The 461373-nt window shown below is 43.5% G+C and carries 418 protein-coding genes, 1 tRNA gene, 3 pseudogenes and 1 other annotated feature (2 of these 423 only partly in view); of the genes and pseudogenes, 339 read left to right on the top strand and 83 right to left on the bottom strand.

What is annotated here, in order from left to right; all coding sequences use genetic code 11:
* From NST25_RS18715 to dut, 18 genes are all read left to right on the top strand, one after another.
* Positions 1-678, top strand: partial view of a 1-deoxy-D-xylulose-5-phosphate reductoisomerase gene (locus NST25_RS18715; protein WP_340033262.1) — the 3' portion only. 462 nt of this gene lie to the left of the window's left edge; only the last 678 of its 1140 coding nucleotides appear in the window; the start codon falls outside the window, past its left edge; it ends in the stop codon at positions 676-678.
* Between the two features lie 247 nt (positions 679-925).
* Positions 926-2200, top strand: coding sequence for an RIP metalloprotease RseP (gene rseP, locus NST25_RS18710; protein ID WP_076127839.1), 1275 nt, complete (start codon positions 926-928; stop codon positions 2198-2200).
* 25 nt (positions 2201-2225) lie between these two features.
* Positions 2226-3674 carry a proline--tRNA ligase gene (proS, locus tag NST25_RS18705; RefSeq protein WP_036688477.1) on the top strand — a complete coding sequence of 483 codons (1449 nt, stop codon included), beginning with the start codon at positions 2226-2228 and terminating at the stop codon, positions 3672-3674.
* Positions 3675-3940: 266 nt separating this feature from the next.
* Positions 3941-8269 carry a PolC-type DNA polymerase III gene (locus NST25_RS18700; protein ID WP_076301622.1) on the top strand — a complete coding sequence of 1443 codons (4329 nt, stop codon included), beginning with the start codon at positions 3941-3943 and terminating at the stop codon, positions 8267-8269.
* Positions 8270-8468: 199 nt separating this feature from the next.
* Positions 8469-8936 carry a ribosome maturation factor RimP gene (rimP, locus tag NST25_RS18695; protein WP_076127842.1) on the top strand — a complete coding sequence of 156 codons (468 nt, stop codon included), beginning with the start codon at positions 8469-8471 and terminating at the stop codon, positions 8934-8936.
* 26 nt (positions 8937-8962) lie between these two features.
* A complete protein-coding gene (gene nusA, locus NST25_RS18690; protein ID WP_036688470.1) occupies positions 8963-10060 on the top strand; it encodes a transcription termination factor NusA in 1098 nt (365 codons plus the stop codon).
* 28 nt (positions 10061-10088) lie between these two features.
* The gene (locus NST25_RS18685; RefSeq protein ID WP_036688467.1) at positions 10089-10397 is read left to right on the top strand and encodes a YlxR family protein; all 309 of its coding nucleotides are present in this window, start codon (positions 10089-10091) and stop codon (positions 10395-10397) included.
* On the top strand, positions 10390-10713 hold the full coding sequence (locus NST25_RS18680) for a YlxQ family RNA-binding protein (protein ID WP_036688466.1): 324 nt from the start codon (positions 10390-10392) through the stop codon (positions 10711-10713). The genes NST25_RS18685 and NST25_RS18680 overlap by 8 nt, the downstream gene beginning before the upstream one ends.
* Positions 10706-13357: a translation initiation factor IF-2 gene (gene infB / locus NST25_RS18675; protein ID WP_076309717.1), complete on the top strand. Its 2652-nt coding sequence runs from the start codon at positions 10706-10708 to the stop codon at positions 13355-13357. The genes NST25_RS18680 and infB overlap by 8 nt, the downstream gene beginning before the upstream one ends.
* An 18-nt stretch (positions 13358-13375) precedes the next feature.
* Entirely contained in the window at positions 13376-13723 is a 348-nt protein-coding gene (gene rbfA / locus NST25_RS18670) for a 30S ribosome-binding factor RbfA (RefSeq protein ID WP_076127845.1), read from the top strand.
* Positions 13724-13795: 72 nt separating this feature from the next.
* Entirely contained in the window at positions 13796-14773 is a 978-nt protein-coding gene (locus NST25_RS18665) for a bifunctional oligoribonuclease/PAP phosphatase NrnA (RefSeq protein WP_076106341.1), read from the top strand.
* On the top strand, positions 14770-15684 hold the full coding sequence (truB, locus tag NST25_RS18660; protein WP_076127847.1) for a tRNA pseudouridine(55) synthase TruB: 915 nt from the start codon (positions 14770-14772) through the stop codon (positions 15682-15684). The genes NST25_RS18665 and truB overlap by 4 nt, the downstream gene beginning before the upstream one ends.
* A 37-nt stretch (positions 15685-15721) precedes the next feature.
* The gene (locus NST25_RS18655) at positions 15722-16669 is read left to right on the top strand and encodes a bifunctional riboflavin kinase/FAD synthetase (protein WP_076127848.1); all 948 of its coding nucleotides are present in this window, start codon (positions 15722-15724) and stop codon (positions 16667-16669) included.
* 148 nt (positions 16670-16817) lie between these two features.
* Positions 16818-17087: a 30S ribosomal protein S15 gene (gene rpsO, locus NST25_RS18650; RefSeq protein ID WP_036656390.1), complete on the top strand. Its 270-nt coding sequence runs from the start codon at positions 16818-16820 to the stop codon at positions 17085-17087.
* Between the two features lie 293 nt (positions 17088-17380).
* Positions 17381-19483: a polyribonucleotide nucleotidyltransferase gene (gene pnp, locus NST25_RS18645; protein ID WP_076127850.1), complete on the top strand. Its 2103-nt coding sequence runs from the start codon at positions 17381-17383 to the stop codon at positions 19481-19483.
* A gap of 235 nt (positions 19484-19718) precedes the next feature.
* Complete coding sequence (locus tag NST25_RS18640; protein WP_076182607.1) at positions 19719-20702, top strand: polysaccharide deacetylase family protein; 984 nt, start codon at positions 19719-19721, stop codon at positions 20700-20702.
* A 78-nt stretch (positions 20703-20780) separates the two neighbouring features.
* A complete protein-coding gene (locus NST25_RS18635) occupies positions 20781-22049 on the top strand; it encodes a pitrilysin family protein (protein WP_036688449.1) in 1269 nt (422 codons plus the stop codon).
* Positions 22024-22470, top strand: a complete 447-nt coding sequence (gene dut / locus NST25_RS18630; RefSeq protein ID WP_172628834.1) for a dUTP diphosphatase — start codon at positions 22024-22026, stop codon at positions 22468-22470. Before NST25_RS18635 ends, dut begins: the two co-directional genes overlap by 26 nt.
* Positions 22471-22821: 351 nt before the next feature.
* Here dut and NST25_RS18625 read toward each other — a convergent pair whose 3' ends face one another.
* Entirely contained in the window at positions 22822-22962 is a 141-nt protein-coding gene (locus NST25_RS18625) for a hypothetical protein (RefSeq protein ID WP_340392182.1), read from the bottom strand.
* 80 nt (positions 22963-23042) lie between these two features.
* Between NST25_RS18625 and dpsA the strand changes: the two genes are divergently transcribed.
* The 8 genes from dpsA (at position 23043) to NST25_RS18585 (ending at position 33020) form a co-directional block, all read left to right on the top strand.
* Complete coding sequence (gene dpsA, locus NST25_RS18620) at positions 23043-23939, top strand: dipicolinate synthase subunit DpsA (RefSeq protein WP_076182605.1); 897 nt, start codon at positions 23043-23045, stop codon at positions 23937-23939.
* Position 23940: 1 nt separating this feature from the next.
* The gene (locus tag NST25_RS18615) at positions 23941-24537 is read left to right on the top strand and encodes a dipicolinate synthase subunit B (protein WP_036688443.1); all 597 of its coding nucleotides are present in this window, start codon (positions 23941-23943) and stop codon (positions 24535-24537) included.
* Between the two features lie 260 nt (positions 24538-24797).
* Positions 24798-26021 (top strand): aspartate kinase, encoded by a 1224-nt coding sequence (gene dapG / locus NST25_RS18610; protein ID WP_036688442.1) that lies wholly within the window; start codon positions 24798-24800, stop codon positions 26019-26021.
* A 16-nt stretch (positions 26022-26037) separates the two neighbouring features.
* Complete coding sequence (gene dapA, locus NST25_RS18605) at positions 26038-26913, top strand: 4-hydroxy-tetrahydrodipicolinate synthase (RefSeq protein WP_076201735.1); 876 nt, start codon at positions 26038-26040, stop codon at positions 26911-26913.
* Positions 26914-27423: 510 nt separating this feature from the next.
* Complete coding sequence (locus tag NST25_RS18600) at positions 27424-29103, top strand: ribonuclease J (protein WP_076127859.1); 1680 nt, start codon at positions 27424-27426, stop codon at positions 29101-29103.
* Between the two features lie 201 nt (positions 29104-29304).
* On the top strand, positions 29305-30072 hold the full coding sequence (locus NST25_RS18595; protein WP_076136428.1) for an ATP-dependent Clp protease proteolytic subunit: 768 nt from the start codon (positions 29305-29307) through the stop codon (positions 30070-30072).
* Complete coding sequence (locus tag NST25_RS18590) at positions 30069-30281, top strand: YlzJ-like family protein (protein ID WP_076127863.1); 213 nt, start codon at positions 30069-30071, stop codon at positions 30279-30281. Before NST25_RS18595 ends, NST25_RS18590 begins: the two co-directional genes overlap by 4 nt.
* Before the next feature lie 78 nt (positions 30282-30359).
* Positions 30360-33020 (top strand): DNA translocase FtsK, encoded by a 2661-nt coding sequence (locus tag NST25_RS18585; RefSeq protein ID WP_076301620.1) that lies wholly within the window; start codon positions 30360-30362, stop codon positions 33018-33020.
* Between the two features lie 89 nt (positions 33021-33109).
* On the opposite strand, the gene NST25_RS18580 is transcribed toward NST25_RS18585, so the two are convergent.
* Positions 33110-35074: an AraC family transcriptional regulator gene (locus NST25_RS18580; RefSeq protein ID WP_076306624.1), complete on the bottom strand. Its 1965-nt coding sequence runs from the start codon at positions 35072-35074 to the stop codon at positions 33110-33112.
* A gap of 172 nt (positions 35075-35246) precedes the next feature.
* Here NST25_RS18580 and sleB point away from each other — a divergent pair, with 172 nt between their 5' ends.
* The 20 genes from sleB to NST25_RS18480 all read left to right on the top strand — a co-directional run bounded on the left by sleB (position 35247) and on the right by NST25_RS18480 (position 54601).
* Positions 35247-36113: a spore cortex-lytic enzyme gene (gene sleB / locus NST25_RS18575; protein WP_036688421.1), complete on the top strand. Its 867-nt coding sequence runs from the start codon at positions 35247-35249 to the stop codon at positions 36111-36113.
* A gap of 176 nt (positions 36114-36289) precedes the next feature.
* Positions 36290-37528: a pitrilysin family protein gene (locus NST25_RS18570; protein ID WP_248548863.1), complete on the top strand. Its 1239-nt coding sequence runs from the start codon at positions 36290-36292 to the stop codon at positions 37526-37528.
* Between the two features lie 2 nt (positions 37529-37530).
* On the top strand, positions 37531-38811 hold the full coding sequence (locus NST25_RS18565) for a pitrilysin family protein (protein ID WP_076179904.1): 1281 nt from the start codon (positions 37531-37533) through the stop codon (positions 38809-38811).
* The gene (gene fabG, locus NST25_RS18560; protein WP_036688412.1) at positions 38812-39579 is read left to right on the top strand and encodes a 3-oxoacyl-ACP reductase FabG; all 768 of its coding nucleotides are present in this window, start codon (positions 38812-38814) and stop codon (positions 39577-39579) included.
* A gap of 137 nt (positions 39580-39716) precedes the next feature.
* Positions 39717-39980 carry a DUF3243 domain-containing protein gene (locus NST25_RS18555; protein ID WP_036688409.1) on the top strand — a complete coding sequence of 88 codons (264 nt, stop codon included), beginning with the start codon at positions 39717-39719 and terminating at the stop codon, positions 39978-39980.
* A gap of 177 nt (positions 39981-40157) precedes the next feature.
* Positions 40158-40925 carry a DUF3388 domain-containing protein gene (locus tag NST25_RS18550; RefSeq protein ID WP_036688406.1) on the top strand — a complete coding sequence of 256 codons (768 nt, stop codon included), beginning with the start codon at positions 40158-40160 and terminating at the stop codon, positions 40923-40925.
* A 93-nt stretch (positions 40926-41018) separates the two neighbouring features.
* Positions 41019-41951, top strand: coding sequence for a RodZ domain-containing protein (locus NST25_RS18545; RefSeq protein WP_340392173.1), 933 nt, complete (start codon positions 41019-41021; stop codon positions 41949-41951).
* Between the two features lie 79 nt (positions 41952-42030).
* Positions 42031-42192, top strand: a complete 162-nt coding sequence (locus NST25_RS18540) for a hypothetical protein (protein WP_169744781.1) — start codon at positions 42031-42033, stop codon at positions 42190-42192.
* A gap of 211 nt (positions 42193-42403) precedes the next feature.
* Positions 42404-42895, top strand: a complete 492-nt coding sequence (locus NST25_RS18535) for a YajQ family cyclic di-GMP-binding protein (RefSeq protein ID WP_076127877.1) — start codon at positions 42404-42406, stop codon at positions 42893-42895.
* A gap of 155 nt (positions 42896-43050) precedes the next feature.
* Entirely contained in the window at positions 43051-43638 is a 588-nt protein-coding gene (gene pgsA / locus NST25_RS18530) for a CDP-diacylglycerol--glycerol-3-phosphate 3-phosphatidyltransferase (RefSeq protein ID WP_036688397.1), read from the top strand.
* Between the two features lie 108 nt (positions 43639-43746).
* The gene (locus NST25_RS18525; protein ID WP_340392169.1) at positions 43747-45033 is read left to right on the top strand and encodes a competence/damage-inducible protein A; all 1287 of its coding nucleotides are present in this window, start codon (positions 43747-43749) and stop codon (positions 45031-45033) included.
* A gap of 300 nt (positions 45034-45333) precedes the next feature.
* The gene (gene recA, locus NST25_RS18520) at positions 45334-46398 is read left to right on the top strand and encodes a recombinase RecA (RefSeq protein ID WP_076127879.1); all 1065 of its coding nucleotides are present in this window, start codon (positions 45334-45336) and stop codon (positions 46396-46398) included.
* Positions 46399-46508: 110 nt separating this feature from the next.
* Positions 46509-47234 carry a RecX family transcriptional regulator gene (locus NST25_RS18515; RefSeq protein WP_076127881.1) on the top strand — a complete coding sequence of 242 codons (726 nt, stop codon included), beginning with the start codon at positions 46509-46511 and terminating at the stop codon, positions 47232-47234.
* 319 nt (positions 47235-47553) lie between these two features.
* Positions 47554-49095: a ribonuclease Y gene (gene rny, locus NST25_RS18510; RefSeq protein WP_036689085.1), complete on the top strand. Its 1542-nt coding sequence runs from the start codon at positions 47554-47556 to the stop codon at positions 49093-49095.
* A gap of 211 nt (positions 49096-49306) precedes the next feature.
* Positions 49307-50101, top strand: coding sequence for a TIGR00282 family metallophosphoesterase (locus tag NST25_RS18505; RefSeq protein WP_076100408.1), 795 nt, complete (start codon positions 49307-49309; stop codon positions 50099-50101).
* A gap of 199 nt (positions 50102-50300) precedes the next feature.
* Positions 50301-50561, top strand: coding sequence for a stage V sporulation protein S (locus NST25_RS18500; RefSeq protein ID WP_019910496.1), 261 nt, complete (start codon positions 50301-50303; stop codon positions 50559-50561).
* Between the two features lie 121 nt (positions 50562-50682).
* Complete coding sequence (locus tag NST25_RS18495) at positions 50683-51648, top strand: membrane dipeptidase (protein WP_076182593.1); 966 nt, start codon at positions 50683-50685, stop codon at positions 51646-51648.
* Between the two features lie 138 nt (positions 51649-51786).
* Positions 51787-52359 (top strand): phosphate propanoyltransferase, encoded by a 573-nt coding sequence (locus NST25_RS18490; RefSeq protein ID WP_036688383.1) that lies wholly within the window; start codon positions 51787-51789, stop codon positions 52357-52359.
* 521 nt (positions 52360-52880) lie between these two features.
* Positions 52881-53051, top strand: coding sequence for a hypothetical protein (locus tag NST25_RS18485; RefSeq protein ID WP_340392166.1), 171 nt, complete (start codon positions 52881-52883; stop codon positions 53049-53051).
* A 161-nt stretch (positions 53052-53212) separates the two neighbouring features.
* On the top strand, positions 53213-54601 hold the full coding sequence (locus tag NST25_RS18480; protein ID WP_081383205.1) for a DEAD/DEAH box helicase: 1389 nt from the start codon (positions 53213-53215) through the stop codon (positions 54599-54601).
* A gap of 148 nt (positions 54602-54749) precedes the next feature.
* Here the strand turns inward: NST25_RS18480 and dapA (NST25_RS18475) are convergent, their stop codons facing one another.
* On the bottom strand, positions 54750-55646 hold the full coding sequence (dapA, locus tag NST25_RS18475; RefSeq protein ID WP_076179900.1) for a 4-hydroxy-tetrahydrodipicolinate synthase: 897 nt from the start codon (positions 55644-55646) through the stop codon (positions 54750-54752).
* Between the two features lie 121 nt (positions 55647-55767).
* On the opposite strand from dapA (NST25_RS18475), the gene NST25_RS18470 reads away from it, so the two are divergent.
* Positions 55768-56643 carry a LysR family transcriptional regulator gene (locus tag NST25_RS18470; protein ID WP_076127886.1) on the top strand — a complete coding sequence of 292 codons (876 nt, stop codon included), beginning with the start codon at positions 55768-55770 and terminating at the stop codon, positions 56641-56643.
* Here the strand turns inward: NST25_RS18470 and NST25_RS18465 are convergent.
* Positions 56614-57036, bottom strand: a complete 423-nt coding sequence (locus tag NST25_RS18465) for a VOC family protein (protein ID WP_340392164.1) — start codon at positions 57034-57036, stop codon at positions 56614-56616. The genes NST25_RS18470 and NST25_RS18465 overlap by 30 nt on opposite strands.
* 280 nt (positions 57037-57316) lie before the next feature.
* Between NST25_RS18465 and htpG the strand changes: the two genes are divergently transcribed.
* The gene (gene htpG / locus NST25_RS18460) at positions 57317-59197 is read left to right on the top strand and encodes a molecular chaperone HtpG (protein ID WP_076127889.1); all 1881 of its coding nucleotides are present in this window, start codon (positions 57317-57319) and stop codon (positions 59195-59197) included.
* Positions 59198-59258: 61 nt separating this feature from the next.
* Here the strand turns inward: htpG and NST25_RS18455 are convergent, their stop codons facing one another.
* Entirely contained in the window at positions 59259-59723 is a 465-nt protein-coding gene (locus tag NST25_RS18455) for a DUF4362 domain-containing protein (protein ID WP_076190927.1), read from the bottom strand.
* Between the two features lie 125 nt (positions 59724-59848).
* Positions 59849-60110: a binding site (T-box leader), on the top strand.
* 43 nt (positions 60111-60153) lie between these two features.
* On the opposite strand from NST25_RS18455, the gene metG reads away from it, so the two are divergent.
* Positions 60154-61800, top strand: a complete 1647-nt coding sequence (gene metG, locus NST25_RS18450) for a methionine--tRNA ligase (RefSeq protein ID WP_340392163.1) — start codon at positions 60154-60156, stop codon at positions 61798-61800.
* A 9-nt stretch (positions 61801-61809) separates the two neighbouring features.
* Here metG and NST25_RS18445 read toward each other — a convergent pair whose 3' ends face one another.
* Positions 61810-62679 carry a LysR family transcriptional regulator gene (locus NST25_RS18445; RefSeq protein ID WP_340392161.1) on the bottom strand — a complete coding sequence of 290 codons (870 nt, stop codon included), beginning with the start codon at positions 62677-62679 and terminating at the stop codon, positions 61810-61812.
* Between the two features lie 150 nt (positions 62680-62829).
* Here NST25_RS18445 and NST25_RS18440 point away from each other — a divergent pair, with 150 nt between their 5' ends.
* The 4 genes from NST25_RS18440 (at position 62830) to NST25_RS18425 (ending at position 70816) form a co-directional block, all read left to right on the top strand.
* The gene (locus tag NST25_RS18440) at positions 62830-64566 is read left to right on the top strand and encodes an ABC transporter ATP-binding protein (RefSeq protein ID WP_340392159.1); all 1737 of its coding nucleotides are present in this window, start codon (positions 62830-62832) and stop codon (positions 64564-64566) included.
* Positions 64563-66302, top strand: coding sequence for an ABC transporter ATP-binding protein (locus NST25_RS18435; RefSeq protein ID WP_076218623.1), 1740 nt, complete (start codon positions 64563-64565; stop codon positions 66300-66302). The genes NST25_RS18440 and NST25_RS18435 overlap by 4 nt, the downstream gene beginning before the upstream one ends.
* A gap of 2206 nt (positions 66303-68508) precedes the next feature.
* The gene (locus tag NST25_RS18430; RefSeq protein WP_076217841.1) at positions 68509-69222 is read left to right on the top strand and encodes an ABC transporter ATP-binding protein; all 714 of its coding nucleotides are present in this window, start codon (positions 68509-68511) and stop codon (positions 69220-69222) included.
* On the top strand, positions 69215-70816 hold the full coding sequence (locus NST25_RS18425) for a hypothetical protein (RefSeq protein WP_312149826.1): 1602 nt from the start codon (positions 69215-69217) through the stop codon (positions 70814-70816). The genes NST25_RS18430 and NST25_RS18425 overlap by 8 nt, the downstream gene beginning before the upstream one ends.
* Positions 70817-70900: 84 nt before the next feature.
* Here NST25_RS18425 and NST25_RS18420 read toward each other — a convergent pair whose 3' ends face one another.
* Positions 70901-71605: a TetR/AcrR family transcriptional regulator gene (locus tag NST25_RS18420; protein WP_076281624.1), complete on the bottom strand. Its 705-nt coding sequence runs from the start codon at positions 71603-71605 to the stop codon at positions 70901-70903.
* A 231-nt stretch (positions 71606-71836) separates the two neighbouring features.
* On the opposite strand from NST25_RS18420, the gene NST25_RS18415 reads away from it, so the two are divergent.
* Together NST25_RS18415 and NST25_RS18410 are read left to right on the top strand one after the other, a co-directional pair.
* Positions 71837-73270, top strand: a complete 1434-nt coding sequence (locus tag NST25_RS18415) for an MDR family MFS transporter (RefSeq protein ID WP_339187525.1) — start codon at positions 71837-71839, stop codon at positions 73268-73270.
* 94 nt (positions 73271-73364) lie between these two features.
* Positions 73365-74975: an S-layer homology domain-containing protein gene (locus NST25_RS18410; RefSeq protein ID WP_081387788.1), complete on the top strand. Its 1611-nt coding sequence runs from the start codon at positions 73365-73367 to the stop codon at positions 74973-74975.
* A 100-nt stretch (positions 74976-75075) separates the two neighbouring features.
* Here NST25_RS18410 and NST25_RS18405 read toward each other — a convergent pair whose 3' ends face one another.
* From NST25_RS18405 to NST25_RS18385, 5 genes are all read right to left on the bottom strand, one after another.
* Positions 75076-75792 carry a glycosyltransferase family A protein gene (locus NST25_RS18405; RefSeq protein WP_076129813.1) on the bottom strand — a complete coding sequence of 239 codons (717 nt, stop codon included), beginning with the start codon at positions 75790-75792 and terminating at the stop codon, positions 75076-75078.
* Positions 75789-76526 carry a glycosyltransferase gene (locus tag NST25_RS18400; RefSeq protein ID WP_340392156.1) on the bottom strand — a complete coding sequence of 246 codons (738 nt, stop codon included), beginning with the start codon at positions 76524-76526 and terminating at the stop codon, positions 75789-75791. Before NST25_RS18400 ends, NST25_RS18405 begins: the two co-directional genes overlap by 4 nt.
* A 187-nt stretch (positions 76527-76713) precedes the next feature.
* Positions 76714-77700, bottom strand: a complete 987-nt coding sequence (locus NST25_RS18395; protein WP_340392153.1) for a phosphotransferase — start codon at positions 77698-77700, stop codon at positions 76714-76716.
* 20 nt (positions 77701-77720) lie between these two features.
* The gene (locus tag NST25_RS18390; protein WP_340392152.1) at positions 77721-78593 is read right to left on the bottom strand and encodes a glycoside hydrolase family 43 protein; all 873 of its coding nucleotides are present in this window, start codon (positions 78591-78593) and stop codon (positions 77721-77723) included.
* A 68-nt stretch (positions 78594-78661) separates the two neighbouring features.
* Positions 78662-79543: an AraC family transcriptional regulator gene (locus NST25_RS18385; protein ID WP_340394431.1), complete on the bottom strand. Its 882-nt coding sequence runs from the start codon at positions 79541-79543 to the stop codon at positions 78662-78664.
* A gap of 179 nt (positions 79544-79722) precedes the next feature.
* On the opposite strand from NST25_RS18385, the gene NST25_RS18380 reads away from it, so the two are divergent.
* Entirely contained in the window at positions 79723-81798 is a 2076-nt protein-coding gene (locus NST25_RS18380; RefSeq protein ID WP_340392151.1) for a beta-galactosidase, read from the top strand.
* A 49-nt stretch (positions 81799-81847) separates the two neighbouring features.
* Here the strand turns inward: NST25_RS18380 and NST25_RS18375 are convergent, their stop codons facing one another.
* Both NST25_RS18375 and NST25_RS18370 read right to left on the bottom strand, forming a co-directional pair.
* Positions 81848-82393, bottom strand: a complete 546-nt coding sequence (locus NST25_RS18375; RefSeq protein ID WP_076129818.1) for a GNAT family N-acetyltransferase — start codon at positions 82391-82393, stop codon at positions 81848-81850.
* The gene (locus NST25_RS18370; RefSeq protein ID WP_340392149.1) at positions 82390-83040 is read right to left on the bottom strand and encodes an NUDIX domain-containing protein; all 651 of its coding nucleotides are present in this window, start codon (positions 83038-83040) and stop codon (positions 82390-82392) included. The genes NST25_RS18375 and NST25_RS18370 overlap by 4 nt, the downstream gene beginning before the upstream one ends.
* A gap of 138 nt (positions 83041-83178) precedes the next feature.
* Between NST25_RS18370 and NST25_RS18365 the strand changes: the two genes are divergently transcribed.
* Together NST25_RS18365 and NST25_RS18360 are read left to right on the top strand one after the other, a co-directional pair.
* On the top strand, positions 83179-83703 hold the full coding sequence (locus NST25_RS18365; RefSeq protein WP_312149814.1) for a hypothetical protein: 525 nt from the start codon (positions 83179-83181) through the stop codon (positions 83701-83703).
* Between the two features lie 2 nt (positions 83704-83705).
* A complete protein-coding gene (locus NST25_RS18360) occupies positions 83706-84146 on the top strand; it encodes a hypothetical protein (RefSeq protein ID WP_036688330.1) in 441 nt (146 codons plus the stop codon).
* 347 nt (positions 84147-84493) lie between these two features.
* Here the strand turns inward: NST25_RS18360 and kduD are convergent, their stop codons facing one another.
* From kduD to kduI, 3 genes are read right to left on the bottom strand one after another with little or no spacing between them, the layout of a single operon-like run.
* Positions 84494-85249: a 2-dehydro-3-deoxy-D-gluconate 5-dehydrogenase KduD gene (kduD, locus tag NST25_RS18355; protein WP_036688326.1), complete on the bottom strand. Its 756-nt coding sequence runs from the start codon at positions 85247-85249 to the stop codon at positions 84494-84496.
* A gap of 43 nt (positions 85250-85292) precedes the next feature.
* Positions 85293-86048 (bottom strand): DeoR/GlpR family DNA-binding transcription regulator, encoded by a 756-nt coding sequence (locus tag NST25_RS18350; protein ID WP_076129821.1) that lies wholly within the window; start codon positions 86046-86048, stop codon positions 85293-85295.
* A 34-nt stretch (positions 86049-86082) separates the two neighbouring features.
* Positions 86083-86916 carry a 5-dehydro-4-deoxy-D-glucuronate isomerase gene (kduI, locus tag NST25_RS18345; protein WP_036688322.1) on the bottom strand — a complete coding sequence of 278 codons (834 nt, stop codon included), beginning with the start codon at positions 86914-86916 and terminating at the stop codon, positions 86083-86085.
* Positions 86917-87145: 229 nt separating this feature from the next.
* On the opposite strand from kduI, the gene NST25_RS18340 reads away from it, so the two are divergent.
* Positions 87146-88822, top strand: coding sequence for a hypothetical protein (locus NST25_RS18340; protein ID WP_340392145.1), 1677 nt, complete (start codon positions 87146-87148; stop codon positions 88820-88822).
* 394 nt (positions 88823-89216) lie between these two features.
* Positions 89217-90647 (top strand): aspartate ammonia-lyase, encoded by a 1431-nt coding sequence (gene aspA / locus NST25_RS18335; RefSeq protein ID WP_094903409.1) that lies wholly within the window; start codon positions 89217-89219, stop codon positions 90645-90647.
* Between the two features lie 153 nt (positions 90648-90800).
* On the opposite strand, the gene NST25_RS18330 is transcribed toward aspA, so the two are convergent.
* Complete coding sequence (locus tag NST25_RS18330) at positions 90801-91343, bottom strand: MerR family transcriptional regulator (protein WP_076182537.1); 543 nt, start codon at positions 91341-91343, stop codon at positions 90801-90803.
* A 213-nt stretch (positions 91344-91556) separates the two neighbouring features.
* Between NST25_RS18330 and NST25_RS18325 the strand changes: the two genes are divergently transcribed.
* The 5 genes from NST25_RS18325 (at position 91557) to ybaK (ending at position 94426) form a co-directional block, all read left to right on the top strand.
* Positions 91557-92177, top strand: coding sequence for a bifunctional transcriptional activator/DNA repair enzyme AdaA (locus NST25_RS18325; protein ID WP_340392142.1), 621 nt, complete (start codon positions 91557-91559; stop codon positions 92175-92177).
* A complete protein-coding gene (locus NST25_RS18320) occupies positions 92167-92700 on the top strand; it encodes a methylated-DNA--[protein]-cysteine S-methyltransferase (RefSeq protein WP_036688312.1) in 534 nt (177 codons plus the stop codon). The genes NST25_RS18325 and NST25_RS18320 overlap by 11 nt, the downstream gene beginning before the upstream one ends.
* Positions 92697-93515: a radical SAM protein gene (locus NST25_RS18315; protein ID WP_076301595.1), complete on the top strand. Its 819-nt coding sequence runs from the start codon at positions 92697-92699 to the stop codon at positions 93513-93515. The genes NST25_RS18320 and NST25_RS18315 overlap by 4 nt, the downstream gene beginning before the upstream one ends.
* Positions 93516-93600: 85 nt before the next feature.
* Positions 93601-93852, top strand: a complete 252-nt coding sequence (locus NST25_RS18310; protein WP_036688306.1) for a YolD-like family protein — start codon at positions 93601-93603, stop codon at positions 93850-93852.
* Positions 93853-93952: 100 nt separating this feature from the next.
* Positions 93953-94426: a Cys-tRNA(Pro) deacylase gene (gene ybaK, locus NST25_RS18305; RefSeq protein WP_248548814.1), complete on the top strand. Its 474-nt coding sequence runs from the start codon at positions 93953-93955 to the stop codon at positions 94424-94426.
* Here ybaK and NST25_RS18300 read toward each other — a convergent pair.
* The 3 genes from NST25_RS18300 to NST25_RS18290 all read right to left on the bottom strand — a co-directional run bounded on the left by NST25_RS18300 (position 94415) and on the right by NST25_RS18290 (position 97103).
* Positions 94415-95167 (bottom strand): YdcF family protein, encoded by a 753-nt coding sequence (locus tag NST25_RS18300; RefSeq protein WP_076201786.1) that lies wholly within the window; start codon positions 95165-95167, stop codon positions 94415-94417. The genes ybaK and NST25_RS18300 overlap by 12 nt on opposite strands.
* Positions 95168-95228: 61 nt before the next feature.
* Positions 95229-96464, bottom strand: coding sequence for an MFS transporter (locus tag NST25_RS18295; protein ID WP_340392137.1), 1236 nt, complete (start codon positions 96462-96464; stop codon positions 95229-95231).
* A gap of 156 nt (positions 96465-96620) precedes the next feature.
* A complete protein-coding gene (locus NST25_RS18290; RefSeq protein WP_076304451.1) occupies positions 96621-97103 on the bottom strand; it encodes a MarR family transcriptional regulator in 483 nt (160 codons plus the stop codon).
* Between the two features lie 279 nt (positions 97104-97382).
* Here NST25_RS18290 and NST25_RS18285 point away from each other — a divergent pair, with 279 nt between their 5' ends.
* The 5 genes from NST25_RS18285 to NST25_RS18265 all read left to right on the top strand — a co-directional run bounded on the left by NST25_RS18285 (position 97383) and on the right by NST25_RS18265 (position 104210).
* Positions 97383-98984, top strand: coding sequence for a response regulator (locus tag NST25_RS18285; protein WP_076190964.1), 1602 nt, complete (start codon positions 97383-97385; stop codon positions 98982-98984).
* Positions 98985-99016: 32 nt separating this feature from the next.
* Positions 99017-100798, top strand: a complete 1782-nt coding sequence (locus NST25_RS18280) for a sensor histidine kinase (RefSeq protein ID WP_076182507.1) — start codon at positions 99017-99019, stop codon at positions 100796-100798.
* Between the two features lie 202 nt (positions 100799-101000).
* Positions 101001-102350 carry an extracellular solute-binding protein gene (locus NST25_RS18275; protein WP_076190970.1) on the top strand — a complete coding sequence of 450 codons (1350 nt, stop codon included), beginning with the start codon at positions 101001-101003 and terminating at the stop codon, positions 102348-102350.
* Between the two features lie 83 nt (positions 102351-102433).
* A complete protein-coding gene (locus NST25_RS18270) occupies positions 102434-103372 on the top strand; it encodes a sugar ABC transporter permease (protein WP_076129834.1) in 939 nt (312 codons plus the stop codon).
* 1 nt (position 103373) lies between these two features.
* Positions 103374-104210, top strand: a complete 837-nt coding sequence (locus NST25_RS18265) for a carbohydrate ABC transporter permease (protein ID WP_175619013.1) — start codon at positions 103374-103376, stop codon at positions 104208-104210.
* Positions 104211-104288: 78 nt separating this feature from the next.
* On the opposite strand, the gene NST25_RS18260 is transcribed toward NST25_RS18265, so the two are convergent.
* On the bottom strand, positions 104289-105203 hold the full coding sequence (locus tag NST25_RS18260) for a helix-turn-helix transcriptional regulator (RefSeq protein ID WP_340392130.1): 915 nt from the start codon (positions 105201-105203) through the stop codon (positions 104289-104291).
* A gap of 173 nt (positions 105204-105376) precedes the next feature.
* On the opposite strand from NST25_RS18260, the gene NST25_RS18255 reads away from it, so the two are divergent.
* The 23 genes from NST25_RS18255 to NST25_RS18145 all read left to right on the top strand — a co-directional run bounded on the left by NST25_RS18255 (position 105377) and on the right by NST25_RS18145 (position 135894).
* A complete protein-coding gene (locus NST25_RS18255) occupies positions 105377-107488 on the top strand; it encodes a glycoside hydrolase family 52 protein (protein ID WP_076129861.1) in 2112 nt (703 codons plus the stop codon).
* A gap of 184 nt (positions 107489-107672) precedes the next feature.
* The gene (locus NST25_RS18250) at positions 107673-108527 is read left to right on the top strand and encodes an AraC family transcriptional regulator (RefSeq protein ID WP_076129836.1); all 855 of its coding nucleotides are present in this window, start codon (positions 107673-107675) and stop codon (positions 108525-108527) included.
* 138 nt (positions 108528-108665) lie between these two features.
* Complete coding sequence (locus tag NST25_RS18245; RefSeq protein ID WP_340392126.1) at positions 108666-109553, top strand: hypothetical protein; 888 nt, start codon at positions 108666-108668, stop codon at positions 109551-109553.
* Between the two features lie 33 nt (positions 109554-109586).
* Positions 109587-110963 (top strand): ABC transporter substrate-binding protein, encoded by a 1377-nt coding sequence (locus NST25_RS18240; RefSeq protein WP_076190979.1) that lies wholly within the window; start codon positions 109587-109589, stop codon positions 110961-110963.
* A gap of 104 nt (positions 110964-111067) precedes the next feature.
* Positions 111068-111958, top strand: a complete 891-nt coding sequence (locus NST25_RS18235; protein ID WP_076307238.1) for a sugar ABC transporter permease — start codon at positions 111068-111070, stop codon at positions 111956-111958.
* A gap of 12 nt (positions 111959-111970) precedes the next feature.
* Positions 111971-112879 carry a carbohydrate ABC transporter permease gene (locus NST25_RS18230; RefSeq protein ID WP_340392122.1) on the top strand — a complete coding sequence of 303 codons (909 nt, stop codon included), beginning with the start codon at positions 111971-111973 and terminating at the stop codon, positions 112877-112879.
* Between the two features lie 12 nt (positions 112880-112891).
* Positions 112892-113752: a metallophosphoesterase gene (locus tag NST25_RS18225; protein ID WP_339187493.1), complete on the top strand. Its 861-nt coding sequence runs from the start codon at positions 112892-112894 to the stop codon at positions 113750-113752.
* Positions 113749-114951, top strand: a complete 1203-nt coding sequence (locus tag NST25_RS18220; protein ID WP_339187491.1) for a Gfo/Idh/MocA family oxidoreductase — start codon at positions 113749-113751, stop codon at positions 114949-114951. The genes NST25_RS18225 and NST25_RS18220 overlap by 4 nt, the downstream gene beginning before the upstream one ends.
* Before the next feature lie 2 nt (positions 114952-114953).
* The gene (locus tag NST25_RS18215) at positions 114954-115469 is read left to right on the top strand and encodes a GNAT family N-acetyltransferase (protein ID WP_076182468.1); all 516 of its coding nucleotides are present in this window, start codon (positions 114954-114956) and stop codon (positions 115467-115469) included.
* 186 nt (positions 115470-115655) lie between these two features.
* Positions 115656-116693 carry an ROK family protein gene (locus NST25_RS18210; RefSeq protein WP_340392121.1) on the top strand — a complete coding sequence of 346 codons (1038 nt, stop codon included), beginning with the start codon at positions 115656-115658 and terminating at the stop codon, positions 116691-116693.
* A gap of 10 nt (positions 116694-116703) precedes the next feature.
* Positions 116704-117906 (top strand): MFS transporter, encoded by a 1203-nt coding sequence (locus NST25_RS18205; RefSeq protein WP_076129845.1) that lies wholly within the window; start codon positions 116704-116706, stop codon positions 117904-117906.
* Between the two features lie 65 nt (positions 117907-117971).
* Positions 117972-119063, top strand: a complete 1092-nt coding sequence (locus NST25_RS18200) for a glycosyltransferase family 2 protein (protein WP_340392118.1) — start codon at positions 117972-117974, stop codon at positions 119061-119063.
* On the top strand, positions 119063-119680 hold the full coding sequence (locus NST25_RS18195) for a glycerol-3-phosphate acyltransferase (protein ID WP_312149786.1): 618 nt from the start codon (positions 119063-119065) through the stop codon (positions 119678-119680). Before NST25_RS18200 ends, NST25_RS18195 begins: the two co-directional genes overlap by 1 nt.
* A 223-nt stretch (positions 119681-119903) precedes the next feature.
* A complete protein-coding gene (locus NST25_RS18190) occupies positions 119904-122135 on the top strand; it encodes a helix-turn-helix domain-containing protein (RefSeq protein WP_312149784.1) in 2232 nt (743 codons plus the stop codon).
* 195 nt (positions 122136-122330) lie between these two features.
* A complete protein-coding gene (locus NST25_RS18185; RefSeq protein ID WP_076217808.1) occupies positions 122331-123305 on the top strand; it encodes an ABC transporter permease subunit in 975 nt (324 codons plus the stop codon).
* A 30-nt stretch (positions 123306-123335) separates the two neighbouring features.
* Positions 123336-124199: a carbohydrate ABC transporter permease gene (locus NST25_RS18180; RefSeq protein ID WP_076129850.1), complete on the top strand. Its 864-nt coding sequence runs from the start codon at positions 123336-123338 to the stop codon at positions 124197-124199.
* Positions 124200-124286: 87 nt separating this feature from the next.
* On the top strand, positions 124287-125873 hold the full coding sequence (locus tag NST25_RS18175) for an extracellular solute-binding protein (RefSeq protein ID WP_076301583.1): 1587 nt from the start codon (positions 124287-124289) through the stop codon (positions 125871-125873).
* A 104-nt stretch (positions 125874-125977) separates the two neighbouring features.
* Positions 125978-127414 carry a glycosyl hydrolase family 28 protein gene (locus NST25_RS18170; protein WP_340392112.1) on the top strand — a complete coding sequence of 479 codons (1437 nt, stop codon included), beginning with the start codon at positions 125978-125980 and terminating at the stop codon, positions 127412-127414.
* Between the two features lie 31 nt (positions 127415-127445).
* Complete coding sequence (locus tag NST25_RS18165; RefSeq protein WP_340392110.1) at positions 127446-132965, top strand: discoidin domain-containing protein; 5520 nt, start codon at positions 127446-127448, stop codon at positions 132963-132965.
* 213 nt (positions 132966-133178) lie between these two features.
* Entirely contained in the window at positions 133179-133601 is a 423-nt protein-coding gene (locus tag NST25_RS18160) for an SRPBCC domain-containing protein (protein WP_076129854.1), read from the top strand.
* A 1-nt stretch (position 133602) separates the two neighbouring features.
* Positions 133603-133935, top strand: a complete 333-nt coding sequence (locus NST25_RS18155) for a metalloregulator ArsR/SmtB family transcription factor (protein WP_038571799.1) — start codon at positions 133603-133605, stop codon at positions 133933-133935.
* A gap of 109 nt (positions 133936-134044) precedes the next feature.
* Positions 134045-135076 carry an ATP-binding cassette domain-containing protein gene (locus NST25_RS18150; protein WP_340392107.1) on the top strand — a complete coding sequence of 344 codons (1032 nt, stop codon included), beginning with the start codon at positions 134045-134047 and terminating at the stop codon, positions 135074-135076.
* Positions 135077-135078: 2 nt separating this feature from the next.
* Positions 135079-135894, top strand: coding sequence for an ABC transporter permease (locus tag NST25_RS18145; protein WP_076129863.1), 816 nt, complete (start codon positions 135079-135081; stop codon positions 135892-135894).
* 138 nt (positions 135895-136032) lie between these two features.
* Here NST25_RS18145 and NST25_RS18140 read toward each other — a convergent pair whose 3' ends face one another.
* Positions 136033-136686 (bottom strand): TetR/AcrR family transcriptional regulator, encoded by a 654-nt coding sequence (locus NST25_RS18140; protein ID WP_076182436.1) that lies wholly within the window; start codon positions 136684-136686, stop codon positions 136033-136035.
* 199 nt (positions 136687-136885) lie between these two features.
* Here NST25_RS18140 and NST25_RS18135 point away from each other — a divergent pair, with 199 nt between their 5' ends.
* From NST25_RS18135 to NST25_RS18070, 14 genes are all read left to right on the top strand, one after another.
* Positions 136886-137671, top strand: coding sequence for an SDR family oxidoreductase (locus NST25_RS18135; RefSeq protein ID WP_076304439.1), 786 nt, complete (start codon positions 136886-136888; stop codon positions 137669-137671).
* 2024 nt (positions 137672-139695) lie between these two features.
* Positions 139696-140022 carry a PadR family transcriptional regulator gene (locus NST25_RS18130; protein ID WP_076129753.1) on the top strand — a complete coding sequence of 109 codons (327 nt, stop codon included), beginning with the start codon at positions 139696-139698 and terminating at the stop codon, positions 140020-140022.
* A gap of 6 nt (positions 140023-140028) precedes the next feature.
* Entirely contained in the window at positions 140029-140991 is a 963-nt protein-coding gene (locus NST25_RS18125) for a permease prefix domain 1-containing protein (protein WP_076129752.1), read from the top strand.
* Between the two features lie 251 nt (positions 140992-141242).
* The gene (locus tag NST25_RS18120; protein WP_339187464.1) at positions 141243-142001 is read left to right on the top strand and encodes a Wzz/FepE/Etk N-terminal domain-containing protein; all 759 of its coding nucleotides are present in this window, start codon (positions 141243-141245) and stop codon (positions 141999-142001) included.
* Positions 141949-142656: a CpsD/CapB family tyrosine-protein kinase gene (locus tag NST25_RS18115; protein ID WP_076277771.1), complete on the top strand. Its 708-nt coding sequence runs from the start codon at positions 141949-141951 to the stop codon at positions 142654-142656. Before NST25_RS18120 ends, NST25_RS18115 begins: the two co-directional genes overlap by 53 nt.
* A gap of 5 nt (positions 142657-142661) precedes the next feature.
* Entirely contained in the window at positions 142662-143897 is a 1236-nt protein-coding gene (locus tag NST25_RS18110; RefSeq protein WP_076194869.1) for an oligosaccharide flippase family protein, read from the top strand.
* Between the two features lie 92 nt (positions 143898-143989).
* Positions 143990-145216, top strand: coding sequence for an O-antigen ligase family protein (locus tag NST25_RS18105; protein ID WP_076194873.1), 1227 nt, complete (start codon positions 143990-143992; stop codon positions 145214-145216).
* Positions 145164-146474, top strand: a complete 1311-nt coding sequence (locus NST25_RS18100; protein ID WP_339187459.1) for a glycosyltransferase family 4 protein — start codon at positions 145164-145166, stop codon at positions 146472-146474. Before NST25_RS18105 ends, NST25_RS18100 begins: the two co-directional genes overlap by 53 nt.
* A 66-nt stretch (positions 146475-146540) precedes the next feature.
* Positions 146541-148451 (top strand): nucleoside-diphosphate sugar epimerase/dehydratase, encoded by a 1911-nt coding sequence (locus tag NST25_RS18095; protein ID WP_076129747.1) that lies wholly within the window; start codon positions 146541-146543, stop codon positions 148449-148451.
* A gap of 3 nt (positions 148452-148454) precedes the next feature.
* Entirely contained in the window at positions 148455-149573 is a 1119-nt protein-coding gene (locus tag NST25_RS18090) for an LCP family protein (RefSeq protein WP_339187455.1), read from the top strand.
* A 24-nt stretch (positions 149574-149597) separates the two neighbouring features.
* On the top strand, positions 149598-150224 hold the full coding sequence (locus NST25_RS18085; RefSeq protein ID WP_076129746.1) for a sugar transferase: 627 nt from the start codon (positions 149598-149600) through the stop codon (positions 150222-150224).
* On the top strand, positions 150221-151018 hold the full coding sequence (locus NST25_RS18080; protein ID WP_339187453.1) for a GNAT family N-acetyltransferase: 798 nt from the start codon (positions 150221-150223) through the stop codon (positions 151016-151018). Before NST25_RS18085 ends, NST25_RS18080 begins: the two co-directional genes overlap by 4 nt.
* Positions 151011-152144: a GNAT family N-acetyltransferase gene (locus NST25_RS18075; protein ID WP_340392098.1), complete on the top strand. Its 1134-nt coding sequence runs from the start codon at positions 151011-151013 to the stop codon at positions 152142-152144. Before NST25_RS18080 ends, NST25_RS18075 begins: the two co-directional genes overlap by 8 nt.
* The gene (locus NST25_RS18070) at positions 152141-153307 is read left to right on the top strand and encodes a DegT/DnrJ/EryC1/StrS family aminotransferase (protein ID WP_340392096.1); all 1167 of its coding nucleotides are present in this window, start codon (positions 152141-152143) and stop codon (positions 153305-153307) included. Before NST25_RS18075 ends, NST25_RS18070 begins: the two co-directional genes overlap by 4 nt.
* Before the next feature lie 6 nt (positions 153308-153313).
* On the opposite strand, the gene NST25_RS18065 is transcribed toward NST25_RS18070, so the two are convergent.
* Positions 153314-154960 carry a glycosyl hydrolase family 28-related protein gene (locus NST25_RS18065; protein WP_076303325.1) on the bottom strand — a complete coding sequence of 549 codons (1647 nt, stop codon included), beginning with the start codon at positions 154958-154960 and terminating at the stop codon, positions 153314-153316.
* 101 nt (positions 154961-155061) lie between these two features.
* Between NST25_RS18065 and NST25_RS18060 the strand changes: the two genes are divergently transcribed.
* The 6 genes from NST25_RS18060 to NST25_RS18035 all read left to right on the top strand — a co-directional run bounded on the left by NST25_RS18060 (position 155062) and on the right by NST25_RS18035 (position 162513).
* Positions 155062-156006 (top strand): NAD-dependent epimerase/dehydratase family protein, encoded by a 945-nt coding sequence (locus NST25_RS18060; protein WP_340392094.1) that lies wholly within the window; start codon positions 155062-155064, stop codon positions 156004-156006.
* Between the two features lie 27 nt (positions 156007-156033).
* The gene (locus tag NST25_RS18055) at positions 156034-157152 is read left to right on the top strand and encodes an acyltransferase family protein (protein ID WP_340392091.1); all 1119 of its coding nucleotides are present in this window, start codon (positions 156034-156036) and stop codon (positions 157150-157152) included.
* An 827-nt stretch (positions 157153-157979) separates the two neighbouring features.
* Positions 157980-159035 carry an LLM class flavin-dependent oxidoreductase gene (locus NST25_RS18050; RefSeq protein WP_340392089.1) on the top strand — a complete coding sequence of 352 codons (1056 nt, stop codon included), beginning with the start codon at positions 157980-157982 and terminating at the stop codon, positions 159033-159035.
* A gap of 82 nt (positions 159036-159117) precedes the next feature.
* A complete protein-coding gene (locus tag NST25_RS18045; protein WP_248548789.1) occupies positions 159118-159801 on the top strand; it encodes a Crp/Fnr family transcriptional regulator in 684 nt (227 codons plus the stop codon).
* 108 nt (positions 159802-159909) lie between these two features.
* A complete protein-coding gene (locus NST25_RS18040) occupies positions 159910-160722 on the top strand; it encodes a DNA alkylation repair protein (protein WP_340392088.1) in 813 nt (270 codons plus the stop codon).
* A gap of 240 nt (positions 160723-160962) precedes the next feature.
* Positions 160963-162513 (top strand): acetamidase/formamidase family protein, encoded by a 1551-nt coding sequence (locus NST25_RS18035; RefSeq protein ID WP_340392085.1) that lies wholly within the window; start codon positions 160963-160965, stop codon positions 162511-162513.
* Between the two features lie 77 nt (positions 162514-162590).
* Here the strand turns inward: NST25_RS18035 and NST25_RS18030 are convergent, their stop codons facing one another.
* The gene (locus tag NST25_RS18030; RefSeq protein ID WP_038571749.1) at positions 162591-163037 is read right to left on the bottom strand and encodes an Lrp/AsnC family transcriptional regulator; all 447 of its coding nucleotides are present in this window, start codon (positions 163035-163037) and stop codon (positions 162591-162593) included.
* Between the two features lie 570 nt (positions 163038-163607).
* Between NST25_RS18030 and tyrS the strand changes: the two genes are divergently transcribed.
* The 3 genes from tyrS to NST25_RS18015 all read left to right on the top strand — a co-directional run bounded on the left by tyrS (position 163608) and on the right by NST25_RS18015 (position 166824).
* Positions 163608-164867, top strand: coding sequence for a tyrosine--tRNA ligase (gene tyrS / locus NST25_RS18025; RefSeq protein ID WP_076129736.1), 1260 nt, complete (start codon positions 163608-163610; stop codon positions 164865-164867).
* 205 nt (positions 164868-165072) lie between these two features.
* Entirely contained in the window at positions 165073-165360 is a 288-nt protein-coding gene (locus NST25_RS18020) for a hypothetical protein (RefSeq protein WP_036688213.1), read from the top strand.
* Positions 165361-165579: 219 nt separating this feature from the next.
* A complete protein-coding gene (locus NST25_RS18015) occupies positions 165580-166824 on the top strand; it encodes an anaerobic sulfatase maturase (protein WP_076214721.1) in 1245 nt (414 codons plus the stop codon).
* 63 nt (positions 166825-166887) lie between these two features.
* On the opposite strand, the gene NST25_RS18010 is transcribed toward NST25_RS18015, so the two are convergent.
* On the bottom strand, positions 166888-168087 hold the full coding sequence (locus NST25_RS18010) for an ROK family protein (protein WP_339168294.1): 1200 nt from the start codon (positions 168085-168087) through the stop codon (positions 166888-166890).
* Between the two features lie 186 nt (positions 168088-168273).
* Between NST25_RS18010 and NST25_RS18005 the strand changes: the two genes are divergently transcribed.
* From NST25_RS18005 to NST25_RS17985, 5 genes are all read left to right on the top strand, one after another.
* A complete protein-coding gene (locus NST25_RS18005) occupies positions 168274-168936 on the top strand; it encodes a chromate transporter (RefSeq protein ID WP_340392082.1) in 663 nt (220 codons plus the stop codon).
* A gap of 11 nt (positions 168937-168947) precedes the next feature.
* Entirely contained in the window at positions 168948-169481 is a 534-nt protein-coding gene (locus NST25_RS18000; protein ID WP_076214731.1) for a chromate transporter, read from the top strand.
* A gap of 35 nt (positions 169482-169516) precedes the next feature.
* Positions 169517-170494, top strand: coding sequence for a formylglycine-generating enzyme family protein (locus NST25_RS17995; RefSeq protein WP_340392078.1), 978 nt, complete (start codon positions 169517-169519; stop codon positions 170492-170494).
* A gap of 39 nt (positions 170495-170533) precedes the next feature.
* Positions 170534-171367 (top strand): AraC family transcriptional regulator, encoded by an 834-nt coding sequence (locus NST25_RS17990; RefSeq protein ID WP_340392076.1) that lies wholly within the window; start codon positions 170534-170536, stop codon positions 171365-171367.
* Between the two features lie 106 nt (positions 171368-171473).
* Positions 171474-172862 carry a sulfatase gene (locus NST25_RS17985; RefSeq protein WP_340392074.1) on the top strand — a complete coding sequence of 463 codons (1389 nt, stop codon included), beginning with the start codon at positions 171474-171476 and terminating at the stop codon, positions 172860-172862.
* A gap of 81 nt (positions 172863-172943) precedes the next feature.
* Here NST25_RS17985 and NST25_RS17980 read toward each other — a convergent pair whose 3' ends face one another.
* Both NST25_RS17980 and NST25_RS17975 read right to left on the bottom strand, forming a co-directional pair.
* Positions 172944-174722 carry a histidine kinase gene (locus NST25_RS17980; RefSeq protein WP_036688197.1) on the bottom strand — a complete coding sequence of 593 codons (1779 nt, stop codon included), beginning with the start codon at positions 174720-174722 and terminating at the stop codon, positions 172944-172946.
* Positions 174709-176148: a response regulator gene (locus NST25_RS17975; RefSeq protein ID WP_340392073.1), complete on the bottom strand. Its 1440-nt coding sequence runs from the start codon at positions 176146-176148 to the stop codon at positions 174709-174711. The genes NST25_RS17980 and NST25_RS17975 overlap by 14 nt, the downstream gene beginning before the upstream one ends.
* 249 nt (positions 176149-176397) lie before the next feature.
* Between NST25_RS17975 and NST25_RS17970 the strand changes: the two genes are divergently transcribed.
* The 5 genes from NST25_RS17970 to NST25_RS17950 all read left to right on the top strand — a co-directional run bounded on the left by NST25_RS17970 (position 176398) and on the right by NST25_RS17950 (position 183511).
* On the top strand, positions 176398-177366 hold the full coding sequence (locus NST25_RS17970; RefSeq protein WP_076129727.1) for an ABC transporter permease subunit: 969 nt from the start codon (positions 176398-176400) through the stop codon (positions 177364-177366).
* Positions 177367-177390: 24 nt separating this feature from the next.
* Positions 177391-178290, top strand: coding sequence for a carbohydrate ABC transporter permease (locus NST25_RS17965; protein WP_076129726.1), 900 nt, complete (start codon positions 177391-177393; stop codon positions 178288-178290).
* Positions 178291-178347: 57 nt separating this feature from the next.
* Positions 178348-179979 carry an extracellular solute-binding protein gene (locus NST25_RS17960; protein ID WP_076129725.1) on the top strand — a complete coding sequence of 544 codons (1632 nt, stop codon included), beginning with the start codon at positions 178348-178350 and terminating at the stop codon, positions 179977-179979.
* 121 nt (positions 179980-180100) lie between these two features.
* A complete protein-coding gene (locus tag NST25_RS17955; RefSeq protein ID WP_340392071.1) occupies positions 180101-181996 on the top strand; it encodes a family 20 glycosylhydrolase in 1896 nt (631 codons plus the stop codon).
* Between the two features lie 15 nt (positions 181997-182011).
* A complete protein-coding gene (locus NST25_RS17950) occupies positions 182012-183511 on the top strand; it encodes an arylsulfatase (protein ID WP_076194913.1) in 1500 nt (499 codons plus the stop codon).
* A 72-nt stretch (positions 183512-183583) separates the two neighbouring features.
* Here the strand turns inward: NST25_RS17950 and NST25_RS17945 are convergent, their stop codons facing one another.
* Positions 183584-185038, bottom strand: coding sequence for a sulfatase-like hydrolase/transferase (locus NST25_RS17945; protein WP_076194916.1), 1455 nt, complete (start codon positions 185036-185038; stop codon positions 183584-183586).
* 154 nt (positions 185039-185192) lie between these two features.
* On the opposite strand from NST25_RS17945, the gene NST25_RS17940 reads away from it, so the two are divergent.
* Positions 185193-186938 carry a beta-galactosidase family protein gene (locus NST25_RS17940; RefSeq protein ID WP_340392068.1) on the top strand — a complete coding sequence of 582 codons (1746 nt, stop codon included), beginning with the start codon at positions 185193-185195 and terminating at the stop codon, positions 186936-186938.
* A gap of 131 nt (positions 186939-187069) precedes the next feature.
* Positions 187070-187459, top strand: a complete 390-nt coding sequence (locus NST25_RS17935) for a hypothetical protein (RefSeq protein ID WP_076133856.1) — start codon at positions 187070-187072, stop codon at positions 187457-187459.
* A gap of 84 nt (positions 187460-187543) precedes the next feature.
* On the opposite strand, the gene NST25_RS17930 is transcribed toward NST25_RS17935, so the two are convergent.
* Positions 187544-188569 (bottom strand): serine hydrolase, encoded by a 1026-nt coding sequence (locus NST25_RS17930; protein ID WP_076194921.1) that lies wholly within the window; start codon positions 188567-188569, stop codon positions 187544-187546.
* 13 nt (positions 188570-188582) lie between these two features.
* A complete protein-coding gene (locus NST25_RS17925; RefSeq protein WP_076141902.1) occupies positions 188583-189413 on the bottom strand; it encodes a MerR family transcriptional regulator in 831 nt (276 codons plus the stop codon).
* 173 nt (positions 189414-189586) lie between these two features.
* Here NST25_RS17925 and NST25_RS17920 point away from each other — a divergent pair, with 173 nt between their 5' ends.
* Together NST25_RS17920 and NST25_RS17915 are read left to right on the top strand one after the other, a co-directional pair.
* Entirely contained in the window at positions 189587-190111 is a 525-nt protein-coding gene (locus NST25_RS17920; protein WP_081387985.1) for a sigma-70 family RNA polymerase sigma factor, read from the top strand.
* The gene (locus NST25_RS17915; protein ID WP_076129716.1) at positions 190108-191274 is read left to right on the top strand and encodes a hypothetical protein; all 1167 of its coding nucleotides are present in this window, start codon (positions 190108-190110) and stop codon (positions 191272-191274) included. Before NST25_RS17920 ends, NST25_RS17915 begins: the two co-directional genes overlap by 4 nt.
* Positions 191275-191521: 247 nt before the next feature.
* Here the strand turns inward: NST25_RS17915 and NST25_RS17910 are convergent, their stop codons facing one another.
* Entirely contained in the window at positions 191522-193438 is a 1917-nt protein-coding gene (locus NST25_RS17910) for a right-handed parallel beta-helix repeat-containing protein (protein ID WP_340392063.1), read from the bottom strand.
* A gap of 120 nt (positions 193439-193558) precedes the next feature.
* Here NST25_RS17910 and NST25_RS17905 point away from each other — a divergent pair, with 120 nt between their 5' ends.
* Positions 193559-194338: a helix-turn-helix domain-containing protein gene (locus tag NST25_RS17905; RefSeq protein ID WP_076129714.1), complete on the top strand. Its 780-nt coding sequence runs from the start codon at positions 193559-193561 to the stop codon at positions 194336-194338.
* A 74-nt stretch (positions 194339-194412) separates the two neighbouring features.
* Here NST25_RS17905 and NST25_RS17900 read toward each other — a convergent pair whose 3' ends face one another.
* The 5 genes from NST25_RS17900 to NST25_RS17880 form a co-directional block, all read right to left on the bottom strand.
* Complete coding sequence (locus NST25_RS17900) at positions 194413-200292, bottom strand: bacterial Ig-like domain-containing protein (protein WP_340392061.1); 5880 nt, start codon at positions 200290-200292, stop codon at positions 194413-194415.
* Between the two features lie 1215 nt (positions 200293-201507).
* Entirely contained in the window at positions 201508-202515 is a 1008-nt protein-coding gene (locus NST25_RS17895) for an alpha/beta hydrolase (RefSeq protein WP_339187398.1), read from the bottom strand.
* Positions 202499-203176: a GNAT family N-acetyltransferase gene (locus NST25_RS17890; protein WP_339187396.1), complete on the bottom strand. Its 678-nt coding sequence runs from the start codon at positions 203174-203176 to the stop codon at positions 202499-202501. Before NST25_RS17890 ends, NST25_RS17895 begins: the two co-directional genes overlap by 17 nt.
* Positions 203173-203961, bottom strand: coding sequence for a MerR family transcriptional regulator (locus NST25_RS17885; RefSeq protein WP_076305730.1), 789 nt, complete (start codon positions 203959-203961; stop codon positions 203173-203175). The genes NST25_RS17890 and NST25_RS17885 overlap by 4 nt, the downstream gene beginning before the upstream one ends.
* Before the next feature lie 475 nt (positions 203962-204436).
* A complete protein-coding gene (locus tag NST25_RS17880; RefSeq protein ID WP_076182320.1) occupies positions 204437-205084 on the bottom strand; it encodes a transcriptional regulator in 648 nt (215 codons plus the stop codon).
* A 212-nt stretch (positions 205085-205296) separates the two neighbouring features.
* Here NST25_RS17880 and NST25_RS17875 point away from each other — a divergent pair, with 212 nt between their 5' ends.
* From NST25_RS17875 to NST25_RS17850, 6 genes are all read left to right on the top strand, one after another.
* Positions 205297-205530: a hypothetical protein gene (locus tag NST25_RS17875; RefSeq protein WP_340392057.1), complete on the top strand. Its 234-nt coding sequence runs from the start codon at positions 205297-205299 to the stop codon at positions 205528-205530.
* 718 nt (positions 205531-206248) lie between these two features.
* Positions 206249-209359, top strand: coding sequence for an ATP-binding protein (locus tag NST25_RS17870; protein ID WP_340392054.1), 3111 nt, complete (start codon positions 206249-206251; stop codon positions 209357-209359).
* A 3-nt stretch (positions 209360-209362) separates the two neighbouring features.
* Positions 209363-210454, top strand: coding sequence for a response regulator (locus NST25_RS17865; RefSeq protein ID WP_076309250.1), 1092 nt, complete (start codon positions 209363-209365; stop codon positions 210452-210454).
* A 133-nt stretch (positions 210455-210587) separates the two neighbouring features.
* Positions 210588-214982 carry an Ig-like domain-containing protein gene (locus NST25_RS17860; protein ID WP_340392052.1) on the top strand — a complete coding sequence of 1465 codons (4395 nt, stop codon included), beginning with the start codon at positions 210588-210590 and terminating at the stop codon, positions 214980-214982.
* Positions 214983-215381: 399 nt separating this feature from the next.
* Positions 215382-215756, top strand: coding sequence for a DUF4180 domain-containing protein (locus NST25_RS17855; RefSeq protein ID WP_076128242.1), 375 nt, complete (start codon positions 215382-215384; stop codon positions 215754-215756).
* A 19-nt stretch (positions 215757-215775) separates the two neighbouring features.
* Positions 215776-216150 (top strand): DUF1801 domain-containing protein, encoded by a 375-nt coding sequence (locus NST25_RS17850; protein ID WP_076304056.1) that lies wholly within the window; start codon positions 215776-215778, stop codon positions 216148-216150.
* 127 nt (positions 216151-216277) lie between these two features.
* Here the strand turns inward: NST25_RS17850 and NST25_RS17845 are convergent, their stop codons facing one another.
* Complete coding sequence (locus NST25_RS17845; protein WP_254848923.1) at positions 216278-217210, bottom strand: helix-turn-helix domain-containing protein; 933 nt, start codon at positions 217208-217210, stop codon at positions 216278-216280.
* Positions 217211-217353: 143 nt separating this feature from the next.
* Between NST25_RS17845 and NST25_RS17840 the strand changes: the two genes are divergently transcribed.
* Positions 217354-220107, top strand: a complete 2754-nt coding sequence (locus NST25_RS17840) for a sugar-binding domain-containing protein (RefSeq protein WP_340392051.1) — start codon at positions 217354-217356, stop codon at positions 220105-220107.
* A 76-nt stretch (positions 220108-220183) separates the two neighbouring features.
* Here NST25_RS17840 and NST25_RS17835 read toward each other — a convergent pair whose 3' ends face one another.
* Positions 220184-221878 carry a M3 family oligoendopeptidase gene (locus tag NST25_RS17835; protein ID WP_036688094.1) on the bottom strand — a complete coding sequence of 565 codons (1695 nt, stop codon included), beginning with the start codon at positions 221876-221878 and terminating at the stop codon, positions 220184-220186.
* Between the two features lie 384 nt (positions 221879-222262).
* On the opposite strand from NST25_RS17835, the gene NST25_RS17830 reads away from it, so the two are divergent.
* From NST25_RS17830 to NST25_RS17800, 7 genes are all read left to right on the top strand, one after another.
* The gene (locus NST25_RS17830) at positions 222263-223447 is read left to right on the top strand and encodes a GntR family transcriptional regulator (protein ID WP_076278187.1); all 1185 of its coding nucleotides are present in this window, start codon (positions 222263-222265) and stop codon (positions 223445-223447) included.
* 246 nt (positions 223448-223693) lie between these two features.
* Positions 223694-224959, top strand: coding sequence for a glycoside hydrolase family 125 protein (locus tag NST25_RS17825; protein ID WP_076302643.1), 1266 nt, complete (start codon positions 223694-223696; stop codon positions 224957-224959).
* 44 nt (positions 224960-225003) lie between these two features.
* The gene (locus tag NST25_RS17820; protein ID WP_340392048.1) at positions 225004-226308 is read left to right on the top strand and encodes an ABC transporter substrate-binding protein; all 1305 of its coding nucleotides are present in this window, start codon (positions 225004-225006) and stop codon (positions 226306-226308) included.
* 64 nt (positions 226309-226372) lie between these two features.
* Positions 226373-227260 carry a sugar ABC transporter permease gene (locus tag NST25_RS17815; protein ID WP_036688088.1) on the top strand — a complete coding sequence of 296 codons (888 nt, stop codon included), beginning with the start codon at positions 226373-226375 and terminating at the stop codon, positions 227258-227260.
* A gap of 33 nt (positions 227261-227293) precedes the next feature.
* Positions 227294-228181 (top strand): carbohydrate ABC transporter permease, encoded by an 888-nt coding sequence (locus tag NST25_RS17810; protein WP_076142466.1) that lies wholly within the window; start codon positions 227294-227296, stop codon positions 228179-228181.
* 33 nt (positions 228182-228214) lie between these two features.
* Positions 228215-229270 carry a glycoside hydrolase family 76 protein gene (locus NST25_RS17805; RefSeq protein ID WP_340392045.1) on the top strand — a complete coding sequence of 352 codons (1056 nt, stop codon included), beginning with the start codon at positions 228215-228217 and terminating at the stop codon, positions 229268-229270.
* A gap of 12 nt (positions 229271-229282) precedes the next feature.
* Positions 229283-230344, top strand: coding sequence for a glycoside hydrolase family 76 protein (locus tag NST25_RS17800; RefSeq protein ID WP_340392042.1), 1062 nt, complete (start codon positions 229283-229285; stop codon positions 230342-230344).
* A 64-nt stretch (positions 230345-230408) separates the two neighbouring features.
* Here the strand turns inward: NST25_RS17800 and NST25_RS17795 are convergent, their stop codons facing one another.
* A complete protein-coding gene (locus tag NST25_RS17795; RefSeq protein ID WP_340392039.1) occupies positions 230409-231515 on the bottom strand; it encodes a glycoside hydrolase family 88 protein in 1107 nt (368 codons plus the stop codon).
* Positions 231516-231727: 212 nt separating this feature from the next.
* Between NST25_RS17795 and NST25_RS17790 the strand changes: the two genes are divergently transcribed.
* Positions 231728-233182: a glycosyl hydrolase family 28 protein gene (locus NST25_RS17790; protein WP_340392037.1), complete on the top strand. Its 1455-nt coding sequence runs from the start codon at positions 231728-231730 to the stop codon at positions 233180-233182.
* Positions 233183-233189: 7 nt separating this feature from the next.
* Here NST25_RS17790 and NST25_RS17785 read toward each other — a convergent pair whose 3' ends face one another.
* Positions 233190-234047 (bottom strand): AraC family transcriptional regulator, encoded by an 858-nt coding sequence (locus NST25_RS17785; protein WP_076128265.1) that lies wholly within the window; start codon positions 234045-234047, stop codon positions 233190-233192.
* Positions 234048-234168: 121 nt separating this feature from the next.
* Between NST25_RS17785 and NST25_RS17780 the strand changes: the two genes are divergently transcribed.
* The 3 genes from NST25_RS17780 to NST25_RS17770 all read left to right on the top strand — a co-directional run bounded on the left by NST25_RS17780 (position 234169) and on the right by NST25_RS17770 (position 237204).
* Positions 234169-235752, top strand: a complete 1584-nt coding sequence (locus tag NST25_RS17780) for a glycoside hydrolase family 43 protein (protein WP_340392036.1) — start codon at positions 234169-234171, stop codon at positions 235750-235752.
* A gap of 92 nt (positions 235753-235844) precedes the next feature.
* On the top strand, positions 235845-236678 hold the full coding sequence (locus tag NST25_RS17775) for a hypothetical protein (protein WP_340392035.1): 834 nt from the start codon (positions 235845-235847) through the stop codon (positions 236676-236678).
* Positions 236679-236841: 163 nt separating this feature from the next.
* Positions 236842-237204, top strand: a complete 363-nt coding sequence (locus tag NST25_RS17770; protein ID WP_340392033.1) for a DUF1304 domain-containing protein — start codon at positions 236842-236844, stop codon at positions 237202-237204.
* A gap of 379 nt (positions 237205-237583) precedes the next feature.
* On the opposite strand, the gene NST25_RS17765 is transcribed toward NST25_RS17770, so the two are convergent.
* The gene (locus NST25_RS17765) at positions 237584-238471 is read right to left on the bottom strand and encodes a fructose bisphosphate aldolase (RefSeq protein WP_076278114.1); all 888 of its coding nucleotides are present in this window, start codon (positions 238469-238471) and stop codon (positions 237584-237586) included.
* A 2695-nt stretch (positions 238472-241166) separates the two neighbouring features.
* Here NST25_RS17765 and zwf point away from each other — a divergent pair.
* From zwf to NST25_RS17750, 3 genes are all read left to right on the top strand, one after another.
* Positions 241167-242702: a glucose-6-phosphate dehydrogenase gene (zwf, locus tag NST25_RS17760; protein WP_076219345.1), complete on the top strand. Its 1536-nt coding sequence runs from the start codon at positions 241167-241169 to the stop codon at positions 242700-242702.
* A 71-nt stretch (positions 242703-242773) separates the two neighbouring features.
* The gene (gene gnd / locus NST25_RS17755; RefSeq protein WP_036688068.1) at positions 242774-243667 is read left to right on the top strand and encodes a phosphogluconate dehydrogenase (NAD(+)-dependent, decarboxylating); all 894 of its coding nucleotides are present in this window, start codon (positions 242774-242776) and stop codon (positions 243665-243667) included.
* A 183-nt stretch (positions 243668-243850) separates the two neighbouring features.
* Positions 243851-244492 (top strand): methyltransferase, encoded by a 642-nt coding sequence (locus NST25_RS17750; protein WP_076194673.1) that lies wholly within the window; start codon positions 243851-243853, stop codon positions 244490-244492.
* An 84-nt stretch (positions 244493-244576) separates the two neighbouring features.
* On the opposite strand, the gene NST25_RS17745 is transcribed toward NST25_RS17750, so the two are convergent.
* On the bottom strand, positions 244577-245332 hold the full coding sequence (locus NST25_RS17745) for a DeoR/GlpR family DNA-binding transcription regulator (RefSeq protein ID WP_340394429.1): 756 nt from the start codon (positions 245330-245332) through the stop codon (positions 244577-244579).
* 350 nt (positions 245333-245682) lie between these two features.
* Between NST25_RS17745 and NST25_RS17740 the strand changes: the two genes are divergently transcribed.
* From NST25_RS17740 to NST25_RS17695, 10 genes are all read left to right on the top strand, one after another.
* Positions 245683-246834, top strand: coding sequence for an iron-containing alcohol dehydrogenase (locus tag NST25_RS17740; RefSeq protein WP_076184475.1), 1152 nt, complete (start codon positions 245683-245685; stop codon positions 246832-246834).
* 27 nt (positions 246835-246861) lie between these two features.
* Positions 246862-248328 carry a rhamnulokinase gene (gene rhaB, locus NST25_RS17735; RefSeq protein WP_076304065.1) on the top strand — a complete coding sequence of 489 codons (1467 nt, stop codon included), beginning with the start codon at positions 246862-246864 and terminating at the stop codon, positions 248326-248328.
* Positions 248329-248367: 39 nt separating this feature from the next.
* On the top strand, positions 248368-249624 hold the full coding sequence (gene rhaA, locus NST25_RS17730; RefSeq protein WP_340392026.1) for an L-rhamnose isomerase: 1257 nt from the start codon (positions 248368-248370) through the stop codon (positions 249622-249624).
* Between the two features lie 43 nt (positions 249625-249667).
* Positions 249668-250513 carry a rhamnulose-1-phosphate aldolase gene (gene rhaD, locus NST25_RS17725; RefSeq protein ID WP_036688060.1) on the top strand — a complete coding sequence of 282 codons (846 nt, stop codon included), beginning with the start codon at positions 249668-249670 and terminating at the stop codon, positions 250511-250513.
* Between the two features lie 148 nt (positions 250514-250661).
* Positions 250662-251756, top strand: coding sequence for an NADH:flavin oxidoreductase (locus NST25_RS17720; RefSeq protein ID WP_076184472.1), 1095 nt, complete (start codon positions 250662-250664; stop codon positions 251754-251756).
* A gap of 273 nt (positions 251757-252029) precedes the next feature.
* Positions 252030-253616: a tRNA (N6-isopentenyl adenosine(37)-C2)-methylthiotransferase MiaB gene (gene miaB / locus NST25_RS17715; RefSeq protein WP_340392023.1), complete on the top strand. Its 1587-nt coding sequence runs from the start codon at positions 252030-252032 to the stop codon at positions 253614-253616.
* Positions 253617-253641: 25 nt separating this feature from the next.
* Entirely contained in the window at positions 253642-254091 is a 450-nt protein-coding gene (locus NST25_RS17710) for a YlbF family regulator (protein ID WP_076128288.1), read from the top strand.
* Between the two features lie 241 nt (positions 254092-254332).
* Positions 254333-255103: an NUDIX domain-containing protein gene (locus NST25_RS17705; protein ID WP_036688055.1), complete on the top strand. Its 771-nt coding sequence runs from the start codon at positions 254333-254335 to the stop codon at positions 255101-255103.
* A gap of 29 nt (positions 255104-255132) precedes the next feature.
* Complete coding sequence (locus tag NST25_RS17700; RefSeq protein WP_076194688.1) at positions 255133-255672, top strand: isochorismatase family cysteine hydrolase; 540 nt, start codon at positions 255133-255135, stop codon at positions 255670-255672.
* Positions 255673-255723: 51 nt separating this feature from the next.
* On the top strand, positions 255724-257175 hold the full coding sequence (locus NST25_RS17695; RefSeq protein WP_076128292.1) for a nicotinate phosphoribosyltransferase: 1452 nt from the start codon (positions 255724-255726) through the stop codon (positions 257173-257175).
* 265 nt (positions 257176-257440) lie between these two features.
* On the opposite strand, the gene NST25_RS17690 is transcribed toward NST25_RS17695, so the two are convergent.
* Positions 257441-258109, bottom strand: a complete 669-nt coding sequence (locus tag NST25_RS17690; RefSeq protein WP_340392019.1) for a hypothetical protein — start codon at positions 258107-258109, stop codon at positions 257441-257443.
* An 83-nt stretch (positions 258110-258192) separates the two neighbouring features.
* Between NST25_RS17690 and NST25_RS17685 the strand changes: the two genes are divergently transcribed.
* Complete coding sequence (locus NST25_RS17685; RefSeq protein WP_340392018.1) at positions 258193-258333, top strand: hypothetical protein; 141 nt, start codon at positions 258193-258195, stop codon at positions 258331-258333.
* A 119-nt stretch (positions 258334-258452) separates the two neighbouring features.
* Here the strand turns inward: NST25_RS17685 and NST25_RS17680 are convergent, their stop codons facing one another.
* The 3 genes from NST25_RS17680 to NST25_RS17670 form a co-directional block, all read right to left on the bottom strand.
* Positions 258453-259796, bottom strand: a complete 1344-nt coding sequence (locus tag NST25_RS17680) for an amino acid permease (RefSeq protein WP_340392015.1) — start codon at positions 259794-259796, stop codon at positions 258453-258455.
* Positions 259797-260000: 204 nt separating this feature from the next.
* Entirely contained in the window at positions 260001-261203 is a 1203-nt protein-coding gene (locus NST25_RS17675) for a tyrosine-type recombinase/integrase (RefSeq protein WP_340392013.1), read from the bottom strand.
* A 30-nt stretch (positions 261204-261233) separates the two neighbouring features.
* Complete coding sequence (locus tag NST25_RS17670) at positions 261234-261890, bottom strand: XRE family transcriptional regulator (RefSeq protein WP_076306106.1); 657 nt, start codon at positions 261888-261890, stop codon at positions 261234-261236.
* 151 nt (positions 261891-262041) lie between these two features.
* Here NST25_RS17670 and NST25_RS17665 point away from each other — a divergent pair, with 151 nt between their 5' ends.
* The 17 genes from NST25_RS17665 (at position 262042) to NST25_RS17585 (ending at position 270592) form a co-directional block, all read left to right on the top strand.
* Entirely contained in the window at positions 262042-262275 is a 234-nt protein-coding gene (locus tag NST25_RS17665) for a helix-turn-helix domain-containing protein (RefSeq protein WP_076306105.1), read from the top strand.
* A gap of 19 nt (positions 262276-262294) precedes the next feature.
* A complete protein-coding gene (locus NST25_RS17660; protein WP_076306104.1) occupies positions 262295-262498 on the top strand; it encodes a helix-turn-helix domain-containing protein in 204 nt (67 codons plus the stop codon).
* A gap of 58 nt (positions 262499-262556) precedes the next feature.
* Positions 262557-262757 carry a hypothetical protein gene (locus NST25_RS17655; RefSeq protein WP_076306103.1) on the top strand — a complete coding sequence of 67 codons (201 nt, stop codon included), beginning with the start codon at positions 262557-262559 and terminating at the stop codon, positions 262755-262757.
* 4 nt (positions 262758-262761) lie between these two features.
* Complete coding sequence (locus NST25_RS17650) at positions 262762-263037, top strand: hypothetical protein (protein WP_340392006.1); 276 nt, start codon at positions 262762-262764, stop codon at positions 263035-263037.
* A gap of 6 nt (positions 263038-263043) precedes the next feature.
* The gene (locus NST25_RS17645; protein WP_340392005.1) at positions 263044-263742 is read left to right on the top strand and encodes an ORF6C domain-containing protein; all 699 of its coding nucleotides are present in this window, start codon (positions 263044-263046) and stop codon (positions 263740-263742) included.
* Positions 263743-263767: 25 nt separating this feature from the next.
* Positions 263768-264076 (top strand): hypothetical protein, encoded by a 309-nt coding sequence (locus NST25_RS17640; RefSeq protein ID WP_340392004.1) that lies wholly within the window; start codon positions 263768-263770, stop codon positions 264074-264076.
* Positions 264066-264539, top strand: coding sequence for a hypothetical protein (locus tag NST25_RS17635; RefSeq protein ID WP_340392001.1), 474 nt, complete (start codon positions 264066-264068; stop codon positions 264537-264539). The genes NST25_RS17640 and NST25_RS17635 overlap by 11 nt, the downstream gene beginning before the upstream one ends.
* Entirely contained in the window at positions 264529-264927 is a 399-nt protein-coding gene (locus NST25_RS17630; protein ID WP_076104498.1) for a hypothetical protein, read from the top strand. Before NST25_RS17635 ends, NST25_RS17630 begins: the two co-directional genes overlap by 11 nt.
* The gene (locus tag NST25_RS17625) at positions 264927-265295 is read left to right on the top strand and encodes a hypothetical protein (protein WP_340391999.1); all 369 of its coding nucleotides are present in this window, start codon (positions 264927-264929) and stop codon (positions 265293-265295) included. Before NST25_RS17630 ends, NST25_RS17625 begins: the two co-directional genes overlap by 1 nt.
* A 33-nt stretch (positions 265296-265328) precedes the next feature.
* The gene (locus NST25_RS17620) at positions 265329-266303 is read left to right on the top strand and encodes a hypothetical protein (RefSeq protein WP_340391998.1); all 975 of its coding nucleotides are present in this window, start codon (positions 265329-265331) and stop codon (positions 266301-266303) included.
* Positions 266304-266469: 166 nt separating this feature from the next.
* Positions 266470-266730: a hypothetical protein gene (locus NST25_RS17615; RefSeq protein WP_076303890.1), complete on the top strand. Its 261-nt coding sequence runs from the start codon at positions 266470-266472 to the stop codon at positions 266728-266730.
* Positions 266727-266885 carry a hypothetical protein gene (locus NST25_RS17610; protein WP_175618927.1) on the top strand — a complete coding sequence of 53 codons (159 nt, stop codon included), beginning with the start codon at positions 266727-266729 and terminating at the stop codon, positions 266883-266885. Before NST25_RS17615 ends, NST25_RS17610 begins: the two co-directional genes overlap by 4 nt.
* Complete coding sequence (locus tag NST25_RS17605) at positions 266869-267402, top strand: Holliday junction resolvase RecU (RefSeq protein WP_076306101.1); 534 nt, start codon at positions 266869-266871, stop codon at positions 267400-267402. The genes NST25_RS17610 and NST25_RS17605 overlap by 17 nt, the downstream gene beginning before the upstream one ends.
* Entirely contained in the window at positions 267395-267697 is a 303-nt protein-coding gene (locus tag NST25_RS17600; protein WP_036684300.1) for a hypothetical protein, read from the top strand. Before NST25_RS17605 ends, NST25_RS17600 begins: the two co-directional genes overlap by 8 nt.
* Before the next feature lie 140 nt (positions 267698-267837).
* On the top strand, positions 267838-268515 hold the full coding sequence (locus tag NST25_RS17595) for an HNH endonuclease signature motif containing protein (protein ID WP_235219503.1): 678 nt from the start codon (positions 267838-267840) through the stop codon (positions 268513-268515).
* A 35-nt stretch (positions 268516-268550) separates the two neighbouring features.
* On the top strand, positions 268551-268817 hold the full coding sequence (locus NST25_RS17590) for a hypothetical protein (protein ID WP_076306099.1): 267 nt from the start codon (positions 268551-268553) through the stop codon (positions 268815-268817).
* Positions 268814-270592 (top strand): DNA cytosine methyltransferase, encoded by a 1779-nt coding sequence (locus NST25_RS17585; protein WP_340391993.1) that lies wholly within the window; start codon positions 268814-268816, stop codon positions 270590-270592. The genes NST25_RS17590 and NST25_RS17585 overlap by 4 nt, the downstream gene beginning before the upstream one ends.
* A 52-nt stretch (positions 270593-270644) precedes the next feature.
* On the opposite strand, the gene NST25_RS17580 is transcribed toward NST25_RS17585, so the two are convergent.
* Positions 270645-271004 (bottom strand): DUF3888 domain-containing protein, encoded by a 360-nt coding sequence (locus NST25_RS17580; RefSeq protein ID WP_280752890.1) that lies wholly within the window; start codon positions 271002-271004, stop codon positions 270645-270647.
* Positions 271005-271124: 120 nt separating this feature from the next.
* On the opposite strand from NST25_RS17580, the gene NST25_RS17575 reads away from it, so the two are divergent.
* A complete protein-coding gene (locus NST25_RS17575) occupies positions 271125-271352 on the top strand; it encodes a hypothetical protein (RefSeq protein ID WP_340391991.1) in 228 nt (75 codons plus the stop codon).
* A 179-nt stretch (positions 271353-271531) separates the two neighbouring features.
* On the opposite strand, the gene NST25_RS17570 is transcribed toward NST25_RS17575, so the two are convergent.
* Complete coding sequence (locus NST25_RS17570; protein WP_340391989.1) at positions 271532-271924, bottom strand: hypothetical protein; 393 nt, start codon at positions 271922-271924, stop codon at positions 271532-271534.
* 141 nt (positions 271925-272065) lie between these two features.
* Here NST25_RS17570 and NST25_RS17565 point away from each other — a divergent pair, with 141 nt between their 5' ends.
* From NST25_RS17565 to NST25_RS17330, 48 genes and pseudogenes are all read left to right on the top strand, one after another.
* Complete coding sequence (locus NST25_RS17565; protein ID WP_340391987.1) at positions 272066-272548, top strand: ASCH domain-containing protein; 483 nt, start codon at positions 272066-272068, stop codon at positions 272546-272548.
* A complete protein-coding gene (locus NST25_RS17560; RefSeq protein WP_340391985.1) occupies positions 272545-273261 on the top strand; it encodes a hypothetical protein in 717 nt (238 codons plus the stop codon). Before NST25_RS17565 ends, NST25_RS17560 begins: the two co-directional genes overlap by 4 nt.
* Before the next feature lie 114 nt (positions 273262-273375).
* On the top strand, positions 273376-273801 hold the full coding sequence (locus NST25_RS17555) for a hypothetical protein (protein ID WP_340391984.1): 426 nt from the start codon (positions 273376-273378) through the stop codon (positions 273799-273801).
* A 197-nt stretch (positions 273802-273998) separates the two neighbouring features.
* Positions 273999-274229, top strand: a complete 231-nt coding sequence (locus NST25_RS17550; RefSeq protein WP_340391983.1) for a hypothetical protein — start codon at positions 273999-274001, stop codon at positions 274227-274229.
* Between the two features lie 464 nt (positions 274230-274693).
* A complete protein-coding gene (locus tag NST25_RS17545; protein ID WP_340391981.1) occupies positions 274694-274900 on the top strand; it encodes a hypothetical protein in 207 nt (68 codons plus the stop codon).
* Between the two features lie 70 nt (positions 274901-274970).
* Entirely contained in the window at positions 274971-275105 is a 135-nt protein-coding gene (locus NST25_RS17540) for a hypothetical protein (protein ID WP_256721021.1), read from the top strand.
* Positions 275102-275374, top strand: coding sequence for a hypothetical protein (locus NST25_RS17535; RefSeq protein ID WP_340391978.1), 273 nt, complete (start codon positions 275102-275104; stop codon positions 275372-275374). The genes NST25_RS17540 and NST25_RS17535 overlap by 4 nt, the downstream gene beginning before the upstream one ends.
* 103 nt (positions 275375-275477) lie before the next feature.
* Complete coding sequence (locus NST25_RS17530; RefSeq protein ID WP_340391976.1) at positions 275478-275894, top strand: hypothetical protein; 417 nt, start codon at positions 275478-275480, stop codon at positions 275892-275894.
* A gap of 108 nt (positions 275895-276002) precedes the next feature.
* Positions 276003-276452 carry a YopX family protein gene (locus NST25_RS17525; protein WP_340391974.1) on the top strand — a complete coding sequence of 150 codons (450 nt, stop codon included), beginning with the start codon at positions 276003-276005 and terminating at the stop codon, positions 276450-276452.
* Positions 276445-276849, top strand: a pseudogene (locus tag NST25_RS17520) (YopX family protein). Before NST25_RS17525 ends, NST25_RS17520 begins: the two are co-directional and overlap by 8 nt.
* A gap of 15 nt (positions 276850-276864) precedes the next feature.
* On the top strand, positions 276865-277152 hold the full coding sequence (locus NST25_RS17515) for a hypothetical protein (protein ID WP_340391971.1): 288 nt from the start codon (positions 276865-276867) through the stop codon (positions 277150-277152).
* A 118-nt stretch (positions 277153-277270) separates the two neighbouring features.
* Positions 277271-277492: a hypothetical protein gene (locus NST25_RS17510; RefSeq protein WP_340391968.1), complete on the top strand. Its 222-nt coding sequence runs from the start codon at positions 277271-277273 to the stop codon at positions 277490-277492.
* A 47-nt stretch (positions 277493-277539) separates the two neighbouring features.
* Positions 277540-278130 (top strand): sigma factor-like helix-turn-helix DNA-binding protein, encoded by a 591-nt coding sequence (locus NST25_RS17505; protein ID WP_051491328.1) that lies wholly within the window; start codon positions 277540-277542, stop codon positions 278128-278130.
* Between the two features lie 188 nt (positions 278131-278318).
* Positions 278319-278391, top strand: a tRNA-Ile gene (locus tag NST25_RS17500).
* A gap of 18 nt (positions 278392-278409) precedes the next feature.
* Entirely contained in the window at positions 278410-278562 is a 153-nt protein-coding gene (locus tag NST25_RS17495) for a hypothetical protein (RefSeq protein WP_339246857.1), read from the top strand.
* Between the two features lie 124 nt (positions 278563-278686).
* A complete protein-coding gene (locus NST25_RS17490) occupies positions 278687-279094 on the top strand; it encodes a hypothetical protein (protein WP_340391965.1) in 408 nt (135 codons plus the stop codon).
* Between the two features lie 134 nt (positions 279095-279228).
* Positions 279229-280026 (top strand): phage terminase small subunit, encoded by a 798-nt coding sequence (gene terS, locus NST25_RS17485; protein WP_340391963.1) that lies wholly within the window; start codon positions 279229-279231, stop codon positions 280024-280026.
* Entirely contained in the window at positions 280023-281315 is a 1293-nt protein-coding gene (locus tag NST25_RS17480; RefSeq protein WP_340391961.1) for a PBSX family phage terminase large subunit, read from the top strand. The genes terS and NST25_RS17480 overlap by 4 nt, the downstream gene beginning before the upstream one ends.
* A gap of 243 nt (positions 281316-281558) precedes the next feature.
* Entirely contained in the window at positions 281559-282962 is a 1404-nt protein-coding gene (locus tag NST25_RS17475) for a phage portal protein (RefSeq protein ID WP_340391959.1), read from the top strand.
* Positions 282946-284190 carry a minor capsid protein gene (locus tag NST25_RS17470; protein ID WP_340391957.1) on the top strand — a complete coding sequence of 415 codons (1245 nt, stop codon included), beginning with the start codon at positions 282946-282948 and terminating at the stop codon, positions 284188-284190. The genes NST25_RS17475 and NST25_RS17470 overlap by 17 nt, the downstream gene beginning before the upstream one ends.
* 75 nt (positions 284191-284265) lie before the next feature.
* On the top strand, positions 284266-284553 hold the full coding sequence (locus NST25_RS17465) for a hypothetical protein (RefSeq protein WP_340391956.1): 288 nt from the start codon (positions 284266-284268) through the stop codon (positions 284551-284553).
* Positions 284554-284638: 85 nt separating this feature from the next.
* The gene (locus NST25_RS17460; RefSeq protein ID WP_340391953.1) at positions 284639-285289 is read left to right on the top strand and encodes a DUF4355 domain-containing protein; all 651 of its coding nucleotides are present in this window, start codon (positions 284639-284641) and stop codon (positions 285287-285289) included.
* The gene (locus tag NST25_RS17455) at positions 285289-285645 is read left to right on the top strand and encodes a hypothetical protein (RefSeq protein ID WP_340391950.1); all 357 of its coding nucleotides are present in this window, start codon (positions 285289-285291) and stop codon (positions 285643-285645) included. Before NST25_RS17460 ends, NST25_RS17455 begins: the two co-directional genes overlap by 1 nt.
* 26 nt (positions 285646-285671) lie before the next feature.
* Positions 285672-286664 carry a major capsid protein gene (locus NST25_RS17450; protein ID WP_340391947.1) on the top strand — a complete coding sequence of 331 codons (993 nt, stop codon included), beginning with the start codon at positions 285672-285674 and terminating at the stop codon, positions 286662-286664.
* Between the two features lie 19 nt (positions 286665-286683).
* Positions 286684-286968 (top strand): Rho termination factor N-terminal domain-containing protein, encoded by a 285-nt coding sequence (locus NST25_RS17445; protein WP_340391944.1) that lies wholly within the window; start codon positions 286684-286686, stop codon positions 286966-286968.
* A 26-nt stretch (positions 286969-286994) separates the two neighbouring features.
* The gene (locus NST25_RS17440) at positions 286995-287315 is read left to right on the top strand and encodes a phage head-tail connector protein (RefSeq protein WP_340391942.1); all 321 of its coding nucleotides are present in this window, start codon (positions 286995-286997) and stop codon (positions 287313-287315) included.
* On the top strand, positions 287305-287631 hold the full coding sequence (locus NST25_RS17435; protein WP_340391940.1) for a hypothetical protein: 327 nt from the start codon (positions 287305-287307) through the stop codon (positions 287629-287631). The genes NST25_RS17440 and NST25_RS17435 overlap by 11 nt, the downstream gene beginning before the upstream one ends.
* Complete coding sequence (locus tag NST25_RS17430; protein ID WP_340391939.1) at positions 287628-288068, top strand: HK97-gp10 family putative phage morphogenesis protein; 441 nt, start codon at positions 287628-287630, stop codon at positions 288066-288068. The genes NST25_RS17435 and NST25_RS17430 overlap by 4 nt, the downstream gene beginning before the upstream one ends.
* The gene (locus NST25_RS17425) at positions 288068-288421 is read left to right on the top strand and encodes a hypothetical protein (RefSeq protein ID WP_340391937.1); all 354 of its coding nucleotides are present in this window, start codon (positions 288068-288070) and stop codon (positions 288419-288421) included. The genes NST25_RS17430 and NST25_RS17425 overlap by 1 nt, the downstream gene beginning before the upstream one ends.
* Positions 288422-288439: 18 nt before the next feature.
* Positions 288440-288862 (top strand): phage tail tube protein, encoded by a 423-nt coding sequence (locus NST25_RS17420; protein WP_340391935.1) that lies wholly within the window; start codon positions 288440-288442, stop codon positions 288860-288862.
* A gap of 55 nt (positions 288863-288917) precedes the next feature.
* The gene (locus NST25_RS17415) at positions 288918-289118 is read left to right on the top strand and encodes a YqaE/Pmp3 family membrane protein (protein ID WP_340391933.1); all 201 of its coding nucleotides are present in this window, start codon (positions 288918-288920) and stop codon (positions 289116-289118) included.
* A 106-nt stretch (positions 289119-289224) separates the two neighbouring features.
* On the top strand, positions 289225-289557 hold the full coding sequence (locus NST25_RS17410) for a DUF6096 family protein (protein WP_340391931.1): 333 nt from the start codon (positions 289225-289227) through the stop codon (positions 289555-289557).
* Positions 289558-289640: 83 nt separating this feature from the next.
* Positions 289641-289973: a hypothetical protein gene (locus NST25_RS17405; RefSeq protein ID WP_340391930.1), complete on the top strand. Its 333-nt coding sequence runs from the start codon at positions 289641-289643 to the stop codon at positions 289971-289973.
* A complete protein-coding gene (locus NST25_RS17400; RefSeq protein ID WP_340391929.1) occupies positions 289960-293217 on the top strand; it encodes a hypothetical protein in 3258 nt (1085 codons plus the stop codon). Before NST25_RS17405 ends, NST25_RS17400 begins: the two co-directional genes overlap by 14 nt.
* Before the next feature lie 12 nt (positions 293218-293229).
* Positions 293230-293574 carry a DUF6711 family protein gene (locus NST25_RS17395; RefSeq protein ID WP_340391927.1) on the top strand — a complete coding sequence of 115 codons (345 nt, stop codon included), beginning with the start codon at positions 293230-293232 and terminating at the stop codon, positions 293572-293574.
* Positions 293575-293583: 9 nt separating this feature from the next.
* Positions 293584-295224 carry a hypothetical protein gene (locus tag NST25_RS17390; protein ID WP_340391926.1) on the top strand — a complete coding sequence of 547 codons (1641 nt, stop codon included), beginning with the start codon at positions 293584-293586 and terminating at the stop codon, positions 295222-295224.
* On the top strand, positions 295221-296585 hold the full coding sequence (locus tag NST25_RS17385) for a hypothetical protein (RefSeq protein ID WP_340391925.1): 1365 nt from the start codon (positions 295221-295223) through the stop codon (positions 296583-296585). The genes NST25_RS17390 and NST25_RS17385 overlap by 4 nt, the downstream gene beginning before the upstream one ends.
* Before the next feature lie 26 nt (positions 296586-296611).
* On the top strand, positions 296612-297016 hold the full coding sequence (locus tag NST25_RS17380) for a hypothetical protein (RefSeq protein ID WP_340391923.1): 405 nt from the start codon (positions 296612-296614) through the stop codon (positions 297014-297016).
* Entirely contained in the window at positions 297016-299616 is a 2601-nt protein-coding gene (locus NST25_RS17375) for a hypothetical protein (protein ID WP_340391921.1), read from the top strand. Before NST25_RS17380 ends, NST25_RS17375 begins: the two co-directional genes overlap by 1 nt.
* Positions 299617-299628: 12 nt before the next feature.
* Positions 299629-300204, top strand: coding sequence for a hypothetical protein (locus NST25_RS17370; RefSeq protein ID WP_340391920.1), 576 nt, complete (start codon positions 299629-299631; stop codon positions 300202-300204).
* A gap of 50 nt (positions 300205-300254) precedes the next feature.
* The gene (locus tag NST25_RS17365) at positions 300255-300389 is read left to right on the top strand and encodes a hypothetical protein (RefSeq protein WP_256715915.1); all 135 of its coding nucleotides are present in this window, start codon (positions 300255-300257) and stop codon (positions 300387-300389) included.
* A 97-nt stretch (positions 300390-300486) separates the two neighbouring features.
* The gene (locus NST25_RS17360; RefSeq protein WP_076273758.1) at positions 300487-300888 is read left to right on the top strand and encodes a hypothetical protein; all 402 of its coding nucleotides are present in this window, start codon (positions 300487-300489) and stop codon (positions 300886-300888) included.
* Complete coding sequence (locus tag NST25_RS17355) at positions 300888-301745, top strand: M15 family metallopeptidase (RefSeq protein WP_340391918.1); 858 nt, start codon at positions 300888-300890, stop codon at positions 301743-301745. The genes NST25_RS17360 and NST25_RS17355 overlap by 1 nt, the downstream gene beginning before the upstream one ends.
* 3 nt (positions 301746-301748) lie before the next feature.
* Positions 301749-302027, top strand: a complete 279-nt coding sequence (locus NST25_RS17350) for a holin (RefSeq protein ID WP_340391917.1) — start codon at positions 301749-301751, stop codon at positions 302025-302027.
* 98 nt (positions 302028-302125) lie between these two features.
* Positions 302126-302344 (top strand): hypothetical protein, encoded by a 219-nt coding sequence (locus tag NST25_RS17345; protein ID WP_340391916.1) that lies wholly within the window; start codon positions 302126-302128, stop codon positions 302342-302344.
* 581 nt (positions 302345-302925) lie between these two features.
* Positions 302926-304119, top strand: a complete 1194-nt coding sequence (locus tag NST25_RS17340; RefSeq protein ID WP_340391914.1) for a hypothetical protein — start codon at positions 302926-302928, stop codon at positions 304117-304119.
* The gene (locus NST25_RS17335; RefSeq protein ID WP_076275264.1) at positions 304088-304720 is read left to right on the top strand and encodes a hypothetical protein; all 633 of its coding nucleotides are present in this window, start codon (positions 304088-304090) and stop codon (positions 304718-304720) included. Before NST25_RS17340 ends, NST25_RS17335 begins: the two co-directional genes overlap by 32 nt.
* An 8-nt stretch (positions 304721-304728) precedes the next feature.
* The gene (locus tag NST25_RS17330; protein ID WP_076275265.1) at positions 304729-305238 is read left to right on the top strand and encodes a hypothetical protein; all 510 of its coding nucleotides are present in this window, start codon (positions 304729-304731) and stop codon (positions 305236-305238) included.
* Positions 305239-305346: 108 nt separating this feature from the next.
* On the opposite strand, the gene NST25_RS17325 is transcribed toward NST25_RS17330, so the two are convergent.
* Positions 305347-305574, bottom strand: a complete 228-nt coding sequence (locus tag NST25_RS17325; RefSeq protein ID WP_340391912.1) for a hypothetical protein — start codon at positions 305572-305574, stop codon at positions 305347-305349.
* Positions 305575-305723: 149 nt separating this feature from the next.
* On the opposite strand from NST25_RS17325, the gene NST25_RS17320 reads away from it, so the two are divergent.
* From NST25_RS17320 to NST25_RS17310, 3 genes are all read left to right on the top strand, one after another.
* Positions 305724-306557, top strand: coding sequence for a hypothetical protein (locus NST25_RS17320; RefSeq protein WP_340391911.1), 834 nt, complete (start codon positions 305724-305726; stop codon positions 306555-306557).
* Positions 306554-306769 (top strand): hypothetical protein, encoded by a 216-nt coding sequence (locus tag NST25_RS17315; RefSeq protein WP_340391910.1) that lies wholly within the window; start codon positions 306554-306556, stop codon positions 306767-306769. The genes NST25_RS17320 and NST25_RS17315 overlap by 4 nt, the downstream gene beginning before the upstream one ends.
* Before the next feature lie 360 nt (positions 306770-307129).
* Positions 307130-307966, top strand: coding sequence for a hypothetical protein (locus NST25_RS17310; protein ID WP_340010402.1), 837 nt, complete (start codon positions 307130-307132; stop codon positions 307964-307966).
* Positions 307967-308636: 670 nt separating this feature from the next.
* Here NST25_RS17310 and NST25_RS17305 read toward each other — a convergent pair.
* Entirely contained in the window at positions 308637-309533 is an 897-nt protein-coding gene (locus NST25_RS17305; protein WP_340010401.1) for a hypothetical protein, read from the bottom strand.
* 272 nt (positions 309534-309805) lie between these two features.
* Between NST25_RS17305 and NST25_RS17300 the strand changes: the two genes are divergently transcribed.
* From NST25_RS17300 to NST25_RS17275, 6 genes are all read left to right on the top strand, one after another.
* Positions 309806-310003, top strand: a complete 198-nt coding sequence (locus NST25_RS17300; protein WP_340010400.1) for a hypothetical protein — start codon at positions 309806-309808, stop codon at positions 310001-310003.
* On the top strand, positions 310000-310245 hold the full coding sequence (locus NST25_RS17295) for a winged helix-turn-helix transcriptional regulator (RefSeq protein ID WP_340010399.1): 246 nt from the start codon (positions 310000-310002) through the stop codon (positions 310243-310245). The genes NST25_RS17300 and NST25_RS17295 overlap by 4 nt, the downstream gene beginning before the upstream one ends.
* Positions 310226-310570: a YolD-like family protein gene (locus tag NST25_RS17290; protein WP_340010398.1), complete on the top strand. Its 345-nt coding sequence runs from the start codon at positions 310226-310228 to the stop codon at positions 310568-310570. The genes NST25_RS17295 and NST25_RS17290 overlap by 20 nt, the downstream gene beginning before the upstream one ends.
* A 129-nt stretch (positions 310571-310699) precedes the next feature.
* Complete coding sequence (locus NST25_RS17285) at positions 310700-311047, top strand: RidA family protein (protein WP_036684125.1); 348 nt, start codon at positions 310700-310702, stop codon at positions 311045-311047.
* Between the two features lie 162 nt (positions 311048-311209).
* Entirely contained in the window at positions 311210-311500 is a 291-nt protein-coding gene (locus tag NST25_RS17280) for a hypothetical protein (RefSeq protein ID WP_340010396.1), read from the top strand.
* Between the two features lie 372 nt (positions 311501-311872).
* Entirely contained in the window at positions 311873-312367 is a 495-nt protein-coding gene (locus NST25_RS17275; protein ID WP_340010394.1) for a GNAT family N-acetyltransferase, read from the top strand.
* Between the two features lie 148 nt (positions 312368-312515).
* On the opposite strand, the gene NST25_RS17270 is transcribed toward NST25_RS17275, so the two are convergent.
* Entirely contained in the window at positions 312516-312722 is a 207-nt protein-coding gene (locus tag NST25_RS17270) for a hypothetical protein (protein ID WP_340010392.1), read from the bottom strand.
* A 473-nt stretch (positions 312723-313195) separates the two neighbouring features.
* Here NST25_RS17270 and NST25_RS17265 point away from each other — a divergent pair, with 473 nt between their 5' ends.
* Both NST25_RS17265 and NST25_RS17260 read left to right on the top strand, forming a co-directional pair.
* Entirely contained in the window at positions 313196-314206 is a 1011-nt protein-coding gene (locus NST25_RS17265; protein ID WP_038571642.1) for a 2-oxoacid:acceptor oxidoreductase family protein, read from the top strand.
* Between the two features lie 25 nt (positions 314207-314231).
* On the top strand, positions 314232-316538 hold the full coding sequence (locus NST25_RS17260) for a thiamine pyrophosphate-dependent enzyme (protein ID WP_340391906.1): 2307 nt from the start codon (positions 314232-314234) through the stop codon (positions 316536-316538).
* A 305-nt stretch (positions 316539-316843) separates the two neighbouring features.
* Here NST25_RS17260 and NST25_RS17255 read toward each other — a convergent pair whose 3' ends face one another.
* From NST25_RS17255 to NST25_RS17235, 5 genes are all read right to left on the bottom strand, one after another.
* A complete protein-coding gene (locus NST25_RS17255) occupies positions 316844-317662 on the bottom strand; it encodes an ABC transporter permease (protein WP_076306050.1) in 819 nt (272 codons plus the stop codon).
* The gene (locus tag NST25_RS17250) at positions 317659-318669 is read right to left on the bottom strand and encodes an ABC transporter ATP-binding protein (RefSeq protein ID WP_340394428.1); all 1011 of its coding nucleotides are present in this window, start codon (positions 318667-318669) and stop codon (positions 317659-317661) included. The genes NST25_RS17255 and NST25_RS17250 overlap by 4 nt, the downstream gene beginning before the upstream one ends.
* Before the next feature lie 30 nt (positions 318670-318699).
* On the bottom strand, positions 318700-319497 hold the full coding sequence (locus NST25_RS17245) for an ABC transporter permease (RefSeq protein ID WP_340391904.1): 798 nt from the start codon (positions 319495-319497) through the stop codon (positions 318700-318702).
* Between the two features lie 24 nt (positions 319498-319521).
* Entirely contained in the window at positions 319522-320559 is a 1038-nt protein-coding gene (locus NST25_RS17240) for a metalloregulator ArsR/SmtB family transcription factor (protein ID WP_339168210.1), read from the bottom strand.
* A 503-nt stretch (positions 320560-321062) separates the two neighbouring features.
* A complete protein-coding gene (locus NST25_RS17235) occupies positions 321063-321581 on the bottom strand; it encodes a molybdenum cofactor biosynthesis protein B (RefSeq protein ID WP_076128304.1) in 519 nt (172 codons plus the stop codon).
* A gap of 165 nt (positions 321582-321746) precedes the next feature.
* On the opposite strand from NST25_RS17235, the gene NST25_RS17230 reads away from it, so the two are divergent.
* The 11 genes from NST25_RS17230 (at position 321747) to NST25_RS17180 (ending at position 334161) form a co-directional block, all read left to right on the top strand.
* A complete protein-coding gene (locus NST25_RS17230; protein WP_076184465.1) occupies positions 321747-322766 on the top strand; it encodes a GTP-binding protein in 1020 nt (339 codons plus the stop codon).
* A gap of 91 nt (positions 322767-322857) precedes the next feature.
* Positions 322858-323205 carry a four-helix bundle copper-binding protein gene (locus NST25_RS17225; protein WP_036688030.1) on the top strand — a complete coding sequence of 116 codons (348 nt, stop codon included), beginning with the start codon at positions 322858-322860 and terminating at the stop codon, positions 323203-323205.
* Between the two features lie 210 nt (positions 323206-323415).
* On the top strand, positions 323416-324966 hold the full coding sequence (locus tag NST25_RS17220; RefSeq protein ID WP_339187333.1) for a response regulator: 1551 nt from the start codon (positions 323416-323418) through the stop codon (positions 324964-324966).
* A gap of 200 nt (positions 324967-325166) precedes the next feature.
* On the top strand, positions 325167-326129 hold the full coding sequence (locus NST25_RS17215) for an ABC transporter permease subunit (protein ID WP_076184463.1): 963 nt from the start codon (positions 325167-325169) through the stop codon (positions 326127-326129).
* Positions 326130-326147: 18 nt separating this feature from the next.
* Complete coding sequence (locus tag NST25_RS17210; protein ID WP_076128315.1) at positions 326148-327017, top strand: carbohydrate ABC transporter permease; 870 nt, start codon at positions 326148-326150, stop codon at positions 327015-327017.
* A gap of 29 nt (positions 327018-327046) precedes the next feature.
* Positions 327047-328720, top strand: coding sequence for an extracellular solute-binding protein (locus NST25_RS17205; RefSeq protein ID WP_340391902.1), 1674 nt, complete (start codon positions 327047-327049; stop codon positions 328718-328720).
* 75 nt (positions 328721-328795) lie between these two features.
* Positions 328796-330538 (top strand): sensor histidine kinase, encoded by a 1743-nt coding sequence (locus NST25_RS17200; RefSeq protein ID WP_280753112.1) that lies wholly within the window; start codon positions 328796-328798, stop codon positions 330536-330538.
* 3 nt (positions 330539-330541) lie between these two features.
* Entirely contained in the window at positions 330542-331837 is a 1296-nt protein-coding gene (locus tag NST25_RS17195; protein ID WP_340391901.1) for an ABC transporter substrate-binding protein, read from the top strand.
* 142 nt (positions 331838-331979) lie between these two features.
* Complete coding sequence (locus NST25_RS17190; protein ID WP_340391900.1) at positions 331980-332924, top strand: ABC transporter ATP-binding protein; 945 nt, start codon at positions 331980-331982, stop codon at positions 332922-332924.
* A 14-nt stretch (positions 332925-332938) separates the two neighbouring features.
* Positions 332939-333652, top strand: a complete 714-nt coding sequence (locus tag NST25_RS17185) for a hypothetical protein (RefSeq protein WP_339168198.1) — start codon at positions 332939-332941, stop codon at positions 333650-333652.
* 44 nt (positions 333653-333696) lie between these two features.
* Positions 333697-334161, top strand: a complete 465-nt coding sequence (locus NST25_RS17180) for a hypothetical protein (protein ID WP_038571625.1) — start codon at positions 333697-333699, stop codon at positions 334159-334161.
* Here NST25_RS17180 and NST25_RS17175 read toward each other — a convergent pair.
* The 3 genes from NST25_RS17175 to NST25_RS17165 all read right to left on the bottom strand — a co-directional run bounded on the left by NST25_RS17175 (position 334153) and on the right by NST25_RS17165 (position 339394).
* A complete protein-coding gene (locus tag NST25_RS17175; RefSeq protein WP_076194710.1) occupies positions 334153-335391 on the bottom strand; it encodes a winged helix DNA-binding domain-containing protein in 1239 nt (412 codons plus the stop codon). The genes NST25_RS17180 and NST25_RS17175 overlap by 9 nt on opposite strands.
* A 108-nt stretch (positions 335392-335499) precedes the next feature.
* The gene (locus tag NST25_RS17170; RefSeq protein WP_076184457.1) at positions 335500-337587 is read right to left on the bottom strand and encodes an ABC transporter ATP-binding protein; all 2088 of its coding nucleotides are present in this window, start codon (positions 337585-337587) and stop codon (positions 335500-335502) included.
* 58 nt (positions 337588-337645) lie between these two features.
* The gene (locus NST25_RS17165) at positions 337646-339394 is read right to left on the bottom strand and encodes an ABC transporter transmembrane domain-containing protein (protein WP_076184456.1); all 1749 of its coding nucleotides are present in this window, start codon (positions 339392-339394) and stop codon (positions 337646-337648) included.
* 493 nt (positions 339395-339887) lie between these two features.
* Here NST25_RS17165 and NST25_RS17160 point away from each other — a divergent pair, with 493 nt between their 5' ends.
* Positions 339888-340205 carry a HesB/YadR/YfhF family protein gene (locus NST25_RS17160; protein WP_036688019.1) on the top strand — a complete coding sequence of 106 codons (318 nt, stop codon included), beginning with the start codon at positions 339888-339890 and terminating at the stop codon, positions 340203-340205.
* 112 nt (positions 340206-340317) lie between these two features.
* On the opposite strand, the gene NST25_RS17155 is transcribed toward NST25_RS17160, so the two are convergent.
* Positions 340318-340833, bottom strand: a complete 516-nt coding sequence (locus tag NST25_RS17155) for a hypothetical protein (protein ID WP_036688017.1) — start codon at positions 340831-340833, stop codon at positions 340318-340320.
* Between the two features lie 122 nt (positions 340834-340955).
* On the opposite strand from NST25_RS17155, the gene NST25_RS17150 reads away from it, so the two are divergent.
* From NST25_RS17150 to NST25_RS17140, 3 genes are all read left to right on the top strand, one after another.
* A complete protein-coding gene (locus NST25_RS17150; protein WP_076128337.1) occupies positions 340956-342704 on the top strand; it encodes an ABC transporter ATP-binding protein in 1749 nt (582 codons plus the stop codon).
* Positions 342705-342893: 189 nt separating this feature from the next.
* Positions 342894-343412, top strand: coding sequence for a sigma-70 family RNA polymerase sigma factor (locus NST25_RS17145; protein ID WP_076128340.1), 519 nt, complete (start codon positions 342894-342896; stop codon positions 343410-343412).
* Entirely contained in the window at positions 343405-344340 is a 936-nt protein-coding gene (locus NST25_RS17140) for a DUF4179 domain-containing protein (protein WP_076184455.1), read from the top strand. The genes NST25_RS17145 and NST25_RS17140 overlap by 8 nt, the downstream gene beginning before the upstream one ends.
* A 70-nt stretch (positions 344341-344410) precedes the next feature.
* Here the strand turns inward: NST25_RS17140 and NST25_RS17135 are convergent, their stop codons facing one another.
* Together NST25_RS17135 and NST25_RS17130 are read right to left on the bottom strand one after the other, a co-directional pair.
* Positions 344411-344854 carry a DUF441 domain-containing protein gene (locus NST25_RS17135; protein ID WP_036688009.1) on the bottom strand — a complete coding sequence of 148 codons (444 nt, stop codon included), beginning with the start codon at positions 344852-344854 and terminating at the stop codon, positions 344411-344413.
* A 1-nt stretch (position 344855) separates the two neighbouring features.
* Positions 344856-345860: a YpdA family putative bacillithiol disulfide reductase gene (locus tag NST25_RS17130; RefSeq protein ID WP_036688007.1), complete on the bottom strand. Its 1005-nt coding sequence runs from the start codon at positions 345858-345860 to the stop codon at positions 344856-344858.
* Between the two features lie 179 nt (positions 345861-346039).
* On the opposite strand from NST25_RS17130, the gene NST25_RS17125 reads away from it, so the two are divergent.
* The 4 genes from NST25_RS17125 (at position 346040) to rsgA (ending at position 349517) form a co-directional block, all read left to right on the top strand.
* The gene (locus NST25_RS17125) at positions 346040-346636 is read left to right on the top strand and encodes a metalloregulator ArsR/SmtB family transcription factor (protein ID WP_036688006.1); all 597 of its coding nucleotides are present in this window, start codon (positions 346040-346042) and stop codon (positions 346634-346636) included.
* 120 nt (positions 346637-346756) lie between these two features.
* A complete protein-coding gene (locus NST25_RS17120; protein WP_036688004.1) occupies positions 346757-347212 on the top strand; it encodes a DUF3939 domain-containing protein in 456 nt (151 codons plus the stop codon).
* Positions 347213-347372: 160 nt separating this feature from the next.
* Positions 347373-348044 (top strand): HAD family hydrolase, encoded by a 672-nt coding sequence (locus NST25_RS17115; protein ID WP_076128347.1) that lies wholly within the window; start codon positions 347373-347375, stop codon positions 348042-348044.
* 381 nt (positions 348045-348425) lie between these two features.
* On the top strand, positions 348426-349517 hold the full coding sequence (gene rsgA, locus NST25_RS17110) for a ribosome small subunit-dependent GTPase A (RefSeq protein WP_076128350.1): 1092 nt from the start codon (positions 348426-348428) through the stop codon (positions 349515-349517).
* A 103-nt stretch (positions 349518-349620) separates the two neighbouring features.
* On the opposite strand, the gene NST25_RS17105 is transcribed toward rsgA, so the two are convergent.
* Complete coding sequence (locus NST25_RS17105) at positions 349621-350247, bottom strand: FMN-dependent NADH-azoreductase (RefSeq protein ID WP_076128352.1); 627 nt, start codon at positions 350245-350247, stop codon at positions 349621-349623.
* A gap of 122 nt (positions 350248-350369) precedes the next feature.
* Between NST25_RS17105 and NST25_RS17100 the strand changes: the two genes are divergently transcribed.
* Positions 350370-350597: a hypothetical protein gene (locus tag NST25_RS17100; protein ID WP_038571602.1), complete on the top strand. Its 228-nt coding sequence runs from the start codon at positions 350370-350372 to the stop codon at positions 350595-350597.
* A 1917-nt stretch (positions 350598-352514) separates the two neighbouring features.
* Here the strand turns inward: NST25_RS17100 and NST25_RS17095 are convergent.
* Complete coding sequence (locus NST25_RS17095) at positions 352515-352754, bottom strand: hypothetical protein (protein WP_036687997.1); 240 nt, start codon at positions 352752-352754, stop codon at positions 352515-352517.
* A 142-nt stretch (positions 352755-352896) separates the two neighbouring features.
* Here NST25_RS17095 and NST25_RS17090 point away from each other — a divergent pair, with 142 nt between their 5' ends.
* Positions 352897-353577 carry a hypothetical protein gene (locus NST25_RS17090; RefSeq protein WP_339168188.1) on the top strand — a complete coding sequence of 227 codons (681 nt, stop codon included), beginning with the start codon at positions 352897-352899 and terminating at the stop codon, positions 353575-353577.
* Here NST25_RS17090 and NST25_RS17085 read toward each other — a convergent pair.
* Positions 353564-355267 carry an alpha-amylase family glycosyl hydrolase gene (locus tag NST25_RS17085; RefSeq protein WP_340391893.1) on the bottom strand — a complete coding sequence of 568 codons (1704 nt, stop codon included), beginning with the start codon at positions 355265-355267 and terminating at the stop codon, positions 353564-353566. The two genes, NST25_RS17090 and NST25_RS17085, sit on opposite strands and share 14 nt — an antisense overlap.
* Positions 355268-355538: 271 nt before the next feature.
* On the opposite strand from NST25_RS17085, the gene NST25_RS17080 reads away from it, so the two are divergent.
* From NST25_RS17080 to NST25_RS17050, 7 genes are all read left to right on the top strand, one after another.
* Positions 355539-356561, top strand: coding sequence for an ABC transporter substrate-binding protein (locus NST25_RS17080; protein WP_340391892.1), 1023 nt, complete (start codon positions 355539-355541; stop codon positions 356559-356561).
* A 50-nt stretch (positions 356562-356611) separates the two neighbouring features.
* Positions 356612-357388: an ABC transporter ATP-binding protein gene (locus tag NST25_RS17075; protein ID WP_076142119.1), complete on the top strand. Its 777-nt coding sequence runs from the start codon at positions 356612-356614 to the stop codon at positions 357386-357388.
* Complete coding sequence (locus NST25_RS17070; RefSeq protein ID WP_076128364.1) at positions 357388-358224, top strand: ABC transporter permease; 837 nt, start codon at positions 357388-357390, stop codon at positions 358222-358224. The genes NST25_RS17075 and NST25_RS17070 overlap by 1 nt, the downstream gene beginning before the upstream one ends.
* Before the next feature lie 93 nt (positions 358225-358317).
* Positions 358318-359304: an aromatic acid exporter family protein gene (locus tag NST25_RS17065; protein ID WP_076128366.1), complete on the top strand. Its 987-nt coding sequence runs from the start codon at positions 358318-358320 to the stop codon at positions 359302-359304.
* Between the two features lie 164 nt (positions 359305-359468).
* Entirely contained in the window at positions 359469-360491 is a 1023-nt protein-coding gene (locus NST25_RS17060; protein WP_051491532.1) for an HD-GYP domain-containing protein, read from the top strand.
* A 226-nt stretch (positions 360492-360717) separates the two neighbouring features.
* Positions 360718-361275, top strand: coding sequence for an outer spore coat protein CotE (locus NST25_RS17055; RefSeq protein ID WP_036687755.1), 558 nt, complete (start codon positions 360718-360720; stop codon positions 361273-361275).
* A 150-nt stretch (positions 361276-361425) separates the two neighbouring features.
* The gene (locus tag NST25_RS17050; RefSeq protein WP_340391890.1) at positions 361426-362736 is read left to right on the top strand and encodes a hypothetical protein; all 1311 of its coding nucleotides are present in this window, start codon (positions 361426-361428) and stop codon (positions 362734-362736) included.
* A 14-nt stretch (positions 362737-362750) separates the two neighbouring features.
* Here the strand turns inward: NST25_RS17050 and NST25_RS17045 are convergent, their stop codons facing one another.
* A complete protein-coding gene (locus tag NST25_RS17045; RefSeq protein ID WP_076302620.1) occupies positions 362751-363548 on the bottom strand; it encodes a GNAT family N-acetyltransferase in 798 nt (265 codons plus the stop codon).
* 207 nt (positions 363549-363755) lie between these two features.
* Between NST25_RS17045 and mutS the strand changes: the two genes are divergently transcribed.
* The 13 genes from mutS (at position 363756) to glnA (ending at position 380738) form a co-directional block, all read left to right on the top strand.
* Entirely contained in the window at positions 363756-366485 is a 2730-nt protein-coding gene (mutS, locus tag NST25_RS17040; protein WP_340391889.1) for a DNA mismatch repair protein MutS, read from the top strand.
* A 42-nt stretch (positions 366486-366527) separates the two neighbouring features.
* Positions 366528-368513: a DNA mismatch repair endonuclease MutL gene (gene mutL, locus NST25_RS17035; RefSeq protein ID WP_076190183.1), complete on the top strand. Its 1986-nt coding sequence runs from the start codon at positions 366528-366530 to the stop codon at positions 368511-368513.
* A 44-nt stretch (positions 368514-368557) separates the two neighbouring features.
* Positions 368558-369337 carry a class I SAM-dependent methyltransferase gene (locus NST25_RS17030; RefSeq protein ID WP_076184446.1) on the top strand — a complete coding sequence of 260 codons (780 nt, stop codon included), beginning with the start codon at positions 368558-368560 and terminating at the stop codon, positions 369335-369337.
* On the top strand, positions 369327-370307 hold the full coding sequence (gene miaA, locus NST25_RS17025; RefSeq protein ID WP_175619957.1) for a tRNA (adenosine(37)-N6)-dimethylallyltransferase MiaA: 981 nt from the start codon (positions 369327-369329) through the stop codon (positions 370305-370307). The genes NST25_RS17030 and miaA overlap by 11 nt, the downstream gene beginning before the upstream one ends.
* A 19-nt stretch (positions 370308-370326) precedes the next feature.
* Entirely contained in the window at positions 370327-370566 is a 240-nt protein-coding gene (hfq, locus tag NST25_RS17020; RefSeq protein ID WP_036687741.1) for an RNA chaperone Hfq, read from the top strand.
* 139 nt (positions 370567-370705) lie between these two features.
* Complete coding sequence (locus NST25_RS17015) at positions 370706-373264, top strand: PBP1A family penicillin-binding protein (RefSeq protein ID WP_340391886.1); 2559 nt, start codon at positions 370706-370708, stop codon at positions 373262-373264.
* 186 nt (positions 373265-373450) lie between these two features.
* A complete protein-coding gene (locus tag NST25_RS17010) occupies positions 373451-374005 on the top strand; it encodes a DUF402 domain-containing protein (protein ID WP_076190185.1) in 555 nt (184 codons plus the stop codon).
* A gap of 2 nt (positions 374006-374007) precedes the next feature.
* Entirely contained in the window at positions 374008-374664 is a 657-nt protein-coding gene (locus NST25_RS17005) for a YdcF family protein (protein WP_076184444.1), read from the top strand.
* A gap of 312 nt (positions 374665-374976) precedes the next feature.
* On the top strand, positions 374977-375951 hold the full coding sequence (locus NST25_RS17000; protein ID WP_076098759.1) for an AAA family ATPase: 975 nt from the start codon (positions 374977-374979) through the stop codon (positions 375949-375951).
* 254 nt (positions 375952-376205) lie between these two features.
* On the top strand, positions 376206-377495 hold the full coding sequence (gene hflX / locus NST25_RS16995) for a GTPase HflX (RefSeq protein WP_076128387.1): 1290 nt from the start codon (positions 376206-376208) through the stop codon (positions 377493-377495).
* A 133-nt stretch (positions 377496-377628) separates the two neighbouring features.
* Positions 377629-378903 (top strand): methionine gamma-lyase family protein, encoded by a 1275-nt coding sequence (locus NST25_RS16990; protein ID WP_076184443.1) that lies wholly within the window; start codon positions 377629-377631, stop codon positions 378901-378903.
* A 62-nt stretch (positions 378904-378965) separates the two neighbouring features.
* A complete protein-coding gene (locus NST25_RS16985; protein ID WP_019910684.1) occupies positions 378966-379376 on the top strand; it encodes a MerR family transcriptional regulator in 411 nt (136 codons plus the stop codon).
* A gap of 33 nt (positions 379377-379409) precedes the next feature.
* Positions 379410-380738, top strand: a complete 1329-nt coding sequence (gene glnA, locus NST25_RS16980; RefSeq protein WP_036687730.1) for a type I glutamate--ammonia ligase — start codon at positions 379410-379412, stop codon at positions 380736-380738.
* 114 nt (positions 380739-380852) lie between these two features.
* Here glnA and NST25_RS16975 read toward each other — a convergent pair whose 3' ends face one another.
* Positions 380853-381323, bottom strand: a complete 471-nt coding sequence (locus NST25_RS16975) for a site-specific integrase (protein WP_340394426.1) — start codon at positions 381321-381323, stop codon at positions 380853-380855.
* Between the two features lie 32 nt (positions 381324-381355).
* Positions 381356-381517, bottom strand: a pseudogene (locus tag NST25_RS16970) (YHYH domain-containing protein); the annotation flags it as partial.
* A 186-nt stretch (positions 381518-381703) separates the two neighbouring features.
* Between NST25_RS16970 and NST25_RS16965 the strand changes: the two are divergent.
* Positions 381704-382471, top strand: coding sequence for a nucleotidyltransferase domain-containing protein (locus NST25_RS16965; protein ID WP_076220482.1), 768 nt, complete (start codon positions 381704-381706; stop codon positions 382469-382471).
* Between the two features lie 286 nt (positions 382472-382757).
* The gene (locus NST25_RS16960; RefSeq protein ID WP_076302615.1) at positions 382758-383540 is read left to right on the top strand and encodes an SDR family oxidoreductase; all 783 of its coding nucleotides are present in this window, start codon (positions 382758-382760) and stop codon (positions 383538-383540) included.
* 79 nt (positions 383541-383619) lie between these two features.
* On the opposite strand, the gene NST25_RS16955 is transcribed toward NST25_RS16960, so the two are convergent.
* Positions 383620-383871 carry a hypothetical protein gene (locus NST25_RS16955; RefSeq protein ID WP_076302614.1) on the bottom strand — a complete coding sequence of 84 codons (252 nt, stop codon included), beginning with the start codon at positions 383869-383871 and terminating at the stop codon, positions 383620-383622.
* A gap of 1696 nt (positions 383872-385567) precedes the next feature.
* On the opposite strand from NST25_RS16955, the gene NST25_RS16950 reads away from it, so the two are divergent.
* From NST25_RS16950 to NST25_RS16935, 4 genes are all read left to right on the top strand, one after another.
* A complete protein-coding gene (locus NST25_RS16950; RefSeq protein ID WP_340391880.1) occupies positions 385568-386257 on the top strand; it encodes a hypothetical protein in 690 nt (229 codons plus the stop codon).
* 426 nt (positions 386258-386683) lie between these two features.
* Positions 386684-386887, top strand: coding sequence for a DUF5316 domain-containing protein (locus NST25_RS16945; RefSeq protein WP_076184440.1), 204 nt, complete (start codon positions 386684-386686; stop codon positions 386885-386887).
* A gap of 32 nt (positions 386888-386919) precedes the next feature.
* A complete protein-coding gene (locus NST25_RS16940) occupies positions 386920-387411 on the top strand; it encodes a cupin domain-containing protein (RefSeq protein ID WP_312148871.1) in 492 nt (163 codons plus the stop codon).
* A complete protein-coding gene (locus tag NST25_RS16935; protein ID WP_340391878.1) occupies positions 387412-388194 on the top strand; it encodes an MBL fold metallo-hydrolase in 783 nt (260 codons plus the stop codon).
* Positions 388195-388299: 105 nt separating this feature from the next.
* Here NST25_RS16935 and NST25_RS16930 read toward each other — a convergent pair whose 3' ends face one another.
* The 4 genes from NST25_RS16930 to lexA all read right to left on the bottom strand — a co-directional run bounded on the left by NST25_RS16930 (position 388300) and on the right by lexA (position 390775).
* Positions 388300-388878, bottom strand: coding sequence for a hypothetical protein (locus NST25_RS16930; RefSeq protein ID WP_076128403.1), 579 nt, complete (start codon positions 388876-388878; stop codon positions 388300-388302).
* 222 nt (positions 388879-389100) lie between these two features.
* Positions 389101-389481: a hypothetical protein gene (locus NST25_RS16925; RefSeq protein ID WP_139329870.1), complete on the bottom strand. Its 381-nt coding sequence runs from the start codon at positions 389479-389481 to the stop codon at positions 389101-389103.
* A gap of 150 nt (positions 389482-389631) precedes the next feature.
* The gene (locus tag NST25_RS16920; RefSeq protein ID WP_340391876.1) at positions 389632-389970 is read right to left on the bottom strand and encodes a L,D-transpeptidase; all 339 of its coding nucleotides are present in this window, start codon (positions 389968-389970) and stop codon (positions 389632-389634) included.
* Between the two features lie 178 nt (positions 389971-390148).
* Positions 390149-390775 (bottom strand): transcriptional repressor LexA, encoded by a 627-nt coding sequence (lexA, locus tag NST25_RS16915; protein ID WP_036687720.1) that lies wholly within the window; start codon positions 390773-390775, stop codon positions 390149-390151.
* A gap of 251 nt (positions 390776-391026) precedes the next feature.
* On the opposite strand from lexA, the gene NST25_RS16910 reads away from it, so the two are divergent.
* The 18 genes from NST25_RS16910 to NST25_RS16825 all read left to right on the top strand — a co-directional run bounded on the left by NST25_RS16910 (position 391027) and on the right by NST25_RS16825 (position 409015).
* On the top strand, positions 391027-391440 hold the full coding sequence (locus NST25_RS16910; RefSeq protein WP_340391874.1) for a LysM peptidoglycan-binding domain-containing protein: 414 nt from the start codon (positions 391027-391029) through the stop codon (positions 391438-391440).
* A 109-nt stretch (positions 391441-391549) separates the two neighbouring features.
* Positions 391550-391759 (top strand): DUF896 domain-containing protein, encoded by a 210-nt coding sequence (locus NST25_RS16905; protein WP_248548735.1) that lies wholly within the window; start codon positions 391550-391552, stop codon positions 391757-391759.
* A 49-nt stretch (positions 391760-391808) separates the two neighbouring features.
* Positions 391809-392330: a hypothetical protein gene (locus NST25_RS16900; RefSeq protein ID WP_076128411.1), complete on the top strand. Its 522-nt coding sequence runs from the start codon at positions 391809-391811 to the stop codon at positions 392328-392330.
* A 34-nt stretch (positions 392331-392364) separates the two neighbouring features.
* On the top strand, positions 392365-393150 hold the full coding sequence (locus tag NST25_RS16895) for an HAD family hydrolase (RefSeq protein ID WP_036687714.1): 786 nt from the start codon (positions 392365-392367) through the stop codon (positions 393148-393150).
* 262 nt (positions 393151-393412) lie between these two features.
* Positions 393413-393838, top strand: a complete 426-nt coding sequence (locus tag NST25_RS16890; protein ID WP_038571571.1) for a FixH family protein — start codon at positions 393413-393415, stop codon at positions 393836-393838.
* A 119-nt stretch (positions 393839-393957) separates the two neighbouring features.
* Positions 393958-397395, top strand: a complete 3438-nt coding sequence (gene metH, locus NST25_RS16885; protein ID WP_340391870.1) for a methionine synthase — start codon at positions 393958-393960, stop codon at positions 397393-397395.
* Between the two features lie 143 nt (positions 397396-397538).
* Positions 397539-398477 (top strand): ribonuclease Z, encoded by a 939-nt coding sequence (rnz, locus tag NST25_RS16880; RefSeq protein ID WP_076281714.1) that lies wholly within the window; start codon positions 397539-397541, stop codon positions 398475-398477.
* Positions 398478-398770: 293 nt separating this feature from the next.
* Entirely contained in the window at positions 398771-399559 is a 789-nt protein-coding gene (locus tag NST25_RS16875; protein WP_076128417.1) for a TIGR01457 family HAD-type hydrolase, read from the top strand.
* Positions 399560-399604: 45 nt separating this feature from the next.
* Positions 399605-400420, top strand: coding sequence for a DNA-formamidopyrimidine glycosylase family protein (locus NST25_RS16870; protein ID WP_076309786.1), 816 nt, complete (start codon positions 399605-399607; stop codon positions 400418-400420).
* Complete coding sequence (locus NST25_RS16865) at positions 400410-401273, top strand: deoxyribonuclease IV (protein ID WP_076281716.1); 864 nt, start codon at positions 400410-400412, stop codon at positions 401271-401273. Before NST25_RS16870 ends, NST25_RS16865 begins: the two co-directional genes overlap by 11 nt.
* Entirely contained in the window at positions 401270-401614 is a 345-nt protein-coding gene (locus NST25_RS16860; protein ID WP_076128423.1) for a cyclic-phosphate processing receiver domain-containing protein, read from the top strand. Before NST25_RS16865 ends, NST25_RS16860 begins: the two co-directional genes overlap by 4 nt.
* A complete protein-coding gene (locus NST25_RS16855) occupies positions 401611-401934 on the top strand; it encodes a thioredoxin family protein (RefSeq protein ID WP_076128425.1) in 324 nt (107 codons plus the stop codon). The genes NST25_RS16860 and NST25_RS16855 overlap by 4 nt, the downstream gene beginning before the upstream one ends.
* A complete protein-coding gene (locus NST25_RS16850) occupies positions 401934-402716 on the top strand; it encodes an ATP-binding cassette domain-containing protein (RefSeq protein ID WP_036687827.1) in 783 nt (260 codons plus the stop codon). Before NST25_RS16855 ends, NST25_RS16850 begins: the two co-directional genes overlap by 1 nt.
* Positions 402717-402763: 47 nt before the next feature.
* Positions 402764-403780 carry an SAM-dependent methyltransferase gene (locus NST25_RS16845; RefSeq protein WP_076309806.1) on the top strand — a complete coding sequence of 339 codons (1017 nt, stop codon included), beginning with the start codon at positions 402764-402766 and terminating at the stop codon, positions 403778-403780.
* Between the two features lie 123 nt (positions 403781-403903).
* Positions 403904-405397, top strand: a complete 1494-nt coding sequence (locus NST25_RS16840; RefSeq protein WP_179088309.1) for a serine/threonine-protein kinase — start codon at positions 403904-403906, stop codon at positions 405395-405397.
* A gap of 114 nt (positions 405398-405511) precedes the next feature.
* Entirely contained in the window at positions 405512-407065 is a 1554-nt protein-coding gene (locus tag NST25_RS16835; protein WP_036687697.1) for an ABC-F family ATP-binding cassette domain-containing protein, read from the top strand.
* A 73-nt stretch (positions 407066-407138) separates the two neighbouring features.
* On the top strand, positions 407139-408179 hold the full coding sequence (locus NST25_RS16830; RefSeq protein WP_076309788.1) for a ThiF family adenylyltransferase: 1041 nt from the start codon (positions 407139-407141) through the stop codon (positions 408177-408179).
* Between the two features lie 116 nt (positions 408180-408295).
* Positions 408296-409015, top strand: coding sequence for a response regulator transcription factor (locus NST25_RS16825; protein ID WP_076281720.1), 720 nt, complete (start codon positions 408296-408298; stop codon positions 409013-409015).
* Positions 409016-409060: 45 nt separating this feature from the next.
* Here NST25_RS16825 and NST25_RS16820 read toward each other — a convergent pair whose 3' ends face one another.
* On the bottom strand, positions 409061-409561 hold the full coding sequence (locus NST25_RS16820) for a C40 family peptidase (RefSeq protein ID WP_076128433.1): 501 nt from the start codon (positions 409559-409561) through the stop codon (positions 409061-409063).
* A gap of 294 nt (positions 409562-409855) precedes the next feature.
* Positions 409856-410497 carry a thiamine diphosphokinase gene (locus NST25_RS16815; RefSeq protein ID WP_076309789.1) on the bottom strand — a complete coding sequence of 214 codons (642 nt, stop codon included), beginning with the start codon at positions 410495-410497 and terminating at the stop codon, positions 409856-409858.
* Positions 410498-410662: 165 nt separating this feature from the next.
* Here NST25_RS16815 and NST25_RS16810 point away from each other — a divergent pair, with 165 nt between their 5' ends.
* The gene (locus NST25_RS16810) at positions 410663-411127 is read left to right on the top strand and encodes a low molecular weight protein-tyrosine-phosphatase (RefSeq protein WP_076184504.1); all 465 of its coding nucleotides are present in this window, start codon (positions 410663-410665) and stop codon (positions 411125-411127) included.
* A gap of 137 nt (positions 411128-411264) precedes the next feature.
* Here the strand turns inward: NST25_RS16810 and NST25_RS16805 are convergent, their stop codons facing one another.
* Entirely contained in the window at positions 411265-411996 is a 732-nt protein-coding gene (locus NST25_RS16805; RefSeq protein WP_076279314.1) for an alpha/beta hydrolase-fold protein, read from the bottom strand.
* 265 nt (positions 411997-412261) lie between these two features.
* On the opposite strand from NST25_RS16805, the gene pdhA reads away from it, so the two are divergent.
* From pdhA to NST25_RS16760, 9 genes are all read left to right on the top strand, one after another.
* Complete coding sequence (pdhA, locus tag NST25_RS16800; protein ID WP_038571556.1) at positions 412262-413329, top strand: pyruvate dehydrogenase (acetyl-transferring) E1 component subunit alpha; 1068 nt, start codon at positions 412262-412264, stop codon at positions 413327-413329.
* A gap of 15 nt (positions 413330-413344) precedes the next feature.
* Entirely contained in the window at positions 413345-414322 is a 978-nt protein-coding gene (locus tag NST25_RS16795; RefSeq protein ID WP_038571553.1) for an alpha-ketoacid dehydrogenase subunit beta, read from the top strand.
* 106 nt (positions 414323-414428) lie between these two features.
* The gene (locus tag NST25_RS16790) at positions 414429-416075 is read left to right on the top strand and encodes a 2-oxo acid dehydrogenase subunit E2 (protein ID WP_076309790.1); all 1647 of its coding nucleotides are present in this window, start codon (positions 414429-414431) and stop codon (positions 416073-416075) included.
* Positions 416076-416077: 2 nt separating this feature from the next.
* Positions 416078-417490, top strand: a complete 1413-nt coding sequence (gene lpdA / locus NST25_RS16785) for a dihydrolipoyl dehydrogenase (protein ID WP_036687684.1) — start codon at positions 416078-416080, stop codon at positions 417488-417490.
* A 152-nt stretch (positions 417491-417642) separates the two neighbouring features.
* Positions 417643-418617 carry a S66 peptidase family protein gene (locus NST25_RS16780; RefSeq protein WP_340394423.1) on the top strand — a complete coding sequence of 325 codons (975 nt, stop codon included), beginning with the start codon at positions 417643-417645 and terminating at the stop codon, positions 418615-418617.
* A 141-nt stretch (positions 418618-418758) separates the two neighbouring features.
* Positions 418759-419739 (top strand): thymidylate synthase, encoded by a 981-nt coding sequence (locus tag NST25_RS16775; RefSeq protein WP_076279318.1) that lies wholly within the window; start codon positions 418759-418761, stop codon positions 419737-419739.
* Between the two features lie 81 nt (positions 419740-419820).
* Positions 419821-420312: a dihydrofolate reductase gene (locus tag NST25_RS16770; RefSeq protein ID WP_076130027.1), complete on the top strand. Its 492-nt coding sequence runs from the start codon at positions 419821-419823 to the stop codon at positions 420310-420312.
* Positions 420313-420547: 235 nt separating this feature from the next.
* The gene (locus tag NST25_RS16765) at positions 420548-422035 is read left to right on the top strand and encodes a glutamate synthase subunit beta (protein WP_076130028.1); all 1488 of its coding nucleotides are present in this window, start codon (positions 420548-420550) and stop codon (positions 422033-422035) included.
* 399 nt (positions 422036-422434) lie between these two features.
* Positions 422435-424147 carry a proline--tRNA ligase gene (locus NST25_RS16760; protein ID WP_076130029.1) on the top strand — a complete coding sequence of 571 codons (1713 nt, stop codon included), beginning with the start codon at positions 422435-422437 and terminating at the stop codon, positions 424145-424147.
* Between the two features lie 15 nt (positions 424148-424162).
* On the opposite strand, the gene NST25_RS16755 is transcribed toward NST25_RS16760, so the two are convergent.
* On the bottom strand, positions 424163-425026 hold the full coding sequence (locus NST25_RS16755; protein ID WP_340391863.1) for a pentapeptide repeat-containing protein: 864 nt from the start codon (positions 425024-425026) through the stop codon (positions 424163-424165).
* 162 nt (positions 425027-425188) lie between these two features.
* Between NST25_RS16755 and NST25_RS16750 the strand changes: the two genes are divergently transcribed.
* From NST25_RS16750 to NST25_RS16690, 13 genes are all read left to right on the top strand, one after another.
* Complete coding sequence (locus tag NST25_RS16750; RefSeq protein ID WP_339187284.1) at positions 425189-427444, top strand: DNA topoisomerase 3; 2256 nt, start codon at positions 425189-425191, stop codon at positions 427442-427444.
* A 510-nt stretch (positions 427445-427954) separates the two neighbouring features.
* The gene (locus tag NST25_RS16745; RefSeq protein ID WP_076130031.1) at positions 427955-428443 is read left to right on the top strand and encodes a YfbM family protein; all 489 of its coding nucleotides are present in this window, start codon (positions 427955-427957) and stop codon (positions 428441-428443) included.
* Between the two features lie 158 nt (positions 428444-428601).
* On the top strand, positions 428602-429057 hold the full coding sequence (locus tag NST25_RS16740; protein WP_339187281.1) for a DinB family protein: 456 nt from the start codon (positions 428602-428604) through the stop codon (positions 429055-429057).
* Positions 429058-429582: 525 nt separating this feature from the next.
* Positions 429583-430575 (top strand): helix-turn-helix transcriptional regulator, encoded by a 993-nt coding sequence (locus tag NST25_RS16735; RefSeq protein ID WP_339187279.1) that lies wholly within the window; start codon positions 429583-429585, stop codon positions 430573-430575.
* Positions 430576-431074: 499 nt separating this feature from the next.
* Positions 431075-431941 carry a GNAT family N-acetyltransferase gene (locus tag NST25_RS16730; protein WP_339187277.1) on the top strand — a complete coding sequence of 289 codons (867 nt, stop codon included), beginning with the start codon at positions 431075-431077 and terminating at the stop codon, positions 431939-431941.
* A 200-nt stretch (positions 431942-432141) separates the two neighbouring features.
* Positions 432142-432702 carry a MarR family transcriptional regulator gene (locus NST25_RS16725; protein ID WP_076279322.1) on the top strand — a complete coding sequence of 187 codons (561 nt, stop codon included), beginning with the start codon at positions 432142-432144 and terminating at the stop codon, positions 432700-432702.
* 116 nt (positions 432703-432818) lie between these two features.
* Positions 432819-433322: a hypothetical protein gene (locus tag NST25_RS16720; RefSeq protein WP_179089435.1), complete on the top strand. Its 504-nt coding sequence runs from the start codon at positions 432819-432821 to the stop codon at positions 433320-433322.
* 2 nt (positions 433323-433324) lie between these two features.
* Positions 433325-434191 (top strand): SDR family oxidoreductase, encoded by an 867-nt coding sequence (locus NST25_RS16715; RefSeq protein ID WP_339187274.1) that lies wholly within the window; start codon positions 433325-433327, stop codon positions 434189-434191.
* 549 nt (positions 434192-434740) lie between these two features.
* A complete protein-coding gene (locus NST25_RS16710; protein WP_076302598.1) occupies positions 434741-436882 on the top strand; it encodes a peptide ABC transporter substrate-binding protein in 2142 nt (713 codons plus the stop codon).
* Positions 436883-436957: 75 nt separating this feature from the next.
* Positions 436958-437920: an ABC transporter permease gene (locus NST25_RS16705; RefSeq protein ID WP_036687660.1), complete on the top strand. Its 963-nt coding sequence runs from the start codon at positions 436958-436960 to the stop codon at positions 437918-437920.
* Between the two features lie 36 nt (positions 437921-437956).
* Positions 437957-438859, top strand: a complete 903-nt coding sequence (locus NST25_RS16700; RefSeq protein WP_081387748.1) for an ABC transporter permease — start codon at positions 437957-437959, stop codon at positions 438857-438859.
* A 1-nt stretch (position 438860) separates the two neighbouring features.
* Positions 438861-439847, top strand: a complete 987-nt coding sequence (locus tag NST25_RS16695) for an ABC transporter ATP-binding protein (protein WP_036687658.1) — start codon at positions 438861-438863, stop codon at positions 439845-439847.
* A complete protein-coding gene (locus tag NST25_RS16690; RefSeq protein WP_340391856.1) occupies positions 439837-440793 on the top strand; it encodes an ABC transporter ATP-binding protein in 957 nt (318 codons plus the stop codon). Before NST25_RS16695 ends, NST25_RS16690 begins: the two co-directional genes overlap by 11 nt.
* A gap of 142 nt (positions 440794-440935) precedes the next feature.
* Here NST25_RS16690 and NST25_RS16685 read toward each other — a convergent pair whose 3' ends face one another.
* The 3 genes from NST25_RS16685 to NST25_RS16675 all read right to left on the bottom strand — a co-directional run bounded on the left by NST25_RS16685 (position 440936) and on the right by NST25_RS16675 (position 443452).
* Positions 440936-441643 carry a DsbA family protein gene (locus NST25_RS16685; protein ID WP_076279324.1) on the bottom strand — a complete coding sequence of 236 codons (708 nt, stop codon included), beginning with the start codon at positions 441641-441643 and terminating at the stop codon, positions 440936-440938.
* Between the two features lie 108 nt (positions 441644-441751).
* On the bottom strand, positions 441752-442498 hold the full coding sequence (locus NST25_RS16680) for an HAD hydrolase-like protein (RefSeq protein WP_076098782.1): 747 nt from the start codon (positions 442496-442498) through the stop codon (positions 441752-441754).
* 36 nt (positions 442499-442534) lie between these two features.
* The gene (locus NST25_RS16675) at positions 442535-443452 is read right to left on the bottom strand and encodes a helix-turn-helix domain-containing protein (RefSeq protein WP_036687649.1); all 918 of its coding nucleotides are present in this window, start codon (positions 443450-443452) and stop codon (positions 442535-442537) included.
* A gap of 160 nt (positions 443453-443612) precedes the next feature.
* Here NST25_RS16675 and NST25_RS16670 point away from each other — a divergent pair, with 160 nt between their 5' ends.
* The 6 genes from NST25_RS16670 (at position 443613) to NST25_RS16645 (ending at position 450117) form a co-directional block, all read left to right on the top strand.
* Complete coding sequence (locus tag NST25_RS16670; protein ID WP_076130060.1) at positions 443613-444767, top strand: MFS transporter; 1155 nt, start codon at positions 443613-443615, stop codon at positions 444765-444767.
* Between the two features lie 90 nt (positions 444768-444857).
* Positions 444858-445583: an ATP-binding cassette domain-containing protein gene (locus tag NST25_RS16665; RefSeq protein ID WP_036687647.1), complete on the top strand. Its 726-nt coding sequence runs from the start codon at positions 444858-444860 to the stop codon at positions 445581-445583.
* A 34-nt stretch (positions 445584-445617) separates the two neighbouring features.
* Positions 445618-446898: a hypothetical protein gene (locus NST25_RS16660; RefSeq protein ID WP_248548717.1), complete on the top strand. Its 1281-nt coding sequence runs from the start codon at positions 445618-445620 to the stop codon at positions 446896-446898.
* Positions 446891-447589 carry a response regulator transcription factor gene (locus NST25_RS16655; protein WP_036687642.1) on the top strand — a complete coding sequence of 233 codons (699 nt, stop codon included), beginning with the start codon at positions 446891-446893 and terminating at the stop codon, positions 447587-447589. The genes NST25_RS16660 and NST25_RS16655 overlap by 8 nt, the downstream gene beginning before the upstream one ends.
* Positions 447586-449052: a HAMP domain-containing sensor histidine kinase gene (locus NST25_RS16650; RefSeq protein WP_175618929.1), complete on the top strand. Its 1467-nt coding sequence runs from the start codon at positions 447586-447588 to the stop codon at positions 449050-449052. The genes NST25_RS16655 and NST25_RS16650 overlap by 4 nt, the downstream gene beginning before the upstream one ends.
* Positions 449053-449058: 6 nt before the next feature.
* A complete protein-coding gene (locus NST25_RS16645; RefSeq protein ID WP_339187261.1) occupies positions 449059-450117 on the top strand; it encodes a GNAT family N-acetyltransferase in 1059 nt (352 codons plus the stop codon).
* Between the two features lie 100 nt (positions 450118-450217).
* Here NST25_RS16645 and NST25_RS16640 read toward each other — a convergent pair whose 3' ends face one another.
* Entirely contained in the window at positions 450218-451441 is a 1224-nt protein-coding gene (locus tag NST25_RS16640; protein ID WP_076130041.1) for a glucose-1-phosphate adenylyltransferase, read from the bottom strand.
* A gap of 216 nt (positions 451442-451657) precedes the next feature.
* Here NST25_RS16640 and glgB point away from each other — a divergent pair, with 216 nt between their 5' ends.
* From glgB to NST25_RS16615, 5 genes and pseudogenes are all read left to right on the top strand, one after another.
* Positions 451658-453595 (top strand): 1,4-alpha-glucan branching protein GlgB, encoded by a 1938-nt coding sequence (gene glgB / locus NST25_RS16635; protein ID WP_339187259.1) that lies wholly within the window; start codon positions 451658-451660, stop codon positions 453593-453595.
* Positions 453596-453642: 47 nt separating this feature from the next.
* Positions 453643-455067, top strand: coding sequence for a glycogen synthase GlgA (gene glgA / locus NST25_RS16630; protein ID WP_076130043.1), 1425 nt, complete (start codon positions 453643-453645; stop codon positions 455065-455067).
* 452 nt (positions 455068-455519) lie between these two features.
* Positions 455520-456983: pseudogene (locus tag NST25_RS16625) on the top strand (ABC transporter permease subunit); the annotation flags it as partial.
* Positions 456970-457692 (top strand): amino acid ABC transporter ATP-binding protein, encoded by a 723-nt coding sequence (locus tag NST25_RS16620; protein ID WP_076130044.1) that lies wholly within the window; start codon positions 456970-456972, stop codon positions 457690-457692. The pseudogene NST25_RS16625 and the gene NST25_RS16620, both read left to right, overlap by 14 nt.
* Positions 457693-457854: 162 nt before the next feature.
* Positions 457855-459384: a Ppx/GppA phosphatase family protein gene (locus tag NST25_RS16615; RefSeq protein ID WP_076130045.1), complete on the top strand. Its 1530-nt coding sequence runs from the start codon at positions 457855-457857 to the stop codon at positions 459382-459384.
* Here the strand turns inward: NST25_RS16615 and ppk1 are convergent.
* A protein-coding gene (ppk1, locus tag NST25_RS16610) for a polyphosphate kinase 1 (protein ID WP_076130046.1) crosses the window boundary here: on the bottom strand, positions 459332-461373 show its 3' portion. Its footprint extends 73 nt past the window's final position; 2042 of the gene's 2115 nt are visible here — the last part of the coding sequence; its start codon lies off the right edge, out of view; the stop codon is at positions 459332-459334. The two genes, NST25_RS16615 and ppk1, sit on opposite strands and share 53 nt — an antisense overlap.

Genomic DNA, 461373 nt, shown 5'->3' with positions numbered 1-461373 from the left:
CAATGTCTCAATGGTGAGAACATCTCAGATATTGCCTACATTACTTTAACAGCATCCGGCGGCTCATTCCGTGACTTTACGCGTGATCAGCTTAAGGATGTGACGGTAAAAGATGCGCTTCGTCATCCGAATTGGAGCATGGGCGCGAAAATAACGATAGATTCTGCTACAATGGTGAACAAGGGCCTAGAGGTTATTGAAGCACATTGGTTATTCGGTCTTCCGTATGAACAAGTGAATGTGCTGCTGCACCCGGAGAGCATCATTCACTCATATGTTGAATTCCGTGACAGCAGTATTATTGCCCAGCTTGGCAATCCCGATATGCGTGTCCCGATTCAATATGCACTTACTTATCCAGCTCGTTGGGAATCTCCGGCTCAGCGTTTGTCGTTAGCTGAGATAGGACGTTTGACCTTCCGTGAAATGGACTTTGAACGTTACCCTGCACTGAAGCTAGCGATAGATTGTGGAAAAGCTGGTGGAACGGCGACTACAGCTTTTAATGCTGCGAACGAAATAGCTGTTGCTCGATTCTTGAGTCATGAGATCTCGTTCCTGCGTATTGAGGAGATAATCGGAGAAGTGCTAGATCGTCATAATAACGAGCATAATCCGAATCTGGAACAAATTGAATCCTGTGATAGACGTGTTCGAGAACTGGCAGCTACGCTGTAGAACGTTGAAAGATCTCCTTTTCAAAATATAAGAAAGTATAAGTTTCACTTTATACATTATCCTTATATTTCTCGCGTAAACGCGTACCGACTCCTTAAGGGACACCGATGGTGTTATTGCTTGACTGGAAATACTTACTTTGCCCTAAAAATAGGTTGGGACAGTTGATTCTCTTGTGCCTGATCGGAGAATAATGATAAATTAAGAGGACATACTTCGGTCTTACACCTAAAGGGGGATGATACGTTTGGAAATGGTTCAGGTCGTTTTTTTAACGGTGCTCATGTTTTTTGTACTTGTGACTGTACACGAATGGGGTCACTATTATTTTGCCAAACGCGCCGGTATTCTCGTGAGGGAATTTGCTATCGGTTTCGGTCCGAAACTGTTTTCTTATAAACGGAATGAGACTCAGTTCACTCTTCGCTTACTGCCTTTTGGCGGTTATGCCCGTATGGCTGGTGAAGATCCTGAGATTGTCGAGATAGGTTCTGGACAGACCATTGCGGTAAGGCTCGGACAAGACAATAAAGTTAAAAACATTTATCTGGATGCACTAGACACCCGTAGAAATGTTATCCGTGGTGAGGCGCTGAATACCGATCTCGAGGATAAATTGCAGATTACCTTAGATGTGGACGGAGAAGTTACAACTTATGATGTTCATCCGCAAGCGATGATGATTAAAGGAACGCAACAGACACAAATTGCACCTAAAGATCGTCAATTCGGCAGCAAGACCGTGGGTCAGCGTGCGTTGGCTATTGTTGCGGGTCCTGTGATGAACTTTCTGTTAGCCTTTGTACTCTTCGCCATCCATTTGCAAATGGTCGGTATTCAAGTTGAAAATCCTACTTTTGTTAAGATTGGCGACGTCTCCGAAGGAATGCCTGCGCAAGAAGCAGGACTCCAAAAGGGCGACATCATTGTCTCCATCAATGGTGAGAAGATCGGTGCTGATTACCAAAAAATGATTAGCTTGACCTCGGAGTCCAAAGGGAAAGAAATGAACTGGACGCTGCAGCGGGGAGAGGAAACCCTTAACGTTACGCTAGTTCCTCGTAGTATGGAAGGGCAAGAAGGCGGTAAAATAGGCATCACTCCTGAGCTGCCTACTCGTAAAGCTGGTTTTGGCGAGACGATAACAGGTTCAGGAAAAGCTATGGTCGATACGACAGAAGCTATCTTTTTGGGCTTTAAACAATTGATCAATAAATTCAATATGGATGATATTGGAGGTCCGGTTCGTACGTTTGAAGTAACCGGTCAAATTGCTCAACAAGGTATTCAGTATCTTACATACTGGGCCGCTATTTTGAGTCTATATCTGGGGATATTTAACCTCTTGCCGATTCCGGCACTCGATGGAAGCCGTCTGGCATTCCTAGGTGTAGAGGCACTGCGTGGCAAACCTGTGGATCCGGGTCATGAAGGCATGGTTCACTTTGTAGGTTTTGCACTGCTATTTTTATTAATGATTGCTGTTACGTATAATGATATTTTACGTTTGATCAGCGGCTAATTTTCTTCGGGAGGCATTCCATTACATGGCAAAAGATAAACAATTCGTTACGGAAATCACGCCGCAAAGCGAGGATTTCTCACGCTGGTATATTGATGTTATTAAAAAAGGAGACTTGATGGATTACTCTCCTGTTCGTGGCTGTATTGTATTTAAGCCAGAAGGCTATGAAATATGGGAGCATATTCAGGAGGAAATGAACCGTCGCCTCAAGGAAACTGGGCATCGAAACGCTTATTTTCCAGTGTTCATTCCAGAGAGTTTCTTTCAGAAGGAAAAGGATCACATTGAAGGCTTTAATCCAGAGCTGCCATGGGTAACAGAAGCGGGTGGTGATGTACTTGAGGAACGTCTCGCAGTTCGTCCTACTTCAGAGACCATGTTTGGCCACATGTACTCCAAATGGATTCAATCTTATCGTGACCTTCCTGTACTTATCAATCAATGGGCGAACGTGGTTCGTTGGGAGAAACGTACATTGCCATTTATCCGCACTACTGAGTTTCTTTGGCAAGAAGGGCATACCGCGCATGAGAATGAAGCGGAAGCTCGTGAAGAAACTATGCGGATGCTGGATAACTACCGTGATTTTGTCGAGACCTATCTTGCCATTCCGGTTATTACCGGACAAAAGACACCTTCCGAGCGTTTTGCCGGTGCGGTAGATACGTATTCTATTGAAGCGATGATGAAGGATGGACGCGCTGTTCAGGCTGCTACTTCACATTACCTTGGCACCAAGTTTGCCACAGCTTTTGAGATTCAATATTTAAGCCGTGACAATAATTTGGAGTATGTACACACTACTTCATGGGGCTCAACCACTCGCTTGATTGGCTCCTTGATTATGGTACATGGAGATGACCGCGGTCTTGTTCTGCCGCCTAAGGTAGCTCCAACGCAAGTTATTATGATTCCTATCGGACCTCCTAAGACCCGCGAAGCTGTGATTGGGCGGACGGACGAGCTGTTTAAGGAATTGAAGAATGCTGGCGTTCGTGTACGTGTAGATGATCGTTCAGATGTTACCCCAGGCTGGAAGTTTAATGAATATGAAATGCGTGGAGTGCCAGTACGTTTGGAGCTTGGACCACGCGATATGGAGAATGGCGTCTGTGTTCTCGTCTCACGTGTCACCGGTGAGAAGAAGGTTATTCAACAGGAAAACCTCGTAGAAGAGGTTCAAACAATGCTTGAACAGGTTCACAATGAAATGTTCGAACGTGCGCTGAAATTCCGTGAGGACCATTTCTATTCTGTGGATTCCTTGGAGGAAATGAAAGCTTCGATGGACGAAAAACGTGGATTTGCTCTAGCTGGATGGTGTGGTTCCGAAGAATGCGAGTCCAAAGTTAAGGAAGAGACAGGTGCGGGTAGCCGCAATATTCCTTTTGATCCAGCGGAGACTAAGCAAGTCTGCATTTGCTGTGGCCAACCAGCCAAGCATACTGTGGTTTTTGCAAAGGCGTATTAATCATTAGGCACCGATCAACAGTCTTGTAGTATTTTAATTTAGCTTCTGGCGAGAGGAGTCGGCGGGCCGTAAGAACCCAATGCTTTTTGAAACCAGAAGCTTTTTAAAATATAAGAATTTATAGGTTTTCGCTATAAATTCTTATATTTTTACGAGAAACAGTTGTCGTCTTTAAAAGTCGACTACATCGTTTCTTCTTATCATATTGTACTTTCACTGTATATCATGGATAGTTTTAACTGGGTTATTAAAGGTGGGAGGAAAGCATGGAACAAAACCAGGAGAGAAGAAAAAGGTTCGAGCTCTTGATGAAGCAGGGTGAAATTCCACCTGCAATCATGGACCCCTACTTTTTGGATGGGTATATAGAACGTGTTGAGATCAGTCGTGGCAACCGGGACTGGCAAATCGTTATAGCGAAAGATAGTCTGGTTCCAGCACAGGTATATCGGACATTTTGCCTTAGAATGCGTGAGAAGCTACAGCATATAGCTAAAGTAAGCTTTTTGTTCATATATGATGAGAAGGTTAGCAGAGCGGAGCTTGTCCAGGAATATTGGGGACTGTTTCTGGAGTGGGTACATCGGGAGATTCCATCGGTAAACGGCTGGCTGACCCGCTCCTCACAGGAGCTTAAAGAGGATACTTTAATGTTAACGATGAGTGATTCCACTTCGATGGAGTTAGCTCGCAAAAAAAGCATCGATGGAGCAATTATTAAATTTTATGATAAGTATTTCGGTCTCTCCTTAAAGGTTAAATTACTAATGGCGGAGAACGAAAATAATAATGTTGAAGCATTCGAAGAATTTCAGCAAAAGCTTCAGCAAGAACAACGCGAGATCGTTGAGCAGATGATGACTGCTGTGGAAACAGAAGCTCCTGCTGATGATAGCGATCCTAATGAAGTAATTAAGCTTCAAGTGGGGTATGAAATTAAGGAACAGGCCGTGCCGATTCTTGAAATTCAAGATGAAGAGAAGAAAATTACAATTCAGGGTACCATTTTTGGTCTGGATCGTAAGGAGCTTCGCAATGGCAGTACCTTGTTCACTTTCAGTCTGACCGATTTTACAGATTCTCTACAAATGAAGATGTTCGCGAAGACTAAAGATGATCTGAAGGTTATGAGTCAGCTAGCCAATGGCAAATGGGTAAGAGCACGCGGGAAAGTAGAATATGACCGTTTTATGCAGATTCCTGAGCTCGTGATGATCCCTTCGGATTTAACGGAAGTTAAGGCACCGCCTGCGCGTAAAGATACAGCTCCTAAGAAACGGGTGGAATTCCACCTTCACACTACGATGAGTACGATGGATGCGGTCACTCCGATCACTACCTATGTCAAAACAGCTGCCCAGTGGGGGCATCCTGCGATTGCTATTTCTGATCATGGCGGCGTTCAGGCTTTCCCTGATGCAAACCATGCAGCTCATAAGCATAAGATAAAAATGATTTATGGTGTGGAAGCTAATGTTGTGAATGACTCTGTGAATATTGTTGAGAACGCTCAGCCTTTGGACTTGAAGACAGCTACCTATGTAGTGTTTGATATAGAAACCACGGGTTTATCGATTACCCGCAATAATATTACGGAGCTGGCGGCCATTAAAATGTGCGAAGGCAAAGAAGTAGACCGTTATTCTACTTTTGTTAATCCGCATGAGAAAATCCCTTATCATATTCAGCAATTGACCAATATTACGGATGAAATGGTTAAGGATGCTCCTGATCTTGAGCCAGTACTGCGTAAGTTTGTTGAATTTGTGGGTGATAGTATCCTTGTAGCTCATAACGCCAGATTTGATATGGGTTTTATTCAGGCCTCGTTACGTAAAATAGGTGAACCTGTACTTCCGAATCCATCTCTTGATACGCTTGAGCTCGCGCGGTTACTATATCCAAGCATGAAGAATCACAGGCTGAACACATTAGCCGATAAATATAAAGTTCTTCTGGAAAGCCATCACCGTGCGATTGATGATACCATAGCACTCGGCGGTATATTAACAGGATTGCTCGCAGATGCTGAAAAGATGAAGGGCATGACCCGCCTTGATCGACTAAACGATTATGTGGGTAATGATCTTTCGAACACACGACCGTTCCACTGTAATATTTATGCACTAAATCAAATAGGGAAAAAAAATCTCTATAAGCTCATTTCCATGTCACATACGGAATATTTCAAACGTGTACCTTGTATTCCGAAATCCAAGCTGGAAGAGCATAGAGATGGACTGCTCGTGATTTCGGGTTGTGAACGTGGAGAGTTTTTTGAAGCAGTACTCAACAAAACGACTGAGGAAGCCATGGAGGTTGCTCATTTTTATGATGTGCTGGAGATTCAGCCATTGACCATGTACATGCACTTGGTGGACAAGGGCTTTGTAGCAGGCCCTGATGAGCTTCGCGATGTAGTCCGGAAGGTTTGCGAAATAGGGGAACAGTTGAATAAACCTGTTATCGCAACGGGGAATGTACATTATCTTGAACCCCGGGACAAGCTGTATCGTGATATTACGATTAATGGGATCACGGGCTTTAGTCCGCTTAAAGACCAACGCAAACCGGATGCACACTTCCGCACAACAGATGAAATGCTGTCTGAATTCGAATTTCTTGGTGCTGAAAAAGCGATGGAAGTCGTTGTCACAAATACAGTTGAGCTGGCGGAGCGTTTTGAAGAACTGGAGCTATTTCCAGATAAGCTATTTACACCAATTATTGACGGGGCGGACGAAGAAATTCGCGAGACCTGCTACAATACTGCCAAATCCATTTACGGTGAAGAGCTGCCTGAGGTAGTTATTGCCCGTTTGGAGAAAGAGCTTGCACCGATTATTAAATACGGGTTCTCTGCCAACTATTTGATTTCTGAACGTCTCGTTAAAAAGTCAAATCAGGATGGGTATCTCGTAGGCTCGCGGGGTTCCGTAGGTTCTTCTGTAGTAGCTACATTTCTAGGAATTTCAGAAGTTAATCCTTTGCCTGCGCATTATATTTGCCTAAACCCCGAGTGTCGCCATAATGAATGGTTCCTGGACGGTAGTGTGCGGAGCGGATTCGATTTACCAGATAAAGTCTGCCCGGATTGCGGTCAGAAGCTCAAAGGTGAAGGCCAGGATATTCCGTTCGAGACCTTCCTTGGATTTAAAGGGGATAAAGTCCCCGATATCGACTTGAACTTCTCAGGGGAATATCAGCCGAATGCACATAACTTTACCAAAGAAATGTTTGGTGAGAAAAATGTATTCCGTGCCGGAACGATTGGTACCGTAGCTGAGAAGACAGCCTTCGGATTTGCAAAAAAATACGAAGAACTTCACCAGAAACGTTGGCGTGGAGCTGAAGTTGGCCGTCTGGCGGCTGGCTGTACAGGCGTTAAACGTAGTACGGGACAGCATCCGGGTGGTATAGTCGTTGTTCCAGACTATATGGAGGTAGAAGATATTACGCCAGTACAATTCCCGGCGGATGATGTCAATGCTGAATGGAAGACCACACACTTTGATTATCACGCTTTTGACGCGAATTTGCTGAAGCTTGATATTCTGGGTCATGATGATCCGACGATGATGCGGATGCTTCAGGATTTGACAGGTGTTGATCCAACTTCTATCCCGATGAATGATCCGAAAGTAATGAGCATGTTTAACTCTACAGATGCACTTGGAGTAAGACCTGACGAAATCAGATCACCGGTTGCGACCTATGGTGTGCCCGAAATGGGTACCAAGTTCGTACGTCAAATGCTTATTGAGTCGAAGCCGTCCAGCTTTGCTGACTTACTGCAAATATCAGGTTTGTCTCATGGTACTGGAGTTTGGCTTGGTAACGCTCAAGAGCTTATAAAGAATAACACTTGTAACATTAAGACCGTTATCGGTTGCCGTGATGACATCATGCTCTTCTTAATTTATAAAGCGGGAATGGATGCGAGCTTGGCCTTTAAAATTACCGAGAGTGTTCGTAAAGGTAAAGGTTTGTCTGACGAATGGATCGAGGAAATGAAAAAGTGCAAGGTCCCACAATGGTATATTGATTCTTGTCTAAAGATTCAATACATGTTCCCGAAGGCGCATGCTGCTGCATACGTAATTTCTGCAGTACGTACCGCCTACTTCAAGCTGTATCATCCTATTGAATATTATGCGACTTATTTCTCTGTACGTGCAGCAGATTTTGATATTGAATTGTGCTGTAAGGGGTATGAAGCCATCAGCCGTCAGATCGTAGAGATTGAGCAAAAAGGATTTCAAGCTTTGCCTAAGGAAAAGGCTATGTTGCCTGTCCTTGAGATGGCTTTGGAGATGACGGCACGTGGGTTTACATTCAAAAACATTGATCTTTACCGCTCAGAAGCGAATAAGTTTATTGTTGATGACAAGAGTTTGATTCCTCCGTTTTCTGCTTTAGCGGGAATTGGTGAGAATGCTGCTATCAACATAGCTGCTGCGAAAGATGCTGGCGAGTTCCTGTCTATTGAAGATTTCCAGCAGAAATCAAAGGCAAGTAAGACGGTTATTGAGCTGCTGACCGGCATGGGCTGCTTCCGCGGCTTACCGGAAAGCAATCAACTTTCCCTATTTTAAAGGCTTTAACAACACTTATTTCATGGCTAGAAAAGAGTGCTCTAAAGGGGGAGTCAAGGGCTAGCACTTGTCAGTCCAGTTTCCCTATGGTATAATTTCTTTGGTAATAATGAGATAAGTCCGTTGTGTAAAGAGTGGGGAAACCCACTCTTTATCTTTGGTATATAGCAAAAGACAAGTTCGTGGAGGTAATTTTCTTTTGAGCACACCCAAATCTAAAATTAAACAAACGGTAGAGCAGATGCTCGGGCCCTATCTCGACGACAATGGTTTCGAACTGGTGGACGTTGAATACGTGAAGGAAGGCTCCAATTGGTTTCTGCGTATATTCGTAGATAAAGAAGGCGGCATTGATATTGATGACTGCGGGATCATTAGCGAATATTTCAGTCAGAAGTTAGATGAGAATGATCCTATTCCTGAGGCATATTTCCTTGAGGTTTCCTCGCCGGGAGCAGAGCGTCCTCTCAAAAAAGCTGCGGATGTAGCTAAAGCGGTAGGTAAGGACGTGTATGTGACTGTTTATGAGCCGATTCAAGGACTCAAAGAATTTGAAGGTCGTTTGCTCTCGTTCGAGAACGAGGAACTGCTCATCTCCGCGGGCAAAAAAGAACATGTAGTACCGTACGCCAAGGTCGCAAGTGCGAGATTGGCCATTATTTTTTAACGTCTTGAAAGGGGGGCCGGAAATTCATGAGTATGGAGTTTATTGAAGCAATGAATGAGCTGGAGAGGGAGAGAGGCATCAGTAAAGATGTGCTGTTTGAAGCGATTGAAGCGGCGCTGATCTCTAGTTATAAACGTAATTTCAATGCAGCACAGAACGTGCGTGTTGACATGAATCGCAATACAGGTGTCATTAAAGTGTTTGCCCGCAAGTTAATTGTTGAGGAGGTCCTGGATACAAGGACTGAAATCTCATTGCCGGCAGCCAGAGAAATTAACCCGCATTTCCAGCTGGAAGATATCGCTGAGCTTGAAGTGACACCGCGTGATTTTGGACGTATTGCCGCACAGACTGCTAAGCAGGTTGTAACTCAACGAATTCGCGAGGCAGAGCGTGGACTTATCTATAATGCTTTTATCGACAAAGAAGATGATATCGTTACTGGACTAGTTCAACGTCAAGATATGCGGAACATTTACATTGATCTTGGTAAAATCGAAGCGGTTCTTCCGCTTAGCGAATTGATGCCAGGTGAAAAGTTCAAACAAAGCGAACGCATCAAGGCTTATATCACAAAAGTTGAGAATACAACAAAAGGTCCGCAGATTATGCTCTCCCGCAGTCATCCTGGATTACTGAAGCGTCTGTTCGAGCTTGAAGTTCCTGAAATATTTGACGGTGTAGTTGAGATTCGTTCTGTAGCCCGTGAAGCTGGCTTCCGCTCGAAGATTGCTGTGTATTCCCGCAATCCAGAAGTAGATCCCGTTGGTTCTTGCGTAGGTCCAAGAGGCACACGCGTTCAGACCATCGTTACTGAGCTTCGCGGTGAGAAGATCGATATCGTCCGTTATTCTGATCTGGTGCAGGAATATGTTGCGAATGCACTTAGCCCTTCAAAGGTTCTTGAAGTTCAAGTCTTTGAAGCGGAGAAGATGGCGAGAGTTATCGTTCCTGATTATCAATTGTCACTGGCTATTGGTATTAAAGGGCAAAATGCACGTCTTGCCGCTAAACTTACCGGCTGGAAGATTGATATCAAGAGTGAAACTCAAGCGGAGCAGGAATACGGCAGACCGAAATCTTCTATTGATGAAATGCATCAGGATTCCGTCTCCATAGATTAATTAACCTGCTTGACGGGAGGCGTTTGTTATGAAACAAAAAAAGGTGCCGCTGCGTAAATGCGTTGCTACCCAAGAGATGATGCCTAAAAAAGAGCTGATTCGTGTGGTAAGAACGCCTGAAGGTGAAGTGCTGATTGATCTGACGGGCAAGAAGTCAGGCCGTGGTGCTTACATATGCGGCAAGCTTGAATGCTTTCAGCTGGCACAAAAGAACAAAGCACTTGACCGTGCATTGAAATGTCAAGTGAGTCCTGAAATCTACGCCCAGCTAGCCCGGGAGTTTACTTCCGTGGAAGAGCAGTTTCTAGCAGCAAAGGATAGTGAGGATAATGAGTAAGGCGCTTTCTTATTTAGGGCTTGCCATGAGAGCAGGCAAGATAGTCACCGGTGACGAGGCTGTACTCAAAGCTGTACGGTCTTCAGAGGCGAAGCTGGTCGTTCTGGCAGGTGACGCTTCAGATAATACCCAAAAAAAGTTCCGTGATAAATGCGGAACTTACGATATTCCACTAGTAATCGCATTTCACCGGGATGAACTCGGTGCAAGTATTGGTAAAGACCAGCGTGTAGTACTGGCCATTACGGATAAAGGATTCGCGGAAATGATCTCCAAGCAACTCGGAGATACTGTCGGAGGTGGATTTATTGACTAAAGAAGAGAACAAAGATAAATTGCGCGTGTACGAATACGCCAAGTCACTAAACATGAGCAGTAAAGAAATTATTACTATTCTGAAGCGTTTGAATGTCCCTGTGAATAATCATATGAGTGTCATGGAGAATGGATCCGTGAACAAAGTTGAACAGTTCTTTAAGGATATCAAATCAAACGCTGCAGCCAAGCGGGATACCGGCACCAGCAGCCGGCCGGTAACAACCGGTGCGGTAACAGCCGAACCTCAAAGTGCTCAGAATGCCAACAAAAATCAACAGGAAAAGCAGGTAGGTATGAACAGTAACCAAAACAACAACCAATCGACGACGTCCCCAAGGCCCCAAAGCGGACAAGATTCCCGCAGAACACAAACAGGTTCAACGCAGAATGCACGTCCGCAACAAAGCGGTGCTCCACGTACTAACAGTACTAGCAGCAGCCGCCCGCAAGGCAGCACTACTGGCGGCAATCGCCCACAAGGTAGCAATACCGGTGGCAGCCGTCCGCAAAGCAGTAATACTGGCGGCAACCGTCCACAAGGTAGCAATACTGGTGGCAGCCGTCCGCAAGGCAGCAATACTGGTGGTAGCCGCCCACAAGGCAGCAACACTGGTGGAAGCCGTCCACAAGGCAGCAACACAAGTGGCAGCCGTCCGCAAGGACAAAGCAGTGCACCACGCACTGACAGCCGTCCACAAGGTCAATCTGGCACAGGCGGAGGTTTCACACGCGGTGATGACAGAGGTCCTAAAAAGAACACAACTGGTGGCAGACCGAATAATAATCAAAGACGTTTCGATGATGGTAAAGGTGGTAACTACCGCGGTCGTGGTGGTAAGAATGGCCGTGGCAAGAACCAGCCAATGGTACACCGCGAGAAGATCGATAACACACCTAAGAAAATCATCGTTCGTGGCAGCATGACCGTTGGTGAAACAGCGAAATTGCTTCACAAGGATGCTTCTGAAGTAATCAAAAAGCTGATTTCGATGGGTGTTATGGCTACCATCAACCAAGAACTTGATATCGACACCATTTTGCTACTCGCTGCTGAATTTGGCGTAGAAGTAGAAGTGAAGATTCCTGTTGACGAGGACAGCTTCGAAACAGTGGAAGAGAATGACAATGAAGAGGATCTTCAGACTCGTCCTCCAGTAGTTACTATTATGGGTCACGTTGACCATGGTAAAACTACACTACTTGATGCTATTCGTTCGACCAATGTGACGCTAGGCGAAGCCGGCGGAATCACTCAGCACATCGGTGCTTATCAAGTCGAAATCAATCAAAAGAAAATCACGTTCCTTGATACACCTGGTCACGAAGCATTTACTGCTATGCGTGCTCGTGGTGCACAGGTTACGGATATGACAATTATCGTAGTAGCTGCTGATGACGGTGTTATGCCTCAGACCGTTGAAGCTATTGCACACGCTAAGGCTGCTGGACTTCCGATTATTGTCGCTGTTAATAAAATCGACAAACCGGGTGCAGATCCTGATAAGGTGAAGCAAGAGCTTACAAGTTATGAACTTGTTCCTGAAGAGTGGGGTGGAGATACCATCTTCGTTAACCTCTCTGCGAAACAACGTATTAACTTGGAAGAACTGCTGGAAATGATCCTGCTCGTAGCTGAAGTTAATGAGTACAAAGCGAACCCTGACAAACGGGCACGCGGTACTGTTATAGAAGCTGAGCTTGATAAATCCCGTGGACCAGTTGCTCGTATACTCGTTCAGAACGGTACGTTGAAAGTCGGCGATGCCTTTGTAGCAGGTAACTGCTTCGGACGTGTACGTGCGATGGTCAATGATAAAGGTCGTAAGATCAAAGAAGCTGGACCATCTACTCCAGTAGAAATTACTGGTTTGACTGAGGTGCCACAAGCTGGCGATCCGTTTATGGCTTTTGAAGACGAGCGTAAAGCGCGTGCGATTGCTGATAGACGTTCTACTTCCCAACGTCAATCTGAGCTGAATACGAACACCCGTGTAACTTTGGATGATCTGTTCCAGCACATTAAAGATGGCGAGATCAAAGACCTTAACGTGATTATCAAAGCTGACGTACAAGGTTCAGTCGAGGCGCTTAAAGGATCCTTGGCTAAGATCGAAGTGGAAGGCGTGCGCGTGAAGATCATTCATAGCGGTGCTGGTGCGATTACTGAATCCGATATTACGCTTGCAGCAGCATCGAATGCTATCGTTATCGGCTTTAACGTTCGTCCAGACGCACAGACCAAAGCAGCTGCTGAGCAAGAAAAAGTAGATGTTCGTCTGCACAACATTATCTACAATGTAATTGAAGAAATCGAAAGTGCCATGAAAGGTATGCTCGATCCTATCTATAAAGAGAATGTTATCGGTCACGCCGAAGTTCGCAGCGTGTTCAAAATCAGCAAAGTGGGTACCATTGCAGGATGTATGGTTACTTCCGGTAAAATTACCCGTAATGCTGAAATGCGCTTGATCCGTAGCGGAATCGTAGTGTTCACAGGTAAGGTTGATACTTTGAAACGTTTCAAAGATGATGCCAAAGAAGTGGCGCAAGGTTATGAATGTGGCATAACTTTGGAACGCTATAATGACGTCCAAGAGGGCGACATTATCGAAGCGTTTCTTATGGAAACTGTAGAGCGCTAAGCGAAGAGGTGAATATAGATGTCTAAAATTAGAGCAGGACGAGTGGGCGAGCAGATCAAGAAAGAGCTTAGTCAACTTATCCAAAGCGGTCTGAAAGACCCTCGAATCGGTTTTGTAACTGTAACTGGCGTAGACGTGACTAACGATCTATCGCAAGCCAAGGTATACCTAAGCGTGTTCGGGGATGAAGAGCAGAAGTCAGACTCGCTTAAAGCGATTGAGAAAGCCAATGGTTTTCTTCGCTCAGAGCTTGGCAAGGCCATTCGCCTTCGGCATACACCGGAGCTGATCTTCAAGTTCGACGAATCTGTCGCTTATGGCAGTCATATTGAGAAGCTTCTTGGAGAGCTTCATAAGAACGATTAGAAATAAGTGATTAAAGTGGGGTTCAAAATAGCGTTATGCTATTTTGAACAACCTTTAAAAAGGAGACGGCGAATGCAGAGCTATGAACAAAGTCTCCAGCAGACCCGTGAGTTTCTGCTGGAACACGACGATTACCTTGTAGTGTCGCATGTTCAGCCGGACGGAGATGCAGTCAGCTCCACCCTTGCGGTGGGCTGGCTTCTCTCATGTCTGGGCAAAAAATATACTATGCTGAATGAAGGACCGATCCCGAAGCGAATGGAATACCTATGGCATTCGGATGAAATCATCAATATGGCCTCTAGTGAACCGCCCCGTCAATACAGCAACGTCATCTGTGTGGATTGTGCGGATTTTCAGCGAGTAGGGCTGACAAATCGCTATTTTGCGAATGAGGCTCTTATCCTGAACATTGATCACCATCCAACAAATAACGGTTATGGATTCGTTAATTTAATCAAACCGGATGCAGCTGCGACAGCGGAAATTTTGTTCGACCTGCTGAAGACATTCGAGATCGAATGGGATATTGATATCGCCACAGCTATATATACGGGTCTGTTAACAGATACCGGTGGTTTTCGTTATACCAACACATCACCAAAAGTAATGGCAGCTGTATCTGAGCTATTATCCCTTGGGGTTAACGGTCCTGAACTCGCTGAGACATTGCTTGAAGAAATGACGCTGCCACAGGTTAAAATATTAAATAAAGCCTTAAATACGCTGGAATTATCTCCTGAAGGAGATATTGCCTGGCTATATGTTACACCCGAGCATATGATCGAATGTGCTGCTGCTAATGAAGATTTGGAAGGAATCGTAAACTACCCTCGTAATATTCGGGGCGTGGAAGTAGGCATTCTTTTTAAAGTTATTCACGAACATGCGGTCAAGGTTAGCCTGCGTTCTGCCGGTAAAGTTGACGTGGCTGCATTGGCGCAAACGTTTGGAGGCGGCGGTCATACCCGTGCTGCAGGTGCGCGTATAGAAGCTACGCTTGAAGAGGCAATAGCTCAGGTGCTTGAGGAGGTAAGACGTCATTTATGAGTGAATTAGAAGGTGTTCTGGCGGTTTATAAACCGGCAGGCTTCACTTCACATGATGTTGTAGCCAAGGCACGTCGGATTCTCGGCATGAAACGAATTGGTCATACGGGGACACTAGATCCCCAAGTGACTGGTGTATTGCCGCTTTGTCTGGGACGTGCGACTCGCGTTGTGGAGTATATTCAGGAGCTGCCCAAAGAATATGTGGCAACACTGAGACTGGGGATGTCCAGTGATACTGAAGACTTAACTGGAACCATTACGGAAACTGTTGATGAGGTTCATGTAACTGAGGAAGAGATTCTTGCAGTACTTGCCTCTTTCAAAGGCGTAATTTCTCAGGTTCCTCCCATGTACTCTGCGGTGAAAGTCGACGGCAAACGTCTTTATGAATTGGCTAGAGAAGGCAAAACCGTTGAACGGAAAAGTCGCGAAGTAGAGATTTATGAAATCGAAATGACGGATATGACTTGGGAAGGTAATCATCCCGACATCACTTTCCGGGTATTATGCTCCAAAGGCACGTATATTCGTACACTTTGTGTAGATATCGGTCGTGCGCTTGGACTGCCGGGTGTAATGGTGAAGCTGGAGAGAACAATGTCGGCAGGAATTTCTGCCAGCCATTGTTTATCCCTTGAGGATATTGCCGCGCACAAGGAAGCCGGAACATTGGAAGATCATTTAATCGCTGCTGATGAGGCAATTTCGCATTTGCCTAAGCATACCGTTATGGATGAGAAGAAGAAGGCAGCACTGCAAGGGCAACGTTTGTCTTCGCGGTTCATTGCTCCAGAAGTGAAGACAACAGGTCAAATTCGGCTATACGATCTTCAGGGATTGTTTCTTGGCATTTATGAGCTGGAAGAGACAGGTGCTATTGCCCCAGTAAAGGTGTTTGCACAAGCTTAAATCAATTTTACCAAGTGAATTGTAGGTGAGAAACAGCGTGAGAACCGTAACGTTAACCTATCCGATGTCGCCGGAGACTGCTGCCGAATGGGCACAACCTCAAGTGGCTGCTCTAGGGCAGTTTGACGGCCTGCATCGTGGACATGCCAGCGTCATTACATCCGCTGTAGCCTTAGCCCGTAAACAAGGTGTGCCGGCTGCAGTCCTTACATTTCATCCTCATCCCAAAGATGTTATGGGTAAGGGAGATTATGAAGGGTACTTGACGCCACCCTTTGAAAAGCAAGAGATTCTTGCCAGCATGGGTGTCGATATCCTGTATGTTGTTGAATTTAATGAGCAGCTTTCCCGGGTTAGTCCACAGAATTTTGTCTCTGTTATGCTTTTACCGCTACATATTGTAACAGCAGTTGTTGGCTTTGACTTTCGCTTTGGCTACCAAGGTGAAGGCGATGTTGAGATGCTTCGCAAACTGGGTGAAGGTGTTATGAATGTGGAAGTTGCTCCTCCTTTTCTGCTTGAAGGTGAAAAGGTTAGCAGCTCCGGCATTCGTAAAAGTCTCCAAAATGGAGATCTGGGGCTGGCAAACTCCTGGTTCGGACGTTGCTATCATCTGCGTGGTGAAGTGGGGCATGGTGAGAAGAGAGGCCGCACAATTGGTTTTCCAACTGCCAATTTGAAGCTCAGTGATCATTTTGTCATTCCGACCAAAGGTGTATATGCGGTCCGAGTCTTTTATAAGGATAAAGTTCTGTACGGGGTTATGAATGTGGGTGTTAAACCAACCTTTCATGAGGGTGTGTTAACTCCGAGCTTTGAGGTTCATCTTTTTGACTTCGAGGGTGACCTGTATGATCAAGAGCTTAAGGTAGAATTGGTAGCTTACATTCGTCCAGAACGGAAGTTTGACTCCATTGGAGCATTGATTACTCAGATTGGCGAGGATGCAGAAACCGCGAAGAAGATTCTGGAGTATAATTTATAGTCATCCCGGACAAGCCGTTTACTTTTGTTAATGGAGATGCTATACTAAGTAACGTTGCTGGCTTACAGCATCATAACCTTAGCTTGGTTGCACGTTCTCACCGACGGTGACGAGGCTAGTGGCGATTATATTGAAGGAGGTGAACAGGATGGCATTAACTCAAGAACGTAAACATCAATTGATCGACGAGCACAAAACTCACGAATCCGATACTGGATCCCCTGAGGTGCAAGTTGCTATCCTAACGGAGAACATCGTTAATTTGACTGACCACTTGCGTACGCACAAGAAAGATCATCACTCCCGTCGTGGATTGTTGAAAATGGTTGGACAACGTCGTAAACTTCTGGCGTATTTGAAAAACAAAGACATCAGACGTTACAGCGCCCTGATCGAAAGACTGGGATTGCGTCGTTAATTTTCCATAAGATTACTCTTAAAGCAGCCTGGTTGTATACCGTATGTCCTTCTCGGAGCGACAGCGGGACAGCTGGGTTGCTTTTTGAAAATTTAGGGAAAACTTAATATTAGGATCGATGAGATTATTCGCAAAAACGGCGACTTTACTTTTCAGTAAGGCCCAGCCGTTTCTTCTTATATGCATACAGAATAGGCAGCCTCCCTTTGGGACAAGCCTTTCCAATTCATTTAGATCGATATGTGAACCTGCTATTTTAGACTGCGGGTCTACTACTATTCAAGGAGGTATTTATGGAAAAACGTGTAGAAATGCAGCTGGGTGGAAGACGCCTTGTGCTGGAAACGGGCCGCCTGGCTAAACAAGCAAACGCAGCCGTTATGGTGCGTTACGGGGATACTTCGGTATTATGTACCGTTACGGCTTCGAAAGAGCCTAAGGATCTGGATTTTTTCCCGCTTACAGTTAACTATGAGGAAAGATTATATGCGGTAGGTAAAATTCCTGGCGGATTTATTAAACGGGAAGGTAGACCGAGTGAGAAAGCGATTCTGTCCAGTCGTTTGACAGACCGTCCAATCAGACCACTATTCCCTGAAGGATTCCGTAACGATGTTCAGGTATTGAACATGGTAATGAGTGTGGATCAGGACTGCGCACCAGATATTGCTGCTATGATCGGTACTTCAGCTGCACTTAGTATTTCCGATGTGCCTTTTGATGGACCCATCGGCGGCGTTGCTGTAGGTCGGATTAATGGAGAGTTTGTGATCAATCCGGATATGTCTCAGCAAGCAATCAGTGATGTTTATGTGGTGGTTGCTGGAACGAAGGATGCAATCATGATGGTTGAAGCAGAAGCGAACGAAGTGACGGAAGATGTGATGCTCGAAGCGATTATGTTCGGTCATGATGAAATCCGCAAGATCGTTGCAACCATTGAAGAACTGGTTAAAGTGGCTGGTAAAGAAAAAATGGCTGTGAAGCTGCATACAGTGAATGCTGACGTGAATACTGAGGTCCGTGCATTTGCTGAGGCTCGTCTGGTGGAAGCCGTTAAAATAGCTGAAAAACATGCGCGTCAGGAAGCGATTGATGTCGTTAATGATGAAGCGGTTGCGTATTTCGTAGAGAAGTACATAGAAGCACCGGAGCTTCTGAAAGATGTTAAAGAAGTCCTACATGATATCGTGAAGGATGAAGTAAGACGTCTAATCACACATGATAAGGTTCGTCCAGATGGACGTAAACTTGATGAAATCCGTCCGATTGAATGTGATACAAGTCTGTTACCGCGTACACACGGTTCCGGTCTGTTTACACGTGGACAAACACAAATCCTTAGCGTTTGTACTCTTGGGGCACTAGGTGATGTGCAAATTCTTGACGGAATCGATCCTACTGAAACGAAACGTTTCATGCACCATTACAACTTCCCGCCGTTCAGCGTAGGGGAAGCTCGTCCGCTTAGAGCACCAGGACGCCGTGAAATCGGTCATGGAGCACTTGGAGAACGTGCATTATCCAAGGTTATTCCTAGTGAAACTGAATTCCCGTACACGATTCGTCTAGTATCAGAAGCGATTGAATCTAACGGTTCTACTTCCCAGGCAAGTATCTGTGCCAGCATTCTGGCTATGATGGACGCTGGTGTGCCAATCAAAGCACCTGTAGCCGGCGTAGCAATGGGTCTGATCAAAGACGGAGAGCATGTCTCCATCCTGACGGATATTCAAGGTATGGAAGATCATCTCGGAGATATGGACTTCAAGGTAGCTGGTACAGCAGAAGGTGTTACAGCTATTCAAATGGACATTAAGATTGCCGGTATCGACCGCAAAATTCTTCAGGATGCACTTCAGCAGGCTAAAGAAGGCCGTCTGTTCATCTTGGACAAAATGAATGAAGCGATCTCTGCGCCAAGACCTAATCTGTCCAAATATGCTCCAAAAATCATTATTATCAACATCAATCCGGACAAAATCCGTGATGTTATCGGTGCTGGTGGTAAGATTATCAATAAAATTATTGAAGAAACCGGCGTAAAAATCGACATCGAACAAGATGGCCGTGTCTTTATCGGTTCTTCAGATGAAGAAATGATCCAAAAGGCGCGTTCGATTATCGAAGGACTTGTGCGTGAAGTACAAGTTGGAGAAATCTATGTGGGTACAGTTAGACGTATTGAGAAATTTGGAGCATTTGTTGAACTAATTCCGGGTAAAGACGGATTGGTACACATTTCCCAATTGTCTACTGAGCGCGTAGCTAAGGTTGAAGATGTTGTAGCTGTCGGGGATACAATTACCGTTAAAGTTACCGAAATCGACCAACAAGGCCGGGTTAACCTGTCGCGTAAAGCGGTATTGACTTCGGAAACTGGAGCTAAAGCTTAAGTTTCGATTGTAGAGGTACCTTTTCTAAAGTACCTAATAGCATAATAAAAGGAGACAGAAGCGATTGCGTTCTGGCTCTTTTTTTATATGAAATAAAGTAAAGTGCATCACTATCACGCCTCTGGCCTCTGTTCTTATGACATAAATTCCTCTCTTGTCTCATAGATTGGGACAAAGTGTCTTTGTATTCGTGTGGAACGGACTACAAGTCGTTTCTACCGGGGAGGAAGTCGTCATGAAGACGGAAAAAGTGGCTTTAGTGGTTGCTTGTATTGCGATCGTGATAGGAATTGGCAGCACTCAGGGACCGGTAAAGGACATGCTTGCGCAATTGAAGCCGCAGGATGACCTAGCTGTGTGGAAGGATATTTCTAAGGCGGAGAACAATGATCTTCGGGCACGGATTGAGACCGCCGCAGCCAAGCTTAATGCCCCTCCAGTGAATGCTGTGGTTGATCGGGTATGGAAGGCGATTCCGGGTTATAACGGGCTTGAAATTGATGTAGAGAGTACATATCGGAATGCTCTTTTGGCACCAAAAGAACCTATAAAATTTGTGTATCGGCAGATCGAACCACAGATATCCCTGAATCAACTGGGAGCTGAACCCATATATCGTGGGAATCCGGCTAAGCCGATGGTATCGCTGATGATTAATGTGGCGTGGGGAAATGAGTACATTGTGCCAATGTTGGATGTTTTGGATGAAGAGAACGTTAAAGTTACGTTTTTTCTGGATGGGAGCTGGCTGAGTAAAAACCCGGAACTGGCTAAAGAAATGCTAAAACGCGGTCATGAGATGGAGAATCACGCTTATACCCACCCTAATATGAGTACTTTAAGTCGTGCACGAGCTACTGTAGAAATTGAGAAGACACAAAAGCTGTTAAAGGAATCGCTTGGAGTCACTAATAAATGGTTCGCTCCCCCTTCTGGTGATTTCGATCAGGAGACCGTAGAAATTGCAGGCAGTTTAGGGCTCAAAACCGTACTTTGGACCGTGGATACCGTAGATTGGCGTAATCCGTCTCCTGAATCTGTGGTTGCCAAAATCACAAGCAAAGCGGAACCGGGCACTCTAGTCCTAATGCATCCCACAGCCGCATCCTCCAAAGCTCTGAAGGCCATGATACGTGGAATCAAAGCAAAAGGGTTACAGCTAGGCACAGTTAGTCAAACACTCTCAGCAGAGCGGCTAATCCCCTCTAATGTTGAGTGAGAGATGTATTTCTGGTAGGATTATAGGCACGTGTAATTAAATTAGATAGAACATGGCTATTAGCCAGGAGGACTTGAAGTGGAAAAAATAGTGTTATCCAATGGTTTACGAGTGGTAATGGAGAAAATCCCGACCGGCCGGTCCGTTTCTTTCGGAATCTGGGTAAAGACAGGCTCTCGGAATGAACATCCTGGAAACAACGGGATATCCCATTTTGTAGAACATATGCTTTTTAAAGGTACGGATCGGTACAGTGCCAAGGATATTGCTGAGCAGTTTGACGCCATCGGCGGCAATGTAAATGCGTTTACCTCAAAAGAATATACATGTTATTATGCTAAAGTATTGGATGAGCATCTGCCCATCGCTGTAGATGTGTTAGCGGATATGTTCTTCCGTTCACGGATGGATGCTGAAGAGCTGGAGAAAGAAAAGAATGTCATCCTTGAGGAAATTTCCATGTGCGAGGACACGCCGGATGATCTTGTGCATGATTTGATGTGTGCTGCTGCCTACAAGGACCATCCGCTTGCGTATTCCATCCTTGGCTTGAAGGAACGGCTAATGGAGATGAAGCCGGATGATCTTCGGGCGTATATGAAGGAACAATACACGATTGAGAATACGGTTATAAGCGTTGCCGGCAACATCAGTGATGGATTGATTGAACTGCTGGAACAGCATTTTGGTTCTTTTGATAATCATGGTACAAGTGCGCCGCTGACTCCACCAGATTACTATGGAGAGCTCTTATTTCACCGCAAGAAAACAGAGCAGAATCACATCTGTCTTTCCTTACCAGGTGTCCGTTCTGGCGATCCCCTGCAGTATGCTATGGTGCTGATTAATAATGCCGTAGGCGGAGGGATGAGCTCCCGCATGTTCCAGGAAATTCGTGAAAAGCGCGGATTAGCTTATTCGGTGTATTCCTATCACAGCTCCCAGGCAGATTCTGGTCTGTTTACGGTCTATGCTGGAACAGCGCCCAAGCAAACAAAGGATGTCATGGAGTTAATCAAGGAAATGATGTACGAACTTGCTACCAACGGCCTCAGTGAAGATGAGCTGAGAAAAGGTAAGGAGCAGCTTAAAGGCAGCCTCATTCTTAGTCTCGAAAGCACTAGCAGCCGAATGAACCGTATCGGAAAAAATGAACTTATGCTCGGAAGACATAATACATTGGACGATATGATCGCCAAAATTCAGCTAGTGACGATGGACAATATCAACAGTGTGCTGGACCATATGTTCGCGGAGCCGCTTTCTTTAGCGATGGTAGGCTCATCAGATAAAGCTATTGCAAATGTTAGGAGAGATGATCTTGTCTTATTACGTACAAATCAATAAACTTGCTGGAAACGAGGATGTAAATCTTCCTTGTAAAATGTCGGAGCAAGCTTCCGGTTATGATCTTTATGCTGCCGTTGCGGGTGAAATTGTACTTGCACCAGGAGAGCGGGCATTAATTCCAACAGGGATTTCACTGGCTATGCCAGAGGGGCTTGAAGCGCAGATCCGTCCGCGTAGTGGACTGGCCTTGAAGCACGGGATTACCTGCTTGAATACACCTGGAACTATAGACGCTGATTACCGCGGAGAGATCAAAGTGCTCTTGATCAATCTGGGGCAGGAGCCTTTTGCTATCGCTCGCAATGAGCGGATTGCCCAAATGGTATTTCAAGCCGTTCCAGTGGTTAATTTGGTGGAAGTGGAAGAGTTGTCCGAAACACAACGCGGAGCCGGAGGCTTTGGCCATACTGGCAAGTAAGATTGTTGTTACAATTCATTTAAAAAGCTTACGAATTCATGCCCAAGGCATGATTCGTGAGCTTTTTTTGATATGCAGAGTTAATTATCCAAAACTTTAATTTCTTCGATTGTTATGCAACTAACTCCGATTCCCCCATCGAATAAACTCAGCATTTTCATTGGCGCTCTGCCACTACTCTAACCCTACCGTCAAAGTAAAGACGAAGCCCCTATCGGACCCCAGTGCTCTTATTTATAACAATTCTGCTTAATTCGGCTGTTTTCGGACCCTAGTGTCACTATTTGATCAATAACACCTGTTAACGAACCTATTTACATCGAATAAGAGCTCTCCAGTCCGAAACTCCTCCTAAAAGGCAAAAAATACACAAATAGTTGCATCTCGGTCCGTAACCCGTAACCCGTAACCCGTAACCCGTAACCCGTAACCCGTAACCCGTAACCCGTAACCCATTAGTTCATCATCAGCCTTGCGTGCCGGGGATTTCATTTCCGCTCTTCACCCATTAACTATGCCCAGCATAAGATGCTTTATAGTCGATAGTGTATGTTGAAAGGAGCGTCATCCCTATGCTTACTGGCGTCAGGATCGTGTTCCTGGGCGGGGACGCGAGACAGCTTGAAGTGATTCGGAAATGTGTGGAATTGGATGCGACGGTAAGCGCTGCCGGGTTCGATAAGTGGGAGGCCCCTAGCCCAGGGGTGAGCCTGGAACAATTGACGGTAGAGCTGCTGAGTAATGCAGATGTATTAGTGTTGCCTACGGTAGGCTGTGATGATGAAGGAAATATTAGTGCTCTATTTTCTTCTGAGCGTTTAACGATTCTGGAGGAGCATTTCACTGCGCTGCCATCCGATTGTTTAGTGTATACCGGTATGGCTAAAAGTTACTTGCGCGGGATGTGTACCAAGCACTCACTGAAGTTAATCGAACTGCTTAATCGTGATGATGTGGCTATTTACAACTCTATCCCGACAGCGGAGGGAGCGCTGGTAATGGCCATTCAGAACACGGATTTTACAATTCACAGCTCGAAGTCAATGGTGCTGGGTTTAGGTAGAACTGGATTTACAATGGCTCGAAGTCTACAGGGACTGGGGGCCAGTGTAAAGGTTGGTGTCAGAAAACAAGAACATTATGCACGTGCTGAGGAAATGGGCTGGAAGCCTTTTATGACCAATGAGCTGCTGCTTCACGTACCGGATGTGGATCTTATATTTAACACGATACCAAGTATGATCATCACCGCGCAGGTGCTCTCGCGGCTTGCGCCGCATTGCGTAATTATTGATCTGGCATCTGCACCAGGCGGCTGTGACTTTCGTTATGCTGAGAAACGTGGGATTAAGGCGATGCTGGCTCCAGGACTCCCTGGCATTGTAGCTCCAAAAAGCGCTGGGATTATTATGGCAAATGCGCTGGTACAGTCGATTTCGGACGAGGCTTTAATCAAGGGGGACGAATAAAATGGATTGGCACGGAAAAACAGTAGGGTATGCGATCACTGGATCTCATTGCACTTTTGCTGAGGTAATGCCACAAATTCAGCGCTTCGTAGACGGGGGAGCAAACGTAGTACCTATAGTTTCTGCCTCTGTACTAGGAACAGACACCCGCTTTGGGACATCGCAAAATTGGTTAAAACAGTTGAAAGATATAACAGGGAATGATATCATTTCTACAATTGTTGAAGCGGAGCCGCTGGGTCCTTCCAAGCTGCTGGATGTGCTGACAATAGCACCTTGCACAGGAAATACAACGAGTAAACTGGCTAATGCCATGACGGATAGTCCCGTGCTAATGGCAGCTAAATCACAGATGCGCAACGGACGTCCACTAGTTCTAGCGATATCTACAAATGATGGATTGGGCCTAAATGCCGCAAATATTGCTAAGCTTCTGGTGGCTAAACATATTTATTTTGTACCATTCGGTCAAGATAACCCTGAGGGTAAACCTAACTCGCTCGTGGCACGCATGGATCTTATCCCGGAAGCTTGCTATGCCGCTTTGCAAGGTAAACAACTACAGCCGATGATCATCGAACGGTTTCATTCAGCATAGAAAATTGACAGAGCTCGGCTGATTTTGTTGTGGACAATAAAAGGGGAGATGCACCAAATGAGCAATGAGAAGTGCCAAGATAACGTAGTGGAACCAGCTAAGTTCATTGCTATCAAAAAAATATAAGCAGTATTGCTACCGTCCTCAGGTTCGAGGGCGGTACAGCCATTTAACAACTTACTTAACGAATAAGCTCACGTACCGTAATCTTTTCACGAATGATTAGTGTGTTTGCTTTGATAATAATGGGGGAATTATACATGGGTATTCTGGTACAAAAATTCGGAGGAACATCGCTATCCACACCGCAAGCTAGAGAACACGTAATCCGCAATGTCAAAAGGGAGCTGGCTAGTGGCTATAGCCTTGTAATTGTTGTATCGGCTATGGGCCGTCGTGGAGAGCCTTACGCAACTGACACTTTGCTGGATTGGGCCGTGCAGAACGGAGATGCACTTCCAGACCGGGAAAAAGATCTCTTGATGTGCTGTGGTGAAATTATTTCAGCTACTACTCTATGTGGGCTACTGGAGAATGAAGGCATCGCTTCTACAGTATTAACGGGAGCTCAGGCAGGATTTCTGACAGACAGCAACTACGGTAATGCCAGAATTCTGGATGTACGTCCGGAACGCATTCTCCGTGAGCTGCGTGAGGATAAGGTGGTTATTGTTACCGGGTTCCAGGGCCAGACTGAAGCGGGTGATTTGACAACTTTAGGCCGTGGCGGCAGTGATACCTCTGCTACAGCACTGGGTGCTGCTCTTCATGCTGATATGGTGGATATTTATACGGATGTTAACGGGATTCTTACAGCAGATCCACGGATCGTTGAAGATGCTAAGCCATTAACTTACGTTAGTTATACTGAAATTTGCAATATGGCTCATCAGGGAGCAAAAGTCATTCATCCACGTGCGGTTGAGATTGCTATGCAGGCACAGATCCCAGTTCGTGTTCGTTCAACCTTTTCAGAAGCTGAAGGTACGTTGGTTACGAATCCAGAAGGATTTAACGATATCCAAGCAGGGGGAATTGTGGATCGATTCGTTACAGGGATTGCTTATGTCAGCAATGTTACACAGATTTCTGTGGAATGCCCGGACGGTAACGGAACCGGAGTGCAACTGCAAATCTTTAAGAGTATGGCAGATAACGGGATAAGCGTTGATTTTATTAATGTAACACCTACGGAAGCTCTTTATACGGTTTTTGATGACAAATCAGAGAAGGCTATTTCTGCTCTACAGCAGCTGGGTTTGCGACCTAAGAGTTTGTCGGGTTGTGCCAAAGTTTCTGTTATCGGGGGCGGAATTAATGGTGTGCCTGGTATTATGGCGCGCATTGTTGAGGCGCTTAGCTCGCAAAACATTCAAATTCTACAATCCGCGGATTCGAATACAACGATATGGGTGCTTGTGAAAAAAGAAGATATGGTGCAGTCCCTGCGTTCGCTGCATGCTATGTTTGAATTGCACCGCTGACAAGGAGGAATTCAAAGTGGATTTCGGAAGATTAATAACAGCCATGGTAACCCCTTTTGATGGGGATGGAGAAATCAACTGGGATGTAACTTCACAGCTTGTCGATTATTTAATTGAGGTACAGAAATCAGAGGCTTTGGTTGTCTGCGGAACGACAGGGGAATCGCCTACGTTAAGCGATGAGGAAAAGCTGCAGCTGTTTTCTTTTGTGCTGGAAAAGGCGAATGGACGTTGTAAAGTTATTGCTGGAACTGGCAGCAATAACACGAAACATTCCATTCATCTGACGAAGGAAGCGGAGAAAATAGGCGTAGATGGAGTGCTTTTGGTCGTTCCTTATTATAATAAACCGAATCAGGAAGGTCTTTATCAGCATTTTTCCACGATTGCTTCAGAGACTTCATTACCAGTGATTCTATATAATGTTCCAGGTCGAACAGGTGTAAGTATGAGCGTGGCCACTACCCTGCGACTTGCTGAGATTCCGAACATCGTTGCTACGAAAGAATGCGCGTCTGTAGATCAGGTAACACTTATTGCCTCTGCTTGTTCAGATGATTTCCGTGTATATACGGGTGATGATGCCTCAGGTCTTGCCAGTCTGGCTGTCGGTGGATACGGAATTATAAGTGTATCTAGCCATGTGGTTGGTGCGCAGATGTCAGAAATGATTTACGCTTATACCTCCGGCAATGTTCAGCTTGCTGGAGAGATTCATCGCCAGCTGTTCCCGATTTTTAAAGGAATGTTTGAATGCCCACAACCGCTGCCCAATCCTTCAGCTGTAAAATATGCTTTAGGACTCAAGGGGATCCCTGTGGGCGGAGTCAGATTGCCGCTTATTTCGCCAACGGAAGCGGAAGCGGCTTTTATTGAAGCACTTTTTCACTAAGAATTAATCATTGCTGATGTACGTTCTAAACCGGCTACTCTATTGAGGGAGCCGGTTTTTGCATTTATATTTTTTTTCTGAAATATTGAGGCGAATTTAAGGAAAGAATTTGGATACGAGGCGGATGACTTGTCTTTTGCCAAAAAAATCATGTATAATGATCTTAAGTGACTGGGTGCGGTTAAAATTAAATATGCGGTAATCTTCCGTCAATGTAATACATTGTGAGACAGGATAGGTCCCAAGATGAGTCTGTTTAAATAAATGACATGTCTTCGCGCGAGGGGCGCGACGGTGAATTTTGACGGCGTTTGTCCGCTTCAATATGAACTTTACTGCCCGGAATCGGGAGCTTTCGCATTGCGCATTTTACAGATTTCAGGAATTTCCTCGTCGATTGGAAGTTATTGGCTGTTTGAAAGAAATGTGTTCAGCGCCGCTGAAATAATCGAAGTTCGATATTTACCAATAAAAGTATGACGTCCAACATCATAGGAGGGTTAGATTCATTTGTCCAAAAAAAACAACAACGATAAATTGACGATTTTCGCATTGGGCGGAGTCGGAGAAATCGGGAAAAACATGTATGTTATTCAATACGGAGCTGACATTGTAGTCGTGGATTCGGGACTCAAGTTTCCGGAAGAGGATATGCTCGGTATTGACATCGTAATTCCTGATATCTCGTATTTGACAGAGAACCGTGACAAGGTAAGAGGTATTGTGCTTACTCACGGACACGAGGATCACATCGGTGGTCTACCTTATGTCCTGAAGAATTTGAATGTTCCAGTCTATGGAACAAGATTGACTTTAGGTCTTGTAGAGAACAAATTGAAGGAAGCGAACCTGCTGGGTGACACCAAACGGATTCTGATCAACGAAGATTCAGAAATTCAATTGGGGAACTCACTTAAGGTAACTTTCTTTAGAACCAACCACAGTATTCCTGATTCCGTGGGTGTATGCATTGAGACTCCGGAAGGAAATGTTGTTCATACGGGCGATTTCAAATTTGACCACACCCCAGTCAACGGTCAATTTGCAAATCTGCATCGGATGGCAGAGATTGGCCAAAAGGGCGTACTTGCTCTTTTGTCGGATAGTACGAATGCTGAGAAACCAGGCTTTACCCCATCTGAGAAGAATGTCGGTATTGTGCTGGAAGATATTTTCCGCAAGGCTGAGCAACGTGTCGTTGTAGCAACTTTTGCTTCCAATGTGCACCGTATTCAACAAGTGGTTAATGCAGCAGAATCTACGGGTCGTAAGATTACAGTAATTGGCCGTAGTATGGTCAACGTTGTATCCATCGCTTCAGAGCTTGGATATTTGAACGTACCTGACGGAATGCTGATCGAACCGGAAGAAATGAATAGAATGGCAGCAAATCGTGTAGTTGTTCTTTGCACAGGCAGCCAAGGCGAGCCAATGTCTGCATTGACACGTATGGCACGTTCTAGTCATCGCAAAGTAGATATCCTGCCAGGCGATACCGTTATTATTGCGGCAACACCTGTGCCAGGTAATGAGAAGTATGTAGGCCGTACTATCGATGAATTGTTCCGTCTTGGTGCTAATGTGATTTACAGCGGTTCCAACTCCGGCGTTCACGTATCCGGTCACGGTAGTCAAGAAGAACTTAAGCTTATGCTTAACCTGATGAAACCGAAATTCTTCATTCCGATCCACGGTGAATACCGTATGCAGCGCAAACATGCTTTGCTGGCAGAATCGGTTGGCGTAGAGCCACAGAACATTTTTATCACTGAAATCGGTGAAATTGTTGAAATCCAGGGCGGTGCCGCTCGTAAGGCTGGTAAAGTAACAGCTGGTAACGTATTGATTGACGGACTAGGTGTAGGCGATGTTGGTAACATTGTATTGCGTGACCGTAAGTTGCTGTCTCAAGATGGTATCTTGGTTGTCGTGGTTACACTTAGTAAGCAGAATGGTGCAATTGTTTCTGGACCTGACATCATTTCACGTGGTTTCGTTTATGTTCGGGAGTCCGAAGGGCTGCTCGACGAGGCTAACCGAATTGTATCCAGTACATTGCAACGCCTGATGAGTGAAAAAGTAAATGAGTGGGCTTCCCTTAAAACAAGCGTAAAAGATTCGCTGGGCCGTTTCTTATATGAACAAACGCGCCGCAGACCGATGATTTTGCCAATTATCATGGAAGTGTAAGGAGAGTTTCTCCTTCAATGAATATAGCTAGGGCTGAGCCCCTTTTCCCCGGAAATATTGGACGGTTTCCACGGGAGAAGGGGTTTTTGTATGTTCATAAGCTGAAAATTGCATAATGCAGCACCCTGAAACGTCATACTAAGGATTGTTAGTAAGGCAACAGCAGACTAGAGCTGCATATAACAAGGGAGAGCTGCGAAGATGAACTACATCGAAGGATCAAATGGAGCAAAAAATGAGGAAGTTGTCCCAGGAGAAACTAATCCGAATCCTAATGAAAATATGCCGCCTACTACAATGGGAGCGATTAAGGAGCTTGGACAAACAGTAGTCCCAAGTGGAGAGCCTGATATTTTTTGCTTAACGATTATTGGTCAGATTGAAGGACATATTGTTATGCCTCCACAGAACAAAACAACAAAGTATGAGCATATCATTCCGCAGCTGGTGGCAGCTGAACAGAATAAAAACATCAAAGGCCTGCTTATCATTTTAAATACGGTAGGTGGAGATGTAGAAGCGGGATTAGCAATTGCGGAAATGATTGCATCCCTCTCCAAGCCAACGGTAACCGTAGTCATTGGAGGCGGGCACAGCATCGGGGTGCCGATTGCAGTTTCCTCCACTTATTCGATTATTGCTGAAAGTGCAACGATGACGATTCATCCGATTCGAATGAATGGTTTAGTGATCGGAGTGCCGCAAACTTTCGAGTATATGGAGAAAATGCAGGAACGTGTCGTTAAATTTGTGACTTCCCATTCGCGCATTTCTGAAGAACAGTTCCGTGATCTCATGTTTAAGACAGGTGAGCTCAATCGTGATATCGGGACGGCTGTGGGGGGCTTGGATGCCGTTAAATATGGTCTGATGGATGAGGTCGGCGGGATCGGAGCGGCACTTGCGCATCTTAACCGAATGATCGGCGGGGATTTCTCAGCATCGACTCCAGGAGGGATTACGCAATGACACTGTACACAGTAGTTGCAATGGAACAGGTGTGGGAGGGGGCATTTAACAATTATGCCGCAACCCGAGAAGTTAGTGTGCAGGGCATGCTGATGCAGGTTGAACCGATGGAGGAAGGACGTGCGCGGATTGTGAGATTATTGGATTGTCCGCTGAACCGTTATCTAGATCCGGCGTTCTCTCCAGGTTCGATAATTACATTAACATAAAGATTCATTTTCTGACAAAAGAGAACATAGGTACGCCACGCCATTATATGGTATAATGTTGTTCCGGGGGTGGCTGGCGTGGCTAAACGAAAAAAGAAGAAGAAAAAAGCGCTGCTCGGCAGCGTTTTAAAATATGAAATATATGGAATTTTATTAATAACTATTTCCGTCATTGCACTGTCTGGTGAAGCAGCCGTAGGGCGCTCACTTTCAAGTATGGCGGGTTACTTATTAGGGAGATTTTATTTTGTGTTGCCGCTTATCGGCATTTTTTATGGACTTATGGTGATGATCCATCGAAGATGGCCTTCCTCGTGGAACAGCAGGCATACTGGCGTGCTTCTGCTTCTATTGTCTATGTGCCTTATGAGCACAATATCTGCAATGGAGCAGAAGCTTGGCCCGTTGTCTTTGTTACATCCTGGCAATGTAATGACACAAATACATAATGATCTTTCGGGATCACTTTCACCTGGCTCGAACGAAAGCAATGTCTATATGCTGGGTAAGGATATAAGCGGAGGGTACATTGGCGGGTTGGAGTATGCAGCGCTGTTATGGCTTTTTGGTAGTCTGGGCGCTAAGCTGCTTATGATCGTCATGCTGGCGATCAGCTTTATGCTAATTACCAACTTGTCCTATGTGGAGATTTTTACGCTTTTGCGAGTGCGCTTGGTTAAGTTTGTGGAGGGGATTCGTCTCCATGCTGCAAACCGTCCTAAGGCGGTTCCCGTAGCGGCCAGACCTTCTAGAGCCGCTGCTCCAGCTAAAGCTCGGCAGGTGAAGCAGCCTGTCTATGATGACGAGGAGGAAGAAGACGAAGACGATCGGTATTTGCCTAATCGCAAACAACCTGTCCTTTTGAAAAAAATATCTGGCTGGTTCTCAGGCTCCACGCGTTCACAGGTGGAAGCAGATTCTGAGGATGACGATCAGGGTCCAATTGTGACAAGTGCTTCAACCGGTCCGATTATTTCGGGATTAACTCCAGATAGTCATGTAATTCCATTAGACGATATCGATCATGATTTTGATGATGCGGATCTGGATATTGAACCTGTGACGCCTATTATTCGTGACTTCTTTGAACATATCCGTTCAGAAGGGTTAAACGAAGAAGACCGGGAAGAGTGGAGTGAATTCTCACCCGCAGCTCGTGGTGAAGCAGCTAAACCTGCTGTAGCCGGACCTAATGCCGTTAAGCAGCAGCCTACGGATGAGTCTGAGGAGAATGTAAGCATAGACTTGGAAGGCCTGCTAGGTGCTTCTCCAGATGGAGAGATTATTCCTGCTCCTCCAGCACCACCGCCACCGAAGCCATATAAGCTGCCATCGTTCCGTCTTCTAGCCAAACCTAACAATGGTGGCAAAGCTGGAGATCAGAATGATTATATGCAGACTGCCCGTAAGTTAGAAGCAACACTTGAAAGCTTTGGGGTACGGGCTAAGGTGCTGGAGGTAGTAAGAGGCCCAGCGGTTACGAGGTATGAGATACAACCGGATATTGGGGTTAAGGTTAGCCGTATTGTAAATCTGACGGATGACATTGCCCTTGCACTTGCGGCCAAAGACATTCGGATGGAAGCGCCGATTCCGGGTAAATCTGCAATAGGAATAGAAGTTCCGAACTCTGAGGTGTCTATTGTTACCATGCGCGAAGTTATGGAAACACAGATTTTTCAGGAGGCTGAATCCAGATTATCGATTGCTTTTGGCCGTGATATTTCCGGCCAGACCATTATTGGAAATCTGGCTAAGATGCCCCATTTATTGGTGGCCGGTGCAACTGGCTCCGGTAAATCTGTCTGCATCAACGGGATTATAACAAGCATCTTATACAAAGCTAAACCTGATGAAGTTAAATTCCTCATGGTCGATCCTAAGATGGTAGAGCTGAATGTGTACAATGGAATTCCCCATCTTTTGGCTCCGGTTGTCACAGATCCAAAGCGGGCTAGCCTAGCTTTGAAGAAGATTGTTGTGGAAATGGAGAAGCGTTATGAGCTATTCTCCAAATCGGGAACACGGAATATGGAAGGTTATAATAAGCTAATGGCTGAGAATCCAGCGGCAATTCTCCCGTATATCGTTGTTATTGTGGACGAGCTTGCGGATTTGATGATGGTTGCAGCCAATGATGTCGAGGATGCAATTTGCCGACTTGCACAAATGGCGCGGGCGGCTGGAATTCATTTAATTATCGCTACACAACGTCCTTCAGTAGATGTCATCACAGGTTTAATTAAAGCTAATATTCCATCCCGGATCGCTTTTGGCGTATCGTCCAATGTGGATTCACGTACCATTTTGGATATGCCCGGTGCAGAGAAGTTGTTAGGCCGAGGTGATATGTTGTTCTTGCCAATGGGCGCATCTAAACCTATTCGTGTACAGGGAGCTTTTATGAGCGACCAAGAAGTAGAGACTATTGTTCAATATGTCAGCAGTCAAGGTGAAGCCGAATACGATGAGTCCATCGTTCCTGAAGTGGATGATACGATCACAGAGGATCAGGAGCCGCAGGATGAATTATACGAGCAGGCCGTACAAATTGTGCTGGAGGCTAAACAGGCTTCAGTGTCGCTGCTACAGCGTCGTATGCGTGTCGGTTATACCCGTGCAGCCCGGTTGATTGACTCTATGGAGGCTCGTGGAGTCATCGGTCCTTACGAGGGCAGCAAGCCGCGTGAGGTGCTGGTGTCACTTGAGCAATATCAGCATAACAAGATCAGCTCCTAAGCTGGACAAGCCCGTCGAAATCTTCAATAGACAGTAAAAGAGATGGCCACTTTATGAAGTGGACCATCTCTTTTTTGTATCCTGAGTACTTATTTGACTCTTGGTGCAGCAAGCAAAGCTTCAACAATATAATCCAGTTGCACATTTAGAGAATAGATATCACTGTAATAACCTAATCCAAAATCAATTTCCATCAAACGGCCTTCTTTCACGGCAGGGATATTGTTCCAAATTGGGTTTTGGGTCAGATCAGCCATACCATCATAAGAGGAGCGGAAGATATAGTCACCGCTGTATTTGCCAAGGACTTCAAAGGATACGGATTCGCCATCCGCACCAGTCGCCGTATCTATTTTCTGTTGAATGATTTCCGGCGCCTTCATGCCTAAATATTCATAAATGATTTGCGAACCACGTCCGAATTGTTTGCTTGCCACAACAGCCATACTGTTGTCTTTTCCACCTTCCATGATGGATATTGTGTGATCCAGAATACCAGCTTCTTGCAGCTTTTGTTTGCTGTCTTCAACTTTTTTATGGAAATCAGTAAATAATTCTTTTGCTTGATCTTCTTTGCCTACGACTTGTCCAATAAAGGACACCCGTTCTTCTGTTGACATTTTTTCATACGGAACTAACACTGTTGGTGCAATTTGGTGGAGGGCTTCATAAGTTTCCTCTGACGGCACGATGATAAGATCAGGATTTAGAGCAAGGATTGCTTCAGGGCTAGCCTCAAACCAGGTGCCAAGCTTTTGCACATCTTTTAGCTCATCTTCAAATGCAGCACCCTCGGACACATCGGATACACCTATAGGTTTAATGCCTAGAGCCAGTACATCACCGAGCAAATAAAGAACTACGACTCTTTGTGGACTAGTGGGAACGGCAATGTCTCCTTTAACTGTGGAAATTATCCGGGTTTGTTGTTCGACAGCAGCTTTGTCTGTATTTGCTCCTGTACTTGTTTCTGCTGAGGGGGTTGGTGTCCCATTGCTTGACGCATTTGAATTTGTGGTTCCCGTGGAACAAGCGCTTAACACTATGGTAAAGCATAATAACAGGGTGAGCAGTAATGATGGTTTGGCATTTCTAAACATTGGTAATTCCCCTTCTCCGTTATAATGATAATGATTATCATAATCAATATAACGGAGAGGTTGTGTTCGGGCAATGTCAGTTTGCGCACCTTGGGATGGCATATCACGCCAACTGGGTTGGGTGATCAATTTATTTTTGTATCGGACAGGGGAGGTTCCGTAATATTTTTTGAACATTTTTCCTAGATAATAGCCATCAGGATAACCTACTGCAATTGCGATGTCATGCAAGCTCGCCTCAGTGTTCAGGAGCAGTATTTTCGATTTTTCCATGCGGATGCTGATTAAGTACTGAGCAGGGCTAGTCTGCAGTCGTGTTCTGAATAATCTGGATAATGTTCTAGGGCTGCTGTTTACCGCTTTAGCTAATTTTTCAAGAGAGAAGGTTTCCTTATAATAAGTCTGCATATAGCGAATTGCTTGATTTAGCGGATCAGGTTGGATTAACTGTGTTTCCAGCGTATGCAGCTGCCTAAGCAGCTCATAAATCCATTGATAAAACAGTGTTTTAACATGCAGCCGATCCAAAAGACCTGTTTTGCCCCAATCAGTAAACATGTTCTCCATCTTATCAAATAAGGGCAGTGGACTAGTAGGCGTAAATCCATATTGGAGATTGAAGGGATTATTGTGTTCCATAATTGCTTTTAGATTGTTGCGTGAGGCGAGTGAAAGGTTTGCTTTATATAAAATTAAGTAATACTCCAGTAGTTCCTCCGTGCGTAAAAATTGAATGTTCATTCCTTTTCCACCATGAAGGATATGAAAGTTGCCGATCTCATGCGGGATCTCGTCAATCAGTATTTCGGCTTTGCCGTTTATGATCAACAAGAATGCGCTTGAGGGCAGCTGATAATGTGAATTCAGATCACTAGATCGTTGAAAAGTATGGCGTATATCAATAATTTCTATTAATGCGTGGTTCCACAATAAAATGTGGTCCTTTAAATTCATGATTAATATCAACTCCAACGTTTTCTTATTTCGATTATAGTTGATAATTATTCTCAATTACAATGAAATGCTATTACTTCTTTTTTAGTAATGCATAGGATGTCCTGACAGTCGTCATAATAACTTTAGCCATCCATGCAGAACTCACAAAAGAAAGGTAGAGCGAACCCCTATGAAGAAACATAAGTTGTGGATCTTTGCTTCTTTAACCCTTGCACTTGCTGCCGCGCCGTTTGCAGGAATGCTGCTCCAGGGTAATGGCATAGTACAGACCAAGCAAAGTGCTGCTGCGTCATTTGTCCATGAACTAAATCATCCTGAAGAAGAGGCCTTGCCTGCCTTCAGCACGACTCCGATTAAACTCGGTTCTTCTGGTCAGGATGTTTATGAGTTGCAAGGACGTTTAAAACATCTGGGCTTTTATGAAGGGAAAATAGACAGTCAGTTTGGTCCGAAAACGAAAAATTCAGTAACGTGGTTTCAATGGAAGTTTGGAATGAAGTCTGACGGCATCGTAGGCGCTAAGACTAAGCTGAAATTGTATAACGCAACTAAGAACTGGAAGCCAACAGAGTCGGCTTCAGCAACCGGAAATAATACAGCAAACAACAACACCGGTAACAAAACAAATACAACCAATAATTCGGATTCAGCGTCTCTGTCTTCAGGGAATACGATGGGATTATCAGAAAATGATCTCAAAATTATGGCTAATGCCGTCTATGGTGAGTCAAGAGGTGAACCTTTCGAAGGACAAGTTGCTGTTGCTGCAGTAATCTTGAACCGGGTAAAATCCCCGAGCTTTCCAAATACGCCGTCTGGCGTTATTTTTCAGCCGGGAGCTTTTACAGCTGTAGCTGACGGGCAGATTTATTTGGAGCCAAATGAGCAGGCACGAAAAGCAGTGCAGCAAGCGCTGAATGGCTGGGATCCTTCGGGTGGATGTTTGTATTATTTCAACCCTAAAACGGCGACCTCCAAATGGATTTGGACTCGTCCACAGGTCAAGACTATAGGCCAGCATATTTTCTGTATGTAGATAAGTAAAGAAGTAAATCCAGAGAGCAACCGGGAAGAGGCATCCGGTTGCTTCCTTACTTTGGAATGGTTTAGAATGGTTATTAATTCATAAACATGTTAATGAGCAACTATCCACGCGGTAAAGGAGTTTTGGACTTGACTAATAATGTATTTCAGCATGGCAACGTTGCAGGTATGCGTATTCACGTGATGCCTACCAAGGCGTTCAAGACCTACGCCATCTCACTTTATGCCGGCGTCCCACTTAATGAGGATACGGTCACCCCTACAGCACTTGCTCCATTTGTGCTCCGCAGAGGTACCGCTTCTTATCCAGAGACTACTCAATTCCGTGAGCGTTTGGAGGAGCTGTATGGCGCTGGATTTGGTTTTGATATTTATAAAAGAGGCGATTATCAGATTGTTCAGTTTCGCATGGACACCATTAATGACTCCTTCGTGCAGAGTCAGGAGAGCTTACTTGAACAATCCTTTGCTTTCCTAGGAGAAGTCCTGACCCGTCCGTTGGTGGAGGATGGAAGCTTCCGTCCTTCCTATGTTGCAACAGAGCGTGAAACAGTGCGCAAGAAGCTGGAATCTATCGTAAATGATAAGATTCGTTATGCTGCGGAACGCTGTATCGAAGAAATGTGCCGTAACGAGCCCTATCGTCTTCATCCACTGGGTCAAAGAGCAGATTTGGATCGGATTACCCCAAAAAGTTTGTACGAATCTTATAACTCATGGCTGGATGGAGCCATTTTGGATCTCTATGTTGTGGGAGATACGACTACTGAGGAAGTTGAAAAGCTTGTGCAGCAGCACTTCGGACGCATTCAGTCGGAGGTGGGCTTATATAGCTCCAAGTTTGTCCCAGTATCCGTCAGCGAGGTGCGGACGGTAGAGGAGAAGCTGGATGTCAGTCAGGGCAAGTTGAACATGGGTCTGCGCACATCGATTACGTATAAGGACGATACATATGCGTCCGCACTTATGTACAACGGAATATTAGGAGGGTATCCACACTCCAAACTCTTCGTCAATGTACGGGAGAAAGCCAGTCTTGCATACTATGCTTCTTCACGCTATGACGGTCACAAGGGGATTGGAACGATACAATCAGGCATCGAAACGCAAAATTACAACAAAGCTGTTGAAATTATAGAGAAACAACTGGAAGAGATGAAAGCTGGCAATATCAGTGATCTGGAGTTAAGCCAGACCAAAGCCATGATCCGCAATCAGCTTTCCGAGATTCCGGATTCTGCTTTTGAGATGATCTCTTACGACTTCAACCGCCAGTTGTCAGGAAAAGAACGGACAGCGGATCAGCTGCTAGAAGAGGTGGAACAAATCGGTGCAGGGGAAGTAAAAGCTGCAGCGGAGACCTTTCAGCTGGATACGATTTATTTCTTGACAGGGAAGGAGGAATAGAGATGGAACAGATTCAATACGACAGACTTCAAGAGACCCTTTATCATGAGGTGATGGAGAATGGGCTTCAGGTTTATGTATTGCCAAAACCAACATTCAAAAAAACTTACGCCACATTTGCAACTAAATATGGTTCTGTAGATAACCATTTTCATGTCGCAGGTGGAGAAGAGACCACTGTTCCTGATGGTATAGCTCACTTTTTGGAGCACAAAATGTTTGAAGAGCCAGAAGGCGATATTTTTGCCACTTTTGCTTCAAATGGAGCTTCAGCTAACGCTTTTACAAGTTTTGATCAGACGGTTTATCTTTTCTCGGCAACAGAGAACATAGAGACCAACCTTAGTACACTCGTTGATTTTGTACAACGACCTTATTTTACGGATGAGAATGTAGAAAAGGAAAAAGGGATCATTGGTCAAGAAATCAATATGTATGCAGATAATCCAGACTGGCGCGTGTACTTTGGCCTTATTGAGGCCATGTATTCGAAACATCCGGTTCGGATTGATATTGCCGGAACAATAGAGTCGATTAGTACGATTACGAAAGAAACACTGTACACTTGTTACAACTCTTTTTATCATCCCAGCAATATGCTGTTGTTCGTAGTGGGTGGTGTGGATCCGGAGAAGGTATTCTCCTTGATTCGCAGCAATCAGCAGGGGAAATCTTATGGTAAACAAGGTGAGATTAAGCGTATTTTTGAAGAGGAGCCGGAACAAGTCGCTACGAAGCGCTTAGAAAGCAAACTCGCTGTTTCGATGCCTAAGATTATGTTTGGATTTAAGGAAAAAGTTGATGGTCTTACAGGCGAAGCTGCGCTTAAGCGTGATCTCGCCACAAAGCTTATGCTTGATTTGCTGGTTGGCAGCAGCACAGCGTTGTACCAAAAGCTCTATGATGAAGAACTGATCTCAGACAGCTTTGGCCATGAATTTAATAGTTCAGAACAATATGCTTTTTCAGCTATGGGTGGAGATACCAAGGACCCGGATTTGCTGCTAAAACGAATTAAAGAAGAAGTGGATCAGATCTTAAAGTCTGGCTTTGCTGAGAAGGACTTCGAGCGGGCACGGAAAAAGAAAATAGGCGGATATTTGCGCATGCTGAACTCCCCTGAAAGTATCGCACATGAATTTACACGTTACCAATTCCGTGGTGGTGACCTGTTTGAAGTTCTGCCTATTTACGAATCGATTACTTTAGCTGAAGTGAATGAGCGTTTACATGCCCATGTAAATTGGGAGCAGCTCGCTGTTTCACTAGTGGTGAGTCCTTAAATGGCGCTTTTGGGAGAGAGCAACAAACCATTAGGAGAAATGACAGTTCTGGTGACAGGGGGCAGCGGGGGAATCGGTGGCGCCATTGCAGAACGGTTTGCCTCTGTAGGCATGAATATTGTTATTCACTACAAGCACTCACATGAAGCTGCTAATGATGTCGCTCGGCGTTGTATGGCCCTTGGAGCAAAGGTAATGACTGTAAATGCGGATATGAAGGATCGCAGTCAGATTGTACGAATGGCGGAGAAGCTTGAAAGTAATGGAATGCAGCCGGATATTCTTGTCAACAATGCCGGTAAATCTCATTATGGGATGCTGGCTGATGTGAGTGAAGAGGAATGGGACGATATTATGGCCATTAACTTGAAAGGTACCTTTATGTGCAGCCAGATTTTTATGCCGTACATGGTATCCCAGCGTTATGGTCGAATCATCAACGTTTCTTCCGTGTGGGGAATATCGGGAGCCTCTTGCGAGGTCGCTTATTCAGCCAGTAAAGGCGGAGTAAATGCTTTTACTAAGGCGTTAGCCAAGGAACTAGCACCTTCTGGCGTAACTGTGAACGCGGTAGCTCCAGGAGCGGTTAATACGAATATGTTGTCTAACCTACAGGAGGATGAGGTCCGGATGCTGGAGGATGAGATTCCGGCGGGACGTTTGGCTACACCGAACGAGATCTCCTCACTGATTTACTTTTTAGCATTGCCTGAATCCGGGTATATTACTGGGCAGATCATTAGCCCTAACGGTGGCTGGATTACTTAATGCTTAACTTGGAGAAAAGCTCCAGCATAAGAATCTATCGTCTGAGACATATTATAAGTGTTGTTTTTTAATCTCTCGTAAGGCGGCTTACAGCCTGTATGCAGGTGTTTGACCGTAAACATGAAGGAGGATTTAAGATGACACAAGACGATAGCGTAATCAAAAATTTTGACACCTGGAAGAAATTCCTAGGTAAACGGGTTGTACAGGCTGAGAAACTTGGGATGAGTCAAGATACAATCTCAAAGCTGGCTTTTGAAATCGGGGAATTCCTTGATGAAAAAGTGGATCCAGCAAACACTCAAAACCGTGCGATCAAAGAGCTATGGGATGTCGGCAACGATGAAGAAAAGCAAACGATTGCTAAACTCATGGTCAAGTTGGCGAAAGACAACGCCTAAGCTTGCGGAAAAGCTCCCCCTGTGGGAGCTTTTCTGCAATTATTACAGGACTGACCTTGCCTTTCATTTTTATTTTATATATCATTAACATGACCCGTGTAAAAGACCGCTTTGCCGGGGCAGCTTTTTTTGCTGTATTGGCAAAGGGTAGGGAAAAGGAATCTATGAGGTGTACAAGTGGAATATAAACAGTGGTATATGGAATACAAGATTCACAAGAACAGACCCGGTCTGCTTGGTGATATCGCTTCAATGTTAGGGATGCTGGAAGTTAACATTCTGACGATTAATGGAGTTGAAGGAAAAACTCGCGGAATGTTGCTGGAGACCAATGATGATGAGAAAATTATGCTGATGGGCGAAATGCTCAAAAAAGTTGATAATATTACAGTTTCAGCTCTGCGGTCTCCAAGGCTCGTGGACAAGCTGGCTGTGCGCCATGGGCGATATATTGAACGGGATTCAGATGATCGGAAGACGTTTCGTTTCACCCGCGATGAGCTAGGTCTATTGGTTGATTTTCTCGGTGAGCTGTTTAAAAAAGATGGGAATCAGGTTATAGGACTTCGTGGTATGCCCCGTGTAGGAAAGACGGAATCCATTATAGCTGGCAGTGTCTGTGCTATGAAACGCTGGACATTTGTCTCCTCCACATTATTGCGGCAGACGGTGCGCAGTCAATTGGCTGAAGATGAGATGAACCCACATAATGTATTTATAATTGATGGTATAGTTAGTACGATCCGCTCTAATGAGAAACATTATAATTTATTGCAAAATGTTATGAGCATGCCAAGCACAAAGGTTATTGAGCATCCAGATATTTTCGTACGCGAATCTGAGTATAGTTATGATGACTTTGATATTATTATTGAGCTGCGGAATAATCCAACGGAAGAAATCTTGTACGAGTCATTTACGACGAGCTACAGTGATGATTTATAGAACACAAACGATGAAGAATACACTTCCGAGCATGTTTTTTTATAAAGCTGGTTAAGGAAGTTTACATTCATAGAACTTACAGGAGGTGATGGTATGTCGGAACTGGGCCGGCAATTGAAAGAGGCACGTCTGCAAAAAGGGATGAGTCTTGACGATGTCCAGGAAGTAACAAAAATTCGCAAAAAGTATTTGGAAGCCATCGAGTCTGGAGACTACAAGGTGCTTCCAGGAAGTTTTTATGTGAGGGCGTTTATCAAAACGTATGCAGAAGCAGTAGGCATGAGTCCTGACGAACTGCTCGAGGAGCATGGGAACGTACCTGCACCACCCGCAGACACGACCATGGAGACGGTGATTCAAAAGCGCAGCCGTAGACCCGAAACCGAACGGAATGCAAAATGGCTGCCAACGGTGCTGATGTGGACATTCCCTATATTGATTATTGTAGTGATTTACATTTATGCTTCTAGTTTAAACAAAGCAGACCCTGATCAAGTTGATCAAACAAATATCACCAATAATGTGCAGGATCCTAATACAGCACAAACATCTCCACCCGCATCAGGAGGCGGTGTAGTAGCGCCTACTTCCTCGGCAGGTGCAGAAGCAACTACTGAGCCAACTACGGAGCCTACGCCAACACCGACACCAACGCCGTCTCCTCAATCTATCACGGTTACACCAGATGGGAAGTCAGGCAAAACAACGAAATTTAAGGTTTCAGCTCCTGCCGGAAGCGAAGTTAAGGTTGAGATTGTTGCATCCGGAGTAAGCTGGCTTGAAGTTTACAAAGGCGAGAACTCCAAAGGTGAAAAACTCTCCTTCGGAAATACAGCAGCAGGAGAAACTATGAGCTTCGTTCTGGGCAGTGAAGGCATGTATATTAAGTCTGGGTATTCCCCAGCAACTGAGATTACCGTAAATGGTCAAGTAATCACGGATGAGAAGACGTCCTCACGTCTCCTGCTTAATCTTGACGACGGTTCTGGAAGTGAAGGTACCCAAAGTGAAGGGACAGGCGAATAACAAATAGGATGTATAGACTTTGGCTTTAGGGAGAACATAAGAATGTTTTCAGTTTTAGCCAAAGTGAGGTGTACATCTTATGACAGTTAGCTGGATTGTAGCTGGCCTTGGGGTTGTTGTCAGTCTCATCGGATACTATTTGACACCAGGTGCTTGGGGATACGGAATTCTCGGATTCGGTATTGCACATATTGTGCTAGGAATTCTGGATATGTTTCGTAATCCGGTCCGAAGCAGATAGAAGCTGTAGAAATGAACGTCTCCAACGGCGTACTTCCGGTGGAGACGTGTTTCTACCCTTTTGAACCAAACTCACTCGAAGGAAAAGCTCCACTTAGTGGGGCTGTTTTCTATGTCGGGTGAGCTACATAATGATTTATCCAAAATTAGACTTAATAGTACCATTCTCTTATAATAGTAGCAGACTAATTGTATAAAGGACGTGGAGTTTAATGAGTTCAGAATGTTCATTTGATATTGTATCCAAAATGGATATGCAGGAGTTAACGAATGCTATTCACCAAACAGAGAAAGAGATCGACAACCGCTTTGATTTTAAGAACAGCAAAAGCAGTCTGAAGCTGGAGAAAGACGCACTTATTATCGCCTCTGAAGACGAATATAAGCTCAACGCTGTTATTGATATTTTACAATCAAAGATGGTGAAAAGAGGCATTACCCTAAAGAATCTGGATTTCGGTAAAGTAGAACCGGCCTCCCTGGGATCTGTACGTCAACGTTTAGGGCTTAAGCAAGGCATTGATCAGGAGAATGCGAAAAAGATTAATATTCTGATCCGTGATTCAAAATTAAAGGTGAAGAGCCAGATCCAAGGGGATCAAATTCGTGTGACCGGTAAGAGTCGCGACGATTTGCAGCAGATTATTCAGATCTTGCGTAAAGCTGATTTGCCGCTGGATCTACAATTCATGAACATGAAATAGAATTTTGTGCCCCGCAGTGCTTATTAGCACTAACAACGCGGGGTGCTTTCTGTTTTTTTGACACCTATTTATTGCTATAATATACTTGCTTAAGTAGAAATGGATTAGCCTGATTTAGGCAATATGTATGAACGATTTAGGGGAGGAAAACTTCAGTGAATTTGCCCAACCGCATCACGCTAGCTCGTATTTGCCTGATCCCGATTATGATGTTTTTTTTACTGGTGGATTTCAGTTTTTATCCAGAACCGATACATTGGGGCTCGTTTCAGCTATCTGTTAATCATTTGGTAGCAGCTGTAATCTTTTTGCTTGCGGCCAGCACGGATGGAATAGACGGCTACATTGCTAGGAAATATAATATGGTCACCAATCTCGGTAAACTCCTTGATCCACTTGCGGACAAACTGCTGGTATCTGCAGTTCTGATTTCACTTGTGGAGCTGGGCAGATGCGATTCATGGATTGCTATTGTAATCATCAGTCGTGAGTTTGCAGTCACCGGACTTCGCCAGATTGCATTGCTAGAGGGAAAAGTGGTTGCCGCCAGCAAATGGGGCAAGATAAAGACGGTTGTACAAATTGTTGCGATCTCACTGCTGTTGTTGAATAATTTCCCATTTCAATTTGTCAGTATTCCTGTAGACGATATTGCTATTTGGGCCGCAGCGCTGATCACTATTTATTCTGGAATTGATTATTTTGTGAAGAATAAGGATCTGCTACAGCTGCATAATGCGTAAGCATGTAAGCTGGATATACAAGGAAAGGTAATAGGTGAAGCACCTATTACCTTTTTTGAAATCCAAAAGCAGTGTACCTACATTATAACGAGGAGGCGAAAGCCAGGTATGAAAGCGGAGATTATTGCAGTAGGGACAGAGCTGTTGCTCGGTCAAATCGTGAATAGTAATGCCCAGTTTTTGTCTATCGAGCTAGCTGCCATCGGAATCGATGTATACTTTCAAACCGTTGTCGGTGATAACAGCAGCCGTCTGCAGCAAGCCATCGAGATCGCTCAGAGTCGGGCCGACGTTATTATCTTTACGGGCGGAATTGGCCCCACTGAGGATGATCTGACTAAAGATGCACTGGCTGCATCGCTAGGTAGAACGCTCCATATTGATCGTTTGGCGATGGATCATGTACAACGTTTCTTTGATGATCGTAAGATCGTTATGACCGAAAATAACCGCAAACAGGCACTTATAATTGAAGGAACTACACCGTTGCCGAATGAAATCGGTCTTGCGGTTGGGATTGCTTTTGAGCATGAGAAGAAATATTATATTGTGCTTCCAGGTCCACCTCGTGAGATGAAACCGATGTTCGTAGATAAAGCAGTACCGTGGCTACAGCAGCACGCCTTGACGAACGAAACACCGCTTTATTCAAAAATGCTCAAATTTGCCGGCATCGGAGAATCACTGCTGGAGGACAAGCTCATCGAACTGATTCGCAGTCAGACTGATCCAACGATTGCTCCGTATGCCAAAGAGGGAGAGGTAACTGTTCGTATTTCGACAAAGGCCCCTTCTGAGCATGAAGCTACAAAGAAGCTGGAGATACTGGAACAACAAATCAAGGAGATTTTGCCGGAACATTTGTATGCGAACATTGATGTGCCGCTGGAGCAATTGATTGTGGATTGGATGGCGGATGCCGGCCTGACCTTAAGTGCGGCAGAGAGCTGCACCGGAGGTTTGCTGATGGAGAGCATAACAAATATTCCAGGCAGTGCTTCGATGTTTGCCGGCGGTATCGTCTGCTATTCGAATGACCTAAAGAAAAAGCTACTGAATGTGCCAAGTGCTTATTTGGAGGGACCCAATGCTCCTGGAGCCGTAAGTCGAGAAGTTGCCGAGGTGTTGGCTGACCAAGTGAGAATGATTGCAGACAGCAATTTCGGCTTATCTGTTACGGGTGTGGCTGGACCGGGTTATTCTGAGCGCAAGCCTGTTGGACTTGTATTTATCGGCTTGGCTGAACGGGGACGTAAGACAGAGGTCTATGAGCTTAATCTTAAAGGTACACGGGAAAATATCCGGTTGCGTACTGTAAAGGCTCTGCTGTATCGTCTGTGGCGGAGACTTGAGGAACGCAAGGTGGAGACACCTCTTGAGGGTTCAGACTTGTAATGGGAGATTAGCCCAGTTATAATAAACACATACGGAAGAACCGTGGCACTGAGATTTCTTTGCTGCGGTTTTTTGTATATTTGCAGAGATTTTGATCACGATGACTACTCATGATCATAAGTCGTTGATGTCCGGTGAAGTGGGGAATTTAATTAACTTCTATCTCCGGAGGGAGGCTTACAATAAAAGGGATAAATAACGCCCAAGACAAAAAAAACGAATGTATGTTCGAAAAAAAGCTTGGCAAGACCTTAAAAACACGTTATTATATTACTATAAACAGTGAAGGAAGTGGTCTGATTGTCAGATCGTCGTGCAGCGCTTGATATGGCGCTTCGTCAAATAGAAAAACAATTTGGTAAAGGTTCGGTAATGAAACTGGGAGAATCCACGCATATGCAAGTGGAAGTTGTACCTAGCGGATCTTTGGCACTTGATATTGCGTTAGGTATAGGCGGACTTCCAAAGGGACGTATTATTGAAGTATATGGACCGGAATCTTCAGGTAAAACAACAGTTGCTCTTCATGCTATTGCAGAAGTGCAAAGACAAGGCGGACAAGCTGCATTTATCGATGCCGAGCATGCGCTTGATCCGAAATATGCACGTAACTTGGGCGTAAATATCGATGAGTTGCTGCTTTCTCAGCCAGACACGGGTGAACAAGCGCTGGAAATCGCCGAAGCACTCGTTCGTAGTGGAGCCGTTGATATTATTGTCGTTGACTCCGTTGCTGCTTTGGTACCTAAGGCTGAAATTGAAGGCGATATGGGTGATTCCCATGTCGGATTGCAGGCTCGCTTGATGTCTCAAGCGCTTCGTAAGCTTTCTGGTGCCATTAGCAAATCCAATACGATCGCTATCTTTATCAACCAGCTTCGTGAGAAGATCGGTGTTATGTTCGGTAACCCTGAGACAACTCCGGGTGGTCGTGCATTGAAATTCTACTCTTCTGTACGTTTAGATGTACGTCGCGTAGAGAGCATCAAGATGGGGAACGATGTGGTTGGTAACCGTACTAAGATCAAGATTGTGAAGAATAAAGTAGCCCCTCCTTTTAAACAGGCTGATGTTGATATTATGTACGGTGAAGGGATTTCCAAAGAGGGAAGTCTTGTAGATATCGGTACTGAAATGGATATCGTGAATAAGAGTGGTGCATGGTATTCCTACGAAGGCGAGCGTCTCGGTCAAGGCCGTGAGAATGCTAAACAGTTTTTGAAGGAACATCAGGATATTGCCCTTATTATTGAGAATAAGATCCGTGAAGCAAGTAATTTATCCACTATTGTTGCTGCGCCGAAGAATGAAGATATTATTGCAGAGCAAGAAGAAGAAGAGAAATTGCTTCTCGAAATCGAATAGTATATTAAGCAATAGGACGCCCTGTGATTGATTGTTGCAGGGTGTCTTTTCTTAACAAGTAATGAAAGTAAGACGATAACCGATCTATTGCTACGAGGTGACAAACAACTATGGTAATACAACTGGATTTTGAAGCAGAAGAACAAGATGAGCAGGTGTTATCTGATTTTCCTGAAGGAGAACTCTTAGAGATCACTAAAGTAGAACGTCAAAAGAAATCTGACCACCGTTATATCATACATTTCGGAGCATATAACATGACTGTGCACGAGGACGTCATGATTAAATATCGAATGATTACTGGTAATTCTTTTATGAAGGCTGATTTGGTTGAAATTGTTGTAGCTGATGAGCGTCAACGAGCTTATGTAGAAGGCCTCCGTTATCTAGAACGTAAACCACGCACCGCTATGGAAATGACTCGCCGTTTACGCCAGAAGGAAATAGGAGAGACTATTATTGCGGAAGTGGTGCAGCGGCTGCAGGAGGAAAGACTTCTTGATGACCCTTTATATGCTAAGCAATGGGCAGAGCAACGAATAGCGAACCAGCGGAAAGGGAAGATGTGGATTCGACAAGAGCTACGTGAGAAAGGGATTGACAAAACCCTTATATCGGAAGCTTTGGAGAATATTACTCCTGAACAAGAGCTGGAGAGCGCACTCGAAACTGGGCGCAAGAAATGGAATCTCATCCGTGGAGAAGCTTCAGATAAGCGAAGAAAGACTGGAGCCTTCCTTATGCGCCGTGGATTTTCGGGCGATATGGTTCGCCAAGTGATCAATACTTTACTTGCGGAAGACAATTATGAAGGTGAAGATGAGGAGTTTTACTAGAATCACTGATTCTCTTGACATTAATGCGTATATCGACTCTCTTGACAATGTCTTTTTATAAATAATAAAATATAACATGAATCGGCATAAAATTAGAATCCTTTTTCCTTCCCAAAAAGGAGACTGTTTTAAACGGTTCACGTACAACTCATATGAAATGTAATCGCCGGATAAGGCGGGCAGTGTGCATGTGCAGCATGTGCAGTATGGCAATCGGTTGTTTACCGGTTTTTTGTATGGTGATGAACGGATAGTTAAACAACTGCACAATTCCCAGGGATATACCTTGGAGAGGAACCAACGAGGAGGTGAACAGATGCTGGAATCATGGATCTGGGTCATTATCGTTCTCGTTGTAGCTGCAATATTCTTTGGGTTCGGTTATTTTATTCGTAAATCCCTTGCAGAAGCTAAAATCCAAAGCGCAGAAAGAGAAGCCGTTGTCATCGTTGAGAATGCGAAGAAGGACGCTGAGGCGCTGAAGAAAGAAACAGTATTGGAAGCTAAGGACGAAGTCCATAGAATCCGTACTGAAGCTGAGAAAGAAACTCGTGAACGTCGGAATGAAATCCAACGGCAAGAGAGACGTTTGCTGCAAAAGGAAGAATCTCTGGATAAAAAAATGGAATCGCTTGAAAGAAAAGAAGAACAAGTAGCTAACAAAGAGAAACGAATTGATGAAACCCAACAGCAAATTGATGTTATTTACAAAAACCAAGTCACTGAATTGGAACGTATCTCCAATTTAAGCATCGAAGATGCAAGAAGTATCATTCTTAGCAATGTTGAGCAAGAAGTTCGCCATGAAACGGCACAAATGATCAAAGAAATTGAACAGCAGGCGAAAGAAGAAGCGGATAAGAAATCCCGTGAAATCATCACACTCGCTATCCAACGCTGTGCAGCTGATCACGTAGCGGAAACAACGGTTTCAGTTGTTACGTTGCCGAATGAAGAGATGAAAGGTCGGATTATCGGTCGTGAAGGCCGTAATATTCGTGCTTTGGAAACTCTTACAGGTATCGACCTCATTATTGATGATACGCCGGAAGCAGTTATTTTGTCAGGATTTGATCCAATCCGCCGTGAAGTGGCCCGTACGGCACTTGAGAAATTGGTGGCTGATGGACGTATTCACCCCGCTCGTATTGAAGAGATGGTGGAGAAATCCCGCAAAGAAGTGGACGAACGGATTCGGGAATATGGTGAACAAGCTACTTTCGAAGTGGGCGTTCACGGTTTGCATCCAGATTTGATCAAGATTCTGGGGCGTCTGAAATTCCGTACAAGCTATGGTCAAAATGTATTGAAGCACTCCATGGAGGTTGCTTATTTAACAGGACTGATGGCCGGTGAGCTTGGGGAAGACATCGTGCTTGCAAAACGTGCAGGATTACTCCATGATATCGGCAAAGCGCTGGATCATGAAGTGGAAGGTTCGCATGTTGAGATCGGCGTTGAACTAGCGAAGAAATATAAAGAACATCCGGTTGTTATCAACAGTATCGCATCTCATCATGGAGACTGCGAAGCTACCTCGGTTATTGCTATGTTGGTTGGTGCCGCTGACGCATTGTCGGCTGCTAGACCTGGTGCTCGCCGTGAAACACTGGAAACGTATATTAAACGTCTAGAGAAACTGGAAGAAATCTCAGAGTCATTCGAAGGCGTTGAGAAATCATTTGCTATTCAAGCGGGCCGTGAGGTGCGCGTGATGGTACAGCCAGAGAAGATTGACGATGCAGAGGCATTCCGTCTTGCTCGCGATATTACGAAGATGATTGAAAGTGAACTGGATTATCCAGGACATATCAAGGTTACCGTTATTCGTGAGACACGGGCTGTTGAATACGCTAAATAGGCAATAAGTAGATAACATACGCTTCGGAAATAACGATATTTATGATCGTTTCCTTGTACATGTTTCTGCTAGGAATATAAGGTTAAAGGATAAGATATAACTTATACTTTCTTATATTTGATGAAAATTGGCCCCTAAGCGGGGCCTTTTTTCTTTTAAATATGAAGACTTATCCGTTAGATGCAGAGGTTAAGATTAGGAGGAGAGAAACATTAAAGTACTATTCATTGGAGATATCGTAGGTAGTGTAGGCAGGAAGGCACTTCGGGAGATGTTGCCCTCATTAAAAAGCAAATATCAACCACATATAATCATAGTTAACGGTGAGAATTCTGCTGCCGGTAGAGGTATTACTAAAGCGATCGCAAATGAATTTTTTAACTGGGGCGTTCACGGAATCACCATGGGTAATCACACATGGGACAACAAGGACATCTTCGAGTTTATCGACGATGAGGCCCGGATTATCCGTCCTGCTAATTTTCCTCCAGGAACACCGGGAAGAGGATATACAGTTGTTAAAGGTAACGGCAAAGAGCTAGCTATAGTTAACCTGCAAGGCCGTACATTTTTGCCTGCGATTGATTGTCCTTTCCGTGTGGGTGAAGAAATTGTGGAAGAGCTACGTAGAGATCATAAATGCATTCTCGTTGATTTCCATGCAGAGGTTACCTCTGAGAAAATCGCCATGGGCTATTTCATGGATGGTCGCGCATCAATTGTAGTAGGGACCCATACTCACGTTCAGACGAATGATGATGTGATTTTGCCGGGTGGAACGGCTTACTTGACCGATGCGGGCATGGTTGGTTCAAGCGAAGGGATTCTGGGTATGGAAAGAGATGCAGTACTTTATAAGTTCACTACACAGCTTCCAGCACGATTTGTTGTTGATGAAGGCAAATGGCAGCTTCACGGTTTATTTGCAGAGTTAGACGAGAATACTGGCGCGGCTACCCGTCTGGAGAAAATACGGCTACGTGAAGATGAATGGGTAATGAGCTAGTAGTAGGATAAGATAAGTGATTTTCCGGGTAATTTCGCCGAATAAGGGTAAAGTGTGATATTTATTATATCGAAAAAGAGTATCTATTGTACCATTTTCTCCAGAGTAGTCCGCAAAAAGAAGGAATTATTTCTTCTCTCGCGAATAACATCTAAAGTAGTGGAAGAACACCATTATTTTCCCAGGGGAGGTACTTACTATGGATGTATTAAAAGTATCAGCTAAATCCAATCCAAATTCCGTCGCCGGCGCTTTAGCAGGTGTTCTTCGTGAACGTGGATCGGCCGAATTACAAGCTATTGGAGCTGGAGCACTGAATCAAGCAGTCAAAGCAGTTGCCATTGCCCGGGGATTTGTTGCACCAAGCGGAGTAGATTTGATCTGCATTCCGGCATTTACAGACATTGTGATTGATGGAGAGGATCGAACCGCGATTAAATTGATTGTAGAACCCAGATAATAGAAGCATAGAACGGATGAACCTGTTTACTTATGTAAACAGGTTTTTTGCTTTTCGTATATAGTCTGGCGTTTTTAAGCATAGAATCTGGAATAGGGCTGCATGAAAGCGAGGGCTTGGGATGAGAACCGATAAGCTACAGGTTGCGGATTTTCATTGTGATGTGCTGAGTAAAATGCAAGCATCACCAGATATGGATTTTAAGAATGATCCTCGGCTGGATGTTACCGGAGAGCGGCTGGTAGCGGGCGGTGTGGAATTGCAGATTTTTGCAATATACCTTTCGGCAAGTAGAGGAAGACCTAGCTTTGAGAATGTTTTAGGACAAATTGATTTGTTCCGGCAAAAAATAATAGGCGCAGAGAGCCTTCAGTGGCTGCGTTGGAAGGAGGAGGTAGGAAAACGAACAGCTGGAGCATCCCCATGGGGAATGCTCTCTCTGGAGGGTGTAGACGGTCTAGAAGGGAACTTGTTTTATGCACAGCTCTGCTTTGAGCTTGGCGTGCGGTTTTTGGGAATCACTTGGAATTATGCCAATTGGGCAGCGGACGGTGTTCTGGAGCAGCGCAACGGCGGATTTACGGAAAAAGGGCGAATGCTGATCGAATGGTGCAACGACAGTGGAATGCTGCTTGATGTGTCGCATTTGTCTCAGGCAGGTTTTTGGGAGCTAGCCGACTTAAGCACACGTCCGTTTATAGCTTCCCATTCGAACGCCGCAGCAATCTGTGGGCATGTTAGAAATTTAAATGATGAACAGATTAAAGCTTTGATTGCAATGGACGGAAGAATGGGCCTGACCTTTTATCCGTGGTTTGTATGTGATGATGGAAAAGCTCGTATGGATGATTTATTAAAGCATATTGATCATGTATGTAGTCTAGGTGGCGAGAAACATATGATGTTTGGTTCGGATTTTGACGGCATTGACACTTGGGTAGAGAACATGGAGCATCCGGGAAAATACCCTGAGCTCGCGGAGCACCTGCTTCGTTACTATCCAGAAGCTTCCGTAAAAGGTTGGTTATATGAGAATGCGGTCTCCTACCTGCGCACAAACTTACCTTCTCAGGTGTCTAAATCATGACAATCCTGCTCTAAAAGTATGAATTGTCGAAAAAAAGGCCCTCGTTATGATGTGGGGCTTTTTATTTTTGGTTAAGAAGATGTATAATGGTTAATGGCTTGTACAGATACTAGAGAAAATACAAGGAGTGACTTTACTATGAGTAAGACTGTACCCGTAGGTGTGTCGGCTAGACATATTCACCTTACGCAAGAGCATGTGGAGGCTTTGTTTGGCCCAGGATATCAACTAACGGAGTTCAAACCCCTCTCTCAACCAGGACAGTTTGCAGCAAATGAGCAAGTAGCAGTTATCGGCAGCAAAGGTAAATTTGACAAAGTAAGAATTTTGGGACCTGCTCGTCCGGCTTCCCAATTAGAAATTTCCCGTACTGACTCCTTCGCACTTGGCGTGAAAGCTCCAGTTCGCGAATCTGGAAATATTGATGGAACACCTGGCATTACGCTTAAAGGACCTGCTGGCGAAGTAGAATTGGAACAAGGCGTTATCATCGCCGCTCGTCACATTCACTTCCATACTTCTGAAGCTGAAGCTTGGGGCATTGCTGATAAGCAATTGCTTAAAGTTCGCCTCGGAGGCGACCGTGGTCTCGTATTGGAGAACGTAATTGCACGCGTATCAGACAGCTTTAAACTGGATATGCATATTGACACTGACGAAGCTAACGCTGCAGGTGCCAACAACGGCGATACTGCTGAAATCGTAGAATAGTCATCATAGTTATAGCAAAGATAAGAAGCGGGGGAGAAATCCTCCGCTTTTTTTGCGTGTCTGATCGGCGTGCTGTAAGGAATGCGTGTCTGATCGGCGCGCTGTAATGATTGTGTGTCTGATCGGCGTGCTGTAAGGATTGTGTGGCTGATCTACGTGCTGTAAGGATTGCGTGGTTGATCCACGTGCTGTAAGAATTGTGTGTCTGATCGGCGTGCTGTAAGGATTGTGTGTCTGATCGGCGTGCTGTAAGGATTGTGTGGCTGATCTGTGTGCTATAAGGAATGCGTGGCTGATCTACGTGCTGTAAGGATTGCGTGGTTTACCCGACGGCTTGTACTTATCGGACTGTATTGCAGCTATTTCAGCATTTTGATCTATTTTGCCAAGGTTTCGGACTGCATAGCTCTTATTGCCTTATATTTGTACTGAATTGGGCTTCGAAGGTGTGAATAACTGCATCTGAGTCCGATAGCATGTCCAAAATCTACGAATTTTCAAAATAAGGGCGTCTGAGTCCGATGGCTCAGCAGTCTCCAGGCTCAACAGGCTCAACAGTCTCAGCAGAATCAGCAGACTCAGCAGGCTCAGCAGGCTCAACAGGATCAACAGGATCAACAGGCTCAACAAAAGATACGCCGCAGGATAAATTGAGAAGGAGTATTTTACGGTTAGTAAAAATATTTCTGTAAGAGCAGAACGGATAGTATCCTGAAATGGATTTTTAATGAAAATTGGTGTGATGATAAAGAAAATCTATTATTATGTAACTTATTGTGTTATGATTATGGTTTATGACGTGACAAAAGGATTTATTGTTAAGAATATATGTATTAGAAATTAAGGAGACCCAATGACATTTAATGAACTGAATATTGTGCCTGCAATTTTGAAGGCTTTAAGCAAAGAAAACTATACATCACCTACACCAATACAGGAGCAGTCGATTCCAGCTGTATTAGCGGGTAGAGATTTACTTGGATGCGCGCAAACGGGAACAGGAAAAACAGCTGCATTTTCCGTGCCTATTATTCAATTGCTAAGCGAACAATCGAGCCCAAACAAATCCAATAATGTGCGACGCATTCGCTCGTTGATTTTAACACCGACAAGAGAACTAGCGATTCAAATTGCTGATAACATAAAAGCGTATAGCCAATATACAGATATCCGCTCTGCTGCCATTGTTGGCGGTGTGTCACAGAAAGTGCAAGAGCGCGCACTGAATCAAGGTGCCGATATTCTTATTGCTACCCCTGGTAGACTTATCGACCTGATCAATCAGAAACGTGTAGATCTGCAATATGTACAAATTTTAGTTCTAGATGAAGCTGACCGGATGCTGGATATGGGCTTTATCCATGATGTGAAACGAATCATCGCCAAAATGCCTACGAAGAAGCAAACTCTGTTTTTCTCGGCAACGATGCCAACTGAAATCTCCAAATTGATCAAAACATTGCTTGTGAATCCAGTGAAGGTAGAGATCACACCCGTGTCATCTACTGCGGATAGAATCAATCAATCGATCTATTTATTAGAGAACGGAAATAAGCAAAACCAATTGAACCTGCTGTTACAGGATAAATCCATCGTCTCAGCTTTGGTGTTTACTCGTACCAAACGTGGTGCAGACCGTGTTACCCGCGATCTGGCTAAAGTGAACATTGCTGCTCAAGCCATACACGGCAATAAATCTCAAAATGATCGCCAGAACGCCTTGCGGAATTTTAAAAGCGGTGCGACTCGTGTTCTCGTAGCTACGGATATAGCTGCCCGGGGAATTGATATTGATGAGCTGTCTCACGTGATCAACTTCAACTTACCGAACATCCCGGAAACCTATGTGCACCGGATCGGTCGTACAGGCAGAGCGGGATTGAGCGGAACGGCAATTTCTTTTTGCGAAGCTGAAGAGCTTCCTTTCCTTAAAGATATTGAAAAATTGATTGGAAAATCGATTCCGGAAGTTAAGGATCATCCTTATCCGATGTCTCGTAAAACGCAAATGAAGACAGATCGTTCGGCGAAACCGTCAGGTTCGAAAGCAGCAGCTTCGAGACCATCGTCTTCCAGACCGTCGAATTCCAAACCAGCAACTGCTAAACCTGCGGCAACAAAACCGGCAGCAACAAAATCAGCGGCATCTAAACCAGCTAAAGCAAAACCTAAGTCTAACCCTCCATTGAAGCCAAAGTCCGAGTGGTTCACAAAAGGAAGACAAAAAACGAGCAGCAGATAAGTTAGTTTGAATGCGTATCGTTTCTATAGCAAAATAAAAAAACCGTCAGAGTAAATCTGATGGTTTTTATGTTTTATGTCCTGATAATTTACAACAAAAAACAGCCGCTAAACAGTTCCTCACTGTACAACGGCTGTTGTTATTTCATTTATGCGGTTGCTTCAATTGTATTGTCCTGAACATAGGGGCTCAGTTCTTGCTGAAGTCCTGCGCTGATGGAAGTCATAGGGAGGCGAAGCGTATCCGAGGACAGTAGGCCGTTTTGGCTAAGCATCCATTTAATTGGAGCGGGATTCGATTCCTTGAATAATAGGCGGATGATCGGCAGTAGTTGTTCAAAGCTTTCTTTAGCGAAGTCCACTTGACCAGAGGTAAAGGCTTCAAAGATACGAAGGCATTCTGCCGGGAAAACGTTGGCAGTAGCGAGCATCCCCCCAGCTGCTCCGCAGCTAAGCATTTCATAAAAGAGGGAATCATCGCCGCCAAGCACAGGTTTAGCACCTGTACGGACTAACTCTGTAACCATTTTTGTACTGCCTGAGCAGTCTTTTAAACCGACAACATTATTCATTTCTAGGATTGTACGTGCAGTATCTACCGTCATGGCCGTACCTGTACGACTTGGAATATCATAAGCCATGATTGGTATGCCTACTTCTGCTGCTTTGCGGAAATGGGCAATGATACCCTCTTGTGAAGGACGACTATAATAAGGTACGACTACTAGTGCACAATCAGCACCAAGGTTTGCAGCAATTTCCGTGCGTGCAACCGTAGAGGCTGTATCATTGGTACCTGTACCAACTACTAAGGGGATTGATGTGGATTGTAGAAGCTCACGGGAAGTGTTTACTAGAAGCTGCATTTCATTTACGGTTACAGTGGGCGATTCTCCGGTGGTTCCATTAACGACCAGACCTTGTATGCTGTTGTTAATAATGTTCTTTACATAACGCTGATACGAATCCAAATCAACTTCACCAGCAGCATTGAACGGGGTGACCACGGGGACATAAACTCCATAAATCTGTTGTTCTGTAAGCATAAATTATCGGCCTCCAAAATATTTTAATTCCTCTACATACACTTTACCATGGAAAGTAGCATCGTCGTTAGCTATAATAAATGATATGGATCATCAAAAATATTGATGTTAGGGTGAGGTAATGGATTTAACCTATTTACGAACCTTCCGCGAGGTGGCTAAACGTCAGAGCTTTACGCGAGCTGCTGAAGAATTGGGATATGCACAATCAAGTGTGACGATGCAGATACAGAAGATAGAAAAGGAATATGGAGTACCTTTAATAGAGAGGCATGGCCGTCAGCTGCGGCTTACCCCGCCAGGAGAAGAGTTATTGAAGCTGTTCGTGGAGATTTTGGATTTATATGATCGTTCAAAAGAAACCATCGCCCAGCAAATCGGAGGTACGTTAACTATTGGGACGATAGATTCTTTAGCGGCCTTTTATTTACCTCCTTACCTGCAGCAGCTAAGGACTAAATTTCCGAAGCTGGATATTCATCTGCAAACGATGCAGGAAGCTAATCTTCTTGCCAAAATAAAAGATGGCGAAGTAGATCTAGGCTTAATGTTGGATCGCACCACTGCGGATTCCATCCTTGAGCGTACGATCGTCAGAGATGAGCCACTTGTTTTGATAGCTCCCATTCATCATCCGCTTGCCCAGATGGATACGGTAACCCTACAGGATCTGAATAACTGTGAGCTAATAGTCTCGGAGGAAAGCTGTATTTACCGGAGTTTGTTCGAGAATTTGTTAAAAGAGCACGGGATCATATTCCGCATAGGTTTTGAGCTTTCGAATCTGGAGGCCATTAAACGTTGTGTAATGAATGGTCTTGGAATTGCTTTGTTACCCAAAATCGTGGCAGAGGAAGAAATTGAACGGGGAAGCTTGGCTGAGCTGTCCTTTGTTCATCCCGAAATTCATTTTGATCTGCAGCTTCTGATGCACCCTAAGAAGTGGAAATCACAACCACTGCAATTTCTAATCCAAATGCTGTTTGCAAATCATTAGTTTATTTCCATCAGGGTCTTTTACTACAAACCATTTTTGATCTTGAATTTCGGTTACTATATCTACACCGAGCTCCTTTATATAGTTGAAAGAGGCTTGCAGATCATCGGTTATAAGCATAAGAGCAGGTGTTGTAATTGGAGGAGCCCCTTCAGGCTCTAAACCTCCCCACATGGGCATGGTGTTCAGAATGATCCCAGTGCTTCCTTGCATAATTAACGGACATAAATGACCGTTTATAATCGAATGATCTGCTTCTTGGAGTCCTAGGACTTGGCAATACCAGTTAAGGGCTTTTTCAATATCGTGTACGGGGATAAATACACTGCCAATCAAATTCTTAATGGGACTTGTTGCTGAAGAATTTACAATGGACTGTGCTTGTTCATGCATTTGAATCCCTCCAGAGAAGATGCTAGACCTTTATTTGTAATTTATGTATCTAATCTATTTAAAACATAGAATCATCCTATGTGCAAGTTGAATGTTATTTATCGATCAAATCCTAAATTTGTATGCAAAATACAGCTTTATTTAATGAAAGTCGCTGTAAATATTGACATTGAAAATGAGTTTATGTTATATAAAAAGAAGAATTAGCACTCATCTAAGAAGAGTGCTAATCACGATGTGCTGGATAAGAAGGTTATTTTGAAAGGAGATTTATTTATTCATGGCCAAAAAAGAGTTTAAAGCCGAATCGAAAAGATTGCTGGAAATGATGATTAACTCCATTTATACACAACGGGAAATATTTCTGCGTGAGCTGATTTCCAATGCAAGTGATGCGATTGATAAGATCTATTACAAAGCATTAGCTGATGAAGGCCTGGTCTTCAATAAAGAGGATTATTATATTAAAGTGACCGCCGATAAGGCGAACAGAACCTTGACGATTTCCGATACAGGTATCGGGATGACACAAGAGGAGCTGGAGAATAACTTAGGTACAATCGCGAAGAGTGGATCTCTTGCTTTTAAGAAAGAGAACGAAGCTAAAGATGGCCACAACATCATCGGACAGTTTGGGGTGGGCTTCTACGCTGCGTTTATGGTGGCTGATGACGTTATAGTGATCAGTAAGGCATTAGGCAGTGACGAGGCCTTTAAATGGGAGTCTAAGGGCGCTGACGGCTATACCATCGAGACTGTCGAGAAGGATTCTGTCGGCACTGATGTGATTTTGAAGATTAAAGAGAATACGGAAGAAGATCAATATGATGAATATCTGGAAGAGTACCGCCTGAAATCCATCATTAAAAAATACTCCGACTTCATTCGTTTCCCAATTAAAATGGACGTGAAGGAGCAAAAGCCAAAAGAAGGCACGGAGAACGAGTTCGAAGAAGTTATTCAAGAACAAACCGTAAACAGCATGGTGCCTATCTGGCGCAAGAACAAAAGCGAGCTGACTACAGAAGATTATGATAACTTCTATGCAGAGAAACGTTACGGCTTCGATAAGCCGCTTAAACATATTCATATCAGTGCTGATGGTGCTGTAGTGTACAATGCAATCCTGTTCATTCCAGAAAATACGCCGTTTGACTATTACACAAAGGAATATGAAAAAGGTCTTGAGCTCTATTCCAACGGTGTGCTGATCATGAACAAATGTGCGGATCTGCTGCCTGATTACTTCAGCTTTGTAAAAGGTATGGTGGACTCAGAGGATCTTTCCTTGAACATTTCCAGAGAGATGCTCCAGCATGACCGTCAGCTGACTCTGATCGCTAAGAACATTAAGAATAAAGTGAAAAGCCAACTGCAAAGCCTGCTGAAGGATGAAAGAGAGAAATATGAGCAGTTCTATAATGCTTTTGGCAGACAGCTTAAGTTTGGTGTCTATAACGATTATGGGATGCACAAAGACACCCTTCAAGATTTGTTGATGTTCTACTCCTCTAAGGAGAAGAAGCTGGTTACGCTGGACGAATACGTCTCAAGAATGCCAGAAGATCAGAAATATATCTACTATGCTTCCGGAGAGTCGATCGACAGAATCGAGAAGCTCCCGCAAACCGAGCTTGTATCGGATAAAGGGTATGAAATTCTCTACTTCACTGATGATATTGATGAATTTGCGATCAAGATGATTCAGTCTTATAAGGAAAAAGAATTTAAATCCGTATCCAGCGGAGATCTGGGGATCGAAGCCGACGAAGCGGACAAGCCAACGGAAGCGGAAGAGAACGAAAACAAGGAGCTTTTTGAAGCGATGAAGGACATCCTGTCCGGCAAAGTGAAAAATGTCAAAGCTTCCAAACGTTTAAAGACTCATCCGGTATGTCTCTCTGCTGAAGGTGAACTGACAATCGAGATGGAAAAAATCCTGAAATCGATGCCGAATGGCCAAGAGGTGCAAGCGGATAAGGTACTCGAAATCAACATCCATCACGAAGTGTTCCAGTCCTTGAAGGCGGCAGCAGAGAACGACAAAGAAAAGCTCGGTTTATACACGAACCTGCTGTACAACCAAGCCCTGTTGATCGAAGGTCTACAGGTTAGTGATCCTGTTCAATTCACCAATGATATTTGCAAAATCATGAAATAATATGAAGAACAGAGACCATCCAATTGTATTATGATTGGGTGGTCTTTTTTATTTCAGTATTTCATTTTGTTGTGCGAAAAAGGTAGTAATCAATTTCAGAGGCATTATTTGTGCAACCGCTGATCGAATAGATAATTTCACCTTGTGTGCTTTTTTTACTCGTCACTTCGGAGCAGGTATCGGTTCTGACTCCTGTGTTGCTTCCACCGAATGCATCATTAGAAGTATCATAGCTGTAATTAATCACGTTACCGTCAAATTTTAAATCCTTAAATATGGGATCGCCTTCATCTGTGTAACTTGTAACGCGTATATTGTCTGCTTTTTTGCTGGAGAGATTAGTTATAAATTTCTCGAATTTATCGAGGTTGTACACTTTTTCAAAAGAAACAATATCCCCTCTACTGATGGCTTCTTTGGAAGTATAGGGTTCACTTTTGGGAACAGAATTAACTTTATGATCGGAACAACCCCATACTCCTGCTAGTAAAAGAACAGAGAGTGTAAGCAAATTTACTTTTTTCACTGAGGGACCTCCTTGTAACGTATTTATATAAAAGACGGAGATTAACTGGAAAAGTTACAGAGAGCTTGATGTTTCACATTGACAATAAACAACAAATTGAGTATTATTTTCTCTAACTTGAATATGTAAAAGCAAAGAAGAGAAAGAGTACCACGGCAATTCTTTCAACAGAGAGCTCCGGTCGCTGAAAAGGAGTAAAGAAAACCCTTGGGAATATGGTCTCAGAGCTGCGCATCGAAACCTTATGGGTTGTAGGCTGCGCCGGAACCTGCATCCGTTACAGTGCTAGGGTATAAACGTTAATTAACGTCGTACCTGAAGAGGTAAATGTCATGAGGCATTTATAAAATTAGGTGGTAACACGTGAGTAGAACTCTCGTCCTTTGTGGATGGGAGTTTTTTGTTGTCTAAAAAAAGGAGGAGAAGGTTAATGAGTAATGTGTTTATAGGTGGCGCTTGGCCGTATGCGAATGGATCTTTACATCTGGGGAGATTATCAAGTGTGTTGCCTGGGGATGTGCTGGCACGATATTTTCGCTCCAAAGGGGATAACGTATTATATGTATCAGGCAGTGATTGCCATGGCACACCCGTAGCAGTTCAGGCTGCGAATGAAGGGATTACGCCGGGAGCTTTTGCAAGCAGATATCATGAAGAGTTTCTGAAGTGTTTTGAACAGCTGGGATTTAGTTATGATCTATATACTCGAACGGATCAACAGCAGCATCATAAGGTTGTGCAAGCGTTGTTTACAAAGCTGCTAGAGAATGGTCATTTATATAAAAAAACCATTGCGCAATGTTACTGCGAGGTGGATCAGCGCTTTTTGCCAGACAGATATGTGGAAGGGACTTGTCCGGTATGTGGTGAGCGGGCGCGAGGGGATCAATGTGATTATTGTTCTACGATTCTAGATCCTGCCGATTTGTTAGACAGAGTCTGCAAATTATGTGGGAATACACCAACAGAAAGGCCGACAGAACATTATTATCTTAGCTTATCTAATTTTCAGTCTGAATTAACGGAATATGTAGAGGAAGCACAATTTTGGAGAGAAAACGCTATAAAACTGACTAAACGTTATTTAAAAGAAGAGCTGCAGGACCGCGCGGTAACAAGAGACTTGTCTTGGGGTGTAGATGTTCCTGTGGCTGGATTTGAAGATAAAAAAATTTATGTTTGGATTGAGGCGGTAAGTGGTTATTTATCAGCCAGTAAGCAGTGGGCTGCACAGTCCGGAGTAAACTGGGAGGATTTTTGGTTAGAGGAAAAAGGGGCGATTACCGCTTATTATGTGCATGGTAAAGACAATATTCCATTTCACACTTTAATATGGCCGGCTGTGTTATTAGGAGCAGGAGGTCTGCATTTACCGGACAGGATTATATCTAGCGAATATTTAACCCTTGAAGGGCAGAAATTCTCCACTAGCCGAAATTGGGCGGTCTGGGTACCTGATATTTTAGAGCGGTATCAGCCAGATTCTATTCGTTATTTCTTAATTGCCAATGGACCTGAGAAGCGGGACACGGATTTTTCCTGGAGAGAGTTTATTTATAGCCATAATGGAGAGCTGCTTGGAGCATTTGGTAACTTAGTGAACCGTTCATTGGCTTTTGTAGAAAAGTTTTATGAAGGGAAAGTGCCAAATGGGCAATTAGATAAGGGGTGGAAGGACAATATTGACCTCTTGTATCTGGAATCAGGACGGCTTATTGAGGCTGGGAATCTAAAAGATGCGCTGGAGTTTATTTTTTCTTATGTGCGCAAGGCAAACCAGTATTTCGATCTGCAAAAACCATGGATACAGATAAAAGAGGATCAGGTTTCTTGTGATTCTGCAATATACACATGTGTGCAGATTATTGCGAACTTAGCGAATTTGTTGCATCCGTTTCTACCGTTCTCTTGTGACAAGATCAGGGGGTTCCTGTCGTTAGAACTACCGAATTGGCAGCCTTGCTCGGTGCCCCCTTACCAACAGGTTACTGATTTACAATTATTGTTTGAACGAATTGATATTAGCCGTATTAAAGAAGAAGAGGATAGGCTAGATCAACAGCAAGTGAATAAATAGAGCTGGTATTTATCCATTTCTGAAGCTTTCAATAAACTTGGAAGCCAATGATGATAAGTATTTATCCTTAATCCAGACGGCGGCGACCCGCGTGCGTAGTGATTCACTACTGATTTCTTTATAGATCAAATTACGGTTACTCGTTAATTCGAAAGCGGATTTGGGGATGATTCCGATGCCAAGACCAGCGTTTGCCCAGAGCAATGTTGTTCTAGCATCATCATTCATACAGAAAATCAGCGGATCAAAGCCGTTCTCAAGACATGTTTCCCGGATAAGCTGCTCAAAACGGCGGTAGATAATAAGCGGCTTATCCTTTAACTCACCGATCTCAATAAAGTTTTCATCCGTTTTCCAGTCATACTCAGGTGTCATTACGGCAATCATAGGTTCAGCTTGTGTGTAAAGACATTCTAAATTTGTACCATTAAAGGGTGTCCTAACAATCCCGACTTCGACAATACCTTTATTCAGGAGGTCAATGATTCTAAAGGTATTTCCTTCATGAATCTCAAACTTCACACCTTTATACGTTTTGTGAAACTCACATAGCCGATCTTGAAGCAACGTAGCTCCAGAGGAAGAAACAGTACCAATGGCTAGGGTTCCTTTTAAACCTTTGACAAAATCAGTGAGCTCACGGGCAGTGGAATCTGCCAGCTCCAGGATTTGTTGGGCACGGTCCCGCAATATGGCTCCAGCTTCAGTGAGCTGCACGCTGCGTGGACCTCGTTCCACTAGCTTTACACCGAGTTCTTCCTCTAGGAGTTTTAGCTGCTGGCTCAGCGGAGGCTGGGCCATTTGCAGTTTTTTGGCTGCAGATGTAATCTGTCCTTCCTCAGCTATCGCCATAAAATATTTAAGTTGTCTAATATCCATATAAAAATCCTCCGAACTTGAGATATGCTAATCGTATGGGAGTGATACGAATCCAATATTATTAATATGTGAGTAGATATGCCATAATCATAACTGTTCTTATACATATTTCAAGTGGTTAAATACTTCTTATGTTGGGTGTGGATGAATTTGTTCAAAATTGCAGTATATTTAAAGCCGTACAAAAAAGAAGCGATCATTGGACCGATCTTCAAACTGATGGAAGCGATTCTGGAGCTGATTTTGCCTACCATTGTCGCATTGATCATCAACAACGGGGTTGGCAATCATGACAGCGCCTATGTTTACCGCATGGGTGGTCTAATGGTGCTGATGTCACTGCTTGGCTTCGGCTGCTCCATGGTATGCCAATACTATGCAGCCCGGGCTTCACAGGGATTCGGTACGACACTACGCAATAAGATGTTTAGACATATCACCTCTTTGTCGTATGCTGAGCTGGATACCTTAGGTACACCTACACTGATTAATCGGATTACCAATGACGTAAACCAGCTGCAAATTGCTGTGGCTATGCTAATTCGTCTAGTTATTCGTGCACCGTTTATCTGTATCGGGGCTATCCTAATGTCCATGATTTTGGATTTTAGATTATCGCTGATTCTAATTGCGGCAACACCGATTTTTGGCATTATTTTATATTTTATTATCACCCGTAGTGCTCCTTTGTACCGAAAATACCAGCAGAAGCTGGATGCCCTTGCGCTCGTACTGAGTGAGAATTTATCGGGGATTCGAGTGATTCGTGCTTTTGCCAAAAGACGTACAGAAAAAGAACGTTTTGATGCTTCATCCGATGATTTGACTACTACAGCGATCCGGGTTTCGCGGATATCTGCTTTGCTTGGGCCGATGACTACACTTGTAGTAAATGCGGCGATCATTGCTATTTTGTGGGTAGGCGGAATTCATATCGATGGGGGCCGATTGTCTCAAGGGGAGATCATTGCCTTCATCAATTACATCACTCAAATCTTGCTGGCGCTGATAGTGGTCTCCAACTTGGTCATTATTTTTACCAAAGCCTCATCCTCAGCTAATCGTGTAAATGAAGTGCTGGGTGTTAAGGTCTCCGTGTCTGAGGAAGGAAATGCTGTGATTGCTGAACCTGACCATGCTGCCCCTGCTATACAATTCGATCACGTATCCTTTGGGTATAATACGACAGGTGAATCGGCATTAGAGGATATATCTCTAGTAATTAATCGCGGAGAGACCGTGGGCCTGATTGGCAGTACGGGTTCAGGTAAGTCTACTTTTGTGAATTTGATCCCTCGTTTTTATGATGCGGTGCAAGGTGAAGTAAAAGTGGATGGTGTGAATGTCCGAGATTATAAGCTGCATCAACTTCGTGAGAAGATCGGGATTGTACCGCAGAAAGCTGTGCTGTTTACAGGAACGATCGCTGAGAATATACGTTGGGGCAAGGAAGATGCAACTGAGGAAGAAATCATGCAGGCAGCCTCTATTGCTCAAGCGGAGGAGTTTATACGTAAATTAACTGAAGGGTTGAATACGCAAGTATCTCGTGGGGGATTAAATTTATCCGGTGGACAAAAGCAGCGCTTAACCATAGCTCGTGCAGTAGTAGGAAAGCCATCGATTCTTATTTTGGATGACTCCTCCAGTGCGCTGGATTTCTCCACAGATGCGGCACTTCGAAAGGCTCTCAAAGAGAGCAGTCAGGAAATGACCGTACTCCTTGTCTCGCAGAGGGTAAGCACTGTAAGACAAGCGGATAAAATAATGGTATTTGAGGAAGGGCGGATCGCCGGTGTCGGAACCCATGAGGAACTGATGCGTGGTTGTGAAGAGTATAAAGAAATCTGCCTGTCCCAGCTATCAAGTGAGGAGTCGGGCCAATGAACAAAAATAACATTTGGAAAAGACTTATTGTATACACAGGGCATTATAAAAAAATAGCTATAGGTGCAGTAATCTGCGCAATACTCAGTGTGATTGCCAGTCTAATTGGCCCGCTGCTCATCGGCAGCGCCATCGATTTTATGATCGGGCCGGGAGAGGTTGATTTTGACGCCGTACTTAGACTGCTTTTGATTCTGGCAGGGGTGTATATTGTCGGCAGCTTTTTCGGATGGCTTCTTACCTACCTGACTAATCGAATTGCCTATCGGACTGTATATGACTTACGGCGGGAGCTTTTTGATAAATTAAATGTTTTGCCGTTAAAATTTCACGATAACCACCCGCAAGGGGACAGCATCAGCCGGTTTGTTAATGACATGGATGCGGTCTCTGATGGACTGCTGCAAGGCTTCTCAACACTGCTCACGGGGATCATCACTATCGTGGGGGCAATTGTACTTATGTTGTACATTAGTCCTTTAATGACCCTAGTTGTTCTTCTGTCAGCACCCGTTACATTTTTTGTGGCAAGATTCATTACGATGCGCTCCCAGAAGATGTTTAAGGAGCAGGCTAAAATTCTGGGCGGTCTCAACGGATACGTGGAGGAAATGATTGGCGGACAAAAAGTGGTCACAGCTTATCATTATGAAGACCGTGCACTGACTCAGTTTGAAGAACGAAACGAGACTTTGTACCAGACTGGTGTGAAATCACAATTTTACGGTTCCTTGTCCAATCCGACAACACGGTTAGTAAATAATATTACCTTCTCTGTTATCGCGATGATCGGTAGTGTTATGGTGATTCGCGGGCTTGTGACGGTAGGGGATTTGTCCAGCTTTTTGATCTTCTCCAACTTGTTCGCTAAGCCGTTTAATGAAATTACAGGTGTGATTACGCAGCTTCAATCGGCAACGGCATCAGCGCAGCGGATCTTCGCCATTCTAGACCTCTCGCCTGAACCAGCGGATGCAACAGACGCCAAAATTATGAATACAAGCCAAGGGACGATTACCTTTGAAAAAGTATCCTTTGCTTATAATCCTGAACGTCCTCTGATTAATGATTTCAGTCTGGAAGTGAAACCAGGTACCCGGGTTGCAATTGTAGGGCAGACGGGAGCGGGGAAGACCACACTGGTTAATCTGCTTATGCGTTTTTATGATGTGGATAAGGGTTCCATCAAGATTGACGGCGTGGATATCAAGACGATTACCCGTGACAGTCTGCGGCGTAATTTCGGGATGGTGTTGCAGGACACCTGGCTGTTTGGCGGCACGATTAGAGAAAATATTGCCTACGGCAAACCTGAGGCTACCGAAGAAGAGGTCATCGCTGCTGCTAAGGCTGCAAATGCTCATAGCTTCATTAAACGCCTGCCTGAGGGATATGATACAAAGATTAGTGGCTCAGGAGATAATTTGTCGCAAGGACAAAAGCAGCTGCTTACCATAGCACGAGTGATGCTCGTAGATCCGCCTATGCTCATTTTGGATGAAGCCACCAGCAGTATTGATACGCTGACTGAGGTACGGATTCAGAAGGCTTTTCTAAAAATGATCGCAGGTCGGACCAGCTTTGTAATTGCTCACCGTTTGTCAACGATTCGAGAATCGGATCTCATTCTTTTCATGAAGGACGGAGACATTGTCGAAAGTGGCACGCATGACCAACTCCTAGCCAGCGGTGGATATTACGCCAGATTATATAACAGTCAGTTCGCATCAGCGTAGACTTTGCATTAAGAAAAAGAGCATTCAATCCCTAAATTGGGGGTGAATGCTTTTTTTGGTTGAGTTAGTTTTGTTTGGTTTGGTTTGGTTTGGGTGTAGCCCGCCGTCACCAAAGTAGTTTGCTTAACGTTCCAAAGTAGCTATCACATCGTCACCAAAGTAATTTGCTTATCATTCCAAAGTATTTGTTTACCGTTACGGACCGTATTGCAGCTAAATGGTGTTTTTGGTGCCTTTTTTCAAAGTAACGGACTGCATAGCACTTATTCGTCTGATTTTGCAGCAAAAAGGAGCGGATATGGCACAATAGCTGCATCTGAGTCCGAAATGGGTGGAAAAGAGCGTGAATTTGCGAAATAAGGGCGCCTCGGTCCGATACGTAGCAATGGCTGCCACTACCAAAGGTAGATTGCTTCTGATCCGGAGTAGAATGGAGTTAGCTCAGTGTTCCAATGTAGTTAGCTCATCGTCACCAAAGTAATTTGCTTATCATTCCAAAGTGATTTGTTTACCGTTACGGACCGTATTGCAGCTAAATGGTGTTTTTGATGCCTTTTTTCAAAGTAACGGACTGCATAGCACTTATTCGGCTGATTTTGCAGCAAAAAGGAGCAGATATGGCACAATAGCTGCATCTGAGTCCGAACGGAGTGGAAAAAGGCATGATTTTGCGAAATAAGGGCGCCTCGGTCCGATACGTAGCAATGGCAGCCACCACCAAAGGTAGATTGCTTCTGATCCGGAGTAGAATGCTTAGAAAGTAGCTTGCTCAGTGTTCCAATGTAGTTAAATCATCGTCAGTCTGCTTAGCGTTCAAAAGTAGTTGGCTCATCGTCACCAAAGTAATTTGCTTACCGTTCCAAAATAGTTTGTTTCCCCTTACGGACCGTATTGCAGCTAAATGGTGTTTTTGACGCCTTTTTTCAAAGTAACGGACTGCATAGCACTTATTCGCCTGATTTTGCAGCAAAAAGGAGCGGATATGGCACAATAGCTGCATCTGAGTCCGAACGGAGTGGAAAAGTGCGTGATTTTGCGAAATAAGGGGGCCTCGGTCCGATACGTAGCAATGGCAGCCACCACCAAAGGTAGATTGCTTCTGATCCGGAGTAGAATGCTTAGAAAGTAGTTTGCTCAGTGTTCCAATGTAGTTAAATCATCGTCAGTCTGCTTAGCGTTCCAAAGTAGTTGTCTCATCGTCCCCAAAGTCGTTTGCTTAGCGTTCAAAAGTAATTTGTTTACCTTTTCGGACCGTATTGCAGCTAAATGGTGTTTTTGGTGCCTTTTTTCAAAGTAACGGACTGCATAGCACTTATTCGCCTGATTTTGCAGCAAAAAGGAGCGGATATGGCACAATAGCTGCATCTGAGTCCGAAATGGGTGGAAAAGAGCGTGAATTTGCGAAATAAGGGCGCCTCGGTCCGATACGTAGCAATGGCAGCCACCACCAAAGGTAGATTGCTTCTGATCCGGAGTAGAATGCTTAGAAAGTAGCTTGCTCAGTGTTCCAATGTAGTTAAATCATCGTCAGTCTGCTTAGCGTTCAAAAGTAGTTGGCTCATCGTCACCAAAGTAATTTGCTTACCGTTCCAAAATAGTTTGTTTCCCCTTACGGACCGTATTGCAGCTAAATGGTGTTTTTAACGCCTTTTTTCAAAGTAACGGACTGCATAGCACTTATTCGCCTGATTTTGCAGCAAAAAGGAGCGGATATGGCACAATAGCTGCATCTGAGTCCGAACGGAGTGGAAAAGTGCGTGATTTTGCGAAATAAGGGGGCCTCGGTCCGATACGTAGCAATGGCAGCCACCACCAAAGGTAGATTGCTTCTGATCCGGAGTAGAATGCTTAGAAAGTAGTTTGCTCAGTGTTCCAATGTAGTTAAATCATCGTCAGTCTGCTCAGTGTTCCAATTTAGTTGGCTCATCGTCTGTCTGCTTAGCGTTCTAAAGTTAACTATCTCATCGTCACCCAACTAATTATCTCAACGTCCCCAAAGTAGTTTGTTTGCCCTTACGGACCGTGTTGCACTTAATCGTAATTTTATCCCACCCGTTAGAGGTGAAAATCTCAAAATAAATATTTGCAAACGAATGAACTATCTGGACGGGCTAAACGTATTATAAGAAACGTATATTGAACACGACGAAGCTACAGTAAATATGGCATATTGAGAGTGTTATGAGATTGGAAGGGGAGTGGCAAGATGTTGACAATCAAACATTTTACCAAAAGCTATAAGGGTGGCAAGAAGGCAGTAAATGATCTGAATTTGGTGGTCGAAAAAGGTGACATCTACGGCTTTATCGGTCATAACGGTGCAGGGAAAACAACGACTATCCGAGCAGTGGTCGGAGTTTTAGATTTTGAGGAGGGGGATATCGAGATTGGTGGGTACTCCATTAAAAAAGATCCCTTAGCCTGCAAAGCGATTACTGCGTATATTCCAGATAATCCGGATTTATACGATCATCTGACGGGCATTCAGTACTTGAATTTTATTGGTGATCTTTTTAGCGTATCGAAAGCGGATCGGGAGTTACTGATAAAGAAATATAGCGATGAATTTGAGATTACCTCTAATCTGGGGGATTTGATCTCCGCGTATTCTCATGGTATGAAACAGAAACTCGCGATTATCTCTGCGCTTATTCATAAACCGAAGCTGCTGGTTCTGGATGAACCCTTTGTGGGACTTGATCCAAAAGCGGCACACACGCTCAAGAGAATTATGGCGGATATTTGCAGCCAGGGCAGTGCGATCTTTTTTTCGACGCATGTACTGGACGTGGCCGAGAAGCTCTGCAATAAGATCGCCATTATCAAAGCGGGTGAATTGATCACTCATGGGAAAACAGAAGAGGTGAAGGGTGACAGCAGCCTCGAAGATGTGTTTTTGGAGTTGATAAAACATGATTAATATCTGGAGATTGACGAAAATTCAGCTAATCTCATCCTTTGGGTTAAATAAAGCTTTGCATACACGAGATATGAAAGAAAGACGAAAAATGCTTTTGCTGAGCATCGGTATCTTAATAGGGATTGTCATGATGGCAGTGGTTTCGTTTGGATATAGCTTCATGATAGCAGAGACCCTTGAACAGATAGGCCGGCCAGAGCTGCTGCTTGCGATTATGATGGCTGTTACATGCTTGATTGGATTTTTTACAACGATCTATAAGGCGAGTGGGGTATTATTTGGCTCCAAAGATTACGAACTCGTAATGTCGCTGCCTATCAAAACGAGCCATATCGTAGCAAGCCGTGTAGTTCAGCTCTACGTGCTGAATATACTGTTCTCATTGATGGTGATGGTGCCAGCAGGTGTAGTTTATGCAATAAAGGTAAATCCGGCAGTAGTATATTATTTATTTTTCATGATAACGCTGCTATTTATCCCATTAGTGCCGATCATTGCTGCAACGATTATAGGGGCATTGATTAGTTGGATTTCCTCACGGTTTAAAGGAAGTCGTTTAATAAGTCTCATTCTGACTTTTGCCGTAATCATTGTTATTATTTTGGGTTCAAGCCAAATGAATGGGAATGACCCGCAGTTAATTGCAGATATGAGCACACAAATTGGCGATCAAATCTTTAACTTATATCCTTTGACGGTCATGTATGTAGATGCTGTCTGCTCGTATCAGGTAGCTCCTTTACTATTATTTATAGGAATTTCATTACTTTCTTTTATGCTGTTTACCCTTATTCTTGGCAGTAAATATAAAGCAATACACACAGGTCTTACGACTTCTTACTCAAAGAATAAGTATCAAATGAGGTCACTTGCAGTCTCTTCACCGCTTTACACATTGTATAAAAAAGAGCTGCGCCGCTATTTCAGTTCTTCTATATATGTGCTAAATACAAGTATTGGTATGGTAATGCTACTTGTCATGGCGATCACCTTACTGTTTGTTAGCTCAGAGCAATTAGGAAAGATTATTGAGATACCAGAACTCTCTAATTATCTAAGCAGATTGGCGCCACTATTTGTTTCCTTCTTTGTAGCATTAAGCTGTACGACCTCGAGTTCGATTTCGCTTGAAGGTAACCATATTTGGATTTTAAAAAGCGCTCCCGTTCCGACAAAAACTATATTATTAAGTAAAATCGCAGTGAATCTCACCATTACTGTGCCGATTGTGATTGTTAGTAGTGTGCTTCTTATGATTTCTCTGGGCACTGGCTGGATGGAGAGCTTGTTATTGCTGATAATCCCCGTCCTATACGCTTGTCTTACCGCAATGGTAGGTGTGATCGTAAACTTGAAGCTTCCTAAACTGGAGTGGACCAATGAAGTCTCTGTAATTAAACAAAGTGCTTCGGTCCTTGTAGCGATGATTATAGGATTTATCAGCTTGCTGATTCCATTTGGTTTGAGTTTTCTTTTATCTGATCTAAATGGTAATCTCGTTATGTTAGGGATTGGTGTGGTGATATTAGTGGCGTGTGGAGTGATGTATAGATACATCCAGTCCACAGGAGAATTTTTATTTCGGGCTCTTTAAAAAAAGGGCATTCCAAAAGCCGAAATTGGCTGCTGGGATGCCCTTTTTTGTGCAAGATTTATTTTCGTGAAAAATCCCTAAGTTCTACCGTCGCTCTTGTTGTTCTTGTTGTTCTTGTCGCTCATTAGCTAACTGTTCAATTCCGCCCACCATTATTTTTAGACCTGTATAGAACATCTTATCGGAGCCAATTTCATTAAAAATATTGTTTTCGTACATTCGTTTTATAACATTAGGTCCATCCCCGGATAAGTGCTCAAGCGATTGTTTAAAAACCACTCTAGCATCTCCATTAGGTTCATTTTTCATGGCTAAGTCTATTCGATCCTGCTCATATTTGTCCAATTCGAATGAGATTACATAGTTTAACACGCATGCAATCAAGGAGAATTTATCACTATCGCTTAAAGGAAGATGATCCACGATCTGAAGCAAAGTATTCAGTAAAGATAGATAATTAGGTTCAGAAGGCAAGGTTCTCATCATCAGCTGAGCCGAGCAAGGATACTTATGTAAAACCCCACGAATTCGGTCCACAAAATTAAATAACTGTTCTTGCCAAGTACCTTCGAGATTCGCAGTTTCGAGGGCTTCTTTGGCGACCTCATTAGCAAGCGTCTGGAAAATGCTCTGTTTACTCTTAAAATGCCAATACAGAGAGGCGGCTTGTATTTTTAGTAGTTCTGCTAATTTACGCATACTAAATGCCTCTATGCCGATATCATCCAACAGCACCCAAGAAGCTTTTATTATATCTTGTTCAGTGATTTGCAGATTTTTGATTCTCATCGAAACGACCTCCTGTTACTGTCTTTCTTTATCATAAGCGAAGATGAATGGCTGGTCTACCATCGTTAGATTACTGCTTTATCTTACACTGTTAGATATTTTTATTTACAAGCAAATAAACGGGTGCTATATTAATCTTACACTGTTAGTTTAAAGGTGCGATTTTTTAAAAAAAGGAGGCAGCAGTTAGCAATTTAATTAGTAAAAATTAAAAAGGATGTGTATAGACCCATGAGTAATCTTCAAGTGGAACAATCCCAACCAGTCACCAAAGAATTTTCTATAAAAGCAATACTTCCCGTAATACTGGCACTTATAACAGGAATGCTGCTGGTTATGCTCGACAGTACAATTATGAATGTAGCGATCCCGCAGCTTGAAAAAACCTTTGATGCCAGCCTAAAAACAATACAGTGGGCCATTACGGGTTATACGCTGGCTTTATCCGTAATTATCCCATTGGCCGGTTGGTTCTCGGATAAGTTCACTGCCAAACGTGTTTTTTTAGCTTCGATCGTATTGTTTACCATAGGGTCTTTATTATGCTCTATGGCACAATCCACAACAGAGCTGATAATCTTTCGTATTTTGCAGGGATTAGGCGGAGGGATGATTGCTCCAATTGGTATGGCTATGTCATTCAAAATCGCACCTCCCGATAAAAGAGGTTCAATCATGGGATTGCTTGGACTACCGATGTTAATTGCGCCTGTTCTTGGTCCTGTACTGTCAGGATGGCTGTTGGAATATGCCAGCTGGCACTGGATTTTTCTGATTAATGTTCCCATTGGCATTATTGCAATGATTGTTGGAGTGAAATTTCTTCCGGTAATAGAGAAGGGGAATAAAGCTAAATTGGATATTTGGGGTGTGATTTTATCACCGCTCGCCTTCTCCAGCTTGGTATTTGGGGTGCATAGAGGGGGAGTAGATGGCTGGGGGGATCGTATAACGATTATATCTCTTGCGTTCAGCTTCATTGCTTTAGCCTTGTTTATTTTCGTGGAATTGCGCCAAAAAGAACCGTTATTGGAACTTCGCTCTTTTCGATCTCTAGAATTTAGTAAAGGTATGATTTTGACCTGGATTAATCAGTTCGCCTTATTTGGTTCGATTCTGTTAATTCCAATTTTTTTGCAGCAGGTCAGAGGTTTTTCTTCCTTTGAATCGGGGCTTTTAGTTATTCCCCAAGCATTAATATCCTTTGCTGGCATGATTATTGGAGGAAAGTTATTTGATAAGTTTGGAGCTCGGCCCGTTGTGTTCTCTGGACTTGTGCTGCTGTCCACCGGACTCTTTCTCTTGTCACGTTTACAAAATGATACAAGTGTATACGTTATGATCAGTTATTTTGCCATTATGGGACTTGGCCAAGGATTAACTACTATGCAGCTCGGTACACATGTGCTTAAGGCCGCTCCGAAGGATCTGATCAGCCGTGTTACCCCACTTACTGCCTCTGCGCAACAAATTGTGGGTTCCTTTGCTGTCGCTATAATGTCGGGCTTATTGACTTCCAATATAGCTACACATATGAGTCTAGGGAATCAGAAACTACCCTCAGCGGCTATGGTTGCAGGATTCCACGATACGTTCCTAGTTTCATTGGTCTTGGCGCTGTGTGGTGTGGTTCTTAGTCTCTTTTTGCGTAATCCGAAGAGCTGATCCTATCGTACTCTACCAATATTTTAGCGATGTTTATTGATTGTATCCTTGGTATAATTCAAAGATTGATAACCAAGGGGGAATCTCTTAACCCGTGAAAAATATATTTGCTAGATTTACTATAATAACCCTCGCTGTCGTGCTAGCCGCCGGAGTATTTATTCAGCATATATCGGCCGATAATGGGGTTCCTTTTGAGGATATAAACACTAGTTATGCAAAAAAAGAAATCATAGATTTATATAACCGGAATATATTAACTGGCACCTCGAATACTAAATTTTCACCTACTCAATCGATTACTAGAGCTGAATTTATAACAGTACTTGATCGACTGTTGAAGCTTGATCCAGCGTTGAGTCCGGTATCTCCTTATACCGACGTAGCCAAAAGCGCTTGGTATTACGGCTGGATTCAGGCTGCGGTTCAGCTTGAACTGGCGAACGGCACTTCGGCAACTACTTTTGCACCCGCAAAAGCAGTCACTCGGCAGGAAGCGGCTGTGTGGATAGCCAAAGCTCTAAAGCAAACAAACACTGCAACTGCCGCACAAACTAATTTTAAGGATCGGCAACAAATTGCTAGCTGGGCAAGTGCTGCTGTAGCTAAGGTTAATGATCGCGGATTAATGAAAGGCGATAATAGCGGAAATTTTCGGCCCACGGACCCGATAACAAGGCAAGAGACGGCAGTGCTGATGGATCGGGTGCTGCAACATACAAGCTGGGCGGCAGAGCTGGAAAGTAATCCGGACAAACGTATTGTTATAGGCTGGCAGTATGGTCTCACGACGGCACAATTTGAGAATCATGTTCTGCAATCGAACGTCAACACATTATCACCACGTTGGTATTATGTTGGGAAAACAGGGGCAGTAACGGATTCGACAGACGCCTCGCTGGTGACTTGGGCAAAAAATAATAAGAAGCAAGTCTGGGCGATGGTTGGCAATCGATCGGATCAAGAAGCGACGCATCAGATGCTGTTGAGTACAACCGCAAGGAATACGGCAGTTAATCAGTTAGCTGCTTTAGTGAGTAAATATGGATTAGATGGACTAAATATAGATTTTGAAAATGTAGCGGCCGAAGATCGTGTGTATTTGACTTCGTTTATTACTTTATTAGCCGAGAAAATGCATTCGCTCGATGTTATCCTGTCGATGGATGTATCTCCTGATCTTGGAACGGATTGGACAGAAGCTTTTGACTATGCTGCCCTAGGCAAGCAAGTGAATTATATGGTGATGATGGGTTATGATGAGCATTATGACGGGAGTCAAGTTCCGGGGTCCAATGCCTCGCTTTCTTATGATCAAAAGGCTGTGAATACAATCCTAAAAGTTGTACCTAGTCAAAAAGTTATATTGGCATTGCCCTTATATAATCGGGATTGGACATTGAACCAGAAGGGGACGGTTTTATCCTCTCAATATATTACGCTTCCGGAGCAAAATCAGATTATCAGCAGCTATGCATCGAGACCCGTGTGGAATCCTTCGCTGGGACAATATGTCGCGGGCTACTCGAAACAAGCTATAAAACATACGATCTGGATTGAGGATGGGCGTTCATTAATAACAAAATACAACTTAGCGGTTACTAAAAAACTTGCTGGAGTAGCTTATTGGTATATAGGCGGAGAAAGCTCTGATGTATGGTCCAGCTTAAGGAATGCAGAGAAATTTTACGATTATACTTTTTAAAAATATGAAAGACTGGATGCGAATAGCCGCTTAGCTATATTGCTGTCCAGTCTTTTTATTGGGTTACTAAGGCATAGCTGGTAGGATTAGATTGATTAAATCAGCCTCGCGTTACGTATTTTTTGAAGTTTTTCACGTTTAGAACTTTAACATTTTGAGCTAGAAGTTTCTTGTCGCTAACGACCCAAGTGTGATCTTTGGAGTTTTTTCTACGAATCGCAGCGAAGTTATACTTATTTCCTGCATAGATCTTAAAGCCCTGTGCAGCACAATCCGCACAAAACTTAACGCATTCACCTTTATTCCAATCTGGAAAGGAAATCTGCTGGAAGACATTTCGTTTTACGAGTAGGGTAGCACCCTGAACATTGGTTACCTGTTTATTTTCCATATGAAGATAACGAAGCAAAAGTAGCTTCTTATCAGTTAAATACATATAGTGAGCTCGTTTTCCAACGATATCAGCTTTAGTTTTATGGAGGGTGTTCATACTATCCGTTAAATAGTTGGCAGAGTAATAATCGTCGTCATCAAATTTAGCGATACAGCTATAATTCGCTAAGTGCACACCAAAATTCAGACAAAACCCCAGTGAACGATATTCAGGTAGTTTATAGATCCGTACATTTTTATGTTTTTTTGCAGCATGTATATAGTCTTCTATTTTCAAGCTATCATTATTAATGATCACGATAAGCTCTTTAGATTTGAAATTCTGTCGTTGATAGTTATCAAATATTGTTTTAATACAATCCATTCGTTTTGTACAAGTTAGAATAGACACAGCAGATGAAGTAGATTCAGCAGTTAATTTCATAACGAAATCTTTGGACGGCGTCCAACAAAATTCCTATAGTTTTTAATATTCCGGATGATCTTATGGTTAGCTATTAGTGTACTATCACTGATGATCCATGTATGTTTTGAAGAGTTTTTTCTACGTATGGCAACGAAGTTATTTTTACTTGCAGAATAAACCTTATAACCTTTCTTTTTGCTTCTGCTGCAAAAGAGATCATCCTCACCTACGTTTTTATTAGGAAATTTCACATGATCGAATACTTTTCGTTTGAAGACGAGCGTAGCGCCAGGGAGATGGGTAACCATTCGGTGTTCATCATTTGCGAAACGAAGAATCAAAGTCTTTGAACCTAGTAAATACATATAGTGAGCCCGTTTTCCAAGGATATCAGCTTTAGTTCTTTTTAAGGTCAGAATACTTTCCGTCAAATAATGAGGGGCATAATAATCGTCGTCATCAAATTTGGCAATGGTATGATATTTGCATTTTGTTACGGCATAGTTTAAGCATGAACCGAGAGATTGCTGTTCAGGTTTACGATATATCTTAATATTTTTGTGTTTTTTAGCTAAGGTTTGGTAGGGGGATAGTGGAATTTTATTATTATTGATAATAATGATAAGTTCTTTATTGGCATATTTTTGTCTGCTGTAATTTTGAAATAGGTTGTTTAAATAATTATGGCGATTGGTACAGGTAATAATGGAAATACCTTGTTGGTTCGCCTTGTAGTGAGGTACAACACTCATTTAACCAACCCCTCATATGCGTTTTTGGGAAAAGTCTCATAATACGATATGTCCAAGTTAGGATAGAGTAACGGCATATCAACCTCTTAAAAGCAAAAATGGACTTGTTTAAAAAACACAAAACCCACAGTGATAGCTGTGGGTTTTGTAAGAGAGACACATCATATGAAACGCTTTGGATGTTTGTTCAGAAATAAGATTCAATGATGGATACGCCATTCTCGATTCTCGCCTTACTCTGCGTTAAATAATCCTTGGTCCAATCATCTAGGTTAGACATATCAAAACTCCGGTACATCCCCGTATAAACAATAATCTCTCTTAATCGAAGAAAAAGAGGAATTAGCTTCAGCTCATTTTCTGAAATCCTGTTCTCTTTAACGTAGCCTTTTAGAAAATGCTCCATAAAACGCTGACATTGAAGCTGCCTGTCCTCCATACTATCATCCCCGTAAACGTAGACTAGATAATACAGTTGAATGGCGATATCTTCTACAAACCAGCTGTACTGAGCTTCATCAAAATCAAACAAAGTCAGCTTACCATTGTCGACCAAAAAGTTGCCTACATTGATATCCCCATGGATGAGACCATAGGTATTTATATCAGCGTCGAGATGCTTTAGCCGATCCATAAGCGCCTTACAGCTTTCTAAAACGCCACTTTGGGATGGAGGAATAAACTTCGTTACATTCTGCAGGTAGTAGTTCTGATGCCACGCCTGTCTTTTGGACTGTGGTTTATAAGATTTTGCCAATCTGTGCATTTGTCCAGTGATCATGCCACACTGCTCATAGAGGTCTAGATCCTTCAGGCAGTCTGGGTAACCTATTCGTTTCCCTTGTGCTTTTTCAAAGGAAGATACCATAAAGTATGAATCACCAATCTCTATTTGCTCAACTAGATTACCCAGAAGAGAACCTACGGGTCTTGATACGGAAACGCCATGATCTGCTAGGTATAGAATCCATTCAAGTTCAGCCGTTAACAATTCCATACTGCGCAGCGAGCTATGAGTAAATCTTAGAATATATTGATGATTGCTAAGTTGATATTCATAAACAAAATTTTGAAATCCGCCAATGAAGCTTAGCTCATCTATGGGGATACCGTATTTCGTGCAGGCAGCACTTACAATCTGGTCATTAAATAAGGACTTAATCTTTTGTTCCAAGGGTTCTACTCCGTTCTACATTACAATGATTTTATCGAAATCGTTCTGGAGCTTTCCTGGACCTTAATAAGCAGCGGCCGTTCTTGTGGGTTGAGATTTGGGGCATGAATGGCCAGCATAAGTCTGCCCGTCAAATCACGAAACAACATTCCATGTCCGCCATCTTTGGCATAAAGAGGCTCAGGATCATGTTGCCAAGGTCCACTAATGTCACCGCTGACGGATCGGGCTAAACCCATGGCATAACCACTAGCTCCACTGCTAGACCACAACATAAGCAGCTCACCACTGCTAGTCTGATGCATAAAAGGACCGTCAGTTACGTATTGCCCTTCTTTGCCGCCTACCGTCCAAGGAGCTTGTGAAGCCTGGAAAAGCAGCATAGGTTCGCCAATAGTAGCACTTAAATCCTCCTTCAGCCGAACGGCATACATTTCTCCATCCGACACTTCAATCCATTCACGGCAAAAGATCATCCAAGGTTTGTCTTCTTTATCTACATATAACGTTCCGTCAAGGCACTCCCAAGAAGCAGGGGTAATCGGATGATTACTGATAGGGAGATAAGGACCCTCAGGTGTTTCCGCGCTTAATATTTGTGTCCCCCGTGGAACGCCATGTCTTTTAAAAGAAGCGAACATATAATATTTTCCGTTGTAGCGGTGAACCTCTGGTGCCCAGAAATGATGATCAGCCCAAAAATCAGCATCTGGACGAAAAGCAGCAATGGGCCCGGACCATTCCTGAAGATCTGAGCTGATATATACATCGAAGCCGTGAGGTGCGCCACTCCAAGCTGTTAGGCCATCTGTGCCAAATAAATAGTATTGTCCAAGTTCAGGCACAGATAGGATATAGGGATCTCTAAAGTTAATATCAGATAATGTTTTCATTAAGGTGCCCCCAATTTACAAGCTATCATCTGCTTAATTTTACAATATCTTCTTTAGGCTTGGAAGCGTTACTTTATTTGCTCGTCTTGTAGCAAACGTATTTTCATTACTCCGGGTGTACAGCCGTAGTTTTTTCGGAAGACACGTATAAAATAATTAGTCTCCATGCCCAGCTGAAGCGCTATATCTTGAACGGGAATCTCCACATCCTCCGTCATTAATTGCAGCGCCCGCTCCAGCCGCAGATTCTGCAAATACTTATGCGGAGTGACCCCATATTCCTGCACGAATAAACGCTGGAAATGCTGCACAGAGTACCCGACTGCTGCTGCAAGATTGGAGATCAGAAGCGGTTCTGTGTAATGTTCGTTGATCAGCCCGACGGCTGTAGTTAGGGCTTCATTTCGGACCGACTCGAAGGCTAGACGATTACCGGAGCCTTCTGATCTCTTGGCAGGGCGCAGCATCAAGAGCAGTCTATAGAGTGTGATAGACAACTCTTGCATCCACATCTCGTCCTGCCGATTGGGGGCAGGAGAATTTACCGTATGCCAGATTTGGCCGATTTCTTCCCAGCATTGTTCAAAACGATCCGTTCGATAAGGAACAGAAGGGAGCAGTTCAAGCGCTTCCAGCAATCCATGAGCTTGACTGCCTTGAAAGCCGATAAAGCCAACATGCCACGGTTCATGAGAGGTAGGATAATATTCATGACCACGATCGGGCGGGAAGGCAAAAGCCATCCCCGGTTCCAGTATGATTTCTGTGCCACTTTCCAGATCACGAAATAACCCGGTTCCGGTCCGGATTAAAAAGATTTGATACACAGGAAATCCTGCTAGGCGCACATGATGGAATTGGATATGGCGACCTACAGAGTAGGGGGATAGGGGTAACGTTCCAGAGTCGCGCGGTAATTCAATCAGAGAAAAAGGTAGCAGGTTTATCACCTCATCTTCATTTTGTGCTATCACTTCGAGACTATATTCCTACTGATTGAAATGACTTTTCTTATATTATAAATAGTATAAATGATGATTACTGAATAAGATAGCTTACGCTTCTAGCCTATCATCAGAGAATAGTCCCATTCTATAAATGGGCAGAATTGAGAGGATGATCGTACACAATGAATAAAAAACATTCCCCGATAAGCAGTAAAGCTGGTGTCATGCTGCACGGTGCTGATTATAATCCTGAACAATGGCTGAAATATCCGGAAGTATTGCGTGAGGATATCCGATTAATGAAGCTGGCGGGCTGCAATGTCATGTCCGTAGGCATTTTTTCGTGGGTATCTCTTGAACCTGAAGAGGGTGTGTTCACTTTCGAATGGTTGGATGGTGTACTTGATTCTTTTGCAGAGAATGGGATTTACGCTATCTTGGCAACGCCAAGTGGTGCCCGCCCAGCATGGATGTCGCAAAGATATCCAGAAGTCTTAAGAGTGGAGCGTAACCGTGTTCACAATTTGCATGGCTTCCGTCATAACCATTGCTTTACCTCACCAGTGTACCGGGAGAAAACTGCAATTCTGAATGCAAAGCTAGCGGAACGGTACAGCCAGCATCCAGCCATTATCGGTTGGCATATTTCGAATGAATTCGGTGGGGAGTGTCACTGCGAGCTCTGCCAGGATGCTTTTAGAGAATGGCTGAAAGTGAAATATAATAACAGTTTGGATGAGGTGAATCATGCTTGGTGGGCTACTTTTTGGAGCCATACCTACACTTCATGGTCACAGATTGAATCCCCAGCTCCACATGGTGAGACACAAGTACACGGCTTGAATCTTGACTGGCGGCGTTTTGTTAGTGAACGGACGATTGATTTCTGCCAGCACGAGATCAATACCGTTCGTCCTTATAATCCAGAGCTGCCTATCACGACGAATATGCATATGATCGATGGCATTGATTACCGCGAGCTGGCCAAAATCCTGGATGTGGTCTCATGGGACGCTTATCCAGACTGGCATTATACCGAAGACGGTGACGATACTAGATTGGCAGCATGGACGGCGATGCACTACGACTTAATGCGTTCTTTTAAAAAGAAACCGTTTCTGCTGATGGAAAGCACACCATCCCTTACGAACTGGCAATCGGTCAGTAAGCTGAAACGTCCCGGAATGCACAAGCTGTCTTCCTTGCAAGCGGTAGCGCATGGTTCGGATTCTGTGCAGTATTTCCAATGGCGCAAAAGCCGCGGATCAAGTGAGAAGTTCCACGGTGCAGTTGTAGACCACAGTGGCCACTCCGAGACTCGAGTATTCCAAGATGTAGCGGAAGTAGGAAAGACGCTGGCGGGAATGACGGAAGTAGTGGGTACGTCCACTCCGGCGCAGACGGCGATTATTTTTGATTGGGACAACCGCTGGGCGATAAAGGATGCGCAAGGCATCCGTAATTCTGGATTACGTTATGAGGAGACGGTGCTACAGCATTATCGTGCACTTTGGGAGCTGGGCATTCCAGTTGATATTATAGGCTCTGGAGATGATCTGTCTGCTTACAAGCTGGTTGTTGCCCCTATGTTATACCTGATTAGTGAAGAGAATGGAAAGCGCATTGAGAAATATGTGGAGCAAGGCGGCACATTCCTCGCAACCTATTGGTCAGGAGTAGTTAACGAAACGGATTTATGTCATCTGGGAGGATTCCCTGGTCCACTGCGCAGAACACTGGGGATTTGGGCAGAGGAGACAGAAGGGCTGCACAGCCGTGATCTGAACGGGTTAGTGATGGAGGCCGGTAATAAACTTAAGCTAAGCGGTGACTACGATGCGCATGAGATAGCCGAGCTGATTCATTTGGAAGGTGCAGAGGCTTTGGGGCATTATCGCAACGATTTCTATGCGGGCCGTCCAGCGCTTACAGTCAATCGTTTTGGTGAAGGAAATGCGTACCATCTTGCTACCCGTGTGAAAGACACTTCGTTCTATGTTGAGCTATACGCAGCGATCACATCTAAGGCAGGAATTACCCGTGCGATGGATAGTGAGCTTCCAGCAGGTGTGACTGCACAACTTCGCACAGATGGCGAAAGTGATTATGTTTTTGTGCAAAATTTCAGCGGCAGTCCGCAAACGGTAGAGCTGGATGGAGCGGAATACACAGACTTGGAAACAGGTCTTTCAGCTCCGGCCCTATTGAATCTAGCGGTGAATGGACTTGCGATGTTGAAGCGTAAAGCATTAGTATAATAAAAAGGCAGGACCTGAGTTTCAGGTTCTGCCTTTTTTTTGAATAGAATCAGTTCTTAACTCTTCCCATCATAATGGTGTTATACAATTTGCCGTCCGATAGAAGTTTATCTTTCTTTAAAATCCCTTCAATTTCAAAGCCAAGCTTTTGATATAGCTTAATAGCGTTGGTGTTCGTTTCCAGCACATTTAGGGTGATCTTTTGAATACCATTAGTGTCAGCCCAGGCAATCGATTCGGCGAGAAGATTTTTTCCAATACCATATCCCCAATAATCCTGCAGCACACATACTCCGAATTCTACTTTATGAGCAAATCTTTTTAAGGGATAACCTTCGCATCTGGAGAACGCAACGATTTGATTATCAACTACTGCGACTAGAAAAAGGTTATTATTTTTCTCAGAATCGGCTTGAATAAGCTGTTCAAACCCTTTTTCGTCAATAAAGGCTTCGCCTGGTTCCCGATCTAAATTCTCGGTTTCTCCATCGATCCGCACCCTTAATTCAGATAACACTTTAGCATCATGAGAGGCCGCAGATCTAATGCTGTATTGGATTCCATTCACTGTAAATGTTTGAGGATTAATGATCATATGTCCTCCGTGACGATGGGTGATGTTAGAATTATTGCTTCGATGCCCTCAATGATCCGAGTGAAATAAGCTGCTTCATGAGGCACAATATGAGTCCGATCCACACTTTGTTGAATGTTGATTTTTTGTCCGTTTGAATCCACTTTGAAACCATTGATTTGTAGACTATGTATTTCTCCCAGCCAAAAGCTTCGGAAGTCGGCAAACTTTGTGATAACTATTCCTGCGACCTCTTCTTCTTGCAGCTTAAAATCGTCCAGAGGATAAGGATTGTTATAAACAAAAACATGCGCTCGTTCTTTATCGATAAGATTTTCTTTGATCATACTGTAAGGAATCGTACCTAAGGGAATCAGTTCATCAAAAGCTAGCTCCAAACCGAGTTCTTCTTGAACCTCGCGAATCCCGTCCTCTACCGTTTCGTGTGTCAGCAAATGTCCAGCGGCCGTGATGTCCAGCAATCCTGCATAATCTTGTTTCTGCTCACTACGAAGCTGTAAATAAATATAGGGGATTTCTTGTGTTTTGCTTATAAACCAGCAGTGGAAGGTCTCGTGCCAATGTCCTAACCGATGTACTTCTGCCCGTGGAGCTGTACCGATTCGGTGACCCGCTTCATCAAATATAGTAAGTATCTCATTATGCATAGAAAAGCTCCTTTGTGAAAATATCTACTGCTTAAAGCCTATCATAAAAACGATCGAATTGCTTAATGTCCCCAAGTGATTTTTATTGACATCGTTAAGAAATATATGTATATTTTTGGATGTTAAAGGAGGAGTAAAATGAATTTAGTAGCCATGAAGCGGGAAGACTTGGACACTTTAAGTGATGAAAGGTTAGGATGGGCCTGTATGGAGCCAACCTTTCAGCTGATTCGCGGAAAATCGCCATCGACCAAATCAGAAGTGATCTCGAAGCTCACAGAGGGGCAACAAGCCTTATGTATGTTCAGAGTGCTATATGGTCACAGCTGTAATTCCGAAGGAGAATATTATGCTTGGATTTCCTACATGCAAGACCTGCCAGGGTATTGGACAGGGGTGATAGGAGGCATACGATTTTTTGACGATTCACCCATGATTCTTTTGCTTCAGGAAACAAAGACATTTCTCGAGGAAAGAAATCATCGACTGGGTAAAGAGTGGGCGGATGCGGCCATCACGGATTTGGATCGAGACCCTCAGCTGTTAGAAGTAATTAGTGAGTTATTCGAACGATATAAGAACCTGACACCAAATACGCATAGAATTATCGGCGATTATATTCGCACTCATCCAGAGGAGTTTGTAGAAATAGGGTGTTCATAATTATGAATATGAAGAAACGTTATGTATTTCTCGTACTCATTTTTTTATTAATCGAAATCCCTGTAATTATTAATCTCTACCATAGTTATAATTCATTTGAGAATTTAGTGTTGGATCAAATCGATGAAACTGAAATCACCTCAATCGAGATTGAGAAATCTTTAGTGGATGAAAAGGTAGTGATTGAAGATCCGAAGGAAATTGAAAAGATCATTTATGCTTTTTCAGATGTAAAATTGAGAAGAAGTAGTGCTTTGGACAAATCTACGGAGACCTACTGGATAAGTATTATTGTAAATAACAGCTTGAGGTTTGGCATGAATCTTACGGATACTAACTTCCTGTATGTGACAGATCTTGATAAGAAGGACAAATACAGTTCGGGAAACTTTAGAATGACTAGTGATTTTGATGTGAATTCCATTGCAAGCTTATTTAAATGATGCGGAACGATCCACAACCACTGATACTGAGATTTTCGGACCCAGCTGCCCCTATTTGCGAATTTATCGTCTTTTGAGCAGGTTTTCGGACTCCAGCGTCGCTATTGCTCATGAAAGAGCTTATAATTGGTGTTTTTTGCACCAATAGCGGCTATGAGGTCCGATAGCTATCCAAATAGCGGATAAAACGGTGTATAAGGTCAGCTGAGTCCTTTAGCTACTGCGTGTGCAGATTGTTCAGTTGAGTCCTTTAGCTGCTGCGTGTGCAGATTGTTCAGCTGAGTCCGATAGTGCTTCATATCCACACAAAAAAATGGGTGCCCCTATGGGACACCCATTTTTTTGGATTATCTAGCCATCCATCCGCCATCCACATTAAGAACGTGACCGTTCAAGTAGTCAGATGCTGCGGAAGCCAAGAATACAGCAGGGCCTTTAACGTCATCAGGCGTTCCCCAACGTGCTGCAGGGATACGGTCTAAGATAGAGTCCGAACGACTTTGGTCGGCACGGATTGGAGCGGTATTTTCAGTAGCCATATAGCCTGGTGCAATTGCATTGATGTTCAGACCGGAGCCTGCCCATTCATTGGCAAAAGCTTTAGTAAGACCCGCAACCCCGTGTTTACTCGCAGTGTAACCAGGGACATTGATTCCGCCTTGATAGGAGAGCATGGAGGCGATGTTAATGATTTTGCCGGATCCTCTTTCCAGGAAGTGGCGGCCTGCGATTTGCGACAGAAGGAAAACTGTGTTCAGGTTCAAATTGATGACATCAAACCAGTCTTTTTCACTATGATCTTTTGCCGGTGCACGGCGGATCATTCCTGCGCAGTTTACGAGAATGTCAACATGTCCGGTCAGCTCTAGCGCTTGGTCAAAAGTACTTTGCAGCTTGCTGTGATCACTTAAGTCAGATTCGATACTAACTGCTTTTACTCCAAAAGCTTTTGCTGCATTTACAGTTTCTTCACTCGAATTAAGGGAGACAGATGCAACGTCTGCACCGGCTTCTGCAAATGCAAGCGCGATTCCTTGTCCAAGACCTTGAGCTGCGCCTGTTACAATAGCTGTTTTACCTGCCAAGCTGAATAATGATGACATATAAATTACGCCCCTTTATTGTAAATGGATTGTTATTCCGGGTTTACCCGCATTCAATGGTAACGCCTGCACTGCGGAACTGATCTGCCGTTTCGGGGGAGAGCCCTTTGTCCGTCAGAATCACGTCAACTTCTTGTAGGGAAGCAAAGGTACGCAGTGCAGTATGGCCGAATTTATGATGATCTACAACCGCGAATACCTTACGGGCTGTAGATACAAGGGCTTGCTTGAACTCAATCAAATCTCCGGTATAAATGGAGAGCCCATGCTCTATATGAATAGCAGTCGATGAAAGGAATGCTTTTTGAATATTAAGCTTTTGTACATAGGAGACGGCTTCAGGACCAGCCAACATATTACGGACACGATAACCACCGGGAACGACCAGACGGATGTTATCTTTGGGAACCAGTTCGCTGATGATGTATACATCATTGGTGACTACCGTTAGTGGCATATTGTCCAGACGCCGAGCAATTTCAAGCGTAGTGCTACCGCCATCAAGAGCGATAATATCGTCCGGTTCAATATGAGCAAGCGCACGCAAGGCAATCTCCGTCTTCTCGTCAGAGTATTTATCCAGCGGATCCTTGGAGGGCAAAATACCAAACTGGTCGCTTTGTGCCAGCACAGCTCCGCCATGTACACGTACGATCAGCCCTTGTTCCTCCAGCCTGCTTAAATCCTCGCGTATTGTTTTTCCAGTAACCTGAAGCTTATCGCTCAGTTCATTCACCGTTACATCTTTTTGGTTCAGCATAACTTCCATAATCATCTCGTGTCGTCGTATCGGGTTCATCCGCCTGCCTCATCTTTCCGTAGTTGATTTATCTCTATTGTAATTCTTTCATGGATACGGGGTCCATATCATCATATCTTTTATTATCGCCAGCCATACTCCAGATAAAAGTATAGTTATGAGTGCCGACACCACTGTGGATGGACCAGCTTGGAGAAATAACGGCTTGTTCGTTATGCATTACGATATGGCGGGTTTCGTCAGGTTCTCCCATCAGGTGGAACACAACGGAATCGTCCGGAAGATCAAAATAGAAATAGGCTTCCATCCGGCGTGGATGGGTATGTGCTGGCATTGTGTTCCACATGCTGCCTGGTTTCAGTTGGGTCATACCCATAACCAATTGGGCACTTTGCACACCATTTGTGTGAATGAAGCGGTGGATTGTCCGCTCGTTAGAGTTCTCCAGACCACCCATCGCACCGGATTCAGAATCGGCCAGTGTGGTTTTGGTAGTAGGGTAGGACTGATGGGCAGGAGCAGAATTCAAATAGAATTTAGCAGGCTTGGAAGCGTCTGCACTTTTGAAGACTACATCTTTAGAGCCTTGACCTACATAAAGACATTCTTTGAAATCCACTTCATATTCTGTGCCATCTACAACCACGGAGCCTTTACCACCGACATTGATGATGCCCAGTTCACGGCGTTCCAAGAAATAAGTAACCCCAAGTTCTTTAAGGTCAGTAGTTAGCGCAACCTCTTCTTTTACAGGATTAGCTCCACCAACGATCATACGATCTTCATGGGTTAGGACAAGCTTTAGCTCATCAGGAGCAAAAATAACGGGAATGTGGAATTCCTTACGGAGGCGCTCAGTGTCAAATTGTTTTACTTCATTAGGATGGGATGCGAAACGTCTTTCCATTGAATGTTCAATCTCCTTTGTGTACATATTATCGTTCGTATAGGTACACTTTAGTCCATTTATGTTCATTTTACAAGTACTAATCTTTTTTATTTCGTTTATTTATGTTTATTTATTGGTTTTTCCAATTGCAAAATGAACGAAAAGTGTGCACAATAGAGCTATTATGCTCGATTTTCATGAATGACGGAAGATGATATAAAACTGAAATGATGGAGGTTGAAAAGTAATGCCGGGGTTGAAAAATATCCAGAGTACTTATAAGGAACGTCAGCAAGAAATTATTTTTAATATAGCACTGGAAGCAGAGCAACGCCCTTTATTGGAAAGTGGACTCTGGTTCCATGATGATGTGCGAAATAACTTTTATTATGCTTCGTATCTTTTTGCAGCGGCTGTTGATGATTCTTTGGAGCTGCCTTTTGATCGTGAGCAAGCGAAACAGAAAGCACAGGATGTACTGCTGGAGATCTTAATGCTTCAGAACCGGCAGCCCGGCACAGAGTTATATGGTCATTGGCCGCTCGGTTTGAATCCGGTTCCGCGAGATGCGTCACCGCATGAGTTACCAGTGGAGCTTATGGGCAACCTGCTGGCGTATTTTTGCAAAAGATACGGAGGAGCATTAAATGCTCAACTTCGCATAGTTCTGAATACAGCGTTTGGACATATTTATCGCAGTGATTTCTACCGTAAGCCGGTGGTTACTTTTGGGCATCATGAAGCTAAATATACAGCTGCTAAGCTGATTTTTGGCACCCTGTTTGCGGATGAAATATTGCTTGAGGATGGCCGGCAGAGTCTGAAGGATACGCTGGCTTATATTCGTACTAAAGGGATGCCGGAATACGGCAGTCTTCCGTGGTTTTGGCATTGGGTGCAGGCATTCACCTGCGCGTTGGAACTTGTCCCGCCTGAGGATACGGAGCTTACTACAAGCCTTAAAGAAATGCTTGACCATCTATGGAATGTACGAGCTGAATTCTATCTGCGTGGTGCTTGGGTTGGTGCGCATTCTAGAGGCTGGCCGCATGATGTTCCCGGCGATGCTAATGTACTTCATGATTATGTTCAGTTTGGAGACTTCCAGCTGCCTGAGAGGATGCCGCGCACTGAGTATGCCGGTTTATTATTCTATCAAGCATCCGATGAAATATTAGCCGCAGCTATGAATCGCCAGACACCAATGGAAGTAGGGAAGATTACTCAGAAGGTTGTCCCAACGGATCCACAGCCGCAGCCTTTGCTTCATTCCTATGCTTATATTACAGAGGAGTTTGCAGCAGGCGGGATGTGGGAGCGGGTTGAGGAATTCGATAATGAGCAGCTTCGCTGGGCTTTTTCGTTACCTGTGAGTGGAGAGGGAAGCGCAAATCAGCTGTATTTCTTCCATCCGGGACAAGGCTACAATGAGGGAGATCCCCGTCATCAAAGCCGTTATATGGAGGTTCTCTATCACAAGAATGTCATCATTTCTTTATTCCCAATCCCTCAGGGTGAGAAGAATACGATCATCGGTGTACTTCCCCAAGGGGAATGGAAACAAGAGCCTAATACATTGTACGGGCAGGTTGGTGAGACGTATTTTATTATTTATTTATCTCACCCTTATCAGCTGCAGGAACGGTCCAGATTCATAGAGGTATCCGTCGCAGGGATGCCGGGCGGTGTAATCGTTGAAGCATTGGGCATTAAGAAAGCTGCCGAATGTGGTATTATTGGTTTAGAGGCTTTTGCCGCAGCTATGGCTCATAAAGAAAGGAATTTCGAAGTGGGAGAGGTATTAGCAGCGAATTATACCAACATAGATGGTGAAAGCTTAGTTCTGAGTATTAGTAGGGAGTCAGAATTACCGCAAGCTCAGCTTAATGGAATCCAGATCTCATTAGATCATTATTCAGTATAAAAAAACACAATTGCTGTGATAAATAGTAATCCGAGTCGGCCTTTTTTGGCCGGCTTCTTTAATAAGGAGGTACATGAAAGGATGTGATGCCCCATTGTACAGCCCGCAATAGATACCTAAGTATCCGTAAACGTGATTTTGTCCAAAATACTTATAATTGGGGTGAACGACGATTTATCTGGATAAACTAGACCTAACGATTTGGTAATTCAATCCTCCCTAAGCACATTTCCCTTTAGAATAGCGGTGTTAGGTTACTAAATAGTAATTAATTACATTAAACCCTATTTTTCTGAGAGACATTTGTCACAATAAAGGTTAATATCTAAGTGAGATAGAAATGATTGCGCTTACTTATTTTCTAATAAACCTAATCATAATGAATGCGAGGGATATAACAGTGATTGAAACTGAATTTCGTGTAGAAAATGACTTTCTAGGCAGTAAACAGGTAGATAAGAACGCTTATTATGGGATTCAGACACTACGCGCAGTCGAGAACTTTCCTATTACGGGCTATCGGGTTCACAAAGAGTTAATCAAAGCGATGGGAATTGTAAAAAAAGCCGCTGCGCTTGCAAATATGGAAGTTGGCCGTCTCTATCGAGGGCTTGGAGAAGTTGTAGTGAAAGCAGCAGAAGAAATCATCGAGGGTCAGTGGCATGAGCAATTTATTGTAGATCCTATTCAGGGTGGTGCGGGTACCTCGTTAAATATGAATGCGAATGAGGTTATTGCTAACCGTGCCTTAGAACTGCTTGGCCATGAAAAGGGAGACTATCGTCACTTAAGTCCCAATTCACATGTAAATATGGCGCAGTCTACAAATGATGCGTTTCCGACGGCAATTCATATTGCCACACTTTCACTGCTGGAGCAGCTACTTGTAACGATGCACAGAATGCATGATGTGTTTGCGGTAAAAGCGGATGAATTCGATCCTGTGATAAAAATGGGCCGGACACATCTTCAAGATGCAGTGCCGATTCGTCTGGGTCAAGAATTCGAGGCTTATCGCAGAGTGCTTGAAAGAGATATCAAACGTATTGAGCATACACGCCATCATTTGTATGAAGTCAATATGGGAGCAACAGCAGTGGGTACAGGATTAAATGCTGATCCTCGTTATATTGAATTGGTGGTAGAGCACTTAGCTGAGATCAGTGAATTGCCGCTCGTAACGGCAGATCATCTCGTCGATGCCACCCAAAATACGGATGCCTATACAGAAGTGTCTGCTGCTCTAAAAGTGTGCATGATGAACATGTCCAAGATCGCTAATGATCTGCGGTTGATGGCCTCCGGTCCGCGGACTGGGTTTAATGAGATTTCATTGCCTGCACGCCAGCCTGGATCTTCAATTATGCCGGGGAAAGTTAATCCGGTTATGGCAGAGGTCATTAATCAGGTGGCTTTTCAAGTCATAGGGAACGATCATACGATCTGTCTGGCTTCCCAAGCGGGTCAACTGGAGCTGAATGTTATGGAGCCAGTGCTTGTGTTCAATCTTATTCAGTCCATCAGCATCATGAACAATTCCTTCCAAGTCTTCACAGACTTCTGTCTGGCTGGGATTGAAGCCAATAAGGAAAAGCTTGAGCGGGATGTGGAGCGGAGTGTCGGAATCATTACGGCTGTGAACCCGCATCTGGGGTATGAAGTGGTATCGCGGATCGCTAGAGAGGCGATTTTGACTGGGGAATCTGTACGGGAATTGTGCATTAAATATAATGTGCTGACCGAAGAAGAGCTTAATCTGATTCTGGATCCATACGAAATGACACACCCGGGGATTGCAGGAGCAGCTTTATTGCATAAAGAGTAGGATGTTCTGTTCCGGAGGAGTGAGCTTTTTGCTTGGAAAAAGAAAACCCCCGCCACCGTTTAGGGTGACAGGGGGAGAGCTTAAATATGTTTTTAATTTATATGAATCTACTTCGCGATTGTCTGAAGTAGGTTCTTTTTTTACATTTCAGGCTTAAAAGAAAAATAAAGAACGTAACAGGCCGCGTTTTCTTGGCGGAGCCGTTAGTCTGGTAGTGGCAGTGGACTGGGAATTTTCATAAGAGGTGAGCGGTTTGCCGTTAGACACTTGCAACGGTTCTATGGATGCCGCGATTTGCTTGATCATTATTCGTAGGTCCTCAAGCTCCTCACGCTGCTGGAGCAGTTGGATCAATACTACTTCATCGGCTTTTTGATCGAGTGCACGTTCAACATTGTTGATGCGAGACAAGATATCCTTCATAGGCTCAGCATCTGTGTGCTGTAGTGGATTTTCCTGTTGTGATGTGGAAATTTGCTGCTCATTCGTGAGTGTGAGTTGTATACATTCCAAGGCCTCTCCGTGATTAATACGGTCTTTAATATGATTGAGCAGGTCGATTTGCTGCTCCGAGAAAACATAATGGCCAAATCGGTCTTTTGGAAAAAAATCAGGGAACATGGCAGCCCAACGTTTAATTGTGGTTAGACTAACTGACAGCAGCTCTGCGGCATCTTTTGTTTTTAGAATATCCATTTCGATTCCTCCAGTTCACGTAGTCATGTTATGAGTAATATTCGTTGTCCAGCAGCGGCTCCCTGCACGGTTGACAAAGGTAGTGCGTATTCGCTAAACAAAGTGTAATTACGAGCAATCTCACCCTTTTGGATTTCACTATCTTGCTTTTCCATTCCAAATTGAGTACAGATGAGCCTGCTCAGGGGTATAATTGCATTAGAGGTGAAGGCGATGAACAGGATTGAAGATGAGGAACAAATGACTGAGGAGCAATGGCAGGCTATTTTGCAAAACAATGTTGCTTATAACGACATATTTTTTTATGCGGTGAAGACTACAGGAATTTTTTGTCGACCCTCCTGCAAATCCAAAGCACCCAATCGGGAGAATGCGTGTGTTTTTCAGAATGCTGAACAAGCGCTGGCAGCCGGATTTCGTCCTTGCAAAAGATGTAAACCGACAGGTGAGCGTCTTCCTGATAAGGAATGGGTAGCTGTGATGACGGAGTACATTGATCATAATTATATGGCCCCCCTCACCCTTGAAACGTTAGCTGAGGTATGTCATGGCAGTCCTTATCATTTACATCGAACCTTTAAGAAAGTAACAGGAATCACTCCCGTGGATTATATACAGCAAAAGAGAATCGCTAAGGCATCTGAGTATTTGCTTACTACAGAGCAGGCAGTTGCTGAGATTGCATTACGTGTGGGTCTGCCCAATACATCGTATTTTATTACTTTATATAAGAAAAAAACAGGGTATACGCCCACACAGTTTCGTCAGCTTAACAAACAGAAAGTAACGTTGGCTTCTGATTTTCATTTGGAGGGACCGAATCATGGAGAATAAAACAAATGCTATTCTATACTGGACATTATTAACCGATAAGGACTGGAGTTTTTATATTGCAGCCACAGAGAAGGGTTTAAGTTATGTGGGCTCGCAGCAGCAACCCTTTGAGGAATTAAGCGAATGGGTTAGACGTCGTTTTCCGGGGAGTGAACTGGTGCAGGACGATGAGAAGATGGCGCCTTATGTAAGGGAGCTTAGTGAATATTTGCAAGGGAACCGGCAGAGCTTCGGCATTCCTTTTGATTATCAGGGAACTCCATTTCAGCTTGCGGTGTGGAAGGCGTTATGTGAAATTCCATATGGACAAACCTGGTCCTATTCGGATATTGCCACACATATTCAAAAACCAGCTGCGGTGCGCGCGGTAGGGACTGCCATTGGCGCGAATCCGATTCTGATTACGGTGCCCTGCCACCGGGTTATTGGTAAGAATGGGACATTAACAGGATACCGGGGTGGTTTGGATATGAAGACCAAGCTACTTCAGTTGGAGAGAGGAGAGTATACAGCAGATATATGAAAATAGAGTCCAATTACACCTCCCCAAAAACCTTGCTGAATAAAGGAACAGGTTATCTGTCAGGCTACAGTCATTCCTTAAATCCATATACGGGCTGCACTTATGGCTGTTCCTATTGTTATGTACGCCAGATGCCTGTCTCGCTGTTCCGCAAAGAGGAGTGGGGGACATGGGTAGATGTTAAACAAGAAGCGGCTGCAATTTTACAAAAAGAACTGCACAAAGCGAAGGCCAAAGGTCCCGTCTCTATTTTTATGTCGTCAAGCACAGATCCCTATCAACCGGTAGAGCACAAGGAAGAGGTGACGAGATCTTTATTGGAGGTTATGGTTCAAGATCCGCCCGATTTCCTATTCGTGCAGACGCGTAGTCCGCTGGTTCGCAGAGATATAGATTTATTATTACGTTTAGAGGATAAGGTTCGTGTAAGTATAACTGTAGAAACAGACCGAGAAGATATTCGCCAAAAATTCACACCAAGCGCTCCTCCCATTGCTGCAAGACTGAAGACGTTACAGCTTTTACGTGAAGCTGGCATCCCCATTCAAGCTACTATAGCGCCAGTACTGCCAAGCAGTCCAACTTTTCCAGCAACCTTAAGGGCTTTGGTAGATAGAGTCTGTGTGGATGACTATTTTATGGGCGACGGCAGCGGCGGCAAACGCACACGGAGATTAGGGATTTATTCCCTATATGAAGAGCTGCAACTGGAAGATTGGTATGATCCTGCAGCATATCGCAGAGTGTATGAAGGACTTCAGCAAGTTTTTTCCGAAGAGGAGCTATTCTTGAGCCAGAAGGGGTTCGAGCCTTAATCTGAAACATGGTATAATAAATGAGAGCATTCATACTTAGTATTTAATATACTTAATATCCGTAATAGCTTATTGGAGGATTAGTGTGGCAAAAGCAAAGGTGGCCAAGCGGCCCACAAGAGATGAATTTGTGCTTGAGGAGTTAGGTAATCAGTTAGTTGAAGCTAAGCAAGAAGGTTCTGAGATTTTATTGACCGTATGGGGAAAAGAAGAAGAGGTACGCGGCATGATCGTGGAAATGGATTCGCGAACCGGGAAAGTACACCTCAGTAACCATGAAGAAATCATAAAAGTTCCTTTTATGGATATCATGCAGGTTAATTATCCCAGAGATTAATGGGCACGGCAGCAACAGGAGGTCCTGAAAGCTATCATAGCTTTGGGGCCTCTTTGATCATAAAGGTAAGGAATAGAGGATATAGAAAGGGAGGTCAACAATGCAAGTAACCAAAACCAACGCGATGCGAATGCTGGATGCCAAAAAAGTTGGCTATGAAGTGTTCGCTTATGACAATGAAGATGGACTAATCCATGGCACGGCTGTGGCTGAGAAGATTGGAAAGGCGGCAGAGACGGTTTTTAAAACGTTGGTTGCTCATAGCGGCGCAAATCTTTATGTATTTGTTATCCCAGTTGCCGAAGAGCTGGATCTCAAAAAGGCGGCCAAAGCCGCCGGAGAGAAAAAAATTGAGATGCTGCCAGTGAAGGATCTGCAGAAATGGACAGGGTATATCCGCGGTGGTTGTTCACCTGTTGGAATGAAAAAGCTGTACCCCACGTTCATTGATAGCAGTGCAGAAGGGCTGAACACGATGGCTGTCAGCGCTGGGAAGATTGGCCAGCAAATGGATGTAGCCCCACAGTTACTCGCTGAGGTTGTGCATGCGAAGTTTACAGAACTAATCAAATAGCCGAGCAGCAAGCTGGCCTAAATATTCCTTCAATGCTAACCCTGTTGTAGAGATCGCTCCTGGGGAGGGACTGAACTTGGCGGGCTGCAGTGCAATATCAGCGCTGGCGATATAATCCGTAGGATAGGCTTGCGCTGTTAGCCCCGCATTCTTAAAGTGCAACATCGCACGGGACATATGAAAACCTGAAGTAACTAATATAGGTTTTTTTAGTCCGGTTTGTTGCAGGATGGCTGCGGTATTTACAGCATTTTGCTCCGTGTTGAGGGATTGATTTTCGATCAGGATGTCCTCTTCGGGTATGCCGAGACCCAGTAGTTGTCTTTGCGCGATATCCGCTTCATTACCACTGTCGGAGAATACTTGTCCGCCAGAAAATAAGATTGGCAGACCTGTCTGCCGATGGAGGCGAACAGCAGTAAGCAGGCGATTTGCCGCTGATCCGTATAAATTTCCCTCGCCGTCTATATCCGGTGTGCCAGAGCTGGCGCCCCCGCCGAGTACGACGATGACATCTCCTTGCAAAGTTTCCGGCTGCGGATATTTCCGTTCTAGACTGCCGATCAGCGCATCGCTGACTAAGGGTGTCATGGAGAAATACATTAATAGTGTAACCCCGAGTAGAACTAGTGCTGGCCGGCGGTTTTTTTTCCATAACCAAATGACTAAACCTAGCAGAAGCACGATAAACAGGCCGGGAGGAAGCACAAAGCTGTATACAAATTTGATGATGTAAATCAACAGTATCAACCGCCTTCTAAAAATATAAGTTCAGGTTGTATTGTAACATGAGATTGCAAGATTACATATTTACATGCGCATCCTTATACAAAACGGATATTGCCGCAGCTATCAGGATCATCCCCATAAAAGCGGGTGCAGCATGGCCAAGTGATACATATATTTGCCCTCCAATGACAGGCCCGATCATTCTTGCTAAAGCCTGAATAGATTGGCTACCTCCTTGAATCCTCCCTTGTTCACTAGAATCGACAGACTTGGAAAGCATCCCATTGAATGAAGGCCCAAAGATCGAATCCCCAAAACCAAATATAAACATTCCAGCGATAAAAAGCGGATAGTATGAGAACAAAGCAGATAGTGCAATAAGGCTGTAGCCTATAATCTCCGAAACCATTCCAAGAATTGCGATCTGTTTATCCCTAAATTTCAGCAAAAGCTTAGGCATGATGAAACCCTGTGAAATGATGTCTTGGAAGCCCATAATTGAAAACATCAGTCCGATTAGTGCAGGCTTCCAGCTGAAAGTATCCATTGTGAATTGTGAAAAAACAGCCTGTAAAGATCCGTTGGGTATCCAGAGTAAGAATGCTGAGACCAGTAGCCTTTTTAAGTTTTTTATGGACAATATGCTTGCAAGCTGTGTAAATGGATTCAGTCTTACCAAGGTAATTTCTTTTAGTCTATTGTTCTTGTCAAGGCTCTCAGGCATAAAAAAGAATCCGTAAACAACATTTAATAAGGTTATTATTGCTCCGAAATACATAGGTACAGAATAACCAAACTTGGCAAGTAAACCGCCTAGCGTTGGACCAATGACGGTGCCTACACCAACAACCGCACTCACCCAGCCAAAGTATTTGGTTCTCTGTTCTGGTGGAATGATGTCAGCAAAATAGGCGAAGATAGTACCTATGCTTCCGCCGGTTATACCTTCTATTATGCGTCCAACAAAGAGAACCCATAACGCTCCTCCTATCCCAAAAACTAAGTATCCAATCGCGGAACCCAAAAGGCATACCAAAAGTAATGGACGACGCCCATATTTGTCACTCAAAGCTCCAAGTGCAGGGGCTGCAAAAAATACGCAGACTGCATAAACAGAGGTTAGCAGCGTGACAACTATTGCCTGTTCTCCCGGATTGCTTATATAAGGCTGCACTAAAAATGGGACAACGGGCATGATGATACTGAAGCCTATTCCGCACAGAAACACAGAGATCAAACCGAAGATTAGAGCGTGTTTATCTACGGTTTGCTCTGTGTTCTGTTCATTATGTGATCTGAATTTGAACATTAAATTCTCTCCTCAAAAGTTGATGTTTTGATTCCTTGGAAACAAATCTGGTACATCACCATTTTTATCACGGTTTTGTTTCCGTGTCAACAAAATAATGACCATAAAAATGCAGCCTTTCTCATAAGAGCCCGGCTGCATGGAGTTTCATTTTCATTATTCGAATTTATTCGGATTAAAATCTATACCCTGTTTCTTTATTTCTGCATCCAAATGCCTACTATACTTTTCTACGAAGCTAAGCATACTGTCAAATTGCTCCTCAGTTACCTGCTCAAATACGGCTTTATCCCGCTCTTGGAACTCTTTGTGTAGGTCCTCATGGATTTTATAAATTACTTTCCCTTGCTCAGTAAGCTTAAAATAGATTTCTTTTTTGTTATCCGATTTTTGGTAGCTTTCGATGAGGCCCTTTTGGATGAGCTTCTTAGTTAATTTACTTATGGCACCGCGAGTCATATAAAAGGACTCTGCAAGTTTTGTGACGTTGGAATCTGCATTTTTTTCAATGTATTCGATGCAATGTACTTCAGAAGGTTTATAACCCTTAAGACTGTCTTCCATCTTATCCTTATTAAGCCAAACCATCTTGTTATATACGTCCCTGAAACCCATCATGACCTGATCTTCTTTGTTCATGGCCTGTCCTCCCAGCGCTCTTACATTAACAAATTATATTGATTTTTTGTTTCTATTTCAACAATATTAAAGTTGAGGATAGTTTGTTTCATTGAACTTTAGATAAAAATAACAGGTGAGTAGTAACAAGCGTAGATATAATATTCTTAAGAAACTGCGGTTTCTTCTTAAGAAAGTTCATCCGCTTGAAGCTGCACCAAAGATTGTTTGTCTGTTATCATAAGATTAAGATGATTGGACAGCTGTGGGATGATTTCTCTAAGGTAGGAGGACTGCATAATGAAGAGTATTCGGGTACTGCTCGCAGATGATGAACCGGTGATTTTGCGAGGCCTAAAAAAACTGATTTCATGGGAGAAGCTTGGACTCACCATTGTTGGAGAGGCCAGTGATGGAATTGAGCTGAAACAACAGATCGAGGATTGTGATCCTGATCTGATTATTAGTGATATAAGCATGCCAGGATATACAGGGATTGATATCATCCGCGAAATTCATGAAGCTGGCAGAGCGGTGAAGGTTATTTTTATAAGCGCTTATCAGGAGTTTACGTATGCCCGTCAAGCACTGCAATATGGTGCGCTGGATTATTTGGTGAAGCCCGTGAACAAAAATCAGCTGGAACAGGTTGTGAGCAAAGCCGTCTCCCTTATTCGTCAAGAAACAGAAGGCGAGCGCAACAAAGAGAAGCTGAACCATTATGAACAGAGAAACCGCAGATTAACGATCGAAGAATTGCTCGACAAGCTGACGGACGGCAATAAGGGAACAGCAGACACCTTACTTGATATGGGGATTATTGCGCTAAGTCGCTACGTCAGTATTTGTTTGGTAGAGACGGACGAGTCGTCGGGGCAGCCTTCCAGATGGGAAGAACGCGAACGTAAGCTAATTGATTTTGCACTGTCTAACATTATTAAAGAAACCGTGGAGCAAAGCGATAATAGCTATATGTTCCGTAAAGGGGAACGTTTTTGTATCCTGCTCCAGCATGAATATGCTGAGGAACCAGCGAGAATTGCCTTAGACCTCCATGACAAAATTACAAGTTTTCTGAAATTAAAGGTGACTCTTGGGGTAGGCAATCCTGTTGACGGTATGGATGATGCTGATGAATCTTATCGCCAAGCTTTGAAAGCGCTAAATTATAAATATTTTACAGGGCCTAATCGTGTGATTCCTGTTAAAGAGAGCAGGTATGAGAGTGAATCATTGATTCAAGCTCCGCTGCATGAAATCCAGTCCGCCCTTGGGATTGCCATGAAATTACAACACAAAGAACAAATTGAGCAAGAGTGCCTGCGATTATTTCAGACGATTCGGCAGACGGCAGGCGGGAATAGAAACCAAGCCGTTTCTACCGTATACAATACATTCTTGCAGCTTGAACAAGAGCTTATTCAATTCGGTGTGGAGGCAGGTCCATCACTTCAGGATACAAATCCGATTCTTGAACGATTGGCTAATTATTCTACCTTCCAAGAGGTGGAGGAAGATTTCCGTGTGCTTTTGAGCAAAATGTCCGGGCAAATTGGCAGTCGCATGGGCAGTAAGGAACTGAAGCAGCTATCCCAGGTGAAGGCTTATATTGAGGAGCATTATCCAGAAAATATTACACTGGAATCTATGGCAGGGATGATGTTTATGAATTCCTATTATTTCAGCAGCTTTTTCAAAAAACATACCGGACAGAACTTTAAGAATTATGTCACTGAGGTGAGGATGAATCATGCCCTTCGTTTATTGCTGCAAAGCGATATGATGGTTTATGAGATTGCCGATAGTGTAGGCTACAACAATGCCCGGCATTTTAGCGATATGTTTAAGAAGAAATATGGCAAGCTGCCACAAGAATATAAGCAATCCTTCAAAAGCCAATAGTCAGATGGATAGCAAAGGGGATGCCTTCATTCATGTTTATCTGGGGCCGAAGATCCAAAAGTATATTTGTTAAATTCTCCGCTTCCTTTTTATTAGTCGGCCTAATTCCGCTTTTTGCACTTAGCTACATTTCTGTGCAGACGTTTTCCGGATATGTCGAGCGTTACACAACAAGCAATTTGCAGCAAATGGTGCTATATATGAGCTATAACCTGAATTCAGCCTTTAATCAGTACAATGAGGTCTCTAAGCTGATGTATACGGGACGATATGAAGGTTTTATCGAGAGTTATTCGCAGAATCAAACCTATAATGTAAATGAGCTGGAGCAGATCAATACGATTCCTATTGAAACCTTTCTAAAAACAGTTCTCTACAGTGATTCCTACATCACCAGTGTTTATTTTCATAGGGAGTCAGACGATAAGCTCTACTATCAGGAAAAAGAAAACAGAGGGGTCAATTTTGATTTGCTGCCTTATCAAGAGTGGTTAACTAAAATGGCTCCAAATCCTTCACAAGTGGCAATTTTCCCTACCCATTCCGAAGAATATTATACAGGTTCAAAGCGCAGTGTGTTCACCATCGGCCGTACTTTAATTGATATTTCCGGGCGTGTCACCAAAGATCCCAAGATAGTTGGGACCTTGTTTATGGATGTGGATGTTTCGTTATTTAATCAGTTCTTCAGAGAATTAAATCTGGGGGGACAGGATGAATTATTTCTGCTGGATGGCGACGGAAATGTATATTTCACGAATGAGACAAGGTCAGCGAATGGAGAGGCTTTTCGGGCTAAAAAGGACGAGGAGATGATCGTTCTCAGTGAAGAGATTCCTTTTCTTAAAGGCACGGTGACTGCCAGAATTCATCGAGCAAATTTATTCGATCAGCTTTTTTCAGCCCGTACGACGGTGTTTATAGCGATGTTTATTTGTGCGATTGCAATGATCATCATGGGCGTCTGGTTCTCTAGGCGGCTGGCTGCTCCGATTCGGAACTTAATTAAGCAAATGGCTATCGTAGAATCCGGTAATTTGGATACCCAGATGGTCGTGAACAGCAATGATGAAATGGGTAGACTTAGCCATGGTTTTAACCGAATGGTCGAGCGTTTACAAGCCTATATCGATGAAGCTTACGTTGCCCAGATCAAGCAGAAGCAAACGGAGTTAAATGCTCTGAAGAGTCAGATTCGTCCGCATTATTTATACAACACCCTGGAAGTCATTCGAATGAATGCGGTGGATAAAGATAATGATGAGGTCGCAGATATGATTTTATCACTCTCTAACCAGTTGAAATATGTAATCGACTATGGAGAGGACAGGGTAAGCATACGACAGGAGCTGGAGCATCTACGGGATTATTTCTATATTATCTCTGTGCGGTATGAGAATAAATTTGAGCTTGTAGTCGATCTCTCACCCGAAGTGGATCTGAACTGGTACATTCTGAAATTGTCACTTCAGCCGATAGTTGAAAATGCTATCCAGCATGGCTTACGCAGTCAAGGCAGAGGGACAGTTGGATTGACGATCGAAAAGAAAGATGAAATGCTGTTGGTTACGATCTATGATGATGGAATCGGTATGAGCAAGGAAAAGGTACAGCAGTTGGCTGAAACCTTGGAAGAGCCTAGTTCGCCTAGCAAAAATGTTGGACTAAAAAATGTACATGAACGAATTCGTACAGTGTACGGTGCAGAATACGGGGTATCTATCAGCAGCCGTGAGCATATTGGGACATCAATTCTATTGTTGCTTCCGATTGTAGAGGATCCGTATAAAATCTCGGATTCGGAGAATGCGTAAAGGATAGACGATGAACGGAAGACTGCGGTCTTTCGTTCTTTTTTTACTTATTCTTAAATTCACCGCATATCCCGCTTAAAAAAGTTCATTCTAACTATTTATAAGGAATGCTATTCTATTAGCAACGGAAACGCTTTCGAGAGATGATGCGCACATCTTGCTTCAGTTTCCACGGTTCACTAAAAGGGGAGGCTATTATGATATGTACAAAAAAACAATGATGAAACTATCCGTATTGTTACTTGCCACAACAACAGTTTTGACTGCTTGCGGTGGAAATAATAATAATGCAGGAAGTAAGGCAACTAATACGCCAGCATCCGAGACGCCTTCAAATACACCGCAAGAGACCAAAAAAGAGGTTAGCTTTACGATAGGTTACGCCTCCGGAGATCCGGCCACCAAAAAAGCTATCTCAGATACGGTCAAAAAGTTTACTGCAGCTAATCCGAATGTCACTATTAAAGATTTGAGCGAAACTTCATCCGCTGCCTATCTTGACTGGCTGAAAACCAAGGATGCTGTGGGTGAATTCCCGGACCTGGTGGAAATGCGGGATACAGAAGTTTTTGCCGATGCGGGTAAGATTGTAGAGCTGCCTTCCGATCTGCTAGATTTGTTCGAAGCCCCTCCACAAGTGGATGGTAAGGTGTGGAACGCACCGCTGCAAGTGAACGCTCCCCAAGGGATTATCTACAGCAAAAAAGCATATGCGGATGCAGGGATCACCGAGCTTCCAAAAACCTATGACGAATTCATCGCCATCCAAGAAAAATTGAAAACATCAGGCATTACTCCGATTGTAGTAGGCGGAAAAGATATTTTCCATATGGGCTTTTGGGTTAACAAATTCCTGATTGATGAGGTCTACTCGAAAGATGCAGATTGGAACTCCAAACGTACCGCTAAAACGGTCAGCTTCACTGATGCTAATGTAGTTCAAGGCATAACGGACTTCAAAGAATTGTTCAAGAATTATGTCGATAAAGGTTGGCTCAGCACGGGCGACAATCAGACCGCTTCGATTCTTGTTTCTGGCAAAGCAGCACAATTGTACTCCGGTACGTGGATGTTTACACAAATCGCTGAAGCAGACCCGAACTTTGAATTTGGCTTCTATGCTCTTCCTGACCGTGAAGGGAAAATCAATGTCATAGGTCTTCCGTCACCTGCAGGCTGGTCTTTATCGGCTGAAGCCGCTAAGGATGCAGACAAAACAGAAGCCATCAAAGACTTTATCCGTTTCTTCTTCGCCCCAGAACAGTATTCGAACTATTTAGCAACGATAAATGCGATTCCTTCAACAAAAGAGAAAGTAACCTATGACACAAGTGAACAAATGCAGGTGGCTTTGGATCTTATTGCTGACCCGAATGTAGTGAAATCGTTGGCGATCAATAACTGGTGGGGAGACAATCTAATCCCTCCACAATTCCGTAACTGGTACTACAAGCTGTTGCAGGATCTCGTGGTAAAAGATGGAGATGTAGCAAAGTACATGAAAGATGCGGATACAGAGTATGACAACCAAGTGAAAGCTAATCAGATGTAAGAGCAGCGCCTGATCGAGCAACCTCTGCTGCTGCAGAGGTTCTCTTTTTAACAAGCGCGGTCTTTAAGGGAGGGAGAGTAGCCATGGCTACATCCGCAGTAAATGCTGACAAGTCATTGATAGGCACTGTGCAGCACAAAAAGAAAAAGAAAAAATGGCAGTCCTACGCTCTGCTGTTCATATTACCATCATTTATTTTGTACACCTTGTTCGTTATCGTCCCTACGGTAGGCAGTGTCTATTTAAGCTTCACCTCATGGGATGGCATTAGCGACAACGTAAGGTATATCGGCTTCGCTAACTTTGTGGAAATTTGGAATAGTCCAAGGGTGCATAACGCACTGAAAAATACGATGATCATGACCATTTCACTTGTTGTTCTAGAGAATATTGCAGCAATTGCAATGGCTATGATGGTCGATAAGGTACGCTGGTTCCGGAATTTATTCAGAAGTGTATTTTATTTCCCTACATTGCTTAGTGGGATCGTAATGGGTTTCGTCTGGGCGATGATCCTGAATTACAACTTTGGTGTATTTAATCAGATTCTGGAGTCTGTTGGGCTTGGAACCTGGATTGTGGATTGGTTGGGCAATCCTAAATATGCGATGCTGTCGATTATTTTGTCTACCGTTTGGAAAGGCGCGGGGTATTATATGATCATTTATCTCGCTGGATTGCAAGGTATTCCGCAGGAATTGAATGAGGCGGCCAGTATTGATGGAGCAGGGGGCTGGCAACAGTTCCGGCATATTACCTTTCCGCTGCTTGCGGGGTCAATGACTGTATGTATGGTATTATCGATGATCAGCGCCTTGAAGATTTTTGATCAGATTGCCGTCATGACTGATGGTGGTCCGGGCTTTGAGACGGAGACATTAACTTATATTATTTATAAGGTTGGGTTTGGTGAATTAAGACAAGGTTTTGGTACTGCGCTGGCGATGGTCTTGTTCTTAATCATACTCATCATTACAGTCTTCCAAGTGAAGGTTCTCCAGAAGCGGGAGGTGCAGCTCTAAGATGACGATGCAGACACGCAAAAGAGTTGGGCAAATCGCACTTTTCATTGTTACATTATTAGTGGCTATTATCTTTTTCTTTCCTATTTTCTTTAATTTGATGTCAGCCTTCAAGAGTAATGCAGAGATTATGAAGGATGCCATTGCTTTTCCGAAAACCCTTTATCTGGACAGCTTTAAATATCTGTTAACTGAAACAGAGTTTCCAAGGGCTATTCTGAATAGTCTGATTTTGACAGCATTTTCTATTGCGGCACAGGTCTTGATTATTCCGATGGCGGGCTACGCAATTGAACGCAGAAATGCCAGATGGACCCGGTTCATGTTCGTTTACTTTTTAGCAGGAATGATGATCCCTTTTCAGGCGTATATGATTCCTCTGTTTAAAGAGCTTAGAATGCTGGGGTTATACGGCAGCCTTGCCGGTCCAATTCTAATTTATGTAGCCGGTGCGGTGGGCTTTGGATGTCTGCTGTATACAAGCTTTGTCAAAGGCATTCCTAGAGAAATTGAAGAAGCGGCAGAGATCGACGGATGTTCTCGTTATGCGATATTTTGGAAAATTGTTTTCCCGCTGCTAGGACCCGTCACAGCCAGTATGGTGGTCTTAAACGGACTTGGAATCTGGAATGATTTCCTGATGCCGATGCTGGTATTGCCTTCAGGACAGGCTAAAACTATGGTCGTGGAAATTTACCGTTATATCGGAGAATTCTCCTCACGTTGGGATATGATTTTTGCAGGAACAGCAATGTCGGTTGTGCCTGTGCTGATTGTGTTTATCGCCTTGCAGAAGTATTTTGTTAAGGGAATTGCGTCTGGTGCAACGAAGGGTTAATTCATAAAAAGGGATATATCCTGTAATCACTTAGTGGGCTGCGGGGTACATCCCTTTTTTTTGTATGGGAAACAATCACTAAAGCGTATTTGGATTCGCGGTTAAACGGCGGTAGCCCATTGGCGGGAGACCTGTCCAGCGTTTGAATTGCTTGCTGAAATGGGACACATCCCGATATCCTAGCCGGTGGGCAACCGATTCGACAGATAGACTATTATCCATTAGCAGCAGTTTGGCGTGACGAATGATCAAGCGGGATAAATATTGTCTTGGCGACATGCCATAAATTTGGTGGAAAACACGATTGCAGTGAGTTGTACTGTATCCGAGTTTTGCCGCAATGTGCTCAATACCGCCGCCTCTTTCGCCTGTGCTTGCAGCAGAGGAGACAGATCCTTGCAGCAATCCTTCGATGGCGTTAGCTAAGGCGACGGTATTTTCCGTAGCTTCTGTATCTGCCAGGAGGGGCATCTCCGAAAGTACCCAGCCGCTGAGCGCGGTTAGAAGTTGCAGCGAAGCATGCAATGTAATCAGGCGATTTCTGTGTGAGTCCTTTGACTCTGACAGGATGGAAGAATTTATGATGACATCTAGAGCGGAACGAATGGCTCGCAGCTCCGGGGTATTGCCACTTAGACTAACAGCGTCTGCTGTTAATAAAGCTCGCCGTAAAATCAGATCATCAATATCAAAATGTAGGCAGTAATAAGTCATGTCACGACTAGCATTCGAACCGAGGCTGCTATGTTCTACACCGGGACGAATGAACAAAATATCACCGCTTTGCTGGATAAAAGATTTATTGCCGACCGTCATATGTTGCTCACCCTGCAGTACAACGTTAATCTCAAACATAGGATGAGTGTGTACGGGATATTGCCAATCCGGATTTACTTTTCTCCAATGCGCGGCGAAGATATGGAAAGCCGCTTGGATGTCTGGAGACATCTGGCCATCAATAGAATTATGAAAAGCGGGATCATTCGAGATCATTTCAATCCTCTTTTACTGTAAAGTTTGGCTTCATTATAACATATGTTTTTATCGATGTTTGATTTGCCCAAATAAAAGAAGGCTTTAACCCTGTTGTACTTCCGGAAAGATCGATAACATGGAGATATAGCCCGGAGGTATCCGGGACCATGCTGGAAGGAGTGTTATTATTTATGGCGCATAATCAATTTTTTAATGCCCATCATTCACCGATTGGTGCATTTGCGAGTTTCACTTTAGGATTCAAAGGAGCTAGTGGAGGTTTCGATCTGGAGATTGGAAAACCACCTAGACAAAATATATTCATAGGATTAGAACGTGCTGACGGGAAGGGATATGATACACTGCCATTTCATGAAATCGGGGGTGAGGACGAAAGCAAACGTTATGATATTGAGAATCCGGATCCTAATCCTGATAAGGAGAATATTCTGTTCCCTTTTCAAGAGAATGAGATTTCCAGAGATTTTCATGTAGCCACAGACAGCTGGAGTGCGGGTGATTTGACCTTCCGGATTCTGTCCCCCGTTCGTTCTGTACCGGATCCAGAAACTGCCTCTATAGAAGAAATGAAGGATGTGCTGCTGCCTGCAGTGCTGGTTGAACTCGAAGTGGACAACTCCTCATCCGCCACCTCGCGCCGTGCATTCTTTGGTTTTCAGGGAACAGATGTGTATAGCGGAATGAGAAGACTGGATGATGTATCATCGGAGATTACAGGCGTTGGCCAAGGAAGATTTATTGCGATTGCTGCGGAAAAAGGAACTGCAAAGTCCGCACTGCATTTCACGATGGAGGATATTCTAACGGAGGAGCTGCAGGAGAATTGGACCTTTGGACTGGGACGAGTCGGCGCTTTGATCATGGATGTTCCAGCCGGAGTAAAAGAAATTTACCGCTTTGCTATTTGTTTTCACCGTTCAGGTTATATCACCTCAGGAATTGATGCTTCTTATTACTACAATCATTATTTCAACAATATAGAGGCAGTGGCTGAATATGCATTAGCTAGATTTGATATCCTTAAGCAAGAAGCGGAGCAAGCTAACGATAGATTTACTCATGATGACCTATCCGCAGATCAAACCTTTATGTTAGCGCATGCGATTCGTAGTTATTATGGCTCCACGCAATTGCTGGACTACAAGAATAAGCCATTTTGGATCGTCAACGAAGGCGAATACCGGATGATGAATACCTTTGATCTTACCGTCGATCAGTTATTTTATGAGCTGCGTTTGAATCCTTGGACTGTACGTAATGAACTAGATATGTTCGTGGAAAGATTCAGTTACGAAGATACGGTGCGTTTCCCGGGTGAGGATACAGAGTATCCAGGTGGAATTAGCTTCACACATGATATGGGTGTAGCCAACGTAGTTTCACGTCCGGGATATTCTGCTTATGAGGTCTATGGCATTGATGGTTGTTTCTCACATATGACACATGAACAATTGGTTAACTGGGTGCTGAGTGCAGCAACTTATGCAGAGCATACAGGCGACCGCGGCTGGATGGAACGTAATCTGAGTATTATGGAGAAATGCCTGGATAGCATGGTAAATCGCGATCATCCAGATCCTGAACAAAGAAATGGTGTCATGGGGCTTGATAGCTCACGTACGATGGGCGGAGCCGAAATTACTACGTATGACAGTCTGGATGTGTCTTTAGGTCAGGCTCGTAACAATATTTATCTGGCAGGAAAATGCTGGGCTGCTTACTTGGCTATGGAGAAAATATTTGCAGAGCATGGGCGTGCGGAACAGTCCAAAACAGCAGGGGATCAGGCTGAAAAATGCGCCGCAACAATGGTGGCAAGTGTTACAGCAGACGGGTATATTCCGGCTGTCATTGGAGAAGGCAATGACTCCAAGATCATTCCGGCTATCGAAGGCCTTGTCTTCCCTTACTTTACAGGCTGCAAAGAAGCTCTTGATCGTAATGGACGGTTCGCCGCCTATATTGGCGCACTCGACAAGCATCTGCATGCGGTGTTACAGCCGGGAGTATGCTTATTCGAAGACGGAGGCTGGAAAATCTCTTCAACCAGCAATAATAGCTGGCTCAGTAAAATCTATCTCTCCCAATTCATCGCCCGCAGCATTCTGGGACTGGAATGGGAGGAACGGGGAGCGGCAGCGGATCGTGCTCACGTAGCTTGGCTTACCCATCCGGAGTTGTCGATTTGGAGCTGGAGCGATCAGATTATTTCCGGTGAGATCACGGGCAGTAAATATTATCCGCGTGGCGTTACAGCGATTTTGTGGTTGGATGAGAAATAAGAATAGATAGTTTCAATAAGTAGAAACGGAATATGCATAAATACTAAGAGGGGGCTACCCCTCTTTTTTGCTGTTTCGAAGTATACACCTTTCGAAGCTGAGAGGAAATTAATATAGCTTTTACAGCTCATTGACGCGGAGCGTATATAGGCTTGTTATATTGAGGGGAAAAGGGGGATGAAATATGAGAGAAATGGAAGAATCGTCCTTTACCACTACCCAGCCTGTTCTTGCAAGCGATACTTATGGTTGGGATAAGCTTCAGGTTTCACAATGGTATAGCCCGCAGCAAGCTTTCACCCCATCCTCGGAGTCGAAATATTTAATTGGGATTCACTGCACAGCCTACTACGAAAACTATTACACCATTCATATTACCCCTTGTAATGAGAGCCTTCTTTGTCCTTGGGGCAGAACCTCGCTCTATTTTTTGAAAATTGAAATTACACCAGCGGTCATCGAAGAGATTGCTCGTGAATCAGGTTATCTGAAGGAAGGACATATCCAATTGGACCGCAAATTTCATGTCAAGGATTCCAAGCTGCTGCAATTAGGGCTTTGGATGCTGGAGGAATTGCAGAATGGCGGTGCCAAAGGGAAAATATACAGCGACTCTTTATCGAATATGTTAATTATTCATTTGTTACAACACTATTCTTCTGTGATCCCCCTGCACTCAAACAGTAAAACGCCCGCCAACCAAGAGATATTTCAGGTCATTCAATTTATGCGTGAGCGGTTGGAAGATGAGATTCAACTGACTGATCTCGCAACCATGGCTAATATGAGCCAATCACATTTTATTCGGATTTTTAAACAACAGACAGGGTATACCCCCCATAACTATTTAATCCGGCTGCGAATCGAACGTTCTAAATTTCTTATTCGTTCCGGGAAAATTGGGTTGAAGGAAATTGCGTCTCAGGTGGGTTTCGCTGATCAAGGACATTTTACTAGATTGTTCAAACGAGAAACCGGCCTAACCCCAAAGCTGTATGCGAATCAAAGCGCCTCCAAGCCTAATCATATGGTTTATTAATTTTATTCTTGTAAATGAGAGTTTTATTCAAGGAATGAAGTGTTTTGTTCAATTAGAGAGCTGCAGCCAGCTCCTATAATAAGGTTGAAGTAAGGCGTACAAATGCCGAACTACAACCTTATTAGGAGGAGAGAAAACATGAGATTAAAAAGATTATTCAGTCTGATTTGCGCGGGGGTACTTACGACCAGTTCTTTATCTTTAGTAGCATCTGCCACACCTGTCGGACCGGATAACCTAGTAAACACCGAGGTAGAGTCCAGCGCAGAGTCAACTTCAGCTTCAATGATCACTGCTGGATGGCATGAAGTATCCAAGCAAACCTTTTGGGTACTAGATGCTCTTGAAAGAGGACAAGGGGTGGCTACAGACGGGAATTCATTGATCTTTAATTCCTCGTATGGGCTCTTACGGACTGGACTTGATGGAAAATCCGTAAAAGCACGGAATGAATTGGCTATTCCACTGGAGATTGCCTCCCAAGGTGGAGACCATATTGGTGATATTTCCTACTATAACGGTAAAATATACGCTCCTATTGAAGACGGCAAAAACTATCAGCATCCTTACATTGCCCTTTATGATGTGAACACTTTGAAATATACGGGCACATCCTATGCTTTGCCGCTGAATTTGCATATTGGCGGTGTACCATGGGTAGCGGTGGATGCCGCTCGCGGTCAGGTTTATACAGCTCAGTGGAGTAATGCAAGCGTCTTGAATGTCCTTAGCCTCGACGATATGCATGTAATCACAACCGTTCCACTTTCCCAAAGCATTGATCGAATTCAAGGTGCCGAAGTGTACAACGGTATTCTATATGCCTCTACGGATAACGCGACCCAAACGGTTTACCAGATTGATCCAGAGACTGGAAACGTATCTGTGGCCTTTGATCGCAATCTGCCTAGTGGTACAGAAGCTCAAGGAATTGCTGTATTGCCCACCGCTGATGGTGCCCAGCTTCATATTCTTGATGTAGGCTCAAATCGTATTAGTGTGAACTTTCGCCATTATGCATTCTAATTCAAATCCAAGCGAAAAAAGGGGCTAACAGAAATGCTAAAGCAATCCAAAACCATTCTAACGTTATTATCCATTTCGATGTTGGCAGTAGCGGGCTGCGGTCAAGCCAATAACAGTACAGTTGAAGCCAAAGCGAAAGCTAATAACGCTCAGCCTACAGCAATCGCAGCAACTCCTGAATCCACAGAGACTCCAGCTACTAAGCCGGTGGAGATTACCTTTTATTATCCGGTTAATGTGGGGGGTCCTCTTACTAAAGTAATCGATGGGATGGCTAATACATTCATGGAACAGCACCCAGAGATTAAAGTTAATCCCGTGTATACAGGCAATTACGGAGATAATACCGTAAAAATCCAAGCGGGTGTACAAGCCAAGCAGCCACCGGATGTCGCGGTCATGATGTCAACAGAGCTATACAGCATGCTCGATATGAATGCGATTGTTCCGCTGGATGATTATATTGCGAAGGACAAGGACATTCAAATGGAAGACTTTTATCCCGCCTTTGTGGAGGATACTCAGTCTGAAGGTAAAACGTACAGCCTGCCCTTTCAGCGAAGTACGATTGTTATGTATTACAACAAAGAAATGTTCAAAGCCGCAGGACTTGATCCAGAGAAACCACCCACTACATGGGATGAGCTTGTAACCTATGCTAAGAAGCTGAACAAAGACGGTCACGTTGGGCTGGAAATTCCGGGCAATGATGATTCGTATTGGATGTTTCAAATGCTTGCTCGGCAAAATGCTTCTGATCCGAAGCAAAACATAATGTCTTCCGATGGCAAAAAAGCGATGTTTGATACACCGGAGAATGTGGAGGCATTGCAATTCTGGTTGGATTTATCCCATAAATATAAGGCGATGCCGGAAGGTGTTATTGATTGGGCTACGGTTCCAACGGATTTCATTCAAGGTAAAACAGCCATGATGATGCATACAAGCGGCAATTTAACCAATGTAAAAAATAATGCGAAATTCGAATTCGGTGTAGCGTTCCCACCTGCACAAAAGCAATTTGGATCACCCACTGGTGGCGGTAATCTGTATATTTTCAAGGACAGCTCTCCTGAAAAACAAGCTGCAGCTTGGGAATTCGCCAAATACATGACGGCTTCGGAACAGGCGGCCCTCTTCAGCAGCTCATCCGGTTATGTTGGCGTAAGAAAATCCGCATATGATACAGATGCAATGAAGAAATATACGGCGGATTTCCCGCAAGCATTGGTTGCAAGAAACCAGCTGGAATATGCGTTCCGGGAATTATCCACTCATAATCATGGTAAAGTATCGACGGCAATAACGAATCAGATTCAAGCGGCATTGGCAGGAGAGATTGATGCCGCAGGTGCGCTCAAAAAAGCGCAAGCAGAAGCAGATCAGGCACTAGCTCCCTTCAATAAGTAATTATTAAGGTATGGGGTACGCCAGGACAGCCTTGGTAGCATGTTCTGGCGTCATTCCATTATTCAATAATCTTAGAAACCTTTAACAGGGAAGGATTGAATGGTATGAATGCCGGATGGAGTGAGAGGCTTAGACGAAACGGATTCGGCTGGGGACTTGTGTTGCCTTCGCTGCTCTTTCTTTGCTTGTTTACTTATTACCCTATGTTTAAATCGCTTTGGCTCAGCTTTTATGAGAAAAACTTAGCAACTCCTGAGCCTTTGTTCGTAGGATTTGAGAATTACGCTAATCTATTGCATGACCATGTTTTTTTGAAGGTGTTCAGTAACAATATATGGTTCGCTCTTGGCACAGTACCAACCTCAATAGTTTTGGCTTTCTTGATGGCACTGTTTGCCGACAAAGCGATAAAAGGGCGGGGACTGGCACGTCTTTCCTTTTTCTATCCGAATATGATCCCAATGATCGCGGTGGCGAACATTTGGTTGTTTCTGTATACCCCTCATTTTGGTCTTTTCGCCAGACTGGCTTCTTGGATCGCAGATCAGCCTGTGAATTTGCTGGGAACACCTAATACGGTGATGGGCGCATTAGTCATCATGATGATTTGGAAAGAAGCCGGATATTTTATGATTTTTTATTTAGCAGGAATGCAGCAGATTCCTAAGGATTTATATGAAGCGGCTGCAGTAAGCGGAGTTGGTACGTTCACCTCCATCCGTAGAATTACAATTCCGCTTACGATGCCAACTACGCTGTTCGTGGCTGTTGTGGCGATAACGAATTCCTTTAAGCTGGTTGACCATCTCTGGATTATGACAAAAGGCGGCCCGAACAATGCAAGCAACCTGCTGCTTTATTATATCTACGAGTCCACTTTTAATTTCTACGATCAAGGAATGGCCGCATCGATGACGGTGGTCATGATCGTGTTGCTGCTCCTGATTTCCTCTTTGCAGTTTTTTGGCTGGGATCGGAAAATTCATTATGAATAGGAGGTGGAATCCGTGGAGGATAATCCATTAAAGCTGCACTTAGTATTAAGGCAGAATACACGTAAAGCTTTAGAAGAGGAGCGCATGTTGAACTTAGAAAAAACGAAGCGCCGAATCCAGCAGATACTGTGGCATGTTGTTGGATTTACTTTTGCCGCGGTCTGGATCATTCCCTTCCTATGGGTGGTCAGAACGGCTTTTTTACCTAAAGACGTCGCTATCGATTCGGGCTGGTCTTGGGGCTTTACGTTCGAGAATTTGATTCATGTCTGGAATGGAGCGCCTTTTGGACGATTTTTAATGAATACATTGCTGGTGTGCGGTGTTGTGCTAGCTGTGCAACTCGTTACGATGACAATGGCTGCTTATGCGTTCGCACGGGTACGTTTCTTTGGAAAAGAGCTGCTGTTCCTGTTATTTTTGGTGCAAATTATGGTGCCGCCGGATGTTCTTATCTTTTCCAACTATCAGGTGTTGAACGAAATGGGTCTGCTGGATACCAAGCTGGGGATTATGCTGCCTTACTTTGCCTCCTCCTTTGGAGTGTTTCTCTTAAGACAATCCTTTAAGCAATTACCCTATGAGCTCGATGAAGCTGCCCGGGTGGAAGGCGCCTCACGGCTGCATATTCTTTCCAGAATCTATGTCCCACTGTCACGCCCGATTTATGTGTCCTTTGCCATCGTGTCGGTCAGCTTTCATTGGAATGATTTCTTGTGGCCGTTAATTGTAACCAATTCAGAGGAAAATCGCTTGTTAACTGTAGGATTGGCCATGTTCGCAAAAGCCACGGAATCAGGCGCACAGTGGTCTGATGTCTGCGCGGCTACGCTGATTGTCTCGGCACCCTTAATGATTGGATTTTTATTGTTCCAACGGCAAGTGATAGGTAGTTTTATGAGCTCTGGCATTAAAGGTTAGGAGGAGGCATTTATGAGGCTGGCGATTATCGGAGACTTACATTATCCGGACGAATTGTTAAACAACAAGGTTTTGATTAAAGAGGCACGAGATGCTTTTTACGAGCAATTTATGAATCTATTTTTGTCCATCCCAGCCGATTATCATATTTCTGTGGGAGATATGGTGCATGCAGGAGAATTTAGCGAATTTAATTATATCATGGGTAAGATTAAGGACAGCAAGCATTCCAGGCGTTTTCTACATGTTCTTGGCAATCATGATACGTACACTTATCCTAAGCAAGAAATCCTTTCCGTCACCCGGCAGCAGCGATACAGTGTGATTGAAGAGACCCATGCGATCATTATATTGCTGGATACCGCACGGGAAAATCGTGACGATTGGAGCGGAACGCTTGATGATGAACAGTTAGCCTGGCTCGAAGCACAAATGAAGCGGACTACAGATAAGCCACTATTCGTCTTTGGCCATCATCCCTTGTATAATACGACGGCTAGATCAACTGAGCCAATGATGTCACTGGATCCCAGCTTGGATATTTGGCCGATATTGAAGCAATGGCAAGGTGTGGGTTTCTATTTCAACGGGCATAATCATGTGCATTCTATCGTTAGACAAGAAAACTGGCATTTCATTCAAACGGCCTCCATTCTGGATATTCCTGCTGCTCGAATTCTCACTGTGCTTGAAGATGAGATCCGGTTAGAGATGGTGAGTCTGGCGAGCGAGCAATTAAGTAAATGGTCTTCATTATTTACCCTCAGCATTTTTGATTATGAAAAATATCCGCAGGCTGAAGGGGAGGCGAGAGATCAGGAACTAATCATCAATCGACTTCAAAGGGACAGAAAGCAGGTGGACCAGCAATGAATCGCCAGCCAGTAAGATTAGCCATCGTAGGCGGGAATCGCGGGGCCAGTTTTATGAATGCACTATACTCTCTATCGGATCGGATACATCTGACCGCCACTTGTGACTTGAATGAGTGGGTGCTTAATCAATGGAAAGAGAAATTTCCGGACATCCGAACGTATCGGGATTATCATGAAATGTTAAAAGATTCGGCAATTGATGCGGTGTTTATCTTAAGCCCCATGCATTTGCATGCCAGACAATCTATTGATGCTTTAAAAGCGGGTAAGCATGTCCTAAGCGAAGTGATTTCGATCCAATCTTTAGAGGAAGCTTGGGAGCTTATCGAAACTGTTGAACAAACTGGACTTAAATATATGATGTCTGAAAATTACTGCTTCTCGCGCTCCAATCTGACGATTAAACATATGGCGGATCAAGGCATGTTCGGTGAAATTACTTATCTGGAAGGCGGATACATCCATGATTTACGTCACTTGACTCATCATCCGGATGGATCTCTGACTTGGCGGGGGCAATTACATCAGCATTATAACGGGATCAATTATCCGACGCATTCTATAGGTCCAGTTGCCCAATGGATTAATCTCAAAAAGCCTGATGGAGATCGATTAAAAAGCATCTCGACTTTTGTTTCTAAATCAAGATCCTTACAATATTATTTTGGAGAGCATTATGGAAAAGATCATCCGGCAGCGCGTGAAGGTTTCTGGCGGCAAGGCGACAGTGCGGTTGCGGTCATCCAAACGGAAAAGGGTGTACTGATTGAGCTGCGTGTAGACTGGAGCTCTGTACGACCTCATAATAAAACTCATTATTTGCTGCAAGGAACTGAAGGGGCGTATATTACGGGCCGCCATCAGCAAGAGGAAGATTTGATCTGGTTCAGGAATCTTTCGCCCAAAAATATAGAGAATGGAGAGGAATTGTGGGAGCCGTTAAGCAGCTATCAGCCACTTTATGATCATCCAACATGGAAAAAATGGGGCGAATACGCTGCTGGGACGAAACATGGCGGAGGTGATTTTATGGTGCTTGAGGAATTCATTTCCGCGATTCAGGAGGATCGCACCCCTTCGGTGGACGTATATGATGCCGTTACTTGGAGCTCTGTGTTTACATTATCTATGGAATCTGTAGAGATGGGTGGGAAAGTTATAGCTTTTCCTGATTTTAGATCGATGGTGAGAATTTGACGGTGGAACAGGCGCTTTCCAAACTTGTAATGAAAAAAGAAATGCTGTCCGACTTGCCTGCTTTTCATTGCCCCGCTGGGTATCGGCTTACGTCCTTCCAGCCGGAGGACGAGCGAAATTGGGAGGATCTTATCCGTCATTCTTTTACGAGAGAAGTTAAATTCGTAGATAAAATCAGTGATCATGTACCCTTGTATTCGGATCGCTTGTTGTTCATTTGCCGCGGGGATCAGCCTGTAGCGACAGCTACGGCCTGGGAATTAAGCAGTGGAGACCCTAAGCGCTGGTACTTGCATATGGTTGGAGTGCTTCCGGAATATTCTGGCAAAGGCCTCGGTTATGCTGTAAGTCTTGCTGTTTTGCACAAAATAAGAGAATCAGGTGGAGCGGCAGCCTCTTTAGAGACCGATGATTTCAGACTGCCCGCCATCCGTATTTATTTGAAATTAGGATTTCAGCCGGTGTACTTAGACGATAGTCATCCTGGAAGGTGGGAGCGAATCCTGCAAAGGCTTTGATTTTGATAATGATTAATGCTAGGGATTAGGGGGGCTATACGCCTCCTTATTTCATTCTTGCACCTACTGAAGGAGCTTGATTCAAGAATTAACTTGTCGTTAGGTTTAATTGCTGCTATAGTCATACTGACTTATTAAACGCGTTTAATAAGTCAGTATGACTATAGGTGAGAGAGTGGGAGAGCCATGGCGAGTGAGAAACGACTTCCTTCACAGCAAATGAAATCTGAAATTATCCGAAGTATTCGAACAGCATTATTAGAACTAGGAAAAGCAACGAAGGCAGAGTTAAGCCATAAATTGCAATACAGTTTCCCAACGATAAGTAAATTTCTAATGCAGATGGAAGAGGCAGGGGAAATAACGGTCAGCGGTCTGGATGAGTCAAGTGGGGGAAGAAGGGCAATAAGATACACCTATAATCCGAATTATCGGTTAGGGATGGCTGTTTTTTTGGAAAAAAATGAAACCAATTATACCATCTATAATTGCATTGGGGAGGTAATCAAAGAAGGGAGTTTGCCCAGTATTCTTGAGGAAGATGTTAGTAAACTGGTCATGCTTATTGAAGATGAAAAAAAGGCCAATCCTAAAATCCATTCTGTGGCTATTGGAGTTCCAGGTGCGGTGAATCATGGGCAGATTTTTCTGATTCCGGGTTATGAGAAATATCAGAATTTAGATTTGAAAAGACACATAGAAGATCAACTATCTATTCCGACAATCGTGGAAAATGATATGAATGCCGCTGTAATCGGCTATATGACGCAACGAAATTTGAAAGAGAATATATCTCTAATGTATCTGTATTTAGGGAAAAATGGTCCGGGGGCTGGGATCGCGGTTAATGGTGAAATCGTGCGAGGAAAGACGTTTTTTTCAGGAGAAGTTCAATTTTTGCCACAATATGATCATAAAAATTTCATAGAGGCATTAACTGGAGATCCTGGTGGATCAAATATGCAGTCGAATCATAGTGTGGATGCGATTAGTCGATTAGTGGCTACTATGACTTCTATTTTGAATCCGCATTATATTATTTTTTGTGAGGATGAATTAGCTCCAGCCATGCTTAATCAAATCTATGAACGGAGTGCAACATACGTTCCGAAGGAGCATCTTCCAGCGTTAGCGGTAAGTAACTTGAAACGTGATTATCTGAATGGATTACAAAGTCTTGGATTAGGCTTATTAGTTTCACAACAAATAGATGAGAACAATTAAGGAGATAACTATGGCAACTTTTTTTCTTATTATTATTTATTTAGCATTTATTAGTTTAGGCTTGCCGGATTCATTGCTTGGCTCCGCTTGGCCAGTGATGAGAATGGACTTAAATGCTTCATTAGGTACTGCTGGAATTCTTTCGATGGTTATTGCAGTAGGGACAATTGTGTCCAGTTTAATGAGTGGTGTTATCCTTAAACGTTTTGGTACAGGGAAAGTAACTCTTATTAGCTGTATCATGACTGCTGTAGCGTTGCTTGGTTTTGCAGGGTCACCTTCGTTAGTCTGGTTAATTATTGCTGCAATTCCACTTGGTTTAGGTGCAGGATCTGTAGATGCCGGATTAAATAGTTATGTGGCTACGCATTATAAAGCCCATCATATGAGTTGGTTACACTGTTTCTGGGGAGTGGGCGCCACGCTGGGTCCTATTATTATGGGCTCTTTTATCTCTGGAGAAGGTCTATGGCGGCAAGGTTATCTTACGGTTGCTTACATACAATTGAGCTTAGTCATTATTCTATTCGTTACACTGCCCTTATGGGATAGAGTGGCTGGGAGCAATAACCACCCGAATGCTGAAAGTGATCCTGAGTTCAACCATCCGGAGCTAGAGCATGCCGCAGAGAACACAAAACCATGGAAATTAAGAGGGGTAAAGCTAGCAATGTTAACCTTTTTATTTTATTCTGCCATCGAAACGAGTATGGGCTTATGGGGGAGCAGCTTTCTTGTAAACATTAAAGACATTCCTGCATCAACTGCAGCGACATGGGTATCATTTTTTTATCTAGGGATTACCTTTGGTAGAATGGTGACGGGTTTCATTACTTTTAAAATGAGTAATAAACAGCTAATTCGATATGGCCAGCTCATTGCTTTAATCGGTACGGTGCTGTTAGTATTGCCGCTTCCAACTATAGTTTCACTTGTAGGATTTATGATTATAGGTTTAGGGTTAGCCCCCATTTTTCCGTGTATGCTTCATGAAACCCCTGTACGATTCGGGAAGAAACATGCTCAGTCGATTATGGGCTTTCAGATGGCAACAGCTTATACCGGCACCACGCTGATGCCGCCTTTTATCGGCTTATTAGCTTCGAAATTCACGCTGGGTATTTTTCCTGCGATGATCGTTTTTTTCGCCATCGTTATGCTCTTGTGTACAGAAAAGCTAAATCAATACTCAGCAAAAGTAAATGTCGGTTAAGTTTGAATTGAATATATTACGGACTAACCCTTCATATATATAGCTATAGGAGGGGGGAGCTGTAAATGTGGTTGTTAATTATTATAGGTGTTGGATGTCTCTCCGGTTTTATATTGTTTAGAAAGAATTTATTGGCCGCCCATCCCGAACATTTTCAAGGACCGGAGAAATTGTCCATCATCATCCCCGCAAGAAATGAAGAATACAATTTGCGTTTTCTGCTCGACTCACTCCAGCTCCAAACCATTGCCCCCTATGAAATTATTGTTGTGGATGATTTCTCGGAGGATCGGACCAAGAAAATTGCCGAAAGCTATGGAGTTAAGGTTATTGCCAACAGCAGTCTCCCTGAGGGATGGACGGGCAAGAGCTGGGCAGTCTGGAATGGGTATTTACAAGCCTCGGGCGATATTTTTGCTTTTCTGGATGCAGATATCCGGTTAAAGCCTAACGCTCTGGCCTCATTATTAAAAGCAAGGGAGCTATCGAAAGGTGTCATTTCGGTAGTTCCTTTTCATCATACAGAAAAGCTGTTTGAGAAACTTGCCTTAATCATGAATATGCTGGGGATCTTCACATTCACCTCTGTTTTTGAAAAGAATAACGCTAAAAAAGGATTATACGGTTCGTGTATTCTAGCTTTAAGGCAGGATTATGAAAAAGTTAATGGCCATCAAAGCATTAGATCTGAAGTGCTGGATGATTTGTCTTTAGGAGAGAAGTTTATCGCTGCAGGTGTTCCCATTAGAAATTTTATCGGTTATGGCTTAGTATCTTTTCGTATGTATCCGAAGGGGATAAAAAGTGAGATTGAAGGCTTCAGTAAAGGGGCTGTCTTAAGCACCTCAACGTTAAGCCCGCGGACAATTATTCCAATCGCGCTTTGGGTGATCGGACTCATCATCTCAGAAACTGTGTTTATTTTTGCGAATACTTCATGGTATATGCCTTTATTGATCGGTTATCTCCTTTATATGTTCCAGCTCTTTTATTTTATAAAATATGTAGGTGTATTTGGCATCGTTATTCCTGTATTTCACGTGGTGGCAACTGTTTTCTTTATCTTGATCATGTTGTATTCGATTTATCAGGTTGTTTTTCTGAGGCATGTAAGCTGGAAAGGAAGGCAGATCCAGGTGGGAGGCCCTAGGGACTAATGATCATATTGTGGGTCGCGGGTTTATTTTTGTCGGGATCTTTTATGTTTTCCTATTGGCTTGCTCTTGCGCGTAAAAAGAACTTGAAAGACATTGGCGACGGTAATCCGGGGGCTTTGAATCTCTGGAAGTCATCTGGCTATAAATTCGGAATTTTTGGGGTGTTGTTGGATTTTTTAAAAGGATATTTGCCTCTTTTATGGGTAATGGAAAGTCATTATAGTCAGGGTTATTTCATTATTCCGCTAGCCTTAGCTCCTATTGCCGGTCATGCCTTCTCTCCATTTCTTAAAGGAAAAGGAGGGAAGGCGATCGCCGTAACCTTTGGGGTATGGAGCGCGTTGACAGGATTCAAGGCCTCTTTAGCATTAGCAGTTATCCTGGCAGTGTTGAAAGTGCTCGGCAGCGGGTACAAAAGCAGAGGGAATTCACCTGTCTCGGATGGTGTGCAAGTGGTTAGCGGAATGCTGCTCCTTTTTGTTTATTTGTGCATCAGTAAGTGGTCTGCTCCTATCCTGTGGGTATGGTTTGGGAGCTTTGTGATCCTTATGTATACGCACAGGTTAGAATGGATTGCATGGGTGAAGGAATATTCAAAAAGGGAGCGGGGGCATTGAAGTTACTTTCTTTGTCGCGATAGATGTTTTGTATAGGTTAATAAACAGGTTTCCAGCGATTAATTTCGGGGAAGCCTGTTTTTTTCGGTTTTATAAGATGCGTTATCTTTAAACAGAAGATTTTATAATGGCTAAAGTTGGTGCATTTTAGTATCTTTAATTATAAATGCTTTCAATTTAGAAAGTTACAGAGATAGGGTTATGAACTAAAGGGGGGCTTGTGATGAAGATCGGCGGCAGAGTAAGAAATGGAGGCACATGGTTTACCCATCTGATTTTTTCATTCACATTATTAGCCGTTGTTTTAATCGGACTTGTGGGCAGTTATCTGTATGTTCAGGCTAATCGCTTAATGGTGGATGAGATTGCCAGAGACAGTAAGCAACGACTGATGACTTCAAGTGATTTTGTGGAGAATACGCTGCTGCAAAAATACGAAAACAGTATCCGCAACCGAGCAGTGTCTACCTTGTCGTTAGAAAATCAATCTATGCTGAATTATTTACTGGATAGTGAATGGGAAGGCAATACGAGCAGAATATTAGCTTTTCGCAAGGATCTCGAAATTTTCAAGCTTACTAATGAAGGCGTTTACAAAATATCCACATACTTCGAGAAAGGAAATTATATCATCGATAACAGCCAATTTTATTCGAAGCTGGACAATTCTCCAGATGCTTCCTTCTTGAAAACTTCAGTGACACCAGCCTTAAACCGCTGGACATATAGAACGTTATCGGATGAAGAAGAGGTGTTGACTTACGCAATCGCCCTTCCCTATGGTGCTTTATCAAAAACATCAACCGGCACCATGTACATTGACGTTAGCTTAGAATACATCAATAAAATGATTTCCAGCACGATGAGCTCGCCGATGGAAAAGCTATATGCTTTTGATGAAAAGGGCAGCCCTATTATCCATACGGGCTCGAACGTCGAAGAGGGGCTTAAGACTGCTAAGCAATGGATGGAGTCAGCAGGGAATAATAAGGAAATTCATTATAATAAACGCGACAAATATGTGTTGTCTTTTAAAAATGACCAAACCTCGAATAATCAATGGAAATACGTATTAATACGGCCTATGAATTCATTTGTATCCTCATCAAAGCAGCTGAAGAGCCAAATATTTGTCAGCTGTATCCTGGTATTGTTAATTGGGCTTCTATTCGCTTATTTGATTTCCAAACGTGTATATGTTCCGATGAAGAAGCTTGTTAACAATGTTCGCAGCTTTTATCATCCAGGCACCGTAAACTATTCGCAAAATGAATTCGCTATTATTGGTAGTACAATCTCAAAGCTAGGTCAAAAAATCGAAACCTTAGAATCTAAAGCTAAAGTGAATGAACTAAAAAATCTGGTATTAGGTGCAGGCGTTGGCTCGGATTACTACGATTATTTACCTTTGCAATGTCATTACATGAGTAGCTATATTCGTATAACTAAGGGAGATTGCGAGGAATTCAGGGCTTTTTATGAACAGCATGCTGCTTATAGCTTTTATAAATTCGTCAGCTTAAATACCCAGGAAGCGGCGCTTATCTATTTCAGTGAGTTGAATAAGGATCACGAAGAGCTGGAGCTTTTATTATTGAAGGAACTGGAGCTTATAAAAAATGTGTTGCCTGAGCAACTACACTTTGGAGCAGCGCTTGGATCGAAGGTTCAGGCACCTGAAGAAATCCCCTTTTCGTATCAAAATGCCTTACATGCCTATCGATATCGGTTTATCTATGGTTCGGAAGCTATTGCGCGGTATTCACATATCCCGCTTAACGATGTTACACCACACTTATTCTCTTTTGATCTTTATAAAAATGCCTTAAAGGCGGGCAATGACGTTACGATGAACAGGTTTATGGACGATTTCCAAAGGGTCATGGAGAAAGGTGATGTCCAATTGGAGACGGTTGAGTTAGGCCTGCTTCAGTTGGTTACGGTCCTGTATCAGACCATTATTGAGCTTGATCTGCAACAAATCGTTTCGCCTTCCAGTCTGTTCGATGAGTTCAAAAAGGAGACATTGGCCGAAACCCTTGATTCCATTCGTGATTTATCGGCACAAATTACAGCTTATATTCAAGAGTCAGGAAATCACGCACATACAGAGATCATTCATAAATTAAAAATCTTTATCGATGATAATATTCAAGAGGATTTATCGCTAAATAAATTATCTGAGGTTGCTTCGTTGGCGCCATCGTATATTTCTACCTTGTTCGGAACCGTTATGAATGAATCGTTCACTGAATATGTAACCCGAGTGCGGTTGGAGAAGGCGGCTGATTTATTAAGAGAAAAAAAGCAGCTGTCGGTGGCTGAGATTTCTGCTCAGGTGGGTTATCGTAACCCGCAATATTTTCACAACAAATTCAAAACACGTTACGGAGTTACACCGGTCCAGTATAGGAACGCAGGCAATGCAAACCATTCGAACCATTCAAGTGCATAATTCTCCAATCCATGTGGAAAAGGCAATCGTCTCGCGATTGTCTTTTCTTTTGTTCGAAAAATTATAGCCCCAATACGAAGATAATTTACTGATTTTAATGAATTTACAATAGAAAAAGCGCTTACAATGCCCTAACGTAAGGGGTGTTCAGACACAGTCTTAACGCAAAATCGTATTCGGAAGGAGAAAACAACTATGAACCCGGCAAGCACTGCTGGCATTCAAAAACAGGGAGAGAATCTTAAGCCGAAAGTCTCGAGGTGGACACATACTTGGCGCCAATACAAAAAAAACAAATATTTATTCTTATTACTAGCTCCCGTGATCATCTGGTATACCGTATTTGCTTATGGCCCGATGTATGGCATTCAACTGGCTTTTAAAGATTATTTTATTCGTGATGGAATTTGGGGAAGTCCTTGGGTCGGCTTAAAGCATTTCGAATATTTGTTCACAGCTTCACCCGACTTTTTGAAAATCATTAAGAACACACTTATTATCAGTTTTTACCATATCATTTTTGGTTTTCCTGCACCGATCATATTGGCTCTGTTATTTAACGAACTTAGGTTTTCCTTCTTCAAGAAGGTTGCACAGACGATATCCTATTTACCCCATTTCTTATCCTGGATCGTTATTGGGGGGATATTGATCGCTTTGTTATCTCCGAATTCCGGTGTGGTCAATTATATTATTCAGTGGCTCGGCTTTGATCCCATTTACTTTTTAGGCAGCGAGAAATATTTCCGCTTTACGCTCGTTATGTCAGGAATATGGAAGGAAATCGGCTGGGGAACGATTATATACTTAGCAGCATTAGCAAGCATCGATTCCCAAATGTACGAAGCTGCAGTTCTGGACGGAGCCAATCGCTGGAAACAAACGTTATTTATCACCATTCCTTCGATCCTGCCGGTGATTGCTATTCTGCTTATTCTTCGGGTAGGGAGTGTGCTGGATGCTGGCTTCGATCAAGTCTTAACACTTTATTCACCAGCTGTATATGGGGTGGCGGATACGTTAGATACTTATGTGTACCGGATAGGTCTGCAAAACTTTCAGTTCAGTCTAACGACGGCTGTTGGATTATTTAAAAATGTGGTGGGTCTTATCCTGGTGTTATTTGCTAACTTCATAACGAAAAAAATGGGGCAGGAAGGTCTTTATTAATGAATGAATGTAAGGAAGGAGTAACTACAATTGAAGCTATCCACTGGTGAAAAAGTATTCCAAGTCTTTCTAATCCTATTTGTAATCATTCTTTGTATTACGATGATTTATCCCTTCTTGCATGTGCTCTCTATATCGTTTAGCACCCCTGCGGAAGCACTACGGCCGGGAATTCATTTCTATCCCAAAGAAGTTTCCTTCTTTGCTTGGAAGCGTGTACTGACAACAGATACGGTCTGGCAAACGATGGGGAATACGGTTTTCCGCACAGTTGTAGGAACAGTTCTGACACTCGTGTTTCTGTCACTGGGAGCATATCCGCTATCTCGTAAATATTTGCCGCACCGGGGATTTTATACAATGTTCATTGTCGTAACGATGTTTTTTGGCGGCGGGCTTATCCCTACCTATCTGCTAATCAAAAGTCTGGGACTTATAAATTCGTTATGGGTTTATATTGTCCCCGGCCTGCTCAGCACGTTTAATCTTCTGCTCCTGCGAAATTTCTTTATGGGTATACCGGAGGAACTGGAGGATTCAGCTAAAATAGATGGGGCTAATGATATGCGGATCTTATTTACGATTGTTATTCCGCTGTCGAAGCCTGTTCTAGCAACATTAGCCCTATGGACTGCAGTAGGGCACTGGAACGCTTGGTTTGATGCAATGTTGTATATGCAGGATCAATCAAAGATTGTACTGCAGCTTTTCTTAAGACGGCTTGTTATTTCAGCCGAAGGAGATCCGATGTTACCACTTCCTACCAATGAGCAGGCTCCTGAAATGGTCAAAGCGGCTATTATTATGTTTACAGCGCTGCCTATATTAATGATCTATCCATTCCTGCAACGTTTCTTCGTCAAAGGAATTATGGTTGGATCACTTAAGGGTTAGAAGGCTTAGAACGGTTTAAACAGTCCGCTATATCCGCGGGCTGTCTAAATATATAGATGAACAAAAAAAGGGAGGAAATAAAAGAATATGAGGCATACATCCAAGAAATGGTTGGAAATTGCTGCGATAGCCCTATCGGCTTCACTTGTCATGAGTGGTTGCGGCGGGAATGCGGCGAATAATAGCACTAACGAAGCGAAGGCGACGAATCAAGGTCAAGGGGGTGCATCAGCAGCTGAAGCTCCGATTGAAATTATTTGGGCGAACAACTTTAATACGCCAGAAGAAGACGGTAACTATGTGCAAACCGAGCTCGAGAAGAAATTTAATGTAAAAATCAAAAATATTAAATTGGAACGTGGAACTTGGAAAGAACAATTTTCAGTGCTTCTAGCTTCTGGAGATATTCCTGATATCTTCCCGGTCGATGCAAACGAAACGGATATGGTGCAATGGGCAGATCAAGGGATTATTGCGACGATTGATAAGGCTGAAATTGAATCCCTGATGCCGAAATATGCAGCAGCATTGGATTCGGTTGATTCCGGGGCATGGGGCGTAGGCTTATACAACGAAAAAAACTGGGGGATCCCGAAAATTTGGCCAGGTGGTCTTGATGGATTTATTCCGGGCTATAATGAAGCCTGGCTGAAAAATATTGGCTACTCAGAACCTCCAAAGACCCTGGAAGAGCTTGAGGATGTACTCACCAAATTTGTTAATGAAGATCCGGACAAAAATGGGAAGAAGGATACTTACGGCTTAATCGGCCGCGGCAAGCTTCCAGAGCAATTGTTCACAAGTGTCTTCTCAGCATTTGCTGTTTCCCCTTATCAGTTCAAGAAGGATGCTTCCGGGAACGTAGTTTATGGAGGCATTACAGAAGAGACGCGATCAGCATTGGCGTTATTGAGCAAATGGTACAAAGCAGGTCTGATTGATCCTGAATTCATAACTAGTGATAATAACGAAATCAATATTAAATTTGCTGACCAAAAAGTGGGTATGGTGGATAACGGGAAGTGGGGCAATTTTTATAAAGAATCTGGGTTTGTCGCAAAACCTGGTCTAGAGAAAGGTCAAATATTCGTGCCTGGCAAGCCATTTACAGCTCCAGATGGCGTTGCTTATTCTTTCGCGTATGGTGCAAGACAGGCGCCAGTATTGTTCGGTGTTCAACTCGAAAAGGATGAGAAGAAACGTCATAAGATTATGGAAATTCTCGAATATGTGTCTACGGATTCCGAAGGTTTTCTGCTGACAGGTTTCGGTCAATTGGGTGTGAGCTATGATATGGAAGGGGACCTTGCCATTCCAAAAGCGGATGAAGAGGTTAGTGCTCCGAAGATGGGAGCGGGCAATTTCTATAATCCACTTAGCTCCACAGACACTTCAATGGAAAAACATACGGTAAAACAAGAATTGCTAGATTTGAGAGACAAGATCACTCCAGGTGTTACACCATTGCTAGATGTACTGGGACCAGCCGTATTAACAAGCAAACCCAAGTATTGGGGCAATCTGAAGACGTTGCAAGATACGTTTGTTATCAAAGCAATTACAGGAGAAGCGAACACGGGTAAAGATTTTGATAATTTCAAGGATAGCTGGCTAAAGGCCGGAGGCCAGGAAGTAACGGATGAGGTAAATAAAGTGCTGGCAGATCGTAAATAGCAGGGTTCGCTGATTAGTACTGGATGATAGGCTGGAGCAAAAGCTTGCTCCAGCCTATTTATTAAACCCTTAAGTGAGTTGATTCTAAGATAACGGAGGTAGAAATGAGCGAATTAATTATTTATGAGCAGCCGAATGAAGCCCTGAGGAAAGACGATTTTACAGTGAGTGTACGAGAGCCTGGTGGGTTATGGCAAGCACTGTTTGTTTTTGAAGCAAAGGTGGATATGCATCAGGTTCGATCGACATCGATGGTTTATTTTGATATGGAAGGCACGGTGGAGGTCTCTGTTCATTGTAATAACAGGCAGATTGAACAAGCGGTTATTCGCCCTTTGGCAACCCATATTCCCTTTCAAATCGAAGAGAATACCCTTTTGTTCACATTGGAGCACCCGTGTAAGCTTTCCATTGAAATCAATGGAGAACGTTTTAGTAACTTGCATCTTTTTGCCAACCCCTTGGAGACAGCCCCACCTAAACTTGACGATGATAATGTAGTGCTTGTCCAACCAGGAATACATCAATTTGCGGCTATCGCAGAACAAGTTCAGCATTTGTCAGAAAGGGCTAATGGGGAGCGTCAGACGATATATTTTATGCCCGGGCTTCATCAATTCGAGAATCCAATGCTGCATATCCCTTCTGGGACCACAGTTTATATTGCCGGAGGCGCGATCCTTTGCGGATCCATAATGATTGACCATGCTGAGAATGTTGTTGTTCGCGGCAGAGGTGTTCTGTATTTAGCGGATATGGAGAAAACCACTTATTTAAGAGGCGTTCAAATCCAGCATTCTGAACAGATTGAGATCGAAGGGATCATCACGCTTGATCCTCCGCATTACAGTATATATATCGGAGCGTCTAAGCATATCCGCATTCATAACTTCAAAGCTTTCAGTACACGCGGCTGGTGTGATGGAATTGATATGATGGCTAGCTCAAATGTGGATATTAAAGATGTGTTCTTGAGAACTTCTGATGATTGCATTGCCATTTACGGCAGCCGTGGAGAGTATTATGGAGACTCACGCCATATCACGGTTAAAGATTCCATACTCTGGGCGGACGTTGCTCATGCCATGCATGTCGGTATTCATGGTGATCACCAACATAATGGCGATTTTATAGAAAATATTTGGTTTGAAAATATCGATGTGCTTGAGCATCACGAGCCGCAGGAAAATTATTGGGGGGTTATGGCAATCTGTGCAGGGGACAACAATACCGTTCGTAAGGTTACTTTCAAAAATATCCGGGTGGAGGATTTTGAACTGGGGCAGCTGTTTGATGTCCGCGTGGTGTGGAATAAAACCTATAATCCGGTGCCAGGACGATGTATCGAAAATATAGAGTTTAGCGATATCACCTACAATGGGAAGAATATCAATCCTTCCCGTATATTCGGCTATGACGAGGAAAGAGGTGTGAAGGATATTTATTTTTATAATCTTCAGATTAATGGAGAGGTTATTGTCGACCTGAATAACAAACATTTTGTAGTGAATGAATTTGCCAGCGGTTTTTATTTGCATTAAATCAGAGGATGTAAATGAATGGAGGAGAACAATGAATTCATTTAAAGAGCTACTCTTTGGAAAATCGCTTAAACGTATTGTTAGGATCACAGTTTCCTTAAGTTTGTTGGTAACGCTAGTGCCTTTATCGGCAGAAGGAGCCGCAGTAGAATCGACAGAGCTGTCGATAATTACGGATTACCAACCTACCATTAATGAGGTTATAGATGAAAGCGGATTCAAACATCCGGGTGTTGGCCTGACTAAGGAAATTCTTGAGAATATTAGGACACAGGTACGGGCGCAAAAAGAACCCTGGATCACTTACTATAATCAGATGCTTCTCTCTCCGGCAGCTTCAAGGACGGTCACTTCCAACAATCAAAGTGGTGCGGATCCGTTGAAACCAGCGAGCGATGCTTTTAATAGCCAGGGCTTTAATTCAAGATTTATAGCGGATGGTTTGAAGGCTTATACACAAGCTCTATTGTATGTAATATCGGGTGATGAGGTTTACAGAGCCAATGCCATGCATATTATCCGGATTTGGTCACAGATGGACCCTGAGAAATACGTGTATTTTAATGATGCACATATTCATACAGGAATTCCACTTAATCGAATGGTTACTGCGGCGGAAATCTTAAGGTACACAAGTGCTCAAACTGAAGAGCTGAAATGGACGGAAAAAGATGTCGCTGATTTTACGAATAATCTTATTAATCCGGTTATTGAAACGTTCCAACACACAAATGATCGTTTTATGAACCAGCATCTTTATCCGCTGCTTGGAGCTATGTCAGGTTATATTTTTACAGGAAATACAGAGAGGTACAATGAGGGAGTTGAATGGTTTACCGTCAATAAAACCGCTGTCGATCAGGGGCAAAATGGCGCGATAAAAGCTTTATTCAGATGGGTTGATACAAATATTGTAACAGGGGAAAAAGTTAATCCACCCGTAGTTCAGCATGTTGAAATGGGCAGAGATCAGGCGCATGGCGCTGGGGATATAACGAATGTAGAGATTTTATCACGTTTATTATTGGCTCAGGAAACAAAGGTAGATCCGGTAGAGGGGACTGTTTCTAGTGCGCCAAATGCGGTGGGTCCGTATGAATTTCTAGATCAACGGATTTTAAAAGCTGCCGACTACTTTGCTCAGTATATGATTGGCCATGATACACCCTGGATTCCAGTGGCGGCACATACAGATGTAAATGGAAATCCAACGATTATCTATAAACACTTGGCTGGCGGTTACAGGGGGAGAATTGGCGGTAATGTCTATGACCTTTATTATTATTATAAATATACAGTTGGAATAAATATGGAGGTTGAAGCTCCTTATTTTAGCGAGATGTTTGCTAAGCGATTGCCTTTCTATTGGGAGTCTCCGGATGGAGGCGGGGATTATTGGCTGTACATTCCTAAAGAAGCAGAGGGCGAGGGTACGCTCAATTTGCCGAAGGTGATAACGAATCCAGATTTGAGAGAACTAGAAGACCGGTACACGAAGCTTGATGGTCACTCCACCACAAAACAAGAAGGAGACACTACTTACGTTGAAATTACCGCAACAGATGAGGGCAGTAAAATTGCTTTTGTGGGTGCAAGCAGTGGCGAACGAATCATTGCTTTTAAGATTCGGACTAATGGCATAGCAACCATGGAGGTGTTTGGCGATACCGTTACGCTGCCTGATACAAAGGGGCAATGGAGGTATATTCAGTATGAGTTCAATGAGTTCCAAGGCTTCAGCGATCTTGTCTATTTTAATGTAAAAGGAAATGGAACAACAGTCGATATTGACCATATTAATTTAAAAGCTGGGGCACAGCTTACCCCTCCAGTATTTACATCAGGAAAGGCACCAGTATCTTTGTTTACCTATGAGGGATCTACAGCTGCAATTCAATTTGATTTCTCTGCGACAGACGCAGGTGCAACGGATGTTGTTACCTATCAAGCGGATCAGTTACCTGAGGGTGCAGTGTTCAATGAGACTTCAGGTGTTTTCTCTTGGTCTGGAGCACATGCGGGAACCTACTCCTTTGTAGTGAGTGCTGCAGATGGAACTTCGGTTACAGCCAAGGATGTTAGTGTTGTAGTAGCGAATGATCGGCAATCTGCCGTCAACGCCGTCATTTCTCCTTATCATGTTGATGTGCCTTACATTTCGGCAACGTTAGCTTACTATAAGCAAGTGCACGCTGAGGTAATGGATGTAATTACTACTGCCACTGACGAGGTCTTCTATCAGAAGTTATTTGACCTGAATCTCGCAGTGCAAAGTCTTAAAGAATTGACGCCATTAATGAAAGATGGAAGTGTTAATTTTACGAATATGTTTGTTAGCTCAACCTTTGGTAACGCTGTCCCGAACCTGCTGGACAACACAAATGATAGTTTTGTGGGGTATTATACAGCGCAGGATCGGGCGCATTACATGGATTTAGGACCGGATTTTCAAATATCAGCAGAAAGCTTTGAGCTTCAGGTAAGAGCTAGTTTTCCGGAGAGAATTGGCGGCGTTGCAATGTTCGGATCGAATGACAAAGAAAATTGGACCCGCTTAACCCCCGGCTTGACAACAGTTACTGAAGAGATGCAGAGACTTGAGGTTCAAGCAGGCCTGGAGCATGAAAAATTCCGATTTTTGAAAATGGAAATGATAAAGCCTTCGAGTACTATGCTGGAAATTGCTGAATTTAGAATCTTTGGCCAGCGGTATGAGACAGTAAATCAATTAGAGTCCGTGTCCATTCACTCGGATCAAAGCTTAAGAAATCGAATTATACCAGGGGATACGATTCAAGTATCCTTTAAGTCTACAGAAATGATCCATAATGCCACGGCCCATATACAGGGTCAATCTGTTGCAGTCAGTTCTGTGGACAATATCAACTGGACAGCTAAGCTTGTGGTGAATGAATATGTTCCATCAGGTATTGTGAAATTTAAGATCAATTATAAAACGGCAGCTGGAGCGGATGCAGTAGAGACTATTTTTACAACAGATGGTTCTACTTTATTCATTGCAGATCAGACGGGACTTGTCGCTAATGTGCTTGAGATAGCAAACCTAATCGATTCCAGTGGAAGAAATCCGGCTGATCTTTTGGCAACAGCAAAAGTTTTATTTGATAATCATTTAGGTTCCATCACTGATTTTCGTTTAAATGGCAGTGGTTATGGTGCATATCTAACCTTTGACTTTAAAGAAGGCGGCCAGGCATTGCTGTCTAGGGTAGAAGTAATCGGAAGGCAAGATAATTATGCGGGCAGAATTAATGGAACAGTGGTGCAAGGCTCCAATGACAATGTGACGTGGATCACGATCTCTAATGTAGCAGGAAATACGCCGGAATGGCAGACGTTGACGATTAACAGCACAGAACCCTATCGTTATATCCGCATCACCAATGGAAACAACTGGTATGGAAACATGGCTGAACTACGTTTGTATGGTGATGTTACAATCAATTCAAAGCTTGATGCGGTGTCCATTAGCTCCGAACAAAGTATCCAGAAACGAATTGTGCCTGGGGACACGGTGAAATTGTCTTTTAAAGCAAGCGATGCAATTAACCAAGTGAATGTCAATATTCAGGATCAAGTCGCAACCGTTGCTACTGTCGATAAGATCAATTGGACGGCTGAAGCGGTCATGGGCAATAACGCACAACCTGGACCTGTGAACTTTAGTATTAAATACAAGTCAAAGGAGGGAATCGAGGGGCCGGAAAAAACATCAACTACAGATGGTTCCTCTCTGTACATTCCCGATGAGACCGAGTTGATTAGTAATTTGCTTGCGATTACTAATTTAAGTGATTCCAGTGGGAGAACACCCACCGATCTCAGGAATGTTGCGGGATCATTATTCGATGGAAATGCAGGCACAATTACGGATTTTCGGGTAAATGGTAGTGGATATGGAGGATTTATAACGTTTGATTTTAAAGAAGGGAATAGGGTCCAGCTGTCCAAGGCAGAGGTGCTTTCCAGGCAAGATAATTATTTTACACGAATCAATGGGACTGTGGTTCAGGGTTCGAATGATCATACAAGCTGGACGACAATCTCCTCTCCTGCAGGAAAAACGATGGATTGGCAGACCTTAAGTATTAGTAACGCAGAAGCCTATCGTTATATCCGGATCTATAATAGTAGTAATTGGTTTGGAAACATGGCGGAATTACGCTTTTATGGCGTAGTGAAAGGGGCGGACTCAACAGCTCCGGTGACAACGGATGATGCGCCACAAGGTTGGACCAACAAGGATACGTTGGTAACCTTCACAGCTACAGATGCGGGCTCTGGTGTTGCGGCAACCTATTTCACAGTAAACGATGGCGAGCAGCAAACCGGGAATTCAGTTATTTTGTCCAATGAAGGAACACATAAGTTAGTTTATTGGAGCGTTGATAGAGAGGGTAATGTGGAACAGCCGCAGAAGACTGCTGTGATGAAGATTGATCGGACCGCACCACAGGTGGTAATTAAAGGAGAGAGTTCCTATACCATAGAGCAGACATTAAACATCACCTGTAGTGCAGCTGATACTGTATCAGGCATCACTTATTCGCCATGTGATTCAACGCTCGCAGATGTTAAAGCGTATACGCTGGAAGCGGGAACTCATAGTGTAACTGCGAAAGCCGAGGATGCGGCGGGCAATGTCGGGCTGGCAGAGCATTCGTATAGTGTATATGCGACATTTGACAGCTTGTCGGCATTAACCGAAAATTTTGCAGCTGAGACGGGTGCTCCAGATTTAGAAAACGTAACCAATTCACTTAAGCAGCAGCTGGCTAACGCCAAAGAAAAAGCTCAGCAGCATGCTGGCGCAGAAGTTCACAGCTTGCTGGAAGCTTTTAATAGTGAAGTGAATCTCCAGAGCAATCAGGTGTTCACTTCTGAGCAGGCAGAGGTTCTAGTCCGTTGGTCACAATGGCTCCAGAGTACAACTCCGCTTGCTGGTGGAGCCCCTGGAAAGCCAGTGTTATCTGACAATAATGGGCACGACACCGGGCTTCGAGATGGCAGCTATGCCGTCACGATGAATCTTTGGTGGGGGAACAACGGTACCGAGTTTAAGCTCTATGAAAACGATGTACTGATCAGTACCCAGATGCTGACGGACAGCTCACCGAATGCACAAGCCATGAGTACGGATATTGTGGGCAAATCAAATGGAACCTACACGTACACGTGCGAGCTAGTCAACAGCTTCGGTTCGACTGCCTGCGATCCGCTAATCCTTACTGTTACAGATGCAGCGCCGGGCAAGCCTATAGTATCCCACGACAACTGGAGTGGGGATGGAACTTACGACGTTGTGATGAATATGTGGTGGGGAACCAATGGTACTGAGTACCGTTTGTATGAGAATGGAGAAGTAGTCGACACACAGACACTAAGCACGGCTACCCCTGCGGCTCAGATGACAGTTACGAAACTTAAAGATAAGACACCAGGTGTATATGAATACTACGCGGTATTAGTCAATGCATCAGGCGAGACATCTAGCGAGAAAATCACAGTAACTGTCAAGCCAAGAAACTGACCATAGAGCTGATGTAATAGAAGGCCCCTTCTTCGGGATGAACGAGGGAGGGTTTTTTTTATAGCAGTTAAAGGATACTATTGAGGGATTGAGACGTTGAATAACGAACGGAGAATTAGGGAAATCTGTAAATTGACATAACACCTATAGGTGTTATAATGAAAAGCGAACCCAAAAGGTGTTATATTAAATGAATGCTGGAGGCTATTTATTATGCAAACTCAAGAACCCTTACAAGAAATTCGTCAAACGATTTTACTAAATGCGCCAATAGAAAAGGTTTGGAAAGCTGTTGCCACGGCAGAAGGAATGGCAGCCTGGTGGATGCCTAGTACATTTGAGCCTGTTGTTGGGCATGAATTCATCCTGCATGCTGGACAATTCGGAGATTCTCCTTGTAAAGTAACTGAAGTTGATCCTCCGAATCGTGTTGGTTTTAATTGGGGGAAGGATTGGCATCTTGCTTTTGAACTGAAAGAAATCGAAGGAAAAACGGAATTTACCTTGATTCATTCTGGATGGGACCCTGAAAAAGTTACTGAATTTGGACAACCACATCCAATCGTACGCGGCTTTATGAATAGCGGCTGGGAAAAAATCGTCCAAGAAAAACTTCCTGCTTATATCGAGGCTTAATATGCCGGTTGCTGAAGCAGGACATGATGTATTTCAAGCGATAGCAGATCCTACCCGACGCAGTCTGCTAAAGCTGCTCGCTAATAAGGAAATGTCTATAGCATCTATTACGGATTGCTACCCGATCAGCCGAACCGCTGTTAATAAGCATTTACAGGTATTGTCCGATGCGCAGCTTGTTAGCAGTCAGAAAGTCGGACGGGAGACCCGGTATAAGCTTCAGCCAGAACCTTTGCTGGAGCTGCAAGATTGGCTTGCCTTTTTTGAAGGTTACTGGGCTAATAAATTGTTTGCGCTTAAAGAATATGTTGAGGCTGACTCAGATGAGAAGTGATAAACCGGGTGGCGTGAGATCGCGCTCCCCGGTTTTTTGTGTTGTTTAAATTCAGTTTATAAAAGGGAGTTACCATCACAATACAAACTAAAACGTTGGAGGAATTGTAATGGTAAATGAACGCAAAAAAATAATTGAGCCCAACCCTGGAGATTGGGCCGTCGAAGCGCGTGGGCTCGTCAAAACGTTTGGTGACAATCGCGCAGTTGATGGAGTAAATCTGAACGTTAAGGCAGGCACGATTTACGGCGTTCTCGGTCCCAATGGGGCAGGAAAGACGACGGTAATTCGGATGCTGGCTACGTTACTTCGTCCGGATGCGGGGTCGGCGCGAATCTTCGGGCATGATGTGGTAAAGGAGTCGCAGATTGTCCGGCAATTGATAGGGGTTACGGGACAATATGCTTCTGTGGATGAGTCACTTAGTGCTACAGAGAATCTGATTATCTTTTCACGTCTTTTAGGGTTAGGGCGGGCAGAGGCGCGGCAAAAGGCAGCGGAGTTGTTAGAAGAGTTTGGTCTGACGGAGGCGGCGAAACGGCCGCTTCGAAATTTCTCTGGCGGTATGCGCCGACGTCTGGATCTTTCAGCGAGTCTGATTGCCCAGCCCCCGCTTATCTTTTTGGATGAACCAACAACAGGTCTGGACCCACGGACACGTTCGCAAATGTGGGATACCATTCGTCGGTTGGTGAACACAGGATCAACAGTGCTGTTAACTACACAGTATCTTGAGGAAGCCGATCAGCTGGCAGATCGCATTGCAGTTATTGATCATGGCCATGTCGTTGCAGAAGGCACCGTGGATGAGCTAAAAGCTTCAGTGGGCACCACCTCGCTGCACTTAAAAGTCCAAAATCTTAAAGATATCGCTCAAGCGCGCCGGATTGTGGAACATGTGCTGCATATCCAGTCTATTGTGCCGAATGAGGCTGGAAAAATTACTGCACCGATGGCGAATGCTGATTTAGTCACTGATTTGCTTATTGCACTCCGCGAAGCGGGGATTCCACTCGCAGAGATGAGTGTGCAGAAACCGACGCTTGATGAAGTGTTTTTGACGATCACTGGCCATGGAGTTACGGATGAGGCGTCCCAAGCGTCACAAGAATCAATGAATAAGGAGGCAGCAAGAGCATGAGTATGAGAACTTCTACTATTAGTCCAGGTGCGACCCGACAATTGAAAAACCATACGAGCTTCAAGCAATCTGTTCGTAACTCGTTAACGATGGCTTATCGCGGGATATTGAAAATCCGTCGCACACCCGAGCAATTGTTCGACGTAACGCTGCAGCCAATTATTTTCACATTAATGTTTACTTATATTTTTGGTGGAGCCATATCAGGAGATGTAGTGAGCTATTTGCCCGTTATTATTCCTGGTATTCTAGTGCAGACTGTAATTACGACCTCCATCGTCACTGGTGTCCAACTGCGGGAAGACATGGATAAAGGGGTGTTTGACCGCTTTAAGTCATTGCCGATTGCCCGTATAGCCCCATTAGCCGGAGCTTTGTTGGCAGATACGATTCGATATACGATCGCTACTGTGCTTACTTTTGTCATGGGCTATATTATGGGTTACCGACCTGATGGCGGTCTGGAGCATGTCGCAATTGCTGCGCTTTTGGTTATTGTCTGCTCCTGGTCGATTAGCTGGATTTTCGCTTTCTTTGGTGTGATTGCGCGAACCGCTTCCAGCGTACAAGGGATATCAATGATTGTGTTGTTCCCACTCACGTTTCTATCCAACGCCTTCGTGCCTGTAGATACGATGCCTAACTGGCTGCAATGGTTTGTCAAAGTCAATCCAATCTCGCATCTTGTGTCAGCTGTCCGTGAGCTTGCTAACTCTGGAACCGTAGGTTGGGATTTCGCTATTTCACTTATCGGAGCCGCTGTGATTGTTGCGGTTTTTGCACCTATCACTGTGCGTGCATATATGCGCCGGACATAATTAGAGAGATGAAGAAGCGGCAGAAATGCCGTTTTTTTTGTGTTTTTTTAGCATGTTAAAAAAGCCGTGATCTAAGGATATCCCAAGATTACGGCTTGAATTTATTGAGTAGGGACTTGCAAAGAGGCCTTTTTAGAATTAATTATCTTTTTTAAAGAAGGTATGAATTAAATTGGAGACCGATCTATCATATAATATTTTAGCCGTTTCCTCATTTTGAATATGTCCCCCTAAATGCAGATGAATGACGCCATGCAATGACGCCCACACCAGGTTCACAACAAGCAGAGGGTCTTTTTCGTTAATAAATCCTTGTTCGATGGCTTCTGTAATAAGGGCTATCACTTGTTGTAGTGCCGTAAAGATAGCATGTAGGCTTTCCTCCTCCGGTTTGAATTCGCTAAAGGCTCCTCCGAACATAACCATATAATAGCTAGTATGATTCCGTGAGAAATCCCAATAAGCTTGTCCAAGCTCGCGAAGATATAAATTTAGATTGTCTTGTTTTGGAACCGCTTGAAAGGCAGCAGCCAACAATTTACACCCTTGCAGAAAAAGCTCCTTCGCTAAACCTTCCTTGTTTCCAAACAAGTTATAAATGATTTTTGTGGGACATTCCATTTTTTCAGCAACCTTACGGATGGTTACACCTTCGGGTCCAGATTCATGCATAATGGCCGCAGCGGCTTCGATAATGTTGAGTCTTAATGTTTCCGCATGCTGTTGTTTTGCTTTTGGGTAGGTTGTAACAGATTGTGCATCTATAGAAGATATTTTGGACGATTTTTGCATGTAGTTTCACTTCCTTAGAACTTTACTTTAGCTTTTTTTAGATAGCCGTTATTTCTAAACCTTATTTTACTGATGTAGAAGAGAAATAGCCAATAATTAAATGTGTAGAACTTTATTTGACAACGCAACTTCACTTGGATACAATGATTCTTATTGAAACACTGTTTCTAAATGGTCGTTAAAGGGAGAGAGGATAACAATGATTACAATTCAAAATAAATGGACGTTGATTACCGGAGCTTCTTCGGGTATAGGTGAAGCGTTTGCTCGAGAACTTGCAGCCAAAGGAAGTCACTTAATTTTAGTCGCCCGTTCTGAAGATAAACTGATTGCTTTAGCGGAAAAATTAAAACGAGAATTTCAAATTCAAGCGGAGGTTCTAGTTGCTGATTTATCTCAAGAAGGTTCCCCTGAAAGGCTCTATCAACAATGTGTAGAACGTGGCTTGAACGTTGATATTCTTATTAATAATGCAGGTTTTGCTACGCATGGGCTTTTTGAACAACTATCTGGTTCGAGACAACATGAAGAAGTGATGCTAAATGTTTTGGCGGTTGTAGATCTGACCCATTTGTTTTTGCCAGAGATGTTAAATAGAAAAAGTGGAGTGATCATAAACGTTGCATCAACAGCTGCATTTCAACCTCTCCCTAATATGGCTGTATATGGAGCGACAAAAGCTTTTGTATTATCATTTACTCAAGCGCTATGGGAGGAAAATCGGAAACGGGGCGTACAATTTCTTGCGTTATGTCCGGGGTCTACGGAAACAGAATTTTTTAATGTCGTGGGAGCCGATGAGGCTTCGGTAGGCAAACGAGACACTCCAGAAAATGTCGTTCAAGTGGCTCTTCGGTCGCTTCAGGCTAAAAAAGTATTTGCTGTCCCAGGATTTACAAACTATATTTCTGCTCAAATGTCACGTTTTTTCACACGTAAACAAATGCTTTATTTTGTTGGACGTATGCTCCGTACACGACATTAATAGGTCAACGTATTCAAGTTGGTGTATTCCTTAGCAATGATTAACTATTTCATTGATTATAAAAAAACAACAAAACAGCGGTTCTCCCCAATATGGGAGAACCGCTGTTTTGTGTTTTGACTTGCTGACTTTGACTCCGTTCGCTTGTATTTACATCAACAAAATCAACATCAACAATCGACATCTAAATCTCAATCACACCGCCGACTCATAATCATCCACTGTGGTACGGACCCAGATGACGTTATTAGTATGTTTTTCGCAGTTCTAGCGTAGTTTCGGACTCCAGTGCAGCTATTCCCTAGAAGTGGGCTCGAATATGGTGATTTGTGCGCCAATAGGTGCATTGGAGTCCGATAGGATCAGCAAAATGGGGAATTTCTGCGAATAAGGTCAACTGAGTCCGATAGTAGCTCGTCTAGAGTAATTAACTAACTAATGTATTAAGGTTCAATAAAAAGGAAAACAAACCAGCGTTGGTTTGTTGCTTCAATAGATATTGGGGCAAGGAAGGCTAACGGACCCCAATGACACTATTAGTATGTTTTTCGCAGTTCTAGCGTAGTTTCGGACTCCAGTGCAGCTATTCCCTAGAAGTAGGCTCGAATATGGTGATTTGTGCGCCAATAGGTGCATTGGGGTCCGATAGGATCAGCAAAGTGGGGAATTTCTGCGAATAAGGTCAAATGAGTCCGATAGTAGCTCGTCCAGCAAAGTAAGGGGAAGTAAACACCTATGTTCTTGCAGTCAGCCTTATTGTATTAAGGTTCAATAAAAAGGAAAACAAACCAGCGTTGGTTTGTTGCTTCAATAGATAATGGGGCAAGGAAGGCTAACGGACCCCAATGGCGTTATTAGTATGTTTTTCGCAGTTCTAGCGTAGTTTCGGACTCCAGTGCAGCTATTCCCTAGAAGTAGGTTCGAATATGGTGATTTGTGCGCCAATAGGTGCATTGGAGTCCGATAGGATCAGAAAAGTGGGGAATTTCTGCGAATAAGGTCAACTGAGTCCGATAGTAGCTCGTCCGCCAAAGTAAGGGGAAGTAAACACCTATGTTCTTGCAGTCAACCTTATTGTATTAAGGTTCAATAAAAAGGAAAACAAACCAGCGTTGGTTGTTCAAAAAAAAATGGGGCAAGCAAGGCAAACGGACCCCAATGGCGTTATTAGTATGTTTTTCGCAGTTCTAGCGTAGTTTCGGACTCCAGTGCAGCTATTCCCTAGAAGTGGGCTCGAAAGTGGTGATTTGTGCGCCAATAGGTGCATTGGAGTCCGATAGGATCAGAAAAGTGGGGAATTTCTGCGAATAAGGTCAACTGAGTCCGATAGTAGCTCGTCCGCCAAAGTAAGGGGAAGTAAACACCTATGTTCTTGCAGTCAACCTTATTGTATTAAGGTTCAATAAAAAGGAAAACAAACCAGCGTTGGTTGTTCAAAAAAAAATGGGGCAAGCAAGGCAAACGGACCCCAATGGCGTTATTAGTATGTTTTTCGCAGTTCTAGCGTAGTTTCGGACTCCAGTGCAGCTATTCCCTAGAAAGGGCCCTAAATATGATGTTTTGTGCGCCAATAGGTGCATTGGGGTCCGATAGAACCTGAAAAGTAGTAAAATGCCTCGAATAACGCCTCGAATAACGCCTCGAATAACGCCTCGAATAACGCCAACTGAGTCCGATAGTACCTCATCCGCCAATGTAAGAGTAGGTAAACGTCACCGTCTATGCACACAGCCTACTAGTAAACACCATCGTCCTGCAAACAACCAATTGGTAAACACCCCGCCCTCGCAAACAGCCTACTAGTAAACACCATCGTCCCCGCAAACACTACTGGCCTGCACCTTCGTATACCTAACCTCATATTGGAAGCTACCTCATGCGCAGACAGCAATTGTGATTTAATCAAGGAAGGTTCGGTCCTCAAATTATGTTGGCCTATTTTTCCATTAACTACTTCATCTGTCGTAGTAATTATGTTATACTGCAACTACTACGACAGATGAAGTAATCATGGGGGGATATTTTTGATCAGCAGTGATGTTATACGCGGCTACAATGATACGATGATCCTATACATGCTGCTGGACGGGGAATCTTACGGGTACGAGATTTCCAAAAATATCAGGCAGTTAACGCAGGAGAAATATGTCATGAAGGAGACAACGTTATATTCTGCCTTCACCCGACTGGAGAAAAACGGATATATAGAATCCTTTTATCTGGATGAGAGTCTTGGCAAGCGGCGTACGTATTACCGGATTACCCCTTTGGGTCTCGCCTATTACCGAGAAAAATGTGAGGAATGGAAGGTTACACAGCAAGTTGTAAACCAATTTATCAAGGAGTGGTGATAGAGCATGGAGACGATCATAGTATATCTGGATAATATGTTTGCGGGTCTGCCAAAGACTCCGGAACTGGAACATCTGAAGCAAGAGCTGCTATCAGGGATGGAGGAGAAGTACCTGGAGCTGAAGCTTGCTGGCAAGTCGGAGAATGAGGCGATTGGTATCGTCATATCGGAATTCGGCAATATTGAAGAGCTGACAGCGGAGCTTGGCATCGATCCAGTTGCGCCAGAACAGGCTATTCCGGTGCTGACGGAAGAAGAGGTTTACGCTTATGCGGCGGCCAGACGAAGCGCTGGATTATGGACGGGGATCGGCGTTTTTCTCTGCGCATGCGGAGTGGCGTTTTTGATCACCCTGGATACAATATTTGAAAATAAGGCTGTTATGAGTGATAAAGGTTCGATGCTGGGGCTGGTCGGAATGTTCGTGCTGGTCGCTATCGCGGTCGGGATGTTTATACACAGCGGAATGAAGCTGGATCGCTTTAAGAGTCTGGAGCAAGGCTTTCAGCTGCCTTATGCTCTAAAAATGGCGCTTCAACGCAGCCAAAGTCTTTATGCTCCGACTTACCGTCTTTCTCTGATTACAGGAGTCTGCCTATGCGTGCTGTCGCCGGCTTTTATCTTTACCACTAGCTATGTCAACGATGACTATGCTCCCTATGGAGTCGCTGCTTTTCTGTTTATTGCAGCTGTGGCGGTGTTTTTGTTCATCTATTACGGGAATATCCAGGGTACTTATACGAAGTTGCTGGAGGAGCCGAATATCACTGCAGAGAAGCAGGAAGAGAACCGATTTGTTGGAGTTGTTGGGGCTGTATTATGGCCTTTGGCGACGGCGATTTTTCTGTTCACGGGTTTTGTCTATGGGCGCTGGGACGTCAATTGGGCAGTATTCCCAATTGCTGGAGTTCTATCCGGCATGTTAAGCAATGTTCATCATGTTCTGAAACGTAAAGATATCTCCTGATGGTGTTAACTGCACTTGTACATTCCTGAACTAGATAGATTATATGTAAGGTATTCTACCAGTTGATTTTACTGGAAGAATGCCTTTTTTTGTTGGATTTTAACAGGTGAGCTAAATGAGCCCTTTAATATTTTGACATTTAAATTTTAAGTACGGACTTGGACATATGTTGAGAGAAAGAGAATATGAATATACAACAATAATCTTGTTAAAGAGGCGACAATACATTAACTAGTTAGGAGAAATGATCGATGGAATTCGAACTGGGCAGCATTTTGAAACTAGTAAAACGTAGGCTGCTGTTCATTATTGTATTATGTATCGCTGCAGTCGGGCTCGCTGGTAGTGTTAGCTATTATGTTTTACAGCCGAAATACGAGGCGACAGCTTCTATACTTATTCAAGGGGACAGGCAGCAGAAAGCAATTAATGACATTATGGCCGGACAAAAGCTGGTAACCACTTACGGGGAGATCATTCGAAGCAGCAGGATAGCGGAAGAGGTTGTCAGAACGCTGCAGCTAAAAATGACAGCGGAAGAGTTGCTCAAAAATGTGAAGACAAGAACCAACAGTGAATCACTCGTAACAACGGTAATTGTGACTGATTCAAAAGCTCAACGGGCAACAGATATCGCGAATGGCTTCGGAGAAGCCTTTAATGCAAATATCCAATCGATTATGGGGGTTGAGAATGTTGTATTTCTCGACCGTGCCAAGGTTCCTTCTGATCCTGTCTCACCTAAGCCGGTCTTCAATATGGCTATTGCCTTCGGATTGGCGCTGATTACCGGGATCGCAATCTCTATCCTCCGGGAAATGATGGAGAAACCCGTGAGAAGTGCCAAAGATATTCAGCTTGATTTGCAGCTTCCGCTTCTGGGAACCGTGGGCAAATTGAAGCCACGTAAACGGCGGAATAAAGCGAAAACCAAATCAGCAGAAGGAGCCACAAGTTATGAAGAAGAAGACGCCAAAATTATATTGCCTGGAACAACCGAAGTCATCTAACGGAGATCAATTCCGAAGCATACGCTCCAATATTCGTTATACCCGCGTTGGTGGAGAGATCCGCTCTTTATTAGTCACAAGCTCGCTTCCGGATGAAGGGAAATCAACGGTAGCGATAAACCTGGCGATTGCCATGGCGGAAGCTGGTAAGACAGTTCTACTCATTGATGGGGATCTACGTACGCCAACGGTGCATAAGGCATTTGATCTGCCTAATTGGATCGGGCTTAGCAGTATCTTAGTGGATCATACCCGCTTAGAGGATTGCATTATTTCTATTGAGGAAGCAGAAGGTTTGTCTGTATTGACCTCTGGTCCGATTTCACCAAATCCCGCTGAATTACTAGGCTCTGAAGGAATGAAGCGATTGTTTGCAGAGCTGAGCGTGCGTTTTGATACGATTGTCATCGACTCATCTTCTGTATTAATGCCATTTTCGGATGCCCTTATTTTGGCAACGATGACTGAGGGGGTATTGCTAGTTGTGAAATCCGGAAAAGTGCTCTTAAAGCACACGAGTTCTGCCAAGCACTTGTTAGAGCAGCAGGGAGCACATTTACTGGGAGCCGTATTGAATTATCGGAAAAAGAGCAGGCGTTCCAAGATTCGTGGTGAAGATTTTGCCGAGTGGGCCTCTTCTTCAGGAATGGTCTGACGTCTATGTCATTTGCTTCTCTTCGTTATTTGCTCGGGAATATCACTTACGCTGGTGCTCAGTTTGTGATTGTGATCCTGCTGAATAAATTCGGGTCATCGGCAATCGTGGGGCAATATTCGCTAGGGCTTGCAGTTACTGCTCCGATCTTTATGCTGTCGCATCTACATCTTCGTTCCGTATTAATCGTTGATTCATCGGGGAAATACAGTTTTGGAGACTTTCTGGGCTTACGGCTGATAACAACCGCCCTTGCGTTTACGATTACCGCAGGTTTTTGCATAATGAGTGGTTTGGATTGGAATACAGCATTGGTTATTTTCTTCATCGGTCTGTATAGAATCGTTGAATCAATCAGTGATATTTTATTAGGCATCGTTCAAAAGGAGGAGAGATTAGATCAAATCTCAATCTCCAGAATGGCAAAAGGGTTATTCTCCATTCTAATCTTCATCCTCGTATTTATCCCTACACAGAGCCTTATTCTTGCCTTGTTAGTCATGATTATCGGATGGTTAGCGATAACGATTGGATATGATGCTCGTAAAGCGAGAATATACACTTCTCTCAGGCCACTCTTCAACAAAAGAAGCCTATGGAGTTTACTGATCGTCAGTTCACCGCTAGGCGTGGTGTTGGCGTTGATGTCGTTAAATACGAATATCCCATTATACGCGATTTCCTATTTTAAAGGGGAGCATGACTTAGGTATTTATGCTTCACTCTCATATATGATTGTTGCCTGTAATGTTGTCGTCACCGCACTTGGTGAAGCCATAACACCACGTCTTGCCAGGTGGCATTCAGCCGGGAGACACAAGGAGTTTGTCACTTTACTCAGCCGAATGATAGCGATGGGTTTGGGTTTTAGTTCGGTCGCTTGTTTGATAGGGTGGTTGTTTGGACACAAGCTGTTAACCTTATTATTCAGTTCAGACGTGGCAGGAGAGTTAGGGTTGTTTCATTGGCTGCTGGCGTCCACCATGCTGGTATTTATTTCATCCTACCTGTGGTACGCCATAACGGCTACCGGAAGGTACAAAGCCCAGATTCCATTGTTTCTGTGCACAGCATTCACTAATGGCTTATGTTGTCTGATCTTCGTACCTCATTACGGGGTAGTAGGTGCTGCGATGGGAGCTAGTTCGTCGTTATTTGTACAGATGATTGGCAGTGTAGTTGTGCTGTATCGTGTCATCGGAAAGGTAAGAAATCGGGAACAGTCGGAAGCGGCAGCATAAGTTCTTTGTTTTATAGGAAAGTAGGAAAGTAGGAAAGTAGGAAAGTAGGAACTTGTATGACATCTGTATCTGTTGTAGGGAAGCCCTACACCATGCATAATTTATTTCTGTTTGCGGTCATGGGGTATATCATATGCCTTCCGGCACAGTTTGATTTTGGTGGAGCCTTCCGTATCGCCCCGTCGGATCTCTTCTTAATGTTAGGTTTGTTTGCCGCTGGATTCCATCTCAAATTGGACCGGAGGATATTCAGTTCATGGCATTGGGGCATGTTGTTCATTTTTGTTCTAGCTTCCTTTGTATCCATTTGGCGCAACGGCTTCATAACCCAATACGCCTTACTGCAAAAAGATATTGGATTCATACTCCTATTGTTGACCTACATCATGCTTGTGCAAGCCGTAGATAGCTGGGAACGGTTATATAAGATGCTCCGATTTTTCCTGATCAGTGTGCTGCTCTTAAATGGTGTTGCCCTATTCGCTTTTTTCAGCGGAGTAAAGGTTCCGTTTATGGTGCAAGACGGGCGGTTGTCCGGCATGTTAATTGATCCCAATGCATACGGGGGATTGCTGGTGACGGCTTTTGCCATTCATATCATGACGAGTGGGGAGAAGATAAAGCTGCTGCGGGGATGGGTCAGCATACTAGCGACGATAAGCTTAGCCGGGGGCATTATGATGACTTTCTCGCGCTCGTCATGGATTGGTCTCTTCCTTGTATTACTTACACTTTTGATTACCAAACCTTCCAGACTGCTCAAGATCGGAATGGGGTTTGGTGTGGCTTTTATAGCTCTGCTGCTGTATAAAGGCACCGCTTATCTAAATGTGCTGGAGTCTATGTCCAGCAGACCTTCCCAGATCCAGTCGCGTCTTGACATCATTGACAAAGCGGTGGATTGGATCGCACAAAGTCCATTATTAGGCATTGGGCTTGGTTCCTATAATTACGAACTGCGCATTATTATCCACAACACGCCAATATGGTTTTTGACTGAATTCGGCTTATTGGGCTTGATTGTATATGGAGGATTTATGATTTGGTTCTTCATTGTGGGTATCCGTTCTTATCGTGCAGCAGATCCCATTCATAGGCCAATTATTATGGCATTGCTGTTGTCCCATGCGGCGATGATTGGGTTATCGATGGGTATTGAGGCGTTATTCCAGCGGTATTGGTGGTTCATGATGGCGATGAACGGAGCTTGCATCCGGTTAACAGACAAAAACCTGAAAGGAGAGATGCCCTATCGAACCCAACACGTTGAACGGTCAACTGGGCGCAAGCTTCGACAACGAGCAGAGCAACCTCAATAAAAGCTCAAGTAAGGACATCGGGAGTATTCCAGCTGAGGGTGGCTTACAAGCAAAGGTTGCTTTTGTAGCCTCCATATATGGGCATTTCGAGAGTTTTCATTTACCTTACATGGTGTTATTGCTGCAAAAAGGGTGTGAAGTCCATGCTTACGCTCAGCCGGGCGAAGCCAGACAGCGCTTGGAACAGCGGGGAATTGTATGTCACGACGTACCTATACAACGAAGTCCTTTACAGTTGAAGAATTGGACGGCTCTGCGGATCTTAACGAAAAGCTTCCAAGCGGAAAAATTTCAGTTCGTCCATGTACATACACCAGTGGCTTCGATTCTCGGACGGATTGCAGCCCATAGAGCAGGTGTCCCTAGCGTATTGTATACAGCTCATGGTTTTCATTTTTTTAAAGGTGCTCCTTTTCTGAACTGGATGCTTTATTATCCGTTGGAGTATTTGATGGCACGTTGGACGGATGTACTGATCACCATTAATAGTGAAGATTATGAGCGTGCTCTGAAATTCCCTGTGCGAAAAAGAGTAACTTATGTGAGCGGAGTCGGGCTTGATCTTCAGGTATACGGTAGCGGTGAGGGGGATGATGAAATTGCAAAAATGAAGGGGGTAAGTCGTCACCAGCTATTTGATTTACCTAAGAGTGACAATGATAATCCTTCATTCGTTGTTCTCTGCGTCGCTGAGTTAAATGCTAACAAAAACCAAAAACAGTTGATCGAAGCACTACATCATTTGGGTGATCAAGCAAGCGATATTCATCTAGCATTCGCAGGTACAGGTCCTTTCGAGCAAACCCTTATAGAACTTGCTACTCGGTTAGAGGTTAGGGATCAGGTGCATTTTCTGGGGTTCCGAAGAGATATACCGGATTTACTACAAGCGTGTGATGTTGCGGCACTTGTGTCCTATCGTGAGGGGTTACCCCGGGCGATTATGGAGGCGATGGCAGCAGGCAAACCCGTGATCGGCACACATATTCGGGGCATTCGCGATTTGATTGAGCATGAGTCAACGGGCATGTTGGTTCCAGTGGATGATATTGCCGCTACGGCAAAAGCACTGGTTCAACTGCGAGCGGACGCAGCTTTGACCGCAGCAATGGGTAAGGCGAACAAGGACAGGATTATTCGCTATGGATTGCCAGCGGTGCTTCGTGAAATGGACTCGATTTATATAGAAGCGCTGAAAGAACCAGGGATAAAGCCATTTCCGTCTGAATTACAACCGGGTCTGACAGCAGATAGATAATTCATTCTCGCATATACGACAACAAACGAATAAACGAATAATTAGTTAATTAGGGAGAAAGAAGTGATGAAAATGCGGATCGTACGTTTAGTCATGTTGGATGCGGGAATTATAGCGGCTTCAGTGTGGCTTGTGTTTTTACTTCGGTTTGATTTTCAAATCCCTGAGCAGTACATGTGGATGCTTCCGTGGGCGATACTCATTCACATAATGGTGTACGCAGCGTTCTCATTTGGATTCAAGGTGTATAACAATATTTGGCGATACACCGGTATAGGTGAGTTATTGCAGCTGCTAAAAGTGAGTGCTTTAACACTCTGCGGAGTGGTCGTTGTCAATGTATCTGCGCATGTATTCGTCCCTTCCTATCGATTGCCGATTTCGATTTATTTTGCAGCGGGTTACGTATTTCTCGGCATTGCCGGCTTACGTTTAGTTAACCGCCTCATCAACGATAGATTCGAAACACTGGGAACAAAGGGTTCATCCGAAGGCAATCTGCTAATTGTTGGGGCGGGAAAAGCAGGCATCCTCGTTACCAAAGATATCAAGCATTCAAGATTTAAATTCATGAACCCAGTTGCCTTCATAGATGATGATATCTCAAAGCGCAAGCTGGAGCTTATGGGGTTGCCGATAGTCGGTAACCGTAACTTCATTCCCCAGGCAGTCGAGGAGCTGGACATTTCGTTCATTATCATCGCTTTGCCTACGGCTCCTCAAAAGGAATTACTGGAGATCATCGAAATCTGCAAATCTACCAAAGCTCAGATCAAGTTAATGCCTAGTATGACCGATATTTTGGACGGGAAAATGGCCATTAACATGATCCGTGAAGTATCCGTAAATGATTTGTTGGGGAGAAGTCCCGTAGAAATTAATACGGAAGAGATTCGTGAGAATCTGGGAAGCGAGTGTATTCTCATCACGGGTGCAGGCGGTTCAATTGGTTCGGAATTATGCCGGCAATTGGCTGCGTATCGTCCGAAGGAAATGCTGCTTTTGGGGCATGGAGAAAATAGCATTTATCTTATTGAACAAGAGTTGCGGCAGTTATATCCCGATCAGATCATTCATCCCATTATAGCGGACATTCAGGATGTATCGCGGATCGATAACGTTTTTCAAAAGTTCCGCCCCTCCATTGTGTATCATGCCGCTGCTCACAAGCATGTTCCTCTTATGGAGATGAATCCAGTAGAGGCAGTTAAAAATAATGTGATCGGCACAAGGAATGTAGCGGAAGCGAGTGCTAAATATGGCGCTAAACGGTTCATCCTCATCTCATCGGATAAGGCGGTTAATCCTACCAGTGTTATGGGGGCCACGAAACGAGCTGCGGAAATGATCATTAATGATCAGAATTCCTTAAGTAAGACGGTTTTTGCCGCTGTACGGTTTGGTAATGTGCTGGGCAGTCGGGGCAGTGTCATTCCGTTATTCAAAAGACAAATCGAAAACGGCGGCCCGGTGACGGTTACACATATGGATATGGTGCGTTACTTCATGACGATACCCGAAGCGGTACAGTTGGTTATTCAAGCAAGTGTGCTGGCACAAGGGGGAGAAGTGTTTGTGCTGGATATGGGTAAGCCAGTTCGTATATACGATCTAGCGAGGGATTTAATCCGCTTGTCGGGTCTCGAGCCTGACAAAGATATTCCCATTGTGGTCACTGGCATTCGTCCTGGAGAAAAATTGTTTGAGGAGCTTTTGACTGAAGAAGAAGGGTTATTGGTCACTAACAACTACCGTATTATGATTAGCCGCCCGCAAAGTGTCTCCAGATCTGAACTGAATTTGGTGTTGGGGGTTCTGGAGAACCTGTGCAAACGGTATGAACTGATGCCAAGCAGTCATCAGATCAAAAAACTGCTAAAGCAGCTAATTCCAAGCTATTCGGGTTTTCAGGAAGAACCGCAGGTGGGCACACATGATCTTGAACGCATTAAATCCGAAGTTCATGCGGGAATCTGACCTATGAAGTCGACTAAGCATTCATGGATGACAAGATTATGGGGCAAGCGCGACAAGGCAATTACTGGTAAACGTTCACGCATGCGGCGGGTGGGACGATACAGCCTGATTGTTATTCTTGTTGTGGTTGTAGTTGGGGGGATCTGGATTGGAGGGATATTGAATCCAGAGCATCGTTTTAATAAGGCGATTCTTAACCCTTTGACGATCCCTAGCTCTAATGTGGTTACGGACAATGAAACGATGGTGCAATCGCTCAGCACACCAGCCCCACAAGCGCAAACGGATGAGCTTACCCTTACAACGTCTACACAGACTCCAACTGCGGTGACATCTCCAACAGACAAGAAAAGCTCATCCTTTAATGTAGTGCTAATTGGAACAGACACTTGGGGCGGAGAAAGCTCGCGGGCAGATACGATCATGGTTGCCCATGTGATGCCGGATCAACGGAAGGCGAATATCGTATCTGTGCCGCGGGACACGCGGGTTTATGTGCAGAACATCGGTTATACCAAGATCAATCATGCACATATCGTTGGTGAGACAAAGGGTGGGAATCAGCAGGGTACGCTGACACTGATTCAAGCCGTTAGTGATTTTATGAATATTCCTATTCATTACTACATCAAGACGAACTTCTCCGGTGTTCGTGATTTCATCGATTCGATCGGCGGGATCGATATGCTGATTGATCAGGATGTGACCATCACTCCGGAGATCACCATCAAGAAAGGTGAGCAGCATCTGGATGGTGCCCACACGCTTTATTTAGCAAGGGAGCGCTACTCGACTCCGGAGGGTGACTTTAGCCGCCAACGGGAGCAATTCAATATCGTTCGGGCTGTAGCCAAAAAGCTATTAAGTCCGGAGCATATTCCTGATCTAGCGGGACTGCTACTGCGTGAAAAGAAAGACATTATTGATACGAGTTTTAGTGACAGTGATTTGATGAGCTTAGCTTGGCTATTCAAGGGAATGGATTCCGCGGATTTTGCTTATGAACAGATTCCTGGCCATAACAGCTCTGCTCTAGATCCGCTCGTCCGAACCAAAGTGTATTATTGGAGTGCAAATCCGGAAGAGGTAAAGTCACTTACAGAACGTCTTTTTACGGAATAAGAGAAAGGCGGGGGAAAGACTACCATGTATCGCCATATGAAGCGGGGCTTCGATTTGGTGGGAGCGATCGTTATGTTAGGTGTGTTTAGTCCGGTCATGGCTGTGGTGGCGTTGCTGCTTCGGATAAAGCTGGGAAGTCCTATTTTGTTCAAGCAGCAACGGCCGGGAATGGGAGAAAGACCCTTCTACATCTACAAGTTCCGAACCATGGCTGAAATGTATGATGCGCAGGGCCAGCCGTTATCGGATGCTCGGCGTTATATCAAATTCGGCGGATTGATTCGAAAGCTGAGTCTGGATGAGCTCCCGCAATTAGTAAATGTTGTGAAGGGAGAAATGAGTCTGATCGGACCAAGACCTTTGCTCATCCGTTACAGCCCGCATTACTCTGAACGGGAGCGGCTGCGATTTACTGTAAGACCCGGAATAACGGGATTGGCGCAGGTATCTGGACGTAATACTTCGGAGTGGAAACAGCGGCTCTCCTATGACGTTACCTATGTTGAGAAGCTGAGCTTTAGATTAGATGCGTTGATCTTATGCAAAACTGTGCTGAAGGTGATCCGCCAAGATGACGTTGTGGCCAATCCGGGTGAGCATAGTTTGCCGCTCGATGAGTACAGAATGAACCAAAAGGAGGGGTCGGCATGAATTTGCGGTTTAGTCCGCTTCAGGAAGATGATATTCACCTTGCATGCCGGCTCTTACAGAGCAACTTGCCAGAGTCGGTCTATAATCAAACCATATTCGCCTGTGGCGGTTATCCCGAATATTTGAAAGCAGCATGTAAATGCGGAAGCCATTCAGCAACACTGCTGATTGGTGCCTATTCTGAAGATCTTCTTATTGGATTCGCTGAATGGCGAAGAATGGAGCAGATGCTGGTTCTGAATAACTTGAATGTGGACGCAGCTTATCGAAAAGACGGCATCGGTGGCAAGCTTATGGCCTACGGGGAGACGTTGGCCCAAAAGGATGGCATTTCGAAGCTGGCACTTGATGTATTTTCGTGGAATGAGCAAGCTCATGCTTGGTATTTGCGGCTTGGTTTTGCAGAGGAAGGCCGGACTTACTGGTATGTAAGAGATTTGGCTCCATCGATTGATAGGGATAGAGAAGCATTGGCGTACATCATAGATGATTATCCGATGGCAGAGGCACATCATCAAAAGTATGGATTCTCTTCTCTTAAGATTAGAACGAAGGAAGAGACTTCAGTTGTGGGCCGGTTAGGTGAACAGTATTATCGTATCCAACTGCAAAGTGGAGGGTGGAGTGGCTGCAATCTTTTGACAGACGTATTAATGGATTTAGACCGGGAGAAAAGGCTATTGTTGCTTTCTTCAGATGCTTATTTGCGTGAGCGAGACCCCGGGCTAATCTTAAGCACTGAAAGTATACGTATGATCAAAATATTGGAGAATCAAGAGGTGTTGTATGAGTAACTTCATCGTGTTAGGCAGCTCTAGTTCAGCGGAATGGGATGCCTATTTGAACCAGTTAGAGACGAAGGATATCTATTTCTCCTCAGCGTTTTTTCGGCTGTTCGAGGATGGAGAGCATCAGCAGGCAGAGCTGTTTGTTTTTAAGCAGGGAGATCAGCTCATAGTTTATCCTTACTTACTTCGCTCCATAAGCCATCTTCCTGCCGTAATCCAACTGGGGCTTGAAGGCGATTGGTACGACATTAGTACACCCTATGGATACGGGGGACCGATATCGAATCTCCCTCCGGGAGCCGAACGAAGTGAGCTGTACCAGCAATTCAGTGAAACGTTCACGGATTACTGTAGAGAGAAAAAGATCATGACCGAGTTTGTAAGATTTCATCCCTTGATTGGCAACGCTACGGAATATCAAAGCGGTCTGACCACCGAATGGAATAGGAATACAATTTATATTGATTTGACTGTGGGTTCGGAGTCAGAGCTTATCCGGCATTATGGCAGCAATCATAAACGGAATATTCATAAATTAAAGTCCGCACCCTTTACGATTCGAAATTCGAATCTGAAGGATCGTATTGAGTCCTTCAGTGAATTGTATTACGGAACACTAAACGATTTACAGGCGGATTCTTTTTATTATTTTCCCAAAAAATTTATAGAAGATACTAGTCATCTACTTGAGGGGAGAGTAGAGCTATTCGAAGCTATGGATGGGGAGAAAACGGTGGCGACCAGCATCGTGTTACATGAACGACCGTGGATGCATTATCACCTATGTGGTTGGGATCGCGCCTATCTGCAGTGGTCACCTACCAAATTGCTAATACACGCAGCAGCCAAGTGGGGGATGGAAAATGGCTTTGAATGTTTTCATCTTGGCGGGGGATATAAGGGGAATGACGACTTATTTCAATTCAAGCATAGATTCGCGACACAACTGGAACCCCTTGACTATTACTTAGGTAAACGAATTTTTTTCCCAGAGTTGTATGAGCGGATCATATCCTTTTGTGACACCAGAATATCAGGAAATTACTTTCCGCTCTATCGGCATCCAGATCTCGATATGATATGTATTCCATCTGAAGAAATCGGTCCAAATGGAGAAAGGAGCTTCGCATGAGCATTCGTCAAACAAGCATTCTGCCACGAATCTTGTTATCCCCGCCGCATATTAGTGGACGTGAGCAGGTCTACATGGAGGAGGCGATACACTCTGGTTGGATTGCTCCTATTGGTCCGCAAGTTGATGCGTTCGAGCGGGAGATGGCCGCCTACACAGGATCAAAGGGTGCACTAGCGTTAAGCTCTGGCACGGCGGCGATTCATCTCGCACTTCGTCTAGCCGGTGTCACACAAGGAGATTACGTGATCTGTTCAACGCTCACGTTCGTTGCTAGCGCCAATCCTATTTTATATTTGGGGGCCACCCCCGTATTTGTCGATTCAGAGCCTGAGACCTGGAACATGTGTCCGCTAGCTTTTCAGCGGGCCTGCCAAGCTTTGAATGACAAAGGACTGCTGCCAAAAGCGGCTGTTGTCGTCAATTTATACGGACAAAGCGCAGACATGGAGCCCATTGTAGAAATAGCTGACCGATATGGAGTTACCTTGATTGAAGATGCTGCCGAATCACTAGGTGCTTTCTATCAAGGCAAGGCCAGCGGAACGTGGGGCCAATTCGGAATCTATTCTTTCAACGGAAATAAGATTATTACGACGTCAGGTGGGGGCATGCTCGTATCCGACGATACCGAAGCCTTAGATCAAGCGCGCTTCTGGTCTACGCAAGCCCGAGACACTGCCCCTCATTATCAACATTCCGAAATGGGATACAACTATCGGTTAAGCAACCTGTTGGCAGCCATAGGACGCGGTCAATTAGAACTGCTTGACGAGCGGGTTGAACGGCGCAGATCTATTGGCCGGCGATATAGGGAACGTTTAGGGTCCATACCGGGTCTTCATTTTATGCCGGAAGCGCGCAATTGTCGCAGCACGCACTGGTTGAGTGCGCTGACCATCGATGAAGAAGTGGCGGGGTTCTCTTCACAACAACTCCTGTCATGTCTGGAACAGCACAATATCGAAGCTAGACCTGTATGGAAACCGCTGCATTTACAACCCTTGTTCGAGAGCAATTACTACTATCCTTACAGTGAGGAATACAGTGTATCGGATAAATTATTTTCAACAGGTGTCTGCCTGCCTTCTGGAAGCTCTTTATCAGATGAGGATTTGGAACGTGTCGTTTATGCGATAGAGACATGTAACCAATACCGTTGATTCATCTTATTTAGCCTTCCATCCGCTGGCAGCTGATCCGCTTTCCTTCACATACAAAGTGGCTTGTGCCGTGCCATCCGTTCGCATGGCCAGACTGCCAACTGGGGCGGTTACGACTCCCTCGGGCGAACCCTCTACTATGAACACCGCGGGCAACACTGTCCCCCCAGTGAGGCGAATGGCCCGTTTGAAGTTACCGTAGGTCGAGAACCATTCAAGAAGCGAATATGGATTATACAAGGTTCCTAGTGATGTGCCTTGCATGCCGATTAGTGTTTCGAATTCTAGAATTCGCTTTACCTTCACTGCTCGGGTATCGAACACCGCTACATTATTGAGGCGCAGAGACGGTTTAGCTGCACCGTAAGAAGAGACTAGCACTACCTGATTGGTTCCGCTATTGCGGACGATCATATTGTCGACAGTAGCCATCGCGTCAGACTCCGTTGTGAATAAATGCAAGGTATTGCCCGTTAAATCCTGTGCATCTATCGTCCCCACATAAAGATCTCCTCCGTCGATTCGGACACCACTTGCTAAGGTGGAACCCGAGCCGTACATTCCTAACGAACCGATATGCAATCTTGGTTTACCTCCGGCAGCATTAAACGCTGCATAGATCGCAGGGCCCCCGATGCCATCGAACTTGGCGCTAGCGATATCAATAAATTGTGAATAGATCGTCTGTAGACCGAAGCTAGCTTTATGATCGGTGGAGCGGATAGCCAAGTGATTGATTTTGAGCGTCAGTCCATAGGACAGTAAGGCTGGACTTACCGATCCGCTTACACGCATATCTAGTGAACCGATGTCGAGTGTCCAGAGTCTAGCGATAGCATCTGTAAGCCCTGCTGATAGGTCGTTACCGAAACCTATGGTTGTCAAGGAGTCGAATCGCTGATAAAAGCTGCGCGTTCCTTTAAAGACATCGGGTTCAAGATCGAGAGAGTTAGCACCAGTAAAACCAGGCGCGCCACCGCGGCTATTATTCAGAACCGCTCTGTTGACATGAAGCTGGTCTACAAAATGGACCACAAAGTTCTTTCGTCCAGCAGTCTCACAGCGTGCATATCCGATGTGCACATTAACGGAGGGGATTTCTTCTGTCCCCCCAATGAAGATATTATCCCCATAGCAATCGTGAGAGTACACTGACTCTATCGTTATATTTTGCGAAGAAGAAATGAACAAGCCGTGAAGCTGATCGTTGACGGCTGTTTTAACAGTCGATGCACTTCCATCAATTTCAAGGGTGCCCGCGATTGTGATATTTGAGGCATTTAAGATTACTAGAACCCTAGTGTCTGAAGGTGGGTTCGGGGCAAGCACAAGTTTGGAGCCGGCTTCAAAGCTTAAATTCGTTTTGGCTGGAATTCGAAGACACCACCAGTCGAGGATGGAGGGGTTACGCATGCGTCCCGAAGATACCTTATATACACCTGGAGGAAAGATTACTACTTTGTTTTTGGCGTTTCCCGCATTGATAGCATTTTGAATCGCTACTGTATCGTCCTTGATACCGTTTCCTACAGCGCCGTACGATCGGACGTTCACATAACCGTTAGTCTCAGGGTCTATTTTAATAGATGTGACCGCACCATCAGAAAGGATGGACGTAGTCACCGAGCTGTCTGGAATAGGGGCAGTAGCCATATACTTCACTCCTTTATCCTTTGATTTTGTATTTTATGTGAATTTTTCGGGGAATGCACGGTACAAAGATCACTCTTAGCGGGCGAAAGGAGTTTTTTATTTTGAAGGTATTGGTAACTGGGGGGTTAGGCTTTATTGGATCCCATGTGGTTGATCGGCTAATAAAAAAGGGCATAGAAACTGTGATTGTAGATAATGTATCCGGAGCCTCCGGTCTGACTTATATGAATCCTGCTGCGGTTCTGTATAAGTACGATATTCGGGATGAGACTTTGCATGAGGTGTTTAACCTTGAAAAGCCAAATGCAGTCATTCATCTGGCTGCACAGATCGACGTCAGAGAATCACAGCGGAACCCGTTATTTGATGCGAATGTGAATATTGTTGGCACGCTGAATGTACTGCGCATGTGCGAGATCCATCAGGTTCAAAAGCTAGTTTATGCCTCGTCGGCAGCGGTTTATGGGAACCCGGAATATTTGAGCATTGATGAGCAGCATCCCTTAAATCCCGAGTCCTGCTATGGTGTATCCAAAAGTGTACCAGAGTCATATATTCGGATGTTTGCCAGCTTACATGGGCTGAAATATACGATTCTGCGTCTCGCTAATGTATATGGGCCAAGGCAAAGTTCACATGGAGAAGCTGGCGTTGTTTCCGTTTTTCTGGATCGTATAAAGCAAGGGAAGGATCTCGTAATCTATGGGGACGGTGAGCAGACTAGAGATTTCGTCTATGTGGAGGATGTGGCGCAAGCGTTTGTTGACGCGGTTCAGACCGAAGGCAGGGTGAATAATGAGACGATGAATATTAGCTGCGGAATACCAACCTCGATAAATACGATGGTTCGGATGTTAAGCGACATCACGGGTGGTGATTTCCTGACAACCTATGCGGAGCCCCGTCCGGGGGATATTCTCCATAGCTACTTAAACAATCAAAAAGCCCAGGAATTATTATCTTGGTTCCCTAACCATAACTTTCATACCGGGCTGAAAAAAACAATTACTGACCGCTTAAGTGTAGGAAGCGCAGTAGATCATTAAAAGCACCCATTGAAAGGGGCACTCCGCATGGAACGCAAAATGAACTCGGAAATGTTCGTTCTTCGTAGTGTAGCCTGCTTAAGTATAGCCCTGCTGCATGCTCTTTATCGGGTTTATGATGATGGAAATACATCTTGGGTAGAGTCGGTGGGTTTACTGCTAACGTTTGGCACACCTGTATTCGTATTTATCTCCCAATTCGTGTTGTCATTTGCCTATCCCAATGAAATTCCAGCGAGATTTTGGGAGAAAAGAATCAAGTATATTTTATTGCCTTACTTTTTTTTTGGGACCTTGTATGCAGGACTAAAAGGATTGGAGCTGTCGAGTAGTGATGGCATTCCTTTGCTGCAGGCTTTTTGGTATTACCTCTGGCGTCATTTGCTGATTGGAGATTTCCATGGTTATTTTATACTGATTATCTTTCAGTTTTATGCTTTATTCCTCTGGTTTCAGACGTATGCGAAGCGGCTTAACCCCCGCAATGTTCTAATCGTATCGTTCCTTATTAACGTTATCTATTTGGGTTTCTTCAACTTTACTACGCCCGCAGATACGGCAGCCGCCCATTATTTCTGGGATAAAATGTACTGGATTTTCGCACCTGGTTGGATTTTTTACTTTACAGTAGCCTATTACTTGGGACGAAATGAGCTGTGGTTCCGGGAAAAATTAAAAAAGTTCCGCATAGCCGTATACACGCTCCCGGTTCTGACAGGTGCGCTAGTGCTGTTCGTGAATAGTCAAGGCTGGATAACGGCGCATAGCTCCAAAAGAATTGATATGCTTCTATTCGCCTTAAGCATGATTTTGCTGCTCTTCTCCGTGGCATCGAAAATGAAGAAAGTGCCACGTGTACTGGAATGGAGCAGCAGATACTCTTTTGGCATATACTTGCTTCATCCTTTGCTATTGGCTATATTCGTCAAGCTTCCAGCTTCATTTGGGTTACAAAACCTTGGACTATTTAGTGTTCTGCTGCAATTTGTTGGTTGTGTGATAGGCTCGGCACTTATAATGAATTTAGCGAATCGTATTCCTGGCGGAGCGTATGTATTCGGTCGGATCGGCGTTGGGATAAACCCAAGCAAACCACCGAAATCGCTGGATAAGCCGATAACTCCGAGTATTGGGAATGCAAACTAGCTTGGATTTGACCGGCCGCTAATCGTCTGTATTAAGGTGATTAGTGGTCTTTTTTGTTTTTGTATTAATTGCGATTACTTCGCTAATTACATTGCTATTACATCGCGATTACATCGCACTAGCAGCATCCTCTCAATTCTCATTAAAAAAGCAAAATAGTTGTAAAAAGTACAATTAAGCTCTTATGCTCGCAGCTTTAGGGCAGTTTAATTGCAAATTTTACAACTATTATTCTAGAATCCCGCCATATTGAGGCAATTGCTCGTATTTAAGTGTATAGAGTGCAACTAAATCCACAAAGGCTACCTTCAAAGCGTATATAGTTGCACAAAATGCAATTAAACAAACTTCGTCGTTACCACGCCTTAGCTGCACTGTGCGTTGGTGGTAAATACAATTAAACAAACTTCGTCGTTACCACGCATTAGCTGCACTCTTGCACATTGGCGGTAAAGTCCCAGTATAATTGTTATATTATGGTCAGTTCACACGAGGTCTTGTTTGTTCGGACTGTATTGCAGCTATTTTCACTTTTTAGTTCATTTTGCGATAGTTTCGGACTGTATTGCGCTTATTTCCATAAAAACACACATTATGGAAGCTACTTTGCACGAATAGCTGCATCTAAGTCCGATAATTTAGCAATATGAATGAAATTATTAAATTAACGGCTCCTCAGTCCGATCTATAGTGAGGGGGATCTAATTAGATGAACTTCGATTATAGTCGAAGGGACCTAAATTAGTTAGTATAATTAGGTAGTCCCTTTATGGTTTTTTACATCCAGAGAATAATGCATCGTGCAGAATATTAGGAGGAAATGAATAGTGGAACTTGGAGTAAGCACATTTGTCGAGACCACACCTGATGTCCAAACGGGTGAGACAATAAGTCATGCAGAACGACTACGTGAAGTAGTGGAGGAAATCGTACTTGCCGAAGAGGTGGGATTAGATGTATACGGAGTAGGTGAGCATCATCGGCATGATTATGCGGCGTCTTCACCTGCGGTTGTACTGGCTGCGGCTGCTTCGTTGACTACTAAGATCCGGCTGAGCAGTGCTGTAATGATCCTGTCTTCAGCCGATCCGGTGCGTGTGTTTCAGGACTTTTCAACGCTGGACGGAATTTCAAACGGACGTGCGGAGATTATGATCGGCCGGGGTTCGTTTACAGAGTCTTTTCCTCTATTCGGATATGATCTGAAGGATTATGAAGAACTGTTTAATGAGAAGCTGGAATTGTTATTAGCCATCCAAAAGTCAGAAAAAGTGACCTGGAAAGGCAAACACCGAGCAGCTATAGAAAATTTGGGGATTTACCCGCGTCCGGTTCAAGATCCTTTACCGATTTGGATCGGGAGTGCTGGAAGTCCAGAGTCTGCGATCCGCACAGGATCACTAGGTTTGCCTTTTGTTTTAGCGATTATAGGGAATGTTCTACCACTGGATTATGCGTCACATGTACAGCTTTACAAAAAAGCAGCAGCTGAAGCCGGGCATGATATTTCAAAATTTCCAATCGCTTCGCATTCACACGGGTTCATAGCGGAGACTAATCAGTTAGCGCTGGAGAAATTTTTTCCTTCAACGTATGCCCGGACCAATGTGCGGGCGAAGGAAAAAGGAACACCTCCGTACCATCGTGCAGATTATGATGCAGCGTGTAGCTTAGATGGCGCCCTTTACGTAGGTGATCCAGAAACTGTCGCTAATAAAATCATTCATCTGCGCAAGCATGTGGGAATTACGCGATTCTTTTTACATGTGCCGCACGGCACGATGCCTCATGAGGATGTTATGCAGGCGATTAGACTGCTGGGCACCGAAGTGGCCCCACGTGTGCGGGAAGAAGTAGCGCGCTGGGAAGCAAGTAACCGCTAATTTAGTAAGCTGCGTCCTTAGGACGTGGCTTTTTTTGTAAGGTATACTGAAGAAATGAATAGCGTTTTATACAGGAGGGGCAATGGAAAAAAATCATTATTTATCTCAATTCAATTTGCTTCAATCGTTAGGACTGGAAGATCTTATTGAAATGGAAGAATTAACGCGAATAACAGTAGTCCCCAAAAATACATATATCCAAATACCGTCAACCTTTTCTGAAGGGCTGTTTTTTGTGAAAAAAGGGAAGGTTCGCTTGTACCAATTAAACGCAAACGGTAAGCAATTTACATCGGATATCCTCAGTGAGGGTAATGTTTTTGGTGAAATGGGTATGATTTCTTTTGGAACGAAGGAACATTATATTGAAACGATAGAGGAAAGCCATATCTGTACAATTGATCCTGCAAGGTTTGAAGAATTTATCTCTCACCGGCCTAGGTTTATGATGTCATTATTGCAAGTATTGAGCGACCGCATAAAAAGTATGAGTCAGTTAACTCAAAATCTAGCCATCGGAAATCTGCATGATAAAATATTGTGCGTTCTTTTAAAGCTAGCGGATCAGCATGGGGTTGAGCATAAGGATAATTGTTACAAAATTAATGTTCCTCTATCGCATCAAGAAATCGCTAATTTAATTGGAGCCAGCAGAGAAGCTGTAACAGTGGCATTGCAAGAATTGGTGAAAGCGGAGGTTATTCAGACAGGGTTCAGAACTATCTATATCCAGCGAGACAAGATTTTGGAAAGAAATATAACATAGCTATCGAGTTGTAAACGAGATTACAGCTTCATTTTTAGAAACAACGGTATCCTAGCTATGACATGAAGGTGATTTAAGCTTTCAAATCATAGTGAAGGGACGATTTCCATGGAACACAGGAAGGGCGCTCGAAAGGTTACTGAAATTCCCGTTGAGATTGTAGAACTGCTGAATAAAGGATATTTACAGACCGTGAATTTAACGGAATGGCTTGCTGTGGATCATCTTACATTGCTGGAAAATGTACTGAATGAGCTAGGTTTTGAACAGGAAGCTAAACCAATTTTACAAAGGCTGAATGCGTTATCGGAAAAGAAAATCATGAAGCTCATCCCGGTGATTTCACGTGAGTGGCAGCTTCTATTTGACTGTAAATCAGAGCTGGAACGTTCCCGATTATTTGCTGTGTTAGCTCATCATAAATCCGATAGTGTTCGCTGCTGGGCTGCTTATATCGTGGGCCAGAATCATCAATGGAGTCTAGTTCAAAAACTAACAGCAATCCGTCCTTTTGCAGCGGATGGTCATTTTGGGGTGCGTGAGATTTCATGGATGGCTTTAAGGGAATCAGTCATTGCCGAGCTGGATGCTTCCATTGAATTATTAAAGGCTTGGGTTCATGATCAGGACGCAAATATTAGGAGATTTGCGATCGAATTGACGCGCCCACATGGGGTATGGGCAAAGCATATTACAGCGCTCAAAGAAAATCCAGCGATTGGCCTTCAGCTATTAGAACCGCTTAACTCTGATCCGGCAAAATACGTTCAGGATTCTGTAAGCAATTGGTTAAATGATGCTAGCAAAAGCCATCCGGCATGGGTACAGCAAATTTGTGATGAATGGTTGAACCTATCAGGTACCAAGGAAACAAAGCGGATTGTAATCCGGGCTACAAGAAGTATTACTGATCAAAAATAAAATAAGTGCATCACTTTAGACTGGATAATCAAACGTCAAACACTATGGGCTAATAAGTGTTGGCGTTTTTTTGTTGTGGAGTTAACTTGGATAATTCAAGAGAAAGACTCCTTCGTGTTTATTATTTAAACCAAAATTCATGAAAATATTTATATTGTTAATCCTCAGGTCATCTGTTATACTCAGAAACACCAAATGTTATAAAAACTAACACTAATTATAGGGATGGAGGATTTTCGTATGAAAAAACAAATAATTCGTAATGTAGGTGTCACGTTATCCCTGTTTTTAGGGGTGAACTCGTTATCGAGTGTTATGTATGCTAACACATCGAACGATGCGTATAAACCCAAAACCCATGTACTGAAGGCGAATTCGGAAACTGTTCGATGGGGGAATATAGGTAAGGGAGATCCAGCTCTAACTGTGCATTCGGGAGACATCGTAACGGTTGAGGCCATTACACATCACTCAGGGGATGATTACGAGCGGATGATTAAAGGAGATGCGGGAGTAGAGGATATTTTCCACTGGATTGAAGGGGAGAAGAACGAAGCGCTCCGCGGGCCAGGCGTACACATTATGACAGGTCCTATCGCTGTTGAAGGTGCTGAACCAGGAGATGTGCTGGAAGTGAAGATTCTGGACATGAAGCTGAGACCAAATGGGAATGACCAATACGCTGGCAAAACATATGGCGTGAATGCCGCAGCGAACTGGGGCTATCTATACGGAGATATGGTAGAGGAGCCGAAAAAGCGTGAGGTAGTAACTATCTACGAGATGGATACGGAGGGTGGAACAGATTATGCAACAGCTGTATATAACTACAAATGGTCTGTGCAAACCGATCCAGATGGTCAAGTGCACCCGACAATTGACTACCCGGGTGTTATCGTTGACCATAATACGATTGATAAGAACTTCGATGTGCTAAAAGGCGTGAAAATTCCGGTACGTCTCCACTTTGGTACAATGGGTGTGGCGCCGAAAGAAGCGGATGTTGTTGACTCCGTTCCACCTTCTTACAACGGCGGTAACGTAGATGATTGGCGGATTACCGAAGGTGCAACGATGTATTATCCAGTATCCGTAGCTGGTGCACTTCTGTCGATCGGTGACCCGCATGCCGGTCAAGGTGATTCGGAGATTAACGGAACTGCGATCGAGACATCGGTCACTGGGGATATACAAGTCATTCTTCATAAAAAAGCATCGCTTAACAACAAGCTGAAAGGTTTAAACTTCCCATTACTTGAAAATGAGAACGAGTGGGTTGTACATGGATTCAGCTACGCCAATTATTTGGAGGAGCTGGGGGCTAGTGCTCAGACGGATATCTTCAAAAACTCGTCCATCGACAAAGCGATGAAGGATGCCGCTCATAAAACAAAAGATTTTTTAATGGCTGGAATGGAATTGAGCGAAGATGAGGCGTACTCTCTGATGTCTGTGTCAGCTGATTTTGGAATTACACAAGTGGTGGATGGAAACTGGGGCGTACACGCCTTAATTGATAAAGGTCAATTCGGAGATCCCGAGCGCAAGCCCGTGGTTTTACGGAGCAGCTTTGAGAACTTTGGAGCAAAGGTTGGCTGGCAGCCAGCCACTAAGACAGTTACGCTAAGCTACAATGGCAATGTTCTGGAGATGAAGGTTGGAGCGACAACGGGGATTTACAACGGAGAGACAGTGAAGCTTGTAGCCCCAATAAGTGTTGTGAACGGGAAGATCGTGGTCAGCGAATATTTCGTGAACTTTTATAAAGCTAAGCTGGCTAAGACAGAGTAGGACGAAATAGCAATTATTCGATAATCCTAAAAAAATCCAAATGAGAAAAGAACCGTCTTTATAGGCGGTTCTTTTTCTTATATATTCAATCCGTCCTGATTTTTGTGGCGTTTTAATAAGATTTGGTTTTCTACACGTACCAGTCCATCCAGACAGTAGATTGATTCATGCATAAACCGTTCCATCTCTTCAAGATTCTCTACCAAGATGTGAATATGCAGAATACATGGTCCCGTCATTTCGTATAATACAGCTACGCGTTCGTTTTCCTTTAATACATCGACGATATGATTTAAATGAGCAGGTTCTACTTCAAGTTCCAGGTAGGCGGAGATTTTCTTTCCTAGCTTTTCAGCACTGATGACAATCGAGAACTGTTCAATAATCCCTTGATTGACTAGCCGATCAATACGATCTTTCACCGCGACACTTGATAAACTGACTTCTTTAGCTAGATCAGTATAGGAAATTCTGCTGTTTTGGGCCAGCCGCATCAAAATATGGTTATCGATAGGATCTAGCATGCGGATTCGTTCACCTCTTTTTTCGTAATTGTATCAGAAAAAAAGTGGAAATGCCTAGTAGCGCTTTACAGTAGAAGTGTGTGACGGCATTCTCTCCTGAAGATAGTTGACATAAAAGAATTATTTCACTATACTGGCTGTAATCTTATATACGATATACGTTGAAGGAGCCCAGTAGTAACTTAGTCCCTGTTTCAGAAAGCCGGGGGGTGATGAAACCCGGTACACACTAAGCTTGCGAATTACACTTTGGAGTATCTCGGGTAATACCGAGCGGAATGGCGAACGATATCTCGTCAAGAGTGGTATCAATGGTATGCTTGAGCATAAGCGTTTCATGGGTGCAATCTGGGTGGTAACACGGTTATTCAATCGTCCCTATGTCTACAATAGACAAGGGGACGATTTTTTTTGTTTTTAAATATAAGGATTTATAGGGTTCACTTCATCAATACTCCTTATATTTCTCGCTGAAACGGTCCCGTCCTAATCAGGAGGGCGAACCGTTTCCGCTTGGCGGACTGATGTTTCATTTATAGGATAACTACTAATTTTGAGGGGTGTAAGGCAATGAATATTATCGACGAACTAGAATGGCGCGATGCCATCAATCAACAAACAGATGCCGAAGGGCTTAGAGAACTGACCAATCAAAAATCGGTATCCCTGTACTGCGGTGTAGATCCAACAGGTGACAGTATGCATATTGGCCACTTGATTCCATTCATGGTGCTCAAAAGATTTCAACTGGCAGGACATCGTCCGGTGATTCTTATTGGTGGGGCTACGGGAACGATTGGTGATCCAAGTGGGCGTCAATCTGAACGCTCTTTGCAAACGCTGGAGCAAATCCAAGCCAACGTTGACGCACTTACAGCACAGATGAAAAAACTGTTCGTGACTGATGGCGACAATCAAATCCGCATGGTGAACAACTACGATTGGACGCATAAAATCAATGTTATCGAATTTTTGCGTGACTATGGTAAAAACTTCAGCATCAATTCGATGCTTGCCAAGGATGTTGTAGCGAGCAGATTGGACAGCGGAATTTCCTTTACGGAATTCTCCTACCAAATCCTGCAATCCCTGGACTACCTGCACCTGTTCCAGCATGAAGATGTGCAGCTGCAAATCGGTGGTTCTGACCAATGGGGGAACATCACAAGTGGCTTAGATCTGATTCGTAAAAAAGAAGGTTCTGAGGCGGTAGCATTCGGACTTACCATCCCGCTTATGCTGAAAGCCGATGGTACAAAATTCGGTAAAACAGCTGGCGGAGCCATTTGGCTGGATCCGAACAAAACGACAGCTTTTGAATTCTACCAGTTCTGGGCGAATACAGATGACCGTGATGTTGTGAAATACCTGAAGTACTTTACATTCCTCTCTAAAGAACAAATTGATGCACTTGCAGAAAAGGTGCAGACCGAACCGCATAAACGTGAAGCGCAAATAACACTGGCTGAAGAAATGACCAGATTCGTGCATGGTGAGGAATTGCTGGAGCAGGCTAAACGTATTACTGCCGCTCTGTTCAGTGGAGATATTAAATCTCTGACCGCTGACGAGATCGAGCAAGGCTTCAAGGAAATGCCGACCTACGAAACGACATTGGAGTCCAAAAATATCGTGGAGTGGCTGGTAGATCTAGGAATTGAGCCATCCAAACGTCAAGCGCGTGAGGACATCACCAAAGGCGCAATTTCCATGAATGGCGAAAAAGTTAGCGATGTAGCATTTGAAGTTACAGCCAGCGAAGCCATCGGCGGACGTTTTATCATTATCCGTAAAGGTAAGAAAAACTACAGCCTGGTGAAATTGTCCTAATAATAAGAAGCCTTCCTTATGAATAAGGAAGGTTTTTTGTTGTATTTTAAGTATAGAGGCCGACTATTTGCATATTAAGTGAAATTTGAAAGGTGAAATCGTCAAAATTATGGTAAGCTTAGGGTTCGTGTGATTTATGGATTAACATGATATTCTACAACTATAACAGAAAATTAGGAGTGGTAATTTGAGAAGACAAAAACCAATGACCATGGAAGAATTAATGAATGAGTTACAAGGACAGAAAACGTATCAAGAAGATCCCAATCACATCTCTTTCGAGAAATTGTTTAATGAAGCGTTTATGAGTAAGTATTCCAATTACAAAAGTTTCGATGAGTTTGTAACCAAAGGGAACTTTCAAGTAAAGACAGAAGAAGATGTTGCTGACATACCTGATGAACTGTTTGATCGTCATGTTGTTAGGGAGACGAAGTTTGCGGATTGGAAATCCATGTTGGAAACAGCAAATAGAGAATACGTCCGTAATTAATAAGACTAGTCTCTAACTACCGTTAGACTCATCCACAAAGAAACTGCACACCCTTATTGCTTTGTCCCAACGGACAATGGGGAGTGCAGTTTTTTTGTGCCCAGTTATTTGACCAGCTATGATGTTTTACTCATCGTTGACTCGCAGATCTATGATTTAATTGAACAAATAGGAATTAGGTTTTACAAAGATAGTATTACATAGGAGGGGCAGAATCGTATGACTGCATGTATACAAACCTCTAAGCAGGAGACCCTTCATGTCATGTGGAAAACCGTCTCAGAGGATTGTAATCTAGCCTGTGATTATTGCTATTACAGTACTGCCGGGGGACATCCTCAGCAACCGATCCGAGTGATGGATACGGAGCTTCTGGAGCGGTTTATCGCTCAGTACATGAAAAGATCATCAGGGATAGCGACTTTCTCTTGGCAGGGTGGGGAGCCATTATTGGCCGGACTTCCGTATTTTGAACAAGTGATTTCATTTCAAGCTAAGTACGCTCCGCCTCATACGATGATCAGTAATGCACTGCAGACCAATGGAACGCTTATCCATGAGAAATGGGCGAAATTTTTTAAACGGTATAACTTTTTGGTCGGGATTAGTCTGGATGGCCCAGAGCCTATTCATGATGCTCATCGTGTAACGGGTTCGGGGAAAGGCAGTTATGATCTAGTTATGCGTGGGATTCGTCATTTACAGAATGAGGGTGTGGAGTATAGTATTCTGACGGTGATTCATGAAGATAACGTGACGAAACCAGATGAGTTGATGGCATTATATCTAGAACACGAATTTCCTAATATTCAGTTTATCCCCTGCATGGATTTTGTTTCTCAGAAAAGTGAAGTAGCGGGACGTTTCCGAATTACACCTGAACAATACGGAGTCTTTTTATGCCGTACATTTGACCTTTGGTACAACGGTGGGTACCCAGAGCTTCCTATTCGTATTTTTGAGAATATGCTTCTTGTATTCATGCATCGTGAGGCAGAGTCATGCGTTCACAACTCATGTTGCCCGAAGATGATGGTGCTTGAAACGAACGGGAATGCCTACCCTTGCGATTTCTTTATTGATGAAGAGCATAGGCTAGGAAATATCGGCCAAACTGACTTGGAAGCACTGCTAAGCAGCCCAGTATATGATGATTTTTTGTTAATGAAGCCCAATATGAATGAATCATGCTATAAGTGTGAGTACCTTAGCTTTTGCAATGGGGGATGTCCGCGCAACCGGAATTGGCTTGATGTTAATGATCGGACTGAGGTTGATTATTTCTGCCATAGCTATAAAATATTCTACTCATACGCCTATGAACGCATGCTATTACTGGCGAACCGACTTAGATCGGAGCGGATGCTGGAGTACAGGAAAAGTGCAAAACCACTTCCGGGTCGAAATGATCCATGTTTCTGCGGAAGCGGGAAGAAATTCAAAAATTGCTGTCAGGCATTATAGCTTTGACTAGATAAGGTTGTCCCAACAGTCATGCAAAGGATTGGGAACAACCTTTTTGTTATGTTATAGAACCATATGATTTCTCGCCATTATTGCCGCACCCGTCACCACAGCTTCTTCTTTTAATATACCTAGGGAGAAGTGAGGTTGGTATTCAGGATAACGGTAAGTGTTTCTCTGTGCCACCTCCACCGCTGTTTGGAAAAACAACTCGTGAGAGTGAATGAGTGCACCGCCTAGAATGATGGTCTCTGGATGAAACAGGTTGATAACGTTGGCGAGCCCGATCCCGAAGTGGCTGGCAGCTTGGGTAAATAATTCACGCGCGTGTGGATTACCGTCTCTAAAGGCTTGTACCAATACATCATAAGTCAGCTTCTCAGGCGCCACTTTATATCTTTGGAGGATCAGATCGTTGTCCATTTTCGCCTCTGAGCGCGCACTTTGTTCTAGTGCCTGCACAGATACGAATGCTTCCAGAGCCCCGTAGTTCCCGTCATGATTTAATCGGGGTCCATCTGTCTGGATGATCATTTGACCAATGGCATCTTCCATATCCATTGTGCCATGAACAATACTTCCATGCGACATCATCGCATAGCGGAGTCCTGCTCCAGCATGTACATAAAGCATATGCTGAATGTTTGCGTGACGGATAGACCATCGTTCCCCAAGCAGTGCAGAATTGGCACCGTTGTCCAACCATGCCTTGAACCCCGTCCGTTCCTCCACCAGTTTGCAAATCGGCAGATTGTTCCAGCCTGAAGAAGGGAAGTGCAGCGGTTTTAGGATCAAGCCATTTTCCCGATCAAGTGGCCCCACAGCCCCTATTCCTATCCCTATGATTTGACTGTCCACTAACTGATGGTCCCTAAGGAAAGCGCGTATTTGATTACTGATATGATCTATAAATCTTTCAGGTGTGAATGCCTGATCCATTCGCCAGTGAACTATTGATTTTGGGTTCATTTGCATATCAAATAAACCAAGGGAAGAATACACCCTGGAAATCTCTAAACCGATTATATAACCGTAGGAAGGATTGATCTGGTATAAAATGGGTCTTCTTCCTCCGCTAGATTCTCCAAATCCGCTTTCTATCAGCAAGCCTTCTTCCGTCATCTCATCTAATATCCGGGTCATTGTGCTTTTGGTAAGCGAAAATGTCTGTAAAAGATCCAACTTGGAAACAGTGCCTTGTTCGGCGATTCGGTCGTATAGGAGTTTTTTTGGTGACGGAATATGTGTCGAGCGCTTTTCCACGATATACCTCCAAGCTATATATAGGATGAACTTGTAAGATCGTTTTTTATATAGTTTGTATTTATTAACATGAATATAGTATAACTCATAAACCCTTGGTTGTATTTTACCGTTCAAAAAACTTAATTTCATTTTGGGAAAAAGTGATATAATGAAATTACGACAGATTATATAAGGGTGGATTCCATGAGAACAACTATGAAAACAAATATGATACCGAATACAGACCTGAGGATAAGTCTATTGTTTCAGTTGTTTTGGGTATTTGTTCGAATTGGTCCTGTAACCTTCGGGGGAGGTTATGCGATGATCCCTATGATCGAACGGGAAATTTCCGCTAAACGAAAATGGCTGGGTGAAGAGGAGATGGATGAAATTCTATCTTTAGCTGGTGCTGCACCTGGGGGTGTAGGTGTAAATGCAGCAGCATTCATTGGTTATCGTCTTGCTGGTGTGAAGGGTGCGATTGCTGCAATCGCAGGGATAATGATTCCGACCTTTATCATTGTTTGTTTGCTTAGCGCCGTATACTCCCAACTGGCAGACCAGCCAAAAGTCATTGCCGCTATGAAAGGGATAAATGGTGCTGTTATTGCCTTGATCCTAGTAGCTGCATATCGAATGGCCAAGAACGCTATAATTGACAAGACTACCGCTGTTACGGCGTTAGTTATACCGGTTGTTTTACTGGTTTTCGGAATTAATCCCATTTACGTGATTGCAATTGGTCTATGTATTGGGTTTGTATATCTGCAAATTAAACAGCTCTTAGGGCTCCAAGTTCGAACGGAGAAGGAGTCCTTGAAAGCTTCTGATGAAGAATCGAATTATCCGGAGTATTACATCTAGGGGGAAGCGATGTGATTTGGAGTTTGTTTTTCACTTTTATAAAAATTGGCCTTCTCTCGTTTGGAGGAGGGTACGCCATCATTCCGATGATTCAGCATGAAGCCATGGCTGGGGGTTGGTTATCCGAAGGGGAATTCCAAGAGGTAGTTTCCATCGCAGGGATGTCACCCGGGCCTGTTGCAACGAACAGTGCAACCTTGATCGGATATCGTATAGCCGGAATCGAAGGAGGGATTGTGTCAACATTAGGCATGGTTCTGCCCTCATTTTTAATCATCATCGTTATTTCCGTCTTCTTTTATCGGGTGAGGGACAGTCAATGGATTAAAACGTTATTTTATGGTTTGCGGCCAGTGATTACAGGCTTGATTGCCTATGCTGCGATTCGTTTTGGCTTAAATAGCGTGCAACATGCTTTTATTACTTGGCAGACCCTTGGCATGTTGATCATTGTATTCGCTGCACTTTATGGTTTAATGAAATATAAGCTGCATCCGCTCACCATTATCGTTGCTTCTGGCATTCTTGGGGTAGCTTTTTTTTAGACAGAGCCGGGACGATCCCAGATTGGAGGTAAATCATGTCAGAGAATATACGGGCTTGTTGTTCAGCTAGTCGAAATCAAGTCGCGAAACAAGAATCTATTGATGTTTGTAAGGAGAACACAACGGTTCAAGGAGTAACAGGGGTGAAAGATTTCTCGGACATGATCCTTATCCCTGGAGGCACTTTTCTTATGGGGACGGATGATAAGGAAGGGTTCCCCGCAGATGGAGAAGGGCCGACTAGGAAGGTTACCTTATCTTCCTTTTTGATGGATGGAACGGCGGTTACGAACAAGCAGTTTGCTGCTTTTATCAAGGAAACAAACTATGTTACAGATGCGGAACGATTTGGATGGTCTTACGTGTTTCATTCTTTTGTTTCCATGGAGACTGGGAAAAAGGTGACCCAAGTAGCCACTCAAACCCCCTGGTGGTGGGTGGTGGAGGGAGCGGATTGGTGTCATCCTGAAGGTCCGGATTCCCATGTAGATGAACGACTTGATCATCCGGCTATTCACCTATCATGGCATGATGCGGATGCATATTGTCGTTGGGCTGGTAAACGTCTGCCTACGGAAGCGGAGTGGGAGTATGCCGCACGAGGAGGACTGGTTCAGAAACGGTATCCTTGGGGGGACGAATTAAAACCAGACGGAGAGCATCGCTGTAATATATGGCAGGGAAAGTTTCCCGATAAAAATCATGCCAGCGATGGTTTTGCAGGTACCGCACCTGTAAGTTCCTATCTGCCCAACGGCTATGGTCTTTATAATATGTCAGGAAACGTGTGGGAATGGTGCACGGATTGGTTTACTAAGGACTATCATTTATTTTCCGAAGCCGTGAATCCGAAAGGTCCAGTAAGTGGTGTCGCAAGATCGATGCGCGGAGGATCGTATTTGTGCCATAAATCTTACTGCAACCGTTATCGGGTGGCGGCTAGAAGCAAAAATACTCCAGACAGCTCTGCCGGGAATATTGGCTTTCGATGTGCGGCTGATTATACAGGTTAGAGCACTTTTACGACTACTACATAAGAAGGAGGAACTTCCTTGTCCTCTATCATCCATAGTCAGTTTGACATCAGCGTGCTGGACGTCCTAAAGATTCAATATCAGAAGCGGATCCTGTTCGATTACGTCCAGTCTTGTTATACCGTCTCTTATATCCAAAAAGGTGAGGTATTGACGACATCCTCCGAAGGAGAATATGTTGCTTCTGCCGGAGATGTGATGATCCACCGTCCTAACGAGCCTTTCAATGTAATCTCCAAAACGGATGGCGTACATTATCTGTTTAATATTAACGCTAAAGTTAAAGACGGAGATGACTTTTTTAAGTTATTCCCTTTAGGCAAGGTGATTCGGGTCCGGGATCGAAGCGAATATGAGCGAAGGTTTGACGAGTTGCGAAGCCTGTGGTTGCAGGAGGAAGATGATTTCAGGAATGTTCAGGTCGGTTCATTGGCATTTTTTCTTCTTTATGAAATTATGGAGAGTACCAAGCTTGGCGGGCGCCGCTCTTCACGAGATCCCTTTATCACGGACCGCTTTAACGAAGCGTTGCAATATATGGAGGAGAGGCTTGATCAGGAGATTAGTAGAGAGGAGCTTTCCAAGCTCTATCATATGAATCCTGTTTATTTTAGCCGGGCATTTCAGAAAATATATAAACTGACACCCATGCAAATGCTGCGAAAATTGCGGCTGCAGCAAGCTAAACAAATGCTGGAATATACGGATTATCCAATCGAGCATATCTCCCAGAGATGTGGTTATTATGATGCTTCACACTTCAGCAAGGTATTTCGTGGCGAATACGGCAAGGGGCCGGCAGAGTACCGGAAAAGTATCGAATTTACAAAAACAAACATCGCTGCTCCATAGCGGAGTTTTCCATATTCATTTACTCTTATAAGCATGAGCAGATCATTCTAAGCTCCCCGAATCGAGCGTAACCATTTCGATGAAAAGGAAAGGCAGGGAATAACTCATGAGAATCTTGTATTTGGATTTGGATTCGCTTCGCCCGGACCATCTGGGATGTTATGGCTATCATCGGAATACCTCCCCGAATATCGATTCAATCGCTAAAGAAGGTGTCACCTTTACCAACTACTATTGTTCAGATGCTCCTTGCCTGCCGTCTCGTTCCGCCTTAATGTCGGGGCGATTTGGCATTCATAATGGGATTGTAGGGCATGGCGGAACCGCTGCTGATATGCGTAGAGAAGGAGCCAAACGTGAATTCAATGACCGTCTGGGGATGGAGAGCCTTCCGGCTATATTAAGGCAAGCGGCGATGAAAACCGCATCGATCAGCACCTTCTCCGAACGACACTCGGCGTGGACCTTTAACGCCGGGTTCCAAGAAGTGTTTAATGTTGGTGGCAGAGGGCATGAGACGGCAGAGCAGGTGCTTCCAGTGGCACTTAAATGGATTGAGGATAACGGGGAGTCCGAAAATTGGTTTCTGCACCTGAATTTCTGGGATCCGCATACACCTTATCGTACACCCGAGAGCTACGGTAATCCGTTCGAGAAGGAGCCTTTACCCGATTGGATCACGGAAGAAGTGTTTGAGCTTCACCGAAATAAGAAGGGGCAGCATAGTATTGAAGATATGAATGCGCTCGCGAAATCGTATTATCAGCAGCATTTCAGGCATCAGCAGGAGATAGAGAACCGTGATGACCTGCGTGTTATCTTTGACAACTATGATGCTGGAGTTAAGTATCTGGACGAGCATCTCGGGAAAGTTTTTTCTAAGCTGAGAGAACTTGGCGTGATGGAAGATACGGCTATCTTGATCTCTGCGGATCATGGAGAGAGTCTGGGTGAACTAGGAATTTACTCCGAACATGGCACAGCAGACGAGGCGACTTGCCGTATTCCGATGATTGTTCGCTGGCCAGGGGGCAAGAAGGGAATCGTGGAGGAGGGGCTACATTATCACCTTGATCTAGGACCTACATTAGCGAGCCTTTTGAATTTGAAAGCGGCTGCTTCTTGGGATGGTGAAAGTTATGCAGGTGCTATTCTGAAGGGGAATTTGGGAGGGCGTGAGTATCTCGTAATCTCACAATGCGCGCATGTGTGTCAACGCAGCGTCCGATTTGCGGATTGGTTATATATACGTACCTATCATGACGGACACCATGGATTCCCGCAAGAAATGCTGTTTGATTTGAAGCATGATCCTTATGAACAACATAATCTTGCCGAAGTACGTAAAGACGTTTGTATGGAGGCTGTCTATCTGTTGAATGAATGGCATGATCATATGATGGGCTCCATGGATTGTGATATCGATCCATTATGGACGGTACTTATGGAAGGTGGACCCTACCATGCCAAAGAGTATCTGAGCGCATCCTTATAGGATGCTTAATAATATCCTAATAAATGCGGCGAATGAAAGACATATGAAAGGGAGGTTGCCCTGAATGGGCAACCTCCCTATTTATGTTCTCGCTTTTTGTGGATCTATTAAAGATCCGGGAAGCCTCAAAACGGTCTTCGTCCCGCTACCCTCCTTACTGTACAGCAGAACGCCGCAAGGATCGCCATACTTAAGATTTAGACGATTATTGACATTTAGGAGACCGATATGATCTCCTGATTCTATATTCTTACCAGCCAGCAACTCCGTAAGTTGTTCCAGTCTTGTTGTATCGATACCTACACCATTATCTTCAACCACGATTTCAAGCAGCCCCGCTTCGTTTTTCTCTACGGAGATCAGCAGAATTCCTTGTCCTTGTGCCTCAAGCCCATGACCAAGCGCATTTTCAACAATAGGTTGAAGGATCATTTTAGGCACGGGAATGTGTAACCATTCCTGTGGACACAACAGCTTGTAAGTAAATTTGTCCGGGAAACGGCCTTGGTAAATCCTCACACAAGATTCCGCGATTTTCAGCTCTTCCCCAAGAGTTACCTCCTCTTTGCCTTTGATGCTGTACTTGAGCATTGTGCTTAAGGCGGTAGTCATCTCGAAGATATCCCGATTTCCTTTTACGATCGCAACGCCCTTGATTGTATCTAAAGTATTGCTTAAGAAATGCGGATTAATTTGACTTTGTAAATACGAATATTCCGCCCGCTGCTTTTCCAGATCGGTCAGATAAAGTTGAGTTGAAGCATCGATTAATTGGTCTGTCAAATCGTGGATCCGTGTGGTCATATCGTTGAACTGTCGAGAGATGATTTCAATCTCAGCATAGCCCTTTAAATCGACCTTGTTGTTCAATATCCCCAGACTTCCACCCTTTAATTGATTCATATAGCGCATAAGCCTAGACAACGGTCTTAAGAGATTCATCATAAGCACAGAATAGGGAATAGAGACGACCAGCAAGATTAAGGCTAGAAGAGCATAGCTGACCTTCTTCAATTTCTCCAGTTCTTTCATTAAATTATGGACAGGAACAGCAGTTATGATTTTTCCAGAGATCTCCGGTAAGCTAAAGGACTGAATTGCATATTTCTTTCCATGAACCGTCTCGACGATGGACTCTCCATCCCTTCCAGTTGCCCGAGTTTGAAACTGCTGGAGCATATCCTCCGGCTCATTGCTATTAGAGTAGATCATGCCTTTATCATCCATCATAAAAAAGCTGGTTCCGACCAATCGGGGATACTCAGAAATTTCAGTTTGAATGGCTTTCATATCTACAATAACTGCGAGATAGCCAATTTTTTCACCATATAGGGACGTGTCACCTGAAGCGAAGATGTTCATCCCGAAAAGCAGTTTTCTCTTGTCGATGACTTTGTCTGGAGGACTGTATCCGCGATAATGAACGATTCCATCCTCCTCAGCTGTTTTCATAAGATCGATAGCATATTTTGTTCTTCCTGCTAAGGAAATACGTGTGTTTGAGCTACCGATAACAATAATATCTAAGATATCCGTGTTCATATTTCGGGCGATGCTCAACAATCCTTCAACTTTTTGGGATAGATCGTAGACTCGAAGCTTATCATTCTCGACTAGGAACTTTTGGACGGTCGAATCGTAACCCACATTCATCATCATGGAAGAGACGTTGGCATAGTTGTCAGAAATCCGTTGTTTGAGGAGGGAGACCAGCTCCGTATTGTATTGCGTATTTTGATTAATGATAGTCTCGCTTGATAGTTGGTAGACTCGTGAAACGATGATTGGGATAATGGCAACAATAAATAACCCGAATAGCAAAACCTGAGTACGGATGGATAGTCTCTTAAATGTCTTCATTGTTTTGTTCCCTATATTGTGTAGGTGTCATTTTGAGATGCCGCTTAAAAATTCGTGTGAAATAGAAATAATCCTGAAAACCGCATTTCTCACCGATTTGGTAAATGGAAAGGTTGGTTTCGATCAGCGTTTTACAAGCGTATTCAATTCGTAAACGACTGATATGTTCGATGATGGTCTCGCCGACCTCTTTTTTGAATAATTGGCATAAGTAATTTGGGCTTAAAAAAAACTGATTGGCTAATTGCTGGATCGAAATTTCTTGATTGAAATGGTTGCGGATGTATAACATGATTTCTTTGACTTTGTGGTTTGAGATTCGTGAAATATCAGATTCGTTTCTGTTCATAAAAATATCAAGTGTCATAAGAATCAGATCATCGATCATAGCTTCAGCCGTGCCGTACCGATAATAGAGCTGTTCATATCCTTCAAAAAAACGGCCGCTAACCCGAGTCCCTTCCCGAGGAAATAAGTAGAGGATCGATGTATAGAGCAAATAGGCTTCTTTAATGGTGAACGTTCCCTCTTTGAATAATTTCTTTATCGATTCCATGGCTGCTATGAAACCGAGCCGGTCTTTATTATGAAGAATCCGGGAAATCTCTTTGAGTTTCTCGTCGATCGGTATGTCCTGCTGTGGATTCACCCTGTAACATCCGGGCATCCCTGTTGCGAACATACTGAAAGCAGCATGAGAGGCGGACTCTAAAGACGCATCTAATTGGTGTATATCCGAAATAGGAGGACCGATCCCGACTCCGCACTCTTGTACAACTTCTGTTTGTTCAAGACCCTGGAGGAAGACTTCGTATTGGCACTCTTCCAATAAGTAACCATACCGACGGCGGCTCATTGGGAAGACCAGGGAAGAGAACTGCCTGACATCTACAGGTGAACTTAACCCTTGGATAACAATGGGGATATGAGGGGTATCTTTCGACAAGGGTATTTTCTTCTCATCCAACCATAAGTTAATTCGTTCAAGATCTCCGGAACAAACCGCTTCATAAAGTTCGAAGTCGTGGATAGGTTGTTCTTTAACTGTCTTGGAATCGTGTTGCTGGGCTATTCGGTTGAGCATTCCTTCAATTTCTTCGATTTCAAAGGGTTTGAGGCAATATCCGAAAGTGCCATAATTCATTGCCTTTTGTGCATAAGCGAACTCGGCATGTCCGCTGAGTACGATAAAGATCGTATCAGGCGCGATGGCCTTGCCACGTTGAATGAGCTCTAGTCCATTCATAACAGGCATCTTGATATCTGTTAGAACAAGGGTGGGGCGAAGCGATTGAATTAATTGAAGGGCTTCTTGCCCATTTTCGGCATCGTCGATCACTTCAAAGCCGTATTTCTTCCAATTCACTCCTGCTTTAATTCCTTCTACAATCCACTTCTCATCATCTGCAATAATTACTGAACGCATAAGTGAATCCCCCTCTCTTTATAGAGCTCTTAGATTTATCCTAGCGATTGTGGACCAAGGGGGGTATGGACGATCTTACGCTCACTATGTCCGATATTACGTGCCACAGGAAGGTCTCCCGCAAAGGTGTGAAAAATCCACATAATCGGAGTTGTATTCTCTATACAAGAGAATTTACACTCCCGATATAATTTACCATATAAATCGCTTACAAGCATAACAAACTCATACAGAAAGGTGGGGAGAAGATTGGCTGATTCTGTAACCGCTCGTACGCCTAAACGAAGCTTAAAAACTCGTGCTCCAAAGCAAAGTTTAGGAAAAACGATTTTACAGTACAAGTATTTTTACCTCATGGTTCTACCGGTGTTAATCTGGTATGCCCTCTTCAGCTATGCTCCCATGTACGGTGTAACGCTAGCGTTCAAAACATTTAATTACAGTGAGGGGATTCTGGGAAGTCCTTGGGTTGGCTTGGAGAATTTCCAAACGCTGCTGACCGACCCCGATTTTCGCAAGGCGTTTTGGAATACGGTCATTATCAGCTTGATGAAGCTGGTCACTCATTTCCCGATGCCCATTATCCTGGCGATTGTTTTATATGAGTTTTCCAGGACAAAAATGAAGCGGTTTTTTCAGACGATCCTGACGTTCCCGCATTTTATATCGTGGGTTGTACTGTCGGGGATTATTATCAATATTTTAAGCAAGGACGGGATTTATAACCAGATCATCATGCTGTTTGGTGGAGATCCGAATTCTCCTCTTGTCGATGAAAGTGCATTCAGACCCGTTCTGTATATCACGCATGTGTGGCGAGAGATCGGTTGGGATTCAATCATTTACCTGGCGGCTCTGGCAGGGATCAATCCTGAGCTGTTTGAAGCGGCTGAAGTGGACGGAGCGAACCGGTTTCGCCGTTTGCTAAACATCGCATGGCCGGGTTTGAAGAGTACAGTCGCAGTTCTGTTAATCCTTCAAGTTGGACAACTACTAACCCAAGGTTCGAGCTTCGAGCAAATTTTCAACCTGTATAGTTCGCCGGTATATTCGGTTGCCGACACGATCGATACTTACATTTATCGGACTTCCTTCACGATTGGAGGAGACTTTGGATATATGACCGCCGTGGGTGTCGTCAAGTCCATTATCAGCCTAATCCTTTTATGGGCGGCCAATACGTTCGCTAAGAAGATGGGCGAGGAAGGGCTGTATTAATCTGCAGGAAAAGGGGAGAAGCAAGTGACCGACACAACGGTTAAAAAGAGAAAAAAGTGGAGTGTCTTCGATATCGTCGCATTCGTGGTTCTGGGGCTCCTAGCAATAGTAACATTTTTTCCTTTCTATAATGTTCTTATTATCTCTGTGGCAAAGTTCGAAGCGATTAGTAAAAGTGACTTTTATATTTTTCCGCTTTCGTTTGACCTGTCCGCTTACAAGCTTTTGCTTCAGGATATGAAGTTTTGGACTTCCATCTTTAATTCTGTCATCGTAACTGTGGTTGGCGTGTTGTTCAGTATGACAATCTCTGTGGCGGGAGCTTACGCATTATCCAAGCGGGGTATGCCCGGCAGAAACATAATGCTCAGCTTGATCTTGTTCACTATGTTTTTCAATGGCGGTTTAATTCCTTTTTACTTAGTCGTTAAGGATCTAGGATTCGTAAACAATATACTCGTCATGATCATCCCCGCGGGTCTCAATACGTTTTATCTAATCATTATGAAAAACTATTTCAATACCATTCCAGAAAGCTTGGAAGAATCGGCTAAGCTGGACGGGGCGAATGATCTGTACATTCTTTTCAAAATCATTATTCCGATCTCTGCTCCATTCATGGCGACTTTTGCTTTGTTCTATGCTGTGGAAAGATGGAATGAATGGTGGTATGCGCTGATTTTTATCAGTGACGCTGCAAAAGCACCACTTCAGATTTATCTGCGGGAGACACTCATTACTTCGAATTCCTTGCTAAGCCAAATGGCACAAACGATGGCCGAGCAGGAGCAGACGGGGAAGGTCTACACACCTGCACTTCAAATGGCAGCGATTGTAGTTTCGAGTATTCCGATTATTGTTGTTTATCCGTTCCTGCAGAAGCATTTTAATAAAGGGATTATGGTGGGTTCAATAAAAGGATAAGAAAGATTTTAAATAGATTGATTCTATCCTAAAATAGTATAAAGGGAGGTTTCAAGCATGCATAGAAAGAAAATAATGACATTGGCATTATGTATAACTTTGTTGGCTTCAGTACTCACGGCTTGCGGTGGAGGCAATAACGGCAAAGGGCAGGCTGGTTCAAACGGTGAAACATCTCCGAATTCTTCTAACTCCACGGATAATCCTTACAAGGATCCAATGACCATTTCTCTTGGGTTTTGGGATGCGGATGCCGAGATTGCTAACATCGAAAAGGACCCGATCGCTAAACAAGTATTGGAGAAATTCAACATCACACTAAAACCTGTCAATTTGTCATGGGATGACTATACCCAGAAGATTCAAATGTGGGCCGCTTCCGGCCAATTGCCAGACATTTTCGCGATCGACGCCGTCGGCACGCAATATCAGCGCAAATGGGTGAATCAAGGCGTTGTCAAAGCGCTCCCGGATCTTTCAAAGTATCCAAACCTTGCAAAATACTTCGAATCCCCAGATATTAAAGGATTAGGAGTAGATGGAAAGTATTATACTGTGCCTCGCCGGATGTTCCCGAGTGTTGATTGGAGCGCACTGGATCGTATGGTCTTCTATCGTTGGGATCTTGCTCAAAAGGCCGGGATCACCAAAGAGCCAGAGACATGGGAAGAGTTTGAAGCCATGCTTGATGCAATCGTAAAGTCGGATCCGGAAGGCAAGCATGTTACTGGTCTTACGACGACAACTACCAAGATGCTGGGCGGATTCTTCTGGTTGTATGGCAACCCGGTTGCTACTAGTGATGGAAGCGGCAGTGATTTTAAATGGATCAAAGAGGATGGAAAGTTTATCCCTGCTGTATTCTCTAAAAATGCGCTGCCAGCGCTGCAAAACATGAAGAATATGTACGAAAAAGGATTGATCGATCCAGACATCGCGCTCGTCAAACCAGCAGAGTCCTATGACAATTTCGTAGCAGGCAAAGCAGCTGCTCTTCTAAGCGGTGGAGGTTTCATAAATTTAAATAGCGATATGTATGAAAAACGCTGGAAAACAGCTTATCCGGATAAGGATATGACGGAGAGCGTGAAGGCGCTCAAGCCGCTTATCGGTCCTGATGGTGAACGCTCACATGCCATCTTTAAAACATACTGGTCAGAAAGCTATTTCAGCAATAAGATTGACGATAAAAAGATGGATCGCATCATGGCACTCTATGATTATGTGTTGTCTCCTGAAGGCAAGGATCTGTTGACTTATGGCATCGAAGGTGTAGATTATAAGCTCGAAAATGGGCAGAAGGTTGTCATTGAAAAGGGTTCATTAAATGAGAAGTATCCAGCTAGCAGATTTCTGAAGAATTTGGTGGCTTATGAAACTTCAGATAGCTATAACATGGATAACCCGACGATTGCTAACGAAGGAATCCGCAAAGAAGCTGTCGATTACATCGACTGGATTCAGAACAATACAAAGGTGCCAGAATACGACATTCGGTTAACTTATATGTCCACCCCAACAAAGGATAAATTTACTGTGCTTGACCATGATGATTTGCTTAAGATCATGCTTTCCAAAGAACCCGTTGAGAGTTACTGGAATAGCATTGTGAACGATTATAAGGCTAAAGGTCTTGATAAAATGATAGAGGAAGTAAATGAGAAGGCCAAGGAACAAGGTATTGAATAATGGATGAATAGAGAAGATCCGGGCGCTAGTAGCCCGGATCTTCCGTTTAATTATTTGAAGTATGGCTTAGACTGTGCGGCGCTACAGACCGCATACTTATAAGATTGGGAGGGTAAAGTCTATGAACCTTAGCATTCATTTGACAGGGTTAACCGAGAAACAGTTAGCAGCTGTTTCAGAAGTAGCGGGAATATTGAGTATTCGAATGGAACGCTCAGGGATACCAGTGATTTGTAAGAAGCAAGGGAAGGGCATTCGAATATCTTACGATGAGGCTCAGGTCACCATTGCGTATGAACAGGAACATCAATTGTTCCGGGCACTCAGCCGATTTCTTGAGAACGTACGCCGTGGAGAACGAGTTGAAATTAATGAACGGCCGGTTTATGAACAGTTAGGCTTCATGGTAGACTGTTCGCGAAATGCGGTTCTTAACTATGAAGGATACAAGGAATTGATCCGGCGTTTAGCGCTTATGGGATATTCAACGGTTCAGTTGTATACGGAAGACACCTACGAACTGGAGGGATACCCTTATTTCGGCTATTTGCGAGGCCGATATACAGGAGATCAAATTCGGGAGCTGGATCAGTATGCCGCGTTATTTGGCATAGAACTGGTTCCTTGTATTCAGACCCTGGCCCATCTCGGCCAAGCGTTGAAATGGCAGGCACATGCACCGCTTGTGGATTTCCAGGATATTCTCCTTATTGATGATCCCAGAACTTATGAGTTAATTGATCGAATGTTTGCTTTTATGTCGGCTCATGTAAGCAGTCGCCGCATAAATATCGGGATGGACGAAGCTCATATGATGGGACTTGGTAAATACCTGGATAAGCATGGGTATCAGGATCGCTCCTCGTTAATGTTAAAACACTTTAGCACTGTTATGGAGATCGCCAGAAAATATGGTTTCCAGACGATGATGTGGAGCGACATGTTTTTTCGTCTGGCCAGTTCCGGAGAATATTACGATGCTGAAAGTCCAATTAGCCCTGATATTGTAAAGCTGATTCCTGAAGATGTTACCTTGATCTACTGGGATTATTATTCGGAAACGCAGGAGAAATACGACGGGATGTTAAGCAAACATAAGCAGCTAAATGATCATATTGGATTTGCAGGTGGTGCTTGGAAATGGATGGGCTTCGCTCCAAACAATGAATTCAGTCGCCATGTCAGTCTGCTGGCTCATGATAGCTGTGTTAAGTATGGAATTCAAGAAGTGTTGATTACCGCATGGGGAGATAATGGCGCTGAAGCTTCCGTTTTCTCGGTTCTTCCTACCCTTCAACTTTGGGCGGAGCTCTGCTACACGAGATGTTTCGTGGAGAACCATGTCAAAGAAAGATTCAGTAGCTGCGTGCAAGGCAATTATGATGACTTTATGGCACTCGATGCGGCCAACTTGGTTCCGGGTAATTCGGCACCGGGGGGATGTTCTATCAATCCGGCTAAATACTTGCTTTATCAAGATATTTTATGTGGTTTGTTCGATCGACATGTTATTCCTAGCTCGTATTCGAAGCATTATCAGCAAAGTGCAGAAAAGCTCGAACAGGCGATCACTCGCAATTCGCCTTGGCAATCCTTATTCTCTGTACAAGCCAGCTTGTGTCGCTTGCTCGAAATAAAGAGCGAAATCGGGATTTCTATACGCGAAGCTTATCATCGTGGAGATTTAGAGGAATTGGCTCACTTTGCCAAGGTGACTTTGCCACAATTATCTGATTTGGCCAGACAATTCATGGACGACTATCGAGTGCAATGGGAGCAGGAAAATAAGGTGTTTGGTCTTGATGTCTTTGATCTTCGTATGGGAGGATTGCTTCAGAGAATCAGAACGGCGATTCATCGAATCAATCGCTATGTCGAAGGGAACGTGGAACAGATTGCTGAATTAGAAGAGGAGCTTCTGACGTTCGACGGCCTTGTTGACGAGGGCAACCCCAGGGCGATAAGTGCGAATTTATGGCACACGATTGCAACACCATCCGTGATCGCTGGGGTTTAAGAAGGGGGTGAGGTTATGATTGATACTAATCTGGACAATCAAAAGGGTACAAAGCAGCCTAACCTTCTGCTTATCACCGTAGATCAGATGCGTTTTGATTGCCTGAGCATTATGGGACATCCCGTCGTTGAGACACCCAACCTGGACGCTCTGGCATCAAGGGGGATCTTATTTGAGCACGCGTATTCGGCTACCCCCAGTTGTATTCCCGCCAGGGCTGCTATCATGACAGGAATGGGGCAAAGATCACATGGCCGGGTTGGTTATCAGGATAAGGTTGAATGGAATTACGCCCATACGATTGCCGGCGAGCTTGCTCAAGCTGGTTATCATACGCAGTGTGTTGGCAAGATGCATGTGTATCCTGCACGTAATCTATGTGGATTCCATAATGTGGTGCTTCATGATGGATATCTTCACTACAATCGGGATAAGAACCAAACGTTCCATGATGAACACTATGATCAAGTGGACGATTATTTGCAGTGGCTGCGAAGACAAACTGATACCAATTCGGATATCACTGACTTAGGCCTCGATTGCAACGCCTCAACGGTTGCCCGCCCCTGGCACTTGCCGGAAGCGATGCATCCAACGAATTGGTGCGTAACCGAGTCGCTAGACTTTTTGCGAAGAAGAGACCCTGGGAAACCATTTTTCCTATGGTCTTCCTTCGTTCGCCCGCATTCCCCCTTGGATCCGCCACAATGTTATCTAGATATGTACAAGGACTTGGAATTTCCTGATCCTCCAATCGGAGATTGGGTGGACGAGAGTGCTGCCTTAAACGCAGCTAAGGATCCAACTTCTTCGTTCACTAATTTGCCAAAGCGCAGATTGGATCGTGCCCGTGCCGCGTATTACGCGCTAATTACGCATCTTGACGACCAAATTGGGAGGTTGATCAATGGCCTGCAGGAGTATGGAGTTTTAAATGAAACTTTGATTCTATTTACTTCTGATCATGGTGAAATGATGGGGGATCACCATTACTTCCGGAAATCTCTTCCTTATGAAGGAAGTGCTAAGATTCCTTTCATAGTGTTTGATCCGGGAGAAACGCTTGGACTTCTTGCCGGCTCCCGGCTTGATTCCATTGTAGAGCTTCGCGATATTATGCCCACATTTCTTGAAGCTGCTGGCGTCCAAATACCATTTACAGTAGAAGGGCAAAGTGTGTTGCCGCTGTGCAGGGGAGATCAGACATTGTGGCGATCTTATATTCATGGGGAACAAGCCTATGGAGAAAAGTCCCACCACTTCTTAACGGATGGAAGAGAGAAATTTATTTGGTATTCTCAGACAGGGGAAGAGCAGTATTTTGATTTAGCGGCAGACCCCTCAGAGAAGATTAATGCGATAGGCTGTATTGATAAATTCGAGCGCATAAAAGAATGGAGAGAGCGTCTTATTCACGAGCTGGAGGGACGAGAGGAAGGGTTTGTAAACAACGGCGAATGGATTGCCGGACGCCCAATTTCTCATATTCTAAAGGCATCCCAATTGGGGGAATAATCATAACTTAGGGCAACCTGAACTTTCAGGTTGCCCTAAGTCTGTTAAGGATAGAAAGAAAGGTTAGTGAATTTACCAGCTACTCCGGCGTTCAGGCAAAGGGTCCTGATCTTGAATCATTCGATGGACGAGCAATTCAATCATCGAATGGCGAATATCACTATAATCGGGATCTTCAAAACGATTGGAGTTCTCATGAGGATCCTCTTTCAAATCATACAATTCACCGTAGGTCTCACCTGCGAAGATCACCAGCTTATAGCGTGTTGTACGCAAACACTTAGCGTTAATGCCGCGATCATGAGCAATATAAGCGGTTAGGGCAGAATTGCGCACATGGGACTCTCTTCCAGCCAGCACCTCCATCTGTGACACACCTTGAATTCCGTAGGGAGTTTTGAGACCTGCGGCTGCAAGCAGTGTGGGGACAATATCAACATGTTCCATCAAAGCAGGGACCCGTTGCCCGGAAGCAATCCCAGGACCGCGTACGATCATCGGGATTCGTGTTAACCCTTCATAAAACCACGGCCCTTTGTAAATCAGCCCATGGTCACCGAGCAGTTCTCCGTGGTCGCTGGTGAAGAGGATGACTACATCATCGTACATATCTTTTTGACGCCAAGCTTTTATAATACGTCCGATCTGCTCGTCAATGAAGGTAATCATCGCATAATAATTTCGGGTGAGCCGTTTCATATGCGCTTCATCAAGAGAATGCTCCTCACCGCCACCAGGCCAATATCCTCCCTGACTCTGACGCAGCAGATGTGGAGGACGAAGATGCACGTCGTCTGCTTCGCTGGCTGGAGATGGAATGTCAGTGTCAGCGTACATATCCGCGTAAGCTTTTGGAGGGTCAAAGGGGTGATGTGGATCGACGAAACTGGTCCATAAAAATAGCGGTTGTTCGGTTTTGTGAGAGAGGATCACATCGATGCTCCGTTCAGCAATCCAGTATGACTGGTGTAGCTCTGGAGGGATTTCGCTCTCCCACACATCGTTTTGAGCATTAGAAGCTCTGTAACGGTCCTTGCTGAAACGTTCTGCCGCTTCAGGGTTGCGCACTCTAAGCCACTCCATATATTCCCCGATACAATTATCTTCCGTAATATGATGTTCATCAAATCCGTAGTACGTTCCATCGGAAGCTCTTCCGCGGTCACGATAAGCAGGCTCTTCATATTCTTGTGAAAAGTCCCCCTTCATCTGAGGGCGGAAATGCATCTTTCCTATACCGATGGTTTTATAATCCGCTTTCTTTAAATGATCGCATAAGGTAAGTTCATCTTCTCTGAGTGTGGTACCGATGTTCCAGGCACCGTGAACATGCGGATACCTGCCTGTAAAAATGGAAGAACGTGAAGGCGTGCAAACAGGACTAGCGCAGTAAGCACCAGTGAAGAGTGTGCCTTCCGAAGCAAGCTTGTCAAGCTCAGGTGTCAGTACGGAAGCGTTTTCGATACCTAGTGCGTCCGCACGCATTTGATCTGTGGTAATTAACCAAATATGAGTTCTTTTTGACATCCGTAACAACCCCCTATGAATATAGTGTATAGCATCACAAAAGCCTCTAGCAACCAATGAATTCTCCATATATTTCATTAGAATCGTCCATATGGGTTGATATTTTTATTACCTATAATTAAATAGTCTATCTCAATGTTGGAGGAGAAATTATATGCGGAAGTTATCCATATCAGGGGATCATTTTACATTAGACGAACAACCCATCCGGTTGCTTTCTGGTGCGCTTCATTATTTCCGGATCGTTCCGGAATATTGGCAGGATCGTTTGCTGAAGCTGAAGGCTTGTGGATTGAATACTGTTGAAACCTATATTCCTTGGAATTTACATGAACTAGAGGAGGGGAGCTTCAATTTTGCTGGATTTGCTGACATCGAGGCTTTCGTTAGACTTGCTGGAGAGCTTGGTTTGCACGTGATTTTGCGGCCAAGTCCTTATATTTGTGCGGAATGGGAATTCGGTGGATTGCCAGCTTGGTTACTTGCGGACAATAACATACAGCTGCGTTGTAATGATAACGTCTATTTATCTAAGTTGGATGCCTATTTCGATGAGTTGCTTCCACGTCTGCGGCCTTTGTTAAGCACTAACGGTGGTCCTGTGCTTGCTCTTCAGGTAGAGAACGAATATGGAAGCTTTGGTAGTGATAAAACTTACCTGAATGATCTAAAAGCAGGAATGATCGCCCGCGGCATGGACGTTCTGCTGTTTACTTCAGATGGAGCTGAAGATCATATGCTCCAAGGGGGCATGATTGACGGAGTGTTCGCCACGGTGAATTTCGGTTCACGGGCAAAGGAAGCCTTTGCTAAACTACGTGAATATCAGCCTACGGGACCGTTGATGTGTATGGAATTCTGGAATGGATGGTTTGACCACTGGATGAAACCGCATAATACACGCCCCGAATCTGAAGTAGCGGAGACTTTGGATGAAATGCTGGCTTTAGGAGCCTCTGTTAACTTCTATATGTTCCATGGGGGGACGAATTTTGGATTTATGAATGGGGCAAATCTTTTTGACAAATATGAGCCCATCGTAACCAGCTACGATTATGATACGCTGCTGGACGAATCCGGTAAGCCAACTGCAAAATTCTATGCAGCTCGAACAATAATTGAGAAATACGTAACGTTGCCGCCCCTGGAATTACCGCCGTTAATAAAGTCACAAGCTTATGGTAAAGTGTTGATGACAGAAGCAGCACCACTGTTCACTCAGTTAGACGTTTTGTCTCACCCAGTACATAGAGCATGTCCCGAGCCAATGGAGAAACTGAATCAGAATTATGGGTTCATTTTGTATTCGACGAAGATCAGTGGACCCCGCAGCAGTACGGAGCTCGTCCTTCAAGAAGTACGTGATCGTGCGCTTGTATTCGCGAATGGGGCCTTTGTCGGTACAGTTGAACGCTGGGATCCGCGAGGAATTCCATTAGAGGTTCCAACGGAGGGACTGCAGATCGACATCCTTGTGGAGAATATGGGGCGTGTAAATTATGGCCCGCTGCTTCGTGATCCAAAAGGCATAACCTGTGGCGTTAGACTCGGCTATCAATTCCTGCATGATTGGACGATTCGTTCTTTGCCTTTAACCCATCTTAAGGGATTATCATTCACACCGATAGATTGCGAGCAACGTCAGCAGCCCACTTTTTACCGGGGGAGCTTTCAAGTCAGTAAGCCTGAGGATACTTTTTTGCAGCTGGATGGATGGAGTAAAGGTCAGGTTTTTATAAACGGCTTTAATTTAGGGCGCTACTGGGAGAAGGGTCCAACTAAAACACTGTACTTACCAGCGCCGCTTCTGCGTCAAGGTGATAACGAGCTAATCTTATTCGAACTACATGGCGTAATGGAGCCAGTGGTTACTTTTGTGGATACACCGGAGCTCACATGATATTTAACGGGTGAGGAAGTATCATGATTCTATAGTATGGGTCTGATGATTTTTAATATATAATCAAAACAGCCCAACAATTTATAGGAACTGAAAATGCACGATTAGGGTGGGTTAGAGGAGGATTTTAAATGAGCTATGATTTGATGGCATTCGAGACGTCTAAAGCACCGCAAGAGAGAGCAGCGTTTATGGAGTGGTATGAACAGCAAGTGCAGTGGTCGGAAGACCATGCCTATAATGATCCATCAGTTTTATCGGAGGCGTTGCAACGCTTTTATAGTGAGTTGTCTGAGCAATTTCCTAATATGAATGTAGAGGACGAGATTTTTGAAGCGATGGAGGAAGCCGGAACGGATAACCGGTTGACTGACTACTCGCTTGGCTCATCCGTCATCTATGCGGCTTTCGCTTATTCTGTAGCTGAGGAAGCTTATACGGCGATGCGGGAGTTGGCTATAAAACACAAAGTAGGATTTTTTGATGTAAGCAGCAACGAAGGCGATATTATTTTTCCTTGAAGCAAAATGATTTAGAGTGTAGACAGCTGGTTGCTCTCCTAGTTGTTAATGAAGTAGTGGCAACCAGCATGTTTTCTATCTTCTTTACTCTACAACAGACGGAATAATACAATCCTTAATCAGGGGCCACCGGTCACGAGGCTGAAGTGTGAATTCTGAGGCGATGGCTACGACAAGTTTTTTTTCTGGAATGCAGCAAATGACATTACCACCATCACCTAACGCTGAGTAGGTGTAAACCCCGTCTTCTTCGCGTAGCCACCACAAGTAACCGTAATGATTAGGGTTCATCGCTGTTGATTCCTCAATCCATGTCTCCGAAATGATCTGATTATTCTCCCATTGTCCATGGTTCAAATATAATAAACCAAAACGCGCCATATCGCGTGGAGACAACGTAAGTCCCCATCCTCCTGTGGTGATACGATTTGGGTCTTCCACCCACCCCTTCACATTAACCCCAAACAAATCATCGAACCCAAATGAGCTCATCTCATAATCCGGGATTTCATTCATTCCGATAGGTTTAAATAAACGTTCGTTGGCGAACTCACGGGCACTTTGTCCAGTGCTGCGCGTGATGATGGCAGAAAGCAGATGTGCTCCAGCGGTAGAATATTTGAAATCCCCAATTGTTCCTTGTTGGCCTAGCATATCCAGCGTATATTTTACCCAGTCAGGCTGCATACACATTTGCTCCAGCGGTTCGTGCCAATCTGCAAAAGCATAAGATGCGGTCATCGTAAGGAGATGGCGTAAGGTGATTTCTTGTTTTTGCGGATCTTGAGCAGCGTTTGGAACATAGTCCGGGAAAAACTCCAGTACCTTTTGATCTGCATTGTTAATAAAGCCAGCCTCTATGGCAATGCCTATGAGCGCGGATATGATACTTTTTGTTACAGAGGCCACATGATGTGTGTCATTCGGGCTAGCGCCATTATAATATTTTTCATAAGCGATAGTTCCACTTCTTACCACAACAATCCCGTTGATATTGCTATACTCGGATTTGATCTTCGATTCTAGTTCTGAAAGCATATCAGCATCCATTCCTAAGTTTGCGGGGGCTGAGATTTGCCAATCTGAAGTTGGATAATTGTTTTTGAGCATGAAAGTTACTCCTTTATGAATTTTTTTTCTTTACTGGAAAATAGACCTCGGTAACCAGATCCTCAGGCACAGCAACCTGTGTCGGGTCCGTTAAGTAGATTTCATAAGGTGAGTTCACCCATTCATAACCTTCATTTTCTATCCATTCTCTCAGCTGAGCATAGACCGAGGTCAATTCTGAATAGGTGCCTTTAAGAACAGATCTCGCACAAAGAGCATCAGGCAAATCTCTTGTACCTTTTACACCCTCTTTTATGGGGAGAGCAAACTCTGTATCATTTCCGGCTGGATTATATTCATGGCTGTGATATATCGTTATTGGCGTACCGAGCAAAGTGAGTTTTTCCGTGGCGATTTTTTCATATAGCCTGCTAAAATAATGTCCATAACCTAACGCATAGTCATCACTGCTCAACATCTGACGCATAAAAAGAATATTCATAGGCTGAGTTTCAACAAGCTCTACTTTTATCTCATTCAGGTAAGACATCATGGGAATACCTTTCTCCAGATTTAAAACATCACTATTGATTTGTTGTAAGGTGTATTCATAAGCGCTTATTTTCTCCTGTATTTCTTTTTTCTTGAGATTAAGGGCTGAGTAGAGCTTCTCTTCTGAATGATTCTGTTCCCATTGTAAAATGTCTTTGATTTCTTCCAGTGAGAAACAATAACCTTTCAGACGATTGATAAAAAGCATTTTTTTAAGTTGTTTAATGGAGTAATACCTATAACCGTTCTCAGGGTTAATCTCATCGGGATGAATTAATCCGATCTCATCATAATATCGAAGCGTCTTCGTAGAAACTTCGCATATCTTCGAGAATTCTCCAATCGACAGCAAAAAGTCATCTCCTTTTTTCGTTTTAATTAAGCTTCCAAGCCAAAACATCGATGTTTGGTTCTAGCTCTACTTAACACCTTACCCTAAGGTCAAAGTCAACAGCAAAATAGTGAACCGATTCTAAGGTTACGACAATATATAGGTGAATGGCCATTCAGAAAGGAGTAGCCTACTTGGAAATTGAAGAGTTGAGTGACCTAATAAAATTACATGGCAAAGCAATTTACGCATTTTGTTTTACGCTTGCGGGGAATAGGGTGGATACGGACGATCTCTATCAGGAGACTTTTTTAAAAGCTATGGAAATGCGGCATAAAATGGACCTGAACCAAAATCCGAAAGCGTTCCTTATCTCGATTGCTATCTCATTACGCAAAAACAAACGCAGAAAATGGGCATGGCGGCAAAGAATTGCACCTACAGCAGATTATAATGAAGCGGTCGATCTGGCGTGTACTTTCGATGGAGAGGTTATGCCAGAGGATGCATTGCTGTCCCAGGAGCTTCGGCACATGATTCATGCTGCCGCAGACCGGCTGAATGAGAAACTGAAAATACCGCTCTATCTGTACTATACCGCAGAAATGACCGTTGATGAGATTGCTTCAGCGCTAAGGATTCCACCGGGCACAGTTAAAAGCAGACTTTTCCAAGCCCGCAAGGCGATGAAAAAGATTTTGGAGGTTGAATCCCAATGAATGACTCCGAAAAGTTGGATCAACTGCTAAAGCAAGCGCTAGCTTCTACAGCAGAGCCGACAGAGGAATTAAACGAAAGAATCATCCAACAGTTTAAGGAGACTAAACCAATGAAACCAGCCTATAAAAAAAGAGTTTCGATTGGACTAATGGTTGCTATATTCACGCTTGTAATGTCTTTAACGGCTTATGCAGCTACACAGCTATTTAGCCCCAAGCAGGTTGCTGAGCATCTGGGCCAGCAACTGCTGGCAAAAGCATTCGAAAGCAGGGATGCTGTTGAAATCAACCAATCGGTTATATCTGGTGATTATAACGTGACGTTGAATGGAATAGTCTCGGGGGAAGGTCTTTCAGAACTGAGTAAGTCTGATCAGAATATTAACCCAAACAGATCCTATGCCGTTGTATCCATCGCCAGAATAGACGGTGGCCCCATGCCTGCTACAAGTGAACCGGAGTATGGCCAGGATCCATTCTTTGTGTCACCGCTTATAAAGGGACTAAAACCATGGCAGGTTAATATCACAACAATGAATGGTGGCTATAGCGAGGCTGTTATAGATGGAATTATGTACCGGCTGATTGAATGTGATGGAGTGGAGATGTTCGCTGACCGAGGGGTATATCTAGCTGTCAGTAATGGTAGTTCTTTTTTCAGCAAAGATGCGTTTGCTTATAATGAAAGTACGGGGGAAATTAGCGCTAATAACGATTACAAGGGAACCGCTATTCTATTTGAACTTCCGCTGGACCCAACCAAAGCTGACCCTGTCAAAGCTGAGAGCTATTTACAGGAGCTGTTGAAAGAACCCTCTGCCGACAGCAAAGTTGATTCAGCGGTTTCAACAGATGCAGCTGCCTCTATTGATGATGATGAGAAGGAACTAATTAAAAAAATAGAGGATATGAAGAAAAAAATCTCCACCGGCACGATTATCCCTGAATCTGTAAAGGAAGTGCGTGTTGATGAACAAGGGGCTTTCAATTATGAATACGATAACTGGAGTGTCAAGCTTTTTGTCCAAAATATGTTTGAGGAAGGGCAAATCGGTTACTCGGATTCCGTAAGCTTCAGTGCGGACGATAAAGAAACTAGGGCACTTCAATTTTCCAGAGATGAAAAGGGTGTAATCACGGGCAGGATTATTATTTTGAATTAGAGTATCATTCAGATAACTTTTCACAAGACTTATCTATATTCGTTTTATTTATCGTCCATGACCTTCAGATCAATTCTTTGAACGGTCAGTAAAGAATTTAACGAAGAATTTAAAGCAGGAGAGATTGTTGAATATCAAATCATAATAGAACAAAACGAAGTATCTATTCAAAAGATTAAGGCCAATAAGTAGCAGACTCAATGATTGCAATGAAAAAAGCAGGTGGACTAGCCACCTGCTTTACCGATCACCACACTTTAATATAATTTTTGCCCTTATTCAAAAGTGTAAGAGGTCCTAAAGTGCTTTTATTCTCTTTCTTGTTATCCAGAAAATCTGTATCCAGGATTATATTGCTGCCATCCGGATTCTCAAACTCGGCATCCACGATGCGCACCCGCGGCAAAGTTTCAGTTGAATGTACTTCACCTAAGAAGTTAACGAAGCTATCAGGCAGATCAATGGAAAGGAATCCCTCATCTCCTTGATCTACAATAAAGAAGTCTGGATCAAAGCTTTCCTCAACCAGCTTTACATTCTCTTTTTCGAAAGGCTCTGCACTGTTTAAGTAAGCGTTGTTATTAATGAACATAGGCTGTTCAACGAGTTCAAACTCCTCAAGATCACCGTGTAACTTATGGACATTCTCGATATACTCCGCCAAAGAGGTGGTGTAGTGATTGAAATGTGATGTTCCCACGCCTGTCCATCCGTCTTTTCCAACAATGATATTGTTATAGAACCGATCGTCCCCACCATAAATAAGTGAGAAACCGGCAATTTTTGTACTATGCGGAAGATGATATTGCGTGGACCGGTTTAGTACCTTTCGATGAACCATCCTGCCGCCGATCAGATTGTTGATATAGGCTCCACCTTGGGCTACATTCTCTAAAGCATGTTTAGCTGTCAAGATATTATGGTCAACAATGTAAGGGCCATGGCTTACTTCTATAAACAAATCCCGATGATTTTGATAGAACAGATTTTTGGTGATTCTTGTCCCTTGGGTCTGCCAATCCAGCCATAAACCTAAAGTACAATCGTGAATCCGGTTATGGTGGATGTGAGTATCGATCGGTGCGTGAAGCTTGATCCCGGCAATTTCGTGGCCCCAGAATTCCCGTTTTGTCGCAATGTTGTAAATATGGTTATGATGAATTTCGCTGAAAATACAACCTAAGTGGCCGACGATGGCATTTTGGCCGCAATCATAAATGGTATTATGGCGGATAAGATGTGAACCGATCGATTCTTTGCTCCAGCCCTGACGCTCAGCAGTAAAGACGGATTCAAGCTGATATTGATATCCGGGTTTGTCTTTTCGAAGGGTGCGGTAATTATGGCCTGTGGAAGCTTCTTTGCCGATACTGATAGCGCTGCATTTGGCATCGTGAATGATATTATTTTCAATAATCCAGCCTTTGCTCCAGTTAGTGCCTAGCAGTCCGGGCTGGTCTGCCGTTGGAGGTGCCCAAGGTGTTGCCGCATGCGCCATTTCAAAACCTTTTACAGTAATATAATCAATTCCGGTTTCTTCAGGGTAGAAACAAGATCTGCGTACATTGATTTCTACCAGTTCTTTGTTCGGGTTGGCACCTTGGAAATTAGCGTAAATCGTGGTGTGGTCAGGGCTTACTTCGGCAAACCAAACGTAGGTCGTCTGTTTTGGATTTTGGACCGGAACCATCTCTTGTGTCCAGAGATCCTTGAACTCCAGCTTTTCGACAGGAGCTGCCAGTTGATCATACTGACTGACCTCGTAAAAAGACATGCCATTTAGATATACATCCCCTAAGTGTCTTGTCTCCTCTATAGTGACGAGCCAATCGCCAGACACTTCCTCAACATACGGATTAAAGCTGCCAAAAAACGTGTTCGGCAAGATCACTTTCCATATTTGGTTCTCAACCTGCTGCCAATCTTGTATATGCTCAGAGCCTTTTATGACAACCTGCTCGTCTTCAGCGGCTTGATAAATAATTCTTCTTTGTTCGCTTAATCCTTTGTATCTCGGTTTTACCCACTCGCGATATATCCCTTCATGAACGATAACCTTATCCCCAGCTACAGCTACTGAAGCCGCTTTATTGATGGTTAAAAAGGGATCCACCTGAGTGCCTTGACCTTGATCTGAACCGGTTTTTGATATGTGATATTCCATTGTCCTATAACCTCCGCTTGGTTGACTTTATCCAATATTATAGGAAATAACGTTGTTAGTTCTATACTTTATATAGTACACTTTAAGACAAAATTAGTGTTTTCGTGAAGGAGAATCTACTTGTGGCCCTTTTTTGAAAAACATGGTGTCAGCGAAAAAGATTACTTTAAACTCATTCCATTGAAAAACTATCATTTTCCACTTCATTTTCATCGGGCATTTGAGATTATTTATGTCAAAGAAGGGCAGTTATCTATCACCATTGATGGGAAAAGCTATCAGGTACAGAAAAATGATCTGGTTTTTATTTTTCCTAATCAGATGCATGAATTTGAGACGATTGATTTTTCGGAGATTATGGTAATCCTCTTCTCCACAGAATTGATAGGTGATTTTCACATGAATTATAAAAGCTTTATTCCAACTGACAATGTTCTCCATGCTGTGAATGAACCTGATTGTACAAAGCTGGATTCGATTTATAGCCAGAAAAGTTTCCTGTATGGTGTATGTGCGCAGTTGATCTGTCAGACATCATTTGCTCCGGTCAAACAGTCCCCGCAAACAAAGGTGCTCTATAAAATCCTGCTTTTTGTAGAACAAAATTATTCTGCCGATTGCACATTAAAAGCTGTAGCAAAACATCTGCAATATGATTACCCGTATTTATCAAAGCTATTTGTCCAGCTGATGAAAATGCCCTTCACAGATTACTTGAATCACTATCGGATCTCACAAGCATGTTATATATTAAAAAACTCGAATCTGACTATTGGTGAAGTTGCCAACCTTTGCGGCTATAGTAACTTACGGTCATTTCATCGGAATTTCCAGAAAATCACCCATCAATCACCGAAAGGGTATCGGGTTTCCAATCCGCCTGATAAGGAAATGAACTAGAAGACTTAAGGGGGGAGGGAAGAGGATAAAAAGAACTCCAAAACCACGAGTATAGTGGTCTTGGAGTTCTTTTTTTATTTTTGCATCATAATTCTGTAAATCAGCATGGCGGCTTCGGCACGTGTGGAATGGGCAGTTGGTGTAAGCTGCTGCTGAGAGTCTCCTTTAATGAGACCTGCTGATACCAGCGTTGCAATATCATTTGCCGCATAATTAGAAATTTGATTATGGTCGGTGTAGCTGTCTAATGCAGAGGGGGAGGAAGAGGTCGTATTCGATTCCCATACCTCAGCAGCCTTCAATGCCCTAGCTGCCATAACAAACATTTCTTGTCTGGAGATGGAGTCATGAGGGTGGTAAAGGCCGTCGGTTTGGCCCGTAACGACCCCTAATTTCTGAGCTGTCATAAGTCCCTCATAAAAATAATCGTTAGGTGACACATCAGCAAAGCTATTTCCTTCTGCTGCGGATAGACCTAAAGCTCTAACCAATAAAAGTGCGAAATCTGCACGTGTAACAGTCTGGTCGGGCCTAAACTCTGTTTCTGTTACACCATTAATGACACCTTTTGATGTTAGTACTTCTACAATAAACTTCGCCCAATGAGAATCAGTTATGTCCCTGAACGTTTTGTGATTGTAAACGGCGGCGTATTGTCCAGATGAATTTGTTGTTGAGAAAATAGCTTGCTTCTTATCTGAATCATAATTCCCGCCTACTACCGGTTGGATGACTCCGTGCTCATTGACGTTCCACACTACAATAAAGGCGTTGTTCAATGGAGGTACAGCTGCTGGATAAGGAAGCCCAATTTGTATGGCCGAATTTAAACTCTCTAATTGAACTGTTGTACCATCCAAAAGTAACTCGTAATCAATAAGCAAACTTTCACCCAATTGCTTCTTTAAACTTCCTGTTGTATCGACAGGTTTGAGGAGCAAGGTAACCGTCTTCACATTGTCCAGTGTCTTCGCCGGGAATAGATTATCCGGAAGTACAAAGGTAGCTAGTGATGTATTGATCTCCAGCTGCAATGTGGATGCTCCAACAAGAAATGCTGCGGCAGGGAGAGTGACTTCAAATGAGCCAACATTTGACGATTGTTCCTCTGCGAGCTGAATTCTTAGGATTTTGTGGCCTGCGGAATTAGGTTTGGCTAAAGCCATAATCTTTTGTAAGGAAGATTCAGTCAATATTGCGCTAGCTTTTTCTCCATTCATAGTAGTAGGTATCTCAATACTTACGCTACCGTCCAAATGGAGTATAGTAGTGGCCGAATCTCCAACCGATGATCCGGAACTGCCTGAGCTCGCGGCAGCCGGCGGACTTGGAGAAGCGGTCGGACTTGGAGAAGCGGTCGGACTCGGAGAAACAGTCGGACTCGGTGAGGCCGTCGGACTTGGAGAAGCCGTTGGGCTCGGAGAAACCGTCGGACTCGGAGAAGCCGTCGGACTTGGAGAAGCCGTCGGACTCGGAGAAGCCGTCGGACTTGGAGAAGCCGTTGGACTCGGAGAAGCCGTCGGACTTGGTTCCGGCCCATCCAAAGGAATGAACTTCAAGAAATCGCCCCAGATTATATTCCCGTCAGTATCCCGAGAGTAATTGACTACAGGATTTAAGCTGACAAAGTTAGAATCACTCAGTTCTAAACCTGATTTATTCGCCGATCGCGTACCGTCAAACATGAAATTATTGTCCGCAGCTAAAGAAGCTGGATATTGGTCTTTTGCAATGTTGGCAGTTCGGTAAGATAAGAAACCGTCAATCGTAAAGTCTGCAGTAATGTGATCATAAGTGGTGAAGCTTATATTACCACGCGTATTGTTAAATCCGATGTTGTTGATGGCGATCACACCTGGATTACTATTGCTTGTAAAACCATAAGCGCCATTACCAAAGGCGATGGAATCGCGGATGGTATGTGTGACATGAATGCCTTCGCCACCAAGCTTGAAGCCATTTTTATCACCGGCACCTACGGTTCCGTCTGTTAAGAACCCATTGTTGAAGGCGGCGCTGTGCTCAATCAGCACTGAACCTATTGCACCTGAGCCTGCTTTCGTATATAAGTCCCAGCCATCGTCGATATTGTTATGCGCCAGACAACCTCTAAAAATATTACCAACACCCGCAGTCAATTTTGCCGCAAAGCCATCGGCATTATTGTCAGATGGATCACGGTTGTCGAAGGAGGTACTGTTGAGAATTAAGTTGTAGGAAGGCCATTCACTGAGTTCTATCGCGGTACCATCTGTTCGGCTGATTTGTAGACCAGTGTCACCATTCGCATAGAAACGGCTATTTTCAACGATGTTATAATTGCCTCCCACTGTAAAGCCCTTGGTATTCCCAGCTGAGCGAGTGAAATCAAGTCCCTTCACATGCCAATAGTTTCCGCTCAAGAGAACGCCTTCTGTTTTTTTGTCAAAATCAAAGATAGGTCTTGCTCCTGGTGCTGCTTCTATATACTTTTTGGCGGAGGCTTTGCCATCATTGTACTTTTTAATCTCAAGTGGTGATTTCCGCACATAACGACCCTCAAGCACAATAATATGCTGACCTGGTTTAACGAAATCAATCGCAGTATCGATATCAAGTGGGAGATTGATTGTTCCATCTCCGGAGCTTGATCCGGTGGGGGATACGTAGATATCATCATCTTCGTTATAACTTTTTAGGGTGACGGTAAAGTTGCTGATGATCTTCTCATAAGAGGTCAAATACTGAGTATCATCTGGTAAAAAAGTAATGCTGAAGTTCGTATCTCCTTGATCAAGAAGTCTCGTGGGAATAGAAAGACGTTTACCAGCTATTGCCTCGATATCCTGAGCGATGATCGTAGAACCTTGCTTCAACGTCACCGTTCCGTTGACATTAGAGCGCACAATCATTTGGTAAGCTGGATCTGAGGTTTTACTTAGTGAAAGTATATTTAAGCTAGGTGTGACGGGAGTCGCAGGTGGTTCTATTTTAGGAGAATCTGTAGCTGCTGAAGTGACTGTTAATTGAATATTGCTTACATTAATTGTGGCTAAACGAGCAGCATAGAATCCGACATACATTTTTGAATCCTGTACGCTTAGAATGTCTGGTGTGAAATGAATAGCTTGTTGGCCATTATTGAGCTGTCCTGTAAAACCACTATTCGTCTTTGCTAAGGTTAAATGGTAAGGTGCTGCTGGAACAGTATTGGCAGGTGCAGGACGTTCTTTTTGAAGCATGATGGTTTGAATCCCTTTACTGCCAGTCCCATCCGTTTTTTCAACTCCCGTACGGACAAAAAGCTGTGTGCCCAGATCGCTTTTCGTCCCGCCGCTATAACCACCGATGGCAGCTATATTGGATGCAAAGACGCTAGAATTTCCTTGTGTGCCGATGACGTCACGTGCCATAATGCCAAAAGATTCTTGCCCGTCATATGGATTTTTTGCAAAAGCCAACACTTGGATATCCGCAGACAGCACGAAATTATCTTCCGCAGCATCTAGCTCGGTGTAATAGAAGGTAATGCCGTCATGATCTTCGGTGACTTTACCGCCGCCTTCCAAAGCGATCAGTTGGGCGGATCCATCCTCGTTGACAATCGTCTGATTGTTAGCAGCTGAAGTGGACTGACCGAATTGAATGCTTTTCCAAACGGGATCCATCTTTTCTTTTACTGTAACGGAATACGTAATGGGCATAATAGAAGAATCGGTAGGGAGTATGCCAATTTCATACACTCCAGCTGCCTGATTGTTGAACTTGGAAGTGTCGAGCGTATAGCTGTTTAGCTTCTCTCTATCTGAATTATCATACACTTTGGATACGAAGAGATCTTTGCTGTCAAAGTTTTCGTTAATAAAAAAGGTAGTTTTAGGATAGCTGGTGACTTCGATGCCAAGTAGTTTTTTAACGTTGACCTTAACTTGAAAAGAGGTTGTTAAGCCTTTATGCGTAATTGTGATTTTTTTATCCCCAGATGTCGTGGTGTCGAGAAGAGAGACCTTGTATTCATTGTTCAACAGCCGAATCTGTGTACCATCACTGTAATGAGCATAAACCACAAGTCCTTCTAGTTTGAGGGAGTCACCGATATAGTAGAGTGTTTGTTTAGGTTCATTTCGAATTTCTAAAGCGGATAACGTCGCTGCTTTTACTTCCACGTTAAAGGTCGTTGTGATTGCCGGCGCCTCTGTTGAAGTAACGGATACCGCTGTGGAGCCTGATTGCGTAAATAGATACGGTAATAAATCGCTGATCGGTTGTCCGTTAATGGAGAGGGAATAAAGATCACTTGTCAGTTCTTTGGTCAGGAAGCCGTCGTTATAATTGGCAACAAGAACAAGACCTTCTGGATCGAAGGTATCCCCTGGGTAATATACGGTTTTAGCTGGATAATACTTCACTGATAATGAGGTCATAGATAATGGAACGATTTGCAAAGGAATGCTCACGAAAGCACCGTTGTAGTTAATGGTTATGATATTTTCTCCAACCTTGCTGCTATCAAAGCCTGTAACAATATAATCCGTAGAAGATAAAACTGCCTCGCTCTCATCAGAAAAAATAGCCTTAACGACTAATCCAGTCAAATCAAGGGGTTCACCAACCAGATAAGTGGTTTTCGTCATTGCGCTCGTATCAGCGGTTAAGCTGGTTACGATTTTGGATTCAAGCTGGATGTCTATGTCACTGAAAGTAACAGTTGCATCTCTAGCTACATAAATTCCGGCAAAAAGAGTATCTGTGAACGTATCGTCCAGTGTTATGATTTCGGTCTGATCACCCACACTTAATCGATAAGTAGCTCCTGATTTTTTAATACTTAGCGAATATACAGCTCCTGCGGACGGAGCCTGGATATCGCTAAAAGGATTTAACTTCACTTGGGTGTCTTTTTTATAAAAACCTTTCATTACCTGATCCAAAGCACCCACCGCCGCATAGTTAGAAGTGGTTGTGCTTGTATCTCCGTTCGTCCCAATACTGTCGCGGAGCATAAGACCGAAGGATTTCTGGTTAGGTGTGCTGACAGTGCTATTGCTATTAAAAGCAATCACTGAAGCGGTCGCTTTCAGTTCAAAGTTCGCTTCCACAGGAATCTCTTTCGAATAAAAAGATAATCCCTCATCGCTGCTGGAGATTTTGCCGCCGTAAGTCGTCATCGTTACAGAGGTTGGACTTTCAATTATAGGTTCGGGGTTCTTTGCTGGACTAGTATTGCCTCCGAAGGCGCTGAAGCCCCAAGGTCCTAGCTCGATTTGGCCTTCTTGACTGAATTGAATGTTTCGGAACGTAACCGTAGTATTTCTAGCAGTATAAAGGCCCGCATATTGAATGGAGCCGTCAAAGCTTTCGATCGTTTTGGTTTCATTGCCGATGCGGATAATATACAGATTTCCGGTCTTTTTGATGCTTAATTCGTAATTCTCTCCTTGGGCAGGGCGATTAGCGTTATCAAACACGTACCCAAGTTTCTGTAGGCTTGTATTTTGCAATTTATGAAACGCTTTCATTTCTTGATCCAAAGCACCCACGGCGACATAATCACCAGAGTAGGCTCCGAATTGGTTATCCCACACATTGCCGCGCAGCATTATTCCGAAGGAAACTTGGTTATTGGCTGTCCAAGCATCCACGTGAGCCGTTGCCTTCAATTCAAAATTAACACTTGGATCAACTTCTTTAAAGTAATAAGCGATACCTTCCGTGCTGCCCGATACTTTACCTCTATCGTTCGAGCTTCGCAGTGTTGCTGATCCATCCGTGTTCTCCGTAATGCCAAAGTTGGCCGCAGTAATCTTGTCTTGCCCCCCAACATCACCAAATACGCTACCTTGCCATTCACTTTGAATGTTAATCATTCCTTCATAAGGATCAGGTGCTTCCTCTGCAAACATCGATAACGGAAAAGAGGAACACAAAAGCAGGAAGGTTACGAGCATGGCTAACAAACGTTGTTGTTTTCTCAATGATTAAAACCTCTCCTTATATGATCGATTTTGACCAAAGCTAAGCTTGATCATCCGAAATTATACGTTATCACTAAAGCGTACAGCTATAATCAATACGCCATATAACGCTGTTTATGCAGCAGGAGAGGGAGAATCTGAGTTAATGACACCCAGTTTATGCCTTTGCTTCTGCTACTTACGTGGAGTTTTCGGAGTCTGTTGCTGGTGGTTAGTACGCTGGCGTGGTGGTTACGGGCGCCGAAGCTGCCGATAAGTATGCTCGCAGTAGAAGTCCGCGACCGTTTGAGCAAAAATTACATACTCGGTTGTCGTTAGTGAACCTAAGCTGCCGATAAGTACGTTCGCAGTGGAAGTCCGCGACCGTTTGAGCAAAAATTATGACCGCGATTGGAGTTACGGACCGTAACGCAGCTATTTCAGCTAATTCGCTCATTTTCCCTGAGTTTCGGACTGCATAGCTCTTAATGAGCAGAAAAAGTGGATCAGAGCAGTGTTTTTGAGTAAATAGCTACAACTGAGTCCGATAGCGTGGCGAAAACGAGGAAATTCAGCAAATAAGGGCTGTACGGTCCGAACGTATAGAGTGCATTGGTGATAGTCGTAGGTATTTCTGATAAGAAGCGTAGATTCTGGGGAATCAAAGCCTTTACACGGGCTTGTGCTGTTGTTAAGTACTTTCCGCGTGGTGGTTACGGACCGTAACGCAGCTATTTCAGCTAATACGCTCATTTTCCCTGAGTTTCGGACTGCATAGCTCTTAATGAGCAGAAAAAGTGGATCAGAGCAGTGTTTTTGAGTAAATAGCTGCGTCTGAGTCCGATAGCGTGGTGAAAACGAGGAAATTCAGGAAATAAGGGCTATACGGTCCGAACGTATGGAGTGCATTGGTGATAGACCTAGGTATTCTATAAGATACGTAGATTCTGGGGAAATCAAAGCCAATACACGGGCTTGGGCAGTCATTAATTACTTCCGCGGTTGTGGTTACGGACCGTAACGCAGCTATTTCAGCTAATTCGCTCATTTTCCCTGAGTTTCGCACTGCATAGCTCTTAATGAGCTGAAAAAGTGGATCTGAGCAGTGTTTTTGAGAAAATAGCTGCGTCTGAGTCCGATAGCGTGGTGAAATCGAAGATAATTGGAAAATAAGAGCTATACAGTCCGAACGTAGGGAGTTCAGCTGGCGAGAGTGCATAATGGATGGCAAACAGATTAAAACTGGCTTACAAAGTGAACCAAATCATCTAAATATGGCTCAACAACAATATGTCGTGGAAAAAAGACAGCGGTCAAATATGTTCTTAATGGTGATGAGGCATTCTTTTTTGAGAGCATAGAGTGATCAGCATCAGGAATATAGAAGACTGAAAGCAGATTTTCAGGAATTTTTTCACGGTAAACACGTTCGGTTTCCTCAACATCTACATTTATATCTTGCCCGCCAAGAACTAAATGGATAGGTGTAGTGAAGTTTTTTAAATCCCCGCTCGCATCTGACTGATAATTTTTAGCGAAAAAACCCCATTTTTCTTTGGAAATTAAATCGTCCGATTGTGCAATTCGCAAGTAACTTTCATACGACGCCTGTTCTTTAAGTAGCAGTAGGATTTGCGCGTTATAATCTTCTCTCTTTTTTATCTCCTGTTCTGAAAAACCTTCTAAAATCATCTCTTGTCTGGTATTGTAGTGTCCTTGAGAAATCCATTGAATGGCGGGGGATACAAGAATACTGAAGGCGAGATCAGGCACTTTTTTAACAATCTTAGGAATCACCCAGCCCGCCTGACTTGCTCCCCACAAACCAATAGCTTGATCATCAATCATAGGTAAGGCTTTAGCCCAGTTAATCGCATATATAGTTTCTTGCGCTCTATCCTCCATGCTTTGCTCTAGCCAGTTCCCTGAAGAACCCCCAATACCCGGTTTGTTAAGAGATAAGGAAGCATATCCGGCAGAGGCGAGCTTTTCCCACAAAGGTTTATATCCATCATCGTAAGTATCATTAACTGGGCCATCCCCATGAACAAAAACTACCAGTCCGACGGTTCCAGAGTAGCTTTTGGGCAGAACTAAGGTTCCTGTTAGTTGACCTTGAGGCGTATCTATTTCAATTTTTTGCTCAGTCATTGAAAAAGAATGTTGCTGTAGTACGAACAGGACCGCTGCAATCAACAACGAAATGGTAATCATCCAGACAGTTAGCTTAATTTTCTTTTTCATTCATTGATCCCCCAGATTGTAGCGATGTTTTTCTTATCATGTAATGCCAAACAGGCTCTTTAAAAAGTAAATGTCTTACCGCGCTATAGTCAGATTTATGGATCTCAAAGTTCAACTGCTGGTACATATTAATGGCACGTTTATTCTTGTTAGCAACATGTAGCGTTAATTTTTCAATTTCAGAATGACTGTTTACAAAATCTTCCGCCCAACCCAGCAACTCTTTGCCAATTCCCTTATTACGGTGACTGGACCGAACAGCCAAATGAGCCACATAACACTCTTTTGCTCTAGGTTGATAATCCAAAAAATATAACCCAAGGATTAACTTACAAACATTTAAGTATCCAAATTTCTTGAATAGCTGCAAAAAGGGAGCCCGATTCAGTGGTTTAATTGATCCTTTTTTAAGGGAGATTGTATCCTGCCATTTTAAGTAGATAGTGCCAACCACTTCTCCGTTTTCATAAGCGATTATTTGTTTAGATGATAAGGAAGAAGAATCTTGTTCCCAAAGTCTTATAAGTAGATCAGCAATTTCATTGTCCTCGAGAGAGAGGAGAGAGTGAAATTTCCCGTGAAATGCATCTACCAAAAGCCTGCTTACAGCCTCACGATCTTGTTCCTGGTAATGGGCGATGATAACCTCGTTTGTACTCATTTAGTGGTATCATCTAAGGCATGCTCGATTTGAATTTGAAGCTCATAATGAAGCTTGTCGTTGTTAAACATGGATAGGTACGATTTCTCCAAAATGATGATTGGTCCCAATACCATGTAGTGATGCCCATTTAAAAAGTGTTCCAGCTTGGCAATCTCATGATCTACATCCTGATCGTCTGTTACAAAAAATGCTTTATAGAGATAACACCCTTTTTCTAAAACAATGTCAGGGGCGGGAGTGGTTTCAATGGTTTCAAAGCATAAGGTTACTTGTTCAGAATCGTATACATAATGCAAATCTGTTTCAAATAAATGATGGTATTGCGGTCTTTTTTCATATAAACTTCGTGCAGTTATTGTTTCGTTATCCTCTAGCACCAACCACTTTTTCAGATAACGATTGTCCACATGTTTAATTTGATAATCCCCCTTCATGTTGCCATAATCTGCATGCTCTTTTAGTACCTTTTGTATAAATTGTTGCAGCATTATTAATTGGTTTATTTCTGAGTTGATTTTGTTTAACGATTTCTCTAACAGCAGTTGGTAGTCATTCGTTGCGGATTTATTCATACTTTGGTTAATGGTGCTGACAGGGATGTTTAATTTGCGGAGCAACAGGATATGTGCCAATTGATAGATCTCATCGATGCCGTACATCCGGTACTGATTATTGTCTATATAGGATGGAAACAGGATTTCTTTTTCTTCAAAATATCGAATCTGGTGGATAGATACATTCATAAGTTTTGATAGTTCGCCAATTGTAAGGTACGGATTCAAGGGCGGTGCTCCTAACTGTAAGTTATTTGATAAAATAACTATAAACCTTAGGTCAGACCTAAGGTCAAGTGTTGATTAAAATACGGACTAAGCAGAGCACTTTTTTTCTGAATAATGATTAGTAATAGTAATGGGTAGTATTGAAAAAGACTTAGATTTTGGAAGGACAATGCGGGGGTGCAACGGATTAGATTCAGGATCATTTTTTGTATGAGCCTTGCTGGTATGACCCTAGAGTTGCCGTTACGGACCATAATGCAGCTATTTCAGCTAATTCGCTCATTTTCCCTGAGTTTCGGACTGTATAGCTCTTATTGAGCTGAAAAATTAGGTCAGAGCAGTGTTTTTGAGTAAATAGCTGCAACTGAGTCCGATAGCGTGGCGAAAACGAAGATAATTGGGAAATAAGAGCTATACGGTCCGAACGTAACTTTGTTAATCAAACCAAACTAATCAAACCAAACTAGTCAAGTCATCACATTCTAAGCTGATAGGTTCGATTGCGTACTTTTCCACCGACGATCTCTAGTAGCTGCTGTTCAACTAACTCATGTAAAACACGTCGGGCATGGCGATTAGTGACTCTAAGATGATGGGTGAGTTCAACAGGTGTGAAAGGACGCAGAAGACGTCTTGCGAAACGAAGTGTTTCAGCTTCTAACCAAGTTAATGAAGAGGGCGCGTCTGAAGCCATGAATTTGCCGATGAATGCGAGTACTAGTTGTTGACATAGCTGAGGCTCGTCCGTGATTGAGGGATAGGCGATGGATAGGAAGGTCCAACCGTCTAGCGATAATAAGGAATGGCGTCTACATAAATCTTTGAATCGTCGTACATCAAGATCTCTAGCATGCGGACCGTAGCCTTGAATCTCAATTCCACCCTTTGCTCCACCTGGCATATAGGCCAGATCAAGATAACGATAACCATTGTTGAAATCGCGCACTTCCCATTCGGGGAACAAGTAGTTGAAGTTTCCTACAGCAGGAAACCATACGGCACGCAGAAATTCGACTGTTCCATAGCCCAACCCTTTTGCAAGAAGCTCCTGTCTGCGGGGATTGTTCTCCTTATCCAAGTTGATCTGTAACCATTCCTCTAGTTGCTGTTCGAATCTGGACATTTTGTATATCCTCCTTAAGTAATTTTTTGAAAAAAGAAAAAGCCGCTCCCATACAATTCCTCCTGAGCTTAACCCAGGATAGAGATTGTATAAAAGCGGCGTGTTCTTCACGACCTATAGTTGCTATTATAACGAGTGCTGGGGATTTCTTCAATGAGTTACTGTGTATAAAGATGACGAATTCTAATAGGTTTTAGATGAAGGAAGCTAGCATGGTGAACGAGCTGAATTTGCTGAAGTTAATAGTTACTCTAAAAGCGGATTCTTCCCCCGCGCGGCCGCATGGCTTTTCTAGGACGAACATCATGTGGTTACTGATCCGCAAAAATGGATTACGTGCTCTGCGCAATATCATTATTCATTTTCGAACGTTGCGGACAGTATTGCAGCTATTCGTACATTTTCGCTCGTATTCCAAAAGTTACGGACTGCATAGCTCTTATTAGCTGCAAATCGACTCAAAATGGGGTAGTTATGAGCGAATAGTTGCAACTGAGTCCGATAGCGTGGCAAAAACCTCGTTTTTCAACAAATAAGGTCTTTTGAGTCCGCAAACGCGCGGTGTAAGTATTCAGAGTTCCCAACGACGTCAGAATTGTCTATCTAGTCCAAGTCGTCAGATTATACATGTTGTCCATGTCACCAAAGTCATGTAACTCCGGGATGAACGGACCGTATTGCAGCTATTCGTACATTTTCGCTCGTATTCCAAAAGTTACGGACTGCATAGCTCTTATTAGCTGCATATCGACTCAAAATGGGGTAGTTATGAGCGAATAGTTGCAACTGAGTCCGATAGCGTGTCAAAACCTTCGTTTTTCAGCAAATAAGGTCTCCTGAGTCCGCAAGTGCCGGGCAGATGCGTTCGAGTCGCCAAAGTAGCACAAGTCGCCCAACTGTTCCATTCATTTCATCATTAAACTCATCATGCTCATACCGTCATCCTACTCATCATGGTCATATCAGACCCTCTTTTCATACAAGTCCCGCTTTTTCCGGAAAAAAATCCTAATAAAGGCCTATTACTTTGTCGAATTGTGAAGGAAATTAGAAAATTTTATAGAATTATCTATGTTCATCTAAACTTTTTACTCTACATCACGTGTTGCAGGATGGCCCTGGTGATTGCTGCAGCTTTACTCTTCCATAAAAGGGGCCGATACGATGCTCAAAAGGACATTACTTATCTATTTGATTGGTTTAATTTTATTATCTGCGATTCCTCTATCCATTCTTATGGGTCACGATAAACAAGGAAGTCACCTGCAAGTGCAGCATGGAGTCATGGATCTCGCGGCTTGGGATTATGAACAGGATAAGATTATCAAGTTAGACGGTGAATGGGAGTTTTATTGGAACCAGCTATTAACTTCTGAGCATTTTAGGGCGGGTAGCGCAGATATACCTGATTCTACAGCTTGGATGGAGGTGCCCTCCCGGTGGAACGGCAACATCGTTAATGGAAGCCCTTTACCCGCCTTCGGTTCCGCCACCTATCGGATGGTTCTAAAAAACCTGCCTGTAAGCGGGGTATTCGCCTTGAAAAAAACTAATATCCGCTTTTCAAGCAGGATTTTTGTTAATGGACAGTCAGTTATTGAGGATGGTAATCCTGCTGCTAATGAAGCTGATTATCGGTCAGGGAATATCCCGCTGATTGGGCTTTTTTCGTCTGATAAGGGAGATGTAGAAATCATAATTCAAGTCTCTAACTTCGATTATGTAAATGGGGGCATTCCGGTTTCTTTATCCTTTGGTGAGGAAGCAGCAATGATGGAGGTTCAGCAGAAGAGTACGGCCCGTGAATTTAGCACCGTTGCTATTTTAGGCACACTTGCCCTTATCTTTTTTATCTGCTTTGGGGCAGCGTCCTTATACCGTAAGCAGGATTACTCTTTACTTGTGTTTGCAACTATTTGTTTGCTGTTTGCGATATATCATGGGTTGATCGGCGAGCGTTCACTCTTACTCTTTTTCCCTAAACTTTCGTTCATAGTGCTCTACAAAGTAAAGGATATAAGCTCCATCTCCTGCTTTATTGTGCTCGCAATATTTTTTTACCAAATGCACAAAAGCATAATATCTTTAAAATTTACTCAAGCCATAACGATTGTTTTAGGCAGCTTTATAATTCTGGTCGCCATCCTGCCGATTCGTTCTTACACGGTCATTTATCCGTATGTGATTATTTTATATGAGCTGATGTTAATTTGGATGTTATGTAGAGTGGCCACCCTGTATATCAGAAGCGCAGAAGTAAATAGAATCAAATTGCTGCTGATGTTTATGGCGATTCTAGCTATTAATCTATATTCCATAGACATTATTTTGTTTGCTCTTTCTATAAAAGAGAACCTTTGGCTCGGGCAGTTTTACATTGTGGCTTTTAATATCATCATGATCGTGCTGATTGTTCTACGTTTTTTTGAAGCCTACCATACCATAGACGAGATGAAAAACCAGCTGATCGGGCTGGATAAAATTAAAGATGAATTCCTTTCCAACACCTCACATGAACTAAAAACACCTCTAAATGCCATAGTGAACATTACAGCTACGCTGCTGGATGGGGTTGAGGGTCCAGTTAATGAAAAACAAGCGCAGAATCTAGCGATCGTAATAGGGAGCGGCAGAAGATTAACACATATGGTAAATGAACTACTTGATTATTCCAAAATGAAGTATGGAGACATCACATTATACAAAAGCAACCTGGATTTGAAAGCCGTTGTTGATTCCGTCATGGGTATTCATTCTTTTTTGCTCGGAGAAAAGTCGATCCTGCTCGTTAACAGAGTCGCTTCGAATTTCCCTATGGTGAATGCAGATGGCAATCGTCTGATTCAAATTTTCCACAACTTGGTTGATAATGCGATTAAATTTACGGAACAGGGTGAAATAGAGATTAGTGCCAGAGTTATTCAGGAGTGGGTGGAAGTACGTGTGGCAGACACAGGTTTGGGAATCTCACCGGATATGCAGGAGCGTATTTTCAAAGCTTTTGAGCAGGTGGATGAGGCGGAGATTCATAGTCATGGTGGAACAGGGCTCGGATTAAGTATTACTAAGAAGCTAGTAGAACTGCATGGTGGGAACATAGCTGTGGAATCTACAGTGGAAAAAGGTTCGGTGTTTATTTTTACACTTCCACGGTGGGATAAAGCGGTTAAGCCAATCTCGAGGCCAACCCTTAAGGCGGCACATTCTTATAAAAAATTAAGTTTCTCTCATGGTGATTATCCCCTTTATATCAAAGGCGAGATCGATGAGCCCATTTTAGTAGTGGACGATGATTTTGCCAATCTGCAATCTATGATCAATCTGTTTAAGCTAGAGAAATATTCTATTGTGGTTGTCAATCGCGGGCAGATGGCACTTGAGGAGCTAGCGAAAAACACAGACTTTTTTCTGGTGGTACTGGATATTACCATGCCGGACATTTCGGGTTACGAGATTCTGCAAAAGATTAGAGAGAGATTTACTCCTTTTGAGCTACCTGTGTTAATGCTGACGGCCAAGAACAGGGTGAGCGATATGAAGATGTCCATGGATAACGGTGCAAATGACTATGTGGGAAAACCTTTTGAAGCTGAAGAGCTAATGGCACGTGTTAAAAGTCTGACCCGATTGAGAGCTTCCGTGAAGACTGCTAAAGACGCCGAAATTGCTTTTTTACGATCCCAGATCAAACCTCATTTCTTATACAATGCTCTGAATTCAATTGCTGAACTATGTGTGGAAGAACCTGAGAAGGCCGAAGAGTTGACACTGCAGCTGTCCCAGTATTTGCGAAGCAGCTTTGATTTCAAACAACTGGATTCACTAACGAGTCTGGAGAATGAGCTTGAGCTGGTAGAGGCTTATATCAATATTGAAAAAGCACGCTTCGGTGCCAGATTAAATGTGGAATATGATGTGAGAGTGAATACGGATTACCGGATTCCTCCGCTGATTCTACAGCCTTTGGTCGAAAATGCAATAAGGCATGGCCTAATGTCCAATTTGCGGGGTGGCACGGTAATTATATCTGTAAAAGAATTAGAGAATTCTGTGATTAGCTTTATTGTGGAGGATAATGGATCTGGAATGAGTGAGCATAAATTGAAAGAAGTAATGCAGTCAGATGTAGATAAAAGAGGGGTGGGGCTGTGGAATATCAGTCAGCGCATCAAGCTATTATATGGAAAAAATATTCATATTCAAAGTGCTGAAGGATTAGGCACAACGGTATCTTTTGAAATTCCAATACAGCAGCTTAAGCGGATGGGAGGTTGAGGCATGCTGCGAGCGATTATTGTAGATGATGAGGAGTTATCGGTAAAACGCCTGAAGCGGATCTTATCGCAGAGCGGAGAGATTGATGTCTATGAGACGTTTTTGAATCCTGCGGAAGCCTATGCTTTTGCGAAGGCCAATCCGATAGATGTAGCTTTTTTGGATATTTCTATGCCTGAGACGAATGGGATGAAGCTTTCTAGCCTTTTGCATGAATTGGATGAATCGATAGATGTGGTTTTTGTAACCGGATTTGATGAGTATGCGCTGCAGGCTTTTGACCTGAGTGCAGTGGATTATCTTTTGAAGCCTGTAACTGCGGAGCGGTTGTCTAAGACGTTAGAGAAACTCAAAAAAATAAATCGAAATACAACGGCTGAGCCTACGTTAGAAGTTTTTTTATTTAATGGTTTAAAAGTGTACCGCAGAACGCAGAACAGAGAGCTAATCAAGCTGAGAAGTCCAAAAACAGAAGAATTATTTGCTTTTCTGGTTAGTAAAGGGACGGTTAGCCGGGAGGAAATTATCGACACGTTGTGGAGCGGATTGGAGCCTGAAAAAGCATGGAAGAATCTGAACTCGACGCTGTATTATATTCGAAAAGCAATCGGCGCCAATTATATAAAAGCTAGCAGGAATGAAATTCATGTAGTAGAAAGCAGCATTTATTGTGATCTGTATGAATTTGAGCGATTGTTAAAGCAAATCAGGCAAACCTCTGAAAGACATGTTGAATGGATGATTCAAGCAGAAGTTTTATACACAGGAGCATTACTCAAAGGAAAAGCCTATGAATGGGCCAGTGGCAGGACGCGCAGACTCGAGCATGAATATATAGGATTGCTGGAGCTGGCTGCAAGATTTCATTTGGAGCAGAATCAGCAGCAGCAAGCACTGCATTATTTTGGAGAAATAATAAAATTAGATTCCTTGCGAGAGGACATCTATCATGAAATCATTAACTTATTAATTGAATTAGGGCGAATGAATGAAGCACAGCGGAAATTTGGTCAATTGGAAGAGATGCTGCAGCAAGAGCTCGGAACAACACCCGATCCTAAACTTAAAGCGTTAATGAAACAGAAGTTATTGTAATGGAAGGAACCTTCGAAAGGATGGCTATCGAGGGTTCTTTTTTTGTTTATTTTTTGTTTATCTTAATTTTGTATAATACTCTCGATTATTGTCGAATTAAGGACATGATTTATGCTAGAGGGGGAAATAGAGTTTGAAGCCATCATTTATGAAAATAGGCATTAGTATTTCGTTATGTACTGGACTTGTGGTGCAGGGGGTGGGTCCTATGCAAACTCCAATCATAAGTGCAAAAGCTAGTTTCGGTTGGCTCGAGAATAGCCCAGCTATAATAACGTCGATCAATGAAGATGACTATTCCAACGCAGGAGTTGAGGTAGCCAGCTTTTTGACAGGAAAAGTATCGGATCCAGCGTCAACAGGGATTGCTGTAGTAGCTTTAGATAATACCAAAGGGGCCTGGCAGTATTACAACACGGTGGGACGAATTTGGTATAATATCGAGCCGGTGTCAAACAGTAATGCTTTTCTGCTGCTGAAATCGGAGAAAATCCGTTTTGTCCCGGCGAAAGACTGGAACGGAACGGCATCCATTAGCTTTAAGCTATGGGATACAACAGCATCCGGTTATCAAAATTATCAAAAAAATGCGAATACCACAGTATCTGCCGCGTTCAGCTCAGATCCGGGTATAGCCGTAATTACTGTAAATCCAGTGAACGATGCACCTTATCTGACAGAACTAAATGGTGGGGACTATCTTAGTTTTGACGGTAACGGGGATTATGTGACCTTCCCGGATCAACGGATTTATGGGAATTCTTTTACAGTTGAAGGATTTTTGAAGGTAGATGCTTTTCAGACATGGATGAGATTTTTTGAATCTTCGATCGCAGAGCAGAACCACAATATTTTTGTAGGTTTTAACGGTAAACGGATGAATTTCACTGCCTACACTAATAAGGGAGATATTAATGTCACTGAGGATTTCCCGATTTCTAAATGGGTTCATGTCGCGATTGTTTATGATCACAGTCAGAAAAAGGGACGGATTTATTGGGATGGTGTACTTAAGGCAGAAGGGGCCATGGATTTAAGTACAGTAGGAAACGTTGCACGTCCGAATAACTGGCTTGGAAAAAGCACGTGGAGACAGGACGGAGATTATAACGGTGGAATGAGAGACGTGAGGTTCTGGAGTAAAGCCAAGACCCAAAGTGATATTGTTCGAGAAATGAATGTCGACTTGACAGGCTCGGAGCCTAATCTGGCTTTAAACTATAAATTAGCGAATAGCAATGATGGGAATGTCGCTATTAATACCTCTGGTCTTCCCCTTAAGAACGGCACAATTACTGGGGCAACCTGGAAGCAGGACACAGGTTTTATGGGGAATACTACAACCGATAAAAACAAGTCGGTCTCACGATCCTTTAAGGTTCTCGATGTGGATGGAGATGACCTACAAGTATCAGCTACTTCCTCGAATACGCTCTTAATTCCGAATAATGGACTGAAAATAAGTGGAAGTGGTGAGTTACGAACTTTAGAAATAACACCCGCGGCGAATGCTTTTGGCACCAGTGTGATTTCTGTTAAGGTAAGTGATGGAGCATTAAGCAACACCTACACTTTTAATGTGACGGTAAACAATACGGGGGATGTAATCGTAACCGGAGTGACCCTGGATAAACCAACACTCAGTTTAACGGAAGGAGAAGCAGGAGACACGCTTAGTGCCGTAATAGCACCTGCTAATGCCACGAACAAAACAGTAAATTGGAGCTCTAGTGATGAGACTATTGCAACCGTTGTAAACGGGGTGGTAACTCCAGTTGGCGTTGGAACAGCGATCATCACGGTAACGACTACTGATGGAAGTTTTACTGCTTCGTCTGTAGTAAATGTGAGTGCCCCAATCCCGCCCGTTGTGGACGTAACTGGAGTGAAGCTAGATCAGGAGACACTGAATTTAACAGCTGGTGAAGCTGATGGACTCCTAAAAGCAACAATAGAGCCTGCCAATGCAACGGATAAAGACGTGATCTGGAGCTCTAGTGATGAGACAGTCGCGACCGTTGTGAACGGAGTAGTAACTCCGGTTGGTGAGGGGACAGCAGTTATTACGGTAACGACGAAAGATGGAAGTTTTACAGCTTCGTCTGTAGTAAATGTGAGTGCCCCAATCCCGCCCGTTGTGGACGTAACTGGAGTGAAGCTAGATCAGGAGACACTGAATTTAACAGCTGGTGAAGCTGATGGACTCCTAAAACCAACAATAGAGCCTGCCAATGCAACGGATAAAGACGTGATCTGGAGCTCGAGCGATGAAACAGTCGCGACCGTTGTGAACGGAGTAGTAACTCCGGTTGGTGAGGGGACAGCAGTTATTACGGTAACGACTAAAGATGGAAGTTTTACAGCTACAACCACAGTTAGTGTGAGTGCTCCAATCCCGCCGGTTGTGGATGTAACTGGAGTGAAGCTAGATCAGGAGACACTGAATTTAACAGCTGGTGAAGCTGATGGACTCCTAAAAGCAACAATAGAGCCTGCCAATGCAACGGATAAAGACGTGATCTGGAGCTCGAGCGATGAAACAGTCGCGACCGTTGTGAACGGAGTAGTAACTCCGGTTGGTGAGGGGACAGCAGTTATTTCGGTAACGACGAAAGATGGAAGTTTTACAGCTACAACCACAGTTAATGTAGCCGCTCCTAAGCCACCTGACGTTATCGTAACTGGGGTGACTTTAGACCAGACAGAACTTAACTTAACATTGGGTGAAGGCGAGGGAACTCTACAAGCGACAGTAGCACCTGCTAATGCAACAAATAAAGGTATGATCTGGAGCTCGAGCGATGAGACAGTAGCTAAGGTTGTTTATGGAGTAGTAACGCCGATTGGTGAAGGAACAGCCATCATAACGGTAACGACGAAAGATGGTAGTTATACGGCTTCTACAACCGTTACTGTGAAGGCATCTGTTAAACCAGTTACAGCACCTGGAATTCCAACATCCGTAACTGCAACTGCAGAGAATGGTCAAGCAATCATCACCTTTATCCCGCCGGTGAACGATGGAGGCAGCGAAATCACAGGATATATTGTAACTGCTAATCCGGGAGGTTTGACGGTTACAGGAACTGGAAGTCCTCTGACAATCAGTGGTTTGACGAATGGAACAAGCTATACCTTCACGGTACAGGCAATCAATAAAGCTGGCATCAGCGAATTCTCTGCTGAGTCCAATGCAGTTGTTCCTAGCACTCCATCTGGTGGTGATGTTGTTGTTCCGTCGCAACCAACCCCATCACCAACTCCGGCACCTGTGGTAAATGCTGCTTCCATTCTAATCAATGGTAAAGCTGAAACAGTTGGAACCGCAACGAATGGTAAACGGAATGAGCAAACGTTAACCACTATTGTGTTAGATCAGAAGAAGCTAGAGGAGAAGCTCGCCACTGAAGGTAAAGGTACAGTAGTTTCTATCGGTGCAAATAGTAAATCTGATGTTATAGTTAGCGAATTAAATGGACAAATGGTTAAAAATATGCAGGGTAATCAAGCGATTCTTGAGATTAAAGCGGGAAATGCGACATTTACACTGCCTGCTCAACAAATTAATATTGACGCTTTGAACGAGCAAATCGGCAAGTCGGTAGCTTTGCAAGATATTAAGATACAGATTGAAATTAGTGCTCCTACAGCCGATAAAGTTAAAGCTTTAGAAGCAGCTGCGCAAAAAGGATCCTTCTCATTAGTTTCCGCGCCAGTTAATTTTACGGCTAGAGGTATCTACGGAGATAAGAGTATTGAACTTTCCCAATTCAATACGTATGTTAAACGTACCATAGCCATTCCTGAAGGGATGGACCCGAACAAGATTACAACGGGAGTGTACGTTGATTCCGAAGGTTCGGTACAGCATGTTCCTACTAAAGTGGTTGTAATTGATGGCAAATATTTTGCTACTATCAACAGCCTAAGCGGAGGTACTTACTCCGTAATCTGGCATCCGCTTGAATTTAGTGATGTAGCTAATCACTGGGCAAAAGAGGCAGTGAACGATATGGGCTCCCGATTAGTCATTGAGGGAACAGGTAGTGGTCAATTTACTCCGGATCAAGCCATTACCCGTGCTGAGTTTGCGGCGATTGTTGTGCGCGGTCTGGGACTTGAGATGGAACAAGCTGCAACACCATTCTCAGATGTAAAGACCACGGATTGGTATAACAGTGCGATCAACACGGCATTTACTTATCAATTAATCAATGGTTTTGAAGATGGCATGTTCCGCCCTGATGAACATATTACCCGTGAACAAGCGATGTTAATTATTGCTAAAGCGATGAAAATTACAGCGCTACAGACTAAGCTTTCTGTTCAATCGGTTGACGTTTTGTTAGCTCCATTTACAGATAGTAGTGAGGTTTCTAACTGGGCAATCAGTGGAGTTACTGACACTTTGCAGGCAGGCATTATCATGGGAAGAAGCAGTAAAGGGCTTGCTCCGAAAGATGATATGACCAGAGCTGAGGTTGCAGAGATCGTGAAGCGGCTACTTGAAAAGTCGGATTTAATCTAATCTACTGAGCTCCAGAATTGTGATCATTAGAGGATTCGTTCAAAGAACATTGAACGAATCCTCTTTTCTTTTTATGGCTTAGCTCGTTTATACGATAATTAATCATTAATGATGTATTTCAGACAGCACAATCAGGCCATGCAGAACGGCTGAAAGAAATCCCGAAAGCTCATCCGCACCTTGCGAATATGGAGAATAATATATTCGATAGTGATGGTTATACTTCCTTACATTCTGCTGCTTTTCATACGGATAATGTAGAACTAATAGAGTTGTAAATCGAACATGGCGCCGACATTTCTGCTAAAATAAAAAGTGGTGAATCTGCATGGTCGGTTGCGATTAAGCAGAGTAATCATAATGTTGCAGAAATTCTTCGCGGAAAAGGAGTAGTCTTGAATGAAAATCACAGTGGATGATAAGAATGATTCAACGGTAGCTATAATCTCTGGTGAGGAGATCATAATCAATAATGTAAGGGATGCCTTAGACTTAATGATGAATGTGAAATACCAAGGATGCGATAAAATGCTTCTGAGGAAGGAACAGATTACGGATGATTTTTTCGAGCTAAAGTCTGGAGTTGCTGGTGAGATTGCACAAAAATATACAAACTATCAGATGAGAGTTGCTATCGTAGGAGAATTTACAAGCTATAACAGCAAAAGTCTGAATGATTTTATTTACGAATGCAATCAAGGCGATAAAATGTTGTTCAAAAGTACTGAAGCTGAGGCTTTAGCGGCCCTACATTTATGCAAATCGTGGAGATGATCCAGAGAGGAGTTATATCATGGATGAAAGTAAAATCACATATGAATCGATCGATGCCTATATTTCCGGGTTTTCGCTTGAGGTTCAGGAAATCCTTAATACGTTAAGAAAGGTGATAAAAGAGGCGGCACCGGAAGCAGAGGAAAAAATAAGCTATCAGATGCCTACTTTTGCATTACACGGAAATTTGGTGCATTTCGCTGCTTATCCCAAGCATATTGGATTCTATCCAACTCCAAGTGGAATTAATGCTTTTAAAGATGAATTATCAGGCTATAAAGGTGCTAAAGGTTCCGTTCAATTCCCTATTGATAAGCCTATGCCTTATGAATTAATTAGCAAGATTGTAACCTTCAGAGTCGCTGAGAATCTAAAAAAAGTTGAAGCAAAATAAGGTCTCTACTGGTATGAAATAGAGAGGTCCATCTGGTCAGGGCTGGAAGTGTGCATCCATTGTTGATGTTCTTCTTGATGCTGGTGAACATTGGATCCACTTCCGAGGCACTCCTGCCTCTTTTTCCTCATTTCGGACGTCGTACAAACGCCAGTATGATATCCTGGGCATAGTCCCCGAACCCACTTCCGAACAGATTTAGTCCTCGTTTATTGAGTGCATCCTCCCGAATTTCAAAACGTACACGAATAGGTTCATTAAACGCCAGCTTTAAAGAGCTGATTGTAGTGGAAGATGAGAGAGAACCATTACAGCTGCTGCCCGATTCCGAGACACTCCATGTAGTAAGAGCTCCATATTCAGTTCCACTTCTCCAACGTTCAGGGGTCAGTTTCCCTTTGCGGTTCCCGAAATCGGAGGGACAGGTCCAAGTCCCGACTAACTGGTCATTGATGGATAAGCTGATATCACTGGCCCAATCCTCTCGAAATGAAGGGGCTTCTGAGCATACTTCTGCCGAAATGCGGATTTCGTCCAACTCGACGCCTGGAGGCAGGGGGTTGGCAAAATAGTATTCGACATAACCGGCTTCTGCGAACCATAAGAGAGAGGCATCGACTCGTTCAGGCATGTAGAATGCTCTTGGATCATCTTGGGAGCCAATGACACCACCATCTTTTCCGGCCATCCCGCAGGACGGTTGTATGGAGCAGTGGGAGAACATTCCGATGGGCATATGTATTTCCTCAGTTTGATGCAGCCCATCCCCTAGCTTTGAAGGGAGATCGAGTTGAATAGAGCGACAGGTGACCGCACAGATTTTTTCGCGATTTGCTCCTTGTGTAGATGAGATAAGATTAACCTGTTCTAACGTCTGCACATTGATAGATATCGTTGGCTGAGCTACACCTAACGTCTCAGCTAATTGACTGACACTCATAGGCTTCTCTCCAAGGGCTTCAAGAATGCGGACGCGGACGTCACCAGACAGTGCTTTAGCTACATCTAAAATGCGTGACGCGGGATAACGTATCGTTTCTTGTGAAATATCATTCATCATATTTGTTCCTTTTCGTATAGGATGGGTTGAGGTTATTGTACAATGAAGAACGAGTATTGTAAAATCATAATAAACATTGCGAAAAACATATACTGGTGCTAAAATGGGCTCAACTTCTTATTTTGAAAGGCTGTGCTCGCCATATGACAACTTCTATATTAGCTTCTGAGACACTTGCGATTCCTCGTTCTGAACACCCTCATCCACATTGGCAACGTCATGAATGGATGAATTTGAATGGGCAATGGTCATTTAAGTTTGATCCGAACAATGAAGGTATGAAGGCGTTATGGTACTCCAATCCTGAAATCGCTTACGACTCAATGATCACTGTACCTTTTTCTTGGGTAAGTCCCTTATCCGGAATTGGCTGCGATCAACAAGGAATAGGCTGGTATCGCCGCACCGTGAATGGGCAGGCTGTTGACCAACAAACACGATTGTTTTTACGTTTTGGGGCAGTAGATTATTCATGTGATGTGTGGATAAATAGAGAACATGTAGGTTCACATCAAGGTGGATATGGTTCATTTGAATTTGATATTACACCTTACTGGGCAGCTAATTGTGAGAATAATATTGTCGTAAGAGCTGAGGATTTCGATCATGCTTATCAAGCGCGGGGCAAACAAGGATATGGAGAAATCCGTGGAATTTGGCAACCTGTATGGCTTGAAGCACGTCCCGAAACTTATATGAAAGATGCAAAGTTTGTGACCCGTATAGATGGACAGGTGAAGGTAACTACAAGAATAATTGCGCATGAAACGGGTTCGGCAGAGTTTACGCTGCAATTCGCTGATCATTCTGTTGTTCATACAGAGAAGCTGCAGCTTATAGCAGGGGTGAACGAATGTAAGCTGTCTATCGATGTTCCCAATCCGCATTTGTGGAGTCCAGAAAATCCTTATTTATATGAAGGTGAATTGCAGCTTAGTGGATCGTTTGGTACAGATACAGTCAGCACTTATTTCGGAATTCGCGAAATTCAGACTGCCCGCTTTGAAGATCGTGATTATCGGTGGATCACCTTAAATGGTAAACCGATATATTTGAACGGTACTCTTGATCAGTCCTATCACAAGACAGGGTTTTTCACCTATCCAACGGATGAAGACATGCGGGATGAAATTTATCTAATGAAACGTTTAGGGCTAAACATGGTGCGAATTCATATTAAGCCCGAAGAACCCCGTAAGCTGTATTGGGCGGATAAGCTTGGCATTCTTGTTATGGAAGATATGCCTTGTTTCTGGGGTAATCCGGATGACAAGGCCAGAGCCTCCTATGAGAGAGAAGCCCTTGAGGTGATTGAACGAGATTATAATCATCCATCTATTTTTTCGTGGGTTATGTTCAACGAGACCTGGGGTTTGAAGACAGATGCTCAGGAGGCTAGCCTCACAAGTGATGTACAGCAGCAGAGTAGTTATCTTAAAGAGACACAGGAATGGGTGCGGGAGAAATATCGCTGGGCGAAGCAGCTTGATCCGACTAGAATTGTTGAGGATAACTCGCCGTGTAATTATGATCATGTGGAATCGGATATTAATACATGGCACTTTTACATTAATGGTTACGAGCAGCTGCAAGCCCACTTAAATGAGGTTGTAGATAAAACATTCCCGGGATCGGAGTTTAACTGTATTGGCGGCAACGTACAGTCTGATGCCCCTCTAATGAACAGCGAATGCGGTAACGTGTGGGGGATAGAAGGTGGTGCAGGGGACAGTGATTTGGCATGGCATTACCGCTATATGATGAATGAATTCCGGCGGCATGATAAGCTATGTGGATTCGTATTTACTGAATTCCGTGATGTTACGAATGAGTTCAATGGTTATTACCGGCTAGACGGGAGCGATAAGGATTTTGGATATGGGGATTTTGTTCCCGGGATGACGATTGCGGATCTGCATTCCCCAGATTTTATCGTGTTAGATGCTCCTCCATGCCAGACAGTAGAAGCAGGGCAGAGTGTTAAAGTACCTTTGCTAGGTTCCAGCTTCGCGGACAGCTATCACGGTCATAATTTGAAGCTGAAATGGGAACTGTGGTACGACAATTTGGGGACTCGGGTCACTGCGCAAAGTGGACATATGTCTGTGAAATGGGATAACTTTGGAAACACTATACTTCCTTCTTTGAACATTACAATGCCTGGTCAGGAGGCGGCTGCAATACTTGCTGTTTCTCTGATTAATGAGAAGGGTGAAGCGATCACGCGGAATTTCATTACTTTTGATGTAAGAGGCGGTAATAACACTGTATTGTTTAAAGGTGAAGGAGCATTTATTCAAATTCCAGTGGGAGCTTATACCGATCATAACTTTAAGCATCAATGGGATGCTATCCAAGGATCTAAGATCAATGGTGCTGGGCAAGGTCAGTATGTATACGAGGTTACACTGCCAGATGCAGCAGATAAATCAATGATTGGTGAGATCGAAATCATCTTCGAAGCAAGTGCTAAACGATTGCTGGCGCGGCATGTTGAAGGTACGAAGCTTAATGATATGGGCCTTGATCTTATGCATGGGGCAGATGCGAGGGTGGAATATAATCCGAATACGTATTATATGACGGATGAAGAGCGTCATCCTTCCCGAGTGAACGTTCTGGTGGATGGGCAGCGGATTGGTTCTTTCTATTTACCGGATGATCCGGCTGATAGCAGAGGGATTTTGTCTTGGCATTATCAGCCAATAGCGAATAAGCTGGATGAGGCTGGATCTTATGGCTACCTATGCAAGGCAAGTGTACCGGGGCAGTTAGCAGCGAAGCTGGATCGCAATCGTGTTTTCCGTTTGGAGCTGCAAGCAGAGGACGGCGGGCTAGCTTTGTATGGCCGTAATGCAGGTCGTTATCCACTGGACTTGTTGATTCGTTATCGCTAAATAACCTTAATATGAAAATAAAGCAATCCCAGCTAAGAAGCAGGGATTGCTTTTTTATCGGTACTGCAAGGTATTATTAAAGTTCTTTATCATTAATGCTGTTTAACCAGCTTTCAATCTCTCCAATGACCGAACTAATGCAGCCATCTTCAAAAGGTGAAGTCAGGCCCGCAAGTTCAACCAGCTTGATAAAGGATTTGCTTCCTCCAGCTTGACATAACTCTAAATAATCACTCCAAGCGGATTTAAAATCTTCATTTGAACGTTTCCAGAACTGGAAGGCACATAGCTGTGCTAGTGTATAGTCAATGTAATAGAACGGGGAGGCGAAGATATGGCCTTGCTTATGCCAAAATCCACCTTGTTCCAGATAAGCATTACCTTCATAATTGCGGTGCGGCAAATATTTTTTCTCGATTTCTCGCCATGCTTGCTTACGTTCAGCAGGGGTTGCTTCAGGATTGCTGTAAACAAAATGCTGGAATTCATCTACAGTAACTCCGTAAGGAATAAACTGAAGGCTATCTGCCAAATGATTGAAACGGTATTTGTCTGCATCCTCTTCAAAGAACAATTCCATCCATGGCCAAGCAAAAAACTCCATGCTCATGGAATGGATCTCACAGGCTTCATAAGTAGGAAAAGCATATTCAGGTACATTAATATTTCGGCTTTCATACACCTGGAAGGCATGCCCCACTTCATGGGTCAAGACATCAATATCCCCTGAGGTTCCATTGAAATTCGAGAAGATAAAAGGTGCTTGGTATTGGCTGAAATAAGTACAATAGCCACCGCCTTGCTTACCTTTTTTACTTACTAAATCCACTAGATTGTTATCCAACATAAAAGTAAAAAATTCATCAGTTTCCGGAGAGAGCTCTTTGTACATCTTGGATCCGTTAGCTACAATCCAGTCAGGATCTCCTTTAGGAGTGGCATTGCCAGTCTTGAAGCTGAAGTTCTCGTCATAAAACTTCAAGGCATCCAGACCTAGGCGTTCAGTCTGCCGTTTCTTAAGCTGTTGGGAGACGGGTACGATATGCTCCAGAACTTGTTTCCGGAAGTTGGCTACCATGTCGGCGTTATAATCGGTACGCATCATCCGGTCATAACCTAGCTCAACAAAGTTGCTGTAACCAAGCTTTTTAGCAATGCGGTCACGGACTTTAACTAGCTCGTCATAGATTCGATCAAATTCACTTTCATGTTCAGACATAAAATCATATCTGGCTTGTGAAGCACGTTTACGCATATCGCGGTCCGTGGACAATTCAAAAGGAGTAAGCTGAGTCAGCGTGCGTTCTTCGCCTTCGAATGGAATCTTGGCGGACGCGATAAGCTGAGCGTATTCTGTAGAGAGTTTGTTCTCCAATTGTAAATCTTCGATGATTTCTGGACTAAAAGTACGCAGAGCTACTTCTGCAAGCTGAAGCAGCTGCGTGCCCCATTCTTGTTCGAATTCGGCTCTGTATTTGGAATTGACGAGTGCTTTGTAGTAGTCCGTTATGTATTCCTGAACGATAGGGCCAATCTCGTCCATGAATTCCTGTTCAGCCTTGTAGAATTCATCTGTTGTATTGATCGAATGGCGAACGCTAACCAATGTCTGCAGGGTGTCAAACTCATTGCGAAGCTTGTTAATAGCGGTAACGGAAGCCTTTTGCACTTCTAATGGCTCGGTGTCATTGAGATCTTTAAGCAGGTTGTTAAAATCCTGTTTGAACTTCTCTACATCCGGGCGCTCATAGCGATAATCATTAAATTTCATTAACTATTCAACTTCCTTTCTATACCAGATAGTCTCTATTATATATTCTGAACAGCAATTTACGATAGACCTGTGTTAGCTGTTTTTGAATAAAAAAAGAACAAATGGACAAAAGTGTAAAAACTTGTTAGATGAAATACGGTTTGATATTATCTAAGAATATAGTAGAAATGATATTTATAGCGATTACTTAGCCTTTATTTAACCAGCATTCACTGAATACGGGTTATCTCTGTTTATATACGAAGTTTTGTATTTTTCCACTTTACATCCTTCCTCCCTCTTTTTTTGCTGTAGCCGCACAACTGTCGACAAACTTAATATATCATGATATATTATTATGTATAAGATGAAAAAAATTAGAGTCAGGAGATAACGAAAGTCATGAGTGAGACAACATCATCCAAACCGATGTATGAAAAAATATTTGATGAAGTGAAGCAGCTTATCGTTAATAAATCCTATGGACAAGGGGAACGGGTTCCCTCTGAGAAAGAACTGGCTGAAGCCTATAATGTTAGTCGGATTACGAGTAAAAAAGCTCTGGAAATGCTCGCCGCGGAACAATTAATTGTGAGAAAACCGGGGAGAGGTTCATTTGTGGCAGATCCAGCAGTCGATTACATGGAATCAGCGATATCTCCGGGGACGGTCTCCGACGGAACTGTTTTCAATTCCTTTAACCATGAGGAAAAGACGATCGGTCTGGTTATTACCGACTTTGGCAACAGCTATGGCACAGGCTTAATTTATGGCATGGAGCAGGCTTCACGTGATAATGATTGTTTTCTGGTTTTAAGAAGAACGTTTGGGGTGCCGGAGAACGAAGAGAAATCTATTCAGAAGTTGCTCAGCTTAGGTGTAGATGGTCTGATCATTTTTCCGGCTCAAGGCGAATTTTTTAATGCGGAGATTCTAAAATTGGTGATAGGGCGGTTCCCGCTAGTTCTGGTAGATCGCCATTTAAAAGGAGTGGCAGCAGCATCAATCAGTACTGATAATATGCAGGCTGCACTCAAAGGTACGGAGTATTTATTTGATCTCGGGCATACTCATATCTCCTTTCTCTCTCCACCTCCAGCGGATACCACAGCTCTTGAAGAGCGGGTAGAGGGATTTATTCAAGCGCATGCGGAACGGGGAATAGCTGTAGACAAGGGATTGTGGGTCAGCGATTTGACCTCAACACTACCGGATTCCTTCAACGATGAGAATATTGAACATGACATTTCGCGGCTAATTTCTCATTTGCAAAAGAATCCAACAATAACGGCGCTTTTTGCTGTGGAATATAATATTGCGCTGCTGGCTAGAACTGCGGTCCAACGACTTGGGCTACGAATTCCAGAAGATATTTCGATCATTTGCTTTGATAGTCCGCCAACTCCACTTGGTTCGGGTTATGCATTTACCCATTTACGGCAAAATGAAGAAGAGATGGGGCGGCTTGCAGTAGAAAATGTATTGCGAATTATGAACGGGCAGAGTGTGTCCAATAAGATAATGCTGGAAGCTCAGTTGATTTCTGGTGAATCCACAAGCTCCGCTAAACAATCTATCTCTAAATAGAATTTTGGCTTATTCTCCAAATTAAACATATATTAGTTGTTATAAAAACCTATCTTTTTGGATGGGTTTTTTTATTTGTTTTAGATATGTATTTATCATTATAGATGTATTGATATATCATTATAATAAAATAAACATATTGACATACTAATCACATGACAATATACTAATCAGTGAAAGCGCTTCAAAGTTAAAAAGAAAAAGGGGGTATTATAACTGAAAGCAACTAGAGAAATACCCGAGTCGATGCATAAACTGGCATCTAGCGTAAAAGCACAGCTGAGTGATCGCCCGAAATTAGCCGAAATGTTCGAGAAATGTATGGCCAACACCTGGAACACAACCTTAAAACGAATGCCAAACGGAAGCACTTTTGTTATTACCGGAGATATTCCAGCGATGTGGCTACGGGATTCCGCCGCACAGGTCAGACCTTTCCTAATCCTTGCCTCCGAAGATGAAGAAATTGCAGACATGATTGAGGGACTTGTACGTAGACAATTTACTTACATCCAGCTTGATCCATATGCTAACGCATTCAATGAAGAAGAAAGTGGGCATGGCCACCAAGAGGATCTGACGGAGATGAGCCCGGGAGTCTGGGAAAGAAAATATGAAATTGATTCGTTATGTTATCCAATCCAACTGAGTTATCTGCTCTGGAAGAATTCGGGCCGTACTAGTCAGTTTAATGAGTCGTTTGTAACAGGCGTAGAAAGAATCATAACATTATGGACTACCGAACAGAACCATGAGCGCGATTCAAAATATCTTTTTCAACGGATGAACTGTCCGCCCACGGATACGTTAGCTCGAGAAGGCAAAGGGACGTTGACGGCTTATACCGGAATGACTTGGTCTGGATTTCGTCCTAGTGACGATGCCTGTGAATATGGGTATTTGGTTCCGGCCAATATGTTCGCGGTGGTTGTTTTACGATATGTGTGTGAAATTGCCCGTGAGATTTTAGGTGATCAGGAGCTGGAAAAGAAAGCTAGAAAACTATCTGACCAGCTTAATAAGGGAATAAGTGAGTATGGAATTGTAGAACATCCAGAGTTTGGAGCGGTCTATGCTTATGAAGTAGATGGTCTGGGACAGGTGAATTTTATGGATGATGCAAATGTACCTAGTCTACTCTCTATCCCTTATTTGGGTTATGTGACTGCTGATGATCCTATTTATAAAAATACCCGTGAACTTATTTTAAGTAGCACTAATCCTTATTTTTTCGCAGGAAAAGCGGCTGCTGGCATTGGAAGTCCGCATACGCCAAATCGGTATATCTGGCCCATAGCTTTAGCGATGCAGGGAATGACATCTACCCGCTTTGAGGAACAGGAAGCCTTACTTCATCTGCTGGAGAAGACGGATGCAGGAACTGGATTTATGCATGAAGGGTTTTATGTGGATAATCCTGATGAATTTACACGTCCATGGTTCTCTTGGGCAAACATGATGTTCTGTGAGCTTGTACTCATGCGCTGCGGTAAGCAGATTAAGCGCGGATGAGACCAACAAGGTTTGAATAATCGACTCTAAAGGGGATAGAGAACATGAAAAAATGGCTGGTTACCTCAATTGTTTTGGTAATGACTACTGCACTTGCTGCGGGCTGCGGTGGTAATAACGGATCTGCGGACAAAGAGACCGGAAACACAAGCAAAGCTGGGAGCAGTACCGGGAAAAAGACAGAGCTTACCTTCTGGGGAGATTGGGGCGGTGAGGGGCAGAAGCAATTCGAGACCATGGTGGATGCTTTTAATAAATCGCAGGATAAAATTCACGTAAAATATGTGCTGCAACAGGATATGATCACGAAATTCCTAACTTCTGCGACCAATGGCGGCACTCCTGATGTACTGTTTTGGGACCGTTGGAGAACTTCGCTGTATGCCCCGAAAAATGTACTGCATCCGGTGGATGAATACTTAACGCGTGACGGAATTTCCGAAGATGATTTCTACAGTGAATCCCTACGGGAGCTTTCATACGATGATAAATTATATGGGCTGCCGCTTACAGTAGATGCCCGTGCTCTTTTCTATAATAAGAAGCTGCTCGCAGAGGCAGGACTTCAGCCTCCAACAACTTGGGGTGAGTTAGAGGCAGCGGCTACGAAGCTAACGAAATGGAATGGCAATAAATTGGAGACTGCAGGTTTTTCTATGGGAGATTTGGGACTTTTTAATATGTATCTCCAACAGGCTGGCGGCACCATGCTTACAGAGGATGGAAAGACCAATTTTAATAATGAGCAGGGCAAGCAGGTGCTTGAGTTCTGGGATCGCCTAATGAACAAGGACAAAGTGTATAAAGTAGGGTTCGAACTTGGACTTGGTGAAGGGCAAGATGCTTTTGTCACAGGTAAAGTGGCTATGCTGTATTCCGGTCCGTGGATGCTCAGCACCTATAACAAATATGGTAAAGACCTGGATTATGGAATCGTTCCTCCTCCAGCCGGACCAAATGGTGATAAAGGTAGTGTCATGGGTGGATTTGGGCTAGTGATTCCAGAAGGCTCCAAACATAAGGAAGAAGCATGGGAGTTCATCAAATGGTGGACAGCGAACAAGGATAACGCGTTGCTCTGGGCAAAGACGAGTCTAAACCTGCCGGGTTATAAGCCATCGATGGAAGATCCATTTTTCAAGGATGATCCAAAGTGGCAGCCGTTTCTGGAAACGTTGGAGTTCGCCAAGGTTCGTCCGAACCATCCTGGATATTCCGTGATGGAGACTGATGCTTTGGCCCCTAATTTGCAGCTTAACCAGCAAAACAAGATGAGTATTGATGAGACCTTGAAGAAATCGCAAGAAGAGGGCGACAAAATGCTGAAGGATAATGAAGGAGTGAAATAATAAGTAAGACATTTGAAGTGAAGGGAGGTTTCGCCTCCCTTTTGCTTAGGAGGGGGTAGCTGAAATGGCTTCCATCAGAAAGCTAGAGAAACATCAGGCACGGACGGCTTATCTGTTTATTACACCCACGGTATTGCTGTTTACAGTATTCACAGTCATCCCTGTGGTAATGGCGCTATATTTAAGCTTTACCAACTACGATGTACTTAGTAGAAACGATTGGATCGGTTTTGATAACTATCGCCGTTTGATAGAGGACAGTTTGTTATGGAAAACATTCCGAAATGTATTTCTGTATTCCATCATTTTCGTTCCATTTAATATTCTGATTTCGCTTCTCCTCGGGATTCTGCTTAGTCGATCCTGGCGTGGGGTAAAGTTGTTCCGCACATTGAATTATCTGCCTACCCTTACATCCGCCGTTGCTGCTGCTACCGTTTGGATCTGGCTTTTGCATCCTGAATTTGGTTTGGTTAACGGATTGTTGTCTTATGTTGGGATTACGGGTCCAGCTTGGTTATCCGAGACCCGAACAGCGATGTTATCCATTATTATGCTTACCCTCTGGCAATCGGTAGGTTCTAATATGATTATCTACTTGGCAGGTCTGCAGGGCGTGCCCGACTATTTGTATGAATCTGCACGGCTGGACGGTGCTAATAAGCTGGCTTGTTTCCGGTTTATTACTTGGCCGCAGCTGCGACCAACAACCTTTCTTGTCAGTACGATGTCAATCATTGGTGCGTTGCAGTTGTTCGACCAAGCTTTTGTGCTGACGCAGGGGGGTCCGGCGAATATGACAAAGACTCCAGTTTATCTGATCTATCAGCAGGGCTTTAATCAATTGCAAATGGGGTATGCGTCTGCACAAGCATTTGTGCTTGCTGTGGCGATTCTCATTTTCTCACTAATAAACATGCGGATCACAAAGGCGGAGGAGTCCATTGTATAAGCCGGGCTTGCCATGCAGAAGGGGGATAGAGGTATGGATACTAGCGGAAGTTCGTTATTAAAAAGAAGCTTAAGCAAATCTATCTATTATATAGTGTGCATAGTTATTGCTATTGTAATGTTTCTACCTTTTTATTGGAGTGTTCTTACATCCTTGAAGCCTGACGAAGAGATCTTCGCCATGCCCATCCGGTGGTTTCCTTCACATTTGACCTTAGAACACTATCGTAAGGCATTTACTACGGTTCCGTTTGCGCTCTATTTCTGGAATTCGCTTGTACTTGCAGTAGCGGGTGTATTGGCGAATCTGTTCTTTGGTTCTATCAGTGGTTATGCGTTCGCAAAATTGAATTTTAAGCTCAATAAGCCGATATTCCGCGTGCTGCTTGCGGCGATGATGATACCAGGCATTGTGACGATGATCCCCACGGTTTATGTCATGCGCCATATTCCTCTTTTTGGAGGAAATGATATTTTTGGTAGCGGGGGTAACGGGCTGATGAACTCATTCTGGGGCATTATTCTTCCGGGCGCTTCTGGAACCTTTGCTGTGTTCTTCATGCGGCAATTCTTTCTCACCTTACCTAGTGACATGATGGAAATGGCCCGGATCGAAGGCTGTGGAGAGTTTAAAATATTTTGGCGGATATATTTGCCGTTGACTAAACCAGCGCTGGCTACTTTAAGTATCTTTACCTTCCAAGCGGGCTGGAACAGTTTCTTATGGCCAATGATTGTGCTGAATGATCCCGACAAAGCAACGATTCAGATGGGACTTCAAGCTTTTTCTTATAATTTTCAAACAGACTACGGTCCAATGATGGCTGGAGCGCTAGTAGCAATCTTGCCGATATTGGTGTTGTTTTTAGCGCTTCAGCGTTATTTTGTACAGGGGATAGCCTTCAGTGGTATTAAGGGTTAATGCAATAAAAATCGAACCAGGGAGAGAGTCTATATGAATCAATTGGAGATAGGGATTTGGGAGGAACGGGCGAATCAAGCACAAGCTGCATTGGATTCATTCTTCTGGAATGAAGCGATCAAAATGTACAATATAGAAACACCTTGTCCAAATGGAGAATGCAACACGATTTTTCATTATTGGTGGATGGCCCATGCTGTGGATGTATTGGTAGATGGACTACAGCGGACTGGAGAGAACTGGTATGCCAAAAGGCTTTCCGCACTTCATGAAGGTCTGCTACAACGAAATGGTGGTATGTGGCCAAATGAGTTGTATGATGATATGGAATGGATGGCTCTCGCGTGGCTTCGTGCTTATCAAGCAACAGGAGTGGAAGGTTATAAAGATACAGCCCTTCTTTTATGGGAAGACATTCAGACAGGCTGGAACGAGCATATGGGTGGTGGGATCGCTTGGCAGAAGTCACAGTTGGATTATAAAAATACACCTGCCAATGCACCAGCAGCTATACTGGCGGCTCGTTTGTATCAAGCTTTTGGTGAAGCTGGCAATCTTGAATGGGCGTTAAAAATATACAGATGGCAAAAAGAGCATCTAGTAGATCCGGCAACGGGTTTTGTATGGGATGGCATGAATCGCACTGGCGATGGAAAGATCGATAAAGATTGGAAATACTCCTACAACCAAGGTGTTTTCATTGGCGCAGCAGTTGAACTGTACCGTATCACTAAAGAGCAGGAATATTTAGAGGATGCTCGTCTAACCTTTGCCGCCGCAGCCCATGAACTTGCTGACTCTGAGGGAGGTGTGCTGCCAGATGAAGGAAATGGTGATGCGGGACTGTTTAAAGGAATCCTGATTCGCTATACAGCTGAATGGGTCAAAGCTGATTCCGCAGCAGTTAAAGCTGTAGATTTCCTGCGAACGAATGCAGAATGTCTCTGGGAACAAGGAAAGTCAGAGGATAAAGTGTTGTTTGGCACAGATTGGACTTCGACTTCCGCTGGTGTGATTCAGCTCAGCTCCCAGCTTAGTGCGATCAAGCTGCTGGAGAAGATGGCTGAATTAACTAAAGAACAGGGTTGAGGTGAGTTCTTAATGACACAAGCAAAGGAAGCCATAGAAGCAGTCAGTTGGCAGGAAAAGTCCGAGTGGTTCCAACAATGTCTACTACGTAATTATTATAATGCTGAGACGGGGATCATGAACCAATGGTATCCCAGAGCGTACAACGTTGCGGGGGAAAACTTTTATTATTGGTGGCAGGCTCATGTCATTGATATTTTAGTAGATGGTTATGAGCGTAGTGGAGATCCTGTGTATTCCTTGAAAATTAAGGAGCTAAGTCAGAGTCTGCAAGCTTATAACGGGGGGACTTTCAGGCATAATTACTATGATGATATGGAATGGACAGCATTGGCGTTGCTGCGTGCTTATCGGGTAACAGGACATGAAGCCTATTTAAGTGCTGTGCTTAATCTATGGGAGGATATTAAGACGGCTTGGAATGAACAGTTGGGTGGAGGTCTGGCGTGGAAGAAGGATCAGCTAGATTATAAAAACACACCTGCCAATGCACCTGCCGTCATTCTTGCAGCCCGGTTATATGAACTTTTTCATAAGCAAGAGGATCTGGAGTGGGCGCTCCGTATCTATGAATGGAACAAGATATATTTGATGGATTCTACGACTGGTTTTGTGTGGGATGGGATGAATAGACTCGGGGATGGCCAGATCGATTACGATTGGGAGTTTACTTACTGTCAGGGGGTGTTTCTAGGCGCTGGCCTAGAGCTTTACAAGAATACGGGTGATGTTCATTACTTAGAAGATGCGAATCGAACGGCTAATACATGTATTGATCGGTTATGCGATCCAATTAATCTGATGTTGCCTGATGAAGGCATTGATGATACTGGATTGTTCAAGGGCATTCTGATTCGTTATTTGGTTCAGCTCTGTAAAATATCTCCTGTAAATATCCGTATTCGCGAGGTTATATTGGCCAATGCAATGCAGTTGTGGGAAAAAGGTCTGGATAAACAACTGGGTCTGTGCAGTTCATCGTGGGAAGTGAAACCGGAGCTTCCGGTTCAGCTGAGTATTCAACTCAGCGGCTTGATGCTTCTGGAGGGTGCTGCGGCACTGGTGAACGAATAGCCTGAAATATATAAAGACACCTCAAGAGAGGTGTCTTTTTGTTGTTTAAATTAACTATCTGCAATTAAAATATCCGATGTTTCCAGCCATTTAATTTAGCGATAGCCTCGATATAATAGTAGTCTCCATAGATCAGGGATACATCAATGAAGGAATTGCCACTGCCAGTTCCGTGCAATAAAATCGCTTCATGCTCCGGCAGCTCCCAGGTTGCGTAATTTTCCGTCAGTGAGCGCAGAATTCGCTCCGCTGCATTTGCATATAGACTTTTTTCGCCTAAGGGTACGATATCTGCAAGCTCTAATAATCCTGAAGCGGCTATAGAGGCTGCGGAGCTATCTCGGAACATCCGGGTATCATCCTCTAGGCGGAAATCCCAATAAGGGACTTGATCCTCAGGCAAAGCAGAGATGAAATAATGTGCGATCCGCTTAGCAGTGTTCAGGAAACGTTCATCACCAGTGTGGCGATAAGTATTGATAAAGCCGTACAATCCCCAAGCTGTTCCTCGGCTCCAAGAGGATTCAGCCGAGTAGCCTTGACCGCCAAAATTCTCAAGATAAGCACCTGTCTCTGCGTCAAAAGAAATAATATGTTTGGTGGATCCATCCTCACGTATGCCATATTGCATTGTCGTTTCGGCGTGGCTAATTGCAATATGCTTATAGCGGGGATCACCTGTCACTTTGCTGGCCCAGAACAGCAGGGAGATATTTAACATACAGTCGATAATTACCCAGCCGTATTTATCTTCATTCCATGCGCGGATGAATTTGCCTACAGGATTATAGCGGGCAGCGAGGAAATTCGCAGCTTCAATTCCTCTGCGCAGGGCATCTTCGTCACCTGTAATTGTATGTTTGATTACAGCTGTCGGAAGGAATTGGAATCCCACATCGTGATGCATCTCAACCGTTGGTTTAACAAACCATTCCTCCAAGGTACCGTCCCAATGCCAAGCAGCCACCTTGTAAAGATCTTTTCCGGTCATATCATGCATGATCCAGAGGAGTCCAGGCCAGAACCCTGTAGTCCACCAGTCTGAACCGATATCATCAAATTTGCCATCTTTCCCGGCGAAATGCGGGCACTTGTCACCGATCTGCTCTACCATACGTTCCACTTTTGTATCAAGTCTACCCATGATTTCCTGCCAATAAGGGCTTGTCATTATTATTGCCTCCAGTGTAATTAGGATGTTATGAGTATAGCTTTCTAAAGCTCAGGAAAGTTGTGTTTTGATATAAGGAAATGTTTGATTATTGTCATGTTGAAGTTGGCTTATAATTTAAAACTGACAAAATACAAACATTTCTGCATAACACATTAAAACTTTATCGGTGTTGGAAGCGATACAATCGAAATGAACAGGAGGATGGTAAAGTGGATGATTTACAAGTATATAAAGCACCTAAAGATATCCCGGGACGTGAGGATTATAAGGTTAGAGTACGGCAGCCTGAAGGAGAATGGCATAGCTTGTTTATTTACGAGGTTAAGGTAGATATGCATGAGGTGCGTCCTGCATCCATGGCTTATTTTGATCTGGAAGGTACAGTAGAAGTTGAAGTCACCTGTCTTTATACGGAGATTGATTGTGTGAACATTGCTCCGGCTTCGCGAGGGATCTCTTACGAATATCATGGAAATACCATTTTGTTTAAGCTAACAGGTCCGCAAAAGTTATCGATTGAGATCAACGGTGATATTTTTCGGAATCTGCATTTATTTGCTAACCCTAAGGAGAAGGATGCCCCTCAACCAGAGGATGCTAATGTTCTAGTAGTCCAACCGGGTATACACCGGAAACCTGATCTTTTACGGCTGCTGGATAATGCCGCTGCTGATCCTCGTGAAAAAAGGAAGGTGCTTTATTTCGCTCCAGGCACACATTATATAGAAGAAACAGTATTGCCGGTCCCTTCGGAAACCACGGTGTATCTTGCCGGAGGTTCAGTGCTTGTAGGTTCCTTGGTATGCGAGGGAGTTCATGATGTATCCATTCGTGGTCGCGGTATAATTTATCTTGCGGATTTTCATCGATTCTCGGCCTTTCGAGGGATACGAATTATTTTTTCGCGATCCATAAATGTGGAAGGTATTACCGTGATTGATCCGCCACATTACAGCATTTTCATCGGGCAGTCTGAGCAGATTGTGATTGATAATTTCAAATCGTTTAGCACTCGGGGGTGGTCTGATGGCATTGATATTATGTCTAGTTCCGAGGTTAGAATCCGGGATGTTTTTATGCGTAATTCGGATGATTGTATTGCTATTTACGGCTCGAGATGGGATTTTTATGGGGATACCCGTAATATTAGCGTTCGTGATTCCATTCTGTGGGCGGATGTCGCTCATCCATTAATGATTGGTACACATGGGGACCATGAACGGAACGGGGACACCATTGAGTCTATTGTTTTTGCAAATATTGATATCTTGAATCATCACGAACCGCAAGAGAACTATTGGGGGGCAATGGCGATTAATGCCGGGGATCGAAATAGGGTATGTAATGTTCTATATGAAAATATACGTGTAGAGCGTATTGAGCGGGGGCAGCTAATTGATGTGCGGGTGGTCTATAACAAGGATTACAATCCAGAGCCGGGGACAAGCATCCGGAACATTACATTTCGCGACATCAGCTATAGCGGGACGGCCAACCCTTCACGAATTTATGGATATGACGAAGAGAGAGCTGTTGAAAATGTGACCTTTGTCAATTTAAAAATCAATGGTGAATTGGTGGACGCCCCCCGCCCAGAGCTGATAGATATTAATCATTTTGCTAAAAATATACTCTTCGTTACTGAAAAAAATACGGTTGTGTAGATTGGATCTAATTACTTTTTCTATATTTTAATGGCGTCGTCCCTAGGACTCTTTTGAACAGTTGATTGAAATATGAGGCATTTGGAAAACCAACAGTGATTCCGATTTGCTCCACAGGCAGGTCTGTCGTTCCTAACAAGCGGCAGGCCTGTTTGATCCGGCGGGCAGTCAGATAATCAACAAGCCTTCCTCCGGTTTCCTGATGAAAGATTCTGGAGATATAGGATTTGGACAAGTGAATCTCCTCAGCTAACTGATCCAGATTAACCTCCTCATGATAATGCTCTTCGATAAAACTCATGATTTTCTCAGAATAACGCAAGGTTCGCCGTTCTCCTGATTGGAATACATGCTGATCTTCAGTTCCTATATTGCTCAATAATTGAAGAATTAACAGTGAAATGTCTTCGGTATCCTCAGTCAGACTGACTTTTTTATTGTGATTATATTGCTCCAGAATCCACTCCACCGACTCAACGTGATCCTTAAGATCAAAGGCACAATGTGTATTTTTCCCTTGCCAAAGCGCTGTGAATAAAGCCTTCCTTTTCGCAAAACCCTCCAGCAGGTGTTCAGCAACATGTGGATCAATGTAGAAGATGGTTCGTTCAAAAGGACATTCGGGAGAAACCTCAGAATAGATCCGGTGCAGCTGATAGGGCTGGAAAAAGAATAACATTCCCCTGCGAATATCGTACATCTGCTGATTCACAACAACGTTTCCTTGTCCGCCATACACGAACATGACTTCACAGCATTGATGCCAGTGATAATAACCTTTGTAATAGTCGTCGGTATATATTTTATAATCCCAAATCAAGGTCTTATGTTCTTCAAAAACAACAGGTTCGAACAGCTGCTTCATAGGCCCTCCAAGATGACAAAATACAAACATTTTCTTATATCTCATTATAACTTTAATCGTTATGAAAGCGATACAATAAATACGTTAAACTATGAAAAATCCGGTAGTGGAGGGTAACATTATGACGCAAAAAATTGTTAATCCGGTGTTGGCAGGTTTTCATCCAGATCCGTCTTTTATTAGAGTAGGGGATGATTATTATATCGCAACCTCTACTTTTGAATGGTTTCCAGGTGTAGAAATTCATCATTCCAAGGATCTAGTTCATTGGCATTCCATTTCACGTGTGCTGACAGAAGCCTCACAAGTAGATCTGCGTGGTAACGTAAGCTCTGGTTCCATTTGGGCACCCGCGCTTTCTTATGATCAAGGCGTATTTTATCTGCTATTTACAGATGTGAAATCTCGCAAAAGTGTATATAAAGATCTGCATAATTATTTAATTACAGCGACGGATATCATGGGCCCGTGGAGTGAGCCGGTTAGACTTAATGGCAGCGGATTTGATCCATTTTTGTTCCATGATCTGGAAGGGACCAAATGGCTGCTTAATATGCGTTGGGATTTCCGTAAAAATCACAATAACTTCTCTGGCATCGTTATGCAGCAATATGACCCGGAGACTGGCAAATTAACGGGACCTATCCATGAAATTTATAAAGGGACACCTATCGGAGTGACCGAAGGTCCGCAATTGTACCAGAAGGATGGGTACTATTATTTGCTGACAGCAGAAGGGGGCACCGGCATCAACCATATGGTCACCTTAGCTAGAAGCCGAAGCCTCACAGGTCCTTATGAGACGGATCCGGATTTCCCGATTATGACCACGGCACATGATCTGACCTACCCGTTTCAGCAAGCAGGGCACGGATCGCTCGTAGAGACTCAGAATGGGGACTGGTACATGGCGCATTTATGCACACGCCCGATTCCGGGAACGTCAACGATGAATCCGTTAGGCCGGGAAACTGCGATTCAACGTTGTGAATGGACAGAGGATGGCTGGTTGCGATTGGCCCACGGAGGGAAGCTGCCTGCATTGGAGACCGTGGCTCCTGAACTGCCGATATTCACTTTTGAGGAGCTGCCAAACAGAGATGAATTTGATGGAGAGGTTCTTGGATTTCCTTACCAAAGCTTGCGTGTGCCTTTTGATGAATCTTGGGTTAGCTTGAAGGAACGTCCGGGTTTTCTTCGTCTGCGCGGCAGAGAGTCATTAGCTTCACTGCATGATCAGAGTTTAATTGCCCGGCCGATTCAACATTTTGAATGCTTAGCTACAACCTGTCTGGAATTCGAGCCGAATAGCTTCCTGCAAATGGCTGGGTTAGTCCTCTATTATGATGACAGTGATTACTATTATTTGCGTGTTACCGCAGATGAGATTCGTGGAACTAGTTTGGGCGTTGTGCTGTGTAGAGGTGGCAAATACGATGAGATTTCCTCTATGCAGCTATCTGTGAAAGATTGGGATCGTTATTATCTAAAGGCGGAAATTCATGGACGTGATCTGTTGTTTTATGCTTCATCAGACGGGGTGAATTGGACAGCTGTCTGTACTCCCTTAGATTTTGGTACGCTTTCGGATGAATATGGCGGCAAGCTTGGCTTTACCGGTTCCTATGTCGGGGTATGTGCTCAGGATTTGGATCAGCAAGCGAAGCCGGCTTATTTTGACTATTTTGAATATAAAGCTTTATAGGGGTTTGGAAAAGCCATAACATTCTTCATAGTCTATTTTAGGATAAAATGTTAATTTTTACTTATCTTACATAGAAAGGGATGTTTGTGATTTTGAAAAAGACTTATAAAGTTGCACTAACCTGCACGCTCTTGCTGAATCTGGCCCTGTCCTCTGCTGCAATGGCCGCACCCATCGACGTCGACGTGAGTAATTTGAAAGAAGTCCAAACTTCTGGACCGGAAAAGGTTTGGGTTGGAGAATGGAAGGGCGACGATACGATTATTGTGGACACACAAGGAAATGTTACTACAGTTGGAGAACTCAAAGAGTCATCAAGCTTTGTACCCCCGGCAGATGACAATCTTATTAATAATGAATTGTTAGCACCGGAGCTAATAACACCTACTTTTGAACCTGATTCTCCGCAAGCAATTCTAGCTTCCACTTATGGTCATGCGTGGCCGTATACAGCCGAAAATAGTTATGGGATTAACTGTTATGGTTATGCCTTAAGATTTCCAGGGGCAATCAACCCTGGTGATGGAGACGGGGTCTCAAATGTCAGAGATCCTGCCTATTTTACTAACGTGTATTATACTGCTGGTCTTGTGGTTCAAGATGGCAATACGAATCCTTTATACTTTAAACCGGGTTGGCGGATACTTCCGGGCCGAACTGCAGCGATTAATTCCGATGAACATCGAATTGCACTAAGAGTGGGATGGATCGACTCAAATGGTAATGGTAAAGTCGATATTCCTGAGGATAACGTAGATTACCACTTCATGCTTCAAAATAGCTCAGGTCTATGGTCAGAGAAACATGGACATCAAGCGTCTCAAAATACGGGAATTTCAGATCCTAGCAATTTCGTCTGGAGCAATGGTTCTCTTTATGGTTTTTACAATAGTGTAACCGTTTATATTGCTGCAAAAGTATTTTAGAATTTCATAAAACATTACGTATGGAATAGCGATAGTCTTTTTTTTGAAGATTATGGCTATTCTTTTTTTAGTGTCGAATTGTTTATGGGATTTTGTATACACTTTTGAGTTTTAATGTGATACAATTAAATTGTACACAAATTAAAATAAGGTGGTTATTTTGATGGTATGGGTAGCTAATATTATGGTCGGTGTTGTTGCGTTAATACATATCTATATTGTTTATTTAGAAATGTTCGCTTGGTCAAAGCCAAAAGGGCTTCGAGTCTTTGGAATGACACAGGAAGTTGCGGATGCTTCTAAAACACTGGCAGCGAACCAAGGGGTATACAATGGATTTTTGGCGGCAGGTTTAATTTGGGGATTGGTTCATCCGAATGTAAATTTCGGTCATCAAATTGAAATCTTCTTCTTATCAACTGTTATAGTGGCAGCGTTATATGGCGGACTGACGGTGAAAAAGTCTATTTTATTTATGCAAGGACTGCCAGCTTTAATTGCATTAATCCTCGTGGTTTCGATTTAAGATAACATAGAAGTAATCGATTAGGTTTCTACCTCGCGTACTTGCGTGGTGGAAGCCTTTTTTGCGTAAGATCAAGAAATTATTGGGTAATGAAATGCGCTGGATTAAAAACAGGAATTATGGATGGTGTACCAAGAAACAACAGAGAATTGGTTGATTAATGTGTTTTAGCTACAGGTGTGGTCCTTAGATAAGATGTAAGGGACTTTAACAAACCCATTGCATGCTTGTGTGGGCTGAATGAGTAGACAGAATGGCGTTTAATCTGAAAGTTCTAGACTTTTAAAGTAAATTCTCATCATAAAAAAAGAGCTGCTACCCAGCAGGGAACACCTGTCAGGGAAACAGCTCTTTTTATGTGCTGGTTTAAATGAGGATCTTATTTAATAGAGGCTGCATAAATCGCTTCTACAGATTTGGAGAGGAGCGCGTTAAACTCTTCTTCTGACTGCCCAGCACTTAGTCCCTGCGATAACGCACGTGAGAAGCTGGCGATCAGTCCTTGATTATGGGCGAGCTTATCGTTGGCCTCCGCTTGTGTGTAACCGCCGGACAAAGCGACAATTCGCAAAACATGAGGATCATCCACTAATTCGCGGTAGAAATTATTCTCCGTTGGGATGGAGAGCTTAAGCATGACCTTCACGTCTTTGCCCAGCGTAGACAATTGGGCCGATAGTTCTTCTTTTAGCAGCTTCTCTGAAGCCGTTTTATCAGCACTGTGGATATCAACTTCCGGTTCGATAATAGGTACGAGTCCCGCTGCTAAAATCTGCTTACCGATTTCAAACTGCTGTTCAACCACCTTTTTGATACCGGAAGGATTAGCCTCTTTAATCACCGAGCGCATTTTTGTACCAAAGATGTTACGTTCGTTGGCCCGCTTCAGAAGATCACTCAAGCCGGGAATAGGCTTCATTAGTTGTACTCCGTCTTCAGGGTCGGCAAGACCTTTATCGATTTTCAGGAAAGGCACAATCCCTTTTTTCTCCCATAGAAAATCGGCAGTATATTGCCCGTCTATGGAACGATCCATTGTGTTCTCAAATAAGATTGCACCCAGTATATGCTTTGAATCAAATGCAGGGCTCTTGATAATGCGCGTTCTCATCTCGTGAACCAACCCATACATTTGATCTTCATTAGAGTAACTGTCCTCTGCAACACCATATTGCAGCAGCGCTTTTGGTGTACTGCCACCACTTTGATCCAAGGCAGCTATAAATCCCTGTCCCGTCCGAATTTGTTCCCATTGCTCCATATTCATGAAAATTCTCCTTCCTTTCGTGAACTGAATGAAAAATCTTATGTTCATTAACTATAACACTTAATGTACCGGCTCTAAACAAATGGCATTGTAACTTGGTAGGTAACTAGTCCAATGTGAGGTGGTTTGAATCTGCGATATAAGGACTTCCGGATCTGATTGATCCATGGGGATGACGAGATATCTACGTGTAGGTCTCCTGAGTCCGATCCCTAGATGGTGAAGACTTGCAATCTTAGCATACGAGAACGAATCGACGTTTGAGGTCACTTTTTGGTCGAGTAGCTGCATCTGAGTCCAATAGCATGGCGAAATGGGCTAAATCTGCGAAATAGCGTCTCCTGAGTCCGGACTATCGATGGCGAGGACTTGCAGCCTCCGTATACGAGAACGAATCGACGTATAATGTCATCTGAGTCCAAACCCATAGTTAGTGAAGACATGCAGCCTCAACTGACGAGTACGAATCGACGTTTGAGGTCACCTGAGTCCGGACTAGCCAAGATTGATGATACTACAGCATCGTTCGGACTGTATTGCAGCTATTTAGATTTTTTGGAGTATTATTCAGAAGTATCGGACTGCATAGCTCTTATTTCCAAGTATTTGCTCCAAAGAGGGGTGGATTTGGTTCAATAGCTGCATCTGGGTCCGATAGCATGGCGAAATGGGCTAAATCTGCGAAATAACGTCTCCTGAGTCCGAACCATCGATGGCAAGAACATGTAGCCTCCGCAGACGAGTAAGTATCGACGTATAATGTCACCTGAGTCCGGACTAGCCAAGATTGACGATACTACATCATCGTTCGGACTGTATTGCAGCTATTTAGAGTTTTTGGAGCATTATTCAGAAGTATCGGACCGCATAGCTCTTATTGCCAAGTTTTTGCTCCAAAGAGGAGTGAATTTGGTTTAATACCTGCATCTGAGTCCGATAGCATGGCGAAATGGGCTAAATCTGCGAAATAACGTCTCCTGAGTCCGAACCCATAGTTAGTGTGGACATCCAATCTCGTCAGACGAGTGTGAAGTTACGTGTAAGGTCTCTTCAGTCCGGACTATCGATGGCGAGGACTTGCAGCCTCCGCAGACGAGTAAGTATCGACGTATAATGTCACCTGAGTCCGGACTAGCCAAGTTTGAAGATACTACATCATCGTTCGGACTGTATTGCAGCTATTTGGTGTTTTTGGAGTATTATTCAGAAGTATCGGACCGCATAGCTCTTATAGCCAAGTTTTTGCTCCAGAAAAGAGCGAATTAGGTTTAATAGCTGCATCTGGGTCCGATAGCATGGCGAAATGGGCTAAATCTGCGAAATAGCATCTCCTGAGTCCGGACCATCGATGGCAAGAACATGTAGCCTCCGCAGACGAGTAATTATCGACGTATAATGTCACCTGAGTCTGGACTAGCCAAGATTGACGATAATACATCATCGTTCGGACTGTATTGCAGCAATTTGGTGTTTTTGGAGCATTATTCAGAAGTATCGGACCGCACAGCTCTTATTGCCAAGTTTTTGCTCCAAAGAGGAGTATATTTGGTCGAATAGTTGCATCTGAGTCCGTTAGCAGGGCGAAATGACCAAAATCTGTGAAATAGCGTCTCCTGAGTCCGGACCATACATGGTGTGGACATAAAGCCTCAGCAGACGAGTAAGTATCGAAGTAGAATGTCACCTGAGTCCGAACCCATAGTTAGTGTGGACATAAGGTCACGGCAGACGAGTACGAATCGACGTTTGAGGGCACCTGAGTCCGTTTCCTCCATGGTGTGGACATAAAACCACCGCAGATGAGTAAGAATCGACGTCTAAGGTCTCCAAGGTCTGATCTCGCCGCAGCCGGAGATGCGGGTAAACATAAATGTTACTCCAATCTGGATCTAAAGACGCTCTATGCGAACTTTTAAGTGATCCCCCAAAGCGCACACTTAGCAAACTACACTCACAGGGTACTCTTAGCAAACTTCAGGACATTCCCAATGGTACACCTAGCAAACTCAAGACATTCACAGGGTACACCTAGCAAACTTCAGGACAATCCCAATGGTTCACCTAGCAAACTCAAGACATTCACAGGGTACTCTTAGCAACCTTCAACCTATCCCCAATGGTACTCTTTGCAAACGTCATCTCATCCCCAATCGTTCTCTTCACAGACTCCAGTCACTCCAATGTGCTTAGCAAAAATTCCTTCGAAGTATTCTCAAGTAATATTCCTCGAAGCAGTCACTTTTTATGCTTAATTCCCAAACTTGGTATCAAAACGCATAGTCTTCTTCGAGGCGTGCCAGACCAATCCAGTCAATTACTTAAACTTAGTTTGAAACACAGTGGAAGGATGAGCTTATTTAAGCGACTGGGAATTTTGTTTATGTTGTAAACAGCTTTGGATCAAGAATTTTAAATCAGAGTGTGTAAATTCAGAACGCCAAAAGCCATGCTGGGAGCGGGTTGTTATCTTATTTTCGGATTATTTCCTAGTAAATTAATACGAATAATCCAATAAGATAATTGGTGTGACATTAATCATAATTACCAATTCGAAGCTTTGTGAAAATAATAACTTTTCGTAAATGTCGAAATGAGGTTGACGAATAAAAATATCAGTCGTATGATTGATTCTACTGAGTATGCTAGTAATTAAAAGTAAGTTAATAAATAATATATAATAGCGGGAGGAATGAAAGTGGAATCATCAACATTTGTGCTTTTTGGCGCTACAGGAGATTTAGCAAAACGTAAAATCTATCCTGCACTATATAACCTCTTTTTAGATGGTCAAATTTCAGGTCCTCTCTCAGTGATTGGATTAGGAAGAAGAGAAGTTTCAACTGAAGCTTTCCGTAAGCAAGTCCTGCAATCTTTGCAGACATTTTCTAGACAGCCGGCAGTAGAATCTCCACAGTTGCAGGTTTTCTTGGAAGCTTTTGAATATAGCGTTCTAGATGTAGGTAATACAGAGGATTATTTGAAGCTCCTGGAGCATGTTAAACGTCGTGAGCAATTTTTTAACATTCCGGAGAATCGGATGTTCTATTTATCGGTGGGTCCTGAGTTTTTCAAGGAAATTGCCGCCAATATTCACTCTAGTGGTCTGGGATCTACGAAGGGCTGGAAGCGTCTGATTATTGAGAAGCCTTTTGGTACAGACTTGCAAACAGCAAGAGAGTTAAATGACAGCTTGAATGCCGTATTTACTGAAGAGGAGATTTTCCGAATTGACCACTTCTTGGGTAAACCGATGGTTCAGAATCTGGAAGTTCTAAAATATTCAAATCCTGTGCTTAGAGCACTGTGGAAAAATCGGTATATCGCAAATGTGCAAATTACGGCGAGTGAGATTGTTGGCGTTGAAGAACGGGCAGGCTATTATGATAAAGCTGGGGCACTTCGTGATATGTTCCAGAACCATATGCTGCAATTGCTCATGATGATGGCGATGCAGCTTCCAAAAGGCAGTACACCTGAAGAGATCCGTGGGAAGAAAAGATATGTCATGGAGCGCCTCATTCCGCTAAGTAAAGACGAAGTTAATCAATATGTTGTCCGCGGACAATATGCTGAAGGTGAAATTAAAGGTAAATCTGTTGCAGGCTACTTAGATGAACCAGGAATTAGCCAATCCTCACAAAATGAGACGTTTATTGCAGCGCGTTTGTTTATAGATGATCCATTGTGGAATGAAGTTCCGTTCTATATCCGTACCGGCAAGAGAATGAAAGAGAAATCAACAAGAATTGTTATAGAATTTAAAGAACCGTTTAATGATAACAATAACAAAAATAAAGGAACTGACGTTCCAAATCTACTCATCATCGAGATCGGTCCGAATGAAGCCATTACGCTTCAGTTGAATACGAAGGATCAGCTGCAAAAAGGGAAACTTGAACCTGTCCTCGCTACTTATGAAGCCGGAACTTCAGACGTACCAGAAGCTTACGAAAATCTGATCTTTGATGCACTTCGTGGTGACGCCACTTTCTTCGCTCATTGGAAAGAAGTCGAGCTGTCATGGCAATGGGTTACACCAATCCAGGAAGCTATGGAAGAGGGGCTAATGCCACTTCATACCTATGCTTCAGGTTCTTATGGTCCAGATGCGGCTATGGAGCTTTTGGGTGAAGACCGCTGGTGGTTTGATGATACAGATCAGGAGTCAGATCTTCTCGACGCTCAAGCAGAAGTTGCAGCAGCGCAGGAATCTATACGGCCAGGGGCTTAAGCCCCTGCCTGTTTTTTTTGCCAATTTAGCTAAAATACATCACAAGAATCTATAAATCGGAGGGAATTTACATGAAAGTAGGATTAGTTGGGTTAGGAAAAATGGGTTTTAATTTGGGTCAAAATTTGCTGGATCATGGACATGAGGTTGTTGCTTTTGATCTGAATGCACCTGCTGTAGAAGAAATGAAAGCTAAAGGCGCTAGTGGAGCAGTAACGCTTCCAGAATTGGTACAGCAATTGGAAACACCAAGAATCATTTGGATCATGGTTCCGCATCAGGTCGTTGATTCTGTAATCGCTGAACTTACTCCACAGTTGTCTAAAGGTGATATCGTTATTGAAGCAGGAAACTCGCATTATAAGGAATCGATTCGTCGGTATGAGGAATTGAAGGAGCACGGAATTCACTTTATGGATGCAGGTACCTCTGGCGGTATGGAAGGGGCGCGTAATGGCGCTTGTTACATGGTTGGCGGAGATCCCGAAGCTTGGGAAGTTGTGGAGCCTATTTTCCGTGATACAGCTGTAGAAAGCGGCTTTTTATATGCTGGTAAAGCAGGTAGCGGCCATTTTCTAAAAATGGTGCATAACGGTATTGAATACGGCATGATGGCTGCTATCGGTGAAGGTTTTGAGGTTCTGGAAAAGAGTGAATTTGACTACAACTTTGAGGAAGTAGCTCGGGTGTGGAATCATGGCTCTGTAATCCGTTCGTGGCTGATGGAACTTGTGGAACGCGCCTTCTCGAAGGACGCTAAACTAGATGAGATTAAGGGCATTATGCATTCGTCTGGTGAAGGCAGATGGACGCTTGAAACCGCCTTTGATTTACAAGCGGCGACTCCGGTCATCGCAATGGCGTTATTGATGCGTTACCGTTCCCTTGAGACCGACACATTCACTGGAAAAGTAGTTGCTGCACTGCGGAACGAGTTCGGCGGACACGCTGTGGAAACTAAATAAGATTGGCCGACTCTGAATTGAGTGTTTACAAGCTCGAATTTCCCGCAATTTATGTTGCGGAGAAATTTGGGCTTTTTATTTTAAGGGGAATAGATAATGGGAAGTATAGATGGAGTACGAATTTAATGCAGTTTACATATTTTAGGGGTAGAAGGGTAAGTTAGGAAGCAAGGGGGAGATTTCATGCAAAGTGGAATTCGTGAGCGACTTCATTTTCTAAATAAATTTCTGCATGCGCCCCGACAATATGGTAGTGTAACTCCCAGTTCACATTGGCTGGCCCAGACGTTGCTTGATCCAGTGCCTTGGAACCAAGTGCATTCTATGGCTGAGTTGGGTGCGGGGACTGGTGCAATCACAAGGTTTATTCCGCGTGGAGAAAAGACCGGTATGAATGTTCTTCTATTTGAAATAGATCCTGATTTTCGCAGTCAGTTAAGAGAGGAATTCCCCGGATGTTTCTGCAACAACGATTGTCTCCGGCTGCGTCTTGCGCTTCATAACAGCAGTCTGGAGAAGCTGGATTGTATCGTGAGTAGTTTGTCTTTGATGAATTTCTCGAAGCCAGACCGCACTAGGTTTATGGAACAGATCATTTCTTCTTTAAAAGAAGGAGGGTGGTTTATAACCTATGAATATTTTCCGCGGATGAAAACAGAGTTGAGCCAGCATTTTGAGATCCTACACACGAAGTGGGTGCTGCTGAATTTTCCACCAGCGCTTATATATATTTGCAGGAAAAAAACTACAACGCAAGTGCAACGCGAAAATCCCAAATCAACAGTCAACGTAGTCCCAATCTCTCAGGTTTATACAAAAAGATAATCATCTCCATACAACAAATGCCGTCACCCATTACTCATTGGGGAACGGCATTTTTAAATGGGCTGCGAAGGCGTTTGAGCCCGATTAATAGAGAAGCTCAATATTCTCTTTGTTCAGGCGCTTCAACCAAACCTCAGAAGGCTGGCGGTCTGTGATCAAAAAGTCGATTTGGCCAAGCTCGATCAGCTTCGTAAAGGCGGTCTTATCGAATTTGGTGTGATCGGCCAGGAGTATGACCTTGTTAGCTTGACGTAGCATATATTTCTTGAGCTCACACTCCGGTTCATTAGAATCTGTGATGCCTCGCTCCAAATCTATTCCTTTACAACTGATAACCGCAGTGTCCACATTGTATCTTTGAATGGTGTCATGTGCTACAGGACCCACGAGTGACATGGATCGGTAACGTAAAGAACCTCCGGTAGAGATGATATCCATCCCAGAATTCGAGAACTCATGCAAAATATTAATCGAGTTCGTAATAATGGTCAGATTGTTTTTATTGCCAAGCAGTTTTAGAAACTCAAAGGCTGTGGAGCTAGGATCCACCATTAACGTATCTCCATCATTGATTAAATCTAGCGCCTTAAGGGCGATTCCCCGTTTGATATCTGTATTCAGCGCATTGCGTGTAACAAAAGGCAAATCCTCGTTCGTGTGACGATTCAGCATGGCCCCGCCATAGGTTCGGCTTAGAATGCCATCCTTCTCCAGCTTCTCCAAGTCTCTGCGTATCGTCTCTTCTGTAACTTCAAACATCCGGCTTAGATCAGAGACTAATACTCGTTTATCCTGATGAACAAGATCAATTATTTTTTTGCGTCTTTCAGCTGCAAGCATAGGGATCACCTTTCCGAAATCTTTATATTCCTTAATCATAGCTCCAAATATCTGTGTTTTGCAATAAAATCAACGTAAAATCATGTTTGTTTTCCAATAATATTCACAAAACGGATATAAAACAAATAAAAACAACATAAATAATATTTAAAATGTTGACAACAAAGATTTGGAGGCATACGATGAAGGAGATCCTGTAGTGGTAATTAGATTTGAAAGATACCAGAGCCGGCCCAGTTGCGATTTAGAGGCCAGCCTGAGGCGCTGCAGCCGGAATACTACGCTCTAGCTTGCAGAGTTGTGTGTAAAACTTTGGTGTTGATAAATTAACTTTAGGAGGCTGGTCAAGCATGAGCACGCATGTGTATTATGTTCCATCGATCAATATTATGGGCAAGGGATGCTTGCAGGAGATTGGTCCATACATCCAAGAGCTTAAATTAAAAAAGGCGCTTGTTGTTACGGACAAATTCCTTATGAAAAGTGGCATTGCTGGTAAATTGCTGGCGGTATTGGACGAAGCGGGGATTGAATATGCCATCTATGATGAAGTGAAACCCAATCCGACCTGTAAAAATGTCCACGATGGCGTTGATTATCTCAAAGCGCAGAATTGTGATTATCTGATTTCCATTGGCGGTGGATCACCACAGGATACTGCCAAAGCCATTGGTATCATTGCCACAAATGGCGGTCATATCAAAGAATATGAAGGTGTACACAAGTCTAAGCATAAATCACTGCCGATTGTCGCCGTGAATACCACTGCTGGTACTTCGGCTGAAGTGACCATTAACTATGTAATCACAGACGAAGAACGCAAAGTGAAGATGGTTATGGTAGATAAGAACAGCCTTGCGACGATTTCAGTCAACGATCCTGAGCTTATGGTTGATAAACCCGCTGCACTTACCGCGGCTACGGGTATGGATGCATTGACTCATGCGATTGAAGCGCTGGTGACGCCGGGAGCATATCCGGTAACCGATGCTACGGCACTAGCCGCAGTGGAACTTATTTTTGCTAACCTGGCTCGTACTGTGAAGAATGGCCATGATATCGAAGCGCGTGAACAGATGGTATACGCGATATTCCTTGGCGGATTGGCTTTCAATAATGCGGGGCTTGGTTATGTGCATGCGATGGCGCATCAGCTGGGCGGCGTATACGATCTGCCGCACGGCGTATGTAACGCGATGCTGCTGCCTTTTGTGGAAGAAGAAAATGCCAAATATGTGCCTGAGAAATTCAGATCCATTGCTAAAGCGATTGGATTAAATGTAGAGAACCAAACAGATAAACAATGCGCAGATTTCGTAATTGAGTCGATCAAGGCGTTGTCTAAAGAAGTAGGGATTCCAGCCAAATTATCCGAGCTTGGTGTAGAAGAAGTAGATCTTGATCTTCTGGCTGAAAATTCGATGAAGGATGCTTGTGCACCAGGGAACCCTTTTATTCCTACTAAAGAAGAAGTTATTACACTGTTCAAAAAAATATTATAAATCACCCCTTATCATAGGAGATTGTTTATGAATAATCACATCGCCGTTGACATCGGTGCCTCAAGTGGGCGGCTGGTGCGCGGAATATTGCAAGAAGGTATTCTTTCCTTAGAAGAGCTTCATCGCTTTAGCAATAGCTTTACGGAACAAGAGGGTTCCTGTTTCTGGGACATTGATTATTTAGTAGAGCAGATTATGATCGGGCTTCGGAAGGCTAAAACCGATGGAATTACTACCTGTACGCTCGGTATTGATACATGGGGTGTAGATTATGTGCTGGTAGATGCGGACGGGAATCGTGTTCAGGAAGTATACGCCTACCGGGACCGCAGAACGGATCTGGCTGTGGATCAGGTGGCACAGCAGCTTTCACCACAAACCGTCTATGAAAAGACAGGAATCCAGCAGTTATCCATCAATACCTTGAATCAGTTATATGTTCATAAAGAAGAAGAGCTAGCGCAAGCGGATCAGATTTTACTTGTACCAGATTATCTATATTACCGACTGACTGGCCGCAAAATCAACGAGGTTACGATTGCATCTACAACACAGCTGTTGAATCTGGAAAGCCGGGATTTTGACGATGACCTATTAGAATTTTTGAATATCAGGAAAGATCAATTTGCAAAATTAACTGAGCCTGGTGTAGTGGTTGGTCCTCTTGACGAAGCTTTAATCCAACAATATGACCTGCCTGAATGCCAACTGATCTGTGTGGCTTCCCATGATACGGCCTCAGCAGTGCTAGGTGCTCCACTTCAAGAAGGCTCAGCTTATATCAGCAGTGGAACTTGGTCTTTACTCGGTGTAGAAAGAACGGAGCCTCTAAATTCTCTAAAAGCCATGCAGGCTAACTACACCAATGAGTGGGGAGCCTACGGAACTTATAGATTCCTCAAAAATGTAATGGGCTTATGGCTTATTCAAGAGGTTCGCAGATTACTGAACAATTGCTATAGTTTTGCGGAACTTGCAGAGCTTGCACAGGGAGAAGAGGGGTTTCGCAGCCTGATCCCTTGTAATGCACCAAGGTTTCTTAATCCATCCAACATGATAGAAGAAATCCGCAGTGCCTGTATGGAGAGTGGGCAGCCCGTTCCGGAGACACCTGGACAGTTAGCACGTTGTGTTTTTGACAGCTTGGCGTTATCCTATCTAACTTATTTGGAAGAGTTGGAGGAGCTGACAGAACGTCGGATCGAGGGATTGCAAATTGTCGGCGGCGGGGCGAACAATCGGCTTTTATGCCAACTAACAGCTGACGTTATCGGCAGGGAAGTAAAGGCTGGACCAACGGAAGCGACTGCTCTAGGAAATATAGTAGTGCAGATGATTAGCACAGATTCCATTGCAGACATAACTGAGGCAAGAGCTATTATCGAACAATCTTTTGAAATAACATCATACATTCCGCAGCCGATCAAGCATTTTAATAACATTCTAAATCGCTGGAGAAGCCTTCATCTGTCCAAGGTGAATGAGCTTATCTAAGCGAAACAGACGTTGCACTAATTTAGGAGGATAAACAGCATGGATCAGAGCATTATCACTAGTTATAACGAAGCCAAAAAACTATACGCAGCCCACGGTATTGATGTGGATAAAGTGCTGGAGCGACTCGCGCAAATTAAAATTTCCATACATTGCTGGCAGGGTGATGATGTAAAAGGTTTTCTTTTTAAGGAAAAAGAACTAAGCGGGGGCATTGCGGTAACGGGAAGTTATCCGGGCCGAGCGGGTACACCAGATGAACTACGTCAAGATTTAGAAAAGGCGTTGTCTCTTATTCCTGGTAAACATAAGGTTAACCTGCATGCTATTTACGCAGATACAGATGAAGCTGTAGATTTGGATGAACTAGAGCCACGACATTTTCAATCCTGGGTGGATTGGGCGAAGGAACAGGGCTTAGGGCTTGATTTTAACCCTACTTGTTTCTCACATCCGAAAGCAGCCGATGGATTCACCCTCAGTCATTCGGACGCGGAGATTCGGAATTTCTGGATCAGACACTGTAAAGCTTCACGTACGATCGCTGAGCATTTTGGGCGGGAGCTGGGTCAGCCTTGTGTGACGAATTTTTGGATTCCAGACGGATATAAAGATACGCCAGTAGATCGGCTAGCACCAAGAGTACGTTTAAAAGAGTCGCTGGATGAGATTTTTAGTCAGGAAATAGATCCGCTTTATAATATGGATGCCTTGGAAAGTAAACTGTTTGGAATTGGTTCTGAAAGTTATGTGGTTGGCTCTCATGAATTCTATATGGGTTATGGTTTAACAAATGGAAAAGCGATCTGTTTGGATGCGGGACATTTTCATCCTACAGAAGTGATTTCGAATAAATTATCTTCGATTCTGATGTTCAGTGAGCAGCTGCTGCTGCATGTCAGCAGACCTGTCCGCTGGGACAGTGACCATGTGGTAACAATGGATGATGAGCTGCTGGAAATCGCCCGTGAATTGGTTCGCGGGGATTTACTTCCTCGTACGAATATTGGATTGGATTTCTTTGATGGCAGTATCAATCATCTCGCGGCATGGGTCATTGGCACCCGCAACACTATTAAGGCGTTGCTGCGTGCGATGCTGGAACCAGTGGAAGAACTTAAGCAAATCGAGCGGTCCGGGGATTATACTTCACGTCTTGCTCTGGTAGAAGAGTTCAAATCGTATCCGTTTGGAGCGGTCTGGGATTACTACTGTGCATCACAAGGTACACCGGTGCGTGAGCAATGGCTTACTGAAGTGAAAAATTACGAACAAGACGTTTTGTCTTTAAGATAGAAGTGGATACGGAGAGCAGCAAATACAAAGGAGAGAATAGACTATGAGTACATCTTTGTTAGAATCAAAAGGTTATATTGCCAGCAGTGAAGCTCCATTTATTCAGGAAATGTCAGAGATCACCCGTCATATGTGGGAGCTTGGCTGGGATGAACTGAATGGTGGGAATGTCAGCTATTTACTGGATGAGAATGAGGTGGCTAAGTATATTAATGTACTGGAGCCGTTGCGCACGATCAAACTCACCTTTCCCGTAAAAGAATTAGCAGGCAAGTATTTTATCGTAACAGGTTCGGGCAAATATTTCAGAAATGTGATTAAAGACCCTGAAGCGAATCTGGGTGTGTTAAGGGTTAGCGGCAATGGCGAAAGTGTGGAAGTATTGTGGGGATTGCGGAATGGTGCAGTTCCTACGAGTGAGCTCGCTTCGCATTTTATGAGTCATATTGAACGTCTGAAAGTAGATCCCACACACCGTATCGTGCTGCATACACATGCTACAAATGTTATCGCGATGACCTTCACGCATGATCTGGACGAACTGAAGTTTACCAAAACGTTATGGGAAATGTGCACAGAGTGCCTTGTTGTTTTCCCTGATGGCGTCAGTGTTATTCCGTGGATTGTTCCGGGCAGCAGTGAAATCGGCCGTGAGACTGCCAAAAAAATGAAGGATCACCGTTTAGTCATCTGGCCGCAGCATGGGATTTTTGGCACTGGCTCCACCATGGATGCTACCTTTGGTCTAGTAGAAACGGTTGAAAAGGCTGCGACGATCTACAACTTGATTGGCGGTAGAGAAATCAAACAAAAGATCACAGACCAACAGCTATGGGATTTAGCTAAAGCATTTGGAGTTACACCTAAAGCGGGGATTCTTGAAGTCTAGAGAGTCATTATAATTTGGTGAAACCGGGCAATCGTAGATTCTGCGAGGTCCGGTTTTTGTTGTCTTTTTCTTAAAATTTGCATTTCCCATCTTTTGGGTAGATAATAAGCTTACTTAAAGTAATCAATTAATAAATTGGAGGTAACATATGAATACAGAGCAACTATTTTTACCTTTTCAAGTGGGGAATCTTTCGCTGTCGAACCGATTTGTAATGGCGCCGATGACACGCGCGCAGTCTCCGAAGGGTGTGCCGGGAAGCAATGTTGCCGCTTATTATCGTAGACGTGCAGAGGGTGGAGTGGGATTAATTGTTACTGAGGGTACTGCGATAAATCATCCAGCGGCTGTCAGTCACCAAGATATTCCTAATATACATGAAGAAGCATCTTTAGAAGGCTGGAAGAAGGTTGTGGAAGAGGTTCACGCAGCTGGCGGCAAGATCATCCCGCAGCTTTGGCATGTGGGGATGGCGCGTACAATCGGCGAGTATCCTAACGTTGAAGCCCTTCCTGTAGGCCCTTCGGGTCTGAATTTAGCAGGTGAGCCGGTGACAGAGCCGCTGACCACAGAAGAGGTTGAAAGTTTAGTAACAGCCTTCGCTCAAGCGGCGGAAAATGCCAAAAGCGTTGGCTTTGATGGCATCGAGCTGCATGGCGCTCACGGGTATCTGATAGACCAGTTCTTCTGGGATAGAACGAATAAACGTACCGATCGTTACGGTGGCGATTTGGTAGGAAGAACAACATTCGCTGTCGAGATCATTAAAGCATGCCGTCAAGCGGTTGGACCAGACTTCCCAATTGTGCTGCGCTTTTCCCAGTGGAAGTTGGGGGCGTATGATGAGAAGCTGGCGAAGACTTCAGGAGAACTTGCGAGTTTCCTAGCACCGCTTAGCGAAGCGGGTGTAGATATCTTTCATTGCTCGACCCGACGCTTCAGTCAACCTGAATTTGCTGGCTCTGATCTTAATTTAGCTGGGTGGACTAAGAAGCTTACCGGGAAGCCGTGTATTACAGTAGGCTCTATTGGCCTGCAAAGCGATTTCTTCGAGGAAGATAAAGCTCAGAAGCCTGAGGATAATATTGATGAGTTAACTGAAAGGTTCGATCGGGAGGAGTTTGATTTGGTTGCAGTGGGCAGAGCGCTTATTAGCGATCCGGCTTGGCCTGCCAAAGTACAAAGTGGAGCGATAGACGAAATCATCCCATTTACTCCTGAAGCGACGAATACGCTTTACTAAAACTAGCAGAATATACAATGACTATTTTTTTAGGTAAGAGGTTGTGTAACTGTTTCAAGAGTAGTGTATCTGCTTATAATAGTAGCATACCCCCCTTAATATGATAGAACTTGACCCTGCCAAACGTTGGCGGGGTATTTTTTTGTCGATATGCAACGCTTCATTACATCATTAATAGACCGGGCACTTCTATGTTAGGCCAGCATTATGTTATAATTTTAAATTAGCAAAGTATAAAAATAATTGTTGAACAATAGAGGACGTGAAAACAGCATGACAAAGGGGAACCATAACTCACCGGACTTAAAATCCGGCAAGGGTTCTAAGGATTATTCGAATTATTTTGATTTTAGTGATGCAAAGGTAATTAGTGAAGAGGAAGGTAAGGTTACTTACCGGATTAAAGGAAGAAATGTGCAAATTAATAGCCAGCCTGACTATAAAGAAGGAAAACGGCGCGGCAAGGAAGAAATAGAAGTGCATTATGATTTCGAGATTCCTGAAGAGATGCAGAATTTCGGAGTGGGCAAATATTATCATATAACGACTTATGGCTGCCAAATGAATGAGCATGACACGGAAACGATGAAGGGCCTATTGGAACAGATGGGCTACCGCAGTGTCGCTGACCGGAATGACGCGGATCTCATTTTGCTGAATACTTGTGCGATTCGGGAGAACGCCGAGGATAAGGTATTTGGAGAGCTAGGACATCTTAAGAACCTGAAGATCGAGAAGCCGGGTCTGTTGTTAGGGGTATGCGGTTGCATGTCCCAAGAGGAAGTCGTAGTCAACCGGATTATGTCAAAGCATGGCTTCGTGGATATGATCTTCGGTACGCATAATATTCACAGGTTGCCACACCTCATTAAAGAAGCGGTATTTAGTAAGGAGCTTGTGGTTGAGGTATGGTCCAAAGAAGGCGACATTATTGAGAACTTGCCGAAGAAGCGGGAAGGCATGCGCGCTTGGGTGAACATTATGTATGGCTGTGATAAGTTCTGCACGTATTGCATCGTACCGTTTACACGCGGTAAAGAACGCAGTCGTCGTCCAGAGGACGTTATCGCTGAGGTGAGAGAGCTTGCGCGCCAAGGCTTCAAGGAAGTAACGCTATTGGGGCAGAACGTAAATGCTTACGGTAAAGATTTTACGGATATTGATTACACCTTCGGGAACCTGATGGATGATATGCGTCTGATTGATATTCCGCGCATTCGCTTCATGACATCGCATCCACGAGATTTTGACGATAAATTGATTGAGGTTTTAGGCAAAGGCGGCAACTTGGTGGAGCATATCCATCTGCCGGTTCAATCGGGAAGTACTGCCGTTCTTAAGAAAATGAGCCGTAAATATACCCGGGAAGCTTATCTGGAATTAGTACGCAAGATTAAGATAAGTGTGCCGAATGCTGTATTAAGTACCGATATTATCGTTGGTTTCCCTGGGGAGACTGATGAGCAATTTGAAGATACCCTATCGCTTGTGCGTGAGGTTGGGTATGATATGGCATATACGTTCATTTATTCTCCACGTGAGGGCACACCAGCAGCGGCGATGGAAGATAATGTACCGATGTCGGTGAAGAGTGAACGTCTGCAAAGATTAAATGATCTCATCAAAGAGAACAGCCGGATCATTAATGACCGGATGCTGGGTGAAGTTGTAGAGGTGCTGGTTGAAGGGGAGAGTAAGAATAACTCCGAAGTCCTTTCCGGCCGTTCCCGCGCTAACAAGCTGGTCCATTTTGAAGGTCCTAAGGAGCTTATCGGCACATTTGTAAACGTGAGAATTACAGATACCAAAACATGGTACATTAAAGGGGATATTGTGGTCGAGGCCGCAGCTGTTCATTAATCACATACGAATGGGGAGATGACTAATGAGTACAGAAGAACAACAGTTGAATAAATATGGAATGAAAACTTATAATACCCGTGATCTGATCGTTCGCGAGGATATTATGGGCAAAGCTAAAGAACTAGCATCATTAATCTCAACCAGTGAAGAGGTACGCCATTTTCAGCAGGCTGAGCAAAAAATTCTTAATCACGAGCGTGTGCAAGGACTGATTGCAACCATTAAGAAAAAACAAAAAGAAATCGTGGCCTTCGAAAGCTTCAATAATAAAGATATGGTCGCCAAAATTGAACGTGAAATTGAAGTGCTGCAAGATGAGATCGACGGTATTCCAGTCGTGAACGAATTTCAGCAAAGCCAGAGCGACATTAATTATTTGCTCCAGCTGGTAATTTCCGTGATTAGAGATACCGTTTCGGAAAAAATAAATGTGGAAGCCGGCACTGAAGCGCCTCCGACCACATGCGGATAACCCACACTCAGTTCAGGGGGCGGATGCAGATCCGTCCCTTTATTTCAATATAAGAGGTAGAAGTAAAGTACATGAACATACATAATCCTTATAATTCAACGACAACGTCGTTTCTCATATAGTCTTTTTGTAGGATAATGTAAAATAATGGAATTCATCTGTTGATTTATGAAGAACATGTTTGGTACATTTAAAGATACGAATAAGTAAAACTACAGCTTCGGAAAAGGATGGGGCAATTATGAGCGACAATGGGGAATTAACCTATAACGCCAAAAAATATCGTACACCGGATGGTGTTCCGGCCGACATTGTAATGTTTACACTGACCAAACGCGAACGGAAGACGGTCACCAAGACGCTGCCTTTACGTGAGTTGAAGGTAATGTTAATTAGACGGAAAAAATGGCCATGTGCAGGCATGTGGGCTCTACCAGGCGGATTCTGTCAGGAAGATGAGTCTATATATGATGCTGCAACTCGTGAGCTGAAAGAAGAGACCGGTGTCGATGGAGGTCACTTAGAATATCTTGGGGTTTATAGTACACCTGGCCGCGACCCTCGGGGATGGATTATCAGCCATGCCTTTTTCGCTTTAGTAGAAGAGTGGATGCTGGAGCAAAGACAAGCTTCCGACGATGCGGGTGAAGTGGGTTTATTTACGTTACAGGAAGCGTTAGAAGAACTGGAGCTCGCTTTTGACCACCATGAAATCATCAAGGATGCATACGTACGTATCCAACAGCAAATGCTGCAGACAACGATAGCAAGACAGTTTTTGCCTAGACATTTTACGCTAAGTGAGCTTTATCAGGTGATTCAGACAGTAGTGCCGGAATTTAAAGAGCCAAATTTTATTCGTAAAATCACGTCAACACGCAGCCGTCAGGGTATATTAAAAGAAGTGAGAGATGAAGAGGGCAATGCACTCAGCTCCAATCAATACTCACAACGCCCGGCTCAGCTGTATATGTTTACAGATCACGAGCCATTGTTGTCTATTTATACGTAGTGTCTTAAATCAGGGGAGGGACGATTCTCATGAGAGCACTAATAGTAATTGACTTTACCAATGATTTTGTCGATGGGAATTTACCGGTTGGGCAGCCTGCAATCGATATCGAGCCAAGAATCAGCCAATTAACGTCTGAGTTTGTCCAAAATGGCGATTATGTTGTAATGGCTGTTGATTTACATGAAGACAATGATCCTTATCATCCCGAGAGTAAACTGTTTCCACCTCACAATGTACGAGGGACTAGAGGGCGGGAGCTTTATGGAAGTTTGAAAACTGTTTATGAAGCTGACCAGGATTCCATCTATTGGATGGACAAAACTCGATATAGCGCTTTTAGTGGAACTGATCTGGAGATTAAGCTGCGGGAACGTGGCATTACTGACCTTCATTTGATTGGCGTATGTACAGATATATGTGTTTTGCACACTGCGGTGGATGCATATAACAAAGGTTTTACTATTACTGTGCACGAAGATGCGGTCGCCAGCTTCAACGCGGATGGACATAAATGGGCACTAAATCATTTCCGGGGAAGTTTAGGAGCAGACGTTGTTAAGGCATAATACTATAAAAAACATACACATACAGCAACGTGGATATTAGGAGATGAGGACTTGAAGAGAGAACTTGCGCTACATACAGATAAATATCAGATCAATATGATGTATGCCCACTGGGTGAATGGAAGCCATAAGCGAAAAGCTGTATTTGAAGCTTATTTCCGCAAATTGCCTTTCGGAAACGGCTATGCCGTGTTCGCAGGATTAGAGCGTATCGTTGGGTACATCGGCGGCTTGCGTTTCACCGAAGATGATATCCGTTACTTGTCGGAGCAAGAAGAAAATTACGCTCCTGCTTTTTTGGAAGAATTGCTGCAATTTCATTTTCAGGGCAACGTTTATTCGATGAAAGAAGGGGCGTTGATTTTCCCGGATGAACCGCTAATCCGTGTGGAAGGGACGATCATGGAAGCGCAGCTGGTGGAGACCGCTATTCTGAACTTCATGAACTACCAGACGCTGATCGCTACAAAGGCTTCCCGAATCAAGCAGGTAGCTCCGAATGATATTCTGCTGGAGTTTGGTACCCGTCGGGCACAAGAAGCGGATGCGGCGGTCTGGGGCGCTAGAGCGGCCTATATCGGCGGCTTTGATGCAACCTCCAACATGCTGGCAGGTAAAATGTTTGGCATCCCTACCAAAGGTACACATGCTCATTCTTGGGTTCAGAGCTTCAGCAGTGAGCAGGAAGCTTTTGATGCTTATGCCAAGGTGATGCCGGATGAAGTTACACTATTAGTTGATACCTTCGATACGTTGCGCAGTGGTGTGCCGAATGCGATTAGAACCGCTAAAAAGCTTGAAGCTCAAGGTAAAAAGATGATCGGTATCCGCTTAGACAGCGGTGACTTGGCCTATCTATCCCGGCAGGCACGGAATATGCTGGATGAAGCGGGGCTCGATTATGTGAAGATTGTGGCGTCCAACGATCTGGATGAGAATACAATCATGGATCTGAAGCTGCAAGGTGCAGCCATCGACACATGGGGTGTAGGCACACAATTGATTACGGCTTCGGATCAACCCTCTTTGGGTGGGGTCTATAAGCTGGTAGAAATTGAGTCCGCAACTGGAGAAATGGTACCGACAATCAAGATTTCTTCTAACCCTGAAAAAGTATCCACACCAGGCAGCAAGGACGTATTCCGGATTATCGGGAAAAATGGCAAAGCGCTAGCAGATTATATCTGCTTCCCGGAAGAGGAAGCTCCACGAAACGGCGGTCGGGTGAAGCTGTTTAATCCGCTGCATCCATACATGCACAAGTATGTGGAGCGTTATGAAGCGCTGCCTATGCTTGAGCCGATTTACGTGAACGGCTTCCAGGTCTATACTTTGCCGGATCTGAATGAAGTTCGCCGTTACCATCGGGAGCAGAAGGATCTGTTCTGGCCGGAATATCTGCGTAAGCTCAATCCAGAGGTGTACCGGGTGAATCTGAGTGAGAAGGTCTGGACCAGCAAGCAACAATTGATCGCGGAGCATATTCAGCCGGAGATAGAGTAGGTTTTGTAGTTTCGATGGAAAGAAGCACGGGAAGATTAGATTCCCGTGCTTTTTTGCGTTTGGGTGAAGCCGACGTTTGGGTGAAGCTGACGTTGGGTGAAGCTTGCGTTTGTTAACTTCGAACGCCGTAAGTTTATTTTCTGAAAGTATATTTAGCTAGTTTGTCCGCGTATATCTGATTTGGATTTCGTTGCATTTTGTGCAACAGAACACTACTTAAAGTACATCGAGAAATTACCATACCCCAAAAGAATAAGTAAATCCCCTAGAATGAGACGAATCCAGTACGAGTGGGTAAATCAACGGTATAAATCCCGCAGAATGAGGCGTATCCGGTGTGAGTAGGTAAATCAACGGTATATATACCGCAGAATGAGGCGAATCCGGTGAGAGTAGGCAAATCAACGGTATAAATCCCGTAGAATGAGGCGAATCCGGTGAGAGTAGGCAAATCAACGGTATATATACCGCAGAATGAGGCGCATCCGGTGTGAGTAGGTAAATCAACGGTATATATACCGCAGAATGAGGCATATCCGGTGCGAGTGGGCGAATCAACGGTATAAATCCCGCAGAATGAGGCGAATCCGATGCGAGTAGGCAAATCAACGGTATAAATCCCGTAGAATAGGGCGAATCCGGTGTGAGTGAGCAAATCAACGGTATAAATCCCGCAGAATGAGGCGAATCCAGTACGAGTAGGCAAATCAACGGTATAAATCCCGTAGAATGAGGCGAATCCGGTGCGAGTGAGCAAATCAACGGTATAAATCCCGCAGAATGAGGCGAATCCAGTACGAGGAGGCAAATCCAGTACGAGGAGGCAAATCAACGGTATAAATCCCGTAGAATGAGGCGCATCCGGTGTGAGTGAGCAAATCAACGGTATAAATCCCGCAGAATGAGGCGCATCCGGTGCGAGTAGGCAAATCAACGGTATAAATCCCGCAGAAGGAGGGGAATCCGGTGCGAGTGAGCAAATCAACGGTATAAATCCCGTAGAATGAGGCGCCCGGTGTGAGTGAGCAAATCAACGGTATAAATCCCGTAGAATGGGGCTCGTCCGGTGCGAGTGGGCAAATCAACGGTATAAATCCCGCAGAATGGGGCGCATCCGGTGTGAGTGAGCAAATCAACGGTATAAATTCCGTAGAATAGGGCGAATTCGATGCGAGTAGGCAAATCAACGGTCCCATAAGAAAAGGTGTATCCCCGTTCTACGCGATCGCGAAGAATAATGGATACACCTTTTTTCATGTAAGTGCGAGATATATAGTTTAGTTCTTCTTTCGGAATTTAGCGAATGACCAGATGGTAAGCATCAGCAGGAAGCCCAGACATGTGCCTATGCTGATCCGGTTCTGAGTGTCGAAAAGGAAGGAAATCGTGATAACCGACAAACAGATAAGCGTCAAAATCGTAATATAAGGGAAACCCCACACTTTAAAGCTTGGCTCTTTAGGATAGGTTTTCCGCAGCTTCAGCTGTGATAGGCAGATGCTGATCCATACCAAGCTTACTACGAAGCCGGGAACAGCCATCAGCAGCCGGAAAAGTCCATCCTGTGCGAAGTACGCTAACATAGAACCAACAAAAAGAACTATAGCGCAAAGTTTAAGACTGTTGATCGGCACACCTTTTGCTGAGGTCTTTGCTAAGCTACGTGGAGCTTCACCCTGTGAAGCCAAAGAGTGCAACATCCGTGTGGCGCCGTAGATACCGGAGTTAGCAGCAGAGAGCACAGCCGTAATCAGTATGAAGTTCATAACATGGTCAGCACCCTTAAGTCCTGTAGCCGCTAATACCTGCACAAAGGGGCTGGTATGCTCGCTAAGCTGATTCCAAGGAATTAACCCACAGATGATCAGAATTGGAATGGTGTAGAACAGAATAACACGTAAAATGAAGCTTTTGACAACTCTAGGCAACACTTTTTCTGCATCTTGAGTTTCTGTTAAAGTTAGTCCAATCAGCTCAGATCCGCCGTAGGAGAACATGACGACCAGAAGGGCAGAGAAGATAGGTGTCCAGCCTTGTGGGAATAATCCGCCATAATCCGTAAAATTACTTAAATAGGGAGTCCCTTCAGACATAGGCAATAGCCCAAACAATAATGCAGCTCCCAGAATAATAAAGATGATAATCATAGCTATTTTGATTCCTGCTAACCAAAACTCCGTCTCTCCATAACCGCTTACACTCATCATATTGATGCCAATAATTAAAGCACCACTTGCTAGACTCAGTAGCCATAATGGAACATCCGGTAACCAGTATTGCAAGAAGCTTCCTGCCGCCAGCACTTCGATCACGCAGACAGTCAACCACATGAAGCAATATAGCCAACCCACGATAAAGGAGAGCCGTTCTCCAAAAGCCTCGCGGATGAATTCCTTCATATTTTTGTTCGGGTATACCGTGGCCATTTCGGCAATTGCACCCATAACGACTAGTAGCAGCAAGCCTGCCAATACATAGGAGAGAACAACCCCAGGTCCAGCAATGCTTATCGTCTCAGAGCTTCCTTTAAAAATCCCCGTACCGATTACGCCGCCCATCGCCATAAAGCTGATATGCCGTGGAAGCAATTTTTTCTGTAATGATGCTTCGTTTGACTTCACATTTAATGCCTCCTAAGTAGGTTCAAAAAATTACACCAAGAATCAGTTTATCCTGAAATGGACTAGTTGAAAAGTATAAATGATACACATTTGTAGAAATAGAGGTGATTTTTCATCGGTGTGTGATATTTATCATGAAGAATGTGATAAATTCCTCTTATAGAATAAGACAAAATCAATGATTTACCCACATAATCCCCACACTTATATACCTTTCATGAGCATATCGAACTTTTCTGACGCTTCTTTTTTCCTTTTTTTTGTTACATGTAAGTAAATGCGTCTTGTTACTGCGGCATTGCTGTGACCTAGTCTTTCTTGGATCGTCTCGATATCTATTCCAATTTCAGCCAATAAAGAGACATGAGTATGACGAAAACTATGAGGCGTTAGGTTCGAAGGCAATTTTGCAAGTTCCAAATAATCTTTAAACCTCCTGTCCAATGAAATGATGTTCAAAGGGTATCCAGGCAAGTTTTTATTATTAACAAACACAAAGTCATCTTTATCGTAGTATTCGTTTCTCCGAGACATCTTGAATTCGTTACGCCATGCTAATTGATTTTCCAATACCGATAAAACATTTGGTGTTATATCAATTTCTCGACGAGAGGACTTTGTCTTAGGCGTGTTTAAGGAAAATTCAGTTGCTTTACCCTTCATGTAAATGGTCTTGGTTATAGAAATATAGCCCTCAGTCTTATTAATATCTTTCGCCTTTAATGCAGCTAATTCACCGATTCGCATGCCTGTATATGCCAATAAAAAGAAGAGGTTGTAATCCTGCGTTTCACCTTGGATCTTAATAACGGTCAAAAGTTTAGACAATTCATCACGCTCTAGATAATGAGGAAGATCAGTTTTGTTTTCCAAATCTTCAACAGTTTCAGTGTATGCAGGGAGTTCAGAGCCATTTGTGGGATTGTTTTTAATTACTCCTAGCTCAACAGCTTTCTTAAAAAGCATCTTGCAAGTTGTGTTTAAGAGGGAGATTGAATTCTTTGCTGCTCCTTTCTTTTTTTGATCATCAAGCATTTTTTGGTAATCTAATTTTGTAATGTCTCCAATTTTTTTAGTTCCAAAATATGGGGAACACTTTTTTAATTCCCATCTCCTAATATCAACAGTAGAATTTTTCACTTTTCCAGGAGCTGCATACATTAGTAACCACTCATCAGCAAAAGCATCAAATAAAATATCCTTTTCTTCGAAGTAAACACCATTGAGAAGCTCGGCCTTAATCCGAATTCCTGCCTCATATGCTTCTTTGGCTGTAGGAAAACTAGGCGTTTCCTTTTGTTTTCTTCCCGATTTACTTGTACTTTGAATACTGTAACGATAAGTGAACCGTCCATCTTTTTCGCGAACCCCTGGGTACTTAACAGGTTCTTTTGCTTTTCTGGCCATTTTTAAATTCACCCCTTTCAAGAACGGAAATTAATATTTAACGTTTGGCGGAGACATATACCACACCAATTTACCCATGATTCTGAGACTGTCCAGTTCTGGAGATGTAAAGTTTTGAGCAACATGATCCGGATTATAACTATCAGGCTCAAGGACAACCGTGTTATGTAATTTGAAGAATCGTTTTAGGGTAGCTTCATATCCGTTTACTTGCACAGCTACAACATCGCCATTCACAACGTCCTCACCATTGTAAGGATCAATGAGCGCGTAAGCGCCATTAGGGACAACTTTGTTCATACTATCCCCGTTAACTCGGAGAAGGAATGCAGTAGGATACCAGCTTCCTATTTCTTCAGGGATTTCTATGTATTCTTCTACTGGGATAGCTTCAAGAGGCAAACCAGCTGCAATTGAACCATATAGCGGAACTAAAACGGAAGTACCCTTTACAGGAATGGCTTCTTTGGGAAGAACTGTTTTTTTATATTGATCGTCAACGAAAATTAGGGGATTTACTTGAAATAGATCAGCAATATCTTTTAGCTTCGGTAATTTTGGGGACAAATCTCCGTTTTTCCAACGTCCTATAGTTGAGCGATTAACGTTTAACCGTCTCGCTAATTCTGCGTCTGTATAGTTACTTTTGCTAACCAACTCTGAAAAGACCTTACTAAATATGTCCATTTTTTGATACCTCCTGAAATAAATATACAACAGTAATACTTATTTGGCAACAAAATCGTTGCGAAAAATATCATAAACGATAAAATGAATAATTAATGTTGCAAAACCGCAACGTTTGTATTACGATTGAAACACGCTAGGAGGTGAAGACATGGAAGCGAAACAGACCCGATACGCCGAATTAGCTTATATTAGGAGAGTGTTGATAAAAGTTCCAGTTCAAGAAATGGCTGATTTACTTGGGGTCAACAAAGAAACTTATCTGAGGTCAGAAAGAGGGGATAGGGATATCACTCTTGAAGAAGCTGTCAAAATTGCGCATAAGTTCAAGATGACTCTTGAAGAGGTATTCCCAAAATTTTTTAATCAAAATGTTGCGATTTAGCAACAAAAGGAGTACTAATATGGAACTCACAAATTTACCGGAAATTTGTACACCTGAACAAATTGCTGAATATCTAGGCGTCACTCGCAACACTGTCTATCGTTGGTGTAAAGAAGGGGATATTCCAAGCATCAAGGTTCGTAAAGTGCGTCGTATCCAAAAGTCAACTTTGATTCACTGGATTGCCGAACAAGAGAGGGCAAGCTGCAGTTCTCAGGTGTAGCCCTCTATCCGCCATCATAACCACATCATAGGGTTTTATACCTGAAAGGAGTTACCCCATGAGTAATAAGAAAAGTAGATACCCTGATTTGGCAACAATATTTCAAAACTGTTTGAATCGTGGCTGTACGCCAGAGCAAATACAAGACTTCGCAGACCGCACTCGTCGTAACTGGTTAGATAATCCAAGTATGTTAGCACTCATAGATGACTTAGAAGTAAGGTATATAGCTTCTCTAGGTGAAGGTAAGGAGGTTTAGTTACGTGACAGTAATCATATGCAGCACAGTCAGATGCCCTTACCCCACTTGCGGTCATACAGGTGAAGTAATCACAGTTAATCATTGCCGCACAGCTCATAACATGGAGCGTAAAGAGTTGTTCGGAAAACACGGCAAGCCGCAAAGTATCGGATACGATCCTCAAGCCGCAAACAAGAATCTAGAAGGACACACGCCAATTCAGCGATTAAATATCGGATACCCTAGCGACTCCATTAACGCGAAAGATAGGAGAGCAGCTAGGAGTAAAGGGAGGTAGCGATTCATGCATAAACAAATTGTTAAGGCGCCAGTTACAATTAACAGCCGTGAAGTAGCGATAATGACGGATGTTAGGCACAGTGATCTGCTAAGAAGTATCTCAGGATATATCCGAGTTTTAGAAAACGCAGAATTGCGTTCTCAGGATTTCTTTATCCCGAGCATTTACAAGGTGGAAGGCAATAACAAGAATTTCGGTTGCTTTGAACTTACTCGTAAGGGATGCGACATGGTTGCCAATAAAATGACTGGCGAAAAAGGAATACTCTTCACAGCTGCATATGTTACCAAGTTCGAAGCAATGGAAGAGAAGTTCAAGAATCCATTCGTAGGGGCTAGTAAAGAGTTACAAGCAATTCTAATGCTGGATATTCGAACTAAAGAAATGGAAGATCGGGTAGAGCATTTAGAAAACCGCACAACGATTGATTACGGGCAGCAACGAACACTAAAAAAGGCAGGGAACAAGCGAGTTTTAGAAATCGTGGGTGGAAAGAAATCAGCCGCCTATAAGGATAGCAGCCTTCGGACGCAAGTATATTCAGCGCTGTGGAATGAATTCACTGAGTTCTTTGAGATCAATTCATATAACAACACATTCATTAAAGATTATGATCGTGCGCTTAACTACGTTCCACATTGGAATCCACCCAATAACCTAATGAGACAGATTGAACAAGCAAATGGTCAAATGTTGTTTTGAACTCATCAAGAATAGGAGGGATCTTATGGACAAGCATACAGTTGTTGCAGATCTTCGCGAAGAGGTTGCATTTTGGAAGACAATTGAAGATGATGCGTTGTTACGGGGAAGAGAAATAGATTTTAATATCTATCTATTTGCTGCTCAAAATCGGCGGGAATGTCGGGATAAGTTGCTGAAAGTCTGGGATGAAATCGCCTTAGACAAGTTCCGAGATGGCCGATTAAATGAAAAACAGCCCACCGGGGTAGGAGCCGGGGAGCTAGTCACGTGCAAAACAAATTTAATTAAGGACAGTCTATCAGCATTTGGAGGAAAAAGCAATGCAAGCTAAAGATTGGAATTTACCTATGGTAGATGTAACTGGACGAAAATATGAGGTTACAATCCAATCTACAAGTTTATTTAATGCAGTTTTATCTATGCATAAACGCCAACCCTATGCCGATCCCATCCTTGATGGGATGGATTTCACGGCTCAAGAACGTGCTGCAATAGATCACTCTAAATATGTAAAGGACATGCGTGAAGAGTCGCTAGACCTTGCTTTAAAAACGATGAATTATCCGGAATGGATGAGAACTCCAGAACAAAGGAGAAGAGACTTTTTAGAGCGTCAGATACAGCGTGAGAAAGTAACTTCAGGCTGGACCAACGGTAATTTTAGCTGTCTAGCCTGCGAGAAAATTATTCCTGAAGGCCAGGTACATCTATCAGCCCATGGCGGTCATATCTGTAATTATCATTGCTTCGGTAACAAATTAATAAAAGATCGAGCTGAGTCAAATGGACATTGATATTAAGCAGTATATCAAGGATATCAAGATACTACGCGCCCAAGCTGATCAGTACGATGGAAACGCCCCTGGCGCGGACATTATGAAGATTGAACTACTGACTAAAGCGCATATGCTCATGGGACGCGTGGCAGCTGTGAGAGAGGGAGAGTATTGGCGGATATACGCACTTCGGAAATCCACCTATGCTCGCGCCAAGATGGAACCAGGACCCGGAGATAAGGAAACACGCGCTGAAATAGCTGTAGAGGAATTGAGGATGTTAGAGGCTGAAGCTATGGAAGAAAGAAAGATGTGGAAAAACGAGCATGAATCTCTACTACAACAATTATTTGAACTACACCTGAAGGCTAATCGCGAGAATAGGACTCTAGGAGGCGGACTTTGATGGCAAAAGTAGATTCAAAACGCTTGGCGGAACGTGCAAGGATACGCCTAGAACTGAGAATTGCCTACCAAGACCAGTCAAACTATATACGAAAATGCGGCAAGCCGTGTTCCAAGAGAAATAGAACGATAGAAGGCTTAAGGATAGCGCTGAAATGGATTGATAAACGTTCTATCGAAGCGGAACCTGAAAAGGCTATGAAAAAAACAAAGCAAACAACATCTGAAAAGGAGAGGTCGCACAAAAAGATTATTGGGGTTTGTGTCTGTTGTAGAGAAAGAATTTACTCGAAGAAAAATGTCTATGAGTATCAGGGTGCATGGTACTGTTCGCGTAACTGCCGGGATATAGCAATTGATGCTGGGTAGTTCATGAAAATGTAAAAGTAAGCAGGTGGTGAAATGGACGGCTGGATCAAACTACATCGAAAGATTATAGAAAGCACCATTTGGGATAAGCCGCCGCTGTATCTGAAGGTCTGGATGTATTTGCTTATCTCAGCGCAACATGCTCAGTACAAGGGGCTTAAACGAGGGCAAATCAGTACCTCTATACCCGATATCATCGAAGCTTGTAAATGGCATGTAGGAGCCCGAGTGGAACGTCCGACAAAGGATCAAGTTTATCAGGTTTTGAGCTTTCTACGAAAACCTGATGGAGGGGGTCACGAAAGCGACACGGAAGCAACGATGATTGCAACTACGAAAGCAACGCACGGAATGCTTGTAGAAGTGCTTAACTACAGCGTTTATCAAGATTCTGGTGAGGACGAAAGCAACGACGAAGGCAATGACGAAACGGACGCGAAGCCTACGCGAGAGCAACGGCAACCCAACAATATAAACAAGAATGTAAAGAATGACAAGAATGAACAAGAAAAAGAATTAAAAAAATCTTCCTCTCAGAAAAACGCTAAACGCGTTTATTCCGAGGATGACAGAGTCTATAAGCTGGCTAAACGATTTCATGAATTGGCCTATGAGAATGCTCTCCAACTTGGGACAAGCCATTTAATCAAGGAGCCTAACTTTCAGAACTGGGCGGACACATTCAGATTAATACTTGAAAGAGATAAGATCTCAGAGGTTGAGTTAGGCGAGGTTATCAAATACGGTCTGAACGAAAACTTTTACCGGACAATCATATTTAGCCCAACTAATCTCAGAGAACATTATCCAAAAATACTAACCCATATGAGAGCACAACAGCAGACAAAACGAAATAGCAGTACACCGAGTGGAAAGCCAAAGCTTGAAATTACAACAAATGCCGGTGCTGAATCGGTTAGCGCTGAAGAATTAGAACGTTCAATGCAACGGGCAAAGGAAATGAAAGCGGCGAGAGAAAGAGAACAGAAGGAGGCAAAACATCGATGACCTTTCTTAATTGTCGAACTGACGCTGAACTTTTGCAGATCATAAACGATGAATCACTTGACTATGACATACGAATCCACGCAACTAAAGAACTCATAGCTAGAGAAAAAATAAAAAAGCTTATAATGCTACTCGTCAATCGCAAGCGAGAAAAGGTGTGGTGATTATGACTGCTGCTGAACGCCGGGAGAAATACTTGCTAAATGAATTCGATAGAATCTTTGAATCCTTGGAATATCGACTTTTTGAACATCTGGCCGCAGCTGACCATATCGTAGCTAAAATTATCTCAGAGGCATCAACTGCAGGTGTTGGGTTATCAACTAGTCAAAAAGTTGTACGGGCAAAGATTGAGGACATGATTGACCAAATAGCTGAAAAACGTGAATTAGAATCCCCAAAAAGAGCGAGGAAAGATTCGAAATGACACATTACGAGGTTGGTAAGAAATATAAAAAGATCGTAACAGTTGCAAAAATGCATGAGGATGCCCCGAGCGTACTAATGATTGATGATATGCGTTATGTACTTGATCCGCCGCGGACTCCTAGAAAGGGTGGTAAAGATGGCTCAAGGAAATAGAGGTGCAGCTTTTGAAAACTTAATTAATTTCACAAATGAATCCTATGAACATAGAGAATTAGCCGTGATCAATAAGCGATCAACCCCAGTAAAAGTAACAAGAAGTAAAGGAACAAAGGTACTCGCAGGATTCTTTGAGGCAAAATCAACTGTTGACTATGATGGAATTTATCGTGGAAGAGCTATTTTTTTCGAAGCTAAGTCAATCCAAGAGCTTGATAGATTTGACCTAAAAAAGGTTGAGGATCATCAGTACGAGCATCTAGAGAAGTGTCATAAGTTCGGAGCTCTATGCTTCGTGCTGGTGGAGTTTAGAAAGCAACGAAAGACGTACTTATTACCATTCACTACGTTGAGAGCTTATAAGACTGAGGCAGCTCGTGGAGGCCGTAAGAGCATGACACTAGATAACATGGAGATAGATGCCTATGAAGTTAGTTCAGGACGAAGCATGCCACTAGATTATTTAGCTACAGTTGATAGAGTTTGGTTCGAGGACACTCAGAAGAATGCCTGATAGAAATGGCTGGCTGACCCGTAACGAAGCTGCAGAATGTGGTAAGCCACTTTATATCACAGGCGGTCCCGGATGGCGTCCAGAACGTCCCAAAGGTTGGGCAATCCTACCAAAATATCGATGTGCGCAACTTAAAGCTCATGTGGAAGCTACCGAACAGCCTATTGCTTATCTTCATGTACGAAATGCAATTCCACCTTATAGCTATGCTCCATTGTACGCTCGGGATAAACAACAGATCGAAGTAAGCCAGCTCACGCCAGGCGAACTTGCAGAAGCGGAGAGAGGATCATGATTCTGGTATGTCTCCAGTGTGGATCAGATATGAGGGAAATAACTCCGGACTTATATCGTTGTACTGAATGTGAGTGGGAGGCAGAGCAATTATCTATAGAACAACCTACTAAACAAAATCAAAGAGAGATGAGGTGTAGCATGGTTCAAGAAACCCCTCATAAAACTTTCTGGAAACCGCAGAAACAAGAGAAACCCAAGAAGACAAGCAGCTTAGGGCAGCGGAAGAAGGAGAAGAAAGAGGTATCTCCTTTGAAGCAAAAGATATTCGCAGATCACAAGCCAGGTAAAAGTTCAAAACAGCGCTGTGAGTTTCCAGCGGCAGTAATTAAGGAATTGATTGCAGAGGCTGACGGTAAATGTTCACATTGTAAAACTGCCCCGGATACAACAACACATCATGTAATGCCACGAGGAAGAAAGGGCAGGGGAGTTAAGACAAATGGATTACGCCTTTGTGGGGTCTGCCATGACATTATCCAAACGGATGAAGAGCTCTTGCAGTACTGGATTTCAGTGTTTTGGAATAAATACGGTGATTACTTTTGGTTTGATGAACAAGATTGGGACGAATACAATCACAAGCTAAATAAGCAGATGGAACTAGAGAAGGTAAAAGAAGAACGATTGCAGCAGATTGAACCTATAGCGGATCTAATCGCAACGGCAGCCGGTCGGGAGCTTCGAGCAAAGGAGCTTAGATTGCTGGAGTCGTTTGAAACTAAGGATTTGAATATCTTCACCGCGATGTTTACTGATGCTCTTAATGGCTATGCAGCACAGGGATCTTACCATCCTAATGACCGATTTGAAGATTAGTTAGTTCATATAACAACGTGGAAAGGGTGGTATTGATGACAGAAACTGAACGTCGCAGACACTTCCAGCGAATCAAATCTTTGAGTAACGAAAAGTTTTGGAAGTACATGAATGTACTGCATACCCGAGCTTATACCAAGGCAGAAAACCATTATCAAGAGGCTATGGATATCGTATTAACACCAAAGCAGAAAGCAGCAGTAATTGCTAAGGCTAATGAGATTCGAGAGTTATGGGATGGCATGCCATCAATCACTTTGGATGCTACAGAGGATGCAGAAATGCGGGAGTTGGGAGTATGAAAGAAATCATCGTTGATAACTTCGCAGGTGGCGGAGGTGCTTCCACAGGGATTGAGCTTGCAACTGGACGCTCAGTGGACATAGCGATTAACCACGATCCAGCAGCTATAGCCATGCACCGTGCGAATCATCCAGAAACTGAACATTACTGTGAATCTGTGTGGGACGTTGATCCCCGAGAAATTGCAGCAGGTCGTCCAGTAGGATTGGTTTGGCTATCACCCGACTGCAAGCACTTCAGTAAAGCCAAGGGTGGAAAACCTGTAGAAAAGACCATTCGAGGGCTTGCATGGATCGCAGTAAGATGGGCAGCTACGGTACGTCCTCGGGTGATCATGTTGGAGAATGTTGAAGAGTTTAAAACATGGGGACCGCTGATGAAAGACGGTTATCCCGATCCTGATCAAAAGGGACGGACGTTCAATTGCTTCGTCAACGCTCTACGCCGTCAAGGATATAACGTGGAATGGCGTGAACTGAGAGCATGTGATTACGGAGCGCCAACAATTCGTAAACGACTGTTTCTAATTGCTCGCCGCGATGGACGCCCGATAGTCTGGCCGGAACCCACGCACGGAGCCCCGGATAGTCAGGAAGTGTTAGCCGGCAAGCGTGCACCATGGAGAACGGCTGCTGAGATTATTGATTGGTCGCTTCCTTGCCCATCCATATTTGAACGTAAAAAGCCATTGGCAGATAACACTTTACGTCGAATCGCTCGGGGGATTCAGAAGTTTGTAATCAATAATACTAATCCGTTTATAGTGCGAGTGAATCATAGTGGATCTAATCATCATTATTGCGATTCTATCGAAGAACCATTTAAGACTATCACGTCAAAGAATGGTTGGGGTCTAGTAACTCCCTATATTGCTCGTATTGGTCAGACTGGATTTGGTGGGGACCGCCTGCAATACGAAGTGGAAGATCCATTAACTACAATCACTACCAAAGCAGAACACTTGCTTGTGACTCCGATTTTGGGGGTCAATACTACCGGCCATCCCGGAAGTCCACCACATGAACCACTCAGGACGATAACAACTGGAAGTCATCACATGCTGCTTAGCCCTACACTAATTCAAATGGGCTACACCGAAAGGGAGGGACAAGCTCCACGAGCTCTTGATCTTGATAAACCGGTCGGCACGATTACAGCGGCTGGAAACAAGTTCGCTCTTGCCGCAGCTTGCTTGATTAAGCACTATGGTGGCGGATATAAGGGACCAGGGAACGCAGCAGACGAACCGCTTTCTACAGTCACAACGGTAGATCATAATGCTATCGTTACAAGCCATATGGTCAAGTTACGGGGAACTAATATCGGACATGCAACAGATGAGCCAGTCCATACAGTGACCGCAGGAGGGTTGCATATCGGAGAGGTTAGAGCCTTCCTGATTGCTTATTACGGTTCTAGCGTAGGACAGGATCTATCAGATCCCCTGCAAACGGTAGTTACCAAAGATAGATTTGGGCTAGTCACGATCCATGGTGTGGAATATCAGATAGTAGATATCGGTATGAGAATGCTTGAGCCACATGAACTATTCGCAGCTCAAGGGTTCCCGTCCAACTACATCATTAAAGTGGATGCTGATGGCAAACGTTATTCCAAGAGCGCACAGGTTGCCCGTTGTGGAAATGCTGTACCGCCGCCATTTGCTAAGGCACTTGTGAAAGCAAACCTACCAGAAATGTGTGTAGGATCTGGGCAGCATCTGGCTTTGGAACGTTATAGGTCTGTTGTGGGCCAGATGGAGTTTAGCCTTTAGCCAGGACCTCCAGTACCAGTACCGTTAAAGCATCCGCCTTTTAAAGATAATTCTATTTCTCATCTTGATGTTTATAGTCAATCACCATGGGATATGCCGAATCAATCGCTATAGTCATTGTCTCAATACCATATGGGGGATTATGAGGGCCTGTAAAAGTTTTGACCCTGACGGTTACATTGAATAAGAAAGCTCCATTTTGATCACGTTCGATTTTAATTACCTCTGCGTCATAGATGCCAAATTGCTGGGGAGAGCCATAATATCCATTTACTGCGTTGCTGATAGTAGGATTCAATGCGTTGAGGAGAGCTTGCTTACAGAGCAGTTCCTGGTCATCTGGGTTAGCACTAATTTTAGGAGACAGCAAAAGGCTGCTTAACAATATACCAACAGAAATCTTCTTCTTCAAAAGGTCAACCTCCTTTTGTAACAGTATTTCCGAAACTCATAACTTTTACCAAAAAAGAGAGAACACATTAATTTTACAAAGACATCATAAGGGCATAGCCCATAAGGAGAGAAAAACGAAATGGCAAAACAACCAAAATTCAAAAAATCAGGACTGAAACCGGAAGACAAAGTAATGATGCATACATGCTACGAAGCTCGGAAGGAAGTAAATAAGGATAAGGTATGGACGGTGAAATCGGAACCGTGGGACTTGTGCGGATCAGAGGTAGTGTTGCTTGAAGGTTTTAGTGGTGGGTTTGCTACTGAATTTTTGAAGAAAGTCAGAGGGATAGCCGATGCACCCTGAATGTAAGTATTGCGATAACCCCATCATTTACACCAGACGCGATGAGGTCGGACATACATTTAAGGTTGATTCTAAATAAAAACAAACCACCTGCGTGATTTAACAGGCGGTTTGAATAAATCAATTTTTAGTGTTAGTTTTCACTTGATCGTTCTAAATAAAATGGCTTCAGAGAGATTTTAAGGTTTCCATTTACAGTTTTCGGAATTGCAAATGTACCCTTTTTCTGCTTTGCAAACCCACATATTGTGGTCATCTTGAACGCATCTATAATCGATATGGTCTGAAAAAAACTCCAAGGAAAAGCCAAATCGATAAAGAAGGTCATTGAATTGTTGAAAGGTTAGTTCATTTGCTAGCACAGCATAATTCGCTGTGGTAAATCCCCCATTAAGAAATACTAAATCTTTTAAGAAATTATCTTTAACATCAGGTTTTAATGTGATCTTCTCTTCAATAAGAAATTTCTCGAAATCTTCAGAGGAAAGAATAAGCCCTTCATGATTCTGACGAAGCAGTTCGTTGTATTCATCTGAATTATTAGCTGGACTATAAGAAATGGACGACAGCATTGTTTAGACACTCTCCTTTTTTGTTGTGATATAACGATATCATTTGCAAAAAAGAAAACTGCATACTAAACAATATATGGATACAAATACAACTTACATTCTTGTAATAGTAGACATATTTAAGAGAGAGGCGGGAAAGAGATGAAGGCCATAACCATACACGAACCGTGGGCATCATTGATTGCAATAGGAGGGAAACATTATGAAACGCGAGAGTGGAAGACGAACTATCGCGGGCAGATTGCAATCCACGCAAGTAAAAGGGAGCCTCATTTAATGCTAAGGACGCTCTCTACAAATGTACAGAACTCCATCATGAACTGCTTTTATGAAAAGTTCACCATCAATTCAAGGGCCTTAGAGAGGATGCACGCGGGGTGTGTTGTTGCAACTGCCGAATTGGTAGATTGCTACGAGATACACATCGACCATACCGGTGACGCAGTTTTGATGAAAGATGGATATCCAAAGATTTGGCTGGGGAAAGAATCAAATAAATTTCAATTCGATTTTTATGACCGTGGACGATATGCATGGGAGTTGACTAATGTTGAGCGTCTGATAATTCCGATCCCAGCCAAGGGACAGCAAGGTCTCTGGAACTGGGAAGGGGTGCAGTCATGACACCAGTAAGGATAGAAGAGAACAAGCTTAAAAAGGGTGATCGTGTCGTAATGCACACTTGCATTGAATCCGAGGAAGAACCGGGAAAGATATGGACGTGCAAGACAGATCAGTTTACGCGAGGGAACGGAGTATTTGCACAGGATTCAGTATTCCTCGAAGGGTACAGCGGATCATTCGCACCTGAATTTCTGCAAAAGGTCGTTTTACCTTCAGAAGATGAACGTGTGCTGGCTGCTCTAGAAGAGTCACAACAACGTATTGGGAAACTCGAATTGTATGTTAAGTCACTTGAATTCAACCGCGAGGATACTCAAAAACGTGCTAATGAGAAGTTAAGGGAACGCGACACTGAGTTAGTAGAGGCACAGCAGATCATAGTCCGGCAACGAAAGGCGCTTGAGTTCTACGCGAATCAAGAACATTGGTCACTGCCAAGCTTCGGTAGAGGTCAATCAAAGGTTACGAGCGACAGAGGAAGTAAAGCACGTGAACTGTTGAAGGAAGGGACGACAATGCCGGTTACTCCAAACTGTCCCACATGTGGCAACCAACACCTTATAGACCATCCAAGTAGGCCGGGAATTTATTTGTGTGTAGTGTACCGTGTGACTACGTATGTGAGGAAGGGAGCGACAAGGCATGAAATTGACGATAGAACAAAAAGAAGCATTGTATCGAAAGAGACAGATAGAGAGGCTGAATTTTGCTGAATTGGCAGTCAAATTGAATTGCACTCGTGTACAAATGGTCAGCGCTCAAATGGGAAATAACTTGCCTGCCGAAGTGTACTGGGCTGTAACGGACTGGATCGGGGAGGGTAAGCCATGACACAGGTAAAGATGACAGACCAGCAGCTTAATCGGGCGCTGGCGGAGTTGATGGGGTACACAGTCTACCACTATGACAAGGATGTCCCAGAGAGATGCTATTACATGTTAGTAGATCCTACGGGTGACTACAGCACAATTGAACGACCAACAGAGGCAATTGCTTGGCTTGATGAACCATGGTTTACGGGAGACCCTGCTGCCAGCCTAGAGGTACAGGTAAAGGCTACTAGAGTTGATGTTAGTGGATATATACAAAATCTCTTAATCGTCATGTTTGGTGAACTGGTGTACGAAAGAGAGTTTTCCAATCAACTGCTGGACTTCATGACTGCGGCAAAAATTAATAACGCCAGCCCACGAGAGAGGGCAGAGGCGGCATATATCACGCTATCCCAGGTCGAGGAAGGATCCAGAAAATGAAAACCTTCACTACTACGCAAGGACTTCGTGTGATTCCGATTTCAGAGAATGAGTCTCTGTTTGAGGCAAAGTGTTTAGATGCTGAATGTGAAGAAGTGTTCTTCACTTCCGGGAGTTATTCCTATCCTCCATTTTGCCCATCCTGCGGCAAAGAGAATACTTCCTATTCTAGTCGCCACGACCTAGAGGAGTGATGAATGGTGCGCTATAGAAGAACGTTTCTAGAGGAATACGAAACACTGGCAGGTGATGACCCTAACGGCCCATTCGCGGGAGACTTTCGGGAAGAGATCGGTGAATTTGTAATTGAGTATATTGCTGAACATGGTAAGTCTCCATCAAATAAAGAGATTATTGAAAATTGCATATCCAGTGAAGAACGTATCAGGCTTGAGAGTTCGCTAATAAAGGGAGATTCCAATGAATAAAACAGAACGGAAAATTCTATGGGAGATTCAGCAGTACTCAAATATTGTGCCTGAATCAAAAATCAAATGAATACAGGAGCTGCTACCAGTCAGAGATATGATTTGATGGAGCAAGCACATCTTGTAAGTAATGCCCTATGGAACCTCTTTCAGCTTTCGATTGCACAGGAGGATGGGGAAAAAGAAGATTTTAGGGAAGACCTAAATAATTCGTTAGAATCTCTTCGTGAATTTAAGCGAATACGTGACAGCGAGGAATGGGAGAGAAATTCAGATTATCCCTATTCGGTACGGCTGGGTAGTTGGTAAAGCTACTGAACAGTACCAAGAAACGGCCGACAGGCCACCGTAACGACCGAATAGGCGCGAGCCGTAAGAGATCATTCAGATCATTAAGGGAGTAGGAGTATCCCTCCTCTCCCAAAGACAGAGTAGACGCAAACTATGTAATAGGGGGTGCTAAGTTGAGATTGACAGCGAAGCAAATTGAAGAGAAGTTCTTAGTAGAAGTGAACGAAGTCGGAGTTAAGAATTTTGCTTGTATGGACGCATCTAAATGTCATCAAGCCTATGAATTAAGAATGGCGAATGGAAATCTGCGTTATTGGAAAGTGAAAAATGGCAAAGAGTTAGAGTTTGAAAGTAAATTGAGAATGGTGGATGGAGATTAATTTCGGAGTACGAAGATACAGGGACAGAGAGGGTTAATAGCCCTCCTATCCCACAAGGAGGATATAAGAGATGAATGCTAACCGAACAATATTAGAAGGTGCAAATTATCCATCGTATGTACTTGATTCAATGAGTGAAGAAGAAATGATAGGTGAAATTGAGGTTATCGGACTCGAACCAGTTTATGGGGAGGAAGCCCAATGACACAAAGGGACTGGCAAAAGGAACTAGGATTGATGGAAGGTGAACGGGACCAATACAAAATGTGGCATCTGGATGAGGAGAAGCGCGCCAATGATGCGGAGGCCCGGGAACAACAACTGAAAGCATTTGTGGAAAAGCTTCGAGAAGAAAACAGCGCTCATGACTTCTACTACGGAGGAATTCACGAGGAATGTAACGATATTTTATCCACCCTTTACCCTGATACCCCAGCACCCAAGGAGGGCGCAGCCGATGATGAACCTATTTGATGATGTGAAGTGGTACGAATGGGTATGGCTCTTACCTGCCTTACTGTTCGAGGATTTGGTAAAACGTCCTATAAAAAACTGGATCAGAGGAAGGAGATAACCAATGACACTCACAAGGGAAGAGATACTGGCGATGGACCCGATTGAACTTGGTCCAGTGGTTGCAGAGCATGTATTCAAAGCCAAAGTTATCGGTAAGGAAAACTTTCCTGAGCTTCGGCTGTTGATCGGTTGGTTTGGATATGAAGCATGGAAGCCAATGAAGGGCACATGGCACAATGCAGAATGGAGAAATTCGGAGGAAAAGGCTTGGCTGGATTGTCCGCGGTTCGGTGAAGACATATCCGAGGCATGGGAAGTGGAAGAAAGAATCAAAGAAATGGCGATTGATGCACCCCTGTACATCGGATATTACATGACAGAGCTGCAATTGATTGTTGGTAATAAAGGATTTGATATGGTACATGCCACTCCAGAACAGCGCTGCAAGGCTGCCCTATTAGCAGTACTTGGATTATAACGGCCGTTAGGCCTCCGATTCGACCGCATTACTTAGCGACAGCGGAGGCCGCAGGGCTGGATGAACTTATAAGGGGGCTGAGACCCCAATCAAAGGAGACGATACACGATGGGCAGAGAGATTAAGTTCCGGGGAAAGCGCAAGGATAATGGAGAGTGGGTATACGGCCATTTCTGGAGGAATGCAGGAGGAACGTTTATACAATCCAGAGATGGAAATGTGTATAGCGGGATTCATCAAGTTGACTACGAGACAGTTTCTCAATACTCCGGTCTATTAGACAAAAACTTACGTGAAATATACGAAGGGGACGTTTTGGAGTTTGCCGACATGGGCGAAGAAGGATATGAGTACAAGGAAGGTTACGACTTCACAAATCGCGCCATTGTCGGTTTTAAAGAAGGAAGATTCATGCTGGATAAGTTTGCGGATTATAACAGCGCTGTTGTTGAGGAACTTAATCTTCACGATGAGACGGTTTCGACAATAAAATTTAGCCTGGTCGTAGGCAACATTTATGAAAATCCCGAACTGATGGAGGGTGGAAAAAATGCGTGAAATTAAATTTCGAGCGTGGTATAAGCCATTGGGCATCATGCTTGATTCCAAGAAAATAGAAATGATCAATTTCGAAGTAAAAGTGCTAGGTGTGTACTTAGAACTGGATGGAAAAGGATTCAACAAGCTGCGGATGTCGGATTTCGAGCTAATGCAGTACACGGGATTAACAGATAAGAACGGCGAGGGGATCTTCGAAGGAGACATTCTGCAGATACCTGACCTTTACGAGACTCCAGAAAACACAAGCACCTCGTACCATACAGCAGCGGTAGATTTTTAGGAATACGGATTTAGAGTGGACGGCAGCCAGTTGTGCGAGGATTACCAGTACATTTCGGATGAATGTGAAATCATCGGCAACATCTACGAGAATCCAGAACTAATAGAGGTATAAGGGGGAGAAGAGGATATGAGCAAAGCGGTAATCTTTGGTGTCACCAAGGAAACAGTAGGCACGGCAATGGATGAGATTAAGAAGGTTAACGAAGACAGCATGATGGTATTGGCACCATTCGTAGGCAGCATGTCAACGCATGCACCTAGTAAGTCAGGAAAGAACAAGGGGTATTACCGCATCAAATGTGAGATATGGATCCCTGAGGATGCGATAGAAGGCGAGGGAGCACTCACGGATTTTGGAGCATTCGCTGTAATGCGGCTGCCGAAAGCCCGGATCAAGGACCACATGAAGGATTAGGCCGAAGGGCAACGAATCAGACCGAATAATCCCAGTGATAACGGGGGCCGGATAAGGTTTACATAATCTGCTCCCCATAAAGAGAGGAACAAGACACTATAAAAGCGAGGTCAGTAGAATGAGATACAAGGACACTCAAAAAGCATTAGCAGAAGGTCATAGACAGTTCATCTTTACTGCAAGCCCTGGAGAACCTGTAAATGTACTGGCGTGGGGTCCGAGCTGGGTTAGATTCAAAGATACGTATAACACATATCCTATCAGTACAAATATGAAGATGTTTTCTATGTTGGTGGAAGGTATTTATACAGAAAAAAGCCCTGACGCATCAGGGCAATAGCAGCTTTTATCCTCAAGTCGATTATATCACAAAGGAGTTGAGGGTTAATGATGAATGATCGGGCGTTGATTGCGAGTTATAAAGACACTAAAGGGAAGTTAAATAAAAAGCTTGCTTCACTGGAAAAAGAACTTGAGCCACTGAAGAAGAAAATAGAAGACTCCAAAGATAGGAATGAGCGTGAACTCTTACGTAAGCAGATGGAACCGATCAAATTAGATAAAAATATGATGTCTGCAATTATAAGTGATCTAGATTATTCAATTGAATGGATGGAAACAGGATATCCTCCAGGATGGCGGAGAACGATTGACAGAAGATCTGGAGCTCAACGAACAAGTGTATGGGATCCTGCATGGATGGAATATCTCACAGCCTATGAAGTAGAGTTTCAACAGGAGGAAGAGGAAGGACGATGTTTGCAACCTCATGAACAATATGCTATCGAGGATGCCATGCACAATTTATCTGAGAGAGAAAGGCAATGCTTCGTTCTACACCACGGTTGTGGAATGTCCCTTAAACAGATTTCTCTTGAACTGGATACTAAAAAAAGCACGGTGCAATCTTATCTGGATCGGGCTACAACCAAAGTAGAGATTAACAAGGGAATGAGTCTATTCCTCCAATGTGTCTAATCTTGCCGTACGCCTGCCACCTATATATAGGAGGAACCTATTAACGGTTCGACTCTTATAATGAATGACGTGTAAAAACCCACGCCAGCCGATGAGCTCACGGTTAATTGAGCTCGACCATATAAAAATCATTAAACGGTATGCTGACAATGTCCTCTGGGCGTTAGAGCGGTATGCCGTTTTAGTTTGCTCCCTTAACTCAGCGGTAAGAGTACAGAGCTTATATCTCTGTGGTCGCTGGTTCGATTCCAGCAGGGAGTATAGAAACGGGGGTGACTCATGGAATATGTACTGGTTGCATTTAGAATCATCGGAAGTATTGGCATGGGATATTTACTCTTCAAATCAAATACAGCGCGTGGTAAGAAGGATTGGAATGAAGCTTTTTATTGTTTGGCATTTGCTGCTGTGGCAGCGATTATCCTAAATTAATACCTGCCCATAATCTAAACCCCAAAAGCTGCAGAGGTGATGGCGAAGTAAGGTACATGGGTAAATAGTAGCAGGGAAATCCTTCCTGAACGTCGAAATATGATGTCGAAGGGAGAGGATTATTATGAAAAAGGAATTCAAAGAATACGCTCAATTAATTGGTCAGATAGGTGAACAAATAGGGAGGATTTCTGAAGAAATCGGTAAAGTAAATCTTATTGCTGGTACAACAGTCGAAATACTTAAGCACAGACGAGATGCATATTATAAAAGCATAGAAGATTATCGTAATTGTAAGTCGAAATTAGAACAAATGAATGTGCCTAAAGTTATTGAGAGTGAGCATAAGAATTTTGTTGATGCGTTTGATCATTTTATAAAAGGTTCTTTATTAGCATTTAATTCTATTAATCTTGAAAACTCTAGTATCGACGAGGAAATGGTAAAAAAGGGAATGCGTGAACAAAAATCTGCTGAGATTTTAGCTGTTGGTATCATTGAGAAGATAACGCAAAAGATAATAAATAATTAATCGGTTTATCTGTAGCACCTTCGGGTGCTTTTTTCATGCTTTAAAACGGGGTTGGTGACAATGAAACGCTGGATAAACGTGATGTGGCTTGCAAAACCAACTCAAACGACTGCCGGGGGTGGTGAAATGTAACAATGGACTGGGAGAAGATAAGAAAAGAATACGAATCGTCGGGAATTTCATTATCTGAGTTGGCTGATAAACACGGTATCAAATATCCAACCATAAAAAGTCGAAAGCAGAGACAAGGTTGGAGTAAAGATGCATCCAGCAACAGAGAAGATGCATCCAACACTAAAGATGCATCCATGAAACGGCGAGGACCTCCGAAGGGGAATCGTAATGCCGTTGGGCACGGCCCTCCGATAGGAAATAAAAATGCAGTAGGTAATTCAGGTGGTGAAGGCGGTCCTTATCGCAATGATAAGGCAGTGACACATGGATTTTTCCGGAAGTTCTTGCCTGACGATACCGCTGAGATCATGGAACAGATAGAGACTCGTTCACCATTGGATATGATGTGGGATCAAATCACGATTCAATATGCGGCCATAATCCGAGCTCAGCGAATCATGCATGTCGAGAATAAAGACGAGATGATCAAAGAGTTAAAGAAACGGAAATTTGAAGTCCATGATACCGGAGACGATAAGCCGAATTTGGAACAAGTGGTCACTGAAGAAGAATTTGAATTTCAGTTCTCTTGGGATCGACAAGCCACATTATTAACCGCTCAGAGCAGAGCCATGAGCACATTACAAAGCCTCATTAAACAATATGAGGATATGTGCCGCCAGGGTAATGCAGATGAAGAGCAGAAACTAAAGATTAATAAGCTAAAAGGTGAAGTTTCACTTCTTGAGCAAAAAGTGAATAAGGATGATGACAAACCAATCGAAATCATCATCAAGCGCAAGGGTGAACGCTCATGATGGAAAAAGAGGTAAACCCACATTTTGAAGATTTTATATTCGATTGGCTTCATAAGTTTTACTTCCTTGTAGGTGGATATGGATCATCAAAGAGTTATCATGTAGGGCTGAAGATCATTCTTAAGCTACTGGAAGAGAAACGTACCGCCTTGGTTGTTCGCGAGGTATATGACACTCATCGAGATTCAACCTTCTCGCTGTTGGAAGAAATCATAGTTGATCTGGGACTAGAGGGTAAGGTTAAACCGATGTCCTCCCCAATGCATATTAGATTTCCAAATGGCAGTAAGATTATATTCAAAGGTATGGATAAGCCAGTCAAGCTTAAATCCATCAATAATATTTCTCTTATATGGATAGAAGAATGTTCAGAAGTGAAATATGCCGGCTTCAAGGAGCTCTTAGGACGTATGCGGCACCCGAGTTTACCGCTGCACATGATCTTATCGACGAATCCAGTGAGCACGGCAAATTGGTGTTATAAATTCTTCTTCAAGGATAAAGAACGCTTCACACTTGATGATGATGAACTCTATCGTGAACGAGTGATAATCCTTAAGAACGTCTACTATCACCACTCTACCGCTGACGATAATTTGTTTCTACCGCAGAGTTATATTGACCAACTGGATGATATGAAAACTTACGACCCTGACCTGTACCGAGTGGCCCGTAATGGTAGATTTGGCGTGAATGGTAAGCGGGTGCTGCCGCAGTTTGAAGAAATGGCACATGATCAAGTTATGGCAGCTATTCAGAGTATCCGGTCACCGGTTAAACGAGCTGGTATGGACTTTGGGTTCGAACATTCTTATAATGCGCTAGTGCGAGTGGCAGTTGATCACAAGGAGAAGATCCTTTACATCTACTGGGAATATTACAAGAACAACATGACGGATGATCGTACCGCCGAAGAGATCAAGGAATTCAGAGAAACAAAGGAACTGATCAGAGCGGACAGTGCTGAGCCTAAGACCATTACTTACTTCAGACAGATGAAATTCAACATGCAGGCGGCCAAGAAGTTCGGCGGTTCACGAGACCAGTACACGAAGAAAATTAAGCGGTTTAAGCGGATAATATGCTCTACGAACTGCCCAAATACCATAGAAGAACTGAAAGAATTAACATATGCAGTAGACAAGGCCGGAGAAATTATTTTGGATAAATTCAACATTGATCCGCATACATTCTCGGCTATTTGGTATGCCTTGGATGATTACGAAGTAGCTGATATGAAGGGGTACGCTGTAACTGTAGGTAAGAAATCAGCATTGGGGGTGAGGTAATGAGAATTCCGTCAGGCAAACAAAAAATATGTCCCGGAGTGTATTATACAATTTATCCAGATGATCTCACTAAGCAGGGGCTGAGCTTTGATGTGAGGCTTTTTATTAGGTGGTATGGGTTTCCGTTGCTGGCTTGGAAAACGGCGCGTAACGAATATGATATCAAGTGGTATCAATACCCCTATTTGTTTCTTCTCATTATCAAATGTAGTTTTTTATGGGCGCTGGGGGTGAGATAAACAAATGGCAATTATACGTGACCGAGATCTATGGGAAGATCAGTCTACTATCCCGCCAGCACTGCTTAAGAATTGCATAGCCGAACATATGACAGGAATTGAACGGCTGGATAAGCTAGAGAAGTACTACAAAGGTGAACACGCAATATTAGATCGTGATTTAGGGGGCGATGATAAAGGGCTTCCTAATAACAAACTGGTAGCAAATCACGCCAAGTACATCACCGATGTAGCTGTAGGATATGTAATGGGAAATCCGGTTAAATACAAAGGTGATAAGATTCAAGACCTATTGGATGTATACGATAAGATTGATATCGTTAGCCATGATTCCGAGATGGGAAAAGATCTATCAATGTTCGGCGAAGGTCGAGAATTATACTTTGCTTCCAGCGATGCCGAGCCGATTCCAAAAGCGACCGTGATAGACCCAAGGCAAATTTTCCTTGTGGTTGATGATACAGTAGAGTATAAGCCGATGTTTGGCGTTCACTTCTACGAGAAGAAGGATATAGATAATAAAGTCGTAGGTTATGCGGTTAATGTATGTACTGAAAATAAATGGTTTCGTTACAAGGTCAAGGAAATATCTGGCGAAGACTTTGAGTTGATTGAAGATGAGGATCATTACTTTAAAGGTGTGCCAATCGTAGAGTTTTGGAATAACGAAGAACGTCAGGGAGACTTTGAACAGCAATTGAGTCTAGTTGATGCATACAACGTTTTAGCTTCTGATAGGGTTAACGACAAAGAACAGTTCGTTGATGCCATTCTGAAGCTTATTGGTGCGTCTCTTGGTGATGATGAAACGGAATACTCTAAGACAATTCAAATGTTAAAGAAGTACAAAGTACTTGAATTACCCGCGGGAGTGGATGCCGATGCTGCTTGGCTGACCAAAACACTCAATGAGGCAGATACCGAGGTACTTCGTAATGCCATTAAATCGGACATACATGAATTTAGTATGGTTCCTAACCTGACAGATGAAAACTTTGCTTCTAATGCATCTGGTGTAGCCATGAAATATAAATTATTTGGTTTAGAGCAATTAGCCAAAACCAAAGAGCGATACTTCAAGCAGGGACTCAGGGAGCGATTGAAGATATTTACTAATTTCCTAAGTGTGAAGGCTAAGGAAGTTGATATCTCAGATGTCGAAATTATTATGACTCGTAGTTTGCCGAGCAACGATGCAGAAACGGCCACTATGATATCTTCCCTAGATGGAATGGTAAGTAACGAGACACTAATATCGCAATTGTCATTCGTTAAAGATGCTGCTGAGGAAACACTCAAGGTTAATGAGCAGAAGGCAGCTGACGTAGAACGTAATCAAAAGGCGTTTGGTATGCAGTTTCCAAATGAATCAGAGGATTCGGTAACAGCCGATGAAGAAACAGAATAGCGCTTATTGGACATTCCGATCCCGCCAACGAATGGCGGGTTATCACAGAGATGCGGATAAAACAATTAAAACTGTTACAGCAGCCTATGATAAAGCCCAGTCTGATTTAAGCCTTGAGATTGATAAGATATTCAAGACTTACGCTAACAATGGCAAGATGGACCCCAAGATTGCAGCAAAGATGCTCAATGAAACAGTATCTCCGAGGGAATGGGCAGCATTAAAGAGGCGGCTACCAGGTATTCAAGACCCTGATATCCGGAGAGACGTATTATCAAGACTCAACGCCCCAGCTTATAAGGCTCGGATAACGCGCCTTCAAATGTTGAGGGAACAAATATATCTAGGCTCTAAAGAAATCGCTGATGTAGAGATCAGGACCAGTAGGAGAGCCTATATCAAAGTAATAGACGATGCCTATTACAGACATATGTTTGATATACAGAGAGGCTTAGGTATTGGATTTGACTTCGTTCAGATGCCTAACAGTACAGTTCAGGAGATATTAACCAATCCTTGGAGTGGGCAACAGTTCAGTACTCGGGTATGGGCTAATACTGATGTACTTGCAAACAACCTTACTAACATAATGACCGCTGGATTTATGTCGGGAGCAGGCAGCTTTCAGATGGTTAAGGAGATCATGGAGGCTACATCCTCAGGGAAATTTGCAGCTACTCGGCTAATTCGTACTGAATACACCTACATGGCTAATGCTGCAGAGATGCAATCCTATAAGGCAGCGGAGATTGATCAATACATTTATGTGGCCACATTGGATAAACGTACATCGCTCCAATGTCGCAAAGCCGACCGAAAGGTATTCTTCGTTAAAGAAGCGATGCCAGGAGTCAACATGCCGCCGCTGCATGCATTCTGCCGCAGTACAACACGCGCTTACTTCGGGCCTGATACATTAACAGGGATACAACGCCGTGCTCGTGATCCTGTTACAGGGGAAACTCAACTGGTGCCAGCCTCTATGAATTATAAACAATGGCATGAGAGGTATGTAGTAGGTAAACACGGAGCTGATCGAGTTAATACAATTGAGAAGCAACAGCAGAATAAAGCTTCTGACAAAGCGCTTTTTAAAAAGTATAAAGAAGCTCTGGGAAGAGATGCTCCTAAATCGTTGGCTAAATTCATTGATATGAAATATGGGGATGGTGCTGACTGGAGAGTATTGAAGAAGGCGATGGCTGACAAGATGTCATCAAAGAAATAAGAAAGAGGTGTCGAAAATATCCGAAGAAATAGCAGTGATTGGGGTGTTATTTCGTTAAGAAAGTGAGTGGAGTACATGGATAATATGATATATAGCCGAGGTGGGATAGTTAGTGAATCTGGTTTAATTATGATAGGTAATGGAGATCCCGAAATAGTAGTTCCGCTAAGTTCGTTTGAATCTGTAGAGAGGCGGGTGGCGAATACAATGAAAATTGAAGTTGATATTGAAACCTTCATAGCGGATGGCATGAAAGATTTACAACTTGATAAAAAAGTTTTTGAGGTCGAGTTTGATCGAGTTTCAGAAAGAATGGCTGAACAAAGAAAAAATATGAATGATCGAAAAAAGGGCACCCGCTGAGGTGTTTTTATTTTGTCCAGAACGTGCTGAGGACGCTATAAAAGCTGCATGAGACTAGCCGAGGGGCGTAAACCGGAGGTTCAAAATGAACAAAGCAGAAACTAAATCGTTACGTGATAGATTGCCTGTGAATTGGCTCCAATTGTTTGCTGAAGGCGATGGAGGCGGTGAGGGCGAAGGATCAGGCAGCGGTGAAGGTGGAGAAGGTCAAGGCGGTTCAGGTGAAGGAGACGGTCAAGAAGGGCAAGGAGAAGGTAGCAAAACTTTTACTCAAGAGGACATCGACAAGATTGTCAGTAAGACAATAGCTCGGGAACGTTCTAAATGGGAAAAAGATTTTGAAACCAAACTTGAAGCACAAAAGTCCGAGGCTGAAAAACTGGCTAAGATGAACGCTGACCAACGAGCTGAGCATGAGCGTACTAAACGTGAGAATGAATTAGCAGAACGCGAAGCTGCAATCAATCGCCGGGAGTTGCGAGCAACAGCGCTGGAGCAGCTGGCAGAGAAGAGCCTACCCATTCAGTTGGCAGAAATACTTGTTTATACAGACGCTGAAAGCACGAATAGCAGCATTGCGGCTGTAGAGGCAGCGTTCCGAGCAGCTGTAGAAACAGCAGTAAATGAGCGTCTGAAAGGTGATCCTCCACGGGGTGGTGGTGGTGCAGCACCTAAGGGTTATGACGCTGGTAAATCATTTGCAGAACAAAGAAACCAGAAAGGAAGTGGCAAGTAATGAACTTGAATCCACGGGTTAAAGAATACGGATCACAGAAGGAAATCCTCTATACGGTCAAAGGTTCTATTGAAAAGGTTGGGGGTATCACACTGGACGGTACTAAGTTCGCTGTTAACACGCTCATTCCGGCGGGTTCGGCGATAAGTATCCAAGCAAACGGACTAGCTAAGCCATGGGCTGATGCCGATACAGGCACACCATACCTGACAAACCACGATGTATTCACAGGAGAAGCTACTACAGCAAACGTGATCGTAGGCGCGTGGGCTGAGGCACTAGTTGTTGCAAGTAAGCTTACCGGGGTTACAGCGGCGTTTAAGACAGCAGCTGGTGGCCGTTACCGTTACTACTAAAATAGAAAAGGAAGGGTGAAATAAGAATGGGAATTCTTTCACTGGATCAATTTAAACAACCAACATTTTTGGGGTATGTAGAAAACCGCGTACTACCAAAACAATACTTGTTAAAGGCTATATCAGAATTTGACGTAACGTTTGATTTAACCTTTGACTACGATGTGTTCACTCAAACTTATACTCCTGGGGCTGCAATCACTGGATGGAACTCAGGAGCTCCATTGAGAGATAAGCAAGGCCTTAAGACGCTGACTCAAGAGATCGCGAAACTGCAACATGGTGTACGTATTGATGAGCGTGAACAATTGAAATTCAAGAATCCAAGAGTACAAGCTGAAAGAGAGAAAGCTATTCAGAAGATTTATGATCAAACTGACAAGTTGATTGAAGGAGTTAATGATACTGAAGAGTGGTTGCGTGGGCAAGCTGTCTATCTGGGAGTTATTGTATACCAGAGTGATGATGCTAAGATAAATGTCAACTTCAACCTCCCTGCTATGGTTACTGTTGCAACTCCATGGACTAACCGCACTACTTCTACACCAATTGATGATATTCGAACAGCATTCACTGCTTATAAGAAAGCTAACGGTGGTGCTATGCCAGTGTATATGGATATCTCAGGAGATGCATTGTTGGACCTGATGTTAAATCAACAAGTGCGTGGAGGTCTATACGGGGTTAACAACGCCATGGTACCGAATCAAGGGGAAATTGAAGCCCTTATTCGCAAAACGGTCAACTCTCCACAGTTGCAGATCCGTGTGAATGATGATGAAGTATCGGTAATCGCAGGAGGTCCAACGCGACTGTTGCCGCTCAGAACAGTAGCTTTTTTAGGCGATGAGCCTATTATCACTGTACACGGACCGACTGTAGAGAAGGACTTTAATCCAGGGATCTACGTTGTACCTAAGAGTGACATGGGGCCGCCTCCACAAGATGAGATTTATGTAGGCGAATCGGCCTTTGTTGGTGTTAAGAAACCATCCCAAATCTACCGCCTGTCGGTTTAAGAGAGGAGCTATTATAATTATGGCTAAATATACAGTTGTAAGCCCCGTCCTTCAAGGCGGGGTTATCTTTACATCCGGAGAGATCGAGCTGGATGATAATCAGGCGGAACGCCTACTTGAATTGGGTGTCATTGAAGGTGAAATCCCAGAAGAAGAGAAGGATCTGGAGGATATGAGTGCGACCGAGCTCAAATCTTATGCCAAGAAAAACGAAATTGACCTTGGTGGCGCAACAAAGAAAGAGGATGTGCTTAACGCCATTCTAGAAGCAGAAGCTAATAAAGGTAAAGAGGACGGCGAATAACCGCCCTTTATTTTATGGGGGTGGCAATGATGACAACTCTCGAAAAAATTAAGATTGCATTAGGGATCTTAGCTGGTGATGAGACACAGGATCCAACGCTCTCTTTACTGCTTGCTGACACTGAGGCTGATCTAATGATGTGGACTAACCGTAGTGTTTTACCGCTAACACTTGAACCCACACTCCGACAACTGGCTATCATGCGGTATAACAAAGTTGGTATTGAAGGGCAGACAAGTCACAGTGAAGGTGGAGTAAGTCGGTCATTTGATGATCTACCTCTATCTATAAGACAATCTATCAGCCGCCATGTACTTGTTAAGGTGGTGGGTGCTCGTGAGGCTTAGGGAAAGAGATAAACGTTCAGTAGTATTCAAGAACCGAATTCCATTGAAGGAGCCTGATGGCACAACATATGAGGATTGGGATCCTAAAGGTGTAACTATCCGAGGTAATGTCCAGCCAGCCGGGGGACGATTGATGGCTGAAATGTATGGAGAACGTTTGGCATATATGTTGACGATGTATGTGGAGCCTACCGTTTTTATTCCGGAGGCTTCTTTTGCATGCATCTATAAATCCGAGCCTGATTACAAGGTCGTTGCAGTAAGGCCGTGGGGAGGTCATACATTGGTAGATTTGGAGAAGGTGAAGCCCGCATGACAATAGAGGGATTGCCTAGTCTACTTCGTAAGCTTGATCAATTAGGCGGCGTAGTTGATCAATCACTAAAGGTTGGTATGTTGCAGGCAGCGCATAAAGTTCAGGGTGATGCAAAAGACCTTTGTCCAGTGGATGAGGGGATACTCCGCAATAGCATTCAGGCTGGCGTTAGAGAGCGTGAAGGTAAGACTGAGGGATTTATATCAACTAATATCTATTACGCCCCATACGTTGAGTTTGGGACTGGTCAGCGTGGGGAAGCATCAGTAAACCCACCTCCGATGATTGGAAGGTTAAGATACCGGCAGGATTGGAAGGGGAACAGAGCCCAACCATTCTTATATCCAGCTGCGGTGCAAAATAAAAAGATCGTTCCTCAGATCGTTAAGAACAAGGTTAGGCAGGATATTATCAAACTAATGGGAGGTAGACAGTAATGTATGATATTAAGCCAACCATTAATACCTTGCTGTCCTCCATACCAGGAGTTACAGTATCCGATGCTTATCCAGCTGATTTTAATAAGTTGCCGCATATATCATTCTATGAAAATGGCAATACCGACCCACTACGTATTAAAAGCGGTCCTTTATCGGAGATTGCAGTACAAATAGATATTTGGCATAACCGCTCAACCGGAACATTAGCGGCTGCAGTGGATGAAAAAATGAATAGTATTGGGTTTCGTCGCGAAATTGCCGCTGATGTGCCGGATCCCGATGGAATAAAGCATAAAACTATGAGATTTCATGGTGTAGTCGATGCTAGAAATGAACTTGTATATCAATAAAAGGAGAGTGAATAACTCATGGCAGGAGTATTGAGTAAAGATACAACGCTAGGGCTCAAGGCGAGCGGTAGCACATATACAGAATTGGAGTACTTGATGGAAGTCCCTGAAATTGGTGGTGATCCTGAAAAGGTCGAAGTTACCACGCTGAAAGATGGTGTGAAGAAGTATATCCCGGGAATCAAGGACTTAGGGGATTTGAGCTTTAATTTTCTTTATGATAACAGCAAACCCACAAGTAATTATCGTGTGTTAAGTGGGCTGCAAACGGCAAAAACACTGGGCTCGTTTCAGCTCACATATCCAGATGGCACAAAACATGCTTTTGATGCTTATGTGTCGGTAAAAATGGGAGCAGCAGCAGTTAATGGAGCCTTAACCTTTACAGCAAATATGTCGTTGCAATCTGATATAACGGTTACACATCCACCAACGACATAATTGGCTAATTGTGGTAGAATGGTGGCATAATGTTCCACGATTAGGGGGAAATAAAATGCGTTGGTTACTTTGCCTTCTACCACCACTTGCTGTATTGTCATGTAAAAAACCTGGCTCTTTCTTGCTTAGCATTATTTTGACTATTTTCGGGTACATTCCGGGAATAATTCATGCAATTCTGGTTGTTAGTTCTTATAAAGCCGATAAACGTACTGATCGAATCGTGCATGCTATTGAAAGAGGACAAAGGTACTGAGTAAGATTGTTTCCAAAATAGAATGAAAATTAAATACCCGATTAAAAAAGCACTCTATTCCTAAGAGTGCTTTTTTGTTGCGGAAAATTGAGAGGATGAAAAATTAATGTTATATACCACATTCACGGCTGTTGAAAAGGAATTTAAATTACGTCTAACTGCTACAGCATGCACAGAGTTGGAGAAGAAGCTGGGAGGCAAAAACCCTCTCGGAGTGTTAACGGCTTTCGATGAAGGCAACTTGCCATCTGTGAGTAATCTATTGACTATCTTACATGCCTCAATGCAAAAATTCCAAAGCAATGTGACTTTCAAGGATGTATTGAGTCTTTACGATGATTATGTCGATTCAGGTCAATCTTACACTGATTTGATTCCTGTATTGTTGGAGGTCTTCAAGGTGAGTGGTTTTTTTCCCAAGGAGAAACTGACGGAGTAGAACAAGAAGAATCTACGAGTGAAACTATAAAGAACTTAACGGAACTTTTTGAAAAGCTGTATCCTGTCGCATGCGAATGCGGTGTGGATGCAGCTTTTTATTGGGATATGACCTATAAAGAGATATTAACAGCAATACAAGCGAAACAAAGGCACCAGGAAAGAGAAATGAAATTACAAGCTCAAATGATTCATACACTTGGAAGCCTGATCGCAGTAGGAGTAAATTCTCCAAAAAAATATCCTAAGCTTGAAGATTCATTCCCTCATTTATTTAAAGAGCAAATTGAAGTGCAAACAGAAAGTTCTCAAGAACCTAAAGTAGTGCAACAAAATTGGGAGATTATGAAGGCACGTGTAGAAGCTTACGCAGCAGAACGCCTGAAGCGGGGTGAGATATTAAATGGCGACAATTGATGAACTTCGGATTTTGATAACAGCTGAAACACGCGGCTTAAGGGATGGAATCAGAGACGCTAGACGTGAAGTTGGGAACATGGAACGTGACGTAAAAAAGGCAACAGATGGAATGGGTAAGGCGTTTAAAGCTGTGGCAGCTGCTATTGCAGCGCTAGGGATAGCTAAACTAGTGAAGGATGCAGTTAATGCGGCGAGTGAGCTAGAAAGTGCAATGGCCGGATTAACAAGCATTGTTGTTGGTCATGGTCTAAGCATGAAAAGCGCTAACCAGTACATCCAAGATTACATTAAGGATGGTTTAGTCCCTTTAACAAGTGCTGTTACTGCCTATAAAAACCTTGCTGCTCGTGGCTATACTGAAGATCAGATTCAAACAGTAATGACTCGATTAAAGGATTCCGCTGCATTTGGTAGACAAGCCTCCTACACATTAGGAAAGGCTGTAGAAACTGCTACAGAAGGTCTGAAAAACGAAAATAGTATACTGGTGGATAATGCAGGGGTTACAAAGAACGTTGCTAAAATGTGGCTGGATTATGCTAAAGCACATGGTATCGCTTATACAGAGCTAACCAAACAACAAAAAATAGAAGCTGAAGTCCAAGGGATAATAGAAGAAACCAAATTCCAAGTCGGTGATGCTGCGAAATATACAGAAACATACGCAGGCAGAATAGCAATGCTTACAAAGACAATGAAGGATATTCAGGTTAGCATGGGTCAAGCGTTTATGCCGATTGCAAATGTTATCTTACCTTTACTACAAACATTAGCGAATGCTGTGGCGCGTGTGGCTTCTTATATTGCTTCTTTTATGCAAGCATTGTTTGGTGTATCAAAAGGACAAACGGCACAAGCTGCCAGCGCTAATCAAGCTGCAGCTGCCCAGATAAATGTTGGTGATGCAGCCGAGGGAGCCGGTAAAAAGGCGAAGAAGGCGGCCAAAGAAGCTAAGGGTGCAGTAGCGGCGTTTGATGAGATCAATCAATTGGCTGATAAATCTGGATCTGGATCCGGTTCGGATAGTGAGGATAGCGGAGCAAGTGGTTCTGGTATAGGCGATTTGGACCTAATGCCCGGTATCAACGATTTTACAGCGGCTCCTATTCCAGAAGCAATCCAAGCGGCCGCTGATGAAGCAAAAAGGATACTAAATGAATTGGGTGCTGAGCTGGCTCGATTGTGGACAGTATTTTCAGATGCGTGGTCAGGTTTACGCCCAGCTTTGCAGCCTTTAATCGATATGAAAGAACCGATCATGGCAGCAGTAAAGGAAATGGGTAAGACATTTGCCCAATTAAGAGATGAGACGCTTATTCCTATAGGGAAGTATATTCTGCTCGATTTCATTCCTTCTATTGTGGTGGGATTCACGAAATCCTTTGCTCCTGTAATCGCTAATGAGATTACTTGGGCATTTCAGGAATTCGCAAAGACTTTTCAGAATGTGACTGATGTGGTCGGGGGATTATGGTCAGGTACATGGTTACCAGCTCTGGAGAATGTGAAGGTCGCTTTCTTGGAAGCGATGCCTTCAATTGCTGCATCTATACAAAGTTTACTAGACAATACAATAAATCCGTTTGTTGATTTCATGCTCAATCAATTTTTAATTCCCATAGCTGCGCAGCTTAACGAAACATTCGTGCCGATATTCTCAGAAACGTTGGTGTGGGCGATTCAAGAGTTTGCAAGTGTAGTTGGGACAGTTGTAGCTACTGTAAATGAATTATTTACAACTACATTAATGCCAGCTGTAACAGCGCTTAGGGATGCCTTTATGCAGGTAATTCCGGAGATAGGCGGTACACTTCAAAGCTTGTTGAATGGTACGATTAAGCCATTTGTAAGTTATATGATTAATGATTTCATTATTCCGATTGTCAGTAAGTTCACAAGTGTTTTTATCCCATTGTTTTCAGAAACATTGGTTTGGGCGATACAAGAGTTTTCTAAAATATTCAAAAATGTAACTGATACAGTTAACAGCCTATGGAATGACACTTGGCTGCCTGCTATAGATAAGCTTAAGAATGCATATATTGATTCAATGGATAAAATAGGTGGTTCCATCAAGAGTTTGTTAGACAACACACTAAAACCATTTGTGGATTATGCTATAAATGATTTCATACTTCCAATTGTAGCAGAAATAGAAAATACGCTAGTCCCTATGCTTATTGATAATTTAGTATGGGGTTGGAAGGAAGTTGCAAAAGCTTTTGAATGGGCAGTTAACTTAATTAACGATATTTGGACATCAACTCTCATGCCTATATTCGAGCTCATCAAGGAAATTGTATTAGATACCTTAGAAGTCCTTAAGGAAGCTTGGGATGAGCACGGAAATGCTATCCTCGACAAATTATCTGAGGTTATGGATAACATATTAGCAACGTGTCAGCGTTTGTGGGATGAGATACTTAAACCTATTATTATTCCTTTCTTAGAAATGCTTAAGGAGATGTGGGAGGGTACGCTAAAAGGAGTCCTTAAACAGACTGTTGAATTAGTCTTGAAACTCGTTGAAGCAGCAACGGATATTTACAACAAATTTATTCATCCAATTGTGGGCTTTTTAATAGATCTGTTCGGACCGGCATTTGTGACGACATTTAAAGAGGTCTTCGCAGTCGTAAAAAGCACAGTAAAGACAATGGGCGAAGTGATTTCAGGGCTATTTGAAATATTGGGCGGACTCATAGACTTTATTACTGGTGTATTTACTGGGGATTGGAAAAAGGCATGGGAAGGAATCAAATCAATCTTTAAGGGTATAGTTGATACACTTTGGCCTATAATTAAAATTCCATTTAACTTTATCATCGACGGTATTAATACCATTGTTGACGGTATCAATAGCATTAGCATTGATATTCCTGAAGTGGACGTTTTCGGTAAGAAAATTGGTGGAGGCTCCATAGGGTTGCCGCACATAGAGAGAATTCCGAGACTTGCTAGAGGGGGTATTGTTGATTCTCCTACGGTCGCTATGATCGGTGAAGCAGGGAAAGAGGCTGTTATCCCACTGGAGAACACTAGCTTTGTTAACACCTTAGCTAGTGCTTTGGGTTCGGCTGTTATGGCAGCAATGCAAATGGGTGGATCTAGTAACTCAGCGCCAAGTGGCGGTGGGGATATTGTGGTGCAAGTAGATGGAACCACATTGGCTCGAATAATAAATCCATACCTGAGCCAGGAGCAAGGCCGCATTGGTGGGACTATTTTAACTACAGCATAAGGGAGTGGGTACATGATTACTGTGAACGGAGTGGCGCTACCCACTCCATCTGATTATTCGGTAGCGATACAAGATCTATCAAAGGGTGAACGCAATGCTAACGGCCTTATGATCATGGAGCGAATAGCGACTAAGCGGAAAATTGAACTGGCTTGGAAATATTTAAGTCAATCTGAACTGGCTGCCGTGCTAAATGCGGTATCGCCAGTTTTTTTTACAGTGACTTATATTGATCCGCAAGCTGGCGGTAATAAAACAGGCACCTTTTATAGTGGTGATAGAAATGCGCCAGCTCTAGATTTCTTTGATGGTAATATCCGCTATAAAGACATTAAATTCAATCTAATAGAAAGGTAGGTGTGTAGATTGAATGAAGTATCTTTAGCCTACAAGCAAGCTGTTTATGCACCTAGTCGAAAGACAATTGCAACTGTGCAGTTTGATATTTTGGATAATACTGCTTACGACGATAATACGTACACTGTTACGTCTGAAGCGGAAATAAGCCGACTCACTCAGATGGACAATAAGGTACGCCGAATGTCCTCTAGATATGCAACTTTTGAAAAAGATTACTGGCGATTGGATGGTACGTTTTGTTTGCCGCCTAAGAAGTCTGAAGCAGCTGCTGACGGTCTCGAGCTCGGATGGTGGAGCAATACACTTTCAGATGCAAACGGGGCATTTACACCTGCTCAAGTAGTTACCTCTACATTTACAAATGATCATAGCACTGCTGGAATTACTATAGCTTTTGATCCTGCAACAGATGAATATGCAGCAGACTTTGATATCGATGTCTTCAATGGAGTCAATACTGTGATTGACCATCTATCTGTAACGGGTAACACGAAAAACTTGTATGTGTATCGGCGTGGATTAGATAAATACAGAAAGATTGTTATCACAATCAGGAAATGGGCTAAACCATATCGTAGAGCACGTATAACTGAAATTGATTTTGGGTTAGTCGAAGTGTACACCGGAGAAAAGCTCATCAAAATGAATCTGATTGAGGAAATGAATGTCACAGGCGATACTATACCGGCTAATGAGCTGAAATTCACGGTAGATAACACTGATCGCGAATTTAATATTCTTAATCCAGAAGGCTTTTATAAATACCTAAATAAACGCCAGGAAGTGAACGCTTCAATCGGTGTAGAGATCGCACCAGACGTCTTTGAGTATATCGATATCAAAAAATATTATTTAACTGATTGGCAGAGCAATGAAGGGGCATTGACAACAACTTTCACAGCACGTGATGCGTTGGAGATGCTTGACCAATATGAATACAATACGACATATACAGGGACTTTGTATGGTTTGGCTAGTGATGTTCTGACAAAAGCGGGGATAACGGGGTACTATCTAGATCCTGTGCTGCAGGATATACCTACAACAGGGTTTCCGGCAAAAATTAATAGCAGGAAGGCAATGCAATGTATTGGGATTGCTTCACAGTGTGCTGTGTATCAAGCGAGATCCGGAGATTTCAATGTTCGCCAGTTCAAAGAGTTGGACGCACGAACAACTTATATACAATTTGCCGGGGAACCTGATATGTATGCAGGCATTGCCTATGTAGCAACAGACTCTGGATATCTGATGAAAAATATTTCGTTTGATAATGTATACGCGCCGCCACAAATAAAGCTCAGCAAGCTGATTAAAGCTTTAACAATTAATGTTTACAGTGGTAGCAGTAAAACAGAATATCTATTTCCTAATGTGGGAGTGGAAGAGGGAACAGCTTTAAAGTTGGATAATCCATTGATTCAATCTCTGACACTAGCTCATGGTGTCGCTGCTTGGCTTTTAAGTGAGAGTAATCAAAGAGCGTTGTATAGTGTCAATTGGCGGCAGAACCCTGCGCTAGAACCCGGAGATATTGTCATTGTTGAGGATAGCTTTGGAGCTAAGAAGCAGAGCCGAATAACAAAGCAAGAATTTGAATATGCCGGGTATCTATCCGGAAAGACGGAAACGAAAGGCGGGATATGATGGCTTATGTTCCATTGATATGGAAAAACAGGGAAGTTGAAAGACCTCGGACCTTTCAATTACAGAATAACGCAGATGGTTCAGTTACCTTAGTCCCTAAAGAAGGTGTGATTGTAGAGGCAGGAACTCCGATCATAGCGGATAACATGAATCGTATTGAGCAGGGAATAGCTGATATCTCTATGGCCGTAGGCAGTGGGGTAGCGGATTACGTTAGGCAACCAGGTTACTCAGTAACTAGTGGGACGGCAACGGCATACACGGTTATCCTGAACCCGGTGCCGACGATATTGACTGATGGATTTGGCATTACGATTGTGCCCCATGTAACAAATGGCGTTAATCCAACCTTGAATATAAACGCACTAGGTGCGTTTCCCTTAAAGGATCAAAAGGGCATTGCATTTGCTACAGGAAAACTATTAGTTGGAAAACCGTACACATTTCGTAAAGTAGGGTTGGATTTTTTGGCAGATAGCGCGGGTGGCTCTGGCAATGCTACAGCCGGAGATATCCGCGCGGGGAAAACGGCGGCAACGGATGCAGGGGATATTACAGGTACACTCCCGGTTCAAACTGGTGGTACGGTCACTCCGGGAGCAACGGCGGTTGTCAAGCCAGCAGGGATATACGATACACCCATCACAGTGCCGGCTGTTGATGTCCCAGCAGCCAATGTTAAGGCAGGGACAACAATAGCTGGTACGGCTGGAACCATGCCAAATCGTACTGGCGTTATTGGCTCTAATGGCGTTGCCAACTGGGCGAATTTGGATTTAGCTGTTTATATCCCAGAAGGATATTATCCAGGTCAAGTAGGAAATGGCGAAATAAGAATTCCTTTAGCTCAATTGCAAGCTGTTGAAAGTAACTTAATACCGGGAAATGTCAGAGAAAATGTGAACATCCGTGGGATAGTAGGCAACCTAAAGGAAAGAATGTCTGGAACAATTGACTTCGATTACACTTCTGGTGGTAATTCAGCAGGGTACACAGTTGATATATTTACTGTTCCAGCTGGGATAAGATATTTCAGTGCTTTCAGTAATGATGCAATATTTTCAATTGCTGGCTTAAGTGGCTCATCATCTTCTATAGCAGCTTTATGTTTAGTTGATTCCAATGGAATGGAGGTGGGATTTACCCAAACTATTTCCGGAAGTTCAACCTATCCGACATATACTTTGTTTTTAGATGTTCCAACACGTCAGTTTAAAATATCAGGCTTAGGTACTGTATCTATACCAGGTAATTTCAACTTAAACGGTCCTATCAGATTCAGATTTAAAATCATCCAACATCAGCAAGCGTTTTCTGTAGTATTCAGGATGAACGAAGGCAAGGTTCTATATTCAAATTAGAACGATAAATGTGAGAGGTGATTAACTTGCCTTGGCAAATACCCAAAATTAATTGGCTTCCAACTGATTTCTATAATTCTGATGATCTAAATCGAGTCGAAAATAATATCCAACATTTAGCCACCATGCTTGGAAGTTATCTAGGTCAGACCATCACGTTATCAGTTGTATTAAATCGTACAATGACAAGGTTTGAATATTTCGATAGCTTAAATAGGATTGAAAGCAATATCTCTCTATTGGTAAGTAAGTTTTATATTCCAGCAGGATGGGAAGCTAGTAAAACTACGTGGTCATCCGATCAAGCTTTCGGGTACAGTGATGCGAATCGGCTTGAGCGCAACTTATTTCTTCTGTATGAGTTACTCAACAAAACCATAGACAATTATAAATTCAGTGGTACTTTTTCAAGTGGGGAGGCGGTTCTGTAGTGGCGTATAACAAAACAGTATGGAAAGATAGAGTTGTTTCACGACCTCGGACGTACATTGAAACGTCTAACGCTGATGGTAGTATAACGCATACTCCATCAGAGGGAACGATCAGTGAAACTGGAACGCCAGTAAATGCAATAAACCTTAATAAAATAGAGACGGAACTCGCGGAGAAGTCTACAAGACTAGATACTGAATCACTAGCAGCCGTTACACTCTCAGCAGGAAGGCAAATCTTAAACGCCACAAAGAACGCTAGACTACAAGGATTAAAGGTACAGGGTAGGACGTTAATGCCATTATTATCTGACAGTTTTAAAACAGATAGTAACTCGGACGGAATGGCCGACGGTTGGGCAGCTGTGCTTTACGGAGCAACGCCATCCCTAGTGTCGATAAACGGCGGTAAGGCACAACGTATTACTTCAACTGCAGCTGATACGGGGACACCTAGACGATTAGAGCGTAATATTACGGTTGAGTCTGGTAAACGCTATGTGGCTCTCGTGGATGTTGTAACAGATGGTACCTCGCTCGCATATCTCGCTGCTGCGAGTGGGACAAGTACAATAACCAATGCCTCCTCTGTAACTTCTGCCGCAACAAAAACACACTCAGTTAAATTCATGCCGACAACATCGGGAACTATCATCCTACGTTTATACAACTATAATGGATTAGGAACCGTGGGGTGGGTACAGTTCGATAGCCTCCGGGTAATCGAAGTATCGGCGTCTGATTACACTTCTTTCGACAGCATGACATCGGATCAAATTGCACAACGCTGGCCTTTCGTCCCTCCTGGTATTAATGGAGTAGATGGGTTATGGGTAAAACGGTATGGTCGAAATTTGATACCACCATTTTCAGATCAAGCATGGGTACTACATGTATACGCTAAAGTAGCAGAACCCTATAAGCTAATTGCTAATCCAACTGGCAGTTCTCAACGCAGTAATATAACTCTCAATGTTATACCTGGACAACGCTACACCTTTTCACAGGGAGATGTTGCAAGTACAGTCACATACTTTTTAATTGTTGATACTAATAGTACAGGAACAATTTTATCCAGCACTAATGGTGTAACGAGTACCTCATTTACTGCACCAGCAAGTGGGATTATTTATATTGCAACAACAAATTCAACCACAGGTAGTTTCGGTTATTCTAACCCTCAATTAGAACTTGGCAACACCGCCACACCGTTCCAACCGCGTGAAGACAGCCTTATTGCCTTTGGTGGAGTAGAGTTACACGCTAACCCAACGGATGGCAGCGAACCGGATATACTGCGTGAGGTTAACGGGCGATATGAGGTAACGAGGTTATGGCGTGAGTTGATTGCGGATGGAACTTTGCTGTGGGAATATCATGGGACTGCTACAGGTTATAAAGTTGTCAAGCTGCCGAAACTTGCTGCAACTTTTGCAGGAGATAACAGATTAATTGGCTTTGTAACTAAGTACAACGGTATAAGCCTAGTAAATACTCCCTCAAGTGTAAATGTGTTTGCTGCTGGTGCGGATACTTACAGGCAACTAACGTCAGATGCGAATTTTTATCTCAATATAGCTTCCTCAGACTCCGGTTGGGGAGACTCCTATACACCGAGTGCTGACGAGATTAAAGCTTACTTCAACGGGTGGAAGATGTATGATGGTTCGGCAGCAGACGTTAATACAACTCGTAATACACCGTACACCACAGGGCAAAAATTTTGGCGGAATCAAGACAATACGGTGTGGGGATATACAACAATCCCGAGCACAAGTGCACCTGGTTGGCAGCCATACCAACTCCTATACCGCCTTGCATCCGTAACGACGGATCAAGTTCAAGAAGACGGCAGCCTATCCCTACTTGAGGGAGATAACTTCATAGAGGTAGGTAGTGGGTATGTATCTCGAGAGCGAGCAATGCCATTTGGTGGGGCTGCTTACGGAAATTTGTGGTATATCAACTCATCGTTTGCAGGTTTTGAACAATCGCGCCTGAAAAACAAAGCGCAAGCAATATTATCCGTATTTAAAAATGGATTGATAGATCAGTCATGGGTAATAGATACGCTTGATGCATATGGATTGCAGAGGGTTAAGACTCAAATATTTGATCCATCCGCCTCATACAGTGTCTCTTACATTAAACTGGATAAATCGCCAGTACCGGGAGTTACTGGCTTTTACGCAGCGTCTGAGAAGGCACAGTTACGTGATCTTACAGATGGAGTGAATGAAGCCCTAGCGCGGGTATCCGTAGTGGAAGCCAAGAAAGCGGAGAAGGATGCTCCAGCATGGATAACACCTACGTTGCTCAACGGGGCGACTAATGTGGGGAACGGAGAATTTGTTGCTCAATATTATAAAGATAGCTCGTCAATCGTATCTTTACGAGGTTTAATTAATGCTACGGCGTTGTCTTTGGCACTATTTAAACTTCCGGAAGGTTACAGGCCAGCATCGACAATGAGATTTGCTGTGTCGAACAGTAGCGGGGTTGGCGTTGTAGTGTTATACGGTGACGGTACCGTTGCTATATTTAATGGGGCAATTACCTCAGTTGATTTATCTGTAATAAAATTCAAGGCGGAACTGTAGGAGGTGGCTATCATGAAAGCAGTACCTAGAATCGGGCTGGATGGTCTGTATATAGAGGACGTAATACAGGACGATTCCTTTACAGGGGTTGTCCCTATTTATGCTCAGCCAGAGCCGGAAGAAGCGCCAGATCTGCCGGAAGACAGGGAGATCGAAGATGAGGCGGACGTATCCGAAGAACCAGAACAGCCAAGAGAGATCATCGGTTATCTCGTAGGCATTACGTTGCCGAACGGATTATATCATCCAAGATTTGATTTGGTCACATGGAATGCATATCAGGGCGCTGTACTAGAGGCACAGAGCGACTATGCCGACGAGCTACACGATTGGCGGGAGCAATGGGCGGAGGGAGAGGAACAAGGTCCTGAGCCAGTTTATACACCTCCTGCACAGCCTGATAACTTATGGATCGAGGGTTTAACGCCAGAAGAGATTGCGGAGTTGACGAAGCCTGGCGAACTCTCAGAAATTGAGATGCTAAAAAAAGAAAACATGCTCTTAAAAGCACAGAACAACGCAATAACTGAACGTGCCGATTTTATTGAGGATATCATTGCTGAGATGGCAATGCAGATATACAAATGATAGCGCGCATTTTTTACTGGTTCATGTCAAAGAGGAAAGGGGGTGACATCATGATGGCTATGTTTTTTGCACAGCGCGTAATCTTAGGTAAGACCAAATATATTGAGGTTCCATCTACTTTGAGACCAGGAGTAAAAGAAATTTTGGTTGATAGCGGACTTGAATTCCTTGCTGAAGAAGAATAAATAAAGACGGCGCCCATTGAGGCGTTTTTTATTTTGCCCTCGGACCATATCCGGGGGCTATTTATATTGATCAATAGATAGAGAGGGGAGTTGTTTTATGTCAGTTGGGGGAGTCAATTCAGGAGGAGGGACCGGAGGTGTAGCCTTGGAGAATCGTATGGATGATGTTGAAAATCGTTTGTCCGGAATGTCCGACGAGTTGATGCGCTTCGGCGCAGAACATGCCACATTTAGCACTGAACTGCGATTGCTAAAAGAGAAGCAGTCTAGACATGAGGAAGATGTAAAACAAATCAAAGAATCCACAATCGAAATGAAGATCCAATTCAACGAGATTATGCGGCGGTGGGATACATTGGATTCTCGTGTGTTTCAGTTATTACAACAATCGCAAACGGATAGTAAGAGCGAACGGAAGGTGTTTATCGATCTACTTAAATACGTTCTGGCCGGTACTATCTTCGCTATTATTGCTTTTTTATTTAAAGGAGGGGCGTAATGTTAACCTTAGATCAAGTGAAAAGTAAATCATCTACGAGATTGATAGGGTTGCATCCCATTGTATTGGCTGCTGCAACAGTTTTAATTGAACGCTGTTACACTCGGGGAGTGCCTATTCTTATTACTCAAGGATTACGAACAATTGCGGATCAAGACGCTCTCTACGCACAAGGGCGTACAAAACCCGGATCTATCGTGACCAATGCAAAGGGCGGGTATAGTTACCACAATTTTGGTTTGGCTGTTGATTTTGCTTTACTGCTGCCTAATGGGTCGAGTGTTTCATGGGATATGAACCGAGACTACAACGGAAACAACATAAAAGACTGGATTGAAGTAGTGGAAGAGGCTAAGAAGCTCGGCTTTGATTGGGGCGGTGACTGGACATCATTTAAGGATTATCCTCATTTCCAAATGGTCTTTGGCTTAACTCTTACTCAGCTGAGAGCTGGTAGCAAACCATCAGAAACAGCAATGGCAAAAGCAACGGCTATTTTAGATCGAATAAAAGGGGAGGCAGATGAAGATATGAGTAGAATTGCAGAACTGGAAGAACAAGTGAAGGAGCTATTAAAAGTCGTAACAGGCTTGACTAATAGCAAAGATGTACTTAAAGAACAGTCTCTCAAACAGGCTGCAGATATTAAGGAACTTAGCACTTTATTGTTGGAATTGACGAATACGAACCCTCCTGACTGGTCCAAAGAGGCTTTAAAGGCATTCGCATGTACGCCGTCAGTTCTCAATGGCAAGCCAGTTATTGATACACCGGGATCAGCAACATATTCGGAAGCACGGATGATTACAATTCTGTATCGGCTTGGGCTGGCAGCACAACAAAAGGGGGACAAGTAAAGCATGGAAAATCAAAATTTAACGGATGTATTGGCCTACGCTTCGGTGTTGGCCGTATTTGTGCTGGCTCTGGTGCAACTGGTCAAGAATAATATCACAATGCCTAAAAATCTAATCCCGTTCGTGGGGCTTGCTATTGGATTGCTGATCGGTGCAGCTGGCTATAAATTCACAGAGCTAGATTTAGTGCTTCGTTTGTGGGCGGGTGGAATTGCTGGACTATCAGCAACGGGATTGTTTGAACTAGCGTTTAGTAAGAGGGATGGAACTACAAAAGAATAGGATTTACAAATCATTCCCTATCCCGTTAAAATAAAAGCAACGGAAGCACCGTACCCTGCCATCGCTGGTGGGGTATTTTGTTGTTTGGGAGTGATTACTTGAGCGCTACATACAAAGTCTTAGAGAGTGATGCGGAATTTTTGACAGCAGCCTTAGCCCAATCAAAGGTATCCGTATGGTTTAGGATGGACCCAGATCCAATAGGTCATCTTATGGATTATGGTGGAATTGTAGAGAGGTATACACCGGATTCAATTAAGCTCGCTGGTGCTCATTTTGTTCGGGGACGATTTGAATTTAGAGCAGAAATAAAATAGACCAGTCAGGTACAAACCCGACTGGTCTATTTTTGTTTATACGATGAACTCCGTAAATACCGGGCTTCGAAGCATGCCAGATTTGGTCCAGTTCCTCATTCTTAATTTGCTCGGGGGATAATATACTAAAACAGCCACATTGACTAACAAGGCTAAATAGTATCTTTATCCTGTCTTCATACTTATTTAAGCTAAGAGAATTATAGGTAATCACATAACCCCCTTATAATATAGTACTAGACTCTGCCGGACATTGGTGGGGTCATTTTTTGCCCACTTGCTTTTGTAAGTGGGTAAACATGAAATAAACATCTTGAAATAAGAACATGTGCTCGTGCATAATGATAAAAACACCTTGAAGTAGCAAATTATTCCTACCAAAATTCTACAATTTCTTGTAAAATAAAAACAGACAAAAAAGGCGGCTACCTTTAATGTCTGTTGATAAGGACAAAGTGTTTGGGACACCTTCCTCTTAACATCTGTCTTAATTTTAACATAAATCAAGACTAAATGTGAAGTTGATGTTTATCAATAGTCATTATTTTGGTACCCCTAGCATAACTTTGAGGGGGATTATTTTGCTAACTGATAAAGTGTTAAAGAACATTCAAATACAAGAATTAAAAGGGTTTTTGAAAGATAACGAAGTCAAAGGTAGAACCACCAGAATCACCGCCTCTGGTACAGAATTGAAATATTTAAATTATATAAGTGTTTTAGAAGAAGAGATTGCCTCTGTGGAGGTGGGAACCTTAACCTCTGAAGCGGTCGATGAATTCTTATTCAAATATTTATTTTATGCTAATAACAATATTCATTATGTATTTAGGTTCTCGAGTTACTTACATGAAATTTCTAGGAATCGAAAAGAAATAACACGAATATTTTCTCGAATGCCTCAACTTATGTTTAATCAGAGCCTGGTCGAGTGGGAAGATAACACAAAAAGAATTAACCTTTGTACCACGAGAGCTGATTATTTTGCAAATGATGATTTAAAAACATTAAATTTCTTGTTTCGTATCGCAAACATAGAACTCGATTATGGTAAAACAAGCGTTTTCTGCGGGGTCACTTTAGATTTTGAACATGATTTCTTAATGTTTAAGTTTAACCAAAATCAGTTCAATAGGATGGATAACGAACCTCTTGCAATTATAAACTCTATAAGAAGCGCACTTTCAGGGGTAGGAGATTTCTCAGATTCATTTGATTGGATGAAAATTAGTTTACAGCAACTTAACGAAGACACTGTAAACTCAACAATATATAAATTATTTAAGGATTTGAGTTTAGAAGCAGAAGAGATCCTAGATTCAAAAATGACAGAAGAGAACTTGCTTCATATTGACAATTTTATGAAGAATGTTGGCTTAAAGAATCTTGAACCAAAGCTGAAAGAGGAGTATATCAAGCAAATTAAAGCTGTAATTTATCAAGATATTTGTAGAACAATGGAAGATACCCGTTTTAGAACAGGCTGGATCTTTAAGCTCGGATTTCGTGAAGGTGATTTTAGCAGAGCCTCACAGAATGCCGAAAAACGTTCTCCGGTTTATAGCCAACAAGCCTTTTGGCAGCTTAAAGAAATTATACACAGAACTGAAAGGATGCAAGAAGGCGGATTCCATTGGAAAATTAATAATTCCTTTGTTGATGTCAGAATGGAATCTAAAAATGGCGGACTGCTAGTTTATTATTATGCTCGATTAAGAGAAGGGAGAAAGGAGAAGGAAGAGTATGTATTACGAAAGATTGCTGAGAATTTTTAAAGATAGTTTGGTTGCTTCACCAGATTATCCTGTTTCCCTAGTTGCTCAACTTGATGATTTTTTAGATAAGAATCACTCAGCCTACAAAAAAAATCTTAGCCCTTACCAATTTGCGAATTTCGCAAATATAAAATTTAATATCGCTCTTAAGTTTTTTATGTTATTTGCACAAGATGATGGTGTTTTCGAAATGATTTACTATTTTGAATGTTCTTCTCAATGCTCTTCTCGTGTATATCTGACTCGTGATGATTTAAATGATATGGATAATGTTGTGTACTGTGAAGAATGCGACAAGTCGTATAAAGTATCTGACGTCGTCAGATACGTGAAAATCAATTTCCGAATTAAACAATTTAAAGAAGAAGAACAGCAGACATTAGATGAAAACTGTGTATTTGATGTTCTTAAGGGATGCGATTCTAATTTAAAAGATCAGTCCCCTTTGTCTTTAGATAGTCAAGTTTCACAAGATGAAGGGGACGCCCCGCAAAATATTCATGACGAAGTAACTTTAGAGGAAGTCATAACGAATAACGTAATAGATGACGAACCAATATTAGCATTTTTAAGTTCAATGACTTCATTTATGCATAGATAGGGTGAATTATGGGGAATCAGGATTCTAAGGCGGTCTTGTCTAAAATAAACATGCTCATCGGTTTTATTAAATTAGATATGGATGCTTGCAAAAAGTCAGGAGAAAAGCTCCTTAACAGAGCATGGTGGTTTAAACTTGCTTCCATAGCTATTTCATTATTTATTACGATTATTCTTGGTATTACATTAAATACTGAAGAGAATCTCTTCGGGATTAATGCAGGAATGTTAGTTAAAAATACTGCGGTAGTGTTGAGTGCTTTTTTGACAGCAATAAATACTTGGGATGCTTTTGGAAATTTTCAAACCCGTTCATCACAAGAAACTGCAATGCTTAATAAACTTAACATGCTTTTGAGGGATATTTGTCTGTATATTGTCAATAACGATAATTGCTCTTACGAAAAATACAATGAATACAAACAAAGGTACAACGCAATTCAAGATGAATATGTTCTGGATCGATCTTCAAAAGAAGATAAGGATCCAGAAAATAAAAAAACTGAGGATGCGAAATAATGCGTCATGATACAAGTAGTGCTAGCAGGTATATTTCTTCTATACCAGTTCTCTGGAGATAACCTATACATAAAGTAGTCCGTCAACTCTAACAGGATGACGGATTTTTTATATTGTAGTTTCTCCCTCAACTCTAAATCTAATAACCCGTGAAATATCCTCCACATCCACATAAGGGACCCAGACCGGCCCTTCGATCGTATTGATCTTTACTCGCTCTGAATCTGCTGATACCTCCGCAATACCCTTTATCTTGTCCCCATTAAATAGCCATACAACAATCAATTCTCGTCTTACGGCTGCGACCTTTAAACTTTGCTTAAGTTTTTTATCCATGACCACACCTCGGGTCTTTTATGATTATTATACATCCGGACTGGTATCCAAAGAAAAATTTTCCTTACTAGTGATATAGAGTACATATACATAATGTTCCAAAACAAGTATGATTACTCCAATAACTAGATGATCGGAGAGATGTTACGTTGTGGGATCAGATTATAGGATTTTTGAGCAATAAACTTATCGGTGCTGGTGGTCTCGTTGCCATACTAGGGGCTATTATTCTACCTCTTTTAAAGGCACAACCAATTACAGCGCTGACCTCGACAAAATTAGAAAGAGTATTATTTACCAAAGAAAGAAGAGTTTCTGTAAAATTAGCATACTTCATTGTACAATGGATAATCAGTTGTACCTTAGCGACTTTGTTTGCCTTTTTTCTGTACACACTCAATATTTCTTTTATTGTTGTAACATGTATTATTATTGTAGCTTCATTTACATATATGATGCTTCAATACATAGTTAGCACAAAGAAATCTCTGCTGGATAAGCATCTTTCTAGTGCTCTGAACATTATCATATCTGTAATATTTTTATTAGTACATACAGCAACTATCTTTACAGCATTACCGAGCTTCTTTGCTGGTGTGGTGAGTTCCAGCAATTTTAGTGCAGATGATAAAATTACTGCAGAATTTTGGATAATGATGGCTATTTTCTTCGCGGTTAATTGTGTTGTTAATTTGTTCTTATTACTTAGTGCCCGAAATACATTTAAAGAATTTATTAAGAAATTTAACAAATATATAAGTGAAGGGTTTTATATTATTGAGGTGAACAGCGACAAAAAATGGTATGTTTTTCACCCTACGGATAAAGATAATATATTATTAGGCAATAAGGAGTCGGTTGAAGAGGCAACTGAATTTAGAATAATTGAGAGGAAAAAAGTACTTGAGCATACAATTAATTATATAAGAGTACCCAAAGTTTTAGAAGAACCTGTGGAAGACAGAGAGGATTACGTTATATGAGCAATATATACAAGGTATTAAAGACAGACTCTGAATTTTTAACAGCTGCCTTAAAACAGTCTCAAGTGGATATACTTGAATGTCGCGGTGATCTGGGTGGCTGTATAATTGATTGTGGTGGTCCAGTCCAAAAATGGAGCCCAGTTAGCGTTAAGGTTGCTGATGCTTATTACATGAGAAATGAATTTGAGTTTAGGATCGTTTTGGCATAAGTGTGTATAACAAATACCCAGTCAACCTTAAATGGTTGGCGGGATTTTTTTTATGTTGATTAACGAATACACATTTGATTATAAAGCGAACGAATGTTCTTGTTATTGGAAAGCTATTAGCATGGAAATGCAGATTGGTAAAATTGTTTACATAGATAAAGTCGGCAAGTACGCGCAACATGATGTAGTTATATATTGCCAAAAGTTCACTAAATATTAACTTTTAAGGATGATGTTGTTTAAAATACATAAAACGACATTATTCTCAAATGATGTGTGATATTGTTTTGTTGAACGCAAATTTAATAGGGAGGAGGATAGGGATTTAAAAATAAAAATAAAATTTGAGGGAGAATAATAATGAATAATTTTAAGAAAATCACCAGTTTAATAATGACCTTGTGTATCGTGATTGTTTTCTCAGGTTCAACTTATGCCAATTCAGCAGAAAGAACTACAGAAAACTCAAGCGAAATTATACCCTATAATCTCACTACTGATGTTTTTGATGATAACAATGAGGTAGTAGGTACAAAAACAGTAGACACAATTATTGAAAAGATAATCACAGACACAGAAACAAAACTTGATCTTAAAGAAGACATTCGGTACACTTTTAATGAGCCATCAAGTGATTATGCTAGGCTATTTCAAGATGAAATTAAACACACGGAAATAGTAATCACATCTGCTGGCGATTATTTTATTGATGGACAGCAACTTAGTGATGAAGTGCTGAACTCAGAAGTATCTTTGAATGAAGAATTAGGGTTGATGCCTAGATATCTTACTGAAGCAGGCGGATACTACTACGGTGCATATTATACAAACGCTACAACTTCGAATGCTACTCGCTTCCAATGTTTTTCCTATTCAGACAATACTAACTTTTTTCTTGATCCTGGAGGCGAAAAATGGCCTAAAGTAGTCTTGTTGGCTAACCAAGGTTCTGTTGTATCAGATTTTAAAATGTATGCTAATAATGTAGCCAGCGCTCGTTCAAATATTTCAACTGCGTCTGCAGCTCTTATAGCGTCCGGTGCAGGCATATTGACACCGGGATTTGTGCTGGGGCTTATAGGGTCTTCTGCAAGTGCTTATGCAATCTATGAAAATGGGAATAGTGGCCGGGCCGCTATAAAAAATGCTTATAGTGTGTTGTATAATAATGGAGGACAAGTTGTGAACGAGTATTAATAAATGTTTGTGAGGTGTATCAATTGCAAAACACATCTCTAATCAGATTTGCACGCTATTTTTTCAACATTGTAACAGTAATATTTGTCGTCCTGATTTTCCTAGATCCTCATCACTCAATCTACCTATTTTTTATGGTTTTGAGTATGAGTGTGTCATTGTTTTTACAATTGGGAGAATCACATTATGAAAAAAAATATTCCACTGCTTCAAATTTTCTTTTGGGAATCGCCGGCGTTATTTCTTTATTAGTGTCGGTTTTTATTCTCTTTAAACTTTAAATCTATATTTATAAAACTAGTTCGGATAACTCATGTTTGGGTCATTCTATATGAGCTACAGAGGAGAGCGTTCTAGCAATCTTTCGTTTTGATGTAAAGTAAACGATAAATAGTAGTATATATGACCAAGTAAGGGGAATTTTCCGAATTGGCAAAAATCGATTAAATACCTGAAAGCCTATATTAGGATACAGATTGGTGTCACCAATCATGTCTTCTAATATAGGTTATTTTTTTAATCAATATAAGGAAGATAATCAGCTAGGGATCAACGCTTTTTGACTTAGTTGAGGATAAGGAGATACGTGGCATTGTAATGGTGCACACAGTAAATTCCCAAATTATGAAATAACCCGTCAACCTTAAGTGGTCGACGGGGGTGTTTTTGTTTATTGAATTGTGTACTCACTTACCTCAAATGTGAGTATTTTATCGAATACAACATAGTCTTTACGTTTGCTGAAAGGTCCTTTGTTATTTGTATGCTTATCAATAGCATATGAACCTGGTCCTCTACCAGCATCACGGGAGTCATACCATTTCAAGAATGCATCTACTTCTGCAATTGGTAGGTCGTATTCTTTTTCTGTTCCATTCACCAGAGTGATGGTAAGAATAGCACGATCACCTGTTGGCTGCTCTGGAGTTGCTGTAGGTTTAGGCGTCACTGTTGGTGTAACAGTTGGGCTAGGAGTACTTGTAGGCACTGGAGTAGCCGTTGGTGTTGGTGTAGCAGTTGGTGTTGGTGTAACAGTTGGGCTAGGAGTACTTGTAGGCACTGGAGTAGCCGTTGGTGTTGGCGACGGGGTTACAGTCGGCGTAGGTGTTGGCATTTCTGAATAAACATTGAATTCACTTGCTGACCACCCTTCTCCAGCATATAGACCTATTCTTGTAATTCCTTTTTGTGTGATAGGAGAAAGTGGAATTTCACGAATTACACCATCTGGAATCGCAGAAAAGGCAGCCGAAGTGGTAGAAAGATCAGTGGTGTAAAGAAGTACAGAAATGTGTTTATTGCCTGTATATCTATAGTATTTTATATCAGTTTTTTCGATATCTATCCACATAACCCTATTAGTGGAACTGAAGTCCTCTGAGGTTTTTGAATCACCATCTGTAATTTTAGTAGTAGTGTACATTTGTAAGTATGCATTAGTTCCCACTGAGAAAATTTTCCCATCTAATAATCCTTCAGAAGCAGCGAAAGTCTCTTTCATAGGTAAAGCCGAAAAAATAAAAACGAAGCTAAAAACGAATAGTAAAGCTATTTTAAACTTTTTCATCTGATACACTCCTCCTTATTAATGTTCTGATAACTCCACTTTTTAATCTATTTATTCTTTTTCATTGAATCCCACCTTTATTTTGCGTAACGTTTGAATATTAACTTTTAATGGAGGAATATGTCTAAACATTAATTACTTTATATGGGATAAAATATATATGTTCTTTAAAAATACATATGCAGGAATTTGAGTGATCGTTTACTTGTTGCTTATGAAACGTATGTTCGTATATAATACAAACAAATGTTCTTATTTTAGGGGCTATCAACATGCATATGCAGATTGGTCAAACCATTGAAATTATTTACTCTGATAAAGTCGGTAAAATCACTCAGCGCAAAATTGAAGTGAAAGGCATAAAGGATGGGAAGATTCGCGCAACTTGTTTAAACACTGGAGCGCCGAGGGTGTTTCTAGCGACAAACATATTAGCTTGGCAGCCAAGTGATAAAGGAGCAATTGCATGAAGCCATTAACGAATAAAGAAAAAGAAGTCCTTGAAGCGTTGATTAAGATGATCAAAGTCAATCACTATCCACCTACTTTGCGGGAGCTTGCCAAGGAGGTAGGATTGTCATCTACAGCGGTAATACATGCGCACATGGAGCGCTTAGAGATCAAGGGGTACATACAGAGAGGTAAGAACATGCCACGAGCGTTGAGAGTTATTAAGGGAGTCGACGAAGACAATGAAATCACAACAGCGTAAGAAACTTGAAGGTAATGGACTATGGGAGGGAAGTCGGGTGATAATACCTGAGCATAAAAATAGGATTCTGGACGATTCGCTGAAAGAAGAGGTGCGATCAAAGCCTGATTTAGATCCCCAAGCATTAGCTGAAATCTCACAGGTATTAGCTCAATCTTTAGAGGATTGCAGTCCGATCACGATTACATTGTTTGGGGAATATGAGGACAGATCCATCCATGGAATAGTCATGAGAGTCGATCGGCAGTTGAAACAGATTAAGTTCCATCATGATGACGATTGGGAATGGATTAAACTAGAGGAAATTATTGAGGCAATCACTTAATCGAGTGTCGCTTTATCTCGTATTAAGCTAACGGGCAGGATTGCGTGGAGAGCCAACAAGTAAATATTTACATTTAAAACGTATGTTCTAAAATATATTATGGAACTTAATACATAGGAGGCCATGTATATGATAAATCGAATTTCAACACCATTTAGTTATTCATCTGCTGTTGCGGCTGGTGACTATGTGTTTCTCGGATTACATCGGGGTTTTGGACAGAGCTTTACAGAACAGATTCACAATACTTTCTCACACTTAAAAGAGACTCTTAATCAACTTGATGTACCACTGGATAATGTTGTTAAGGTGAATGTATACCTAAAGTACATTAAGGACTTACCTGAAATGGAACAGGTTTTTTGTGAGTATTTTGAAAAGGATAAATTCCCTGCTAGAATGACATCTACGACAGAGTTTTTTGACTCTGATTGTCTTATGATGATTGACGGAATAGCATACAAAGGATTGAACTAACGAGAAACTTTTGTTCAACGCACGAAGAAGCAGCACGCGATCCGCAGTGCTTCTTTTTCATTAAGATATAGGGCAGGATTGATTCATTGCTTAGCGAATAACTTAACTAAGGAACTAGCCCAATATGGGAGGATTAAATGAGTATAGAAGATTATAAAAATAATGATGATTTACATGTATGATTCAGTTATAAAAAAACTAATAGTAGACTACGAAAACAAATCGATTGAGGTTCACTTTTTAAAGGTAGTTGAGCGTGTTGACCGAGGTGAACATAATTTCACATATAAGGTTAGGGAAGCAATTTTAACTTTCTCAGGTGTCGTTTACGCTAACTTGCCTTATTGTATGGAATTTGATGAATGGAGCGAATTTTATCGTTCTGCAATTGTTAAATCCTCAAGGATGCTTGAAAGAGTCCCTGAGCGAGCAAAATCAAACAAACTACTTTAACATATTTATTTAGGAATTGATAACGGAAACGAATATAACCAACAGGATATAGTCTGTTCAAGTTATTCAATGGAATTAGGATCAAACGAATATATTCTACATGATGATTTTGAATGGTTGTACGAAGAATAAGACGAATTGCTCGTTCAACTAACGAGAAACGATAGCGTAAAGAGCAGACTGCTAATGCAATCTGCTTTTTATATTGAAGTAACGGGCAGGATAGCTCAATCGTTTCTCGAACTCTTTTTGAGATGGAGTATTTACGAACTTCGTGATTAACGTTATGCGACATACAAGCTAAAATAGTTTGAAAATATATGGACGAGAAATTAATATTATACATCTAAGCAAAGAAAAGGAGATTAATTTATGAGTATTAAATTTAGAAAAGTAAGTGATTTTAACCGTGGTTTAATCTTTGAATTGTTGACAGATGCTTACTTATTTGATTGCAGATATGAACAAAATTGTAGTTCAGATTGGCAGGAATTTGATAATTTCTTCTTTGATAATTTACAGATTGCAGATGAATGTGGGTTTATTACTACATTAAACGATGAAGCAATTGGTTTTGTTTCATGGGACCCAAGAAATGTACCTGATTATGTGGAAATCGGACATAATTGTATTGCTACAAAACAAAAAAGCAATGGTTATGGTAAAATGCAACTCCAAGAAGCTGTTAATAGAATCATAAAAAATGATGTTAGGAAAATTGTTGTAACTACTAATATCGACTTTATATCTGCTCAAAAAATGTATGAGAGTGTTGGATTCAAAATACATAAAAAAAGAAAAGTTGAGGGTTTTGTTAGAGAACATATAGATTATGTATATTCTTTAGAAGGTAGGAACTACAAATAACACCATAATCACGCATCGGAACATTCGGTAAAATTCATTACGCTAACGGGAAACGATAGCTCAATAAAGACAATAAGACCCTAAAACAATTATCTAATTAAAATGCCTCATCAGTATAATCACTGATAAGGCATTTTAATTAGATAATTTATACCTTGATTTCTTCCCATCCTGGTGGTAATGGATCCTCAGGTGCTGGTTTTAGATGTGCTGGCAGCACACTAATAAGTAACGGCTCTCCAATATCGAGCAAGACATTTTTTGTTCCTTTAGCTATAACAATGCCGATCTTACTGATATGGAAACCATCTATGATACGGACTTGAACGCCAAGCGTTAATTCTTCGATTTTCAATTTTTCCATCCCCTAAGGTTAATTTTCTTTACTTCGTCCTATTAAGTAGGATGCGATGACACCGTTAAAATACCTTTTAAAGATATTCTTAAAGTGGATGACCCGGGGGAATAACCCGGGTCTCTTTCTTTGTGGGCTTTCCCCACAGGTTCCCCACAAGGAGTAAAAATGTTATTCGTTTTTTCTGTTTTTTAACAATGCTATTGATACATAGAGGATGCAAAAAAATCAATTGGAAAAAGGAACAAAGGTTATTGACGAAGTTGTTGATACTATGCATAGATCACGAAGAATGTGATGAATTTAACATCTTAATTTTTAATTTTATTGCTAAATGAAAGTAGATAAATAAGCTTAGGCAACACTTGGAAAATGCAAGATTTGTCACTTCGCGTCTTGCAAAATCAAGTTACAATCGTTGAAAAAGTCAAAAGGATATTATACTAGATGACATTCTGAAAGGGGCTATGTCGGTGGTACAGTTACCAAAAGTGAACGAGCTCGGATTTTTTGAGATTCGTCTGGAGTCAATTGGAGGGTTGGGTGCGAACCTGGCTGGTAAAATGCTTGCAGAAGCAGGTGTTGTCGGTGCTGGAATGAATGGGGTCAGCTTTTCGTCATATGGTTCGGAGAAGAAGGGATCAGCGGTAAAAGCGCATATCCGGTTTTGTGATTTGAATACGCCTATTCGTGACACGTCTCCGGTTGAGCGTCCGCATGTTGTTGGGGTATTTCACGAAGCATTAGCAAAGACAGTTAACGTAATTAGCGGAATTTATGAACATAGCACAGTATTGGTGAACTCAGCAAAATCGCCGGAGGAATTGAAATCCTCCCTGAATATGATGGCAGGAACTATTGCAGTCGTTGATGCTACAACGATCGCCTTAGATGAGAAAAACCGCGTTAATATGGCGATGCTAGGCGCGTTGTTCCGGATGTGTGATTTCTTGGACCCTGAAATTATGAAAGGCGTTATAGAGAAATCACTAGGCAAAAAATATCCACAGGCAGTACAGTCAGCACTGACTACTTTCGACCGTGGATTTAATGAAGTTAAGTTTATGCATTTTCCACTGCCTGCGGGCGTGACAATGCCTGAGTTCGTGCGGTCTGATATTTCCGCATTGGGTTATGAAACACAGCCTATCGGCGGTACCATTACGAATCCTGGCAGCAGCTTTTTAAAGAACTTGAGCATTTCTCGCTCCGGTTTGCTGCCTCATTTTAAGCAGGAGGATTGTATTCATTGTGCGCAGTGCGATACGGTGTGTCCTGATCTGTGTTTTGTTTGGGATGAGCAGCCTGATAAGAAGGGGCGTCCACAAATGTTCCTGCAAGGTATTGATTATCAATACTGCAAAGGCTGTTTAAAATGTGTAGAAGCTTGTCCTACAACTGCCTTGTCTGGCGAACGTGAGGAAGAGGGCTACGCAGAGAGTCATACGGTCCGGCATATTTTTGATCTCGTTACTGAGGCCTAATTAACGGAGGAAAGGTGGAATACACGTGGCTATAGATTATGAAAAAGAAGTAGGCTCTGCTAAAGTAGAGCAGAAATTCCTATATGAATCCGGCAATGAAATGGCGGCTTATGCTGCTCATCAGATAAATTATCATGTAATGGGGTATTTTCCTATTTCTCCATCGACAGAAGTAGCGCAATTTCTTGATACGATGAAAGCGAACGGCCAGCATGATATTATGCTGATTCCGTCAGATGGCGAGCATAGCTCTGCTGGTATCTGTTATGGCGCTTCAACGGCTGGCGGACGTGTATTTAATGCTACCAGTGCCCAAGGTTATATGTTCATGCTTGAGCAATTGCCTGTACAAGCTGGTACGCGTATGCCTATGGTTATGAATCTAATCTGCCGTTCGATCTCTGGACCGCTGAATATTCACGGGGACCATTCAGATTTGTATTTTGCTTTGAATACAGGTTGGCCTATTTTAATGTGCCGGGATCCACAATCTGTTTATGATATGAACCTAATGGCATTGAAGCTTGCGGAACATGCTAAAGTTCGTCTTCCGGTAATGGTGGCTTCAGATGGATATTTCACCTCCCACCAGAAACGCCGCGTTCAAGCTTTTACTCATCGGGAGGATGTTCATAAATTTGTTGGACCACAACCTCCAACAGGCTTTACCGATACTTTAGACCGCAATAATCCGGTAACGGTTGGTCCTTATATGAACGAACCTGACTATATTAACAACCGCTATCAGCAGTCCGTAGCTATGTACAATGCGGGTGAAGTTTTTGAAGAAATTGCGAAGGAATTTGCTGAGTTAACCGGACGTCATTATCCAATGATCGAGGAATATCGGATGGAAGATGCTGAAGTAGCCGTATTCTTGATGAATTCCGCCTCTGAGATTATTAAGGATGTTGTGGATCAGCTTCGGTTGCAAGGGATCAAAGCCGGTGCAATCTCGCCGAATATGATCCGTCCTTTCCCGCAGAAGCAAATTGCTGAAGCGCTGAAAAATGTTAAAGCAATCACCGTTGGTGACCGTGCAGATTCTGTTGGCGGACATGGTGGTAACATGGTCAATGAAATCAAGGCAGCCCTGTTCACATATGGCAACACTACGACTAAAGTAATTAGCCGTATCTATGGTTTGGGTGGTAAGGACTTCTACGCAGAAGATGGTCATGCCTTTTTCCAATTAGCAATAGATGCTGTTGCTGCAGATCGAGTAGACATACCATTTGATTATTATGGCCACAATCCGGGTACATCAGATAAAGCTCCGCAACGTCTTCTGAAGCCAATGGACTTTGACTCACTGAAGACAGGCTTAATCACTGTGAAACAGGATGAAGCAACAGGCAAATTAAGCGTACGGATTCCGCCACTGCGCAGCTTGACGAAGAAACCTAAACGGCTCTCCCCAGGGCATGGTGCGTGTCCAGGTTGTGGGATTTTCTCAGGACTGGAGACTTTCTTCAAAGGAATTGAAGGGGATATCGTCGCACTTTATCATACAGGCTGTGCCATGGTAACGACAACGGGGTATCCGTATTCCTCCCATAAATCAACGTTTATCCATAATCTTTTCCAAAATGGAGCGGCTACCTTGTCCGGTGTCGTAGAGATGTTCTGGGAACGCAAACGTCGCGGTGAGCTGGATGGACTAGGGCTTAAAGAGGACTTTACGTTTGTTATGGTAACCGGAGATGGCGGTATGGACATCGGGATGGGACCGGCAATTGGAGCTGCACTGCGTGGTCACAAAATGATTATTGTAGAGTACGATAACGAGGGTTACATGAATACTGGAGCACAGCAGTCCTATTCGACACCACTGGGTCACCGTACTTCAACCTCCAGTATCGGCAAGCAGCAGCAAGGTAAAGTTACTCAGCATAAAGATACAGCACAAATTATGGCGGCTACTAACATTCCTTATGTCTTCACGGGTTCGGAGGCTTATCCGCAGGATCTGGTGAAAAAAGCGGCAAAAGCACAGTGGTACGCACAAAACGAAGGTTTGGTGTATGGTAAAATCCTGATCGCATGTCCGCTAAACTGGATGTCTGATGATAAGGAAGGCACGAACATCGTATCATTAGCTGTTGAGTCTTGCTTCTTCCCGTTATATGAAGTAGAGCATGGTTCTACGAATATCACATATAATCCTGAAGATAAGGGCAAACGTGTTGAGCTCTCAGCATGGCTGAAGACAATGGGTAAAACTCGTCATTTGTTGAAACCTGAGAATGAGCCAGCTTTACACAGCTTCGAAGAAGAAGTTGAGCGCCGTTGGAATCGTCTCAAGGCAAAACACGAACATCCTGACTTATAAGCTGTGTCTATCTCCAGTATATAAAATATGAAAAAACCCGGCAGATTTGTCTGCCGGGTTTTTTTGTGATTAGGGAGCATTTGCGCGTAAGAAGCAGCTTTCGGACACCACTGACCTTAAACACAGCTTTCTTTCCCATTTGGAATTCTAACGGACTCCATAGCAGTTATCGGCCCTAAAACTCCCAAAATGAACCCTTTTTGAAGGAATAGTGTCACTGGAGTCCGCGAAACTTTTGAAAAAGCTAAAAAACCAGCAAATAACGTCTCTTAGGTCCTATGTGTTAAAGACTTGGTCATTTACAGTTAGAATAAAGTCCAGTTTCCTTTTACTCTTGCATGTTGCTCTGCTCTAACCAGAAGATAGCGGGTACAAATGACAAGACAAGCACTACCTACGATTAAAGCGCCGAGAGCCCACCACCAGCTAGTACCGATATTATCGTATAACGCCCCGCGCACAAGAACCAGACTATATGTGAGTGGAAACAGAAGGGATAAACCCGTTGCCCATGCTGGGAATACTGCTGGTGGAATACGAACCCCGCCAAACAGCTCCATTGGTGCTTGAAAGATGTAATAGAGTAGCCCTGAATCCCTTGAGAAGAGAGATATCGCACACAGCAAAGCTCCCCATATAACCGCTGATATCATGATAAGTATTAATACAGGTATTAAGGCGCCCCAGTTAACAGTCGTTACGTCCGCAAGAAAAATGAAAGTCAGAAAGGAGAAGCAAGCGAACATCCATATTCCGTGAAATAGTGAATATACGGAACGTCCATACAGGAAGGCCATTTTTGACGCTGGCGTTAGGAACACTACCTCAAGTGTACCCCCTTTGCGTTCTTGTTCGAATAACCATGCGGCTTGCACAACCGTCCAGTATAACTGAAAGACGAGATATCCGCTCAGCAGAAAAAGGGGAATCCGTCCATCTGGTATTACTTTTGAAAGTGCTGATCCTGCTCCGGTTCTAAAGGGCTGCATAGTAAAGTAGGTGGTTAAAAAGGTGAGCGCCGGCCAGAGTAGAAGTGAAAAAAACACTGCGCGTCCCTTAACTCTATTTCGATGCTGCTTAGTGATCTCCGCGCTAAGGGTAAACCATAAGCTATGTAAGTTCATGATACCCTTCCTTCCGAAAGGAGGATAATCGCATCCTCCAAAGTAGGTTTTTCGGATGCGAAGCTTTTAATGCTAAGCCCCTGCTCAGTAGTCCATGGCAGCAGCTCTGTAATGATTCTATCAGCCGAAGGTGTCTTTACAGAAATGCGCTGCAGTCCATCATTTTGAAGTTCTAGTTTTTCTGTTGCGCAGACACCCATTAATTCCGCAGGCTGAGTAAATGTTCGTAGATGCTCTAGTAGCTTGGGACGAAGTGATTCATGCCAGCCTGTAACCTCTAAATGAGCAGTTTGCGAGCCTGCAACCTGATGGACAATCCGTTCAGGTTTGTCACAGAGCAGAAGCTCGCCTCGATTCAGTACATAAACTCGGTCACAAAGTTCTTCGACCTCCTGTAAATAATGGCTGGTCAGAAGGATACCCTTTCCACTGTCCAGTGCAAGCTTTCTTATCGTACTGCGAAGCTGCCTGGCAATAGGGGCATCAAGGCCAAGTGTGGGCTCATCTAGAAATAAGTATTGTGGATCGTTGATAAGTCCGCGGGCGATTTGCAGCCGTTGCTTCATCCCTTTAGAATATTGTTCAACGGGTTGGTCAGCAGCTTGGGTCAAACCCACTTCCTCCAGAAGACGTCCTGCTTCTCTAGCGATGAGAGGGCTGTTCATTCCATAGAGTTTACCGAAGTATTCAAGATTCTCTCTACCAGTGAGCCGCCAGTACAACATTCGTTCTCCTCCGGCGATCATATTTACTTTTTGCTGAATGGCCTGTCGATTTTTGTGTAGTGACATTCCATCGACTTCAATCCTGCCGGAGGTTGGCTCTAGGAGAGTAGAAAGCATACGTATTGTAGTGGTTTTTCCAGCGCCATTTAGACCGAGAAGACCTACGATTTCCCCCGCAGCGATATCTAAAGATAGTGATTTCACTGCTGTCACTGATCTTTTTTCCGAACGGAACCAGCTCAGTTTATGTTTGCTCTCGTAAATCTTAGTAACTTCATGCATATTAATCAATGGTTTCACCCCTCCAAGGTTTTAGAATCGTTCGAATAACCCGCGCTCTATGCGCCGGTTTGTCCATTGACCAACCGTTATGTATACAACACTAAGCAGTATGATTGGCCATATGTCAGGTAATCGTATTGCTTCTCCAGTTAGCAGCGAGCCTCGAAGGAGTTGTAGCGCATTGGTCAATGGGAAAATCTCACCTATAGCCTGCAAGTAGTCAGGCAAGTATTGCCTTGGAAACTGAAATCCACACAGTAGAGCAGTTAGCGTAAATAGAGTATTTTGCACAATGAAGGTGTCCCTTGTATAAAGCATAATGCTTCCTAGCACCAGCGCCATCGCATAACACGATAGTAAAAATAGCAAAATTCCCATGAAGACAGATAGGAAGTCAACGGAGGGGAGTCGAAGTCCTGCTAAAAGGCCAAAGAAGAGAACTACCAGCAATTCCGCCCCACTTCGATACAACTGCTGGACTGCGTTTCCTAGAAAATAACCGCTCCGGCTTGAAGGGGAGAGCAACAGTGCCTCAAGTGTACCTTCTCTCCATTCGGTAATAAGTGCCCTGGATACGTTCATCATCATACTAACGGAAAATATACTGAGCATACCTCCAATAATTACATAGGTCAGATAGTCCTCACTGCCACTATAGATAGCAAATTTTGAATCTATATCCCCTTTGATTAGATACACATAAGAAAAATAAGAGATGATGACTAGATAAACTCCATCAATAATGTGCCCGAATGTAAAGGTCCAGGGAAAGGCTCTAAGATTAGATTTTTGGTTTCTTTTTAGGGTTGCGATAGCGATATGCCACATATATACTCACACCTTTCATTAACCTCATTGTTCAAGGTACTGCCTTTGCAGGATGAGCAGATTATCAAAGACTTCTTTGTTCACTGAATAAAATAAATAATTCCCTTTTCGCTGTGATTGGGTAAATCCTGCTTCACTTAGTTGTTTTAGTTGTTTAGAGACCGCAGCTTCAGAAATACCCAATATTGGCGCAAGCTGCTTGGTACAATGCGGCCCTTTCCACAGCAGTTTCAGAATTCGCATCCGCGTATCATCACTTAAAGCTTTGAGTTGGCGCAACAGGTCACTCGGCGGTCCCCCACTAAAGGCAAGACCGGGAACATCCACCGTGAGAGGCAAAAATAAAGTGTCTTCGAACCAGCCAACAAGCAGATGCGGAAATATGAATGTAGAAGGAAAAACGTACACTTGTCCAAGCTGGTCATAAGGAAAGTAATACGTTACAGCCTTTTGTACTGTCAGAGTCCCGTTCTCTGAGAGGAGGCGTGGGTGGAGCGTATTTAGTGCCTTTTCCGGGGAACGACTGGCTAAGTCTTGAAACTGAGCGGCTGAGATGTTCATAAATGGTTCAATATAGTCCCATTCCTGCCCGAAATAATCATGTTCGTATGTAATTAATGTTGAGATTAATAGCTTGCGAACACTAGCCAGATTGTTTATCAGGTACTTCACGTTTCCACTCAACTTCATCAGCGAACGCTTGCTTTCAGATTCATTCAGCCATTCGACTATGGTACTTAGTGCAATTTCTTGATTCATAAATAGATACACTAGCTCTGCATCCGGAAGTTTTTTGAGTAGGGTGATTCCTTGATTGCAAGAAATAGGGACACCCATACGGTCCGGTAAATCTAGCAGAGCGATCCAACGTTCTGACAACTGCCCAAGTGTGTGGATGTTCTCCTGTAGAGCAAGAGGCATTCTTTTCTTGAGCTCCAGAGCCCATTGTAATCTTGTTGGATGGTGTTCTGGTTGATGGAAGACATGCAGACTGCATAATAACTCATGAAAAGGACTGACGACCGTTTTGATCTTTCGATTTAAAGTTTGGAGTGAGCTCATCTCTTTCCTTTCCGATTAACTGTTTGGTTAATCAAAAACCACTTTCGCGTAAAGTGTTCAAAATTATAGGGGGAATGGTCAAGATTGTCAAATCTTTTATGCAGAAAAAAGCGAGAGCACATCCCCATGCGTTGGACATGGATGTTCCTCTCACTTATAGGATTCTTTTAATAGAGTTATGAAGTAGAGTTTTATCTTCTGCCTCTAGGCATCATAGAGTTATCGCACATGATATCTTTAACAGAATAGGTGTAGCAATGGCGAGGAACTGGGACACAGTGATGGCGTCTAACGATTTCTACCGGGTGAATAACATTCACAACTTGAGGGTGGTAATAATCTTGATAAACCACCTTAGGTGGGTCGGTGACAGTTTGGGCCGGACATTTTGGACATTCTTCTGACATTTCCTTCAGCTCCTTTGTGTGTGAACTTACCGTATTATACGCACAGAACAAAGGTATGCTTGGTTATTTGTCTAGTTTATAAAAAAATGGGTGGGATTATTGTTTGTATATCTCTCGCATTACATGACGAAGCTCCGGGATAATTAGCCGTTCCATAGCCAATTTAACGGCTCCAGTGGAGCCGGGCATAGAAAAAATAGCTGTGTTGCCAATCGTACCTGCAATTGCTCGACTAAGGATTGCCGCCGAACCTATATCCTCTGTGTAGCTTAACATTCGAAAAATCTCACCGAAGCCCGGCAGCGTTTTATCCAGCAAGGATGAAACAGCTTCGTAGGTGGTATCACGGGGAGAAATTCCTGTTCCACCCGTGAGCAGTACGGCTTCAACTCCAGTGTGATCAGCGTTTTTATAGAGTAGTTCACGAATGTCTTGATAGTTGTCTTTGATAATGGTACGGCCTATAACTTCATATCCGGCAGCCTCAAGCATGGATTGGATTAAAGCTCCACCGGTATCGGTTTCGGTAGTTCTGGTGTCGGAGACGGTAATGATATAGCAGGATACGGATTGTGGTGCTTCCTTCCGATGTTCTTCAACGGATGACAATGAGATCAGCTCCTAAATTAGAGATGTTCTCATGATAGGGTATGGAGGAAGCAAAGACAAGTTTCGTTATCCAGCGCTAATCTTTTGAGGTTATAGGGATGCCGCTTGCGTGCTTTGGCATCATGTAGTAAACTCGCTACCATACCCGTAATTTGCAAGGAGCGATGAATCATGGAACAGGTTGTACCTGTGTATATATTGTCAGGATTTCTGGGAAGCGGCAAAACTACCCTGCTGCAGCGCCTGCTGGAACATTGGAAAGATCAGGGCTTACGCCCGGCAGTAGTGATGAATGAGCTGGGTGAAGTGAATCTGGATGGGCTGCTGGTTGAGCAAACCGTTCCTATGGCTGAGCTGCTCGGCGGCTGTATCTGCTGTTCTATCCGAGGAGATCTCAGTACAGAGCTAACTACTCTTATCAAGAAGGAATCACCGGATGTTGTTGTTATTGAGGCCACAGGTGCGGCGAACCCGCTGGAAATTGTAGATGGCGTAACCGAAACTTCACTGTATCAAAAAGTAGAGCTGAAAAGCTTGATCACTGTCGTTGACGCCGCGCATTTGCTCGAATTGTACCGTGCGCAGCAAGGCGCAACCTATCGACTGATGCAGGAGCAAATTCGCTGCGCCTCTGTTTTGATTCTGAATAAAACTGACCGTGTCTCAGCAGATGAAGCGGAAGAGATCACAACCGTTCTGCGAAAATGGAATTCTTATGCACCGATTATGCCAGCGGAGCGTTGTGAGATCGACACAGAGGAGCTCCTGCGTAGCGCAGGTGGAGTTCTTACGGATTCACAGCTTGAAGAGGGCGACAGTGAAAGCCATGTGCATGAGGAAGCTCTGCAACCTTCAGGAGGCACCCATGCTTCCCACGATCACGTGATGGCATACACACATTACTTCAAACGACCTGTCAACAGCGAGACCTTTGAACAGTTCGTCAAGGAGCTTCCGCGGGATGTTTATAGGGCTAAAGGCATTGTGACCTTTAATGACACCTCCAGTCGTTTTCTTTTTCAATATGCTTACCGTGAAGCTGATTTTATGAAAATCACACCTCAAGGCGAAGTGCCAGACGTAGCTGTATTTATCGGGGAACATTTCTCATCCAGTGAGTTACGCACGAAGCTGCTGGAGATGGAAGGACGTATTTTAGTTCGGCCTGGAACGATCAAAAGAAGCCTGTAATCCGTTCTGCTTCAGAAGAAGCTGTGGTTCATTCCTAATCTTGTAGGTTAATAGTAAGGCATACCATTAAAAATGCAGGAGGTTGAAGGCTATGACCCGAATTCAATATCAGGAGTGCATTGACGCTTGTCTCGAAAGTATGAATGCCTGTAACTACAGCTATGTCTCAAGCCTAAAAGAATATGATCTTGCATCTCTTCGTGAGAGCATGCGACTCGATCGTGAATGTGCGGATATTTGTTCTTATGCCATTCAAGCAATGACCCGTCAAAGTCCGTTTGTATCTGGAATTCTAAAACTATGTGCAGAAATATGTGAAGCATGCGCGGATGAGAGCAGCAAGCATATACATAATCACTGCCAAGAATGTATTAATGCCTGCCGTAAAGCTGCAGAGGCATGCCGTTTGATTAGCGATGCTGTTGAGGTATATGCGTAAATCGTATAACTTAACTCTCATATATGAACTAATAGCCAGACTGTTGCTGTAGAGATATAGCAATAGTCTGGTTTTTTATATCCAGGTCTGTTTGATTCATGCTATTGGTAGAAAAAAAGGAAACAAGCATGTAGAATGCTAAATACATACAGATTTAACCTTTTACATATTATTGATAGCGCTTACAAAAAAGATTGGAGGAGCAGTATCATGCAAAAGGTCCTTTTAGTTGATGATGAATTTATTATCCTGGATGGCATCTCATCGGTAATGAACTGGGAAGCATTGGGCACAGAACTTATTGGAACCGCGCAAAATGGCTTGGAGGCATTAGAATTAATCAAGCAAGCTATACCTGATATTATTATTACCGATATTCGTATGCCGGGAATGGACGGGCTGGAGCTGGTGGCGACGGTTACAGCGCTTCATCCTGAGACCTCTTTTATTATGCTGACAGGCTTCTCAGAATTCGATTATGCTAAGATGGCGATGCAGTATGGGGTTAAACATTATTTACTGAAGCCGTGCAGCGAAGAGAGCCTGAATGAAGCGCTAAGCGAGGTAGTTCAGAAGCGAGAGGAACGGCAGTACGAGGAGAACTTTATCCTATCGATAAAATATGGACTGGAACGTGTACTTCCACATGCCAAAGAACAATTCCTGAAGGAGCTTGTGACGAACAAGACCTATGGTGTGGAGGAATGGAAATATTTTGGTGAGCTGTTTGGACTGAATTTTCAGAGTCAACGTGTTAGGCTACTGCTGGTAGAGATTGAAGGAGAACATGAATATGAGCATTTGTTCGCGGTCAGTAATATTGCGGGAGATATTTTTCAACATCATATTTTAAGCTCCACCGTAGGGCGGCGTGTTCTGTTACTAATGGAAGATGACCTGTCTGAAGCTGCTTTATTTGAGAAAATAGACAGCATCCGCGCTACCTTTATGAAATATTATCATATTGATCTGACGGCCGCATTAAGTGAACCTGGAGAGCTGACGCAAGTAAGGCGTTTATTCACGCAGACGATTGAATGTCTTAGCCATAGATTTTATCTGGGGGAAGGGAGCTTAATTACAGAAAAAGATATCAGCATTCCAGAGGATGAGGAAGGTCTAGAGCTGCAACTGGATCTCGAACACCTCGTTATGCTCATTAAAGCGGGGCACTGGGCAGATGCTGAATGCGAGCTGCTGTCACTTTTGCATCAACTTCTGAATTTTAGATATGACATTGCCAAGACCAAATCCTATCTGATCCAGATCTTCATGGAGATTATACGTTTGAGTGATCAAAACAAGATGCAAACATATATTGATAAGCTGCCCCGAATGATGGAGACTAGCACGCTCCAGTCTTTTCAGCAGTTTGTAATGAGTATTGCAGAAGAGATTACCCTTGATCGTTATAGCCGCAATCGCAGTAAGCAATCGCAAATGGTGGCAGAGGTAAAGCGTATCGTGGATAGGCGTTATTGTGAAGAGACATTAACTTTGCAGACTGTTGCACAGGAGATTTATATGAATCCTGATTATGTTAGTAAGATGTTCAAGAAAGAAACGGGGGAAAAGTTTACGAATTATGTTATGAAATGCCGGATGCAAAAAGCGCTCGAAATCATCGAAGGATGTGCACATTTTACGATTGGACCTCTAGCTGAAGAAGTCGGTTTTGGAGATAATGTATCCTACTTTAGCAAAGCCTTCAAGAAATTCACGGGTTTTTCTCCTTCCGAATATAAAAAAACGGCTCCATAATTGTTTCATTTAAAGATAGCCCATATACCCTACGTACTTGATCGATAAGTACTGTGGGGTATTTTTGTGTGCGAGGACAAAGAGGGTTCCACGGTTTTGAACAAATAATTACCGGATATGAACATGGGGAAAGGACAGCTTTACCTGTAAAGTTATGTGCATAAGGAAGCTAGTCATATTACATACGGGGAGGCCAACCAATGGAGCTTAAGCATCAGCTGCTGACCAAGAAGTCCGGTATGAAACCCGGCAAATGGTCTTATGTGAAAAAAGAACTGCAGCGGAATAAATATGTGTATATCATGTTAATTCCCGTGGTGCTCTTTTATCTGATTTTCAGCTATGGGCCGATGTACGGTCTGCTAATGGCTTTTCAGAAATCCTATAGTCCTATAAAAGGGATTATGGCGGGGCAGTGGATCGGGTTTGATAATTTTAAAATGTTTTTTGAAAGCTACTACTTTTGGCGGATTATTAAGAACACACTGATTCTTAGCTTTTACAGTATTATTTTCGGATTTCCGGCACCCATTATATTGGCTTTACTGTTAAATGAGGTCCGGAATAAGTGGTTCAAAAGCACGATTCAAACCGTTAGCTATATGCCGCATTTCATTTCAGTCGTGGTTGTTGTCGGTATGTTAAAAACATTCTCAGCACTTGATGGCGGGTTGTTTAACGTAGTTCGTAGCTTTTTTGATCTACAGCCTGTGATGTTTCTGGCAGAGAAGGATATGTTCCGGCCACTTTATATTCTCTCCAACATCTGGCAAGGTGCGGGCTGGGCTTCCATCATCTTTTTGGCGGCGCTTAGCGGAATTGATCCCCAATTATATGAGGCTGCCAAAATAGATGGCGCAGGTCGCTGGAAACAGCTTCTGAACATTACCCTGCCGGGAATTATGCCTACTGTCGTCGTTATGCTGATTCTGCGTCTGGGCGCGGTTATGAATTCCGATTTTCAAAAAATATTACTGATGCAGACCGCTCCAACCTATGAAACCTCGGATGTTATCTCAACCTTTGTATACCGTTCTGGGGTGCTGGAAGGCAATTATACGTATTCCACAGCCATTGGATTAATTAACGGGGTTATAAATTTCTCACTGCTTTTGCTTGCCAACTCTATTAGTAAAAAAGTGAACTCCACCAGTCTTTGGTGAGGAACAGGAGGTGAACCTATGCGACGTTCGGCAGGTGAACGTATCTTTGACTGTATTAATGTGTTGCTGTTGTTAGGCATCATGGCTGTATCGATTTATCCGCTCCTGTATGTGCTGAATTCCTCTGTGAGTGATCCGAACGAACTGCTGCGTTCCAGGTCATTAATGCTGCTGCCTGAAGGCTTTCAGCTCGAAGCTTACAAAGCGGTATTTCAAAATTCGAAAATCTATAGTGGATATTTAAATACACTTTTTTATGTAACTGTTGGGACAATCGTTAATTTATTGATGACATCAATCGCAGCGTATTCCTTGTCCAGATCAGATCTTTTCGGTAGAAAAACACTGATGAAGTTAATCACATTCACGATGTTTTTTGGCGGAGGGATGATCCCGACTTTTCTGCTCATTCAGAACCTCGGGATGGTCGATACCCGCTGGGCGATGATTATACCTGGAGCGATTAGTACTTTTTATTTTTTGATAATGAAAACTAGCTTTGAGGGAATACCGATCAGCTTGATCGAGTCGGCGAAGCTTGACGGAGCTAATGATATCTTGATTTTATTCCGAATTGTACTGCCACTGTCCAAATCTATTCTCGCGGTTATGACTCTTTATTATGCGGTTGACCATTGGAATGATTATGTAGCCCCGATGCTGTATTTGCGCAGTCAGGATCTCTATCCGATTCAAATTGTAATGCGGGATATTCTGATTAGCAGCAGTACAGAGTCAATGGGAGCTGGGGTAGATACAGGCTTCGCTATCGGTGAGAACATCAAATACGCCACTATCATAATCTCAACGTTACCAATCATGCTGGTGTATCCGTTTATCCAGAAATATTTTGTTCAAGGCGCTTTAATCGGTGCCGTGAAACAATAAATAACATTTATTTATGGAGGCGATTTTGGGTGAAAAGAAAAATAGGGGCCATGATGTTAAGTTCCGTCCTTCTTTCTACAATGCTGGCTGGCTGTTCAGGCAATAATGATGGAACTAGTGCGGGTAATAAGGCGGGAGATCATAAGGGGAATACTACCGCAACTAATACGCCGGTGGAGAAGCTGACAGAAATTCCACTGCCAATTACAAAAGACGGAATGACGATTAATTACTGGCGTGCCAATGATGGTAAGCTTACCGCTTCTTTGGAGAGTTTTGGTGATATGGCCAGCTATAAAAAGAAAGAAGAGTTGACTGGCATCAAAGTGAAGTTTACGCACCCACCACTTGGACAGCAGAAGGATCAGTTCAACCTGTTGATTTCTACGAAAGAGCTTCCAGATGTCATTTATTATAATTGGGCGGATGCGGTTGGTGGGCCGGAGAAATTAATTGAGGATGGCCGAATTATCCGTTTAAATGAGCTGATAGAACAATATGCACCGAATCTTCGCAAAATCATTGAATCCGACCCGGATGTAAAAAAACAAATCACACTGGATGATGGAACGATTTATATGTTCCCTCTTCTGAAGCTGGATGCGCTGAAGCTGAATGCCACTTCAGGGTTGATTATGCGCAAGGATTGGCTCGATAAGCTGGGACTGAAGCCGCCGACCAACATTGAGGAATGGCATACTGTTTTGAAAGCGTTTAAAGAAAAAGATCCTAATGGCAACGGGAAGGCCGATGAGCTGCCGTTCACTGGAAACTGGGGTCCTGGTGACCTGACGAAGCTGCACGATTTCTCACCAGGGTTTGGGGTAATCGGCGGTTTTCAGATGAATGGGGATAAGGTCGAATACGGGCCGATTCAGCCAGGTTATTCAAGCTTCTTGGAAACGATGGCCACATGGTATAAGGAAGGGCTTATTGATCCGGAAATTATGACCAACGATGGCAAAGCCTTTGATTATAAAGTGACGAATAATTTAGCCGGTTCTTATGGCGGTGGTGTCTTTAGCGGTATGGGCAAATTCTTCAACCTGATGCGCGATACCGATCCGAACTTTAATCTTACAGGTGTACCTTGGCCGGTTTCTCCTAGCGGAACAGCTTATGCTACTTTTAATATGAACAATAAAGTATTGACGTATGGTGAAGCAATCACTACCGGAGCGGATAAGGATAAACTGAAGGATATTGTCCAATGGATGGATTTCAATTACAGCCCACAAGGACATGAATTGTTCAACTTCGGAATTGAAGGTGAGAGCTATGTGAAGGAAGGAGAAGGAATAAAATTCACAGATGTCATTACCAACAATCCTAAAGGTTTGACTTACGATCAAGCGTTAGCCTCATATGCGCTTTCGATTATGGATGGACCCATCAATCAGGATAGCCGTTATTTGGATGCTTTATTGTTCGATGAGGGGCAACGAGAGGCTAATGCTTCTTGGATGAAGGCTAGCTCTGATTTGACGCTTCCTCCGTTTCGTTTGAGCGTTGACGAAGCCAGCAAAAGCACTTCCATTATGAGTCAGGTCAACACGTATCTGAATGAAACGATGACAGCAATCATTAATGGCCAGAAACCAATCTCAGAATTTGAAAAAATGGTGGATACGATCAAAGGAATGGGCATTGAAGAAGCTATAAAAATCCATCAGGCTGCGTATGACCGTTACATGGCTAAATAAGCGGATTAAGAAGACTATCCGGGTTATCCATAATGTGGTATACAAGTTATATTACAGTGACAAAGGAGAGCCCGGATGAAAGTTTATCGGAATTTGAGTATTAAAATGAAGGTGTTCCTGATGATTGTTCTGATACTGATTCTGATTATATCCATGGCGTTCGGTTCTTTATATTATGCCTACTCTATTTATGACAAGCAGCTTTATGACAAGTCGTATCGGCTGCTTAATTTGTCTTCGACTACGATTGATATGGAGCTTAAAAAGCTGGAATCCATGACTTTGACGATGATTGCTGATCGGCAAATTCAAGAAGGCCTTAAGGAATTGCGCAAAGATGATTCCGATTTTACTGGATATGTTACACGGCAGATGATTGCTGATCGGTTATGGACGCATATCAGTATGGACGAACGTTACATTCAGTCTGTACATTTGATCGATTCCCAAGGGAAGGTCAGCAGATACGGAGAGACGATTCTGTTCACAGAGGAGAAATCGGCACGAATGAACCGAGAGGCAGAAGCGGGGAATGGTGCTGTACGTTGGTTGTATCCTGACGATTCAGATCCGATGCTGGTCATGGTCCGAGAAGTGAGAGCTTATGATCCAATGACGCTAGATAAGCTGGGCACGCTCTATTTACGCATTAATATTGGGAGGTTAGCCCAAGATTACGCTGGTGTGGCCGCAGAAGACAGCGATATTATTTTGAAAGCAGGTCAGGAACTGGTTTATCCTTATCGGAAAGTGGCGGACGGTGTAACAGCGGTTTTACAGCCTTTAAAATCAGGGGCTGGATACGAAATCAAAGAGATGAATGGAGAAGTTGCCTTTGTATCACAGAAGCAATCTTCCTACTCTGGATGGACTTACTACAACTATGTTTCTTATAATGATATTTTTGAAAAAACCATTTGGCTGAAGAATACAATGATCATTATATTTGGAATTGCGATTGTGATTATAATTGCGCTAGGGATGAGCTTTGCCCGTAATCTGACACAACCGATTCGCTCGCTGATCAGTCAAATGAAAGAGGTTCAATATGGAGATCTGGACAGTATGGATACTAAGCTGATGGCTCCTCCACTTCAGCAAATGGATGAGGTGGGGTTATTACAACGGACATTTCGTCAGATGATAACACAGATTAACACATTGATCAAAGAGAACTATGCCAACCAGCTGATTATAAAAGAGACAGAATTTAAGGCTTTGCAAGCGCAGATTAATCCTCATTTCCTCTATAACTCACTGGATTCGATCCACTGGTTAGCTAAAAAAAGTGAACATGCACAGATTTCGAGCATGGTTGTCTCGCTTGCTTTTCTTCTTCGGTCATCGATCAGCTTGAAACAAAATGTAATCACAGTCGCGCAAGAGCTAGAAATTGTGAAGCATTATATCACTATTCAGAATTACCGGTTTCAGAAACGTTTGGATTTTCATATGGAGATTCCAGAGGTCTTTAATACTGTCTCTATTCCAAAGCTAACCCTGCAACCGCTGTTGGAGAATGCTATTCAATATGGTGTTGAGACGATGATTGAACCTTGTCAAATTCTATTATATGCTGAACCATTTGATGGCAAGCTAGCGATTGTAGTTGAGGATCGTGGGCCCGGAATGGAAGCAGATTTCCTCAAACGATTACTAAATGGGGAAGTAGAGACTAGAGGCACAGGTATTGGCTTGCTTAACATCCGTGACCGGGTCAGACTTGCCTTCGGTGAGGAATATGGCATTTATGTTGAGAGTACGGTTGGGTTTGGAACAAAAGTCAGTGTTCTTTTGCCGTTCCCGCAGGAGGTGTAGGTGATGCGCAGATTCATACTTAGCTTGGCACTGCTATGCATGATTACAACTCTCGGAAGCTGCGGGCAACAAACGGACCTTCCACCAGAGAATGCAGTAGAAAAAATTAACCTCCGGATTGCCTGGTGGGGAAGTGACTTCCGGAATAACGCTACAATTCAGGTTATCCAAATGTATGAACAACAGAATCCTCTGGTGAAAATTGAATATGATTACAGCGCCTTTAATGAGTATTGGAAAAAGCTTGCACCTAGTGCAGCAGGCAATGTTCTTCCAGACATTATCCAAATGGATATCTCTTACCTTTCGCAATATGGAACTTTGAATTTATTGCAAGACTTGTCACCTTATATTAAGAGCGGACTTATAGATACGAGCAGCATCAGCGACAACAATCTTGCCGGAGGTAAACTAGGCGAGCAGCTATATGGTTTTAATCTAGGGATTAATGCTTTGTACAGTGTGTATGATCCAGAAGTTTTTAAGGAGCAGGGAATTGAGCCTCCAGGGACGGATTGGAGCTGGGAGGATTTTGAGCAGATCGGCGTTACTTTAAAGGAACAGGGGAAAGGAATTTATCTGGGAACTTATCTGACGCCAGAACAGTTTTTTGCTTATTATTTACGGCAGAATGGAGCGTCAATGTTCTCGGAAGATGGAATAACCCTTGGCTATAGCGATGATCGCTTGTTTGTAGAGTATTTCGGACGTATGCAGCGTCTGATGCAGGAAAAACTGATTTTCGAACCTGATATCTGGACGTTAGATGTTAACAAACCGGATCAAGACCCTTTTTACAAAGGGGAAGCATTGCTGGGTTGGGGATATTCTAATCAGTTTATTAGCACTGTTCAGCGTTACGGAAAACCGCTGGCTTTAGCCACCATGCCAGGCCCGCACAATGATCGCGGCTTATTCTTGAAACCAGGGATGTTTTTTTCGATTTCAAAAAGCTCTAAGCAAAAGGAAGAAGCAGCAAAATTCATTGATTTCTTTGTCAATAATTTGGAAGCTAATAAAGTGCTTAAGGGAGAACGTGGCGTCCCGGTGTCCTCAGCTATTAAAGAGCAGATGAAGCCATTTCTAGAGCCAGAGCTTGCACAGGTTTTTAAATATATTGACTGGGTGGAGCAGAATAGCAGTCCGATGGATCCACCGGATCCGGTGGGTGCTTCAGAAGTAACTAGCGTATTACGTCAATTATATGATCTGCTTATGTTCAGCAAAATCACTCCTGAAAAAGCTGCCGAACAGTTCCGCCTTCAAGCCGATGAGATTTTATCTCAGAATATAAAATAAACAAAAAAAGGGGAGAAATACTGGATTGAAAGTAAATTTTAGAAAGGGCTGCTATGGCAGTTCTTTCTTTTTTTTGATTCCTAGAAGAGGAAATTCGTAGGGAACCGGAGAATTAACAGTAGATATGAAGGGAGAATGTTAAGTGGCGAACTTAGTAGATCGTAACTTTGCCGGCGGTAGTATAGGTGTTGCTACTTCCCTAATTGAATTAGAGCAGATCAGTAAACAGTATGGACGCCGACCCGTATTGGAGGATGTATCGTTCACTATTGAAAAGGGAACTGTAACAGCTCTGATCGGACGAAACGGATCCGGCAAAAGTACCCTGTTGTCAATCTTAGCTGGACTTGTCCAAATTTCCTCAGGAAAGCTGAGTTGTAAGGATCCAAATCTGAGAATTGGTTATGCACCTGAGATGTTTCCAGGGTTGAAGCTGACCCCAGAACAGTACTTGCGAAGTATGGGTCAGATTAGCGGCCTTGCGCCAGTCCTGATCGAACAGGAGCTAACAACGTTATTTCAACTTTTTAAACTGGAGCACTTTCGCAAGCAGTCGATGCTAAATTTCTCCAAAGGAATGCTGCAAAAAATTAATTTGATTCAAAGCTTGTTGGGAAGTCCCTCGTTGCTGCTTCTTGATGAACCTATGTCGGGCCTTGATCTCCCATCAATGAATAAGTTAGCTGATCTTCTCATCGTTTTGAGAAATAAGGGGACTGCTATAGTCTTCTCTGTACATGAAACCCAATGGATTGAATTGCTTGCGGATCAGGTTCATGTGATACATGAAGGGAAAATTGTAAAGTCAATTCAGGGGTCAGAGAAGCTAAACATAAAACCCTCTACATACATACTATTGTCTAATCTGTCGATTCAGAAACTGCAGCAATTGAAGGAAATGGCAGGTTTCATTTCAATAAATACGTTTAAGGATAGTTGTAACATAGAACGTACGGCGTTGACAGTAACAAGTTCAGAATCAGATACTTTTTTGCGGGTTATCTTGGAGTCGGGTGGTTCAATACAATCGGTAGAACCTCGCGGAGGATCGCATGACTTAGAAAAATGGATGAATCCTAGGAGTTGAACAGGGGGTCTTACGTGTATCCGTTTATCGTTTACATGCTGCGAAGTTATACTCGATCTCAGCGTTATTTCGGCCCGTTAGCAGGGATTGTGATTGCAGTCTTGATATTGTATTCTTATAAGCCCAATCCAGTTATGAATAGCTATGCCGCTACAGCAGTAATGCTCTTTATAAGCTGCGTTTGGATGAGTCTTAGTTTTTTGAATCATGAGCACGCTGTTCATCGGCAGATTGCAGTTGTTCACATGCGAAGTGCGGCTAAACATAGTGCAGGTGGTATCTTAACGCTTGCATTTCTAACGCTGCTGCTAGATCTATTGATTGTCCTTTATCCTTGGGTAACGGGTCATTTTGCAGAATCACCCGGGGGATATCGGTTAATTCTCGCGCTCATAGGACATGGATTATTGGGTATGCTTGGTGTGGCTATTGCCCTATTCTTTCAATCTTCTTGGGTTCAAAAAGGCAGTCATGCGACAGGTATGTTGTTAGCTATCGTTATACTATCACTGGGCGGAGCACAAATCAGCGAAAGTTTGCCTGGTATATTTCATTTTTTGATCTGGTTGTTGCCGCCAGTAACTCCTGTAATGGAGGCCATGATGAAAGCTGATACATTGTCATTAGCGGAGTTGTTAGGTTCCTTTGCACAAGCATTAGTATATATAACACTGCTTATCGGTTTTTATTTGTACAGATCAAGACAGAGGGATTACAACAAAACATAACTTGTATAGATAAAAGGAACAAGGATACAGAAGTGGGGGAAAAGATGAAGGATACATATGTACCTGAGAGTGAACAATCAAAAGAGTTATTCGCCTATTTTGGACTGGCAGTTTATTATGGACAGGCCCTCGAGCAGCAGCTTACCAACTTGCTATTGCTTACTAAGCTATCACAAGGAAAAACGCCAACAGAAGCAGATCTGACAGACCTTTATCAGCGAAAACTCAGCAATTCACTCGGCCAACTCATCAAAGAAATCCAACATCATTTTCCTTTCTCGGAGCAAGAAACCGCTCAGTTGGAGGAAGTGTGGAAACAACGTAATTACATCGTTCATGATTACTTTAAAGAGCGTATACAGGAAACCTTTACGCCTGCCGGAAGGGCTAAAATGATTCGGGAGCTGAAACGTTTTAAAAATAAAGCAAGTAGACTTGAAGTTAAACTGCAAGGCTACTGCACAGAGATGTTCACGAAACTTGGATTAGAGGAGGAAAACTTATTGTAATAATCCTTCTAATCCGCAAGCTGTTACAACCTCTGGTCTAAAATGAACCGAAGAAGCTCTAACACAGCGAGAGAGTGCAGTTAAAGCTTCGCCTAATGCCGGAATCATCTCCGGTGTTAGGCTTTCTCCAGGTTCCCACCACCAATTGTTAATATTCAATGTTTGGCTCTTCTTATCCATCACCGGTTCAAATCTGCCAACAAAACGATCATTATATAATATAGGCAGTACATAGTAACCATATTCTCGTTCTATTGCCGGCTTATAGACCTCCCAGCGGTAATGAAATCCGAATAATTGCCGAACCAGCTCACGTTCCCACAACAAATTATCCAGCGGAGCCAAAACGGCCGCAAATGAATCACGTGGTTGAAGCCCAATCTCTTCAGATTCTTGCAGTATCACAGACTCCAAGGTTGGAGCATCTATACTGCGGATATAAAGCGGAACCTTAATCCCCTCGACCCAAACTTTTCTGAGACTATCCTTCTCCAGCAATCTCTGAATCGCCGCCGCACGCTCTTTGCTCTTCAGTCCGGATATGCCCAGCCATCCGTCTCCAGATTTATTCCATAACAAGCCGATACTTCCTATTCTACGTAACACATACCAATCATGAAATTGTTCTTCCGTGACATTTGGATCGGCTGAACTCAGCAGCTCTGAGGGTAACAAACGTTCAGCGAAATCATAATATCGCCGGGTATGTACACGATGGTGGACAACAATCTCTCCCCAAAAGTACATGCTTTCCATTGCAGCTCGTGATAATCTTGTCGGAGCCCAAGCCCAATCTACTTTTTCCTTTCCGTCTAAATCCAGAGAGGAGAGGGGGCCACGCTTCTGAAGCTCTTCACGAACCTGTGCTACAGCGACCATTACAGGCTCATTAGCCTGATGGTGGGAGGCAGCAGCTGTTCTTCTCCGCTTAAAATAAGGCCAATCCTCTGTACAATAAATTGACATGTTCTTGTCCCAGCCATCAACGAGCAGTCTGTCTTCATACAGAAGCTCTTGGACCAGTTCTGGCGTAAATCCCGGAATCCGTGCCTGGAGGACCAGCTCATGATTATGGCCAGCGATATTAAGGGGGTCATATTGGATGCAGCCTACGTGACGAACATAGTCATAAATACTAAGTTTTCCAGAAGGGATAGCTCCAGCAGTTAACTTTTGATGAGATAGCAGAAAAAGCCTGGCTTGTTTCTTAGTCAAATTATAAGTAAGCATCGTTTGCTCCTCCAAGGTTATGTATTAATTTCCATAATACAGAACATCTGTTCTAAGATCAAGCAGGAAAAAACCCTGAATCACAATGAAGTGACTCAGGGTTGTAAATTACATTTTCTCAAGAGAGGGTTGCAAGTTTCCGAGTGCTGGACGGTTGCTTGCGCCAGCGTTATCGTCAGAGCTGTTAGCAGCAGCACCTACTTGCAGCTGGTACATACGGAAGTATCTTCCGCCAAGCGCCATCAGTTCATCATGGCTGCCGCGTTCTACGATCTCTCCGTGATGCAGGACTAGAATCTGATCTGCACTGCGAATCGTGGATAAGCGGTGAGCGATGATGAAAGTGGTGCGTCCTTTTTTGAGAACTTCCAGCGCATCCTGAATGACGCTTTCCGTTTCTGTATCGATGTTGGAGGTAGCTTCATCTAGAATGAGAATAGCTGGGTCAAAGGAGAGAGCTCTCGCAAAAGAAATCAATTGCCGCTGACCCGCAGATAAAGTACTTCCTTTTTCGATGACAGGTTCATCAAATCCTTGTGGAAGATGAGCGAGTAACTTATCCGCACCAACCTCACGCAAAGCACGTTCTACCCGTTCACGGGAAATTCGTTCATCCCCTAGGCTGACGTTCGAAGCAATGGTGCCCGTGAAGAGGTACGGATCCTGCAGCACGATGCCCATGTGATTCCGCAGCCACTGCTTCGGAATATCCGTAACCTTTTGACCGTCAATCGTAATATCGCCTTTTTGTGGATCATAGAACCGGAACAGCAGATTGATGATTGAGCTTTTGCCGGAACCCGTATGACCTACAAGAGCGACAGTTTCACCCGGGCGTGCTTCAAAGGAGATATCGCGCAGGACGTAGTCTTTTTTATAAGCAAAAGATACATTCTTAAATTCCACTTTCCCTTTGTAGCGTGGCATGGAGCCGTCCGTAACATTCTCTCCAGGTTCATCCATAAGCGTAAACACACGTCCTGCAGATACCATAGAAGTATCCAGGTTCGCCAACTGGTTCACCATGCCTGTGATAGGCTGGAACAAACGTCCGAGCACATCGACAAAGGCATACAGAACGCCTAAGGATACAAAGGTTGAACCAGTAATACTGCCATGTCCGAAATACCAAAGCACCATCACAAAAGAGAGACTGCGAAGTGAGTTCACCAGATTGTGGGACGTGAAAGCATTCAGATTTAACATTTTATTCTGATATTTCAAGTAATCATCGTTCAGGTTCTCAAATTCTGCACTAAGCTGCTTCTGACGGCGGAATATCCGGACGATTGACATCCCCTGAATCGATTCATTAATAATGGCGTTAATTTCACTTAGACGTGAGCGAATGATCGTATTGTATTTGGTCGCAATTTTGCGATAGAGCACGATCCATAACACAAGAATAGGTACAATGAACAAGCTGATCAGACCCAGACGGACATCAAGTAAGAACAGAGCGATATATACGCCAGTTATATTGATAATACCGGTGCTGAAATTGGAGAGGACGGCAATGAATAGATCCTTAATCGCCTCGGTATCATTTGTAACCCGCGACACTACCTTACCAGCAGGCAAATTGTCAAAAAAATGAACGGGTAGTCGCTGGATATGCGCGTATACATCTGTCCGCAGCTTCCGGATTACCTGATTCGCCGAAGATTGCAGCCAATAGGTTTTTCCGAATTCAGCAAAGATGGAGATTACAAGAAAAATAGCATACATTCCGACCAACTGATAGATTCCAGGAAGCTCGGGTTTGTAAAAAGCGAACAGCTCATCGGCCGACAGCTTAACCGCGGGATAGATAACTTCGTTATCACCACGGGTGATATGCATCTCTCCATCGATGAACTTTCGTTCACCGTCAGGCTGTGTTACAGCTTCGTTAATAAAATAGAAACTTCTCCCTGCTTGAAGGACACGAATTTCTTGGCCTTTAGTTTCACCAGGCTCAAAGCGATCGCCGCGTTTGTATAAATTATTGTTATATTCAGCCGCCTTATCGGGAGACGTGGTGCTGAAATAGGGCTTCTCGATGGCCAGCATGTGATTGTCGATCATGCTTTTGGCTATAAATGGACCTGCCAGCTCTGCCGCTACCCCGATTGAAAGCAGCAGAAGGGCTGCGATAAAGGTTTTCTTTGCGGTCAATGCATATTCCAGCAGGCGTTTGCCTGTACTTTGTGTCAACCGTGACACCTCCTAAAATGTTTTGCGTAGTCGTAGCTCGTTTATTTATGGTTGTAGTTTAATCATTCGATAAGTTATTTTCGACTTGCTGCCGATCATATTGCTCACGGTACCAGCCATTCAAATCCAATAGTTCCTGATGTGTACCTCGCTCAACAATTTGTCCGTTATCCAGTACAACAATCATGTCGGCATGTTGGACGGCAGAGAGACGGTGAGTAGAGATTAATGTGGTTTTTCCGGCACGTTCATTTCGGATGTTGTCGATAATCTGAGCTTCCGTACGAGCGTCAACGGCTGATAAGGCATCGTCCAGAATAAGAATATCTGGATTAGCGATAAAAGCTCTGGACAGAGAGACACGTTGCTTTTGTCCACCGGAGAGGGATACACCACGTTCACCCACCAGAGTATCCAGACCATCGGACAATGTGCCCAGGTCGTTCTGGAAAGCGGCAGCTGTAATGGCTTGCATAATCGTATCGTCATCGGCGTTGTCTAGACCAAACTGAATGTTTTGCCGAACGGATTTGGAGAAAAGGATTTGCTCTTGTGGAACATAACCCATCCAGCTATGCAGCTGATCCAGGGAAATCTGTTGAATAGGCACGCCAGAGATAAGGATTTCTCCATTACCTGTCGGATATTCGCGGAGCAATTGTTTGAGCAGTGTAGATTTCCCGCTTCCTGTACGCCCGACTACACCTAATGTCTGCCCTTGGTTCAGGGTTAGGTTGACATGGGTTAGATTGTCTATCGTCGAAGAAGGATAACGGAAAGTCACATCGTTAAGCTCGATTCGAGTAGGGTGGGGAACTTGAACGGGATGGGCAGCATTTTGAACATCGGGTTTGGAGTTTAACGTCTCGTCGATACGTTCGAGGGAAGCTCCACCACGCTGCATAATGTTGATCAATTCTCCAATAGCGAACATCGGCCATACAATCATACCGAGGTACATATTAAAGGAGACTAGATCACCCAGTGTGATCTGATTGCGGAATACAAGGTATATCCCATAAGTAAGACCAATAATGTAGCTGAGTCCGACGCAGAAGCGGATGGTTGGTTCGAAGAAAGCATCGACACGAGCTACGGCCATATTTTTGTTGTAAACATCTTCAGTAATATCCGAGAAACGTTTTTCATCAAGACGCTCTTGGACATAAGCACGGATTACGCGCACACCAGAGACAGATTCGAGCACTTGGTCATTCATATCTCCGAATGCATCCTGCGCTAAGCTGTACCGATCATGAATAGCTTTACCATAAAAAATCATAGCTATTGCAATTAGGGGTAATGGTAATACTGCTGCAAGGGTCAATTTCCAACTCACGAGAAAGCCCATCGCAAACAGCACAACCGTGAGGTAGATTGTAGAATCCACCAGTGTAAGCATCCCGAATCCTACGGTAGCTGAGACGGCTCTGATATCATTGGTTGCCCGGGCCATGAGGTCACCAGTTCTATTTTTTTCGAAGAACGAAGGTGTCATAGTCATAAGATGATTCATAAATCGGGAGCGCAGCAGGCGCTCAACAAGGTTGGAACCTCCGAAAAGTTTGTGCATCCATATGTAGGTAATCCAATAAATAACTAGCAGCAAAATGAATATCATGCCGATATATTTGGCAAGCGAAGCTGTAGTAATCGAACCGCGTACTATGTCGTCAATGGCATTGCCTAGCAGACGTGGAGGGAGTAATTCAAGAACGCCCACACCTATGAGTAATATGAGTCCAATCAGGTAACGCCTTTTTTCTCGGCGAAAAAACCAGCCGAGATCGCGAAGAACAGAGAACAAGTAAATCCCTTCCTTTCAGGTTGTAATGATTGCTTGTGATGCTGATAAAAGCGCAAGTGATTATCTCTTCAGCAAACAAAAAAGGCATATCATCCGAAAACGGACGATATGCCTGTAATTTACAGCTATCATGCGCACGGTGCGTTACAGCACCAAGCATGTGAGAGACCTTCAAGAACTAAAGTTATACGGTCCATAAGACTCGCAAAAACTTCAGGATGGCTTAATCACTTGGGCTGCTTCGGTATTCGGTTGAGTAAAAATTCCAACAATAGTAAAATAATATGGCTGTAACTTCGTAAACACCGCGCTCACCCCTTTCATTAATTTGGTAATAACTAGAAGACGTTTAGTTATGTTCAGAGTTTATCATCCGGTTCGCGAATTTGTCAAACTTAATTTTAAATGGATTGGGAAATCATTAATTGCATAAAGTTGTTTGAATATCGACTTATTTTCGTTATGATTAGAATATACAAAGGAGCTGAGAGAAATGAACATGGAAATTAGTCAAGCAGCGGCAGCTTGGTTTAAGAGAGAATTGGACCTTAAGAATGGAGACTATATTCGTTTATTTCCCCGTTATAGCTCGGGAGGTGGACTTCACCCCGGTTTTTCGCTGGGCATTGCTACAGAAGCACCTGGGCGTCCAGCTATTCAGGTCAAACAGGATGATATTGTGTTCTACATGGAGGAGCAGGACTTGTGGTATATGGAAGGTTATGACCTATCTATCGTATACTCTGAGTCAGAGGATGACATTGAATATAAGTACGAACCAAAGCCGGTATCCGGTGAAGTGCAGGTATAGTTGTCTTAATGATTGTTTATTTTAATCAGGAAAAGCCCTTGCCAAAAGGCAGGGGCTTTTCAAATGCTGTCTTTAAAATGAGGGTATTCCAGTTGGAGATACATAGGTGTTATCAGTGCAAATTGCGAGAGGTTTCTTCCTCCAGAGCGAAGTCGAAGTCGTCAATATCGTACACCTGAACTGGAACTCCACCCTCGATGATCCGTTGAATCAATTCAAATTGATCCGTTAGGATAGGTACTTTCTCACGTTGTGAGGACAGCAGAAGCTCTGTTTCGATGGGATCGAACATCTCACCGTAGGCAGCGGTATCCATACTGTTAATGATGGTGATTTTGGATTGCCCGCCAAGGAGAATACCTGAGCTTTTCGCCCAAGGCACAGCTAAACAGCGGTTGATCTTCTTCGCGTTGAGCGGTTCTTCAAAATAAGCAATGAGCTCGCTAATCTTCAACTTAACATGCTTGTCGTCGTCCGGACGGTTCATCAACGGATCATCGCTGTCTCGCAGTTCGTATAGTTCCATCACGGTAGTATAAGGCACTATATATTCTACAGGGCTGCTCGATACGAGAAGCTGGCCGTAAATCGCCATCATGACGGCTTCCGTCACAAATTGTCTAGACATCGTTATCCTCCTGAAGTTCGGTACTGCAATTGTACTTATGATCTAAAATTATAAAAACACTGTAGAGAGCAAAAGTCAACTGTACTTAGCAACTCACTAAAGAGAAGGGACAGAATATTCCTGTGAAGCAATGGAAATCATATTTTACTTTTGTACGACCTTATATGAAATTGATTGTGTTTACGCTGTTTATCGGCATGATCAAATTCAGTATTCCGCTAACACTGCCAATGATTCTGAAATACGTGGTCGATGACCTGCTAATGAACCCGAGCATGGGGATTGAGGAACGGGTATCACATTTGATGCTTATTCTGGGTGGTGCCTTAATTTTATTTGTTATCGTAAGAGGGCCCGTAGAGTACTATCGCCAATACTTTGCTCAGCTTATCACAAGTAAAGTGTTGTTCGATATGCGAAATAAGCTTTACAGTCATTTACAGCGGCTGTCACTGCGGTATTATCAGAATACCAAGGTGGGAGAAGCCATTTCCAGATTTATTAACGATGTTGAGCAGACCAAAAATTTGGTCGAAGTCGGCATGATGAATGTATGGCTCGACACGTTCACACTAGTTTTTGCTTTGGGATTTATGTTTTATTTAAATCCGGTGCTGGCGCTCGTGTCTATCTCGGTATTACCTTTTTACGCAATTGCAGTTAACAAATTGTATAAGCGGCTTAAGCTGTTAACGAAAGATCGTTCCCAAGCTCTGGCTGGCATTCAAGGTTATCTCCATGAACGGATTCAAGGGATATCAATCATCCGCAGCTTTACGATGGAAAAAGTGGATCAGAAGCAGTTTGAGGACATCAACGGTAACTTTCTTAAAAAAGCGATGGCGCAAACCCGCTGGAATGCTATGACCTTCGCAATTATTAATACATTAACGGATATAGCACCTCTTTTGGTCATCGGATATGGTGGTTATCAGGTCATTCATGGCAATTTGACAGTAGGTACCTTTGTAGCTTTCTTTGGCTATCTGGACCGGATGTATTCCCCGCTGCGGAGATTGATTAATTCCTCGACGGTGCTTACGCAAGCCTCTGCTTCTCTTGAACGGGTGCTTGAGCTGCTGAATGAGCCTTATGATATTGTAGACAAGCCGGGAGCAAAAGTGCTAAAGGATTCACGTGGTGAGATTGCTTTTGAGAATGTATGGTTTAAATATAACGAAGAGAATGATTGGGTCTTAAAAGATATTAATCTGAGTATTCAGCCCGGACAGACCATTGCGTTCGTCGGAATGAGCGGTGGAGGAAAGTCCTCCCTTATAAGCTTGATCCCGAGATTCTATGACATCAGTAAAGGCAGCCTCCAAATGGATGGTTATGATATACAGGAATTAACACAGGAAAGCTTGCGAAGGTCTGTCGGCATGGTCCTGCAAGATAATTTCTTATTCAGCGGATCTGTGCGTGAGAATATTTTGTTCGGTAATCCTAATGCCACGGAAGAAGAGGTCATTTCAGCAGCAAAAGCTGCCAATGCGCATGATTTTATTGAGCAGCTGCCACTGGGTTATGAGACAGAAGTGGGAGAACGTGGTGTTAAGCTATCCGGAGGACAGAAGCAGCGGGTTGCTATCGCAAGGGTATTTCTCAAGGATCCGAAGGTTCTTATATTAGACGAAGCTACTTCGGCGCTGGATCTGGAATCGGAGCATTTAATTCAACAAGCGCTGCAGTCTCTTTCTTCGGAACGTACTACACTAATTGTAGCGCATAGACTGTCAACGATTACACATGCGGATCAGATTGTCGTACTTGAGAATGGTGAAATTACTGAACGGGGTACGCATGAACAGCTGATGGCGATAGAGGGTAGTTATGCGCGATTATTTAACGTACAGCATTTAGACGCTTAATATTTTTTGGAAAAATACTTGAACACCTTAGTGGTCCTCTCGAAAGAGAAGGCCACTTTTTTTGAATTCCAATCAGGGTGGCGGCACACAGTAACTTATACTATGGCAAAAATTCTAAACGGAATCTGAGTCTTTTCGGAGATCATGTGCGTCTAAAGCTTATAAACATCATGAAAGGAAGTGAGGAACGTGAATAAAACCACGCTTGAGGAAAAGGCGATAGCAGGTGATGAAGACAGCTTTACTGCGCTTATTGACGGCATGCAGGAGCGTTTATACCGAATGGCCTACTCCTATGTGCGGAATCAAGAGGATGCGCTGGAGATTGTGCAGGAGACCGTCTTCAAAGCCTATATCTCCATTCATAAATTGAAGCAACCGCAATATTTTAAAACTTGGCTCACCAAGATCGCTGTCAACTGTGCGCTGGACTTTATCCGTAAATCTAAAAAAATCGTGTATATAGATCAAGAGCTGGGTGGCAGCTATGCTCCGAAATCTAGGGAAGAAGTTATGGACTTGCATGAAGCGCTCAGCGGCCTTGATGAAAAATCAAGAATGGTGATTGTGATGAGATATTTGGAGGACTTGCCCATAAAGGAAATTGCAGAGGTTCTCGATATGCCCCTGAGCAGTGTCAAAACCGTTATTTATAGAGGCTTGGAAAAATTAAAAATAAGTATGGAGGAGAGTGAGTACTTTGGATAAGCAACTAGAACGTCTACAGCAAGCCTATAATGAGATTGAAATTCCTAAAGAACTATCATTCGCTTCTCGTAAAGGAATTGAAAGAGGGAAAATCTATAAACAGAAAAATAGTTCTTCAAAACGTGCCTTGAAATGGACAGGATCAGTAGCTGCGGCTGTATTGATTTCTTTTACGGTGGGTGTAAATACGGTTCCTGCTTTTGCGAGTAGTATGGATCAAATACCGGTTCTAGGTAAGCTGGTCAGTGTTCTGCAATTTACGGAAGGAAGTGCAGGCGGTGGAACCATTCAGGATGGAGTAGATGTGAACTTTATTTCGGTGAAACAATTGAAGAATAGCGATCAATTGATTTTGAATTTTGCAAATCCAGATGAAACACAACAGTTAGCAAGCTCATATAACGTAAAGTTTACGGAAAATCCGGCAACAATGACGATTACAGTAAGTGGGGCCAGAAAATTCTCAGCAGTCAAAGATCTGGAGACATTAAAGCAAAGCCGATATGTTCAGGATGCTTATCCACTAATTACACTAGATGATTCGGCTATTCGGTTCAATGTCACGCTTACGGACTCGGTTGCTTATGAGGTAAAGGAATATAAAGAGCCAGCACAGGTAGTGATTACGTTAAAAGAGAAAGGAGACGAAGCAAAAGAGGGCTCTGTATATTCGTTAAGAACGGTCTCACAGCCTTCTGGTGAGGCGCTGGGTATGGCTGAAGAAATGTTATATGGGTTAGAGGATGTGCGGATGTTAAAGGATGAGAAAGGCTTATATCTCGTGGAAGCAGGATATTTTAATACAGAAGAAGAGGCTTTGAAGCAGTTGCAGAAAATTAAGACAGAGTATGGCGTTGAAGATTTATTAGTCGTTGAAAAAAGAGCGGTGCAGCAAATTCCGCAGTCCATTTCTCAGGTGGAGGAATAGAGAGAAAGATGGTTGTATAAAAGGCACAATAAAAAAGACCGCCAAAAGCGGTCTTTTTTGTGCTGTTCTATTACATTTTGCCGATCATAAGTGATAAAATGCCGGCTGCGATCAGCGGACCGACCGGAACGCCTTTAAATAACGCAACCCCGATCACCGTGCCAATCAGCAGACCTGCAACAACTGTGGGTTGGTTGGTCATGAGCGTAGCACCGCGGCCTCCAAGAAAAGCGACGAGAATGCCAATAGCGATAGCAAGCAAGGACTTCCAGTGCAAGAAGGATTGACCGACTGTCTGCAGCGATATTTTGCCGCTGGCTAATGGGGTCATGACCCCGATGGTCAGGATGATAATCCCGATGGTTAAACCGTATTTTTCTAGCCAAGGAAAAGTTTGCTGTAAGCCAAGTACTCTTAGCAGTAATAGGACGACCATTGCTATTGTTACAGGGGAATTGCTGCTGATAATTCCGAGCGCTGCAAGTCCAAGCAAAAGCAAAGAGGTCATGTCCATCTTAATGTTTCAACTCCTTAGGATTAGAACTTTCTTTTGACACAATGTGATCTGCAATGAGCTTACCATGCCCTCTTCCGGTCTCAATAAACACTTCGTTAGCATTGCGGCCGGAGGCGATTACTCCAGCAACATACAACCCTGGAACATTACTTTCCATGGTAGAGGTGTTAAAAGCAGGCTTATCCATGTCGTCATCCATGATCACACCCGCTGAAGTGAGGAGGGTACGGCTCGGACGGAAGCCAGTCAAGGCAAGAACGAAATCATTATCCAATGCTTTCTTGTCCCCCTTATGATCCGTAACAATTACTGAGCTTGCAGTAATTTCAGTGACACGCGAGCCTAAGTGCAGAGTGATTTTCCCTTTTTGCACCATGCCTTCAAAGATTGGCCGAACCCAAGGTTTAATATTCTCTGAGATGCTTTCACCACGATATACCATATCTACCGTAGCTCCTACACGCATAAGCTCCAGTGCTGCATCTACTGCGGAATTACTGCCGCCAATTACAGTTACCTTCATTCCCGTGTAAGGATGGGCTTCACCGAAATAATGAGTAACTTTAGGTAGTTCTTCACCTGGAATGCCAATCATATTCGGCTGATCAAAATAACCTGTTGCTATAACTACATTTGCAGTGATACGTTTCTGATGCTCACCACGCATATTTGACGTATGTACGGCAAAGGTTCCATCTTCAAGCGGCTCAATGGATAAAGCTTCTTCATAAGCGGCGATCTCTAGACCATATTGCTCGGCGGCTCGGCGGTAATAGACAAGCGCTTCATGACGGTAAGGCTTGTCGTTCGTCGAAGTGAAAGGAACATCCCCGATTTCTAATAACTGAGCCGTACTGAAAAATTGCATATTTGTTGGATACAAATAAATGGAGTGCACAATAAAGCTTTTTTCAATGATAAGGCTGGACAGGCCTTGGCGTTGGCATTCGATAGCTGCCGAGAGGCCGCAAGGACCTGCACCGATAATAATGACATCTTTCATAAAGCGGGTTACCTCCTGATTGTTACTATCTTTTCTTTAAATCCTACCCTAAATTCATGAATTTTTCCATAAAAGTAGATTGAGTATAATAACCATTGCAAGAACAACGTTGATTATTATATAATTAGATATATATCTAATGTATCAATTTATTGTGAAATTCTAGGAGCGTGAACCCAGTGCAGTTGGAGAAAATCGTGAGTTATCATAAAGCTTTAGCTGATCCAACGCGTCTTCGCTTATTGTTGCTTTTGTCCCAAGGAGAAATGCACGGGCAAGCGCTGGCTGAAAAGTTGAATTTATCGCAGCCTACAGTCACTCATCATGCGGCTAAATTACGTGAAGCGGCTCTAATAAAGGAAAGACGCGACAAAAATACAGTTTACTTTAAGTTGAATCCGGAGTTTATCAATAATGGGGCTGAAGCTTCACTGCAATTTATTTTTTCGAAAGGAGCTGAGAATATGGAAGAGCAATTGCCTGAGAATAGTCTTCAGGATACTGTAATCCGTAATTTTTTCTCTAAAGATGGCCGGCTGCGGCAAATTCCAGCACAATACAAGAAGAAATTGATAGCGCTTCAATACATGGTTGAGAAGCTGGAGCCAGGTGTTGTTTATACGGAAAAGGAAATCAATGAGTTTATTAAGCAGTTTCATGAAGATTTTGCCACTATTCGTCGTGAATTCATCATGCATCAGTTTATGTATCGTGAGAAGGACAAGTATGAACTAAATCCTCGAGAAGTATGGACTCGGTGGGAATATGTCAAATAATGATCTTTTAAATATTAACATTCTGTGTCGATTTGAAATGTACTGATTAATTATTCGAATTTCGAATAAAATGGAATTGTAAGCGTTATCTGAGACATATTTAGAAAGGAGACTTTCGTTATGTTATTTAAACGCACAAAAAAGCAACCCAAATCAGATCATGTAACCGTCACATTACCTCAAGTGAAACAGGCGATTCGAAAGTTCGAAGAAGATATGCCTGGACCTATTAATAGAACAGCATTAATCTTAGAGGACAAAAGAATCGATATGAGTCGTCTGAAACGTTATTTGGGTGGAATACCCGAACGGAATTTCTATATGTCTCGAGAGACCTATGAAATTTTCGAGGAAGAAGACAAGTTAGTACCGTATTATCTGGATTTAGTTCAGGCTGCTGTAGACAGTTATATTAGTGATACAGGCAAGCTACCGCTGCTTGAAGACACCTGGTTGCCAGAGGTTCATTATCGGTTGTTATCTACAGAAAGTTATCTAAAAGAAACACCTCCTTTTCCGCTGTATATTACGGATGAAGAAATGATGCTGACCCATCGGGCAGAGCATTTCGAGTAAAGGAATGACGCAGATATGAATCTTCACAAAGACTGTTCAGTAAAAGGGAAGCCACAAATCCTTTTTGTTGAATAGTCTTTTCTTTGTCTCTAAAGGCATAGTACAATTACATTCTGTAGGTTAGGTTTGAAAATTAACAGCATGTAAGGGGAATTGCTTGATGAAGGAAGTACAGGCTATTTTATTTGATCTGGACAATACTTTAATGGATCGCGACTATACATTTCGCAGCTTTAGCACTCAGTTCGTGCAGGATTTTCTTGGGCATCTTGAACCTGCGGAAGCGCAGGCCGTGATCGAGGATATGATCCACAGAGACGCTGATGGCTACCGTGATAAAGACGGATTTTTTTTAGAACTTAGTGAGATCCTGCCTTGGGAAAAGCCTGTGACGGCTGAACATATCCGAGCGTATTATGATGCGAGCTACATCAATCATGGTGCAGCCATGGAGCATGCTTTGGAGGTTCTGGAGTATTGCGTGGAGCGTGGATATACTTTGGGGCTGGTCACCAACGGTAAAAAAGAAATCCAGAACACCAAAATTGATATTCTCGGCCTGCGAGAGTACTTCAAGGCTATAGTTATATCTGGAGAAGTTGGCATTGCGAAGCCTGATCCTGCGATTTATCAATTAGCTTTAGACAGGCTGGGTGCCTCTGCGGATCAAACCTTGTTTATAGGGGATCATCCGGTAAATGATATCTGGGGGGCAGGTAAGGCTGGCCTTGAAGGGATATGGCTGCAAAGGAAACATCCTTGGGATGATCAGCTGGACATCCAACCTTGGAAAATGATCCGTGAGCTGAAAGAATTAAAGGCTATTTTGTAATCTGGAAAATTTGGGGTTGACATTTTACTGCTGCACCAATTATGATAACAGCATCTTAAATTTCGGAAGGAGACGATGTTTTATGACAGTTTTAAATGTAATGAACTCAACTGTTGTGGATACGTGTCTTCCGGGAACAGCTGCTGCCGAATAATTGATTCGGGCAGTTTAGCAGGTAAGCTCAATTACGCTTATTAGAGCCACCGGGAACCGTATAGGGTCCGGTGGCTTTTTTGCGTGTGTAGAAAGATTGGATTTGGTGTAATAAATCCACATGTCTATATACCGCCGCCGGAGTCTTTATTTCCGGCGGCTTTTTGTGTTCTCGGAAAACGCCAAGGGGCAAGAAAAAACATAAACATATCTTTTAGGAGGAAATGAATGAATAGCATAAAGCAATATGGTTGGAATGAAAACTGGAGTACAAAATGGAATGAAAAGTGGAGTCATGCAGAGGATAAACAATTTATTCCCGGGAGAATCGTTGGTGACTTTGGCAGTAAGTACAAGGTGTTAACTGATGTAGGAGAGACGTGGGGAGAGCTTGCCGGGAAGCTGAGACACACATTTGTAGCCTCGGGTGATTTTCCTGCCATTGGAGACTGGGTAGCATTGGCGATGCAAGATGGCGGCGAGCATGGAATCATACATGGCGTATTGCCTCGGCAGAGTGTGATCTCACGCAAGGTCGCAGGAAATACACAAGATGAGCAAATTGTTGCCTCCAATGTAGACACATTATTTCTGGTCAGCGCGTTGAATGATGACTTTAATGTTCGCCGGATGGAGAGATATCTGATCATGGCTTGGAATAGTGGGGCAAATCCAGTTATTCTACTCACTAAAGCGGATCTTTGTCATGATGCAGACAGTAAAATCGCTGAAATGGAGAGCGCGGCTCCCGGAGTATCAGTACATGCTGTTAGTGCAATACAAGATGAAGGACGCGAGAAGCTGCTGCCTTACATTGGTGAGGGTCAAACAGTAGCTCTTACGGGCTCTTCCGGTTGTGGGAAGTCGACAATGGTCAACTGGCTATGCGGGAAGAACCTTCAGATTACGCAGGATGTTAGAGAAGGGGATAGCCGCGGACGTCATACTACTACCCACCGTGAACTGTTTGTTTTGCCGGATGGGGGGATTATCGTAGATACACCGGGGATGCGGGAGCTGCAGCTCTGGGAAGATGAAGGTGGTCTTGATCTAGCGTTTAGTGATATCAGCGGTCTAGCTTCTAAGTGCCGGTTTAGTAACTGTAGACATGAACGCGAAGAGGGCTGTGCTGTACTGGAAGCAGTCCAAACAGGTGAACTGGAAGAGAAGAGACTATTCAACTACCGAAAAACACAACGAGAAGTACTGTACCAAAATAATAAAGAAGCCAAGCTTAAGAGAAAAAGCGCAGCTTCCACTAAAGTGAGTTCATCCAGAACCAGAGGATACGGATGGCGTAAAGAGCTGGATGAATATTAAAAAGAATTGATATAACGGCATAGACATTGAAAAAGGGCGCCCCTTAGCTTTTGACAGCTAAGGGGCGCCCTTCATTATTGAATTGAATCTAAACGGTTATGGTTTAGAAGGATGCAGCAGTTTCCTTAGCCAGTTGCAATCCGTTTTCAATGATTTCAGCGGATTGTGCTGGAAGTTGGTTGTGGCCTTCGATGATTACTTGTGTAATATCTTTAATTCCCCACAGGTTAAGGTTACCAACGATGAAGTTTACTGCCATTTCAGCACTTGCAGCAGGACCTTCAGAGTAGATACCGCCTCTTGCATTCAGAACGATTGCTTTTTTACCTGTCAAAAGACCAACTGGACCTTCAGCAGTGTAAGAGAATGTTTTACCAGCTTGGCAAAGGTAATCTACATAAGTGTGCAATACAGCAGGTACAGTCATGTTCCACAGTGGGAAACCGAATACTACCTTATCTGCAGCGATGAACTGATTAAGATATTTATTAACGATAGCGGCACCAGCTGCTTCCTCAGGTGTTGCTTCGTATCCTTGAGCGGCTTTATACATACCAGTGATCAGGGTATTGTCGTAGTATGGAAGTTGCTCTGCGAACAGATCAAGCTCAGTGATTTCATCTTCTGGGTGGTTGAGTTTGTAGCTCTCCAAGAATTCATTGTACAGCTTAACACTTACGGATTGTTCTGCTGGACGGTTGTTTGCTTTAATAAATAGAACTTTAGACATTATGATTTCTCCCTTGCATGTGTGTATTTAATATTAACTATATTTAATATAGCATGTAATCTTTTGTTTGTAAATTATTTTTTTGTTCTTGAAATTTGTTTGCGCTTAAGGAGTTTGAAAAAATGAAAACAAGGTTAATAGGTGATACAAGAGAACAGGAAATAATTTCCTGTCTCTATAAGTTCCAGAATGATCTAAAAGGAGCGATTGACATGTCCATCGATCGGTTTATCATTAAAAAATTGGACAGCTGTCACGAAGAGCATACGCGTCAGAATTTAGTGAAGCTATTTAGACTTCGAATCCAGAAAGCTGAAAAAGCAGAGCAGAAGAATTACAAGATCAGCTGATAATTGCTGAGCTCTTCTTAATAGTAGATTTTTCGCTGAATGAGACAGAGTCCTTGGGTTAAAAAAGTCCGTAAATATAGCAGAGCAGTGATCCTCCCGTTAAGGGGGGATCACTGCTCTGCGTTTTTTAGTTCTGGCAGATTGCTTCAGCATAAAGGGGCAGCAAATGAAAGCCAACCTACGACAAACGTCACTTTTGGCAGGTGACATAGTAGGGTCAGGCCACCCGCTACATCTAATCTGATGACCCATGCAAAGTCATTTGTTGAGTTACACACTAAGTCAACTGCTAAGTTACACACTGAGTCAGTCACACGCCAAGTTAACGGCTAAGTTACTAACTGAGTCACATAACTAGTAACGTGTAGGTCACTAACTGAGTCACACATTAAGTCAACCGCTAAACGACTTACTAAGGCACACAACAAATCTCCCGCTGAGTTACCCACTGAGTCACACACCAAGTTAACGGCTAAGTCACCTCACTGACTAACACAACTAATCACCCGCCGAGTAACTCACTGAGCTACACACCAAGTAACACCAAGTCACCCGCTGATTATAACTGAGCTACACACCAAGTTAACGGCTAAGTCAGACAACAAATCACTCGCTAAGTGACCTTCCAAGTATCCTCAGCGGCCAACGGACTCAGATGACGCTATATGCGAATTTTCAGTCATTAGAGCAGAGTTTCGGACCCCAGCGCAGCTATTCAGCTTTTTAAGGTCGATAATTAGTGTTTTTCGCGCCAATAGTGACTCTGGGGTCCGATAGGATTCCAAATGAGCCCAAAAGTTGCGATTAAGGTCATCTGAGTCCGAAAGCATCCAACTATGAGTTCGAAAGCAGTGGCTATGAGTTCAAAAGCAGCGACTAAAGCTACAACAGTAGTAACTATGTACGCGACAATAGCAACTATGTACACGACAGTAGCAACTATGTACACGACAGTAGCAACTATGTACACGATAATAGCAATTAAAGCAAACTGAGTTTCGAATTTAGATTACTGCGGACTCAGATGACGCTATATGCGAATTTATGAGCATTAGAGCAGAGTATCGGACTCCAATGCAACTATTCAGCTTTTTGAGGTCGATAATTAGTGCTTTTCGCGCCAATAGCGACTCTGGGGTCCGATAGGATTCCAAATGAGCCCAAAAGTTACGATTTAGGTCATCTGAGTCCGAAAGCAGTGGCTATGAGTTCAAAAGCAGCGACTAAAGCTCAACAGTAACAACTATGTACGCGACAGTAGCAACTATGTGCACGATAGTAACAACTATGCACGCGACAGTAGCAACTATGTACACGATAGTAGCAACTATGTACACGACAATAGCAACTAAAGCAAACTGAGTTTCGAATTTAGATTACCGCGGACTCAGATGACGCTATGTGCGAATTTATGAACATTAGAGCAGAGTTTCGGACTCCAGCGCAGCTATTTAGCTTTTTGAGGTCGATAATTAGTGTTTTTCGAGCCAATAGTGACCCTGGGGTCCGTTAGAATTCCAAATGAGCCCAAAAGTTACGATTAAGGTCATCTGAGTCCGATAGCAGCCGGCTATGGGGATGGCCGGCAAGCAGAAATCCAAACGTGCCATGAAATAGCACAAATCAGTACAAAGTGGCATCAAGCAGAACCAAGTAGAACCAAGTAGAACCAAGTAGAACCAAGCAGAACCAAGCAGGACCAAGCAGGACCAGCGAACCAAGGTCCCTGACTTTGAGAGTTGAAGCTATGTATGCCTATGTATGCGCAAATAGTATCTCAATCAAACGGAGTGTCATTTTGGATCAAGTTTAGCTTCAAAAAGACAACGAGTCCAAGCTGCACCACTTGGATACTTAGGACGTTCCTTATTAGAAAGCTGAGGACAGCAATGTTGTGACAAAAAAACTACCCCTCCATTAATAGAGGGATAGCGCCAATGAATCATTTTCACTGTAACTGTGCAATATAGCTTCAGAGCCTTTAATTTCGATACTAATCAGAGAATTGAGGCATTTCTGGAGGGCACTTTTGCCCTTTTGAATTTTGAGCTCCAGCGTACTGTTAAGTAATCTAAGTACTTTTTGAGTGGGCTGTTTATTTTCTGTTGTGAAATACACAGGTACAAGTTTGTTCTGAAATGTGATGAGCATTCTCATTTTGAAATCACCTCGCTACAAGTATTTCATGTTAATGATCATACCCCTTGTTTCTTAATTTTACCTTAAAATTAGCTTATGATAACATAAAGATTGCTAGTTTAATATACATTTATATGTAATACAGGAAGGATACAATAATGTGAATGAGAAAGAACGAACGGATTTAACGGATTTAACGGAATTTTTATTTCCAGATCGGGTAACCGACCAAGTAGTATTAAATGAATTGTTAAATACTGCGTCTACAGCAGAAAGGATAGGTAGATTCAAATATAGAGAGAAGGAGAAAACTAAAGATCTGTGTTTACAAATACATAAGGATAAAATACTAGCCTACTGCAATAATACACCGGACTCTCCCCCGTGTGTGCTGAAGAACAGAGATGAAACAGAGAGCTTTTGTCTCGAGTTGTTCGAATGTGAGAGAGCGATGGAGCCCTTTGCTCACGGGATTCCGGCGTTACTAATGTCAAAAAAAAGGTTCGAGGAGCTGAAAAAAGGCTCTGATTCCTCTACGGTTCACAGACTCTCAGAGTGTTTAGCTGCAGAGACAGGAGATGATGTCCATTCCAACCATCTTGCACGAGTGATGAAATGCTTCGACGCAGAGGGAGAATTGCGACTCTGTATTTCTAGTGAAAATGGCTGGAAGTTTCAGTATGCTAGCTTCATAAGTGATCATTCAAGTGGCTGGTTGCTGCGAATGAGCAGCGATCCTTCCCAAGACTGGATTGTAGCTCTTCCTATATCGAAAGCACAATTATGTGGTTCTGTGGCAGAGTGGGTGTTTCATTCCTCCGCTTTTCCTAGTCCACAATAACCGTTGAATAGGGAGGAAGAGTAAGCTGATCTGAATTTAAGGTCACTTTGTCAGCAGTTGTCTTTTGGATCTTGGTGTAAGAGATACCCTCAACATTTGGATGAAGCGTAATGATTTGTTCATCTCCAGTTAGGTTATGAACAACGAGGACTTGATCCTCTGTTGTTATACGTTCGTAGGCCATTACCCCTGCATTGCCAGAAGTGTAGTCTCGAATTCCGCCATCACGGAGCGCAGGGACTTCGTTTCTTAACGCAATGAGTTCGCGGTATCTTTTAAGCAGTGAGCTGCTGTCGTTAGTTTGGCTTTCGACATTAATGCTAACATCATCAGCGTTATTGCTGCCGACCTCCCAAGTAGTCTGCCCCTCACCCTGATCCGCTGTCATCCATCTCATGGGCTCACGAATTCCTTCATCTGGTTTTACACCAAGCATTCCTATTTCTTCACCATAATAAATAAAAGGATTTCCAGGTAAGGTTAACAGCAGGGCTGCTGCCATTTTTGCATGATCCAGATTGCCGTCTAATTGACTCATGACTCTGTTTTGATCATGATTTGTCAAAAAAATTGCATCGGTAAAATGGCTATCAGATATTTTGGAGTACAAATTATACGTACGTTCCAGCGTAAAGGCAGTCCCGCTGTCTTTTTCAGTTTTCACGGAATTAATAAGGGTCTCGGCTAACCCAAAGTTAAAGCTAGAGTCGAAGGCTTGATCCAAATAAGCCCCTACGGTGACTGCAGAATTCTCCCATACTTCGCCGACAATATAAGCTTGAGGATTTACTTCATTCATCGATTTGCGGAAATCCTGCCACCAAGATACATTTTTATTGGTTGTGGCTTGGCTTTTGTCGCTTAGAAGGTCTTCGTAAATATGTTTAGCAGCGTCTAAACGGAATCCATCAACCCCTTGTTCCAGCCAAAACTTACCGATATCCTTCATTTCATTACGAACTTCCGTATGATCAAAATTTAGATCAGGCATGCCTTCCCAAAAGCCACCTAGATAATGACTACCCAGTAAAGAGTGCCATGCACTGCCACTACCAGCGGCACTAGCTCCATTGGCAGGGCGTCCTTGATCTTCAGCCCATATGTACCAGTCGCGATATTTGCTGTCTTTATTTTTAGCGGAATCTACGAACCAAGGATGTTCTTTGGAGGTATGATTCACGACCAAATCCATAATTACTTTAATCCCACGTTTATGCGCCTCCGTAACGAGCTCTTGTAAATCCTCAATCGTCCCATAATCTGGATTGATTGCACGATAATCTGTCACATCGTAACCATGATAGCTTGGTGAAGGGTTAATAGGCATAAGCCAAATCCCACCGATCCCCAGATCGTCTGTGGTGTCAGGATTTCCGTCATTTAAGTAATCTAATTTCTTGGTAATCCCTTTGAGGTCACCGATGCCATCCCCGTCAGAGTCATAGAATGAACGAACAAAAATCTCATAATAAACCGTTGAGGGCTGTTCGTCAGTGGTTATCGTTTTTGCAGCGGGAGGTGTTGTAGTATTCTGAGCTGTATTTGCTTTTGGCGATGGAGAAGGGGAGGCAGAGGAGGGAATATTGTTATTATTTACTGAACAACCGGATAGCAGAACGGCAGTTAAGCTAAGAGTCAAAAGTCCGTTTATTGTGTGTTTTTTGGCGATAGATGTTGCTAGTTTATCCATATAAAATAACCCCTTCTGCTGCAATTTTCCTATAAAGGAAATGGTAAGCGCTTTAATTCTTATAGTACTGTAATCAAATCCTCAGGTAAAACGTTTGCACAGATATAAAAACAGCAAATCCAGTGATATTTATCCATAAAATCAATAAAAACCGCTGATATCATGGATATTCTTTTAATTCCCCACGATATTCGGGATTTTAACCTTTCAGTAGGCATGTGCATATGCTTTAAGCAAGGGCGAAGGACCCGGTAAGAAAGGAGAATGAAGAATGAAGATTCGGAAAAAGCTGTCATTGTCGCTCATGATCATTACTTTATGCTTTTCAGTACTTGCCGGTTGCGGCGGAAAGTCAGAGACGGTAAAGGTGAAGATTGGGGAGGTTACCCGCTCTGTCTTTTATGCACCCGAGTATGTTGCCTTGACTCAAGGTTTCTTCAAAGATGAAGGGCTGGATGTAGAACTGCAGACGATTCCCGGTGGAGATAAAACCATGACTGCATTGCTCTCAGGAGCTATTGATGTGGCGTTGGTTGGTTCAGAAACCTCCATTTACGTGTATCAGCAGGGCTCGGATGATCCGATCATTAATTTTGCACAGCTGACTCAAAGGGATGGAACATTCCTGTTCGCCCGGAAGGCTGATGGAGATTTTAATTGGGATAAAGTGAAGGGCTCTACCTTCCTTGGTCAAAGAAAAGGCGGAATGCCACAAATGGCAGGCGCGTTTACTTTATCTAAAAAGGGAATTGATCCTGCGAAGGATATTACCTTGATCCAAAATATCGATTTTGCTAATATTGCCGGTGCATTTGCTTCAGGTACTGGGGATTATGTGCAGCTGTTTGAGCCGCAGGCCTCTATCTTCGAACGAGAAGACCGGGGAGCTGTAGTGGCATCGTTTGGGGTGGAGAGCGGTTATTTACCTTATACGGTATTCATGTCAAAAAACAGCTACATTAGCAAAAATGGAGATACCGTGCAAAAGTTCACTAATGCCATCCAGCGTGCCCAGCTTTGGGTGAAAGAACATAGTCCTGAAGAAATTACGGATGCCATAATAACTTATTTTGATAAAACGGATCGTGACATTGTGATTTCTGCTGTAAAACGTTACAAGGAGCAGGACACCTACGCCATTAATCCGGTTGTTGATAATGAGGAATGGAATAATCTACTAGATGTTATGGACAACGCAGGTGAACTTAAAGAACGTGTTCCAGCAGAAAAAATCGTGAACAATACTTTTGCTGAAAAAGCTGAAAAGACCATAAAGAGCAGTGGCTCTAAATAAGAGAGATAAGATCCTAAATGGATTTTGTTAACTATAAGGAGGGGATGACCTTGCTTCCAGTAGTGCAATTAAAGGGAGTAACGCATGCCTATCTCGGCGATCGGGAAGCTTCACTGGCCGTTGAGGATCTAAATCTTAATGTCGAGCAAGGAGAGTTCGTCAGCTTAGTAGGCCCAAGTGGCTGTGGTAAGACGACTCTCCTATCGATTATTGCCGGACTGCTGCAGCCCTCTGAGGGAGAAGTATTCGTAAATGGCCAACCCATTCTAGGCCCTTCACCTGAGGTTGGATATATGCTGCAGCAGGATTATCTTTTTCCTTGGCGGAGTATTCTTGACAATGCCGTGCTTGGACTGGAGCTTACCGGAAGCTTAAACGAAGAAAGTCATAAACGGACTTTGGAGCTGCTGCGCGAGATGGGATTAGAAGGGAAAGAACAGGCCTATCCTTCTCAGCTATCCGGAGGGATGCGGCAACGGGTGGCTCTTGTACGAACATTAGCTACCAATCCAGGACTGCTGCTGTTAGACGAGCCGTTCTCGGCACTTGATTATCAGATCAAACTTCAGCTGGAAGATTTAGTCTCAGAGACCTTACGCAGCCGGGGAACCACGGCTATTTTGGTCACGCATGATCTGTCAGAAGCGATTGCGGTCAGCAGTAGGGTTATTTTATTGCAGCGAAATCCAGGGAAGATTCGTAAAGTTTTTCCTGTTCCGGAGCTAATCCGCTCAGCCCCACCGCTGTATGCGCGTGATCAGCCAGGGTTTGCGGAGCTTTTTCATGAAGTATGGACAGAGATGGAGATCGCAGGGAGGGAAAGCTAATGAAACGAACAGAGCAAGCGGGTGTCTTAGCTTCCCGTGAACTGTGGCTGCAGCAAATGCATGTGGATTTCAAAAAAACTAAACAGCGCCGGCGTAATCAGGTTATTGCTGTAAGAAGCAGTCTGTTGCTGCTGTTCTTTGTGTTGTGGGAAGCGGGAGCAAGAATGGGCTGGATTGATGAGTTATTGTTCAGCTACCCGACAAAAATCTTCAAGCAGATTTGGCAGGATATGATCAGTGGAAGCTTGTGGCCTCATTTGGGGATGACGGTAGGAGAGACTGCGGTAGGCTTTGTTCTGGGAACCTTGTTAGGAACGCTGCTGGCAGTGATTATTTGGTGGTCTCCGTTTTTATCAGCGGTGCTTGATCCGTTTATGGTTGTCTTTAACAGTATGCCGAAGGTGGCCTTGGGGCCGATTTTTATCGTAATGTTCGGGGCGGGCTTCACCGCTATCGTTGTGACAACCTTATCGATTACGGTGATTATTACTACACTTGTTGTTTACAATAGCTTTTGCAGTGTGGATCCTAATCTGGTGAAGGTGGTCCGCTCTTTTGGAGCTTCTAAAGTTCAGGTGTTTTTTAAAGTGATTCTTCCGGCATCTTTTCCAACGGTGGTCTCTACCCTAAAGGTGAATGTGGGAATGTCATGGGTCGGGGTTATCGTAGGAGAGTTTCTAGTAGCAAAATCCGGTCTTGGGTACCTGATCATATATGGATTCCAGGTGTTTAATTTCACGCTTGTAATGTCCAGTCTGCTGATTATTGCAGCCGTAGCAACGGCAATGTATCAACTGGTAGTGTATCTGGAGAAGCGCTTGTTATACCGTCGGTAAGTCTAATGTAACGTTGTGTCCATTCACAAAATCTTGTAACATGTCTATATCTTTACCTATTAACGGTTAGTGCTTTTAAGGAGAGATAGGGTTATGGGATTTCGTGTGATTAAAACAGCTGCTGCGACGTTAATGTCCGTTCTTCTCGCGTCTGCAGTAGGCATACCCAATGCACAAAGTGCAGGGCTTTTAGCCATTCTGGGTGTGGAGGTTACCTTGAAAAGGAGTTTCCGGACGATAACGGCGCGTTTTTTGGCCTCGCTCGTGGGACTCTTTTTTGGGTGTATTTTATTTTGGATATTAGGGTTTCATTACTGGGTACTTGGACTGTACGTTCTTGTTGGCTTTCCAATGATTGTGAAGTCTGGCTACAAGGAAGGGATTGTCACTAGCTCTGTTATTGTGTTTCGTGTGTTTGGACAAGCTGAGTTATCGCTACATGTGTTGTTGCAGCAAGTAGAGCTACTGGCCATAGGTCTCGGTTCAGCGGGGGTGGTCAACTTAATTTACATGCCACAGACTGGGGGAGTTATTTATGGAATCCGCAAGGAAGTGGATCGATACTTTTCAGTTATTTTTACTCAAATGGCTCGTACTTTGCGTGAGCCTGCGTATATGTGGGATGGCAAAGAATTAATTGATGCGGATAATGCAGTGCAGCGGGGACTGACAGCAGCTACTCGCGAGATGGAGAATCATGTAATTCATCCTGATGAAGCTTGGAATGTCTATTTCTATATGCGTAAGGAGCAGCTGGAATCGATACAAAGCATGATGCAGCTGATTTCTCAAGTATATCGCCATTTACCGCATGGAGAGATGGTAGCTGAATTGTTCGACCAGCTTAGCGGAGATGTTTTGGCTGAAGAATATACAGGCCGCACGGAACATTTGCTGGAAGAGCTTGAACATGAGTTTGAAAGCATGGATTTGCCAGAGACACGTGAGGAATTTGAAGTGCGATCAGCGATTCTGCAGCTTTGCAGAGAATTGGCACTTTATTTAAAAATTGCGAAACGCCATAAAATACCGGTCAGCTATAAGCCTGAGAAACGTTTGCTCACCCGGAAAAAAGCTTAAAATTAGGCTTTAATAAAGTGAAGTATTAACATTCGCCCCTGAAATCACGATAAAATATGTATGAACTAAAAGTTGATCTTCGAAAGGGATTAACAATTATAGGGTGAGTTCAAATTCAAGCAGGGAATTCATATACGAATTTTCCGCATTGGCAGGTGAGGCGTATGGACAAAGATATGGAATCATTTATCGGAAAACAACTTGTAGCTAACCTCTTTAATGACAAAGGAGTATTTGTTTTACCCGCATTGACTTTATTGAGTGCTGAACATATTAGATTAATTCGTCAACATAAGATCACTCTGGAATCTCATGACGTCGTCCAGCTGGATAGCGCGGAATTTTTCCAGCTCGCAATTGATGATTGTACAGCTGCGATTGAGAATATTTTTGAACAGATTCGTCATAACAAAAATAAAAGAATTCCTATGCTGGAAGTTAGAAATGAAGTGATTCCGTTTATCCAGCAGGTAAGCGAAAAGAATGACTTCTACGGAGTATTGGCTGCTTTGCAGACCAAAGATGATTATACATACAGACATAATGTAGCTGTGGGCATAATATCTACCTTGCTAGGCAAATGGCTGAAGCTAAAGTCTGAGGATTTGAGCATGTTGACCATTGCAGCGACTCTTCACGATATCGGCAAAATGAGAATCCCGGATGACATATTAACCAAGCCCGGTCCATTATCCGACGAAGAGTTTCAGCTGATGAAAAAGCATACGACCTTTGGGTATGAGATGATCAGGGATACGGTAGGCACAAACCATACCCAAGCGCTAGTAGCCTTACAGCATCATGAAAGAATGGACGGCAGTGGTTATCCATTTGGTGTGCTTGGAAACCGGATTACTGATTTCAGTAAAATCGTTGCTGTGGCTGATGTGTTTCACGCGATGACCTCCGACCGTTTTTATCGCAAAGCGGCTCCTTTATACGAAGTATTACTGCAAATGGAGGAGAGTGTGTTCGGTAAGCTCGACCCTTATATTTGCAGAGTGTTTATTAATAAGTTAATGCAGTCAATGCTAGGGAACGAAGTGGAATTGACAGATGGGCGAAAAGGAAAAATTGTTATGATTCTTGCTACAGACCCTTTGCGGCCACTGGTGAATATTGATGAGGATTTTATTGACTTAAGCAAACATAGATCGCTTGGAATTGTGCGGGTAATCCCGCAATAGCTGGTGTTTTAAGGTTTTTTGAGGGGGTAGGAATGGCTCTGGAACAGGTTGGACCATTTTTGGAATCTACTCATATATGTACAAATTTTGAAATAAAATGAACTATTAGTCTCCTGAAAAAGCCTTCTTGAGGGCTTACTCAAATTTATTTATAGTCTAACAATCAACAAATGCCTAGAACCTGCATACACTTGATAGTGAATGATTGTATGGAGGAGGTTCAAAGATGTCATTAAGCCATAAACGTCAAACAAGGGAGATCATTACGAAGGCAATTTGCGGCAAAGGTCGTAAGTTCTCTACAGCAACCCATACCGTGACTCCGCCACATCATCCGACTAGTATTTTGGGGGCTTGGATTATCAACCACCAATACGAAGCGGTTGCCGCCGGGAACGGAATCGAAGTAATTGGTACTTATGATGTAAACATCTGGTACTCGTACGACAAGAACAAGCAGACCGAGGTAGCAAAGGAAACAGTCTCTTATGTGGAGCTCATTCCGCTTTCCTACCTGGACACGAGACACCGCACTTCAACAGTTGAGGTCTCTGCGGAGGCAACGCAGGAACCCAACTGTGTAGAGGCGGGCGTATCGCCAGGCGGAGGCAGTGTGACACTTCGCGTAGAGCGCGAATTCGAAGTGGAGTTGGTGGCTGAGACCAAAGTCCGTGTGTATGTCACTGAGCAAAGTGATGATCCAGAAGACAAGGATTATGATTTTGAAGGTGATAGCTTCGATTACGATGATCTGGACCCTGACAATCTGGATGATGAGCTGTAAGGAAGGATACGCCGCCGTTAACTGAGTATCAATGGGTTATGGTCCATTATATGTAGGGAGTGCGGCGGCGTAGAGGGCGAATGCCCTCCTTTTTTTTATTTATTTTTAGGATGAAAAAAGGTTCACGCTCGGATGGAGGCGCTAAAGAGTATGAATGAAGGTCTTAAGGTGTATTCAGAATTGTCTGTGGCAGAGAGAGAGTCCAGATTGCTTAGAAGTGGGGTTGAAGCAACGCTGACGCCATCTGGAAAACATTTTGTCGATACATATGCTTCGGATGCTACTGAGAAGGGTCACAGGCAGTGTTATAAGATATTGGTTTATCATTTGACTGTCCTCCACATCTCTTTGCTTGGAGCAGGTCTTGGAATGCGTGCGGCCGCCGATAATTACAGCGAAGCTGTGAGGATTGCTAATGCCGAGAGCAATACCACGGGAGGCCGAGTGCGGGGAGAGCTTCGCGGGGTGATGAAATTGCTCCAGCGGATTGCTGTCCGCACGCTGTACAGCTTGGGGCTGGATAGCGGTGAGGTCCTGCTGAGGGCAATGGGGAACCGGAGGTATGTGGTGGAGGGAGTCACTCCACTAGTAAAGACCTCCGGGCAACGATTGCCCGAGCCTTATCGTTCCGCAGCGCTAGCGCTGGAACGAAAGCTGGCTCTGGAGCAGCCGGTCCGCAGCGGCCTGCTGATGGGCATGGACCCGGAGTTTATCATCCTCCGGGAATCCACCGGCCGCGTCGTGCCTGCGTCGCGGTACCTGCCCACGGACGGCGTCGCTGGCTGCGACGCCGGACCTCCGGGAACGCGCGGCGCGTTCCCGGTCGCCGAGCTGCGCCCTCAGCCGCGCGGGGAACCGCGCGCACTGCTGGCGCAGCTGATGTCCGCCGCGGCGCTGGCGGACCGGATCATCGCCGACCGCTCGCTGCGCTGGCTGGCGGGCGGTATGCCGCTGACGGGCTGGGCCCTCGGCGGCCATCTGCACTTCAGCGGCGTGACGCTGACGGCGCCGCTGCTGCGCGCGCTCGATAACTATCTCGCGCTGCCCATGCTTCTGCTCGAAGACGTCCGCGCAGGGGCGCGTCGTCCCCGATACGGCGTGCTCGGCGATTTCCGGACTCAGCCGCATGGCGGCTTCGAGTACCGGACCTTACCGAGCTTCCTGGTATCCCCGGTCATCGCTAAAGGCGCGGTCTATCTGGCTCACCTAATCGTGAGCCATTATGAGGACCTGACGCAACGCCCGCTCGACCGGGAAGACCTGCATATCGCCTACTACAGCGGCGATAAATCTCCGCTGCGCGCCGCAATCCCCCCATTGCTGGCGCAGCTGCGTTCCCTAGGCGGCTACGAGATTGCCGCCCCCTATATCGAGCCTTTATTCGACTATATTGCCGCTGAACGGACGTGGGATGAATCACGGGATATACGTGAGTTATGGTGCAGCAAAGTAAAAGTGTGATTTTACTATTTGGTCTACATGTTAACAATGGTCCATGAACCGATATCTTGAAAACCAAGTCGTTTATAAATAACTCCGGCATGTGGGTTGTCATAAAAGAGGCACAATGACTTTCCTTCATGGAGCAGGTCTGCACATAGCTGTGCCATTACGCGCGAAGCAAGGCCTTGCTCTCTGAATGCTTGATGTGTGGCAACCCCTACAATCATCGCTGACATGGAATTTTCCGCTGAAGTTGAAGCGGTGACAATGACCTTATCTTCCCGTTCCATATAATAGGTGCGGCCGGTGTTGCTTTCCAGCGTTTTACGCAGGCTGGTTCTTGAACCATTCCGGCTGCTTTCAAATTCTTCAATGGTATCCGTGAGTGCGCAAATCGCTTCTACATCCTGAACCGTAGCTTTTTTAATAGGCTCAGCTGAAGAGAAGGACTCACTTATTTTATTGTTCATTTCTTTTAATTCAGCAAAATACAGCTGTTTTACTTGTTTGAAATTAATTTCCCCGTCAAAAGCCTTCACCACCTCTGAGGCTCCGGAGATCATATGTATGTCATTATCCTTTCGGATAATCTCAGCGAACCCCTCGACATCAAAAGGGCCATCTGCATAAGGAAGGTAACTTCTATAGAAGCGCAGCAGAGCGGCTTTTATCCGCCCGTCGGCTGGGTCAATCTCTCCCCATAAATCCATGAAATCCTGCTCAAACCCAAAATTCTCCACATCGCCAATGATAAATAAATTAAGCGCCGGCTCTTTCCGCAGCAATGCCATCAGCAGCTCTTGATCATCCTTCGTTAGCTTTCGTATCATATTGTATTCTCCTTTGATTTTTTTATGGGCTGACGCTCTGTGTTAAGATTTTACAATATTTAAAAGCAGAAGAATATACCTCAAGTAAGTGTTTGTCTGATAAGTATTCTAGTCTTTCGTTGTACTAATGTGAGGTTTCAGGGTAACTTTGTCCATCAATTTTCTGTTATAATGGGGGACAGCATTAAATAGGCATGGAGGTTGACCATGGCACAATATACGCCGATGATAGAGCAATATTTAAAGGTAAAGGAAGGGGCTAAGGATGCCTTCCTATTTTTTAGACTGGGCGATTTCTATGAAATGTTCTTTGAAGATGCCATTTTGGCTTCCAAGGAGCTTGAGATTACGTTGACAGGCCGCGAAGGCGGGGGCGAGGAGAAAATCCCTATGTGTGGAGTGCCTTACCACGCCGCCGAGGGATATATTCAACGCCTGATAGAAAAAGGATATAAAGTCGCCATTTGTGAGCAGTTAGAGGATGCTTCAGTCACTAAAGGCATGGTGAAGCGGGATATTGTACGCGTCGTGACACCAGGAACCGTGATGGATGGAAAAATCATTGCTGACAAGAGCAATAACTACCTCGTTTGCGTCACCGAAAGTGACGGAATGATGGCATTAGCTGCCTGCGATTTAACAACTGGTGAGCTGTATGTTACTTCGGTATTATCTGGAGCCGAATGGCTGCGTGATGAGATTGGCATTTATGAACCGGCTGAGATCATCGGAGACGCTGCACTTTTGGAGATCCTGCGAAGCGAAACGCCGCTGTTAGCCAAACCTGTAGTTTACACCCCTTGGGAGAAACGCGAGGAGGAGCTGGCACGTCGTCAGTTCGGTGAAGCGGCATGGGTACGTCTAGAGAAGGAACGTGGACAATGTCTGGCGCTTCTGATCTCTTATCTGAATGAGACCCAGCGGCGTTCGTTAGGGCAGCTTAGTCAGATTTCTCCTTATGAACCAGGCAATTATATGATTCTAGATCCATTTACACGCCGGAATCTTGAACTAACCGAGACGGTTCGCGAACGCTCCAAAAAAGGATCCCTGCTCTGGCTGCTGGATCGAACGGAAACGTCGATGGGCGCCCGTCTGTTGCGCCGCAGAATTGATAAGCCGCTATTGCAGCGAGCTCCGATCGAACGGCGCCTAGAGGCTGTCGATTATTTGTACAATCAGTTTATCGTTCGCGAGGACCTGCGTTTAGCGCTTAAAGAAATTTATGATTTGGAGCGTTTGGTGGGTCGTATTGCTTTTGGCAGCGCCAATGGCCGTGATATGAATGCTCTGAAATTATCGCTGGCACAAATTCCTGCATTGAAGGATTTATGTATGACCTCCGGTTCAGCTACTTTACGAGAGATCGGTGCAAGTATGGATGAATGCGCTGAGCTGCGAGAGGATATTGACCGCGCAATCGTCGAGGATGCCCCGGTGTCTGTGCGCGACGGTGGCATTATCTGTTCCGGTTATCATGAACGTTTGGACGAGCTTAGGGAAGCTAGCAGTAACGGTAAACGTTGGATCGCTGAACTGGAAGCTAAGGAAAGACAGGCCACTGGCATTAAGTCACTGAAGATCGGCTATAACAAAATCTTCGGGTATTTCATAGAGATCACCAAATCCAATCTGGCTGCACTGCCGGAAGGAAGATATGAACGTAAGCAGACGCTTGCCAACGCAGAGCGTTTTGTCACTCCTGAGCTTAAGGAGAAGGAAGCACTCATCCTTGAAGCTCAGGATAAAATGACGGATTTGGAATACAGCCTCTTTACCGAACTGCGTGATCGCATCAGCGGGCAAATTCCCCGCCTGCAAAATCTTGCGGAAAAGGTTGCCGAGATTGATGTGTATCAATGCTTGGCGGCAGTTAGTGCCGAACATCGTTTTGTGAAGCCAGTCCTTTCGGATGGTTATGATCTTCGGCTTGAAGGGGGCCGTCATCCCGTTGTGGAGGCGGTGCTTAAAGATTCTGCTTTTATTGCAAATGGAAGCACGCTGAGTAAGGAAGAAGGTAATATTCTTCTAATTACAGGTCCTAATATGGCGGGAAAAAGTACTTACATGCGTCAGGTGGCGCTGATCTGCATCATGGCTCAGATTGGATGTTTTGTACCAGCAAACAGTGCTGAAGTTCCGCTTATAGACCGGATTTTCACTCGTATTGGAGCAGCTGATGATTTGATCGGTGGACAAAGTACATTTATGGTGGAAATGGCTGATATCCAGGTTATGACAGAGAAAGCAACAGCTCGTAGCTTGATTATTATTGATGAGCTGGGAAGAGGTACCTCGACCAGTGAAGGTATGGCCATCGCTCAGGCGGTTATTGAATATGTACATGATGTTATTTCTTGCAAAGCTCTAGTTTCGACGCATTTTCATGAATTGGCTCATTTGGAAGGAAGTCTTAAAGGACTGCGGAATTACTCTATGGCTGTTCAAGAGAGCGGTGATAAAGTTAACTTCCTGCGCAAGCTAGTTCCTGGAGCGGCTGACAGCAGCTATGGGATCTATTGTGCACGTCTTGCGGGTCTTCCTGAAGGGATTATTGACCGAGCTTATGGTCTCTTGCAGAGCATTGAGCAGGCAGCCCATCCTGGTGGTTCTGAACTTCATTACGGGGGAAGCCTCGAAAGACAGGCGGCTGTAAGAGAAGTTGCTAGCGCATCCTCGATAGCGCAAGCCGTAAGTGTCATCACTGAGGCACCTGTAGAAAATGAGGTTGTTCAGTTGTCTATCTTTGGTGAGGAAGAACCACGCAAGAATCGCAAAGGTAGTGCACATCAAGTTGCGGTAACCGAAATCCAAGAGAATCCTGCGCTAAAAGAGTTCATTTCTTCTGTGCGTGACGCTGATCTTATGAATATGACGCCGCTGCAGGCGATGAGTCTGTTGAACGAGCTGAAGATGAAGGTTAAGGATCTGCAATAAAGATTTTATAATAATTGATTGCCTAAATAAGAGGTGAATGAAATGGCCAAAATTCATATATTGGACGAGCATATTGCCAACCAGATAGCTGCGGGTGAAGTAGTAGAGCGGCCAGCTTCTGTTGTAAAGGAGCTTGTCGAGAATGCAATTGACGCTGGCAGTACAAGAATTGAGGTATCGGTAGAAGAGGGGGGCTTGCAGAGCATCCGCGTTAAAGATAATGGCTCCGGGATTGATCCTGAAGATTGCGAGACCGCCTTTTACCGTCATGCTACAAGTAAAATTCTGAATGGCCGCGATCTATTTCAAATCACAAGCTTAGGCTTCCGCGGAGAGGCACTTCCCAGTATTGCCGCGGTCTCCAAGGTATCGCTTCTAACTGCAACTGCCGATGACGGCAAAGGGCGGCTAGTAGACATTGAGGGTGGCAATCTCATGCGAAATGAGGACGCTCCATCCGGCCGGGGAAGTGATCTTGCCGTTCGTGAATTGTTTTTTAATACGCCGGCAAGGCTGAAATATATGAAGAGTATTCAGACGGAGCTGGGACATATCTCAGATGCCATGTACCGCATGGCGCTGGCTCATCCGGGGATCTCTTTTACCTTGCATCATAATGGCAATCAGCTGCTGCATACGCTCGGAAATGGTGATCTGCTGCAGGTCATCGCAGCTGTTTACGGAACCAATGCCGCCAAAGCAATGCTGCCGATTACGGCAGAAGACTTGGATTACCGGATTTCCGGATATATTAGTCGTCCAGAATGGACACGTTCCAATCGAAATGCAATCACTACTATTGTCGGTGGACGTTATATTCGCAGTAATGGACTGAACGCAGCCATCATGCGTGCTTATCACACCTTGCTTCCGATTAACCGTTATCCGTTATTAGTTCTTGAACTGGATATGCACCCCTCTTTGGTAGATGTCAATGTACATCCAGCAAAACTCGAGGTTAGATTCAGTAAAGAGAATGAGCTTTACACCTTTGTTGAGCAGGAGATCCGCAAAATACTGCTGGGGCAAAGTCTGATTCCACGTCCAAGCAAGGAAACAATCGGACCCAAGGGCAGCAGCTCCTTTATCCAGGAGCAATTTGCTTTTTCCAAAGGAGCTGTTCCGCCGTCATCTTCGAATGGTGATGAGAAGGATACAGCCCCTACGGGATCTGCCAGCTTCTTAAGTGGACTACAGTCATCGAACCTTGACCGTAATTCCCGTGATTTTAGCAAGGAAGGTCAGGCAGATCATCAGGTGGCTCGCGAGGTAGCTCCAGCTTACGGGTCAGGCTATCCGTCTTCATCTTCGCAGGGGCGCCAAACTAATGCGAATACTAGTTATTCCAATAGCTATCGCCCGCAAGAAACGTCAATGGCGCAGAAGCAGCTCCCTTCGGTTGAGAAGCTATGGGCTCCACCACAACAAGAAGAGCCTGGACTTCCAGCCTTTCCTGAGCTTAATTATATAGGCCAGCATCATGGGACCTATATCATAGCCCAGAATGATGGAGGACTCTATTTAATCGATCAGCATGCGGCACATGAACGTATTAATTACGAATACTTCTATGAGAAATTTGGTCGGCCGGAGGATGCCTCACAGGAGCTGTTACTGCCGATTACACTGGAGTTCACGCCTTCTGAAAGTCGTCAGCTTAGTGAACGTCTACATTGGTTTCAGCAGGCCGGGGTATACCTTGAGCACTTTGGCGGACAGACCTTTCTTGTTCGTTCTTTGCCCTATTGGTTTCCTGAAGGGGATGAGAAGGCGGTCGTTGAAGAAATGGCGGAGTGGGTCTTAAGCGAACGTATGATTGATCTTGCGAAGCTGCGAGAAAAGTCATCGATTCTGTGTTCATGTAAAGCCTCGATTAAGGCCAACCATAAACTAACAGAACAGGAAGTGGAGGCTCTGTTGTCCCGACTGGCAGAGTGCAAACAACCGTATACTTGCCCACATGGACGGCCGATTGTGATCTCTTTTTCATCCTATGATTTAGAGAAATTGTTCAAGCGGGTTATGTAATTATACATTTTTTGAAATTTGTTAAGAGCAAGACTGGAGGCACCATGATTATAACTACGGGGTATAGCCCGATAATGGAAATAGTAGAACGCGCGCAAAGCCTTGCGGAGAGAACGGGTTGTAGTTATGCTCCACGTGAGAAGCTCTCCATTACAAGGATGGTTGAACATTACGGAGATGAGGATATTCTGATTCTATCTCAGGACGCTGTTCGACTACACCGCTTAGGAATGGAGCCTATGGAGTTTCATCCGAGCATGGGCTTCGTTCGCGCTAAACGAATTCTAAAGGGTGAGATCGAGCCGATGCTTGTTGCGGCTCGAATGCTTCCCGGAGATAGCGTATTGGATTGTACAGCTGGATTAGGAGCTGACTCCTTACTGTTTGCTGTACATGGTGGTGAGTCCTCAGAGGTTACCGCTTTGGAGAGCTCATTACCGCTGTACGCACTGCTCAGTGAAGGGATGTCTCATTACACCTCTGGGCAAGTAAAGGTCAATGAGGCTTTACGCAGAGTTAATGTCGTGCATAGTGAACATTTGGATTATTTACGGTCTCAACCAGATCGAAGTGTGGATATTGTTTACTTTGATCCTATGTTTCGCGTGCCTCTGACGGGTTCTGCCTCGATTTCCCCGCTGCGGCAATTCGCTAACCGTGCAGCCTTATCGACAGAGAGTGTAGCCGAAGCGGTTAGGGTCGCCCGTAAGACTGTTCTTTTAAAAGAAAAGGCTTTGAGTGGCGAATTTGAACGTCTAGGGTTTACTGAGCTGCTCCGAAGCAACTCCAAAACATCGTACGGGGTGATACACATTGACAACTAAAGAAAGGCATAAGGTTCTAGTGCTGTTAGGACCAACTGCCGTAGGCAAAACCCGGTTAAGTCTGGAGCTGGCAGCGGCTTATAACGCTGAGATTATTTCCGGCGATTCGATGCAGGTTTATCGTGGTATGGATATTGGTACAGCTAAGATTACACCCGCCGAAATGAACGGCATTCCCCATCACCTGATCGATATTCATGATCCGCAGGATGCGTATTCTGCCGCTGAATTTCAAGAGCAGGGCACTAGACTCATCGAGGAGATAAGCGCTAGAGGGAAGCTTCCCTTTATCGTAGGGGGGACTGGACTGTATATTGAGTCTTTATGTTACGGCTTTCAGTTCTCGGAAGCAGTGGCTGATGAAGCTTTCCGTAAAGAGCAGGATCAATTTGCGGAAGAACATGGAGCGCTTGCACTGCATGCCAGACTCGAGGCGGTTGATCCAGTCAGCGCAGCCAAACTTCATCCTAACGACCGTCGCAGAATTATCCGTGCACTGGAAATTCAACACCAGACAAACACTACACTTTCCGCTTCTCATGCTGCTCAAAAGAAGGAATCTCCCTATGACTTATGTCTCATAGGTTTGACAATGGACCGGAAAATACTATATAAACGTATTGAGGACCGAATTGATAGCATGCTGGCGGATGGTCTCGTTGCTGAGGTGAAGGGACTGCTGGATAACGGTTACAGCAGAAGCCTTGTGTCCATGCAGGGATTGGGTTACAAGGAAATTGCCGCTTACCTGGCGGGAGAGCTGACGCTGGAAGAAGCTGTGATACTGCTTAAACGCGATACTCGCCGATTCGCCAAAAGACAGTTGTCATGGTTTCGCCACATGAAGGAAATCGAGTGGATCGATGTCGAAGGTGAACAAAACTTTTCTGAGAATTTCTCAAAAATACGTGGTATAATAGCAGGAAAGTTTCTCTCAGGTCTTGAATATACTTCTGAACAATCTAATTGAACCATTGGGGGTACGTCATATGAACAAGTCCATTAACATCCAAGATACATTCTTGAACCAACTACGCAAAGAAAATATCCCTGCTACGGTATATCTGACCAACGGTTTTCAAATCCGGGGAATAATTAAAGCATTCGACAATTTTACAATCGTCATTGACAGTGATGGACGCCAGCAAATGGTGTATAAACACGCAATTTCCACGTTCACACCACAACGTAGTGTATCACTGATGCAAGACAGCAGTAGTGAAGAATAACATTTATCAAAAATGAATTGAAACCTTTCTTGTTTATAAATCGTTTGAATAGAGTGTGAGAGAGCAACCTGTGAAGGTTGTTCTTTTCATTCATGGCAGACCATTTATGTTTATTTCCGAAAGGGAGTCAGGAGGCATTATGTCTAGAGACGATACATCCAGGACGAATCACAATAGAGATAGAGGATCGTCCAGTTCCAAATCAAAACCAAAATCAAAAACAAAAAAGAAAAAGAAATTTTTGACGAAGAAGCGTGTGCTGTGGAGCTTGTTCTTCGCTACGGCATTGGCCATTTTCTGTGCATTAGGTGGATATCTGTTCATTATGCTAAATGGTCAAAAGCTTCTGCTTGAGAACCAGGATAAGCTAACAGTGAATGAAACGACTAAGGTATATGACCGCAATGCTAATTTAATCGGCGAATTATCACTGGAGAAAAGTGATCCAGTAGAGTATGAAGAAATTCCACCGTTATTGGTTAACGCTTTTGTAGCCACAGAGGATAAACGTTTCTTCGAACATTCTGGTGTGGATTTATGGTCGATTGGCCGGGCAGCAGTAAAGGATATAGCCGCACGAAGTATGGTAGAGGGCGGTAGTACCATTACTCAACAGCTCGCCAAAAACATCTTCCTGACACGGGACAAGACGTTTTTCCGTAAAGCAACTGAGGTGTCGATTGCCGTAGCCCTGGAGAATCAGAAATCTAAAGAAGAGATTATTACCATGTATCTGAACCGGATTAACTTCGGGGGTACAATTTACGGAATTAAAGCAGCATCAGTAAGATATTTTGGTAAAAGTGATTTGAGTCAGCTTAAGGTTTGGGAAATCGCGACATTGGCGGCCATGCCAAAAGGCCCGTCTCGTTACAACCCGCTGCGTAACCCTGATCTTTCGAAGGAACGCCGGGCAGTAGTGCTTCAGCTTATGTATGAGCAAGGGTACATTACGGAGCAGGAAAGAGACGAAGCAAAAGCCGTAGATTATAACTATAAGCCGCCAGAAAAGAAACAGCGTTATCAAGCATTTATTGATTTTGCAGTAGATGAGGCGGAAGAAAAATTTGGATTGTCAGAAGATGATCTGAATATCGGCGGATACAAAATTTACACTACCATGGATAAGCATGCTCAAGAAACGGTTGAAGATGCTTTTGCAGATAGTGATAATTTTGAAAAGAGTGTAGATGAAGAGCTGGTACAAGGCTCGATGACGATTGTGAATCAGGAGAATGGCAGCATTGTCGCACTCCTTGGCGGACGGAATTATGAGAAAAAAGGCTACAGTCGTGTAACTGGCAGCCGTCGTTCTCCAGGTTCTGCTTTCAAACCAATTGTCTCTTATGCTCCAGCGCTGGAAACTGGGAAATTCACCATGAATTCAACGCTAAGCAACGAGAAGCAATGTTTCGCGAACTATTGTCCAACCAACCTGCACGGATATTCTAAGAGCATCAACATGAGTGATGCCATTCAGAAATCAGAGAATATTCCGGCTGTTTGGCTGCTCAATGAAATTGGTGTGAATACCGGATTTAAATTTGCCAAGAAACTAGGCATTGGATTGGAAGATGAGGATAAGAACCTCTCGCTGGCTCTTGGAGGCATGAGCAAAGGGACCAATACGCTGGAAATGGCGCAAGCCTACAGCGCTTTTGCAAATGGCGGCGAACTAAGAGAGGCTTATTCCATTAAATCCATCTCTGACAGCAGTGGTGAGACGGTCTACAAAGCGAATACAACGCCTGAGCGAGTGATGAGTAAGGAAACAGCTTATCAAATGACTGAGATGATGCAGAAGGTCGTGGAGAGCGGTACGGGTAGAAAAGCTAGGATTGACCGTCCTGTTGCCGGTAAGACCGGTACGACGCAAAGTGGATATTCTGGAATCAGCTCGAACCGTGATGTATGGTTTGTAGGCTATACGCCAGAATGGACTGCAGCAGTCTGGATGGGTTACGACAAGCCAAGTAAAAAGCATCTGCTTAAGAACAGCAGTCCGCTTGCCGCTGCTTTCTGGGGTAAGGTCATGGAGGAAGCGCTGAAGGATGTTCCTAAGAAATCCTTCCCGCAGCTCGATAACGAGATTGCTCCTGAGCCTACTGAAACACCAGAAACAGCTCAGACCGTTACTGGACTATCAGCAGCATATGATCCTTCTACGATGACTGTAAATCTCAATTGGGAGGCAGTTCCTGTTGCCGGCGTTGAGTATCGTATTTATCGTAGAGAGACATCGGAAGCTGAATTTGGCTCACTGTTAAATACAGTGACTACCAGCGCAGGCGATTTTAGTGCACTGCCTGGTTTGGTTTACGAGTATTATGTAACTTCTTATGACCCTGCGCTAAAAGTGGAGAGCGAACCCTCCAATGTGGTTAGTGTATCCGTGCAGGATGAAATGCCGACCCCTGAACCCACCATAGATCCTAATCTTCCGACCCCGACCCCCGAGGACGGTGGCAACAACGGAGAGAATGGAAATGGTGGCAATAACGGAGGCGGCAATGAGGGTGGCGGAAATGACGGTGGTACTACAATCCCTGAAATCACCCCGCCACCGCCAACACCAATGCCGACCCCAACTCCAGAACCCACTATCGGTGGAGAGAGTTCCGGCGATGAGAGTGGGAATGTATCCACAAACCCTGATCCAGAGACAGGTTTTGTGAACGGGGATTCTTCCACTCAATAAAACGAATTTGAATTTCAAACAATAGCTTTATCCATGGCAGTCCAGCTTTGCTTTATTTATAGAGCGAAGCTGGACTGCCGTTTTTATTAGGTTTAGAAGAAAAATTTCTTGTATTTTGCGGGATATTTTGAGTGTATCCTCTAAATGTGTTAAGCTGAATAGACCATACTGGAGAGGGTAATTTCTATGAAACGTAAATTCGGAGACCGGGCCAACTGGCGCCGGATTACGCGTCGCCATTTTGCCTGCCGCTATGTGGAGAGCCGGGAATTCAGCGGATATATTACGCTTTATACCATCTACGGGCTGAAAGAACCACTGTGGAAGAGCTATGGACGACATACATATCGTATTGCAGATAAAGGTTATTCCTGGCTGCAATATTTTCCGAAAGATAGTCACTATATTGTGACGGCTATGTTCGACGAAAAACAAAATATTGTTCAATGGTACATAGACACCTGTAAAGTGCAAGGCGTTACTGACCAAGGTGTGCCTTGGTTTGACGATTTGTATCTGGACGTGGTAGTACTTTGGAACGGCGAGGTGTTTTTGCTCGATGAGGATGAACTGGAGGAAGCACTGGAGAGGCAAGACATCTCAGAAAACGATTATAAGCTAGCCTGGGAGACTGCCCATACTATTTTACGTGGCATCGATGCTCATGCTTTCCCTTATTTCTCACTCTCTTTGAAACATCGTGCCGAATTATTTCATCATGGAGAATTCAGGAGGAAATAAAGATGGAATGGTACGTTTATGGAAGAGACTCTTCCCCGATTCGGATTGTTCGCAAAAAACGCCGAATTTGGTCTAAACGAACGTTGCTTATTGCTTTAATGGTTATTGTTGTAGTTGGTTTGTTGTGGTGTGCGTACGCATTGAGGAATATCAATAAAGCTGCAACGACAGATCCTATGCTCAAAGCCGATACAGGGATCATTCTTGGCATGTCGATGTGGGGAGATGAACCTAGCCCGGGATTGAAGGAACGATTGGATTACGGGCTTAAGCTTTACCAAGAGGGGATGTTCCCGCATTTCATAGTTTCTGGAGGTTTGGATAAACCTGATCTTAAATATACCGAAGGTCAAGGCATGCGCAATTATTTAGTAGCTCATGGAGTTCCGGATAGCGCCATTTCTGTTGAAAATAAAGCTACCAGCACTTACGAGAATCTTCTGTATAGCAAATCAATTATGACAAGTGAGGGATTGTCCTCAGCAATTATTATTACGCATACATATCATGGATGGCGTTCACACGAAATCGCGGACGAGCTCGGTTATGTGAATTCTGAACTGGGGCTTACTGAATCCACTGTTCTGTCGATGACAAGGCATAAGTCGCGTGAAATTCTAGCCTATACGAAATGGAAAATCCAGCAGTTGTTCCTGTAATTGTTCCCAAATATCAGAATCTTCTAACAATGCTTCCTATTCCGGAAGAGACTTGATTAGAAAAGCCAGCCCCCAAATGGACTAAACTCTAAAGGGGGGCTATTTGTTATTTGTAAAAATAATGGGGTTGTGAAATGATAAAAAAATAAATGTCTGCTTATGACTTTTATGCATTTCGGTCATTCTATCCTCGTGTACCATCGTAGAAGATGCGAGAGATGGCAGGGAATCCAATGTCGAAACCCCATTCTTTAAAACAAGTGCATGATGTCATTCAGTTATTGCATATAATGCTCTAACGAGGTGATTACAATGGGTGAAGAAAATTTAAGAAAGATAACCATTAATGATTCCAGAATGAATATAACTTTCAAAAATCAAGACCCAACAAATATTACGAATGAAACATTGGAGAGCGCGCTGGCTCAAAATAATCATTTAGAATCTACAAAAGAAATCCTGCAAGAGCTTCATGAGCTTATCGGTCTTGAAAAGGTGAAGGATCTTATATATGAAATTCATGCGCTTATCCAAGTGGAAAAAATGAGACAAGAACTGGGGTTAAATGTAGTTAATCAGGTTTATCATATGTTGTTTAAAGGCAACCCCGGGACTGGGAAGACAACTGTAGCAAGAATCGTTGCCAAGCTGTTAAAGAATATGGGCATATTAAGTAAAGGTCAATTAATCGAAGTAGAGAGAGCGGATTTAGTGGGGGAATACATAGGGCATACAGCTCAAAAGACCAGAGACCTTGTTAAGAAGGCTATGGGTGGCGTATTATTCATTGACGAGGCTTATAGCTTGGCTAGAGGCGGGGATAAAGATTTTGGAAAAGAGGCAATCGACTGTCTTGTAAAGGTTATGGAGGACAGGAATGATGATCTCATCATTATCTTAGCGGGTTATCCAAATGAAATGGAGATGTTCATGGAGGCTAATACCGGGCTTCCCTCACGATTTCCAATTCAACTCGATTTTCAGGACTACACAACAGATGAACTGATATTGATTGCACATAAAATGGCTGCTGAAAGAGACTATATAATTACTCCAGAAACAAACGGGAAACTAAAAGAGTTAATCCTTAATGAGAAAATTATTGAAGAAAACTTTAGTAATGCCCGTTATGTACGCAATATCCTCGAACAGGCAATCCGCCATCAAGCGGTTAGATTAATAAGCAGGCATGTCAAAATATCTAAACAATCTTTGATGGAGATCTTACCGAGAGACCTTGTTCTTCCGGTCGATGATTATTCAAAAGGGGAGAGTATAATCTCTTAAATAAATTGACACCGGCTAAGTTTATACGTGCTTAGTCGGTTTATCTTTTATAAAAGATTGAAGATTATCATAATGAAAATGCGGACAGAATGGTGAGCCGTTCCATTATCAGCCTATATTACCAATGAAACTTATGATAAAATGTCTTGAAGCGCTGTGAATGAACAGGTTCATCTGTATAACATCAGCAAGAAGTGAAAAACTGATTAAATGGTACACAAAGATTCTATTACCGTCATAAGGAGCATGAATAAATGGCAATAACTACGCATGATACAGAAACGGATATTCAAGATCGGGCGATATTGGTCACTCTCGTCACAGATAAAATTAAACGTACCGGTATTGACCCAGAGCTTTCTCTGCAGGAATTAGTACAATTAGCAGAAACAGCAGGTGTTGAAGTCCTGGATGTGTTGCGTCAGAATAAGGAAACACCGGATTCAAAATGGTTTATCGGGAAAGGTAAAGTAGAAGAGCTTCGCATGGCCGCTGATGGTCTTGGAGCTAATACGGCTATTTTTGATCAGGAATTATCTGGAGCGCAGGTACGGAACCTTGAAGAGTCTCTGGATCTGAAGATTATTGATCGGACGCAGCTTATTTTGGATATTTTTGCTGGGCGGGCCAAAACACGAGAGGGTATTATTCAAGTAGAGCTGGCACAGCTGTCCTATCTTTTGCCGCGGTTATCCGGTCAAGGCAAAAACTTATCCAGATTAGGCGGGGGGATAGGAACCAGAGGACCAGGTGAAAGTAAGCTTGAGACCGATCGCCGTCATATTCGCGGTCGGATTACGGAGTTGAAACGCCAGTTGGATGAGGTAGTTAAAACCCGTGAATTGCACCGTGAACGCCGCCGTAAAGCAGGGGCAGTGCAGGTTGCTCTAGTCGGCTACACGAATGCTGGTAAATCGACGCTGCTTAAGCAGCTTACGGATGCGGATGTTTATATTGAGAATCAATTGTTTGCTACGCTTGACCCTACTTCACGTGTGCTTCAACTAACGGGTGGCAAAGAGGTAGTGCTTACGGATACTGTAGGCTTCATTCAGAATCTTCCGCATGATCTTGTAGCATCTTTCCGCGCAACGCTGGAGGAAGTCAATGAGGCCAATCTGGTGTTGCATGTAGTGGATGCCTCATCTCCAATGCGTGAGGAGCAGATGGAGATTGTGCAAACTATTTTGCAAGATTTAGGGGCAGCCAGCAAACCGCAAATAGTACTTTTTAATAAAATCGATCTATGTGAGCCTGAGCAACTGGAAATGCTGCCAACAGGCACAGGGTTTTTGAAAATCAGTGCGTTTAACCCGGAGGATTTAACCCGGATTATTGAAATTATCTCTGATGAGTTGGCTGGAGATACGCTGAATTTTCGCATTCCTGGAGACCGAGGCGATATTTCTTCTCTGCTTTACAGAGTAGGTGAGGTTCTGGAAACCACCTATGATGAGAACGATGTTATCTATAACGTCCGTCTTAATAAAGAGGATTATGATAAATGGGGTTACATGCTTGCTGATTTTGTGGACCAGCCGTAATCTTCTTTGTTCCCCTAAAGTGGAAATGCTTGTTGTATAGGTATAAAATAATAGCTAATGACAAAAAGCGTCAGGCAACTGTCGCTTTCTGTCATTATGATGGCAAGTAAATGTAAGGAGCGAATAAGAACTAATGGCAGTTTTTGCAGAAGATATTTTAGGAGCGGCAGAGTCCGCAGAAGTTGAAATCGAAGGTGCAGTCAAAGCCCTCGATCGAATTGTCGATAAGAATCAATGGAAGGTTATTGAAGCGTTTCAACGTCATCAGGTCAGTGATTATCATTTTGCGGGTTCAACGGGGTATGCTTACAACGACCGTGGACGCGAAGTGCTGGATCTTGTCTATGCTGACGTTTTTGGTGCGGAATCAGCTTTGGTGCGCCCGCATTTTGCTTCAGGAACACATACCATTTCAACAGCCCTCTTTGGTGTACTGCGACCAGGAGACGAGCTTTTATACATCACAGGTCGTCCGTACGATACCTTACACAAGGTGATTGGCCAAGCAGGAGATGGGACAGGCTCACTCGCAGACTTCGGAATTACATATCGGGAAGTTGCCCTTACATCAGAGGGTAAGATTGATTGGGAAGAGGTAACTCTCTCTATTAATGAGAAAACTAAAGTAATTGGAATCCAAAGATCGCGTGGTTATGATTGGCGTGCTTCCTTCACAGTAGCCGAAATAGGTGACATGACAGCGAGAGTGAAGTCATTGAAACCGGATGTTATTGTGTTCGTTGATAATTGCTATGGTGAGTTTACTGAAGAGCTTGAGCCTCCGCAGGTTGGAGTGGATCTAGTAGCGGGTTCATTAATTAAAAATCCTGGTGGTGGAATTGCTGAGACGGGTGGATACATCTGTGGGCGCAGAGATCTAGTAGAGCTTACAGCGTACCGTCTTACAGCTCCTGGTATCGGCGGCGAGGTAGGCGCAATGTTAGGAACTACCCGCGGGTTATACCAAGGCCTATTCATGGCTCCGCATACAGTTGGACAAGCCCTTAAAGGCAGTATTTTTGCGGCAGCTGTATTTCAGCGCTGCGGGTTTGAGACGAAACCAGCGTGGAATGAACCTCGTACAGATTTGATTCAGGCGGTTTCCTTTGATGGACCGGATCACTTGATTGCCTTCGTGCAGGGAATTCAACGTGCTGCGGCGGTAGACAGCCATGTAGTTCCAGAACCATGGGATATGCCGGGATATGAACATCCTGTCATCATGGCGGCAGGTACGTTTATACAAGGTGGTAGCTTAGAGTTATCGGCAGATGCGCCTATCCGTGCGCCTTATATTGGCTATATGCAAGGGGGATTAACCTACTCCCATGTCAAATATGGCGTTTTGATGGCACTCCAAAGTATGCGTGATCGAAAATTACTGTCAGAAAATCTTACACACCATTGACACGCTGTATTAGGAAATGTACAATGAGATCAGAAAAAGATCATTGGAAGGTTGGATGAGTCATGGGTGATGAAATCCGCAGAAATATGGCATTATTTCCTATTGGAATTGTAATGAAGTTAACTGATTTATCTGCAAGACAAATTCGTTATTATGAACAGCACAGTTTAATCGTACCTGCACGTACCTCTGGGAATCAACGTTTGTTCTCTTTTAATGATGTTGAGCGCCTATTAGAAATTAAGGCCTTGATTGAAAAGGGTGTTAACATTGCTGGCATCAAGCAAGTAATGAACCCAGTCTCGAAGGAATCCGAAGAAGCTACAGTGATTACCCCTGACACAGAGGTTAGACGTAGAGAGCTATCAGATTCGCAGCTTCACCGTTTGCTGAAGCAAGAACTAGTTTCCGGTAAAAGACCGGGACAGGTATCGCTTATTCAAGGTGAGTTATCCCGGTTTTTTAATAAATAATAATATACAGAGTTTTGAAAGGGAGAGGATCACGTGAGCTTTTCTAAAGAGGATATTTTACGCATTGCCAAGGAAGAGAATGTTCGTTTCATTCGTCTGCAATTTACAGATCTGTTAGGTACTATCAAGAATGTAGAGATTCCGGTTAGCCAATTGGAAAAAGCACTCGACAACAAAATGATGTTTGATGGTTCCTCCATCGAAGGTTATGTACGGATTGAAGAATCCGATATGTATCTCTTCCCAGACCTTGATACTTGGGTAATCTTCCCTTGGGTGACTGATAGCCGTGTTGCACGTCTGATTTGTGACGTGTATATGCCGGATGGTACTCCATTTGCTGGAGACCCACGTGGTATCCTGAAGCGTTGTCTGAAGGAAGCCGAAGAAATGGGCTTTACAGCGATGAATGTTGGACCTGAACCTGAATTCTTCTTGTTCAAAACAGACGAAAGAGGTAACCCAACTACAGAATTGAATGACCAAGGTGGTTATTTCGACTTAGCTCCTACAGACTTAGGGGAAAACTGCCGTCGTGAAATCGTATTGACCCTTGAAGAAATGGGCTTTGAAATCGAAGCTTCCCACCATGAAGTGGCTTCCGGCCAGCATGAAATTGATTTCAAATATGCAGACGCGATCACTTCTGCTGACCAAATTCAAACCTTTAAGCTCGTTGTGAAGACGGTTGCCCGTCAACATGGCTTGCATGCAACTTTTATGCCTAAACCATTGTTTGGTATTAACGGATCTGGTATGCACGCTCACCAATCCTTGTTTAATGGCAAAGAAAACATGTTCTACGATGAAAGTGACAAGCTAGGTCTGAGCAAAACTGCACGTTATTATATGGCTGGTATTTTGAAGCACGCTCGTGCTTTTGCAGCGATTACTAACCCAACAGTGAACTCTTACAAACGCCTTGTTCCTGGTTATGAAGCACCTTGTTACGTAGCTTGGTCTGCAAGTAACCGTAGCCCGATGATTCGTATCCCAGCTTCGAGAGGGCTTAGCACACGTGTTGAAGTTCGTAACCCGGACCCGGCAGCTAACCCATACCTCGCACTTGCTGTTATGTTGAAAGCAGGGCTAGACGGAATTAAGCGTAAGCTTGATCTTCCAGCTCCAATTGACCGTAACATCTATGTGATGTCTGAGGAAGAGCGTATTGAAGAAGGCATCCCAAGCTTGCCATCCGATTTGAAAGAAGCGCTAAGCGAAATGATCCGCAGCCATGTAATTACCGAAGCTCTCGGCGAACATGCGCTGGCTCACTTCTACGAGCTGAAAGAAATCGAATGGGATATCTATCGTACACAAGTTCATGAGTGGGAAAGAAACCAATACATGACGCTTTACTAGTTACATCAACCCTTGGCGCTCTAAGCGTTGAGGGTTTTTTTCTGTAGGGGTAAGGATAGGAGATATTGTAGAGGTTTATGAACGCCCCCGTAATGCCCCCAAAAAATGTAGTGATCATTCGAGGATACTTCTCATATGAGCTTCAAATTTCTCCATACTGCTTTCATTTATTTTCTTAGAAATATGTGTGTATATGTCCGCTGTGATTCTCATACTACCGTGACCTAAACGTTCTTGTACATACTTCATATCGTTACCAGCCTCAAGTAAAATAACAGCATGAGTGTGACGAAGAGAATGAATCGGCATCGCCGGGAGACCAATACGTTTCAAAATTCGCGAAAAAGAATTGAATAAAGAAGACTTTGGCATGAAGTTTCCATCATCTCTACAAAGAACTAAGTTTAACTTATGTTTATAGGAACCCTTCCAAGCTAATTTATTTTGGTTCTGATATTTAATGTGTTGCTTTAGATCGCTAATGATAGATTGACTAATTTTTATCGTTCGTTGCGAATTAAACGTTTTTGTATCTCCGAATAGAGTTGCTTCATCCTCAGCTGAAAAATCTAACGTCTTACAAATGTGGCAGCCGGTTTAGAATCTGAACCTCCACCGTTGTGGTAATGGTATTCTCCGTTTTCCAGTCCCCACTTTGCGCAATTTGTGCGGCAATAATGACCCCCATTTGCATCTGTGCGTCCTGGATGTGCCTCAGCAAGTACAGGCATCAATAATAAGAAAAGTGACATGAAGATTGGAACAATAATTCTTTTCATAAAAAATAAATACCCCAATGATTGATTCTTGGAGTAGTCTATCAGAATACATTTTCACTTATCCCTTATTAAGCTAACGGGGCAGGATAGTTGAATGATTTCGCGAATAACTTAAGTCATGACGAATTTACGAAGTTCGCAAAAAGGCGTTAGCCGAAAGAAGTTCTTAGTTTAGGAGGAGTCTATATGATATTAGAAAAAGTTATAAATAGAATTGAAATACAAAGTGAATATAAGGATTTTGTTGATAAGTATATAGATAATATACTTACCGAATTCAAAGGTAAGATTCATAGCATTTATATGTGTGGCTCGATTCCAAAAGGAACTGCTAAACCTTTTAAGTCAGATGCAGACTTTACTATTGTATGTGTAAATCCCAAAGATATTGATTACGAAAGATTGTCAAATATTAAAGACAGGCTTTTGGAAGAATATCCAATAGTAACTAAGATTGATACGATAATTTGCTCGATTGACGATGTATTAAGTAAACCAAATGAGTGGGGTTTTTGGGTAAAGATAATTTGTGTTTGCATATATGGTCATGACGTTGGTGAAAAAGTACCACCGATAATTATTTCTCCAGAGTTCATTTTAGACTTAAATACAGAGACCAAGGAGGAAGTAGATCGTATACATAGTTTACTTTCTAATGCTAGTGATAACACAATGAAAACTAGATATATTAAAGGTTACTCTAAGAGATTAATTCGTGCATTATACTCTTTGGTTTTAGAAGATACAGGTGTATGGCAAGATGACATTATTAAGATGAAGAATGCCATATTAAACTATTGTGACATTGACTCCGCTTTAGTTGATTATCTGTATGCTTGTTACTTGGATAGTAATGTACTTGTTGAAGAGTTTCTGGGAATTGCAGATGAAGTATATAGCTATTTTGAGAACGCCTTAAATACAATGGCTGCTTCCAGAACTTCCTTCGGCTAACACCATATTGACGCTCCGGGTCACTCTGAGAAGCGAGTGACCACATCCAGCCCCCTAAGCCCGTCGGGACGTCACTGCGTTAGGTGTTCGGCAAGTCTCACAACTATAAGCAGCGACTCTAATTAAAACATAAGACTATTGAGCTAACGGGAACTTTAGTTGAATAATACACATTAAGGAGCAGGCGCTACGGTAGCCTGCTGTTTTCATTGAAGTAACGGGCAGATTTGCACAATAGTCACCGCAGTTTAATGCGACTTCAAAATAAAAAGGAGAGAAAAGGCCCATGAATACTACACTTGGCAGATTAACAGGTCGAATCGCAATAGTAACAGGTGCAAGTCGCAGCACAGGAATCGGTGCTGCAGTGTGCAAAGAGTTGGCCTATCTAGGCGCTGATGTATTTTTTACACACTGGGTTAGTTACGATCAACAGATGCCCTGGGGTAGCAATAACGAGGAGCAAAAGCAACTTTGTGAGGAAATACGTTCCATGGGCGTTCGTTGCGAACACCTAATGATGGATCTTTCTGTACCTGAAAGCTTTGTGGATTTATTAAATAACGTTGAGCAGAAGCTAGGAGAACCTTCCATTCTTGTTAACAATGCTTGTTATTCGGTTAACGATGACTTAACCACGATTACCCCAGAGTCTTTGGATGCACACTACGCAATTAATGTTAGGGCGGTAACTATGCTTAGTGTGGAATTCGCTAGACGGTTTACGCGATCGGCAGGTGGTCGAGTTATTAATATGACATCGGGCCAATCACTAGGTCCCATGGCTGGTGAAATCTCGTATGCCACAACGAAAGGGGCAATAGATGCTTTCACACGAACTTTTGCAGCAGAGGTGGGACCGAAAGGCATCACCGTAAATGCGATAAATCCTGGACCCACAGACACCGGCTGGATGACTCCTGACCTACGACAGCAGTTATCTAAGCAATTTGTAACAGGTAGAGTAGGATTGCCTAAGGATGCAGCTCGTCTGGTTGCATTCTTAGCCACCGATGATGGGGAGTGGATTACCGGCCAAGTTTTACATTCCACGGGTGGATTCAACTAACGGAGAACGATAGCTCAATGAGACACCTAGCTAATACGATTGTGAAAATCGCCTCGTCAGTGATAATGCTGACGAGGCATTATAATTTGATGTGTCTTATATCAAATTCAGCCCATCCTGGTGGCAGTGATTCGAAGTCGACTTCTTCGAGGGCTTCTGGTTCAATAATTATTAGTAACGGTTCATATATGTCAATCAACGCACCTATACGTTCGCTGATACCAATAAAAGTACCAATAGCTACAATACTTCCGCACCTTCCACCAAATCCGCTATCGTGATTGTCACAGATACGCACGGACTGTCCCGGCTTTAAATCTTCCCATCTCATAATTTAGGGGGTGCTCCTTGTTCTTCAAAAGTTCTCTGGGACATTCCAAAGTAAGTAGCCCTGTCATTTGAGTAATGGTTCTGTCGTTGTATCGGTAGCGTCAGTGGCGTCTCCGGGAACCTATTTTCGTTTGCCGCGCGGGCGACGTTTTATGGTTCCTTTTTTCTTGTCCTTTAGTAGTAGATAAGCTGTGTAACATTGTATTGCTGCTGTTAGGAGTTGTACCATGTAGAAGAGTCATCACAGGGATAATCTGAACTGCTCTTTTATTGCTCAAAAAATTTTGTTTTATCTGTAATCAACTCCACGAGTAAGCGTCATAATAAAACCCTGCTGACCATGATGGTAGCGGGTTTTTTGTTCATACATTAAATTTCTTCCCTCACGGAGGCAATAGATCCTATGATTCATCCACCAATGATTCCGGAGCGAAGCCAATTAGCGATGGTTATCCGATATCTACAGTTAATTTTAATGGCGATGATTCTCCCAATACGATTTTCAAGCCACTTTTAAGATAGCGATGTTCTGGATTCTATTCCCTAGATTGAAATCTTCAATTGCATTTGTAGTACCTCTTCTGATTGAAAATTGGGCTATATTTCCTGCCCACATAAACGCCCACAAAATGCTCACAAATAATAGAAGGAAGACAATGAAATCCGTAATCGTTTTCTCAGAGAACCCTTTATTTTAACGGAATTAGGTACTATTCAGACCATTATAAAAAGGGCAAACTGTAAACCGGACTCGGTTCACGAGTGGGAAAGAAACCAATATATGACGCTTTACTAGAACCTTTAAACCCTTAACGCCTTTGGTGTTGAGTTTTTTTTTTGTTTGGGCAAAATAGTGGTTTTGTAACCATCGATGATATGTCTACGAAAAATGCCCGCGAAATGCCCACAAATAGCTGAGGTTAAGGTTATTCGAGGATGTTTTACAGGTGAATATCAAAATTGGCATATTGTTGATTAACAATTTTAACGTGTAAGAAGTTGTTCATTTATCATAAATAATGGGATATCATGGGAGATAGATGAATTAAATGCAGAGACGGAGGAGTGAATTTGGATATAGTTTGGTCAAACTTAATATTAACTTTGATAATTTTCGGGATATTAGTGGTTTTGATTTTTAAAGGTATTAGTTTATTAGTAAGAAGTTATAAATCAAAAAAATAACTCTATAGACGATTATACATAGTTATGGTCAGTCATTGGTTATATTCCCGCATCGTGACTATAAAAGAATTTATCAAAGAGTATTGACACAAGACCTGAGTTTCAGATCATTAAGGATGGCGATTTACAGAACCCCCCGCGGTTGGCTGTGAGTCGCTATTTAATTTTTTTCTGAAAATGTGTTAATTAAAGTGTTTTGTGGAATTTGTTTTACTTAATTGTTTTATCGTCTACCTTGCTCTTGCTCAGTCCAATTAACCTTATGAAACCGAGAAGAACTAAGATCTCATGGGTCACTTTATGGAATCTGGTGGCATTAATTAAGATAGTAGGTGCCCGAATCGTCTGGGAACAATTTGAATTTCGAGCACAATTCCATAGCTGTAAATAAGAACGAGTCGATTGTTTGAAATTTTTCAATCCGTAGCAATAAAATTGAGAAAAGGTTTGAAGAATAAGAGGACACGTCACTCATGTGGGTAATAACTATTATAGTAATAAGGAGGTGCGTAATGAAAAAAATATTATTAACTACAGTTATTAGTATTCTTCTGTCTTCCTCAATACTCGGTGCATGTAGTAACAATAAAACAACAGACGAGGCAAAACCTACAGCGTCAAGTGCAGCGACAATGCCAGTTGTTGAAGCTACAAGCACTCCTGAACCTTCTGCTACTCCTTCTATGGAGGCGCAGGAGTCCGCCAGTCCGGAGGCCACTGATCCTCTAACATCCGATCGGCCAAAGACCAAAGCATTTGGTGAACAGGAGGGAGGGGTCTCAGGGCAAGAAGGTACACTTGGGAAAGGTGATGGATATTCCCTGTATGTTTTTCAGGGTTTCACACTAGACTCACAGTCTGGTCGTTTATCATTAACTGAGGATCCAACCTATTATGCCGAAATTAAACACTTACCTGCCGATTACGATCTCACAGCTTTGAAGCAGCAGGGACAAACCGAGCTTTCTGCAATTGGCAAAGCCAACGACCATAGCGGGGAACTAATTGAACATCCTCTAGGTTTTGCTGAACTATATCTGCAGGCAACCGGTGATAAAGGGATAGAAGATTATATGGTCTGGAAGAATCAGGCGGGGGAAGCTTTTCTTTTTCGGATACACAATCCTAAGGGGGATTCGTCGAATAAGTTTGCACCTTGGGTGATGGTTTCACTGGCAACACTTGAACTTGAAAGGAATTAAGTGTGATCAGAGCCGAAGGAGTTGTGCGGAGTAGAAGGGGTGTGCCATAACCATAATCAAAAAAATGGTTGTTGGCACACTTCTTCTTCTTTTTGGTACCTTACTTCATTCGAACGCCAATTTTCGTTTGCTGAGGTTGCAAATTTCGCGTATGAGCCTGCTATAGGATCCAGCAGACCTTATACGAAGCTTTACCCCACATTTGGGATACTAAAGGACTCCATAGTCGCTATTAGCATTAAAAACACTCAATATGAGCCTCATCCTTAGGAATAACGTCACTGGAGTCCGAAACCATGCTTCAAAGGCTCAAAATTAGCAAATAGCGTCATCTGGGTCCGAAAGTCATGGCACGTAGTAGAGGGATTTAATGTTAAAATATCTTATATATAGATTACTAATTCTTTCCTGGGAAGGAGTAAGTTCATGCAAATTTTTATTTACATAGGATTGGGCTTCTTTATAATTTCAGGTATATGTGTTGGAGCCTTCACGACAGGTACACAACAAAGAGGTAACTTTTATTCGGAATCTAAGCAAGACCGTAAAGCTAAAAACAAAGTAGCGAATTGGTCCGCTTTAGGTGGTCTTATTTCATTAGCTGTAGCTGGGATTCTTTATTTGTTGTAAATGAACGCACAACATAAGGAGGAGTGTTGCAGATGGTGAAGATTTTTAATGAAAATACGGTCTCTTTTACACAAAAACAGTCCCCGATCCCAGAGTTTGCTTGGCATACGAGTGAAAGGTTAGCTGAAATGGTGGGCTCCAAGCATTTAGTTTTTGATATCAGATCTTTAGATCCTGATAAATATTCTTTTCCTTATCATTTTCATAGAAATGCTGAAGAAATATTTGTGATTTTAGCGGGAAAAGCGATGTTAAGAACACCCGAGGGTTTTACGGAGGTTACTGAAGGGGATGTAATATTTTTTGAAATGGGACCGGAAGGGGCGCACCAGCTTTATAATCATTCCGATGCACCATGCAGGTATCTGGATCTCCGAACGAATCAGGGAATAGATATTTGCGAATATCCAGACTCAGGCAAAATCAACATTTTGCCCTATCAAGAAATCTATCAAGCGGATGAACAGGCGGATTATTGTAAGGGAGAAGAGCATGTAAGGGAAAAATGGAATGGGGGAGCGTAATTGATTAAAGATCGTTGGTTTACAGTAACGGAAATTGATCCGACCACCTATGCAATCAGTGAATATGGACATTGGGAAAAGGTGCATTGTTTTTTACTCTTGGGGCAAAAACAAGCCGCGTTAATTGATACGGGATTAGGTATTGATAATATAAAAAGAATAACGGATCAGTTAACGGATTTACCTATCGCTGTCATAACTACGCATGTGCATGCAGATCATATTGGCAGTCATGGGCAATTCGAGACAATCTATGTACATAAAGAGGATGCGGATTGGCTGATTAACGGAATAAAAGGCTTGTCCCTTGCCCAGATTCGTAAAGATATGAGCCGGGACATCAGCCTTCCTGTTCCTGAAACCTTTGATCCTAACACCTACATACCTTTTCAAGGGAAACCAACAGCTCTTTTACAAGAAGGGGATGTGCTCGACATAGGCGGGCGCAAAATAGAAATTTACCACACACCAGGTCATTCGCCAGGTCATATCAGCCTTTTTGATCATGCCAACGGATATCTGTTTACAGGTGATTTATTGTATGACGTTACGCCAATCTATGCCTTTTACCCTTCGACTAGTCCGGTTGATTTAGTGGCATCCTTAGAAAAGATTACGGAAATTCCAGGAGTTACCCAAGTATTCGGTTCTCATAATACACTGGGTTTAGATCCATCTATTTTACAAGAGGTCGAAAAGGCAGTTCGTGAGTTACGTGAGCAAAAGGTAGTGGAACATGGTACGGGCATTCACCAGTTTGATGGGTTTAGTGTGCAATTTTAGATTTTTCTATGTCGAAAACAAATGGGGGTATGGCGATATGGTGTCTACATCAAAGGCTTTTGCGAAAAATAATTCACACATCTTATTGCGCAAAAAACAACTTAATTATTCAGATACGATTGACCTGAACAGTGCATGCAATTGTTGTACTTGGGAGTAAGCTTCCTTGTACTGGTTGTCGGATTGTTGAATAGGCAATAAACCCGGCAAGAAGGAGATACAATACACAGGCGTTTCTTTGCTGTTCATATATATTTTAAGCGTAAGCTCTTCTATCACATTAGCTTCTTCATCGGTGTCCTTAAGGACATTAATATCTGCACTTGTTGCAGTAGTTTTGCTGTTTTGATGTCTTTTGGATACTTTTGAAAGGGTAAGTGCGTTAACCACAATCTCGGATCCCATTACATTATCAAATGAGTATAGCTTTGCTACTGCTTTTTTGTTACTCTTCGGATTTTTGGTGCCAATTGCTAATTTTTTATTAGGCTCGTTAAGTGCGATCAAGTGAGATTGATTGGGGGGAATGAATGTTTTGGTGAAGCTGATGTTAAAAGATGAGGTCGCATTAACTAGCTTAGAAATTTCAGATGAAGCAGATAGCGTTTTCAATTTTATAATGGCGGCACTTAGAATTAAAACAACTCCTAAAATAGCAAATAAGTACATCAGGATAATCAGCATATAATCACACCTCCTAGTTATCTCATTAGACTCAAATTGTTGCTTATTGAAAGATATGCCTGAATGATCTCCACTAGTATCTTTTAAAAGGGAAATTCGTGGAATTATAGGATCGGCTTCACGATTAACCCAAAAAAAGCACCCAGAGAAACCTTCCGATTCTGCAAATGATGCAAAATTGGGGGTTGCTGCAAGAGTGCTTTTTAAGGTGATTATGTAAACCTATAGAAAATTGAAGGCAGTGATATGATCGGTATAAACAATCAGCTGTTTGTATTCGATCGGAGTCCCATAACTAGCATAAGGTCTTACAGTAACGTCATTGAGGACAACAAAGTTATAGCTGAAATTTTTATCAGGGTGTTCTGCTCCCAAATAAGATATGTATTCGTCTACAATTACATCATCCATCAAAGATTTTAAATCAAATACATCCTCTTTGTTGGAGACGGTTGGAGAGACGATTCCCTGAATGCTGCCAAAAGAGGTGAGCAAATTCACTTTTTTTCCACTAGCTTGTTCATCATTTAAAAGTAAACCGGACAGCTTACCCAGTGCATCGACTTTAAAATCGACGAGGGTTCTAATTTTTGAATTATTCAAACTAAACACATCCTTTTCAATTTGCAATCCTGTTAACAATATTCGACATATAATCACCAAACTCCTAGTATGCTAATGAAAAAATACTTACTTATGTAATGCCCCCCATTTTTTAATGTGATTTGGGGGTTGCCGAGCCTCCATTCGAATTTAATTTCTTATCGTTACTCGTGTGCCTATAAGGACAATAGCAGCGAGTGCTAACACATCCTCGTTGTACATCCGGATGCAGCCGTGGGACACCTCTTTCCCAATGGAGGAAGGGTCATTGTTTCCATGAATTCCGTAGTGTGGTTTAGACAGTCCCATCCAAAAAACACCGAAGGGACCCCCTGGGTCGGGTTGTTTGTTAATAATAGTGAATTCACCCACTGGGGATTGGGTTAACATCTTACCGATGCCGACAGGGAAACCTCTAATCACAATATCATTGTCCAGAAGATATAACATTCGTTGGGTCAGATCTACAATAATTCGGTAGTTGGGCATTATACGCAACACTCCTTTCTAATTAGGATATGAGCAGAACGCCTAAAGGGTTATTCATAGAAAATGGCCATTTTAGCCATTGGGAACAAATGTTCGTAAGTGGTTGGAAAAGCAAAAAAACGTAGAAAAAAGGCTGTTCCGCATATGCGGAACAGCCTTTTATGTTAGAAGTGCATACTTAGTGGATATCTCGAAACAATCCGATGACTCTTCCGAGAATAGTTACGCGATTAAGGCGAAGCGGCTCATAAGCTGGATTCTCCGGCTGAAGCCGTATATGATCACGTTCCTTGTAAAAGGTCTTAACGGTTGCTTCATCTTCTTCGGTCATGGCTACAACGATATCTCCGTTGTCCGCTGTTTGTTGTTGGCGAACAATCACATAGTCACCATTCATAATGCCTGCGTCCACCATACTATCACCCATGACAGACAGCATAAATACTTTGTTGTCACCTACATAGTGAGTAGGAAGTGGGAAGTAGTCTTCGATATTCTCTGTAGCAGTGATAGGTACCCCGGCGGTAACTTTACCTACGACAGGAATCCGTGAGATGGTCTGCGCGAATTGGTGAACATTCTCTGAATCCTCTTGGCCTAGTAATTCTATTGCACGTGGCTTCGTTGGATCTCGACGAATAAGTCCCTTCTTCTCAAGCCGGTCCAAATGACCGTGAACTGTGGAGCTGGAAGCAAGGCCAACAGCTTCTCCAATTTCCCGGACGGAAGGTGGATAACCCTTGCTGCGGACTTCGCTTCGTATAAATTCCAGGATCGCCAGCTGGCGACTTGAAATCTTTGACATTGGAATCAACCCCATATAGTAATGTTTGGGAAAATTATAACATAGAACTACCGTTCGCACAAACATAAGTTCTAACTATTATAAATATAAATCTGCTAGAGTTAAAAAATGGTAGACAAATGATAATAAAATGAACCGCTTGAGTCTCTCGAAAAAAAGAGAACAATTGTTCTGAAATAGTATTGAACAAAACACATGTTCGTGTTATTATAAATTCGAAAGTAAGAACAAGTGTTTGGAGGATGATGATTATGCTAAAATACAGTACATACCGCAGCATCTACGATAAGGCCCCAGTGGTTGAATCTATAGGACATAATGACGTTGCACGTAATTCCGCTAAGGTGAAAGAGATAACGGAACGTTTGCTTGGAGGGATGATTTCGTTGTTCCCTCAAGATTTCTTTATTAAGTTAATATTGATTTTCGTGCTAGTATTATCTGGCCTAACAGTAGTGGGAAATGTATTTGCAGGATCGACGACTATAATGAAGGAAGAGAAGCGGATTGTGGTTGAACGTGGAGATACACTATGGAGTATTGCTCTTAAGAATAAACCAGCTGATATGAAGACAGTTGTTTATATAGAAGGAATTAAACGTTCAAGTGGGATTAAGAGTAGTCAAATTAACGCTGGAGACATACTTACTTTACCTATTTATTAATTTTCTGAGAACATAATAGAATGACCAGTAGAGCTTGCAGGGAGTAGATCTTGACAAGCTCTTTTTCTCATGGCAGAGTTAGAATTAATTTATAGGGGGAGGGAAAGTATTGAATATTGATGAGTTGGTCGCGCGAATTAACGAATTGGCACGCAAACAGAAGAGCGTAGGCCTTAATCAAGAGGAAGTGGCGGAACGCGCCAAGCTTCGTGAAATTTACCTGGGGAATATCCGCAATAACTTCCGAGCACAATTAAATACTATTGAAATAGTAGATAACGATGAGCATGAACAAGGTAACAAAGGGCTTAAACATTAGCTCGCTGTTCCTTTTCATAGATATTTCAGGATGACTAGGGGGAACGCACATGGCCCGTTCTTGGGAAAGAATGGTTCAACGCAACACACAGCAAATCAACAAGCAAAGAAAGAAACAAGGCAAGGATACGATTTATGCCTCTAAATCTCCTACCCAGAATGCCGAAGTCTTTAAAGGTCGCAACATTGCATTTCCGGTAGTGTTAGTGATACTTGGCACTATGTTTTGGGTAGTTGGTTCTATTGATCAGGCCAAAGGTAATGGCATGCTGGCTAATTGGCTGGGAGTAGTACTGTACTATTTGCTGGCAGCGCTATTGTTCTTCCGTCGTCCGTACTTAAAGGTGGAAAAAGCAAGACTGTCCACTATTAAATTCAATCGCGAACGCGGACTTCCAGCTGCAGATATTGAGAAAATCACCCTTTCGCGTGGAGCTGTAGTCATTAAGCACAAAGGGAAACGTACGAAATGGATTTTCACAAAACTTATGAATCGCTATGATACTAATGCGATGAGTACACGATTAGAAGCATTTGCTAAAGCTCACAACATTGAAGTAGTTCACGAATAGAACTAGACCAGTTAAAGGGAGAGGGAGACCTGTAATGCCAATTTCTGCTGTACTATTTGACCTTGATGATACATTGCTGTGGGATGATCGGAGCGTCGAAGAAGCATTTCGTTCTGCTTGTGAAGCCGCCGGGGATACGATTGATCCACAAGAACTAGAAGTAGCAGTTCGTAAGGAAGCAAGTAGCTTGTATGAATCTTATGAGACGTTCCCATTTACAAAGATGATCGGAATTAATCCATATGAAGCACTCTGGGCTAACTTTACGGCAGGTGAACAGCCAGAATTCCGTCAATTGGAGCAGCTTGCACCGGTATATCGTAAAGAGTCTTGGCGTCGCGGACTTGCAGCGTTAGGGGTGGAAGACGAAGCACTAGCTGAGACCTTGGCAACTAAATTCGCAGCAGAGCGCAGAAAACGTCCATACATCTATGAAGAAACAATGCATGTACTGGAGCAGTTACGGGGTCAAGTGAAGCTTTTGCTACTTACGAACGGCTGTCCTGCACTGCAACAAGAGAAACTAGATGGTGTGCCCGAGTTAATTCCTTTCTTTGATCATATTGTGATTTCCGGAAGCTTTGGTAAAGGCAAACCGGATAAGGAAATTTTCCTGCATGCTTTAGAGCTTCTTGATGTAACGCCTGAGCAAGCGGTTATGGTCGGCGATAAGCTAACAACGGATATCCGTGGGGGGCTGGCAGCAGGGTTGACCACGGTCTGGATTAATAGAAAAGGTAGAGCACCTAGTCTTGATATTCATCCGGATCATGAAATCAATCACCTTGAGGAACTTCTTCCACTAGTTCAATCCTTGTAAGATATATAGAGCTATTAGCTCCAACATAAAGACTTTATAAAAGCAGCGAGTTTCTGAGATCCTAAGAAACTCGCTGCTTTTCTGTACATACATACTAACATAAGGATTTCATTAGATTTTCAAGTAAATGATTTAAGTCACAAGACTAATGCGGAATTGATGCAAAATACTGAAAAACCAATAATAATGTGTATAATAGATGGAGATGTATAACATGAATTGGTAGATTTTTATTATTCGATAATGATTGGGAGGGCTCCAAATGATGAGATCGAAGAAATTAGTCGCTGTATTATTAGGTGCAACACTTCTAGTACTAGGTGGATGTTCTTCAAATGGAACCAAGCATTCAGAAATACATAACATGAATATGAACATGTCTATGGAACCTATCAAAGTCGAACTACAATGGAGTCCTGAAGAAGTTGTTGTAAATCAAAAGGTAACCTTTGAAGCTGTGGTGACCCAAGATAACGAGGCAGTAGATGATGCAAAAGAGGTTCTGTTCGAAATTGTGAATAAAAATGATGAGGGACAGAAAATAGAGCTTAAGGGAAAGCTAATTGGTAAAGGAGTCTATCAAGCAGAAGGGACCCTTGAAAAGGAAGGACAATATAATGTCACTTCACATGTGACAGCCCGGACACAGCACTCTATGCCTAGCAAAGAGCTGTCTGTGAAACCATGATTCAAAGGTTCGCAAAGGTTACTGAGCAATAACAGATAAAGCAGAGTGGAAAGGAAGGCTTTTCGAAATTCCTTTATTCTGCTAAACTTACTCTAATGTTTTACTGGGGGGACTATTAGTTGGCTAAATATACACTTGAGGAAAGCTTACAACAAAGGATTTTGATCCTTGATGGCGCAATGGGCACGATGATCCAACAGGTGCCTCTTACTGGAGAAGATTTTGGAGGCGATGAGCTGGACGGCTGTAATGAAATGCTGGTATTAACACGTCCAGAAGTCATTCAGACGATTCATGAGCAGTACCTCGAAGCAGGGGCTGATCTCATTGAGACTAACACATTTGGTGCAACCTCTGTTGTGCTAGCTGAATATGATATTCCTCAGCGGGCACGTGAGATCAATCTAGCGGCAGCAGAGTTGGCTCGCAGAGCAGTAGACAAATATGACACACCTGACCGTCCGCGATACGTCGTGGGGGCTATGGGTCCAACAACAAAAACGCTCTCAGTAACTGGAGGCGTTACTTTCCAAGAGTTAGTTGATAGCTATGAGGAACAAGCAGTGGCATTGATGGACGGTAAAGTAGATGTTTTGCTGCTGGAGACCTCTCAAGATACACTTAACGTTAAAGCTGGAAGTATTGGTATTCGTAATGCTTTTGAAAAGACTGGCATCACGTTGCCGGTTATGATTTCCGGAACAATTGAACCAATGGGTACTACATTGGCGGGTCAGAATATTGAAGCATTTTATATCTCATTAGAACATCTGAAGCCTATCTCTATGGGCCTCAACTGTGCGACTGGTCCTGAGTTTATGCGGGATCACATTCGTTCGCTTTCGGAGATCTCCTCCGCAGCCGTGAGCTGTTATCCAAACGCAGGATTGCCGGATGAGAACGGACATTATCATGAATCTCCAGATTCTTTAGCTCGCAAGATTGCAGCCTTTGCCGAAAAAGGCTGGCTGAACATTGCGGGGGGGTGCTGTGGAACGACACCAGAGCATATCCGTGCGATGAAGGAAGCACTTTCTGAATATCCTCCACGCCCGCTGACAGGTAATCATCCGCCTGCACTTTCAGGCATTGAGCCTATCTATATTGAGAACGACAACCGCCCATACATGGTTGGTGAACGTACGAATGTACTTGGCTCTCGTAAATTTAAACGTCTTATCGTCGAAGGTAAATATGAGGAAGCCTCAGAAATTGCCCGTGCTCAGGTGAAGAGTGGGGCACAGGTTATTGACGTGTGTGTACAAGACCCTGACCGTGATGAGATTGAAGATATTAAGCTTTTCTTAGAACTGGTTGTGAAAAAGGTTAAAGTACCCCTGATGATCGATACTACCGATCCTAAGGTTATCGATTTAGCTTTACAGTACTGTCAAGGTAAGGCGATAATTAACTCCATTAACCTTGAAGATGGTGAAGAGAAATTCGAGCTGGTGACGCCGATCATTCATAAATATGGTGGAGCTATTGTTGTGGGTACCATCGATGAGACGGGACAAGCCATTAAGGCCACAGATAAACTGGAAGTGGCTAAACGCTCTTATGACTTGCTAGTGAATAAGTACGGTTTAGCAGGAGAAGATCTTATTTTTGACACATTGGTGTTCCCTGTAGGAACCGGAGATGAACAATATATCGGTTCAGCAAAAGAAACGATTGACGGCATTCGCTTGATCAAGGAAGCACTTCCAGGTGTTCATACGATCTTGGGCATCAGCAACGTCTCCTTTGGATTGCCGGAAGCGGGACGTGAAGTGTTGAACTCCGTATTCCTTTATGAATGTACAAAAGCTGGGTTGGATTATGCGATCGTAAATACAGAAAAAGTGGAGCGGTATGCTTCCATTCCTGCTGAAGAACGTCATCTTGCTGAGGAACTGATTTATAATACGAATGATGAGACGCTTTCTGCTTTTGTAGCTGCTTTCCGTGGTAAAAAAGTAGAGAAAAAAGAGAAGATTTCCAACCTGTCACTTGAAGAACGTTTAGCTTCCTATGTGGTTGAAGGTACGAAGGAAGGACTCATTCCTGACCTTAATGAAGCATTGACTAAATCTGGTCCGCTGGAGATCATCAATGGACCGCTGATGGCAGGGATGTCGGAAGTCGGCCGGTTATTTAATAATAATGAATTGATCGTTGCTGAGGTGCTGCAAAGCGCTGAAGTGATGAAGGCTTCTGTCAATCATCTAGAGCAGTTTATGCAGAAGGATGAGACAGCGGTTAAAGGAAAAATTATGCTGGCAACCGTAAAAGGGGACGTGCATGATATTGGTAAGAATCTAGTGGAGATCATCCTCTCCAATAATGGTTATCAGATCATTAATTTGGGTATAAAAGTACCACCAGAGACCATTATCGAAGCCTTCCGTCGAGAAAAAGCTGATGCGATAGGATTGTCCGGGTTGCTTGTGAAATCTGCTCAGCAGATGGTCCTCACCGCTCAGGATTTACGTACAGCAGGGATCGATGTTCCGATTATGGTTGGTGGCGCAGCTTTGACCCGTAAATTTACGAAGACCCGTATTCGTCCAGAATATGACGGTCTAGTATTGTATGCTAAGGACGCTATGGACGGGCTGGATATTGCCAATCGGCTTATGAACCCTGAAGAAAGGGAGAAGATTGCCGAGGAAATTCGTGTGGAGGCAGAAGCAGCGGTTGCGGTGGCGCCTAAGCAAGAACTGCCGAAACTAACCAGAGCAGTGCGTTCCAAAATATCTCCAGATGCACCTGTATTTGTTCCACCGGATTTAGAACGCCACGTACTGCGTAACTATCCATTGGGGCATATTATCCCCTATGTGAATATGCAAATGCTGCTGGGTCATCATTTGGGGTTACGGGGTTCTGTAGAAGCCCAATTAGCTGCTGGAGATCAGCGGACTGTTGAACTGAAGGGTACCGTAGACGATATTCTCCATCAAGCGATGCTAGAGGGTACCATTACTCCACATGCTATGTATCAATTCTTCCCTGCACAATCGCAAGGGAATGATATTATAGTGTATAATCCACAGAATACGTCCGAGATCCTGCATACCTTTACTTTCCCGAGACAAGGGGTAGAGCCTCATCTGTGCTTGGCGGACTTCTTGAAACCTGTTGACAGTGGTATTATGGACTATGTTGGATTCCTAGTTGTAACAGCAGGTCACGGTGTACGTGAATTGTCTACTCAGCTGAAAGAAAGCGGAGATTATCTGCGTTCACACGCCTTGCAGTCGGTTGCACTTGAAGTGGCAGAAGGACTGGCGGAACGCGTCCATCATATGATGCGCGATACTTGGGGTTTCCCGGATCCGGCGGATATGACGATGAAGCAAAGACATGGGGCAAGATACCAAGGAATCCGTGTTTCATTTGGTTATCCTGCATGCCCGGATTTAGAAGATCAAGGTCCACTGTTTAAGTTGTTATCTCCGGAGGATATCGGTGTTCACCTCACAGAAGGCTTTATGATGGAGCCCGAAGCTTCCGTTTCGGCTATGGTATTTGCCCATCCAGAAGCGCAGTATTTTAATGTAGAGAAGCTGTAATTCTTTCATTTATATACCTGGTCTGTAGGGGATTGTATCCCTTTCAGCGGAACCTCCCGTAACTGGGGGGTTTTTTGCTGGAAGAAGGTCGTTTAGAATTGAAAAGAGATGGTTGAGCCAATAAGCAGAAGGGAGGAAAAAGAATGGATTTATATTTTTTAGGTACTAATGCAGGTGTGCCAACGCTACAACGCAATGTAACGTCCGTTACATTAAGACTGCTGGAAGAACGTCGCAGTATTTGGATGTTCGATTGTGGGGAAGGTACACAACATCAGGTTCTTCGTTCACCGATTCGGCTAGGAAAGCTGGAAAAGCTATTCATTACCCACTTGCATGGTGATCACCTATTTGGTCTTCCAGGTCTATTATCAAGTCGTGGTTATCAGGGAGGGACAGCGCCGTTAACGGTGTACGGACCCCCTGGATTAAAAGCTTACTTAGAGATCTCCTTAGCTGTGAGCCAATCCCGAATTCCTTATAAGATTGAGATTGTAGAGCATTCAGGAGGAATTATATTCGAGGATGATAGCTTTAAAGTTGAGGCTGCATTACTTGAGCACCGGATTGACAGCTATGGCTACCGGGTAACGGAAAAGGATAGTCCCGGAAGCCTCAATACGGAATTGCTTAAGAGTTATGGTTTAAAACCGGGACCGATTTATGGGAAATTAAAAAAAGGTGAAGACGTTGTTACGGATGAAGGTGTACGAATCTGTGCTGCTGATGTTGTCAGGGAACCCAAACGAGGACGTATTGTTACTATCCTTGGAGATACAAGACCTTGTTCGGGAGCCTTAGAACTCTCTCTTAATGCAGACCTTATCGTTCATGAAGCAACCTTCGCCCATGATCTGGCTGACATGGCGTATCAATATCATCATAGTACAGCCCGTCAGGCTGCAGAGTTAGCAAAAGAAGCCAAAGCAGGACAGCTGTTGCTGACTCATTTCAGTTCTCGTTACAGCTCGCATGAAGAGTTAATTCCTTTGCTTGAGGAAGCTGAACTCCTATTCCCAGAGACATTATTAGCTGAGGAATTTAATGCATATCCGGTACCTCGCAGACTAAATGGGCAATAGGGGGAATGATTATTTTCCGGGAAAGCGCAGGAAATGACAGTGCTATGCTAAAAAATGCTGGATGGGACGGTTGTTCGATTTCATTCGACGAAGTGTGTTAGATTTAAAGTAATCACGGAGTAAAAGACGAACGAATGGCTGGACATATTGCCGAAAATCAGTAGGTGATATCTTCCACCTAAAGGGATTGAGTTTTTCTGTAAATCCAAGCAGGGCAAAGGCTACAAGTTTGTTAATACTATTATTTATTTATTATATTAATTAAATTTATTGTGGAAACTGAGGGGTTAGTGATGGAACAAATTGAAGGATTATTGATTGATCTAGATGGTACATTGTACCATGGGCATAAAATGATTCCCGGTGCTGATCTGCTGATAAAAGCTCTTCGTGAAGCGGATATCCCTTTTTTATTTGTTACTAATAACTCATCGCGTACGGCAGCTAACGTTGCTGCCCACTTAAGTGGAATGGGAATTGAGGCGAAAGCTGAGGAGGTATGTACCTCTTCTATGGCAGCCGCACGTTACATAGCTGAGGAATCACCTGGGGCTACAGTGGCGATACTTGGAGAAGAGGGACTGCGTATGGCTTGCATTGAGGCAGGGCTCCAAATCGTCACAGAATCCCCTGATTATGTGGTGCAAGGTATCGATCGTTCTTTTAATTATGCTTCGTTAGCTCAAGCTTCGCGTTGGATTTTGAGCGGGGCAAAGTTTGTGCTCACCAATCCAGATTTAATGTTACCATCAGATGATGGGGTTATGCCGGGTGCGGGTACGATTGGTGCAGCAATTGAGGCTGCAAGTGGAGTGAAGCCAGTAGTGATCGGTAAACCTGAATCCCACCTGATCAAATATGCGACAGATCTTCTGAACATTCAACCTGAACATGCTGCTGTTGTTGGGGATAATATGCGTACGGATATCGCTGCCGGTGTTAATGCGGGCTGTCGTACAATCCTTGTTCTTACCGGTTTAACCACTACAGAGAACCTGGAGCACTATAAAAGCATCACAGGGATCACTCCCGATGAAATATGTGCCGATTTAGCTGAACTTAAAATGTTTCTCGGTGTATAATAGCTAGGGTCTTATTACTTCACCAACTTAGAGGGGACGATGAGTATGCCAGAATTGCCGGAAATGGAGAATTATAGACAGCTGCTTAGCCAGCGTATTATAAATGTTCCGATAACTAATGTAATTGTGAACAGAGAAAAAACAATTAACATGGAAACAGAAGCTTTCATTAATGCCTTGATCGGTGCGCGTGTTGTTTTTGTAGAGCGGCGCGCCAAGTACATTTTGTTTCATCTCCATGATGGACGAAGATTACTATTACATTTAATGCTGGGTGGATTGCTTTTTTATGGTTCAGAAGAAGAGCGGCCGGATCGTAATACGCAAGTAGAAATCGCATTTGGTGATCAGATCCTTTATTTTATGGGCCTGCGGTTAGGGTTCTTACATTTAGTATCCGTGAAGGAAAGCGAAGCAACGATGGGTAAGCTTGGACCTGAGCTGCTGGATCGACGGATGACGCCGGAACGTTTTGCAGGAATATTAAAAGGGCGGCGTGGTGCGTTAAAAAGTCTGTTAGTGAATCAGCATGTAATGGCGGGTATTGGAAATTGTTATGCGGATGAGATTGCTTTTGACGCAGGGCTTCTGCCTTCAGTTTTAGTACAAAATTTATCACCTGAAGCCATTTCCCGCCTGTATCAAAGCATTCAAAAAGTATTAACTGATGCGACAGAGATTGGCGGATACATGGAAATGCCATTTATGACCGGTGATACGGTTACGGGTTCTTATAATGATCAATGTAAAGTCTATGACCGTGAGGGCGAGCCTTGCCTACGCGATGGGGGAACGATTATCAAAACAGAGCTGTCTGGACGCAAAGTATTTTTTTGCCCAGACTGTCAGCATGAAGCCTAAACCCAAAGTAGGGGCTCATGTCAGCATTCGTGGTGGATATGGGAGAGCTGCCCGATTTGCTTGGGAGAGCGGTGCAACAAGTTTTCAATATTTTCCGAAAAATCCGCGCAGTCTGAAGTTAAAGACGGTTGATATTCGAGATACAAGGGATTGTGCACTCTTTTGCCAAGAAAAAGGGATCACCTCTATCGCCCACACCCCTTATGCAATCAATATGGCTGCGAATAGGGATGACGCTACCCCGCGAAAGGTGTATGTAGACTCCCTACTTAATGATCTGGAAATTGCTGAAGCCTGCGGTTCCTTAGGCATTGTTGTTCATTTTGGACATTTTGCTGGAATGGAGCCGTTACAAGGCTATCAAAATATTATACAATGTATGAATGAGACGCTGGAGTCATGGGAAGGTAACGCCAAGCTGCTAATCGAGAATCAAGCGGGCAACCATGGTACCGAAGGGATTACACTTGAAGAATTGGTGAAGGTTCGTGAGCTTAGCCAGTTTCCCGAGAAGATTGGATTTTGTCTGGATACCTGTCATGCTTTTGCGGCGGGAATTTGGAATCCTGAGCATACGGAAGACTTGCTTGAACGAGGAAACCAGCTTGGATTTTGGCCGCATCTTGTAGCTGTTCATCTAAATGATTCTAAGTTTCCCTTTGATTCGAGACGGGACCGGCATGCTGGAATAGGAAAAGGTTATATCGGTGAAGAGGGTCTTAAGCGCTTAATAACTTCTGATCCATTACGTAAAAAATCTGTTGTTTTGGAAACTGAAAAGGGTCCAGATGGCAGTCATCGGAATGAAATAGCTACTGTTCGCAGTTGGTTTGAAGCGGGGGCTAGAAAGTGATTCATATCTATATGGACGATCTCCGTAAAGGTCCGCTTGGATTTGCTTTAGCCAGGACAACAGAAGAATGTCTTCTGATGCTGCGTGAGTGTGAGGTTGGTATTTTATCGTTAGATTATGATATGGGACCGGATGATTATTCTGGTGGGGAAGTGGCCAGACGGATTGTTCTGGAAGGGCTGTACCCCCGTGAAATCTATCTACACACCTCCAGTGTTTTAGGGAGAAAAGAAATGTATGAAATCTTATACGCGGCTAAACCTGAGGGGATGATCTTGTTTAATGGTCCCCTAAGTTCTGATAAGCTTTATGATATCGCTGGGGAGACGGATCTGAAATGAAGGAAATGAATGAAGCGGATTTACTGGAGATACTCACGAGACCGGGAGAACCGCTGGTAGTATTTTTGCATACTCCGCTGTGTGGTACCTGTAAGGCTACAGAACGCATGTTGGAAGTAGCGGCACATCTATTGCCTGCTGAACTCCAAATGGTTGCCGGAAATGTAAACATGTTGCCTAATCTGGTCCAACAATACCGTATTACCAGTGTTCCTGCTCTACTTGTGGCTTCTGCTGACCGGATAGAGAATCCGCATATTTATTATTCAATGGTTTCAGTTGAGCGGATTCTGGAATACATAAGGAGTGTTATATCATGATCATTTCATTACAACATTTATCTCTGCGCAGAGAAGAAAGCCTAATCTTGGACGATGTATCGTTAGAAGTGAAGGAAGGCGAAAACTGGGTCATTTTGGGACGAAATGGTTCGGGCAAAACAACAATTTTGGAGATTATGACAGGTTATTTATTCCCTAGCAAAGGAACTGTTGAGGTATTGGGGAATAAATATGGTCAATGTGATTTACGCGAGGTTCGTAAAGAGATTGGTTATATTGGTCCTTCCTTAATGGAGAAAATGTCTTTAAATGATCCGGTGTGGGAGGTTGTAGCTACAGGAGCTTACGCTTATTTGCGTTTCTACGAGAGCATTCCACACGAAGTGAAGGAGAAGGCAATCCGCTTGCTAGAGGATATGAATCTGGGCAATATGGCACTTCATCCTTTTGGAACCTTGTCACAGGGAGAGCGAAAAAAAGCAATGCTGGCAAGATGTCTTATGGCTGACCCCAAACTACTGATTATGGACGAGCCTTGTGCAGGTCTTGATCTGTACGAAAGAGAAAAAATGCTGGCTGAAGTAGACAAGCTGAGACAACGTAATGTCTCCGTTGTATATGTAACTCATCATGTGGAGGAAATCGTCCCGCTTTTTACACATGTTGCTTTAATTCGCGACGGTAAGCTAGCTGGTTCCGGACCGAAAGAAGAAGTATTAACCAAAGAAATGATCTTGGCCACCTATGATATTCCTGTTGATGTAGAATGGGATAGCGGTCGTCCCTGGATTAAAATTAGACCTGGAGGCAAAACGATTTGAACGAATTAAGACATGATAACGAAGAGCAGACCACTGCTCCGGAAGAAATGGTGTACTCCCGATATATTTGTACAGCTAATCACGGTTTTGCGCCATATGCTCAGGAAGAGCTTCGGCGCTTGTTCGGCGCAGTGAAGAGTACGCTGCTGCTGCCGGGAGAAATCTTTCTGGCCACCTTGCAGTCTGAACCCGAGGAAGTATCACGATTGCTCACACAGAATCTGCCCATTTTCCTTCGTCATATACAGCCTGTGCAGTTTCAGGATGAAGGAACCATGGATGCGCTGCAGCGTTTGGTTGTTTATTTAAGCCGCCGCAGTGAGCTAGAGGGGGAGAAAATATCCCTAAATGTTCGTAAAGGGGATCCTTCCTTCTGGCAGGAAAGTCCGGGCGAACTACGTGAATGGCTGCAGGAGCAATTGCAAAGCTTGGGTGCAGAATTTACAGTACAAGATCCGGCATGGGTCATTTCTGTCTACGCAGACGGGAATGCCTTATATGCAGGAGTGTCCAGACCAGAAGAGAATCTATCCGGTTGGAATGGCGGTGCAATCCGTTTCCGCAAGGAAGACGGACAAATCTCACGTGCTAAGTTCAAGCTGATGGAAGCGGAGAAGGAGTTCGGTATTCCTTTTTACAGCTTCCGTAATGCGCTTGATATCGGTGCCTCTCCAGGGGGCTGGACTTCTTTCTTGCTGGAGCGTGGAATGAAGGTAACAGCGGTTGACCCTGCTTTGATGCATGAATCGCTGCGTAATTACCCGGGTCTGAAGATCCTGCGCAAAAATGCCGGAGAAGTGAAATTCCGCGATAATGAATTTGATCTGCTTGTATGTGATATGAGCTGGAGTCCTAAGCTGATGGCGAAGCTTGTAACCGGGCTGCTGCACAGCCTGTCCCCAGGCGGAACAGCGATTGTGACCGTAAAGCTGATGCATAAGAAACCTCTAGCGATGATCAAAGAGATCATCGCAATGTTTGAGGGCGAACGTATGCAGATTCAACGGGCCAAGCAGCTGTTTCATAATCGTGACGAAATAACACTTTATATGATTAAATACTAAGTTAGATCCTAATTTAAAATCTTAAGGGAAAGCATCCCGTTATTAACGTTATCGTAATCTGCGGTAACAACGTTAATGGCGGAAGCTTTCTCTTTTTTTTATGTGAAAAAGGGGGAAGTTCAGGTGGATTTTGCATCGAAGCTTGGGGTAGGGCAGATAATGGACGCCAGATACAGAATTATTGATCAGATTGGAACAGGTGGAATGAGTATTGTTTATCTTGCGGAGGATCTGCGTTTAAAGGGGAAACGTTGGGCTGTAAAAGAAAGTGTAAGCTCAGATGAGATGCCTTCAGACATTAAAGCTGAAGCGGAGATGCTAATGTGTCTGGATCACCCGCGGCTTCCACGTATTGTTGATTACTATCTTTCGGATCAAGAAGGGTATTCTTATTTAGTTATGGATTATATTGAAGGGATAACTTTAAGTCAGCTGATGAAGGATAATCCCGGACCTTTACCTTGTGAGTTCATCCTACAAATAGCTAAACAGCTTTTAGAAGTTCTGCAATATTTGCATGGTCATCATCCGCCCATTGTTTATCGTGATTTAAAGCCCTCCAATCTTATGTTAACTAAGCAAAAAGAATTGATGTTAATCGACTTCGGAATCGCTCGAAATTATAGAAAAGGAATCGATGAAGATACGGTGAAGCTTGGTACAGTAGGATTTGCGGCTCCTGAGCAGTATGGGAATGGGCAGAGTCAGCCGGTTTCTGATTTATATGGTCTTGGTGCATTACTTTTGTATATGGCTACCGGAGGCTTATGCAGCCACTGGGAGTCTGGAATGGAAAATAAGTTGCGTGACCATGTTCCCGGAGCTTTTATTCCTATAATTAGACGTTTATTACGGCCTCATCCGGAGGAAAGATATCAGGAGGCAACAGCTGTTATTCAAGCGCTGGTTCGTGTGGAAAATGATATGGATGAAGGTAATCCTTTAGCAGTGTCTGTGCCCCTAGCGGTTGATAAACGGAAGGCTATAGTGATCGCCTTACTTGGAGTAAGGCCGGGACTTGGAACAACACATACTTCATTTGCGATTAGCAGTTATTTGGGACAGATCGGTTCAACAGCTTGGGTTGATCTATCTCCAGATTCATCTGTTTATGATCGCATGCACAGTATGCTTGACGCGCAGAGCGCTTCAGTTCCTGCTAAGAGCCCTGAGCTTGCATTTTCCTGGAGGAAGGTTCATTACTGGAAGCGACCTCTCCATGGGAATGTAGCAGAGCTTATGAGAGGGGGTTATCAATTTGTTGTCTTAGATCTGGGAACGGGTGGATTTGATGGAGCGCTGGAAGAAATCAAGCATAGCGATATTCCCATTCTGATTGCTTCTGGCGCCGATTGGCGATTGGAGGAAACTTTATTATGGATTAAACGGAGTGGGCTGCAGCCTGAACGGGAATGGAGAGTGGGGTTACCACTTGCTGAATACCAATCTGTTGAAGTATTGCGAAATTCTTTAGGTATAGATAGAGTTTATAATCTACCGTGTCAGCAAGATCCATTTTTACAAAAAGGGAAGTTGGCAGATGTAATTGCTGAGCTGTTAGGGGACATTAAGGGCGAGCGAAACGTTGGAAAACGCCGTGGTTTTTTCTTAAGATAGGCTATTGGGACTAACATTTAATTCAGTGTTCCGCTAAAGTATGATAAAATATATATTTATACGTGATTTGATTTACGCATTATTTAAGTATAGACAGGAGCTTGCGGAGAATTTATGAGTTTACTTACTGTAGAAGACGTTTCCCACAATTTTGGGGATCGGACATTGTTCAAGAACGTGTCTTTCCGGTTGTTACCAGGAGAACATGTTGGAATTGTTGGAGCAAATGGCGTTGGTAAATCGACGCTAATGAATATTTTGACAGGAAAGCTTTTGAAGGATAATGGTAAAGTAGAGTGGACCCCTCGGGTGCGTTACGGTTATTTGGACCAACATACGATTCTTACACCGGGCAAAACGATTCGCGATGTTCTAAAGGACGCTTTTTTGCCATTGCTTGAGTTGGAGCAGGAAATGCTGAAGATCACAGAGCAGATGGGTGATGCTTCGCCTGAGGAACTAGAAGTACTACTGGAGCAGATGGGAGACATTCAGGAACAACTGGATATCGGAGATTTCTATCTGATTGATGTAAAAGTAGAGGAAATGGCCAATGGTTTAGGCCTGTCCGTGATTGGGCTAGATCGTGATGTTGCTTCTCTCAGCGGTGGTCAAAGAACCAAAGTGCTGCTGGCGAAGCTGCTACTGGAGAAACCCAATGTACTATTGCTTGATGAGCCTACCAACTATTTGGATGTTGAGCATATCGATTGGCTGACCAACTATTTGAAACAGTACCCATATGCATTTATATTGATTTCCCATGACACTGAGTTTATGAATAAAGTCGTTAATGTCGTTTATCACTTAGAGTTCGGTAAATTGACCCGTTACACGGCGAACTATGAGAAATTCCTCGATATGGCGGAGATGAACAAAAACCAGCATATCGATGCCTATGAGAAGCAACAAGATTTTATCAAAAAACAAGAGGACTTCATCCAGCGGAATAAAGCGCGTGCTTCAACTTCAGGCCGGGCAAAAAGCCGTGAGAAGCAGCTTGATCGTATGGACCGAATTGATCGTCCTGAAGAAGCTGCTAAGCCGACCTTTAAGTTTAAAGAGAGCCGGGCAAGCGGGAAAACTGTCTTCGAGGGAATTGATTTCGAGATCGGTTATGATCGTCCGCTGCTGCCACAGCTAAATATGGTCATTGAACGTGGAGAGAAGATTGCTATTGTTGGCTGCAATGGTGTGGGTAAATCGACACTGCTGAAGACAATTCTGGGAGTGATCCCAACATACAGCGGCAAAACCTATCTTGGGGATTATCTGAACCCTGCATATTTCCAACAAGAAGTGAAAGCAGCTAGTCTTACACCCATTGAGGATGTCTGGAATGAATTCTCCAGTTTAACTCAGAACGAAGTTCGTGGACATCTGGCACGCTGTGGCCTAAAAAATGAACATATTACACGTCCGCTTAGTATGCTGAGTGGTGGGGAGCAAGCGAAAGTGCGACTTTGTAAGCTTTTGATGCGCGAAAGCAACTGGGTACTATTCGATGAACCTACCAATCACCTTGACGTTATCGCTAAAGCAGAGTTGAAGCGCGCTTTGCAAGAATATAAAGGCACAGTCCTGCTTGTATCTCATGAACCTGATTTTTATGAAGATTGGGTTACGAAAATTTGGGATGTTGAGCAGTGGTCAGCTGTACAAGTATAGAATAATCATAAATCCGGAGAATAGCAGACATCCTGCTGTTCTCCGCTTTTTGGATATGGGGAGGAGATAATGCATGTTTCATAACGCTGGGCGAGAAGATCGATACTCACGGCAGATACGTTTCACGCCATTTGGTACTGAAGGACAGCAGGGTCTCGCAAAATCAAAAGTGCTTGTAGTTGGTGCGGGTGCGTTAGGTACAGGGATTGCAGAGACATTAGTCCGCTGTGGGGTTGGGCATGTTCTCATCGTTGACCGCGATTATGTAGAGTGGAGTAACCTGCAGCGCCAACAGCTATATACCGAGATGGATGCGCAGGAGCGAGCTCCAAAAGCCATTGCAGCCCAGAACAGACTGCAGCAGATTAATTCTGAGGTTGTCATAGAAGCGCATGTTATGGATGTGCGGAAGGAAGAGCTGGAAGGACTCATCTCAGGGGTGGACCTGATTATGGATGGGACTGATAATTTCGATACACGTCTCATCATTAATGATATTGCCCAAAAGAATAATATCCCTTGGATTTATGGAGCTTGTGTAGGAAGCTATGGAATTACATATACGATTTTGCCTGGAGAAACGCCATGTCTTCATTGTCTTTTAGGTATAGTTCCACTAGGGGGAGATACCTGTGATACAGCGGGTATTCTTCCCCAGGCCGTGCAATTGGTTACTGCAAATGCTACAGCTGAGGCGTTAAAGCTTCTCGGTAACCGTAAGGACCAATTAAGGAATAAACTGCTGACTTTCGATGTATGGCGTAATGAACATCAAGAAATTGGCGTGAAAAGTGCTAAAAAGGAGAATTGTCCTTCTTGTGGGACTCATCCGATCTACCCTTATCTAACAGCCTTAAATACGGAACGAAGTGATGTGCTTTGTGGCAGGGATACCGTACAGATCCGCCCTGCCCGGCCGCAGAAACTTAACTTGCAGGAAACAGCCAGTCGTCTGTCTCGTTTAGGAGACGGTGAGGTAGAGAGCAATCCTTATCTAATTTCCTTTAAGGAAGGTCCTTACCGGATGGTGATCTTCGCAGATGGCCGGGCATTGATCCATGGAACGAAGGATATTGCCGCTGCCCGTAGCTTTTATCATCGATATTTTGGATAAAAAGCATAATAAACAGATCTTCAGGCCATTTCATAGGAATGGTCTCTTTGTTTTCCGGGGATTCTATATCTATTAATGGGATGCTGATGCATGTCTGATGGATACGGGGGATCTTCGTGAGTGAGCAAATGATATGGTACATGTCTGCGGGAAACGGAAGAGGAGAGGAAGAACTAGACGCTATTGCGAAAGTGTTTAATGATATCGGTCTGCAAATAACAAAAAGCGAAGATCCCGAAGATCTTCGCTTATCCATTTCTGAAGTAGAACCGGTATTACTGCTTGCTGATTTAGGCGAGGTGGGAACATGGGAAGGATGGAAAATCATTTCCGAAGTAAGAGATGAGGGAATGATTCTTCCGGTCATGGTGATTTCCGAAGAATTATCTGGTAACGGAGCAGTTGCGGCCTTTTTAGCCGGAGGGAATGATTTCATGACAAAACCACTACATACCGGTGAATTTAAATGTAGAATTCTAAATTTATTAACCCTCACGGGTCGGCGTCGAAATTTAAAACATCTGTTAAAGGTAGATGGTTTAATGCTCGATCCCAGCCGCAGGCTGGTCACCCGTGAAGGGATCGAGCTTAAGATGACGCATAAAGAATTCGATCTTCTATATTATCTCGCTGCGAATCGAGGGATTATATGTTCCCGCGAGGAAATACTCAAACAAGTATGGGGATATCAATTCCATGCAGATACCAATGTTGTAGATGTATACATCAGGCATATCCGCTTAAAAATTGATAAAGGGTACCGGAACAAGTTGATTCATACTGTTCGCGGAACAGGATATGTAATGAGGGTGCCCGAAGGCAGCACCACATCCTGAGACTAATTCTCTTTTATAGAAAAGACTCTACTATAGAGCTGTTGTTTACAGTACGCGGCGAGCCTTTAGATAAGTCTTTTTCCATGTACCAGAATTAAGATCAGAAACCGTAACACCTGGTTTACCATAAGTGTGCAGAATTTTACCGTTCCCAGCGTAAACAGCTACGTGAGTTACATTTTTACCAGTTGCTCTGCTGCCGCTGGAGAAGAATACAAGATCGCCGACACGAAGGTTAGCTTTGGATACAGCAGTTCCTACTTTTGATTGAGCCGCAGCTGTGCGGGGTAATGATACATTATATTTATTAAAGATATGTTTCATAAAGGAAGAGCAGTCAAAAACCTTAGTAGTAGAAGTAGAGGCTCCGAATTTGTATGGAGTTCCCATAAAGTTTTTTCCGAAATTGACGACGCTTTGTCCTTTGGACACCGTAGCGGCTTCAACTTTAGTTGCACCTACACCAGTTGCCATCATTGTTCCTAAGCCCATTGTAGTAACCATTCCTATAACAATCGCTTTTTTTATCCATTGTTGTTTATTCATGTTGTAAGTACCTCCAAAGTTAGTATATCAATCTGTCTTGCTTGGCTTGTCTTGCTTGCCTGATTCGTAGTATAGCAGGTTATCTATGTCATAAAATTTGGTAGAGCAGCAATAAAGTGAGGCTGGGCCTGGGTTGTAAGCGTTTTATTAAAAATTCATTAAAAGTTACAAAAAATTAATAACTTGATATTTTGAGCAATAAAATAAGCCGCAAACCCCTTGATATATAAAGGATTTAACGGCTTTTTAATTTTGAAACAAAAGTTACAAGGATGTTTCTATATCACTATGTATTTAGTCTTTGCTCTGGATAATCAGCAATAATCCACTACGTATTCTAACTGTTCCAGTGGAGGAAATCAGTTTGTTGCTTACACCTAGAGATTGCCCTAGCTTTAAAGTAGCATCATTCAAAGGATATTGAAATCCTTCTAATGTAATCCCTGTTACTTCAGGAGTTAATGGAAGCAAAGATACATAGGTGTAGCCCAAATCTTCAATGACTGTTTGGGATCCGGTAAGTGTCACATAGTTATTAGAATCCATCACGTAGCAATTGATTTGCCGTTGCAGAGCCCTTGTCATCATTTGAATGCTCGCTAAGGAGTGATCAATTCGAGTGCCTGTAACTCCTAATAGTAAAATAGAATCAGGTTGCTGATTCATTGCAATATCGAGTGCCATCTCACTGTCGGTTAAATCCTTGTTCACGGCGTCACAAGTGATTGTTTTTTTACTTTTGGATTGAATATCCTGAAAAGCCTCAGGCGATACAGAATCAAAATCACCTACCGCAATATCGGGTATATATCCATGTGAGATGAGGAATAATGCACCCCGGTCCGCACCGATAATAAAATCTTCTTCATCTAATAGAGCGAAATATTCCGGAGATAGTTCTCCACCGGCAAAAATAACAACTCGTTTGGATGGCATAACATCCATTCCTCCTCTAAAACTCTAGTTGGTTATCCTGTCCCAGTATAATGCAGATCGAAAAGTTGCACAATTGACCAAGACAACGCTAAAATGATAGTGTGCGATTTTTTATGTGCATAAATTCATATTTACTAATGTTTTAACAATTGGGAGGTGAATGAAATCGTAAACGTGCTATTTGTCTGTCTGGGTAATATTTGTCGCTCACCAATGGCGGAGGCCGTTCTGCGCCATAAGATTGATGAACGAGAGCTTTCACATAAGATTCTGGTTGACTCTGCAGGAACTGGAGATTGGCATATAGGTAAGGAACCGCATGAAGGGACTAGACGTATACTTGATCAAAACAAGATTAGTTATGCAAATATGGCAGCGCGTTTGGTCAGTAGCGAGGATTTTCAGAAGTTTGATTATATCGTCTGCATGGACAAGTCTAATGGAGAGAATGTTCGAAAGGTTCCTGGTGGGGAAGAGGCTAAGCTTTTGTTCTTCATGGATTTATTGCCTGAGGAAGAATTGAGAGAAGTACCAGACCCTTATTTTACAGGTAATTTTGAACAGGTGTATGATTTGATCAATGCAGGCTGTGATGTTTTGCTAGAAATGGTGATAAGAGAAAAGCTGTAACCCGGTTGGGTTCCAGCCTCTCTGATTAGTATTAAAGTAAATTAAGGAAATTTGCTGGATTAAACTGTAAGCGTAAACACGGCTGAAATCTACATACGTTCTTTAGATGTTCATTTTTTGCTTCTATCAATAAGGCATTATGTGTTTAAAAAATAGAGTAGAGATTCAGGGAGTTCCTTTTGCCAAAAGCCCCAGAGATGACGACCGTCTTTCTCCCGGTAGGATACGGTAGCTCCACGTGCTTCAAGCAATGCTTTTGTTTCTCTGTTCATCTGAACAAAATCATAGGTCCCTGTATCAGTCTGGTAATCTGTTTCCTGCAGTCCAACGACCATATTAATGTTGAGCCAGGAGAGATCTTCTTCTTTAGCCAGCATGGCTTGTGATTCGGGATAGAATGCACCGGATAGGCTGATGATACGTGTGAAGATAGCTGGATAAGCAAGAGCGAGATGGAGGGAGACGCTGCCTCCAAGGGAATCACCGGCTAAGATTCGTTCGTCGGGTGTACGGCGTACGGGATAATTTTTTTCAATGAAGGGAATAATCTCTTCGGAAAAGCAAGATAGGTACTCCTTGAATCGGCTGCCGAACGGAGCGTATTCTTGAGTCCGAACAGCGACGTTAACTTCTACACCAACGATAATGAAGGGCTCGACATCTTCTTCTATAATAAGTTGTCCAGCAAGTGTAGCAATGCGTCCAAAGTTGAAAAATTCTTCTCCGTCTTGGCAGTACACCACGGGGTAACTCAGAACTTCATTGTAGCCTGGGGGCAGATAGATACGTAATTTACGTTCCTCCTGCAGATGTTCACTCCAAAGCGTTTCTTTTACAATTGTGCGTTTCAGAAAAACAGAATCGCTCATCGTTGTCACGTCACCTTTCTTGTCGAATTTTGCAATACACACAGGGTTACGCTAAAATTATTAAATGTGTAACTGTGTTATTAATCATTTACTTGTTGGAAAAGTGTTAAACTGTTATATAAAATTTTCTCACCTGTTATACATACAAAATTTGAAGGAATATAAATTTTATAAGTATTTCTTTGACGAAAGTAACTAAACAGGTGTATAATAATATTATAACAGAGGCAGCTGATATTCAAATTTTTTTATTGAGGTGAAGATAATGAGTAAAGTTCCTTATGAAGTGTATACAGAGGACGTCGAGGCTCTATCGGTACTTTCCCCGGATGGAGAAATTATCAATAAGGATAAGATGCCCGATTTAACCGACGATCAACTGAAAGAAATTATGTATCGTATGGTATTTACCCGTACTTGGGATGATCGTGCAGTAAACCTTGGCCGTCAAGGTCGCCTTGGTTTCTACGCACCGGTATCCGGTCAAGAAGCTACCATGATTGGTAGTGAGTTCGCTTTGGAGAAAGAAGACTTCTTATGCCCAGGCTACCGTGATATTCCGCAGCTAGTATGGCACGGACTTCCATTGTACCAAGCTTTCTTATATTCCCGCGGTCACCAACATGGTGGAGCTATTCCTGACGGGGTTAATGTATTGATGCCACAAATTATCATCGGTGCGCAAATCCTGCACGCTACTGGTATTGCTATGGGCTTCAAATTGAAAAAACAAAAGAATGTTGCAATTACTTACACTGGTGATGGCGGTTCTTCAGAAGGTGACTTCTACGAAGGCTTGAACTTTGCTGGTCGTTTTAAACTGCCTGTAATCTTCTTTGTTCAAAACAACGGTTATGCGATTACGACTCCGTTCGCTAAACAAACGGCTTCCAAATCGATCGCTCACAAAGCGGTTGCAGCTGGTATTCCAGGGATTAAGGTTGACGGTATGGACATCTTTGCAGTAATCAGTGCTGTACGTGATGCTGCAGAACGTGCACGTAACGGCGAAGGTGCTACATTGATCGAAGCTGTAACTTACCGTTTCCGTCCACACTCCCTTTCTGACGATGCAAGTAAATATCGTTCGAAAGAAGAAGAAGGACAATGGAGTGAAAAGGATCCAATCGCCCGTCTTGCCAAGTATTTGGAGAAGAAAGGTCTTTGGACTGAAGAAGATACACTGCGCGTGAAGGATGAAGCGAAAGCTACTGTTAACGAGCAGATCAAAAAAGCTGAACAAACCGAAAAAATGACAATACCTGGCTTGATCGACAGCATGTTCGAAGTAACACCTAAACATCTGGAAGAGCAAAAAGCCGATTTTGAATAAGGGGGATATCAGGCAATGGCACAAATGAATATGAAAGAAGCGATTCGCGACGCGATGCGCGTTGAACTGAATCGTGACCCTAACGTTCTTATCTTCGGAGAGGATGTTGGTAATGTAGGTGGCGTTTTCCGTGTAACTGAAGGTCTGCAAAAGGAATTTGGCGAAGATCGTATTTTTGATACACCACTAGCTGAGTCTGCGATCGGCGGTCTGGCATTTGGTCTTGGTGTACAAGGCTTCCGTCCGATTGCTGAAATTCAATTCGTAGGTTTTATCTTTGAAGCACTGGATCAAATCGTTGTTCAAGCAGCACGTTTGCGCTGGCGTTCTGGCGGTAAATATAACGCTCCAGTAGTATTCCGTACTCCTTTTGGTGGCGGAGTTAAGGCTGCTGAGCTTCACACTGACTCACTCGAAGGTTTGATCGCACAAAGCCCAGGGATTAAAGTTGTAATTCCTTCAAACCCATATGATGCGAAGGGACTTCTAATCGCGTCTATTCGCGACAATGACCCTGTCTTCTTCATGGAGCACTTGAACCTTTATCATGCATTCCGTGCTGAAGTGCCAGAAGGTGAATATACAGTTGAACTTGGTAAAGCGAACGTAGTACGTGAAGGTTCTGACGTTTCGATCATTACTTACGGGCTGATGGTACATACAGCTACCAAAGCAGCCGAGCAACTCGAAAAAGAAGGCGTTAATGTTGAAATTATCGACCTTCGTACTGTAAGTCCGATCGACATCGATACTATTGTAGCGTCTGTGAAGAAGACTAACCGTGCTATCGTGGTGCAAGAAGCACAAAAGAGTGCGGGTGTAGCTGCTGAAGTTATCGCACAAATCAATGAAAAAGCACTACTGCACTTGGAAGCACCTGTGCTTCGTATCGCAGGTCCTGATACTGTGTATCCATTCGCACAAATAGAAGATACATGGCTTCCAAACCCTGCACGTATTATTGCAGGCGTAAAGAAAGTTTTGGAATTCTAAATATTTTTACGAGAAACAGTTGTCATCCATATGGATGACAACGTTGTTTCATCTTATAAAGTTTAAATCATAAGGTTAGTCCCAATTTCACGAGGAGGTTTTCAAAGTGGCAAAGTTTGAATACCGATTTCCTGAACTAGGTGAAGGTCTGCATGAAGGTGAAATCATCAAAATGCATATCAAAGCCGGTGACAAGGTAACGGATGATGATATCGTAATGGAAGTTCAAAATGACAAGGCGGTAGTTGAGGTGCCTTGCCCAGTAAACGGTACTGTATTGGAAGTTCTTACTAAAGACGGTCAAGTATGCCGTGTCGGTGAAGTAGTGGCTATTATCGAAGCAGAAGGTGACGTGCCTGATCAAGAGGGTACTGCTACTGAAGCTCCTGCTGCTCAAGCGCCAGCTGCACCAGCTGCTCCAGCATCTAACAAAGCATCGAATTTTGAATATCGCTTCCCTGAGCTGGGTGAAGGTCTGCATGAAGGTGAAATCATCAAAATGCATATCAAAGCCGGTGACAAGGTAACGGATGATGACATCATCATGGAAGTTCAAAATGATAAGGCTGTAGTTGAGGTTCCATGTCCAGTGAATGGTACTGTATTGGAAGTTCTGACTAAAGATGGCCAAGTTTGCCGCGTAGGCGAAGTTGTTGCTATTATCGCTGCTGAAGGCGACGTTCCTGAACAAGAAGGTCATGCATCTGCTGAAGCCGACGCAGCAAAAGGAAGTGCAAACACTACTTCTTCCCCTGCAGCAACAAGCCCTGCTGATGCTAAAGAAGGCGGATCTGCAAGTGTAACTCCAGCTCCTGACCGCGATGTATTGGCTACACCAAGCGTTCGCAAATTTGCTCGTGAGCAAAAAGTGGATATTTCCAAAGTGAACGGAACTGGAAAAGGTGGTAAAATCACTCGTGAAGACGTAGAAGCCTTCTTGAAAGGTGGTTCTACACCAGCAGCTCCTGCAGCAGCAGCGTCGTCTGAAGCTCCTAAGGCTGCTAAAACCGAAGCTAAAGCAGCACCTGCAGCAGCTAGCGGTAACGTTAGTCTTGAAGAAGAACGTGTACCATTCAAGGGTATTCGTAAGGCGATCTCCAACGCAATGGTTAAATCGGCTTACACGGCTCCACACGTAACCATCATGGATGAAGTAGATGTTACTGAACTGGTAGCATTCCGTACACGTATGAAACCTATTGCTGAGAAAAAAGGCGTTAAGGTTACTTACCTTCCATTCATCGTTAAGGCACTTGTTGCAGCTTCCCGTCAATTCCCAGCACTCAATGCTATGATTGATGAAGAAGCAGGCGAAATTGTCTACAAGAAATACTACAATATCGGTATCGCTACTGATACACCAAACGGTTTGATCGTTCCAGTTATCAAAGACGCTGACCGTAAGAGCATTTGGATGATTGCTAGCAGCATCACTGACTTGGCCGTTCGTGGCCGTGACGGTAAATTGTCTGCTAACGAAATGAAGGGCAGCACGATCTCCATCAGTAACATCGGTTCTGCTGGCGGTATGTTCTTTACTCCAATCATCAACTTCCCTGAAGTGGCTATCCTCGGAACTGGCCGTATCAGTGAAAAAGCAGTTGTGAAAAATGGTGAAATCGTAGTTGCTCCAGTAATGGCGTTGTCACTCAGCTTTGACCACCGTATTATCGATGGTGCGACTGCTCAAAACTTTATGAACTACATTAAATCGCTGCTCAATAATCCTGAGCTGCTGGTTATGGAGGTATAATTATGGTAGTAGGAGACGCTTCACTAGATATTGATACATTGGTCATTGGTGCAGGTCCTGGTGGGTATGTGGCGGCAATTCGTGCCGCCCAGCTCGGCCAAAAAGTCCTCATCGTGGATAAATCGGAACTCGGCGGTGTATGTTTGAACCGTGGATGTATTCCTTCTAAAGCCTTGATCGCTGCTGCGCATCAATTTGAATCCGCACAGCATGGTGAAGTTTTCGGCGTTACAGCTGAGAATGTTAAAGTGGATTTTGCCAAAACTCAAGAATTCAAGAACAGCGTAGTTAAAAAAATGACTAGCGGTGTGACTAGCTTGATGAAGGGCAACAAAATTGAAGTATTTAACGGCGAGTGTATGTTTATCAGCGACACAGAAGCACGTGTGTTCAATGATCATGAATCTCCACGTTACCGCTTCAAACACTGCATCATTGCTACAGGTTCCCGTCCAATTGAACTTAAACCTTTCCCATTCGGCGGACGTATTCTGTCTTCGACTGAAGCTCTGGAACTTCCAGAAATTCCGAAGAGCATGATCGTAATCGGTGGTGGATACATCGGTGCCGAGCTTGGTCAAATGTACTCTAAATTTGGCACTAAAGTAACAATCATCGAAGGTTTGGATACTGTACTTCCAGGCTTCGATAAAGATATGACCCGTCTTGTTGCGAAAAACATGGCTAAAACTGGCATCGAAATCGTAACTAACGCTAAAGCTGAAAGTGCTGTTCAGAACGACAAAGAAGTAACCGTGAAATACTCTGTTGGTGGCGAGTCCAAAGAAGTTACAGCAGATTACTTGCTTGTAACTGTAGGTCGTCGTCCTAACACTGACGGTGAACTTGGTCTGGATCTGATCGGTCTTGAGCTCGACGAGCGCGGATTGATCAAAGTTGATCACCAAGGACGCACAAGCATTCCTACCATCTTCGCTATCGGCGACGTTGTTCCAGGTCTTGCTTTGGCTCACAAGGCTTCTTACGAAGGTAAAATCGCTGCTGAAGCAATTGCAGGACTTACATCTGTTGTTGACTACAAAGTCATCCCAGCTGTTGTATTTACAGATCCTGAGTGTTCAAGCGTTGGTTTGACTGAAAAAGAAGCAAAAGACAAAGGCTACAAAGTGAAAAGCGGCAAATTCCCATTCGCAGGAAATGGTCGCGCAGTATCTTTGAACAGCCCAGAAGGCTTCATCAAAATTGTTGCTAACTCCGAGAATAATTTGGTACTGGGAGCTCAAATCGTTGGTATCGAAGCTTCTAACTTGATCGCTGAACTTGGTTTGGCAATCGAAATGGGCGCAACGCTTGAAGATATCGCTTTGACTATTCATGCGCATCCAACCCTTGGCGAAATCGTCATGGAAGCTGCTGAATTGGTTGAAGGTCACCCAATTCATGTAATGAAATAATTTTTCTCCAAAAATTGCTCTAGCAGGCAACAGAAAGGCGGACGCAAATGCGTTCCGCCTTTTTTTGTGTTTTCCACTTTTTTGAAAAGAGATATACTGGGAGGAAGAGCAATTACTTAATCTGTATTTTATAAATATAGGGAGGTTCAATGATGAGAGCTGATAAATTAAAGCCTGGAGATGAGCTGCGTATTATCTCTCCTTCCAGAAGTTTGTCATTAATCGATGCTCAGCAAAGAAAAATCGCTAAAGAGCAGCTTGAACGGTTAGGTTTTCGGATATCCATTTCAACAAATTCTTTTGAGACGGATGATTTTGTTTCCTCTTCTATTGATTCGAGAATTGAGGATTTGCACGAAGCCTTTTTAGACCCCAAAGTGAAAGGAATATTAACGACCATTGGGGGCTTCAATAGTAACCAGCTCCTGCGTTATATCGATTATTCAATCATTGCAGAGAATCCAAAGCGTTTATGTGGTTATTCGGATATTACTGCACTAAGTAATGCGATTTATGCTCAAACAGGATTAGTTACATACTCCGGACCGCATTTTTCCACATTTGCGATGCTCCACGATAATGAATATACCATCGAATATTTCCGCAAGCTGATGATGGACAATAAAGAAATTCTAGTGCAGCCTTCCAGGCATTGGAGTGATGATGAGTGGTATCTGGATCAGGAAAACCGGATATTTATTAAAAATGAAGGTCCGTTCAATATCAATGATGGGGAAGCGAAAGGAACGATTATTGGTGGCAATTTATGCACTTTAAATCTTTTGCAGGGAACAGAGTATATGCCAAGTTTAAAAAATTCTATCTTGTTCATTGAGGATGATTATGAGTCAGCACCTGCAACCTTTGATCGAGATCTGCAATCCCTAATTCATCAGCCTGAGTTTGAAGAGGTCAAAGGGTTGGTGATCGGCAGGTTCCAAAAAGAATCGCGTATGTCAAAGAAGCTACTGACCACAATTATCCGCTCAAAAGAAGAATTATCCGATATTCCTGTGATTGCAGACGTGGACTTTGGACATACATCGCCGATGATTACCTTTCCTGTGGGTGGACAAGCAAGCCTTCGGGCTTATGGGGCAAGAGTGGAGCTTAGGATAGCGGAGTAGAGATACAATTGCTGAATCAATCCTTTATAATTGAATAGGTAACCCGATTATTAAATATATTTAAAAATTATCTTACCTTCTACAAAAATCGGATTTTTCAGATATAATATATGAGGTGAAATATTACGGAGGTGCAATACTTTGACGAATGAGTTAGAACAAACCTATTTGAATTTTTTACAATATATTTTGGATCATGGTGTGAAAAAAGAAGATCGTACAGGAACTGGTACAATTAGTGTATTTGGTTATCAGATGCGATTTGATTTATCAAAAGGCTTCCCGCTGTTTACAACAAAACGTACACCGTTTCGCTTAATTGCAAGTGAGTTATTGTGGTTTATTAAAGGCGATACCAACATTCGTTATTTATTGAAAAATAATAATCATATTTGGGATGAATGGGCTTTTAAAAGATGGGTTGAATCGGACGAATATGCAGGCACGGATATGACAGACTTCGGGAATCGTTGTTTAGTTGATGAAGATTTTAATCAATTATATCAAGCAGAGATGAAATCATTCTGTGATCGTGTCTTAGAAGATGATGAGTTTGCTGCGAAATATGGCGAGCTAGGAAACGTTTACGGTAAGCAATGGCGGAATTGGACATCTTCAACTGGCGAATCAATTGACCAATTACAAGACGTTATTCATCAGATCAAAACAAATCCTGATTCTCGGCGTTTAATTGTCAGCGCATGGAACCCGGAAGATGTTATAAATGCTGGGACGAAAGGAAGCAAAGCAGCGTTACCGCCCTGCCACGTTATGTTCCAGTTCTACGTTGCAAATGGTAAACTAAGCTGTCACTTGCTGCAACGCAGTGCGGACTCTTTTCTCGGGGCAAACTTCAATATTCCATCTTACTCTTTGCTTACGCATTTAATCGCATACGAATGTGGGCTAGAAGTAGGCGAGTTTGTATACAGCATTAGTGATGCGCATATCTATTCAAACCATGTTGAGCAAGTGAAAGAGCAATTATCAAGAGAATTAAGAGCATTGCCTACACTGGTTATTAATTCACAGAAGAAATCAATTTTTGATATTGAACTGGAAGATCTGGTCATTGAGGGGTACAATCCGCATCCTTCGATAAAAGCGCCGATCGCAGTATAACGTAATTGTAAATGAAGATTCGCAAATATTATTTCTGGCAGTATATTTTTTTACTTTAGTATGGAGGAAGGAGAGAACTTCATGAGTATTAGCTTAATATGGGCAATGGGTGCCAATCATGTCATAGGAAAAGATAACGATATGCCTTGGCATTTGCCGCTGGATTTTGCTTATTTCAAAGCAGAAACATTGGGCAAAAGAATGCTAATGGGCCGCAAAACATGGGATTCGCTCGGAGGCAAGCCCTTGAAGGGCAGAACGAGCCTAATTCTAACTAGAGATACTGATTATTCAGCTGAAGGTGCAGAGGTTCTACACACGCTTGAAGAGGCTCTCAGCGAGGGTAGAAAAGAAGATGAGCTGATGGTAATCGGTGGTGCGGAAATTTACCGGTTGATGTTGCCGTATGCTGACAAGTTGATGTTGACGCAGATCGAACAGGATTTTGAAGGAGATACCCGGTTTCCTGAGATTGACTGGAGGATGTGGAAAGAGGTCTCCAATATCAAGGGAATTCGTGATGAGAAGAATCCGTATGATTACCGTTTCCTTGTTTATGAACGTACGGAATAGCAATAAAACGTTTTCTCTGACATAACATGTGAAATAGTACAAATAATCAGTAGATTTATCCATTACTGTGCAAAAGTGATGAATGTTACTATAATTAAAATTAGAAATGATTATGTATAGGTATAGAATAGAATGTGCAGGTACTTCATTGCGTTGCTGACAACCATACGAAGCCGCAATATGCTACAATGTACTATACTTCAACACGAAGAGAACGGATGGGGGAAACGTAAACATGTCTACACCTACAGGTTTTATGGAGTATAAACGGCAGCTCCCAGGTGATCGGGATCCTGAGCAGCGGGTAAAGGACTGGGAAGAATTCCACCATCATTTATCCGAGGACGAGCTTCGGACACAGGGCGCACGTTGTATGGATTGCGGAACCCCCTATTGCCATACAGGTATTGATATGGCTGGCGGGACCTCAGGTTGTCCAGTACACAATTTAATTCCGGAATGGAATAACTTGGTGTATCGTGGACTCTGGAAAGAAGCACTGGAACGTCTGCATAAGACAAACAACTTTCCTGAATTCACAGGCAGTATTTGTCCCGCTCCCTGTGAAGGCTCTTGCACAGTGGGCCTGATCGGACAGCCGGTAACCATCAAAACAATTGAACTTGCGATCGTTGATAAGGGTTTTGAAGAGGGCTGGGTTGTACCTAATCCACCGGAGAAACGGACTGGCAAAAAAATTGCAATCGTAGGCTCTGGACCTGCTGGACTTGCCGCAGCAGCACAGCTTAACAAGGCTGGACATTCTGTAACTGTATTTGAGCGCAGTGACCGCATTGGCGGACTGCTGACATATGGAATACCTACTATGAAGCTTGATAAAAAAGTTGTACAACGTCGTGTAGATTTGCTGGCTGCTGAAGGGATTAACTTCGTAGTGAACACTGAGATTGGTAAAGACATTCCGGCTCAGCAGCTTGTTGATGAGTATGATGCGGTCGTTCTGTGTGGTGGAGCTACTAAAGCACGCCGTTTCAACATTGAAGGCAGTGAGCTTAAGGGCGTTATGTATGCCATGGATTATTTAAATGGCACGATCAAGAGTTACTTGAATTCCAATCTGGAGGATGGTAACTATGTATCCGCTGAAGGTAAAGATGTAATCGTCTTGGGTGGCGGGGATACAGGATCTGACTGTGTTGCCACAGCGCTTCGTCATGGCTGCGGCAGTATCACTCAATTTGGTACACATGAAAAAGCGCCTCTGCAACGGGATCCGATTGCTAATCCTTGGCCACAATTTCCGAATGTGTACAGCTTGGATTATGCGCAAGAAGAAGCGAAAGCTATTTTTGGCGATGATCCGCGTGAATTCTCTATCATGACCACTAAATTTGTTGGGGATGAAGAGGGGAACTTGAAGGAGCTTCATACGGTGCAGATCCGCCGGATCGTGGATGAGACAGGTCGTAAAATCTACCAGCCCGTTCCTGGAACGGAAGCTGTATATCCTGCTCAACTCGCTCTCATCGCTATTGGTTTCGATGGACCGGAGCAAGATATTGTTGAGGAGCTTAACCTGGAGACTGATCGTCGTACCAATGTGAAAGCACGTTACGGCAAATTCAATACGAACGTGGATAAAGTGTTTGCTGCTGGCGATATGCGTCGTGGTCAAAGCTTGGTGGTCTGGGCCATCAATGAAGGTCGCGAAGCTGCACGTGAAGTGGATAAATACCTGATGGGCTCAAGCGTTCTTGTCTAGGCATTAATTCAAGAAGCCGTTTCAAAAGCAGTTTACCTGCTGGAGAAGCGGCTTTTTTTGGAGCTGACGCTTGACGGAAATATTATTTTCATATAGATTTAATACAATATTTAAATGACAAAAGCATTGACCAAGGACTTACGATCCTAGTAGCGTTAGAACAGAGAGGGAACTCACCGGCTGAAAGGTTCCTCAAATACGTGTGGATGGTATCCTGCCTGGGTAGCTGCAGCGTATAACCGCTGCCGGAATCGGCCGTTATTCGATCGAGGATCGCCAAATCAAGTGTAGACTATGTACGGGCTGGCGGTTAAATAAGGGTGGTATCACGACACATTCGTCCCTGACGAATGTGTCTTTTTGCGTTTAGAGCGTTCATTTTTTAGGGAGGGTACAAATATGCGTCAAAGTAATCTTTTATTAACAACTCTGCGTGAGGCACCTTCAGAGGCGGAGACAAGCAGTCATCAGCTACTGCTGCGTGCGGGATATATCCGCCAATTAGCAGCGGGTGTGTATACTTATTTACCGCTTGGCAGACGAGTTTTACGGAAAATAGAAGCGATTGTGCGGCATGAGATGGATGTCTCTGGGGCTCAGGAGGTATTGATGCCATCTATGCAGCCTGCGGAGCTCTGGAAAGAATCAGGCCGGTATGAGGTATACGGTAAGGAGCTGATGACGCTGCGGGATCGTCATGAGCGGGAATTCATACTAGGTCCTACACATGAGGAAGTAGTAACCACACTCGTACGGAATGAGATCAGCTCCTATCGAAAGCTTCCTATTACCGTATATCAGATTCAGACCAAGTTCCGAGATGAACGCCGACCACGTTTTGGACTGCTGAGAGGCAGAGAGTTTTTGATGAAGGATGCTTACTCTTTTGACACAAACCTGGAAGGTCTAGATAAATCATATATCCAAATGTTCGAGGCTTATCACCGGATATTTGAGCGATGTGGATTGAAATTCCGTGCTGTCCATGCGGATTCCGGTGCGATTGGAGGCGAGGGCGGCAGTCATGAATTTATGGCGCTGGCTGATATTGGGGAGGATACGATTGCTGCATGCACCGTTTGTGATTATGCGGCCAATCTGGAACAGGCAGAGTCCGTGCGGCCTGTAAAAAATGAAGTTGTCATACAAGTACCGGAGATAGAGAAATTCCTCACTCCTGATTTGCGCACAATTGAGCAACTAGAGCAGGAGCTAGATATCCGGCCAGACCAGATTATCAAAACATTAATCTATGAAGGTGACGGACAGATTTTTGCTGTACTGGTCCGGGGTGATCATGAAGTCAATGAAATAAAGGTAAGTAAATATTTAGGAACGAATGAGATTAAGCTTGCTGACTACGAGTCTGTGAAATCCTTAGCGGGCGTTGAAAGTGGATTTGTAGGACCTGTAGGCTTAACGCTTACTGTCCTAGCAGATGCGGCAGTAGCTGATATGACTCAAGGGATTACAGGGGCGGGAGAAAAAGATTATCACTTCCGTAATGTCGTACCCGGCAGAGATTTTTCGCCTTGGCATGTGGGGGATTTTCGGAATGTAGCAGAAGGTGAAGTTTGTCCGCATTGTTTGGAGGGTATTTTGCATTTTCATCAAGGGATTGAAGTGGGTCATGTCTTCAAATTAGGTACTAAATACAGTGAAAAGCTAGGCGCTTCTTACTTAGATTCTTCAGGCAAAAGTCAACCTATGATTATGGGCTGTTACGGAATTGGTATCTCACGGCTTTTATCCGCTATTGCTGAACAGCATCATGATGAGGATGGATTAATGTGGCCAGCAGCATTGGCACCTTATCAGGTTCATATCTTGATAATGTCCGTCAAGGATAGTGAGCAGCGGACGGTTGCCGAAGGTCTCTATGATCAACTAACCAAGCTTGGCATAGAGACGCTGATTGATGATAGGGATGAACGCGCTGGCGTGAAATTTAAAGATTCAAGCTTGATCGGGATACCTCTATCAATAGTTGTGGGCAAGGAAGCATCACAGGGAAGAGTAGAGTATCTGAACCGAAACACAGCGGGGAAAGAAGTCTTAGAAATTATGGAAGCTGTGTCTCGGATCAAACAATTCTATTCACCGCTGATATAAATGATCTTTTTTCATTTAATGGGAATGCCAATGATCAGGGCAGGAGAGTGTTGCTGGTAATTTTGTGAGAGTATTGCCTTTTGCCGCATTGATCTGTGCCTGAGTGAGAAAGAGAGCTTCTGCTAAATTAGCACCTCTGAGGTCAGTATCGCGAAAGTCTGCCCCAATAAGGTCTGCACCTCTGAGATCAGCGTCCCTAAGGTCTGCGGCTATTAAATAGGCTCCTCTCAAATTGGCGCCTCTGAGATCGGCTCCTTTGAGCTTAGCTCCCATAAGGTCGGCACCTCGACTGAAATTCTTCGCTGATTTTTTTAGTTTACGGCGAGCCTCAGTTCGTACAAGCTCACTGACCTGCAACAGTAACATATTGATTTTTGCTCGATGAGCGGCAACATCCACTTTTGCAAGTGCTTCAGGATTAAGTAAAGTGAGCTGTTCCGTTTCATCGAGAGCTGTTTGCAGCTCCGTATGGATTGTACGGGTTATTTCTAAGTTTAAAGATTCATGTAAATACCAGAGCAGCTCGTGCAAATGCCACATGATCGGAAATACCTCGAACATTTGCTTCGCAGTTTTCGGATTTTTCCTCCAGTCTTCTCCAGCATAAGTGACTTGAGAAATCTTTTGCCCAGCTCCAAAACAGTCATAGACCGTACAACCACGGTATCCTAATTCTCTTAGCTCTGTATGTACACCACAGCGAAAGTCCGACTGTAGATTGTGACAGGGCTGTCCAGCGTCTTTGTCTCTAGCGAAATCTACGGAAGCAGCAAAAGGTAATGCGGCACAACACAAGCCAAAGCACTGCTCACAATCCGCCTTCAGGGCGGCGAGGTTTCGATCTGAAAAAGGTTCTGTAAATCTGTGATTCTCATACAAGGTTTGTTTCCCTCCGATATATGAACGCTTATACCAACTTATTTTAAATCAAACGAAAGATTATGAAAAGTCCGGTCGATTAAAAAAAAGCGAGGTTAATGTTATAATAGAGTACTGGACCTGTTTTGGACTTAAGAACGAGAAGGTAAGGAGCGAATGTTTTTGAAGACACTTATTATTGCGGAGAAACCGGACATGGGGCGGAATATCGCCGCCGCAATAGAACCAAAGGCTAAAAATTACCGTTCCTATCTTGAAGGGGAGCAGTACATTATTACATGGGCAATAGGGCATCTAATCGGATTGGCTGAGCCGGATGCATATGATGTAAAATACAAAAAATGGAATATTAATGATCTTCCCATTATTCCGGACCAATTCAAGCTGGTTCCTAATGCGCGGACCATTGATCAGCTGAAGGTAATCGGAGAGCTGGCTAAACGAAGCGATCTGCTGGTAAATTCTTGTGACGCCGGGCGAGAAGGCCAGCATATATTTTCGCTCATTCAGCGGCATTTGAAGCTTGAACATCCTGTGAAACGGCTGTGGATTTCCGATTTGACACCAGAGACAATCCGCAAAGGCTTTCAAGAGCTAAAGGATGGGGCGGAGTACGAGAATCTAACTAAAGCGGCAAAAGCGCGCAGTGAAGCCGATTGGTTAATCGGTATGAACGGATCACGTGCATTTACTACGAAACATAATGTTCTGCTGTCTGTGGGGAGAGTTCAGACCCCAGTACTTGCACTTATTTATGATCGCCAGAAGACGATTGAGGCGTTCTCATCCCTTAAGTTTTTTGAGGTGGAGGGCCATTTTACACAAAATGAAATGACTTATAAAGGTATGTGGCAGGGTGACCGCCTCACTGATGGTGAGAAGGCGGAGGCGCTGGCTGCCAAGGTCAAAGGAAAACCGGGACGTATTGAATCTTATGAGGTTAAGGAAACGAAAGAGTACCCGAATAAACTGTATGATTTAACGCTGTTGCAGCGGGAGGCGAATGGGAAGTACGCTTTTTCCGCTAAAAAAACACTCGATATCGCACAAGCCTTATATGAAAAGCATAAGGTGATATCCTATCCGCGGACGAATTCTAACTATGTTACAGAACAAAATATTCCGGAGATGCATAAGACTTTATCTGCGCTCCAAGGGACGGCTTATGATGAATGGGTGAAGGGTGCGAATCGTAATCTCGTTCATAAAGGAAACAAATTTATCTGCAATCCCTCCAAGGTAGAGGATCACCATGCGATTTTGCCTACATATCGGAAAGCAACAGGGCTTAGTGCGGATGAGGGAAAGCTGTATGATTTGATTGTGCGGCGCTTTTTGTCACAGTTCTATCCGGCTGCGGAATATAAAGTGCATACGGTTATGACTGATGTAGAGGACGAAAAGTTCAAAACTACTGTTAAGGAATTATTAAGTCTCGGTTGGAAGGTCATTTACGCGGACCAGAAAAAAGATAAAGCGAAGTCGTCCAAGGGAAAAAACAAGGATGATGAGGAAGACGAAGAGATTGAAGTGAATGAACCGTTCGCAATCGCTCCGGCAGATGAGGTGATCTGTAGTGACGCAATCGTTAAAGAGAAAGATACACAGCCGCCAAAACACTATACGGAAGGCACGCTGCTTAGAGCGATGGAAAGTGCCGGAAAGCAGATTGAAGACGAAGAGCTTCGGGATGCTATGAAGGATTCAGGGCTGGGTACTCCCGCCACCCGTGCTGCAACCATTGAACGGCTTAAGAATGTCGGATACATTGAAATGCAAGGCAAAAAAATCGCCATCACGCAAAAAGGACGAACGGCTATTGAACTGATACGTGGAGCGGGCATCGAGCTGTTGACTTCACCTGAAATGACCGGCCAGTGGGAACGTCGCTTGAACGAAATATCAAGAGGAACGGCGTCGGACGGACAATTTATGGAGAATGTAAAAAGATTTGCCTGCATGATCGTGGACAAGGTTCGTGTGCAGTCTCGGGCGTCCAAAACTTCTTTTGAAGGGGAAACTCCTTCTGTGAACACAGGGGCTAAAGGTCGGAGTGGTGGAGGTACATCTCGTAAAACCAGCGATAAACCTGCCGCGCCAAGAAAACGTAAACCAGCTAACGAAGAAGAATCAGCAAATTCAGGTCCGAAAATTATCGGAAACTGCCCGCGTCCTGGCTGTGGCGGGATGATTTTTATGGGTAAAAAAGGCTACGGCTGCTCTCATTACAAAGAAGGCTGCAAGTTCGTGATCTGGAAAGAGAACCACGGGCGTACCCTTACAGATACACAAGTAAAGGCATTGATTGAAAAGGGCCGTACGGGTAAGCTGAAGCTTGCGAGCGAAGATGGCACCCCGCTGGAAGGGAAACTTGTGCTTAATAATATGGATACGGGTCAATTAACAGTGGAGTCATAGTCTAACTGGAAGTTTGTATGGATCATGGGTGATTACATCACATTTGCATGTACGAAGCCGCTAGCGGACACAGATGACCCTAAACGCGGGAATACGTCCTTTTTGGACTGCTATCGGACCGCATAGTCGTTATTTGCATGAAAAGGGCTATATATGCACCGCTTGCGAGAGAATAGCAGCGCTGGAGTCCGCAAACTTGCTCCAAGGGCTATAAATTCGCCAATAGCGTCAGCTGGGTCCGTAGTCAAGACTATTAGTCGGACTCGCCGTATATGGGATATGGTTTCGGTGACAGCTGTGGGAGACTATATATTTTACACATAAAATTCATTAGTTAAAGAGTGTAGGACATACCTATCTTAAACGGGATGTAGTAACTTGTGCGCACAAGATATTATGATTACGTAGGGGGCTGATCTTCACTCTTTTTCTATCCTGCGGGATAAATCCAGAGGTTACATTATGATAGGGCAGTATAGTCACTACTAGAATGGAAGGAAGGATGACAACATGGGAATGCGTGGATATTACTTTGCTATGGATGACAACCTAGTGCAACAAATTGTTACAGGCGACATTGCATTGAATAGCTTGAAAATAGACGATTATCCCGGACTGGACATTGATAGATCCTGGGAGGCGATTCACTACTTGCTTTGTGGAGTTATTTCCGATGGAGATGCCCCTCTTAGTTATGTTGTTCCGCTGACATCAGACAAAGGCATCGATTTTGGCTCATTCGGGGCGTTTTCCTTACGTGCCAAGCAAGTTGCAGAAGCTCATCAGGTTATTTCTGAGCTGGATGAAGCGCAGCTCCGCTTGCGGTATGATTTCCCGGCCATGGTTAAGGAAGAAGTATATCCTCTTGAACCTGATATTGTTTCAGACGAGGATAAGGATGCGTTCTTTGCCTACCTGCTACAGCATTTTAACGAAATCCGGCGTTTCTACAGCCAAACTGTAGCCGAGGGCAAAGGTCTCATCTTTTATATTTTCTGATTCTAACCAAAAGACGACACACGTCTCCTGATTCCATTGAGCGCGATAAAAAATAGAACCTTTGACTGATGAAGATTATGATGATTTGTGAAATAAATGACCAATTACGGGAAACGGTAGGTTCAATTAATCAATGAGACGAAGAGGGGGAAACGAAAATGAAGACGATCAAGTGTATGATGGACCACCTGTACTGGGCGGACGCACAAATCTTAGAAGCGCTCGAGGAGAGTGAGATGAAGAACAAGGACCTTCTGAAGCTGGTTCGGCATGTTGCGGTTGCGGAACGAGTCTGGCTGTCCCGATTGCAGGGCAAGGGTAGTGCGCAATATTCGTTGTGGGAGGAAGCGGAGGACCTGACGGCGATCCGAACGATGTTCGAAGAAAACGCCGAGAAATATCGTGTGTATATCGAAGGGCTCGAGGAATCTGATTTGGACGTGATGGTCGATTATGCGAACCAGAACGGAGTCCCGTTCCAAACGTCCGTCCGGGATATCTTGTCGCAGGTCATTTTACATGGGCAATATCACCGGGGACAGATCAACCGGGCACTTCGGATGGAATTGGCAGAACCTGTCCAAGTCGATTACATCACGTTCGCCAGACTCTAACAGGGCCTAATCATCACCATTACCCGGAATGAGATGGGCATTGAACTCCTCCGAAATGATTTAGTTTACTCATGCAGGCTCATGAATTCGTAGGATTTAACCCTTTAGCTAAATGTGAGATAAGAAGGAAATTGAGGAGGCGGTGGCTTGGAACAACTGTAGGGGCATGTCATTTTCACTCCCATGTCTCAACGGGTCCGAGCCCTTTTGTTTAATGCCTCCCGATACTCCATGCTTCTTGTCCATCCTGCGAATGCATGACACGCTTAAGCTGCTTGCGGAAATAACTTTGACAGAACGATAGGGTTATACACCGACCACTAAATGCAAAGAGGAAATCTGAGATTCAATATGTATTCCTTAACGATACAAACGAAATAGTGGTACCGTTTCATGATGAGATTCCGAAATAGTAGGACCAAAACGTTTGAATTGTCATCTCTTTTCCGCAAGTAGAATCAAGCAATGCAAATTCCATTACTCTACAATGACTATAGAGTGGTTGAAACGAGGTGAACAGACCAATTGTATGAGTGGCACAAGCAAATCCAAATAATCGTTAATGAAATTGACGAGTGTATTAAGAATCGTAACAGTGAAGCAATAACGCTACGATTTCTTTCTCACAAGTTAGGTTATTCCGAATTTCATACTACGAGAAAATTTAAGGAAATATCGGGAATGCAATTTAGGGATTATCTACGGCATAGAAAATTAGCCTTTGCACTAAAAGAGGTTCGGGATAGTGAAAAGAGCATTTTGGATATTGCTTTTGATTATGGTTTTTCATCACATGAAGCTTTTACCAGGGCTTTCAAGGGAACATATGGTGTAACTCCAAGTGATTACCGGAAAAAGCCTATGCCTGTCGCCCTTCGTACAAAAATAAACTCTTTCGACCGCTACTTTTTCGGATTTGGAGAGATTGGTATGATGAAATCTACAGATGATCTTAACATTTATTTTGTAACCATTCCCACTCACAAATTTTTGCACATTAAAAACTATGAGAGTAATGGGTATTGGGATTTTTGGCAAAAGCAAAGTCTTATTACAGGACAGGACTGCGAAACAATTTGCGGCTTACTCGATAGTATCAAGGGCAAATTGGATGACGAGGGCGGGAGTGAATCTAACGGTGGCAGCGGTCAGATTATGGCTTACATTAATGACCCGGATGGCAGACTCTGCGATTGGGGTATTCCACGTACAGAGTGTTTTGGTGTACGTCTTCCTTTTGATTATAAAGGTGAAGTACCTCCACAAATGCTTATGATTGATGTTCTCGAAGCCGAGTATATTGTTTTTGAACATGGGCCATTCAATTATGAGCAGGAAAATCGTAGTGTAGAGGAAAAGATGGAAAGGGCAATGGCAACTTTTAATTTTGCAGACACTGGTTACTGCTTTGATACTTCCGCTGGGAGAATCATTTACGTTTATCACGATCCGGAGCGGTTTTTGAAGTATATCAGGCCAGTAGTGAAGTTGACCTCTAAGCTAATCGAAACAGATTAAGCAGGTAAGTAAAAGGTTGGTGCTATGTGCTGATGAAGAAAATAAGCAGACTGGAGTGTAGTCTCCGCATTCATATCGTCGCATGATTAGTTAGATTATCTGCTTTAGAAGCAATATAAGTTTAAAGGTCCTTATTGTTGTTTGAATTATTGACAGATAGATCTGGAAAAGCCGTTCAGAGAACTGCCGGTTGGTGCGAGGCAGCGGATATCCGAATCCAAAAATCACCTCAGAGCTGTCCCCCGAATTATAGTAGATGGGACCGGGATTCTACCGTTACAAAGAAGCATCGTTGTTGGACGATGGCTTAGAGGACGTTTATTATAAACGTCAATCAGGGTGGTAACGCGGAGCAACTCCGTCCCTAATGGGATGGGGTTTTTTGCGTCTTCATTAATTAATTATTAAATTGGCAGGCGAAAAATCAACAAACTGTAAGAAGAACGATTAGTTCGGAAAATCCGGTAAAACGTTGAGCAGATGAAAGGGGGATATTGCAATGCAATTCAAGTTGTATACGGATGTGTATGAGTTTTACAATGATACCTATGGTATGCTGATGCGTCATGAAGCACAAAATTTGATTCCTCTTGGCAATATCATAATTGGACATGAAGGAAAAGACAAAACAGACTGGCGTGACCCTGTAAATTGGCTTATGGTAACGATTTCGGATGCTAGGGGCATACAACTTACCGCCATAATGACACCGCCACACAATATTACGCTTTATGCAACAGACAACATAATTAACCCAGAAGCTATAAACTGTCTGATAGATGGGCTGAAAGACCGTGAAATTCCAGGTGTGATGACCGAAAAAACCTTGGCAGAGTATTTTGCCAAAGAATATACCTTGCGCAAGGGAACAACCTTTAAAACAATCATGACCCAACGTATATATGAACTTACGGCAGTAAACCCAGACATTCAAAAGGTTGGTATCGTTCGATTATTAGATAAAAAGGATATTCACTTTTTCCCTTACTGGGCTGAAGCATTTTATGCAGCGGGGAGTTATGGTAAAACAGAAATGTCCATCCCGCAAGATGCAGACCCTTACCTCTACCGAATAGCATCGAAAAAACTATATATTTTAGAGGACAACGGGATACCCGTTTCTATGGCAGGATATACAAGGGAGATGCAGACGGCTATTGGCGTAGCATTTGTATATACCCCTCCATATGAGCGCGGAAAGGGTTACGCAACTTCAATTGTGGCGCAAATAAGCCAACTTGCATTGGATAAAGGGTTTACTAGATGCGTCTTATATACCGACTTAGCAAATCCCACATCTAATAGCATTTATCAAAAGATAGGCTATATGCCAATCTGTGATTCGCTTCAGTTAAAATTTGAATAGTAGAATGATGCGGACAGAACTTCTACTACTTTAGAAAATAAGAGCAGAATATTCACTACGGATTGAAGATCTTGAAGGTCGATTGATCAAGCTTTGGGAGAAATATAGAGTTACAACCAAATGCAACTGTTTAACTCCAGGGTTGCCGAGGTATAAAAAAATGAGTTGACATAAAAGTAGTTAGGGACCATACTACATATATGAACAACAATAATAAAAAAATAAACGACATTGAGGCTATTCCCTCGCTTGTACAATCCAAGCGTCAGATTGATCGCTATAACCTAGACATAGACGCACAGGCTATACTCGTCGCGTCTAGGCTAATGGCAGCGGGAGCCATGCTTGGACACGCCTCGGAGATTCATTTCTCTAGATTCGGTTTATCAACAGGGCGTTATCGTTTATTGGCAGATCTTGAAGATAACGAAGGAGAAGAGTTGCCTTCGCAATTAGCGGAGCATCTAGGAGTTACACGTGCTACAGTGACTGGTCTTATCGACATTCTTGAACGAGATGGGCTAGTATCTCGGCGATTAAGCTCAGACGATGGCCGTCAGAAATCAGTTGTTTTAACGGAAGAAGGAGCGAAGAAGCTCCGTGAAATGGCTCCTGAGCATTTCGCTCGGCTGGAAGCTATGGTGGGGTTGCTCAACATCGAAGAACGCAGCGTATTTCTCGACTTGCTAGGTCGAGTTACACAAGGCATTTCAGCACTTACGGGCGAATTAGGCTCGAAACCAAAGGGGAAACATCAGTAATGAGTAGAATTGGGCTAGTGAAGCTAGCCTATTTTTACTCTTATATAGTTAGGCGCCTAATTATAGTTCGCTGAAATCAATCGTTGAACTATTTCAAAGAAGAAGGGAGCAAGTAAATGAACCAGATGAAAAACCCGAATCAGACAGATGATGTTTACAGCATCAAGGCTGTTGGTTCCAAGAAAAAGACTTTTGTACTATGGCGTGAAGTTGTAATGGCCTATGCTGCTCCTGCCATTATGGCAGGTATCGGGGGATTGGTTACTGCAGATAGGGGGCTTCAAATAGCGGCATTGACCACTATTGGCGGTGCATCCGCCTTGATGGCCTTGATGATTGGACTTTTGTTGCATAGTCGAGTGGGCCATTTGCGATGGGTCATCGGTGCACCTCACTTGGTTGTGGTAGGGGTATTCGCAATGGCCGGGTCCTCATTTGGGCTATACGCTGCATGGGTGACATCTGTTGTAGTAGAAATTATGATTCCGAGTAATCACTTGGTCTGGGTAAATCGTGTCTGGATCGATTTCCCGTTGTCTGGATTCATAGCGAGCACGATAGTGACATGGCGGTGGCGACTTGCCGTCACAACTGATTTTTCATCCAAAAGGAGAAGATAAAAATGATAGTTATTATGGGAGCAACAGGTACGATTGGAAGTGCGCTTTTGGAACGTTTGGTTGATCTTGGTGTACCTGTCAGGGCGCTGAGCAGAGAGCCAGAGAAGTTGCGTGATCAAATCGGAGAAAAAAGCCGATCAATTATCGAGGTCGCTTTTGTGGATGCTTCTGACCCTACATCGGTGCGCCGCGCGTTTACAGGTGCTAGCCAGCTCTTCCTTGCCATGTCCAACAGTCCAAGACAAATCGAATTGGAAACCTCAATCATTCAGATTGCCACCGAATCTGGAATCAAACATATCGTAAAAATATCCAGTCCAGCCTTTGAGCATAGCGCTCCAGTGGCAGTGGCGGGCTGGCATCAAGAAATTGAGAACACGTTGAGGGTATCGGGTATCACCCATACCGTATTGCGCCCTTATGCGTTCATGCAAAATTTAATGCGCTTTGCACCAACGATCACAACCCAAAATGTTTTCTTCGGCTCTATGGGCGTTTCACCGTGTAACTTTATTGACTGTCGCGATATTGCAGACGTTGCCGCAGAAGTTCTGACCAACGACAAGGTATCAGGCCATATATATACGCTTACTGGTTCGGAGATTTTCAGTTATCCCCAGATCGCGAGTCGACTATCTGCCCTGCTTAATCGGCCGATAAGTTACATCAACATGGACCCTCAAGTACTACTCCGTAATCTTATTGAGCATGGGAATCTGCCTCTTTGGCTCGCGAACCACGTTGTGGAAATTCAAACCATGTCTAGGATGGTGCCAGAAAGTCCAAATGACACTGTGAAGCGTTTACTCGGCAGAGATCCACGCACACTAGACGCCTTTCTACATGAGTGTGTAGATAATTTCCGGTAGAGGCAGAGTCCACCTATTCTGATATTTGTATCGATAACAGTATTTTATTCCGATTCCCATATCTAAATGGTTCAGAGTGTATCCCAAAGGTCATAAAATGACTGCCGGGATGCACTCTTTTTATTATGTCCTAAGGAACTCAACTCATAGAACTAGTTCTTCTATAGCATTTATATCAGCATTACAAGAAATAAGCTAAAATTCGTCAATAAGTTAGTGTTATTTACGAAATAACACTAAAAAAGCTAATAAAAAATTAACGAAAAATTCATATTATAAGATTAAGTTATATTAATAATAACTAGTTATGCTAACTAACGTAACATTTTTTCTTGACAATCTTTGTGGAAAATTTTAGAATGTAAGCGATTACTCTTAGTTTCCTGAGTGATATTCAAAAGAAGATATTCGTAAGTTCACCAACAAACATCGGAGTTTAAATTTAGGGGGGCAAAGCATGAAAAGGTGAAGGATAACATCATAGATAACAAGATAATAAAATGTTAGTTTTTTTGTTTCAAGACTATGTATGAGGGGGTTCACTTGAGGATGAAAAAAAAGAACGCGTTCTTAGCTCTACTTCTGTCATTTTCTTTGTTATCTGTGACTGCTTGCAGTAATTCCTCTAATAGTGCCAATGAGAACGGTAAAAATGCTGCAGGTAATAGCAATACTTCGGTAAAAGCAACCAGTGATGTGGGTCAAACGGCAGTTAAGAATGAGGGCGCTTCTGATCTTGAAATTAAAGCGGGAAGTTCGGTAACCGTTTTCAATCCAAAGATCCCGACGCTCGATCCTACACAATGGCAAGGACAAATTCTGGTAGGGCAAGGAACTTTGCTCGAAGGGCTTTATGGCTACAATCAGGATAATGAAATCGTTCCGAAAATTGCGACAGGTTATACCGTTTCCGATGACAAAAAAACTTGGACATTTACCCTCCGTAAAGATGCCAAATGGTCAAACGGCGATCCAGTAACCGCCCATGATTTTTATTTTTCTTATATGTATCAATTGGATCCAGCTAACACAACCGCACAACTTTGGCTAAGCGTACTTAATTTTGTGAAGAACGGATATGCATACCATGCCGGATCTGTAAGTAAAGAAGAAGTTGGTCTAAAAGTAGTTGATGATTACACGCTGGAAATTACGACCACGCTGCCTCACGCTATTCTGGGGGATATGGTTCTTTCCGGGTCGATGCCTATGAATCCTAAAGCGGTCGAAGCGAACCCTGGTAAGTGGTTTGAACCGGGGAATTTTGTGAGCAATGGCCCTTACATGGTTAAATCTTTTACACCTAACGGTGAACTCGTCATGGTGAGCAATCCGAATTATGTAGGTGCAGCCGGCCAGCTTAATCACGGCAATGTAGAGACCATCCATGTTCTTCCGGCGACAACCGTGCCGGTGGAGGATTATATGTCCGGCCATGCAGATGTCGTTCTAATCCAAAGCGCGTCTGATTTACAATACGTGAAGAAAACGGAGGAGCTAAAGTCCCAGCTGTATACTGCAGCGACTTATGCGATCAAATATTTGCTCTGGAGCAACCCGACAACGGAATCTCCATATGACAAAAAAGAGGTGCGCCAGGCTATCGCCAAAGCGATCCAGCGTAAACCGATCGTAGAATCGGTGCTGAACGGCATGGGCGGGGCGACCAATATCTTTGCTTCACCAGGTTGGCCAACGGAAAAACTGGAGCAAGGACTTCCGGAAGATCTCGAGGCAGCCAAACAATTATTGAAGGATGCTGGTTATGAAGGCGGTAAAGGTCTGCCAACCCTATCGTTGTATGTTGGGGTCAAGCAAGTAGATGCTCAGGGTGAACAAATCGCTTTGGCGTTAGGTCAATTACTGCAACAAAATCTTGGTATCAAAACAGAGCTAGTTCAGCTCAATGAGGCGCAGTTTAACGCTTATCAGTACAGCGGACCTCAGGGCGATGCAAAACCAGGCTTTATTCTGGCGTCGGGCGCAACCAACTGGAGTGAACCAGGAAGTTTGGACATGGGTGCAACGCAGCAACTATATTCCATAGGAACACTGGATGCCCCGCTAGAAGCTACGAAACAATTCGTGGATTGGACCAAGGAAACTTATTATAAACCGGCCATTGAAAAATATGGGGATCCGGATAATAAGAACGCCGGTGTGGAATGGAGCGAATGGGCAGCATTAGAAAAAGCTGCTAATGAGGATATCGCCTTTTTGGATAAATGGACAGCAGAGCAGCCTGCAGATTGGCAGCCTTATTTGAAACAACCGGGGCTTCCAACGGCCGCTGAACAATGGCAACAGATTGTAGACCTTTGGAAAAATGCTAAAAATAACGATGAAAAACATGCCGCCTTTGTAACCGCTTGGACCTTCGTAGCACCAAACGCGCCAGGTGGCAAGTTGAATCAAAATGCACTTGATGTACAGGTATATTACAACAGTTATCAATCTGATACCTTAAGAGATTTGAGAATGTGGCAAGCGCAATTCGTAAATGCGCTGACCGTCGAAGACGCTGCTCCTATCGCGGCTAAGGTAGTTAATAACCTGCTCGAAGAAGCTTATGCTGTTCCGTTGTATTATCAACAGCAATACTTCTTGGTAAAACCCGGCATTACAGGAGTGCAATCAAATCCTTGGGCATGGGGCAACTTCTATGGGCTACATCTTTTATCTGTAGAATAATCCTAAATGGGTTGAATAATTACCAATCACGGGCGCCAATTATGGTGCCCGTGAATCGGTAAAGGAGGGTCGGATTTGACCATATTGAAATTTATTTCAAAGCGCATTTTACAAATTATTATCACTTTAATCTTGGTCATTTCAGTTAGCTATACCATGATGTATTATTCACCTGGCGGTTTCATGAATACGAATACCATGGCTACGGCACTGGCTCCGCTGCAAGGGCAAAACCCTGTTCTCTATCAACAAGTCATGGACCAGTTTCAAAGCCGGTATGGTTTGAATTTACCGCTGTGGCAACAAATCATGAAGTATATTTGGCATCAATTAACCTTCGATTTCGGTAATTCGATGCAGAATCCGTCTTTGCAAATTGCGACTCAACTGAAGCAGGCTTTGCCGATCAGTACACTTTTGGCCTTTGGATCTGTTGTTCTTTCGGTAATTATCGGGGTTCCGCTTGGCATTATTGCAGCACTCAAACGTAACACTTGGATTGATTATGTGGTAAGCACCATCTCATTGACGGGTCAGGCTATTCCGGCATTTGTTCTCGCGGTGATTATGGTTTTGTTATTTGGTGTTGTGTTTCAAGGGATTCTGCCCGTAACGGGATGGGGTCACTGGAGGCAAGCAATTTTGCCGATTATTTGTTTATCTGCGGCGAATGTCGGTGTTGTTGCCAGATATATGCGGGGCAGTCTGATCGAAACCATGAGGTCGGATTTTATGCGAACCGCAAAAGCTAAGGGTGTCAAATATTGGCCGATGATTTTTAAGCATGGTGTCAAAAACTCGCTGACTGCGATGATAACCGTCATCGGACCACAATTTGCTTTTACCGTGATGGGCACGATCTGGGTGGAGCAAATTTTCGCCATTCCAGCGCTTGGTCAGGTGATGCAGACGGCATTTACCAGTTTCGACTATCCGCTCGCCATCACATCTGTATTTCTGCTGGGATCCATGATTATGATTATGAATTTACTCGTTGACATTATTTATGCCTTTATTGATCCGCGTGTCAGATTATAAGCGGCACAGACTATACGAACCTAGGAGGGGGAGCAATTGGCTGGCACAGTTGCAGCAACTCAATCGGATGTAGCTTTGAAGAGAAAAAAGAATCTTCAGAGATCCCAGTTTTATCAAGGTTGGAAGCGATTTAAAAGACATCGTCTTGCCGTTATTGGTTTGGTCTGGGTTATCCTTTTTTTGATCGCGGGGATCATTGGACCTTGGGTGGCCCCATATGACTATCGCACGGGAGATTTTTTGGCCATCAATCAAGGGCCGACCTGGCAGCATATTTTTGGTACGGATAATGTGGGGCATGACATGTTCAGCCAGATTCTGTTCAGTGTTCGAAGCGCTCTGATTATTGCTTTTGGCGCGACTTTGGTCAGCTTCATTATCGGGATCATATTGGGCTTGTGGGCCGGATTGCGCGGCGGAATCGCCGATATGATTATTATGCGTGCTGTGGATTTTATGATGACCTTGCCGGGATTTTTGTTCGCCTTGATATTAGTCATTATGCTGGGACGTGGGTATTTATCTTTGATTCTAGCAATTGGAATTCCGGGTTGGGCGGGGTATGCACGCTTGATCCGAAGTCTGGTCCTAAGTATGCGGGACGGGGAGATGGTGGAAGCGGCAAGAGCGTTAGGCGCATCTCAGGCGCATATTGCCAGACAGTATATGTTACCGAATGTTATCGGCAGTATGGGTGTCTCTCTCGCCTTCGGGATTCCCGGTGATCTCATCCAGATTGCAGGCTTAAGTATTTTTGGCATGGGGCTTCGGCCGCCAATCCCTTCATTTGGGAGTATGATTGCTCAAGCCAGTGAGAATATTCTCGGCTTTCCATGGCTGCTGTATTTTCCGGCAGGTATCTTTGCAATAACCTTGCTTTCGTTTCTGTTTGTAGCAGACGGTCTCCAGGAAGCATTCAGTCCGAAAGGAGGCAATTAATATGGGTGAACCGCTACTTTCTATTGATGACCTTCATGTGAAGTTCTCCCGCAGTGAAGATGAAGTTTATGCCGTAAACGGCGTCAGTTTTTCGATCAATGAAAATGAATCCTTGGGGATTGTTGGTGAAAGTGGCTCCGGTAAGTCCGTTACATTGATGTCATCAATTGGGCTCATCCGTGAAAATGGAAAAATAACATCGGGGACAGCTCAGTTTAATGGTAAGGACTTACTTAAAATGCGTCCCAAACAATTAGAAGATATTCGTGGACGTGACATCGGCGTTGTTTTTCAAGATCCGATGACCAGCTTGAACCCGATCATGCGTATCGGGGATCAAATAATGGAAGCCATGCTAACACATCAATATGCAAACCGGAAGGAAGCTTTTGACCGCACCATTCAGCTCTTGCATGAAATGGGGATTCCGGATCCTAAATCACGATTTAAAAGTTATCCTCACGAATTTTCCGGTGGTATGCGCCAACGTATCATGATTGCTATTGCTTTGGCATGTGAACCGCAATTATTGATTGCCGATGAGCCAACAACCGCGCTTGATGTCACTGTGCAGATGCAGATTCTTGCACTATTGCAGGAATTGCGCAGAAAACATGGGATGAGCGTAGTGATGGTAACGCATGATTTTGGCCTTGCGACCAACTTTTGTGACAAAATCATCGTGATGTACGGGGGCCAAATCATGGAGAAAGCCACTACGGACAAGTTCATAAGTGAGGCGGCGCATCCCTATTCACTTGGATTGAAACGCTCCATTATCGAAGTGGGCCACAAGGGAAAAGAAATAATGCCTATTCCAAAGACGGCAAAGACACTTACACAGACATTGACCGGCTGCCCATTTGCCGATCGTTGCTTCTATACAACTGAACGGTGTCAGAATGAAGTTCCCAAGCTTCGTGATTTTAGCACCGATCATCAGATCGCCTGCCATCATGCTGAGGAGGTCGCTTCCTATGCCCAATAATCCGCTCTTGCGCGTAGAAAATGTCTCGAAAACTTTTCGGGTACAAGGAAAAAAGCTGCATGCCATCGAGGATGTTTCTTTTACCCTGGAAGCGGGGAAAACACTGGGGCTTGTTGGGGAAAGTGGCTCAGGAAAATCAACCTTAGGGCGAATGGTTCTGCGTCTACTCGAATCTGACAAAGGAAAAATATTTTTTGAGGACGTGGAGCTCTCAAAGGCAAATAAAGAGAAGCTGCGGGCGATGCGCCGGGATATGCAAATTATTTTCCAGGATCCCAAGGCGAGTCTCAGTCCGAGAATGACGGTAGGAGACGCTATTGAAGATGCAATGGCTATCCACAAAATTGGAACTAAAGTAAGCCGGCATGAGCGTGTGATCGAATTACTTGAGCGGGTCGGTTTGCCTTCTGAAGTCCAATACGCTTATCCGCATGAACTGTCAGGTGGACAATTGCAGCGGGTTGGGATTGCCAGAGCGTTGTCACTGAATCCCAAATTGCTCATTTGTGATGAACCGGTGTCCGCATTGGATGTATCTATTCAGGTTCAAGTCATTCAATTACTAAAGGATTTGCAGAAGGAGTTTAACCTGACTTATATCTTTATTTCGCATAATTTGGCAGTAGTGGAGTATTTGAGTGATGATATCGCGGTTCTTTATTTAGGAGAGGTGGTTGAGCAAGCTCCGGCGGATGAATTGTTCAAGAAACCTACGCATCCTTACACGCAGGTCCTGCTAAATTCGATTTTGAAGATTCCGGATAGTGTGGAGCAGAAGCAGCAGATGGTATCGATTCAAGGCGAGGTGCCATCACCGCTTAATCCACCAAGTGGCTGCACTTTTCATCCGCGGTGTTCTTTTGCCTCGGATGTATGTATGGCTGTCAAGCCTGAACGGAAAATCGTGTCAGAAGGCCATAGTGCCGTGTGTCATTTGGTAGAATAAGCAGTGGCTTAATTAAGTAATCAGCAGATGACTTCTGTTTATCACAGAAGTCATCTTTTTTAATTCATACACACAAAAAAGCCCTGTAAGAAGGTCACTTTTTTCAAAGTGAACAGCTTATAGGGCGCAGTTTAAAGACTGATTACTGCTTGTCAATCGCTGCTGCTAACCCTTCATAGGAAGAATCCTGAAGCAGCACTCCGTTCACCATAAATTTAGGAGTACCGTTGACTCCGTAGGAACCAGCGATCTTAAAGTCTTCTTTTACATCGAACATGTAGGTATGATTCTTGAGATCTGTTTCAAATTGGGCGTAATCAATGCCCTCGATGTTATTCTTAACGAATTTTAAAATGAATTTCTGAGTGGCCCAAATTTCGCTCTCATCGCCTTGATTAGCGTACAGCTTATGAAGGTATTCCCAGAACTTCTCGTTGCTTTGCTTGTAGATGGCTTCGCCGGCGCTAGCGGCAAGATAAGAGTCCCGGTCCAAAAATGCAAAGTTCATGAAGAAAAGTTCCACTTTTCCGGTATCTACGTAGTCTTTAATAAAAGTATCCAGATACTTTTCAGTCCACATTTTGCAGGCGGGACATTTGAAATCTGCGAATTCGATAACTTTAACTTTGGCATCAGGACTTCCAAGATGAGGTTGCTTCTCATATTTCAGCCCATCAACAACAATGCTTCCCTTTACGTCGGTGTAGTTGGGTAGATCTGCTGTATCATCAGTCCTATTGCTTAAGATGAAAACAATTACAGCGAGAAGGATTACAACAACGACACCTAATATCATGGGAAGCAAAGGTCTTTTGGTCTGAGATTGTTTAGCTGACACTTTCTTATTCATATCTCACCTCCTAGACAATATAGGAATACTATAAAAATAGTATAATCATCCAGAAGGTAGTGTAGATATGTCATTTGTAACAATGCTACGTAACGTTGTAGCTAGTTATTAGTTTTTGAATTTAGCGGCTGAGCGAATGACAGGGGGCACCTCGTGGATGGACGAAATAGTCATCACGGCTTGCTGCATCTCTTGCTCCAGCTCGATAAGGTTATAGCTCCATTCATTTTGCTGCTTCAGGTAAATACTGTTGATGCCTGCGGTAACTGCGGGAAGTACATCTGTACGTAACGAGTTGCCAATCATCCAGGTACGTTTGCGGTCAAAGCTTTGGGTAGCCAAAATATTTTCAAGCGCCTCAACATTTTTATGCTTCCGAATATAGATACGATCGTCAAAATAAGCATCCAGCTTCATTTGTTCAATTTTACGTTGCTGAATGGTGTCGTCCCCGCCAGTATACAAGAATAAATGGTGACCCTCTTGCTTCAGCGTATCGAGTGTTTCAACCATGCCAGGGTAAGCTTCAATTTCTTGGTCATAGACGCTTAGGCCGAGCTTGTGTAATTGCTGCTCTTGAAAGCGATCTGTCGGACGGTTATATTTGGCGCAGAAATAACGGTAGGTGGCGATTAAGGATTTGGGAAAGTTGTCGCTGGCCAGGCCACTTGTGTTGACGGTATCAACATCAATTTCTATTTGCTTGCTGCGTAATTCACTGGTGCTTGGACCAAATTCATTAAACCAATCAGTCATGAGCTCGAAATATTGCCCTAAAATTAAATCGAAATATTTGTTGCAATGAACCAGCGTATCATCTAGATCGAAAATTACTTGTTGAGTTGTGTATTTCATATCTCTCACTCCTTGGATCTGTATCTGTATAGTGTTCTATAGGTGAATATAAGATTCTAGAAACATTTGAAGCTCAGAAGCGCCGTCTGGACGGATACTGAAGCGCTCGTCTTGTTCCCCGCGAAGATGGATACGGAGTAAACCGGCTACGCGTAGGATCATTAGGTGATGCATAAGCATTTCTCTGGATTGATTTAGATCGGACTGCATCTCCCATAGAGATTTGGGTTCATGGGCGACATACCGAAGCAATCGGAGTCTGGTTGGATCTGACAGCGCCTTGGTCATGCGCAATAGCACCATCGGTGGCTCATTTTCATCTTCCAATGGCACATCTACAGGATACTGTACAATCACCATAGTTTTGTAGAAGCAGTAGGTGTTGATTGGTCGATTATGAACGGTAGGCAATAATACTATAGTCTTAAGATCCCGTATATCCTCGAAAACTACACCACCTGATGCATATTCAATTAAAGAAATAGGGTCCATTTTGCTTTCCAGCATTTTTTTCTCAGAGGCATCTTCAATTAATAACGGTAAAATCTTGTGTTCTACATGACGAAAATATTGCTCATACCAGAGTCTAAGAAGCGGACTATAGCTGCTCTTGATCCGGGAAGCTTCATCTATGGTGAAATCATGAATTAACGGTGCGATCTGCTGATAACACTCTTCTATAGAAGCTGAATCCAGATCATCCAGGAAATGCAGCACTGATGTTGCGGGCCCCCGGCTGTAAACCCAAGCATATAACACATCATAATCTGTAAATGGCCACTCGGCAGCTTGCATGAGAGCTGTTACTTTATGAGGAGTAATGCGATCTTCCACATCACTAACCCAGTGGGGACCGAGGTCTAAATTGGAGATCCATTTTCTGGTTACATATATCATAAAACTGTCCAACAGTTCATAAACCGGCGATACGTCGATTTTTAATTCGTAATCCATGTAACATGCACCCCCAGAAATCCGTAACTTCTACATATTATCTCTTGTTTTGAAGAGGGTTGTCCACTATAATGTTCGGTGTTTGCCAATTGGCGTTAGATCACATCATTGTTTTTATTATAGGGGGATATCATCCGTGTCAGACCGGCTTAAAGTATCTATACGAAGTAATAGCAAAATGACTTTCATGATTCTTATTACCGCTACTATAGCCGCAGGGCTTAGCCAAGGGCTGTTGCTGCCCATTCTATCCATTCTTTTGGAGCAAAAAGGAGTGTCCTCGTCACTGAACGGACTGAATGCTGCTGCACTATACATAGGATCATTTGGGATGACCTTGATTGCTGAACGTGTTCTTGGAGCGGTTGGATTTAAAAAATTGATAGCTGGTGGGATTAGTTTAGTCTTAGTAAGCTTGCTCATGTTTCCCTTTTTTACAGGGATCAAGGTATGGTTTGTATTGCGTCTGCTTGTGGGTGTGGGCGATGCTGCGATTAATTACGGGGCCCAGCTTTGGGTTCTGCTTATGACACCTGCCGAGCATCGCGGACGTAATCTTTCACTATATGGCATGTCCTATGGTCTGGGTTTTAGCTTAGGACCACTTGGGATAAGTCTGCTGCGTTATGGACAGGCCGTGCCTTTTATTGTTCTCGCATTTCTATTTTTGTTAGTCTTAATCCTTGTGACTACAATTCTGCCGGATTCCCGGCCAGATAAAGCGGAGAGTGGTGAAAGCCAGGTTCGCCGTTTCGGTCGTTGTTACAGCTTAGCCTGGTTCGCTTTAATTCCAGCCCTTTTATATGGCTTTATGGAAGCCAGCTTAAATAGCAGCTTTCCGGTATATGGTCTGCGTATCGGTTACAGCACAGATCAAATTGCAGCGTTATTGCCTTTTGCGGGGATTGGAGGACTGCTTCTGCAGTTTCCATTAGGTCTGTGGAGCGACCGGTTTGGCCGCAAGCGGGTACTGATTATTGCCGGGATCGGAGGCGGGATCGCCTTTGCGATGTTGCCGCTGGCAGGTGATCATTTTACGCTGACAATGGTGCTTCTGATGATCGCAGGAGGACTAGTAGGTTCCTTTTTCTCTTTAGGTCTAAGTCTGGCTGCGGATATTTTACCAAGACATCTACTGCCTGCTGCCAATGTGGTTGCTTCTTTCCATTTTAGTATTGGCAGTATTATCGGCCCCGGCATTGGTGGTTTGTTGCTGCAAGTGGGCTTAAGCGGCGGTATTTTCGCCCTGATGGGTGGTTTATATATCGTGTTCGGCTTGCTTGGGTTATTATTCTCGCCACAACCTAGAAATTGAGGTAAGATAAGAACGAGTGCTCGCATGGAAATTGAACTCACATTCAGAGTACACTATAGATTATAGATGAAGACAGGGAGAGGCTGAACTATGATCACAGTTGAACACTTAGCCAAGGCAGTTGGGGAAGACAAAAATCCGGTCCTGCAGGATATAGGATTTCAATTAGAGCCGGGTGAGCTCGTAGCCATACTTGGAGCGAGTGGGAGCGGTAAGACCACTTTATTACGCTGTTTAGCGCTGCGAGAGAAGTGGGACAGAGGGAATTTTAGAGTGGACGGTACGGATATTATGGCGAGTGCCTTTTCCGGAAAAAGAAAAATTCGACGGGAGTGGGCTTACCTGGAGCAGAATGCAGAGCTCAATCCTAACCGCACAGCGCTGAAAAACGTGCTGATCGGCCAGTCCGCACAGACGCCAATGTGGCGTATGGTTACAGGGATGGTTCGTTCAGATGATTATATGGGTGCGATGGATGAATTAGATGCCCTTGGACTTCTAGACAAAGCGAAGATGAAGACTAGCCAGCTAAGCGGTGGAGAACGTCAGCGTGTAGCGATTGCTAGAGCATTAACTCATGGTGCCAAAGTAATTCTAGCGGATGAACCGGTTACGGGTCTGGACCCCAAATCCGCAGAAAGTGTATTGGAAACTTTGCGCAGACTGTGTAAAGAGACGGGTCTTACCGTAGTGACGGTGCTGCCTATTGAACTGGCTGAACGTTTCGCTTCACGTATATGGGTACTAGAAGATGGACGAATTAAGCATGATATAAAGGGACGTAGATTAACGTCTCAGGAACGCGCAAATTTGTAAAGTTTGGACACGGATAAGGAAAAGAGTGATGAGGTTGAGTATAAAAAGTCTTAGGTGCCTGGCAGCTGCAACACTGTCGTTATCCGTACTTTCGGGTTGTACTTTCATCAGTGATCCCGTTTCGAAGATGAAAGCTCCGCAGCTGTCTGCTGACAAAGCAACACTTATGGCTGCTATTAATTCACATATTCCAGCGGGTACGGAGTTGATCCGCCCGGTTAATGATGAGAGCTCAATTTTCACAGAGGATCTCAATAACGATGGAATTATGGAGTCGTTGGTGTTCTATAGAACGCCAAGCGAAGCTGTAGAGATTCACGGGATGATCTTAGAGAAGCAAGGAGATGCCTGGGTCAAAAAGCTTGTTTTTGATGGGGATGGAACTATGCTGGAGTCCGTCGATCTGAAAGATATGACAGGTGACGGGAAGCTGAATATCATTACAGGTTATTCACGCGGGGAAGAAAAAGGCCTCGTCGTGTATAGCTATTCCAGCGGATCATTGGAAGAAGTGCTTTCACTTCCTTACACCAAATATATGCTTGATGATCTTAACAAGGATGGAATTGAAGACATCACCGTTGTTTATTTTAAAAGAAATGAATTTGCAACCATTTCGATCTATCAGTACAATGATGGCTTTAAGGTGCTCGATAAGATTGAGGATATCGATCCGTATTTTTTTAATTATTACAATATTGTCGCAGGAAAGATTGCCAAGGATAAAGAAGGAATCGTATTGGACGCTTCGGTGGATTTCCAATCCGCCTACAGTTTAATTGTTCTTATGGAGCATAACAAGCTGCGTGTGGTTTTGCCAGGTGATACGAGGACTTACAAAGATCGTCTGATTGCAAGCGAAGATATCGATCATGATGGCATTATTGAAGTTGGATTGCTTGAAGCGCCAAAAGGATGGGAGTATTTCGACCCCGCAGATATTCCTTATTTCACCTCCTATTATAAATGGGATGGAAAAGATGGCCTAACCTTTGCAGTCCAGCTATATCGTGATCCATCGGATCGCTTTACTATTAATTTTGATCCAGAGCTGCATGGAAAGGTAAGTATTGATACGAAATCTGTTCTGGATAAAAACCTTAAGTTCATCATGACTGATACCGGAGAGACTTTTGCTGAGGTTTCCTTCTTTTCTCCTTCGGAATGGGATAAGGCTAAGAATGAAGGCTGGGAGCTGCTTGGACGGGATTTAGATAAAGTCATCGGCTACCGTGGTGAGCTAGAACAAAGTACAACTAAAGAAGGAAGCAATAAGATTGCCTCCCCTATTGAAAGGAAGGGAATAGATGAGTAAAGTTCTGATATTGGAAGATGAAGAGTCCATTCGCAGTTTCATAGTCATTAATTTGAAGCGTAATGGTTTCGAAGTGCTGGAGGCTGCTGACGGGAATGAAGCATTGCATAAATTAACCACTATACCTGATATTGATATTGCGTTATTGGATGTTATGGTTCCCGGCATTGATGGATTTGAAGTTTGTAGACGGATTAGGGAGACTAATGAACGCTTGGGAATTATTTTTCTTACCGCCAAGGTTCAGGAGCAGGATAAAGTTTACGCTTTGTCCGTAGGTGCAGATGATCATGTTAGTAAGCCATTTAGCCCAACGGAGCTAATTGCGCGTATTCAATCTTTGCTGCGCCGTGTAAATGTGCATCGTGAACAGTCGGCCAAGGTTTCTTTTCATTCGGGGCCTTTCAGCTTGGATCTTATTACCAAACAATTCAAACGTGATAATGTAGCCATTGAACTGACGCCTACGGAGTTCTCTCTGATTCAATTCTTTCTTGAAAAAGAAAACACTCCACTTAGCCGCGATCTTCTGTTGGATCATGTGTGGGGCAAGGAGTATATGGGTGATCCCAAAATTGTAGATGTAAATATCCGGCGCTTACGCCAGAAGATTGAGAACAATCCTTCGGAGCCGGAATTTTTGCAGACTGTATGGGGGCACGGATATAGATGGAAAGGCCAAGGACAATGATTAAGAAGGGGATGCGCAGACAGATTGTTCTGCACTACATTCTTGTAGTTTTTTTGGCGCTTCTCCTCGTAGAAGTTATCTTCCTGCTGGCCATCAGAACATATTATTATGACAGTGTATACAGCAAGATTAAAAATCACATTTCTGTTTCAGAGTCGTTTTTTCAAAAGAACATGATACCCAGCGATAATAGCATCTATCTGCTACAAGAAGTACTGGAGAGGTTCTCATTGAGCAAGACGGAGCTGGAAATCTTATCGCTAAATGGGGATATCATCACTAGTTCCACTGGCTTTCAGCCGGATCGGACCATTACGACCAGTGATGTACCAGAAGCCGTTGGCGGCAGCGTTGGACGCTGGGTAGGGCGTCAGGCAGGCACGAATGAGAGCGTAATGGCGGTTTCCAAAATGCTGCAGATTCATGGACAGGATAAGTATGTCCTAAGGTATATTACTTCACTAGAAGAAATCAATAATGATTTGCTTAATCTTACCTTATTGTCTACTGCTATTGCTGCAGCTGTTATGGCTGTAGTTGTTGGGTTTAGCTTCGGATTGGCCAATTCGATTGTGAAGCCGCTGAATAATATTACGGCAGTTTCAGCCCAGATGGCCAAGGGGAGATTCAACGTACGGATTAAGGGAGACTATAAATTTGAGATTGGTGATTTGGCTTCAACGCTGAATTATATGGCTCAGGAGATTGTACGCAGTAATCAGATCAAGGATGATTTTATCTCGTCCATTTCTCACGAGCTGCGGACACCTCTTACAAGTATCAAGGGCTGGAGCGAAACCTTGGTTTCCGGCGGGTATGATCCGGAGGAGACAAAACTTGGAGTCAGCATCATCTCCAAAGAAAGTGAACGTCTGATTGGGCTGGTGGAGGAAATTCTCGACTTTTCTAAGCTGCAGCAGAACCAAATGAAGCTGTCGATTGGGGTTGTAGATGTAAAGGTGCTGCTACAAGAGACCATACTGAATGTTTGGGCTAAAGCGGAAAAGAAACGAATTCATCTGTTGCTGGAATGTGAAGATGCGATCTTTGTTAAAGGGGATGCCAATCGGCTAAAACAGGTATTCTTAAACTTGGTAGACAATGCAGTGAAGTTCTCACATGAAGATTCCAGTATTGAACTGTCAGCAAAGAGGCTGTCTGCTACAGAAACAGCGATTATGGTTCGAGACAGCGGGATAGGGATTAGTGAAGCACATATATCCAGAGTGAAGGACCGTTTCTTTCAAGTGGATGCACTTAATGGAGGAACAGGCTTGGGGTTAGCGATTTCACAGCAACTTGTAGAACTTCATAATGGGACACTTGATATGGTAAGTGAGCTTGGAAAAGGAACGGAAGTTACCGTCATCTTGCCTCTTACAGAACCACAGCCGGAAGTTATCACAGAAGAGGTAACTCAAGTGACAGCTACCTTTCCTGAATTAGATGATTGGGAGGCCTAACGTGAGATGGGGGTAACGAAGAATTCGATCCGTATAGTTCGTGGAGAGCCAGATCGGGTTAGCGACATCTTGAGGCTACTGCAAGAAGCGGCAGGATGGATGGAGCGTAACGGGATTAACCAATGGACACCCGGACAATTTAATGAGAGCGATATTGCAGGATATTTCGCTGACAGACATGTTTATTTAGCCCTTGACGATGGGGCTGTAGTTGGCATGTTCACGTTGCAATTCAGTGATCCACAGTACTGGGGCAGTAAAAATGATGAGTCCTACGCTTATTTGCACCGATTGGCTGTGAAAGACTCCCACCGCGGCCGAGGACTTGGACAGCAAATGCTTAAATATGCAGCAGTTCTAGCCAAAGATCTAGGCTGTAATAGTCTTAGGTTTGACACTGTGGCACATAACATTAAGCTTAATCGTTATTATCAGAGCATGGGTTTTCACTACATGGGCACTAACGATATGGGAAATGGTCGTTTAGTGAACTTATATGAACATTTTGAGGAAGGTGCTGAGTCAGACCGTCTGATCCTAAGGTTTATATCGGAATCTGATTTTGAACACTTAAAGCGCTGGAGTGTTTCTCCAGAGTATCTGAAGCAGTGGGCAGGACCTTCGTTAACTTATCCCTTAGATGATGAGCAGCTTGTTAAATACTTAAAGGATGCTAATCATCCAGGCTTATCCGATCGCCTTATCTTCTGTGCAATTCAAGAAGCTACGCAGCAGGTAGTGGGCCATATTAGCTTTTCAGTCATTGACCGGGTTAATCGTTCTGCACGTATCGGCAGGGTAGTAGTAGATCCTGAGTTTCAAGGTAAAGGCATTGGCAAACGTATGATGCAAGAAATGCTTCGAATCGGATTTGAAGGTCTGGACCTGCATCGTCTGTCTCTGGGTGCTTTCGATTTCAATACGGCTGCCCTGAAAGCTTATGAAGCTGTTGGCTTTAAGCGGGAGGGTGTTCAACGTGAGTCTGCTTTATTCGGTGAGCAATATGTAGATTGTGTGGAAATGAGCATATTAGATAGAGAATGGACGGCTAGCCGTAATTCATAAAATCACTAATTCTTTACAACCGAAGGGGCTGTTGCTCTGGTCATGATCGACCAGGACAACAGCCCCTTTTTATATAAAGTATTTTTCTATATAATGGTTGTTATGAAGGAAGAACTTCACGCAAACGTCCTGTCTTCTCATACACATCCTGAAACAGACGGGAAGGTTGGTTTCGGACCGCCGGCTTGGCAGCCACAGTCTCATGTGGTCCAACGACAACGATATTATTTATGCTTCCCTTGATGACTGCTCCATCCTTAATGATTGCCCCTTCACCAATAATGGCATTCTCAATCAGCACTCCACGGCCAATGCGAACTCCAGGCATAATAACACTTTGTTTGATCTGGCTCATCTTACCGATTTCTACCCCATTAAAGACTACAGAACGTTGTAGACTACCTTCTTGGGAGCAGGATTCATTCACGAGAGAGTCCGTTGCTGGGTTCTGTACACGTGGTTTATGAACTGCAAGCTTAGTCCGGCGAACCCGACTATACATAGGCCAATGAGTCTTGTCTAACTTCATGCCATTGTCTTTTTGCAGAAGGTCCATATGTGCTTCCCAGAGACTGCCGACTGTACCTACATCTCTCCAGTAACCCTTGAAACGGTAAGCGAATAAATCATCGTTCTGATCCAGCATGGTAGGAATTACGTCTTTGCCAAAGTCATGACTGGAATTAGGATTAGCTGCATCCCGCAACAAGTGTTCCTTCAGATAAGCCCACTCGAACAGGTAGATACCCATTGAAGCAAGATTACTTTTTGGTACTTTAGGTTTTTCCGCAAATTCGGAAATTTTCAGATCATCGTTTACGTTCATTACTCCAAAACGACTAGCCTCATCCCAAGGAACCTCCATTACGGAGATGGTTGCTTTTGCTCCTTTTTCAATATGATAATTCAGCATCTTACGGTAATTCATATGGTAAATATGGTCACCGGATAGAATGAGCACATGTTCTGGGTTGCGGCTATCAATAAAGTCAATGTTTTTATAAATCGCATCAGCAGTCCCTGTATAACTGTCTCTGCCCTCAACACCTGAAGGAAGCAGTGTGACACCTTTATCCTTTTGACTAACTAAGCCCCAAGGCTCACCTTCACCGATATGATTATGCAAAGAGTCAGCTTCGTATTGTGTTAGAACACCTACTGTATCAATGTTCGAATTTACACAGTTACTTAGCGGGAAATCAATAATTTTATACTGTCCACCGAAAGGGACTGCAGGCTTAGCCATACTGGAAGTCAAGGGAGCCAATCTGCGGCCTTCCCCTCCTGCCAATAACATGGCGATACAATCTTTTTTGTTGTTCATTTGTTATCCCTCCCATTATTTTGTCAATGCTTGTAATATAAACTTACGACAAGCGCTTGAAACGACATAGGTGAAATATATTGCTTTGTAAACAGAAAAATTACAATTAATATTTCTTTATCAGAAAATCTTTTCTTTTAACATCAAAACATTTTCAAAATGGTAATATTCGGGTAAGGTAATAGGTACAAGCACATTGAAAAAGGTGGTGTAGAATTGGCTGAAAAAGCAAAAATCGAGACCCTTCCGTCAGCTGCTGATATCTATCTGTTCCATGAGGGCACCAATTATCGCAGCTATTCTATGCTGGGTGCACACACTGCCGCTGAAGAAGGCGTTACCGGTGTGCGCTTTACCGTGTGGGCTCCTCATGCGACATATGTAGGACTAGCTGGTGATCATAATGATTGGGACGGAACACAGGGCGTGGACTCGTTATATAAGATACCCGATTCAGGATTTTGGAGTCGTTTTTTTCCGGGAATACAGCCGGGAACTTTTTACAAATACAGGATTCTTGCCTCAGATGGATCAAGTTTCCTTAAAGCGGATCCTTTTGCTTTTAAAGCTGAGGTTCGACCGGCAACGGCTTCGGTAGTAGCAGAACTGGATGGCTACCGCTGGGGAGATGCAGCATGGCGTCGGAAAAGCAAAGCTCCATATCAACAACCAATGAACATTTATGAAATGCACTTCGGTACCTGGCGTCAAAAAGAGGATGGAGAGTTCTACACCTACCGGGAAATGAGCGAGCTGTTGATTCCTTATTTGGTGGAGATGAACTATACACACGTGGAATTTATGCCGCTGGCAGAACATCCATATGATCTATCCTGGGGTTATCAAGGGACGGGGTATTTTGCGGCAACCAGCCGTTATGGCGAACCCCATGAGTTGATGTATTTGATCGATCAGCTGCATCAGGCAGGTATCGGTGTGATTTTAGATTGGGTTCCCGCTCACTTTGCCAAAGACGCACACGGATTACGTATGTTTGATGGAGCGCCACTTTATGAATATGCCGATCCAATGTTAGCTGAAAAACCAGGCTGGGGGACACTTTCGTTTGATTTCAGTAAGCCGGAGATTTCTTCATTTCTTATTTCTAATGCGCTGTTTTGGTTCGAGTATTATCATATCGACGGAATGCGTGTAGATGCGGTTACGAGTATGCTTCGATTAGATTTCGAAAAGCGGGATCATCAATATCGGCGGAATGTTAATGGTGGATTGGAGAATCTGGAGGCCATCAAATTTATCCAGAATCTGAACAAGGCTATCTTTCATTATTTCCCAAAAGCATTGATGATGGCGGAGGAGTCCAGTGCTTGGCCAGGGGTTACTGCACCAGTGCATGAAGGGGGCCTTGGCTTCAATTACAAATGGAATATGGGTTGGATGAATGATACGCTAGGCTACATAGAACATGATTTTGGTGGGCGCCCTTATCATCATAATTTACTTACGTTCCCAATATGTTATGCTTATGCCGAAAATTACGCATTGCCGCTATCGCATGATGAGGTTGTTCACGGCAAGAAGTCTTTGTTAGACAAAATGCCGGGTGCTTATGAACAAAAGTTCGCAGGTCTCAGGCAGCTGCTGGGATATCAGATCTCTCATCCCGGTAAAAAGCTTCTGTTTATGGGTGGGGAATTCGGTCAGTTTATCGAGTGGAAGGATCAGGAGCAGCTGGACTGGCTGCTGTTGGATTATGAGAGCCATCGTCGTATGCTTGCCTACACGGCTGCACTTAATAAACTGTATCGCTCCGAAAAAGCGTTGTGGGAGCTGGATCATTCTCAAGAGGGTTATCAGTGGATTGATGCGGATGACAATGATCAAAGTGTGATTTCGTATATACGCCGAGGGAAGAAACCAGGAGATACGCTGCTTATAGTCATCAATTTTCAACCGGTAGAACGGCACAATTATCGTATAGGCGTGCCACGGGCCGGGACTTATGAAGAGCTCTTTAGCTCAGAAAATGTAGAGTATGGTGGCTCCGGATTGCACAATGTCCCTCAAAAGAGCGTTAAGCTGGAATGGCACAATCAGGTGAACAGCATAGAGCTGACTCTTCCGCCCCTTAGCTTTCTGGTGTTTAAAAAAACGTCACGAATGGGTAAGAATAAAGAGGCAAAAGAGTTATAGATCTAAGTACGAATAGAGAATCCGTACAGTTTAAGGGGGAAATAATCATGAAGGTTTTATTTGCCGCAGCTGAAGCCCATCCTTTTGTCAAAACGGGTGGTTTGGCCGATGTCATTGGAGCATTACCTAAAGCGCTGAAGGCTGCCGGGGTAGATGTACGAGTGATTTTGCCTAAATATCGTGGGATTCCTGACAAGTTCACCGCTCAAATGGAGCATTTAACGGAAGTGTATGTTCCAATTGGATGGCGAAAACAATACTGTGGAATTGAACGCATTATCTATGAGGGTATCCCCGTTTATTTTATCGACAACGAGTATTATTTTGGCCGTGATGGAATTTATGGTTATATGGACGATGGTGAACGGTTTGCGTTCTATAATCGTGCAGTGCTGGAGTGTCTGCCAGCCATTGATTTCCAGCCTGATGTACTGCATTGCCATGATTGGCACGCGGCCGTAATTCCAATGTTGCTACAGGGGCATTATCGCCACAATCCATTTTACAGTGAAATGCGGAGTGTATTTACAATACATAACCTGTTGTATCAGGGAGTGTTTCCTTATGAGGTACTTGGAGAGCTGTTAGGTCTGGATAGCAGCTATTTTGGTAGTGTGGAGTACTATGGTAATGTGAATTTCTTAAAAGGCGGGATTGTATTCAGTGATCGGGTCACGACCGTCAGTCCGACTTATTCAGAAGAAATTCGCACACCTTATTATGGTTACGGCCTGGATGGTTTGTTGAACGCACGGTCAGATGTTTTAAGTGGGATTGTGAATGGCATTGATACTAAAAGTTATAATCCAGCGACAGATTCGAGCCTTGTTACCCGTTATCGTTCTAATTTGACCAAGAAGACGGAGAACAAAGTAGCCTTGCAGGAAGAGCTGGGATTACCTGTGGATGCTAATATCCCAATGGTAGCCATGGTCACGCGTCTCGTGGACTCCAAAGGTTTAGATCTGCTTACCCGAGTGCTGGATGAGCTGCTATATCACGAGGATATTCAATTTGTGCTGCTTGGAACAGGTGATGAATCCTACGAGCGTTGGTTCAAGGAAGCGGCATGGCGGTATCCGACCAAGCTGTCTTCACAGATATTATTTAATGATGCACTCTCACGAAAAATATATGCTGCCAGCGATATCTTCCTTATGCCGTCTAAGTTTGAGCCCTGTGGCATCAGCCAGCTGCTCGCTTTACGGTATGGTAGCATACCCGTTGTCCGTGAGACAGGTGGCCTAAATGATACTGTGCATGCTTATAATGAAGAAACCGGTGAAGGCAATGGCTTTACGTTCAGCAATTATAATGCACACGATATGATGTTTACGCTGCGCCGGGCGCTTTCTTTTTACAAGCAGCCTGAACATTGGAAAAAGATCACAAAAAATGCTTTCGCGGGAGATTATAGCTGGAATGTATCCGCTCAGCAGTACATGGATATCTACGATGATATAACCAGATAAAGTTTAACGAATTCTGTAATGGGTTAATAAGGGATTGCACCTGGGAGTATGGTAAATACTCTGGGAGCAGTCCTTTTTTTATGAAATTAGGAATAAACAGTCGAATGATTTAGCTAGTATAGGGGATAGTAAAAATGTATAAATTTAGCTTCAACGTGAATAAAAGTGATTTTTTAGCTGCGTATTATAGAATTCACCTCATAGAAATCCATTAAAAGGAAGTTATTGTCACAATTATGCCTTTGCATATTCATGCGTTCTGATTTATAATAAGTCAGTCATTGGGTCAACTTAGATTTTTTCATATGAATAGGGGAGATATAGAAATGAACAAATGGGGTAAACTTAGTTTAGGAATGGTATTAGCGGTAGGTCTGCTTTCAGGCTGCGGTCAAAATAAAAATGATAATGATACCGCTGCTAGTGGTAATGCAAATTCCGGTGCAGTTACTAAAAAGCTGATTATGGGAACAAGTGCAGATTTTCCTCCGTACGAATTCCATAAAGTAGTGGACGGAAAAGATACCATCGTAGGTTTTGATATCGACATCGCTAAGGAAATTGCTGCCGACATGGGCGCTGAGCTTGAAGTTAAGGATCTGCCTTTTGATTCACTGCTTAACGAATTGTCCAGTGGACGCGTAGATATGGTAATTTCCGGCCTTAGCCCGACTGAAGAACGCAAAAAAGCGGTTGAACTTTCAGATATTTATTACAAAGCAGAACAAGCTATTGTAGTACGCGAAGCAGATAAAGATAAATACGCTACTATGGACGCGGTGAAGGGTACCAAAATTGGTGTACAGACAGGCTCTATTCAAGAAGAAATCGCCAAAGAGATTGAAGGCGCAAAGATCACTTCTCTTGGTAAAATCTCCGAGATCGTTCTGCAATTGCAATCTAACCGTATCGATACAGCAATTATTGAAGGACCTGTAGCCAAATCTTTTGTTAAGAATTTAGCGGGTCTTGTAATTACCGATGCTAAGCCTGAAGTAGAAGATGATGGATACGCAATTGGGATTAAAAAAGGCAATACAGAGCTTCTGGATAAAGTAAATGCTACACTTAAACGTCTAGAATCAGAAGGTAAGATTGATGAATATGTAGCGGCTGCCAGCGAGCTTGCTGAAAGCACGAAGTAAGGAATGTATATTGTTTTAGGTCTGCTGAAGTAAATTGTATGTGTATTACAGAAAATAGCGGAACTTTGCTATTTTCTATTTTTTTGGAGATAGGAGGATAAGATATTGGATATTACTTTATTTAGAATGGCTTATGATTATCGTGATCTTTTCTTGACTGGACTACAATATACCTTGCTACTTGCTGTTCTTGGTGTATTATTTGGCTTCATTCTTGGGATTATCATCTCTCTACTACGCATGTCAAAATGGAGAGTGTTACGTTTCTTAGCCACAGCTTGGGTTGAATTTTTGCGGGGCACTCCAATGCTTGTGCAATTGTTTCTCATCCATTACGGGCTGGCGACGTTTGGGATTGAGTTTACTCCGATTCAGTCCGGGGCGATTACACTCTCCATTAACAGTTCTGCTTATCTGGCAGAGATTTTTCGTGCCGGGATTCAGGGTGTCGATCGTGGACAAACGGAGGCCGCACGTTCACTTGGAATGAAACAAGGGATGACCATGCGTCATATTGTACTTCCTCAGGCACTTAAAAGTGTACTTCCGGCAATCGGTAATGAGTTCATTACCATTATCAAGGAATCATCGATTATTTCATTTATCGGAGTAACGGATTTGATGTTTCAAGCTCGTACAGTTACAACTATTTCGTATGATGGCATGACACCACTCGTGATTGCTGCATTTATGTATTTTGTTCTAACATTTACGCTTTCCAAGATCCTAGGTAGACTCGAAAGGAGGCTGAATACCGATGATCGCCGTTAAGAACCTGCAGAAGCATTACGGAAAGCTGGAGATTCTCAAGGGAATCGATTTGGAGATTAAAAAGGGTGAAGTTGTCGTTGTAATCGGGCCCAGTGGTTCGGGAAAAAGTACCTTTCTGCGCTGCTTGAATTTATTGGAGCAGCCTACAGGTGGAGAGATCACTTTTGAAGGGGAATCGATCACCTCAAAGAAGCATGATATCAATGCAACGCGTGAGAAGATGGGGATGGTTTTTCAGCAGTTCAACCTTTTTCCGCACAAAACCGTTCTGCAAAACATTACGCTCGCACCGATTAAAGTAAGAAAACAGCAGCAGGCTGTGGCCGATAAATTCGCAATGGAGCTCCTCAAGACTGTAGGGCTTGAAGATAAAAAGGATGTTTATCCAGCTCAATTGTCCGGTGGACAAAAGCAGCGGATCGCGATTGCTCGTGCATTAGCCATGCAGCCCCATGTGATGCTTTTTGATGAGCCTACCTCAGCGCTTGATCCGGAAATGGTAGGAGAGGTACTTGAGGTTATGAAAAAGCTTGCCGAAGACGGAATGACAATGGTTATTGTTACACATGAGATGGGCTTTGCCCGTGAAGTGGGTGACCGCATTCTGTTTATGGATGGCGGGTTCATCGTTGAACAGGGTACTCCTGAACAAGTATTTGGTAATCCTACACATGCTCGGACTAAGGATTTTTTAAGTAAAGTATTATAAAGAATTCGTCAAAACGGCCCTGGACAAGTATCCGGTGGCCGTTTTGTTATAGGGTCCTGAGGGTAATGTGGGAATATATCGCTGGGGGCTGAGTTCATTTATTTATGTAAACCATGTATAATAGATGGTCAGTCAATCAACAGGAAAAGGAGTACATACATAATGAGAGATGATCTACGCCGGATAGGTATTATTGATATTGGTTCGAACTCCATTCGTCTTGTAATTTATGATACAACGCGCGAAGGAGGCTATAAGATCATCAAGGAGTGTAAGTACTCCGCTCGCCTTAGTGAGAAGATTACGAAGGAGAATAGACTGGAACAAAAGGACATGGAAACGATTGTTCCGGTCTTGCGGCAGTTTAAGGAAATCTGCAACGCTTTTGCAGTGGAAACCATTCGGGCGGGTGCAACGGCAGCCATTCGTAATGCGGCTAACTCAAGTGAAATAATAAGCTTTTTGTCACAATCCTCTTCCATTCCGATTGAGGTGATCAGTGGCCACCAGGAGGCATATTATGGCTTCTTGGGTGTTATTAATGCCTTTAATGTAGAGGATGGTTATGTCATTGATATTGGTGGCGGGAGTACTGAAATCACTCTTTTTTGTGAGCGGCGTTATCAACACAGCATTTCTTTCCCGTTCGGGGCAGTAAATACCAACCTAATGTTTGGCCAAGGTGGGAATTGGAGCGATGAGCAGATTCACAAGCTGCAGACTTTTGTTCTCGGCAGACTGGTTGAGCATGATTGGCTAAATGCCAAAGCTGGGCTTCCTTTATTCGGTTTAGGAGGGACGGTTCGTTCCTTAGGGAAGCTGGATCAGAAGACACGAGCATACTCATTGCCTAACTCCCATGGCTATACGATGACCAGTGAGACGATCGAGCACTTTATGAACACCTTACCTTCAATGCCTTACGAAAAACGTAAGGATTTAGATGGATTATCTAAGAGTCGGGCGGATATCATTGTATCCGGGTTGATTATTTTCCATACGGTGTATCAGTATATTGGGGCGAGTGAGGCGGTAATCAGCGGGGAAGGGCTCAGAGAAGGCTTGCTGCATGATCTGCTGGAGCCGGAGCAGCCAGTGCGTGATAGTGCATTGGAATATAGCTTAAACACGATCATTCGCTTTGATATTCATACTTCTAAACGGTATTTAGATCATATCAACAAGCTAGCACTCAGCCTGTTTGACGCATTTAAAGATGAATCGAATAGAGCAGAGCACGAGATGTTAATTTACGTGTCCATCATGCTGCATCGTACGGGAACGAATATTAACTATTACCAATCCAAAAGACATACTTTGTATTGGTTGATGAATTCACCAATTCGTGGACTTACCCACCGTCAGCTTATTCTTTGCGCCATGATTGCCTCATACAGCACAAAAAGCCGGAAGCAGAAATTGTCCCAACAACATAAGGACATTTTGCTGCCATCCGACGAAGAGTGGATTCATAAGCTCGGGTCGCTTGTCCAGCTTAGCATTGCGTTGGACAGCACGGAGATTGGAATTGTAAGCGGCCTGAAGGCCAATCTGCACGGCAATACGCTTCATCTGGACTTAGAGGGCGCATCGTCACTGCTAATTGGCCTAGAGGACATTGAGAACGCGATAAAAGCATTTAAGAATGCTTGGGCGGTGAAGGTAAAACTCGGCTTCCCTTCCAACGTGTAACATCCATTGCAGCAAACTGGCTCCGGAAAGGGGCCTTTTTGTCGTCTGGTTGTTCGTAATATCCATTAGCCTGCAAGAAGCTGGCTTTAACATTATCTTTTAGAGACAACTCTAGAATCTTGACGATCTGTTTACGGATGCCGCTGTCTCTGACAGGACACATCAGCTCAATCCGGCGGGTTAGGTTTCTAGTCATCCAGTCGGCACTGGATAAATACACCTCAGGTTTGCCGCCATTTTCGAAATAATAGATCCGGGAGTGCTCCAGAAAACGGTCTACAATACTGCGTACGGTAATGTTTTCGCTTAAGCCCTCTATTCCCGGACGTAGGCAGCAAACCCCTCGCACGATTAAGTCAATGGAGACACCGGCTTGGGCTGCGCTATATAAATCGTCTATTACTTGCTGATTAGAGAGCGAGTTCATCTTGGCGATTATGCGAGCGGGTCTGCCTGCCCGTGCATGTTCAGCTTCACGCATCATTAGCTTTTGCAAGGATAAGCTCATATTCGTCGGTGCAACAATGAAGGAATGCCAGTCAAAATTAGCCGAATATCCAGTCATTTGATTAAACAGCTCAGAAGCGTCCAGTCCGATATCGCTTTGGGCGGTGAATAGACTGAGATCCGTGTAGGCCTTGGCTGTACTGTCATTATAGTTTCCTGTGCCTACATGCACGTAACGGCGCAGTTCAGGGCCTTCCTGGCGGACAATCAAGGTCACTTTGGCATGCGTTTTGAGTCCGATCAGACCATAAACGACATGACAGCCTGATTTTTCAAGCTGGCGTGCCCAAGCGATGTTCCGTTCCTCATCAAATCGAGCTTTTAACTCTACAACCACTGTAACTTGCTTACCAGACTCCGCAGCATTGGCTAGTGCAGTAATAAGTGGAGAATTTCCACTGACACGGTATAAGGTCATTTTAATCGCCATCACTTGCTCATCCTCTGAAGCTTGAATGATAAAGTCTGTCATTGCATCAAAAGACTCGTAAGGGTGGTAGACTAATACATCCCGTTCACGCAGCACCTCGAAGAAATCCTCATTTTCTTGAAATTCAGCAGGATAAACCGGCTCAATAGGTGGATAGTTCATGTAACCAAAACCTTTTAAGCTTCCGGCAAAATTACGAAGAAAGCCTAGATCAAGCGGACCTTCAATTTCAAATACGAAGTCCTCCAGCTCAAATTCCGCTTGCAGCTGCTCAAGAGCATAGGGATGGATACCTTTTTGTACTTCCAAACGGGCTGGCACCCCGCGACGACGCTTGCGCAGCTCTTTTTCGATCTCTTCCAGTAGATCCTCTGCACCTTCCTCATCGATTGTAAGATCTGAGTTACGAGTCAAACGAAACTCACTAACCGCAACAGGTTCGTAACCGCTGAATAAGGTTTGAATGTGATGGCGGATCACATCTTCAATAAATACAAATTGTCTTTTCTTACTATTAGAGCGGTGGGGAAGAGGGATACATCTTGGCAGATTCGAAGGAATTTGCAGGATAGCAAAATAAGGCTCCTCTTCAAGACCATTCTTACGAGTAAGAACAACAGCTAGGTAGATAAACTGGCTGTGCACGAGTGGAAACGGCCGGCTCTGATCAACAGCCATTGGCGTTAGTACAGGATAGATGATATCCCGGTAATACTGTTCTATGGACTGCTCTTGGGCATGGGTAAGATCCTCATAATCCACAAATACGATGCCTTCTTTATGCAAACTCCGCGAAATATCACGGAACGTCCGGTATTGATCGGCAATGATTTTGGTTACGCGTTTGATGAGGCGTTTATACAGCCCGGAAGGGGTGTAGCCTGTGAAATCTTTTTTAGTATAGCCCGCCCGGATCTGATCCTGAATTCCCGCCACACGAACGCTTATGAATTCATCCAGATTGCTCGAGACGATCGCCAGAAATCTGGCACGTTCCATTAAAGGGTTATCAGGGTCCTGCGCCTCCTTGAGTACGCGGCGGTTAAATTCGA

This window comes from Paenibacillus sp. FSL E2-0190 (assembly GCF_037992965.1).
Taxonomy (GTDB): Bacteria; Bacillota; Bacilli; order Paenibacillales; family Paenibacillaceae; genus Paenibacillus_AQ; species Paenibacillus_AQ odorifer.
Note: the sequence above shows the minus strand (reverse complement) of the source record. Positions and strands in the feature narration are given on the sequence as shown.

What these genes read in the sequence shown, in the direction of transcription:
- NST25_RS16645 (WP_339187261.1), top strand. Translation starts at nt 449,059, where the DNA reads ATGGGGGTAACGAAGAATTCGATCCGTATAGTTCGTGGAGAGCCAGAT.
- NST25_RS17565 (WP_340391987.1), top strand. Translation starts at nt 272,066, where the DNA reads ATGAAGGCCATAACCATACACGAACCGTGGGCATCATTGATTGCAATA.
- NST25_RS17665 (WP_076306105.1), top strand. Translation starts at nt 262,042, where the DNA reads ATGGAAGCGAAACAGACCCGATACGCCGAATTAGCTTATATTAGGAGA.
- NST25_RS17625 (WP_340391999.1), top strand. Translation starts at nt 264,927, where the DNA reads ATGGCAAAAGTAGATTCAAAACGCTTGGCGGAACGTGCAAGGATACGC.
- NST25_RS17120 (WP_036688004.1), top strand. Translation starts at nt 346,757, where the DNA reads ATGTTATTTAAACGCACAAAAAAGCAACCCAAATCAGATCATGTAACC.
- NST25_RS18110 (WP_076194869.1), top strand. Translation starts at nt 142,662, where the DNA reads ATGTCATTTGCTTCTCTTCGTTATTTGCTCGGGAATATCACTTACGCT.
- NST25_RS16875 (WP_076128417.1), top strand. Translation starts at nt 398,771, where the DNA reads ATGGAACAAATTGAAGGATTATTGATTGATCTAGATGGTACATTGTAC.
- NST25_RS18225 (WP_339187493.1), top strand. Translation starts at nt 112,892, where the DNA reads ATGAGGCTGGCGATTATCGGAGACTTACATTATCCGGACGAATTGTTA.
- NST25_RS17200 (WP_280753112.1), top strand. Translation starts at nt 328,796, where the DNA reads ATGAAAGTTTATCGGAATTTGAGTATTAAAATGAAGGTGTTCCTGATG.
- NST25_RS16930 (WP_076128403.1), bottom strand. Translation starts at nt 388,878, where the DNA reads ATGCTGATTATCCTGATGTACTTATTTGCTATTTTAGGAGTTGTTTTA.
- NST25_RS17585 (WP_340391993.1), top strand. Translation starts at nt 268,814, where the DNA reads ATGAAAGAAATCATCGTTGATAACTTCGCAGGTGGCGGAGGTGCTTCC.
- NST25_RS17710 (WP_076128288.1), top strand. Translation starts at nt 253,642, where the DNA reads ATGAGTACAGAAGAACAACAGTTGAATAAATATGGAATGAAAACTTAT.
- NST25_RS18700 (WP_076301622.1), top strand. Translation starts at nt 3,941, where the DNA reads ATGGAACAAAACCAGGAGAGAAGAAAAAGGTTCGAGCTCTTGATGAAG.
- NST25_RS17765 (WP_076278114.1), bottom strand. Translation starts at nt 238,471, where the DNA reads ATGAATATGGAGCAATGGGAACAAATTCGGACGGGACAGGGATTTATA.
- NST25_RS17890 (WP_339187396.1), bottom strand. Translation starts at nt 203,176, where the DNA reads ATGAGTACAAACGAGGTTATCATCGCCCATTACCAGGAACAAGATCGT.
- NST25_RS17440 (WP_340391942.1), top strand. Translation starts at nt 286,995, where the DNA reads ATGATGACAACTCTCGAAAAAATTAAGATTGCATTAGGGATCTTAGCT.
- NST25_RS17930 (WP_076194921.1), bottom strand. Translation starts at nt 188,569, where the DNA reads ATGCTCAAAAACAATTATCCAACTTCAGATTGGCAAATCTCAGCCCCC.
- NST25_RS17740 (WP_076184475.1), top strand. Translation starts at nt 245,683, where the DNA reads ATGAGCACGCATGTGTATTATGTTCCATCGATCAATATTATGGGCAAG.
- NST25_RS17835 (WP_036688094.1), bottom strand. Translation starts at nt 221,878, where the DNA reads ATGAAATTTAATGATTATCGCTATGAGCGCCCGGATGTAGAGAAGTTC.
- NST25_RS16650 (WP_175618929.1), top strand. Translation starts at nt 447,586, where the DNA reads ATGATTAAGAAGGGGATGCGCAGACAGATTGTTCTGCACTACATTCTT.
- NST25_RS17750 (WP_076194673.1), top strand. Translation starts at nt 243,851, where the DNA reads ATGCAAAGTGGAATTCGTGAGCGACTTCATTTTCTAAATAAATTTCTG.
- NST25_RS17280 (WP_340010396.1), top strand. Translation starts at nt 311,210, where the DNA reads ATGATGATTTACATGTATGATTCAGTTATAAAAAAACTAATAGTAGAC.
- NST25_RS17400 (WP_340391929.1), top strand. Translation starts at nt 289,960, where the DNA reads ATGGCGACAATTGATGAACTTCGGATTTTGATAACAGCTGAAACACGC.
- rhaD (WP_036688060.1), top strand. Translation starts at nt 249,668, where the DNA reads ATGAGTACATCTTTGTTAGAATCAAAAGGTTATATTGCCAGCAGTGAA.
- NST25_RS17480 (WP_340391961.1), top strand. Translation starts at nt 280,023, where the DNA reads ATGATGGAAAAAGAGGTAAACCCACATTTTGAAGATTTTATATTCGAT.
- NST25_RS18175 (WP_076301583.1), top strand. Translation starts at nt 124,287, where the DNA reads ATGAGGCATACATCCAAGAAATGGTTGGAAATTGCTGCGATAGCCCTA.
- NST25_RS17595 (WP_235219503.1), top strand. Translation starts at nt 267,838, where the DNA reads ATGGTTCAAGAAACCCCTCATAAAACTTTCTGGAAACCGCAGAAACAA.
- NST25_RS18545 (WP_340392173.1), top strand. Translation starts at nt 41,019, where the DNA reads ATGTCGGAACTGGGCCGGCAATTGAAAGAGGCACGTCTGCAAAAAGGG.
- NST25_RS18280 (WP_076182507.1), top strand. Translation starts at nt 99,017, where the DNA reads ATGTTTATCTGGGGCCGAAGATCCAAAAGTATATTTGTTAAATTCTCC.
- NST25_RS18580 (WP_076306624.1), bottom strand. Translation starts at nt 35,074, where the DNA reads ATGAATTTAAAGGACCACATTTTATTGTGGAACCACGCATTAATAGAA.
- NST25_RS17445 (WP_340391944.1), top strand. Translation starts at nt 286,684, where the DNA reads ATGGCTAAATATACAGTTGTAAGCCCCGTCCTTCAAGGCGGGGTTATC.
- NST25_RS17945 (WP_076194916.1), bottom strand. Translation starts at nt 185,038, where the DNA reads ATGTCAAAAAGAACTCATATTTGGTTAATTACCACAGATCAAATGCGT.
- NST25_RS18095 (WP_076129747.1), top strand. Translation starts at nt 146,541, where the DNA reads ATGAAAATGCGGATCGTACGTTTAGTCATGTTGGATGCGGGAATTATA.
- NST25_RS17160 (WP_036688019.1), top strand. Translation starts at nt 339,888, where the DNA reads ATGAACATGGAAATTAGTCAAGCAGCGGCAGCTTGGTTTAAGAGAGAA.
- NST25_RS17700 (WP_076194688.1), top strand. Translation starts at nt 255,133, where the DNA reads ATGAGAGCACTAATAGTAATTGACTTTACCAATGATTTTGTCGATGGG.
- NST25_RS17395 (WP_340391927.1), top strand. Translation starts at nt 293,230, where the DNA reads ATGATTACTGTGAACGGAGTGGCGCTACCCACTCCATCTGATTATTCG.
- NST25_RS18330 (WP_076182537.1), bottom strand. Translation starts at nt 91,343, where the DNA reads ATGGATATTCTAAAAACAAAAGATGCCGCAGAGCTGCTGTCAGTTAGT.
- NST25_RS17430 (WP_340391939.1), top strand. Translation starts at nt 287,628, where the DNA reads ATGACAATAGAGGGATTGCCTAGTCTACTTCGTAAGCTTGATCAATTA.
- NST25_RS17085 (WP_340391893.1), bottom strand. Translation starts at nt 355,267, where the DNA reads ATGGATAAACTAGCAACATCTATCGCCAAAAAACACACAATAAACGGA.
- NST25_RS18160 (WP_076129854.1), top strand. Translation starts at nt 133,179, where the DNA reads ATGCAAACTCAAGAACCCTTACAAGAAATTCGTCAAACGATTTTACTA.
- NST25_RS18240 (WP_076190979.1), top strand. Translation starts at nt 109,587, where the DNA reads ATGCTAAAGCAATCCAAAACCATTCTAACGTTATTATCCATTTCGATG.
- NST25_RS17535 (WP_340391978.1), top strand. Translation starts at nt 275,102, where the DNA reads ATGACACAAAGGGACTGGCAAAAGGAACTAGGATTGATGGAAGGTGAA.
- NST25_RS16760 (WP_076130029.1), top strand. Translation starts at nt 422,435, where the DNA reads ATGCGTCAAAGTAATCTTTTATTAACAACTCTGCGTGAGGCACCTTCA.
- NST25_RS18565 (WP_076179904.1), top strand. Translation starts at nt 37,531, where the DNA reads ATGGAACAGATTCAATACGACAGACTTCAAGAGACCCTTTATCATGAG.
- NST25_RS18445 (WP_340392161.1), bottom strand. Translation starts at nt 62,679, where the DNA reads ATGGATATTAGACAACTTAAATATTTTATGGCGATAGCTGAGGAAGGA.
- NST25_RS17720 (WP_076184472.1), top strand. Translation starts at nt 250,662, where the DNA reads ATGAATACAGAGCAACTATTTTTACCTTTTCAAGTGGGGAATCTTTCG.
- NST25_RS17315 (WP_340391910.1), top strand. Translation starts at nt 306,554, where the DNA reads ATGAGCAATATATACAAGGTATTAAAGACAGACTCTGAATTTTTAACA.
- NST25_RS16940 (WP_312148871.1), top strand. Translation starts at nt 386,920, where the DNA reads ATGGTGAAGATTTTTAATGAAAATACGGTCTCTTTTACACAAAAACAG.
- pdhA (WP_038571556.1), top strand. Translation starts at nt 412,262, where the DNA reads ATGAGTAAAGTTCCTTATGAAGTGTATACAGAGGACGTCGAGGCTCTA.
- NST25_RS18535 (WP_076127877.1), top strand. Translation starts at nt 42,404, where the DNA reads ATGAGTTCAGAATGTTCATTTGATATTGTATCCAAAATGGATATGCAG.
- NST25_RS17785 (WP_076128265.1), bottom strand. Translation starts at nt 234,047, where the DNA reads ATGAAGCAGCTGTTCGAACCTGTTGTTTTTGAAGAACATAAGACCTTG.
- NST25_RS17770 (WP_340392033.1), top strand. Translation starts at nt 236,842, where the DNA reads ATGGTATGGGTAGCTAATATTATGGTCGGTGTTGTTGCGTTAATACAT.
- NST25_RS18080 (WP_339187453.1), top strand. Translation starts at nt 150,221, where the DNA reads ATGAATTTGCGGTTTAGTCCGCTTCAGGAAGATGATATTCACCTTGCA.
- NST25_RS17915 (WP_076129716.1), top strand. Translation starts at nt 190,108, where the DNA reads ATGAATGACTCCGAAAAGTTGGATCAACTGCTAAAGCAAGCGCTAGCT.
- NST25_RS18540 (WP_169744781.1), top strand. Translation starts at nt 42,031, where the DNA reads ATGACAGTTAGCTGGATTGTAGCTGGCCTTGGGGTTGTTGTCAGTCTC.
- terS (WP_340391963.1), top strand. Translation starts at nt 279,229, where the DNA reads ATGGACTGGGAGAAGATAAGAAAAGAATACGAATCGTCGGGAATTTCA.
- NST25_RS17135 (WP_036688009.1), bottom strand. Translation starts at nt 344,854, where the DNA reads ATGGACATGACCTCTTTGCTTTTGCTTGGACTTGCAGCGCTCGGAATT.
- NST25_RS18315 (WP_076301595.1), top strand. Translation starts at nt 92,697, where the DNA reads ATGAAAATAGAGTCCAATTACACCTCCCCAAAAACCTTGCTGAATAAA.
- NST25_RS18140 (WP_076182436.1), bottom strand. Translation starts at nt 136,686, where the DNA reads ATGCAAAAATCGTCCAAAATATCTTCTATAGATGCACAATCTGTTACA.
- lpdA (WP_036687684.1), top strand. Translation starts at nt 416,078, where the DNA reads ATGGTAGTAGGAGACGCTTCACTAGATATTGATACATTGGTCATTGGT.
- NST25_RS17745 (WP_340394429.1), bottom strand. Translation starts at nt 245,332, where the DNA reads ATGCTTGCAGCTGAAAGACGCAAAAAAATAATTGATCTTGTTCATCAG.
- NST25_RS17530 (WP_340391976.1), top strand. Translation starts at nt 275,478, where the DNA reads ATGACACTCACAAGGGAAGAGATACTGGCGATGGACCCGATTGAACTT.
- NST25_RS18270 (WP_076129834.1), top strand. Translation starts at nt 102,434, where the DNA reads ATGGCTACATCCGCAGTAAATGCTGACAAGTCATTGATAGGCACTGTG.
- NST25_RS17555 (WP_340391984.1), top strand. Translation starts at nt 273,376, where the DNA reads ATGACACAGGTAAAGATGACAGACCAGCAGCTTAATCGGGCGCTGGCG.
- NST25_RS17525 (WP_340391974.1), top strand. Translation starts at nt 276,003, where the DNA reads ATGGGCAGAGAGATTAAGTTCCGGGGAAAGCGCAAGGATAATGGAGAG.
- NST25_RS16870 (WP_076309786.1), top strand. Translation starts at nt 399,605, where the DNA reads ATGCCAGAATTGCCGGAAATGGAGAATTATAGACAGCTGCTTAGCCAG.
- NST25_RS17240 (WP_339168210.1), bottom strand. Translation starts at nt 320,559, where the DNA reads ATGAGCTCACTCCAAACTTTAAATCGAAAGATCAAAACGGTCGTCAGT.
- NST25_RS17955 (WP_340392071.1), top strand. Translation starts at nt 180,101, where the DNA reads ATGAACCTTAGCATTCATTTGACAGGGTTAACCGAGAAACAGTTAGCA.
- NST25_RS18190 (WP_312149784.1), top strand. Translation starts at nt 119,904, where the DNA reads ATGAAGATCGGCGGCAGAGTAAGAAATGGAGGCACATGGTTTACCCAT.
- NST25_RS17515 (WP_340391971.1), top strand. Translation starts at nt 276,865, where the DNA reads ATGAGCAAAGCGGTAATCTTTGGTGTCACCAAGGAAACAGTAGGCACG.
- NST25_RS18625 (WP_340392182.1), bottom strand. Translation starts at nt 22,962, where the DNA reads ATGAAATCCCCGGCACGCAAGGCTGATGATGAACTAATGGGTTACGGG.
- NST25_RS16675 (WP_036687649.1), bottom strand. Translation starts at nt 443,452, where the DNA reads ATGGATTACGAATTAAAAATCGACGTATCGCCGGTTTATGAACTGTTG.
- NST25_RS18055 (WP_340392091.1), top strand. Translation starts at nt 156,034, where the DNA reads ATGGAACGCAAAATGAACTCGGAAATGTTCGTTCTTCGTAGTGTAGCC.
- NST25_RS17100 (WP_038571602.1), top strand. Translation starts at nt 350,370, where the DNA reads ATGAAAACAAGGTTAATAGGTGATACAAGAGAACAGGAAATAATTTCC.
- tyrS (WP_076129736.1), top strand. Translation starts at nt 163,608, where the DNA reads ATGAATATTATCGACGAACTAGAATGGCGCGATGCCATCAATCAACAA.
- NST25_RS18400 (WP_340392156.1), bottom strand. Translation starts at nt 76,526, where the DNA reads ATGAGTGTTGTACCTCACTACAAGGCGAACCAACAAGGTATTTCCATT.
- sleB (WP_036688421.1), top strand. Translation starts at nt 35,247, where the DNA reads ATGAAGAAACATAAGTTGTGGATCTTTGCTTCTTTAACCCTTGCACTT.
- NST25_RS17995 (WP_340392078.1), top strand. Translation starts at nt 169,517, where the DNA reads ATGTCAGAGAATATACGGGCTTGTTGTTCAGCTAGTCGAAATCAAGTC.
- NST25_RS16615 (WP_076130045.1), top strand. Translation starts at nt 457,855, where the DNA reads ATGAGAGATGATCTACGCCGGATAGGTATTATTGATATTGGTTCGAAC.
- NST25_RS18195 (WP_312149786.1), top strand. Translation starts at nt 119,063, where the DNA reads ATGATCATATTGTGGGTCGCGGGTTTATTTTTGTCGGGATCTTTTATG.
- NST25_RS17335 (WP_076275264.1), top strand. Translation starts at nt 304,088, where the DNA reads ATGTATTACGAAAGATTGCTGAGAATTTTTAAAGATAGTTTGGTTGCT.
- NST25_RS16845 (WP_076309806.1), top strand. Translation starts at nt 402,764, where the DNA reads ATGGTGTACTCCCGATATATTTGTACAGCTAATCACGGTTTTGCGCCA.
- NST25_RS17070 (WP_076128364.1), top strand. Translation starts at nt 357,388, where the DNA reads ATGAAACGAACAGAGCAAGCGGGTGTCTTAGCTTCCCGTGAACTGTGG.
- NST25_RS17815 (WP_036688088.1), top strand. Translation starts at nt 226,373, where the DNA reads ATGGCTTCCATCAGAAAGCTAGAGAAACATCAGGCACGGACGGCTTAT.
- NST25_RS17475 (WP_340391959.1), top strand. Translation starts at nt 281,559, where the DNA reads ATGGCAATTATACGTGACCGAGATCTATGGGAAGATCAGTCTACTATC.
- NST25_RS18525 (WP_340392169.1), top strand. Translation starts at nt 43,747, where the DNA reads ATGAAAGCGGAGATTATTGCAGTAGGGACAGAGCTGTTGCTCGGTCAA.
- gnd (WP_036688068.1), top strand. Translation starts at nt 242,774, where the DNA reads ATGAAAGTAGGATTAGTTGGGTTAGGAAAAATGGGTTTTAATTTGGGT.
- NST25_RS16990 (WP_076184443.1), top strand. Translation starts at nt 377,629, where the DNA reads ATGGCAGTTTTTGCAGAAGATATTTTAGGAGCGGCAGAGTCCGCAGAA.
- NST25_RS17420 (WP_340391935.1), top strand. Translation starts at nt 288,440, where the DNA reads ATGGCAGGAGTATTGAGTAAAGATACAACGCTAGGGCTCAAGGCGAGC.
- NST25_RS17095 (WP_036687997.1), bottom strand. Translation starts at nt 352,754, where the DNA reads ATGAGAATGCTCATCACATTTCAGAACAAACTTGTACCTGTGTATTTC.
- NST25_RS17005 (WP_076184444.1), top strand. Translation starts at nt 374,008, where the DNA reads ATGGAATGGTACGTTTATGGAAGAGACTCTTCCCCGATTCGGATTGTT.
- NST25_RS18435 (WP_076218623.1), top strand. Translation starts at nt 64,563, where the DNA reads ATGAACAAAAATAACATTTGGAAAAGACTTATTGTATACACAGGGCAT.
- NST25_RS16620 (WP_076130044.1), top strand. Translation starts at nt 456,970, where the DNA reads ATGATCGCCGTTAAGAACCTGCAGAAGCATTACGGAAAGCTGGAGATT.
- NST25_RS17975 (WP_340392073.1), bottom strand. Translation starts at nt 176,148, where the DNA reads ATGCGTTCAGTAATTATTGCAGATGATGAGAAGTGGATTGTAGAAGGA.
- NST25_RS18375 (WP_076129818.1), bottom strand. Translation starts at nt 82,393, where the DNA reads ATGATCATTAATCCTCAAACATTTACAGTGAATGGAATCCAATACAGC.
- NST25_RS16960 (WP_076302615.1), top strand. Translation starts at nt 382,758, where the DNA reads ATGAATACTACACTTGGCAGATTAACAGGTCGAATCGCAATAGTAACA.
- NST25_RS18245 (WP_340392126.1), top strand. Translation starts at nt 108,666, where the DNA reads ATGAGATTAAAAAGATTATTCAGTCTGATTTGCGCGGGGGTACTTACG.
- NST25_RS17105 (WP_076128352.1), bottom strand. Translation starts at nt 350,247, where the DNA reads ATGTCTAAAGTTCTATTTATTAAAGCAAACAACCGTCCAGCAGAACAA.
- NST25_RS17195 (WP_340391901.1), top strand. Translation starts at nt 330,542, where the DNA reads ATGCGCAGATTCATACTTAGCTTGGCACTGCTATGCATGATTACAACT.
- NST25_RS18165 (WP_340392110.1), top strand. Translation starts at nt 127,446, where the DNA reads ATGAATTCATTTAAAGAGCTACTCTTTGGAAAATCGCTTAAACGTATT.
- NST25_RS18615 (WP_036688443.1), top strand. Translation starts at nt 23,941, where the DNA reads ATGGATTGGCACGGAAAAACAGTAGGGTATGCGATCACTGGATCTCAT.
- metG (WP_340392163.1), top strand. Translation starts at nt 60,154, where the DNA reads ATGAGTAATGTGTTTATAGGTGGCGCTTGGCCGTATGCGAATGGATCT.
- NST25_RS18595 (WP_076136428.1), top strand. Translation starts at nt 29,305, where the DNA reads ATGAACTACATCGAAGGATCAAATGGAGCAAAAAATGAGGAAGTTGTC.
- NST25_RS17780 (WP_340392036.1), top strand. Translation starts at nt 234,169, where the DNA reads ATGACGCAAAAAATTGTTAATCCGGTGTTGGCAGGTTTTCATCCAGAT.
- NST25_RS17620 (WP_340391998.1), top strand. Translation starts at nt 265,329, where the DNA reads ATGGACGGCTGGATCAAACTACATCGAAAGATTATAGAAAGCACCATT.
- ybaK (WP_248548814.1), top strand. Translation starts at nt 93,953, where the DNA reads ATGCAAGTAACCAAAACCAACGCGATGCGAATGCTGGATGCCAAAAAA.
- pnp (WP_076127850.1), top strand. Translation starts at nt 17,381, where the DNA reads ATGGAAAAACGTGTAGAAATGCAGCTGGGTGGAAGACGCCTTGTGCTG.
- NST25_RS18040 (WP_340392088.1), top strand. Translation starts at nt 159,910, where the DNA reads ATGGAACACAGGAAGGGCGCTCGAAAGGTTACTGAAATTCCCGTTGAG.
- NST25_RS16985 (WP_019910684.1), top strand. Translation starts at nt 378,966, where the DNA reads ATGGGTGATGAAATCCGCAGAAATATGGCATTATTTCCTATTGGAATT.
- NST25_RS17030 (WP_076184446.1), top strand. Translation starts at nt 368,558, where the DNA reads ATGATTATAACTACGGGGTATAGCCCGATAATGGAAATAGTAGAACGC.
- NST25_RS17060 (WP_051491532.1), top strand. Translation starts at nt 359,469, where the DNA reads ATGGACAAAGATATGGAATCATTTATCGGAAAACAACTTGTAGCTAAC.
- NST25_RS16830 (WP_076309788.1), top strand. Translation starts at nt 407,139, where the DNA reads ATGTTTCATAACGCTGGGCGAGAAGATCGATACTCACGGCAGATACGT.
- NST25_RS18260 (WP_340392130.1), bottom strand. Translation starts at nt 105,203, where the DNA reads ATGATCTCGAATGATCCCGCTTTTCATAATTCTATTGATGGCCAGATG.
- NST25_RS18125 (WP_076129752.1), top strand. Translation starts at nt 140,029, where the DNA reads ATGGAGACGATCATAGTATATCTGGATAATATGTTTGCGGGTCTGCCA.
- NST25_RS18380 (WP_340392151.1), top strand. Translation starts at nt 79,723, where the DNA reads ATGAATAAAAAACATTCCCCGATAAGCAGTAAAGCTGGTGTCATGCTG.
- NST25_RS16765 (WP_076130028.1), top strand. Translation starts at nt 420,548, where the DNA reads ATGTCTACACCTACAGGTTTTATGGAGTATAAACGGCAGCTCCCAGGT.
- NST25_RS18290 (WP_076304451.1), bottom strand. Translation starts at nt 97,103, where the DNA reads ATGAACAAAGAAGATCAGGTCATGATGGGTTTCAGGGACGTATATAAC.
- NST25_RS18590 (WP_076127863.1), top strand. Translation starts at nt 30,069, where the DNA reads ATGACACTGTACACAGTAGTTGCAATGGAACAGGTGTGGGAGGGGGCA.
- NST25_RS18145 (WP_076129863.1), top strand. Translation starts at nt 135,079, where the DNA reads ATGAGAACTTCTACTATTAGTCCAGGTGCGACCCGACAATTGAAAAAC.
- NST25_RS18470 (WP_076127886.1), top strand. Translation starts at nt 55,768, where the DNA reads ATGGATTTAACCTATTTACGAACCTTCCGCGAGGTGGCTAAACGTCAG.
- NST25_RS16965 (WP_076220482.1), top strand. Translation starts at nt 381,704, where the DNA reads ATGATATTAGAAAAAGTTATAAATAGAATTGAAATACAAAGTGAATAT.
- dapA (WP_076179900.1), bottom strand. Translation starts at nt 55,646, where the DNA reads ATGCTTACAGAACAACAGATTTATGGAGTTTATGTCCCCGTGGTCACC.
- NST25_RS18115 (WP_076277771.1), top strand. Translation starts at nt 141,949, where the DNA reads ATGAAGAAGAAGACGCCAAAATTATATTGCCTGGAACAACCGAAGTCA.
- NST25_RS17610 (WP_175618927.1), top strand. Translation starts at nt 266,727, where the DNA reads ATGACACATTACGAGGTTGGTAAGAAATATAAAAAGATCGTAACAGTT.
- NST25_RS17805 (WP_340392045.1), top strand. Translation starts at nt 228,215, where the DNA reads ATGAATCAATTGGAGATAGGGATTTGGGAGGAACGGGCGAATCAAGCA.
- NST25_RS16780 (WP_340394423.1), top strand. Translation starts at nt 417,643, where the DNA reads ATGAGAGCTGATAAATTAAAGCCTGGAGATGAGCTGCGTATTATCTCT.
- NST25_RS16655 (WP_036687642.1), top strand. Translation starts at nt 446,891, where the DNA reads ATGAGTAAAGTTCTGATATTGGAAGATGAAGAGTCCATTCGCAGTTTC.
- NST25_RS18360 (WP_036688330.1), top strand. Translation starts at nt 83,706, where the DNA reads ATGAATATGAAGAAACGTTATGTATTTCTCGTACTCATTTTTTTATTA.
- NST25_RS17370 (WP_340391920.1), top strand. Translation starts at nt 299,629, where the DNA reads ATGAAAGCAGTACCTAGAATCGGGCTGGATGGTCTGTATATAGAGGAC.
- NST25_RS16710 (WP_076302598.1), top strand. Translation starts at nt 434,741, where the DNA reads ATGAAAAAAAAGAACGCGTTCTTAGCTCTACTTCTGTCATTTTCTTTG.
- NST25_RS18415 (WP_339187525.1), top strand. Translation starts at nt 71,837, where the DNA reads ATGAGTAATCTTCAAGTGGAACAATCCCAACCAGTCACCAAAGAATTT.
- NST25_RS17630 (WP_076104498.1), top strand. Translation starts at nt 264,529, where the DNA reads ATGGACATTGATATTAAGCAGTATATCAAGGATATCAAGATACTACGC.
- NST25_RS18485 (WP_340392166.1), top strand. Translation starts at nt 52,881, where the DNA reads ATGGCTCAGCAGTCTCCAGGCTCAACAGGCTCAACAGTCTCAGCAGAA.
- hfq (WP_036687741.1), top strand. Translation starts at nt 370,327, where the DNA reads ATGAACAAGTCCATTAACATCCAAGATACATTCTTGAACCAACTACGC.
- NST25_RS18515 (WP_076127881.1), top strand. Translation starts at nt 46,509, where the DNA reads ATGGTAATACAACTGGATTTTGAAGCAGAAGAACAAGATGAGCAGGTG.
- NST25_RS18200 (WP_340392118.1), top strand. Translation starts at nt 117,972, where the DNA reads ATGTGGTTGTTAATTATTATAGGTGTTGGATGTCTCTCCGGTTTTATA.
- NST25_RS17495 (WP_339246857.1), top strand. Translation starts at nt 278,410, where the DNA reads ATGGAATATGTACTGGTTGCATTTAGAATCATCGGAAGTATTGGCATG.
- NST25_RS17950 (WP_076194913.1), top strand. Translation starts at nt 182,012, where the DNA reads ATGATTGATACTAATCTGGACAATCAAAAGGGTACAAAGCAGCCTAAC.
- NST25_RS16665 (WP_036687647.1), top strand. Translation starts at nt 444,858, where the DNA reads ATGATCACAGTTGAACACTTAGCCAAGGCAGTTGGGGAAGACAAAAAT.
- NST25_RS16895 (WP_036687714.1), top strand. Translation starts at nt 392,365, where the DNA reads ATGCCAATTTCTGCTGTACTATTTGACCTTGATGATACATTGCTGTGG.
- NST25_RS17115 (WP_076128347.1), top strand. Translation starts at nt 347,373, where the DNA reads ATGAAGGAAGTACAGGCTATTTTATTTGATCTGGACAATACTTTAATG.
- NST25_RS17540 (WP_256721021.1), top strand. Translation starts at nt 274,971, where the DNA reads ATGAATGCTAACCGAACAATATTAGAAGGTGCAAATTATCCATCGTAT.
- NST25_RS18430 (WP_076217841.1), top strand. Translation starts at nt 68,509, where the DNA reads ATGTTGACAATCAAACATTTTACCAAAAGCTATAAGGGTGGCAAGAAG.
- rhaA (WP_340392026.1), top strand. Translation starts at nt 248,368, where the DNA reads ATGGATCAGAGCATTATCACTAGTTATAACGAAGCCAAAAAACTATAC.
- NST25_RS17455 (WP_340391950.1), top strand. Translation starts at nt 285,289, where the DNA reads ATGAACTTGAATCCACGGGTTAAAGAATACGGATCACAGAAGGAAATC.
- NST25_RS18495 (WP_076182593.1), top strand. Translation starts at nt 50,683, where the DNA reads ATGAGAACCGATAAGCTACAGGTTGCGGATTTTCATTGTGATGTGCTG.
- NST25_RS18155 (WP_038571799.1), top strand. Translation starts at nt 133,603, where the DNA reads ATGCCGGTTGCTGAAGCAGGACATGATGTATTTCAAGCGATAGCAGAT.
- NST25_RS17300 (WP_340010400.1), top strand. Translation starts at nt 309,806, where the DNA reads ATGCATATGCAGATTGGTCAAACCATTGAAATTATTTACTCTGATAAA.
- NST25_RS18365 (WP_312149814.1), top strand. Translation starts at nt 83,179, where the DNA reads ATGAATTTAGTAGCCATGAAGCGGGAAGACTTGGACACTTTAAGTGAT.
- NST25_RS16740 (WP_339187281.1), top strand. Translation starts at nt 428,602, where the DNA reads ATGAAGACGATCAAGTGTATGATGGACCACCTGTACTGGGCGGACGCA.
- NST25_RS18020 (WP_036688213.1), top strand. Translation starts at nt 165,073, where the DNA reads ATGACCATGGAAGAATTAATGAATGAGTTACAAGGACAGAAAACGTAT.
- rhaB (WP_076304065.1), top strand. Translation starts at nt 246,862, where the DNA reads ATGAATAATCACATCGCCGTTGACATCGGTGCCTCAAGTGGGCGGCTG.
- NST25_RS18135 (WP_076304439.1), top strand. Translation starts at nt 136,886, where the DNA reads ATGATTACAATTCAAAATAAATGGACGTTGATTACCGGAGCTTCTTCG.
- NST25_RS16770 (WP_076130027.1), top strand. Translation starts at nt 419,821, where the DNA reads ATGAGTATTAGCTTAATATGGGCAATGGGTGCCAATCATGTCATAGGA.
- NST25_RS17450 (WP_340391947.1), top strand. Translation starts at nt 285,672, where the DNA reads ATGGGAATTCTTTCACTGGATCAATTTAAACAACCAACATTTTTGGGG.
- NST25_RS18255 (WP_076129861.1), top strand. Translation starts at nt 105,377, where the DNA reads ATGGCGCATAATCAATTTTTTAATGCCCATCATTCACCGATTGGTGCA.
- NST25_RS17350 (WP_340391917.1), top strand. Translation starts at nt 301,749, where the DNA reads ATGGAAAATCAAAATTTAACGGATGTATTGGCCTACGCTTCGGTGTTG.
- nusA (WP_036688470.1), top strand. Translation starts at nt 8,963, where the DNA reads ATGAGTATGGAGTTTATTGAAGCAATGAATGAGCTGGAGAGGGAGAGA.
- NST25_RS17220 (WP_339187333.1), top strand. Translation starts at nt 323,416, where the DNA reads ATGCAAAAGGTCCTTTTAGTTGATGATGAATTTATTATCCTGGATGGC.
- NST25_RS17960 (WP_076129725.1), top strand. Translation starts at nt 178,348, where the DNA reads ATGCATAGAAAGAAAATAATGACATTGGCATTATGTATAACTTTGTTG.
- NST25_RS17000 (WP_076098759.1), top strand. Translation starts at nt 374,977, where the DNA reads ATGGGTGAAGAAAATTTAAGAAAGATAACCATTAATGATTCCAGAATG.
- NST25_RS16820 (WP_076128433.1), bottom strand. Translation starts at nt 409,561, where the DNA reads ATGAATAAACAACAATGGATAAAAAAAGCGATTGTTATAGGAATGGTT.
- NST25_RS18340 (WP_340392145.1), top strand. Translation starts at nt 87,146, where the DNA reads ATGCCGGGGTTGAAAAATATCCAGAGTACTTATAAGGAACGTCAGCAA.
- NST25_RS18070 (WP_340392096.1), top strand. Translation starts at nt 152,141, where the DNA reads ATGAGCATTCGTCAAACAAGCATTCTGCCACGAATCTTGTTATCCCCG.
- NST25_RS17330 (WP_076275265.1), top strand. Translation starts at nt 304,729, where the DNA reads ATGGGGAATCAGGATTCTAAGGCGGTCTTGTCTAAAATAAACATGCTC.
- NST25_RS18085 (WP_076129746.1), top strand. Translation starts at nt 149,598, where the DNA reads ATGTATCGCCATATGAAGCGGGGCTTCGATTTGGTGGGAGCGATCGTT.
- fabG (WP_036688412.1), top strand. Translation starts at nt 38,812, where the DNA reads ATGGCGCTTTTGGGAGAGAGCAACAAACCATTAGGAGAAATGACAGTT.
- NST25_RS17600 (WP_036684300.1), top strand. Translation starts at nt 267,395, where the DNA reads ATGCCTGATAGAAATGGCTGGCTGACCCGTAACGAAGCTGCAGAATGT.
- NST25_RS18275 (WP_076190970.1), top strand. Translation starts at nt 101,001, where the DNA reads ATGTACAAAAAAACAATGATGAAACTATCCGTATTGTTACTTGCCACA.
- NST25_RS18480 (WP_081383205.1), top strand. Translation starts at nt 53,213, where the DNA reads ATGACATTTAATGAACTGAATATTGTGCCTGCAATTTTGAAGGCTTTA.
- NST25_RS17410 (WP_340391931.1), top strand. Translation starts at nt 289,225, where the DNA reads ATGTTATATACCACATTCACGGCTGTTGAAAAGGAATTTAAATTACGT.
- NST25_RS17705 (WP_036688055.1), top strand. Translation starts at nt 254,333, where the DNA reads ATGAGCGACAATGGGGAATTAACCTATAACGCCAAAAAATATCGTACA.
- NST25_RS17245 (WP_340391904.1), bottom strand. Translation starts at nt 319,497, where the DNA reads ATGTGGCATATCGCTATCGCAACCCTAAAAAGAAACCAAAAATCTAAT.
- dpsA (WP_076182605.1), top strand. Translation starts at nt 23,043, where the DNA reads ATGCTTACTGGCGTCAGGATCGTGTTCCTGGGCGGGGACGCGAGACAG.
- NST25_RS17940 (WP_340392068.1), top strand. Translation starts at nt 185,193, where the DNA reads ATGCGGAAGTTATCCATATCAGGGGATCATTTTACATTAGACGAACAA.
- kduD (WP_036688326.1), bottom strand. Translation starts at nt 85,249, where the DNA reads ATGTCATCATTATTCAGCTTGGCAGGTAAAACAGCTATTGTAACAGGC.
- NST25_RS18555 (WP_036688409.1), top strand. Translation starts at nt 39,717, where the DNA reads ATGACACAAGACGATAGCGTAATCAAAAATTTTGACACCTGGAAGAAA.
- NST25_RS17360 (WP_076273758.1), top strand. Translation starts at nt 300,487, where the DNA reads ATGTCAGTTGGGGGAGTCAATTCAGGAGGAGGGACCGGAGGTGTAGCC.
- NST25_RS17875 (WP_340392057.1), top strand. Translation starts at nt 205,297, where the DNA reads ATGGTGAACGAGCTGAATTTGCTGAAGTTAATAGTTACTCTAAAAGCG.
- NST25_RS18680 (WP_036688466.1), top strand. Translation starts at nt 10,390, where the DNA reads ATGAGTAAGGCGCTTTCTTATTTAGGGCTTGCCATGAGAGCAGGCAAG.
- NST25_RS17655 (WP_076306103.1), top strand. Translation starts at nt 262,557, where the DNA reads ATGAGTAATAAGAAAAGTAGATACCCTGATTTGGCAACAATATTTCAA.
- NST25_RS16695 (WP_036687658.1), top strand. Translation starts at nt 438,861, where the DNA reads ATGGGTGAACCGCTACTTTCTATTGATGACCTTCATGTGAAGTTCTCC.
- NST25_RS18570 (WP_248548863.1), top strand. Translation starts at nt 36,290, where the DNA reads ATGCGTATTCACGTGATGCCTACCAAGGCGTTCAAGACCTACGCCATC.
- NST25_RS16680 (WP_076098782.1), bottom strand. Translation starts at nt 442,498, where the DNA reads ATGAAATACACAACTCAACAAGTAATTTTCGATCTAGATGATACGCTG.
- NST25_RS17850 (WP_076304056.1), top strand. Translation starts at nt 215,776, where the DNA reads ATGGATGAAAGTAAAATCACATATGAATCGATCGATGCCTATATTTCC.
- NST25_RS16715 (WP_339187274.1), top strand. Translation starts at nt 433,325, where the DNA reads ATGATAGTTATTATGGGAGCAACAGGTACGATTGGAAGTGCGCTTTTG.
- NST25_RS17290 (WP_340010398.1), top strand. Translation starts at nt 310,226, where the DNA reads ATGAAATCACAACAGCGTAAGAAACTTGAAGGTAATGGACTATGGGAG.
- NST25_RS17425 (WP_340391937.1), top strand. Translation starts at nt 288,068, where the DNA reads ATGTATGATATTAAGCCAACCATTAATACCTTGCTGTCCTCCATACCA.
- NST25_RS17645 (WP_340392005.1), top strand. Translation starts at nt 263,044, where the DNA reads ATGCATAAACAAATTGTTAAGGCGCCAGTTACAATTAACAGCCGTGAA.
- NST25_RS17310 (WP_340010402.1), top strand. Translation starts at nt 307,130, where the DNA reads ATGAATAATTTTAAGAAAATCACCAGTTTAATAATGACCTTGTGTATC.
- NST25_RS17130 (WP_036688007.1), bottom strand. Translation starts at nt 345,860, where the DNA reads ATGAAAGATGTCATTATTATCGGTGCAGGTCCTTGCGGCCTCTCGGCA.
- NST25_RS17325 (WP_340391912.1), bottom strand. Translation starts at nt 305,574, where the DNA reads ATGGATAAAAAACTTAAGCAAAGTTTAAAGGTCGCAGCCGTAAGACGA.
- NST25_RS16795 (WP_038571553.1), top strand. Translation starts at nt 413,345, where the DNA reads ATGGCACAAATGAATATGAAAGAAGCGATTCGCGACGCGATGCGCGTT.
- NST25_RS18105 (WP_076194873.1), top strand. Translation starts at nt 143,990, where the DNA reads ATGCATAATTTATTTCTGTTTGCGGTCATGGGGTATATCATATGCCTT.
- NST25_RS17460 (WP_340391953.1), top strand. Translation starts at nt 284,639, where the DNA reads ATGAACAAAGCAGAAACTAAATCGTTACGTGATAGATTGCCTGTGAAT.
- NST25_RS17045 (WP_076302620.1), bottom strand. Translation starts at nt 363,548, where the DNA reads ATGATACGAAAGCTAACGAAGGATGATCAAGAGCTGCTGATGGCATTG.
- rpsO (WP_036656390.1), top strand. Translation starts at nt 16,818, where the DNA reads ATGGCATTAACTCAAGAACGTAAACATCAATTGATCGACGAGCACAAA.
- NST25_RS18005 (WP_340392082.1), top strand. Translation starts at nt 168,274, where the DNA reads ATGAGAACAACTATGAAAACAAATATGATACCGAATACAGACCTGAGG.
- NST25_RS17980 (WP_036688197.1), bottom strand. Translation starts at nt 174,722, where the DNA reads ATGAAGACATTTAAGAGACTATCCATCCGTACTCAGGTTTTGCTATTC.
- NST25_RS18285 (WP_076190964.1), top strand. Translation starts at nt 97,383, where the DNA reads ATGAAGAGTATTCGGGTACTGCTCGCAGATGATGAACCGGTGATTTTG.
- NST25_RS17840 (WP_340392051.1), top strand. Translation starts at nt 217,354, where the DNA reads ATGACAACTTCTATATTAGCTTCTGAGACACTTGCGATTCCTCGTTCT.
- NST25_RS17675 (WP_340392013.1), bottom strand. Translation starts at nt 261,203, where the DNA reads ATGGCCAGAAAAGCAAAAGAACCTGTTAAGTACCCAGGGGTTCGCGAA.
- NST25_RS17985 (WP_340392074.1), top strand. Translation starts at nt 171,474, where the DNA reads ATGAGAATCTTGTATTTGGATTTGGATTCGCTTCGCCCGGACCATCTG.
- lexA (WP_036687720.1), bottom strand. Translation starts at nt 390,775, where the DNA reads ATGTCAAAGATTTCAAGTCGCCAGCTGGCGATCCTGGAATTTATACGA.
- htpG (WP_076127889.1), top strand. Translation starts at nt 57,317, where the DNA reads ATGGCCAAAAAAGAGTTTAAAGCCGAATCGAAAAGATTGCTGGAAATG.
- NST25_RS17175 (WP_076194710.1), bottom strand. Translation starts at nt 335,391, where the DNA reads ATGCTTACTTATAATTTGACTAAGAAACAAGCCAGGCTTTTTCTGCTA.
- mutS (WP_340391889.1), top strand. Translation starts at nt 363,756, where the DNA reads ATGGCACAATATACGCCGATGATAGAGCAATATTTAAAGGTAAAGGAA.
- NST25_RS18665 (WP_076106341.1), top strand. Translation starts at nt 13,796, where the DNA reads ATGCAGAGCTATGAACAAAGTCTCCAGCAGACCCGTGAGTTTCTGCTG.
- NST25_RS17830 (WP_076278187.1), top strand. Translation starts at nt 222,263, where the DNA reads ATGAGTGAGACAACATCATCCAAACCGATGTATGAAAAAATATTTGAT.
- NST25_RS18120 (WP_339187464.1), top strand. Translation starts at nt 141,243, where the DNA reads ATGGAATTCGAACTGGGCAGCATTTTGAAACTAGTAAAACGTAGGCTG.
- NST25_RS17810 (WP_076142466.1), top strand. Translation starts at nt 227,294, where the DNA reads ATGGATACTAGCGGAAGTTCGTTATTAAAAAGAAGCTTAAGCAAATCT.
- NST25_RS18220 (WP_339187491.1), top strand. Translation starts at nt 113,749, where the DNA reads ATGAATCGCCAGCCAGTAAGATTAGCCATCGTAGGCGGGAATCGCGGG.
- NST25_RS18030 (WP_038571749.1), bottom strand. Translation starts at nt 163,037, where the DNA reads ATGCTAGATCCTATCGATAACCATATTTTGATGCGGCTGGCCCAAAAC.
- NST25_RS16855 (WP_076128425.1), top strand. Translation starts at nt 401,611, where the DNA reads ATGAAGGAAATGAATGAAGCGGATTTACTGGAGATACTCACGAGACCG.
- miaB (WP_340392023.1), top strand. Translation starts at nt 252,030, where the DNA reads ATGACAAAGGGGAACCATAACTCACCGGACTTAAAATCCGGCAAGGGT.
- rbfA (WP_076127845.1), top strand. Translation starts at nt 13,376, where the DNA reads ATGTCTAAAATTAGAGCAGGACGAGTGGGCGAGCAGATCAAGAAAGAG.
- NST25_RS18465 (WP_340392164.1), bottom strand. Translation starts at nt 57,036, where the DNA reads ATGCATGAACAAGCACAGTCCATTGTAAATTCTTCAGCAACAAGTCCC.
- NST25_RS17215 (WP_076184463.1), top strand. Translation starts at nt 325,167, where the DNA reads ATGGAGCTTAAGCATCAGCTGCTGACCAAGAAGTCCGGTATGAAACCC.
- NST25_RS16815 (WP_076309789.1), bottom strand. Translation starts at nt 410,497, where the DNA reads ATGCCATCCAAACGAGTTGTTATTTTTGCCGGTGGAGAACTATCTCCG.
- NST25_RS17820 (WP_340392048.1), top strand. Translation starts at nt 225,004, where the DNA reads ATGAAAAAATGGCTGGTTACCTCAATTGTTTTGGTAATGACTACTGCA.
- rsgA (WP_076128350.1), top strand. Translation starts at nt 348,426, where the DNA reads ATGAATAGCATAAAGCAATATGGTTGGAATGAAAACTGGAGTACAAAA.
- NST25_RS17275 (WP_340010394.1), top strand. Translation starts at nt 311,873, where the DNA reads ATGAGTATTAAATTTAGAAAAGTAAGTGATTTTAACCGTGGTTTAATC.
- NST25_RS17055 (WP_036687755.1), top strand. Translation starts at nt 360,718, where the DNA reads ATGTCATTAAGCCATAAACGTCAAACAAGGGAGATCATTACGAAGGCA.
- NST25_RS17865 (WP_076309250.1), top strand. Translation starts at nt 209,363, where the DNA reads ATGCTGCGAGCGATTATTGTAGATGATGAGGAGTTATCGGTAAAACGC.
- NST25_RS18405 (WP_076129813.1), bottom strand. Translation starts at nt 75,792, where the DNA reads ATGAAATTAACTGCTGAATCTACTTCATCTGCTGTGTCTATTCTAACT.
- NST25_RS16720 (WP_179089435.1), top strand. Translation starts at nt 432,819, where the DNA reads ATGAACCAGATGAAAAACCCGAATCAGACAGATGATGTTTACAGCATC.
- NST25_RS17050 (WP_340391890.1), top strand. Translation starts at nt 361,426, where the DNA reads ATGAATGAAGGTCTTAAGGTGTATTCAGAATTGTCTGTGGCAGAGAGA.
- NST25_RS18350 (WP_076129821.1), bottom strand. Translation starts at nt 86,048, where the DNA reads ATGAACCCGATACGACGACACGAGATGATTATGGAAGTTATGCTGAAC.
- NST25_RS17660 (WP_076306104.1), top strand. Translation starts at nt 262,295, where the DNA reads ATGGAACTCACAAATTTACCGGAAATTTGTACACCTGAACAAATTGCT.
- NST25_RS18295 (WP_340392137.1), bottom strand. Translation starts at nt 96,464, where the DNA reads ATGTTCAAATTCAGATCACATAATGAACAGAACACAGAGCAAACCGTA.
- NST25_RS17285 (WP_036684125.1), top strand. Translation starts at nt 310,700, where the DNA reads ATGATAAATCGAATTTCAACACCATTTAGTTATTCATCTGCTGTTGCG.
- NST25_RS18370 (WP_340392149.1), bottom strand. Translation starts at nt 83,040, where the DNA reads ATGCATAATGAGATACTTACTATATTTGATGAAGCGGGTCACCGAATC.
- NST25_RS18045 (WP_248548789.1), top strand. Translation starts at nt 159,118, where the DNA reads ATGGAAAAAAATCATTATTTATCTCAATTCAATTTGCTTCAATCGTTA.
- NST25_RS18500 (WP_019910496.1), top strand. Translation starts at nt 50,301, where the DNA reads ATGGATGTATTAAAAGTATCAGCTAAATCCAATCCAAATTCCGTCGCC.
- dapG (WP_036688442.1), top strand. Translation starts at nt 24,798, where the DNA reads ATGGGTATTCTGGTACAAAAATTCGGAGGAACATCGCTATCCACACCG.
- NST25_RS17800 (WP_340392042.1), top strand. Translation starts at nt 229,283, where the DNA reads ATGACACAAGCAAAGGAAGCCATAGAAGCAGTCAGTTGGCAGGAAAAG.
- mutL (WP_076190183.1), top strand. Translation starts at nt 366,528, where the DNA reads ATGGCCAAAATTCATATATTGGACGAGCATATTGCCAACCAGATAGCT.
- kduI (WP_036688322.1), bottom strand. Translation starts at nt 86,916, where the DNA reads ATGGAAAGACGTTTCGCATCCCATCCTAATGAAGTAAAACAATTTGAC.
- NST25_RS16685 (WP_076279324.1), bottom strand. Translation starts at nt 441,643, where the DNA reads ATGAATAAGAAAGTGTCAGCTAAACAATCTCAGACCAAAAGACCTTTG.
- NST25_RS18185 (WP_076217808.1), top strand. Translation starts at nt 122,331, where the DNA reads ATGAACCCGGCAAGCACTGCTGGCATTCAAAAACAGGGAGAGAATCTT.
- NST25_RS17365 (WP_256715915.1), top strand. Translation starts at nt 300,255, where the DNA reads ATGATGGCTATGTTTTTTGCACAGCGCGTAATCTTAGGTAAGACCAAA.
- NST25_RS17570 (WP_340391989.1), bottom strand. Translation starts at nt 271,924, where the DNA reads ATGCTGTCGTCCATTTCTTATAGTCCAGCTAATAATTCAGATGAATAC.
- NST25_RS16725 (WP_076279322.1), top strand. Translation starts at nt 432,142, where the DNA reads ATGAACAACAATAATAAAAAAATAAACGACATTGAGGCTATTCCCTCG.
- NST25_RS18420 (WP_076281624.1), bottom strand. Translation starts at nt 71,605, where the DNA reads ATGAGAATCAAAAATCTGCAAATCACTGAACAAGATATAATAAAAGCT.
- NST25_RS18090 (WP_339187455.1), top strand. Translation starts at nt 148,455, where the DNA reads ATGAAGTCGACTAAGCATTCATGGATGACAAGATTATGGGGCAAGCGC.
- NST25_RS17155 (WP_036688017.1), bottom strand. Translation starts at nt 340,833, where the DNA reads ATGTCTAGACAATTTGTGACGGAAGCCGTCATGATGGCGATTTACGGC.
- NST25_RS18685 (WP_036688467.1), top strand. Translation starts at nt 10,089, where the DNA reads ATGAAACAAAAAAAGGTGCCGCTGCGTAAATGCGTTGCTACCCAAGAG.
- NST25_RS17640 (WP_340392004.1), top strand. Translation starts at nt 263,768, where the DNA reads ATGGACAAGCATACAGTTGTTGCAGATCTTCGCGAAGAGGTTGCATTT.
- NST25_RS17615 (WP_076303890.1), top strand. Translation starts at nt 266,470, where the DNA reads ATGACTGCTGCTGAACGCCGGGAGAAATACTTGCTAAATGAATTCGAT.
- NST25_RS17250 (WP_340394428.1), bottom strand. Translation starts at nt 318,669, where the DNA reads ATGCATGAAGTTACTAAGATTTACGAGAGCAAACATAAACTGAGCTGG.
- truB (WP_076127847.1), top strand. Translation starts at nt 14,770, where the DNA reads ATGAGTGAATTAGAAGGTGTTCTGGCGGTTTATAAACCGGCAGGCTTC.
- NST25_RS17490 (WP_340391965.1), top strand. Translation starts at nt 278,687, where the DNA reads ATGAAAAAGGAATTCAAAGAATACGCTCAATTAATTGGTCAGATAGGT.
- NST25_RS17575 (WP_340391991.1), top strand. Translation starts at nt 271,125, where the DNA reads ATGGCAAAACAACCAAAATTCAAAAAATCAGGACTGAAACCGGAAGAC.
- NST25_RS18235 (WP_076307238.1), top strand. Translation starts at nt 111,068, where the DNA reads ATGAATGCCGGATGGAGTGAGAGGCTTAGACGAAACGGATTCGGCTGG.
- NST25_RS17015 (WP_340391886.1), top strand. Translation starts at nt 370,706, where the DNA reads ATGTCTAGAGACGATACATCCAGGACGAATCACAATAGAGATAGAGGA.
- NST25_RS16690 (WP_340391856.1), top strand. Translation starts at nt 439,837, where the DNA reads ATGCCCAATAATCCGCTCTTGCGCGTAGAAAATGTCTCGAAAACTTTT.
- NST25_RS17010 (WP_076190185.1), top strand. Translation starts at nt 373,451, where the DNA reads ATGAAACGTAAATTCGGAGACCGGGCCAACTGGCGCCGGATTACGCGT.
- NST25_RS17295 (WP_340010399.1), top strand. Translation starts at nt 310,000, where the DNA reads ATGAAGCCATTAACGAATAAAGAAAAAGAAGTCCTTGAAGCGTTGATT.
- NST25_RS18170 (WP_340392112.1), top strand. Translation starts at nt 125,978, where the DNA reads ATGAGCGAATTAATTATTTATGAGCAGCCGAATGAAGCCCTGAGGAAA.
- NST25_RS16910 (WP_340391874.1), top strand. Translation starts at nt 391,027, where the DNA reads ATGCTAAAATACAGTACATACCGCAGCATCTACGATAAGGCCCCAGTG.
- NST25_RS17065 (WP_076128366.1), top strand. Translation starts at nt 358,318, where the DNA reads ATGGGATTTCGTGTGATTAAAACAGCTGCTGCGACGTTAATGTCCGTT.
- proS (WP_036688477.1), top strand. Translation starts at nt 2,226, where the DNA reads ATGGCAAAAGATAAACAATTCGTTACGGAAATCACGCCGCAAAGCGAG.
- NST25_RS17180 (WP_038571625.1), top strand. Translation starts at nt 333,697, where the DNA reads ATGAAGGATACATATGTACCTGAGAGTGAACAATCAAAAGAGTTATTC.
- NST25_RS18075 (WP_340392098.1), top strand. Translation starts at nt 151,011, where the DNA reads ATGAGTAACTTCATCGTGTTAGGCAGCTCTAGTTCAGCGGAATGGGAT.
- NST25_RS17355 (WP_340391918.1), top strand. Translation starts at nt 300,888, where the DNA reads ATGTTAACCTTAGATCAAGTGAAAAGTAAATCATCTACGAGATTGATA.
- NST25_RS17560 (WP_340391985.1), top strand. Translation starts at nt 272,545, where the DNA reads ATGACACCAGTAAGGATAGAAGAGAACAAGCTTAAAAAGGGTGATCGT.
- NST25_RS17225 (WP_036688030.1), top strand. Translation starts at nt 322,858, where the DNA reads ATGACCCGAATTCAATATCAGGAGTGCATTGACGCTTGTCTCGAAAGT.
- NST25_RS17505 (WP_051491328.1), top strand. Translation starts at nt 277,540, where the DNA reads ATGATGAATGATCGGGCGTTGATTGCGAGTTATAAAGACACTAAAGGG.
- NST25_RS18425 (WP_312149826.1), top strand. Translation starts at nt 69,215, where the DNA reads ATGATTAATATCTGGAGATTGACGAAAATTCAGCTAATCTCATCCTTT.
- NST25_RS18325 (WP_340392142.1), top strand. Translation starts at nt 91,557, where the DNA reads ATGAACAGGATTGAAGATGAGGAACAAATGACTGAGGAGCAATGGCAG.
- NST25_RS17935 (WP_076133856.1), top strand. Translation starts at nt 187,070, where the DNA reads ATGAGCTATGATTTGATGGCATTCGAGACGTCTAAAGCACCGCAAGAG.
- glgA (WP_076130043.1), top strand. Translation starts at nt 453,643, where the DNA reads ATGAAGGTTTTATTTGCCGCAGCTGAAGCCCATCCTTTTGTCAAAACG.
- NST25_RS16865 (WP_076281716.1), top strand. Translation starts at nt 400,410, where the DNA reads ATGAAGCCTAAACCCAAAGTAGGGGCTCATGTCAGCATTCGTGGTGGA.
- NST25_RS18265 (WP_175619013.1), top strand. Translation starts at nt 103,374, where the DNA reads ATGACGATGCAGACACGCAAAAGAGTTGGGCAAATCGCACTTTTCATT.
- hflX (WP_076128387.1), top strand. Translation starts at nt 376,206, where the DNA reads ATGGCAATAACTACGCATGATACAGAAACGGATATTCAAGATCGGGCG.
- NST25_RS17880 (WP_076182320.1), bottom strand. Translation starts at nt 205,084, where the DNA reads ATGTCCAGATTCGAACAGCAACTAGAGGAATGGTTACAGATCAACTTG.
- NST25_RS17470 (WP_340391957.1), top strand. Translation starts at nt 282,946, where the DNA reads ATGAAGAAACAGAATAGCGCTTATTGGACATTCCGATCCCGCCAACGA.
- NST25_RS17080 (WP_340391892.1), top strand. Translation starts at nt 355,539, where the DNA reads ATGAAGATTCGGAAAAAGCTGTCATTGTCGCTCATGATCATTACTTTA.
- NST25_RS17210 (WP_076128315.1), top strand. Translation starts at nt 326,148, where the DNA reads ATGCGACGTTCGGCAGGTGAACGTATCTTTGACTGTATTAATGTGTTG.
- NST25_RS17305 (WP_340010401.1), bottom strand. Translation starts at nt 309,533, where the DNA reads ATGAAAAAGTTTAAAATAGCTTTACTATTCGTTTTTAGCTTCGTTTTT.
- NST25_RS17230 (WP_076184465.1), top strand. Translation starts at nt 321,747, where the DNA reads ATGGAACAGGTTGTACCTGTGTATATATTGTCAGGATTTCTGGGAAGC.
- NST25_RS16835 (WP_036687697.1), top strand. Translation starts at nt 405,512, where the DNA reads ATGAGTTTACTTACTGTAGAAGACGTTTCCCACAATTTTGGGGATCGG.
- NST25_RS18250 (WP_076129836.1), top strand. Translation starts at nt 107,673, where the DNA reads ATGAGAGAAATGGAAGAATCGTCCTTTACCACTACCCAGCCTGTTCTT.
- NST25_RS17635 (WP_340392001.1), top strand. Translation starts at nt 264,066, where the DNA reads ATGCAAGCTAAAGATTGGAATTTACCTATGGTAGATGTAACTGGACGA.
- NST25_RS17870 (WP_340392054.1), top strand. Translation starts at nt 206,249, where the DNA reads ATGCTCAAAAGGACATTACTTATCTATTTGATTGGTTTAATTTTATTA.
- NST25_RS16745 (WP_076130031.1), top strand. Translation starts at nt 427,955, where the DNA reads ATGGGAATGCGTGGATATTACTTTGCTATGGATGACAACCTAGTGCAA.
- NST25_RS17590 (WP_076306099.1), top strand. Translation starts at nt 268,551, where the DNA reads ATGACAGAAACTGAACGTCGCAGACACTTCCAGCGAATCAAATCTTTG.
- NST25_RS17855 (WP_076128242.1), top strand. Translation starts at nt 215,382, where the DNA reads ATGAAAATCACAGTGGATGATAAGAATGATTCAACGGTAGCTATAATC.
- NST25_RS17605 (WP_076306101.1), top strand. Translation starts at nt 266,869, where the DNA reads ATGGCTCAAGGAAATAGAGGTGCAGCTTTTGAAAACTTAATTAATTTC.
- NST25_RS18320 (WP_036688312.1), top strand. Translation starts at nt 92,167, where the DNA reads ATGGAGAATAAAACAAATGCTATTCTATACTGGACATTATTAACCGAT.
- NST25_RS18205 (WP_076129845.1), top strand. Translation starts at nt 116,704, where the DNA reads ATGGCAACTTTTTTTCTTATTATTATTTATTTAGCATTTATTAGTTTA.
- NST25_RS17415 (WP_340391933.1), top strand. Translation starts at nt 288,918, where the DNA reads ATGCGTTGGTTACTTTGCCTTCTACCACCACTTGCTGTATTGTCATGT.
- NST25_RS18150 (WP_340392107.1), top strand. Translation starts at nt 134,045, where the DNA reads ATGGTAAATGAACGCAAAAAAATAATTGAGCCCAACCCTGGAGATTGG.
- NST25_RS18210 (WP_340392121.1), top strand. Translation starts at nt 115,656, where the DNA reads ATGGCGAGTGAGAAACGACTTCCTTCACAGCAAATGAAATCTGAAATT.
- NST25_RS18035 (WP_340392085.1), top strand. Translation starts at nt 160,963, where the DNA reads ATGAAAAAACAAATAATTCGTAATGTAGGTGTCACGTTATCCCTGTTT.
- NST25_RS16955 (WP_076302614.1), bottom strand. Translation starts at nt 383,871, where the DNA reads ATGAGATGGGAAGATTTAAAGCCGGGACAGTCCGTGCGTATCTGTGAC.
- NST25_RS16945 (WP_076184440.1), top strand. Translation starts at nt 386,684, where the DNA reads ATGCAAATTTTTATTTACATAGGATTGGGCTTCTTTATAATTTCAGGT.
- NST25_RS18490 (WP_036688383.1), top strand. Translation starts at nt 51,787, where the DNA reads ATGAGTAAGACTGTACCCGTAGGTGTGTCGGCTAGACATATTCACCTT.
- NST25_RS17385 (WP_340391925.1), top strand. Translation starts at nt 295,221, where the DNA reads ATGATGGCTTATGTTCCATTGATATGGAAAAACAGGGAAGTTGAAAGA.
- NST25_RS16640 (WP_076130041.1), bottom strand. Translation starts at nt 451,441, where the DNA reads ATGAACAACAAAAAAGATTGTATCGCCATGTTATTGGCAGGAGGGGAA.
- NST25_RS17510 (WP_340391968.1), top strand. Translation starts at nt 277,271, where the DNA reads ATGAGATACAAGGACACTCAAAAAGCATTAGCAGAAGGTCATAGACAG.
- NST25_RS17825 (WP_076302643.1), top strand. Translation starts at nt 223,694, where the DNA reads ATGCATAAACTGGCATCTAGCGTAAAAGCACAGCTGAGTGATCGCCCG.
- NST25_RS16890 (WP_038571571.1), top strand. Translation starts at nt 393,413, where the DNA reads ATGATGAGATCGAAGAAATTAGTCGCTGTATTATTAGGTGCAACACTT.
- NST25_RS17550 (WP_340391983.1), top strand. Translation starts at nt 273,999, where the DNA reads ATGGTGCGCTATAGAAGAACGTTTCTAGAGGAATACGAAACACTGGCA.
- NST25_RS17255 (WP_076306050.1), bottom strand. Translation starts at nt 317,662, where the DNA reads ATGAACTTACATAGCTTATGGTTTACCCTTAGCGCGGAGATCACTAAG.
- NST25_RS17795 (WP_340392039.1), bottom strand. Translation starts at nt 231,515, where the DNA reads ATGACAAGCCCTTATTGGCAGGAAATCATGGGTAGACTTGATACAAAA.
- NST25_RS16805 (WP_076279314.1), bottom strand. Translation starts at nt 411,996, where the DNA reads ATGAGCGATTCTGTTTTTCTGAAACGCACAATTGTAAAAGAAACGCTT.
- NST25_RS16950 (WP_340391880.1), top strand. Translation starts at nt 385,568, where the DNA reads ATGAAAAAAATATTATTAACTACAGTTATTAGTATTCTTCTGTCTTCC.
- NST25_RS18015 (WP_076214721.1), top strand. Translation starts at nt 165,580, where the DNA reads ATGACTGCATGTATACAAACCTCTAAGCAGGAGACCCTTCATGTCATG.
- NST25_RS17845 (WP_254848923.1), bottom strand. Translation starts at nt 217,210, where the DNA reads ATGATGAATGATATTTCACAAGAAACGATACGTTATCCCGCGTCACGC.
- NST25_RS17465 (WP_340391956.1), top strand. Translation starts at nt 284,266, where the DNA reads ATGGATAATATGATATATAGCCGAGGTGGGATAGTTAGTGAATCTGGT.
- NST25_RS17910 (WP_340392063.1), bottom strand. Translation starts at nt 193,438, where the DNA reads ATGGAATATCACATATCAAAAACCGGTTCAGATCAAGGTCAAGGCACT.
- rnz (WP_076281714.1), top strand. Translation starts at nt 397,539, where the DNA reads ATGGATTTATATTTTTTAGGTACTAATGCAGGTGTGCCAACGCTACAA.
- NST25_RS17895 (WP_339187398.1), bottom strand. Translation starts at nt 202,515, where the DNA reads ATGAAAAAGAAAATTAAGCTAACTGTCTGGATGATTACCATTTCGTTG.
- NST25_RS17670 (WP_076306106.1), bottom strand. Translation starts at nt 261,890, where the DNA reads ATGGACATATTTAGTAAGGTCTTTTCAGAGTTGGTTAGCAAAAGTAAC.
- NST25_RS18065 (WP_076303325.1), bottom strand. Translation starts at nt 154,960, where the DNA reads ATGGCTACTGCCCCTATTCCAGACAGCTCGGTGACTACGTCCATCCTT.
- NST25_RS18640 (WP_076182607.1), top strand. Translation starts at nt 19,719, where the DNA reads ATGAAGACGGAAAAAGTGGCTTTAGTGGTTGCTTGTATTGCGATCGTG.
- NST25_RS16920 (WP_340391876.1), bottom strand. Translation starts at nt 389,970, where the DNA reads ATGCCCAACTACCGAATTATTGTAGATCTGACCCAACGAATGTTATAT.
- NST25_RS18390 (WP_340392152.1), bottom strand. Translation starts at nt 78,593, where the DNA reads ATGAAAACATTATCTGATATTAACTTTAGAGATCCCTATATCCTATCT.
- NST25_RS16730 (WP_339187277.1), top strand. Translation starts at nt 431,075, where the DNA reads ATGCAATTCAAGTTGTATACGGATGTGTATGAGTTTTACAATGATACC.
- NST25_RS16900 (WP_076128411.1), top strand. Translation starts at nt 391,809, where the DNA reads ATGGCCCGTTCTTGGGAAAGAATGGTTCAACGCAACACACAGCAAATC.